The organism is Streptomyces ambofaciens ATCC 23877 (assembly GCF_001267885.1).
In the GTDB taxonomy this organism is placed as follows: Bacteria; Actinomycetota; Actinomycetes; order Streptomycetales; family Streptomycetaceae; genus Streptomyces; species Streptomyces ambofaciens.
Genome location: NZ_CP012382.1, coordinates 7,228,744 through 7,683,408 on the forward strand (window position 1 = coordinate 7,228,744; position 454,665 = coordinate 7,683,408).

At 73.0% G+C, this 454,665-nt stretch carries 410 protein-coding genes and 13 pseudogenes (2 of these 423 cut by a window edge); 212 read left to right on the top strand and 211 right to left on the bottom strand.

Going from position 1 to position 454,665, the window contains the following annotated elements; translation table 11 throughout:
• The 6 genes from SAM23877_RS31725 to SAM23877_RS31750 all read left to right on the top strand — a co-directional run.
• Positions 1-833: the 3' portion of an NAD(P)/FAD-dependent oxidoreductase gene (locus tag SAM23877_RS31725; RefSeq protein WP_053143062.1), read on the top strand. Its footprint begins 469 nt before the window's first position; only the last 833 of its 1,302 coding nucleotides appear in the window; its start codon lies beyond the left edge, outside the window; the stop codon is at positions 831-833.
• 123 nt (positions 834-956) lie between these two features.
• Positions 957-1,184 carry a hypervirulence associated TUDOR domain-containing protein gene (locus tag SAM23877_RS31730; protein ID WP_053140624.1) on the top strand — a complete coding sequence of 76 codons (228 nt, stop codon included), beginning with the start codon at positions 957-959 and terminating at the stop codon, positions 1,182-1,184.
• A gap of 7 nt (positions 1,185-1,191) precedes the next feature.
• Positions 1,192-1,524 (top strand): DUF3140 domain-containing protein, encoded by a 333-nt coding sequence (locus SAM23877_RS31735; RefSeq protein ID WP_053140628.1) that lies wholly within the window; start codon positions 1,192-1,194, stop codon positions 1,522-1,524.
• 80 nt (positions 1,525-1,604) lie between these two features.
• Positions 1,605-2,066: a hypothetical protein gene (locus SAM23877_RS31740; protein WP_053140631.1), complete on the top strand. Its 462-nt coding sequence runs from the start codon at positions 1,605-1,607 to the stop codon at positions 2,064-2,066.
• A gap of 70 nt (positions 2,067-2,136) precedes the next feature.
• Positions 2,137-2,643, top strand: coding sequence for a MarR family winged helix-turn-helix transcriptional regulator (locus SAM23877_RS31745; protein WP_053140634.1), 507 nt, complete (start codon positions 2,137-2,139; stop codon positions 2,641-2,643).
• A 142-nt stretch (positions 2,644-2,785) separates the two neighbouring features.
• A complete protein-coding gene (locus SAM23877_RS31750) occupies positions 2,786-4,912 on the top strand; it encodes an MMPL family transporter (RefSeq protein WP_053140637.1) in 2,127 nt (708 codons plus the stop codon).
• Between the two features lie 10 nt (positions 4,913-4,922).
• On the opposite strand, the gene SAM23877_RS31755 is transcribed toward SAM23877_RS31750, so the two are convergent.
• Positions 4,923-5,360, bottom strand: a complete 438-nt coding sequence (locus SAM23877_RS31755; protein WP_053140640.1) for a PPOX class F420-dependent oxidoreductase — start codon at positions 5,358-5,360, stop codon at positions 4,923-4,925.
• Positions 5,361-5,618: 258 nt separating this feature from the next.
• On the opposite strand from SAM23877_RS31755, the gene SAM23877_RS31760 reads away from it, so the two are divergent.
• Positions 5,619-6,176: a DUF2243 domain-containing protein gene (locus SAM23877_RS31760; RefSeq protein WP_053140643.1), complete on the top strand. Its 558-nt coding sequence runs from the start codon at positions 5,619-5,621 to the stop codon at positions 6,174-6,176.
• A complete protein-coding gene (locus SAM23877_RS31765; protein WP_079030559.1) occupies positions 6,176-7,111 on the top strand; it encodes a cytochrome c oxidase assembly protein in 936 nt (311 codons plus the stop codon). The genes SAM23877_RS31760 and SAM23877_RS31765 overlap by 1 nt, the downstream gene beginning before the upstream one ends.
• On the opposite strand, the gene SAM23877_RS39765 is transcribed toward SAM23877_RS31765, so the two are convergent.
• On the bottom strand, positions 7,073-7,318 hold the full coding sequence (locus SAM23877_RS39765) for a hypothetical protein (protein WP_063483839.1): 246 nt from the start codon (positions 7,316-7,318) through the stop codon (positions 7,073-7,075). The genes SAM23877_RS31765 and SAM23877_RS39765 overlap by 39 nt on opposite strands.
• 243 nt (positions 7,319-7,561) lie before the next feature.
• Here SAM23877_RS39765 and SAM23877_RS31775 point away from each other — a divergent pair, with 243 nt between their 5' ends.
• From SAM23877_RS31775 to SAM23877_RS31810, 8 genes are all read left to right on the top strand, one after another.
• Positions 7,562-8,551: a mechanosensitive ion channel family protein gene (locus SAM23877_RS31775; RefSeq protein ID WP_053140649.1), complete on the top strand. Its 990-nt coding sequence runs from the start codon at positions 7,562-7,564 to the stop codon at positions 8,549-8,551.
• 406 nt (positions 8,552-8,957) lie between these two features.
• Positions 8,958-9,593 (top strand): class I SAM-dependent methyltransferase, encoded by a 636-nt coding sequence (locus SAM23877_RS31780; protein WP_053140652.1) that lies wholly within the window; start codon positions 8,958-8,960, stop codon positions 9,591-9,593.
• Positions 9,594-9,712: 119 nt separating this feature from the next.
• The gene (locus SAM23877_RS31785; RefSeq protein ID WP_053140655.1) at positions 9,713-11,437 is read left to right on the top strand and encodes a RecQ family ATP-dependent DNA helicase; all 1,725 of its coding nucleotides are present in this window, start codon (positions 9,713-9,715) and stop codon (positions 11,435-11,437) included.
• 133 nt (positions 11,438-11,570) lie between these two features.
• Complete coding sequence (locus tag SAM23877_RS31790) at positions 11,571-11,759, top strand: hypothetical protein (protein ID WP_053140658.1); 189 nt, start codon at positions 11,571-11,573, stop codon at positions 11,757-11,759.
• A 21-nt stretch (positions 11,760-11,780) separates the two neighbouring features.
• A complete protein-coding gene (locus SAM23877_RS31795; RefSeq protein WP_053140661.1) occupies positions 11,781-12,488 on the top strand; it encodes a hypothetical protein in 708 nt (235 codons plus the stop codon).
• Complete coding sequence (locus tag SAM23877_RS31800) at positions 12,485-13,435, top strand: DUF6895 family protein (RefSeq protein ID WP_053140664.1); 951 nt, start codon at positions 12,485-12,487, stop codon at positions 13,433-13,435. The genes SAM23877_RS31795 and SAM23877_RS31800 overlap by 4 nt, the downstream gene beginning before the upstream one ends.
• The gene (locus SAM23877_RS31805; protein ID WP_053140667.1) at positions 13,432-14,352 is read left to right on the top strand and encodes a DUF6895 family protein; all 921 of its coding nucleotides are present in this window, start codon (positions 13,432-13,434) and stop codon (positions 14,350-14,352) included. The genes SAM23877_RS31800 and SAM23877_RS31805 overlap by 4 nt, the downstream gene beginning before the upstream one ends.
• The gene (locus SAM23877_RS31810) at positions 14,349-15,449 is read left to right on the top strand and encodes a serine hydrolase domain-containing protein (protein ID WP_053140669.1); all 1,101 of its coding nucleotides are present in this window, start codon (positions 14,349-14,351) and stop codon (positions 15,447-15,449) included. The genes SAM23877_RS31805 and SAM23877_RS31810 overlap by 4 nt, the downstream gene beginning before the upstream one ends.
• A gap of 82 nt (positions 15,450-15,531) precedes the next feature.
• Here SAM23877_RS31810 and SAM23877_RS31815 read toward each other — a convergent pair whose 3' ends face one another.
• Together SAM23877_RS31815 and SAM23877_RS31820 are read right to left on the bottom strand one after the other, a co-directional pair.
• Positions 15,532-16,911: a trypsin-like serine protease gene (locus SAM23877_RS31815; RefSeq protein WP_053140672.1), complete on the bottom strand. Its 1,380-nt coding sequence runs from the start codon at positions 16,909-16,911 to the stop codon at positions 15,532-15,534.
• Between the two features lie 189 nt (positions 16,912-17,100).
• On the bottom strand, positions 17,101-18,762 hold the full coding sequence (locus tag SAM23877_RS31820) for an alkaline phosphatase D family protein (RefSeq protein WP_053140675.1): 1,662 nt from the start codon (positions 18,760-18,762) through the stop codon (positions 17,101-17,103).
• A gap of 388 nt (positions 18,763-19,150) precedes the next feature.
• Here SAM23877_RS31820 and SAM23877_RS31825 point away from each other — a divergent pair, with 388 nt between their 5' ends.
• Positions 19,151-19,456, top strand: coding sequence for a hypothetical protein (locus SAM23877_RS31825; RefSeq protein WP_053140680.1), 306 nt, complete (start codon positions 19,151-19,153; stop codon positions 19,454-19,456).
• Between the two features lie 110 nt (positions 19,457-19,566).
• On the opposite strand, the gene SAM23877_RS31830 is transcribed toward SAM23877_RS31825, so the two are convergent.
• The gene (locus tag SAM23877_RS31830) at positions 19,567-20,373 is read right to left on the bottom strand and encodes a class I SAM-dependent methyltransferase (RefSeq protein ID WP_053140685.1); all 807 of its coding nucleotides are present in this window, start codon (positions 20,371-20,373) and stop codon (positions 19,567-19,569) included.
• A 384-nt stretch (positions 20,374-20,757) separates the two neighbouring features.
• Between SAM23877_RS31830 and SAM23877_RS31835 the strand changes: the two genes are divergently transcribed.
• The 3 genes from SAM23877_RS31835 (at position 20,758) to SAM23877_RS31845 (ending at position 22,977) form a co-directional block, all read left to right on the top strand.
• The gene (locus tag SAM23877_RS31835; protein WP_053140689.1) at positions 20,758-21,462 is read left to right on the top strand and encodes a helix-turn-helix transcriptional regulator; all 705 of its coding nucleotides are present in this window, start codon (positions 20,758-20,760) and stop codon (positions 21,460-21,462) included.
• Positions 21,459-22,436, top strand: coding sequence for a pyridoxal-phosphate dependent enzyme (locus tag SAM23877_RS31840; RefSeq protein ID WP_053140693.1), 978 nt, complete (start codon positions 21,459-21,461; stop codon positions 22,434-22,436). The genes SAM23877_RS31835 and SAM23877_RS31840 overlap by 4 nt, the downstream gene beginning before the upstream one ends.
• A gap of 181 nt (positions 22,437-22,617) precedes the next feature.
• Positions 22,618-22,977 carry a cupin domain-containing protein gene (locus tag SAM23877_RS31845; RefSeq protein WP_053140696.1) on the top strand — a complete coding sequence of 120 codons (360 nt, stop codon included), beginning with the start codon at positions 22,618-22,620 and terminating at the stop codon, positions 22,975-22,977.
• Between the two features lie 48 nt (positions 22,978-23,025).
• On the opposite strand, the gene SAM23877_RS31850 is transcribed toward SAM23877_RS31845, so the two are convergent.
• The 6 genes and pseudogenes from SAM23877_RS31850 to SAM23877_RS38170 form a co-directional block, all read right to left on the bottom strand.
• A complete protein-coding gene (locus SAM23877_RS31850) occupies positions 23,026-23,577 on the bottom strand; it encodes a hypothetical protein (protein WP_053140699.1) in 552 nt (183 codons plus the stop codon).
• A 182-nt stretch (positions 23,578-23,759) separates the two neighbouring features.
• Positions 23,760-25,070: an ABC transporter permease gene (locus tag SAM23877_RS31855; RefSeq protein ID WP_053140702.1), complete on the bottom strand. Its 1,311-nt coding sequence runs from the start codon at positions 25,068-25,070 to the stop codon at positions 23,760-23,762.
• Positions 25,071-25,073: 3 nt separating this feature from the next.
• Entirely contained in the window at positions 25,074-25,865 is a 792-nt protein-coding gene (locus SAM23877_RS31860; RefSeq protein ID WP_053140705.1) for an ABC transporter ATP-binding protein, read from the bottom strand.
• 238 nt (positions 25,866-26,103) lie between these two features.
• A pseudogene (locus SAM23877_RS41505) lies at positions 26,104-26,262 on the bottom strand (LUD domain-containing protein); the annotation flags it as partial.
• Positions 26,226-26,708 (bottom strand): annotated as a pseudogene (locus tag SAM23877_RS42175) (LUD domain-containing protein); the annotation flags it as partial. The pseudogenes SAM23877_RS42175 and SAM23877_RS41505, both read right to left, overlap by 37 nt.
• Positions 26,645-26,795 (bottom strand): annotated as a pseudogene (locus SAM23877_RS38170) (heterodisulfide reductase-related iron-sulfur binding cluster); the annotation flags it as partial. The pseudogenes SAM23877_RS42175 and SAM23877_RS38170, both read right to left, overlap by 64 nt.
• 179 nt (positions 26,796-26,974) lie before the next feature.
• Here SAM23877_RS38170 and SAM23877_RS31870 point away from each other — a divergent pair.
• From SAM23877_RS31870 to SAM23877_RS31885, 4 genes are all read left to right on the top strand, one after another.
• Entirely contained in the window at positions 26,975-28,000 is a 1,026-nt protein-coding gene (locus tag SAM23877_RS31870) for a LacI family DNA-binding transcriptional regulator (protein WP_053140712.1), read from the top strand.
• A gap of 130 nt (positions 28,001-28,130) precedes the next feature.
• Complete coding sequence (locus SAM23877_RS31875) at positions 28,131-29,432, top strand: alpha/beta fold hydrolase (RefSeq protein WP_053140715.1); 1,302 nt, start codon at positions 28,131-28,133, stop codon at positions 29,430-29,432.
• Between the two features lie 74 nt (positions 29,433-29,506).
• Positions 29,507-30,250, top strand: a complete 744-nt coding sequence (locus SAM23877_RS31880) for a PIG-L deacetylase family protein (RefSeq protein WP_053140718.1) — start codon at positions 29,507-29,509, stop codon at positions 30,248-30,250.
• 51 nt (positions 30,251-30,301) lie between these two features.
• Positions 30,302-31,132: a pentapeptide repeat-containing protein gene (locus tag SAM23877_RS31885; RefSeq protein ID WP_053140721.1), complete on the top strand. Its 831-nt coding sequence runs from the start codon at positions 30,302-30,304 to the stop codon at positions 31,130-31,132.
• Here SAM23877_RS31885 and SAM23877_RS31890 read toward each other — a convergent pair.
• Positions 31,094-32,644, bottom strand: coding sequence for a cytochrome P450 (locus tag SAM23877_RS31890; protein WP_053140724.1), 1,551 nt, complete (start codon positions 32,642-32,644; stop codon positions 31,094-31,096). The two genes, SAM23877_RS31885 and SAM23877_RS31890, sit on opposite strands and share 39 nt — an antisense overlap.
• Before the next feature lie 122 nt (positions 32,645-32,766).
• Between SAM23877_RS31890 and SAM23877_RS31895 the strand changes: the two genes are divergently transcribed.
• Both SAM23877_RS31895 and SAM23877_RS31900 read left to right on the top strand, forming a co-directional pair.
• Positions 32,767-33,375 carry a TetR/AcrR family transcriptional regulator gene (locus tag SAM23877_RS31895; RefSeq protein ID WP_053140727.1) on the top strand — a complete coding sequence of 203 codons (609 nt, stop codon included), beginning with the start codon at positions 32,767-32,769 and terminating at the stop codon, positions 33,373-33,375.
• Between the two features lie 161 nt (positions 33,376-33,536).
• The gene (locus tag SAM23877_RS31900; RefSeq protein ID WP_053140731.1) at positions 33,537-34,265 is read left to right on the top strand and encodes a DUF2470 domain-containing protein; all 729 of its coding nucleotides are present in this window, start codon (positions 33,537-33,539) and stop codon (positions 34,263-34,265) included.
• On the opposite strand, the gene SAM23877_RS31905 is transcribed toward SAM23877_RS31900, so the two are convergent.
• The 4 genes from SAM23877_RS31905 to SAM23877_RS31920 form a co-directional block, all read right to left on the bottom strand.
• Positions 34,233-35,447: a lactonase family protein gene (locus SAM23877_RS31905; protein WP_053140734.1), complete on the bottom strand. Its 1,215-nt coding sequence runs from the start codon at positions 35,445-35,447 to the stop codon at positions 34,233-34,235. The two genes, SAM23877_RS31900 and SAM23877_RS31905, sit on opposite strands and share 33 nt — an antisense overlap.
• Before the next feature lie 72 nt (positions 35,448-35,519).
• On the bottom strand, positions 35,520-36,572 hold the full coding sequence (locus SAM23877_RS31910) for a hypothetical protein (protein ID WP_053140736.1): 1,053 nt from the start codon (positions 36,570-36,572) through the stop codon (positions 35,520-35,522).
• Positions 36,573-36,793: 221 nt separating this feature from the next.
• A complete protein-coding gene (locus SAM23877_RS31915; protein ID WP_053140739.1) occupies positions 36,794-38,047 on the bottom strand; it encodes an FUSC family protein in 1,254 nt (417 codons plus the stop codon).
• A 114-nt stretch (positions 38,048-38,161) separates the two neighbouring features.
• The gene (locus tag SAM23877_RS31920; RefSeq protein ID WP_053140742.1) at positions 38,162-38,656 is read right to left on the bottom strand and encodes an FBP domain-containing protein; all 495 of its coding nucleotides are present in this window, start codon (positions 38,654-38,656) and stop codon (positions 38,162-38,164) included.
• A gap of 224 nt (positions 38,657-38,880) precedes the next feature.
• On the opposite strand from SAM23877_RS31920, the gene SAM23877_RS31925 reads away from it, so the two are divergent.
• Both SAM23877_RS31925 and SAM23877_RS31930 read left to right on the top strand, forming a co-directional pair.
• Positions 38,881-40,170 (top strand): ROK family transcriptional regulator, encoded by a 1,290-nt coding sequence (locus SAM23877_RS31925; protein WP_053143066.1) that lies wholly within the window; start codon positions 38,881-38,883, stop codon positions 40,168-40,170.
• Between the two features lie 73 nt (positions 40,171-40,243).
• Positions 40,244-40,534, top strand: coding sequence for a hypothetical protein (locus SAM23877_RS31930; protein WP_053140745.1), 291 nt, complete (start codon positions 40,244-40,246; stop codon positions 40,532-40,534).
• A 91-nt stretch (positions 40,535-40,625) separates the two neighbouring features.
• On the opposite strand, the gene SAM23877_RS31935 is transcribed toward SAM23877_RS31930, so the two are convergent.
• From SAM23877_RS31935 to SAM23877_RS31950, 4 genes are all read right to left on the bottom strand, one after another.
• The gene (locus tag SAM23877_RS31935) at positions 40,626-41,657 is read right to left on the bottom strand and encodes an SDR family oxidoreductase (RefSeq protein WP_053140748.1); all 1,032 of its coding nucleotides are present in this window, start codon (positions 41,655-41,657) and stop codon (positions 40,626-40,628) included.
• A 297-nt stretch (positions 41,658-41,954) separates the two neighbouring features.
• Entirely contained in the window at positions 41,955-43,145 is a 1,191-nt protein-coding gene (locus SAM23877_RS31940; protein WP_053143068.1) for an FUSC family protein, read from the bottom strand.
• 61 nt (positions 43,146-43,206) lie between these two features.
• Positions 43,207-43,863 carry an HAD family hydrolase gene (locus tag SAM23877_RS31945; protein WP_053140751.1) on the bottom strand — a complete coding sequence of 219 codons (657 nt, stop codon included), beginning with the start codon at positions 43,861-43,863 and terminating at the stop codon, positions 43,207-43,209.
• A 45-nt stretch (positions 43,864-43,908) separates the two neighbouring features.
• A complete protein-coding gene (locus SAM23877_RS31950; protein ID WP_053140754.1) occupies positions 43,909-44,940 on the bottom strand; it encodes a PHP domain-containing protein in 1,032 nt (343 codons plus the stop codon).
• Between the two features lie 202 nt (positions 44,941-45,142).
• On the opposite strand from SAM23877_RS31950, the gene SAM23877_RS31955 reads away from it, so the two are divergent.
• Both SAM23877_RS31955 and SAM23877_RS31960 read left to right on the top strand, forming a co-directional pair.
• On the top strand, positions 45,143-45,952 hold the full coding sequence (locus SAM23877_RS31955) for an SDR family oxidoreductase (RefSeq protein ID WP_053140757.1): 810 nt from the start codon (positions 45,143-45,145) through the stop codon (positions 45,950-45,952).
• Between the two features lie 34 nt (positions 45,953-45,986).
• Positions 45,987-46,223 carry a hypothetical protein gene (locus tag SAM23877_RS31960; protein WP_053140760.1) on the top strand — a complete coding sequence of 79 codons (237 nt, stop codon included), beginning with the start codon at positions 45,987-45,989 and terminating at the stop codon, positions 46,221-46,223.
• 78 nt (positions 46,224-46,301) lie between these two features.
• On the opposite strand, the gene SAM23877_RS31965 is transcribed toward SAM23877_RS31960, so the two are convergent.
• The 4 genes from SAM23877_RS31965 to otr(A) all read right to left on the bottom strand — a co-directional run bounded on the left by SAM23877_RS31965 (position 46,302) and on the right by otr(A) (position 51,077).
• Positions 46,302-47,549 carry a glycoside hydrolase family 16 protein gene (locus SAM23877_RS31965; protein WP_053140763.1) on the bottom strand — a complete coding sequence of 416 codons (1,248 nt, stop codon included), beginning with the start codon at positions 47,547-47,549 and terminating at the stop codon, positions 46,302-46,304.
• A 131-nt stretch (positions 47,550-47,680) separates the two neighbouring features.
• Positions 47,681-48,238: a VanZ family protein gene (locus tag SAM23877_RS31970; RefSeq protein WP_053140766.1), complete on the bottom strand. Its 558-nt coding sequence runs from the start codon at positions 48,236-48,238 to the stop codon at positions 47,681-47,683.
• A 182-nt stretch (positions 48,239-48,420) separates the two neighbouring features.
• Positions 48,421-49,083: a DUF4230 domain-containing protein gene (locus tag SAM23877_RS31975; RefSeq protein ID WP_053140769.1), complete on the bottom strand. Its 663-nt coding sequence runs from the start codon at positions 49,081-49,083 to the stop codon at positions 48,421-48,423.
• 116 nt (positions 49,084-49,199) lie between these two features.
• Positions 49,200-51,077 (bottom strand): tetracycline resistance ribosomal protection protein Otr(A), encoded by a 1,878-nt coding sequence (gene otr(A), locus SAM23877_RS31980; protein WP_053140772.1) that lies wholly within the window; start codon positions 51,075-51,077, stop codon positions 49,200-49,202.
• Between the two features lie 202 nt (positions 51,078-51,279).
• Here otr(A) and SAM23877_RS31985 point away from each other — a divergent pair, with 202 nt between their 5' ends.
• Positions 51,280-52,233, top strand: a complete 954-nt coding sequence (locus SAM23877_RS31985; protein ID WP_053140775.1) for a ribose-phosphate diphosphokinase — start codon at positions 51,280-51,282, stop codon at positions 52,231-52,233.
• Here SAM23877_RS31985 and SAM23877_RS31990 read toward each other — a convergent pair.
• Complete coding sequence (locus SAM23877_RS31990) at positions 52,199-52,585, bottom strand: anti-sigma factor antagonist (protein ID WP_053143070.1); 387 nt, start codon at positions 52,583-52,585, stop codon at positions 52,199-52,201. The genes SAM23877_RS31985 and SAM23877_RS31990 overlap by 35 nt on opposite strands.
• Positions 52,586-52,710: 125 nt before the next feature.
• Positions 52,711-53,661: an NADP-dependent oxidoreductase gene (locus tag SAM23877_RS31995; RefSeq protein WP_053140778.1), complete on the bottom strand. Its 951-nt coding sequence runs from the start codon at positions 53,659-53,661 to the stop codon at positions 52,711-52,713.
• 245 nt (positions 53,662-53,906) lie between these two features.
• On the opposite strand from SAM23877_RS31995, the gene SAM23877_RS32000 reads away from it, so the two are divergent.
• Genes SAM23877_RS32000 through SAM23877_RS32020 form a run of 5 tightly spaced genes read left to right on the top strand, consistent with a single transcriptional unit; the run spans position 53,907 to position 58,302 of the window.
• Entirely contained in the window at positions 53,907-55,688 is a 1,782-nt protein-coding gene (locus SAM23877_RS32000) for an ATP-binding protein (protein WP_053140781.1), read from the top strand.
• Between the two features lie 5 nt (positions 55,689-55,693).
• Entirely contained in the window at positions 55,694-56,104 is a 411-nt protein-coding gene (locus tag SAM23877_RS32005; RefSeq protein ID WP_019327713.1) for a roadblock/LC7 domain-containing protein, read from the top strand.
• Complete coding sequence (locus SAM23877_RS32010) at positions 56,101-56,472, top strand: DUF742 domain-containing protein (RefSeq protein ID WP_053140784.1); 372 nt, start codon at positions 56,101-56,103, stop codon at positions 56,470-56,472. Before SAM23877_RS32005 ends, SAM23877_RS32010 begins: the two co-directional genes overlap by 4 nt.
• The gene (locus tag SAM23877_RS32015) at positions 56,453-57,058 is read left to right on the top strand and encodes a GTP-binding protein (RefSeq protein ID WP_053140786.1); all 606 of its coding nucleotides are present in this window, start codon (positions 56,453-56,455) and stop codon (positions 57,056-57,058) included. The genes SAM23877_RS32010 and SAM23877_RS32015 overlap by 20 nt, the downstream gene beginning before the upstream one ends.
• Positions 57,055-58,302, top strand: coding sequence for a cytochrome P450 (locus tag SAM23877_RS32020; RefSeq protein ID WP_053140789.1), 1,248 nt, complete (start codon positions 57,055-57,057; stop codon positions 58,300-58,302). The genes SAM23877_RS32015 and SAM23877_RS32020 overlap by 4 nt, the downstream gene beginning before the upstream one ends.
• An 82-nt stretch (positions 58,303-58,384) precedes the next feature.
• Here the strand turns inward: SAM23877_RS32020 and SAM23877_RS32025 are convergent, their stop codons facing one another.
• A complete protein-coding gene (locus SAM23877_RS32025) occupies positions 58,385-59,416 on the bottom strand; it encodes a 7-epi-alpha-eudesmol synthase (protein ID WP_053140791.1) in 1,032 nt (343 codons plus the stop codon).
• A gap of 430 nt (positions 59,417-59,846) precedes the next feature.
• On the opposite strand from SAM23877_RS32025, the gene SAM23877_RS32030 reads away from it, so the two are divergent.
• Positions 59,847-60,242 carry a VOC family protein gene (locus SAM23877_RS32030; RefSeq protein WP_053140794.1) on the top strand — a complete coding sequence of 132 codons (396 nt, stop codon included), beginning with the start codon at positions 59,847-59,849 and terminating at the stop codon, positions 60,240-60,242.
• A 48-nt stretch (positions 60,243-60,290) separates the two neighbouring features.
• Here the strand turns inward: SAM23877_RS32030 and SAM23877_RS32035 are convergent, their stop codons facing one another.
• Positions 60,291-60,593 carry a DUF4235 domain-containing protein gene (locus SAM23877_RS32035; RefSeq protein ID WP_053140797.1) on the bottom strand — a complete coding sequence of 101 codons (303 nt, stop codon included), beginning with the start codon at positions 60,591-60,593 and terminating at the stop codon, positions 60,291-60,293.
• Positions 60,594-60,641: 48 nt separating this feature from the next.
• Positions 60,642-61,667 (bottom strand): glutathione S-transferase family protein, encoded by a 1,026-nt coding sequence (locus tag SAM23877_RS32040; RefSeq protein ID WP_053140800.1) that lies wholly within the window; start codon positions 61,665-61,667, stop codon positions 60,642-60,644.
• 248 nt (positions 61,668-61,915) lie between these two features.
• Between SAM23877_RS32040 and SAM23877_RS32045 the strand changes: the two genes are divergently transcribed.
• On the top strand, positions 61,916-62,833 hold the full coding sequence (locus tag SAM23877_RS32045) for a cation diffusion facilitator family transporter (RefSeq protein WP_053143072.1): 918 nt from the start codon (positions 61,916-61,918) through the stop codon (positions 62,831-62,833).
• A 67-nt stretch (positions 62,834-62,900) separates the two neighbouring features.
• Here SAM23877_RS32045 and SAM23877_RS32050 read toward each other — a convergent pair whose 3' ends face one another.
• Entirely contained in the window at positions 62,901-63,350 is a 450-nt protein-coding gene (locus SAM23877_RS32050; RefSeq protein WP_053140803.1) for a nitroreductase family deazaflavin-dependent oxidoreductase, read from the bottom strand.
• Positions 63,351-63,545: 195 nt separating this feature from the next.
• Between SAM23877_RS32050 and SAM23877_RS32055 the strand changes: the two genes are divergently transcribed.
• Positions 63,546-63,986 (top strand): nuclear transport factor 2 family protein, encoded by a 441-nt coding sequence (locus SAM23877_RS32055; protein ID WP_053140806.1) that lies wholly within the window; start codon positions 63,546-63,548, stop codon positions 63,984-63,986.
• 233 nt (positions 63,987-64,219) lie between these two features.
• Positions 64,220-64,420, top strand: coding sequence for a ferredoxin (locus tag SAM23877_RS32060; protein WP_053140810.1), 201 nt, complete (start codon positions 64,220-64,222; stop codon positions 64,418-64,420).
• Here SAM23877_RS32060 and SAM23877_RS32065 read toward each other — a convergent pair.
• Complete coding sequence (locus SAM23877_RS32065; RefSeq protein ID WP_053140814.1) at positions 64,395-65,003, bottom strand: TetR/AcrR family transcriptional regulator; 609 nt, start codon at positions 65,001-65,003, stop codon at positions 64,395-64,397. The two genes, SAM23877_RS32060 and SAM23877_RS32065, sit on opposite strands and share 26 nt — an antisense overlap.
• A 143-nt stretch (positions 65,004-65,146) precedes the next feature.
• Here SAM23877_RS32065 and SAM23877_RS32070 point away from each other — a divergent pair, with 143 nt between their 5' ends.
• From SAM23877_RS32070 to SAM23877_RS32080, 3 genes are all read left to right on the top strand, one after another.
• Positions 65,147-65,581, top strand: coding sequence for a nuclear transport factor 2 family protein (locus SAM23877_RS32070; RefSeq protein ID WP_053140817.1), 435 nt, complete (start codon positions 65,147-65,149; stop codon positions 65,579-65,581).
• A gap of 9 nt (positions 65,582-65,590) precedes the next feature.
• Positions 65,591-66,133 (top strand): flavoprotein, encoded by a 543-nt coding sequence (locus SAM23877_RS32075; protein ID WP_053140820.1) that lies wholly within the window; start codon positions 65,591-65,593, stop codon positions 66,131-66,133.
• A 78-nt stretch (positions 66,134-66,211) separates the two neighbouring features.
• On the top strand, positions 66,212-67,180 hold the full coding sequence (locus SAM23877_RS32080) for an aldo/keto reductase (protein ID WP_053140823.1): 969 nt from the start codon (positions 66,212-66,214) through the stop codon (positions 67,178-67,180).
• A 24-nt stretch (positions 67,181-67,204) separates the two neighbouring features.
• On the opposite strand, the gene SAM23877_RS32085 is transcribed toward SAM23877_RS32080, so the two are convergent.
• Entirely contained in the window at positions 67,205-67,855 is a 651-nt protein-coding gene (locus SAM23877_RS32085; RefSeq protein ID WP_053140825.1) for a DUF4232 domain-containing protein, read from the bottom strand.
• Positions 67,856-67,994: 139 nt separating this feature from the next.
• On the bottom strand, positions 67,995-70,373 hold the full coding sequence (locus SAM23877_RS32090; RefSeq protein ID WP_053140828.1) for a SpoIIE family protein phosphatase: 2,379 nt from the start codon (positions 70,371-70,373) through the stop codon (positions 67,995-67,997).
• A 262-nt stretch (positions 70,374-70,635) separates the two neighbouring features.
• On the opposite strand from SAM23877_RS32090, the gene SAM23877_RS32095 reads away from it, so the two are divergent.
• The 5 genes from SAM23877_RS32095 (at position 70,636) to SAM23877_RS32115 (ending at position 78,776) form a co-directional block, all read left to right on the top strand.
• Positions 70,636-73,722 (top strand): glycoside hydrolase family 2 TIM barrel-domain containing protein, encoded by a 3,087-nt coding sequence (locus SAM23877_RS32095; RefSeq protein WP_053140831.1) that lies wholly within the window; start codon positions 70,636-70,638, stop codon positions 73,720-73,722.
• 166 nt (positions 73,723-73,888) lie between these two features.
• Entirely contained in the window at positions 73,889-76,135 is a 2,247-nt protein-coding gene (locus SAM23877_RS32100) for a glycoside hydrolase family 9 protein (RefSeq protein ID WP_053140834.1), read from the top strand.
• A 98-nt stretch (positions 76,136-76,233) separates the two neighbouring features.
• A complete protein-coding gene (locus tag SAM23877_RS32105; protein WP_053140837.1) occupies positions 76,234-76,482 on the top strand; it encodes a hypothetical protein in 249 nt (82 codons plus the stop codon).
• 3 nt (positions 76,483-76,485) lie between these two features.
• Entirely contained in the window at positions 76,486-76,863 is a 378-nt protein-coding gene (locus SAM23877_RS32110) for a hypothetical protein (RefSeq protein WP_053140841.1), read from the top strand.
• 305 nt (positions 76,864-77,168) lie between these two features.
• A complete protein-coding gene (locus SAM23877_RS32115; protein ID WP_053140844.1) occupies positions 77,169-78,776 on the top strand; it encodes an RICIN domain-containing protein in 1,608 nt (535 codons plus the stop codon).
• Positions 78,777-78,872: 96 nt separating this feature from the next.
• Here the strand turns inward: SAM23877_RS32115 and SAM23877_RS32120 are convergent, their stop codons facing one another.
• Complete coding sequence (locus SAM23877_RS32120) at positions 78,873-80,042, bottom strand: lactate 2-monooxygenase (RefSeq protein WP_053140847.1); 1,170 nt, start codon at positions 80,040-80,042, stop codon at positions 78,873-78,875.
• Positions 80,043-80,401: 359 nt separating this feature from the next.
• Between SAM23877_RS32120 and SAM23877_RS32125 the strand changes: the two genes are divergently transcribed.
• Positions 80,402-80,836, top strand: coding sequence for a protease inhibitor (locus SAM23877_RS32125; protein ID WP_053140850.1), 435 nt, complete (start codon positions 80,402-80,404; stop codon positions 80,834-80,836).
• A 166-nt stretch (positions 80,837-81,002) separates the two neighbouring features.
• Here the strand turns inward: SAM23877_RS32125 and SAM23877_RS32130 are convergent, their stop codons facing one another.
• The 9 genes from SAM23877_RS32130 to SAM23877_RS32170 all read right to left on the bottom strand — a co-directional run bounded on the left by SAM23877_RS32130 (position 81,003) and on the right by SAM23877_RS32170 (position 90,666).
• Positions 81,003-81,251, bottom strand: coding sequence for a CDGSH iron-sulfur domain-containing protein (locus tag SAM23877_RS32130; protein WP_053140853.1), 249 nt, complete (start codon positions 81,249-81,251; stop codon positions 81,003-81,005).
• Positions 81,232-81,876 carry a HemK2/MTQ2 family protein methyltransferase gene (locus SAM23877_RS32135; RefSeq protein ID WP_174532267.1) on the bottom strand — a complete coding sequence of 215 codons (645 nt, stop codon included), beginning with the start codon at positions 81,874-81,876 and terminating at the stop codon, positions 81,232-81,234. Before SAM23877_RS32135 ends, SAM23877_RS32130 begins: the two co-directional genes overlap by 20 nt.
• 30 nt (positions 81,877-81,906) lie before the next feature.
• On the bottom strand, positions 81,907-82,938 hold the full coding sequence (locus SAM23877_RS32140; RefSeq protein ID WP_053140859.1) for an iron-containing redox enzyme family protein: 1,032 nt from the start codon (positions 82,936-82,938) through the stop codon (positions 81,907-81,909).
• Between the two features lie 56 nt (positions 82,939-82,994).
• The gene (locus tag SAM23877_RS32145; protein ID WP_053140862.1) at positions 82,995-83,174 is read right to left on the bottom strand and encodes a hypothetical protein; all 180 of its coding nucleotides are present in this window, start codon (positions 83,172-83,174) and stop codon (positions 82,995-82,997) included.
• 96 nt (positions 83,175-83,270) lie between these two features.
• Complete coding sequence (locus tag SAM23877_RS32150) at positions 83,271-84,281, bottom strand: Ppx/GppA family phosphatase (RefSeq protein WP_053140865.1); 1,011 nt, start codon at positions 84,279-84,281, stop codon at positions 83,271-83,273.
• An 86-nt stretch (positions 84,282-84,367) separates the two neighbouring features.
• Entirely contained in the window at positions 84,368-87,190 is a 2,823-nt protein-coding gene (locus tag SAM23877_RS32155) for an NHLP bacteriocin export ABC transporter permease/ATPase subunit (protein WP_053140868.1), read from the bottom strand.
• A 1-nt stretch (position 87,191) separates the two neighbouring features.
• A complete protein-coding gene (locus SAM23877_RS32160; protein WP_053140871.1) occupies positions 87,192-89,417 on the bottom strand; it encodes an NHLP family bacteriocin export ABC transporter peptidase/permease/ATPase subunit in 2,226 nt (741 codons plus the stop codon).
• Complete coding sequence (locus SAM23877_RS32165; RefSeq protein ID WP_053140876.1) at positions 89,414-90,220, bottom strand: HlyD family efflux transporter periplasmic adaptor subunit; 807 nt, start codon at positions 90,218-90,220, stop codon at positions 89,414-89,416. Before SAM23877_RS32165 ends, SAM23877_RS32160 begins: the two co-directional genes overlap by 4 nt.
• A 230-nt stretch (positions 90,221-90,450) precedes the next feature.
• Positions 90,451-90,666, bottom strand: a complete 216-nt coding sequence (locus tag SAM23877_RS32170) for a hypothetical protein (RefSeq protein WP_053140878.1) — start codon at positions 90,664-90,666, stop codon at positions 90,451-90,453.
• A gap of 566 nt (positions 90,667-91,232) precedes the next feature.
• Between SAM23877_RS32170 and SAM23877_RS32175 the strand changes: the two genes are divergently transcribed.
• On the top strand, positions 91,233-92,720 hold the full coding sequence (locus SAM23877_RS32175) for a S1 family peptidase (RefSeq protein ID WP_053140881.1): 1,488 nt from the start codon (positions 91,233-91,235) through the stop codon (positions 92,718-92,720).
• A gap of 428 nt (positions 92,721-93,148) precedes the next feature.
• Here the strand turns inward: SAM23877_RS32175 and SAM23877_RS32180 are convergent, their stop codons facing one another.
• Positions 93,149-95,299 (bottom strand): SpoIIE family protein phosphatase, encoded by a 2,151-nt coding sequence (locus tag SAM23877_RS32180; protein ID WP_053140884.1) that lies wholly within the window; start codon positions 95,297-95,299, stop codon positions 93,149-93,151.
• Between the two features lie 625 nt (positions 95,300-95,924).
• On the opposite strand from SAM23877_RS32180, the gene SAM23877_RS32185 reads away from it, so the two are divergent.
• From SAM23877_RS32185 to rfbB (SAM23877_RS32195), 3 genes are all read left to right on the top strand, one after another.
• Complete coding sequence (locus tag SAM23877_RS32185; protein ID WP_053140887.1) at positions 95,925-98,408, top strand: SpoIIE family protein phosphatase; 2,484 nt, start codon at positions 95,925-95,927, stop codon at positions 98,406-98,408.
• A gap of 97 nt (positions 98,409-98,505) precedes the next feature.
• Positions 98,506-98,685 (top strand): hypothetical protein, encoded by a 180-nt coding sequence (locus SAM23877_RS32190; RefSeq protein ID WP_053140890.1) that lies wholly within the window; start codon positions 98,506-98,508, stop codon positions 98,683-98,685.
• 158 nt (positions 98,686-98,843) lie between these two features.
• Positions 98,844-99,890 (top strand): dTDP-glucose 4,6-dehydratase, encoded by a 1,047-nt coding sequence (gene rfbB, locus SAM23877_RS32195; RefSeq protein ID WP_079030566.1) that lies wholly within the window; start codon positions 98,844-98,846, stop codon positions 99,888-99,890.
• Between the two features lie 82 nt (positions 99,891-99,972).
• Here the strand turns inward: rfbB (SAM23877_RS32195) and SAM23877_RS32200 are convergent, their stop codons facing one another.
• On the bottom strand, positions 99,973-100,557 hold the full coding sequence (locus tag SAM23877_RS32200; RefSeq protein WP_053140893.1) for a hydrolase: 585 nt from the start codon (positions 100,555-100,557) through the stop codon (positions 99,973-99,975).
• A 13-nt stretch (positions 100,558-100,570) separates the two neighbouring features.
• Positions 100,571-101,083: a MarR family winged helix-turn-helix transcriptional regulator gene (locus tag SAM23877_RS32205; RefSeq protein ID WP_053140898.1), complete on the bottom strand. Its 513-nt coding sequence runs from the start codon at positions 101,081-101,083 to the stop codon at positions 100,571-100,573.
• 109 nt (positions 101,084-101,192) lie between these two features.
• On the opposite strand from SAM23877_RS32205, the gene SAM23877_RS32210 reads away from it, so the two are divergent.
• Positions 101,193-101,693 carry a metallophosphoesterase family protein gene (locus SAM23877_RS32210; protein WP_053140901.1) on the top strand — a complete coding sequence of 167 codons (501 nt, stop codon included), beginning with the start codon at positions 101,193-101,195 and terminating at the stop codon, positions 101,691-101,693.
• A 217-nt stretch (positions 101,694-101,910) separates the two neighbouring features.
• Here SAM23877_RS32210 and SAM23877_RS32215 read toward each other — a convergent pair whose 3' ends face one another.
• On the bottom strand, positions 101,911-102,276 hold the full coding sequence (locus tag SAM23877_RS32215; RefSeq protein WP_053140904.1) for a nuclear transport factor 2 family protein: 366 nt from the start codon (positions 102,274-102,276) through the stop codon (positions 101,911-101,913).
• 174 nt (positions 102,277-102,450) lie between these two features.
• On the opposite strand from SAM23877_RS32215, the gene SAM23877_RS32220 reads away from it, so the two are divergent.
• The 4 genes from SAM23877_RS32220 to SAM23877_RS32235 all read left to right on the top strand — a co-directional run bounded on the left by SAM23877_RS32220 (position 102,451) and on the right by SAM23877_RS32235 (position 105,681).
• Positions 102,451-102,735 (top strand): hypothetical protein, encoded by a 285-nt coding sequence (locus SAM23877_RS32220; protein ID WP_053140907.1) that lies wholly within the window; start codon positions 102,451-102,453, stop codon positions 102,733-102,735.
• 188 nt (positions 102,736-102,923) lie between these two features.
• Positions 102,924-104,012, top strand: coding sequence for an S-(hydroxymethyl)mycothiol dehydrogenase (locus SAM23877_RS32225; RefSeq protein WP_053140910.1), 1,089 nt, complete (start codon positions 102,924-102,926; stop codon positions 104,010-104,012).
• Positions 104,012-104,641, top strand: a complete 630-nt coding sequence (locus SAM23877_RS32230) for an MBL fold metallo-hydrolase (protein WP_053140912.1) — start codon at positions 104,012-104,014, stop codon at positions 104,639-104,641. The genes SAM23877_RS32225 and SAM23877_RS32230 overlap by 1 nt, the downstream gene beginning before the upstream one ends.
• A 125-nt stretch (positions 104,642-104,766) precedes the next feature.
• Complete coding sequence (locus tag SAM23877_RS32235) at positions 104,767-105,681, top strand: SDR family oxidoreductase (protein ID WP_053140914.1); 915 nt, start codon at positions 104,767-104,769, stop codon at positions 105,679-105,681.
• Here the strand turns inward: SAM23877_RS32235 and SAM23877_RS32240 are convergent.
• Positions 105,665-106,204: a hypothetical protein gene (locus SAM23877_RS32240; RefSeq protein WP_053140916.1), complete on the bottom strand. Its 540-nt coding sequence runs from the start codon at positions 106,202-106,204 to the stop codon at positions 105,665-105,667. The genes SAM23877_RS32235 and SAM23877_RS32240 overlap by 17 nt on opposite strands.
• A gap of 50 nt (positions 106,205-106,254) precedes the next feature.
• On the opposite strand from SAM23877_RS32240, the gene SAM23877_RS32245 reads away from it, so the two are divergent.
• From SAM23877_RS32245 to SAM23877_RS32260, 4 genes are all read left to right on the top strand, one after another.
• Positions 106,255-107,055: an SDR family NAD(P)-dependent oxidoreductase gene (locus SAM23877_RS32245; RefSeq protein ID WP_053140918.1), complete on the top strand. Its 801-nt coding sequence runs from the start codon at positions 106,255-106,257 to the stop codon at positions 107,053-107,055.
• A 167-nt stretch (positions 107,056-107,222) separates the two neighbouring features.
• Positions 107,223-107,918 (top strand): L,D-transpeptidase family protein, encoded by a 696-nt coding sequence (locus SAM23877_RS32250; protein WP_053140919.1) that lies wholly within the window; start codon positions 107,223-107,225, stop codon positions 107,916-107,918.
• A 360-nt stretch (positions 107,919-108,278) separates the two neighbouring features.
• Positions 108,279-108,464 (top strand): hypothetical protein, encoded by a 186-nt coding sequence (locus SAM23877_RS32255; protein WP_053140922.1) that lies wholly within the window; start codon positions 108,279-108,281, stop codon positions 108,462-108,464.
• Positions 108,465-108,520: 56 nt separating this feature from the next.
• A complete protein-coding gene (locus tag SAM23877_RS32260) occupies positions 108,521-109,345 on the top strand; it encodes a DMT family transporter (RefSeq protein WP_053140925.1) in 825 nt (274 codons plus the stop codon).
• A gap of 62 nt (positions 109,346-109,407) precedes the next feature.
• Here SAM23877_RS32260 and SAM23877_RS32265 read toward each other — a convergent pair whose 3' ends face one another.
• Positions 109,408-110,775, bottom strand: a complete 1,368-nt coding sequence (locus SAM23877_RS32265; RefSeq protein WP_053140927.1) for a S1 family peptidase — start codon at positions 110,773-110,775, stop codon at positions 109,408-109,410.
• 164 nt (positions 110,776-110,939) lie between these two features.
• On the opposite strand from SAM23877_RS32265, the gene SAM23877_RS32270 reads away from it, so the two are divergent.
• Together SAM23877_RS32270 and SAM23877_RS32275 are read left to right on the top strand one after the other, a co-directional pair.
• Positions 110,940-112,118: a MalY/PatB family protein gene (locus SAM23877_RS32270; RefSeq protein ID WP_053140928.1), complete on the top strand. Its 1,179-nt coding sequence runs from the start codon at positions 110,940-110,942 to the stop codon at positions 112,116-112,118.
• A gap of 55 nt (positions 112,119-112,173) precedes the next feature.
• Positions 112,174-112,560, top strand: coding sequence for a PPOX class F420-dependent oxidoreductase (locus tag SAM23877_RS32275; protein WP_053140930.1), 387 nt, complete (start codon positions 112,174-112,176; stop codon positions 112,558-112,560).
• A 7-nt stretch (positions 112,561-112,567) separates the two neighbouring features.
• Here the strand turns inward: SAM23877_RS32275 and SAM23877_RS32280 are convergent, their stop codons facing one another.
• Entirely contained in the window at positions 112,568-112,981 is a 414-nt protein-coding gene (locus SAM23877_RS32280) for a Zn-ribbon domain-containing OB-fold protein (RefSeq protein WP_053140932.1), read from the bottom strand.
• 150 nt (positions 112,982-113,131) lie between these two features.
• Complete coding sequence (locus tag SAM23877_RS32285; RefSeq protein WP_053140934.1) at positions 113,132-113,878, bottom strand: TetR family transcriptional regulator; 747 nt, start codon at positions 113,876-113,878, stop codon at positions 113,132-113,134.
• 130 nt (positions 113,879-114,008) lie between these two features.
• Here SAM23877_RS32285 and SAM23877_RS32290 point away from each other — a divergent pair, with 130 nt between their 5' ends.
• Both SAM23877_RS32290 and SAM23877_RS32295 read left to right on the top strand, forming a co-directional pair.
• On the top strand, positions 114,009-114,869 hold the full coding sequence (locus SAM23877_RS32290) for an ATP-grasp domain-containing protein (RefSeq protein WP_053140936.1): 861 nt from the start codon (positions 114,009-114,011) through the stop codon (positions 114,867-114,869).
• A gap of 1 nt (position 114,870) precedes the next feature.
• A complete protein-coding gene (locus SAM23877_RS32295; RefSeq protein ID WP_053140938.1) occupies positions 114,871-115,359 on the top strand; it encodes a flavin reductase family protein in 489 nt (162 codons plus the stop codon).
• A 105-nt stretch (positions 115,360-115,464) separates the two neighbouring features.
• Here SAM23877_RS32295 and SAM23877_RS32300 read toward each other — a convergent pair whose 3' ends face one another.
• Positions 115,465-115,848: a hypothetical protein gene (locus tag SAM23877_RS32300; RefSeq protein WP_174532268.1), complete on the bottom strand. Its 384-nt coding sequence runs from the start codon at positions 115,846-115,848 to the stop codon at positions 115,465-115,467.
• 323 nt (positions 115,849-116,171) lie between these two features.
• Positions 116,172-117,089: a MurR/RpiR family transcriptional regulator gene (locus SAM23877_RS32305; protein WP_053140939.1), complete on the bottom strand. Its 918-nt coding sequence runs from the start codon at positions 117,087-117,089 to the stop codon at positions 116,172-116,174.
• A gap of 205 nt (positions 117,090-117,294) precedes the next feature.
• Here SAM23877_RS32305 and SAM23877_RS40380 point away from each other — a divergent pair, with 205 nt between their 5' ends.
• Together SAM23877_RS40380 and SAM23877_RS32310 are read left to right on the top strand one after the other, a co-directional pair.
• Positions 117,295-117,456, top strand: a complete 162-nt coding sequence (locus SAM23877_RS40380; RefSeq protein WP_167355248.1) for a hypothetical protein — start codon at positions 117,295-117,297, stop codon at positions 117,454-117,456.
• 72 nt (positions 117,457-117,528) lie between these two features.
• Positions 117,529-117,921, top strand: a pseudogene (locus tag SAM23877_RS32310) (DUF3662 domain-containing protein); the annotation flags it as partial.
• A 372-nt stretch (positions 117,922-118,293) separates the two neighbouring features.
• Here SAM23877_RS32310 and SAM23877_RS32315 read toward each other — a convergent pair.
• Positions 118,294-119,046 (bottom strand): nucleoside/nucleotide kinase family protein, encoded by a 753-nt coding sequence (locus tag SAM23877_RS32315; RefSeq protein ID WP_079030568.1) that lies wholly within the window; start codon positions 119,044-119,046, stop codon positions 118,294-118,296.
• Between the two features lie 54 nt (positions 119,047-119,100).
• Between SAM23877_RS32315 and SAM23877_RS32320 the strand changes: the two genes are divergently transcribed.
• The 4 genes from SAM23877_RS32320 (at position 119,101) to SAM23877_RS32335 (ending at position 124,447) form a co-directional block, all read left to right on the top strand.
• Positions 119,101-119,841, top strand: a complete 741-nt coding sequence (locus SAM23877_RS32320) for a beta-phosphoglucomutase family hydrolase (protein ID WP_053140942.1) — start codon at positions 119,101-119,103, stop codon at positions 119,839-119,841.
• Positions 119,838-122,192 (top strand): glycoside hydrolase family 65 protein, encoded by a 2,355-nt coding sequence (locus SAM23877_RS32325; protein WP_053140944.1) that lies wholly within the window; start codon positions 119,838-119,840, stop codon positions 122,190-122,192. Before SAM23877_RS32320 ends, SAM23877_RS32325 begins: the two co-directional genes overlap by 4 nt.
• 171 nt (positions 122,193-122,363) lie before the next feature.
• The gene (locus tag SAM23877_RS32330) at positions 122,364-123,842 is read left to right on the top strand and encodes a hypothetical protein (protein WP_053140946.1); all 1,479 of its coding nucleotides are present in this window, start codon (positions 122,364-122,366) and stop codon (positions 123,840-123,842) included.
• Between the two features lie 95 nt (positions 123,843-123,937).
• The gene (locus SAM23877_RS32335) at positions 123,938-124,447 is read left to right on the top strand and encodes a DUF5709 domain-containing protein (protein WP_053140948.1); all 510 of its coding nucleotides are present in this window, start codon (positions 123,938-123,940) and stop codon (positions 124,445-124,447) included.
• An 87-nt stretch (positions 124,448-124,534) separates the two neighbouring features.
• On the opposite strand, the gene SAM23877_RS32340 is transcribed toward SAM23877_RS32335, so the two are convergent.
• The 3 genes from SAM23877_RS32340 to SAM23877_RS32350 form a co-directional block, all read right to left on the bottom strand.
• Positions 124,535-124,756: a hypothetical protein gene (locus SAM23877_RS32340; RefSeq protein ID WP_053140950.1), complete on the bottom strand. Its 222-nt coding sequence runs from the start codon at positions 124,754-124,756 to the stop codon at positions 124,535-124,537.
• Between the two features lie 244 nt (positions 124,757-125,000).
• On the bottom strand, positions 125,001-126,119 hold the full coding sequence (locus SAM23877_RS32345) for a PP2C family protein-serine/threonine phosphatase (protein WP_053140952.1): 1,119 nt from the start codon (positions 126,117-126,119) through the stop codon (positions 125,001-125,003).
• Positions 126,120-126,179: 60 nt separating this feature from the next.
• Positions 126,180-127,394 (bottom strand): glycoside hydrolase family 64 protein, encoded by a 1,215-nt coding sequence (locus tag SAM23877_RS32350; protein WP_053140954.1) that lies wholly within the window; start codon positions 127,392-127,394, stop codon positions 126,180-126,182.
• Positions 127,395-127,781: 387 nt separating this feature from the next.
• Here SAM23877_RS32350 and SAM23877_RS32355 point away from each other — a divergent pair, with 387 nt between their 5' ends.
• From SAM23877_RS32355 to SAM23877_RS42185, 4 genes and pseudogenes are all read left to right on the top strand, one after another.
• The gene (locus SAM23877_RS32355; protein ID WP_053140956.1) at positions 127,782-128,681 is read left to right on the top strand and encodes a GNAT family N-acetyltransferase; all 900 of its coding nucleotides are present in this window, start codon (positions 127,782-127,784) and stop codon (positions 128,679-128,681) included.
• Positions 128,682-128,806: 125 nt separating this feature from the next.
• Positions 128,807-128,914 (top strand): annotated as a pseudogene (locus SAM23877_RS42285) (transposase); the annotation flags it as partial.
• Positions 128,908-129,142, top strand: a pseudogene (locus SAM23877_RS42180) (transposase); the annotation flags it as partial. The pseudogenes SAM23877_RS42285 and SAM23877_RS42180, both read left to right, overlap by 7 nt.
• Positions 129,143-129,171: 29 nt before the next feature.
• Complete coding sequence (locus SAM23877_RS42185) at positions 129,172-129,477, top strand: SDR family NAD(P)-dependent oxidoreductase (protein WP_425314791.1); 306 nt, start codon at positions 129,172-129,174, stop codon at positions 129,475-129,477.
• Here the strand turns inward: SAM23877_RS42185 and SAM23877_RS39360 are convergent.
• Positions 129,390-129,575, bottom strand: a complete 186-nt coding sequence (locus SAM23877_RS39360; protein ID WP_107408689.1) for a hypothetical protein — start codon at positions 129,573-129,575, stop codon at positions 129,390-129,392. The genes SAM23877_RS42185 and SAM23877_RS39360 overlap by 88 nt on opposite strands.
• Positions 129,572-129,997: a hypothetical protein gene (locus tag SAM23877_RS32365; protein ID WP_053140958.1), complete on the bottom strand. Its 426-nt coding sequence runs from the start codon at positions 129,995-129,997 to the stop codon at positions 129,572-129,574. The genes SAM23877_RS39360 and SAM23877_RS32365 overlap by 4 nt, the downstream gene beginning before the upstream one ends.
• Before the next feature lie 309 nt (positions 129,998-130,306).
• On the opposite strand from SAM23877_RS32365, the gene SAM23877_RS32370 reads away from it, so the two are divergent.
• Positions 130,307-130,504: an alpha/beta fold hydrolase gene (locus tag SAM23877_RS32370; protein ID WP_053140960.1), complete on the top strand. Its 198-nt coding sequence runs from the start codon at positions 130,307-130,309 to the stop codon at positions 130,502-130,504.
• Positions 130,505-130,526: 22 nt separating this feature from the next.
• On the opposite strand, the gene SAM23877_RS32375 is transcribed toward SAM23877_RS32370, so the two are convergent.
• The 5 genes and pseudogenes from SAM23877_RS32375 to SAM23877_RS32390 form a co-directional block, all read right to left on the bottom strand.
• On the bottom strand, positions 130,527-131,741 hold the full coding sequence (locus SAM23877_RS32375) for a glycosyltransferase (RefSeq protein ID WP_053140962.1): 1,215 nt from the start codon (positions 131,739-131,741) through the stop codon (positions 130,527-130,529).
• Positions 131,729-132,538 (bottom strand): MerR family transcriptional regulator, encoded by an 810-nt coding sequence (locus SAM23877_RS32380; protein ID WP_053140964.1) that lies wholly within the window; start codon positions 132,536-132,538, stop codon positions 131,729-131,731. The genes SAM23877_RS32375 and SAM23877_RS32380 overlap by 13 nt, the downstream gene beginning before the upstream one ends.
• Before the next feature lie 28 nt (positions 132,539-132,566).
• A pseudogene (locus SAM23877_RS41520) lies at positions 132,567-132,906 on the bottom strand (hypothetical protein); the annotation flags it as partial.
• A 135-nt stretch (positions 132,907-133,041) separates the two neighbouring features.
• Positions 133,042-133,923 carry a hypothetical protein gene (locus tag SAM23877_RS32385; RefSeq protein WP_053140966.1) on the bottom strand — a complete coding sequence of 294 codons (882 nt, stop codon included), beginning with the start codon at positions 133,921-133,923 and terminating at the stop codon, positions 133,042-133,044.
• A 185-nt stretch (positions 133,924-134,108) separates the two neighbouring features.
• Positions 134,109-134,651: a GNAT family N-acetyltransferase gene (locus SAM23877_RS32390; RefSeq protein ID WP_079030569.1), complete on the bottom strand. Its 543-nt coding sequence runs from the start codon at positions 134,649-134,651 to the stop codon at positions 134,109-134,111.
• A 25-nt stretch (positions 134,652-134,676) separates the two neighbouring features.
• Between SAM23877_RS32390 and SAM23877_RS40610 the strand changes: the two are divergent.
• A pseudogene (locus SAM23877_RS40610) lies at positions 134,677-134,791 on the top strand (IS5/IS1182 family transposase); the annotation flags it as partial.
• On the opposite strand, the gene SAM23877_RS32395 reads toward SAM23877_RS40610, so the two are convergent.
• The 5 genes and pseudogenes from SAM23877_RS32395 to SAM23877_RS32405 form a co-directional block, all read right to left on the bottom strand.
• Complete coding sequence (locus SAM23877_RS32395; RefSeq protein ID WP_053140969.1) at positions 134,762-135,256, bottom strand: GNAT family N-acetyltransferase; 495 nt, start codon at positions 135,254-135,256, stop codon at positions 134,762-134,764. The pseudogene SAM23877_RS40610 and the gene SAM23877_RS32395 sit on opposite strands and share 30 nt — an antisense overlap.
• 71 nt (positions 135,257-135,327) lie before the next feature.
• The gene (locus SAM23877_RS42190; protein ID WP_244903099.1) at positions 135,328-135,471 is read right to left on the bottom strand and encodes a hypothetical protein; all 144 of its coding nucleotides are present in this window, start codon (positions 135,469-135,471) and stop codon (positions 135,328-135,330) included.
• 110 nt (positions 135,472-135,581) lie between these two features.
• A complete protein-coding gene (locus SAM23877_RS42195) occupies positions 135,582-135,785 on the bottom strand; it encodes a hypothetical protein (protein WP_053140971.1) in 204 nt (67 codons plus the stop codon).
• Between the two features lie 105 nt (positions 135,786-135,890).
• Positions 135,891-136,065 (bottom strand): annotated as a pseudogene (locus SAM23877_RS42200) (transposase); the annotation flags it as partial.
• 15 nt (positions 136,066-136,080) lie between these two features.
• A complete protein-coding gene (locus tag SAM23877_RS32405) occupies positions 136,081-136,965 on the bottom strand; it encodes a Gfo/Idh/MocA family protein (protein WP_053143079.1) in 885 nt (294 codons plus the stop codon).
• A gap of 416 nt (positions 136,966-137,381) precedes the next feature.
• On the opposite strand from SAM23877_RS32405, the gene bdeA reads away from it, so the two are divergent.
• The 3 genes from bdeA to SAM23877_RS32425 all read left to right on the top strand — a co-directional run bounded on the left by bdeA (position 137,382) and on the right by SAM23877_RS32425 (position 142,794).
• Positions 137,382-138,302, top strand: coding sequence for a bis(hydroxyethyl) terephthalate hydrolase (gene bdeA / locus SAM23877_RS32415; RefSeq protein WP_053140975.1), 921 nt, complete (start codon positions 137,382-137,384; stop codon positions 138,300-138,302).
• Positions 138,303-138,521: 219 nt separating this feature from the next.
• Positions 138,522-141,389 carry a helix-turn-helix domain-containing protein gene (locus tag SAM23877_RS32420; protein ID WP_053140978.1) on the top strand — a complete coding sequence of 956 codons (2,868 nt, stop codon included), beginning with the start codon at positions 138,522-138,524 and terminating at the stop codon, positions 141,387-141,389.
• Between the two features lie 118 nt (positions 141,390-141,507).
• Positions 141,508-142,794 carry a PucR family transcriptional regulator gene (locus SAM23877_RS32425; protein WP_053140979.1) on the top strand — a complete coding sequence of 429 codons (1,287 nt, stop codon included), beginning with the start codon at positions 141,508-141,510 and terminating at the stop codon, positions 142,792-142,794.
• 228 nt (positions 142,795-143,022) lie between these two features.
• Here the strand turns inward: SAM23877_RS32425 and SAM23877_RS32430 are convergent, their stop codons facing one another.
• The gene (locus SAM23877_RS32430) at positions 143,023-144,225 is read right to left on the bottom strand and encodes an IS110-like element ISSam1 family transposase (protein ID WP_053126455.1); all 1,203 of its coding nucleotides are present in this window, start codon (positions 144,223-144,225) and stop codon (positions 143,023-143,025) included.
• A 594-nt stretch (positions 144,226-144,819) separates the two neighbouring features.
• On the opposite strand from SAM23877_RS32430, the gene SAM23877_RS32435 reads away from it, so the two are divergent.
• The 6 genes from SAM23877_RS32435 (at position 144,820) to SAM23877_RS32460 (ending at position 150,683) form a co-directional block, all read left to right on the top strand.
• Positions 144,820-145,602 carry an ABC transporter ATP-binding protein gene (locus tag SAM23877_RS32435; RefSeq protein WP_053140981.1) on the top strand — a complete coding sequence of 261 codons (783 nt, stop codon included), beginning with the start codon at positions 144,820-144,822 and terminating at the stop codon, positions 145,600-145,602.
• Positions 145,599-146,399 (top strand): ABC transporter ATP-binding protein, encoded by an 801-nt coding sequence (locus SAM23877_RS32440; protein WP_053140983.1) that lies wholly within the window; start codon positions 145,599-145,601, stop codon positions 146,397-146,399. The genes SAM23877_RS32435 and SAM23877_RS32440 overlap by 4 nt, the downstream gene beginning before the upstream one ends.
• A complete protein-coding gene (locus SAM23877_RS32445; protein WP_053140985.1) occupies positions 146,396-147,295 on the top strand; it encodes a branched-chain amino acid ABC transporter permease in 900 nt (299 codons plus the stop codon). Before SAM23877_RS32440 ends, SAM23877_RS32445 begins: the two co-directional genes overlap by 4 nt.
• Entirely contained in the window at positions 147,288-148,439 is a 1,152-nt protein-coding gene (locus tag SAM23877_RS32450) for a branched-chain amino acid ABC transporter permease (protein WP_053140987.1), read from the top strand. Before SAM23877_RS32445 ends, SAM23877_RS32450 begins: the two co-directional genes overlap by 8 nt.
• Positions 148,436-149,716, top strand: a complete 1,281-nt coding sequence (locus tag SAM23877_RS32455; protein WP_053140990.1) for an ABC transporter substrate-binding protein — start codon at positions 148,436-148,438, stop codon at positions 149,714-149,716. The genes SAM23877_RS32450 and SAM23877_RS32455 overlap by 4 nt, the downstream gene beginning before the upstream one ends.
• Before the next feature lie 148 nt (positions 149,717-149,864).
• The gene (locus tag SAM23877_RS32460; protein ID WP_053140991.1) at positions 149,865-150,683 is read left to right on the top strand and encodes an SAM-dependent methyltransferase; all 819 of its coding nucleotides are present in this window, start codon (positions 149,865-149,867) and stop codon (positions 150,681-150,683) included.
• A gap of 91 nt (positions 150,684-150,774) precedes the next feature.
• Here SAM23877_RS32460 and SAM23877_RS32465 read toward each other — a convergent pair whose 3' ends face one another.
• Positions 150,775-151,695, bottom strand: coding sequence for a helix-turn-helix domain-containing protein (locus SAM23877_RS32465; RefSeq protein ID WP_053140994.1), 921 nt, complete (start codon positions 151,693-151,695; stop codon positions 150,775-150,777).
• Between the two features lie 142 nt (positions 151,696-151,837).
• Complete coding sequence (locus tag SAM23877_RS32470; RefSeq protein WP_053140996.1) at positions 151,838-152,065, bottom strand: DUF397 domain-containing protein; 228 nt, start codon at positions 152,063-152,065, stop codon at positions 151,838-151,840.
• A gap of 348 nt (positions 152,066-152,413) precedes the next feature.
• Here SAM23877_RS32470 and SAM23877_RS32475 point away from each other — a divergent pair, with 348 nt between their 5' ends.
• The 4 genes from SAM23877_RS32475 to SAM23877_RS32490 all read left to right on the top strand — a co-directional run bounded on the left by SAM23877_RS32475 (position 152,414) and on the right by SAM23877_RS32490 (position 155,785).
• A complete protein-coding gene (locus SAM23877_RS32475; protein ID WP_342342867.1) occupies positions 152,414-152,824 on the top strand; it encodes an ATP-binding protein in 411 nt (136 codons plus the stop codon).
• A 28-nt stretch (positions 152,825-152,852) separates the two neighbouring features.
• Entirely contained in the window at positions 152,853-153,398 is a 546-nt protein-coding gene (locus SAM23877_RS32480; RefSeq protein ID WP_053141000.1) for a hypothetical protein, read from the top strand.
• 151 nt (positions 153,399-153,549) lie between these two features.
• Positions 153,550-155,319 carry an ABC transporter ATP-binding protein gene (locus SAM23877_RS32485; RefSeq protein WP_053141002.1) on the top strand — a complete coding sequence of 590 codons (1,770 nt, stop codon included), beginning with the start codon at positions 153,550-153,552 and terminating at the stop codon, positions 155,317-155,319.
• A 202-nt stretch (positions 155,320-155,521) separates the two neighbouring features.
• The gene (locus SAM23877_RS32490; RefSeq protein WP_053141004.1) at positions 155,522-155,785 is read left to right on the top strand and encodes a DUF5133 domain-containing protein; all 264 of its coding nucleotides are present in this window, start codon (positions 155,522-155,524) and stop codon (positions 155,783-155,785) included.
• A gap of 68 nt (positions 155,786-155,853) precedes the next feature.
• On the opposite strand, the gene SAM23877_RS32495 is transcribed toward SAM23877_RS32490, so the two are convergent.
• A complete protein-coding gene (locus SAM23877_RS32495; RefSeq protein ID WP_053143081.1) occupies positions 155,854-156,822 on the bottom strand; it encodes a GlxA family transcriptional regulator in 969 nt (322 codons plus the stop codon).
• Between the two features lie 255 nt (positions 156,823-157,077).
• On the opposite strand from SAM23877_RS32495, the gene SAM23877_RS32500 reads away from it, so the two are divergent.
• Positions 157,078-157,569: a hypothetical protein gene (locus SAM23877_RS32500; RefSeq protein WP_053141006.1), complete on the top strand. Its 492-nt coding sequence runs from the start codon at positions 157,078-157,080 to the stop codon at positions 157,567-157,569.
• 108 nt (positions 157,570-157,677) lie between these two features.
• The gene (locus tag SAM23877_RS32505) at positions 157,678-157,893 is read left to right on the top strand and encodes a hypothetical protein (RefSeq protein ID WP_053141008.1); all 216 of its coding nucleotides are present in this window, start codon (positions 157,678-157,680) and stop codon (positions 157,891-157,893) included.
• 19 nt (positions 157,894-157,912) lie between these two features.
• Here SAM23877_RS32505 and tgmB read toward each other — a convergent pair whose 3' ends face one another.
• From tgmB to SAM23877_RS32520, 3 genes are all read right to left on the bottom strand, one after another.
• Positions 157,913-158,899, bottom strand: coding sequence for an ATP-grasp ribosomal peptide maturase (gene tgmB, locus SAM23877_RS32510; RefSeq protein ID WP_053141010.1), 987 nt, complete (start codon positions 158,897-158,899; stop codon positions 157,913-157,915).
• Between the two features lie 16 nt (positions 158,900-158,915).
• Complete coding sequence (gene tgmA, locus SAM23877_RS32515) at positions 158,916-159,107, bottom strand: putative ATP-grasp-modified RiPP (RefSeq protein WP_053141012.1); 192 nt, start codon at positions 159,105-159,107, stop codon at positions 158,916-158,918.
• A gap of 119 nt (positions 159,108-159,226) precedes the next feature.
• Entirely contained in the window at positions 159,227-159,550 is a 324-nt protein-coding gene (locus tag SAM23877_RS32520; RefSeq protein ID WP_053141014.1) for a YkvA family protein, read from the bottom strand.
• A 206-nt stretch (positions 159,551-159,756) separates the two neighbouring features.
• On the opposite strand from SAM23877_RS32520, the gene SAM23877_RS38205 reads away from it, so the two are divergent.
• A complete protein-coding gene (locus SAM23877_RS38205) occupies positions 159,757-161,307 on the top strand; it encodes a hypothetical protein (RefSeq protein WP_107408690.1) in 1,551 nt (516 codons plus the stop codon).
• Between the two features lie 93 nt (positions 161,308-161,400).
• Here SAM23877_RS38205 and SAM23877_RS32530 read toward each other — a convergent pair whose 3' ends face one another.
• Genes SAM23877_RS32530 through SAM23877_RS32540 form a run of 3 tightly spaced genes read right to left on the bottom strand, consistent with a single transcriptional unit; the run spans position 161,401 to position 165,108 of the window.
• Positions 161,401-163,530, bottom strand: coding sequence for a xanthine dehydrogenase family protein molybdopterin-binding subunit (locus SAM23877_RS32530; protein WP_053141016.1), 2,130 nt, complete (start codon positions 163,528-163,530; stop codon positions 161,401-161,403).
• Positions 163,531-163,555: 25 nt separating this feature from the next.
• Complete coding sequence (locus SAM23877_RS32535) at positions 163,556-164,548, bottom strand: FAD binding domain-containing protein (protein ID WP_053141018.1); 993 nt, start codon at positions 164,546-164,548, stop codon at positions 163,556-163,558.
• Positions 164,545-165,108: a (2Fe-2S)-binding protein gene (locus tag SAM23877_RS32540; RefSeq protein WP_053141020.1), complete on the bottom strand. Its 564-nt coding sequence runs from the start codon at positions 165,106-165,108 to the stop codon at positions 164,545-164,547. Before SAM23877_RS32540 ends, SAM23877_RS32535 begins: the two co-directional genes overlap by 4 nt.
• 127 nt (positions 165,109-165,235) lie before the next feature.
• Here SAM23877_RS32540 and SAM23877_RS32545 point away from each other — a divergent pair, with 127 nt between their 5' ends.
• Entirely contained in the window at positions 165,236-165,916 is a 681-nt protein-coding gene (locus SAM23877_RS32545) for a maleylpyruvate isomerase N-terminal domain-containing protein (protein WP_053141022.1), read from the top strand.
• A 140-nt stretch (positions 165,917-166,056) separates the two neighbouring features.
• Here the strand turns inward: SAM23877_RS32545 and SAM23877_RS32550 are convergent, their stop codons facing one another.
• On the bottom strand, positions 166,057-167,211 hold the full coding sequence (locus SAM23877_RS32550; protein ID WP_079030572.1) for a hypothetical protein: 1,155 nt from the start codon (positions 167,209-167,211) through the stop codon (positions 166,057-166,059).
• 281 nt (positions 167,212-167,492) lie between these two features.
• On the opposite strand from SAM23877_RS32550, the gene SAM23877_RS32555 reads away from it, so the two are divergent.
• A complete protein-coding gene (locus SAM23877_RS32555; RefSeq protein ID WP_053141026.1) occupies positions 167,493-168,287 on the top strand; it encodes an SDR family NAD(P)-dependent oxidoreductase in 795 nt (264 codons plus the stop codon).
• Between the two features lie 50 nt (positions 168,288-168,337).
• Here SAM23877_RS32555 and SAM23877_RS32560 read toward each other — a convergent pair whose 3' ends face one another.
• Positions 168,338-169,408, bottom strand: a complete 1,071-nt coding sequence (locus tag SAM23877_RS32560; protein ID WP_053141029.1) for a YihY/virulence factor BrkB family protein — start codon at positions 169,406-169,408, stop codon at positions 168,338-168,340.
• A 339-nt stretch (positions 169,409-169,747) separates the two neighbouring features.
• On the opposite strand from SAM23877_RS32560, the gene SAM23877_RS32565 reads away from it, so the two are divergent.
• The 4 genes from SAM23877_RS32565 to SAM23877_RS32580 all read left to right on the top strand — a co-directional run bounded on the left by SAM23877_RS32565 (position 169,748) and on the right by SAM23877_RS32580 (position 172,017).
• Complete coding sequence (locus SAM23877_RS32565; RefSeq protein ID WP_053141031.1) at positions 169,748-170,161, top strand: hypothetical protein; 414 nt, start codon at positions 169,748-169,750, stop codon at positions 170,159-170,161.
• Positions 170,158-170,943, top strand: coding sequence for a hypothetical protein (locus SAM23877_RS32570; RefSeq protein ID WP_053141033.1), 786 nt, complete (start codon positions 170,158-170,160; stop codon positions 170,941-170,943). Before SAM23877_RS32565 ends, SAM23877_RS32570 begins: the two co-directional genes overlap by 4 nt.
• Positions 170,944-170,981: 38 nt before the next feature.
• A complete protein-coding gene (locus SAM23877_RS32575; RefSeq protein WP_053141036.1) occupies positions 170,982-171,506 on the top strand; it encodes a roadblock/LC7 domain-containing protein in 525 nt (174 codons plus the stop codon).
• 136 nt (positions 171,507-171,642) lie between these two features.
• A complete protein-coding gene (locus SAM23877_RS32580) occupies positions 171,643-172,017 on the top strand; it encodes a roadblock/LC7 domain-containing protein (RefSeq protein WP_053141038.1) in 375 nt (124 codons plus the stop codon).
• 105 nt (positions 172,018-172,122) lie between these two features.
• Here the strand turns inward: SAM23877_RS32580 and SAM23877_RS32585 are convergent, their stop codons facing one another.
• The gene (locus tag SAM23877_RS32585; protein WP_053141040.1) at positions 172,123-173,487 is read right to left on the bottom strand and encodes an FAD-dependent oxidoreductase; all 1,365 of its coding nucleotides are present in this window, start codon (positions 173,485-173,487) and stop codon (positions 172,123-172,125) included.
• A gap of 179 nt (positions 173,488-173,666) precedes the next feature.
• Between SAM23877_RS32585 and SAM23877_RS32590 the strand changes: the two genes are divergently transcribed.
• Positions 173,667-175,175, top strand: coding sequence for an MFS transporter (locus SAM23877_RS32590; RefSeq protein ID WP_053141043.1), 1,509 nt, complete (start codon positions 173,667-173,669; stop codon positions 175,173-175,175).
• A gap of 31 nt (positions 175,176-175,206) precedes the next feature.
• Here the strand turns inward: SAM23877_RS32590 and SAM23877_RS40385 are convergent, their stop codons facing one another.
• Positions 175,207-175,353 carry a hypothetical protein gene (locus SAM23877_RS40385; RefSeq protein WP_104633223.1) on the bottom strand — a complete coding sequence of 49 codons (147 nt, stop codon included), beginning with the start codon at positions 175,351-175,353 and terminating at the stop codon, positions 175,207-175,209.
• A gap of 154 nt (positions 175,354-175,507) precedes the next feature.
• On the opposite strand from SAM23877_RS40385, the gene SAM23877_RS38210 reads away from it, so the two are divergent.
• Positions 175,508-175,681, top strand: coding sequence for a CsbD family protein (locus SAM23877_RS38210; protein ID WP_064731228.1), 174 nt, complete (start codon positions 175,508-175,510; stop codon positions 175,679-175,681).
• A gap of 98 nt (positions 175,682-175,779) precedes the next feature.
• Here SAM23877_RS38210 and SAM23877_RS32595 read toward each other — a convergent pair whose 3' ends face one another.
• The 3 genes from SAM23877_RS32595 to SAM23877_RS32605 form a co-directional block, all read right to left on the bottom strand.
• A complete protein-coding gene (locus SAM23877_RS32595; protein WP_053141045.1) occupies positions 175,780-176,622 on the bottom strand; it encodes a chitosanase in 843 nt (280 codons plus the stop codon).
• A gap of 120 nt (positions 176,623-176,742) precedes the next feature.
• A complete protein-coding gene (locus SAM23877_RS32600; RefSeq protein WP_174532269.1) occupies positions 176,743-179,493 on the bottom strand; it encodes a SpoIIE family protein phosphatase in 2,751 nt (916 codons plus the stop codon).
• A gap of 88 nt (positions 179,494-179,581) precedes the next feature.
• Positions 179,582-182,131 (bottom strand): SpoIIE family protein phosphatase, encoded by a 2,550-nt coding sequence (locus SAM23877_RS32605; protein WP_053141049.1) that lies wholly within the window; start codon positions 182,129-182,131, stop codon positions 179,582-179,584.
• 222 nt (positions 182,132-182,353) lie between these two features.
• On the opposite strand from SAM23877_RS32605, the gene SAM23877_RS32610 reads away from it, so the two are divergent.
• Positions 182,354-183,694 (top strand): glycoside hydrolase family 10 protein, encoded by a 1,341-nt coding sequence (locus SAM23877_RS32610; protein WP_053141051.1) that lies wholly within the window; start codon positions 182,354-182,356, stop codon positions 183,692-183,694.
• 247 nt (positions 183,695-183,941) lie between these two features.
• Positions 183,942-184,370, top strand: coding sequence for an ATP-binding protein (locus SAM23877_RS32615; RefSeq protein WP_053141053.1), 429 nt, complete (start codon positions 183,942-183,944; stop codon positions 184,368-184,370).
• 12 nt (positions 184,371-184,382) lie between these two features.
• Here SAM23877_RS32615 and SAM23877_RS32620 read toward each other — a convergent pair whose 3' ends face one another.
• A complete protein-coding gene (locus tag SAM23877_RS32620) occupies positions 184,383-184,748 on the bottom strand; it encodes an STAS domain-containing protein (RefSeq protein ID WP_053141055.1) in 366 nt (121 codons plus the stop codon).
• Between the two features lie 161 nt (positions 184,749-184,909).
• On the opposite strand from SAM23877_RS32620, the gene SAM23877_RS32625 reads away from it, so the two are divergent.
• Positions 184,910-185,176: a hypothetical protein gene (locus SAM23877_RS32625; RefSeq protein ID WP_063483927.1), complete on the top strand. Its 267-nt coding sequence runs from the start codon at positions 184,910-184,912 to the stop codon at positions 185,174-185,176.
• A 12-nt stretch (positions 185,177-185,188) separates the two neighbouring features.
• Here the strand turns inward: SAM23877_RS32625 and SAM23877_RS32630 are convergent, their stop codons facing one another.
• Both SAM23877_RS32630 and SAM23877_RS32635 read right to left on the bottom strand, forming a co-directional pair.
• The gene (locus tag SAM23877_RS32630; RefSeq protein WP_053141058.1) at positions 185,189-186,772 is read right to left on the bottom strand and encodes a glycerol-3-phosphate dehydrogenase/oxidase; all 1,584 of its coding nucleotides are present in this window, start codon (positions 186,770-186,772) and stop codon (positions 185,189-185,191) included.
• On the bottom strand, positions 186,769-187,386 hold the full coding sequence (locus tag SAM23877_RS32635; protein WP_053141060.1) for a TetR/AcrR family transcriptional regulator: 618 nt from the start codon (positions 187,384-187,386) through the stop codon (positions 186,769-186,771). The genes SAM23877_RS32630 and SAM23877_RS32635 overlap by 4 nt, the downstream gene beginning before the upstream one ends.
• A gap of 70 nt (positions 187,387-187,456) precedes the next feature.
• Here SAM23877_RS32635 and SAM23877_RS32640 point away from each other — a divergent pair, with 70 nt between their 5' ends.
• Together SAM23877_RS32640 and SAM23877_RS32645 are read left to right on the top strand one after the other, a co-directional pair.
• Complete coding sequence (locus tag SAM23877_RS32640) at positions 187,457-189,052, top strand: FAD-binding oxidoreductase (protein WP_053141062.1); 1,596 nt, start codon at positions 187,457-187,459, stop codon at positions 189,050-189,052.
• 154 nt (positions 189,053-189,206) lie between these two features.
• Positions 189,207-190,091 (top strand): diacylglycerol kinase family protein, encoded by an 885-nt coding sequence (locus tag SAM23877_RS32645; RefSeq protein WP_053141064.1) that lies wholly within the window; start codon positions 189,207-189,209, stop codon positions 190,089-190,091.
• A 173-nt stretch (positions 190,092-190,264) separates the two neighbouring features.
• On the opposite strand, the gene SAM23877_RS32650 is transcribed toward SAM23877_RS32645, so the two are convergent.
• The 20 genes from SAM23877_RS32650 to SAM23877_RS32745 form a co-directional block, all read right to left on the bottom strand.
• Entirely contained in the window at positions 190,265-192,544 is a 2,280-nt protein-coding gene (locus SAM23877_RS32650) for a catalase (protein WP_053141066.1), read from the bottom strand.
• A 136-nt stretch (positions 192,545-192,680) separates the two neighbouring features.
• Positions 192,681-192,935 carry a hypothetical protein gene (locus SAM23877_RS32655; RefSeq protein ID WP_053141068.1) on the bottom strand — a complete coding sequence of 85 codons (255 nt, stop codon included), beginning with the start codon at positions 192,933-192,935 and terminating at the stop codon, positions 192,681-192,683.
• A gap of 151 nt (positions 192,936-193,086) precedes the next feature.
• On the bottom strand, positions 193,087-194,985 hold the full coding sequence (locus tag SAM23877_RS32660) for a DUF2264 domain-containing protein (RefSeq protein WP_053141071.1): 1,899 nt from the start codon (positions 194,983-194,985) through the stop codon (positions 193,087-193,089).
• On the bottom strand, positions 194,982-195,962 hold the full coding sequence (locus SAM23877_RS32665) for a hydroxyacid dehydrogenase (RefSeq protein WP_053143083.1): 981 nt from the start codon (positions 195,960-195,962) through the stop codon (positions 194,982-194,984). Before SAM23877_RS32665 ends, SAM23877_RS32660 begins: the two co-directional genes overlap by 4 nt.
• 56 nt (positions 195,963-196,018) lie before the next feature.
• Entirely contained in the window at positions 196,019-196,882 is an 864-nt protein-coding gene (locus SAM23877_RS32670) for a carbohydrate ABC transporter permease (protein ID WP_053141073.1), read from the bottom strand.
• A complete protein-coding gene (locus SAM23877_RS32675; RefSeq protein ID WP_053141075.1) occupies positions 196,879-197,865 on the bottom strand; it encodes a carbohydrate ABC transporter permease in 987 nt (328 codons plus the stop codon). Before SAM23877_RS32675 ends, SAM23877_RS32670 begins: the two co-directional genes overlap by 4 nt.
• 25 nt (positions 197,866-197,890) lie before the next feature.
• Positions 197,891-199,225 (bottom strand): ABC transporter substrate-binding protein, encoded by a 1,335-nt coding sequence (locus SAM23877_RS32680; RefSeq protein ID WP_053141077.1) that lies wholly within the window; start codon positions 199,223-199,225, stop codon positions 197,891-197,893.
• A gap of 126 nt (positions 199,226-199,351) precedes the next feature.
• Positions 199,352-200,443, bottom strand: coding sequence for a substrate-binding domain-containing protein (locus SAM23877_RS32685; protein WP_053141080.1), 1,092 nt, complete (start codon positions 200,441-200,443; stop codon positions 199,352-199,354).
• 88 nt (positions 200,444-200,531) lie between these two features.
• Positions 200,532-200,825 carry a gas vesicle protein K gene (locus SAM23877_RS32690; protein ID WP_053141082.1) on the bottom strand — a complete coding sequence of 98 codons (294 nt, stop codon included), beginning with the start codon at positions 200,823-200,825 and terminating at the stop codon, positions 200,532-200,534.
• Entirely contained in the window at positions 200,822-201,070 is a 249-nt protein-coding gene (locus tag SAM23877_RS32695) for a gas vesicle protein (protein ID WP_244903037.1), read from the bottom strand. The genes SAM23877_RS32690 and SAM23877_RS32695 overlap by 4 nt, the downstream gene beginning before the upstream one ends.
• Positions 201,067-201,987, bottom strand: a complete 921-nt coding sequence (locus SAM23877_RS32700; protein WP_079030574.1) for a GvpL/GvpF family gas vesicle protein — start codon at positions 201,985-201,987, stop codon at positions 201,067-201,069. Before SAM23877_RS32700 ends, SAM23877_RS32695 begins: the two co-directional genes overlap by 4 nt.
• On the bottom strand, positions 201,984-202,379 hold the full coding sequence (locus SAM23877_RS32705) for a gas vesicle protein (protein WP_053141084.1): 396 nt from the start codon (positions 202,377-202,379) through the stop codon (positions 201,984-201,986). Before SAM23877_RS32705 ends, SAM23877_RS32700 begins: the two co-directional genes overlap by 4 nt.
• Positions 202,380-202,397: 18 nt before the next feature.
• Positions 202,398-203,348: an SRPBCC family protein gene (locus SAM23877_RS32710; protein WP_053141086.1), complete on the bottom strand. Its 951-nt coding sequence runs from the start codon at positions 203,346-203,348 to the stop codon at positions 202,398-202,400.
• Entirely contained in the window at positions 203,345-204,019 is a 675-nt protein-coding gene (locus tag SAM23877_RS32715) for a hypothetical protein (RefSeq protein ID WP_053141088.1), read from the bottom strand. The genes SAM23877_RS32710 and SAM23877_RS32715 overlap by 4 nt, the downstream gene beginning before the upstream one ends.
• Positions 204,016-204,294, bottom strand: a complete 279-nt coding sequence (locus SAM23877_RS32720) for a gas vesicle protein GvpG (protein WP_053141090.1) — start codon at positions 204,292-204,294, stop codon at positions 204,016-204,018. Before SAM23877_RS32720 ends, SAM23877_RS32715 begins: the two co-directional genes overlap by 4 nt.
• A 4-nt stretch (positions 204,295-204,298) precedes the next feature.
• Complete coding sequence (locus SAM23877_RS32725) at positions 204,299-205,117, bottom strand: GvpL/GvpF family gas vesicle protein (RefSeq protein WP_053141092.1); 819 nt, start codon at positions 205,115-205,117, stop codon at positions 204,299-204,301.
• Positions 205,114-205,620, bottom strand: a complete 507-nt coding sequence (locus SAM23877_RS32730; RefSeq protein ID WP_053141094.1) for a gas vesicle structural protein GvpA — start codon at positions 205,618-205,620, stop codon at positions 205,114-205,116. Before SAM23877_RS32730 ends, SAM23877_RS32725 begins: the two co-directional genes overlap by 4 nt.
• Positions 205,621-205,656: 36 nt before the next feature.
• Positions 205,657-205,974, bottom strand: a complete 318-nt coding sequence (locus SAM23877_RS32735; protein ID WP_053141097.1) for a gas vesicle protein GvpO — start codon at positions 205,972-205,974, stop codon at positions 205,657-205,659.
• A 236-nt stretch (positions 205,975-206,210) separates the two neighbouring features.
• On the bottom strand, positions 206,211-206,903 hold the full coding sequence (locus SAM23877_RS32740; protein WP_053141099.1) for a class I SAM-dependent methyltransferase: 693 nt from the start codon (positions 206,901-206,903) through the stop codon (positions 206,211-206,213).
• 46 nt (positions 206,904-206,949) lie between these two features.
• Positions 206,950-207,762 (bottom strand): SDR family NAD(P)-dependent oxidoreductase, encoded by an 813-nt coding sequence (locus tag SAM23877_RS32745; protein ID WP_053141101.1) that lies wholly within the window; start codon positions 207,760-207,762, stop codon positions 206,950-206,952.
• A gap of 285 nt (positions 207,763-208,047) precedes the next feature.
• On the opposite strand from SAM23877_RS32745, the gene SAM23877_RS39770 reads away from it, so the two are divergent.
• The 8 genes from SAM23877_RS39770 to SAM23877_RS32785 all read left to right on the top strand — a co-directional run bounded on the left by SAM23877_RS39770 (position 208,048) and on the right by SAM23877_RS32785 (position 218,429).
• Positions 208,048-208,191, top strand: a complete 144-nt coding sequence (locus tag SAM23877_RS39770) for a hypothetical protein (RefSeq protein WP_158520040.1) — start codon at positions 208,048-208,050, stop codon at positions 208,189-208,191.
• Positions 208,192-208,466: 275 nt separating this feature from the next.
• On the top strand, positions 208,467-210,602 hold the full coding sequence (locus tag SAM23877_RS32755) for a DUF1996 domain-containing protein (RefSeq protein ID WP_053143088.1): 2,136 nt from the start codon (positions 208,467-208,469) through the stop codon (positions 210,600-210,602).
• Between the two features lie 257 nt (positions 210,603-210,859).
• On the top strand, positions 210,860-211,531 hold the full coding sequence (locus SAM23877_RS32760) for a lytic polysaccharide monooxygenase auxiliary activity family 9 protein (protein ID WP_053141106.1): 672 nt from the start codon (positions 210,860-210,862) through the stop codon (positions 211,529-211,531).
• Between the two features lie 118 nt (positions 211,532-211,649).
• Entirely contained in the window at positions 211,650-213,338 is a 1,689-nt protein-coding gene (locus SAM23877_RS32765) for a hypothetical protein (RefSeq protein WP_053141108.1), read from the top strand.
• A gap of 188 nt (positions 213,339-213,526) precedes the next feature.
• Complete coding sequence (locus tag SAM23877_RS32770) at positions 213,527-213,910, top strand: BlaI/MecI/CopY family transcriptional regulator (protein ID WP_053141110.1); 384 nt, start codon at positions 213,527-213,529, stop codon at positions 213,908-213,910.
• A gap of 156 nt (positions 213,911-214,066) precedes the next feature.
• Entirely contained in the window at positions 214,067-214,828 is a 762-nt protein-coding gene (locus tag SAM23877_RS32775; RefSeq protein WP_079030576.1) for a response regulator transcription factor, read from the top strand.
• Between the two features lie 125 nt (positions 214,829-214,953).
• Complete coding sequence (locus SAM23877_RS32780; RefSeq protein WP_053141112.1) at positions 214,954-216,789, top strand: flavin-containing monooxygenase; 1,836 nt, start codon at positions 214,954-214,956, stop codon at positions 216,787-216,789.
• A complete protein-coding gene (locus tag SAM23877_RS32785) occupies positions 216,786-218,429 on the top strand; it encodes a hypothetical protein (RefSeq protein ID WP_053141114.1) in 1,644 nt (547 codons plus the stop codon). The genes SAM23877_RS32780 and SAM23877_RS32785 overlap by 4 nt, the downstream gene beginning before the upstream one ends.
• A 17-nt stretch (positions 218,430-218,446) precedes the next feature.
• Here the strand turns inward: SAM23877_RS32785 and SAM23877_RS32790 are convergent, their stop codons facing one another.
• Both SAM23877_RS32790 and abc-f read right to left on the bottom strand, forming a co-directional pair.
• Positions 218,447-218,902 (bottom strand): flavodoxin family protein, encoded by a 456-nt coding sequence (locus SAM23877_RS32790; protein ID WP_053141116.1) that lies wholly within the window; start codon positions 218,900-218,902, stop codon positions 218,447-218,449.
• A gap of 99 nt (positions 218,903-219,001) precedes the next feature.
• On the bottom strand, positions 219,002-220,636 hold the full coding sequence (gene abc-f, locus SAM23877_RS32795) for a ribosomal protection-like ABC-F family protein (RefSeq protein WP_053141119.1): 1,635 nt from the start codon (positions 220,634-220,636) through the stop codon (positions 219,002-219,004).
• Positions 220,637-221,113: 477 nt separating this feature from the next.
• On the opposite strand from abc-f, the gene SAM23877_RS32800 reads away from it, so the two are divergent.
• The gene (locus SAM23877_RS32800) at positions 221,114-222,337 is read left to right on the top strand and encodes a phospholipase D-like domain-containing protein (protein ID WP_053141121.1); all 1,224 of its coding nucleotides are present in this window, start codon (positions 221,114-221,116) and stop codon (positions 222,335-222,337) included.
• Positions 222,338-222,518: 181 nt separating this feature from the next.
• The gene (locus tag SAM23877_RS32805) at positions 222,519-223,031 is read left to right on the top strand and encodes a GNAT family N-acetyltransferase (RefSeq protein WP_053141124.1); all 513 of its coding nucleotides are present in this window, start codon (positions 222,519-222,521) and stop codon (positions 223,029-223,031) included.
• Positions 223,032-223,172: 141 nt separating this feature from the next.
• On the opposite strand, the gene SAM23877_RS32810 is transcribed toward SAM23877_RS32805, so the two are convergent.
• Both SAM23877_RS32810 and SAM23877_RS32815 read right to left on the bottom strand, forming a co-directional pair.
• Positions 223,173-224,789 carry an MDR family MFS transporter gene (locus SAM23877_RS32810; RefSeq protein ID WP_162492168.1) on the bottom strand — a complete coding sequence of 539 codons (1,617 nt, stop codon included), beginning with the start codon at positions 224,787-224,789 and terminating at the stop codon, positions 223,173-223,175.
• A 167-nt stretch (positions 224,790-224,956) separates the two neighbouring features.
• Positions 224,957-225,640 (bottom strand): TetR/AcrR family transcriptional regulator, encoded by a 684-nt coding sequence (locus tag SAM23877_RS32815; RefSeq protein ID WP_053141128.1) that lies wholly within the window; start codon positions 225,638-225,640, stop codon positions 224,957-224,959.
• Positions 225,641-226,287: 647 nt separating this feature from the next.
• On the opposite strand from SAM23877_RS32815, the gene SAM23877_RS32820 reads away from it, so the two are divergent.
• Together SAM23877_RS32820 and SAM23877_RS32825 are read left to right on the top strand one after the other, a co-directional pair.
• Positions 226,288-228,678: a phosphoketolase family protein gene (locus SAM23877_RS32820; RefSeq protein ID WP_053141130.1), complete on the top strand. Its 2,391-nt coding sequence runs from the start codon at positions 226,288-226,290 to the stop codon at positions 228,676-228,678.
• A complete protein-coding gene (locus SAM23877_RS32825) occupies positions 228,675-231,050 on the top strand; it encodes a glycoside hydrolase family 65 protein (protein ID WP_053141133.1) in 2,376 nt (791 codons plus the stop codon). Before SAM23877_RS32820 ends, SAM23877_RS32825 begins: the two co-directional genes overlap by 4 nt.
• A 10-nt stretch (positions 231,051-231,060) precedes the next feature.
• Here SAM23877_RS32825 and SAM23877_RS32830 read toward each other — a convergent pair whose 3' ends face one another.
• Complete coding sequence (locus tag SAM23877_RS32830; protein WP_079030577.1) at positions 231,061-231,513, bottom strand: hypothetical protein; 453 nt, start codon at positions 231,511-231,513, stop codon at positions 231,061-231,063.
• Positions 231,514-231,832: 319 nt separating this feature from the next.
• Between SAM23877_RS32830 and SAM23877_RS32835 the strand changes: the two genes are divergently transcribed.
• A complete protein-coding gene (locus SAM23877_RS32835; RefSeq protein ID WP_107408691.1) occupies positions 231,833-232,126 on the top strand; it encodes a hypothetical protein in 294 nt (97 codons plus the stop codon).
• Positions 232,127-232,148: 22 nt separating this feature from the next.
• Here SAM23877_RS32835 and SAM23877_RS32840 read toward each other — a convergent pair whose 3' ends face one another.
• From SAM23877_RS32840 to SAM23877_RS32875, 8 genes are all read right to left on the bottom strand, one after another.
• Entirely contained in the window at positions 232,149-233,411 is a 1,263-nt protein-coding gene (locus SAM23877_RS32840) for an arginine deiminase (protein ID WP_053141135.1), read from the bottom strand.
• 97 nt (positions 233,412-233,508) lie between these two features.
• Positions 233,509-234,960, bottom strand: a complete 1,452-nt coding sequence (locus tag SAM23877_RS32845; protein WP_053141136.1) for a basic amino acid/polyamine antiporter — start codon at positions 234,958-234,960, stop codon at positions 233,509-233,511.
• A gap of 108 nt (positions 234,961-235,068) precedes the next feature.
• A complete protein-coding gene (locus SAM23877_RS32850) occupies positions 235,069-235,932 on the bottom strand; it encodes a DMT family transporter (RefSeq protein ID WP_053141137.1) in 864 nt (287 codons plus the stop codon).
• A gap of 99 nt (positions 235,933-236,031) precedes the next feature.
• Positions 236,032-236,844 (bottom strand): hypothetical protein, encoded by an 813-nt coding sequence (locus SAM23877_RS32855; protein WP_053141139.1) that lies wholly within the window; start codon positions 236,842-236,844, stop codon positions 236,032-236,034.
• A 265-nt stretch (positions 236,845-237,109) separates the two neighbouring features.
• The gene (locus tag SAM23877_RS32860) at positions 237,110-237,448 is read right to left on the bottom strand and encodes an SCO0607 family lipoprotein (protein WP_053141140.1); all 339 of its coding nucleotides are present in this window, start codon (positions 237,446-237,448) and stop codon (positions 237,110-237,112) included.
• A 71-nt stretch (positions 237,449-237,519) separates the two neighbouring features.
• Entirely contained in the window at positions 237,520-238,488 is a 969-nt protein-coding gene (locus SAM23877_RS32865) for a hypothetical protein (protein ID WP_053141142.1), read from the bottom strand.
• A gap of 23 nt (positions 238,489-238,511) precedes the next feature.
• The gene (locus SAM23877_RS32870) at positions 238,512-239,084 is read right to left on the bottom strand and encodes a DUF488 domain-containing protein (protein ID WP_053141144.1); all 573 of its coding nucleotides are present in this window, start codon (positions 239,082-239,084) and stop codon (positions 238,512-238,514) included.
• 99 nt (positions 239,085-239,183) lie between these two features.
• Positions 239,184-239,675 carry an FBP domain-containing protein gene (locus SAM23877_RS32875; RefSeq protein WP_053141147.1) on the bottom strand — a complete coding sequence of 164 codons (492 nt, stop codon included), beginning with the start codon at positions 239,673-239,675 and terminating at the stop codon, positions 239,184-239,186.
• Positions 239,676-239,749: 74 nt separating this feature from the next.
• On the opposite strand from SAM23877_RS32875, the gene SAM23877_RS32880 reads away from it, so the two are divergent.
• Positions 239,750-240,319 carry a TetR/AcrR family transcriptional regulator gene (locus SAM23877_RS32880; protein ID WP_053141149.1) on the top strand — a complete coding sequence of 190 codons (570 nt, stop codon included), beginning with the start codon at positions 239,750-239,752 and terminating at the stop codon, positions 240,317-240,319.
• Between the two features lie 61 nt (positions 240,320-240,380).
• The gene (locus SAM23877_RS32885) at positions 240,381-241,556 is read left to right on the top strand and encodes a GDSL-type esterase/lipase family protein (RefSeq protein WP_053141151.1); all 1,176 of its coding nucleotides are present in this window, start codon (positions 240,381-240,383) and stop codon (positions 241,554-241,556) included.
• A 37-nt stretch (positions 241,557-241,593) separates the two neighbouring features.
• Here the strand turns inward: SAM23877_RS32885 and SAM23877_RS32890 are convergent, their stop codons facing one another.
• Positions 241,594-242,292, bottom strand: coding sequence for a type 1 glutamine amidotransferase (locus SAM23877_RS32890; RefSeq protein ID WP_053141153.1), 699 nt, complete (start codon positions 242,290-242,292; stop codon positions 241,594-241,596).
• 157 nt (positions 242,293-242,449) lie between these two features.
• On the opposite strand from SAM23877_RS32890, the gene SAM23877_RS32895 reads away from it, so the two are divergent.
• On the top strand, positions 242,450-243,190 hold the full coding sequence (locus SAM23877_RS32895; protein WP_053141155.1) for a class I SAM-dependent DNA methyltransferase: 741 nt from the start codon (positions 242,450-242,452) through the stop codon (positions 243,188-243,190).
• 18 nt (positions 243,191-243,208) lie between these two features.
• Here SAM23877_RS32895 and SAM23877_RS32900 read toward each other — a convergent pair whose 3' ends face one another.
• A complete protein-coding gene (locus SAM23877_RS32900; RefSeq protein WP_053141157.1) occupies positions 243,209-244,330 on the bottom strand; it encodes a lipid II:glycine glycyltransferase FemX in 1,122 nt (373 codons plus the stop codon).
• A 261-nt stretch (positions 244,331-244,591) separates the two neighbouring features.
• On the opposite strand from SAM23877_RS32900, the gene ku (SAM23877_RS32905) reads away from it, so the two are divergent.
• Complete coding sequence (ku, locus tag SAM23877_RS32905; RefSeq protein WP_053141159.1) at positions 244,592-245,743, top strand: non-homologous end joining protein Ku; 1,152 nt, start codon at positions 244,592-244,594, stop codon at positions 245,741-245,743.
• Positions 245,744-245,750: 7 nt separating this feature from the next.
• On the opposite strand, the gene SAM23877_RS32910 is transcribed toward ku (SAM23877_RS32905), so the two are convergent.
• The 3 genes from SAM23877_RS32910 to SAM23877_RS32920 form a co-directional block, all read right to left on the bottom strand.
• The gene (locus tag SAM23877_RS32910; protein ID WP_053141164.1) at positions 245,751-246,596 is read right to left on the bottom strand and encodes an RNA polymerase sigma factor SigF; all 846 of its coding nucleotides are present in this window, start codon (positions 246,594-246,596) and stop codon (positions 245,751-245,753) included.
• A gap of 133 nt (positions 246,597-246,729) precedes the next feature.
• Positions 246,730-247,659, bottom strand: a complete 930-nt coding sequence (locus SAM23877_RS32915) for an anti-sigma factor RsbA family regulatory protein (RefSeq protein WP_053141166.1) — start codon at positions 247,657-247,659, stop codon at positions 246,730-246,732.
• Positions 247,656-248,003 (bottom strand): STAS domain-containing protein, encoded by a 348-nt coding sequence (locus tag SAM23877_RS32920; RefSeq protein WP_053141168.1) that lies wholly within the window; start codon positions 248,001-248,003, stop codon positions 247,656-247,658. Before SAM23877_RS32920 ends, SAM23877_RS32915 begins: the two co-directional genes overlap by 4 nt.
• 173 nt (positions 248,004-248,176) lie before the next feature.
• Here SAM23877_RS32920 and SAM23877_RS32925 point away from each other — a divergent pair, with 173 nt between their 5' ends.
• Positions 248,177-248,533 (top strand): PRC-barrel domain-containing protein, encoded by a 357-nt coding sequence (locus SAM23877_RS32925; RefSeq protein WP_053141170.1) that lies wholly within the window; start codon positions 248,177-248,179, stop codon positions 248,531-248,533.
• Between the two features lie 34 nt (positions 248,534-248,567).
• Positions 248,568-248,735, top strand: coding sequence for a hypothetical protein (locus SAM23877_RS40390; protein ID WP_167355249.1), 168 nt, complete (start codon positions 248,568-248,570; stop codon positions 248,733-248,735).
• 105 nt (positions 248,736-248,840) lie between these two features.
• Here the strand turns inward: SAM23877_RS40390 and SAM23877_RS32930 are convergent, their stop codons facing one another.
• The 3 genes from SAM23877_RS32930 to SAM23877_RS32940 all read right to left on the bottom strand — a co-directional run bounded on the left by SAM23877_RS32930 (position 248,841) and on the right by SAM23877_RS32940 (position 250,677).
• Entirely contained in the window at positions 248,841-249,404 is a 564-nt protein-coding gene (locus SAM23877_RS32930; protein ID WP_053141172.1) for a Dps family protein, read from the bottom strand.
• A gap of 327 nt (positions 249,405-249,731) precedes the next feature.
• A complete protein-coding gene (locus SAM23877_RS32935) occupies positions 249,732-250,337 on the bottom strand; it encodes a flavodoxin family protein (protein WP_053141174.1) in 606 nt (201 codons plus the stop codon).
• Positions 250,338-250,461: 124 nt separating this feature from the next.
• Positions 250,462-250,677 (bottom strand): hypothetical protein, encoded by a 216-nt coding sequence (locus SAM23877_RS32940; RefSeq protein WP_053141176.1) that lies wholly within the window; start codon positions 250,675-250,677, stop codon positions 250,462-250,464.
• A 317-nt stretch (positions 250,678-250,994) separates the two neighbouring features.
• Between SAM23877_RS32940 and SAM23877_RS32945 the strand changes: the two genes are divergently transcribed.
• The gene (locus tag SAM23877_RS32945) at positions 250,995-251,606 is read left to right on the top strand and encodes a TetR/AcrR family transcriptional regulator (RefSeq protein ID WP_235614649.1); all 612 of its coding nucleotides are present in this window, start codon (positions 250,995-250,997) and stop codon (positions 251,604-251,606) included.
• A 51-nt stretch (positions 251,607-251,657) separates the two neighbouring features.
• The gene (locus SAM23877_RS32950) at positions 251,658-252,329 is read left to right on the top strand and encodes an enoyl-CoA hydratase-related protein (RefSeq protein WP_053141180.1); all 672 of its coding nucleotides are present in this window, start codon (positions 251,658-251,660) and stop codon (positions 252,327-252,329) included.
• Between the two features lie 82 nt (positions 252,330-252,411).
• Here SAM23877_RS32950 and ku (SAM23877_RS32955) read toward each other — a convergent pair whose 3' ends face one another.
• Complete coding sequence (ku, locus tag SAM23877_RS32955; RefSeq protein ID WP_053141182.1) at positions 252,412-253,320, bottom strand: non-homologous end joining protein Ku; 909 nt, start codon at positions 253,318-253,320, stop codon at positions 252,412-252,414.
• 135 nt (positions 253,321-253,455) lie between these two features.
• Positions 253,456-254,691, bottom strand: a complete 1,236-nt coding sequence (locus tag SAM23877_RS32960) for a PP2C family protein-serine/threonine phosphatase (protein ID WP_079030578.1) — start codon at positions 254,689-254,691, stop codon at positions 253,456-253,458.
• Positions 254,692-254,886: 195 nt separating this feature from the next.
• Between SAM23877_RS32960 and SAM23877_RS32965 the strand changes: the two genes are divergently transcribed.
• Positions 254,887-255,357 (top strand): DIP1984 family protein, encoded by a 471-nt coding sequence (locus SAM23877_RS32965; protein WP_053143096.1) that lies wholly within the window; start codon positions 254,887-254,889, stop codon positions 255,355-255,357.
• Between the two features lie 311 nt (positions 255,358-255,668).
• On the opposite strand, the gene SAM23877_RS32970 is transcribed toward SAM23877_RS32965, so the two are convergent.
• Complete coding sequence (locus tag SAM23877_RS32970) at positions 255,669-256,802, bottom strand: hypothetical protein (RefSeq protein WP_174532271.1); 1,134 nt, start codon at positions 256,800-256,802, stop codon at positions 255,669-255,671.
• A 225-nt stretch (positions 256,803-257,027) separates the two neighbouring features.
• Between SAM23877_RS32970 and SAM23877_RS32975 the strand changes: the two genes are divergently transcribed.
• Positions 257,028-257,750 (top strand): FAD binding domain-containing protein, encoded by a 723-nt coding sequence (locus tag SAM23877_RS32975; RefSeq protein WP_053143100.1) that lies wholly within the window; start codon positions 257,028-257,030, stop codon positions 257,748-257,750.
• Positions 257,751-257,774: 24 nt separating this feature from the next.
• Here the strand turns inward: SAM23877_RS32975 and SAM23877_RS32980 are convergent, their stop codons facing one another.
• Positions 257,775-258,614, bottom strand: a complete 840-nt coding sequence (locus tag SAM23877_RS32980) for a lysozyme (protein WP_053143101.1) — start codon at positions 258,612-258,614, stop codon at positions 257,775-257,777.
• A 163-nt stretch (positions 258,615-258,777) separates the two neighbouring features.
• On the opposite strand from SAM23877_RS32980, the gene SAM23877_RS32985 reads away from it, so the two are divergent.
• Positions 258,778-259,722 carry a TIGR01777 family oxidoreductase gene (locus tag SAM23877_RS32985; RefSeq protein WP_053141184.1) on the top strand — a complete coding sequence of 315 codons (945 nt, stop codon included), beginning with the start codon at positions 258,778-258,780 and terminating at the stop codon, positions 259,720-259,722.
• A gap of 99 nt (positions 259,723-259,821) precedes the next feature.
• On the opposite strand, the gene SAM23877_RS32990 is transcribed toward SAM23877_RS32985, so the two are convergent.
• Entirely contained in the window at positions 259,822-261,048 is a 1,227-nt protein-coding gene (locus SAM23877_RS32990; protein ID WP_053141186.1) for a cytochrome P450, read from the bottom strand.
• Positions 261,049-261,250: 202 nt separating this feature from the next.
• Between SAM23877_RS32990 and rpmG the strand changes: the two genes are divergently transcribed.
• From rpmG to SAM23877_RS33025, 7 genes are all read left to right on the top strand, one after another.
• Positions 261,251-261,415, top strand: coding sequence for a 50S ribosomal protein L33 (rpmG, locus tag SAM23877_RS32995; protein ID WP_053141188.1), 165 nt, complete (start codon positions 261,251-261,253; stop codon positions 261,413-261,415).
• A 35-nt stretch (positions 261,416-261,450) separates the two neighbouring features.
• Positions 261,451-261,573, top strand: coding sequence for a type B 50S ribosomal protein L36 (gene ykgO, locus SAM23877_RS33000; RefSeq protein WP_053141190.1), 123 nt, complete (start codon positions 261,451-261,453; stop codon positions 261,571-261,573).
• Positions 261,574-261,786: 213 nt separating this feature from the next.
• Positions 261,787-262,860 (top strand): polyprenyl synthetase family protein, encoded by a 1,074-nt coding sequence (locus SAM23877_RS33005; protein WP_053141192.1) that lies wholly within the window; start codon positions 261,787-261,789, stop codon positions 262,858-262,860.
• Between the two features lie 142 nt (positions 262,861-263,002).
• Positions 263,003-263,194 (top strand): hypothetical protein, encoded by a 192-nt coding sequence (locus SAM23877_RS33010; RefSeq protein ID WP_053141194.1) that lies wholly within the window; start codon positions 263,003-263,005, stop codon positions 263,192-263,194.
• Positions 263,195-263,351: 157 nt separating this feature from the next.
• Positions 263,352-263,636, top strand: a complete 285-nt coding sequence (locus SAM23877_RS33015; RefSeq protein ID WP_053141196.1) for a hypothetical protein — start codon at positions 263,352-263,354, stop codon at positions 263,634-263,636.
• Complete coding sequence (locus tag SAM23877_RS33020) at positions 263,629-264,687, top strand: polyprenyl synthetase family protein (RefSeq protein ID WP_053141198.1); 1,059 nt, start codon at positions 263,629-263,631, stop codon at positions 264,685-264,687. The genes SAM23877_RS33015 and SAM23877_RS33020 overlap by 8 nt, the downstream gene beginning before the upstream one ends.
• 13 nt (positions 264,688-264,700) lie before the next feature.
• Positions 264,701-265,861, top strand: coding sequence for an oxygenase MpaB family protein (locus SAM23877_RS33025; protein WP_053141200.1), 1,161 nt, complete (start codon positions 264,701-264,703; stop codon positions 265,859-265,861).
• 41 nt (positions 265,862-265,902) lie between these two features.
• Here SAM23877_RS33025 and SAM23877_RS33030 read toward each other — a convergent pair whose 3' ends face one another.
• Together SAM23877_RS33030 and SAM23877_RS33035 are read right to left on the bottom strand one after the other, a co-directional pair.
• Entirely contained in the window at positions 265,903-266,325 is a 423-nt protein-coding gene (locus SAM23877_RS33030) for a DUF350 domain-containing protein (RefSeq protein WP_053141202.1), read from the bottom strand.
• A 127-nt stretch (positions 266,326-266,452) separates the two neighbouring features.
• A complete protein-coding gene (locus SAM23877_RS33035) occupies positions 266,453-267,553 on the bottom strand; it encodes a DUF475 domain-containing protein (protein WP_053141204.1) in 1,101 nt (366 codons plus the stop codon).
• 201 nt (positions 267,554-267,754) lie between these two features.
• Between SAM23877_RS33035 and SAM23877_RS33040 the strand changes: the two genes are divergently transcribed.
• On the top strand, positions 267,755-268,201 hold the full coding sequence (locus SAM23877_RS33040; protein ID WP_053141206.1) for a Fur family transcriptional regulator: 447 nt from the start codon (positions 267,755-267,757) through the stop codon (positions 268,199-268,201).
• A gap of 23 nt (positions 268,202-268,224) precedes the next feature.
• Positions 268,225-270,441 (top strand): catalase/peroxidase HPI, encoded by a 2,217-nt coding sequence (katG, locus tag SAM23877_RS33045; RefSeq protein ID WP_053141208.1) that lies wholly within the window; start codon positions 268,225-268,227, stop codon positions 270,439-270,441.
• A 51-nt stretch (positions 270,442-270,492) separates the two neighbouring features.
• Here katG and SAM23877_RS33050 read toward each other — a convergent pair whose 3' ends face one another.
• Complete coding sequence (locus SAM23877_RS33050; protein ID WP_053141210.1) at positions 270,493-271,479, bottom strand: GlxA family transcriptional regulator; 987 nt, start codon at positions 271,477-271,479, stop codon at positions 270,493-270,495.
• A 71-nt stretch (positions 271,480-271,550) separates the two neighbouring features.
• On the opposite strand from SAM23877_RS33050, the gene SAM23877_RS33055 reads away from it, so the two are divergent.
• Genes SAM23877_RS33055 through SAM23877_RS33065 form a run of 3 tightly spaced genes read left to right on the top strand, consistent with a single transcriptional unit; the run spans position 271,551 to position 274,191 of the window.
• Positions 271,551-272,864 (top strand): MFS transporter, encoded by a 1,314-nt coding sequence (locus SAM23877_RS33055; RefSeq protein ID WP_053141213.1) that lies wholly within the window; start codon positions 271,551-271,553, stop codon positions 272,862-272,864.
• 9 nt (positions 272,865-272,873) lie between these two features.
• The gene (locus tag SAM23877_RS33060) at positions 272,874-273,875 is read left to right on the top strand and encodes an aminoglycoside phosphotransferase family protein (protein WP_079030579.1); all 1,002 of its coding nucleotides are present in this window, start codon (positions 272,874-272,876) and stop codon (positions 273,873-273,875) included.
• Between the two features lie 49 nt (positions 273,876-273,924).
• On the top strand, positions 273,925-274,191 hold the full coding sequence (locus SAM23877_RS33065) for a hypothetical protein (RefSeq protein WP_053141215.1): 267 nt from the start codon (positions 273,925-273,927) through the stop codon (positions 274,189-274,191).
• On the opposite strand, the gene SAM23877_RS33070 is transcribed toward SAM23877_RS33065, so the two are convergent.
• Positions 274,110-275,162, bottom strand: a complete 1,053-nt coding sequence (locus tag SAM23877_RS33070; protein ID WP_053141217.1) for a MerR family transcriptional regulator — start codon at positions 275,160-275,162, stop codon at positions 274,110-274,112. The two genes, SAM23877_RS33065 and SAM23877_RS33070, sit on opposite strands and share 82 nt — an antisense overlap.
• 87 nt (positions 275,163-275,249) lie before the next feature.
• On the opposite strand from SAM23877_RS33070, the gene SAM23877_RS33075 reads away from it, so the two are divergent.
• The 4 genes from SAM23877_RS33075 (at position 275,250) to SAM23877_RS33090 (ending at position 283,513) form a co-directional block, all read left to right on the top strand.
• Positions 275,250-276,788 (top strand): alpha/beta fold hydrolase, encoded by a 1,539-nt coding sequence (locus SAM23877_RS33075; protein ID WP_053141218.1) that lies wholly within the window; start codon positions 275,250-275,252, stop codon positions 276,786-276,788.
• Between the two features lie 242 nt (positions 276,789-277,030).
• Positions 277,031-279,883, top strand: coding sequence for a PQQ-dependent sugar dehydrogenase (locus SAM23877_RS33080; RefSeq protein WP_053141220.1), 2,853 nt, complete (start codon positions 277,031-277,033; stop codon positions 279,881-279,883).
• 17 nt (positions 279,884-279,900) lie between these two features.
• The gene (locus SAM23877_RS33085; protein WP_053141223.1) at positions 279,901-281,679 is read left to right on the top strand and encodes a ThuA domain-containing protein; all 1,779 of its coding nucleotides are present in this window, start codon (positions 279,901-279,903) and stop codon (positions 281,677-281,679) included.
• Positions 281,680-281,842: 163 nt separating this feature from the next.
• The gene (locus SAM23877_RS33090; protein WP_053141225.1) at positions 281,843-283,513 is read left to right on the top strand and encodes a cellulase family glycosylhydrolase; all 1,671 of its coding nucleotides are present in this window, start codon (positions 281,843-281,845) and stop codon (positions 283,511-283,513) included.
• A gap of 78 nt (positions 283,514-283,591) precedes the next feature.
• On the opposite strand, the gene SAM23877_RS40100 is transcribed toward SAM23877_RS33090, so the two are convergent.
• The gene (locus tag SAM23877_RS40100) at positions 283,592-283,813 is read right to left on the bottom strand and encodes a hypothetical protein (RefSeq protein WP_053141227.1); all 222 of its coding nucleotides are present in this window, start codon (positions 283,811-283,813) and stop codon (positions 283,592-283,594) included.
• A gap of 70 nt (positions 283,814-283,883) precedes the next feature.
• Between SAM23877_RS40100 and SAM23877_RS41540 the strand changes: the two genes are divergently transcribed.
• From SAM23877_RS41540 to SAM23877_RS33110, 3 genes are read left to right on the top strand one after another with little or no spacing between them, the layout of a single operon-like run.
• Complete coding sequence (locus SAM23877_RS41540; protein ID WP_162492135.1) at positions 283,884-284,153, top strand: hypothetical protein; 270 nt, start codon at positions 283,884-283,886, stop codon at positions 284,151-284,153.
• 53 nt (positions 284,154-284,206) lie between these two features.
• Positions 284,207-284,896, top strand: a complete 690-nt coding sequence (locus SAM23877_RS33105) for a response regulator transcription factor (RefSeq protein WP_053141231.1) — start codon at positions 284,207-284,209, stop codon at positions 284,894-284,896.
• On the top strand, positions 284,893-286,209 hold the full coding sequence (locus tag SAM23877_RS33110; protein WP_053141233.1) for a sensor histidine kinase: 1,317 nt from the start codon (positions 284,893-284,895) through the stop codon (positions 286,207-286,209). Before SAM23877_RS33105 ends, SAM23877_RS33110 begins: the two co-directional genes overlap by 4 nt.
• 87 nt (positions 286,210-286,296) lie before the next feature.
• On the opposite strand, the gene SAM23877_RS33115 is transcribed toward SAM23877_RS33110, so the two are convergent.
• Positions 286,297-287,187 (bottom strand): CAP domain-containing protein, encoded by an 891-nt coding sequence (locus SAM23877_RS33115; RefSeq protein ID WP_053141235.1) that lies wholly within the window; start codon positions 287,185-287,187, stop codon positions 286,297-286,299.
• A 476-nt stretch (positions 287,188-287,663) separates the two neighbouring features.
• Between SAM23877_RS33115 and SAM23877_RS33120 the strand changes: the two genes are divergently transcribed.
• From SAM23877_RS33120 to SAM23877_RS33140, 5 genes are all read left to right on the top strand, one after another.
• On the top strand, positions 287,664-287,942 hold the full coding sequence (locus SAM23877_RS33120; protein ID WP_053141236.1) for an acyl carrier protein: 279 nt from the start codon (positions 287,664-287,666) through the stop codon (positions 287,940-287,942).
• Positions 287,939-289,225, top strand: a complete 1,287-nt coding sequence (locus SAM23877_RS33125) for a beta-ketoacyl-[acyl-carrier-protein] synthase family protein (protein WP_053141238.1) — start codon at positions 287,939-287,941, stop codon at positions 289,223-289,225. The genes SAM23877_RS33120 and SAM23877_RS33125 overlap by 4 nt, the downstream gene beginning before the upstream one ends.
• Complete coding sequence (locus tag SAM23877_RS33130) at positions 289,222-290,265, top strand: ACP S-malonyltransferase (RefSeq protein ID WP_053141240.1); 1,044 nt, start codon at positions 289,222-289,224, stop codon at positions 290,263-290,265. The genes SAM23877_RS33125 and SAM23877_RS33130 overlap by 4 nt, the downstream gene beginning before the upstream one ends.
• A gap of 27 nt (positions 290,266-290,292) precedes the next feature.
• A complete protein-coding gene (locus tag SAM23877_RS33135) occupies positions 290,293-290,610 on the top strand; it encodes a hypothetical protein (protein ID WP_053141243.1) in 318 nt (105 codons plus the stop codon).
• Positions 290,611-290,731: 121 nt separating this feature from the next.
• Complete coding sequence (locus SAM23877_RS33140) at positions 290,732-294,106, top strand: pyruvate carboxylase (protein WP_053141244.1); 3,375 nt, start codon at positions 290,732-290,734, stop codon at positions 294,104-294,106.
• 60 nt (positions 294,107-294,166) lie between these two features.
• Here SAM23877_RS33140 and SAM23877_RS33145 read toward each other — a convergent pair whose 3' ends face one another.
• The 11 genes from SAM23877_RS33145 to SAM23877_RS33195 all read right to left on the bottom strand — a co-directional run bounded on the left by SAM23877_RS33145 (position 294,167) and on the right by SAM23877_RS33195 (position 305,985).
• Entirely contained in the window at positions 294,167-294,496 is a 330-nt protein-coding gene (locus tag SAM23877_RS33145; RefSeq protein ID WP_053141246.1) for an antibiotic biosynthesis monooxygenase family protein, read from the bottom strand.
• Positions 294,497-294,521: 25 nt separating this feature from the next.
• On the bottom strand, positions 294,522-295,331 hold the full coding sequence (locus SAM23877_RS33150; protein WP_053141248.1) for an endo alpha-1,4 polygalactosaminidase: 810 nt from the start codon (positions 295,329-295,331) through the stop codon (positions 294,522-294,524).
• Complete coding sequence (locus SAM23877_RS33155; RefSeq protein WP_053141250.1) at positions 295,328-295,990, bottom strand: spherulation-specific family 4 protein; 663 nt, start codon at positions 295,988-295,990, stop codon at positions 295,328-295,330. Before SAM23877_RS33155 ends, SAM23877_RS33150 begins: the two co-directional genes overlap by 4 nt.
• Positions 295,987-296,913 carry an NAD-dependent epimerase/dehydratase family protein gene (locus SAM23877_RS33160; RefSeq protein WP_053141252.1) on the bottom strand — a complete coding sequence of 309 codons (927 nt, stop codon included), beginning with the start codon at positions 296,911-296,913 and terminating at the stop codon, positions 295,987-295,989. The genes SAM23877_RS33155 and SAM23877_RS33160 overlap by 4 nt, the downstream gene beginning before the upstream one ends.
• 7 nt (positions 296,914-296,920) lie before the next feature.
• Positions 296,921-297,634: a nucleotidyltransferase family protein gene (locus SAM23877_RS33165; protein WP_053141254.1), complete on the bottom strand. Its 714-nt coding sequence runs from the start codon at positions 297,632-297,634 to the stop codon at positions 296,921-296,923.
• Positions 297,635-297,685: 51 nt separating this feature from the next.
• Complete coding sequence (locus SAM23877_RS33170) at positions 297,686-298,687, bottom strand: SDR family NAD(P)-dependent oxidoreductase (protein WP_053141256.1); 1,002 nt, start codon at positions 298,685-298,687, stop codon at positions 297,686-297,688.
• A gap of 153 nt (positions 298,688-298,840) precedes the next feature.
• A complete protein-coding gene (locus SAM23877_RS33175; RefSeq protein ID WP_053141258.1) occupies positions 298,841-300,250 on the bottom strand; it encodes a hypothetical protein in 1,410 nt (469 codons plus the stop codon).
• A complete protein-coding gene (pelF, locus tag SAM23877_RS33180; protein ID WP_053141260.1) occupies positions 300,247-301,779 on the bottom strand; it encodes a GT4 family glycosyltransferase PelF in 1,533 nt (510 codons plus the stop codon). The genes SAM23877_RS33175 and pelF overlap by 4 nt, the downstream gene beginning before the upstream one ends.
• A 69-nt stretch (positions 301,780-301,848) precedes the next feature.
• Positions 301,849-303,984 carry a hypothetical protein gene (locus tag SAM23877_RS33185; protein WP_053141263.1) on the bottom strand — a complete coding sequence of 712 codons (2,136 nt, stop codon included), beginning with the start codon at positions 303,982-303,984 and terminating at the stop codon, positions 301,849-301,851.
• A 453-nt stretch (positions 303,985-304,437) separates the two neighbouring features.
• Positions 304,438-304,965: a COG1361 family protein gene (locus SAM23877_RS33190; RefSeq protein ID WP_053141265.1), complete on the bottom strand. Its 528-nt coding sequence runs from the start codon at positions 304,963-304,965 to the stop codon at positions 304,438-304,440.
• Between the two features lie 399 nt (positions 304,966-305,364).
• Positions 305,365-305,985, bottom strand: coding sequence for a TetR/AcrR family transcriptional regulator (locus SAM23877_RS33195; protein ID WP_053141267.1), 621 nt, complete (start codon positions 305,983-305,985; stop codon positions 305,365-305,367).
• A gap of 143 nt (positions 305,986-306,128) precedes the next feature.
• Here SAM23877_RS33195 and SAM23877_RS33200 point away from each other — a divergent pair, with 143 nt between their 5' ends.
• The 3 genes from SAM23877_RS33200 to ppk2 all read left to right on the top strand — a co-directional run bounded on the left by SAM23877_RS33200 (position 306,129) and on the right by ppk2 (position 308,728).
• The gene (locus SAM23877_RS33200; protein WP_053141269.1) at positions 306,129-307,187 is read left to right on the top strand and encodes an aldo/keto reductase; all 1,059 of its coding nucleotides are present in this window, start codon (positions 306,129-306,131) and stop codon (positions 307,185-307,187) included.
• A gap of 125 nt (positions 307,188-307,312) precedes the next feature.
• A complete protein-coding gene (locus SAM23877_RS33205; protein ID WP_053141272.1) occupies positions 307,313-307,693 on the top strand; it encodes a hypothetical protein in 381 nt (126 codons plus the stop codon).
• A gap of 111 nt (positions 307,694-307,804) precedes the next feature.
• The gene (gene ppk2 / locus SAM23877_RS33210; RefSeq protein ID WP_235614720.1) at positions 307,805-308,728 is read left to right on the top strand and encodes a polyphosphate kinase 2; all 924 of its coding nucleotides are present in this window, start codon (positions 307,805-307,807) and stop codon (positions 308,726-308,728) included.
• Positions 308,729-308,851: 123 nt separating this feature from the next.
• Here the strand turns inward: ppk2 and SAM23877_RS33215 are convergent, their stop codons facing one another.
• Complete coding sequence (locus SAM23877_RS33215; protein WP_053141275.1) at positions 308,852-310,384, bottom strand: CYTH and CHAD domain-containing protein; 1,533 nt, start codon at positions 310,382-310,384, stop codon at positions 308,852-308,854.
• A 78-nt stretch (positions 310,385-310,462) separates the two neighbouring features.
• The gene (locus SAM23877_RS33220; protein WP_053141277.1) at positions 310,463-311,638 is read right to left on the bottom strand and encodes a M23 family metallopeptidase; all 1,176 of its coding nucleotides are present in this window, start codon (positions 311,636-311,638) and stop codon (positions 310,463-310,465) included.
• Between the two features lie 691 nt (positions 311,639-312,329).
• On the opposite strand from SAM23877_RS33220, the gene SAM23877_RS33225 reads away from it, so the two are divergent.
• Positions 312,330-312,557: a hypothetical protein gene (locus SAM23877_RS33225; RefSeq protein ID WP_053141278.1), complete on the top strand. Its 228-nt coding sequence runs from the start codon at positions 312,330-312,332 to the stop codon at positions 312,555-312,557.
• Between the two features lie 16 nt (positions 312,558-312,573).
• Here SAM23877_RS33225 and SAM23877_RS33230 read toward each other — a convergent pair whose 3' ends face one another.
• The 5 genes and pseudogenes from SAM23877_RS33230 to SAM23877_RS33250 all read right to left on the bottom strand — a co-directional run bounded on the left by SAM23877_RS33230 (position 312,574) and on the right by SAM23877_RS33250 (position 318,869).
• On the bottom strand, positions 312,574-314,007 hold the full coding sequence (locus SAM23877_RS33230) for a cellulose binding domain-containing protein (RefSeq protein WP_053141280.1): 1,434 nt from the start codon (positions 314,005-314,007) through the stop codon (positions 312,574-312,576).
• A 103-nt stretch (positions 314,008-314,110) separates the two neighbouring features.
• Entirely contained in the window at positions 314,111-315,688 is a 1,578-nt protein-coding gene (locus SAM23877_RS33235) for a beta-N-acetylhexosaminidase (RefSeq protein WP_053141282.1), read from the bottom strand.
• Positions 315,689-315,741: 53 nt separating this feature from the next.
• On the bottom strand, positions 315,742-316,593 hold the full coding sequence (locus tag SAM23877_RS33240) for a carbohydrate ABC transporter permease (protein ID WP_053141284.1): 852 nt from the start codon (positions 316,591-316,593) through the stop codon (positions 315,742-315,744).
• Positions 316,590-317,562: pseudogene (locus SAM23877_RS33245) on the bottom strand (carbohydrate ABC transporter permease). The gene SAM23877_RS33240 and the pseudogene SAM23877_RS33245 overlap by 4 nt, the downstream one beginning before the upstream one ends.
• Before the next feature lie 38 nt (positions 317,563-317,600).
• Positions 317,601-318,869, bottom strand: a complete 1,269-nt coding sequence (locus SAM23877_RS33250) for an extracellular solute-binding protein (protein WP_053141286.1) — start codon at positions 318,867-318,869, stop codon at positions 317,601-317,603.
• Between the two features lie 256 nt (positions 318,870-319,125).
• On the opposite strand from SAM23877_RS33250, the gene SAM23877_RS33255 reads away from it, so the two are divergent.
• Entirely contained in the window at positions 319,126-319,971 is an 846-nt protein-coding gene (locus tag SAM23877_RS33255) for a GntR family transcriptional regulator (protein WP_053141288.1), read from the top strand.
• Between the two features lie 155 nt (positions 319,972-320,126).
• Entirely contained in the window at positions 320,127-321,545 is a 1,419-nt protein-coding gene (locus SAM23877_RS33260; protein ID WP_053141289.1) for a Gfo/Idh/MocA family protein, read from the top strand.
• Positions 321,546-321,663: 118 nt separating this feature from the next.
• On the opposite strand, the gene SAM23877_RS33265 is transcribed toward SAM23877_RS33260, so the two are convergent.
• Both SAM23877_RS33265 and SAM23877_RS33275 read right to left on the bottom strand, forming a co-directional pair.
• Positions 321,664-322,749 carry a GNAT family N-acetyltransferase gene (locus SAM23877_RS33265; protein ID WP_053141291.1) on the bottom strand — a complete coding sequence of 362 codons (1,086 nt, stop codon included), beginning with the start codon at positions 322,747-322,749 and terminating at the stop codon, positions 321,664-321,666.
• A gap of 700 nt (positions 322,750-323,449) precedes the next feature.
• Complete coding sequence (locus tag SAM23877_RS33275; protein ID WP_053141295.1) at positions 323,450-324,214, bottom strand: L,D-transpeptidase family protein; 765 nt, start codon at positions 324,212-324,214, stop codon at positions 323,450-323,452.
• Between the two features lie 505 nt (positions 324,215-324,719).
• On the opposite strand from SAM23877_RS33275, the gene SAM23877_RS33280 reads away from it, so the two are divergent.
• Complete coding sequence (locus SAM23877_RS33280) at positions 324,720-324,923, top strand: cold-shock protein (protein WP_003978336.1); 204 nt, start codon at positions 324,720-324,722, stop codon at positions 324,921-324,923.
• A 139-nt stretch (positions 324,924-325,062) separates the two neighbouring features.
• Here the strand turns inward: SAM23877_RS33280 and SAM23877_RS33285 are convergent, their stop codons facing one another.
• Positions 325,063-325,896, bottom strand: a complete 834-nt coding sequence (locus SAM23877_RS33285; RefSeq protein ID WP_053141297.1) for an alpha/beta fold hydrolase — start codon at positions 325,894-325,896, stop codon at positions 325,063-325,065.
• 199 nt (positions 325,897-326,095) lie between these two features.
• Entirely contained in the window at positions 326,096-326,911 is an 816-nt protein-coding gene (locus tag SAM23877_RS33290) for an SAM-dependent methyltransferase (protein ID WP_053141299.1), read from the bottom strand.
• A 202-nt stretch (positions 326,912-327,113) separates the two neighbouring features.
• Between SAM23877_RS33290 and SAM23877_RS33295 the strand changes: the two genes are divergently transcribed.
• The gene (locus SAM23877_RS33295) at positions 327,114-327,734 is read left to right on the top strand and encodes a DinB family protein (RefSeq protein WP_053141301.1); all 621 of its coding nucleotides are present in this window, start codon (positions 327,114-327,116) and stop codon (positions 327,732-327,734) included.
• Between the two features lie 52 nt (positions 327,735-327,786).
• Here the strand turns inward: SAM23877_RS33295 and SAM23877_RS33300 are convergent, their stop codons facing one another.
• Positions 327,787-328,695, bottom strand: coding sequence for an SMP-30/gluconolactonase/LRE family protein (locus SAM23877_RS33300; protein ID WP_053141303.1), 909 nt, complete (start codon positions 328,693-328,695; stop codon positions 327,787-327,789).
• Between the two features lie 206 nt (positions 328,696-328,901).
• On the opposite strand from SAM23877_RS33300, the gene SAM23877_RS33305 reads away from it, so the two are divergent.
• The gene (locus SAM23877_RS33305; protein ID WP_053141305.1) at positions 328,902-329,426 is read left to right on the top strand and encodes a VOC family protein; all 525 of its coding nucleotides are present in this window, start codon (positions 328,902-328,904) and stop codon (positions 329,424-329,426) included.
• A 72-nt stretch (positions 329,427-329,498) separates the two neighbouring features.
• Here SAM23877_RS33305 and SAM23877_RS33310 read toward each other — a convergent pair whose 3' ends face one another.
• A complete protein-coding gene (locus SAM23877_RS33310) occupies positions 329,499-330,647 on the bottom strand; it encodes a YncE family protein (protein WP_053141307.1) in 1,149 nt (382 codons plus the stop codon).
• Between the two features lie 769 nt (positions 330,648-331,416).
• Here SAM23877_RS33310 and SAM23877_RS33315 point away from each other — a divergent pair.
• Together SAM23877_RS33315 and SAM23877_RS33320 are read left to right on the top strand one after the other, a co-directional pair.
• On the top strand, positions 331,417-331,959 hold the full coding sequence (locus SAM23877_RS33315) for a hypothetical protein (protein ID WP_418080522.1): 543 nt from the start codon (positions 331,417-331,419) through the stop codon (positions 331,957-331,959).
• Between the two features lie 85 nt (positions 331,960-332,044).
• Entirely contained in the window at positions 332,045-333,583 is a 1,539-nt protein-coding gene (locus SAM23877_RS33320) for an FG-GAP-like repeat-containing protein (protein ID WP_244903038.1), read from the top strand.
• A 164-nt stretch (positions 333,584-333,747) separates the two neighbouring features.
• Here SAM23877_RS33320 and SAM23877_RS33325 read toward each other — a convergent pair whose 3' ends face one another.
• From SAM23877_RS33325 to SAM23877_RS33365, 9 genes are all read right to left on the bottom strand, one after another.
• Positions 333,748-334,839: an AI-2E family transporter gene (locus SAM23877_RS33325; RefSeq protein WP_053141309.1), complete on the bottom strand. Its 1,092-nt coding sequence runs from the start codon at positions 334,837-334,839 to the stop codon at positions 333,748-333,750.
• Positions 334,840-334,915: 76 nt separating this feature from the next.
• Positions 334,916-336,634 (bottom strand): SpoIIE family protein phosphatase, encoded by a 1,719-nt coding sequence (locus SAM23877_RS33330; RefSeq protein ID WP_053141311.1) that lies wholly within the window; start codon positions 336,632-336,634, stop codon positions 334,916-334,918.
• 185 nt (positions 336,635-336,819) lie between these two features.
• Positions 336,820-338,337 carry a glycerol kinase GlpK gene (glpK, locus tag SAM23877_RS33335; RefSeq protein WP_053141313.1) on the bottom strand — a complete coding sequence of 506 codons (1,518 nt, stop codon included), beginning with the start codon at positions 338,335-338,337 and terminating at the stop codon, positions 336,820-336,822.
• A 24-nt stretch (positions 338,338-338,361) separates the two neighbouring features.
• Positions 338,362-339,207 carry an MIP/aquaporin family protein gene (locus SAM23877_RS33340; RefSeq protein ID WP_053141315.1) on the bottom strand — a complete coding sequence of 282 codons (846 nt, stop codon included), beginning with the start codon at positions 339,205-339,207 and terminating at the stop codon, positions 338,362-338,364.
• 221 nt (positions 339,208-339,428) lie between these two features.
• Complete coding sequence (gene nadE, locus SAM23877_RS33345) at positions 339,429-340,259, bottom strand: ammonia-dependent NAD(+) synthetase (RefSeq protein ID WP_053141317.1); 831 nt, start codon at positions 340,257-340,259, stop codon at positions 339,429-339,431.
• 133 nt (positions 340,260-340,392) lie between these two features.
• A complete protein-coding gene (locus SAM23877_RS33350; RefSeq protein WP_053141319.1) occupies positions 340,393-343,398 on the bottom strand; it encodes a 3-keto-alpha-glucoside-1,2-lyase-like domain-containing protein in 3,006 nt (1,001 codons plus the stop codon).
• Positions 343,399-343,631: 233 nt separating this feature from the next.
• Positions 343,632-345,050 carry a DEAD/DEAH box helicase gene (locus SAM23877_RS33355; protein ID WP_079030581.1) on the bottom strand — a complete coding sequence of 473 codons (1,419 nt, stop codon included), beginning with the start codon at positions 345,048-345,050 and terminating at the stop codon, positions 343,632-343,634.
• Between the two features lie 147 nt (positions 345,051-345,197).
• Positions 345,198-346,157, bottom strand: coding sequence for an alpha/beta hydrolase family protein (locus tag SAM23877_RS33360; RefSeq protein WP_053141322.1), 960 nt, complete (start codon positions 346,155-346,157; stop codon positions 345,198-345,200).
• 257 nt (positions 346,158-346,414) lie between these two features.
• A complete protein-coding gene (locus SAM23877_RS33365) occupies positions 346,415-346,840 on the bottom strand; it encodes a PGPGW domain-containing protein (RefSeq protein WP_053141323.1) in 426 nt (141 codons plus the stop codon).
• A gap of 716 nt (positions 346,841-347,556) precedes the next feature.
• On the opposite strand from SAM23877_RS33365, the gene SAM23877_RS33370 reads away from it, so the two are divergent.
• Positions 347,557-347,796, top strand: a complete 240-nt coding sequence (locus SAM23877_RS33370) for a DUF5302 domain-containing protein (protein ID WP_053141325.1) — start codon at positions 347,557-347,559, stop codon at positions 347,794-347,796.
• A gap of 152 nt (positions 347,797-347,948) precedes the next feature.
• Here SAM23877_RS33370 and SAM23877_RS33375 read toward each other — a convergent pair whose 3' ends face one another.
• A complete protein-coding gene (locus tag SAM23877_RS33375) occupies positions 347,949-348,896 on the bottom strand; it encodes a methionyl-tRNA formyltransferase (RefSeq protein ID WP_053141327.1) in 948 nt (315 codons plus the stop codon).
• Between the two features lie 233 nt (positions 348,897-349,129).
• Here SAM23877_RS33375 and SAM23877_RS33380 point away from each other — a divergent pair, with 233 nt between their 5' ends.
• The 9 genes from SAM23877_RS33380 to SAM23877_RS42205 all read left to right on the top strand — a co-directional run bounded on the left by SAM23877_RS33380 (position 349,130) and on the right by SAM23877_RS42205 (position 369,475).
• Positions 349,130-350,485 carry a lysine N(6)-hydroxylase/L-ornithine N(5)-oxygenase family protein gene (locus tag SAM23877_RS33380; protein ID WP_053141329.1) on the top strand — a complete coding sequence of 452 codons (1,356 nt, stop codon included), beginning with the start codon at positions 349,130-349,132 and terminating at the stop codon, positions 350,483-350,485.
• Between the two features lie 11 nt (positions 350,486-350,496).
• Entirely contained in the window at positions 350,497-351,555 is a 1,059-nt protein-coding gene (locus tag SAM23877_RS33385) for a FecCD family ABC transporter permease (RefSeq protein ID WP_053143108.1), read from the top strand.
• Positions 351,552-352,655 carry a FecCD family ABC transporter permease gene (locus SAM23877_RS33390; RefSeq protein ID WP_053141331.1) on the top strand — a complete coding sequence of 368 codons (1,104 nt, stop codon included), beginning with the start codon at positions 351,552-351,554 and terminating at the stop codon, positions 352,653-352,655. Before SAM23877_RS33385 ends, SAM23877_RS33390 begins: the two co-directional genes overlap by 4 nt.
• Positions 352,656-352,692: 37 nt before the next feature.
• Positions 352,693-353,550 carry an ABC transporter ATP-binding protein gene (locus SAM23877_RS33395; RefSeq protein ID WP_053141333.1) on the top strand — a complete coding sequence of 286 codons (858 nt, stop codon included), beginning with the start codon at positions 352,693-352,695 and terminating at the stop codon, positions 353,548-353,550.
• A gap of 93 nt (positions 353,551-353,643) precedes the next feature.
• Positions 353,644-354,708, top strand: a complete 1,065-nt coding sequence (locus SAM23877_RS33400; RefSeq protein ID WP_053141335.1) for an iron-siderophore ABC transporter substrate-binding protein — start codon at positions 353,644-353,646, stop codon at positions 354,706-354,708.
• Between the two features lie 2 nt (positions 354,709-354,710).
• The gene (locus tag SAM23877_RS33405; protein ID WP_053141336.1) at positions 354,711-356,498 is read left to right on the top strand and encodes an ABC transporter ATP-binding protein; all 1,788 of its coding nucleotides are present in this window, start codon (positions 354,711-354,713) and stop codon (positions 356,496-356,498) included.
• A gap of 57 nt (positions 356,499-356,555) precedes the next feature.
• Positions 356,556-367,559, top strand: coding sequence for a non-ribosomal peptide synthetase (locus SAM23877_RS33410; protein ID WP_053141338.1), 11,004 nt, complete (start codon positions 356,556-356,558; stop codon positions 367,557-367,559).
• On the top strand, positions 367,546-369,246 hold the full coding sequence (locus SAM23877_RS33415) for an ABC transporter transmembrane domain-containing protein (protein ID WP_053141340.1): 1,701 nt from the start codon (positions 367,546-367,548) through the stop codon (positions 369,244-369,246). Before SAM23877_RS33410 ends, SAM23877_RS33415 begins: the two co-directional genes overlap by 14 nt.
• Positions 369,247-369,397: 151 nt before the next feature.
• Positions 369,398-369,475, top strand: a complete 78-nt coding sequence (locus SAM23877_RS42205) for a 50S ribosomal protein bL37 (protein WP_370443954.1) — start codon at positions 369,398-369,400, stop codon at positions 369,473-369,475.
• Positions 369,476-369,539: 64 nt separating this feature from the next.
• Here SAM23877_RS42205 and SAM23877_RS33420 read toward each other — a convergent pair whose 3' ends face one another.
• Together SAM23877_RS33420 and SAM23877_RS33425 are read right to left on the bottom strand one after the other, a co-directional pair.
• Complete coding sequence (locus SAM23877_RS33420; protein ID WP_053141342.1) at positions 369,540-370,085, bottom strand: DUF6328 family protein; 546 nt, start codon at positions 370,083-370,085, stop codon at positions 369,540-369,542.
• A 166-nt stretch (positions 370,086-370,251) separates the two neighbouring features.
• On the bottom strand, positions 370,252-371,385 hold the full coding sequence (locus SAM23877_RS33425; RefSeq protein WP_053141344.1) for an alpha/beta hydrolase-fold protein: 1,134 nt from the start codon (positions 371,383-371,385) through the stop codon (positions 370,252-370,254).
• An 89-nt stretch (positions 371,386-371,474) separates the two neighbouring features.
• Between SAM23877_RS33425 and SAM23877_RS33430 the strand changes: the two genes are divergently transcribed.
• Together SAM23877_RS33430 and SAM23877_RS33435 are read left to right on the top strand one after the other, a co-directional pair.
• Complete coding sequence (locus SAM23877_RS33430) at positions 371,475-371,687, top strand: MbtH family protein (protein ID WP_053141346.1); 213 nt, start codon at positions 371,475-371,477, stop codon at positions 371,685-371,687.
• Positions 371,688-371,913: 226 nt separating this feature from the next.
• On the top strand, positions 371,914-374,505 hold the full coding sequence (locus SAM23877_RS33435) for an MXAN_6230/SCO0854 family RING domain-containing protein (protein WP_053141347.1): 2,592 nt from the start codon (positions 371,914-371,916) through the stop codon (positions 374,503-374,505).
• 102 nt (positions 374,506-374,607) lie between these two features.
• Here SAM23877_RS33435 and SAM23877_RS33440 read toward each other — a convergent pair whose 3' ends face one another.
• From SAM23877_RS33440 to SAM23877_RS33455, 4 genes are all read right to left on the bottom strand, one after another.
• Complete coding sequence (locus SAM23877_RS33440; protein ID WP_053143111.1) at positions 374,608-375,030, bottom strand: DUF6003 family protein; 423 nt, start codon at positions 375,028-375,030, stop codon at positions 374,608-374,610.
• Between the two features lie 100 nt (positions 375,031-375,130).
• On the bottom strand, positions 375,131-375,988 hold the full coding sequence (locus tag SAM23877_RS33445) for a 5-oxoprolinase subunit C family protein (RefSeq protein ID WP_053141349.1): 858 nt from the start codon (positions 375,986-375,988) through the stop codon (positions 375,131-375,133).
• A complete protein-coding gene (locus SAM23877_RS33450; protein ID WP_053141351.1) occupies positions 375,985-376,647 on the bottom strand; it encodes a 5-oxoprolinase subunit B family protein in 663 nt (220 codons plus the stop codon). Before SAM23877_RS33450 ends, SAM23877_RS33445 begins: the two co-directional genes overlap by 4 nt.
• Positions 376,644-377,396: a LamB/YcsF family protein gene (locus SAM23877_RS33455; protein WP_053141353.1), complete on the bottom strand. Its 753-nt coding sequence runs from the start codon at positions 377,394-377,396 to the stop codon at positions 376,644-376,646. Before SAM23877_RS33455 ends, SAM23877_RS33450 begins: the two co-directional genes overlap by 4 nt.
• A gap of 221 nt (positions 377,397-377,617) precedes the next feature.
• On the opposite strand from SAM23877_RS33455, the gene SAM23877_RS33460 reads away from it, so the two are divergent.
• From SAM23877_RS33460 to SAM23877_RS33475, 4 genes are all read left to right on the top strand, one after another.
• On the top strand, positions 377,618-378,337 hold the full coding sequence (locus SAM23877_RS33460) for a DUF969 domain-containing protein (RefSeq protein ID WP_053141355.1): 720 nt from the start codon (positions 377,618-377,620) through the stop codon (positions 378,335-378,337).
• The gene (locus SAM23877_RS33465; protein WP_053141358.1) at positions 378,334-379,308 is read left to right on the top strand and encodes a DUF979 domain-containing protein; all 975 of its coding nucleotides are present in this window, start codon (positions 378,334-378,336) and stop codon (positions 379,306-379,308) included. The genes SAM23877_RS33460 and SAM23877_RS33465 overlap by 4 nt, the downstream gene beginning before the upstream one ends.
• A gap of 79 nt (positions 379,309-379,387) precedes the next feature.
• Positions 379,388-380,038 (top strand): pyroglutamyl-peptidase I, encoded by a 651-nt coding sequence (gene pcp, locus SAM23877_RS33470; RefSeq protein WP_053141360.1) that lies wholly within the window; start codon positions 379,388-379,390, stop codon positions 380,036-380,038.
• Entirely contained in the window at positions 380,038-381,054 is a 1,017-nt protein-coding gene (locus SAM23877_RS33475) for a DUF2891 domain-containing protein (RefSeq protein ID WP_053141362.1), read from the top strand. The genes pcp and SAM23877_RS33475 overlap by 1 nt, the downstream gene beginning before the upstream one ends.
• Positions 381,055-381,210: 156 nt before the next feature.
• On the opposite strand, the gene SAM23877_RS33480 is transcribed toward SAM23877_RS33475, so the two are convergent.
• Together SAM23877_RS33480 and SAM23877_RS33485 are read right to left on the bottom strand one after the other, a co-directional pair.
• Positions 381,211-382,008, bottom strand: coding sequence for an alpha/beta fold hydrolase (locus SAM23877_RS33480; protein WP_053141364.1), 798 nt, complete (start codon positions 382,006-382,008; stop codon positions 381,211-381,213).
• A 102-nt stretch (positions 382,009-382,110) separates the two neighbouring features.
• Positions 382,111-382,767: a hypothetical protein gene (locus SAM23877_RS33485; protein WP_053141366.1), complete on the bottom strand. Its 657-nt coding sequence runs from the start codon at positions 382,765-382,767 to the stop codon at positions 382,111-382,113.
• 122 nt (positions 382,768-382,889) lie between these two features.
• Between SAM23877_RS33485 and SAM23877_RS33490 the strand changes: the two genes are divergently transcribed.
• A complete protein-coding gene (locus SAM23877_RS33490; RefSeq protein WP_053141368.1) occupies positions 382,890-383,327 on the top strand; it encodes an Hsp20/alpha crystallin family protein in 438 nt (145 codons plus the stop codon).
• A gap of 262 nt (positions 383,328-383,589) precedes the next feature.
• Positions 383,590-384,027, top strand: coding sequence for a DUF2267 domain-containing protein (locus SAM23877_RS33495; RefSeq protein WP_053143114.1), 438 nt, complete (start codon positions 383,590-383,592; stop codon positions 384,025-384,027).
• Positions 384,028-384,061: 34 nt separating this feature from the next.
• Here the strand turns inward: SAM23877_RS33495 and SAM23877_RS33500 are convergent, their stop codons facing one another.
• Together SAM23877_RS33500 and malX are read right to left on the bottom strand one after the other, a co-directional pair.
• Entirely contained in the window at positions 384,062-385,267 is a 1,206-nt protein-coding gene (locus SAM23877_RS33500; RefSeq protein WP_053141371.1) for a MalY/PatB family protein, read from the bottom strand.
• Positions 385,268-385,269: 2 nt separating this feature from the next.
• On the bottom strand, positions 385,270-386,928 hold the full coding sequence (gene malX, locus SAM23877_RS33505) for a maltose/glucose-specific PTS transporter subunit IIBC (RefSeq protein ID WP_053141373.1): 1,659 nt from the start codon (positions 386,926-386,928) through the stop codon (positions 385,270-385,272).
• A gap of 231 nt (positions 386,929-387,159) precedes the next feature.
• On the opposite strand from malX, the gene SAM23877_RS33510 reads away from it, so the two are divergent.
• Positions 387,160-388,497, top strand: a complete 1,338-nt coding sequence (locus SAM23877_RS33510; protein WP_244903039.1) for a phosphatase PAP2 family protein — start codon at positions 387,160-387,162, stop codon at positions 388,495-388,497.
• A 99-nt stretch (positions 388,498-388,596) separates the two neighbouring features.
• Here the strand turns inward: SAM23877_RS33510 and SAM23877_RS33515 are convergent, their stop codons facing one another.
• The 4 genes from SAM23877_RS33515 to SAM23877_RS33530 form a co-directional block, all read right to left on the bottom strand.
• On the bottom strand, positions 388,597-389,463 hold the full coding sequence (locus SAM23877_RS33515; RefSeq protein ID WP_053141375.1) for an ATP-binding cassette domain-containing protein: 867 nt from the start codon (positions 389,461-389,463) through the stop codon (positions 388,597-388,599).
• Positions 389,460-391,316 (bottom strand): dipeptide/oligopeptide/nickel ABC transporter permease/ATP-binding protein, encoded by a 1,857-nt coding sequence (locus SAM23877_RS33520; protein WP_079030584.1) that lies wholly within the window; start codon positions 391,314-391,316, stop codon positions 389,460-389,462. The genes SAM23877_RS33515 and SAM23877_RS33520 overlap by 4 nt, the downstream gene beginning before the upstream one ends.
• A complete protein-coding gene (locus SAM23877_RS33525) occupies positions 391,313-392,254 on the bottom strand; it encodes an ABC transporter permease (RefSeq protein WP_053141377.1) in 942 nt (313 codons plus the stop codon). The genes SAM23877_RS33520 and SAM23877_RS33525 overlap by 4 nt, the downstream gene beginning before the upstream one ends.
• Before the next feature lie 73 nt (positions 392,255-392,327).
• Positions 392,328-393,857: an ABC transporter substrate-binding protein gene (locus tag SAM23877_RS33530; protein ID WP_053141379.1), complete on the bottom strand. Its 1,530-nt coding sequence runs from the start codon at positions 393,855-393,857 to the stop codon at positions 392,328-392,330.
• A gap of 192 nt (positions 393,858-394,049) precedes the next feature.
• On the opposite strand from SAM23877_RS33530, the gene SAM23877_RS33535 reads away from it, so the two are divergent.
• Positions 394,050-394,709, top strand: coding sequence for a TetR/AcrR family transcriptional regulator (locus SAM23877_RS33535; protein WP_053141381.1), 660 nt, complete (start codon positions 394,050-394,052; stop codon positions 394,707-394,709).
• On the opposite strand, the gene SAM23877_RS33540 is transcribed toward SAM23877_RS33535, so the two are convergent.
• Entirely contained in the window at positions 394,699-395,613 is a 915-nt protein-coding gene (locus SAM23877_RS33540; RefSeq protein ID WP_053141383.1) for an SGNH/GDSL hydrolase family protein, read from the bottom strand. The genes SAM23877_RS33535 and SAM23877_RS33540 overlap by 11 nt on opposite strands.
• Before the next feature lie 239 nt (positions 395,614-395,852).
• Here SAM23877_RS33540 and SAM23877_RS33545 point away from each other — a divergent pair, with 239 nt between their 5' ends.
• Positions 395,853-398,357 carry a glycoside hydrolase family 3 C-terminal domain-containing protein gene (locus tag SAM23877_RS33545; RefSeq protein ID WP_244903040.1) on the top strand — a complete coding sequence of 835 codons (2,505 nt, stop codon included), beginning with the start codon at positions 395,853-395,855 and terminating at the stop codon, positions 398,355-398,357.
• A gap of 11 nt (positions 398,358-398,368) precedes the next feature.
• Positions 398,369-399,568, top strand: coding sequence for a serine hydrolase domain-containing protein (locus SAM23877_RS33550; RefSeq protein WP_053143120.1), 1,200 nt, complete (start codon positions 398,369-398,371; stop codon positions 399,566-399,568).
• A 209-nt stretch (positions 399,569-399,777) separates the two neighbouring features.
• Here the strand turns inward: SAM23877_RS33550 and SAM23877_RS33555 are convergent, their stop codons facing one another.
• Together SAM23877_RS33555 and SAM23877_RS33560 are read right to left on the bottom strand one after the other, a co-directional pair.
• Complete coding sequence (locus SAM23877_RS33555) at positions 399,778-400,356, bottom strand: TetR/AcrR family transcriptional regulator (RefSeq protein WP_053141385.1); 579 nt, start codon at positions 400,354-400,356, stop codon at positions 399,778-399,780.
• Between the two features lie 10 nt (positions 400,357-400,366).
• A complete protein-coding gene (locus tag SAM23877_RS33560; RefSeq protein ID WP_053141387.1) occupies positions 400,367-401,641 on the bottom strand; it encodes a glycoside hydrolase family 1 protein in 1,275 nt (424 codons plus the stop codon).
• A 290-nt stretch (positions 401,642-401,931) separates the two neighbouring features.
• On the opposite strand from SAM23877_RS33560, the gene SAM23877_RS33565 reads away from it, so the two are divergent.
• Together SAM23877_RS33565 and SAM23877_RS33570 are read left to right on the top strand one after the other, a co-directional pair.
• Positions 401,932-403,533, top strand: coding sequence for a family 20 glycosylhydrolase (locus SAM23877_RS33565; protein WP_053141389.1), 1,602 nt, complete (start codon positions 401,932-401,934; stop codon positions 403,531-403,533).
• Positions 403,534-403,613: 80 nt separating this feature from the next.
• Positions 403,614-404,331: pseudogene (locus SAM23877_RS33570) on the top strand (VOC family protein).
• A gap of 192 nt (positions 404,332-404,523) precedes the next feature.
• Here the strand turns inward: SAM23877_RS33570 and SAM23877_RS33575 are convergent.
• The 5 genes from SAM23877_RS33575 to SAM23877_RS33595 form a co-directional block, all read right to left on the bottom strand.
• On the bottom strand, positions 404,524-405,885 hold the full coding sequence (locus SAM23877_RS33575) for an APC family permease (protein ID WP_053141391.1): 1,362 nt from the start codon (positions 405,883-405,885) through the stop codon (positions 404,524-404,526).
• 120 nt (positions 405,886-406,005) lie between these two features.
• Positions 406,006-406,683: a hypothetical protein gene (locus tag SAM23877_RS33580; protein ID WP_159042031.1), complete on the bottom strand. Its 678-nt coding sequence runs from the start codon at positions 406,681-406,683 to the stop codon at positions 406,006-406,008.
• A gap of 191 nt (positions 406,684-406,874) precedes the next feature.
• Positions 406,875-407,360 carry a hypothetical protein gene (locus tag SAM23877_RS33585; RefSeq protein ID WP_063796802.1) on the bottom strand — a complete coding sequence of 162 codons (486 nt, stop codon included), beginning with the start codon at positions 407,358-407,360 and terminating at the stop codon, positions 406,875-406,877.
• 39 nt (positions 407,361-407,399) lie between these two features.
• Positions 407,400-408,227, bottom strand: coding sequence for a DUF4397 domain-containing protein (locus SAM23877_RS33590; RefSeq protein ID WP_053143122.1), 828 nt, complete (start codon positions 408,225-408,227; stop codon positions 407,400-407,402).
• Positions 408,228-408,333: 106 nt separating this feature from the next.
• Positions 408,334-408,942, bottom strand: a complete 609-nt coding sequence (locus SAM23877_RS33595) for an RNA polymerase sigma factor (RefSeq protein ID WP_053141395.1) — start codon at positions 408,940-408,942, stop codon at positions 408,334-408,336.
• 160 nt (positions 408,943-409,102) lie between these two features.
• Here SAM23877_RS33595 and SAM23877_RS33600 point away from each other — a divergent pair, with 160 nt between their 5' ends.
• From SAM23877_RS33600 to SAM23877_RS33615, 4 genes are all read left to right on the top strand, one after another.
• A complete protein-coding gene (locus SAM23877_RS33600; RefSeq protein ID WP_053141397.1) occupies positions 409,103-410,110 on the top strand; it encodes a MerR family transcriptional regulator in 1,008 nt (335 codons plus the stop codon).
• Positions 410,111-410,982: 872 nt separating this feature from the next.
• A complete protein-coding gene (locus tag SAM23877_RS33605) occupies positions 410,983-412,197 on the top strand; it encodes a lycopene cyclase family protein (RefSeq protein WP_053141399.1) in 1,215 nt (404 codons plus the stop codon).
• Positions 412,194-412,925, top strand: coding sequence for a class I SAM-dependent methyltransferase (locus SAM23877_RS33610; RefSeq protein ID WP_053141401.1), 732 nt, complete (start codon positions 412,194-412,196; stop codon positions 412,923-412,925). The genes SAM23877_RS33605 and SAM23877_RS33610 overlap by 4 nt, the downstream gene beginning before the upstream one ends.
• On the top strand, positions 412,922-414,493 hold the full coding sequence (locus tag SAM23877_RS33615) for an FAD-dependent oxidoreductase (protein WP_053141403.1): 1,572 nt from the start codon (positions 412,922-412,924) through the stop codon (positions 414,491-414,493). The genes SAM23877_RS33610 and SAM23877_RS33615 overlap by 4 nt, the downstream gene beginning before the upstream one ends.
• A 70-nt stretch (positions 414,494-414,563) precedes the next feature.
• Here the strand turns inward: SAM23877_RS33615 and SAM23877_RS33620 are convergent, their stop codons facing one another.
• The 6 genes and pseudogenes from SAM23877_RS33620 to SAM23877_RS33645 all read right to left on the bottom strand — a co-directional run bounded on the left by SAM23877_RS33620 (position 414,564) and on the right by SAM23877_RS33645 (position 421,106).
• Entirely contained in the window at positions 414,564-415,706 is a 1,143-nt protein-coding gene (locus SAM23877_RS33620; protein ID WP_053141405.1) for a polyprenyl synthetase family protein, read from the bottom strand.
• A gap of 143 nt (positions 415,707-415,849) precedes the next feature.
• Positions 415,850-416,105: pseudogene (locus SAM23877_RS41545) on the bottom strand (cryptochrome/photolyase family protein); the annotation flags it as partial.
• Between the two features lie 13 nt (positions 416,106-416,118).
• Positions 416,119-417,492, bottom strand: coding sequence for a cryptochrome/photolyase family protein (locus tag SAM23877_RS33630; RefSeq protein WP_053141410.1), 1,374 nt, complete (start codon positions 417,490-417,492; stop codon positions 416,119-416,121).
• Positions 417,493-417,522: 30 nt separating this feature from the next.
• Positions 417,523-419,052, bottom strand: coding sequence for an SDR family oxidoreductase (locus tag SAM23877_RS33635; protein WP_053141411.1), 1,530 nt, complete (start codon positions 419,050-419,052; stop codon positions 417,523-417,525).
• A gap of 106 nt (positions 419,053-419,158) precedes the next feature.
• On the bottom strand, positions 419,159-420,052 hold the full coding sequence (locus SAM23877_RS33640; RefSeq protein ID WP_053141413.1) for an SDR family oxidoreductase: 894 nt from the start codon (positions 420,050-420,052) through the stop codon (positions 419,159-419,161).
• A gap of 163 nt (positions 420,053-420,215) precedes the next feature.
• Positions 420,216-421,106 carry a sigma-70 family RNA polymerase sigma factor gene (locus SAM23877_RS33645; protein ID WP_053141415.1) on the bottom strand — a complete coding sequence of 297 codons (891 nt, stop codon included), beginning with the start codon at positions 421,104-421,106 and terminating at the stop codon, positions 420,216-420,218.
• 82 nt (positions 421,107-421,188) lie between these two features.
• Here SAM23877_RS33645 and SAM23877_RS33650 point away from each other — a divergent pair, with 82 nt between their 5' ends.
• The 4 genes from SAM23877_RS33650 to SAM23877_RS33665 all read left to right on the top strand — a co-directional run bounded on the left by SAM23877_RS33650 (position 421,189) and on the right by SAM23877_RS33665 (position 424,527).
• Positions 421,189-421,638 carry a carboxymuconolactone decarboxylase family protein gene (locus tag SAM23877_RS33650; protein ID WP_053141417.1) on the top strand — a complete coding sequence of 150 codons (450 nt, stop codon included), beginning with the start codon at positions 421,189-421,191 and terminating at the stop codon, positions 421,636-421,638.
• Between the two features lie 156 nt (positions 421,639-421,794).
• On the top strand, positions 421,795-422,646 hold the full coding sequence (locus SAM23877_RS33655; protein ID WP_053141419.1) for a phosphotransferase enzyme family protein: 852 nt from the start codon (positions 421,795-421,797) through the stop codon (positions 422,644-422,646).
• Positions 422,647-422,779: 133 nt separating this feature from the next.
• Positions 422,780-423,346 (top strand): hypothetical protein, encoded by a 567-nt coding sequence (locus SAM23877_RS33660; protein WP_235614650.1) that lies wholly within the window; start codon positions 422,780-422,782, stop codon positions 423,344-423,346.
• Between the two features lie 140 nt (positions 423,347-423,486).
• Complete coding sequence (locus tag SAM23877_RS33665) at positions 423,487-424,527, top strand: helix-turn-helix domain-containing protein (protein ID WP_053143126.1); 1,041 nt, start codon at positions 423,487-423,489, stop codon at positions 424,525-424,527.
• A 13-nt stretch (positions 424,528-424,540) separates the two neighbouring features.
• Here SAM23877_RS33665 and SAM23877_RS33670 read toward each other — a convergent pair whose 3' ends face one another.
• Complete coding sequence (locus tag SAM23877_RS33670) at positions 424,541-425,833, bottom strand: hypothetical protein (protein WP_053141421.1); 1,293 nt, start codon at positions 425,831-425,833, stop codon at positions 424,541-424,543.
• Positions 425,827-427,191, bottom strand: coding sequence for a peptidoglycan recognition protein family protein (locus tag SAM23877_RS33675; RefSeq protein WP_053143133.1), 1,365 nt, complete (start codon positions 427,189-427,191; stop codon positions 425,827-425,829). The genes SAM23877_RS33670 and SAM23877_RS33675 overlap by 7 nt, the downstream gene beginning before the upstream one ends.
• A gap of 457 nt (positions 427,192-427,648) precedes the next feature.
• Between SAM23877_RS33675 and SAM23877_RS33680 the strand changes: the two genes are divergently transcribed.
• The 4 genes from SAM23877_RS33680 (at position 427,649) to SAM23877_RS33695 (ending at position 431,431) form a co-directional block, all read left to right on the top strand.
• On the top strand, positions 427,649-428,461 hold the full coding sequence (locus SAM23877_RS33680) for a peptidoglycan DD-metalloendopeptidase family protein (RefSeq protein WP_053141423.1): 813 nt from the start codon (positions 427,649-427,651) through the stop codon (positions 428,459-428,461).
• Positions 428,462-428,622: 161 nt separating this feature from the next.
• Positions 428,623-429,513, top strand: coding sequence for an SDR family oxidoreductase (locus tag SAM23877_RS33685; RefSeq protein ID WP_053141424.1), 891 nt, complete (start codon positions 428,623-428,625; stop codon positions 429,511-429,513).
• Positions 429,514-429,624: 111 nt separating this feature from the next.
• Entirely contained in the window at positions 429,625-429,972 is a 348-nt protein-coding gene (locus tag SAM23877_RS33690; protein ID WP_053143135.1) for a VOC family protein, read from the top strand.
• Positions 429,973-430,417: 445 nt separating this feature from the next.
• Positions 430,418-431,431 (top strand): LacI family DNA-binding transcriptional regulator, encoded by a 1,014-nt coding sequence (locus tag SAM23877_RS33695; protein WP_053141426.1) that lies wholly within the window; start codon positions 430,418-430,420, stop codon positions 431,429-431,431.
• Between the two features lie 119 nt (positions 431,432-431,550).
• Here the strand turns inward: SAM23877_RS33695 and SAM23877_RS33700 are convergent, their stop codons facing one another.
• Entirely contained in the window at positions 431,551-431,985 is a 435-nt protein-coding gene (locus tag SAM23877_RS33700; protein ID WP_053141429.1) for a VOC family protein, read from the bottom strand.
• 411 nt (positions 431,986-432,396) lie between these two features.
• Between SAM23877_RS33700 and SAM23877_RS33705 the strand changes: the two genes are divergently transcribed.
• On the top strand, positions 432,397-433,899 hold the full coding sequence (locus SAM23877_RS33705) for a glycoside hydrolase family 43 protein (protein WP_053141431.1): 1,503 nt from the start codon (positions 432,397-432,399) through the stop codon (positions 433,897-433,899).
• Between the two features lie 80 nt (positions 433,900-433,979).
• On the opposite strand, the gene SAM23877_RS33710 is transcribed toward SAM23877_RS33705, so the two are convergent.
• A complete protein-coding gene (locus tag SAM23877_RS33710) occupies positions 433,980-437,255 on the bottom strand; it encodes a LamG-like jellyroll fold domain-containing protein (RefSeq protein ID WP_053141434.1) in 3,276 nt (1,091 codons plus the stop codon).
• Positions 437,256-437,512: 257 nt separating this feature from the next.
• Here SAM23877_RS33710 and SAM23877_RS33715 point away from each other — a divergent pair, with 257 nt between their 5' ends.
• From SAM23877_RS33715 to rfbB (SAM23877_RS33740), 6 genes and pseudogenes are all read left to right on the top strand, one after another.
• On the top strand, positions 437,513-437,926 hold the full coding sequence (locus SAM23877_RS33715; protein ID WP_053141436.1) for a VOC family protein: 414 nt from the start codon (positions 437,513-437,515) through the stop codon (positions 437,924-437,926).
• 91 nt (positions 437,927-438,017) lie between these two features.
• Positions 438,018-438,218, top strand: a pseudogene (locus SAM23877_RS41550) (hypothetical protein); the annotation flags it as partial.
• 38 nt (positions 438,219-438,256) lie between these two features.
• Positions 438,257-439,060 (top strand): SAM-dependent methyltransferase, encoded by an 804-nt coding sequence (locus tag SAM23877_RS33725; protein WP_053141438.1) that lies wholly within the window; start codon positions 438,257-438,259, stop codon positions 439,058-439,060.
• A gap of 213 nt (positions 439,061-439,273) precedes the next feature.
• Complete coding sequence (locus SAM23877_RS33730; protein ID WP_063484055.1) at positions 439,274-439,777, top strand: cold-shock protein; 504 nt, start codon at positions 439,274-439,276, stop codon at positions 439,775-439,777.
• A 511-nt stretch (positions 439,778-440,288) separates the two neighbouring features.
• Positions 440,289-441,161: a glucose-1-phosphate thymidylyltransferase RfbA gene (gene rfbA / locus SAM23877_RS33735; RefSeq protein ID WP_053143136.1), complete on the top strand. Its 873-nt coding sequence runs from the start codon at positions 440,289-440,291 to the stop codon at positions 441,159-441,161.
• A 9-nt stretch (positions 441,162-441,170) separates the two neighbouring features.
• The gene (gene rfbB, locus SAM23877_RS33740) at positions 441,171-442,160 is read left to right on the top strand and encodes a dTDP-glucose 4,6-dehydratase (RefSeq protein WP_053141440.1); all 990 of its coding nucleotides are present in this window, start codon (positions 441,171-441,173) and stop codon (positions 442,158-442,160) included.
• A gap of 174 nt (positions 442,161-442,334) precedes the next feature.
• On the opposite strand, the gene SAM23877_RS33745 is transcribed toward rfbB (SAM23877_RS33740), so the two are convergent.
• Together SAM23877_RS33745 and SAM23877_RS33750 are read right to left on the bottom strand one after the other, a co-directional pair.
• Positions 442,335-443,102 (bottom strand): thioesterase II family protein, encoded by a 768-nt coding sequence (locus tag SAM23877_RS33745; protein ID WP_053141442.1) that lies wholly within the window; start codon positions 443,100-443,102, stop codon positions 442,335-442,337.
• A 347-nt stretch (positions 443,103-443,449) separates the two neighbouring features.
• Positions 443,450-446,326, bottom strand: a complete 2,877-nt coding sequence (locus tag SAM23877_RS33750; protein ID WP_053141444.1) for a helix-turn-helix transcriptional regulator — start codon at positions 446,324-446,326, stop codon at positions 443,450-443,452.
• A gap of 520 nt (positions 446,327-446,846) precedes the next feature.
• On the opposite strand from SAM23877_RS33750, the gene SAM23877_RS33755 reads away from it, so the two are divergent.
• On the top strand, positions 446,847-448,445 hold the full coding sequence (locus SAM23877_RS33755) for an acyl-CoA carboxylase subunit beta (RefSeq protein WP_053141446.1): 1,599 nt from the start codon (positions 446,847-446,849) through the stop codon (positions 448,443-448,445).
• Between the two features lie 60 nt (positions 448,446-448,505).
• On the opposite strand, the gene SAM23877_RS33760 is transcribed toward SAM23877_RS33755, so the two are convergent.
• A complete protein-coding gene (locus SAM23877_RS33760; protein ID WP_053141448.1) occupies positions 448,506-450,293 on the bottom strand; it encodes a fatty acyl-AMP ligase in 1,788 nt (595 codons plus the stop codon).
• A gap of 561 nt (positions 450,294-450,854) precedes the next feature.
• Here SAM23877_RS33760 and SAM23877_RS33765 point away from each other — a divergent pair.
• Both SAM23877_RS33765 and SAM23877_RS33770 read left to right on the top strand, forming a co-directional pair.
• Positions 450,855-452,111, top strand: a complete 1,257-nt coding sequence (locus SAM23877_RS33765; RefSeq protein WP_053141451.1) for an activator-dependent family glycosyltransferase — start codon at positions 450,855-450,857, stop codon at positions 452,109-452,111.
• A gap of 240 nt (positions 452,112-452,351) precedes the next feature.
• Positions 452,352-453,461 carry a DegT/DnrJ/EryC1/StrS family aminotransferase gene (locus SAM23877_RS33770; protein WP_053141453.1) on the top strand — a complete coding sequence of 370 codons (1,110 nt, stop codon included), beginning with the start codon at positions 452,352-452,354 and terminating at the stop codon, positions 453,459-453,461.
• Between the two features lie 91 nt (positions 453,462-453,552).
• Here the strand turns inward: SAM23877_RS33770 and SAM23877_RS33775 are convergent, their stop codons facing one another.
• Positions 453,553-454,665 carry the 3' portion of a cytochrome P450 gene (locus tag SAM23877_RS33775; RefSeq protein WP_159042032.1) on the bottom strand. Its footprint extends 84 nt past the window's final position, so only the last 1,113 of its 1,197 coding nucleotides appear in the window; its start codon lies off the right edge, out of view; it ends in the stop codon at positions 453,553-453,555.

The window sequence follows — 454,665 nt, forward strand, 5'->3', positions numbered from 1 at the left end:
GCGGACTGTCCCGGGAGGCGGTGGACCACCTGCTGCGCCCCTTCCTGGCCGGCGTGTTCCTGGAGCCGGAACTGGAGACGTCGGCCCGCTTCTTCCACCTCGTGTGGCGCAGTACGGCCCGCGGCACCCTCTGCCTCCCGGCCCGCGGGATCGGCAGCGTGCCGAAGCTGCTGGCGGCCCGGCTGCCCGAGGGCGCCGTGCGGCTGGAGTCACCCGTACGGAGCATCACCGACCGGGGCGTCCTCCTCCAGGACGGCACCGAACGACCGGCCGGTGCCGTGGTCGTGGCCACCGACGCGGCCACGGCGGCCCGGCTGCTGCCGGGACTCGACGTACCGCCCGGCCGGACCGTCACCACCTACTACCACGCCACCGACCGCGCCCCGCTGTCCGAGCCGATCCTCGTGGTCGACAGCACGCTCGCCGTCCTGAACACCTGCGTGCTCACCGAGGTCAGCCCCACCTACGCGCCGCCCGGCACGGCCCTGGTGTCCACATCGGTCCTGGGCGCGGACGCGCCGGGGCGGGAGGACGGGGTCCGGCGGCGGCTGGCGCAGCTGTACGGCACGGACACGGCCGACTGGCGGTCGGTCGCCACGTACACCGTCGAGGGCGCGCTGCCGGTCATGCGGCCCCCCTGGCCGTTGAGCCGCACCACACGCCGGTCCGAGGGCCGGTACGTGTGCGGTGACCACCGGGCCACCGGATCGGTCCAGGGCGCCCTGGCCTCCGGGAGCCGGGCGGCGCGGGAGGTCCTGGCGGACCTGTGGGACCGGCCGCATCCGACGGGCGGACTTCCCGCGAACAGCGGGTGGGGCGGCTTGGCGCCGTGACCCGCCCTCCCGTCCCCGGCACGACCGCGCGGCGATCTCCGGGAACCACCCGGCGAGCGCGTCGACGGGAACCACCCGGCGAGCGCGTCGGCCGGAGCGACCGACGTACGAAGGAGCACCGACATGGCGAAGAACCGCGACAAGGGCGAGCACCTCAGGAAGGGCGACAAGGTCAGCTGGAGCACCCACGGCACCCGGACCGAGGGCGAGGTGGAGAAGAAGATCACCGAGCGGACCGAGGCCGCGGGCCGCACGGTGGACGCGTCCCCCGACGACCCGCAGTACGAGGTCCGCAGTGACAAGTCCGGGAAGTCCGCGGTGCACAAGCCGTCCTCGCTGAAGAAGAAGTGAGGCGGCCGTGGACGGTGAGGAGCGCAAGGAGACCTGGGACGGCTTCCGGGAGCTGGTGAACATGACGCCGGCCGAGCTGGAGAAGTGGCTGGAGTCCGACCGGTCGAGGGGCGCCGGACAGCACCAGGACGGAGGGGAGTCCACCGGTCACGCGTCCGGCCGTCGGATCGTGGAGATCCGGCGGACCAGGAAGGACGACCTCACGGACGACGACTACCGGCACATGCGCAAGGTCGTCGGCTACATCCGCCGGCACCTGGCCCAGCGCCCCTCGGGCGACGTCCAGGACACCAAGTGGCGGTACTCGCTCATGAACTGGGGCCACGACCCACTGGCGTGACAGCGCACCCAGATGCCTCGCCCGCACCCCACGCTGCCGGGCAGGGAGCAGGAACACCCACGGAAGGGAACCGGCGACACATGGAGGAACAGGACGCGCACCAGCGCCCTGACGGTCTCGACGACGACACGGTGGCGGCCCTCGGATCACTGTCCAAGGCCCTGGAGACGACCGAGCGTGCCCGCGGGCACCTGTTCTCCTTCCACCAGCTCACCGGCACGGCCGACCTCGAACTGGACCGCGCGGTCGAACTGCTGCGCAAGGCGGGCCACCCGGAGTGGGCGGAGCGGGTCGAGCGGGAGATCCTCGGCCGCAACGTCATCCCGGGCCACTGGACGTTCCAGATCGTCGAGGCCTACGACCGGACGTACTACCAGGCGTTCAAGGACCTGGAGCGCGAGGCGGTGGAGCGGCTCGCGGACGGCCGCGACCACCTGTTCGAAGCGGAGATGAAGGAGAGCCGCCGGACCCGGGGCCACCCGGACCACACGGCTCGCCCCGACAGCCCCGGCACCCGGCGGCCGAACGCCCCCTTCACCTGACGGCGCTGCCCCGGGCGGCCCGGCGGCGGACGCGCGGCCGCACGGGGCGGGCCTTCTATACGCTGATCACGTGTCGACAGCGAACCAGCGCGGACAGCACGCGCACGAACGGGTGACCGGGACCGGGCCCGAGGCGGGCGACCTGCAGGAGCTCGCCGCGCTGCTGCGGCGGATGAACGGCGAGATCAACCGCCTCGTGCACGGTTTCGCCGGCACCCACGGCCTGCACGCCACCGACGTGCAGGCGCTCGCGGCGATCCTGGACGCCCGGGAGCCCATGACGCCGGGGCGGCTGCGGGAGCACCTGGGGCTCACCTCGGGCGCGGTCACGGCGTGCGTGGACCGGCTCGAGCGCGCGGGGCACGTGCGCCGGGTCCGGGAGAGCAGCGACCGCCGTGTGGTCCACCTGCACTACGTCCCCGACGCCCGCTCGGCGGCCCGGACCTACTTCCGTCCGCTGGCCGAGGCGGCCGCGGCGACCTGTGCGCGCTTCGACGAGGGCGAGCTGGCGGTGGTGCTGCGCTTCCTGGCGGCGATGAACGAGGAGCTGGGTCTGGTGCGGTCGAACGAGCGCTGATCTCCCGCCGCCTGGTGCATCCGGGGGAGGGGCACGGGCAGTAGTAGGCGTGTCACGACGACCCCAAGTAATTCAATCATTGAGATTGTTTATGATCGAGTCACTTTCCCGTGCCTCCGGAGACCAGGAGACCTGAACACCGATGTCCATCCCCTCCCGACGTGCCCGCTGGCTCGTCCCCGTCGTCCTGCTCCTGGCCTGGCTCGGCATCGGCGGTGCGCTCGGACCGTACGCAGGGAAGCTCGGCGAGGTCGCCACCAACGACCAGGCCGCCTTCCTGCCCCGCAGCGCCGAGTCCACCCGGGTGATCGACGAGCAGAAGGCCTTCCAGCAGGACGAGACGCTGCCCGTGATCGTCGTGTGGACCGCGGACGGCGGCGGCGCCGTCACCGGCCACCGGGCCGAGGCCACCCGGTCGGTGGCGGGTCTGGAGGGGGAGCCCGGCGTCACCGGCCCCGTGACGCCCGCCCTGCCGTCCGGCGACGGCGAGGCGCTGCAAGCCGTCGTCCAGGTCGAGCCCGACCTCGGCGACCGCCTGCCCGACGTCCTGGAACGCATCCGCGCCGCCGCCGACCAGGTTCCCGGCACCCGGGCGCAACTGGCCGGTCCGGCGGCCTCCCAGGCCGACCTCTCCGACGCCTTCTCGGGCATCGACGGGCTGCTGCTCGGCGTCGCGCTGATCACGGTGCTGGTGATCCTGCTGCTCGTCTACCGCAGCGTCCTGCTGCCCCTGGTCATCATCCTCGGCGCCGTCTTCGCGCTGGGACTGGCCTGCGCCATCGTCTACGCGCTCGCCGACCGCGGTGTCGTACGCGTCGACGGGCAGGTCCAGGGCATCCTCTCCATCCTGGTCATCGGCGCCGCCACCGACTACGCGCTGTTGCTCACCGCCCGCTTCCGCGAGGAACTGGCCCGGCACCCGGACCGCTTCGGCGCGGTGCGAGCCGCCCTGCGCGCCTCCTGGGGAGCCGTCGTGGCCAGCGCGGGGACCGTCGCCCTGGGCCTGCTGGCGCTGCTGCTCAGTGACCTGACCAACAACCGGGCGCTCGGGCCCGTCGGTGCCATCGGCATCGTCTGCGCCGTGCTGAGCACCCTCACCTTCCTGCCCGCCGTCCTGGTCCTCCTCGGCCGGGCCGCCTACTGGCCCGCCAAGCCCGTGCGGACCGGCGACCCGGAGGCGGGGCACCGCCTGTGGCACCGCATCGCCGCCCTGGTCGACCGGGCGCCCCGCCGGGTCTGGGCCGTGTCGCTGGCCGCGCTGCTCGCCTGCGCCGCCTTCTCGCCGACCCTGACCTCCAAGGGCGTGCCGCTGGACGAGATCTTCGTGAACGACACGCCCTCGGTCGCCGCCCAGCAGACCCTGGCACGGCACTTCCCGGGCGGCTCCGGGAACCCCGCCGTGATCATCGCGGACGCCGGCCGGCTGGACCCCGTCCTCGACGCGGCCCGCGACACCCGCGGCGTCGCCTCCGCGGACGCGGTGACCGCCTCCGGCCGGCCCGGCGGCGGCGCCCCCAAGGTGGTCGACGGACGGGTGCGGATCGACGCGACGCTCCAGGCCCCGGCGGACAGCGACGCCGCCAAGGGCACGGTGGCCCGGCTCAGGTCCGCCGTCCACGACGTGCCCGGCGCCGACGCCCTCGTCGGCGGCTACACGGCCCAGCAGTACGACACCCAGCACACCGCCGAACACGACCGCACGCTGATCGTGCCGGTGGTCCTCGCCATCATCCTGGTCATCCTGATCGCCCTGCTGCGCTCCCTGCTGCTGCCGGTGCTGCTGGTGGCCACGGTGGCGCTGAACTTCCTCGCCACCCTGGGCGTCTCGGCACTCGTCTTCACCCACGTGTTCGGCTTCAGCGGCACCGACGCGTCCGTCCCGCTGTACGGCTTCGTGTTCCTGGTCGCCCTCGGCGTGGACTACAACATCTTCCTCATGTCCCGGGTGCGGCAGGAGTCGCTCCAGCACGGTGTGCGCGAGGGCATCCTGCGGGGGCTGACCGCCACCGGCGGTGTGATCACCTCGGCCGGTGTCGTCCTCGCCGCCACCTTCGCCGCGCTCGGGGTGATCCCGTTGGCCTTCCTCGTGCAGATCGCCTTCATCGTGGCCTTCGGCGTCCTGCTGGACACGCTGGTGGTGCGCTCGCTGCTGGTCCCGGCGCTCGCCCGGGACATCGGCGCCGTCGCGTGGTGGCCCGGGCGGCTTGGCCACAGGGAGCCGGACGGGGCGGCCGGCGTACCGGCCTCCCGCCCCGCCGACGGCGACTGACCCGGCGGGCTCAGCCGCCGGAGGCGTCGGCCCCGGCCGGTGCGAGGGGGCGCACCGTGCCGAGGCAGCGCCGTACGGCGATCTCGATGACGACCCGCTCCGGGTTCGCCCGGGGCTGCCGGTAGCGGTCCGCGTACCGGGCCTCCGCGTCGCGGACCGACTCGGCGTCGTCCCGCACGGTGGCGACGCCCTCCAGGGTGGACCAGCGTCTGCCGTCCACCTGGCCCACGGCGACGACGGGACGTTGCGCCCGCTCGACGTTGCGGACCTTCGCGGTGCCGCGGCTCGTGATGACCCGCGCCGTACGGGTGGCGTGGTCGTACGTCACCCCGACCGGGACCAGGTGCGGGGTTCCGTCGGCGCGCGGCGTCGACAGGAAGCACACCCGGCGCTCCTGCCAGAACTCCACGAACTCCGCGTCCGCCTCGTGCCGTTCCTCGCTGTTCATCGCGTCTCCTCGCGTGGGTGTCACGGTGCCCGTGGGTGGTGTCGCCGGGGCCCCGACCAGTGTGCGCGACCGGGGCGGCCCCGGTGGCGCGCGCCCCCTCGGCCGACCGGGGTGAGCTGCCCGCGCAAGGGCGAGGTGAGCCATCGGCACATCTGACGGGAAAGGGCGGAAGGATCCCGCCAGTGCGTGACAGGGGGCCGCCCGGAGGGAAGCCGTGTCCCGAAGGTCCGCGCACGCCGACGGGACGGAGTACAGGCGATGGCCAGCACGACAGGAGAGACCCGAGCGGCCACGACGGCGCCGAACAGCATCAGGCTGCCCGGCATCGTCCTCGGGGTCGGACTCGGGGGCTTCGTCGACGGCATCCTGCTCCACCAGCTCCTCCAGTGGCACCACATGCTCACCAGCACCAACGACGACCGCATCGGAGTGAAGTACTACAACCCGGACACCGTCTCCGGGCTGGAGATGAACACCGTGTGGGACGGCGTCTTCCACACGGTGTGCTGGATCTCGGTCCTGCTGGGGCTGGCCCTCCTGTACTCCCGGGTCACCCACCACCGGCGGGCGGTGTGGGCCTCCAGGGTGCTGTGGGGCTGGATCCTGGTCGGCTGGGGTCTGTTCAACCTGGTCGAGGGCGTCCTCGACCATCACGTCCTGGCCATCCACCACGTGCACGGCGGCCCGCACCAGGCATGGTGGGACGCCGCGTTCCTTCTCCTCGGAGCCGTGCTCGTCGCGGGCGGCCACGCGCTGCAACGCGGCGGTCGGCCCTTCGACCCCGACGCTCCCCGCCGTACCGGGGGCCGTGCCTGATGGACGCACCGCTCGACTCGCACCACGGCACGCATCACGGCGGCCACCCCGCGCACCCCGCCCACCCGGTGCACCACGACGACCCGGGCGGTGCGGGCGGGCCTCTGGAGGCGTCAGCGACGCTGCTCGTCGTCACCGTCCTCCTCGTCGCGGCCGCCGGGTACCTCCTGGCCGTCCGCCGGGCCCGGCGCCGCAACCCCGTCCAGGGCTGGAGCGCCTGGCGGACGGCGTCGTTCCTCGGCGGGCTCGCGGTGGTGGCCGTCGCCCTGCTGCCCCCGCTGGGCCCGGCCGCGCACACGGACTTCCGGGGGCACATGGCCCAGCACATGCTCATCGGCATGTACGCCCCGCCGGCACTGGTGCTGGCCGCGCCGGTCACCCTCGCGCTCCGCGCCCTGTCACCGGCCGGGGCCCGCCGGATCACCGCACTGCTGCACAGCCGCCCCGCACGCCTGATCACCCACCCCGCCGTGGCGCTCGCGCTGAGCACCGGCACCCTGGGCCTGCTGTACTTCACTCCGCTGTACGGCGCGGCGATGGGTCACCCCGCGGGGCACTGGCTGATGAACGCCCACTTCCTGGCCTCCGGATGCCTCTTCGCGCACGCCGTCGCCGGCCCCGACCCGGCTCCCGCGCGGCCCGGCGTACCGGCCCGGCTGGTGTATCTGGGCATCGCCATCACCGCCCACGCCCTCATCGCCCAGGCGATGTACGGCGGGTTCTTCGTCCGCGTCCACGCACCCGTCGACCAGGTGCGGCAGGGGGCGGAGATCATGTACTACGCGGGTGACCTCGCCGAACTCCTGCTGGCCGCGGCGCTGGTGGCCACCTGGCGGCCCGAGCGCCGGAGCCGCCGTGAGCGGCCTGCCCCCGGATCCGCGCGGGCCGGCTCCGGCTCAGGCGGCCTTCCGGTCGGCCGACCGGTGTCCGGCTGACCGATGTGCGGGGGCCCGGTGCCCGGCCGGTCCGGGGCGCCGGGCCGCCGGTGATCCGGCTCTGCCGCCGGGGATCAGCCGCAGGTGGCGGCGCCGGGCGTGCCGGGCGGTCGGGTCCGGATCGCCGAAGAGCCGGTCCTCAAGACAGGTCATGGTGAACAGCAGCAGCCCCATACCGGGCAGCAGCAGGACGGCAACGACAACCACGCCGCGGGCCCCCCTCCGGTGGACGACTTCTCCCGGCTGCCCGGTCCGGCGCCGGTGATGGCCGGTGCCGAGTGAAGATGCCGCAACCGTCAGGCAAAGGGTATGAAGCATCCCAAAGAGGCGCAAACAGGCCGCATCAGAGTGAACGGGGCGAATCCTGCCGGGCGTCATGCTCGCGCCGTCCCTGGGTAGGCGGGCCCGACGGCAGACACGTCGTCCCCGAGAAACGGAGCACCTGAGTCGATGTCGCACACCTCCTCGTCCACCGGACCGGCCGGGAAACCGCAGTTGGCGGCCTCGTGGCCGGACTGGTTGGGCGACCACACGACGGCACTGATCGGGATACCCCTGCGCATCGCGCTCATCGTCGTCATCCTGCTGGTGGTGCGCGCACTGGCCAAGCGGGCCATCACCCGGGTCGTCCAGCGGGTGCTGGAGCCCCCGGCGGGCGAGCCCGAACGCGGCCGGCCCCGGCGGACCGGCCGCGGTGCCGCCGTACTGCACCGCGACCGGTCCCGGGCGCGGCAGCGACGCGAACAACGGGCCCGCACGATCGGCTCGGTGCTCAGCAGCGCCGTGACCATCGTGCTGTTCATGGTCGGCGTGGCCATGGTGCTCGACCAGGTCGGCATCGCGCTCGGCCCGCTCCTGGCCAGCGCCGGGGTGGTCGGTCTGGCGATCGGCTTCGGCGCGCAGAGCCTGGTCGCCGACTACCTGTCCGGCCTGCTCATCATGATCGAGGACCAGTACGGCGTCGGCGACTCGGTCGACCTCGGTGAGGCCGTCGGCGAGGTCGAACAGGTGGGTCTGCGCCTGACCCACGTGCGCGACCTCAACGGGGGCCTGTGGCACATCCGCAACGGCGAGATCATGCGGGTCCGCAACGACAGCCAGGAGTGGGCGCGCGCGGTCCTGGACGTCGCGGTGACGTACGACGCCGACCTGGACACGGTCTACCGCGTGCTGGAGGACACCGGCCGCACCCTGAGCGAGGACCCCGACTTCGCCGACCTCCTGCTGGAGGACGTCTCGGTGTGGGGCGTGCAGGCGCTGGACGCCGACGGAGTGACGGTGCGCGTCGCGGTGCGGACCGTGCCGCTCCAGCAGTGGGCCGTCACCCGCGAACTGCGGCGCCGGGTCAAGGACGCCCTGGACGCGGCGGGCATCGACATCCCCTTCGCGCGGGCCGTGTGGATGCGCGGCGAGGCGTCGGAGGCCGACGCCTCGGCCTGACCCGGACGGACACACACCGCGACCGCGCCCGGAGTCCGGACCGCGACCGCACCCCGGCCCGGACCGCGGGAGTCGCGGACGGCGGGGTGCCGGGACGGCGGGCGGTCCCGGAGGACGGGGTGCCGGGACGGCGGGCGGCCCCGGAGGACGGGCGGCACCGGGGAGCGCAACGGTGACGCCGTCCACCGCCACCGCCCGACCTGTGTGACGGCTCGCCGTCGCGGGCCCGCTCGGCCGAGTCCCACCTCGCCGTGCGGACGCGCGCCGTGCCGCCGCACCGGGAGCCGGTTTGCCGGAACGGCAACGTTCTTTGTCATCCGCGGCGCGGTGGGGGCAGCCTGCGTTCAGGGCGCGCGGGTCGCCGTGTGCCCGCCGAGCACCGCCCCGTCCGTCTCCAGGAGGCACCATGACCGACCTCTCCGCGCAGACTTCCGCCACGGAGTTCTGGGAAGCCCGCTACCGCGACACCGGCCGTGTCTGGAGCGGCCGTCCCAACGAACTGCTGGTCCGCGAGGCGAGCGGCCTCGCCCCCGGCACCGCGCTGGACCTGGGCTGCGGTGAGGGAGCGGACGCCGTGTGGCTGGCCGCACGCGGCTGGCGGGTCACCGGGGTGGACATCTCCGGCACCGCGCTCGAACGCGCCGCCGGCCACGCCGCCGACGCCGGGGTCGGCGACCGTGTCGCCTGGGAACGCCACGAACTGGGCCGGTCCTTCCCCGAGGGGTCCTTCGACCTGGTGAGCGCCCACTACCTGCAGTCCCCGGTGCCGCTCGACCAGCAGACCGTCCTGCGCGAGGCCGCACGGGCCGTGGCCGGCGGCGGCACCCTGCTGCTGGTGCTGCACGCGGGCTGGCCCTCCTGGCAGACCGAGCCGCCCTTCGACGCGGTCTTCCCCACCCTGGACGGCGTCTTCGCCGAACTCGCCCTGCCGGAGGGCGAATGGGCCGTCGAGACCAAGGAGACCGTCCGCCGGCCGAGCACCTCCCCCGAGGGCGTCGAGGGCTTCCGCGAAGACCACGTGTGGCGTCTGCGGAGGGCGTGAGCCCCGCCCCCGGCGGAGCGGCCCGGGGCCGGTTCCGGCAGGCCGCCCCGGGTACCCAGGCCGCGGGCGCGACCGGCACCGGCGTGCCCTGACCGGAACCGGGGAACGAAGGAGCGGCCATGGGCGAGCGGAGTCGGTCGGACGCGGAGCGGCGGGCGGCGCGCCTGCGCCGTACCGCCGCCGAGGTGTTCGGCTGGGACAGCCTCCTGCCCGAGCAACTGGAGGCCATGGAAGCGGTGTTGGACGGCCGGGACACCCTCGTCGTCATGCCGACCGGCTCCGGCAAGTCGGCGGTCTACCAGGTACCCGGCGCGCTGCTGTCCGGGCCGGTGGTGATCGTCTCCCCGCTGCTCGCCCTCCAGCGGGACCAGATCGCCGGGCTGCCCGACGGGGCCCGCGCCCCGGGTGCCGTGGCGGTGAACTCCGACCTCACCGCCGCCCGGACGGAGGCCGCCTGGGAGGCGGTGCGCCGGGGCGACGCCCGGTTCCTGTACCTGTCGCCGGAGCAACTGGCCAAGGACGAGGTCCTGGAACGGCTGGCCGACACCCGGCCCGCCCTCTTCGTGGTGGACGAGGCCCAGTGCGTCGCCTCCTGGGGCCACGACTTCCGTCCCGACTACCTCCGCCTCGGGCAGGCCGTACGGCGGGTGGGCCGGCCCCCGGTGCTCGCCCTCACCGCGACGGCCGCCCCGCCCGTGCGCAGGGAGATCACCGAACGGCTCGGCATGGACCGTCCCCGGGTGATGGTGACGAGTTTCGACCGCCCGAACATCCGGCTGGAGGTCCGTCGCTTCCGCGACGAGGACGACCGGCGCCGCGCGCTCGTCGAGCGGGCCGCGGCCGAGCCGAAACCCGGCATCGTCTACGCGGCGACCCGCAAGGACACCGAGTACTACGCCGCAGAGCTGTCCGCCCTCGGACTGGCCGCCGAGGCCTACCACGCCGGGCTGCGCGCGGCCGAACGGACCCGCGTCCACGACGCCTTCCTCGCGGGGGACGCCGATGTCGTCGTGGCCACCTCCGCGTTCGGGATGGGCATCGACAAGGAGGACGTGCGGTTCGTGCTGCACGCCGCGCTGCCGGGTTCGCCGGACGCGTACTACCAGGAGATCGGCCGCTGCGGCCGGGACGGCGATCCGGCGCTCGCCGTCCTCCACTACCGGCCCGAGGACACCGGCATGCAGACGTACTTCGCCGGCCGTACCCCCGGCCGCGGCGTGCTGTCCGAGGTCGCCGACGCCGTCCACGACCACGGAACCGACCCGGCGGACCTGGACGAGCTGCGCCGGGACACCGGGATGTCCCGCAACCGCGTCACCGCCGCGGTGAACCTGCTGGAGGAGTCCGGGGCCGTGGCCACCGGGGAGGACGGCGGGGTCCGACCGGACCCCGGCACGCCGCCCGACGCGGCGGTCGACCTGGCCGAGGAGGCGGCCGACGCCCACCGGCGGACCGACCGCACCCGGGTCGCGATGGCCCGCGCGTACGCCGAGACCACCGGCTGCAGACGCCGGTTCCTGCTCGGCTACTTCGGCGAGGAGTACGAGCCTCCGTGCGGCGCCTGCGACGTCTGCGAGGCGCGGGAGAACGGGCCGGAGGGGGCCGAGAGCACGCAGACGGGGACGGAGCCGGGGGCGCGGGACCGTTGTGCCGCCCGCGCCTATCCGGTCGGCACACAGGTGCGGCACGCCGAGTGGGGCGAGGGGACGGTGCTGAGCGAGGACGGGGACCGCATCACCGTCCTGTTCGACCGGGCCGGCTACCGCACGCTGTCCCTGGAGGCCCTGGCCGGCCGGGACGACCTGCTCACCGTCGAGCCGGAAGGGGACGGGCGCGAGGGCTGATCCCAGCGCATATCGAATGTCCGTTTTGTTGAAAAAGTTATCTTCTGAGAATTTTGAGAAGAGAGGAATGCTTTGTGGCTAGCCGGACACCTGTGGTGTGAAGGCCCTTCGGCTACCAGAGGGAGATGGTGAAATGCCTTCCAAGGACAAGGTGCTCGAGGAAGTCACCCGCACCGAGAACATCGACATCGAAGCGGCACTCGACCCCGCCGAGCCTGACGGAGTCTTCCGTGACAGCCGCGAGTGCGCCGCGCTCGCCCTCCAGTCCGGAGGAACCAGCCTGCTGCTCTCGCCGCCGACCCCGCGCCCGAAGAAGGGCTGACGGATCGACGGGAGTGACAACATGGAGCAGTCGAGCACATCAGCCCTCCTAGAGGGCACGGTGCTGGACCTCGCCTCCGACGTGGTCTCCGCTCTTCGGAGCGGAGACCACGTGCGAGCGGGGGGCACCCTGGCGGGAGGCGGCGCGGGTGAAGGCGTGGCGCGTGCGGCGATGCGCGTGCTGGGCGCCGACACACTGTTGCCCACCGCCCTCCTGCGCGTACCGCCCGACCCCGGGCAACTGGCCGTGTTCAAGGACGCCGTGGCGGCCCATCCGCCCCGCGACGACGCGGCCCCCACCGTCGTGTGGAGCCACTGGGCCATGGCCCGTGCCCTGCGCCGGATCGAACAACCCCTGGACGACCCACTCGCCGACGACCCGGGCGCGGAACCCGACGCCGGCTGGCTCGACGCCGCCGACTGGCAGGTCCTGACCCACCAACTCGCCGTCCTCGCCCCGCTCGCCCTGCCCGGCGAGGAGTGCGCGGTGACCCGTGCGGCCCGCGGCCGGCCGGTGGACGTCGCCCGCGGCTTCGTACGGGCGGTCCGCCGCCGTGACTGGCGGCAGGCGGCCGGAGCCGGCCGCTGGCTCTGCCTCCTGGACGGGGTGCCCGACACCCTCGGCCTGGAGACCGGACTGGACTTCGTACGGCTCATGGGCGGCGGCGACCCCCGGGTCGCCCTTCAGCTCGAGGCGGCACGGCTGATGCCCGCCGGAGTGCTGCTGTGAGCGTCCGGCACGTGGAGGAGGCCGCCCTGGACTGGGTGAGCACGCACCGCGACGGCTTCGTGCTCGGCGAGGACGCGCTGGCCGCCGACGGCCAGGTGAACCGCACCTGGAAGCCACTGGGCGAACTGGCCCAGGTCTGCGCCTCCGTGTCCGCGTGCACCGTACCGTCCGACCCGGTCCACGCCCGCGTGTCCGAGCTGCTGGAGTTCGCCTGGCAGCAGACCCGCCGCGGCGAACTGTTCCCGCTGATGCAGTCGCTGGAGCCGTTCGCCACCTACCCGCTGGAGGTGTACGCGGCCTTCGCCTCGGCGGGTCACCGGCACGCCGGTTACGAGGCGTCGGCCGCCGTGGTGGCCCGGACCCGCGGCTGGCGGCTGACCGAGCAGTACCCCACCCGGCGGCTCGGGGTCGTCGAGGCCGAGCGGCGCAGCGGCATCCGCCCGCACGGCCCGGTGCCGCAGGCGCTGAGCCGCACCTGGCTGGGCGGCCTGCCGGAACCGTGGACCTTCGAACGCGCGGCCGGTTACGCGCTGACCCACGTCGTCTTCCACCTCACCGAGTGGGGCCGAACCCCCCAGGCGATGCCACCGGACCTGGCGGACTACCTGCTGCACTGGCTGCCGCCCTGGCTCGACACCTGCCTGGAGGCCAGGATGTGGGACCTGAGCTGTGAGCTGCTGGCCGTGGCGGCGAGCCTTCCGCAGCCTCCCGGAGCGGCCGTGCTGGAGGACGCCTGGCAGCGCCTCGCGGCGGCGCAGCACGCGTCCGGCGCGCTCCCCGAGGAGGGCGTCATGCAGGACGCCGCGGCCGACGGGCCCGCCGCCGGCCAGGACCCCTACGCCTTCACCGACTGCTACCACTCCACCCTGATGGCCGCGTTCGCGGCGGCCCTCACCACGGCACGGCTGAGGGACGTCGACCACGCCGGACAAGGAGTGCCGGGATGACGGACACCCGCCTGATCCACCGCGTCGGAGTCGGCGCCCTGGAGTGGCTCTGGGCCCACCGCGACGGATTCCGGCTGGAGCCGGACGTCGATCCCGAGATCGGCTTCCTGGAACGCTTCAAGCCGATCGGTGAACTCGCCCTCATCTGCAAGGTGCTCTTCCGCGAGGGCGTCGCCGGGTCCCGGCAGGCGCAACTGGCCCGACAACTGCTCGACCACGTCTGGCGGGACACCCTGGACGGCGGGCGCATGCTGGTGCGCGGGCAGCGCATCGAACCCTTCTCACCCGTCCCCTTCGAGGTGTACCTGCCGTTCAAGGAACTGGGGTACAGCCAGCCCGAGGTGGAGCGGGCCACGGTGCTCAACCACCGGCTGGACAGCTGGGCACGGTTCCCGGTGACGGCGACCCGGCGTCTCGGCCTGTCCGCCTTCCAGCGGCGCTTCGGCCTGGCGGCCCGGCCGCCCGAGGCCGACCTGGTGGGCACCACCTGGCTGGCCGGCACCCCCGAACCGTGGACCGTCGAGGGCCACACCGCCTACGACATCACCCACACGGTCTTCCACCTCACCGACTGGGGCGAACACCCCGAGGGCCTGCCCGGCCCCGTCGCCGACTACCTCACCACCTGGCTCCCGGTCTGGATCGACGACTGGCTGGACCTGGAACGCTGGGACCTGCTCGGTGAACTCCTCGTCGTCGACGCCTGTCTGCCCCGGCCCACCCTCGACGAACCCGCCTGGCGGGGCTTCGCCGCGGCCCAGCAGCCCGACGGGGCCATGCCCGCCGTACGGACGATGCCCGAGGGTGACCCCGACAGCGTGTTCGACATGATCTACCACCCGACGCTGGTCGCCGCCTTCGCCTCCGTGCTGGCCACCTCCCGCGCCCTCTCCGAGCTGGCGCACACCGCCTCATGACGGGCCGTGCCGCACCCTGGCCCGGCGATCCCGCCGACGACGAGGACCCCCCGGCACGCTCCCCGCGCCCGGACATCCCGGGGCCCGGCGACGAGCGGGCGCTGCGCGAGCGGCTGGCCGCGGCCGTCGACGCCGCCGACGCACCCGACGTCGTCTTCGCCGTCTCCCGGCACGGCCGGCGCACCCTGCACAGCGGGGGCACCGCACCGCCCCCCGCCGCCGTCCCCCGTGAGGACCTGCGCTACGAGATCGGGTCGGCCTCCAAGACGTTCACCGGACTGCTGCTGGCCCGGCTGATCCGAGGCGGCGCGCTCACCGGGGGCGAACCGGCGGCCGTCTGCCTCGACCCGGCCCGGCCGCCCGGCCCGCACCCCGTCACGCTCGCCCACCTCATCACCCACACCTCGGGCCTGCCCGCGCTGCCTCCCGGCTTCGTCCCCCGCGCCCTGCCCGCCTGGCGCACCAACCCCTACGCCCGCTACCCGGCCGAGCGGTTGACCGACGCGTTCCTGAGCCACCGTCCGCGCCACCGCCCCGGGACCCGCTGGCACTACTCCAACTACGGTGTCTCCGTCCTCGGACACGCCGTCGCCGCGGCCACCGGCACGGCGTGGGAGGCCCTGCTCACCGGGCACGTCCTGCGCCCGCTCGGCCTGAGCGGCACGGCCCTGCACGCCGAGGGGCCCGGGACCGACGCCACCGGGCACCGCAAGGACGGCCGCACCCCCGTGCCCGCCCTGGACGCCGGCGGTTTCCAGGCGGCCGGCGCCGTCCGCTCCACACCGCACGACCTGCTCGCCTTCCTCGAGGCCCACCTCGACCCGGCGGGCTCACCGGCGGCGGACGCGCTGCGGGCGGTGCGGGTGCCGGTGCTGAGACGCGGGCCGGGGCACCGGCACGTGCACACGGTGGCCTGGTTCCGGCACCCCACCGACGGCGGGCCGATGTACTTCCACAGCGGAGCCACACTGGGCCAGCAGGCGTTCCTGGGCTTCCGCCCCGACACCGGCACGGCCCTGGCGGCGGTGTGCAGCCGGCGCTTCCGCGCCCGCGACCCGTTCATCGCCACCGCGTACGCGTTCCTCATGGAGGGATGACGGGGCGCGGAGAAGGCGGGCGCGGGGCCGCCGCGTCCGGCAGGGGCCCCGCGCCGACCGCCGTCCGGCGGTTCACCGTCCGTCAGACACGCTGCCACAGGGCCGGCGTGCTCTCGGGCGACCAGACGCCCTGCGCCTGGTGGTTCTGCAGGCAGCGGTAGCGCGCGCCCGAGTGGGACACCGTGGCCCCGGTCTCGTAGACCCGGCCCGCGGCCCACGCGTCCGCCGCCGCGTTGTCCTGCGGAGCGGGGGTTCCCGCCTCGGCGGCGGTGGTCTTCAGGGTCAGTCCGAAGTCGCTGAGCAGCGGATTGACCGGCTGGTAGAAGGTGGTCCCGCCGTTCGTGCAGTCACCGGAACCGCCGGACGTGGTGCCCTGCGCCTGGGCGCCCGCGACGAAGGGGCCGCCCGAGTCGCCGGGTTCCGCGCACACCGTCGTCTCGGTCAGCCCGTCGACGGTGCCCTCCGCGTAGTTGACGCTCGTGTCGTGCTGCTGGACCGTGCCGCAGTGCCACCCGGTGGTGGAACCGGAACGGCACACCGACGCGCCCACGAGCGCCTCCACCGAGCCGGCGACCTGCACCTTCTGGTCGTTCTGCGCCTTGACGTCCGGCGTGGCGGTCCAGTCCGCGTTGACCCCCACCCAGGCCATGTCCTTGCCCGGGAACGTCGACGCCTGGAAGGTGCCCTGGTCCGCCTGGTTGAACCCGGTGGTCGTCGCGCCCGGCTTGCCGCAGTGTCCCGCCGTGGCGAAGCCCTGCTGCTGGTCCTTGGTCACGGAGAAACCGATGGAGCAGCGGGCCTGCCCGTCGATGTAGTAGGCGTCGCCGCCGACGAGGTCCTCCAGCACCCGCGGCCGGTTCGCCGAGACCCGGACGCCGATGTCCTGGCCGCCGACCCCGGCGGCCTCCGCGAAGGCCGCCGCGGCCCGCTCGCTGGTGGCCTGGACCGTGACCCGGTTGGCCTTCACGTCGACGTACCAGACCGGCGTCTCGGAGGTCTGCGAGCCGGCCGCGGCGGCGTCGTCCAGCCGCTGTTTGACCGTCCGCAGCTCGCCCAGCCCCCTGGCGACGACGGCGGCCTTGGCGCCCTGGGCCTCGATGGCGGCGGTGTCGGCGGCGTCGGTGGTGGCGACGGTCAGCTCGGCGGAGGTCGCTCCGCTCACCCAGGCGCCGGCGAAGCGGTCGCCCAGCGTGTTGCGCAGCATGCCCGCGCGGGTGCCCGCCTCGGCCTCGTTGACCAGCCGGACCGACGCCTGGCCCGGCGTCAGCCGCAGGTCCCGCTCCATCGCGTGGAGCACCTGCGCCGACGGCCTGTCGGCGCCGAGGGTCCGGGCGGCGGAGGACTGCGGCCCCGGGGCGGGTGGCGGCGCGGCCGAGGCGGCCGAGGGAAGTGCGGTCAGGACCAGGGTGCCGAGCGCGGTCAGGGCGGCGCGGCGGCTGCGCGCGGCATGTCCGGCGACCATGCGATGTGCCTCCTTCAGGGCTGTGCGAGACAGCGGGATCAGTGGGTGACCGTCGGTCACCGTGCGACTGCGGCGAAGTCACAGGCTTTGCCGCGAAGACGCGCCGGGATGTCGGACCCGGCCGTCTTTCGCGCTATGGGGGACGCGGTGGGTGCCAAGTGCAGTACGCGGGCGCGCGGCGGGCCGCGCTCAGGCCGGCTTCAGCCCGGGGGCGCCCGCCTCGGTGACGAAGGACGCGGTCGTGGCGACGGGGGCGCCGGGCGTGCTGATGGCGGAGACGGTCCTGAAGTCGAGGCGGGTCGACTGACGTCCGAGTTCGGCCCGGACGTAGCCGCGCCTGGCGTCGTAGTGCTTCATGTGCGGGTTGGCCTGCATGTACAGGTCCCAGTTGGCGGGCTTTTCGACCCCGTCCCGGCCGCTGGCCACGGAGGTGCAGGTGACCTCGGTGCCGACGGTGGCGGAGGCCGGGTCGTCGAAGTTCTCCTTGACGTCGAGGGCGTAGCCCACGTGCACGTCGCCGGTGAGGATCAGCCAGTTGTCGACCCCGGCCGCCTTCGCCCCGGCGACGACCCGGGCGCGGGAGGCGCGGTAGCCGTCCCAGGCGTCCATGGAGAGCGCGGCGTCGGCGGTCACGTCGAACTTGCGCTGCGAGAAGCAGACCTGCTGGGGCATCACGTTCCACAGCGCCGACGAACTCTGCCAGCCGTTGAGCAGCCACTGCTCCTGCGCGGCGCCGGTGATGGTGCGCGCCGGGTCGTCCGACTCGGGGCCGGGTGCGTGCGGCCGGTCGTCGTAGGCCTGGTCGGAGCGGTACTGGCGGGTGTCGAGGATGTCGAACTGGGCCAGGGTGCCCCAGTGCAGCCGGCGGTACAGCTGGGCGTCCGGGCCCTGGGGCAGCTGGGCCGCGCGCAGCGGCTGGTTCTCCCAGAAGGCGCGGTAGGCGGCGGCCCGCCGCAGCAGGAACTCCTCCGGCGGGATGGCGTTCTCCGGGATGCTGCCCGCGTAGTTGTTCTCGGTCTCGTGGTCGTCCCAGGTGACCACGAAGGGGTGCGTGGCGTGGGCGGCCTTGAGGTCCTCGTCGCTCTTGTACAGCGAGTAGCGCAGCCGGTAGTCCGCGAGGGTCATGGTCTCGCGGTTGAACACGTCGGGCAGCACGATGTCGGTGTAACGGCGCTCTCCGCCGGCCGAGTTGACCGCGTACTCGTAGAGGTAGTCGCCGAGGTGGAAGACGACGTCGACGTCGTCCTGGGCGACATGCCGGTAGACCGTGTAGTAGCCGTCCTGGTAGGCCTGGCAGGCGACGGCCGCCAGCTTCAGCGAGGAGGTGACGCTGCTCTGCGCCGGAGCGGTGCGGGTGCGGCCCGTCGGACTGAGCCAGACGCCGGTGCGGAACCGGTAGTAGTACACCGTGCCCGGCGTCAGGCCCTGGACGTCGACGTGCACGCTGTGGGCGTACTCGGCGTGTGCCTCGGCGGTGCCCCGGAACAGGACGGCCGCGAAGTACTCGTCGAGGGCGACCTCCCACTCGACCGTGACCCGCTCCGTGCCCATGCCGCCGTCCTCCAGGAACGGCTCGGGCGCCAGCCGGGTCCACAGCAGCACCGAGCCCGGCAGCGGGTCGCCGGAGGCGACACCGAGGGTGAACGGGTCGCTGGTGATCCGGGCCTTGCGCAGGGGCGCGGCGACCGCGCCGCGGGCCGGCAGGTTGGTGGAGAAGGCGAGCGCGGCGGCGGCCGCCGTGACGGTGAGGAAGCGCCGGCGGCCGAGGTGGCGTACGGCGGCGCCCATCACGGCGTCGTGCGGGGAGAAGGCGTGCTCGGCCAGTCGGCTGTGACGGCCCGTGGGCGCCATCTGGTGTCCTCTCGTACGGGGCGGGCGGTCCGTGGGCGAGCGGCCCGGGGAACCGGGTGGCCCCGGGCGGTCGCCCGACGCACGCCGGCACGGGGTACTCGCCGTCGGGGCGAACCGGTGTGCGCCGTCCGCGCCGGGGCCCCGTCGCGCGGTGGCGCCGACCCGCGATGCGCGGACCCCGCATGCTAAGCAGACGAAACATCCGAAACCGTCAGGACTTGCTGAGTGATCACACAGGAGGAGGTACGGGTGTGTGGCGCCCCCGGGCCGGGGCACCCGGCTCGGCCGAGGGACGCGTGCACGGGCGGGGGACGGGGTGCACGGGCGGGTGATGAGGGCGCGGACGAGGACGCGGGGCACGGAAGCGGAAGGCGGGTGGACGGAGCCGATGGCCAGGACGCGGCGCTACGACGTGGCGGCCTCCGGTCGCTGGTGGGACCCGGAGGACAACCGCTGGCTGCCGGCCGGCGAGGTGCACGCGTGGGAGCAGGGCACCAACCAGACCGTGTGCGGCCTCTCGCTCCACCGTTCGCAGCTGTCCCGGTTCCCGGCCGTCACCTGGGCCGACGCGCTGCCGGAGTCCGGCGGCGCGGCCGACGCCGTCCGCCGGGTCTGTCCCCGCTGCGCCGCCGCGGCCGGTCGCCGGGGAGCGGGAGCCCGCCCGGCCCGCCGGCACATCAACCCGCGCCCCTAGGGCCGGACGCATCGCCCGGCTCCCGGGAGGAGGCGCGGTGACGGCCCCGGGAGGAGGGGCGGTGACGGCCCCGGGAGGAGGCGCGGTGGCGGCCCCGGGAGGAAGGGCGGTCACGCCGCCCGTGGCGGCAGGGGCGAGCGGCTGACGCGGATCTTGGACTGGCCGTGCGGCCGCCGCTCCCAGTCCTCCATGAAGCGGGCGTGCAGGTTGCGCTGGGCGGCCAGCGTGAGCAGGGTGTCGGTCCGGTAGTAGAAGTCCTCCCGGAGCACGTGGTGCTCGGCGCCCTCCGTGCGGTCGAAGGTGAAGTCGAAGAACCCGGTGGCGGTCAGGACGCGCCCGACGTGCGCGAGGCATTCGTCGATGACGCGCAGCGGCGAGTGCGAGAAGACGCTGTGCGCGTGGACGACGTCGAAGTGGTCGCCGGGCAGGAAGTCCAGTCTGAGGTCCCCGGTGAGGGTCAGGTGGGGGAGCTTCGCCTGGAGTCCATGTTCGGTCACGGTCCTTTTCGCGGCGATCAGGATGTCCGGCGAGATGTCGATGCCGTAGTAGTGGCCGGTGTCGAGGTGGTCGATGAACCGCCAGCCCCCGCGCAGGTTGCCGCAGCCGATGTCGAGCATGCGGTGCTCGGGACGCAGGCCGTGCTCGACCAGGTACTCGAACTGCATCCGTCCGAGTGCCAGCCAGCGGTCGTGGGTGCGGCTGCCCACCGCGGCCTGAGGGTCGCGGCGGGTGTCGGAGGCCATCACCGCCCGGTAGTAGCCGACGTGGTCCGGGTGTGTGAGCCGCAGCCACGCGTCCCGGCCGGCCCTTCGGAGGTACGGCCCGACCCGCTCCGGGTGGCGCAGCGCGTAGCCGACCTTGTGGGGGAGCGCGGCACGGTTGCTGCGCAGCTTCGGGGACTCGGCGTCCTCGGGCATGGGCGGATCGACCTCCGGGTGAGGGGCTGGGCGGTGAGGAGGGTGCCGAGGGGCGTCGGACCCGGCGGCGCGGCGACAGGACCGTGACGACGGTGAGTCCCCGCGGCGGGGCCGCCGCCGAGTGCCGTGCCGGTCCACTGGAACGACCAGTAGTCTCCGGCCGGACCGGCCGCGCGGGAGCGGGCGACATAGCCGCGCCGGGCCATGCACTCCTTCGGCTCGCGGCCGGACGGGTGGGGGCGGTTCCGGACGTCCTCGCGCCGGCCGGACACCGTGATCGGGCCGATCGGGCCGATCGGGCCGTGGTCCCGTGATTGGACTGTCCGTCCAGACGCTGGACGTGTAGTCTCGCCACTCTCGGAGACCCGGACTGGGAGGCATCTCGTGAACGAACCGGCCCCGGACGCCGCAAGGGACGTCGAACGGGACGCCGTACTCGCCGCGCTGCGCCCCGTCGTGGACGGCATCGCGGCGACGTTCGGCCCGGTCTGCGAAGTGGTCCTGCACGACTACCGGCGCCCCGAGCGGTCGGTCGTGGCCGTCGCCGGCTCCGTGACCGGACGGACGGTGGGCGGCGCGATGAGCGAGATCGGCATGCGGATGCTGGCCCGCGGCGACGAGGCGCGGGACGAGCTGAACTACGTCACGCGGACGGCCGACGGCACCTTGCTGAAGTCCTCCACGATGGCCCTGCGCGACTCCACGGGCACCGTGTTCGGGGCCCTGTGCGTCAACCTGGACGTCACCGCCGTCGACCGCGCCCAGGCCCTGCTCGGGGCTCTCGCCGGAACCGCGGGGGCCCTGGCCGAGCCACCGGCGACCACCTTCGGCGACGACATCGACAAGGTGGTCGACGCCATCGTGGACGCCCACCCGCTGCGCCGGGACCGGAGCTGGGCGGCACTGGACCGGGACCGGCGCCTGGAGCTCTTCCGCGACCTGGACGGACGCGGCGTGTTCGCCGTGCGCCGCTCGGTCGAGCAGGTCGCCGCCCGGCTCGGCATCTCCCGGGCCTCCGCCTACAACTACCTCGCCCGGGCCCGCGCCGAGGCCGGCCCGGCCGCCGACCCCGATGGAGGACACGCGTGACGACCACGACCCCGCCGGTCACCCTCGACGACGTCCGTTCCGCCGCCGCGCGCCTGGCCGGCGTCGCGCACCGCACCCCGGTGGTGCGCTCGCGCACCCTGGACGCCCTGGCCGGCGCCGAGGTCTTCCTCAAGTGCGAGAACCTCCAGCGTGTGGGCGCCTTCAAGTTCCGCGGCGCCTACAACGCGGCCTCCCGCCTCACGCCCGAACGGCTGTCCCGGGGCATCGCCGCCTACTCCTCGGGCAACCACGCCCAGGCGGTCGCCCTCGCCGCGCGCGAGCTGGGCACGACCGCCGTGATCGTCATGCCCGAGGACGCGCCGCCCTCCAAGCGCGCGGCCACCGCCGGCTACGGCGCCGAGATCGTCACCTACGACCGCTACACCGGCGACCGCGTCGCCGTCGCCGAGGCCCTGGCCGAAGAACGGGGGCTGAGCCTGATCCCGCCCTACGAACACCCGCACGTCATCGCCGGACAGGGCACCGCCGCCCTCGAACTCGTCGAGGAGACGGGGGCGTTGGACGCGCTGATCGCACCGGTCGGCGGTGGTGGGCTGATCGCCGGGAGCGCGACCGCCGTCAAGGGCCTGCACGCCGGGACCCTGGTCATCGGCGTCGAACCGGAGGCCGGTGACGACACCAGGCGTTCCCTCGCCGCGGGCCGGCGCGTCACCGTCCCGGTCCCGCGCACCATCGCCGACGGCCAGGCCCTGCCCGTCCCGGGCGAACTCACCTTCTCCCTCAACCGCCGGCTGCTCGACGGGGTCGTCCTGGTCTCCGACGACGAGATCCGGGACGCGATGCGCTTCGCCTTCGAGCGGCTGAAGACCGTCCTCGAACCGAGCGGCGCCACCGCGCTGGCCGCCCTCCTCACCGGCCGCGCGGGCACCCTGCCCCGCCGGGTCGGCGTGATCCTGTCCGGTGGGAACGTGGACGCGGGCCGGTTCGCCGAGCTCTGCGGCGGCACCCGCTGACACCGGGCGTCCCCCGGATGGCGGCGCCCGCTGACACCGGGCGTCCCCCGGATGGCGGCGCCCGCTGACACCGGGCGTCCCCCGGATGGCGGCGCCCGCTGACACCGGGCGTCCCTCGGATGGCGGCGCCGAGTTGACAGGCGGACGATGGGATGGTGGGGCCAGCGAAAGGAGGAGCGTCATGTTCGAGGCAAAGACGCTCGACAAGCCGGACGAGCGACGCGATTTCCCCCGCGGGCACATCGAGGCCGTGCACATGGAGGGACTCGACTTCGCCGTCGCCACCTTCGAACCGGGCTGGCGCTGGTCGGAGTCCGTGGCGCCCATCGCGGGCACCGACAGCTGCATGATCCACCACAACTGCTACGTCGCCGAGGGCCGCATGTGCGTCCGCATGGACGACGGCGCGGAGAGCGAGGTGGGCCCCGGGGACGTCTTCGTCTGCTCGCCCGGCCACGACGCCTGGGTCGTGGGGGACGACCAGTGCGTCGTGTACGACTTCGCGGGTGGCATGGCGAAGGAGTACGCCAAGGCGGACTAGGCGACTTCGTCTTCGCCGGATCAGGTCTGGGCGTGTGCGGGGCGCGGGTCAGTACGCCCCGCGCACGATGCCGGTCATCCTCACGGTCACCCTCGTGTCCGACGAGGCGGTTTCGACCATTGTGGGCGAGAAGGACATGCTCTCCGGGTACAGCTCGGCGGTCGCAGTGATCGGGCCGGACCGGTCGCCTCGAATCTCGTAGGTGACGTCGTACGACGCGACGGGGTCGGTGTCATCGGCACCGATGTACGCGAAGTCCGGCTCGACGATCACAGTGCAGCCTGCGTTTCCGGAGCACTGCCGCTTCGTGGTGTGCAGCGTGACGAGGAAGTCGTCGACGGTGGGCTCGGCGTAGACCGCTTCTGGCGTCGACTCTTGCGCTTCGGGGGAGGCGGGAGCCTCGGCCGGCGCGCTCGATCTGGCGGTCGTGGCCCGCAGACCGTCGTCGCCTGGACGGTGCGTGACGATGGCACCGATGCCGATGACCGCGGCGATGGTGGTGACCGTTGCTCCGATGACGAGTGCCTTCCGGCGGGGCTTTTCAGGAGCCCGCGCCGGCGACGGCACGTCGGATGTGGGCGGCGGCGTGGGCTGGCTCATGAGGCTCCTGTAGTTCACGGTGTGAGGTGCATGATGCACGCGCATGGAGACGCCGTGAAGATCACGTCGCTGATTCGTGACCGCGGGCAGGGGGTCTGAGAACCGGTCGACGGGCCGGGCCGACGGCCCGGATCGCGGACGAGGGGGCGGCCACCGCGGTGGCCGCTCCTTCGTCGCCCCCTTCACGCGGCCGACGCCACCGCCGCGACCGCCGGCGTGCGCAGCGTCCGGCGGGCCGTTCCCAGGCTCGTCCCCAGCGTCACCGCGGCCGACACCGCCACCATCGCGAGCCAGACGCCGGGGAACCGGTCCGGCAGCACCGCGTCGGTACGGACGACCGTGAAGGGCACCACCCCGGCCAGCGCGGCGACCGTCCCGAAGAACACGCCGGTGAGCGTCAGGATCGCGCCCTCGGCGCCGACCACGCCCAGTACCTGCCCCGGAGTCGCCCCCGCCAGCCGCTGCTGCCCGAACTCACGGGAGCGGTACGTCGTCGCCGCGTACAGCGAGTTGACCAGCATCACGCAGACGAACACGGCGACGATGCCGACCACCGTGAGGTTGAGCGTCTCCAGGTTCTTGGCGTCGACGGACTTGACCAGGCCGGAGGCCCGTACCGCGTCGCTCTCCACCGCCTGCATGGTGATCGTCGCCGTCGACACCGCCGTGAACAGGATCAGCGACACCAGGATCCCGGCGAGGTGATCGGCCCGCTCGCGCAGGTTGCGCACGGCCAGCCAGCCGCTCGCCCCGCGCAGCGGCAGCCGGTCGAGCACGCCCGTCAGCAACCGCGGCGACAGCAGGGCGAAGCCCACCGACAGCAGGATCGCCCCGTAGGCCGGCGGTGCCATCAGCGCTTCGTCCGTCGCGGAGAACAGGAGGGTGGAACCCGCCCCCGCGACACCGGTGGCCAGCGCGCCGTACGCCAGGAAGCGCTTGGCCCCGGCGCGCTCGCGGCCGCCCCTCGTCACCCGCCGCACCGCCAGGAGTGCGGCGCCCGCCGACGCGAGCAGGGTGACGGCCACGCCGCTGAGCAGCGCGACGGGACCGAAGGAGTACGCGACCGACCGTGCCACCTGGCCGCCGTCCTGGAACATCCCGAGCAGGGCCCGCCCGCCGAGCATCGCCGGGCCGATCGCCGCCACGGCACCCACCAGGGCCACCGCCACCGCCTCACCCACGACCATCCGCCCGAGCTGTGCCGGGGTCGCCCCCGAGCAGCGCAGCAGCTCCAGTTCGGCGGCGCGCTGACGCACGTTGACGGTCAGCGTCGAGGCGACCGCGAAGAACACCAGCAGGGTCCCGTAGCCGCCCACGACCGCCGCCGCCGTGCCCAGCGTGTCCGCGCTGACCGGGTCCACGCCGTCCCGACCGGCGGTGTCGTGCATCGACTGGAACGTCATGACGACCGCCGCGCCCAGGAAGGCGGAGAGCAGCGTCGCGAGGAACCGTCCGGGGCGTCGCCGGATCGACCGCAGGGCCAGTACGAACATCGGTCACACCCCCGCCGCGACGTCGTCGCCGAGGTGCGCGAGCCGCTCCGCGACCGTGTCGGGGGTCGGGGCGTCCATCCGCCCCGCCAGCCGCCCGTCGGCGAGGAAGAGGACCGAGTCGGCGTAGGAGGCGGCGACCGGGTCGTGCGTCACCATCACCACGGTCCGGCCGTGCACCCGCACCGCCTGCCGCAGCAGCAGCATCACCTGCCGCGCGCTGCGCGTGTCCAGGGCACCGGTGGGTTCGTCCGCGAAGACGACGCGGGGCTCGGTGACCAGGGCGCGGGCGATCGCCACCCGCTGCCGCTGACCGCCGGAGAGCTGGTCGGGCCGATGGCCGAGCCGGTCCCCGAGGCCGACGCCGGCCAGGATCTCCCGGGTCCGCCTCCGGTCCACCCGCCTACCGGCGAGTCTGAGCGGCAGCACCGTGTTCTGCGCGACCGTCAACGTCTCCAGCAGGTTGTACTGCTGGAACACGAAGCCGACCCGGCCGCGCCGGAACCGGGTCAGCTCCGCCTCGGTGCCCCCCGTCAGTTCCGTACCGTCCACGCACACGATGCCGGCGTCCGGCCGGTCGAGCCCGGCCGCGCACTGCAACAGCGTGGACTTGCCCGAGCCCGACGGTCCCATGACCGCGGTGAAGGTGCCGCGCCCCAGCGTCAGCGTCACCCCGTCCAGCGCGGTCACGGCGTTCTCGGCGGTGCCGTAGGTCCTGGTCACCTTGACCAGGCGGAGCGCCTCCGGGGCGGCGGGGCCCGGGTCGTCGCCTCGTGCGCCGGTGCGGAACATCGTCATCACCCTCCGTGTGGCACGCCCTGTGCGGTGCCTCACCGACGACGCTACGGAGGCGGGGGCCCGTCCACACGGGGCGCAGAACCCGTCTCCGGGGTGTACTCAGCGCCACCCCGGCGGGGGCCGGGGACCCCGACCACCCGGGCTTCCGCACGGGCCGGACGCCGCTGGGCCGGGTCGCCGGGGTGGAGTACCCGGGCTCCGAGGACGGCTCCCTCTCCCACCGGCTCCCCTGCGGACGCTACGAGGTGACCGCCCCGCTCGGCTGACCGTCCACCAGCACCACCTCCAGGGTGCGCGGACCGTGCACCCCCTCGACCCGGTCCAGCTCGATGTCGCTGGTCGCGGAGGGCCCTGAGATCCATGGCCGCCGGCCCGCTCGTACACCGGGCAGACGTTCAGGCAGGCCGAGCAGCGGATGCAGCGCAGGGCCTGGCGGCCGACCTCGTCGGCGAGGGTGTCGGTGCGGCCGTTGTCCAGCAGGACCAGGTGGAAGGCGCGGGGGCCGTCGCCGTCGGTGGTGCCGGTCCACATCGTGGTGTAGGGGTTCATGCGCTCGGCGGTCGAGGAGCGGGGCAGCAGCTGGAGGAAGACCTCCAGGTCGCGCCAGGTGGGGATCACCTTCTCGATGCCGACCACCGAGATCAGTGTCTCGGGCAGGGTCAGGCACATCCGGCCGTTGCCCTCGGACTCCACGACGACCAGCGTGCCGGTCTCGGCGACCATGAAGTTGGCGCCGGAGATACCGACCCGGGCCCGCAGGAACTTCTCCCGCAGGTGCAGCCGGGCCGCCTCCGCGCCTGCCCGCAGCAGGTCTGGGCCATCGGGAAGTCGACCTCGACGCCCAGTCTGGTCAGCAGCGCGACCACGGCCCGGCCGGTGTACCGGATAGAGCGTGTCGTTGACGCAGGTCAGGAACAGGGCGACACGCATCGCGGCTCCTAGGGCCGTCACGTCGATCGCGCGGGGCATCTTGATCACCGGACGAAACGCAGGGTAGTCCGGATACGGGGGCGGGGGGGAGGAGAACGCCGCGGGTAATGTGAACGTCTCCCGGCCGCCCCGCGTCCCTGGCGCACGCCCCCCGACCCGACCCTGGAGGTCCCTGCCCGATGGCCCATTCGGTGGGTATCAAGGATGTCGCCCGAGCCGCCGGAGTGTCCGTGGGAACGGTCTCCAACGTCATCAACCGCCCCGACACCGTGGCGACCGAGACCCGGGCGCGGGTGCTGTCCGCGATCGACCGGCTCGGTTACGTCCGCAGCGAGTCCGCGCGCCAGCTCCGCGCGGGCCGCAGCCGCATCATGGGGCTGCTCGTCCTGGACATGGGCAACCCGTTCTTCGTCGACGTCGCCCGCGGCGCCGAACGGGCCGCGCGCGACGCCGGGCTCGGCGTGATGGTCTGCAACAGCGCCCAGGACCCGGGGGAGGAGGCCGACTACCTCTCGCTCTTCGCCGAACAGCGGGTCCGCGGCGTCCTGCTCACCCCGGCCGACGCCACCGGCCGCAACATCGAGGGCTTCCGGCGCCACCACATCCCCTTCGTCCTGGTCGACCGGGTCGCCGAGGGCACCACCGAGTGCTCCGTCTCCGTCGACGACGTCGCGGGCGGCGCGCTGGCGGTACGTCACCTGGTGGACGCCGGACACCGTTCCGTCGCGTACGTGAGCGGCCCGCCCGGTCTGCACCAGGTGCGCGACCGCCGCACCGGCGCCCTGAACGCGCTGGCCGAGGCCGGACTCGGTGCCGAAGCCCTGCGCGAGCTGCCCACCGAACGCCTCGACGTCGCCGCGGGCCGCGACGCGGGCGCCCGGCTGCTCGGTCTCGCCGACCGGCCCACCGCGGTGTTCTGCGCCAACGACCTGCTCGCGCTCGGTGTCCTGCAGGCCCTCTACGCGGCAGGCGTCCGGGTTCCGGAAGACCTCGCGATCGTCGGGTACGACGACATCGAGTTCGCCGCCGCGGCGGCCGTCCCGCTCACCTCCGTGCGCCAGCCCGCCGTCACCATGGGCGCCATGGCCGCCGAGCTGCTTCTGGAGGAGACGGATCTCCAGGGAACCGACCGGACCCACGCGCACCGGCGTGTGGTGCTCCAGCCCGAGCTGGTGGTGCGGCGCTCCAGCCTCGTCACCCGCTGACCGGTCATTCAGCACGATTTCATGATCCCGGGGGTCGGCGGCCGCACGGTCGTGTGCTGAACTGGGGCGACGGCCGAGAAATCCCGTCCGCCGCGTCCGTCCGCCGCATCCGTCCGCCCAGGGAGCCCCGTTGAGCGTCAGCTACCGCCAGCCCGGCGTCGTCCTCACCGACCGCCGTTTCACCGTGCCCCTCGACCACGCCGACCCCACCGGCGAGACCATCGAGCTGTACGCCCGCGAGGCCGTCGCGAGCGACAAGGCGCACCAGGACCTGCCGTGGCTCGTCTATCTCCAGGGCGGCCCCGGCTTCGGGGCGAACCGTTTCGTCGGCCGGCCCTCCTGGCTCGGCCGCGCCCTGAAGGAGTACCGCGTCCTGCTCCTGGACCAGCGCGGCACCGGCGCCTCGACGCCCGCCAACCGCCAGACGCTCCCGTTGCGCGGCGGCCCCGCCGAGCAGGCCGACTACCTCACCCACTTCCGCGCCGACGCCATCGTCCGGGACTGCGAGGCCATCCGCCCCGAGGTCACCGGCGGCGCCCCGTGGGCCGTCCTCGGCCAGAGCTTCGGCGGTTTCTGCACCGTCGCGTACCTGTCGCTGGCCCCCGAGGGCCTGAGCACCGCCCTGATCACCGGCGGCCTGCCCTCCCTGGACGCCCACGCCGACGACGTCTACCGGGCCGCCTACCCCCGCATCGAACGCAAGGTCGTCGCGCACTACGCCCGCTACCCGCAGGACGTCGAACGCGCCCGCCGCATCGCCGACCACCTGCTCAGCCACGACGTGGTCCTGCCGAACGGCTACCGGTTCACCGTCGAGGCCTTCCAGTCCCTCGGCGCCATGCTCGGCGCCGGCGACGGGAGCCACCGCCTGCACTTCCTCCTGGAGGACGCCTTCGTCCGCGCCCCGCACGGGCACGAGCTGTCCGACGCGTTCCAGGAGCAGGCGCAGAACCTGCTCTCGTACGCGGGCCACCCGCTCTACGCCCTCGTCCACGAGGCCATCTACGGTCAGGACACGCGCCCCACCGACTGGTCGGCCGAGCGGGTCCGCGCCGAGTTCCCGCGCTTCGACGCCGCCAAGGCCCTGGCCGGCGACGAGCCGCTCCTGTTCACCGGCGAATCGATCCACCCCTGGATGTTCGACTGCGACCCGGCGCTGCGTCCGCTGCGCGAGACCGCGCAGCTCCTCGCCGCCCGCACCGACTGGACACCGCTGTACGACCCCGCCCGCCTCGCGGCCAACGAGGTGCCGGCCGCGGCGGCCGTCTACCACGACGACATGTACGTCGACACCGCCCACGCGCTGACCACCGCCCGCACCGTCCGGGGCCTGCGCACCTGGGTCACCGACGAGTTCGAGCACGACGGCGTGCGGGCCGGCGGCCCCCGCGTCCTGGACCGGCTGCTCGCCCTCGCCCGCGACGAGGCCTGACCGGCGCCGCGCCGCGCCGCGGCCGGCCGCCCGACCACCGGCCGGCCGCCCGGGACCCGGGTTAGTGTGCGGGCATGACCAAGCCGACGACCACGCAACTGGAGCCCATGCCCGGCGACTGGCGACGCGCCCTCGCCGTCGTCGCCCACCCGGACGACCTGGAGTACGGCTGCTCGGCGGCGATCGCGTCCTGGACCGACGAGGGCCGTGAGGTCGCCTACGTCCTCGCGACCCGCGGCGAGGCGGGCATCGACACCCTGGCGCCCGGTGAGTGCGCCGCCGTGCGGGAGCGGGAGCAGCGGGCGAGCGCGGCCGTGGTCGGCGTGGGCGAGGTGGAGTTCCTCGACCACCGGGACGGTGTCGTCGAGTACGGCACCGCCCTGCGCCGCGACATCGCCGCCGCGATCCGCCGGCACCGCCCCGAGCTGGTCATCACCCTCAACCACCGCGACACCTGGGGCGGCGTCGCCTGGAACACCCCGGACCACGTCGCCGTCGGCCGCGCCACGCTGGACGCGGCGGGTGACGCCGGAAACCGCTGGATCTTCCCGGAGCTGACCGAGCGGGGCCTCGAACCCTGGGACGGCGTGCGCTGGGTCGCGGTCGCCGGTTCCTCCTCGCCCACGCACGCGGTGGACGCCGGACCCGGACTGGAGCGCGCGGTCCGCTCCCTGCTCGAACACCGCACGTACATCGAGGCGCTCACCGACGAGGACCCGGAGACGTACGTGCGCGGCTTCCTCACCGGCTACGCCGAGGCCGCGGGCGAGCGGTTCGGCGGGAGGCCGGCGGTGACCTTCGAGGTCTTCGCGCGGTAGCGGCACGGAGGGGGAGCGGGCGGGGCGGCAGCGGCCCGTATCCTCGACGGCATGCGAGAAACCATGGCTGACCGGGCAGAACTGCGCGGCGACTGCGCACGGTGCTTCGGCCTGTGCTGCGTGGCCCTGCCCTTCTCCCGCTCGGCGGACTTCGCGATCGACAAGGACGCCGGACAGCCCTGCCCCAACCTGGGGGGCGACCACCGCTGCGGCATCCACGCCCGGCTGCGGGAGAGCGGCTTCACCGGCTGCACCGTCTACGACTGCTTCGGCGCCGGGCAGAAGGTCTCGCAGGTCACCTTCGGGGGACCGGACCGGCGGACCGGGCCCCCGGAGCGGACCCGGGCCATGCTCGACGTGTTCCCGGTCGTCCGCCAGCTGCACGAGCTGCTCTGGTACCTGACCGAAGCGCTGACCCTGCCCGCGGCTCGCCCCGTCCATGCCGACCTGCGCCGCGCCCTGACCGACACCGAACGCCTCACCGACGGGACCCCCGAGGAGCTGGCCGTCCTGGACGTCCCCGCCCACCGGCAGCGGGTCAACGCGCTCCTGCTGCGCACCAGCGAACTCGTGCGGGCCGGCACGCGCGGCAGGAAGAAGAACCGCCGGAACGCCGACCTGATGGGCGCCCGGCTGCGGGGCGCCGACCTCGCCGGGGCGGACCTGCGCGGCGCCTACCTGATCGCCGCCGACCTCACCGGCGCGGACCTGCGGGGTGCCGACCTGATCGGCGCGGACCTGCGCGACGCCGACCTGACGGACGCGGACCTCACGGGCGCGTTCTTCCTGACCCAGCCGCAGCTCACCGCGGCCCGGGGCAGCGTCGGCACCGTGCTGCCTGCGTCAGTCATCCGCCCGGGGCACTGGACAGCGGGGCGCTGAGGCGGCGTCCTCGGCGACGGCCGCGCGGTCCGGCCCCGTACCGGCCCGGCCGCTCCCGGCCCGGCGCTCCAGGCGCAACCGCAGCCCCTCGGGCATCAGGGTCAGCCGCTCGGTCACCCGCAGCCGGTACTCCGGCTCGGGCCGCAGTTCGTACCGGCGCAGCAGCAGTCCGAGGACCAGCGTCGCCTCGTGCAGGGCGAACTGCCGGCCGATGCACGCCCGCGCCCCCGTTCCGAACGGCTTGAAGGTGTGCGGGGCACGCGAGCGTACGGCCTTGGCGTCGAAGCGGTCCGGGTCGAACTCCTCGGCGTCCGGCCCCCACACCTGCGGGTCGCGGTGCAGCATTCCCGCCAGCACCAGCGCCCAGGCACCGCGCCGCATCGGGTAGCTACCGCCCAGCACCGTGTCCGTGCGGGCCTCCCGTGCGAAGGCGGGGGCGGTCGGCCACAGCCGCAGCGACTCGTCCAGCACCCGGCGCACGTACCGCAGTTTGGCCACCTGCTCGTAGCCGGGAGCCTCGGTGTCGCCCCACACGCGGTCCACCTCCGCCCGGGCCCGGGCCGCGATCCCGGGGTGCTGCGCGAGGTAGTGCAGAGCGAAGGACAGCGCCCCCGAGGTGGTCTCGTGGCCGGCCACCAGGAAGGTGATGACCTGCCGGCGGACGTTCTCCGGCGACAGCCGCTCGCCGGTCTCGGGGTGGGCCGTCTCCAGCATCCGGTCGAGCAGGTCGCCCGTCCCGCCCCGGCCGCCCGCCGCGCGGCGGGCGCGGACCAGGTCGTCGACCGTGCGGTTGAGGTGGTCGATGTCGGCGGTGTTGCGGCGGCTCGCGCCGCGCAGCAGCCACGGGGCCAGCGGGGCGGGCACGGTGTTCAGCCGCTGCGCGTAGGTGAGCGTGCCCACCATCGCGGTCACGAAGGGGTGGGGACGGGAACGCTCGAAGGACCCGAAGTCGTGCCCGAACCCGGTGCGCGCGATGGTCTCCAGCGTCAGCTTGGTCATGTCCCCGGGCACGTCCACCGTCCGGCCCGCCGCCCCGGCCCGGTCCCAGTGGTCCGTGAGCCGCGCGGCCACGTCCAGCATCATCACGTGGTAGCCCGCCATGGCCTCCCGGCTGAAGCCGGGCGCCAGCACGTCGTGCGCGAGCTGCCAGTTGGGCTCGTGGTTGTACGCCGTGAAGAGGCCGTCCCCGGCGACCGGCCGCAGGTTGGCCACGCCGAGGCCCACGTGCTTGGCGAACCGCTCCTCGTCCGCGAGGTCGGCGGCGAGCCCGGCGCCCCACACGAAGACGAACTCGTTGCCGAAGGCCCGGCGCCGGAATATCGGACCCAGTCGTCTGGCGTAGCGGAGCGAGTCCTGCATCGGGGTGCTCCTGCTCGCCCCGACCACGTCCCCGAGCAGGGGCAGCCGGTATGGCGGGCGCGGGATGCGGTGCAGCTCGGGCCAGCCCAGTTCGGCGCTGCGGAACCCTTTCGGCAGTCCGTCCGGAGCCAGTCCGTTCGTCGTCCCCGCCATGACGCGATCTCCCTTGACCAAGCGGCGTGTCGTACGTGCAGAGGCAAGCGTATTGTACATGGATTCAATAACGCGCCTCAGTCTCGTCCCGTTGTTGAACCGGCGTCAAGTAAGGTGCGGGCATGGCCGCGAACCAGGGCGAGCGCACCCGCCGCAGGCTCAGCACGGGGGAGCGCCGGGAGCAGCTGTTGTCGGTGGGCGCGCGGCTGTTCTCGGAGAGCCCCTACGACGACGTGTGGATCGAGCAGGTCGCCGAGATCGCCGGCGTCTCCCGCGGGCTGCTGTACCACTACTTCCCGAACAAGCGGGACTTCTTCGCGGCGATCGTCGAGCGCGAGAGCGAGCGCATGCTGCGGATGACGGCGGCCGTGCCCGGCCTGCCGGTTCGGGAGCAGCTCACCGCAGGCCTGGACGCGTACCTGGAGTACGTCCGGGCGCACGCCCACGGCTACCGCGCCTTCCACCGGGCCGACGCGGCCGGGGACCAGGCGGTGCGCCGGGTCTACCGGAAGGCGCTGGCCGCACAGGAGCGGCAGATCCTCGCGGCCCTCGCCGCCGACCCGGAGTTCGGTCCGCTGTTCGGGGAGCGGACCGACGTGCGGCTCGCGGTGCGCGGCTGGCTGGCGTTCACCACCGCGGTCTGCCTGGAGTGGCTGCGGGAGTCGGAGCCGGCACCGGAGCAGGTGCGCGACCTGTGCGCGCGAGCTCTGCTGGGCGCGATCGCGCCGTGAGCGCTCCCGTCGCATTGCGGAACGCGCCCTCACGTCGCTGAAGTGCGCCGTCCGGCGCGGTGAAAAGGTCTCGCGAAGATCACGCGTCCCGGTTGGCGCCCGTCTCGATCTCCGATAAGTTAGGTGAGCCTTACCTAATGAATTGATGACGGAGGTTGGGGATGGGCGACAGCCACACCATCTGGACGGCCGCGCCTGCCGCGGCGGAGCAGGCCCGCTCCGTGCTGGCCGCCGCCTGGTCCTGCGCGGTGACCGCCGAGGGCGGTCGCGAGGAGTTCGTCGGCGCGCACACCGTGTCCGAGGACGGCCGGGTGCTGCTGCACGTGCCCGAGGACAGCGCGCTGCTCGCCGCGGCGATCTGCGCCCCTCGCGGGGAGCCGTCCGCCGTGCTGGAGTTCGCCGACGTGGCGCCCGTCCCGGTGCGGGGACGGATCAGGGCCCGGCTCTGGCTGGCGGGCTGGTTCGCCCCGGACGACGGCCACCTGGCGTTCCGGCCCACACGGGTGGTGCTGCGCCGGCCGTCCGGTGCCGTGGTGGTCGGACTCGACGAGTTCGTCACCGCCCGGCCCGACCCGCTGGCCCTGGCTGAGGCGCGGCTGCTGACCCATCTCGCCGACTGCCACGGCGACGCGGTGGAGCGGCTGACCCGGCTCGTCCACGCCGACAGCCTGCACGGTGCGGTCCGGGTCCGGCCGCTCGCCGTCGACCGGCACGGACTGACGCTGCGCGTCGAGCGCGTCAGCGCCCACGGCGACGTACGGCTGCCCTTCCACGCGCCCGCCGACGACGTCGCCCAGCTCACGGAGCGGGTGCACGTGCTGCTGGCGCAGGCGAGCGCCGCCTCCTGCCCGCGGGCCCTACAGCGGCAGCGCACAGACGGCGACGGGTGAGGCGAACGGCTTTCCCACCGGGCCCAGTTCCCCGCTGTCCCCGGCCACCCGGAACACGCTGACGTCACCGGACTTCTGGTTCGCCGCGAAGAGCAGCCCGCCGTCCGGGGAGAAGGCGATGTGCCGGGGGAAGTCACCGCCGACCGGCACCGTGTCCAGCAGCCGGAGCCGGGCGCCGTCCGACTCCACGGCGTACCGCGTGATGCTGTCGTGGCCCCGGTTGGCGAGAAAGGCGTACGCACCGTCGGGCGTCACCAGGATCTGCGCGGGGTGATTGGTGCCCCCTCCCGACCCCGTAGGCTGCGCCTCCCCGATGGTCAGGCGACCGGTGTCCGGGTCGAAGGCGCAGACCGCGACGGTGTCGTCGACCTCGTTGGCGAGATAGGCGTGGCGCCCGTCCGGATGGAAGGTGAGGTGGCGCGGTCCGGCCCCCGGCCGGGTGCGTGCCCGCCCCATCTCGGTGAGCGTGCCGGCCCTCTCGTCCAGACGGTAGGTGTGGACGGTGTCCGTGCCGAGGTCCACGGCGAGGACGTGCCCCCCGTCCGGGCTGGTGAGGATCTGGTGGGCGTGCGGACCCTGCTGCCCGGGGCCGGGCGGGGGAGCGGAGTGGGTGACCAGGTCGGTGCGCTCCCCGAGCGCCCCCGACGCGCCGATCGGGTGCACCGCGACGCTGCCCGAGCCGTAGTCGGCGCTCAGCAGCCAGCGCCCCCGCGGGTGCACCGACAGATGACAGGTCCCCGAGCCGCCGGTGCTCCGGCTGCCCAGGACCGTGCGGTCGGACAGCCGGACGGCGGTCACCGCGCCGTCCACGCGCTCGTTCACCGCGTACAGGGTGCGTCCGTCCGGGTGCACCGCCAGATACGACGGGTCGGCCACGCCGGTGACCGTGCCCCGGCCGGTGATCTCGCCCGTGTGCGGGTCGTACTCGGCGAGCCCGATGCCCCTGCCGCCGCCCTCGACCGAGGTGTAGGTGCCCAGATACAGCGGACGCGGGCCGGAGGGACCGCGTTCCCGGCCCGGAGCGCCGGTGTCCGCGGCGGTCGCCGTCGGCGTCGACGACGTCTCCGGGCCGGCCCCCGGCGAGTCGCCGCACGCCGTCGCCGCCGGAAGCACCGCCGCGGCGGTCGCCGTCCGCGCGAGCAGACCGACGAACCGGCGCCTGCTCCATCCGTCACCGCTCATGCTCGTACTCCCGCTCGTCGGTCACCGCGCCCCGCGCTCCGCGCCCGCCCCGGCCCGCGTCATCGTCCGTGCCTACCAGTCCCCGTCCTCGACCGGCGCGCCCGGCGCGTCCTTCAGCGGCCGCACCTGATGCGCCGCGGGCGCCTGCCACGGTTCGTGGTCGTCCCCGATCCAGTCCCCGACCGGCTTGACGTCCTGGAGCGGGCCGGTGGGCGCGAGATCGTCGGCGTCCTGGTCGTAGTAGTCGTACCAGGGCAGACCGGCCTGCGTGTATGCCGCCCGGTCCACGGGGGAGCGCGGCGGAGCCTCGCCGGTGATCTGCCGCCACTGAGGCGGCGTCACCAGGTGGACGAAGACCCGGCCCGCGGGCCGCTCGGCCCAGTCCTCCGGGGGCCGTTCGTCACGGTAGACCTCCTGCCGCATGGAGCCTCCGACGCCCAGGCCCATGGCGGGCGCCGACCGGGACCGTGCCGCGCCCGAGCCGGCCGGCGCCGCTCCCGGGGCCGCCGGAGCGGCCATCGGCATCGCCGCCCCGTACGCCCCGCCCGAACGGGCCGCCCTGCGCGCGGTCTCGGCCCGGCGCCGCTGCTCCTCCCGATGGCGGGCCAGCGCCGCCTCGCCCAGGGGAAAGGTCTGCAACTGGACGCCGCCCCACACCTCCTCGCCGGTGACCTGGCCCTCGACGGTCGCACCCATGCCGAGCGGCACCGCCACGAACTGGCGGACCGTGCCCGTCCCGGAGTTGATGCCGTCCAGCCAGGGCTGGCGGGGGAGGACCACGTAGTTCTGCGGGTCGCGGGTCAGCCGGTCGCTCCAGGGCCTGCCCGAGACCGCGCACACCTTGCCCACCCCGACCTGGAGCGCGGCGGGCTCCGTCGTACCGGCGAAGCTCAGCCACATGGCCTCGCGCAGGTACACCGGCAGCATCACGCCGCCGCGCGCCCGCCAGGCCTCGGGCACGGTGTCGGCGTGGTCGGCGACCCGGCGGACCGGGAACTCGCCGAGTCCGGGCGGCAGCGGGTGGGTGCCCGTCTCGGGCAGCCGCAGGGTGCGGATGAAACGCACCGCCGCACCGCCCGGCAGCAAGAGCCTGTTCCCGTCGATCCGCACGCTCGTGTCGGTCATCCGTACGCCCCCTCGTCCCGTGGCGGGCCGCCGGCGTCTCCACCGGCTCCCGCCGTCGTTCCCTGCCCTCACCCAAGCACGAGCACGGTGCCGCGCCCAAGCATGAGCATGGTCTCCCGTCCCGTCCCGTCCCGTCCCGCCCCGGCCCGCCCCGCCCCGGCCCGGGCATGGTCCCTCGCCCGGTACGAGCACGGTCCGCCCGGCCGGGTGCGGTCCCTCACTCAAGAACGACGCCCGGCGGCCTTGCGGTTCCGCTTCCGCAGCCGGGAGCGTGCCCGGTCCCGCAGCCGGGTCAGCCGCGGCATGCGTTCGCGCTGCTCGCGGGTGTGGCGGTCCAGTTCCTCCAGGAGCCGGCGGGAGCGGTGCTCGGTGTCCATCTCGTCGATGATGCGGTTGACCTCGGTCAGCACCGCACCCCGCAACTGCCACTGCCGGGCGTCCCGCCGGACGTCCTCCAGCAGCAGCTGGGCCAGTTTGTCCCGGGTGACCGCGGCCTGCCGCAGCTCGGCGGAGAGGCGCTCCTCGGCGGACTCCGCGTCGTCGCTGGCGCTGGTGGTGACCAGGACCGCGAAGCTGACCACGGCGTCCGCGATCTCGGACAGCAGCTGCTGGATGGTGGCACCGGTCTCGGGCGGGAACAAGGGTTCCGGCTCGCGTTCCTTCGCCAGGTCGGTGAAGGTGCGCGCGAGGACCCGCATGACCACGGTGCAGATCTCCAGGGTGTCCAGCCCGGTACGCAGCACCACCCGGTGCAGCAGCCCCTCCCGGACACGGGGATTGAACCGCAGACTGTCCTCGGCCTGCCGGAGGTCCTCGTCCACCTCGCCGATGTCGTGGTCGAGGCGGCGGGCCTCGTGCAGCCGGGCCGCCGCCTCGTGCCAGGGTGTGCTGTCGGCGGCCTCCTCGCCCATGCGCAGCATCAGCTGCCGCACCCGCCGGGCGAGGCCCTCGATCGACTCACCCGCCTGCTCCACCCACACCGGAGGGGCCAGGACCAGGTTGAAGGCCAGTCCGACGATCGCCCCGATCAGTGTCTCCACCACCCGCGCCCACGCCAGGCTCCCGTGCGAGGTCACCCCGAGCACCAGCATCGCGCTGATGGCCACCTCGGCCACGAACTCGTGCGCCCGCACCAGATGTCCGACGCCCAGCGCCGCCACGATCAGCAGGGCCAGACTCCACCAGCTCAGCCCCACCAACTGGCTGAAGGCGATGGCGACCAGGACACCGGCCACCACGGCGTTCACCCGGCGGAAGCTCATCTTGAGCGTGGCGTACAGGGTCACCTGGACGACCAGCAGAGCGGTCAGGGGCGCCGTCAGCGGCGCGGCCGACTTGTCGGGCGTCAGCCGCACCGCGATCACGTAGGCGATCGACGCCGCCGCGGCCGAGCGCAGCGCCTGCACGACCATGGGGTCCCTGAGCCACTTCACCGGCTGCACAGCCGACGCGGCACTCTCACGTACATCCCGCATCCTCGGGCTGTTCCCTTCCCCGGGCGCATCGAACGTATCCGGACAGGACGGTAGCCGGACAAAGGGGGTCGGGAGGGTTCTCACGCGCCGCGCGCCGCCGGGCGTCCGAGATCTTCAGGCGGCCACTTTGCCGAGGAACGCGGAGAGATTGCCGAGGGTGCGGGCCACCTGTTCCTCCAGGGTGAGGCTCTCCTCGAAGCGGGCCCCGCCCTCCGGCGCCTTCCTGCCGCGCAGGTACAGGGAACAGGCGAGGTCGGTGCACATGTACAGGCCGACCGTGTTGCCCTCCCGGCCGGCCGGGCCCGCCTTGCGCGCCGTCATCAGGGAGACGCCGCCCCGGGGATGGGTGGTCAGGCACAGCGCGCACATGCTGCGCTGGAGGAAGCCCGGCCGGGCGGGCTGGAACCGCAGGGCCACGCCGGTGAGCCGGCCGCCGTCCTCGGTGACCAGATAACTGCGGTCGGGGGCGCCCGGCTCGCGCCAGCCGAGGAAGTCGAGATCGTCCCAGGGACGCTGGTCGAGGTCGCGGGGGACGGACAGGCGCTTGGCCTCGCCCTTCGTGCAGTTGATGAACGAGCCGCGGATGTCCTGCTCGGTGAGTGCTCTCACGGGAATCCCTCCGGGTGGCGGTGCACGGGGTGCCCAGGGGCAGGACCTAGAGGCAGTACCTAGGGCCCCTAGGTTTCTGCCTAGCATAGATAGGGAGGGTGGTGGGGAGCCAGCGAATATCGGGGGGCGCGAGTTCATAGCATGAATTAAGGAGAGAGGGAAGTCGCGTGCCGCATCCGGTCGGAGGTATGTTGCAGACCGGGCACATCAAGGGGAGGCGCCACATGGCGGGGCGGAACGGGCGCACGGTGCGCGACCTCAGGAGGGCCAACCGCACGGCCGTACTGCAACGGCTCTACTTCGAGGGGCCGCTCAGCCGCTTCGAGCTGGGCCCGGCGACGGGACTGAGTTCCGGCTCCGTCAGCAACGTCGTCGCCGACCTGGTCGCCGACGGCCTCGTGGAGGAGGCCGGCAGCGTCGAATCCGACGGCGGAAGGCCCCGCACCCTGCTGCGGGTGGCCCCCGGCAGCGGCCACATGATCGGCGTGGACGTCGGGGAGACCCGGGTGCGCGTCGAACTGTTCGACCTGACCCTCACCGAACTGGCCCGCGCCGAACGCCCGCTGACCCAGCAGCGCTACGACGTCGAGGTGATCGTCGGACACATCCGCGACGGCATCGCCGAGGTGCTGGCGGCGGCCGGCCTCGCGCCCGAGCGGTTGCTCGGTGCCGGAGTCGGCGTCCCGGGCATCGTCGAGCACACACCCGACCGGGGCGCCGTCGTGCACGGGCAGACCATCGGCTGGGACGCGGTCCCGCTGGAGGCCCTGCTCCGCGCCGGCTCGCCGCTGCCCGACACCGTCCCCTACGTCATCGACAACGGCGCCAAGACCCTCGGCCAGGCCGAGATGTGGTTCGGCGCGGGACGCGGCGCCCGCAACGCGATCGTGGTCCTCTTCGGTTCCGGCGTGGGCGCCAGCCTCGTCACCCCCGAGGCCGAGCACGGCCGGGCGGTCGAATGGGGCCACCTGACGGTGCGGGTCAGAGGCCGGCGCTGCCGCTGCGGTGCGCTCGGCTGCCTGGAGGCCTACGCCGGCGCCGAGTCACTGCTGGCCCGCTGGCGGGAGGAGGGCGGCCGGGTACCCGAGGGCACCGACGAGGAGACCGCCCTGACCGCGCTGCTCGCCGCCGCCCACCCGGCCGACGACGAGGAGCCCGACCCGGTCGCGCTCGCCGTCCTGGAGGAGACCGCCGAGTACCTGGGCGCCGGGCTGTCCGACCTGATCAACCTCTTCCAGCCCGAGCGCATCCTCATCGGCGGCTGGGCAGGCCTCCAGCTCGGCACCCGCTTCCTGCCCGCGGTACGCCGGTACGCGGCGTCCTACGCGCTGCGCCACCCCGCCGAGAAGGTGACGGTCGAGCTGGGACGGCTCGGTCCGGACGCGGTGACCGTCGGCGCCGCGATCCTGCCGCTGGCCGACTTCTTCGCGCGCGGTGGCCGGCGCCCCGAACCGGCGCCCGACCACCCGGCGCCCGCCTGGCGCACGGCGCTGGAGGAGCGGGCACCGCACTGATGTTTCGCCGATCACCGCGGAGGTACCCGAGGCGGCTCAGAACACCCGTAGGACCGCGGAAAGGAAGTGCGCCGTGACCGACCACCGCCTCGAAGGACCGGGCGAGACCGGTGAGCCCGTCCCGCGGGACATGCCGGACCAGCAGGCCGGCCCCGGGGACGACCCGTGGGAGGCCGCGGCCCCCACCCGCGAGCAGCTCGAGCAGGGCCAGCGCCCCGAGGACACCGACGCCGACGACGGGACGACGGACACGGACGAAGCCGACGCCGACGTACCCGACACGGACGAGGCGGGAACGGGCCGTCGGGGCGCCCCGCACGCGGGCGACCCCGACCATCCGGTGCCCGACGAGCCCTCCGGCTGACGCCCTCCCGCCCCCCGCTGGACCCGCAGGAGGCGGGAAGGGGCCGGTGTCCGCGGCGTTGCGGACACCGGCCCCTTCCGTGCCGCGGAGGTCAGCCGACCTTGCGCCCCCGCAGGGGCTCCGTGGCGGCTCCGGCGCCCTGCTGGAAGCCCTCCAGGAACTCCTCCAGCACCTCGGTGGCCGTACGCACCGGCCGCCAGCCCAGCTCGGCGCGGGCCCGGGTGCAGTCCATGAGCGGCAGCCGCAGCACCGCGTCGAACAGGTGCGGGGAGGCGGGCAGCAGACGCAGCCCCCACGCGGCGGCGATCGCCGAGCGCGCCGCGGTGCGGGGCAGCCGCACCGGACGCCTGCCGGTCATCTCGCCGAGCAGCTCCGCGTCGACCGGCGGCTCGGCCGCCAGGTTGAACGGGCCCCGGGCGTCCTCGGACCGGGCCGCCAGCCGGTACGCGCCCGCCGCGTCGTCGGTGTGCAGGGCCTGCACCCGCAGGCCGGGAACGTCCGGCAGGAACGGCAGCAGATCCGGGCGGGCCAGCGGCCCCGGCAGGTACTTGCCGCCGAAGATCCGGCGCTGCTCGCTGGCCGACTCCCGCTTGAAGAGGAAGGCCGGACGCATCCGCACCACCCGGATATCGGGGTGGTCGCGTTCGAAGATGTCCAGCGCCCGCTCCAGGTAGGCCTTCTCCCGGCAGTACGCGGCGTCCGGCCAGCCGTGCGTCGGCCACGACTCGTCCACCGCACGTTCCTTCGGCCCCGGCGAGTAGGCGCCGACCGACGAGGCGTGCACCAGCGCCGGCACCCCGGCCGCGGCCACCGCCTCGAAGACCCAGAGGGAACCGAGGACGTTCGTGCGCCAGGTCGTCGCCGGGTCGTGCGTCGGCTGGAACGCCCAGGCCAGATGCACCACGGCGTCGGCACCGGCGAAGTGGCCGCCCAGGTCGGCCCGCTCGGAGGCCAGGTCGACCGCGGCCCACTCCGTCTTCGGGGGCGACCACTCGGGGATCCGCCGGGCCAGCCCCACCACGGACCCGACCTCCGGATCTTCCGACAGAAGCCGGACCACGCTGGTGCCCACGTTGCCGGTGGCACCCGTGACCACGATCCTGCTGCCCGCTGTGCTGCTCACCTTGCGCTCCTCTCGGCCGCGTACCCGCGCGAAGGGGCACCGGGTACCCGTCCCGCCGGAGGGGCACGCAAGGAGAAGCCCCGATCGCGACGGGGGAATCACGATCGGGGCGGTCTGGGGCGGGTACGGATGGCGGTCGCCTCTCGGCGAGACGCTCCACAGGGCTTCAGCCGAACGATCGTCCCTGTGGGCAGAAGGTGAGGCCCGGGGACACTGTCCCATCCGTACCCACGCCTTCTTCAACGGGAGAGGGTCCGCCGGTGTTCCGCCGTCTGTTCTGTTTTGGGGTGATGTGGGTCACTGTGTCTGCGGCTCGGGGACGATCTCGGCCCACAGGTTCTCCGCCTGCAGCAGCAAGGTGCCGAGCACCGCGGTCCGAGCGGCGCCCTGTCCGGCCTCTTCCCGCAGCCCCTCCTGCAACCGGCGGTGCAGTTCCTTCATGGTCGCCTCCGTCGCCTCCTCCGGACGGGCCCGACCGGCCTCGCCCAGCAGCCGGTCGGCCTCCGTCCGGCAGGCGTCGCCGATCAGGCCCAGCAGGCGCGCGTACAGGTCCAGCACCGGTCCCTCCGGCGGGGCGGGGGTGCGGTGCTCGTCGGCCGCGACCGCCAGTGTCCGGGTCAGGGCCGAGATGTGCCCGGTGACGCGGTTCCACCGCTGGTCCTCCTCCTCGGCCGGAACGGCGGCGGGCGCGCGGTTCAGCACCCGCAGCGGGCCGTAGGTCAGCCGCAGGCTCTCCTGGCTCCAGGACCGCGCCGACTTCAGCGCCTCCGCGCGCCGCTGCAGTCGCGCGGAGGCACTCGACCAGCCGGTCGCGGTCTGCGCGTCCCACTCGGTCTTGCGCAGGTCGTCCGCGACGGAGTGCAGGACGTCGCCCGCCTCCCGCGCCAGCGCCGACAGGTTCTCCCGGACGTCCCGCAGATGGATCGGCGGCAGCACGAGAGCGTTGACCGCCACGCCGATGAACGCCCCGAGTGCCGCCTGCCCCAACCGGTGCCCGACCGCCGAGGCCGACACGGCCGTGCCGGAGAGGAGGACGAACACGGCGGTGGTGGCCGCGTAGATGCCCTGCTGGCCGAAGCGGGGCCAGTTGGCGATCAGCATGAGCACCGGCAGCGACAGCGCCAGTGCCCCCGTGTTGTCATCGGTCAGCACCTGCGCCCCCGAGGCCAGCAGCGCCCCGGCGCAGATCGCCGCGAACTGCTGGGTGGCCAGCCGGACCGAGCTGTAGACGGTGGCCTGCACGAGGACGAGCGCGACCCACGGCGCCATCAGCGCCATCGGATCGTCCATCCAGACACCCGCCACGAGCCAGGCGAGCAGGGCCGCGCCGGCCGCCTTCAGCGACTGGACCACCAGGTCGCGCTCACGGCCCGGCCCCCGGCAGGCGGCCAGGGCGGCCCGTCCGACGGCCGATGCCTCTCGCCACACCGCGTCCCATGGCCGCCACCCCCGTAGTCTCTGCCTGCCCGTCTCTGTCACAGCGGTCATGCGGTACCGGGTATCCCCGTCACCGGCCGACACGTCCGGACGTGACGTACACCTCGGCGGCTCATCCGAGAGGGCTCCGGTCCAGGGAGGCGAGCAGGGCGGCCGGGTCGGCGTGGACCGCGTCCGCGCCCGCCTCCTCCAGGTCGGCGCGGGGCAGACCGCCGCACAGCACGGCCACGCAGCGGACCCCGGCCCGGCTGCCCGCGCGCATGTCCCAGACGGTGTCGCCGACGAACACCGCCCGCTCGGCCGGCACCCCGACCAGCTCCAGGGCGTGCTCGACCGGCTCGGGGGCCGGCTTGCCCGCGTCGACGTCGTCGGCGCTCGCGGTGGCGGCGATCGCGTCGTCCGCGTCGATCGCCCGCCGCAGCGCGTCCAGCTCCGGCCCGCCCGCCGAGGTGGCGAGGACCACCTTCCAGCCGTCGCGGGCGAGGCGGCGCAGCAGCTCACCGGCGTCCGGCAGGGCGGGCAGGCGGTCGAAGTACTGTCCGTACAGCGCCTTGTGGGCGGCGCTCAGCTCCGCGTCCTGGTCCGTGTCCCGGTCCTCGCCCAGCAGATGCGCGACGAGGTCGGTGGAGGGGAGGCCCACGGCCCGGTGGATGGCGTGCATCGGCACCCGGTGCCCCGCCTGCCGGAACGCCTCCCACCAGGTCGCCACATGCAGGTGATTGGTGTCGACGAGGGTTCCGTCGACGTCGAACACGGCCGCCCGTTCCATGCACTGTTCCTTTCGTGGTCCGTGGATCGTCCGGCGGGTACCACGTCAGGGGCCCGTCACTCCGGACGGAGTACGGCCCTCGCGGGTCCAGGCCAGCAGTTCTTCCCGCGACCACGTGGTGACCACGCGCTCCGGGGGCACCCCGCACTCCTGCGCCCGCGCGCACCCGTGGATCTGCCAGTCCAGCTGACCGGGCGCGTGCGCGTCGGTGTCCACGGCGAACAGCACGCCGGCCGCCACCGCCCGGCGCAGGAGCCGGCGCGGCGGGTCGAGCCGCTCCGGCCGGCTGTTGATCTCGACGGCCGTCCCGGACTCCGCGCAGGCGGCGAAGACCTCGTCCGCGTCGAACTCCGACTCCGGCCGCCCCCGCCCGGTCAGCAGCCGCCCGGTGCAGTGCCCGAGGATGTCCGCGTGCGGATCGCGTACGGCGGCCACCATGCGGCGGGTCATCGCGCGGGCGTCCATCCGCAGCTTGGAGTGCACGGACACCACGACCACGTCGAGCCGCTCCAGCAGGTCCGGCTCCTGGTCGAGCGAGCCGTCGTCGAGGATGTCGCACTCGATACCGGTCAGCAGCCGGAACGGCGCCCAGGTCTCGTTGAGCGCGGCCACCACGTCGAGCTGCTCGCGCAGCCGCTCGGGGGACAGACCGCGCGCCACCGTGAGCCGCGGCGAGTGGTCGGTCAGCACCGCCCACTCGTGCCCGAGCGCCGCCGCCGCCCGGCCCATCTCCTCGATCGGGCTGCCGCCGTCCGACCAGTCGGAGTGCAGGTGGCAGTCCCCGCGCAGCCGCTCCCGCAGCTGCTCCCCGCCCTCGGCGAGCGGGGTGTCCGCCTCGCCCTCCAGCTTCTCCAGATAGCCCGGCACCTCCCCGGCCAGCGCCTCCCGCGCCACCTGCGCCGTCTTGGGTCCGACCCCCTTCAGCGACTCCAGGGAGCCCGCCCGCTCGCGCAGCTCGGCGGCCGGCAGCTCGCCCAGCACCCGGGCCGCGGTGCGAAAGGCGCGTACCCGGTACGTCGGCGCCTGGGAGCGCTCCAGCAGGAACGCGATCCGCTCCAGCGCCTCGACGGGCTCCATCGGCGCCTCCTCCTGGTCCGAGTACCACCGGTTCCACGGGGCCTTTCGCGCTCCTCCGGCACGTCCAGGGTTCCCCAGCGGCCGGGACCCCGCACCACGGGAGGGCGGTTTGTCCGTACCGCACCCGGGTACTGCGACGCCCCGCGCACCGCTCCGCGCGCGGGGCCCGAGGAACCGAGGAGCGCCGAAGAGGAGGTCCGCCATGCCCAGCCCCAGCCCGTCCGACGCCAAGGTGGCCGTCGTCACCGGTTCCGACTCCGGCATCGGCCGTGCCACCGCCGTACGCCTGGCCGAGGCGGGGATGGACGTCGGCATCACCTGGCACACCGACCGGGAGGGCGCCGAGCGGACCGCACAGGAGGTGCGGTCCCTGGGCCGCCGGGCCGAGACCGCCCAGGTCGACCTGACCCGGCTGCCCGAGGCCGCGGACACGGTCGACGAGCTGTGCGAGCGGCTCGGCCGGATCGACGTCCTCGTCAACAACGCCGGTACGGGCACCGCCACGCCCTTCCTCGACCTGGGCCTGGAGGACCTGCGGCACGTCTTGGACGTCGACCTGGCCGGTCCCTTCCTGTGCGGGCAGAAGGCGGCCCGGCGCATGATCCGGCAGGGGGAGGGCGGCCGGATCGTCAACGTGACCTCGGTCCACGAGCACCAGCCGCGGGTGGGCGCCGCCCCGTACTGCGCTGCCAAGGGCGGGCTCGGCCTGCTCACCCAGGTGATGGCGATCGAGCTCGCCGAGCACGGCATCACGGTGAACGCGGTGGCGCCCGGCGAGATCGCCACGCCCATGACCGGCCAGGAGGACACCGACCCGCACTCCGAGCGCCGTCCCGGCGTGCCCCTCGGCCGGCCCGGCGACGCCCGCGAGGTCGCCGCGGTGATCGCCTTCCTCGCCGGGCCCGACGCCGCCTACGTCACCGGCGCCTCGTGGAGTGTGGACGGCGGCATGCTCCGGATGGGCCCGATGGCCGGATCCCATCTGACGAGCGACGACTGGCGGCGGCCCTGAGCGGGAGCGGAGGGTTGCGGCCTACCCTCGAGGCATGACCGAAATCGACACCCCGCACATCGGCAGGCCGCGCATCCTCGTGCTCCGGGTGCAGCCGGGGACGCCGCCGTTCCGGATCGTCGAGATCGACGGCCAGGTGGTCGGTGAGGCCAGGGCCGTCACCGACGTCCTGGAGGCCGCCGCGGCCTTCGGCATCACGGTCCACGACCTCGACGACCCGGACGTGGTCCGCTGGGTGGGCGGGGACAAGTTCACCTGGACGCTGCACTAGACCCGAGCCGGCCAGGCCGTCCCGCCCGGTGGGCGGACGACGGGCGGCGCCGGACGGTCCCGGCCCCGCCCGGGTGACTCAGCCGACCGTCCACTTCTGGTTGGCGCCGCCCGTGCAGGTCCAGATCTGCAGCCGGGTGCCGTTGGCCGAGTTGTTGCCGGCCACGTCGAGGCACTTGTCGGCCTGCGGATTGACGATGTCGCGGGCCGCGGTCACGACCCAGCGCTGGGCCGCGCTGCCGTTGCAGTCCCACAGCTGGACCGCCGTGCCGTCCGCCGTTCCGCCGGCGTTGACGTCCAGGCACTTGCCGAGCGCCCGGACCGTGCCGTCGGCGCCCACCGTCCACCGCTGGGCCGTGGTGCCGTTGCAGTCGTAGAGCTGCACCGGGGTGCCGTTGGCGGAGTTCGCCGCGGCGACGTCCACGCACTTGCCGGCCAGGCCCCGGATCGCGCCGCCCGTCCCCGAGTCGCTCGTCGTCACCGACACGTGGTCCACCACCAGCGACTGCGGGAAGGCCGTCGAGCCGTCCGGGTCTCCGGGCCAGTAGCCGCCGACCGCCAGGTTCAGGATCAGGAAGTACGGCCTGTTGAACACCCACTGCTTTCCGCCCAGGTCGGCCGGGGTGCGCCGCTGGTAGACGTTGCCGTCGACCGACCAGGTGATGGAGTCGGGCGCCCAGTCGACGGCGAAGGTGTGGAAACCGTCCGCGAAGGCCTGGCCGCCCGGCAGGGTGTAGCCGGCGCCGATGCCGCCGGCGCCGGAGTAGCCGGGGCCGTGGAGGGTGCCGTGCACGGTGGAGGGCTCGAAACCGACGTTCTCCATGATGTCGATCTCGCCGGAGTCCGGCCAGTTGACCGGGGTGCCGAGCATCCAGAACGCGGGCCACATGCCCTGTCCGCGCGGCACCTTCATCCGGGCCTCGACGTGCCCGTACTGCGCCGTGAACTTGCCGGAGGTGTTGAGCCGGGCGGAGGTGTACTGGCAGGTGCCGTACCAGCACTGGTAGTTGGCGGGGTTCTCCTTGCGGGCCGTGATGACCAGGTGGCCCTGGCCGTCCAGCGCCGCGTTCCTGTTGCCCGAGGTGTAGTACTGCCGTTCGTGGTTGTTGACGTTGTCGCCGGTCTCGATCTGCCACTTCGAGGAGTCGACGGCCGCGCCGGCGGGCCCGTCGAAGGTGTCGGAGAACGTCACGGCCGCGGGCGCGGCGGCGGCGGACCCGGCGCCCTCGGGACCTGCCTGGGCGGGGCCGGACACGAGCGAGGCGGCCAGCCCGGCGGACAGGGCGGCGGCGAGGAGACATCTGCGGAGCAGGCGTGGACGGGCCACGGCTCTCCCTTCCGTACGGCGTCCCGGGGAGGGGAACACCGACCGAGGTGGGGGGTAAGGGTGTCTCCTCTTGATTTAAGTAGTGAGCTAAGGGGTGGTCAATACCTTGGTACGGACCACCTGACCTTCTCTCAGTCGCGGGACTTGCGCGCGTGCACCGCCCGGCTCATCCGCCGGCCCAGGAGCAGGTAACCGATCAGCGCGCCCGTGGTGTTGAGGATGACGTCGTCGATGTCGAAGGCCCGTCCGGTCACCAGGGCGCCCTGCGCGAACTCGACCAGCAGCATCACGACCGCCGTCAGCAGCAGCACCCGCAGCAGTCCGCGGGTGCGCGGGGCGACGACCGGAACCAGCACGCCGAAGGGGACCCCCAGCAGGATGTTGCCGCCGATCTGCTTGACGGCGTCGCGCAGCGCGGGCTGGTCCAGATAGGCCCTCAGTGACCGGCCGGGGTGCATGTTGGTGTGCGTCAGGGCCTCGGACGCGGGGGAGGGGTTGAGGGTCAGCCGCGCCAGCACCACCGCGAACGCCACCATGAAGAGGAAGGCGCAGGCCGTCGCCAGCAGGCGCAAGGGGAGGGGGAGCGGGCGCCGTTCGCGGCGGTCGGTCTCCTCCGCCTTGGTGGGGCGGGGTGTCTTGGCGGCGCGGGGGCGCAGCAGGGAACGCGGCCCCGAGGCGGCACGAGCCATTCGGTCCTCCAGTCGTCACATTCTTCGCGTGGTGGGCCGGTTGCCCGCCGATTCGCCGAGGATGCCGGTCCGGCCGTGGAATCCGGTCCGGGGACCAGGCCGCGCCCGCCTCCTCCGTCTGCCCCCGCCCGGCCGGGACACTCCGGCCATGCCGGGCCGTCGCACCGCGGCCGGACGAGGGCTCAGGACCCGTAGGTCACCCGTACCTTCTCGAAACCGAGGGAGCGCAGCAGGCCCTGGAGCATCGCCGTGGTGTTGGTCTCGGCGCGCGCCGTGAGCTCGCTGTCCTTCGCCGCGTCGCCGATGTGCCGGGCCGCGAGCTTCTGCACGGCCTGTTCACCGTTCGGGTTGTCCGAGAACAGGTCGCCCAGGCGGTCGAGGAGCCCGCGCTGCTTGGAGACGGCGTAGGAGCGGTCGGGGTCGAGGGCCGGCTCACCGAGCGCCGCGTGCGGCAGCCGCAGCGTGGCCGAGGTGCGGTCGTCGTCGACCGTCACGTCGTCATCGCCCACCTTCCCGAGGTCGACGTAGGCGTCGACGGTGCCCGCCCCGACGTACAGGGTGCGGCTGCCGCGGATCGCATCGGGCAGGAACTTGGTGTCCTTCTCCAGGTCCACGACGACCTGGAAGTTCCCGGACGCGGCCTCGTAGCGGCTCATGTCCTGGATGGACTCCAGCAGCGCCGGACCCGAGCGGTCCTGGGTCTCGGTGCCGAACAGGTCCTTGAGTCCCGGTACGACGCTCAGCCGCAGTCCGGCGAAGAGCACGGCGAGCACCAGCACGATCGCGCTCAGCACCTTCGCCCAGCCGGGCACGCGCCGGGGCAGGTTCCTGATGGGAGTCGTCATGGCGGCGGCCCTCCTTCCTACTGACCGGATGCCCTCCATCTCCCCGCGCAGACCGGTCAGTTGGCGGCGCCGGTCAGCGGCGGCGGGGGAGGGGAGGGGAGCGCGACCACCGCACCTCAGCGCGGTGGATCCAGCGGACGGTCCCCGGACGGCCGGGACGACCACACCGCCTCCCCGCGAGTGAGGCCGGGCAGGCCCAGTTCCGCCTCCCGCACCCGCCGGGCCGGCAGCTCGCCGGTGATCAGCCAGCCGGAGCCGCCGCCCGTCGTGCCGGTGAACTCCGCGCCCAGCGAGGCGAGCCGGGCCGTCACGGGCGCCAGCGCGTCGGGTGGCACCTCCGCCTCGAAGGCGTGGAGCGGCTCGTGGAGCCGGGTCCCGGCCCGCCCCAGGGCCCGGCGCAGCACGATCGGGGTCAGTCCGCGGAAGTCGGCGGCGGTGCTGACCGGCGAGCTGAATCCGGAGCGGGTCAGCGTGACCCGGTAGTCGGTGACCGGGGCCCCGGTCAGACCGGTCAGCAGGGTGGCGTGGACCGTCTCCTCGACGGCCTGGTGGAAGGCGCGGGGGAGGGCGCCGAGTTCCGTCTCGTGGGCGAACACACCGCCCGAGCCGCGCGGGCCCGGCTCGACGCGCAGCCCGACGGTCGCCCAGTACCGGGTGCGGTCGAGCCACGGCATCTCCTCCGCGGCCTCCCCGGTGCCGGCCGGGCGCTCCAGAAACCGGGCGCGGCCCGGGGCGAAGTCCGCCTCGATGCCGAAGTCCTCGGACAGCGTCGCCGCCAGCACCTCCATCTGGACCTCTCCGTACAGGAGCAGCGCCGTGGCGCCCGACGCCGCCGGGCGGGCGTGCAGCAGCGGGTCCTGGTCGGCGAGGTCCAGCAGGGCGGCCCGCAGCGGCCCCGCCTGCCCGGGGTGCCGGGCCCGGACCAGGGTCTCCAGCGTCGGCGGCGCGAACTGCGGGGCCCGGTCGGTCCGAGCGCCGAGCCGGTCGCCGACGCGCAGCCCGCCGGGCACGGTGAGGGCCGCGATGTTGCCGGCGGTGAGCGTCCCGGGGCGGCCGATCACGTCGAGGCGGGTCACCCGCCCGGTGACCTCGGTGGTCCGTCCGTCGGACTCGCGCCGCAGGAACGTGAGCCGTTGGCGCGGGCGCACCTCCCCGGCGTGGAGCCGCAGGTACGCCGTCCGCTCACCGCCGGATGCGGGGCGCAGGGCGAAGACGGTGCCGCGCGGCGCCGCGGGGCCGGCCGCCGGGGGAGAGGCGGGCGGGACCAGCCGGAGCAGACTCTCCACCAGTTCCGCGACGCCCTGCCCACCGAGGGCGGAGCCGTGGTGCAGCGGGTGGAAGGAGCCGTCGGCGGTGCGGGCCGCGAGCGCGGCGGCCAGTTCCCCGGCGGTCGGTTCGGGACCGTCCACCAGCGCGGCCAGGATGCCCGGGTCGACCTCGGCGAGCGCCTCGGCGGTCCGCCCGTCCGGCGTTCGGCGGGTGACGCGGGCGTGCCCGGTGCCGGCGCCTGTGACCTCGGTCAACGGTGCGACGTGCGGCGTCAGCAGGCGCCGGACGTCGGCGAGCAGCTCCTCGGTGCGCGCACCGGCCCGGTCGATCTTGTTGACGAAGACGAGCGTGGGCAGCCGCAGCCGCCGCAGCGTGCGCATCAGCACACGGGTGCGGGCCTGGACGCCCTCCACCGCGGAGAGCAGCAGCACCGCGCCGTCGAGGACCTCCAGGGCACGCTCCACCTCGGCGACGAAGTCGGAGTGTCCCGGCGTGTCGATCAGATTGACCTGGGTGTCGCCGACGGTGAAGGCGGCGACGGCGGAGCGGATGGTGATGCCGCGGCGGCGCTCGATCCCGCCGTCGTCCGTGCGGGTGTCACCCGCGTCGACGCTGCCGAGCCGGTCGATGGCGCCGTGATCGAAGAGGAGCCGCTCGGTGAGACTGGTCTTACCGGCGTCGACGTGGGCCAGGATGCCGATGTTCAGGGTGTTCGGAATGTGCATGCGCTGTCGAGTCCTCGAAAACCGTGGGCCGGAAGGGGCACTGGGTGATTCCGAGGAGTCGGCGCATGCGGGGGATCCTGACCTGAGGGGAGACGGGCGGTTCCATCATGGCGCCGGCCCCCGGGGCCGCCGCAACCGGATATCCGTAAGCTGAGGCTCCCGGCCGGACAGCGTCCGGACAGGATCACGCGAGGAGCGGTCCGTGCGAGACATCGCCGTGTTCAGCGGTAGTGCCCACCCCGAGCTGGCCGAGGAGGTCTGCGCGCACCTGGGCGTGCCCCTCAGCCCCACCCGGGTGAGCCGCTTCGCCAACGACTGTCTGGAGGTGCAGCTGCGGGCCAACTGCCGCGAACGGGACGTCTTCCTGGTCCAGCCACTGGTCAAGCCGGTGCAGGAGCACCTCGTCGAGCTGCTGCTGATGTGCGACGCGGCCCGCGGGGCGTCGGCCGGACGCATCACCGTCGTGATGCCGCACTACTCCTACGCCCGCTCCGACAAGAAGGACGCGCCGCGCATCTCGCTCGGCGGACGCCTCGTGGCGGACCTGCTGGTGGCGGCGGGCGCGAGCCGGGTGCTGGCCATGACCCTGCACTCGCCCCAGGTGCACGGCTTCTTCTCGGTCCCGGTCGACCACCTGCACGCGCTGCGTGAACTGGCCGCGCACTTCCGGCAGTACGACCTGTCCCGCACCACGGTCGTCTCGCCGGACCTCGGCAACGCCAAGGAGGCCGCCGCGTTCGCCCGGATGCTCGGCGCCCAGGTCGCGGCCGGCGCCAAGCAGCGCTACGCCGACGACCGGGTCAGCATCAGCGCCGTGATCGGTGAGGTCGCCGGGCGCGACGTCATCGTCCTCGACGACGAGATCGCCAAGGGCAGCACGGTCCTCGAACTCCTGGACCGGCTGCGGGAGGCGGGGCCGCGCACCATCCGTCTCGCCTGCACGCACGGGCTGTTCGCGTCCGGCGCCCTCAAACGGCTCAGTGATCAGCCGGACGTGCTGGAGATCGTGTGCACCAACACCGTGCCGGTGCCGGCCGACGACCACACGGAGAAGCTGCGCGTCCTGTCGATCGCCCCCGCACTGGCCGAGGCCGTGCGCCGCATCCACAACGGTGAGTCGGTCAGTGCCCTGTTCGACGCCCCGCCGGGCGGGTGAGGCCGAGCACCTCGTCCAGGGTGGCCCGCGGTGGCAGCAGCCGCGCCAGGCCGGTGATCCGCAGCATGCGCAGGGTCAGCGGGTGGGTGCACACGAGGTGCACCTGCCCGCCGTGGTCGAGCACCTGGCGCCGGGCCCGGTACAGCAGGCGCAGGCCGGAGCAGTCGAAGAACTCGACCCCGGAGAGGTCGAGCACGACCCGGGCGCCGGGGCGGCCCGCCTCCCGCTCCAGGCGCGGGGCGATCTCCGCGGCCGACGCGATGTCGATCTCGCCCCGGAGCTCCAGCACCGTGTGCCCGTGTTCCTGGCGCACGTGCAGATGCCCGGTGGGCGACGCGGGTTCGTACCGCACGGCGACCATGCCTCCAGCCTGTTCCGGTGGCTCAACTGATGACCCCGCCCGGGAAGTTACCCCGATCGAGCGATTTTGAGCATGTTCGATTGACATATGTCATCGAAATTTGCCAAGCGGTTCGATCAGTCGACCACGAGGACGATCTTGCCCGTGGTGCGGCCGGTCTCACCCAGCGCGTGCGCCTCGGCCGCGTCGGCCAGCGGGAACGTCCGCGCGATCGTGGCCCGCAGCTTCCCCGACTCGACCAGGCCGGCGATCTCCCGCATGTCGGCCCGGTCGGCGTCCACGAGCATCCGGACCGCCCGCACGCCGAGCCGCTCGGCCTCCTCGAAGAAGTCGTCCGAACCGACCGGCAGGATCGACACCACGATCCCGCCCGGACGCAGCACGCGCAGCGAACGCAGGGACGTGTCACCGCCGATCGTGTCCAGGACGACGTCCACGTCCTTCACGACCTCGGCGAAGTCGGTCTCCCGGTAGTCCACCGTCTCGTCCGCCCCGAGGGAGCGCAGGAACTCGTGCTTGGCCGCGCTGGCGGTACCGATCACATGGGCACCCCGCGCCTTGGCGATCTGCACCGCCGCATGTCCCACCCCGCCGGCTGCCGCGTGGATCAGCACCCGCTGTCCCGGCCGGACGTCCGCCCGCTCCACCAGGGCCTGCCAGGCCGTCAGCGAGACCAGCGGGAGCGCGCCGGCCTGGACGTGGTCGACCCCGGCCGGCAGGGGCACGAAGGCGCGCGCGGGAGCCGTCACGTACTCCGCGTGGGAGCCGTGGCCGAACGGATAGGAGAGCATGCCGAAGACCTCGTCGCCGGGCCGGAACGCGGCGACGCCGATCCCCACCGCCTCCACCACGCCCGAGACGTCCCAGCCCAGCACGAAGGGCGGTTCGCCGAGGAACCCTCCGTTCGCCCGGTGCTTCCAGTCGGTCGGGTTCACCCCGGCGGCGCGCACGCGCACCAGGACCTCGTTCGGGCGGGGCTCGGGGCGCTCGGCCCGTACTTCCTTCAGGACCTCGGGACCGCCGAGGACCTCCTGGCTGATGGCTCGCATGGTGTTCACGTCGCTCATGGTCACCCAGCTTGCCTCGCTCCGCCACGTCGGGGGAACCGCGCGTTCGCCTCCTGTCGGAGGGTGACGGAATCCTCACTTCCGCCGGGCTCCGGATTGATCTTTTAGGCTTCCCAACCGATAAGCTCCCTGACGGCGCTGCGAGTTGACACGGCCGCGACGGGTCGGCTCGCGGTGCGTACTCATGAGTGCGGTCCCCTTGCACACCCCCCCCGTGTTCGATCGTTCTGGTTCGAAGGATGCAGATGGAACTCGCCACTCCGCCACCGGCGGCGCGGGCCCCTGTCGCCTGGTACAGCTGGTGGCTGATGCCACTGGGCCTGGGCGGCGGGACGGTAGCCGCCACGTTCATGAGCTCGGAGCGAATAACCGCGGCCGTCGCCGGTGTGGTGGCGACGGCGGCGGGCACCGTGTGCGTACGCCTCCTCCTGCGTGGTCGCGCGCAGCTGCGCCGGGCCGAGCACGTCCACCGTGCCGCGCAGGCCGAGCACGCGCAGCGGTGGCAGCAGCACGTGGCCGGCCTGGAGCGGAGCTTCTCCGCCGAGCGTGCCGCCCTGGAGGCACAGCTCTCCGAACAGGCACAGAGCCACGAGGCACGTCTGACGGAGCACACCCGCGCCTGCGAGGACCGGCTGGCCGAGCAGGCCGCGACGTACCAGACCCGCCTCGCCGAGCGGACCGAGGCCTGGCAGGAGCAGCTCGGGCACCAGCTGGCCGCGGTGTCCCGGCTCGCCGACGAGCAGCTGCCCGACGCCATGCGCAGGCTGCGCGCCGGTGACGCGATCGACGACATCCTGCCCACCGTCGAGCAGTGCGCGAAGGTCGGCGCCGAGCTCCAGGCCGAGCTGCGCAAGGTCCTCAGGACCGCGCTGATCGGCGTCGAGGCGGAGTTCGACCGTTCGACCTCCGCCGAACAGGCCGTCATCGGCGTGGGCAACCGCATCCACGTGCTGACCAGCAAGCTCCGCGGCCGTCTGCACGAGCTGCAGGGCGAGCACGGACGGCTGCCGGCCGTCGCCCGGGGGCTGATGGAACTCGACCAGGCCATCGGCCCCGCCGACTGTCTCGCCGCCAGCATCGGTGTGCTCGGCGGCTCCGACCGCCCGGGCCGGCAGTGGCAGGAGCCGCAACGCCTGCTGAGCGTGGTGCGGGGCGGCATCGGCCGGATCAAGGACTTCCACCGCGTCGAGCTGCGCCATCTGCCCGAGCTCGGCGTGGACGGCGGCCTGGTGGACCACCTCACGCTGGTCTTCGCCCACCTGCTGGACAACGCCGCGCGCTACTCGCCGCCCACCGAACCGGTCGTCGTCTCCGGCAAGGAGGTCCCCAACGGCGTCGGCATCGAGATCCAGGATTCCGGCAAGGGGCTCAGCGAGGAGAAGAAGCGCGAGGCCGAGCACGCCCTGGCGGGCACCTCGCCCGGCCCGGGGCTCGGTGGCATCTCGGAGGACGCCAACATCGGCCTGCGCGTCGTGGGAGCCCTCGCCCGTCGCTACGGCATTCGCGTGACCTTCGCGGACTCGCCATGGCTGGGGACGTCTGTCGTAGTCGTTGTACCGCACAAGTACTTCAGCCCGCTGCCGGCCGCCGCCACCGGCGGCGCCGCCGCGCCGGAGACCGGGCCGGCCGGCGGCGCACCGCACGCCGGAGTGGCACCGGCCCCCGTCGCGTCACCGTCCGGCGCGGCACCGGCTCTCCGGCCGGCCCCCGGCCGAGCCGGCGACGACCCCGCCGAGACGACCCCCGGCGGCCTGCCCAGGCGCAGGAGCAGGCGTGAAGAGCCGGCCGCCGGTGCGGCCCCGGCCCCCGGGGCCGCCGCGTACGCCGGCCGGACCGACCCGGCCGGTCGGGCCCCCGTAGCCGCCGTTCCGCCGGACGCCTCCTTCGCCGGTCTCGCCGCCTTCGCCACCGCCGGACGCGAAGGCGGCGCGGCGACCGGCGCGGTCCCACCCGCCGAAGCCGCCGGCGTCCCCGACCCGATCACCGGTGGCGCGTCCACCGGGCACCGCACTGAAGAGAGCGACTAGTCCCCATGACGCACCAGGGAACCGACGTGAGCTGGGCGCTCCGCGACCTTGTGGAGAGCATCCAGGAGATCCGCTTCGCCCTCGTCGCCTCCAGCGACGGCAAGGCCATCACCTCCTACGGCGCCGAAGACCCCGACGACGTGGACCGCTTCGCCGCCGTGGTGGCCGGACTGCAGGCGCTGGCCCAGCCCGTCGCGGAGCAGTTCCCCCAGCACGCGGGGCAGTTGCGGCTGGCGATGATCGAAGTGGACGGCGGGCACCTCTTCGTCGTCCGCGCGGGCCTGGAGACGTATCTGGGCGTGCTCGCCCGCGAGGGCCTCGACCAGGGTCTGCTGGGCCATCAGATGCGCGACCTGGCCCGCAGGATGGGTGAACTCCTCGGCACCACCCCGCGCCAGGAGGAGCACTCTGGATGAGTGCTCCCCGCCGGCCGACCGATCCGTCCGGTCTCGAGCGCTACTACGTCCTCACCGGAGGGCGCAGCGGACCGGGCGGTTCGGCGTCGACCCTCGACGTGGCGACCCTCGTCGTCTCCCGGGCCGTCCCCTTACCGGGCATGCAGCACGAGCACGAGGAGATCCTCCGGCGCTGCCGCGAACCGCTGTCGGTGGCCGAGCTCGGCGCCCACCTCCACCTGCCCTTCAACATTCTCGCGGTGCTGCTGTCCGACCTGCTCCAGGCGGGCCGCGTCGAAGCCCGTGATCCCATCCCGGCGCACGACGCCGGCCGCGGGCCCGACCTCGCGCTCCTTGAGGAGGTACTCAGTGGACTTGAAAGGCTTTGACCGACCGGGGTCGCCGACGGCCGGGGAGACCCGCTCGGTGAAGGTGATGATCGCCGGCGGCTTCGGCACCGGCAAGACCACCATGGTCCGGTCCGTCAGCGACATCAAACCGCTGACCACGGAGGAGACGCTCACCCAGGCCAGCGCCGGCGTCGACCACCTCATCGGTGTCGCGGACAAGACCGAGACCACCGTCAGCCTGGACTTCGGCAAGATCAGCCTCAACGACACGCTGATGCTGTACCTGTTCGGCACCCCGGGGCAGGAGAGGTTCTGGTTCCTGTGGAACGGCCTCTTCAAAGGCGCCCTCGGCGCGGTCGTCCTGGTGGACACCCGGCGGCTGGCCTCCAGTTTCCGGGCGATCGAGGAGATGGAGCGGCAGCGGGTCCCCTTCGTCATCGCGCTCAACGTCTTCCCCGACTCCCGGCACCACCCGGTCGAGGAGATCCGCGACGCCCTGGACATCCCGCCGCACACACCGGTCGTCGCCTTCGACGCCCGGGACCGCGCCGCCAGCCGGGATGTGCTGGTCACGCTGATACGGCATCTGAAGGACCGCTCGGCGGCCGCCCTGGAGCCCCGATGAACGACGACCAGACCCCGTCCGGCCCCACCGGCGGCGGCTGCCCCGTCGCCCACGCAGGGGGCGTCACCCGGCTCTACGGCCCCGAGGCGGCGACCGACCCGCACGACATCTACGCCCGCCTGCGCAAGGAGTACGGATCGGTCGCCCCGGTGCTCCTGGAGGGTGACGTGCCCGCCTGGCTGGTGCTCGGGTACCGGGAGAACCGGCGAGTGCTGGACAACCCCCTCCAGTTCAGCCGCGACTCGCGGATCTGGCGGGACTTCCGGGACGGCCGCGTCGAGGCGACGTCCCCCCTGATCCAGATGGTGGGCTGGCGTCCCGACTGCGTCTCCCAGGACGGCGAGCCGCACCGCCGGCTGCGCGGGGCGGTCACCGACAACCTGTACGCCGTGGCCGGCCGGGGCATCCGGCGGCACGTCACGCACTTCGCGAACAAGCAGATCGACGCGTTCGCCGACACGGGCCGCGCGGACCTGGTGGCCGACTTCGCCGAGTACCTGCCCATGCTCGTACTCACCCGGGTCTTCGGACTCGCCGAGCGGGAGGGGCGGAACCTCGCCGAGTCCAGCAAGCAGGTGATCAAGGGCGGAGCGGACGCCCTCACGCACAACGAGCGCATCATGGGCATCCTCGGCGAACTCGCCGCGCGCAAGCGGCAGGAGCCGGGCTCCGACTTCACCTCCGGTCTCATCGAGCACCGCGCCGGACTCGACGAGGACGAGATCGTCAACCACCTGCGCCTGGTGCTGATCACCGCCCACACCACGACCAGCAACCTGCTGGCCCGAACGCTCCAGATGGTTCTCACCGAGACCTCCTGGCTGTCCGGTCTGGTGAGCGGGCAGCTGAACCTGTCCGCGGTCGTGGAGGAGGTGATGTGGAACTCCCCGCCGCTGGCGGTGCTGCCGGGCCGGTTCGCCACGGCCGACCTGGAACTCGGCGGCCGCCCGGTCAAGAAGGGCGACCTGCTCGTGCTGGGTCTGGCGGCCGGCAACCACGACCCCGAGGTCCGGCCCGACATCGCCGCCCCGGTGCACGGCAACGCCTCGCACCTGGCCTTCAGCGCCGGCCCCCACGAGTGCCCGGGGCAGAACATCGGCCAGGCCATCATCGAGACGGCCGTCGACGTCCTGCTGCACCGGCTGTCCGGGCTGCGCCTGGCCGTGCCGCCGGCCGGCCTGACGTCCACCGCCTCCACCTGGGAGTCGCGGCTGGACAGCCTGCCGGTGGAGTTCACCGTCTAGCACGCGGCACGGTGCCCGCCCCGCCCGGCCGGACGTCCCGGCCGGGCGGTCGGCTCCCTCACACGGTCGACGGCCCGCTCCCTCACACGGTCAGCAGGTCGTCCACCGAGCCCCGCCCGGCCAGCTCGGCCGTGGCCACCGGACCCTCCTTGGCCGCCGCGTAGCGGCCGGTGGTCAACGCCCACTCGTAGTTGCCGTTGATCCAGTGCTGGATGGCCTCCACCCCCATCGCCACCCGGGCCCGCTCGTCCGCGTCCAGCCCCAGTTCGTCGCACATCAGCGGCACACGGCTCTCCAGGGCCACGTACTCGTCCAGGCGGGCGGTCGTCATGCGGTACGCCTCGTCGGCGGCCTCCTGCCACGAGCAGCCCCGCTCCCGGTGCAGCACGGCGATGAGGTTGTGGCCGTCACCGCGCCGGCGCTCGCGCTCGAAGGAGTGGATGTCGTTCATGAAGCCGATCGTGTCCGCGGCCAAGTCGCGCAGCCGCTCCATCAGCGGATGCGCCATCGCCGCGGCCGGCACCTCGAAGCGGCGGCTGCGCTCGCCCGCGTCGATGCTGTGGTGGATGCCGACCGTACGGCGCCGGAAGACGGCGTAGTCGTCGATGCCGAGGGTCCCGGCCCGGCCATCGGCCGCCAGGTCGACCTCCTCGCAGTGCGCCACCAGGAACCTGCCCCAGGAGGCCGCGAACCGGGATATCCACGTCAGGGACATGCCATCCGAGAGGCGTTCCCAGACCTCCGCCCAGGCCAGGGTGATGGGGCACTCGACCCGAGGCGGGGTGCCCGCCGGGCGCAGCGGCGTGGCGATGAGCTCCCGCGCCACCTCCGCTATGCGCTCGGCCCGGTCCGGCCGGCCGGCGTCGAACTGGTCGTCGAAGAGGAAGGCCAGGGAGAACCAGTTCATCAGGACGACCATGTCGTCCGCCGACGCGTGGGGGTAGGTGCGGGCGGCGGCCTGCGCCAGGTCCCAGGACCGGTACTCCTCGAACCCGATCCGGCTGCGTACCAGTCCCCGCTCGCGCACCCAGCGCAGGTGGCGGTCGCGGGCGTGGGCGAGATGCGGGCTGACGGGGGTGTCGAAGGGGAGGTCGAAGCGGACGTCCTGAGACATGTGTTTCCTTTCGGGAGACGAGACGCAGAGTCCCCCCGCCCCTGCGAGCGGACGTTCGCGAGACCGTCCGCACACTCGAACCGGGCCTCCCGATCCGGAAGTTGAATCGAGAAGCGATACGAGGCTGCCCCGACCCTAAATGATCTACGCGGCGCCCGGTCGTGATCTTGGTTACTGCTCACGCCGCGGGCGCCGCGTACACTCGCGCGCCCCCCGCGTACGCCCGTGCCGCCCACGTCGGTACCGGGCCGAGCCGTGCTCCCGGGGCCTGCCCGCGCGCGTGCAAGTCCGACGCGCGACGGACGAGTTGGAGGGACGCGGCCCGAATGCGCGACGGCCGTCGGCCGACTGATTCGGCCGGGCCGGGATATCCGCAAGGTACAGGGCGCGGGGCACGTACGCCCCGCGCCCCGAATCCTCCGGAGGAGACATGGCACTGGTCAACGCGGGCGTCGTGGTGCTCGACTGCGCCGAACCCGAGCGGCTCGCCGAGTTCTACAAAGAGCTGCTGGGCGCGGAAGAGACCGAAGCGAGCGCCAACCGGATCGAGATCCAGGGGGCCGGCGGCTTCCGCATGGCGTTCCGGCGGGACGTGAACGCCACCCCGCCGAGCTGGCCCCGCCCCGAGAACTCTCTCCAGGCCCACCTGGACTTCGTCGTCGAGGACCTCGACGAGGCCGAACGCGGGGTCGTGGGGCTGGGCGGGCGTCCGCTGGAGGCCAAGGACGCGGCCGGCCCGCACGAGGAGCGGGGTTTCTCCGATCCCGCGGGCCACTCCTTCACGATGCGCCGCGGTATCGCGCCGACGGCACCCAAGCAGGGCTAGCGCCTGCCGGGTGCCGTCGGTGAAAGGGGGCCGGGCCCGGGGGTCCGGTCAGTCCCGGCCGCCCTTTCCGTCGGTCGGCCACACGCCCGTCGAGCGTTCGATGGCCTTGGCGCCGGTCCGGTCCACCGCGCTGCGCACCGCGGCGAAGATGGCGCCCTGGATCGCGGCGGCCAGCAGGATCTCCCCCCAGCCGCGGTCCGGGTCCAGCGCGTCGGGCGCGTCGTCCTCGTGCCGGAGCACCTTCCAGGTCTTCTGGAAGGCCATCCCGGCCAGCGCACCGCCCGCCCAGCCCAGCACGAAGCCGACGGGCTTGTAGGCGAGGGGGAGCGTCTTCTTCTTTTTCTTGCCCACGTGGGTCTCCTAGGGTTCCGATGGGTGCGTCGTCGGTCGGTCGTACGGTCAGGGCCTGCCCGGCGCCGGAACCGCCTCGTCGGCGCGGACCGGCTCCGGCGGTGTCCCGTCGCCGAACGGCCGCCCGCCCAGCTCCTGCCGGTGATGGGGTGTGAGCCAGCCGGACAGGTCCGGGCCCAGGGGCACGATGGCGGTCGGGTTGATGCCGGTGTGCACCTGGTAGTAGTGGCGTTTGATGTGGTCGAAGTCGACGGTGTCGCCGAAGCCGGGCGTCTGGAACAGGTCGCGGACGTACGCCCACAGCACCGGGTTCTCCGTCAGCTTCCAGCGGTTGCACTTGAAGTGACCGTGGTAGACGGCGTCGAAACGGACGAGCGTAGTGAACAGCCGGATGTCCGCCTCCGTGATGGTGTCACCGACCAGGTAGCGCTGCCGCTCCAGCCGCGGCGTCAGCGCCTCCAGACGCCGGAAGACGCCCGCGCACGCCGCCTCGTACTCCTCCTGGCCGGTCGCGAATCCCGCGCGGTAGACGCCGTTGTTGACATCCTCGTAGACGCCCGCCATCACCTCGTCGATCTCGTCGCGCAGGGCGTCCGGGTACAGGTCGGGTGCCCCCGGCCGGTGCAGGGACGTCCACTCGGTCGCGAGGTCCAGGGTGATCTGCTGGTAGTCGTTGGTGACCAGCTGCCCGCTGGGCACGTCCACGATCGCCGGCACACTCACTCCGCCCGGATAGCCGGTCTCCCGCCGGTCGTAGGCCTCGCTGAGATAGCGGATGCCGAGTACCGGGTCGCGGCCGTCCGGGTCCAGGGTGAAGCGCCAGCTGCGGTCGTCCTGGAGGGGATCGGTGACCGCCAGGGACAGGGCGTCCTCCAGCCCGAGCAGCCGCCGTGAGACGAGGGCGCGGCTCGCCCACGGGCAGGCACGGCTCACCACCAGCCGGTAGCGGCCGGGCGCCACGGGCCAGCCGTCCCGGCCGTCCGCGGTGATCCGGTCCGCGAAGTGGCTCCTGGACCGCTTGAAGGCCTTCCTGCCGTAGCCGCTGTTGCCCGGCGTTCCGCCGTCACCGCTCATGGCCCCGCCTTCCGGTCGTTCGTGTGCTCTGGAGGACGCGTTCCCCGTTTTCGGCGGTCGGCACTGGTGAGCCACCCATCAGGCGGGTGTGAGCCCGGCCGGCCGAGGGCAGTCGGGCCCTCGTGACTGGGACAGCTTCGGAAGACAAGACGGCCCGCGGGACCGACCACGGGAGGGACCGGGAGACCGACCACGGGACGGATCGCGAGACCGACCAGGGCGCCGACCGCAGGACGCGTGTCACGGTTCTGGTCGCGCTCGCGGCCAACCTGGTGATAGCCGCCGCCAAGGCGGTGGGGGGTCTCGTGGCGGGCTCGCCCGCGCTGCTGTCGGAGGCGGCGCACTCGGTGGCCGACAGCATGAACGAGGTCTTCCTGCTCGCCGCCCTGCGCCGCAGCCGCCGCCCCGCCGACCGCCGGCACCCCTTCGGCTACGGCAAGGAACGGTTCTTCTGGTCCTTGCTGGCAGCCGTCGGCATCTTCGTGATGGGCGGCTGCTTCTCCTTCTACCAAGGGGTCGAGGCCCTGCGCACCGGCGCCCAGGAGGAGCTCGGCGGCTACGTGGCCGGGCTGATCGTGCTCGGCGTCGCCCTGCTCGCCGAGGGAGCCTCCCTGCTGCGGGCCCTGTACCAGGTGCGGGGCCAGGGCGGGCTCGCCACCGGGCTGCGCGATCCGGCCCTGCGCACGGTCGTCGCCGAGGACGGCACCGCGGTGCTCGGCGTGACCCTCGCGATGACCGGCATGATCCTGCACATGGTCACCGGACAGGTGGTGTGGGAGGCCTGCGCCTCGCTCGCGATCGGCGCGCTGCTCGTGTACGTGGCGTACCGGCTGGGCCGCGAGGCCCGCGACCAGCTGATCGGCGAGGCCGCCGACCCGGAGGCCAGCGGCCGCATCCGGTCGCTGCTGCAGGCGCAGCCGGAGATCGACAGCGTCGAGGCGCTGTTCACCATGAAGACCGGACTGGACTCCACCCTGGTGGCCGCCCGCATCGACCTGGTGCCCGGCCTGGACAGCGAGCGGGTGGAGGAGGTCGCGGTGCGCATCAAGAGGTCGATCGCGCGCACCGTACCCGAGGCGCGGCAGATCTTCCTCGACGTCACCGACCGGCTCGCCGAGGAGGCAGCGGAAAGCCCCGCCGCGACGGGGGAGCGCGGCGGGGCCTGAGGCACGCGTTCCCGGCGGTCGCCGGACCATGCACACGGCTTCGGAGAAACTTCCGGCCGCCCGGAGCTCAGCTTCCGTCGGACGGGTCCAGGACGAACACCGGGATCTCCCGGTCCGTCTTCTTCTGGTAGTCGGCGTACGGCGGGTACGCCGCGACGGCACGCTCCCACCACTCGGCCTTCTCCGTGCCGGTGACCTCACGGGCCGTCATGTCCCGCTTCACCGGGCCGTCCTGCAGTTCCACGTGGGGATCGGACTTGATGTTGTGGTACCAGACCGGGTGCTTGGGCGCCCCGCCCAGCGAGGCGACCACGGCGTAGCGGCCCTCGTGCTCGACGCGCATCAGCGGGGTCTTGCGGATCTTGCCGCTCCGCGCGCCCCGCGTGGTGAGCACGATGACGGGCATGCCCGTGTCCATCAGGGTCGTGCCCCTGGTCCCGCCGGAGCTCTCGTAGAGCTCGACCTGTTCGCGCACCCACTGCGTCGGGCTGGGTTCGTATTCGCCGTCAAGAGGCATGGCATCCGTCCCATCATCGCGTCGTACGACTGACCGGCACCGCGGTGGCCACCGGCGGTGCAGCGTCCATCCTTACCGCATTCCGCCCGCGGACCTCCCGCGGCGCAATGACCTCGCGCGTCATCGCGCCAACGGCGGCCGTGCGGCACAGTCGTCCTCGTCCGCACGAAGACCCAGCCGAAGGAGACGCCGCCGATGACCACCGCCACCGGAGACGGTACGACCACCCGCGCCACGGTCGAGGAGCTGCTGCGCAGAATAGGCCAGGGCGACCCGGACCGGATCGCCGAGCTGTACGACGAGTCGGCCGACTGGCGGCTGAGTTGGCCCGAGGACGAACACGGCCGCGCCGCCACCCCGTGGATCCGGCACCGGCGCACCCGGGCGGACGCCGCCGACCACTACCGCCGACTGGCCGCGCACCATGTGCCGGACCGGGCGGACACCCGGATCGAGCGCATCCTGGTCGACGGCGAGGACGCCGTGGTGCTCGGCGAGATCCGGCAGACCGCCGCGACCACCGGGCGGCCCTATCGAGCCACCTTCGCCCTGCACCTGACGGTCCGCGACGGCCTGGTCGTCCGTCACCACGTGTACGAGGACAGCCTCGCCGTGGCCCGGGCGTTCACCCCCTAGGGCCGCCCGCCGGCGACGGCCCGCCCGGCGGAGTTCCCCGGCCGGCCGGCGCCCGTCACCGATCTGGCCGAACTTCGCGTCGCCGTGTAGGTGCCTGGGGCATCTAATGAGCACCGGCACGACGCACTCTTCGTCTGCGAGGTCTTCCATGACGGACACCGACACGACGACGGCCGGGGACACGACGGCACCCGTCGCCTTCCCGCAGGACCGGACCTGCCCCTACTCCCGGCATGCGCATCGGCATCGACAAGGACACCTGCATCGGCGCGGGCCAGTGCGCCCTGACCGCCCCGGACGTGTTCACCCAGGACGACGACGGCTACAGCGAGGTGCTGCCCGGCCGGGAGGACGGCGGCGGCAGCCCGCTGGTACGGGAGGCGGCCCGGGCGTGCCCGGTGGGCGCCATCAGCGTCCCGCGGACGGTGGGCTGATCCCGGAAGGGGCCGTGGTCGCGGCCTGAGCCCCCGCGGCGGCCAGCAGGATCCGTGCCGCCTCGCGGGCCTGTCGAGCGGGCTCGGTACCTCCGCTGACGCCCGCCGAGACCATGGCACCCTCGGCCAGCAGGAACAGCTGCCCGCCCACCGCGGTGGGCAGTCCCGCTTCGGTCGCCAGGCGGTCGAGGAACGCGCGGAACGCCTCCTTGTGCGCCCGCACCCGGTCCGTCACCGGGGCGGAGGTGGCCCCCAGTTCGCCGTACGCGTTGATCCACGCGCAGCCGCGGAAGCCGGGCTCGGCGAACCACTGCCCGAGCCAGTCGAAGACGGCCAGGATCCGGGGGCCGGGCTCCCCGTGCCGGTCGACGTACTCCGCCAGCCGCCCCCGCCAGCGCACGTCACGCCGCTCCAGATAGGCCACCACGAGCTGCTCCTTGGCCGGGAACAGCCGGTAGAGGCGCTTGAGGGAGACGCCGGAGTCGCCGCGGACGTCGTCCATGCCGACGGCCTGCACGCCCCGCGCGTAGAAAAGTCGCTCCGCCGCGTCCAGCGCCCGCTCGCGGGCGGCCTCGTCGTCCATGGTGTCCTCCTTCCGAAACCGCTGCCCGCGGTGTTCCCCGCGCGGTCCGGCCGGTGTCCCTTGACGGGAGAACGCACGTTCTCCTACGGTAGCAGCCCTGGAAGAGAACGTGCGTTCTCCGCTGCTCCCCCGGAGGTTGAGCCATGACGACCGACCGTCCGCCCCTGCCGCCGTTCACCCGCGAGACCGCCGCCCGCAAGGTGCGGGCGGCCGAGGACGCCTGGAACACCCGGGACCCGCACCGGGTCGCGCTCGCCTATTCCGAGGACTCCGTCTGGCGCAACCGCGACACGTTCCTCACGGGCCGCCCGGCCATCGTCGAGTTCCTCACCGCCAAGTGGGCGCGCGAGCGCGCGTACGCGCTGCGCAAGGACCTGTGGGCCTTCGACGGCAACCGCATCGCCGTCCGCTTCCAATACGAGTCCCACGACGCCGACGGCCAGTGGTGGCGCTCCTACGGCAACGAGCTGTGGGAGTTCGACGAGCACGGCCTCATGACCCGGCGGGAGGCGAGCATCAACGACGTGGCCATCGAGGAGTCGGACCGCCGCATCCACGGCCCACGGCCCGTTCAGTAGGGTTCCGGGGTGAGCGAACAGGCCGGGAGCGCCCGGAAACCCTTCCTCTACGTCGTCGTCTGCGCCGCGGGTGTGGCCTCGGACGTCACCGAACTGATCGCCGCCGCGCAGCGACGCGGCTGGGAGGTCGGCGTCTTCGCGACCCCGGTCGCCATGGACGGCTTCTTCGACACCGCCGCCGTCGAGGAGCGGACCGGCCGCCCCATCCGCTCCGCCTGGCGCCGCCCCGGCGATCCGCGGCCCTTCCCGGCGCCGGACGCCGTCGTGGTCGCGCCCGCCACCTTCAACACGGTCAACAAGTGGGCGGCCGGACTGGCCGACACCCTGGCCGTGGCCACCCTGTGCGAGGCCTGCGGCCTGGGCGTGCCCGTCGCCGTACTGCCGTGCGTCGCCGACGCGCTGGCGTCCCACCCCGCGTACCGGGAGAGCCTGGCACGGCTGCGCGGGATGGGCGTGCGCTTCGGCGACCCCCGCGGCGGGGAGGCGACGCCGGGCGGCGGGCGGCCGGACTTCGCCTGGGAACGGGCGCTGGACCTGCTCGAACCGCGCTGACCCGCCCGGTCTTCGAGTCCGCACCAAGCCGTACGCTCGCGACTGTCACTGATGATCCCGAAGACAGGAGCAGCAACGATGCGGTACGTGAAGCTCGGTTCGACGGGCCTGGACGTCTCGCGGATCTGCCTGGGCTGCATGACCTACGGTGTGCCCGACCGCGGCACACACGAGTGGACCCTCGACGAGGAGGCCTCGCGTCCGCTGATCCGGCAGGCCCTGGACGCCGGCATCAACTTCTTCGACACGGCCAACGTCTACTCGGACGGCACCAGCGAGGAGATCGTCGGCAAGGCGCTGCGCGACTTCGCCCGCCGCGACGACATCGTGCTCGCGACCAAGGTGCACGGCACGATGCGGCCCGGCCCCAACGGCGGCGGACTGTCCCGCAAGGCGATCATGACCGAGATCGACCACAGCCTGCGGCGCCTGGGCACCGACTACGTCGACCTCTACCAGATCCACCGTTTCGACCCGCACACCCCGGTCGAGGAGACGATGGAAGCGCTGCACGACCTGGTGAAGGCGGGCAAGGCCCGCTACCTCGGGGCCAGTTCGATGTACGCCTGGCAGTTCTCGAAGATGCAGTACACCGCCGAGCGGCACGGCTGGACGAAGTTCGTGTCGATGCAGAACCACTACAACCTCCTGTACCGCGAGGAGGAGCGGGAGATGCTGCCCCTCTGCGCGGACCAGGGCGTCGGCGTGCTGCCCTGGAGCCCGCTCGCCCGCGGCCGCCTCACCCGCGACTGGGACACCGCCACCGAGCGCAGCGCCACCGACAACTTCGGCAGCACCCTCTACCAGGAGGGCGACCGTGCCGTGGTGGACGCCGTCACCCGCATCGCCGGCGACCGCGGCGTGCCGCGCGCCCAGGTGGCCCTGGCCTGGCTGCTGCACCGCTCCACGGTGACCGCGCCGATCATCGGCGCCTCGAAGTCGCGGCACCTCGAGGACGCCGTGGCGGCGGTCGAACTGACGCTCACCGAGAAGGAAGCCGAGGAACTGGAGCGGCCCTACGCGCCGCACCCGATCGCCGGTCACTGACCCCGCGGGGAGCGCCCCGTCGCCTCAGGGCCCGGTCCCCGCTTCCAGGGCGGTGACGGACACCGACGACTCGTCGCCGCCCACCGGGACCTCACCGGCCGTCCACGCGACCTCGATGGGGTCCCGCTCGTCCGGCGGGGTGACCAGCAGGGCCGCCGGGGTCGCGGTGCGGGCGCCGCTGATCTGCGGGCTGGAGAAGGACAGTCCGGCCCACGCGCTCTTCCCGGGCGTCAGGGTGAGCGTCACGGGGGAGGAGGGCGCGCGGTCGGGGTCCGGGCCGAGCTGCTCGCCGGACGCGTCCACGAACGCGGCGCCCGGATAGCCGTACACCGTGCAGGTGCGGTCGGAGGTGTTGGTCAGCACGACCGGGAAGTTGCGCTGTCCGGCGCCCGGGTCGACGCGGCCGACGGCGGCGCGCAGCTCGGAGGTGTGGCAGCGGCCGTCGGTGCGGGCCGAGGCGGAGGCCGATCCGGCGGTGTCGCTGGGCGTGGTGCCGTCGGCGGGCGCGGTGGCGGCACCGGAGTCCGGGCCGGGCGTGCTCGGGGCCTCGGTGGCTCGCGGGGTGCTCGCGCTCGGCGTGCCGCTCTCGCTGCCGCACGCGGTCAGTACGCCGAGCACCGCGAGCGCACTCGCGAGCAGGGCCGTCCGGCACAGGGGCTGGGACGTGTTCGGCATCGCTTCTCCACACTCCCGTGAGGTGCCGCGCACGGCCCGCCGCGCGGGACGGCGCCGTACGCCCTGTGCTCTCGAGTGTCCCGCCGCACGGGCCGGGAAACGAGGGCGCGCCCGGTACCCGTCCGCGCGCTCCCCCCGGTCACTCCTCGTCGAGCAGCCCCAGTTCCGCCCAGATCGTCTTGCCCTCGGTCGTGTGCCGGCTGCCCCAGCGCTGGGTCAGCTGGGCCACCAGCAGCAGACCGCGGCCGCCCTCGTCCCAGGTCTTGGCCCGGCGCAGGTGCGGCGCGGTGTGGCTGGTGTCGGAGACCTCGCAGATCAGCGTCGCCCTGTCGTGGATCAGTCGCAGCCGGATGGGCGGGGAGCCGTACCGGATGGCGTTGGTCACCAGCTCGCTCACCACCAGTTCCGCCGTGAACGACGCCTCCAGCAGGGACCAGACGGACAGTTGCTCGACGACCTGTTTGCGGACGGGGGCGACCAGCGACGGGTCGTTCGGGATGTCCCAGGTGGCGACCTGACCGGCGGGCAGCCCCCGGGTCCGGGCCAGCAGCAGGGCCACGTCGTCGGCGGCGCCGCCCGACGGCAGCAGGGCGTGCAGCACCCGGTCGCACAGGGTGTCCAGCGAGTCGGTGGAGGGGACCAGCGCCTCGCGCAGCAGCGTCTGACCGGCGTCGGCGTCCCGCTCCCGGCTCTCCACCAGCCCGTCGGTGTAGAACGACAGCACGCTGCCCTCGCGCAGCTCCAGCTCGGCGGACTCGAACGGCAGCCCGCCCACGCCGAGCGGGGGGCCGGAGGGCAGGTCGATCTGCCGGGGCGGGCCCTCCGGCGGGACCAGGACCGGTGCCGGGTGCCCGGCCCGGGCCAGCGAGCAGCGCCGCGACACCGGGTCGTACACCGCGTACAGGCAGGTGGCGCCGACCTCGCCGGTGCCGTCGTCGCCGGACTCCTCGGACAGCCGGACGACCAGGTCGTCGAGGTGGGTGAGGAGTTCGTCGGGCGTCAGATCGATGTCGGCGAGCGTGCGGACCGCGGTGCGCAGCCGGCCCATGGTGGCCGAGGCCTGGATGCCGTGGCCGACGACGTCCCCGACGACCATCGCCACCCGCATCCCGGACAGCGGGATGACGTCGAACCAGTCGCCGCCGACCCCGGAGCGCGCCGCCGGCAGGTAGCGGGAGGCCGCCTCCACCGCGGCGGTGGGCGGCAGCCACCGGGGGAGCAGGCTGCGCTGCAGGGTCAGCGTCGACTCCCGCTCGCGGGAGTAGCGGCGGGCGTTGTCGATGCAGACGGCGGCGCGGGCGGTGACCTCCTCGGCGAGCAGCCGGTCGTCGTCCGTGAAGGGGTAGGGCCGCCGGAAGCGGGTGAACACCGCGACACCGAGGGTGGTGCCCCGGGCCTGCAACGGCACGGACATCGTGGAGTGGATGCCGTACTCCTCCACCCGCTGGACGCGCACCGGATCCCACTCCCGCCAGCGCTCCAGGTCGCCGCTGGGCACCTCGGCGACGATCGCGCGGCCCGCGACCAGGCATTCGGCCTGGGGCGATCCGGCCGGGTAGACGTCCAGCCGCCCCGGCTCGGCCACCGCCTCCGGGCATCCCGGGTTGACCGACTGGTGGGCCGCGCGGCGCAGGCCCACCGGCGGCGCCGGCACGGCGGCGGGCTCACCGCCGTGCTCCTGCGCGTCCAGCAGGTCGACGCTCACGAAGTCCGCCAGCGTGGGGACGCACACGTCCGCCAGCTCCTGTGCGGTACGGGTCACGTCCAGCGTGGTGCCGATGCGCACGCTGGCCTCGTTGACCAGGTGCAGTCGCTCCCGGGAGAGGTGCTGCTCGGTGAAGTCGTGGGCGCTCACGCAGGCACCGCGCACCTGTCCGCCGGGGTCGCTGAGGGGCGCGATCCGCGCGTGCCACGCGTGGGCGCGGCTCTCACCGGTGGCCTTGAGGTGGGTGTGCATGTCGTACGTGCGGCCGGTGTCGAGCACCTGCCGCAGGCGCCGCTCGAGCTCCGTGTTCTGCGGCTTGCTGCCGAGGTCGGTGGGGCGCAGACCGCGGACCAGGTCCGCCGGGAGGCCGAGGAGCCGCGCCATGACGTCGTTGACGCCGCGCAGCCGAAGCCGGTCGTCGAAGATCATCGTGGCGCAGGGGGACTGGGTGAGGGCCGCCGCGACCAGCGGGTCCTCCGGGCGTTCGGGGCCGCGGTCCAGCGGGGAGACCGCGAGCCACGTGCCGGGGGCGCCGTCCGGCGACGGTCTGCGGTGGGCGAGCACCCACACGGAGACGGTGTGCCCGTCACGGTGCCGCAGGGCCAGTGTGCCGTTCCAGCGTTCGTCGCCGGGTCCGGGCCGGGGGCCGTCGGTGCCGTCGGCCAGCAGGCCGGCGGCGGGGCGTCCCACGACCTCGGCGGCGGGATGGCCCAGCAGCCGGCGGGCGCCCTCGTTCCACTCCCGCAAGGTGCCGGAGTCGTCGACGACGACGCGGGCCGTGGCGGCATCGTCGAACGGGTTGACCGGACTCATCGTCGCCACTCCATTGCGCACACCCATGGTGAACAGCGCGTCACCTGAACACCAGCCTAGTGCGTCCGGGCTCCGCGCGGACCCGAACCACGGGGCCCGCGGGACCCCGGTGACCCAGGGGCCACCGAGCCGGCGGACCGCACGGGACAGAAAAGGCTTTCTGTGCTCTTGACGGGCGCATGTGGCGCGACGTCAGAATCTGTTTGGTCGCGATCAGTTGCGAGTGTTTCTGAGCTCTGTTGTCTTGATGAGGGAGATCCGCATGACGGTCACGCGCAGAACGGTCCTGATCGCCTCCGCCGCGACGCCGGCGGCCGGGGCGGTGCTCGGCTCCTCGCCGGCATGGGCCGCGGACGCCCCCGGGGGCCGTGCGGGCCGCGGCGTCATCCCCCTGCGCGACGGCTGGCGCTTCCTGCTGGCGGACCCCGACGGCTCCGCCGACGACACGACCGGCGCCGCCGACCCCGCGTACGACGACTCGGCCTGGCGCGAGGTCGCCGTCCCGCACGACTGGAGCATCGAGCAGACGCCCACCACCGAGCACGGCACCACCAGCGGCACCGGGTTCCTCCCGGGCGGCCTCGGCTGGTACCGCCTCGCCTTCACCCTGCCGCCCGCCCTCGCCGGGAAGCGGATCTCGGTCGAGTTCGACGGCGTGTACATGGACGCCCACATCCACTGCAACGGCCGGGAGGTGGGCCACCACCCCTACGGGTACACGGGCTTCGCCCTCGACCTCACCGACCTGGTGCACACCGACGGCCGCACCGAGAACGTCCTCGCGGTGCGGGTGCGCAACCGGCTGCCCAGCAGCCGCTGGTACTCCGGCAGCGGCATCTACCGCGAGGCCCGCCTCGTCGTCACCGAAGCGGTGCACGTGCGGCGCTGGGGCACGTACGTCACCACCCCGCGGGTGAGCGAGGAGCGTGCCGTCGTCCGGGTGGCGACGAACGTCGTGAACACCTCCGGCAGCCCCCGCGAGGTCGAGATCCGCTCGGCGGTGAAGGACGCCGACGGCCGCACCGTCGCCCGCGCGGCCTCCACGGCCACCGTCACCGACGAGGCGGGCGAGACCCACGAACTCACCGTCCCCCGCCCCCGCCTGTGGGACTTCGCGGACCCGCACCGCTACACCCTGCACACCGAACTGCGCGTCGGCGGGCGGACGGTCGACACCTACCGCACCCCGTTCGGCGTCCGCACCTTCCACGTCGATCCCGAGGAGGGCTTCCACCTCAACGGCAGGTACGCCAAGATCAAGGGCGTCGACCTGCACCACGACCTGGGCGCGCTCGGCGCCGCCGTGAGCACCGACGCGATCCGCCGCCAGATGACCCTCATGAAGTCGATGGGCGTCAACGCCTTCCGCACCTCCCACAACCCGCCGGCGCCCGAGATGATCGAGGTCTGCGAGGAGCTGGGCATCATCATGCTGGTGGAGGCCTTCGACTGCTGGCGCACCGGCAAGAACACCTACGACTACGGCCGGTTCTTCGACGAGTGGTGCGAGAGGGATGCCACCGAGATGGTGCTCGCGGCCCGCAACTCGCCCGCCGTGGTGATGTGGTCGATCGGCAACGAGGTCCCCGACTCCACCTCCACCGCCGGGCTCGCCATGGCCGACCGGATCATCGACGCGATCCGGGCCGCCGACGACACCCGTCCGCTGGTCATCGGCTCCGACAAGTACCGCCGCATGCCGGCCAAGGGGTCCGCTGCCGATCTGATGCTGGCCAAGCTCGACGGGCTGGGCCTCAACTACAACACCGCCAAGTCGGTGGACGACCTGCACGCGGCCTACCCGCACCTGTTCCTCTTCGAGTCCGAGTCGTCGTCCGAGACCTCCACGCGCGGCACCTACCAGGAGCCGGAGCACCTCAACACCGGCGAGAACCAGACGCCGGGCAGGCGCGCCACCTCGTCCTACGACAACAACCTCGCCTCCTGGACCATGAGCGGCGAGTACGGCCACAAGAAGGACCGGGACCGGAAGTGGTTCGCCGGCCAGTTCCTGTGGTCCGGCATCGACTACATCGGGGAGCCCACGCCGTACGACGTCTTCCCGGTGAAGGCCTCCTTCTTCGGCGCGGTCGACACCGCCGGCTTCCCGAAGGACATGTACCACCTGTTCCGGAGCCAGTGGACGGACGAGCCGATGGTCCACCTGCTGCCGACGACCTGGAACCACCGCGAGGGCGACACCGTCGAGGTCTGGGCGTACGCGAACGTCGGCACCGTGGAGCTGTACCTGAACGGGAGGTCCCTGGGCACCCGCGCGTTCGACACCAAGAAGACCGTCGACGGCCGTGCCTACCTGGAGACCACCGAGGCCACCGGTGACGACAAGACCTTCACCGACGGTCCCTACCCCGGCAGTTACACCAGCCCGAACGGCAGCGCCGGCAAACTGCACCTGGCCTGGTCGGTGCCCTTCGAGCCGGGCGAGCTGAAGGCCGTGGCCCGGCGGGGCGGCAGAGTGGTCGCCACCGACGTCCTGCGCACCGCCGGCCCGCCGCACGCCGTGCGCCTCACCGCGGACCGTGCGGACGTCCCCGCCGACGGCCGTTCCCTGGTCTTCGTCACCGCCGAGGTGGTCGACCGGCGCGGCGTGGTGGTGCCCGGCGCCGAGCACCTGCTCTCCTTCGAGGTGGCGGGCGGCTCCCTGGCCGGACTGGACAACGGACGCCAGGAGAGCGCCGAGCGCTACCAGGCCAGTACCCGCACCGCCTTCCACGGCAAGGCACTGGCCATCGTGCGGTCGGGCACCGGACCCGGGGCGCTGCGGGTCACGGCACGCGCGGACGGGCTGCGTACGGGCACGGCGACCGTGCGGACCCGGCGGGCCGAGGACCCCGCGACCACGCCGGCCCCCCGGTTCTCCGCCGATCACCCGGCCCCCGTGGCCCACCCGCACGCGGACGCGAGCTACTCCGGCCGCCCCGACACCCTCCCCGGCGCCATGCTCGACGGCGACCCGGCCACCGGCTGGTCCAACGGCTTCCACAAGGCGGCCACCGCCCTGCTGCCCGCCTTCGAGGGCGCCCGTGCCGAGGACTGGGTCTCGGTGGACCACGGCCGCAGGCGCAGGTACGACCGCCTGGAGGTGTCCTTCACCGTCGACGCCGGACACAGCCTGCCCGCGACGGTCGAGGTCGCGGTCTGGGACGGCCGCGTCTGGCGCGCGGCGGAGGGCACACGCACCGACTGGGCCACCGCGTCCGACGCGCCCACCGTCATCACCTTCGGCGCGATACGCGGCTCCCGCGTCCGTCTCACGATGACCAGCCGTCACCCCGGCGAGGTGCAGGGAGCGGTCCGCATCAGCCGGCTGGAGGCCCCCACGGCCTGACGCCGCTCGCGGGTCCGGACGGGAAACCATTCCCGTCCGGACCGTTGACGGGGTGTCATGTCTGCCACAAGCATGGCCTGCGACCCCTTTGGGAGCGCTCCCATTCCTGTGAGCACATCCCACCGACGTGAGCGTCACCCCCGCACCTCCCTTGAGGAGCCCAGACGTGAAAAGACGCAGAACCGCACTCGCCGTCTCCCTGACGGCCCTGCTGGCGGCGGCCGTCACCACGGTGCCCGCCGCCCCGGCCGGGGCCGAGGAGACCGAACAGGTCAAGAACGGGACGTTCGACAACGGCACCGAATCCTGGTGGTCGAGCAGCAACGTCACCGCCGGCGTGTCCGACGGCCGGCTGTGCGCCGACGCCCCCGGCGGCACCGCCAACCGCTGGGACGCGGCCGTCGGCCAGAACGACGTCACCCTGGTCGCGGGGGAGTCGTACCGGTTCTCCTTCTCCGCGACCGGCACGCCCGCCGACCACGTGGTCCGGGCGATCGTGGGCCTGTCGGTGTCCCCGTACGACACCTACCACGAGGTCAGTCCGCAGCTGAGCGTCTCCGGCAACACCTACTCGTACACCTTCACCTCGCCCGTCGACACCACCCAGGGCCAGGTCGGCTTCCAGCTCGGCGGCACGCCCGACGCCTGGCGCTTCTGCGTGGACGACGTGTCCCTGCTGGGCGGGGTGGCACCCGAGCCGCACGTGCCCGACACCGGGCCGCGGGTCCGGGTCAACCAGGTCGGCTACCTGCCGTCCGGCCCGAAGAACGCCACCCTCGTCACCGACGCCACCTCGCGCCTCCCGTGGCAGCTGAAGGACGACGGCGGCCGGACCGTGGCCCAGGGCTGGAGCGTGCCGCGCGGCGTGGACGCCTCCTCCGGACAGAACGTCCACTCGATCGACTTCGGCCGCCACCAGAGGCCCGGCGAGGGCTACACCCTGGTCGCCGACGGGGAGACCAGCCGCCCCTTCGACATCGGCACGGCCGCCTACGAACGGCTGCGCACCGACTCCGCGAAGTACTACTACACGCAGCGCAGCGGCATCGCCATCAGCGACGAGCTGCGCCCGGGCTACGCCCGCCCGGCCGGACACGTGGGCGTGGCGCCCAACCAGGGGGACACCGAGGTGCCCTGCCGGCCCGGCGAGTGCGACTACACCCTCGACGTCTCCGGCGGCTGGTACGACGCCGGCGACCACGGGAAGTACGTCGTGAACGGTGGCATCTCCACCTGGGAGCTGCTCAGCACCTACGAGCGCTCCCTGCACGCCCGCACCGGGGAGCCGTCCAAGCTCGGCGACGGCACCCTCGCCATCCCGGAGAGCGGCAACAAGGTGCCGGACATCCTCGACGAGGTCCGCTGGGAGCTGGACTTCCTGCTGAAGATGCAGGTGCCGGACGGGCAGCCGCTGGCCGGCATGGCCCATCACAAGATCCACGACGAGGCGTGGACCGGGTTGCCGCTGCTGCCCGACGACGACCCGCAGAAGCGTGAACTGCACCCGCCGACCACCGCCGCGACCCTGAACCTGGCCGCGACGGCGGCGCAGGCGGCCCGCCTCTACCGCCCCTACGACCGGGAGTTCGCCGCCAAGGCGCTCGCCGCGGCCCGCGAGGCCTTCGCCGCGGCCCTCGCCCACCCGGACGTGCTCGCCGACGAGAGCGACGGCATCGGCGGCGGGGCCTACCCCGACGGCCAGGTCGAGGACGAGTTCTACTGGGCGGCGGCCGAGCTGTACCTGACGACGGGGGAGCGGGACTTCAGGGACCGCGTGCTCGGCTCCCCGGTCCACACCGCCGACATCTTCGGCCCGCTCGGCTTCGACTGGGCGCGCACCGCGGCGGCGGCCCGGCTGGACCTCGCGACCGTGCCGAGCGGACTCCCCGGCCGGGACAAGGTCCGCCGGTCCGTCGTCCAGGGCGCCGACCGCTACCTGGCCACGCTGAAGGCCCATCCGTACGGCATGCCCTACGCCCCGGAGGGCAACGTCTACGACTGGGGTTCCAGTCATCAGGTGCTCAACAACGCCGTCGTCCTCGCCACCGCCTACGACATCACCGGCGGCTCGAAGTACCGTGACGGCGCCGTCCAGAGCATGGACTACATCCTGGGCCGCAACGCGCTGAACATGTCGTACGTCACCGGCTACGGCGAGGTCAACGCCCACAACCAGCACAGCCGCTGGTACGCCCACCAGCTCGACCCGTCGCTGCCCGAGCCGCCCGACGGCACCCTGTCCGGCGGTCCGAACTCGAACATCCAGGACCCCTACGCACAGAGCAAACTCCAGGGCTGCGTCGCCCAGTTCTGCTTCATCGACGACATCCAGTCCTGGTCGACCAACGAGCACACCATCAACTGGAACGCCGCTCTGGCCCGGATGGCCTCCTTCGTGGCCGACCAGAGCTGACCGCGCCACCGTCCCGTCCGCCTCCCGCGGTACCGTCGTAGCACGGTCCTGACCTGCTGCTATTTACTGGTCAGTACCCGCGCGGTACCGTGGGAGGCATGCCAGCCCTGAACGTGGAGTTCAGCGACCGCGAGCTAGAGGACCTGCGGCAGATCGCCAAGGAACGCGGTACGTCGATGAAGGCGCTCGTGCGGGAGGCCGCCGCCGCCGACATAGCCCGGCACCGGGCGCTTCAGGAGGGTGCCGAGGCCTTCCGCCGGTTCTTCTCGGCCCACGCCGACGAATTCGCGGCCGCCTTCCCGGACGACGAACCACCGCCCGTCCAGGGCGAGGGGCGGGCCGCCTGACCCATGGCACCGGTCCTGCACATCGACGTGCCCTGGCTGCTCCAGCGCCACGAGGAGGTGCTGCCGGAGCAGCCCGTCGTCAACGACTTCTCCGCGCTCGTCGCCGCCGTCGCCCGGCACCGCGTCGACCCGCCCCGCCTCGGGGTGGACTCCGACGCGGCCTGGCGGGCGGCCGCCCTGCTGCACGCCCTCGCCGTGCTCAAGCCGCTGCCCTCGGCCAACGCGCGCTTCGCCTGTGCGACCGCGGTGGCCTACATGTACGCCAGCGATGTCGGCATCGACCCGCCCTACGGCGCCCTGGTCGACCTCGCGCGTGACCTGATGTCGGGCAAGGCCGACGTCTACGGCGCGGCCGACCGGCTCCGTTCCTGGCAGATCTGACCCGCGAAGGCACGGGCGGACCGAAGGCCCGTGTACGGCCCATGAATTCCCCGGAATCTGACCTTCTTTCAAAGAAGGCCCGTGCCGCCCGCTCGCCTTGTTGACCATGTGTGGTTTGTGCGAGAGTGAAGCACCCGTGCGGGGGGTAAAGGCCGGGTCTCGCACGCGCTTTGACGGACCAGGTCCGAATTTCGCCATGGCGAATTCACGCTCCCCACACCGCGCCCAAAAGGTATACACCATTCGGGGTTCCTTTTCGGCGACCAGAACTTCTGAGTCACATGCGCGTGGGAAGGAACATCTCAGTGCCCACCCCCCACCCCCCTCGGCCCGCTTACCCGCCCTCGGGCGGGGATTTTGGGGAGTCCGACGAGCTGTTGGCCGCCCGGCTGCGGGACGGCCCGGACAGTGCCGCCTCGCAGGCCGCGGCGCTGCTGATGGCGCGCCACTGGCAGCCCGCCCATGACTACGCGACCATCTGCCTCGCCACGTCGTCACAGGTCACCGCCATGGTCACCGCCGCCGCCTGGCACCGGGTCCTGGACCGGCTGGCGCACGGGGAGCCGGCCACGGCCCTGCGCCCTCGGCTGCTGGTGGCCGTCCGGGACACGGTCCGGCAGTGGTCCGCGGACGACGGGATATCCGGCGTTCTCCCGCACCTGCTGAAACCCGCCGGGGGGCGGGGTATGCGGGCGGCGAAGTCCCTGACTCCGGAAAACCGCACCCTGGCCGCGCGGGCATTCGCGTCCCTTCCCGGCCCGGCCCGTTGTTTGCTGTGGCACACGGAGGTCGAGGGTGAGCCCATAAGTGTCCCGGCCGGGCTGCTCGGCATGGACACCGACACCGCGTCGGCCACCCTCGAACACGCGCGTGAGAAATTCCGCGAGGGTTGTCTGGACGCCCATCGGCAGCTCGCGCCGACCCAGGACTGCCGCTTCCACGGCCGGCTCCTCGACGTCCCGATCCGCCGGGGCGGAGCCCTGCTGCCGGACGTCCGCAAGCACCTGGCGGACTGCAGGCACTGCCGGCACGCGGCCGAACAGCTCGGCCACTTCGAGCGCGGGCTGGGCACGCTGATCGCCGAAGCGGTCCTCGGCTGGGGCGCCCGGCGCTATCTCGACTCCCGGCCGGGGCGCGCGTCCCTCGGCACCCTCGCCAAGGGTGCCGCACGGCACCGGGGCGGGCGCCCCGGACTGCTGGCCCGCGTGCCCCTGCCGGTGCGCCGGCTGCCCGGCCGGTCACGCTCCGGCCGCTCGATGCTCAGGCAGTTCGGCGCCGCGTCCGCCGGGGTGCTGTCCATCGCGCTGGTGGTGAGCGTGTGGTCGTACGACGGCGGCGGCGCCGACCCGGCCGCCTCCACCAGCGCCGTCGGCGGTGACACGGCAGCCTCCGGGACCAGCCGCCCCGAACCACCGGGCTCGGCGGGGCTGCCCACGACGCCGGACCGGACCCGGCTGCGCAACGTCGCCGCGGAACTCTGCCTCGACGTGCGGGACGAGCCGAAGGCCGGCGCGGGCGCCCGGCTGGCGGCGTGCTCCGACGCGTGGACCCAGCAATGGACCTACGAGGACGACGGGCTGCTGCGCAGCGTCGCCGACCCGGGGCTGTGTCTGGACGCGCGGGCGGACGCCGGAGTCGTCGTCCTCGGTACCTGCGCCGACGAGGGCACCGAGCGGAGCGAGGACGTGCGGTACGACCTGACCGACCGGGAGGAGCTGGTGCCCCGCGGGCAGCGGCAGCTCGCCCTCGCCCCCACCACCACCGCGCCGGGCGCCGACGTCGTCGTCAAGGTGCGCGACGGTTCCGACGCCCAGCGCTGGCGGACCGAGCCGGTGCCGACGGCGGACGCCTCCCTGTCCATCGCCGGCACCGAGGCCCCGGACGCGCGGACCGTGGAACTGCCGGGCGGCTGAGGGCCGTACCGGATCCGCGGGCGTGCGTGAGGGGCGGGCCGGGACGGGGGCGAGAGCCCGGCGGAACGCTCGGTCGCCCCGCTCCGCACGAGCCGGTCAGCCGGGATGCTCGACGAGGTCGTCGGGTCCCGGCGTGGCCGGTGAGGAGTGCCCCGACAGGGCCAGGGTGAGGTCGAGCTCGGCGAGCAGGCAGCGGATCACGTGCTCGACGCCCGCCTGACCGTCCAGGCCCAGACCGTAGGCGTAGGGCCGGCCGAGGAGTACCGCTCGCGCCCCGAGGGCCAGCGCCTTGAAGACGTCGTCGCCGGTGCGGACACCGCTGTCGAACAGCACGGTCAGCCGGTCGCCGGCCGCCTCCACGACGCGCGGCAGCGCGTCGGCCGCCGCGACGGAGCCGGCCACCTGACGGCCGCCGTGGTTGGAGACCACCACGCCGTCCATCCCCGCGTCGGCGGCCATCCGGGCGTCGTCCGGGTGCAGGACGCCCTTCAGCACGATCGGGCCGTCCCAGTTCTCCCGCAGGAACGCCAGGTCCGGCCAGGTCTTGGCCGGATCGGAGAACATGCCGACGAAGTGCATCACGGCCGCGTTCGGATCCTCGTGCACGGGCTTCGCCAGGCCCGCCCGGAACGCCGGGTCGGAGAAGTAGTTGGCCGTGCCCACCCCGTGCAGGAACGGCAGGTACGCCTGGTCGAGATCGCGGGGTCGCCACGACAGCAGGGGCGTGTCCAGCGTGACGAACAGCGCGCTGTACCCGGCCGCCCTCGCCCGCTCCAGGAAACTGCGGGCCACCTCGCGGTCCTTGGGCCAGTAGAGCTGGAACCAGCGTTCGGCGTCGCCCATCGCCTCGGCGACCTGCTCCATGGGGGTACTGGAAGCCGAGGACAGGATGTACGGCACGCCCTGGGCGGCGGCGGCCCGGGCGGCGGCCGGCTCCGCGTCCGGATGCATGATCGACAGGACCCCGACCGGCGCCAGCGCCAGTGGGGCGGGCAGCGGGCGGCCCAGCACCTCGACCGACAGGTCGCGCCGGTGGACGTCCCGCAGCATGCGCGGAACGATCCTGCGCCGGTCCAGGGCCGCCCGGTTGGCGCGGGCGGCGCTGCCGTCGCCCGCGCTGCCCGCGACGTACCCGACGGGACCGGGCCCGAGCCGCCGCTCGGCCAGCTCCTCGAGCCGGGTCAGATCGGTGGGCAGGCGCGGCACGGCACCCGTCATCCCGTTCAGGTAGATCTCGTACTGGAAATCCGCCCAGTGCTTCGCCATCCCCGGCTCCCGCCTCTCGTCGTCGAGCTCGCGCCGTCAGCACCATACTCGCGGGTATGTCGAGGCGGCCCGCCGGGTGAAGAGGTCTGTTTCAGGGGTGTTTCAGGCCTATCGGCGAACGGGTGGATCACGCCATCCGGCCAGTTCATGCCTCAAGGACCGATCAAGAACCGCCCTGTTCCGGACTTGGAACGTTCGAATTCCGTGACATCACGCCACTGATTCAATACGCAAGGTTACCGAAACCCATGGGGTCGATATGAGTTTCGGCGGCGGACTCGGCAGACTCGCGCTCGCCGTTCCGGCACCGACCGAGCCGGGCCGGCATCACCCTCGAAACGAGCGGAAGGATGCACACAATGCGGAACACCGCGCGCTGGGCAGCGACTCTGGGCCTGACGGCCACCGCCGTCTGCGGGCCCCTCGCCGGGGCGTCTCTCGCCTCCCCGGCCACCGCCCCCGCGTCGCTCCACGCCCCCTCGGCCCTCGTACTGACCGTAGGGCACGGAGAGAGCGCTGCCACCGCCGTACCCGTACGCGCGGTCACGTTGACCTGCGCGCCCACGGCCTCCGGAACCCACCCCGCCACGGTCTCGGCCTGTGCCGAACTGCGCGGCGCGGGCGGTGACTTCGACGCCCTCGCGGCGGACGCCGGTGTGATGTGCACCCGGGAGTACGCGCCCGTGGTCGTCACCGTCGACGGGGTCTGGCAGGGCCGGCGCCTCTCCTACGAGCGCACCTTCGCCAACGAGTGCGTGAAGAACGCGGGCAGCAGCAGCGTCTTCACGTTCTGAGGACCGGGACCGCCCGGCCCGTGCGGCGTGACCGGCGGCTCGCTACTGGGGAGTGCGAGCGCCGCCGTACGGAATGCGCGGTCCCGCACCGGGGACGGCGGACGGAGTGGGGCCGTCCGCCGTTCTCCGGCACCCGGGCCGCCGTGTCGGTTCCTTCGCCGTCACGTCAGTCCTTCGCCGCCGGCCCGTCGCCGGTGCCGGACGACCTGGCGCGGTGGCTGGTGTCGCACCAGGGGAAGCGCCGGCTGCGACGGCAGGTGCACAGGGCGACGCGGAAGCGGTCGGAGGACACCGTGGTCCCGTCCTCCAGCTCCACCTCCACCGGGCCCTCCACCAGGAGCGGCCCACGGCGCTGTACCTTGACCCGGCGCACGTCGCCGGTCGGACGGGGCGTCTCAGACGGGCTGTTCGGCACGGACGACCACCAGCTCCTCCTCGTTCTCGGCCAGGGGCAGCAGCCCGCGCTGCCGCAACCAGCGCTCCCGGCCGCGTACCACGGGTCCGAACGCGATCCGCCGGCGCCGGGTCACCGCCGCCTTCAGACCGGCCTCGCGCAGATGGCCGACGGTCCTCTCCGGGTCGCTGAGCGCCGACTGCACCAGCAGCAGCACACCGCCCGGCCGCAGCAGGGCGGGTGCCTCCCGGCAGATCCGGTCCAGGACCATCCGGCCGTCGTGTCCCGCGTCCCAGGCCCGTGCCGCGCCGCGCGGCCGGCGGCCGCCGGCCGGCGCCGGGACGTACGGGGGGTTGGCCAGCACCAGGTCGAACGTCTCACCGCGGACGGGCGTGAAGAGGTTGCCGTGCCGGACGCGGATCCGCACCCCGGACCGGGCGGCGTTCACCCGGGCCGCGCACACCGCGCGCCACGACACGTCCACCGCGGTCACCCGCGCGCCCCGCCGGGCCGCGGCCACGGCCAGGGCGCCCGTCCCGGTCCCCACGTCGAGCACGGACGCGGCCGGTGGGAGCGACTCGTCGGACAGCGCCCCGGTCAGCAGGGCGGTGTCCTCCTGAGGGGCGTACACGCCCGGAAGCACCATGAAGTTCACGGAAGCCACGTACCCCGGCAATCAAGAAATATGGGAGTTTTCGGAAGGCTCGCGAGGCGCCCCGGGCAGCGGAGTGCGCAGGGACGAGCGGCCGGCCCGCCAGTCGGCGAGCAGCCGGGCGCCGAAGCGGTCCTCGAGGTGCTCCGTGGCGTCGATACCGAAGGCGACGTCCGCCGCGAGGTGCGGTTCCTGCTCCAGCAGGCCGTCGATCACCTCGTGCCGCACGATCTGCTCGTGCACCGCGTCGGCCTCGACGTGCTCGTCGTAGAAGTGCTCGGCGGCCGGTCCGGCGCCGGTGCGGCGCATCGCTTCGGCGAGCCGCCGGGAACCGGGCGACGAGGTGATCTCGACCGCCGCGAAATGACCCACCAGAGCACCGCGCAGGGACCGGTGCAGGCCGAAGAGGGACATCATGTTGACCGTGGCCAGGCACTCGGCGGACGCCGCGTCCAGATGACGCCCGTAGGTGGTGTCCAGACCCAGGTCCGTCATCAGGTCGGCGAAGAGCCGGGCGTGCACCCGGTCGGGGCGGCCGCCGCCGTACTCGTCGAACTCCACCGCCGCCATCGCCGCCTTCGCGCGCCCCCACAGCCGCGGCAGCACCCAGGCGTGCGGGTCGGCCTCCTTCAGGTGGTACAGGGAGCGCTGGGCCGCGTACTCGCGCAGGTGCCACAGCTCGCCCTCGTCCCGCAGGAAGTGGCTGACGCCCTTCCCGTCGACGGGTTCGACGAGCAGGGCCCCGACCGCGTCCTCCACGGTGTCGTGGACCCGGGTGTCGGCGCGCAGTGCGGACAGGAAGCGGTCCTCCAGCGCGGCCCGGGTGCGCAGCAGGTCGGGGTCCCATTCGAGGCCGGGGGAGACCCCGGCGAAACCCCGGTAGTGCAGCTCGTAGCACTGGTACAGGGCCAGTTGCAGGTCGTCGCCGTAGGCCGGCGCGGCGGCGACGGCCTCCGGTGCGGGCAGCGGGCCGGCCCCGAGCAGGTACGAGCCGACGGCCGCGGAGAGCGGGCCCCGGGCCGTCGGCAACTGTGGTCCTTCGCGGTCGTACTCCATGGCGCCGCGAGTACCCGGCCGTCGCCGCGGCACCCCCGCGGAAGCGGAGTCCCGCGTCACTCTCCCTCGGCGTCCCGCTGCGCGGCGGTGTTCGGCGAGGTGGCGTCGCCCGCCTCGCCCCGGCGCGGCTCGTCGTCGGACTCCGCGTCGCGGGGCCTGCCGTCCCGGATCTCGCGCAGGACCTCCTCGACGGCGGTCTCGGGCTGCTCGTGGGCGTGGTCGCGGTTGTGGGACACGGGTGTCTCCTTCCTTGTGTTTCTTCGTTCGCGGCGTATCCCCCGGATTCCCTCGGATTCCCTCGAACGGGAACGTCGGGTCGTCGGGGTCGCGCCTCAGCTCGTGGTGGTCGCGACGCGCAGGGGCACCGGGGCCGGCGCCGTGATCTCGTCGCTGCGCCGGGTCACCTCGGCCCACCAGGACGGCCCGTCCTCGATGTGGCGCAGCAGGATGCCCTCGCGGATCGCCCAGGGACAGAGCGTCACCGTCTCCAGCCCCGTCAGCTTCATCACGGTGTGTCCGACCACCGCCCCGGCCACGCTCTGCGCCGACCGCGGCGCCGAGATGCCGGGCAGCTCGGCCCGCTCGGCGGCGGTCAGCGCGGCCAGCCGGCCGGCCGCCTCGCCCAGGTCCGAGCAGCGCATCCGCCGCTCGACGAACGGACCGTGCCGGCCCGGCAACGCCCCGCACAGCCGCCCGAGCTGCTGGAAGGTCCGTGAGGTGGCCACCGCGGTGCGCGGTCCCTCCCAGCGGATCCGCGCCGCCACGTCCCGCAACTGGTGGCGGACGCTGCGGCGCAGCGCCCGTATCTGCTCCGGCGGCACCGCGTCCTCGCCGCCCTCCAGGAAGTCGTGGGTCAGCCGCGCCGCGCCGAGGGGCAGCGAGGCCACGAAATCGGGCAGCCGGCCGCGGCCGAAGGCGACCTCCAGCGAACCGCCGCCGATGTCGAGCAGGGCGAGCGGACCGGACCGCCAGCCCATCCAGCGCCGGGCCCCCAGGAACGTCAGCTCCGCCTCCACCTCGCCGGGCAGGGTGCACAGGGCGACACCGGTGCGGGCGCGGACGGCGCGCAGCACCTCGTGGCGGTTGGGCGCGGCACGCACCACCGCGGTCGCGAAGGCCAGCGGACCGGCCGCGCCCCACCGGGCCGCGGTCCTGTTGGCCCCGTCGACCGCCTCCACGAGCCGTTCCACGGCCTCCTCGGGCACCGGGTCACCCGGCTTCACCTGGTCGGAGAGCCGCAGCCGCCACTTCGCCGTGTGGACCGGCAGGGGGACCCCGCCCTCCGCGTCCGCCACCATGAGCCGGACCGTCTTCGACCCCACGTCCACCACGCTGATACGCATGCAGGCGCAGGTACCCAGTTACGCGCCCGTCCAACGGCCCCCGGGGCGGGTAGGCCGGAAACCACACCGGGCCGTCCGGCCCCCGGTCAGGCCAGCTGCCGCCGCACCAGCTCGTGCAGCCGGCCGCCCGTGTCCGCCAGCAGCTCGGCCGGCGGTCCCTGCTGGGCCACCTTGCCGGCCTCCATCACGATCACCCGGTCGGCGTCCAGCACCGTCGACAGACGGTGCGCGATCACGACGCGGGAGGCGTTGAGCGCCTTGGTGGACTCGATCACCGTGCGCTGGGTCTCGTTGTCCAGGGCGCTGGTCGCCTCGTCGAAGAAGAGGATGCGCGGCCGGCGGATCAGTGCCTGCGCGATCATCAGCCGCTGCCGCTGACCGCCCGAGACGGCGCCGCTGCCCGACACGATGGTGTGCAGGCCCATCGGCATCCGCTTGATGTCCTCGGCGAGCCCGGCCATCTCGGCCGCCGCCATCACCTCCTCCGGCGTGTACGCCTCGGTGCCGCAGATGACGTCCATGATCGAGCCCGTGAAGGGCTGCGCGTGCTGGAGCACCACCCCGCACTGCCGGCGCACCGCCGACTGGTCCAGCGCGGCGAGGTCCTGCCCGTCGTAGAGGACGCTGCCCGACAACGGCCGGTCGAAGCCGATCAGCAGCCTCAGCAGGGTCGACTTGCCGCAGCCACTGGGACCGACGACCGCCACGAACTCACCCGGCCGCACCTCGAAGGACACGTCGTCCAGGACCAGCGGACCGTCGTCGGTGTACCGGAACGACAGCCGCCGCGCCTCGATGGCCCCGGACAGCGGACCCGGCCGGGTACTGGCCGTGCGGACCTCGGGCGTGGCGTCCAGGACCGGCCGGATCTCCTCGAACAGCGGCAGCGCGGCCACCGCCGACACGAAGGCGCCGGTCACCTGCGTGACCGAGGTCAGCAGCATCGTCACCGACGCGTTGAAGGTGAGGAACTCGGCCGCCGACATCGAACCGCGTGCCGGACCGGCCAGCAGCATGAACATCAGCAGCGTGCACAGCGGCAGGTACACCGCGCCGAGCACCGCGTTGAGGTTCTTGACCCGCCCCGCCCGCTGCTGGAGCTCACGGCTGCGCGCGAACTGCTCGGCCCACGCCGCGTACGCGTAGTTCTCCGCCGCCGCGACCCGCAGCTTGGGCAGCCCGCGCAGGGTCTGGAACGCCTGGTTGTTGAGCTTGTTGGTGAGCTGGACCAGCCGCCGCTGCCAGCGCACCTGCCACAGCCCGAGGCCGAGGAAGACGGCGGCGACGACCACCAGCATGCCGATCGCGGCGAGCGCCATCGGCACGCTGTACCAGAGCAGCAGCCCCAGGTTCATCGCCCCGACGGTCACGGACTGCGCCACCGTCGGACCGACCCCCGCCAGCAGCCTGCGGATGGCGCTGATGCCCATGGCGGCGCTCGCCAGCTCACCCGTGGAGCGCTCGGTGAAGAACTTCGTCGGCAGCCGCAGCAGCCGGTCCCACACGGCCGGCTGGAGGGTCGCCTCGATGCGGCCCTCGAGACGCAGGATGGTGAGGTTCTGCAGGAGCATGAAGGCCGCCGCGACGACGCTGCTCAGCATCACCGCGAGACAGACCTGCACGATCAGCCCGGTCTGCGCCTTCGGCACGAACTCGCCGAGCACCTTGCCGGTGGCGATCGGCACCAGCGCGCCGATCGCCACCGTCACCAGCCCGCTGAGCAGCAGGCCGGTCAGATCACCGCGGGTGCCCTGCAGGCAGAAGCGCAGCAGCCGCAGCGGGCTGAGCCGGCGTTCGGGCAGCGGCCGGTAGAACATCACCGCGCGGGGCTCGAACTCCTCGGCGTTCGCCTTCTCGACCGGCGTCTCCCGGCCGGTCGCCGGATGGACGGCCACGTAGCCGCCCCGCCGCCACAGCAGCGCCACCGGCGCGCCGGACAGCGCCCGGTGGCCGACCAGCGGCCCGACGTCGTCCCGCCACCACCGGTCCTCCAGCCGGACGGTCCGGGTGCGCAGGCGCGAGGCGACGGCGACCCGCTCCACCGGGTCGATCCGGTCGCTCCCCGTGTCGCCGCGCGGGGGCTCGGCGAGCGGGATGCCGGCGGCACGGGCGACCAGCTTGCAGGCCGCGTAGGTGGCGTCGGCGTCGGCGGCCGTGGCGCGCGGCCCCGAGGGCTTGCCGATGGAGGCCAGCAACGTCCGGTCGGCCTGGGCGCGCACCGCCTCACCGGCCTTGATGCCGGCCGCCGTGCGGGTCTCGTGGGTGCGCTCCAGCTGTTCGATCCAGCGGTCCAGCGTGGTCAGCAGCCGGTACTGCTGGTCGACCATGCTCTGCCACAGCGCCGGGTCCATCAGCAGGTCGGCGGCGGCCTCGTCGCCGTACACCGCGCCGTACTGGACGCTGCCCGGGGGGACCTGCATCCAGAACACGTCGTCGTCCGTGGGCGCCGCGGCCCGTTCGTCGGCCATCGGCGCCTGGAAGAGGACGGTCAGGCCGCGGCCCACCCCGAGGGCGAGGGCGTACTCCAGCGGGCTCGTCGTCGGTGGCACGTACTGGGGGTTGCCGTACGCGTCGTACGACCACGTCTGCGTGTTCGCCGGCTGGTACAGCTCGCGCAGCCCGATGCGGTGCACCACGCAGTCCCGCAGCGGACGCGCGACCAGCGTGTGCTGGGGCCCGGAGACCGGCCCGAGCAGCACCGAGCCCGCCTCCAGGCGGCCCAGGTGGTGCCAGTGCCCCTGCTGCCCGGCGTCCACCGCGAACAGGTCCACCGCGCCGGACGCCACCAGCCACAGCACCTGCGGGCCCTCCAGGTCGAGGCGGCCGAACCCGGCGCAGTCGACGCGCGTGCCCAGCGAGCCGAGCGCCCCGAGGACGACGTCGCCCTGTCCTTCGTGCACCGCTGTCATCTCACCGCTCCCTGACCAGCGCCGCGTACGCGCCACCGCGCGCGACCAGCTCCTCGTGCCGTCCGCGCTCCACGACCGTGCCGTGCTCCAGGACGACGATCTCGTCGCTGTCCCGCACGGTGCTCAGCCGGTGCGCGATCACCACGCAGGCGCAGCCGCGCCGGCGCAGGTTGTCCATGACGACCTGCTCGGTCTCCGCGTCGAGCGCGCTGGTCACCTCGTCGAGGACGAGGATGCTGGGCCGGCGCACCAGGGCCCGTGCGATCTCCAGACGCTGGCGCTGCCCGCCGGAGAAGTTCCGGCCGTCCTGCTCGACCCTGCTGTGGATGCCGCCCGGACGGCGCGTCACCACGTCGTACAGGGCGGCGTCCCGAAGCGCCTCCACCACGGCCTCGTCCGGGACCGACGGGTCCCACAGCGCCACGTTGTCGCGGACGGACCCCTCGAAGAGGAACACGTCCTGGTCGACGAAGGAGACGGAGGACGCCAGGGCGCCGCGCGGGATGTCGTCGATGCGCTGCCCGTCGATGCGGATCACGCCGTCCCACGGGGTGTACAGCCCTGAGATCAGCCGGGAGACCGTCGACTTGCCGCTGCCCGAGCCGCCGACCAGGGCCACCTGCTGCCCCGGTCCGACGGTCAGGTCGAAGCCCGTGAGCAGGGGTTTGTCCAGCGGGTTGTAACCGAAGGAGATGTTCTGCAGCTCCACATGGCCGTGCAGCCGGCGGGTCGAGTCGATCCCGCCGGGACGGTCGTAGAGCGGGTCCGCCCGGAAGTTCTCCACGTCCTTCAGCCGGGCCACGTCGGCCGCGAAGTCCTGGATGCGGCCCGCGACGCCGTTCAGCCGGGTCAGCGGGGCGGTGAAGCGGACCACCAGCGCCTGGAAGGCGACCAGCAGCCCCACCGAGATGTGCCCCTCCACCGCGCGCATGCCGCCGATCCACAGGATCAGCGCGCTGTTGAGCGTCGCGAGCGTCGGAGCCACCACGCCCAGCCAGGCGCTCGGCACGCCGAGCCGTTGCTGTTCCTCCAGCGTGGTGGCGTGCTGCCCGGCCCACTTGCGGAAGTAGCCGTCCTCACCGCCGGTCGCCTTCATCGTCTCGATCAGCTGGAGACCGGTGTACGCGGTGTTGGTCAGCCGCGCCGTGTCCGCCCGCAGCTTCGCCGTACGGGTCGCGCGCAGCCGGATGACGATCCGCATGGCGAGGATGTTGAGCAGGGCCACGCCGATGCCCACGAAGGTGAGCTGCGGGTCGTACGTGTACAGCAGTACGGCGTACAGCACGACGACGATCGCGTCGACGCCCGCGGCGGCGAGGTCGCGGGCCAGCGTCTCGGCCACCGCGTCGTTGGACTGGAGGCGCTGCACCAGGTCGGCCGGGCTGCGCTGGGAGAAGAACGTCACCGGCAGCCGCAGCAGGTGGCGCAGGAAGCGGGCGCTGGAGAGGGTGGAGGAGATGATGCGGCCGTGCAGCAGGTTGGCCTGCTGGAGCCAGGTCAGCACCACCGTGAGGAGCACGCAGGCGGCCATCGACGTGAAGAGCACGCCCAGCAGCGAGGTCTGCCCGCCGATCAGGAACGTGTCGATGTAGGTGCGGCTGAGCGCGGGCACCGCGGCGCCCACCGCCACCAGCAGCAGGCTCGCCAGCACCGCGGCGGGCAGGGTGCCCGCGGTGCCGCGCAGCCGGGCCGGCATCGCGCCGAGCACGCCGGGCCTGCGGCCGCCCCGGGTGAAGTCCTCGCCGGGTTCCATGGTCAGGACGACGCCGGTGAAGCTCGTGTCGAAGTCCTCCAGGGTCACGAAACGGCGGCCCTTGCCCGGGTCGTTGATGAACACCCCGCGGCGGCCGAACCGCCGGCCCACGCCGTCGTAGACGACGTAGTGGTTGAACTCCCAGAACAGGATGGCCGGCGCCGTCACCTCGGCGAGGGCGGCCAGGTCCATCTGCATGCCCTTGGCGGTGAAACCGTAACCGCGCGCCGCCTTCAGCAGGTTGCTCGCTCGCGAGCCGTCGCGGGAGACGCCGCAGGCGATGCGCAGCTCCTCCAGCGGCACGTGCCGGCCGTAGTGGCCGAGCACCATGGCCAGGGAGGCGGCGCCGCACTCCACCGCCTCCATCTGGAGCACGGTCGGGGTGCGGACGGTCTTCGCCCGGCCGCTCCTGGGCACCTTGCGCTTCGGCGGGGCGGCGCGGCGTCTGCCCCGGGTCTCCTGTGCGGTGGTCACGGCAGCAGCCAATCGAGGGGACGCTGGTCGGCCAGCCGGATGGAACCCGTGGCCATGGTCATGGAGGTCAGGCCGAAGGGCGGTCCGTCCGCGGACGACCACTCGTAGCCGCTCCGCGTGGACTTGGAGGTGGTCAGCCGGACCGTCACCGCCACCGGCCTGCCCTCCTTCGTGAACTGCTCGCCGAGCTGGCCGTCGCCGAGGAAGGCGGAGATGGTCTGCGCCGACTGGGCCGAGCGGTCCACGGACTGCACCTTCCCGTGCAGCACGCCGTACTGCTGGGCGGGCACCGACTGGACGGTTAGGTCGACGGAGGCGTGCGCGGGGATGGCGGCGGCCTTCTCGGCGGGGACGTAGACGGTGGCGTAGAGCGGATCGTCGGCGTGGGCGACCTTCTCGACCGAGGCGACGTTCGCACCGGTCTGGATGATCTGACCCACGGTGGCGGCGAGCGCGCTGACCCGGCCGGCGTCGACGGTGCGGACCACGGTCTCGCCCTCGGCGGTGCGGACCTTCAGCACGGGGGAGTCGGCGGGCAACCGCTCTCCCTGGCGCGCGAGGACCGCGGTGACCTGGCCGGACACCGGGCTCTGGAGGAGGTAACTGCCCTGTCCGTGGGTGAGGACGGCGGGTGCGCCGACGGTGGAGGTCACCGAGCCGCCCACCGCCCATACGCACGCGGCGGCCATCGCGACGAGGGTCACGGAAAGCACCGCCCAGCCCTGCGGGCGGGCGAAACGCACCGGGAGATCGAGCTCCTCCGGTGACTGGAGTTTTGCGAGGGCCTGTTGGCGGAACTGCACGTCGGACGTATCCCAGAGTTTTCCGGCGAAGCCACGGAAGCGACCGTGGACGCGAAGCCACGGACGAGACCGCGGACGGAGCCACGGAAGGAACCGCGGACGGAGCCACGGAAGGAACCGCGGACGGAGCCACGGAGGAAACCGTGGGCGGCGCCACGGAAGCCGTGGAGGAACGGCCGAAAAGCCCCGGAGCCTGGGTGGCTCCGGGACTCAGCGGCACAGAGGCGCGATCAGAGACCGGCGACCAGGTTGGTGACCGGGGCCGTGTTCAGGCCGGTGACGCCCTCGACGGTGCCGATGGCGGTGTTGAGCAGGCCCGAGACGGGGGCGATGCCGTCCACCAGGCCGGTGACGGTGCCGACGGCGTTCACGGACAGACCGCCGGAGACGTTGTCGAGGTCGGCGTCGGAGATCTCGACGGTCTCAACCTGGGGGGTGGAGTTCATGGGGGAACTTCCCTTCGTATAGCCATTTCACAAGGGGGGAGCGGCCCCCTCTGGGGACAGATGACGGCCGCGACCGCGGGCGCCGGGCGCCCTTTTCCGGAGCCCTCCGCGGCCCCCGCGGTGCGATGGATCAAAGCACGCGGCCGGTCCGGGCTTCCAATCAATGAACCCCTCCCACCAGGGCACTTGCGACGCCCGGGCAACCAACCGTGCACAATCGCGCACGCCTTCACGGCGACTTCTTCACAAAGGCCGCGACATCGGCCCGTGCGAGCCCTTGCCCGGGGCGGCGCATCCGGCACCGCGGCCCGGAAGGCGTACGGGGTGCCGTGCGGTTGTGCAGATCCTCCAGTGGGGGTGACCGGGTTGGGCATTCGATGTGCAGATTCGCTGAAGCCAGGATTCCGCTCCCTGATCGGTACGGACCGTTGTCGATCGATCGCTGAGCGTGTCGATCCGGTGCGTTTGAACGGCCCGTCGGGCCCGTGCGTACCAACAGCCATCCAGGCGCCCCCCGACAGCTGCCGTACCGGCGGCACGGACCCCGTCCCAGGAGGTCGAGAAGGTTGAGTCACAAGCGAATTCCGAAGCGCAGGGCCGCGATGGCGGCAGGCGGCGTGGTGGCGCTCGGCGCGGCCGCCATCCTGCTGCCGAACGCCAACGCCTCGCAGGACGGCGGGTCGGCCGGCGGCACGGCGGCGCCGAAGACCCTCAAGGCGGCGGACGCGTCGGATCTCGCCTCGCAGCTCGCGGGCCTGCTCGGCGACGCCTTCGCGGGCTCCTACTACGACGCCGGCGAACAGCAGCTCGTCGTCAACGTCGTACCCGGCGACAACAACCAGGTGATCGTGCAGGCGAAGAAGGCGGGCGCGAAGGTGCGCGAGGTCGACAACAGCCTGGGCGAACTGCGCGGCGGCGCGCGGACCCTGAAGGCGGAGGCGACCGTCCCGGGCACCGCGTGGGCGATCGACCCGCGCACCAACAAGATCCTGGTCACCGCGGACAGCACCGTCACCGGCGCCGCGTGGGACCGGGTGGAGTCCACCGTCGAAGGCCTCGGCTCCGGCATGGCGACCATCCGGAAGTCCCCCGGCACCTTCAAGACCTTCGTCTCGGGCGGGGACGCCATCTTCGGCGGCGGCGCTCGCTGCTCCCTCGGTTTCAACGTCACCGCGGGCGACGGCGCGCCCGCCTTCCTGACGGCCGGTCACTGCGGCGTGGCGGACGACCAGTGGTCCGACGCGCAGGGCGGGCAGCCGATCGCCACCGTCGACCAGGCGGTCTTCCCCGGCGAGGGCGACTTCGCGCTCGTGCGGTACGACGACCCGGCGACCGAGGCGCCGAGCGAGGTGAACCTCGGCGACCAGACGGTCCAGATCAGCCAGGCGGCGGAGGCGACGGTCGGTCAGCAGGTCTTCCGCATGGGCAGTACGACCGGACTGGCCGACGGTCAGGTCCTCGGCCTGGACGCCACCGTCAACTACCCGGAAGGCACGGTCACCGGCCTCATACAGACCGACGTGTGCGCCGAACCGGGCGACAGCGGCGGCTCCCTGTTCACCCAGGACGGCCTCGCGATCGGGCTGACCTCCGGCGGCAGCGGCGACTGCGCGGTGGGCGGCGAGACCTTCTTCCAGCCGGTCACCACCGCCCTGGAGGCGGTCGGCGCCACCCTCGGCGGCGACGCGTCCGGTGGCGCGGGCGACCAGGCGGGCGGCGAGGAGGCCGGCGGCGAGGAGGCCGGTGACGGCCAGGCCGGTGCCGGTGGCGACGCCGGTGCGGGTGAGGACGCCGGTGCCGGTGCGGGCGATGTCGGTGACGGCACGGGCGTCGGCGGCGAGGAGGCCGGCGCGGGCGACCAGGCCGGTGGGGAAGAGGCCGGGGGCGGTGACGCCGTCGGCGGTGGCGAGGAGGCCGGTGGCGAGGAGGCCGGTGACGGCCAGGCCGGTGCCGGTGGCGACGCCGGTGCGGGTGAGGACGCCGGTGCCGGTGCGGGCGATGTCGGTGACGGCACGGGCGTCGGCGGCGAGGACGGCTCCGGGCTGACGGGCTGACGGGCTGACGCGGTCGCCCCGCGCCCGCGGCGCGCCTCACGAACCCCGGCCGGCTCCCGAGGGGCCGGACGGCGGTGGGCGGTCCGCTCCTCCGGCGGGAGGGGCGGACCGCCGCACGGCGGAGCCGCAGCCGAGCGGCCGGGCGCCGCAGGCGTGGGGGAGCGGGGCGACGGGTCTGTACCGGCTCTGCGGCCACCGAAGGAGAACCCCCGCGTCCCGACCGGAGCACCCGCGTCCCGACCGGAGCGCCCGCGTCCCGGCCCGAGCACCCGCGTCCCGACCGGAGCACCCGCGTCCCGGCCCGAGCCCCCGCCTCCCGACCGCAGCACCCGCGTCCCGACCGGAGCACCCGCGTCCCGGCCCGAGCGCCCGCCTCCCGGCCCGAGCACGCATCTCGGCCGAGGTTCCGGCGCCCCGCGGGCCCCGCCTCAGCCCTTCGCTCGGAGCAGCATCAGGGCGATGTCGTCGGGGCGTTCCTCCGCACCGGCCTCGTCGCGCACCAGGCGGTCGGCGAGCGCGTCCAGCGGCAGGTCGCCGGCGTCGGCCAGCCGGTGCCCCAGGTCGGCCAGGGCGTCCTCGAAGTCGGCGCCGGGGGACTCCACCAGGCCGTCCGTGTACAGGGCCAGCAGGGAGCCGGGAGCCAGGTCGATCTCCGTGCACGGATACGCGGCCGAGGGGTCGATGCCCAGCAGGGGCCCGCCGGCGACGTCCAGCACCTCCACCCGCCCGTCCGGGCGGCGCAGCAGCGGCGGCGGATGTCCCGCGCGGGCCAGTGTCGCCCGCCCGCGGGCCGCGTCGAGCCGCAGGTACAGACAGCTGACGAACAGCTCGGTGCCCAGGTCGATCAGCAGCCGGTTGGTGCTGCGCACGACCTCCTCGGGCGCCTGGCCGACGGCCGTGTACGCGCGGACCGCGGTACGCACCTGCCCCATCAGCCCGGCCGCCGTCACGTTGTGCCCCTGGACGTCCCCGATCACCGCCACCGGCGCGCCCCCGGCCGGCACCAGGTCGTAGAAGTCGCCCCCGATGTCCATGCCCCGGGTGGCCGGCAGATACCGGGCCGCGGCCTCGACGCCGGGTAGGAGGGGCAGCGAGTGCGGCAGCAGGGCGTCCTGCAACCCGTGCGCCAGCCGGTACTTGGCGTCGTAGACGAGGGCGCGGTCCAGGGCCTGCGCGACCAGCCCGGCCAGGCTGGTCAGGATCGCCCGCTCCTCCGTGGTGAAGGAGTGCGGTCGTGAGTAGGCGAGGACGCAGGTGCCCACCGGCCGCCCGGAGGCGATCAGCGGCAGGAACGCCCAGGCCGCGAACCCGTCGTGGGTGCCCCGTCGCGCCGGGTACAGCCGCTCCAGCTGCTCCCAGGACTCGAAGAAGGCGGGCACCCCCGTCCGCAGGACCTGCGCGCCCGGGATCGCCTCGGTGAGCGGAGTCCCGTCGAACCGCTCCACGGCGCGCGGGTCCGGATAGCCGCGGTGTCCCAGGACGTGCAGCCGCCCGGCCCGTGAGCCGAGGACGACCAGGCCCTGACTGCCCACGGTCGGCGCGATCTCGTCGGCGATCAGCTGCACCACGTCCCGCACACCCACCGCCTCGGACAGCGCGCCGGTGAGGCTGACCACCTGGGAGATGGTCACGAGCCGGGGCGGGGCGGCCCCGTCCGGCACCGCCCCGGCCGAGCCCGGCCGCGACACCCCCCGGGCCCGGCTGATGCGCACGCTGAGCCCGGTGCGGGTCGGGTACAGCCGGAACGAGAGCCAGTCGCCGGGCGGACGCAGCGCCACGAAGGAGGTGGCGTGCTGGCTGAACAGCGCGGCCCGGTACCGGTCCTCGTACACCGGGTCGTTGAGCCACGGCACCGACGTCCACAGGTGGGTGCCGATCAGCTCCGCGACCGGCACGCCCATGAGCTCGGCCGCGGCCGGGTTGGCGAACCCCACCCGGCCGTGCAGGTCCAGGGAGCACAGCCCGTACGGCAGCCGCCCCACCATCCGCACGGCCTCCAGCGACCCGAGGGTGCCGGGCGCGCCCCCGACCACCGGGGCGGCCAGCAGATCGGGCTCCGGGTGTACGGGAACACTCGCCGCGGCGGCCCGCTCCAGCCGCACCGCGAGCCGCTCGCAGGCCGCCGTCAGCCGCCGGAGCTCCCGTTCGGACAGCTCCGTGGCACGCGCACCGGGCCAGGTCAGGAACACCGCGCCGTACGCCGTGGACTCGGTCGCGACGGGCAGCGCGACCAGGGCGAACGGGTAGGGCAGGACCACGGCGACCCGGGGATAGCGCCGCGCCATCTCCTCCTCGTCGCCGACCCAGACCGTCCGCCGCTCACGCACCGCGTCCGCCACCGGCACCGGCGCGTGCAGCGTCACCCGCTCCCAGGGCGCCGCGAAGGCCCTCGGCAGGCCGGCCATCACCGCCATCTCCAGCACCGGCGGATCGGCGCCGAGGAGGTAGACCGCCCCGGAGTGCGCGTGGACGTCCTCCATCATCGCGGCCAGCGCCAGGGAGAGCACCGGATGGCCACCCGACACGGTTGCGGTGTCGGGTGCCGGTGCGGAGGGCTGATCGTCGGCCACGCCGACCACCTCCTCGCACGCCTGTGCACGGGAACCCCCGGGTTCAAATCTCCTCCCCGAAGGCCCGCCGCGCACGGCGAGCACCGCCCCGGCAGGTCCGCGAGCGGGCAGGGGAGTCACCTCGCGCGTCCAGGCACGGGCAGAGGACCGCTCCGCGCATCCGGGCACGCGGAGCCGCCCTGGCACGCGCCCGACTGCGGGCACGGTGTCGCCCCGGCAGGTTCGGGCGCGGGCAGGGAGCTGCCCCGACACCTCCGCCCCCCATGCGCGGCGCCGCCCCGACACCTCCCCTCACGCGCGGCGCCGCCCCGTCACCTCCCCTCACGTGCGGCGCCGCCCCGTCACCTCCCCTCACGTGCGGCGCCGCCCCGTAACCTCCCACCACGCGCGGGGCGCCCGGTCCTCCCCTCACGCGCTCACGCGCGGCGCGCCCCGGCGCCTCCCACCGCCGGCACGGCGCCGTACGGTCCGGGCGCGGCCCTCACCGCCTGCCGCCTGCTCCGGCGCCCGCCCTCGTCCCGCCTCTCGGGTGGCGCCGCGGTCCCAGGGCTCCACCGCGCTGCGGTCCGGTAGGCGCCCGGGAGGCCCTTCCGCGCCCTGAATCTCCGGTTTCCGGCGCACAGGGGCTGCGTTGATGTCCTATAAGCGCTGTAATGGCGGCGTGGTCGGTGAGGGCGCTGTGGAACGCGGAGCGAGGACGCTGCGCGCCGAGGGTGCCCTGAAGGCCATCGCCTCCGGCCCGGACACGGGGGAGCGGCTGCGCCGTGTCCTCGAACAGGCGCTGGTCTTCGCGGGCGCCTCCTTCGCCGCCCTCTACACGCCCGGCGGCAACCGTGAGCTGCTGTGCCTGGCCGATTCGGCCGGTGTGCCGCGCACCCTGTACGGCGTGCGCGACGGCTACCCCGCGGCCGGGGGCTCCCCGGTCGCCGACGCCCACCGCGGCGGCACGCCGGTCTGGCTCGGCCCCGAGGAGTTCGCCGGATCGGCGGAGTCGCGGCACGTGCCGTCGAGCGGCTTCTCCCTCGCCGCCCTGCCCATCCATGGGAACGACGGCGGGTGCCTGCTCGCCCTGACCGAACGCCCGGAGGGTTTCGACGCCGAGGACCGGGCCTGCCTGGAACTGGTCGCCGAGGCCGTCCCCTGCCCCGCCCCGGCCGTGGCCGCCGAGGGCGGGGAGCTGGAGCCCGGGGCCTTCACCCTCGCCATGGACACCGGCCGGGTCGAGGTCGGCGACGACATCCTGCGCCTGTTCGGCCTCGCGCCCGGCGAGTTCGACGGCAAGGTCGAGACGCTGCTCGGCCTGACCGTGCCCGAGGACCTGCCCTCGCTGATGTCGGTCACGGAGGCCGACCACATGTCCATCGGCGAACGCGAGCTGGAGTTCCGGGTGCTCCAGCCCTCCGGCCCGCCGAAGTGGCTGCGACTGAGCGGACGCCTGCTGCCCGGGGGCGAGGGCCGTCCGGCCCGTCTCGCCGGCACCGTCGTGGACGCCTCCACCCTGCGCCCGGACGTGACCGACGTGGCCCGCGTCCAGCGGCTGGCCGCCGCGCTGGCCACCGCGGGCACCGTCCGCGACGTCAGCCAGGCCGTGGTCGCCGCCCTGCGCAGGCCGCTGCGCGCCGACCGGATCGCGCTGGCCGAGCTGGAGAACGACCGTCTCGTCGTCACCGTCCTCGACCCGCCCGAGCCCGAGTCCTGGCCCGAGCTGTGGCGGCTGGAGTGGCGCACCGAGTGGCCCGACGCGCCGGTACGGGCCATGCCCACCCTCGCCGCCGCGCTGCGCGAGGGCCGTGCCAGGATCTGGCCCGCCGGCACCGGCGAGCTGGAGCCGGCCCTCGCCGACGTCGGCCCCGGGGGCCTGGCCGTCCTGCCACTGCCCGCCGGCGGCCGCATGGCCGGCGCCTGCCTGATCGGCTGGGACACCCCGCACGACTTCGGCCCCGACGAACGCGCCCTGCTCACCGCCTCCGCCGGCCTCGCCGGACAGGCACTGATGCGCGCCCACGCCTTCGACGCCGAGCACGAACTGGTCGGCATGCTCCAGCGCCAGCTGCTGCCGCGCCGCCTGCCGAAGCTGCCCGGCGCGGTCGCCGTCGCCCGCTACCTGCCCAGCACGGCCGGACTGGAGCTGGGCGGCGACTGGTACGACGTGATCCCGCTGCCCGACCACCATGTCGCCCTCGTCATCGGCGACGTACAGGGTCACAGTGCCGCCGCGGCCACCCTCATGGGTCAGATGCGTACCGCCCTGCGCGCCTACGCCGTCGAGGGCCATCCGCCGGACGTGGTGGTCTCCCACGCCAACCGGCTGCTCATGGACATGGAGACCGACCTCTTCGCCACCTGCGTCTACGTCGACCTCGACATGGAGGAGGGCTCGGCCTGGTGCGTCCGGGCCGGGCATCCCCCGCCGGTGCTGCGCCACTCCGACGGCACGACGGAGATCGCGGAGGCGGAGGGCGGCCCGCCGCTGGGCGTGGTGACGCAGGCCGACTTCCCGATGAGCCCCTTGCCGGTGCGGCCCGGCACGCTGATCGCCCTCACCACGGACGGGCTCGTGGAGTCCGCGGACTCCGACATCGACGAGGGCATGGACCGCTTCGCGCACGCCCTGGCCGTGTCCGACCCCGCCCACCTCGGGCTCGTCGCCGACGCCCTGCTCGGCAACGCCCGCCGCAGCGACGACGTGGCGCTGCTGCTGGTGCGCTACGACGGCATGGCCGTACGCCCCCTGCGGGAGAGCTGGTCGGTGTGGCGGCTGCCCGAGGCGGTGCGGCACGCCCGCCGCTTCACCCGGCGCGTACTGCGCTCCTGGGGTGTGTCGGACGACGACATCGACGGCGTCCTGCTCATCGTCTCCGAGCTGGTCACCAACGCCCTGGTGCACACCGACGGCCAGGTCAGGCTCGACCTGACCCTGATCAACGGCAGGCTGCGCGTCGCGGTCGCCGACGCCTCACCCCGTACGCCCGTCAAACCGACCAGCATCGGCTGGGAGGCCACCGGCGGGCGGGGCATCCTCCTGGTCGAGGCGATGTCGGCGACCTGGGGGACGCTCCCGGTCAGCGGGGGCAAGCAGGTGTGGAGCGAGATCTCCCTGCGCGGCGCTCCCGCGTAGGCGGCCTCCCGGGGCGCGGGCGACCGGTGTTTCACCGGGGCACGCCCGGGGACCCGCAGGGCGACGGCCTCCGACACAGAAGGAAGATGATGCACCCATGACCACGGAAACCGGCGACAAACCCGTCGTCCGTCGCCAGGAGACGGGGTGGTCGAAGGCGCGACGGCTCAGAAGCCGGGTCGCCGTGCGCACCTGGATACCGGCCGTCGAGGACGACGGTGCCGCTCGCGCACCGCGATCGGGCCAGGAGTCGAACATCGTCAGGGGCGAGGACTGACCACGCCCCTCGGGCGGTGGCACCTGCCCAGCGCGCCGGCCATGGGGCCGGCGCGGTGCGCGTCCGGACCGGACCGGGTCCGCCGAGGGGCGGGCAGGTAACGTCGGCGGTCCGTCAGACCGACTCCCGTCCGACCGCAGCAAGGCACAGAACCGTTCATGAACCTCCTGGTCACCGGCGCCGCCGGATTCATCGGCTCCCGGTACGTCCGCACACTCCTCGCCTCCGACGCGCCCGAGCCGCCGCGGATCACGGTGCTGGACAGCCTCACCTACGCCGGCACCCCGGAGAACCTGCCCCTCGGCCACCCCCGGCTGGACTTCGTGCACGGCGACATCCGCGACGCCGCCCTCGTCGACAAGCTGATGGCCGGGACCGACCAGGTCGTGCACTTCGCCGCGGAGTCCCACGTGGACCGCTCGATCGACGCCGCCGCCGGCTTCGTCCTCACCAACGTCGTCGGCACCCAGACCCTGCTGGACGCGGCGCTGCGCCACGGGGTGGGCCCCTTCGTGCACGTCTCCACCGACGAGGTCTACGGCTCCGTCGACTCCGGCTCGGCGACCGAGGAGCACCCGCTGCGGCCGAGCTCCCCGTACTCCGCCTCGAAGGCCTCGGGCGACCTGCTGGCCCTCGCCCACCACCGCACCCACGGCCTGGACGTACGGGTGACCCGGTGCTCCAACAACTACGGCCCGTACCAGTTTCCCGAGAAACTGGTACCGCTGTTCGTCACCCGCCTCCTCGACGGCCGGAAGGTCCCCTTGTACGGCGACGGGCGCAACGTCCGCGACTGGCTGCACGTCGACGACCACTGCCGGGGCGTCGACCTCGTGCGGACCCGGGGCCGGGCCGGTGAGGTCTACAACCTCGGCGGCGGCACCGAACTGAGCAACCGCGACCTCACCGGCCTGCTCCTCGACGCCTGCGGCGCCGGCTGGGACCGGGTCGCGCACGTCGAGGACCGCAAGGGCCACGACCTGCGCTACTCGGTGGACTGGAGCAAGGCGCGGGACGAGCTGGGCTACCGGCCCCGCCACGACTTCACGACCGGACTGGAGGGGACCGTCGCCTGGTACCGGGACAACCGGGCCTGGTGGGAGCCGCTCCAGCGGCGTGCCGACTGGGAGCGGCGACCACGGATCCCCGACCACGCGGTGCCGGGCTCAGAGCGGACGGCCCCGGAGCGGACGGACCCCGCCTGACCCGACCGTCCGCTCGTGCTCGACGGCCGGCACCGGTGTCGGCGCCCGGCCCGCTCGCGTCGGCGGGCGGCCTCCCGGCGGGTCAGCGGTGCGTCTTGGCCAGCAGTTCAAGGATCTCGGCCGTGGTACCCGTCTCGCCGAGGCGCGGGAAGATCCGCTCGACGCTGTTGCGGTGCGCCTCGGGGTCCATGTCGCTCATGGCGTCGGTGGCGAGCGTGACGTGGTAGCCGTGCTCGTGCGCGGCGCGGGCGGTCGACTCCACGCCGATGCTGGTGGCGATGCCGGTGAGCACGATCTGGGTGACCCCGCGGCGGCGCAGCTGGACGTCGAGACCGGTGCCGTGGAAGGCACCCCAGTTGCGCTTGGTGACGGTGAGGTCGCCGGGGTGACCGGCGAGTTCGTCGACGACGACGTCCCAGCCCTCGGGCCGGGTGCCACCGGCGCCACCGGTCTCCGTACGGCCGGGCACGGCGTCCGCCCCGTCGGCGGCGAAGGAGACCCGCACCAGGACCACGGGCAGTTCCCGGGCGCGGAACGCCTCGGCCAGCTCGGCGCTGCGGGCGACGACCTCCGCGCCGCCGTGGGGAGCGGTGGGCGCGGCGACGATGCCGGCCTGGAGGTCGATCACGACGAGGGCGGTGCGGGGGTCGAGGGAGGTGACTGCCATGAGATGGTGCCTTTCAGGTGGTACGGGAAGCGCCGGGATCCGGCCGGGTGAGCCGGTCCAGCAGGACGAGCGCGCGCAGGACCGTGTCCCGCTCCTCCTCGGTGCACCGGTCCTGGAAGGCGCGGGCCAGCCACTCCTCGCGGACCTGCCGGTCGCCCTCCAAACGGGCGCGGCCGGCCTCGGTGAGCGTGACCAGTTGCCGGCGGCCGTCCTCGGGGTCGGGGCTGCGACGGATCAGACCGTGCCGGTCCAGGGCGGCCAGCGTCGCCGCCATCGACTGCGGGCGCACGCCCTCGGCGGACGCCAGCGCGCTCGCGGTCGCCGCGCCGTCCTTGCCGACCAGCGTGAGCGCCGACACCTGGGACGGTGTGAGGTCCTCGTCCCGGGCGACCTCCCGGATGCGGCGCCGCAACCGGCTGAAGACCACGCGCAGCTCGTGTGCGGCGCGGGCGGCGGTGTCGGAGACGTCCTCTCCGGGGCCGGCGGCACCGGGGCCAAAACCGCGTCCGGCGGCATGCGCGTCCATGCCGTTCACCGTAAAACCGACAGGGAGGACTGTCCAGTTCAGGCTGCACAGTTTTGCCTGGTCATTGCCGCGGAGGGCCCCGGCACCCGCCCGCACCTAAGCTGGAGGCGTGCGCCTGCTGCTCATGTCCGACACCCACCTGCCGAAGCGGGCGAAGGAGCTGCCCGCGCGGCTGCTGGCGGAGATCCCGCACGCCGACGTCGTCGTACACGCGGGCGACTGGGTCGACACCGACACCCTCGACCTGCTGGAGAACCGCAGCAAAAGACTCGTCGGCGTGTACGGCAACAACGACGGCCCCGGCCTGCGGGCGCGGCTGCCCGAGGTGGCCCGCGTCGCGCTCGGGGGCCTGCGCCTCGGCGTGGTCCACGAGACCGGCGCCGCCCAGGGCCGCGAGGCACGCTGCGCCGCCCGCTTCCCGGACCTCGACGCGCTGGTCTTCGGGCACAGCCACATCCCCTGGGACACCACCGCCGAGACCGGTCTGCGCCTGCTCAACCCGGGGTCGCCGACCGACCGGCGACGGCAGCCGTACTGCACGTACATGACGGCCGAGGTCGCCGACGGCCGGCTCCGGCACGTCGAGCTCCACCGGCTGCCGAGACGGTAGGCGCTCACAACCGCCGAGGCGATGATCCGGCACGGGTGCGGCCGCCGGGCCAGGAGCCGGGCATGTGCCCGTGTGCCGACCGTGGGTCCGGCCACCGCTGCCGTTCTCGGCCCGAACGCCACGCCCACCGCGGACCAGCCCGAACGCCCCGCGTACGGCGTCACGGCCGACGACGCCGTGAGCGGGGTACAGCGGCCGGACGTGTCGACGGGCCCGGCTACTCGTCCCAGGCCTGGACGGTGGTCTGCTCGACTATCTCGCCGTCCCGCAGCGACAGCATCGACTCCGCGAGTACCCGCACGCCGTCCGGGTACGTGCACTCCTCGGTGAAGGCGACCTGGTCGCCCTGCACGACACAACGCGCCAGTCGGTGCGTCATGTCGCGGTCGTAGACGTCGCCGAGCATCTCCGCGATCTCGTCCCGGCCGTGCAGGACCTTGGGGCGGCTGGGCTGGTCGTACCGGTCGACGATGCGGACCTCGGCGTCCGGCGCGTAGAGCGACACCAGGGGCGCCGCCGTCTCACCTTCGATGCCCCTGCGCAGGGCTTCGACGTCGAAACCGGGGCTTGCATGGGTACCCATGACGACCTCCTCCGCAGTCCGCGGCCCGCGAAAGGGAGGACGGGCCGCCGGGCCCCCTCCTTTGAGCCTCCTCCGTCCGGGCGCCCGCGGCAACGCGGCCGGGGCACTGGTCCTGACGGGTGAGCGGGATCACCCGCCCGTGTCCGCCACCGGCCCGCCGGCGTTGCTCCGGGCATGATCTCAACACGACGTATCGTCGCCGCTGTCGGGCTCGCCGCCGGTGTCACCGGCCTCGCCGCGCCCATGGCGAGCGCGGCCGACGGGGGCGCTCCGGCCGCCGACAAGCTCAGTGTGCTGAAGACGCTGGACACGCTCGCGGTGGGCGACATGCCCGCCGAGGACCGGGCCCAGCTGCCGCGGCCCTCCCAGCAGCTGCACCGCCTCCAGGACCTCCAGCAGCTCCAGCAGGTCACCGGCCTGGTCTCCCCGGTGTTCGGCGTCCTCCCCGCCCTGGGCTGACGGCCGCACCCGTTCGCCGTCGAGGGCCGCCCGGCGACGGGCGGCCCTCTCCCGCGTCCGGAGGCGTCCGCGCGGGTCGGCCGCCGCGGGCTCGACGTGCGCGCGTACGCCGTCGCGGCGCCCCTCGCCGACCGGTTGCGCGTAGGGTCGGACGGAACGGGATCGGCCGAAGAAGGAGTTCAAGGACCATGGCGCAGGAAGTACGCGGCGTGATCGCACCGGGCAAGGACGAGCCGGTGCGGATCGAGACGATCGTCGTGCCCGACCCCGGCCCGGGCGAGGCCGTGGTCAGTATCCAGGCCTGCGGGGTGTGCCACACCGACCTGCACTACAAACAGGGCGGCATCAGCGACGAGTTCCCCTTCCTGCTCGGACACGAGGCGGCGGGCGTCGTGGAGTCGGTCGGCGCCGGCGTCACCGACGTGGCCCCCGGCGACTTCGTCATCCTCAACTGGCGTGCCGTGTGCGGAAAGTGCCGGGCCTGTCTGCGCGGCCGGCCCTGGTACTGCTTCGACACGCACAACGCCGAGCAGAGGATGACCCTCGCCTCGACCGGCCAGGAACTCTCCCCGGCCCTCGGTATCGGCGCCTTCGCCGAGAAGACGCTGGTCGCCGCCGGGCAGTGCACCAAGGTCGATCCGGCCGTCCCGGCGCAGGCCGCCGGACTGCTGGGCTGCGGGGTGATGGCGGGCATCGGCGCCGCGATCAACACCGGGAACGTCGGCCGCGGCGACACGGTCGCCGTCATCGGCTGCGGCGGCGTCGGTGACGCGGCGATCGCCGGTTCCCACCTGGCCGGGGCCGCGAAGGTCATCGCCGTGGACATCGACGACCGCAAACTGGAGACCGCCCGGGGCATGGGCGCCACCCACACCGTCAACTCGCGCGAGACCGACCCCGTCGAGGCGATCCGCGAACTGACCGGCGGCTTCGGCGCCGACGTCGTCATCGAGGCGGTCGGCCGCCCGGAGACGTACCGGCAGGCCTTCTACGCCCGCGACCTGGCCGGCACCGTCGTCCTCGTCGGCGTACCGACACCCGAGATGAAGCTGGAACTGCCCCTGCTGGACGTCTTCGGGCGCGGCGGGTCGCTGAAGTCGTCCTGGTACGGGGACTGCCTGCCCTCCCGGGACTTCCCGATGCTCGTCGACCTCCATCTGCAGGGCCGGCTGGACCTGGACAAGTTCGTCACGGAGACCATCCGGCTCGACGAGGTGGAACAGGCCTTCGAGCGGATGCACGCCGGTGACGTGCTGCGTTCGGTGGTGGTGCTGTGATGGCCGCCCGCGTCGAACGCCTCGTCACCTCCGGACAGTTCAGCCTCGACGGCGGCACCTGGGACGTCGACAACAACGTCTGGCTCGTCGGCGACGACCACGAGGTGGTCGTCATCGACGCCGCCCACGACGCCGACGCCATCGCGGAGGCCGTCGGGGACCGACGGCTCACCGCCATCGTGTGCACCCACGCCCACAACGACCACGTCAACGCCGCGCCCGCGCTGGCCGAACGCACCGGCGCCACCATCTGGCTGCACCGGGACGACCTGCCGCTGTGGCAGCAGACCCACCCCGACCGGAACCCCGATGCCTGGCTCTCCGACGAGCAGGTCATCGAGGCCGCCGGTGCCGACCTCACCGTCCTGCACACCCCCGGGCACGCCCCCGGCGCGGTCTGCCTGTACGACCCGGGCCTGGGCGCCGTGTTCACCGGCGACACCCTCTTCCAGGGCGGCCCCGGCGCCACCGGACGCTCGTACTCCCACTTCCCGACCATCATCGACTCGATCCGCGACCGGTTGCTCGTGCTCCCGCCCGCGACGAAGGTCCTCACCGGCCACGGCGACCCGACCACCGTCGGCGCCGAGGCACCGCACCTGGAGGAGTGGATCGCACGCGGGCACTGACCCCCGGTCTCCGGGTAAGTAGGGGACACGCGTAAAAGGTGACAGAAGATGTCCGGCTTCCACGGCACCCTCGATCACGAGACCGCTCGCGCGGCACGGGTACGAGAAGAAACGGGAGGCCGGACATGTCACGGTCACTGGAAGGCAAGGTCGCACTGGTCGCCGGGGCGACCCGGGGCGCCGGACGCGGCATCGCCGTCGAACTGGGCGCGGCCGGGGCCACCGTCTACGTCACCGGCCGCAGCACCCGGGCCCGGCGTTCGGAGTACGACCGCCCCGAGACCATCGAGGACACCGCCGACCTGGTCACCGAGGCCGGCGGCCACGGCATCGCCGTACCCACCGACCACCTGGACCCGGCGCAGGTCGCCGTGCTCGTCGATCGGGTGGCCCGCGAGCAGAACCGGCTCGACGTCCTGGTCAACGACATCTGGGGCGGTGAGAACCTCTTCGCGTGGGACAGCCCCGTCTGGGAGCACGATCTCGACAACGGACTCAGGCTCCTGCGGCTGGCGGTCGAGACCCACGCCGTCACCAGCCACCACGCGCTGCCGCTGCTGCTGCGCCACCCCGGCGGGCTGGTCGTCGAGGTCACCGACGGCACCGACGACTACAACCGCGACCACTACCGCGTCTCCTTCTTCTACGACCTCGCCAAGACGTCCGTCCTGCGCATGGCCTTCGCCCTCGGCCACGAACTGGGACCGCGCGGTGCCACGGCCGTCGCGCTGACGCCGGGCTGGCTGCGCTCCGAGATCATGCTCGACCACTTCGGCGTGCGCGAGGAGAACTGGCGCGACGCCCTGGACCGCGTCCCGCACTTCGCCATCTCCGAGACGCCCCGCTACGTCGGCCGCGCCGTCACGGCCCTCGCCGCCGACCCGGACGTGGCGCGCTTCAACGGCCGGTCCCTCTCCAGCGGGGGCCTCGCCCAGGAGTACGGATTCACCGACCTCGACGGCAGCCGTCCGGACGCCTGGCGCTACGTCGTCGAGGTCCAGGACGCCGACAAGCCGGCCGACGTCACCGGTTACCGCTGACGGGCGGGAGCGGCCACCGGGCCGGGTGCCCCGGCGGCAGGGCCAGGTCCCGGCGCACGGCCGTGTAGTAGCCCTCGCGCCCGGCACGCTGCCGCTCCAGCAGCACCTGCCAGGCCTGCGGGTCGTGCGTCTCCTCGCGCAGGAAACGCTCCATCTCCATCACCGTCACGAACCAGGCCCGCGCCTTCTCCACCACCTCCGCACTGCCCAGCAGGAGCAGGGCCTCGCCGGCGGGGTCCCGGGCGAACGTGGCCTCCGCCTGTGCCGAAGCGGCCTCCTGGGGAGACAGGGGGTGCGGGTGGGGGTCGTTGCCGAGGTGGGCCGCGATCCGGTACGTCAGCGTGACGGAGGCCTTCAGCGTCCGCGCGTAGTCGGCGTAGACGGCGAGCCGCCGCTCCTCCCAGCGCGCAGCGGTCTCCCGGCGGAAGCGGGCGCCGTCGCTGCGGACCACGGCGAGGTACGAACCGAGCGCGCCGATGACGACGCCGAGCAGAGCGGGGAGTTGCTGCAGGAACGCGGACATGGACGCACGGTATCCGCCCGGCCGATCGGCAGGGCAGTACGGTCGGGCGCATGACGGACACACGGCGTTTCGGGGACCACGGCGTACTCGTCACGGGGGCGGCCCGGGGGATCGGCGCGGCCACCGCCCGCCGGCTCGCCACCGAGGGGGCGAGGGTGCTGGTGACCGACGTGGACCTGGGCGCGGCGCGGCGGACGGCGGGGGAGCTGACGGAACGGGGGCTCACCGCCGAGGCGTTCGCCTGCGACGTGGGTGACCGGGTGTCCGTCGAGGCGGCCGTGGCCCATGCCGTGGCCACCTTCGGCACCCTGGACGTGCTGGTCAACAACGCCTACGCGTGCACGCCCGACGCCCCGCTCTTCGAGGACGAACCGGACGAGGCCTGGGCCCGCGACCTCGACGTCACCCTCACCGGTGCCTACCGCTGCTGCCGGGCGGCGCTCCCGCACCTGGCGGCCTCCGGGCGCGGTGCGATCGTGAGCATCGGCTCGGTCAACGGCGTCCAGGACTTCGGCAACCACGCCTACAGCGCGGCCAAGGCCGGTCTCGCCTCGCTGACCCGCACCCTCGCCGGCCACGCCGCCCCGCGCGGCGTCCGCGTCAACCTCGTGACGCCGGGCACCGTGCGCACCACGGCCTGGGAGGGCCGGGACGAGGAACTGGCGGCGGTGCGCCGGCTGTACCCGCTGGGCCGGGTCGGCGAACCCGACGACATCGCCGCAGCCGTCGCCTTCCTCGCCTCGCGCGACGCGTCCTGGATCACCGGCACCACGCTGGTGGTCGACGGCGGTCTGACCGCCGTCAACACCGGGTTCCGGCAGGCGCTCCAAGAACGGCACGACACGGACTGACCGAGCCCGCCGGAGCCCCGGGGACCCGGTCGTGTTTGTCACCGTTTCGTACCGACGCGGCCGTGGCGGGCAACCGAAGCCGCCCGACGTCGGTCTACCAGGCGGGAATCGCACCACGGGCGACCTTCCGCCCGCTTCCACCGCTTCGACGCGAAAGGCTGACCGCCATGGGGGACATACGCAGACGGGGTGCCGTCGCACTCGGGGTCACCGCGCTGGTGGCACCGCTCACACTCGTCCTGGGCGCCGCGCCGGCCCAGGCGGCGAGCTGCACCACGCAGACCGGCCCGTACCAGAAGAAGGTGGAGAAGTTCCTCGGCCGCCCGGCCGACGGCAAGCAGTCCACCGCCGACTGCAAGGCGATCCGCGCCTTCCAGACCAAGCACGGCATCACGCCGAACATCGGCTACGCGGGCCCCGTCACCTGGGGCGTCATGAACCTGATGCAGAAGCAGAAGGCCGTCGGCAAGACTCCCAACAAGTCGGGCAAGTGCCCGGTCAACAAGGGCCGCATCGCCTGCGTGGACCTCACCCTCCAGCTGAGCTGGGTCCAGGACGGCAAGAAGCTCGTCTACGGACCGGTCCCGGTCCGCACCGGGCGCAACGGCCACGAGACGCGCACCGGGCTCAAGAAGGTCTACTGGCGCAACATCGACCACCACTCGACCATCTACGACGTGCCGATGCCCTACAGCCAGTTCTTCGACGGGGGCCAGGCGTTCCACTCGGCCGGCGTCAGCATGTGGAACCCGCCGGGCTCCCACGGCTGCGTCAACATGACGAAGACCGACGCCAAGAAGTACTGGTCGCTGCTGAAGAAGGGCGATGACGTCTTCGTGTACGGCCGCAAGCCGGGCACCTGACCGACCGGGGCGCCCGGCCCGCGCCGCCGTGTCACGGCCGGGCGCGTCCGCGAAGTCCGGGATCTCCGGCCCGGCCGCGGCTTTCCCGGGGTGAGGCGGTGTGCCGTCGGCCACACTCGTCGAGGAGCGCACCGGGCTCCCGGTCGTCGTGGCGAACGACACACCGTCTTCGTGGGGGCCGAGAAGTGATGCGGGGCCGGGTACGGCCTGGATCGGGGGCCGTGTGCGGCAGGACACAGTCGCCGGGAACGAACTCGCCCCGAGGTCTTGACAGATGGGGAGATCGACGTGATCAGTAACACGGTCCGTTATGTCCGTTTGGCTCGCGATTACTCACATCGTCTTCACGCCCGGCGCCGTATGCTTCACAGCATGTCCACCACTGTTGAACCTTCCTCCGAGCGATCGGCTGCCGAGGTCAACGAGGAGATCCGGGCCCTGTGGCTCCGGTCGGGCGGGACACTGAGCGTCGAGCAGCGCGCGGAGTACCAGCGGCTCGTCCTGGAGTGGGCCGCCGCGGCCCCGGACCCGGTGCGGGCCGCCTGACCGGCGCCTGACCCTCCTCGGCGCATCGGATCACCGACCCGGGGCACCTCCATCGGATGGGTGCCCTTCTCGCGCTGGCCTCGGCCGTCTGCTACGGCGTCGTCGACTTCGCCGGCGGCCTGCTGTCCCGGCGCGTCCACTTCGCCGCCGTCGCCTTCCTGGGCCAGGTCGGCGGGCTCGCCCTCGCCGTCGTGGCCGCCCTCCTCATGACCACTCACGACGTCCGCCTCGCGGACCTGCTGTGGGGCGCCCTGTCCGGCGTGGGCAGCGGCGCCGCCATGCACTTCCTCAACCGGGGCCTGAGCCGCGGCGCGATGAGCGTGGTCGTGCCCGTGAGCGCCGTCACAGGGGTCGCGCTCTCCGTCCTGTGCGGCGTACTCGTCCTCGGTGACCGCCCGGGCGCCCTCGCCTGGGTGGGGATCGTCGTCACCGTGCCCGCGCTCTGGCTCGTCTCCGGCGGCGGTACGGGTCCGGGCGAGGCCGTCACCGACGGGCTGCTCGCCAGCGCGGGTGTCGCCGTCCAGTACCTGGCCCTCGGCCAGGCGGGCCCCGAGAGCGGCCTGTGGCCCGTCGCGGCGGGCCGCGTGGCCGCGGTGCTCCTTCTGCTCCCCGGTGCGCTGCGGCACACCGGGCGGCTGCGGCTGCCGCCGCGCAGCTCCGCCGAGGCGCTGCTGATCGGCGCCGGAGCCGCCCTCGGCCTGGTCCTGTATCTCCTCGCCGCCCAGCGGCAGTTGCTGTCCGTCGCCGTCGTCCTGGCCTCCCTGTACCCCGCGCTCCCCGTCGTCCTGGGAGTCGCCCTCCTCCACGAACGGGTCGACCGGCGGCAGGCCGTGGGCCTGATCGGGGCGGCGGCGGCGACGGTGCTGCTGACACTGGGCTGACCCCGCCGGCGAAGCGGTCGTCCCGCGCGGCCGTCCGCCCGCACCGGGGACCGGACCGCGGGTCACCCCCACGTCGCCGAGTAGTGCCGTCGATAGGCTTTGCGGTCCTGTTCCGCGCGGATCCACCGGGTGGCCACCAGGGCGACCACGCTGCCCGCGACGACGAGCAGGCCGGGACCGACGTTCCGGCGGTCGGTGAGCCGGGCGAGCAGCGTCGAGCCGTCGACACCCGCCACGGGCGCCGAGGCTCCCGGTGCCGCGGCGCCCGGGGCGCCCCCACCGCCACCGGTGGCGGCCGGCGAGGAGGGCACTGCCCCCGGCGCCGCCCCCTCCTGCGCCGAGACGAGCAGCCGGACGCCGAGCGACGCCATGGCGTCCGGCAGCGGCTGGAAGAAGGTCGTACCCCCCTTGGCGCAGTCGCCGCTGCCGCCCGACGTCACGCCGAGCGCGAGGCCCTCGGAGAACATCGGCCCCCCGCTGTCCCCGGGTTCGGCACACACGTCGGTCTCGATGAGGCCGGTCACCGTGCCCTCCGGGTAGTTGACCGTCGCGTCGAGCGCGGTCACCCGGCCGTCGCGCAACCCGCTGGTGCTGCCGCTGCGGAACACGCGCTGTCCCACGGCCGGTTCACCCAGGCCCGTGATCCGTACGCCCTTCCCGTCCCCGACCGCCACCACGTCGGCGCCGTCGCCCGCCTTGCCGTCCGCGTACTCCACCAGGGAGAAGTCGTCCCCGGGGAAGCTCCCGGCGACCGTCTCGCCGACCTGGTCACCGCCGCCGTCGCCGAACCAGACGGACCCGGTCGGCCCGCAGTGACCGGCCGTCAGGATGAACTCGCTCCGTCCGTCGGTCACGTTGAAGCCCGCCGAGCAGCGCCCCGCCGTGGAGCGGATCGGTTCCGCACCGTTGAGGCGTGTGGTGAACTCCCCCTCGGTGCGCTCCATGCGGACGAAGTCCCCGATGCCCTCCGCCACACCCGTCAGGCGCGACCAGTCGCCCGCGGAGACCGTGCTGTCACCCCGTACCACCACCTCGTTCGCCCGGTAGTCGAACGCCCAGGCCGTCCCGGGCACCCGCGGAGCCGAACGCAGCGTGGAGGCCGCCGACCTCAGCTCGGACATGCTGTGCCGTACGACCTTCGGCTCGGCGCCGGCCCGCCGCACCTCCTCGGCCGTGCCGCCGTCGGTGACCGCGACGACGGGCCGCCCGTCGGCGTCGAGCCAGTGGCCCGCGGTCCGGGAGGTGCCCAGCCGTGACACGAGCCCGGCCCCGGTGCCGGACGCCACCCGCACCGTCGCGTGCGGCCCGGTGGGCGGGCCGGGTGGTTCGCTCGCGACGGCCCGGGTGACCATCGTCCCCCCGAGCAGGAGTCCCCCGACGGCCGCCAGCCGTGCCACTCGCCGGACGATGCGTCGTCGTGCGTGCCTCATGCATGCGCTCCCGAACCCGACCACGCGGCGTCGCCGCCGCGGGGGCCTCCGGACGTCGAGCGCCCTCCTCCCATACGGGGCCGGGCGCGCCCGTGTTCACCGGCCCGGAGGTCTCGTCCGGCCGACGGGCGCGCCGTTCCCCGCGGCCCCCTATCTTGAGCCCCATGACCAGCATCCCGCAGCCTCCGCCCGGTGAACGAAACCCCCTGCGCGCGCTCACCCTCGACCGGCTGCGCCGCCGTACGAGCATGAAGTGGCGCACCTACCCCGCGGACGTGCTGCCGCTGTGGGTGGCCGAGATGGACGTGCCGCTCGCCGAACCCGTCGTACGCGCCGTCACCGACGCCATGGAACTCGGCGACACCGGCTATCCCGCCGGCACCGACTATGCCGAGGCCCTGGCCGCCTTCGCGGGCGAGCGGTGGGGCTGGGACGGCCTCGCCGTGGAACGCACCGCGATCGTGCCGGACGTGATGCTGGGCGTCGTCGAGATGCTCCGACTGGTCACCGGGCCCGGCGACCCGGTGATCGTGAACCCGCCGGTGTACCCGCCGTTCTACCAGTTCGTGGAGCACATGGACCGGCGGATCCTCGAAGCACCGCTCGGCGCGGACCTGCGGATCGACCTCGGCGTGCTGGAGGAGGCGTACCGGCGGGCCGTCGCCGACGGCGGGCGCGCCGCCCACCTGCTGTGCAGCCCGCACAACCCGACCGGCACCGTGCACACCGCCGGCGAGCTGGCCGCCGTCGCCGCCCTCGCGGAGCGGTACGGCGTGCGGGTCGTCGCCGACGAGATCCACGCGCCGGTCGTCACCGCGAGCGCGCGGTTCGTGCCGTACCTGAGCGTGCCCGGCGCCGAGCGGGGCCTCTCGCTGATGTCGGCGTCCAAGGGCTGGAACCTGGCCGGGCTCAAGGCGGCGCTCGCCCTGGCCGGACCGGGCGCCGCCGCCGACCTGGCCCGGATGCCCGAGGAGGTCGGTCACGGACCGAGCCATGTCGGCGTCCTCGCCCACACCGCCGCCCTGCGCGACGGCACCGACTGGCTGGACGCGGTGCTCGCCGGACTGGACGAGAACCGGCGGCTGCTCACCGCCCTGCTGGCCGAGCACCTGCCCGGCGTGGTCCACCACGCCGGCGAGGCGACCTTCCTCGCCTGGCTCGACTGCCGCGCGCTCGGCCTCGGCGACGACCCGGCGGAGGTCTTCCTGCGCCGGGGCCGGGTGGCCCTCAGCTCCGGCATCCCCTTCGGCGCCGGCGGTGCGGGGCACGTGCGCCTCAACCTGGCGGCCTCGCCGGAGGTGATCACGGAGGCGGTACGGAGGATGACGGCCGCCCTGGGCTGAGACGAGCGGACACGGACCCGCGGCGCACGGGGGTTCGCGCCTAGACTGCCGGATCATGGACGACGCCTCACTGGACCGGCTCGGCGCCGGCAAGTACCTGCTGGTCACCACCTACCGGAAGAACGGCACCCCGGTCGCCACCCCGGTGTGGGTCGTACGCGACGGGGACGCGCTGGGCGTCTGGACGGCGGCCGACTCCTGGAAGGTCAAGCGGGTCCGCAACCGCGCGGACGTCCTGATCGGCCCCTGCGACGTGCGCGGCAGGGCGACCGGCGAACAGGTCCCGGCGACGGCGGAGATCTGCGACCCGGCCACCACCGGCCGCTACCGCCGGCTCATCGCCCGCAAGTACGGCGTCGTCGGCCGGCTCACCCTGTTCGGCAGCCGGCTGCGCCGGGGCCTGGACGGCACCCTGGGAATCAGGATCACCCCCACGCCCTGACCGGTACTCAGGTCCAGGCGCGGTACGGCTCGTCGACCAGCTGGAAGACCGGTTCGCCCCGCACGGGGTCCTTGGCCGTGGACAACCGCACCCGGTCGCCGCTGTGGATGCCGATGAGCGGCCCCATGACGCGGCCGCGCAGCACGAAGCCCTCGGCCATCTCGATCAGGGAGACGTTGCGCGCGGCGGGGGTGTTGCGGTGCACCACCGTGGCGTGCCGCACCGTCCCCGCGCCCTCGCTGCGCTCCGTGCGCAGGTCACTGCCGCGGCAGACCGGGCACAGCACCCGGTGGTACATGGTCGTGCCGCACCAGGTGCAGCGCTGGAAGACGATGGCCTCGGTGCCCGGCGCCTCGGGGTCGAGCAGGCCCGTCGCGGAGCCGGCTGCCTGCTGGGCGACGTTTCCTGAGTGGTGGTACACGCTGCAACTCCCTGCACTCGGGCCGGAATCCCGCGTGCGCGGTCGACCGGGCACGCGTGTGCACGGTCGCCGTGCCGCCGTGCACGCCCACAGGGTATGGCACTCAGTGCCAGGCGTAAAGGCACTCCGTACCCTCGATTGCCCGCACCGTCAGCCGTCCCCTCCCTCGCGGGCGAACGCGGTCTCGACCTCCCGTACGACCTGCCACAGCGGCGCCCCCCGCCGTGCGACGACGACCACGACGTCGTCCGTCACCCCGGCCGGGGACGCGGCGGGCACGTCGCCGAAGGTGGACTGCGCGTACCGCAGCGCGTGGTCCACCGCGGCGCCCGCGTCGTCCCGGCCCTGTGAACGCAGCCAGGAGCGCAGGGCGTTGTTGTGCGCCGCGACCACCGCGGCCGCGATCACGTCGGCCCGCAGGGTGCCGTCCGGCAGCCCTCCCAGGCGCCCGCGCAGGTACTCGGCGAGGGCGCGCTCGTAGCGCCACACCACCGAGAGCTCGTACGCGCGCAGTCCCGGCACCTTCTTGGTGAGGTGGTAACGCTGCACCGAGAAGGCCGGGTTCTCGGCGTACATGCGCAGCACGAGCCGGGCCGCGTCGCAGACCCGCCGCACCGGGTCGGCCTCGCCCGGGGAGGCGGCGAGGAAGGCCGTCATGTCGGCCAGGCACCGCTCGTGGTCGGGGAAGACCACGTCCTCCTTGGACGGGAAGTAGCGGAAGAACGACCGTCGTCCGACACCGGCGAGCGCGACGATGTCGTCGACGGTCGTCTGTTCGTAGCCCCGCTCCAGGAACAGCCGGAAGGCCGCCGAGACCAATGCCTCCCGCATCGGCGGCCGAGTGCCCGCCGCGTCCGCCCGGTCCCCGCGGCGGGGTGCCGCGCTGCTGGAACTCATGGAGGGGAAAGTAGCAGCTCACCGAGGTGCATGGCACTCAGTGCAGCCGAAGGGGGGAACTGAGTGCTCCGCGCGCTCGGTCGTGCCGGTCGCATACGATCGTTTCCCGTCAGCCCTCGAGGAGTTCCGCATGCCGTCCGCCCGACCCCGCCTCCTGTACGTCACCGACCTGTCCTATGAGGCCCGCGGGCGGCGCTACTGCGACGAGGACATCTTCCTGACCTCGCGGCTGCGCGAGGACTTCGATCTGGCCCTGTGCCACCCGGGGGAGGCGGCGGCGCTGCTGGACGCCTTCGATGCCCTCGTCGTCCGCAACAGCGGTCCCGTACTGGGGCATCAGGAGGCGTACGACGCCTTCCGCCGACGCGCGGCCGAGCGCGGCACCCGCGTCTACAACCAGCTCACCGGCCGGGCGGACATGGCCGGCAAGCAGTACCTGATCGACCTCACCGCCGCGGGCTACCCGGTCATCCCCACCGTCGGCAGGTCCGAGGACCTCCACCTGCTGCCCCCGGCGGACGAGTACGTCGTCAAGCCCCGGCTCGGCGCGGACTCGGCGGGGCTGCGGTTCGTGGCCGCGGACCGCGTCGAAGAGGCGGTGCGCGCCGGTGGCGGGGACCTCCTCGTCCAGCCGCGCGTCGACTTCGCCCACGAGATCTCCTTCTACTTCGTCGACCACGACTTCCAGTACGCCCTGTACGCGCCGCGTCCCGACCGGCGCTGGCAGCTGGAGCCGTACGACGCGAGCGAGCGGGACCTGGCGTTCGCGCGGCGGTTCATCGAGTGGAACGGCGTCGAGCACGGCATCCAGCGCGTCGACGCCTGCCGGGCCCCCGGCGGTGAGCTGCTCCTGGTCGAGCTGGAGGACCTGAATCCGTATCTGTCCCTGGACGCCCTCGACGAGCCGGCCCGCGACGCGTTCGTCACCGCGCTGCGGGCCGCCCTGCGGCGCCTGCTCGCGGCCGGGACCGCCCGGGCCGACAGGCCCTAGCATGACCGCCATGGACACGTTCCTCGCCCGGCTCGACCCGGAGATGTGTGTGGTGACGGCCGAGGCGGACGGGGAGCGGGCGGGCTGTCTGGTCGGCTTCTCCTCGCAGTGCTCCCTCGATCCCGTGCGCTTCGTCGTGTGGCTCTCCGAGGTGAACCGGACCTACCGGGTGGCGCGGTCCGCCGATGTCCTGGCCGTCCACCTGCTGGCCCGCGACCGACGGGCGACGGCCGAGCTCTTCGGCGGCCGGACGGGTGACCGGGTGGACAAGTTCCGGCAGGTGGGCTGGCGCCGGGGGTACGGCGGGGCCGTCGTGCTGGAGGACGCCGAGGCGTGGTTCGTGGGCCGCGTCGTGGGGCGGGTCCCCGGAGGCGACCACGTCGGTTTCGTCCTCGACCCGGTCGAGTGGGGCGGCCGGGAGGCGTCCGACGCGCCGCCGCTCCGGCTCGCCGACACCCGCACCATCCGGCCGGGCCACCCCGTGGACTGAGGCGTGCCCGCGGCGGCGGGCGGGGGCGGCGGCGCGACCGCGCCGGTCGTGTCCGCGACCGCGGCCGGCAGGCGCTCGGCGGCGCCTCGAAAGGACGCCGTCGGGTCAGCGCCCGGCGGCCCCCCGCTCGACCAGCGCCTCGGTGACCGCCCGCACGCTGCGCGCGATGTGCTGCAACTGAAGGACCTCCGCCGCGTAGAGCTTGATGGTGTGCTCGATGACCGACTCGGGCAGACCGAGCCGGGGCAGGTCGGCCCGGGCCGTCTGCAGCGCGGTGCGCGCCACCCGGACCTCGTGCTGGACCTGGATCTGCGCGTGGCGGGCGAGCAGTACGGGGTGGCGGATCAGCGCCGGATACCCCGCGTAGCGGGCCGGCACCAGCTCGCGCAGCCACTTGGCCGCCGAGCGCTCCCAGTCGTAGCTGCCGGGGCTCTTGACCTGGCAGGGCCAGTCCGGACTGAGGCGCGTGGTCGTCAGGGGCATGATCATCGCTTCCGTGTGCGGCGTCGACGGGTGGGGCGACGGGTGGGGGCGGCCCCGGTCCAGGGGACGACCGGGACCGCCACGGGCGCTCGCGCAGGCGATGCCCGACGGAACACCCCCGGCGCGCCGGAGCGGGTAGGAGTCGGCGGCCCAGAGTGTTCGCGCAGGTGCGGACGCGCTCCGGGGCGGCCGGGTCGCGATCCGTGAGCAGTATTTATATATGCCATCCGCTTTGCAAGACGTATGAAAACATTCATGCCTGCTCTGTCCCGGAAGGTCCCGTCCGTACCGACCCATCGCCGCGCGGATGCGCCGGGAGAGGGGCCGGTTCAGTCCCGGAGGAAGAACTGGTGCTGGTCGGCGACCTGCTCGTACTCCTCCAGGCGGGCCTGCGTGCGCTCGGGATCGGCGTCCGTCATGGCCTGGAGCAGAGCCGCGCACATCACCCCCGGCGCCGCGTAGGAGTCGAAGACCAGACGCGACCCCGTACCGGTCGCGAAGGTGACGTCGGCCTCGTCCACCAGCGGACCGAGCACCAGGTCGGTGATCAGCGCCACCTTGAGTCCGGCGCCGCGTGCCACCCGGACGGCACCCAGCGTCTCGTGGGCGTGCCGGGGCATGGAGAAGGCCAGCACCCAGGTGCCGCCGGCCTCCCGGGACTGGAGCAGGGCGTCGTAGGCGACGCTGCCGCCCCGCGTCACCAGGCGCACGTCGGGGTGGACGCGGCGGGCGGCGTAGGCGAAGTACTCGGCGAGCGACACGGAGATGCGCAGTCCGAGGACGGTCAGCGGTGCCGAGGCGGCCAGCTTGCGGCCGAGGTCGATCACCCGGTCGGCATCGGCGAAGTCGCGCCGCAGGTTCTCCAGGTTCTCGATCTCGGCGTCGACGGCCGCCTGGAGTTCGTTGCCCCGGTTCTCCTCGGCCGGGGCGCCGCCGCGACCGCCCAGCGCGATCGACTGGAGCCGCTCCCGCAGCGCCGGGTAGCCGCTGAAACCGACCGCCGAGGCGAACCGCGTCACCGACGGCTGGCTCACGCCCACCCGGTCGGCGAGGTCGGTGATCGACAGGAACGCCGCCTCGGTGAGGTGCTCGATGAGGTACTGCGCGATGCGCCGCTGTCCCGGGGAGAGGCGGGGCCGGTCGAACAGCGTCCTGAGCCGGGACGTGGCGGAGACCTCCGTCTCCGGCGCCGCCCGTCCCGAGGTGATCGCCGATGCCTGCGCGCGTGTCTGCTGCGGCGATGGCACGGGTGCGCCTCCTTTGTCTCCCACGGAGGTCAACATAGCTCACCCCCCGTGTCCGGCAGGGTGGCGTCACGGGCCGCCGCACCGCACGTGCGGGCCGGATTCCGCGGCGCCCGGCACCGGTGTCCGCACCCGCGGGGGATAGCACCGCGCTCTCCGGGAACCCGCCGCCCGTAAGCAGTCACAGCGGGCCCGAGGAGAGGCAGTCATGACCGTCCCGGAAGAGAACCGGCCGAAGACCGACACCACCGACGACGTTCTCGACCAGCGCGAGGAGGACGCTCCCCGCCCGCCGGGAGGCACCGGCCGGACCCTGCGCGAAGCCCTGGAGGAGGCGCATGTCCGCCCCGACGACTTCGACGAGCAGTGAGCGTCCGATAGCCGCACGGCGACCGCGCCACACCCGGACGGCCGCCCCCGAGACCCCCGGCAGGTGACACGCATGGGCGCCATCAGCGCGCTGGAGAAATCCCTGGAGAAGCGTCTGGAAGCGCTGTGGGCGCGGCTCTTCGAGAAGGACCCCGTCGAACTCCTCGACGCCCTGCGCACCGAGTGCGACGACAACGCGGTGGTCTCGCCCGCGGGCCGGGTCATGGTTCCCAACGCCTACGACGTCGCGCTCGCCGGCGTCGTCCACGACGAACTGGCGTGCCGTGACGGCCGGGTGGGGCAGGTCCTCACCGACAGCCTGGTCCGCCACGCCGAGCGGCACGGGTACGAGTGGGCCGGCCCACTGGCCGTGCACATCACCAGGTCGGACGACGTGCCCAACGGCCGCTACCACGTGGCGAGCAGCGTGATGCCGCACGTGAGCGCCGACGGTTTCCCGCACGCGGAGCCGAAGCCCCGGCCCACCGACGGGGAAGCCCGGCCGAGCGACCAGGCGCCCGCGTCGGCCCCGGTCCCCGCGCCGGCCCCGGCCCCGGCACCCGCATCGGCCCCGGCCGCCGCTCCCGCACCGGCCCCCGTCGCCCCCGCACCGGCCCCCGACGTGGCTCCGGCACAGGCTCCGGCCCCCGTCGTCGCTCCCGCACCGGCCCCAGTCGCTCCCGCACCGGCCCCGGCCGCCGCTCCGGTACAGGCTCCGGCCCCCGCACCCGCTCCCGCCCCGGCCACCGTGCGACCGGCCTTCGGCGACGCCTAGGGCCCGTCCGGCCGTACCCGTCAGCCCGTCAGCCCGTCAGCCCGTCCGCCCGGCGGACGGGCTTCAGGCGCCGGACCCCAGGCCCGGCCCCCGGCCGCCCCTGCGGACCTCGCCGCGCCCGGGCCCCGGGCCGGCCCCGCGCTCCGCAGCGACCCCCGGGCCCGCGTCCGGCATCGGCATCGCCCCCGCCGGTACCACCAGGTCGGCGCGGTCCCGGGTCGCGGCGACCAGTTCGGCGTTGCGCTGGTCGGTGCCGAGGGTCCAGGCGAGGGCGTCCTGGTGGGACTTGCCGAACCGCTCGTGCCGCGCCACCAGCCGGCGCACCCGCTCCGGCTCCGGCGGCTCGCAGAACCACACCTCGTCGAGCCGCGAGCGCACCCGGGCCCAGGCTCCGGTCCCCAGCAGCAGGTAGTTGCCCTCCGTCACCACCAGCCGCGCCGACACGGGTACCGGCACCGCGCCGGCGATCGGCTGCTCCAGCACCCGCTCGAAGCCGGGCGCGTACACGACGTCGTCGTCCCCGTCCTCCCGCAGGCGGCGCAGCAGCGCGGCGTAACCGGCGGCGTCGAAGGTGTCCGGAGCTCCCTTGCGGTCCCTGCGGCCGAGCCGGTCCAGTTCCGCGTCGGCCAGATGGAAGCCGTCCATGGGCACGTGGGCGACCCACGGCTCACCGCTCCCGTTCAGCTCCCGCACCAGGGCCTCGGCCAGCGTCGACTTCCCGGCGCCGGGGCCGCCGGCGATGCCGAGGAGCGCGCGGCGCCCGTCCCTCGGCAGCGCGCGGGCCCGGGTGACGAGGTCGTCGAAGGTCAGAGGCACGCCGGACAGTCTGTCACCTGATCGGATCCGCCCCGGCGGGGAACTGTCTCGGGTATGACGACGCAGCTCGGTCTTCCCGACGACATCCAGGCCTGCCTCTTCGACCTCGACGGGGTCGTCACCCGGACGGCGGTGGTGCACGCCGCCGCCTGGAAGGAGACGTTCGACGCCTTCCTGCGCGAGCGGGACGGCGCGGACTTCCGCCCCTTCACCGACTCCGACTACGGCGAGTACGTCGACGGTCGCCCCCGCGCGGACGGCGTGCGCACCTTCCTCGCCTCCCGCGGTGTCGAGCTGCCGGAGGGCGGCCCCGACGACCCACCGGACGCGCAGACGGTCAACGGGGTGGGCAACCGCAAGAACGAGCTGGTCCTGGAGAAGATCCGCACCGACGGCGTCGAGCCCTACGAGGGCACACTGCGCTACATCGACGCGGTCCGCGCCGCGGGCCTCGCCACCGCGATCGTCTCCTCCAGCGCCAACACCCGGGACGTGCTGCGTTCCATCGACGCCGAGCGCCTGTTCGACGTACGCATCGACGGCGTGGTGGCGCGCGAACGTCGTCTGCCGGGCAAACCGCACCCCGACACCTTCCTGGCCGCCGCCCGCGACCTCGGCGTCGAGCCCGCGCGCGCGGCCGTCTTCGAGGACGCGCTCGCCGGCATGGACGCGGGACGCTCCGGTCACTTCGGCTACGTCGTCGGTGTCGACCGCGTGGGTCAGACCGACGCCCTCTACGCCCACGGCGCCGACCGCGTCGTCAAGGACCTCGCCGAGCTGGGAGGCCGGGCGTGATCACCAACCGGACGTACGCCGTCGAGCCCTGGTCCGTGCGCGAGACGGAGCTCAACCTCGACCTCCTCGCCCAGAGCGAGTCCGTCTTCGCCCTGTCCAACGGGCACATCGGCTGGCGCGGCAACCTCGACGAGGGCGAACCCCACGGCCTGCCCGGCAGCTATCTCAACGGCGTCTACGAACTGCACCCGCTGCCCTACGCCGAGGCGGGCTACGGCTACCCGGAGGCGGGCCAGACCGTCATCAACGTCACCAACGGCAAGCTGCTGCGGCTCCTGGTCGACGACGAGCCCTTCGACCTGCGCTACGGGCGGCTCGGGAAGCACGAACGCACCCTGGACCTGAGGCGCGGCGTGCTGGAGCGCAGCTGCGAGTGGACCTCCCCGGCCGGTACGACCATCCGGGTGCGCTCCACCCGGCTGGTCTCCCTCACCCAGCGGGCCATCGCCGCCGTGCAGTACGAGATCGAGCCCGTGGACACCCGGACCCGGGTGGTCATCCAGTCGGAGCTCGTCGCCAACGAGACCCTGCCCGACCCGGACGGCGACCCGCGGACGGCCAAGGCGCTGCAGTCGCCCCTGGAGCCCGAGGAGCACATCGCCATCGGGACCCGGCTGCGCATGGTGCACCGCACCCGGCGCAGCGACCTGCGGGTCGCCGTCGCCGCGGACCATGTCGTCGACGGCCCGGAGGGGACCGCGTACCGCGGCGAGAGCAGCAGTGACGTGGCCCGGCTGACCATCACCTCCGTCCTCGACCCGGGCGAGCGGCTGCGGGTGCAGAAGACGGTCGCCCACGGTTGGTCGGGGGCCCGGTCCCGGCCCGCGATGGGGGACCAGGTCGAGGCGGCGCTGGCGGCGGCCGCGCACGGCGGCTGGGACGGCCTGGTGGCCGAACAACGCGCCTACCTCGACGACTTCTGGGCGCGGGCGGACGTCGAGGTGCACGGCGACGAGGAGATCCAGCAGGCGGTGCGCTTCGCCCTGTTCCACGTCCTCCAGGCCGGAGCACGCGCCGAGCAGCGGGCGATTCCGGCCAAGGGCCTGACCGGCTCCGGCTACGACGGTCACGCCTTCTGGGACACCGAGATGTTCGTGCTGCCCGTCCTGACCTACACCGAGCCCAGGGCCGTCGCCGAGGCGCTGCGCTGGCGCCAGGGCACCCTGCCCGCCGCCCGGGACCGGGCCGCCCAGCTCGGCCTGCGCGGCGCCGCCTTCCCGTGGCGGACCATCGACGGCTCCGAGGGCTCCGCGTACTGGCCGGCCGGCACGGCCGCCTTCCACGTGGCGGCCGACATCGCGCACGCCGCGGTGCGGTACACGGCGGCGACCGGCGACACCGCCTTCGAACGGGACACGGCGCTCGAACTCCTGGTGGAGACGGCCCGGCTGTGGCGCTCCCTCGGGCACCACGACCACCACGGCGTCTTCCACATCGACGGTGTCACCGGCCCGGACGAGTACAGCGCCATCGCCGACGACAACACGTACACCAACCTCATGGCACGGTCGAACCTCCTGGCCGCCGCCGACGTCTGCGAACGCCACCCCGACGAGGCGGCCCGGCTCGGCGTCGACGACGAGGAGAGCGCCACCTGGCGGGACGCGGCCGAATCGGTGCACATCCCCTACAACGAGGAACTCGGCGTCCACGAGCAGCACTCGGGCTTCACCCGCCACCAGCGCTGGGACTTCGCCGGCACCGCCGCCGACCAGTACCCGCTGATGCTGCACTTCCCCTACTTCGACCTCTACCGCAAGCAGGTGATCAAGCAGTCCGACCTCGTGCTGGCGATGTACACCTGCTGGAACTGGTTCGCCGCCCACTGCGACGAGGACCAGGTCGCCCGCAACTTCGCCTACTACGAGCCGCTGACCGTGCGCGACTCCTCCCTGTCCGCGTGCTGCCAGGCCGTCGTCGCCGCCCAGACGGGACATCTGCGCCTGGCCTACGAGTACGCGGCCGAGGCCGCCCTGATGGACCTGGCGGACCTGGAGCACAACACCCGCGACGGACTGCACATCGCCTCGCTGGCCGGTACGTGGATGGCGCTGGTCGCCGGCTTCGGCGGCACCCGGCGGGAAGGCGAGAGCCTGCGGTTCACGCCCCGGCTGCCCGAGAAGTTCAGCCGCCTCGCCTTCCGGCTCCAGTTCCGCGGGCGGTGCCTGCGGGTGGAGATCGGCGCCGACAGGGCGACGTACACGCTGCTCCAGGGCGACCCCCTGACGATCCATCACCACGGGGCCGAGGTGGCGGTGAACGGGGACGGTCCCGTCACCCGCGCCATCCCCGCGCCCAAGCGGCGGCCCACCCCCGAACAGCCTCCGCACCGCCGCCCCGACACCCGTTGAGCGGCCGGGTGCGGGGACGGGCGGGACGGCGCGACTGGCCGAGTTCCGCCCTGCGCTTCGGTGGCACACAGGTTAGTTTGACCTTGTTTTCCGGGTTTCCGGGCTCCCGCCACCGGCGGCAGGAGGTGAGGACCGAGCGGCTCCGCGACGAGCGGGGGTGAGGGGTGCACGATGGCCGACGGCGCGAACGCCACGCTGGCCGGCGGACGGCGGGGCGAGGCGGACGCGACGTCCGGCACCCCGCGGCGGCTCGGCGGTGACGCCCTGCTCGCGGCGGTGGCCGGCGTCTTCACGGTGACCCAGCTGATCTTCGTCCACCCCGGCATGGGGCTCGGCTGGGACGAGACGGTGTACGTCAGCCAGGTCACCTCCCACCACCCCGCCGCCTTCTTCAGCGCACCCCGCTCCCGGGGCGTCTCCCTCCTGGTGGCGCCCGTCGCGTCCTGGTCGTCGTCGACCGAACTGCTGCGCGTCTACCTCGCGGTGCTCTCCGGTCTCGGCCTGTATCTCGCCCTGCGGTGCTGGAAGGGCCTCTTCCCGGCCCGCGTCCTGGCCACGGCCGGCGCCTTCTTCGCCACCCTGTGGGTGACCCTCTTCTACGGTCCGCAGGCCATGCCCAACTACTGGGTGGCCGTCGGTGCCCTGATCTGCGTCGGCTGCTTCCTGCGGGCCTGGCAGGGGCTGCCCGGACGGGCCGCGCCGTGGGGCGTGGTGGCCGGGGCCGCGCTGATGGCGTGGATGCGGCCCACCGACGCCGTCTGGGTGACGCTGCCGCTGCTGGTGCTCGTCCTCGTGCGCCGCCGCCCACTGCTGCTGCTCGCCCTGGTGGGAGGCCTCGCGGCCGGGGGAGTGGAGTGGGTGATCGAGGCCTACGGCTGGTACGGCGGTCTCGGGGAGCGCCTGTCCCGGGCCTCGGAGATCCAGGGCGGCCTCGGCTGGAACCTCGCCGTCGACGACCAGATGCGCAGTCTGGGCGGGCGGGGTCTGTGCCGCCCGTGCACCGGAGCGATGCCGCACCCGGTGGTGACGGCGTGGTGGGTCCTGCTGCCCTTCGTCGCCGTCCTCGGCGTGGCCGTCGCGGTGCGGGCCCGGCGTGCCGCGCGCACGCTGATCCCGTTCGCGTGCGCCGGGACGGCCGCGCTGCCGTACCTGCTCATGATCGGTTATGCGGCGCCCCGCTTCCTCCAGCCCGCCTACGCACTGCTGGCCGTCCCGGTCGCCGACGCGCTGTGGCACCTGGTCCGCACGGAACGCGGCCGGTGGCGGCCGGTGGCGGCGACCGTGGTCGCGCTCGCGCTCGCCGGGCACCTGGTGGTGCAGCTCACCGTCCTCGAGGGCACCGTGGACCGCAACGTCGAGAGCCGCCGTGACTGGTCCCGCGTCGCCGGCGAGCTGCACCGGCTCGGCGTCCGTCCGCCCTGCCTGGTCATCGGTCACGAATCCATCCCCATCGGCTACTACGCCGGTTGCTCCTCTGGCGCGACCAGCGGCAACAACGAGAACACCACCGCCGCCGAGATCCTGGACACCGCCCGCCGGGTCCCGGTCGCCGCCGTCACGGGCCCCGGGGGCACCACGCCCGGGTACGCCCGCGACTGGACCCCGCACCGCGTCACCGACCTGACCGTCCGCGTGGCACCCCGGCGCTGAAGATCACGGACCGGACCGGGTTAGAGATCGCGTATCGGGAAACGCGAACCGGACACCGAGACCACGAGCCGACGCAGCGCGAGAGGGAGGCAGCGATGGGCACGGACCCGATGGCCGACGACGTCTACCAGCCCACCGGAACCAACGAGGAGCAGGAGGACGCCGCGCCCCTCGACCTCCAGGACGCCGTCGACGAGCGCAGCTACGACGACACGCTCGACGAGGGCTACTCCCCACCGGAGAAGCCCCTGGGCGTGACCAAGCACGGCACCACCGCCGCCGAGCAGCACGACGGCGAGACGCTCGACCAGCGGCTTTCCCAGGAGGTGCCGGACGTGTCGGCGCCCGCCGGGGACGGAGTGGGCGACAAGCCCGACGGCGAGGGCGAGCCGGTCGACCCCGAGGCGGGCACCGAGCGCTCCGGCCGGCTCGTCGCCCCCGACGAGGGCGTACGGGCCGACACGACCAAGGAGACCGTCGCCGAGGACGTCGGCATCGACGGTGGTGCCGCGGGGGCCGAGGAGGCCGCCATGCACGTCGTGGAGGACGAGACGGTACTGCCGGACCGGGAGGACGACCGGACGAGCCCCGGCCGGACCGCCTGACCCGCCCGGCGGGACCCACCCGCCACCCGGCCCGGACCGGTGCCCTGCGCACCGGTCCGGGCCGCGTGCTGTCCGGTGGCCGCCGGTTCAGGGCAGCAGCTTGTCGAGGGCCGCGGGACCCTCCTCGTCCAGCTTGCGCCGGGCCCACTCGAGGTTCTTCGGGGTGACGTCCCGGCCGGCCGCGAGGACGAGGTCCTCCGGCGAGACGTCGGTGCCGGTACGGGTGTGGAGCAGGGCGTCGGGGGTGGCGCGGTCGTCGTCCGTGCGGGCTGCGGACGGCCGCGAGGCGTCGGGCTGTGACGTCGACATGATCAGTGCTCCTCGGATCCGGGTCGCTGCTTCGGTGCCGTGCTGTTGTCGGTCCCGAATATCCCGATATCACCATTCAATGCGGAAACGCCCCCCGCATCCGGAGGACCGTCGCTCCGAGGTGCCGCCCGGCACGCCGCGACGAGTGAGGGGACCCGTCGACCGTTCCGCCAGGCCGGACGGGCGGCGACTCGGACGGCTCCCGCCGCGCCTGGACGCCGAGGGGAGCACGGCCCGGGCGGCCTCAGGGGCCCGGCGGGAGCGAAGGAGCGAGGACGAGCATCGTGACGTCGTCCTCCACGTCCGGGCTGAAGCGCACGAGGTCGGCCCAGACGCGCTCGGGAAGCCCGGCGAGCGCTCCCCGGTCCTCTCCGGAGAGGACGGCCAGCCGGTCGGCCAGCGGGTAGAACGCGCCGCTGCCGTCCCTGGCCTCCACCACCCCGTCGGAGGCCAGGAAGAGCCGGTCACCGGGGCGCAGGGCCACCGTGCGGGTCTCGATCGCACCGGCGTCCGCGAGCCCGAGCCCGAGCGGGGTCCACGGCGAGACCTCCAGCTCCGCGGCCTCGGCGCCGCGCAGCAGAAGAGGCGGCGGATTGCCGCAGACGACGACGCGTACTTCCCGGCAGTCCGCGGAGAACTCCAGCAGGGCGGCCGTCGCGAACAGCTCGGCGTGCCGCGCGTCCGCCGAGTCCACCGTCAGCCGCCGGTCGAGCCTCCCCGCCACCGAGGCGAGGTCGGGCTGGTCGAGGACCGCCTCGCGGAACGCCCCCAGCAACGAGGCGACCGTGGACACCGCCGACAGGCCGTGCCCCTGCACGTCCCCCGTCACGACCCGCACCCCGAAGGGACCGTCCCGCACGTCGAAGAAGTCGCCCCCGACCAGGGTCCCGCGCTGCGCCGCCCGGTAGAGCCCGGCGCAGCGCACCGTCCCCACCCGCTCGGGCAGCAAAGGCGCGAGGGCACGCTGGGCGGCCTCGGCGACCGTGCGTTCCAGGTCCAGCTGGGCGTCACGGCGACTGCGCACGAAGGACACGAACACGCTGAGGGCGGCGACGAAGGCGACGGTCAGCAGATCGGTGTCGCCCGGCCGGTTCAGCTGGAAGGCCGGGACGTGCAGCAGGGCGACCACCACGCCGCCCATCGCGGCGGTCGCCAGCGGGCTGTAGGACAGGACGGCCAGCGGCGGGATGGCACCCAGCAGGAAACCCACGTCCAGCGGATCGCGGCTGATGAGCGTCGCCGCGCAGATCGCCACGAGCAGGGCCGGCGGCAGCATCCGCACCCAGCGGGGCGGCGGAGCCCCGCTCAGCCAGCTCCGCCGGTCCTCGCCCCGGCGCGGTGGCCGGGCCGACACCTTTCGCACACCACCACGCTCCTACGCCGCCCCGGCTCCCGCACGCCGAGCCGGGGCGGCGGGCGGGAGCTAGAAGGCGGTGAGCGTCAGCCGGAGGCCGGTGGGCGCGGTGTCCTGGATGTAGGAGGCGAAGTCGGCCACGTCGTCGAAGGCGAACCCGTAGGCCCTGCCGTCCTCGGTCGCCGCGTGCACCGCCTTCGCGTAGTGGTTGGTCAGCGCGGTCCCGTAGAACGTCGCGGGATCGGTCGTCGGCTGGTCGGCCGAGGAGACCAGCGTGGAGCGGTTGAACCCGGCGCCGAGGACCGCCGCGACCGGACCGGTCGTCCCGTCGTTCGGCGCCGCGAGCGCACCGTCGCAGAACAGCACGTCCCGGGTGGACGGCCGGGCGAAGGAGACCTGGGCGGGTCCGTCGAAGGTCAGCCGGTCGCCGCGCACCCGGCCGGTGAAGGTGCCGGCGTTGGTGGTGATCCTGAGGTCCCTGCCGGTGTAGGTGCTCCACACCTCGTCGATGTACGGGGCGAGGTAGTCCTCGGGGAACAGCCCGGCGTCCAGACCGTGACCCGGCGCTATCACCCGGGTGTCGCCCACGACCAGCGGCGCGAACTCCTCGACCCGCCGCACCGCCTCGAAGACGGCCGCCCGCCCGCCCGGGCGCACGGTGCCGGTCGTCTGGTCCTTGGCGCCGGTCAGCCGGATGGCGAGCGGCACGCTGAACATGTCGACCATGGTGGTGTTGCAGAACATCCCGGCGGAGTTGTAGGTGAACTCCGCGCAGTCGTGCAGCACCCCGTGGTTGGGGTCGGACGCGACCCAGCCCGCGGGGTACTGCAGCGCGGGGTTGCCGGCGCCGTCGGCGACCACCTTGAACCTCAGCTTCTCGCCGAGCGACACATAGATCCGGCCGGAGAGGTACGGCAGTGACAGCGTTGTCTCCCCGCTGCCGGCGAGGCTGATCGCGTAGTCGGTGTAGCCGTCGGCGCCGTTGTCCGACAGCGCCACGGGCGCGACGGTGCCGTCGGGGGTGACGCGCACCTGGCGGCCGTCCTGGTTGCCGACGATGTAGACGTGCACGTCGGCGTTGCCGAAGGAACCGGTGCTGTTGACGATCGTCAGCGGCAGGGCGGCCGCGGCCTCGGCCCGGCCGGCGGCCGTGGAGCCGTCCGGCGTGACGCCCGCGAGGGCGTGCGGGGCGAGGGCGGCGACGGCGGGGGCCGCCACGACCGCTCCGCCGAGGGCGACGAGCAGCTTGCGGCGGCCGAGGGGGCGCTGGTGACGAGGAGTCATGTGGGGGGTCTCCAGAGTGATCGGGGCATGACGGCGTGAGGGCGGGAACGGCTGAGAGCGCTCTCACGCCGGGCCCGATGGTACGCAGAACGCATGGCCCGGCCAACCGTCTCCACACGACCTCAAATCCTCGACCCCGCACGTCACTTGAGATCGCCCGCGCCGCCCGGACCACGCTTAAGCGGTGTTTAAGGCCCACTTAATCCGAGTCGGAAACCGGGTGGTCCCACCCGCCCCGCACCCCGTACTGTGTGAGTCACGCCCCGAGGCCGACGGAAGGAGGGCAGAGCCGTGCAGTTCACGTCACTCCCGCGCTCCCTCCCCGTAGCCCCGGCGTACCTCGTCTGACCGGGAGCGCGTCCCGCATCACGCATCCCGGAGGAATCCGTGACCGATCTGGTCATCCGCGCGCTCGACGAGAGCGACGCCCGTCTTTTCGACACCCTGCCCGACCCGCTGGGCGCCCGCGAGGGCCACCGGCTCACCCGCCACCGCCCGGACTGGAAGCGCGTCGCCCTGCGCGACGGCGCCGTCGTCGCCCGCGGCGCCTGGTGGGGCGGGCCCGACGACACCGAACCCGTCACCCTCAACTGGTTCGACGTGGCCGAGGGCGAGGAGGAGGCCGGAGCCGAACTCCTGCGCACGGCCCCCTGGCAAGTGGAACTGGAACTCAACCCGCCCGGCACCTGGCGCGACGAACCCGCCGTGCGCGCCGCCACCGAGGCACGGTTCGCGGCCGCACGGGCGGCCGGGTACGACCTCCTGGTCGAGCGCTTCCTGTACCGGTGGACACCGGAGTGCGGACTGCCCGGGCGGCCGGGCCGTCTGGACTTCCGCCCCGAACCGGACGACGCCGTCTTCTTCGACGCGCTGCGCCGCATCCACTCCGTCACCCTGGACGCCCACGCGCTGATGGACATCGAGCAGGGCGGACTCGACCGGGCCGCGCAGGCCGAGCTCGACTTCTTCCACTGGTGCCCGTCGCCGCGGGAGTGGTGGCAGGTGGCGTACACCCCGCAGGGGGAACTCGCGGGCATCCACGTACCCGCGCACAACCCGTCCGGCCCGTGCGTGGGCTTCATCGGCGTCCTGCCCGAACACCGCGGCCGGGGGTACGCCTTCGACCTGCTGGCCGAGTGCACCCACTTCCTGGTCGACCGCGGCGCCGAGTTCGTCTCCGCCGCGACCGACCGGGGGAACACCCCCATGGCCGCCCACTTCGCCGAGGCCGGCTATCCGGTGGTCCGGGAGAGGATCAACTTCCGTCCACCGGCGGCCGGTCGGTAACCGTCACGGGGAAGCCGGCCCGGAGCGCGGGGAAATCCCGGGCGCCGGGGCCGGCTTCCCCGGCTGCGGGCCGGTTCGGCGCGCGTCGGGCGCCGCTCCCCGCGGCCGGCCCCGGGCCCTGGTGGCGCGGGCTGCTGCTGGACGGGCGGCGCAAGTCGGTGGAGCCGATGGCGGCCCGCCTCGGAGGGGACGGCGACCGGCAGGCGCCGACCCACTTCATCACCTCCATCCCAGAGGAGAACGGGACCTGCCTTATGCGGTCGGCGTCTCCGGCCGTCACACCGCGCATTCCGGCCGATGCCCGGCCCGTCCAACCGGTCTGTGCGGGCACCGGGCGCCCGCCGAAGACGCAGTACCCCGAGCCTGCGCGGACCGTGAAGGACCTGGTCATCGCGGCCGGCCGGACGGCGGCCCGGCCGGTGTCCTGGCGGGAGGGATCCCGGCCGGGCAAGGCCGCGACAAGAACCGCGCCGATACCGCCGTTGCGGAACTGCGCCGCTCCAGCGGGGACGAGAGGGTCGCTGCGATCACAGCCGACATGTCCCGCCTGTGCGACGTCCAGCGACTCGCTCACGAGGTCAGCGCCCGGACCGGTGGTGTGGATGTGCTGATGAACAACGCCGGCGCGACCCGATCCCACCGCGAACTGACCGAGGACGGCATCGGGACCGCGTTCGCGCTCAACGTGCTCGCGCCGTTCTGCCTCACTCACTGGCTGATGCCAGCCCTGACGGCCTCGGGGCCGGCCCGGGTCATCAACATCACGGGCGGCATCCCCCCGGCAGGCACGCCGTAACCTTCGGCGGCAGCTCGGGGCTGCAGCAGGAACCGGGCGCCGATGAACAGCACGAAGAGGCCGAGGACGGCCGCCAAGGTGTAGGCGGTGACGGTCATGTCAGGGCTCCATCACCGCCGCGGTGATCCTGGGCATGTGTCGGGCTGCGGCGGGGGACGAGCACCAGCACGCTCAGTCCGAACATCAGCACACCCAGGGGCACGTGCAAGGACGGAACGTGGGCGATGCCGAGCAAGACCTGAGCCGAGGCGAGGACGAGGAAGCCCGAAGCGTGCCAGACGGGCCGCAGCGAGCCGCCGCCCGGCTTCCACGCCAGCACCGCCGCGAGCACGTACAGCATGGTCGCGCCGTACATCACGCGGGCTCCCACACTGTGCAGCGTCTCTCCGTAAGCGGAGGTCAGCAGTAGACCGGCGGACACGGCTTGCAGAAATATGGTCAGCGTCTGCAGAGCGCCCGCGGACCTGAGGAACAAAGAGTGACGACGCCCGTTCACTGTTGGTGACACCTGAGTGGCCATGTCACGATCTCCTTTTCTGCCCCTGGGGCAGTAGACGTGTGCTGATCTCGGTCCTTGGCCCGCATGCGGATCGTCCTGTACGAGGCAGGCGAAAGGAGGCCGACGAGAGGACAGCTGGCGCGTAGTCGGTACGCGGCGGCGAGGTGGGAGCGGTTACTTCTCGCGCCACCTGCCCAACCCTTCGTGGCCGCACAGCGGCACCGGTCAGCTCGCTCGTGCCTGCTGGTGGGGTGCGGTACCGCGGTCAGGAAGCTTCGGACCGTCTCCAGTTCGCTCCTCGACCCCACCCAGGTTCCGACCCGCCCCCGGGTGGCCGACCTTCGCATACCCGTCCTGGTCCTGCTCGCCGAGTACAGTCGCGCTCACCATGCCGGGAAGGTCGCCGACCGAGCCTGCCGGATGCTCCAGCAGGGCAAGGTGGTGGTACTGCCCGGAGCCACCCACCACTCGCTGTCCTTCACCGCGCCGCAGCAACTGAATGAACACCTGACGGTGTTCCTGGGCTGATACGGATCCACTCGGACTGGTGTCATCCATCAGTCATCTGCTGGATGGTTTTCAGTGTCTGACCTGCTCCGTTCTCGGCCGCCAGATGTTTCCCCGCGCTTGCGGCGGCTCGGTGGTGTGCCTGCTGTCTCACTACGCGGTCAAGCGAGTCGGCAAGCCGTTCAGCGGTGAGGGACCGGAAGGGGATCGGGTCGGTGGCGGCGCCTAGGGCGGCAAGCCGCGTCGCCCAGAACGGCTGGTCCGCGGTCACGGGGACGGTGACCGCGGGCACTCCGGAGCGCAGCGCGGCGGCGGTGGTGCCGGCCCCGGCATGGTGGACCACCGCAGCCAGGCGCGGGAACAGCAGTGCGTGCGGTACGTCCCCAAGGGTGAGCACGTCGTCCCCGTCGGCGGCGAGTCCGGCGCTGCCGGCCTGGAGGACGCCGCGCAGCCTGGCGCGGCGCAATGCTCGCACAGCGATCTCGCTCAGCCGTTCCCCGTCGCCGGACGCCATGCTCCCGAAGCCGATGAAGACGGGCGGGGGACCGGCACCCAGAAAGTTCTCGAGTTCAGCAGGAAGACGCTGGGTCGCATCGTGATGGGGCCACCAGTTGCCTACGACCTTCAGACCGGAGCGCCAGTCGGAGGGACGGGGCACCAGGGCTGTGCTGAAGCCGTGCAGGATCGGCCAGTTCGCTCGGTCCTGTCGTCGACGCACCTCGGCAGGGGAGGCCGCAGGGAGCGCAAGGCGCTGGCGCAGCTGTGCGGTCGCCTGTGTGTAGACGCGGTCGGCCATCCGAAGTGCGAAGCGTCCGGCGGCCCGGTTGGCGAGACGGCCCAGTGAGCGGGAGCCTGTCACGACGGGCGGGAAGTCGCCGGTCGGTGCGGTGGGCTGGAGGTAGACGCCGATGCTCGGTGTGCCCGTGGCCTCGGTGAGGTGCCAGCCGAGCGGGGCGGTAGTGGTCGACAGCAGGAGCAGGTCTGTGCCCTTGTCCACCGCGTCGGCGAAGCCCTGACCCAGTTCGGTGATGAACGCGGCAGCCGTGCGCATCAGTTCACGTCTACCGGTGCCGCCGCCACGCCCACGGGTGTCGGCGGGCAGACTGCGGAACTCCAGCCCCGCCTCGCGTACGAGGGGTGCGAAGGTGTCGGTGGCGGCGAGGACGACGTCGTACCCGGCCCGGCGCAGCTCGACGCCCAGACCCGTGTAGGGCGCGACGTCGCCGCGCGATCCGGCCGCGGCTATCAGGATCCGCATCTGTCCTCCTCGAAATCGGCGGCGCCACCCGCGTGGCGGGCCGCGTTGGCGTAAACCGCCTTGCGCGTAAAGGCGGCCAGCCCCGGGCGTTGCTGCGAAGGCGGTACGACCAAAGCGAAAGCGCGCGGGTCGGTGACGAAGTCGTCCGCGATGCGCCGGTGCATGTCGGGCGGGCACGAGGTGAACCAGCGTGCGATGTGCAGGCGGTGTTCCTCGGCCAGGTCTATGGCCCGTCCACCGTCGCCCGGCTCCCCCTCGTCGAAAACCGCGAGCAGCTCCGCGCGCCAGGCTGCTGCTTCGCTCATGAGCTGGCGCCAGTCCTCCTTGGTATGGGCGCCCGCGCGGGCCATCGCCTCGCGCTGTCCCTCCGATCGCGCCCATTTCATCTCTGCCTCGGTGGCGTAACTCAGGTCGAAGGCGACCTCACCGAAGACCTCGAAGCGTTCCTGAGGAGTCAGGGTCACCCCGGTCTTCTGGACTTCTATGGCCCGTTCCGCCACCTCGGCCAGCCGCTGCAGCCGGGCAATCTCCTCATGCAGCTGCCGCTGCCGGGCCCGGAGCCGCTCCAGAGGGTTTACCTGCGGATCCTTGAAAATCGCGGCGATCTCGTCGAGGGAGAAGCCGAGCTCGCGGTAGAACAGGATCTGCTGAAGACGGACCAGGTCGGCCTCACTGTAGAGCCGGTATCCGGCGTGGCTGCGGTCACTGGGTGACAGCAGTCCCGCCTTGTCGTAGTGATGCAGGGTCCGCACTGTCACCCCGGCGAAGGCCGAGACCTGCCCCACGGAGTAGCTCATCCACCCGCCCTTTCGTCGGCATACAGCCTCAAGCCTGACGTAGGGGGAGGGTCAACTCGGCACGCGTCCGTCGAGTCTGTCTCACGTGGTCGGCGAGTCCTAGGCACCGAAACGGATGGGGGTCAGGAAAGCCGGACGTCTGCCGCAGGGCTGCCACCTCCGTCTCGTTGGCCGTCGGTCCCCAGCGCAGCTTCGTGCCCATCTACGGCGACGTACCGGCAGTGCACCTCGGCGGCCGCCAGCATCCAAGGAGCCGGGTCCTGATCGGCCTTCGACCGGTTCGAGCGGGCCGTGCCAGCCACCACAGAGGCCTGCGCGCTCTGATCGTTGACATACGCCTCACGCCGTTGCGCCGTCCAACCGGAGGATCGGGGCCCCAGGACGGTGCTGTCTGGTGGGGGTGAGGATGCGCAGCTGGTCGAACGGCAGCCCGGGAGCGGGGGCTCGCAGTGACGGGCGGGACGAAGGTCCCGGCTGCCGTGACTGAGGCGGCCTGGACGCGTTCAACGCCGGGTCATGATGCGCAACTCCCCATCGTCCGGGTCGCCGAACAGCACAAACAGTTCCGGCTTCAGTTCGGTGCCGCCGATCGTCCAGTACGTCTCCTGGCCACACTCGCCGTCGAGGCGTACGAGGACGCCGTCGCGGTCGGTGTCCCGAAAGTCACTCCCCTCTTCGCGCGTCCACGTGCCGGTCCCGTCGCACAGGGAGAAGTCACCGTCGTTGTGGGCCGGCACGCGGGTCAGCTCGGCCTGGCCGTCCGGAGCCAGCCGCAGCACACCCCCGTCCGCGTCACGCCAGTCCCCGACGAGCTGCCCGTCGGACAGCTCAGGTGGTTCGTAGTGGCCGGCCAGTGGGGCCGCCGACACTCCACACACGACGAGGAGGAGGACACTCGCGCCCGCGGAACGGAGCCAGACACCCCACGATCCCCACGGGCGTCCGCGCAGGAGGGCGAGGCCCAGCACCGGCAGGGCGCCGACGCCGGCGAACCACGGGAGGGTGTCGGCGACCGGCCATCCCCACACCGCATGACCCAACGCCGCCCACACCGCGCCGATCAGCGCGGATCCGGCCAGATGCCAGGACCACTCCGGTCCCCGGGCGGTGCGGGGCCGCAGGCGGGCCAGGGTCGCGGCGGGCATGATCTGCACGGTCGCGTGGAGGAGGCCAAGCAGCGGCAGGATCAGCAGCACGCAGAAGATGCCCAGGTAGGCGCCGCCGCCCTGGTCGTAGTCGTCGCGGCCTGCCTCCATGGCGAACCACCACGCCAGCCACACCAGCGGCAGTTGTCCCGCGCACAGCGCGGCCGCCCGGTTCCACTCGTCGTTCGACCAGGTGAGCCGCCGACGCCCGCTGGGATTCTCCGTCTTCCCCCACCCCATGCCCGCAGCTTACGACCCGGGACCATGACCGTGGCGAGAGGGTGCTCCCGATGCCGTCTGCGGGGCTCGAGACTTGCTACGCGGGTTCACGCGGGATCGCCGGCCTCCAACTCGCCTCGCTCATCCTCCGGCTCCGCGAACCGTGATCGTTTTGCCAGACATGACCTAGCCCCGAACTTCGCAGGTCACTGTCTCAGGTCTGTGGCATCCGTTGCTGGGCGGCCCAGCGTTCGTTGCATCAACAAGGTGTCGATCCAGCGGTCATGCTTGTAGCCGACGGTGGCCAGCCGGCCTACGTCGGTGAAGCCATAACGGCGGTGCAGCGCGACGGAGGCGTCGGTGTCAGCGTCGGCGATGACGGCGATCATCTGCCGTACGTGAGTCCGAGCACAGGCGTCCAGCAAGGCGTCCAGCAGTGCTCCGCCCAGACCTCGGCCTGTCCGGCCGGGGGCGAGGTAGATCGAGTTCTCGACAGTGTGCCGGTAGGCGGGCTTGGGACGCCAAGGGGCCGCGTACGCATAGCCCACGACGTCGCCGGACAGTTCGGCGACCAGGAACGGCAGGTTCTGGGCGGCGAGGTCGTCGAGACGCTGGCGCCAGGCGGCCACCGGTGGAGGGGTCTCCTCGAAGGTGATCACGGTGTGGCAGACGTAGTGCGTGAAGATCTCGGCCACGGCGTTCAGGTCGGCCGGGACCGCCGGGCGGATCACTGACTGAATGGCTGTCACACCGGGGAGTGTAGGACGTGCTGACTTCGCCCGCCTGAAGCAGTTCCCTGCGATCGCCACGAAGTTCGACAAGCTCGCCGACCGCTACCCCCGCCGGACTCGTCCTGGCCTCATTGGCCGTGTGGCTCCGCGAACCGGCTGGCTGCTCTTTTGTCACGCACAGCCAAGGCCGGCTCGCGCACCATGAACACGTCCACCGGTTCCTCGGTCTCAAGTGTGAATCCGTGCCGCTCATAAAGCCGCTGGGCCGGACTGCCTTGCAACACGTTCAGCCGAACCCGGGTGCCATCGCGGTCACACCGCTCCAGCAACTCACGCAGCACAGCGGTACCGATGCCACTGCCCTGCAGGTGCGGAGCCAGGTAAAAGTGCTCCAACCAGTGGGCGTCCTCGGCAGGCCGCAGCGACACACAGCCAGCGAACAGACCACCCACGTCGATCACCCAAGTGTGCGCCGGCTTGAACCCCTCCCGCAGCCGCTGCCGTACTCGCTGCTCGTCGTACCGCCCCACCCGCTCCAGATCTGTCCGCAGCACCACGGCCCGCAGCTCGGCCACCGGCTCGACGTCCGCCATCGAAGCCAGCCGCATCACCCAGTCCCCCATGATCGCCAGGCTACCGCGCCAAGCGCAGGTGGCGAGGAGTGTCTGGAGCTTGCCGACAACTTGGTAGAGGCTCAGGCCTGCGCCGTGTCTCTTGGGTGACTGGCCAGTCGTTGCAGGGTGCACAAGGCGTGGGCGACGGAGACGAGGGTGACGTGGTGGTGCCAGCCGGCCCAGGTGCGGCCCTCGAAGTGGGCCAGGCCCAGGCCCTGTTTCATCTCGCGGCGATGCGCCAGCGGAGCTTGGCCAGCCGCACCAGGGTGGCCAGCGGCATACCGGAGGGCAGGTCCGACAGCCAGAACTGAACCGGTTCCGGCTCGGTGGTCGGCTATTCGGCCAGCAGCCACCGCTCGGGCAGCTCCGGATCGTCGACGGCCTTGCGGACACCGCGTCCGGCCGGGCGGATGCGCAGGGCGACGAATCGCGAGTACATGCGCTTGAAGCCACTGCGCCCCTTGCCCGGCCGGGATCCTTCCCGCCAGGACACCGGCCGGGCCGCCGTCCGGCCGGCCGCGATGACCAGGTCCTTCACGGTCCGCGCAGGCTCGGGGTACTGCGTCTTCGGCGGGCGCCCGGTGCCCGCACAGACCGGTTGGACGGGCCGGGCATCGGCCGGAATGCGCGGTGTGACGGCCGGAGACACCGACCTGGCAGTCGGTGACCTTGCCCGCGGTGCCGGTGTACTGCCGGGCCACGCATGCCGAGGCGTCTCCATCCGTCAGGAACCCGGTGTCGTCGACGATCAGCGCTTCCGGGCCGATCGCCTCGTGCATCCGCCAGGTCAGCCGGGCCCGCACATGCGCCGCATCCCAAGGGATGACCGAGCCCTACCAGCGCCCGTTCAGCAGGGTCTCCGCCTCGGCGAGGACCTCGGTGACCCGCAGACCGAACGAGGCGTCGCACGGGTGCGGCTGCCCGCCCCCGGCGGAGGCGAGGAGCGCGTCCGCGGCCCGCATCAGAGCGGGCACCGGACCCTCCGCGCTCTCCGGGAGGAGTGTCACGCCGGCCCGGCCGCGCAGCTCCACCGCCGCGCCCGCCGCGGCGGGCGGCGCCGACAGGCTGAGCGTGAGCGAACTGGACGCGCCACCGGCGTGGTCGAGGACCAGGTGAACGGTGTCCCCGGGCCCCGGCACGGCGGCCGTGACGCGCGTGGCGTCCCCGAGGACCGGCAGCAGCACGGACAGCGCGTGCGGCCCCACGTCCCACAGGGCGCCCTTCTCCCGCCGCCACGGTGAGTCGGCGAACGGGCTGTCGCCGGTGAACACCGCGCCGAGCCACTGCGCCCGCGCCGTGAACCACCCGTCCACCGCGGCCTGTTCGGTGATCCACGCCTCGGTCTCGGGCTGGAACCGGGCAGTGAAGAAGACGACCGAGGCGACGCCGCTCGCCCGTACCGCCTCGACCACCGACCGCCCCTGCGCCACCGTCGCGGCGAGCGGCTTGTCGAGCAGCAGATGGCGCCCGGCCCGCGCCGCCCGCACCGCCGACTCCGCCTGCACCGCCGGAGGCAGCGCGATCGCGACGGCCTCCACGTCGGCGAGCAGGGCGTCGACGTCGGCGTAGGCGCGTGTGCCGTGCCGGGCCGCCAACTCCTCGGCGGCGGACGCGCGGCGGCCCCACACCCCCACGAACTCCAGGCCGTCGTGCCGGCGCAGGGCGGGGGCGTGCGCCATGTCCGCCCAGGGGCCGGTGCCGAGCAGTCCGATACGCATGCGTCGCCTCTCCACGGTGCCGGACCCGACTCCGGGACCGGCCGTTCCTCCCGGACGGCCGGCGTACGCCACACCGGCCGTCGCCGAGCGTGTCACACCGGCCGGGCGCTCGTCGTCCCCCTGCACAGGGAGTCGCCTGGGCGAAGCGTCCTGCCCGCCAGGGTGGCCCGGGCCGACCACGGTCGGTCCACGTACTCCCCGTACGGGTGTTTCCGCAGGCCACGGCCCTGGCCGGCGTCGACGGCCAGACCACTGGTGATTCTGCCGATCCCGCCGGCCGCCCCGCCCGCCGACAGTGGCACCGCCAGCTCACCGGCGAGGCCCTCCGGCGGATGCTCCGGGACGCGACCCCACGTGTCCCGGACGTGTGCGACCACCGGGCGGTTCCCTCGCCACGACCGAGAGGACGACCCCTCGTGCAGCAGAACCCCCACACCCACGCCGCGCGTCCGGCATGGCGCGGAACGCGGCGGCGGATGGCCGGCATCACGGCGGCGGTCGCGGCCGTCGTCGGGCTCAGCACCCTCACCAGCCCGGGCGCCCAGGCCGCCGACAACCCCTACGAGCGGGGCCCGGCACCGTCCCAGTCCAGCATCGAGGCCCTGCGCGGCCCGTACTCCGTGGCGGACACCAGCGTCTCCTCGCTCGCGGTCACCGGCTTCGGCGGCGGCACGATCTACTACCCGACCGACACCAGCGACGGCACGTTCGGCGCCGTGGCCGTCGCGCCCGGCTTCACCGCGTACCAGTCCTCCATGTCCTGGCTCGGTCCGCGGCTGGCCTCGCAGGGCTTCGTCGTCTTCACCATCGACACCAACACCACGCTGGACCAGCCCGACTCCCGCGGCCGGCAGCTCCTGGCGGCCCTGGACTACCTCACCGAGCGCAGTTCCGTCCGGGCACGGATCGACAGCAGCCGGCTCGGCGTCATGGGCCACTCGATGGGCGGAGGCGGCTCCCTGGAGGCCGCGAAGTCCCGCCCCTCCCTCCAGGCCGCGATCCCCCTGACCCCCTGGAACACCGACAAGAGCTGGCCCGAGGTCAGCACCCCGACGCTGATCGTGGGGGCGGACGGCGACACGGTCGCCCCGGTCGCCTCCCACGCCGAGCCGTTCTACTCCAGCCTGCCGTCCAGGACGGACCGGGCGTACCTGGAGCTGAACAGCGCCACCCACTTCTCGCCGAACACGTCGAACACGACGATCGCGAAGTACAGCATCTCCTGGCTCAAGCGGTTCATCGACAACGACACCCGCTACGAGCAGTTCCTGTGCCCGCTGCCGAGGGCGAGCCTGACCATCGAGGAGTACCGGGGCAACTGCCCGCACACCTCCTGACGCTCCACACGGCACCATCCGGCGGCGGTCGCGGGCACGTGGCGACCGCCGCCGGCGCGTTGTGCCGGCGCCCGGCCCCGGAACGGGACCGCTGGGCGCCGGCACAGTGCGTGACATCGGCCGTACGGCGCACATCCGCAGGTGACATGCCCCACGGCCCGGCGGGCCGGGCGGACCGATGGCTTCCGCGTCAGGTTACGCGCGCGTAACCTCCCGGGAATGACCGGAGAGACGACCGTACACACGGCCGTGCGGATCCACGGCCGGAGCACCCAACGGCAGGCGGTGCGTTCCCTGTTGGACGGGCTGCGCACCCACAGCGGCCACCTCGTCGTGGCCGGCGAGCCCGGTCTCGGCCGGACCGCCCTCCTCCAGTGGGCCGCCCACTCCTTCCGCGCCGGTCCCGTGCTCCACCTCGGGACCGGCCCGCACGGCACCGCCGAGGAGCTGCTCGACTCGCTGCGGGCGACGGCGGGGGAGGGGCCCGCGCTCGTCTGCGTCGACGACGCCCACCTGTGGGATCCCCCGGCCCGGGCCGCCCTCGGCCGCGCGGCGACGCGTCTGCACACCGCGGGCCGTGTCGGCCTGCTGCTCTCCGTCGCCGGACACCGCGCCGTCGACCCGGACTTCGCCCACCTGCCGGTCGTCCGCCTCGACCCGCTCGCCCGGCCGGAGGCCGACGCCCTGCTCGACGAGGTGAGCGACGGCGCCGTCGATCCGGCGGTCCGCGAGGAGCTGCTGGCCGGGGCGGAAGGGAACCCGGCCCTGCTCCTCGCCCTCGTCCGCCGGCTGTCGCCCGCCGAACTGCGCGGGCACCGGCCGCTTCCCACCCCGCTGGTCGACGCCGGGAGCCTGGCGGAGGTCGCGGGCGGGGCGCTCGCCGGCACGCCCGCCGACGCCTGGGACCTGCTGCTCACGGTGGCGGCGGCCGCCCGGGCCTCGGACGAGCCGGACGTCGCCGCCGACGTGGCCTTCGACGCCGTACGGCACCTGCGGCCGCAGTCCTCGACGGCTCTCTGCGTGGACGCCCTCCCCGAACCCCTCGCCCTGGCCGACGAGCGGCTCCGCTTCCACGGGCCGCTGGTCGGCCGTACCGTCCACGCCACCGCCGCGCCGGACCGGCGCCGTGCCGCGCACCGCGCGCTGGCCGACGTGCTGGAGGCAGGGGGGCACCGGCTCCCGGCGCTGCTGCACCGCTCCTGGTCCCTCACCGGTCCGGCATCCGAACCGTCGCTCGCGGACGGGCTCGCGGCGGTGGCCGGCGACGACACGGTGACGGCCTCCCACCGGCTGCGCGCGACGGCGTACACCCGTGCCGCCGAACTGACCGCCGACGGCCCGGCCCGGACGGAGCGGTACACGGCCGCGGCCGAGCAGGCCCTGCTCGCCGGCCGCCCCGACCGGGCGCGTCACCTGCTCGCGGCCGCCCGCGGCTGCGCCGCACCGGACGAGGTGCGGGGGCGGGCCGAACTCGTGCGCGGGCTGACGGAACTCAGGGACGGGCCCGTCGGCGACGCCCACCAGTCCCTCCTGCTGGCCGCGTCCCTGCTCGCCGAGGACGCCCCCGCCGCCGCGGCGGCCGCCGCGCTGGCCGCCGCCGACGCGGCCTGGGCGGCGGGCGACCTGGCGGCGTGTCTGGCCACGCTCGCCCCCGGGCCGCCGCCCCACCCGGACGGGACCCGTGCCCCCGGGCGCGCCGCGGCCCCGCGACCCGCCGGGCCCGCGGACGCGAGCGCCGTGGCACCGGGTGCGGGAGGGCCACCGGGACCGCGGGAGAGCGCCGCCGCGCCGACCGAGCCGTCGGACCCGGCCGCCGGAGCCCGGCGCGCCGGGCGGGCGGTGCCGCACCCCGACACGGTGCGCGACCACCGTGTCGGCATGCGGGCGTTGCTCGAAGGGCGGCTCGACCGGGCCGCCGTACCGCTCGGGCACGTGGTCGAACGCGCCCGGACCGACGACCGGCCCGAGGGCCTGCTGCGATCGGCCGCGGCCGCCCTGCTGCTCGGCGACGCGGACGCCGCCCGCCGGGCCGGCGCGCGGGCGCTGGCCGCCGCCCGGCAGCTCCGTTCGGAGGCGCTGGTGCCGCAGGCCCTGGAATACCTCGCCTACGCCGAACTGCGCGCCGGGCGGCACCCGCAGGCCCGCACCCACGCGGAGGAGGGACTGCGCACCGCGCTGCGGACCGGGCAGCGCAACACCGCCGCCCACCACCGGGCCGTACTGGCCCTCGCGGCGTCGATCGAGGAGGAACCGGAGGCCGTGGCCGAGCATGTGTCCGCCGCGCTCGCCACGGCCCGGCGGCACGGTCTGGCCCAGGCCGCCACGTTGGCGGAGTGGGCCGCGGCCCGGGCCGATCTCGGCCGGGGGCGCCCGCTGGACGCCGCCGACCGGCTCGGCCTGCTGGTGCTGCCCGGGCCCGGGCGCGGGCACTTCGCGGTGTGGCGGCTCGCCGTGCCCTGTTTCGTGGAGGCGGCGGTCCTCGCCGGGCGCCGGGAGGACACCCGTGCCGTCCTCCCGGACTTCGCCGACTGGGCGGCGTTCGGTGCCGATCCGCAGGCCGCCGCCCAGCTGGCCCGCTGCCACGCCCTGCTCGCCCCGCCGGAGCGCGCCGACGACCTCTACCGGCACGCGCTGGCCCGGCACGAGGAGGCGGGCGGTGACTTCGAGCGGGCCCGCACCGCGCTGCTGTACGGCAAGTGGCTCCGCCGGCGGCGCAGGCCGCGTGAGGCCCGCGGCCGCCTCGGCACCGCGCTGGCCGGCTTCGACCGCTGCGGCGCCGGCATCTGGGCGGCACAGGCGCGCGGCGAGCTGCGGGCGCTCGGCGCGGCACCGCGGCCCGGGGGCGCCGGAGCGCTGACCGGCCTGACACCCCAGCAACTGCGCATCGCGCGGCACGTCGCCGAGGGCGCCACCAACCGCGAGGTCGCGCTGACCCTCGCGGTGAGCACCCGCACCGTCGACTACCACCTCCGCAAGGTCTTCGCCGCGCTCGGCGTACGGTCCCGGCTGGAGCTGGCCCGCATGGTCGAGCACGCCGAACAGGCCGGAGAGGCCGGTCAGGCCGAAAAGACCGGTGCACAACCCTAGGGACCGACCGGACGGTATGCCATCCTTCGGGGCAGGACGAGTCAGGGGGCATACCCGGCACGGGCGGACAGCCCGTCGCGGGCCGCCCCCGCAAGCCCTGGCCCCGGGGAGGACCGCGATGCAGCACGCCGTACGGTCACGAGCAGCGATCCGCACCGGGCTGACGCCCGTTCCACGCCCGCGGACACCGAGCGTCACGTCGTTGATGGACGCCGACGCCCTGCGCGTCCTGCACCGGGCGGCCCGCGCCCTGCTGGACGACCTGCCCGGTCTGACCGACCGGCTGGTGGCGCTGCTGCAGGAGCAGGAGCCGGCCTACCGGGTGGCTGTCACGAAGGACCCCACGGCCACCTGGCAGGAGGCCCACCGCTCGCTGCGGCACAGCGTGGCCTCGCTGCTCGACCCCCGCGCCGCCCGGGACGCGGCCCGCCGCTGCTCCTGGCGGATCGGCGCCGCCCGGGCCGAGCAGGGACTCCCGCTGGACGCCCTGCTGCACGCCTTCCGCCTCGGCGGCTCCCTGGTGTGGCAGCGGCTGGTCGAGGAGACGTCCCGGACCGCCCCGGAGGACGTGCGCCTCCTCGTGCACGTGGCCGCCGACGTGTGGAACTTCGTGGACGAGCACTGCACCCTGGTGGCCGACGCCTACCGGCAGACCGAGTGGCAGCTGAGCCGGCGCCGCGAGAACCGGGCCCGGCTGCTCGCCGCCGGCCTGCTGGACGGCACCAGCCGCATCGCGGACCTGCCCGAGACCGCCCAGGCGCTGGGCCTGCCGGAACAGGGCCGGTACGTCGTCGTGGCCGTCACCGGCGGGCACTCCGCCCGCCCCGACGCCGCCCGCGCCGCGGCCGTACCGCCCGGCGCCCGGGTCCACTGGCACGCGGGGGTGGAGAACGACTACGGCATCGTCCTGGTCGGCGCCGACGACGACGGACTCCCCGAGGCACCGGAGCCCGCGTCGGGCCAGGACGCCGGGCTTCCCGGGCTCCGGATCGGCATCGGCAGTCCCGTCGACGGGCTCGCCGCCGTCGGCGACGCCCGCAGGTCCGCCGACACCGCCCTGGACATCTGCCCCGAGACCGGCGGCACGGTCAGGCTCGCCGACCACCTCCCCGCCGCCCTGGTCGTCTCCAGCCCCGGTCTCGGCCGCGCCCTCGCCGAGAAGGTGCTCGGTCCCCTGCTGCGTCTTGAGCCCGCGGACCGCGAGGTGCTGCTGGACACCCTCACGACCTGGCTCGACTGCGACGGCTCGGCGCAACGGGCGGGCGAACGCCTCTACTGCCACCGCAACACGGTCCTCAACCGCCTGCGCCGCTGCGAGCAACTGACCGGCCGCTCCCTGGCCCGCCCCGCCGACCTGGTCGAGATGAGCTTGGCCCTGACCGCCCGCCGGGTCCTGCGCGACTGAACGAGGCACGACTTCCCCCGGACGCCGGCCGGCGCGCGCCGTGCGTCTTCGCCGGCTGCGGGTGCCGCTCCGGGGTGTGACGCGGCCGGGGGCGGGGGGCGCGTTTCGTGTGGCTTCGCGGAGTCGTGGTTGCCGCGCCGGAGTGTCATGCGCCGTGGGCGGGGGCGCGTTTCGTGCGGCTTCGCGGAGTCGTGGTTGCCGCTCCGGGGGGTGCCTCTATGTCCTTCGTCAAGCGAGTCGAGGGCTCCTCGGCTCGTAGAAGGTTCCGTCGCGGAGCAGGGCGAACAGGACGCTGATGCGATGGCGGGCGAGGCGGAGGAGGGCCTGGGTGTGGGTTTTGCCGCGGGCTCGGCAGCGGTCGTAGTAGGTGCGGGAGGCGGGGTCGTGGAGGGCTGCGAACGCGGAGAGGAACATCGCTCGTTTCAGCTGCCGGTTGCCGCCTCTGGGGGCGTGCTCGCCGTGGATCGACGTGCCGGACTGCCGGGTTACCGGGGCGAGGCCGGCGTAGGAGGCCAGGTGGGCGGCGGTGGGAAAGCTGCTGCCGTCGCCGACGGTGGCCAGGAGGACTGCGGCGGTCCTGACGCCGATGCCGGGCATCGAGGTCAGGACCTGGGAAAGAGGGTGGGCCTCCAGCAGTGCCTCAATCCGCGTTTCCAGGGCCCGGCGTTGTTCGTGAACGGCGGCCAGCGACTTCGCCAGCGACGGGACGATCACGTCGAGGGTGCCGGTGCCCGGGACGACGACGGTCTGCTCGTCGAGTGCGGTGAAGGTGTCGTCGACCAGCCGCTCGGCCATGCGCGGGGCTCTCGGGCGGACGACCTCGACCAGCTTGCGGCGGCCCGCTTTGCGGAGTGCTTGCGGGGATCCGTAACGCTCGAGGAGCCAGGTCACTGCCGGATGGTCCAGGCGCGGGCCGAGGACGCGCTCCAGGCTGGGGTGGAACTGGGTGAGCAGGCCGCGGATGCGGTTGGAGGTGCGGTTGGCCTCGCCTGCGAGGTCCTGGTCGAAGCCGACCAGCATGGTCAGCTCCGCGGTGACCTCATCGGTCAGGTCGAGGGTGCGCAGGGTGTGGGGCATGGTGCGGGCAGCGTCCGCAATGACCGCGGCGTCCTTCGCGTCGGTCTTGGCCTCGCCCGGGTAGAGGTCGGCGATCCGGCGCATCGCCAGTCCGGGCAGGTAGGCGACCTGGCAGCCGGCGTCCCGGGCGACGGTCAGTGGGAGGGCGCCGATGGAGGCGGGCTGGTCCACGATCACCAGGACGGTGCCGAACTTGGCCGTGAGCTTGTCGAAGACAGCCCGCAGCTTCGGTTCGCTGTTCGGCAGCTGCTTGTCGAACACCTTCTTCCCGGCCGGGGTCAGGCCGTGGCCGTGATGCGTCTGCTTGCCGACGTCCAGGCCCAGGAAGACGCCCACCCCGTCGATGCTGATCACCGTGCCCCCACATGTGTCGATGCGTGCCGGCCTCAAGGTCGGGAGCCGTTCTCGCGCATCCACGTTATGCAGACCTGCCGCCCGCGAGCGGCCTGGCATTGCGCCCGGCCGGACGGTGGTCGGACCTCTGATCAGCGTCTCCGACGGCACCCCTCGGACCCGGTGACACCACCCCCCAGGTCATCCCATCGACAGGGGGCAACAGTCATGCCGGGCCCGGAGGCCAGCGGCCCTCTTGCAGGACCGCGAAAAAGATAACGGGGCATGCGCCGTGGGCGGGGAGCGCGTGTCGGCGGCTTCGCGGGGCGGCCGACGGCACGGTGCCGCCCTCACGCATCACGCGCGGGTCCGTGGTTCCCTCTCGCCGGCCCCTGGGGCGCCCCGGTCAACGCGGCCCTCAGGCGCTCCGGCCCAGGCACCCCCCGCCGCCGCCCCCGGCGTCCGCGCTGGGCATCCGCACAGACTCTTCCGTCCGGGACTGGGACGCCGCAGCGACCCGGCCCGCAGCCCTGTACCGGCACCGGTGCGCGTGCTGTCGTGAGCTCCCCCTTACCCGTCACCGTGTCGTTCTCGGCACGGTCCCAAGGAGCCGCGATGCCCGCAGCACCACCGGACGGCGAGCCCGCGCTGCACGTCGAGAGCCTCGACGTGACGTACGGGCGCGCACTGTCCGCCCTCCGTTCCGTGTCCCTGACCGTCCCGCACGGCGGCGTCGTCGCGCTGCTCGGCGCCAACGGTGCCGGCAAGACGACGCTGCTGCGGGCCGTCTCGGGCACACTGCGCCTGCACCGCGGCGCGATCACGGCCGGCCGCGTCCGCTACGGCGACACGGCCCTCGACGGCCGGGACCCGGTCGCCGCCGTACGCGCCGGCGTCGTACAGGTGCCCGAGGGCAGGCGGGTGTTCGCCGGACTCACCGTCGACGAGAACCTGCGAGCCGGCGGGCTGGGCCTCAACCGCCGCGCCCCCGCCCAGGTCCGCGAGGCACGGGACCGCGTCTTCACCCTCTTCCCACGGCTCGCCGAACGCACCCGCCAGGCGGCCGGCCTGCTGTCCGGCGGCGAGCAGCAGATGCTGGCCATCGGCCGCGCCCTTATGGCCGCACCCCGTCTGCTCCTCCTCGACGAACCCTCCCTCGGGCTCGCCCCGCTGATGGTGGACCGGATCGCCGAGGTCGTCCGGGAGATCAACACCCAGGGCACCGCCGTACTCCTCGTCGAACAGAACGCCGGCATGGCGCTGTCCCTCGCGGAACACGCCTACGTCCTGGAGGTCGGGGAGATCGGCCTGTCCGGACCCGCCGACGAACTCGCGCGGACGGACGCCGTACGCCGCCTCTACCTGGGCGAGGCCGCCGACGGTCAGGGGGCCGCGTGACCACCCGTACCACCGCGCCGCCCGCGCTCGACGTCAAGAACGTGACCGTGCGCTTCGCCGGACTCGTCGCCCTCGACGACGTCTCCTTCACCGTCGCCCCGGGCACCCTGCACGCCGTCATCGGGCCCAACGGCGCCGGCAAGTCCACCTGCTTCAACGTCCTGTCGGGCCTGTACCGGCCCACCACCGGAACCGTCCGGCTGGGCGACGCCGAACTGACCCGTCTCGCGCCGCACCGGATCGCCGCGCTCGGTGTCGCCCGCACCTTCCAGAACATCGTCACCACCCAGGGCACCGTCGCCGACAACCTGATGCTCGGCCGCCACGCCCTGTCCCGGGCCGGATTCGCCGCCAGCGCCCTGCGTCTGCCGCGCGCCGTGCGCGAACAGCGCGAACACCTCGCCAAAGCCCGTGAGATCGCCGAACTCACCGGCCTGGGCGCCCATTTCGACGCACCCGTCGCCCTGCTGTCCTACGGCGACCGCAAGCGGGTCGAACTCGCCCGTGCCCTCTGTCTGGAGCCCCGTGTACTGCTGCTCGACGAACCCGTGGCTGGCATGAACGCCGCCGAACGCATCCGGATGACCGAGGTCGTCCGGGAGATCCGCGCCGAACTCGGCCTCTCCGTCGTGCTGGTCGAACACGACATGGGCCTGGTCATGCGCCTCGCCGACGAGGTCACCGTCCTCGACTTCGGCAAGGCCATCGCCCACGGCACTCCCGACCAGGTGCGGCGCGACCCCGAAGTCCTGCGCGCCTACCTCGGTACCGGCACCACCGGGGAGGACGCGGCATGACCGGCTTCCTCGACAACCTCCTCAACGGCCTCGCCCTGGGCTCGGTCTACGCCCTGATCGCCCTCGGCTTCGTCACCATCTTCAAGGCCTCCGGCGTGCTGAGCTTCCTCCACGGCTCGCTCCTGCTGCTCGGCGGCTACCTCGTCGCCGTCCTCCACGACGACATCGGCTTCGCCGGGGCCCTGGCCGTCGCCGTCCTGGTCACGGCCGCCGTCGCCGGTGCGCTGGACCGGCTGGTGCTCCAGCGCGTCGGCGGGACCGACCCGCACGCCGCCCATGTGCAGACCATCGTCACCATCGGCATCGACATCGTCCTGGTCACCGACCTCGCCCGGCGCATCGGCGGCGACCTGCTGCCACTCGGCGACCCCTGGGGCGACTCGGTGACCGACCTGGGCCCGGTGACCGTCGCCGACAGCCGCATCGCCGCGATCCTGGTGTCCGGCGTGGCCATCGCCGGCGCCTTCGCCCTCTTCCGGTTCACCCCCTGGGGCCTGTCGCTGCGCGCGGCGGCCGAGGACGGCGAGGCCGCGGCCCTCATGGGCGTACGGCTGACCCGCGTACGCACCGTCGCCTGGTGCCTGGCCGGCGGACTCGCCGCGCTCGCCGCGGTCTTCCTGGTCGCCTTCCCGGCACCCGGACTGGAGCGCACCACCGGGCAGATCGCCCTCAAGGCCTTCCCCGCGGCCATCCTCGGCGGCATGGCCTCACCGGTCGGCGCGCTGGTCGGCAGCATGCTGATCGGCCTCACCGAGGCCTTCGTCGCCGGTTACCAGTCCGACCTGCACGTCCTCGGCGAGGGCTTCGGGGACGTCGCCCCGTACGCCGTGATGGTGCTGGTCCTCCTGGTGCGCCCCGCGGGACTCTTCGCGGCGAAGGGAGCGGCTCGTGTCTGAGCTTCTCAAGGGGAGCGCCCTCCTCAAGCGCGGCGGACTCCTGCTGCTGCCCGCCCTCCTCCTGTGCGGCCTGCCCTTCTACCTCGACGCCTTCTGGCTGCGCATCGGCCTGTTCTCCATGGCCGCGGCCATCGGCGCCGTCGGTCTCAGCCTGCTCAGCGGCACCGCGGGCCAGCTCTCCCTCGGGCACGCCTTCTTCCTCGCCGTCGGCGCCTACGGCTACGTGTGGCTGGCGGGCGAGCCCGGCCCGGGGCTGCCGCCGGCTGTCGCCGCCGTCCTCGCCGTGCTCCTCGCCGGTGCGGCGGGCGGCCTGTTCAGCCCCGTCGCCGGCCGGGTCAAGGGCGTCTACCTCGGCGTGGCCACCCTCGCCCTGGTCTTCCTCGGCCACCACGTCCTGCTCACCGCGGACTCCGTCACCGGCGGCTTCAACGGGCGCTCGGTGCCGCCGCTGGAGATCGGCGGGTTCACCTTCGCCGAGACCGACCCGGAACTGACCGTCCTCGGCGTGCCGTTCGGCGCGGAGGAACGGCTCTGGTACCTGGGCCTCGCCCTCTTCGCCCTCACCTGGTTCACCGCGCGGGGACTGCTGCGCGGACGCCCCGGACGCGCCCTCGTGGCCCTGCGCGACAGCGAGACCGCGGCGTCCGTGATGGGGGTCCACGTGGCCAGGTACCGCTCGTCGGCCTTCGTCGTCTCCTCGATGTACGCGGGCCTCGCGGGCGTCCTGCTCGCGCTCTCCTTCCGCCGCGTGGTGCCCGACTACTTCTCCCTCCTGCTGTCCGTCGACTATCTCGCCATGATCGTCATCGGTGGCCTCGGCTCGGTGGCCGGCGCCACCGCGGGAGCCGTCTTCGTCACCGCGCTGCCGCTGCTGATGACGCGCTACGCCGACCAACTGCCGCTGGTGGCGACGCCGGGCTCCGGAGGCGGCTCGATCGGCCCGACCGAGGCCGCCCGCTACCTCTACGGCGCGGCCATCGTCGTCATCCTGCTGTACGCCCCCGACGGCCTGCACGGACTGGCCCGGCGCACGCGCGCCCGCCTGCGCCGCACACCGCCCGTGACCGACCCGCCCGGCGACGGGCCCTCGCCCCGACCCTCCACCGCCGCCACCACCGCACGAGCCAAGGAGCACACCCCGTGAACGTCACGCACCCCAGAGCCCGCACCACCCGGACCGCCGCACTGGCCGCGGCCTTGGCCGCCGTGCTGCTCGCGGGCACCGCATGCAGCTCCAAGGCGGACGGCGGAAGCACCGACGAAGCCGCCGACGGCGTCAAGGCCGGCCCCGGAGTCAGCGAGAAGGCCATCAAGCTGGGCGCGCTGACCGACCTCACGGGCCCCTACGCCACCCTCGGCAAGAGCATCGTCCAGGCGCAGCAGATGTGGGCCGACGAGACCAACGCCGCGGGCGGCATCTGCGGACGCAAGGTCGAGATCGTCGTCAAGGACCACGGCTACGACGTGCAGAAGGCCGTCACCGCCTACGCCGACATCTCCCCGGACGTCGTCGCGCTGCCCCAGGTCATCGGCTCGCCGGTGGTCGCCGCGCTGCTCGACGACATCGAGCGGGACAGCATGCTGACCTTCCCGCAGGCCTGGGCCGCCTCCCTGCTCGGCATGGACCCGGTCCAGGTCCTCGGCACCACCTACGACCTCGACATGATCGCCGCCGTCGACTTCCTGACCCGCACCAACAAGGTCGCCAAGGGCGACACGATCGGCCACGTGTACTTCGAGGGGGACTACGGCGCCAACGCGCTGGAGGGTTCCGAGTGGGCCGCCGAGGAGGCCGGGCTGAAGGTGGCCGGGCAGAAGATCAAGGCCACCGACACCGACCTGTCCGCACAGGTGTCGGCGCTGAGCAAGGCCGGGGTCAAGGCGATCCTGATCAGCGCGGGCCCCGCGCAGACCGCGTCCCTCGCCGGCGTGGCCGCCGCCCGCGGCCTGAAGGTGCCGATCGTCAGCAGCGCCCCCGGCTACTCCCCGCAGCTGATGAAGACCCCCGCGGCACCGGCGCTGGAGGCCATGGTCCACGTCGTCAGCGCCGCACCGGCGGTCAGCTCCGACCTGCCGGGCGTCAAGAAGATGGTCGCCTCCTACGGCAAGAAGTACCCCGGGGAGCCGGTCGACTCCGGTGTGCTCTCCGGGTACAACGCCGCCCAGCTCATGGGCGCGGACCTGAAGAAGGCCTGTGAGGGCGGCAGCCTGACCCGCGAGGACGTGGTGAAGGCGCACCGCTCGCAGAAGAACGCCGACACCGGCCTGGGCACGCCGCAGAACTTCACCAACGTGACCGAGCCGGCCAGCCGGTCCACCTACGTGCTGAAGCCCGACGCCAAGGCGGTCGGTGGCGTCGTCGGCGTGGAGGAGGCCCACAAGGCACCGGGCGTCGACGCGTACCTGGCCGCCCGCGGCTGACGGAGGTGAGTGGCCGTCAAGTCGTCTGCTGTGCAGTCCACTTGGCGGCCACTCGGTCCACGTGCTGGTTTCCCTGTCCGCCGGGTCCTTAAGATGTACTCTCTGTCATGCCAGTCCAGTTGGCGCCCGTACGGAAGCTGGGGGAACGATGCAGGCCGACAAGCAGCTGTCCACGGAGATCGACGCCAACGTGCCCACAGCCGCACGTATGTACGACTACTACCTGGGCGGCAAGGACAACTACGCGGCCGACCGGGCGGCGGTCGGGGAACTCGACAAGGTCGTCCCCAGTACCCGCCGGCTGGCGCTCAACAACCGGCGCTTCCTGCAGCGCGTGGTCAGGACCCTCGTAAAGGACTACGGCATCCGCCAGTTCCTGGACCACGGCTCCGGCCTTCCCACGCAGGACAACGTGCACCAGGTCGCCCAGCGCGTCGCCCCCGACTCCCGCGTCGTCTACGTCGACAACGACCCGATGGTGCTCGTCCACGGCCGGGCGCTGCTGGACCAGAACGACCGGACCGCCGTCATCCACGCCGACATGCGCTCGACGGACGAGATCTTCTCCCACCCCGACACCCAGCGCCTGATCGACTTCTCACAGCCGGTCGCCGTGCTGTTCAACTCCGTCTTCCACTGCATCCCGGACAGCGACACCGACGGTCCCACGGCGGTCATCAAGCGGGTCACCGAGCGACTGGTGCCCGGGAGCTACGCGGTGATGTGCCAGTTGGTCAGTGAGAAGGCCGAGGTGCGGGAGTTCGTCACCGACTTCATGAACCAGGCCACGCAGGGGCACTGGGGGCGGGTTCGCGAACCCAAGGACGTCGAGGCGTACTTCGAGGGCATGGACATCCTGGAGCCGGGCCTGGTGGAGGTCTCCACCTGGCGCCCGGACAACGAGGTGGTGCCGCGTCAGCTCACCGACGAGTGGATCGAGTTCGGCGGTCTGGGCCGTATCCGCTAGAGCGGAGAACGACCCGGAGACAGTGCTCGGGGCCGCGCGCGACGCGTGCGGCCCCTCGGTCATGCCCAGGCTCGTCGGCCCTGCCTCGACGTCACTTCTCCGGGTAGCGCAGCGCCATCGTCTCGCGCAGCAGCTCCCGTGACTCGCGCGGAGTCAGCGCCTCGTCGGCCAGGCGGTCCAGCGCGACCCGGTACTCCTCGGTCTCGTCGCGGTCCTCGAGGAAGTTGGCGCTCTTGATGTGCTCCAGGTACACCACGTCGGGCAGGTCGGCGCCGCCGAAGCGCAGATAGGTGACGGGGATCGCGGGCGCCGACGCGTTCGTCACGTCCAGCGGCACGATCTGCAGCGTCACATGGGGCTGCTCGGCCATCGTGACCAGGTGCGCGAGCTGCTCCCGCATGACGTCGCGGCTGCCCAGCACACGCAGCAGCACGGACTCGTCGATGATCGCCCACAGTTGCGGGGCGTCACCGCGCCGCAGCAACTCGGCGCGGCGCATGCGCAGTTCGACGCGCCGCCGGACCTCGCCCTCGGGCGCGTTCGGCAGCCCGCGCTCGACCACGGCCCGGGTGTAGCCCGCGGTCTGGAGCAGACCGGGGACGTACTGGATCTCGAAGGTACGGATGGTCGCCGCGGCCTCCTGGAGGCCCACGAGGCGGTCGAACCACTCGGGCATCAGGCGCTTGTCGTACCGCTGCCACCAGCCCGGTTCGCCGGCGCGCTGCAGCAGCTTGAGCAGGACCGAGGCCTCGTAGTCGTCGGTGCCGTACCGCTCCAGCAGCGCACGGACGTCGGTCTCCGTAGGGGGCCTGCGGCTCTTGCCCGACTCGATGCGGGAGAGCTTCGCCGCGCTGAACCCGAGGTCGCGTGCCGCCTGGTCCTGGGACAGACCGGCGTCCTCACGGAAACCCGCCAGCTGGACGCCGACCAGCATCTTCAGCAGAGTCGGGGCGGGCTCGACCCGGTCCAGATACGGTTCGAGTCGGGAGATGCGATGCGACGCGGCGGACATCCTGGCTCCCAGCAGACCGGCAGACTTGAGAACCCACACTATCTCATCCCGGTTGTGCCCGCCGCATCCGCCCGTGGAAAATGGGTAGTTGGCCTCCACTCGGCGGCCGGGGCCGCTCCCGCCCGGGGTGATCGCGTCCGCCTCACAGGAGGTGGTCGAACTCGCCCTCCTTCGCCCCGGCCAGGAAGGCGGCCACCTCTCCGGAGGTGTACACGAGTGCGGGGCCGTCCGGATCGCGGGAGTTGCGCATCGCGATGCCTCCGTCCACGAGGGCGACCTCGACGCAGTTGCCCTCGGCGTTGCTGTGCCGACTCTTCATCCAGCAGGCGTCCAACGAGCTGGCCTGCACTCCGTTGCGCACTGATGGCACCGCGATCTCCTTGCCGTTCGGGGGAGCGGACCGAGTCCCGTCGGCCCAAGTGCGCTCCCATCCGATTTTTTTCGCGCAATTTCTCGTGCAATTGCACGCGAGCGCTGTCAGCGTGGATAATAGCCGTGGCGTCAACCCCCCGGTCGGCGCCCTGTTCTGACGTCGCATCAGGGAGATGCCGTGTCGTCACCTGCGCATCCAACGCTCCGGTCGCCCGGCGAGTCCGTGCCGGAGGCGGGCGCGACGAGTGGGTTCGGCGGGCTTCCGCACGTGCCGCGGCCGGCCGCCGGGCGCGAGGAGTGGCCGTGCCCGGCTCCCCACCCGTCACGGCACGCGCAGGGTGGCGGCTTGGCTCCCGCGGTGCTGCGCATCGCGTGCAGCGCGGAGGGCTTCGCGCGGGCCCGGGTCTTCACCCGGGACACGTTGAACGGCTGGTCCCTGGGCCGGCACGCCGACGACGCCGTCCTGGTGATCACCGAACTCGCTTCCAACGCCGTGTCGCACGCCCTGCCGTCCGCGGCGGCCGGAGCTCCGGAGATCAGGCTGGGACTCGCCCCGCGGCCCAGCCACCTGATGCTCACCGTCTCCGACCCCGGGGACAACGCACCCGTCTTCGCCCCGTCCGGCGGCTCCGCACTCCAGGAGCACGGACGCGGCCTGTGCATCGTCGACGCCCTCGCCGAGGAGTGGGGCTGGACCCCGAGACCCCCGGCGGGCAAGACCGTCTGGGCCAAGCTGTCGACCCGCACCCTCACCTGACCCGACTGCCGCGGAAGGGCCCCACACCATGCGCAGCGCTCCGACACCCGAGCCGAGCACCCAGCGCACCGACCGTGCGAAGCAGCCGTCCGGATCGTCCCGGACCGCCCTCCTCGCCGGGTTGGACGGAGTGCCCTGGAGCGAGATCCAGGACTCCAGCGGTTCGGCCGCCGCCATTCCCCGGCTGTTGCGCAAGGTCGCCTCGGGGGACCCCGAGGCCGCCCGGACCGCCCTCGGCGATCTGCGGAAACGCATCTGCCAGTACGGCTTCGTCGTCGAGCAGGCGACCGCCGCCACGGTGCCCTTCCTGTGGGAACTGGCGCAGTGGCCCCAGGTGAACTGCCGGGCGCAGATCATCCAGCTGCTCAAGAACATCGCCGACGCCCGCCAGTGGGAGACCACCGCCACCGCCTATCCCAAACTGCTCAACCACCGTGAGAACCCCGTGGCCTGGGAGCGTGCGGCACGGCAGGCCGTCCGTGCCCGTCGGGGCGAGCTGGCGCGCCTGCTCGTCGAGGGCGACAGCGAGATCAAGCGGGCCACCACCGAACTGGCCCGCACCCTCGGAGACTGAGGCCCGCGCCCTCCACGGGGGAGACGGCGCGGGCCTCCCTCCCGGTGACGTCCCGGCCTGCGGAACGGTGTGGCGCCCGCGGTGCCGAACGGGTAGGAAAGCGCGAGGAGAAAGCGCTTGCCCCATTCGGTCACCAGGAGGACCCACGCCGATGGCGTCGCCGCCCGAAAAACCGCTCGACCACCGCTACCGGGGCGAACACCCGATACGCACGCTCGTCTACCTGTTCCGTGCCGACCGCCACCGCTTGGCCGGGGCGGTGGCGGTCTTCACCGTCAAGCACAGTCCCGTCTGGCTGTTGCCCCTGATCACCGCGTCCATCATCGACACCGTCGTCCAGCACGGCCCGATCGGCGACCTGTGGACCAGCACCGGGATCATCATGTTCATCCTGGTGGTCAACTACCCGCTGCACCTGCTCTACGTCCGTCTCCTGTACGGCAGCGTGCGCCGCATGGGCACCGCCCTGCGCTCCGCGCTGTGCACGCGGATGCAGCAGCTCTCCATCGGCTACCACTCGCGCGTCAGCGCCGGCGTCCTGCAGGCCAAGGTCGTGCGGGACGTGGAGACGGTGGAACAGATGGTGCAGCAGACCGCGGAGACGGGGCTGGGCGCGTTCACCGTGCTCACCGGCGGCCTGGTCATCATCGCCGTGCGCACACCCGAGTTCCTGCCCGTCTTCCTCGTCGTCGTCCCGGCCGCCTCCCTCCTCGTGGCCCGTCTCCGCGCCCGGCTGCGCTCCCACAACGAGCACTTCCGCCACGAGGTGGAGGCCCTGTCCTCCCGGGTCACGGAGATGACCCGGCTCATCCCGGTCACCCGTGCCCACGGCCTGGAGGGCAAGGCGCTGCGCCGCATGGACGGCACCCTGGAGCGCCTGCTGACCTCCGGGATGCGCCTCGACCTGGTCAACGGCCGTTTCGGCTCGCTGTCCTGGGTCGTGCTCAACGTCGTCGGCGTCCTGGTCCTCGCGGGTGCCGCGCTGATCTCGTACCACGGCGTCTGGGGCGTCACCGCCGGCGACGTCGTCATGCTCAGCGCCTTCCTGACCACCCTCACCAACTCCACGACAACGTTGGCAGGGCTGGCGCCCGTCATCACCAAGGGCCTGGAGTCCGTCCGCTCGGTCGGCGAGGTGCTCCAGGCGCCCGAACTGGAGGACAACGAGGGCAAGACGGAACTCACCTCGCTGCGCGGAGCCGTCACCTTCCAGGGGGTCGGGCACGTCTTCGAGACGGGCGGGCGGGCCGCGGTGAGCGACTTCACGCTGGCCGTGGAGCCCGGCGAGACCATAGCGCTCGTCGGCGCGTCCGGCGCGGGCAAGTCGACCGTGCTCAACCTGGTCATCGGCTTCCTGCGGCCGACCACGGGCCGACTGCTGCTCGACGGCACCGACATGAACACCCTGGACCTGCGGACCTACCGGCGGTTCGTCTCGGTGGTGCCGCAGGAGTCGATCCTGTTCGACGGCACGATCCGGGAGAACGTCGCCTACGGCATGGACGACGCCGACGAGGAGACGGTGCGCCGGGCCCTGCGGGACGCGAACGCGCTGGAGTTCGTCGACCGGCTGCCGCAGGGACTCGACACCCTGGTCGGAGAGCACGGCGCGCGGTTGTCCGGCGGACAGCGCCAGCGCCTGGCCATCGCCCGCGCCCTCATCCGGGACCCCAGGGTGCTGATCCTGGACGAGGCCACCTCGGCACTGGACACCCGTTCCGAGGCGCTGGTCCAGCAGGCGCTGGCCCGGTTGCTGCGCGGGCGCACCACGTTCGTGGTCGCGCACCGGCTGTCCACCGTACGGGGCGCGGACCGGATCGTGGTGATGGCCGACGGCCGGATCCGGGAGACCGGCACCCACGAGGAACTCCTGGGCAGGGGAGGGGCGTACACGGCCCTGCACAGCGGTCAGGTCGCCTGACCGCCCTCCGGTGTCCGGACCGGCCTTCCGGCCGGTGTCATGTCCGGCGTTCTGTCCGGTTTCCACCAGGCCGTCGACGGGTCGCGGTGAAGGCCGGACAGGAAGCGACTGGTTCTGGTCAATGGCGACCAGGTGCGCGCATGGTGTGAATGTTTCGGCCGGGTTCGGGCATACGCAGCGAAAATCGAGAGAGGGGCGCTTCGTGCTCGAACCGGACCCGAGGGTCGTCAGGGAGTTACTGACGCGGTACGCGTCGCTGCGGATCGCTCAGGCGGAGAGGGAGAGGCCGGCCGCGGCGCGCGAACTGGCGGACGTCAGCTACACCCTGTGCGTGATGATGGCGACGACCAGCATCCAGGACGCGGTGGCCAAGGCCGACGCACTGCTGCTCGCCAAGGGACGGACACCGGAGGTCGCCCGCGCGGCGGACCCGGACGGAGAGAGCGGCCTGTCGCTGGCCGTGTGACACCGCCGTACCTGGGGCTCGCCTCGGGGACCGGACCCTGAGCGCCGGTCCGGTCCGTGGGGCGGGCCCTACGCGCTGTCCGCGACGGCGGCCGGCTTCCCGTGGAACGCCGCGCGATAGGCGTACGGCGTCGTCCCGACGACCCGGCGGAACCGCTCCCGGAAGGCCGTGGGGGAGCCGAAGCCCGCCTGCCGCGCGATCCGTTCGATCGAGTGGTCGCCGTTCTCCAGCAGGTACTGGGCACGCCGCACCCGGGCTCGCAGCAGCCACTGCAACGGGGTCGTGCCCGTCTGCTCGCGGAACCGCCGGCTGAAGGTGCGCTCACTCAGGCCCGCGCGCGCCGCCATGGCCTTCAGGGTGACCTCCCCGGCCAGGTTGTCCTCGATCCAGCTCAGGAGGGGCTCCATCTCCGAGCCCCGCGGCACGGGTGGCTGTTCGTGCACGATGAACTGGGCCTGCCCGCCCTCCCGTTCCAGCGGCACGACGCACATCCGGGCGGCGTGCGCGGCGACGGCCGACCCCAGGTCCCGGCGGATCATGTGCAGGCACATGTCCAGCCCGGCGGCGGCGCCCGCCGAGGTGAGGATCTGCCCGTTGTCGACGTAGAGCACGTCCGGCAGCACCTCCACGCGCGGATGGCGGCGGGCCAGTTCGGCCGCGGCGATCCAGTGGGTGGTCGCCCGCAGACCGTCCAGCAGTCCCGCCTCGGCGAGGACGAACGCACCCACGCACACCGACGCGATCCGCGTGCCGGCGCCCGCCGCGCGGCGCAGCGCGTCGAGGACGGGTCCGGAGGGCGGCCCGGACTCCTCCGAGCGGCCCGGCACGATGATGGTGTCGGCGGTCTCCAGTGCCTCCAGGCCCAGGTCGACGCGGAGGGAGAGGCCCTCCGTGCGCACCTCGGGGGACTCGGCGCACAGCCGGACCCGGTAGGGGCGGCGCCCGTCGGGCAGCCGCGTCCAGTCGAAGGTCTGCATGGGTGCCGCCATGTCGAACGGCACCACGTCGTCGAGGACCAGGATCGCAACGGTGTGCATGTCCGACACCCTAGGCGGATTCCCGCCGGGTGCAGAAGCCCGTATCTGTCGCCTGTCCGCCGGGCACCTCCTGGTCAGGGCGTTGGCGAGAATCCGTTGGAAGCTGTCGTTTCAGCCGCTGTGCGATCATCCGCCGGCTTCCTAACGTGGCTCACGGCGGCGTCGCGCACCTCGGGGACCGGGGTACCGCGTCGCCGGCCGGCGCCTGCCGTCCGCGCAGGGAACCCACCGATCCAGCCCCCGGAGCCCCGACCGATGACCAAGATCCTGCTGTCCCTCCACGTCCTGGCCGCGATCATCGCCGTCGGGCCCGTCACCGTCGCGGCCAGCATGTTCCCTCCCGCGGTCCGGCGGGCGGCGGTGGCGCCGCCGCGTGGGGCCGGGGACGGGGGCGGGGGCGGCGACGCGGATGCGGGCACCGTGCGGCTGCTGCACCGGATCTGCCGCGTATACGCCGGTCTCGGCATCGCCGTGCCGGTCCTCGGCATCGCCACCGCGGCGGCGATGGGGGTGCTCACGGACGCGTGGCTCCTCATCTCCCTCGTCCTGACCGCCGCGGCCGCCGGCCTCCTGGTCGCCTTCGTCCTGCCCCGCCAGGAGGAACTCCTGGAGCAGCTCGCCGACCGGCAGCCCGTCGAGCGGGCCGGTACCGCCCGGCTCGCCATGTTCACCGGGCTGTTCAACCTGCTGTGGGCCACGGTGACGGTTCTCATGGTCGTCCGGCCCGGCTCCACGACCGGCGCCTGAGCCGCTGTCACCCCTTGGGGGGAATGCGCACGACCGGGTGGGCGGGCGCCTAGACTGCTCAGTCGCGCCTCCGTACGGAGGCGGACGACACGAAAGGCACGTTGACGGGTGTTCCAGGATTCCCCCATCTACGACCGACTCGTCGCCGAATGCGGTGACGTCCCCGCGCAGGTGCGCCGGGAAGCCGAGCGCGTGAGCAGGGAGCTGGAGGTTGTCATGCGCCCGTTGCACTCACCCGGCCACCTGCCCGGCCCCGAACGGCAGGCGTCCCCGGGCGCCGGCTGGCAGCGCACCGCCCTGCTGCCCGGCCCGCGCCCGCACTGACGGACGAGCGCGTGGACCCTCACCCGAAGACCGTCGCGCCCGGGCCACCCGTGTCCACCGGGTCCCGCGACGCGGGGCGGGCCAGCCAGTCGGCGATGGCGCGGGCGATCGGCTGACCCGTGTCCACCTCGACGAAGCCGAACTGCCCCGACTGATTGCACTCCAGGAACCACCAGGTCCCGTCGCCGTCCTCGGCGAAGTCGAGGGCACCGTAGGAGAGTCCCGCCTCCCTGAGGTAGGCGCGGACCGCCTCGGCCACGCGCGGCGGCACCTCGGCCGGGCGCCACGGCTCGAGGGACGCCGTGAAACGGACGTCCACCTCCTCCGGGTCCCGGCCCGCGAGGTGCGTCTTCCGGGCGGCCAGCAACACGTCGCCGACGGCGGTGAGCCGGATGTCGGCACGCTTGGCCACCCGGCGCTGGAGCAACGTCGGGCCGAGCGCGACGGCGGAGAAGTCGGCCTCGGGCGGGACCCGGCTGGTCGGTACGGCGCGGGGCGGGTCCTGCGGATGGGCGCCGGAGACGGGCTTGACCACCAGGTCCGGGTAGCGCTCGGCGAACTCCCGTGCGGCCCGCGGGAAGGTCGTGATCAGCGTCGCCGGCACCGGCATGCCGCAGCGCTGCGCCAGACGCAGCTGCCAGGGCTTGTACCGGGCCCGGTGGGCCGCGTCCGGCTGGTTCATCCAGCGCGCCCCGCAGTCCCGGAGCATCCCGTAGAGCGCCTGCCCCGCCTCCTCCGTCAGCCACGCGGAGGGCTCCGCGGCCCGGGTGGCGGCGCCGCCCGGCCGGCGCACCCAGACGGACCGCAGCCCGCCGATGCTCACCAGCCGGCCCCCCGAGGACAGGTGACCCCGGAAGGACCCGTGCGCGAACTCACCGGACAGCGCCACGGAGCCCGTCAGGTCGGCGGGGTCCAGGCGGACCACCGGCACTCCCGACGCGTTGAGGTGCACGACCACCATGTCCGCGGTGACGTCCTCTTCACTGGTCAGGATCAACACGGTCATCCTCGACGGCCCGTGTTCAGTCGTCGAAGTGAGTCTTCGACCCCGCGGTGGAGGTCGTGGTCCCCAGCTCTCTGAGCAGCGCGTGGTCACAGGCGGCCGCCCGCCCGTCCAGGAGCACGTTCAACTGCAGCCCGGAGTCGTAGACGTACGGAGTGGTGGCTTCCAACTCCACTGCGGGCCGTGCGTAGTTGAGCGCGAACGGTTGCATCGTCTCTCCCTAGTCGGTGCTGCGCCGATCAGGCGACGACCTCTGCGCGCCGTCCCCTGGTCCGCCGACTGCCTTCGGCTTCCAGAGACTTATACGAGTCGAACGGGTGATTGGTTTCCTTACGCAGCGTAGTCATGGGGCGGAGTCGTCCCCCGCCGCCGGTCCGTGGCCCCCCGCCGTCCGCCGAGGGAACCGCGCGCGGAGCGCAGGGCGAGCAGCAGTACGCCGATGTCGTCCAGGTAGACCGGATCGGGCACCAGGTCCGTCGGAAGCACCAAGTAGAGGACGGCGCCCCAGAAGACCCACCGCGGGCCGGTGGGAAGCCCGGCCCGCCTGAGTTCGCGTCGGGTGCGCACCAGCCGCACCAGAACGCCGACCGCCGCCGCGAGCACGATCACCGCCAGCAGCACCGCCGCGGTGATCACCACTGTGGTCGTATCCACCCCGCCCCTCCTTCTGGTGCGCGGCACGCGCCCTGTCCCACGGATTCCCGCTCCCGGCGGCGACAAGTCCCCGGGAGCGGGTCCCTCATCCTGGTGGCCCACTCCGGTGGCGGACGGCCGGGGACGTGCCTAGTAATGGTCAGCACAGAGCGCGTGTCGCATGTCGGGGACGCAGGGCGGCCGCACCCCCACCACACGGAGAGATCATGACTACCGGCTCTTCATCACCCCGTTCGCCCGAGTACGCCATATCCGCCGTGGACCTGCCCACCGGGGAGACGACCATGGCCACCGGCACGCACTCACTGCGCCCGGCGGACGCGCCGGCCGACGCGGACCCGGCAGCCACCCACGCCTCGCCCGCCCGGTCACCCGTCTCCTACGCCCCCGTTCCGCCCGACCTCCTTCCGCACACCCCCGTGTCACACGGCCCCCGCTCCCAGGACCCCGTCTTCCGGGACCCCGCGTCGAGGGGGGCCGCCACGGAACCGGCGCCCCACGAGCCCGCTCCCCGGGACGGCGTGTCCCTGCCGCGGGACCCTTCGGCCGAGGAGCCGTTCCCCCTCGACCCCGCCGACCACGAGGGCCTGGAGCAGGAGTTCGGCGACCCCGTGGGTGACCTGGTGCGGGCCGCCGTGGCCGACCGGCCGCTGGAGGAGGTCGTCGACCTGATCACGATGCTGGAACAGTCCCCCCGCTACGCGCAGGCCACGATCGACGCGCTGCGGGCGGTCGGTGTGAACCGTTCCGTCGAGGACGTGACCCGGCTGGTCGGCCTGCTGACCCGGCCGCCGCGTGACCCGGACTGCGCGGACGAGGCGATCCGGGCCGCGGCCGAGTGCCGCTCGGTGGAGGACGTGACCCGGCTGATGGAGATGCTGCACCGCACGCCCCTGGAACCGCACTGCGGACAGGAGGCCGTGCGGGCCGCCGCCACCGGCCGGCCCGTGGAGGAACTGGTCCAGCTGATCGGACAGTTGGCCGAGGACGGGCGGGTGCGCCCCGAGCGCCCCGAGGCCCGGCATCTGCGAGCGGCTCTGGACGGGGTCGGACAGGACGACGGACCGGAGCCCCCCGCCCGCACGGCGGGACCGGCCGGCGCCTTCACCGCCGGCCGCCGCGGCCGGGAACGCCGAAAGGGACCCCGTCCGGCCCGTCGCGGACGCGACCGCGAGGAGCGCCGAGCACCGCGCGAGGACGACCGCGAGCGGGAGGGCGCACCGCACGAAGGCGCCCGCGAGCGGGGACACGGACCGCACGAAGGCGGCCGTGAGCGGGAACGCGCACCGCGCGAGCGCGACCGTGAGCGGGACCGTGCCGCGCGCCGGTCCGCCCGGGGACCGGCCTGGCCGGCCTGGCTCACCGTGGCCGTCCTCGCCGGGTGCGGCGTGGCCTACTTCCCGCTGCACCGGAACGACGCCTCCGTCCGTGCCTACGCCGTCGCTCTCGGACTGTCGGCGCTCTGTCTGGTGCTGGCCCTGCTGCTGACCGTCCGGCCCGCCGTACCGCTGCTCGCCGCGGCGGTCGTGGCACCGGCGGCACTGGCCGTGGCCAAGCTGTACGGCGGTGCGACGCCCTCGGCTCGGGTCGCGAACGTCGTCGACCTCACTGTGGCGCCGGCCTGGATCGCCGTCCCCGTCGCCGTACTGGCGTCCCTCGTCGCGCTGACGGCGCTCTGCGCACGGGTGGCCTCCCAGGCGCCCGCCAGGGTCCGGTCGGCTTCCCGGGTGGCCGGCGCGAGCCGGGCCGCGGACTGACCGTCCGCCTCCGCACACCCCGAGGCCCGCGCCGGTACGCCCGGCGCGGGCCTCGTGCACCCCCATCCGCTCGCTTCCCGCCCCGGTCCGCGCTCAGGTGCCCAGCATGCCCGCGGGGTGCTCGTGGTCGAGCAGGCCGGTGAGCACCCGGTCCGGAGTGAGCGGGAGTTCGCGGAAGCGGATGCCCGTCGCGTGGTGCACGGCGTTGCCGACCGCGGCCGCCGAGCCGACGATGCCGATCTCGCCGATCCCCTTGCTGCCCATGGGGTTGAGGCGGGTGTCGTCCTCGTCGATCCAGTGCGCCTCCAGGGCGGCGACGTCCGCGTGCGCGGGCACGTGGTAGGAGGCCAGGTCGGACTCGGTGAAGTCGCCGAACGCCGGGTCCATCGTGCTGTGTTCGGTCAGCGCCATGCCCAGGCCCATCGTCATGCCCCCGATGAACTGGGAACGCGCGGTGCGGGCGTTGAGGATGTGCCCCGCGGCGAAGACGCCCAGCATGCGCGTCACCCGTACCTCACCGGTGACCGTGTCGACGGTGACCTCGGCGAAGTGCGCGCCGAACGCGTGCCGTGCGAAGGGGCTCTCGGCGTCGGCGGTGCCCGAGGTGTCGGCGTCGGCCGTGATCCCCTCGTCGGGCAGTGGCCCCGTGTGCTCGGCCAGGCGGTCGGTCAGCCGGACGCACGCCTCGTGCACGGCCCAGCCCCAGGAGGCGGTGCCGGAGGACCCGCCGGCCATGGGCGCGAAACCGATGTCGCTGTCGGCGATGTCGATCCGGACCCGGTCCAGCGGGACACCGAGGGCGTCGGCCGCGATCTGCGCACAGACCGTACGGGCGCCCGTACCGATGTCGGTGGCGTTGACGCGGACCCGGAAACCGCCGTCGGGCAGGGCGCGCGCACTGGCGGCGCACGGCGACACCAGCACCGGGTACGTGGCCGCGGCCACCCCGCTGCCCACCAGCAGCGGCCCGGCGGCGCGGGACCGGGGACGCGGATCGCGTGCCTCCCACCCGAATCGGCGGGCGCCCTCGCGCAGGCACTCCACCAGATTCCTGCTGCTGAAGGGCTTGCCGCTGTCGGGCTCGGTCTCCGGCTCGTTGCGGATCCGCAGCTCCACCGGGTCGATGTCGAGTGCGCAGGCGAGTTCGTCCACCGCCGACTCGAGCGCGTACATGCCCGGGCACTCGCCCGGGGCGCGCATCCAGGACGGGGTGGGCACGTCCAGCCGGGCCACCCGGTGGAGCGTGCGGAGCGCGGGAGCGGCGTACATGACGCGCGCGGGGACCGCCGCCTGCTCCACGAACTCCTTCACCCGGGAGGTGTAGGTCGTCACTTCGTGGGCGAGGGAGGTGAACCGCCCGTCGGAGTCGGCGCCCAGGCGCAGCCGGTGCAGGGTCGGCGCGCGGTGGCCGACGACGGCGGACAGGAGGCGGCGCGGGAGCGCGACCGTGACCGGCCGGCCGGTCACGCGGGCCGCCATCGCGGCCAGGACCACGTCGGGACGCGGAGTGCCCTTCGATCCGAAGCCGCCGCCGACGTGCTCGGCGAGGACCGTGATCCGGTCCTCGGGCAGCTCGAACATCCTGGCGAGTTCCGTGCGCACGGCGCTGGTCCCCTGGCTGGACGAGTGGACCGTCAGCCGGTCGCCGTCCCACTGTGCCGTGCTGGTGTGCGGTTCCATCGGGTGGTTGTGCAGCGGCGGCACCCGGTACGCGACGTCCAGCCGGGTGGCCGACGAGGCGAAGGCCTCGTCCGGGTCGCCGTGTTCCGTGACGGCCGGGAACCCGCCGTTGGCCGACTCGGGAACATACGCCTCCGGATGCGCGGCGGTGAGCGTCACGTCGTGGCCCTCCGCCTCGTAGGTGATCCGGACGGCGGCGGCCCCGGCCCGGGCCGCCTCCAGGGTCTCGGCCACCACCAGGCCCACGAACCAGCCCCGGTGCGGGACCCGCGGGCTCTGCAGCACGGCCAGGACCGGGTCCTCCGGTTCCGCGAGCCGGGGCGCGTTCTCGTGCGTGAGCACCGCGAGTACGCCGGGCAGGGCGAGTGCGGGGGCGGCGTCGACGCCGGTCACCCGGCCCCGCGCCACCTCCGCCGGCACGGGCCAGGCCTGGGCGCGGCCGGGTGCGGTGTACTCGGCCGCGTACCGGGCGGTGCCGGTGACCTTCTCCCGCCCTTCCCTCCGCTCGACTGGAGCGCCCAGGACGGTGTCGGTGCCGGTCATGGAGTCCTCCTCGTGGACGCCGGGTTCAGGTCGTGGCGGGCGGAGCGAGCCGGCCCAGTACGTCCAGGGCGAGCCGGCGGGCCAGCGGCACCTTGTAGGCGTTGTCCCGCAGCGGCTCGGCGGCGGCCAGCTCCAGATCGACGGCGTGCTCGAACGCCGCCGTCGTGGGCGCCGCGCCCAGCAGCGCGTCCTCGGCCCGCCGGGCGCGCCAGGGCCGGTGCGCCAGCGCCCCGAAGGCGATGCCGACCCGGTCCACCACCCCGTCCGCCGTGTGCAGGACGACGGCGACGGAGGCCAGCGCGAAGGCGTACGACGCCCGGTCGCGGGCCTTGCGGTACGCCGAGGGCAGCCCGGCGGTACCGGCCGGCAGGACCACGCCGGTGATCAGCTCACCGGGGTGGATCTCGGTGTCCCGCTCCGGGTGCGAGCCCGGCAACCGGTGGAAGTCGGCGGCGGGCACGCTCCGTGCGCCCTCGGGGCCGTGGAGCTCCACGCGTGCGTCGAGGGCGGCGAGCGCCACCGCCATGTCCGAGGGGTGCGTGGCCACGCACTGCTCGGAGTGTCCGAGCACCGCGTGGTCGCGGTGCACGCCCTCCAGCGCGCCGCAGCCCGTGCCGGGCTCCCGTTTGTTGCACGGCTTGGACAGATCCTGGAAGTAGGGGCAGCGGGTGCGCTGGAGCAGGTTGCCGCCCGTGGTGGCGGCGTTGCGGAGCTGTCCGGAGGCGCCCGCCAGCAGGGCCTGCGAGAGGGCGGGGTAGCGGTCGCGGACGGCGGGGTGGGCCGCGAGGTCGCTGTTGCGGACCGTCGCGCCGACGCGCAGCGAGCCGTCGGGCAGTTCCTCCACCGCGTCCAGCGGCAGCCGGGTGACGTCCACGAGGGCGGCGGGCGTCTCGACGCCCAGCTTCATCAGATCGACGAGGTTGGTGCCGCCGCCGAGGTAGCGCGCGCCGGGATGGGCGGCGAAGGCGTCGGTGGCCTCCTCGACGCTGCCGGCCCGTACGTAGGCGAAGGGCTTCACGGGATCACGTCCTCGACCGCGTCCGCGATGCGGGGATACGCGCCGCACCGGCACAGGTTGCCGCTCAGCCGCTCCCGGATCTCGTCCCGGTCCAGCGGGACGGGTTCTCCGGAGGGCGCCCGCGGATCGGTGACGTGGGAGGGGTGCCCGGCCGCGGCCTCGGCGAGCACGCCGACCGCCGAACAGATCTGGCCCGGTGTGCAGTACCCGCACTGGAAGGCGTCGCGCTCCAGGAAGGCGCGCTGCACCGGATGGAGCTCCTCCCCGTCCCCGGCGAGGCCTTCGACGGTGGTGATCTCGCAGCCCTCCAGGGTGACGGCGAGCAGCAGGCAGCTGTTGACGCGCCGCCCGTCCACGAGGACCGTGCAGGCGCCGCACTGCCCGTGGTCGCAGCCCTTCTTGGCGCCCGCCAGCCCGAGATCCTCCCGCAGCAGGTCCAGCAGGACCCGGCGGTGGTCGACGGTGAGGGTGTGCGGTTTGCCGTTGACGCGGAGCGTGGCCTGCGATGGGGACGACTGCGGTGGCGAGGCGTGGGCGGTGCCCTCGTACTGGCTGTCCATGGTGTCGATGACCTTCCGGGGCGGGCCGTGCTGCTGTGCCGTCCGCGTATCCAGGTCGCGCCCGCTGACACGTGAGGGTGCCCTCAGTCGGCGGCGCTTTGCTGCCGGATCGCCCTAGGGTGATGCCATGACCACGACACCGAAGGACCGTCCGGCTCACGTCGTGCGCGACTCCTACGACGCCCTGGCGGCCGTCGTCGGCCCGCTCGGGGAGGAGGAGTCGTGGCTGCCGACCGACTGCACCGGATGGGCGGTCCGCGATCTGGTGTTCCACCTCCTCGCGGACGCCCAACGCGCCCTGGTGGCCCTGAACACCCCCGCGGCGGGACCGTCCGACCGCGACGCCGTCACCTACTGGCGGGACTGGACGCCCGATCCCGTCGGCGCGGCCCACGGACGGCGCTGGAACCGGGTCGCGGCGAGCATGTTCCCCGACTTCCGTGAGCTGAGGGAGCAGTACCTGGAGACGGCGGCGGCGACCGTGGCCGCCGCGGCGGCCACGGAGCCCGGGCGCCGGGTGAGCACCCAGGGCCACGTCCTGACCGCCGGTGACCTCATGACGACCCTGGGTGTCGAGGCGACCGTCCACCACCTCGACCTGACCGTCGCGCTGCCCACCGCGCCGGGACCGTCAACGGCCGGGCTGACGGCGGTCCGCGCCACCCTCGACGGTCTCCTGGGCCGCCCGGTGCCGCTGGCCTGGGACGACGAGCACTACGCTCGCGCGGCCACCGGCCGCGTCCCGCTCACGGACACCGAACGGGACGCCCTCGGGCCCGACGCGGACCGCCTCCCGCTCTTCAGCTGACGGGTGCCGCGGCCGCACCGGGGCCCCGGCGGCCCGTCCGCCGGGCGACGACGGCGATGCCGTCGACGTCGGGCCCCGGCGGTCCCCCCGCCGGCCGACAGCGGTGATGCCGTCGTGCGTCATCCGTCAACCGCTGTCCGTCAGGCGTCACGGTCGGCCGTCGGCCGCGTGTGGTGCTGGGTGTCGGTCTCGGGGTGCGGCTTCCGGCCGGGGCTCCTGAACCGCTCCAGCGTCTGGGTGAGTCCCCGCAGCGGGGAGGTCCGTGGCCTCTCCGACGGCGAGGGCACGGCGGGGGCGGACCCGGCCGACTCCCGGTACGCGGCCAGGGCCTCGGCCGCGCGCTCGGCCGCCTCCCGGTACAGGTCCCGGGACTGGGTCATGGCCTCCAGCGCCTCGGCGTACATGGCCACCAGTCTGCGTTCGCGTTCCAGTTCCTCCGCCATGGTCAGCAGCCGCCAGTCCTCCCGCAGCCCCGAGAGCGCCTCCTCGGCCCCCTCCGGCAGCGGTCGCGGCAGCGCGGCGAAGGACGTCACCGCCGCGATCAGCTCGGTCGGCTCGGAGCCGTCCAGGAAGACGGAGCGGACGGAGAAGTCCTCGGCCTCGTAGGCGGACGGCGCCGGGGTGCCGGGCAGGACCACGGCGCCACCGCGCGGTACCTGGACGCCGAAGTCCTCCAGGGCCCAGTTCACCACCCGCAACTGCTGCGGGGCGGCGCGGTGCTCGACCACTCGGTGCCGCAGACCCGGCGGCAGCCGGTCCGCCAGCGGGACCCGGCCCCGGTGGTCGGGGGTCATCGCCTCGTGCACGACGACGTGGATGTTCCACGGACTGCGCCCGGCGTCCTTGAGCAGCCGGCGTACGGCCTTGTCGTCGTCCGGCAGGGTGTTGATGCCCCGCATCCGCAGGCCGGTGGCGATGTCGCGGTCCCAGGTGACGTCCGGGTCGTCGGGCCAGAACACGGTGGCGGGCGAGGGCCAGGCGTCGTCCCAGGCCGCCTCGGCCTCGGCGAGGAGGGTCCACTCCTGCCCGCCGGCCGAGGCGGGTGCCAGGAGCAGTCTGGCCCGCACGGTGACGGCCCCGGGGGCCTTCCAGCGGGCCTCGAAGATCCGGTCACCGGTGACCTCGTCGCCGGGCTGGTCCGCGGGCAGTTCCAGGAAGTCGTCGATGACGCGGCTGTCCTTCAGCCGCTGCAGGGTGTGCCGGACGGAGTCCTCCGCCGCGGATCCGACGTGGCGGCCGCGAGCGGGCCACACCGTGGGCGGAGTCGTGGGGCGGGCGGTCGCAGAGGTCGGCATGAGTCCATCGGGGAGCAGGGGCACGGACTGGTGACCTGTCCGGCGGATCATGCCGCGGCCGCGGTGCGGTTCGGGTGCCGTCGCCGGTCCGCGACCTGATCCGCCGGACAGGCCCGAGGCCAGTATCGTCGCCGCAGGTCAGCGGAGAGCACCCGGGGGGCCGCCGACCGGGCGGGCCGCGGCACGGCGCGCGGTGTGGCCGACGGGGTGCGGGGTGCGTGAGGGGCGAGGGTGGGAAGGAGCACGGCGACCGACCGTACGGCACGAGAAGGAGCGATCTGATGAACCTGGACCTCGGCGGACGCACCGCGCTGGTCACGGGCTCCTCGCAGGGCATCGGAGCGGCGATCGCCGCCGGACTGGCCCGGGCGGGCGCCACGGTGGGCGTCAACGGGCGCGACGCCGGGCGGCTGGAGGAGAGCGTCGGGAAACTGCGCGAGCAGGTGCCGGAGGGCGCGTTCGTGCCGGTCGCGGCCGACCTGGGCACCGAGGAGGGCGCCGAGCGGGCCCTGGAGACCATGCCCGACGTCGACATCCTCGTGAACAACCTCGGCGTCTTCGGCGCGGTGCCCGCGCTGGAGATCAGCGACGACGAGTGGCGCCGCTACTTCGAGATCAACGTCCTCGCGGGTGTCAGGCTGACGCGTGCCCATCTCCCCCGGATGAGGGAACGGGGCTGGGGCCGGGTGCTGTACATCGCGAGCGACTCGGCCGTCGTCGTCCCGGCCGAGATGATCCACTACGGGGTCTCCAAGACGGCACTGCTCGGGGTGGGCCGGGGCTTCGCCAAGGAGGCGGCGGGCAGCGGCGTCACGGTGAACTGCGTCATCGCCGGACCCACCCACACCGAGGGCGTCGAGGACTTCGTGTACCAGCTGGTCGACCGCGACCTGCCCTGGGACGAGGCCCAGCGCGTCTTCATGCGTGAGCACCGTCCGCAGTCGCTGATCCAGCGGCTGATCGAGCCCGAGGAGATCGCCCACCTCGTGGTGTACCTGAGCTCACCCCAGGCGTCCGCCACGACCGGAGCGGCGGTCCGGGTCGACGGGGGATACATCGACTCGATCCTGCCGTAGCGGCACGGAGCCGGAACCGCCCCGCCGCACAGCGCGGTTCCGGCGGCGGGTCATGCGTCCGGTTCCGCGCGCCGCCGGTCCGCCTCGTCCCAGGCACGGGTGTCGCGCGGCTCGACGTAGGGCTCGTCCTCGGGCGGATGGCCCCCGTCGATCACCCGCTGGCGGGCCAGCTCGGCGTCGAACTCCAGACCGAGCAGGATGGCCAGGTTCGTCACCCACAGCCACACCAGGAAGATGATGACACCGGCCAGGGTGCCGTACGTCTTGTTGTACGAGCCGAAGTTGGCCACGTAGAAGGCGAAGCCGGCGGAGGCGACGAGCCAGATCAGCAGGGCGAGCACGCTGCCTGGCGAGATCCACTTGAAGCCCTTGACCCGGGCGTTCGGCGTGGCCCAGTACAGGAGCGCGATCATGAACGTGACGAGGACGACGAGCACGGGCCACTTGGCGATCGACCACACCGTCATCGCGGTGTCGCCGACGCCGAGCGCGGTGCCGACCTGCTGGGCCAGGCTGCCGGTGAACACGACGATGAGCGCACTGACCACGGCGAGCACCAGCAGCACCACGGTGAGCGCCACCCGCAGCGGCAGCACCTTCCAGACGGGGCGCCCCTCGGGGACGTCGTAGACGGCGTTCGCCGAGCGGATGAAGGCGGCCACGTACCCCGAGGCCGACCAGACGGCTCCGATTAGGCCCACCACCGCGAGGACGGAGCCGAGACCGGCCTTGGCCTGCAACTGCTCGACCGCGCTGGTGATGATGTCGCGCACCGAGCCGGGCGCGAGCTTCTGGATGTTGTCCAGCACCTCCTGCGTGGCGGACTGCCCGGCGATCCCGAGCAGGGAGACCAGGACGAGCAGAGCCGGGAACAGCGACAGGATGCCGTAGTAGGTCAGGGCGGCGGCCCGGTCGGTCAGCTCGTCGTCCTTGAACTCGGAGATCACGCGCCGCAGCAGGGCGAACCACGAGCGCTTCGGCAACTCGGTGGGGGAGTCCGGGGCGGCGCGCTCGGTGGAGGCGTCCGGACCGTAGTCCTCGGTCGCCGTCCCGTCCGGTGCGGCGTCCGTCGAGTCGTCCTTCGGGTGCTTGCCGCGATGGGGCAGATGCAGTCGGGCCATGGGCCCCGGGTTGCCCGTCTCGGCGTGTCCACGCCCCCGTGCGCGGCACGCGTGCCGGGTGCCCGGCCGCCACCCGGACCGGCGCCCCTCACCCGTGGCCCCGGACGGTGCGCCGTCCCCACCATGGTCCGGCGGACAGGTCCCGCCCACCCTCCGCGTCGGGGCGGGCCCGCCCGCGCCTACCCTGCCCCGGCCGGTTCCCGCCCGGCCGAAATCGGCAGTATCCCGCAGCGCGCGCACGTTCCTCTGGAAAATGCCAAAGCCCTCACCGGACGCGTGCACTTTCCGTAGTCTCGGCGTCACGTTCGCGGTACTGCCGTGCAGGGGAGGGGATCCGGCGTGCCCGGAATCGACGAGAGTCTGCTGGAAGCCATGCGGCTGCCCGGCGCACGGGGCGCGTCGCTGGTCGACTGGATCAGCGGGCTCGCCCTGGGTGCCGTGGGCGACGCACCCGGCGGCGACTGGGAGGCGACGGCGGCGGAGACCGCGGAACTGGCCCGGCACGTCGCGGAGAGCGGCTCCCTGGCGGCGGGCGGCGCCCCCGGAGCCGCGCCGGCGGCCGGGGACGGCAAGGAACCGACGGTGGAGGACCTGATCGCCACCACGGCCGACGCCTACCACCTGCTCAGGTTCGTCAGCACCCCCTTCGACAGCACCGTCTTCCTCCACCTGTGGCTGGACCGCAACGACGGGAACCTGGCCCTGGCCCGCATCCGGCTGGCCGAGATCGCGGATCGGCTGGTGCTCGGATGACCAGGGTCACGACCACCTGGACCAGGCACGGGACGACGTCGGCGGCCCTCACCGCGCTCGCGGACGAGGGAGCGACCGGCGCCCTCTCCGGCGAGCGGGGCATCGTCTACCTGTCGGCCGGCCGCGTCGTGCACGTGGAGTCGGCCTTCACCCCGGACCTCGGAGCACTGCTCACCCGCAGCGGCGCCGTGGCCGCCGACGGCTGGTGGGAGGCGGTCGACCGGGGCGGGACGCAGCACCGGGTCGGGCACCGCCTGGTGGACAGCGGCCGGCTCGCCGCCGGTGCACTGGAACTCTGCCACCTCGGCGCGCTCTTCGACGCCGCCTACTTCGTCCTCGCCCAGGACACCCGCGCCCACCGCTTCCGGCCCGGTGCCGCGCACTGGCTCGGCGCGGTGCGGTCGGTCCCGGTGGACGTCGTCGTGCGCGAGTCCGAGCGCCGGCGCGCCCTGCTGGACCGCATATGGCCGGACCCCGCCATCGACACCGTCCCCCTCACCCGGGTGCCCGACGCCGGCGCCGCCGGTCTGCCCGTACGGCGCGGCCGCACCCTGACGCAGGTGGACGGCGTCCGCACCGCCGCGGAGATCGCCTCCGCCCTCGCCTGCCGGACCTACCACACCCTCGTCGAACTGCGCCGCCTGGCCGCCGACGGCCTCGTCACCGCCGCCCCGTCCGCTCCCGCCCCCCGCGCGCCGGCCGCCGAGCCGAACGGCGTGGTGTGGGACGACCCCGACACGGCTCTGCTGCGACGGCTTCGAGACGCCCTGGAGGCCCTGTGATCCGCGCGCGTCGTCAGCGTGCCGAAAGGAGACTGCTCATGGCCGTCGAGAGCGACGTCCTGGACGAACTGCACCGACTGCGCAACCGCGTGCCCCAGTTGACCGGATCGCTCGCGGCCACCGTCGACGGGCTCGTCCTCGCCCACGACGCGCCGGGCACCGAACCCGAGGGGCTCGCCGCGCTCACCGCCGCGGCCCTCGGCGTCGCCCACCGCATGGCCGACGCCACCGCGCGCGGCGGGTTCCGTGAACTGCTGCTGCGCGGGGCCGAGGGCTACGTCGCCACCTACGCCGCCGGACCGGCCGCCGTACTCACCCTGCTCGCCGACGGCCGCGTCAACGTGGGGCGGCTGCATCTGGAGGGCCGGCGCAGCGGCGCCCGGATCGGTGAGCTGGTCGAGGCCCGCATCGGCCCCGAGCGTGGCCGTCCGCCGTCCGCCGAACACGTCGCGGCGCTCCCCGCCGACGCCCAGCGCCCCATCGGCACCCTGCCGGTGCGCACCCCCCAGCGGCCCACACACCGACCGACCCCCCAGACCGGCGGCCACCGCCGGCCCACCTGAACCGACGAACCGCGTACGGAACCACCACCGCGCAACGAACGAACCACCGCGTAACGAACCACCACCGCGTACCGGTCCGACGACCGCGTACCGAACCACCACCGCGTACTGATCGCGTCCGGAAAGGAACCCACGCATGGCCAACCTGGAGACCTCGCTCAAGGAATGCCTCAGCTCCATCGACGGAGCGACCGCCGCCGCGCTGGTCGACTACACCAGCGGGATGGCCCTCGGCACGCTGGGGGGCGGCAAGGACTTCAACCTGGAGGTCGCCGCCGCCGGCAACACCGACGTCGTGCGGTCCAAACTGCGCACCATGGAGCACCTCGGCCTCAAGGAGGAGATCGAGGACATCCTGATCACCCTGAACACCCAGTACCACATGATCCGGCTGCTCAAGGGCCGCGGCGGCAACGGGCTGTTCCTCTACCTGGTGCTCGACGCGAGCCGCGCCAACCTGGCCATGGCCCGCCACCAGCTGCGCCGGATCGAGAGCGAACTGGACGTCTGATCCCGGACGGGCCGCTCTCACACGGGTGGGCAGGGGCGGGACACTACTCCCGCGCCTGCCCACCCGTGTGTGCCGGTCCACCGCCCGGCGGCGGACCGGCGAGGCTCAGGCGCCGCTCTCGCGGAGCATGTCCTCCCGCTCGACGAGCTTCACGCGCTCGCGCCCCTGCGGTTCGCCCAGTGCCTTCTCGGCGGCGTCGAGCTTGTACCAGCCGTCCCAGGTGGTGAAGCGGACGTTGCGCTCGGCGAGGAAGGCGTCCATCGCCTCCGGGGCGGGCGAGGCGGGGGTCTGCAGCCGGCCGTTCGCGTAGTCGTCCAGCAGGTTGGCCACCGTCTCGTTGGCGTCGCCCTTGGTGTGGCCGATCAGACCGATCGGGCCGCGCCGGATCCAGCCGGTGACGTACATCGACTGCAGGTGCTCGCCGGACTCCTGGATCACCCGGCCGCCCTCGTCCGGGACCGTGCCCGAGTCGATGTCCCAGGGCAGCTTGGGGAGCTGGTCGGACAGGTAGCCCACGGCCCGGTAGACGGCCTGGACGTCCCAGTCCTTGAACTCGCCGGTGCCCTTGACGTTGCCGGTGCCGTCCAGCGCGGTGCGCTCGGTGCGCAGACCGACGACCTTGCCGTCCTCGCCGAGGATCTCCGAGGGCGACTCGAAGAAGTGCAGGAACAGCTTGTGCGGCCGGTCGCCGACATCGCGGATCGCCCAGTTCTCCAGCGTCTTGGCGACCATGTCGGCCTGCTTGTTGCCGCGCCGGGTGGCGATCGAGCCCTCGTCGTAGTCGATGTCCTCGGGGTCGACGATGACCTCGATGTTCGGGGAGTGGTCCAGCTCCCGCAGCTCCATCGGGGAGAACTTCGCCTGCGCCGGGCCGCGGCGGCCGAAGACGTGGACCTCCATCGCCTTGTTGGCCTTCAGGCCCTCGTAGACGTTCGGCGGGATCTCGGTGGGCAGCAGCTCGTCCGCGGTCTTGGCGAGGACGCGCGCGATGTCCAGGGCGACGTTGCCGACGCCGAGGACGGCGACCTTCTCCGCCTCCAGCGGCCAGGTGCGGGGGAAGTCGGGGTGTCCGTCGTACCAGGCGACGAAGTCGGCGGCACCGTAGGACCCGTCGAGGTCGATGCCGGGGACGGACAGGGCCCGGTCCGCGATGGCACCCGTGGCGAAGATCACACCGTCGTAGAAGGTGCGCAGATCGTCCAGGCTGAGGTCGGTGGGGTAGTCCACGTTGCCGAAGAGACGGATCTGCGGCTTGTCGAGCACCTGGTGCAGGGCGTTGATGATGCCCTTGATCCGCGGGTGGTCGGGGGCGACGCCGTACCGGATGAGGCCGAACGGGGCGGGCATGCGCTCGAAGATGTCGATGGAGACGCCCGGGTCGGCGGCCACTTCGGACTTGAGCAGGGCGTCGGCGGCGTAGATTCCGGCGGGACCGGATCCGACGATGGCTACCCGCAGGGGGCGGGGCATGTTCAGTTCCCTTCGAGCGGCGACAGATCGACTCTCCGGGAAGCCTAAGCTAAGGCAAGCCTAAGTCGGTACGCGGGTCCGGTCTATGAGGGCATAAGGCAGGCTTATGAGACCTCATGGCCCTCCTTTGTAGCGGGTGTTTGAAACCGCTGTGGCGGGTGACGCAGCCGTGGGGCGCGATGATCCCGCCCCACGCCCACCTCGCGAGGGGAGTCCCCGTGCACCGTCCGGACGAGCGCCCGGATCCCCACCGGTGGCGGGCCCTGTGGGTGACGCTGGTCGCCGGCTTCATGACGCTGCTGGACGTGACGATCGTCGCCGTCGCCCTGCCGTCCATGCAGCGCGAACTGCACGCCTCGGCGGCCTCCGTGCAATGGGTGGTGTCCGGATACGCCCTCGCGTTCGCCCTGACCCTGGTCACGGCCGGCCGGATCGGCGACGCGTTCGGCAGGCGCCGCGTCTTCCTCGTCGCGCTGGCCGCTTTCGTGGCCTGCAGCGCCGCGGCGGGGGCCGCGCCCGGTATCGAACTGCTGGTGGTCGCCCGGCTCGTCCAGGGGGTCGCCGCGGGCAGCCTGGCCCCGCAGAACTCGGCACTCATCCAGCAGATGTTCCAGGGCGCGGAGCGCGGGCGTGCGTTCGGGTTCTTCGGCGCCACCGTGGGTGTGTCCAGTGCGGTGGGACCGGTCGTCGGCGGGCTGATCCTGGCGCTGGCCGGCCCCGGGGGCTGGCGGTGGATCTTCTACGTGAACGTGCCGGTCGGCTTGCTCGCGCTGCTGCTCGGTCTCCGTCTGCTGCCCCGGGTGGCTCCCGGCGGCCGGGGTCGGCTGGACCCGGTGGGGGTCGCGCTCCTCGGCGTCGGCATCCTGGCCGTGATGCTGCCGCTGGTGCTCGCCGAGGGAGGCGGCATGGGCAAGGTGTGGTGGCTGTTCCCCGCGGGGCTGCTCGTGCTGGCCGCCTTCGCCCGCTGGGAGCGCCGCGTCGCCCGCCGCGACGGCGAGCCGTTGCTGGATCCCGGGCTGTTCACCGAGGCCCGCGGCTACGTCACCGGCGCGGGCCTGGCCGCCCTGTACTTCGTGGGTTTCAGCGGGGTGTGGCTCGTCTTCGCGCTCTTCTTCCAGAACGGACTGGGCTTCTCGCCCCTCAGGTCCGGCCTGGCGGTGACCCCGTTCGCCGTGGGTTCCGCCATCGCCGCGGCCGTGGCGGGGCGGCTCGTGGAGCGCCTGGGGCGGCTGCTGACCGTCTGGGGGCTCGTCGCCGTGATGGCCGGCCTGGGTGTCACCACGCTCGTGCTGTGGCTCGCGCCCGCCGACCGTGCCGTCTGGCTCGCCGCGCCGGCCCTGCTCGTCGGAGGGCTCGGCAGCGGTTGTGTGATCTCCCCGAACATCACGATGACGCTCCGGGAGGTCCCCGTACGCATGGCGGGCGCCGCCGGCGGAGCCCTGCAGACGGGGCAGCGGCTCGGCGGTGCCATCGGCACCGCCGCGCTGCCCGGGCTCTTCTACCTGACACTGAACGCCACGCACGGCGACTACCAGGACGCCGTGGCCCTGTCGGTGGGGACCGGGGTCGCCGCCATGCTGTGCGCCCTGACCGTCGCGGTCCTCGACTGGCGGCGGGACCGCTCCGACGGTGCCGGACGCTGTCCGCCGGAGACGTCCCACAGCCACACCCACGCGGGTCAGGGCTGAGACGGTCCTCCGGCGGAAACGCCCGGCCGGCTCAGCGGCGCTTGCCGAACCTGCGCAGCATCTCCTGGGCCTGCGCGCGGCGGCGCGGATCCGAGGCGGCCCGCCGCACCTGCTCCGTCGCACGGCGGCCCTGCGGGCTGCGCGCGAACCGCTTGATCCGGTCCAGTACTCCGGCCATGACGTTCCTCCGAGTTCACGACGGGTCTGCCTTGTCCGACCGCCTACCCCGCGGTCGCCCGGACACCCGGGCGGAAGTCCCCGGGTTTGACATCGTCGAACCGGGCGACCCGCAGAGCACGACATCACAAGCCAACGCCGAGAGGTGAAGCACTGTGGCCGGCAATCAGAAGTCCAAGGCCAAGATGGAGCAGGCCAAGGGGAAGGCCAAGGAAACGGTCGGCCGGGCCGTCGGCAACGAGAGGATGACGGCCGAGGGGCGCGCCGAGCAGTCCAAGGGCGACGCCCGGCAGGCCAAGGAGAAGGGCAAGGACGCGTTCCGGCACTGACAGCGGAACCGACGCGGCACACGGGCCGCGGGACCGGCACACGGCCGGTCCCGCGGCCCGCGTCGTGCCGTGGCGCGGTTCGGGACCGGTGGGGTGGGTCAGCCGACGTGGTAGCTGTCCCCGTACACCTGCCAGTCCAGTGGCGGATCGAGGTCCAGGTTGCCCTCCCGCAGGAAGACGCGCTGTGCCGTGTCGACCCTGCTGGTGTCGCTGTGCGCCTCCTCCTGCTTCATGGCCCACACCCGGGCGTCGAGGAACGCGTGCAGGTAGGCGACCTCGTCGCCGCCCCCCGCCGGAGGCCGGGCCCGTCCGAGGGCGCGGTCACGGATGCTGCCGAAGCCGAGCCGGTCGCCGCCGCCGCCGTGCATGACGATGGCGTCGTAGTACGCGAACTGCCCGAGCGTGCGCAGTCCGTCCGCCTGTGCCTGCCGTACGGCAGGGCCGAAGTAGACGCGGTCGCGCTCGTCGTCCTGGGCCCGGCGGAACTCCGGGTCGCCGGCGGCCCGCTGCCAGTCGCCGGGGTAGCCGGGGTCGAGCCCCTCGTGCGAGTCGGAGCCGTCGACCTCGCGCAGGGCCGGCAGATGGCGCGCGAGCACGTTGCCGGGGCTGCGGGCGGTGTAGAGCTCCACCAGATCGAGCATGTCACCGGTGCCGGAGCAGAAGCCGATGATGCCGGCGGTGTAGCCGCGCCCGTCCCGGATGTCCTCGATGTAGCCGTACTGCGCCTTCCAGTCGAGCGAGGAGTTCTCGGCGCTCGACACCAGTCGCATGGCGATCTCCTTCTTCGCCGGGTCGTCGAGCCCCGCCGCACGCGCGGGGGTCGCCGCGGCCCGCGGGGGAGTCAGGAGGGGAACTGCCGCCAGTGACGCGTTTGCCATGGCGAGCACGGTACGGCGCCTGGTGCCCGCGGGGCGCGCCGGGTCGGGGGAGGGGTGCCTCACGGAACCTCCAGGGGGGAGTCGCCGGGCACTGGGAGGGAGGTTACCTACCGGACGGCCGGCGTGCCGGGCACCCGCCGTGCGTGAAACCGGTACGGAGGACCGTGGTCGCGCCCGGTTCCGTCAGGGCACCGGCTGCTCGGCCCAGATGACCTTTCCGGCCGGCGTGTAGCGCGTGCCCCAGCGTTCGGCGAGCTGTGCGACGAGGAAGAGTCCGCGTCCGCCCTCGTCCGTCATGGCCGCGTAGCGGAGGTGGGGCGAGGTGCTGCTGCTGTCGAACACCTCGCAGATCAGGCTGCGGTCGTGCAAGACCCTGACCTGCACGGTCTCGCCGCCGTACCGGATCGCGTTGGTGACCAGCTCGCTGAGGATCAGCTCCGTCGTGAACGCCAGCTCGTCCAGCCCCCAGTCGGCCAGCCGACGCGTGACCTCGGCCCGCACCTCGCCGACCGCCGCCGGGTCGTTCGGGACCTGCCACTCGGCGACCCGGTCGGGACCGAGCGCGCGGGTGCGGGCGACCAGCAGGGCGATGTCGTCGCCCGGCCGGTCGGGGAGCCGGGCGTCGAGGACGGTCCGGCAGGTCTCCTCGGGCGACTCGCCGGCCGTCTCCAGCGCCTGCCGCAGGTGCTCGAGACCGACGTCGATGTCGTGCTCTCGGTCCTCGACCAGCCCGTCGGTGTAGAGCACCAGCCGGCTGCCCTCCGCCAGGCGCAGTTCGGTCGTCTCGAAGGGGAGGCCGCCCAGGCCCAGCGGTGGACCGGCGGGCACCTCGGGGAACTCGACGCCGCCGTCGGGCCGGATCAGGGCGGGCGGCGGATGACCCGCCCGGGCCATCACGCAGGTGCTGGAGACCGGGTCGTAGATCGCGTAGAGGCAGGTCGCGCCGGTGACCGGGGCGCTGCTGTCGTCGGCCGCCTCGTCCTGGTCGATGCGGTTGACCAGCTCGTCCAGCAGACCGAGCAGCTCGTCGGGCGGCAGGTCGAGGGAGGCGAAGTTGTGCACCGCCGTGCGCAGCCGCCCCATGGTGGCCGCGGCGTGCAGCCCGTGGCCGACCACGTCGCCGACCACCAGCGCGACGCGGGCGCCCGACAGCGGCAGCACGTCGAACCAGTCCCCGCCGACCCCCGCCTGCGCGGGCAGGTACCGGTAGGCGACGTCCAGGGCGTTCTGGTCGGGCATCCTGCGGGGCAGCAGGCTGCGCTGGAGGGTCACCGCCATGCTGTGCTCGCGCGTGTAGCGGCGCGCGTTGTCGATGGAGACCGCGGCGCGTGCGACCAGTTCCTCGGCGAGGGCCAGCTCGTCCTCGTCGAACGGCTCGGCCTTCTCCGAACGCCAGAAGCTGACCACCCCGAGCATCAGGGACCCCGCGCGCAGCGGCACGGTGATCAGCGAGTGGACGCCGTACTCCACGACCTGCGCGGAGCGTTCGAGGTCCTGGGCCTGCCAGCCCGCGGCCTCGCCGAGGCGGGGCTCCAGGACGGGCCGCCCGGTGTCCAGCGACCGGCCCTGCGGGGACGACGCCACGAACCGGAGCTGCCGGCCCACCGGATAGAGCGGGACCTCCTCGCGGACGCCGCTGAGCGCGGTGCGGCGCAGCGGGGTCACGCCCTCCGGCTGACCGCCCGCCAGCACGGTGTCGAACAGGTCCACGCTCACGTAGTCCGCGAACCGGGGCACGGCCAGCTCCGCCAGTTCCTCGGCGGTCCGTCCCACGTCGAGACTGGTGCCGATGGCCACGCCGGCGGCGTACAGGATGTCCAGGCGTTCCCGGGCGGTGTCGGCCCGGCCGGACAGGGCCCGCAGCTCGGTGGAGTCGCGGAGGGTGGCGACACTGCCGGCCGGGCCGCCCCGTACGTCCGTGGGCCGCTGGTTGACCGCCAGCAACCGGTCCTTGACCAGGTGGACCTCGTCGGTGGCGACGCGTCCGGAGGCCAGCAGCTCGGCCGTGTCGTCCGGGAGACCGAGGCGGAGGACGTGCCGGCCCTCGGCGTCGGGCGGCAGGTCGAGCAGGCGCTGTGCCTCGTCGTTGGCGAGCAGCAGCTGCCCCTCCCCGCCGACGATGAGCACGCCTTCCCGGACGCTGTGCAGGACCGCGTCGTGGTGTTCGTACATCCGGGTCATCTCGTGCGGTCCCAGGCCGTGCGTCTGCCGCAGCAGACGCCGGCTGACGAGCGCCGTGCCGCCGGTGGCCAGCGCGAGGCCGGCGGCCGCGGCGGTCAGCACCAGCGGCAGCTGCCGGTCGGCGACGCCGCCCACGTTCTCCGTCGTGATACCGGCCGATACGAGGCCCACGACCGTGCCGTCGGCCGCCTTGACGGGGACCACCGCCTGCACCAGCGGGCCGATGGTCCCTTCTATCTCCTCGGTCACCGTCTCCCCGGCCAGCGCGGGGGCGATGTCTCCCACGAACTGCTTGCCGATCCGGTCGGGTCTGGGGTGGGTGTAGCGGATCCCGTCGGTGTTCATGACGACGACGAAGTCCACGCCCGTCGCCTCGCGCGTGGCCTCCGCCCGCGGCTGGAGGATCGCGGTGGGGTCGGGGGCGCGCAGCGCCTCGGGGACACCGGGGGAGTTCGCGAACGTCGCGGCGACGGAGACCGACCGGTTGCGGGCCTCCACCTCGCTGTCGTGCCGTCCCTGGAGCACCAGCGCCACGGCCGCGGCGACCACGAGCAGCAGCACGATGACCACGTTCATGGCGAAGACCTGGGCGGCGACACTGCGTCCGGACAGGGCCGAGCGCAGGGCCGCGGCACGCCGCCGTCCCCTGTCCTCTCCCCGTCGCGGCCGGTCCGCGTCTCGCCGGTACCGGGCGAGCGGACCGCTGGGACGACGGGGTGACCGCTCTCCCGATCGACCCATCAGTCGGACCATGTGCCCATGTCTACACTGCCGGGCCCGAGGAGGCGAGGGGCACCCCCTGGGACGGGGCGGGCCGCGGGACCGGGGCCGGGAGCCGTGCTCACCGGTGGTCGCCGGGGCGGCGGCGGGTGGCGAGCAGCAGGGCGATGTCGTCGGGTCGGTCCGTGGTGTGGCGGGCGGTGACGATGAGCCGGTCGGCGATGCCCGCCAGTGAGCGGCTCCCCGGTCGCGAGCCCGGCGCGCCGGTCCTGGCCAGCGCCCGCCCGAGGGCGGTGATGCCCTCGTCGATGTCGGTGCCGGGCCGTTCCACCAGCCCGTCCGTGTAGAGGGCGAGCACGGCGCCGGGCTCGGCCTGGAACTCCGTGAGCGGGTACCGGGCGCCGGGATCCACGCCGAGCACCACCCCGCCGGGCAGGTCCAGGGCCTCGGTGCGTCCGTCCGGGTGGCGCAGCAGGGGCGGCGGGTGCCCCGCGCGGGCCGCGCGGACCCGTCCGGTGGCCGGGTCCAGCCGGAGGTAGCAGCAGCTCGCGAAGAGACCCGGGTCCAGGTCGGTCAGCAGATGGTTGACGCCGCTCAGCACCTCGTCGGGCGGGCGGTCGCCCAGGGCGAAGGCGCGCACGGCGCTGCGCAGTTGCCCCATGGTGGCCGCCGCCTGCACGCCGTGTCCCTGCACGTCGCCGATGACCAGCGCCATGCCGTCCCCCGAGGCGACGACGTCGTACCAGTCCCCGCCCACGTCCATGCCCTGGGTCCCGGGCAGGTAGCGTCCCGCGGTCTCCAGCAGGGGGTGCGCCGGCAGCCGTCGGGGCAGGAGCGCCCGCTGCAGCCCCCGGGCCAGCGCGGTCTCCGACTCGTAGCGCCGGGCCCGCTCCATCGCCTGGGCGATCACGCCGGCGAGGGCGGTGAGCACCGTGCGCTCCTCGGTGCCGAAGCTGCGGGCGCGGTCGAAACCCAGGATGCAGGAGCCGACCGGGCGCCCGGAGGCGATCAGCGGGAGGAAGGCGCGGGCGCCCTCCGTGGCGTCCAGCGGGATGCCCGGGTACGCGGTGGCCAGCGCCTGCATCGAGTCGAAGAAGAGCGGCCGTCCGCTGGTCAGCGTCTCCACCCCGGGCAGCCGGGCGTCCAGCGCCACCCCTTCGAAGGGGGCGAGGAACCCGGGCGGGAAGCCCGTCTCCCACGCCAGGTGGAGGTGCCGTTCCTGGAGCAGGTAGATGGCGAGCCGGCGGCCGCCGAACGCCGGCAGCAGTTCCCTCACGACCACGGCGGAGACCTGGCGCGCGGTGACCGCCTCGGTCAGTGCCACGGCCAGCACGATGGGGCGGTACACGGGAGCGGTGCCGGCGGCGAGCGCCGGCGCGGGGGCGTCGGCGTGCGGCACCGCCTCCGGTGCGCCGGGCGCGGGTGGGGGGCCGGCGGTCGCGTCGGCGACGCGGTTGGCCGGGCGGAGCGCGACGGTCAGGAGGTCCGGCCCGGGATGCACCGAGACGGCGAGCCAGTCCCCCTCGTAGGGCTGGGGCGTGGACCGGCGGCTGCCGTCGGGCGGGCGCCTGACGTGGAAGCGGACCGGCTCGGCGGAGAGCAGGGCACCGCGCAGGTGGTCCTCGTACGCGGCCTGGTCCAGCCAGGGCAGGGCCTCCCACAGGGAGTGGCCGTGCAGCCGCGCCCGCGGCCGGCCCAGCAGCTCGGCGGCGCGCCGGTTGGCGTAGACGACGGTGCCCAGGCGGTCCATGCACAGCACGCCGTCCGGCAGCAGGTCGGCCGCGGCGTCGGCCACGGTGCCGGAGGACGGATCGCGTACGGTGCCGCGCACCGCCCCGCCGACGGCCGGCGCGCCCTGCGGTCGCCACAGTTCCACCAGGAGCGGCGCACCGTCCGCGGTCCGCACGTGCAGCGGGAGCGGGGGCGGCAGGCCGCCGGCCGTCTGACGCAGTGCCGCGGCGATCCGGTGCCCGTCGTCGGGCGCGAGGGCGCGGGTGAGCGCGTGGAGCGTCCCGGGTCCCTCGCCGGGCCGCGCCAGGCCGAGCAGGGCGCGCAGCGGCTCGTCGAGGACGGCGGCGCCGGTGGCCGGGTCCCAGGTGAAGCTTCCGGCGCGCTGCGGGCGCCGTACGGAGGCGGGCGGGCGGACGCACAGGGGTTCGTCGTCCCAGACGACCGGCGGCGCGCCGCGGTCGTCGTCCAGCCGCTCCAGCGCCGCGCCGAGCTCCCGTGCCAGCCCTTCCATCCGGTCCACGCCCTCCACCACCTCGGCGGTGTCCGAGGCGGTGGGGCGCAGGACGGTCAGGACACCGTAGGTCCGTGCCGCGCCGGTGACGGGCACGTACAGGGACCCGAAGGGGAAGGGCAGGCCGGCCGCGAACTGCGGATAGCGGCGCATCGCCTCGGTGGCGTTGGGCAGCACCACCCGCACGCCCAGCCGGAAGGCGTCGGCCACGGGGAACGGGCTGTCGGCGTGCAGCCGCCACCAGGGCCGGAACAGCGGCCCCGGCAGTCCGGCGAGGACGGCCAGTCGCAGCAGTCCGGGCGTGCGGGAGCGGAGATAGACCCCGCCCGCGTGGCCCGAGGTCGCGCTGATCGCCTGTGCGGAGGCGTCGATGAGCAGCTCCGTCAGCCTCGCGGGCATCCGGTCTGCGTCCTCGGCGCCTGCACTCATCGGCCCCACCTCGTCCGTGCGCCGTCACGCGGGCGACACAGCCAGGATGCGCCACGGCGCGGGGGTGGCGCACGCGGTCGGGCCGCACGGGTGACCGCGACGGCGTTGACCGCGCGGTCCGGAGTCCGTAACCTCCACCGCGACATTCGGAAAGAGAAGCGAAAGTTTCGAACGGCTCCATTTACGAACGGCTCCGCACACCGATTCAGGAAACGGGATGACATGCGCATGACTCTGTTACGTCTGTCGAGAGCGGCCACCGCGGGCCTGGTCGCCGCCGCGGCGCTCACGGCCGCGGCCCACACCGCCGAAGCCGCCGACACGCTCGGGTCGGCGGCGGCCGGCCAGGGCCGGTACTTCGGCACCGCCGTCGCGGCGAACCACCTCGGCGAGGCCGACTACGCCGCCACGCTGAACCGCGAGTTCAACTCGGCGACGCCCGAGAACGAGATGAAGTGGGACGCCACCGAGCCCAGTCGCGGCACCTTCACCTTCACGGCCGCCGACCAGGTCGTGAACCACGCGCGGAGCCAGGGCATGGACGTGCGCGGCCACACCCTGGTCTGGCACTCCCAACTGCCCTCCTGGGTGGGCGGCCTCGGCGCGGCCGAGCTGCGCACCGCCATGAACGGCCACATCAACGGCGTGATGGGCCGCTACAAGGGCCGGATCCACAGCTGGGACGTCGTCAACGAGGCGTTCCAGGACGGCGGCAGCGGCGCCCGGCGCAGCTCGCCCTTCCAGGACAAGCTGGGCGACGGATTCATCGAGGAGGCGTTCCGCACCGCCCGTGCCGCCGACCCGGCCGCCAAGCTCTGCTACAACGACTACAACACCGACGGCGTCAACGCGAAGAGCACCGCCGTCTACACCATGGTCAAGGACTTCAAGTCCCGCGGAGTGCCCATCGACTGCGTGGGCTTCCAGGGCCACTTCAACAGCGCGTCCCCGGTCCCCTCCGACTTCCGGGCCAACCTCCAGCGCTTCGCCGACCTCGGCGTCGACGTGCAGATCACGGAACTCGACATCGAGGGCTCCGGCACGGCACAGGCCGACAGCTACGCCGACGTGGTCGAGGCCTGCCTCGCCGTGGACCGCTGCACCGGCATCACCGTCTGGGGCGTCACCGACAAGTACTCGTGGCGCAGCGGCGGCACCCCGCTGCTGTTCGACGGCGACTACGACGAGAAGCCCGCCTACGACGCCGTCCTGACCGCGCTCGGCGGTGACGGCGGCGGCGACCCGGGCAACGGCACGGCGTCCTGCACCGCCACGTACTCCCGGACCGCGGACTGGAACAGCGGCTACAACGGCCAGGTCACCATCACCGCGGGCAGCGAGCCGATCGGCTCCTGGACGACGACCGTCACCTTCACCTCCCCGCAGCAGGTCCAGGCCGCCTGGAACGCCACGACCGCCTGGGCGGGTGGCGGCAACGTCATGACGGCCCGGCCGAGTTGGAACGGCACCCTGGCGGCGGGGGCGTCGACCAGCTTCGGCTTCACCGTGGCGAAGAACGGCAGCGACGCCGTGCCCGTGGTCGGAGCCTGCACCGCCTCCTGATCCGTCCCGCGCGCCGGCCCCCGGACCCCGGCGAGGGCTCGGCGGACCGGTGCGCCTGGTCGTGCGTGCCCGTCGTCGACCGGGTGGGCGCTCCTTGCGGCGCACTCGGTCCGCGCCTGTCCGAAAGACGGCGCGTCCGGCGGAAGTTGGGGCAAAGGGATCGTGGAGACCGTCCCGGTGCGTATCGTGAAGGGCCGGGGCCCGCGCTTCCCCCTACTCGGCCCCGGACCGGACGGTGAGGCTCTGTATGACTCCGGCGCGCAGACCCGATGCCGCGGACGCCTCGGTCGTGTCCACGGTGGTGGAGTTCAGGGGCGGTTCGGCGATGATCCCGGCCTCCCGCGACGTCGTGCACGGCTTCGTCGCGAGACTCGCCGAGCAGGGCGTCGAACCGGCCGACACCTTCCTGGACGCCGCCCGCCTGGTCGCCAGCGAGCTGGTGACCAACGCGCTCCGGCACGCTCCCGGCCCCTGCCGACTGGAGCTGACCCTGGTGGACGAGAGCGTGGAGATCGCGGTGTCGGACACGGGGGAGGGCTTTCCCACGTTCCTGCCGCGCGACCCCCTGCGGGTGGGCCGGCACGGTCTGGAGATCGTGACGCGGCTGTGCGACGAGGTCATCACGAAGCCCCACGCGACGGGCAAGACGGTGTACGCGCGCCTGCCGCTGCGCTGACGCCCGCCCGCCTCAGGCGGCCAGGGCCTGCTCGACGGTCGGGAAGCAGCCGATGAGCGTGTCGACTCCCACGAGCTGCAGCACCCGCTCCACCGCGTGCTGCGGCGCGGCGATCCGGAACCAGACGCCACGGGCCTCCGCGGCCCGGTGGGCGGTGATGAGCACGTTGATCCCGCTGGAGTCCAGGAAGCCCACCTCGCCGAAGTCGACCACCGTGCCCGGCGCCGACTGCACACAGGACAGCAGGACGTCGCGGAGCTGACTGCTGCCGTCGAGATCGACCTCACCGGCGAGGACGACGATGCCGACACCGTCGCCCGTGGTGGTACGGGTGATCAGCAGCCGCTCCGGTACTGCCGCTCCCTCGATGTCCGCCACGCTTCCCTCACCTCTCGCATATGCCCGGCCGTCCTCGGTGGCTTGATGTTAAGGCCCCCAGGGGTCCGCGTGTGCCGCTTGTGCGGACCGAACACCGCCCGGGGCGGACGGAACGGGCTCGACGCGCGCGACAGCGCTCCTCTGACTACCGTCGAGGTGTGGTGGCTCACACTTTCGAGGAGCTCGTGCACAAGCGTCGCGCGGCGGACCTGGCACAGCACCGGGTCGAGGAACTGCGGGACTCGTACGGGCCTCCCACGCAGCATCAGTGGACCGCGCGGCAGTCGCACACCTACGAGACCGCCGTACGGGCCTGGCGCGACCTGGACCGGGACGCGCAGACCGCGATGACGGAGTACGTCAAGGAGGAGGGTCAGTCCCGGCACAAGATCGAGGCGAAGGTCCGCAAGGCCGTCCAGGACGGCTGACCAGGGCGCAGCTCAGTCCCGGCCGGCCGTGGTCCGGCCGACGAGATCGCGTACGGCCTCCAGCGCCTCGGCGCGGTCCTGCGGCACCAGCCCGATGCGGGTGCGCCGGTCCAGCAGGTCGGCCTCGTCGAGCGCGCCCTCGTGACGCACCGCCCAGAGCAGCTCGGCGCCGGTGACGGGGTGGTCCGGCAGGACCCGCTCGCCGAGCCGGGCGTCCCCGTCGGCGAGGGCCTGGACGGCGAGTGCCTCGGTGCCGTAGCGCCGTACCAGACGGCGCGGCGCCCGGAGCCCGGCCAGGACGTGCGGCGCGGCGGCCCCGACCAGGGGCAGGCCGGCGGTGGGGGAGGGGCCGGCGCCGAGCCGGCGGGCGGCGACGGCGGCGTCCACGGCGTCCTCGGCCATGCGCCGGTAGGTGGTGAGCTTGCCGCCGACGACGGTGATCACGCCCTCCGACGAGGTGAGCACGGCGTGCCGGCGCGAGACGTCCGCCGTGCGGGGACCGGCGCCGGGCCGGTCCGCGGGGGTGGTGTCCAGCAGCGGACGCAGCCCCGCGAAGGCACCCACCACGTCCTCGCGCCGGACGGGCACGTCCAGTACGGAGCCGAGCACGTCGAGCAGGAAGCCGACGTCGCTCTCGGGTACCGAGGGCACGTCCGGGACGTCCCCCTCGACGGGCTCGTCGGTCAGCCCGACGTAGACGCGGCCGTCGCCCTGGGGCAGGACGAGGACGAAGCGGTTGGTCTCGCCGGGGACGGGCACGTGCAGGCCCGCGGGGAGCGGGCCGATCCGGTCGGAGCGCAGGACGAGGTGGGTGCCGCGGGAGGGCCGGATGCGGATGCCCTCCACGAGGTCACCGGCCCACACCCCCGAGGCGTTGACGACCGCGCGGGCGCGTACGACACCCTCCTCGCCGGTGAGTTCGTCGCGCACCCGGGCACCGGACGCGGTCAACTCCAGCGCCCGGACGCGGGTCAGGACGCGGGCGCCGCGCGCGGCGGCGGTCCGGGCGAGGGCGGTCACCAGCCGGGCGTCGTCGGTGAGCCGTCCGTCCCAGGACAGCAGACCGCCGCGCAGCCGGTCGGAGCGGAGCGCCGGAGCGAGGTGCCGGGTCTCCACCGCGGAGAGCCGGCGCGGCGCGGGCAGCGTGGCCCGGGCCGTGCGCGCCGCCAGGCGCAGCGTGTCCCCGGCCCGGAACCCGGCCCACGCCAGTGCGGCCTGGCCGCGGGAGACCAGGGGCGTCAGCGGCAGCACGAACGGCTGGGCGTGCACCAGGTGCGGGGCCGTGCGCTCCATCAGCACGCCGCGCTCCACCGCGCTCTCGTGCGCGACGTCGAGCTGGGCGGAGGCGAGGTAGCGCAGGCCCCCGTGGATGAGCTTGGAGCTCCAGCGGGAGGTGCCGAAGGCCAGGTCGTGGGCGTCCACCGCGACGACGCTCAGACCGCGGGCCGCGGCGTCCAGGGCCACGCCGGCGCCGGTCGCGCCGAGCCCGACGACCAGGACGTCCACGAGGGGGCCGCCGACGGCCTCGGTCAGCTCGCGCGAGCGGCGTGCGGCCGACAGGGAGGCCCCGGCGGCGGGGCTGCTGGTCGGGCTCATGGCGTGAGGGTCCTCTCCAGGATGGTGCGCAGCTCCGCGAGGAGGGCCGCGGAGGTCAGCTCGGCGTCGTCCTCGTCGGTCATGGTCCGCAGCGACAGCGCGAAGGACTGGACGATCAGCAGCACCGAGCGCGCCTGCCGTCCAGGGTGGGCCGGGCGCACCGACCCGTCGGCATGACCCTCGCCGAGCGCGTCGGCCAGCAGCTCCAGCAGGGCCTCCTGGCTCGCTCCGCGCCGGTCGAGGACGTAGGGCAGGAGCAGCTCGGGGTCGACGTCGACGATCTTGCGGAAGAGCGGGTGGGCACGGAACGCCTCGATCCCGGTCACCAGGCCCTCGACGACGCGCGAGCGCGTGCCGACACCGGGCCGGGGGGCGGGGATGGCCCCGGTGGCCACCGCGATCCACTCCCGGGTCATCAGGTCGCCGACCAGGGACCGCACGTCGGGCCAGCGCCGGTAGAGCGTCATCCGGGAGACGCCGGCGCGGCGGGCGACGTCGGTCATCGTCGTGCGGCGGACCCCGACGGCGAGCACGCAGTCGCGCACGGCGTCCAGCACCGTGTCGTTGTCCGAGGCGGTCGGTCGGCCCGCATTGTTGTGACGGTTAGGCGTCATGTGTAACAGTGTAACGCCCGTGAGGCCGCGCAGACGGCATCCCCCGAACCGACCGTGAGGACGACAGGCAATGGACATGCTGTGGAACGGCTGGGGCGACCCGGCCAGGGCGACGCCACTGCCCGACACGGTGACCGGGCTGCTGCGCGAGCTGCTCGGCGTGCAGCCCCGCGAGGCGGCCGCCGTACCGCTGGAAGAGATCGACGTGCCCGCCTCGCCGCTGGACGAGGTCGCCCGCCGTGCGCTGGAGGACGCCGTCGGCGGCCCCGGACACGTGCGTACGGACGCCGAGGCCCGCATCCGGCACACCCGCGGCAAGTCCACCCCCGACCTGCTGCGGATGCGGGCCGGCGACACCGCAGACACGCCGGCCGCCGTCGTCCTCCCGGCCGCCCACGAAGAGGTGCTCGCCGTACTGGAGGCGTGCGCCGCGCACGGTCTGGCGCTGGTCCCCTTCGGCGGCGGCACCTCCGTCGTCGGCGGCCTCGCCCCCACCCGGCGCGGCGGCTTCGTCGCCCTCGACCTGCGCCGCATGAACCGCCTGCTCGACCTCGACGAGACCTCCCGCACCGCCACCCTGCAACCGGGTCTGCGCGCACCCGAGGCCGAGGCGCTCCTCGCCGAGCGGGGCTACACGCTCGGCCACTTCCCCCAGTCCTACGAGTGGGCCACCATCGGCGGCTTCGCCGCGACCCGCTCCAGCGGCCAGGCCTCCGCCGGCTACGGACGCTTCGACGAGATGGTGCTGGGTCTCACGCTCGCCACCCCCGCGGGCACCCTCGACACCGGCCGCGCCCCGCGCTCGGCGGCCGGCCCCGACCTGCGCCAGCTCGTCATGGGCTCGGAGGGCGCCTTCGGCGTCATCACCTCGGTCACCGTGCGGGTGCGGCCCGTGCCGCGGGTCCGCCGCTACGAGGGCTGGCGCTTCACCTCCTTCGAGGAGGGTGCCGCAGCCCTGCGCCGCCTCGCCCAGGACGGACCGCGCCCCACGGTGCTGCGGCTGTCCGACGAGACCGAGACGCTGATCGGCCTCGCCCAGCCCGACGCCATCGGCGCCTCCCTCGCCCGGCAGGACGCCGGGTGCCTGGCGGTCGTCGGCTTCGAGGGCACGGAGGAGGACACCACGCACCGCCGCGCGGGGGCCGCCGACGTGCTGCGCGCCTGCGGCGGCGTCCTCGTCGGCACCGAACCGGGGGAGCGCTGGGCCCACGGCCGCTACTCGGCCCCGTACCTGCGCGACTCCCTGCTCGAGGCGGGGGCGCTCGCCGAGACCCTGGAGACGGCGACCTACTGGTCCCGCGTCCCCGCGCTGTACGCCGCCGTCCGCGACGCGCTCACCGGCGCCCTCACCGGCGCCGGCACCCCGCCCCTGGTGATGTGCCACATCTCGCACGTCTACGAGAACGGTGCCTCGTTGTACTTCACCGTCGTCTCGGCGCAGGGGGACGACGCGGTGGCGCACTGGACACGGGCCAAGCACGCGGCCAACGAGGCGATCCTCGCCGCGGGCGGCACCATCACCCACCACCACGGGGTCGGCACCGACCACCGCGACTGGTACGCGCGGGAGGCGGGCGCCCTCGGGATCGAGGCGCTGCGGGCCGTCAAGCGGAGCCTGGACCCCGCCGGACTGCTCAGCCCCGGGGTGCTGCTGCCCGCGGACTGAGCCGGGGCCCGTCCCCGCCGCCCGGCCGTGGTCGGCGGGGGACCCGCACCGAGCCGTACGCCGTCGGCCCACGCCGCCGGCACCCCACCCACCGGGGCGCCCCCGCCCCGTGAGACAACAGTCCGGCACCACCCGTCAGCCCGGAGGCACGTAGATGCGACAGTTCACCGCCGTCGTCAACCCCACCGCGGGCGGCGCCACCTCGGCCGCCGCCCTGCTGGGGGTGGCCCGGCTGCTGCGGGAGGCGGGCGCGGGGCTGGAGACCGAGTACAGCCGCAGCCTCCCGCACGCACGGGAACTCGCCCGGCGGGCCGGGCAGCGGGGCCGGGTCGTGCTCGCCGTCGGCGGCGACGGCATGGCCGGCGGGATCGGCGGTGCCCTCAGCGGCACCGGGGCCCTGCTCGGACTGGTCCCGGCCGGCCGCGGCAACGACTTCGCCCGCGCCCTGGAACTGCCCACCGGGCCGTCCGAACTCGCCGCGCTCCTGCTGCGCGGCGAGCCCCGCTCCGTCGACACCATCGAGGTCACCTCGGCCGTCCACGACCGCACCGTCGTGCTCGGCAGCGTCTACGCCGGTGTCGACGCGCTCGCCAACCACCACGCCAACAACGCGCGTCTGCTGCGCGGCACGGCCTCCTACTACGCGGGCGCGCTGCGGGCCGTGGCCGGCTGGCGCGCGACGCGTTACCGGGTCACCGTCGACGGGGCGGAGCACGCGTTCACCGGCTACACGGTGGTGGCCGCCAACTCCGGCTACTACGGCTTCAACCGCCTGATCGCCCCCTCCGCCCGGGTGGACGACGGCCTGCTGGAGGTCGTGATGATCCACGAGGCGCCGCGACGGCTGTTCTTCACCCTCATGAACGAACTGGGGACGGGCACCCACGTCCGCAGGCCCCAGGTCCGGGTCCTGCGGGGCCGTGAAGTCCGTATCGAGGCCGACCGGTCCGTTCCCTACGGCGCCGACGGCGAGGTCGAGGCCGTTCTCCCCGTCACGGCCCGCGTACTGCCCGGCGCACTGCGGGTCCTGGCCCCTTAGCGGGAACGGAGCACGGCGCGTTGGCGTGGTGCGCGCGACGGCGGCGCGTCGGCGGCGTGGCGCGGTGGCGGTCCGGACCCGCGCGGCCGCCGTTCCCCCGCGCCTCCGGTCCCCGGCATGCCGACGGGCCGGCCGCCGACAGCGGCGACCGGCCCGTCGGGCGTACGCGCGGATCAGCCTCGCGGGGTGGTGAAGCGTTCCCACACCCGGTGGGAGCCCATCAGCTGCGTGACCTGCTCCAGGGCCGCGGTGCCGGAGTCGGCGACCACCACGCCGGGCGCGTCGGCGGGCACACCCGACGCGTCGAGCGCGGCCTCGCCGCCCGCCCAGACGCCGATCGCCTTGCCGTGGCGGAACGCCTCCGCCACCAGCAGGCTCACCCGCGGGTCGATCGTCCCCGGCACCGCGGGGGTCGGAGCCGCCTTGTAGTCCCGCGGGGTGTGGGCGTCGCCGCCCATGTCGGGCGTCCCGGCCAGCAGTACGGCGTCGAACTCGACGGACCGGGCGGTGACATAGCTGCGCTGCACGGTCAGCGCCCCGTCGCCCGAGCCGATGGTGCCGCCGGTCGGCGCCACGACCAGCGGCACCATCCCCGCGTTCAGCACCGCCTCCCGCACCGCCGTGACGCCCTCCAGATCGGCCCCGCCGGTCACGATGCCCACGACCCGGCCCTCGGTCGGCCAGACTCCGCCGACCTGGGACAGCGCCGGGCTGGGCTCGACGTCGGCCAGCGGCACGGTCGGCTGCGGGGCCGGCAGGCCGAGGCCCTCGGCGACGCCCGCGCACAGCTCGGGGTCGATGTTGGCCAGGACCTGGAGCGTCCGCTCCCTGATGGCCTGCTCGTAGCACTTGCCGAGCTCGAAGGTGTAGGCGCCGATGATGTGCTCGCGCTCCACCGGGCTCATGCTCAGCCAGAAGCGGCGGGGCTGGCTGAAGTGGTCGGCGAACGACTCCGGAGCCTCCCGCACCTTGGTCGCCTCCGGGATGCGGACCGGCGCCTCCATGAAGGCGCCCGCGTCGGCCCCGGCGGTGAACGGGCAGCCGCCGTCGAGCGAGTTGGGCCGGTAGGGCGCCACCCCGCGGTGCACGGCGGTCTGGTGCATGCCGTCGCGCAGCATGTCGTTGACCGGCGCCTGGGGCCGGTTGATGGGCAGCTGCGGGAAGTTGGGGCCGCCCAGGCGCGTGATCTGCGTGTCCAGGTACGAGAACAACCGCCCGGCGAGCAGCGGGTCGTCGGTGACGTCGATCCCGGGCACCAGGTGACCGACGTGGAAGGCGACCTGCTCGGTCTCGGCGAAGAAGTTCGACGGGTTGCGGTTGAGCGTCAGCAGCCCGATGGGCTGTACGGGCGCGAGCTCCTCGGGGACCAGGTTCGTCGGGTCCAGCAGGTCGATGCCCTCGAAGGTCTGGTCCGGGGTGTCCGGGAAGGTCTGGATGCCCAGCTCCCACTGCGGGTAGGCGCCCGCCTCGATGGCGTCGGCGAGGTCCCGGCGGTGGAAGTCCGGATCGACGCCGTTGATGAGCTGCGCCTCGTCCCACACCAGCGAGTGCACGCCCAGCTTGGGCTTCCAGTGGAACTTCACCAGCGTCGTGCCGCCCTCGGCGTTGACCAGCCGGAAGGTGTGGACGCCGAAGCCCTCCATCATCCGGTAGGAGCGCGGGATGCCGCGGTCGCCCATGAAGAAGATGGTGTGGTGGGTCGCCTCGGTGTGCAGGGAGACGAAGTCCCAGAAGGTGTCGTGCGCGCTCTGCGCCTGCGGGATCTCCCGGTCGGGGTGCGGCTTCGCGGCGTGCACCACGTCCGGGAATTTGATGGCGTCCTGGATGAAGAAGACCGGGATGTTGTTGCCGACCAGGTCGAAGACGCCCTCACTGGTGTAGAACTTCGTCGCGAAACCGCGGGTGTCCCGGACGGTGTCCGCCGACCCCCGCGAGCCGACCACCGTGGAGAACCGCACGAACACCGGCGTCTCCACGTCCGCGGCGAGGAACCCGGCCTTGGTCACGGAGGCCGCCGTGCCGTAGCTCTGGAAGACGCCGTGCGCACCCGCGCCGCGGGCGTGCACCACACGCTCCGGGATGCGCTCGTGGTCGAAGTGCATGATCTTCTCGCGCAGGTGGTGGTCCTGCAGCAGTACGGGCCCGCGCGGACCGGCCTTCAGCGAGTGGTCGGTGTCGTACAGCCTGGTGCCCTGAGCGTTCGTCAGGTAGGCCCCGGACTGCGCCACTCGGGCCTGGTCGGCTCCCGTGGGCTGGCCGGTCGGCGACACGGTGTCCGGGCCGCTCTGGTCCGGCTTCGGGGGAAGCGGCTCCCGCGGTTCGGTGGGTTCGGCGACGGGGGGCGACTGGGGCCCCGGCTTGCCGGGGATACCGTCCGCCGGCCCGCCACCCTCGCCCTGCAGGGTCTCGGTGACCTTGTGGGCTACCCGCTTGAGGGGGTTGGCCTCGCTCATCAGCCTTTTCTCCGTTCCGGGCGGACCGCTGCGCGCGGCCGCACACATTCGAGTACCGACTGCCGTGGTGGGCGGTGACCGCGTACCCAGCGAGCGCGACTCAAGGCATGGGCGCGAGGACCGGAGGGCGGTCGGCTCAGAGGACGGTCTCGCCGTCGTGGGTCCCGCCCTGACAGCGCTTCGTGAAGGTGCCCGTCCCCGACTCGTCGACCGAGACAATGATCACGCCGCCGCCCTGGACGCACTGGGTCGCCGTCACCTCGCTCGGAAGGCGCGCGACCCGAAGGGCGCCGGAATCGGCCTGGACGGCGCGCGCAGCGGCCCCGGCCGGAGCGGCGCACAGTACCGACAGGGTCAGGGCCGCGATCACGGACCAGGACGACTCGCGCATGGGACAGCTCCTTCTCACCGGTGCCGTACCAGCGTCACCGGGCGCCCTGGGGCGCGCCACCCCAGACGCCCGCACGGGCTAGGCCCCGGCCGGGGGTGCCGGTCGGGGCCCGATGCGCCCTGCGACGCCCCGACTCGGGGCCGGACGGGGACTAGCCCACCGTGTGCGTCACCCGCACCGGTCCGAACGAGACCCGGGTGCGCCCGCCACCGTCCGCCCAGAGGACCTCCACGCCGGCCCCGTCGGCGGTGACCTCCGTGACGGCCTCCGCCGCGGGAAGGGGCCCCGGCTCACCGCTGAGCGCTGCCACGCACGCGTGCAGGGAGGTGCCGCCCGCGTCGCCGGACAGCCGGGGCAGCTCGGCCCACGGCGCGTAGGCGGTGCCCTGCGGGGCGCGGACGGTCTCGGACCCGGGGTGCCAGCCGTGCAGGCCGTGCAGCGCCGACACCAGGGGCTCGTCGGGGCCGGTGGCCCATCCGGTCTGCGTGAGGCGGGCGCCGGGCGGAGCCCCGACCACCCGGTGCACCCGCAGCTCGTACGGTCCCCGCGCCACCGTCACGCTCTCCACCCGCAGGCCGGGCACCATCGGGGGGCCGCCGGCGAAGACCGGCCGGTGCCAGGAAGCCGCCCAGCCCCAGCCGTCTCCCTGCCCCGCCCCGAGCGGGTGGATGCGGCGGCGCACACTGCGTCGGCCGCCGACCTGGACCGACAGGTGGTTGTCCGCGACGTTCGCCGGCGCCGTGGGGCCCGTCCGGGTGGAGTAGGCCTGCCGCCCGTAGTGCGGGTCCTCCTCGGCGGCCGACTCGCCCTCGTGCGGCCGGACATGGTCGCTGCCGTGGTTGTGCAGCCGTACGATCCCGTCCTCGCGCGTCGACTGCACCAGCAACCCGGGCGCGGGCAGGGCCAGTACCCGGTCTGCCTCCTCCACCGGAGCGGCTTCCTCCGTGGCCGTCCACAGGGGATGACCGGCGGGGGCGAGGAGCGACACGAACGCCTTCGACGCCCAGTACGGGGAGGCCGGCCCGGAGTACGGCTGCAGGGTGGCCTCGTGAGGGCCGTGCCAGCCGAGGCTGAGCAGCCCGTCGTCGGTCAGCGCGTCCCGCTCCAGGAAGTACCGCAGACTGCCGCTGGCCAGCCGCCGGGAGGTGCCCGGCGTCAGTGGCGTGTGCCCGGTGACCGCACCCAGGCCCACGGCGGCGGAGGCGGCGAACCGGTACGTGAGCGAGCGGCCGAAGTGCAGCGGCGCGCCGTCCGCGCCGAACATCGCCGCGAAGCCGTCGAGGTGCGTGCGCAGCCGTTCCCCGTGACGGGAGGCGGCCTGACCGGTGTCGCCCGCGAGATGGGCGTCGAGCACCGGGTAGAGGTGCAGCGCCCAGCCGTTGTAGTGGTCGAAGGCGCGGCCGTCGCCGTCGGCGTACCAGCCCTCGCCCTGATACCAGCCCTCCATCAACTCCAGCGCCCGCTCCCGGGCCGCGGCCGTCTCGCCGTCGCCGCGGCCGACGGACTCCAGGAACCCGGCGACCGTGTACGGGAACAGGTACCAGTTGTTCGGCGCCGGAACGTGCCGCAGTGCCCCCCGCAGCCACTCCTCCACCCGGTCCTGTACCCCCGCGTCGAGGTGCTTCCACAGCCAGGGCGCGGTCAGCCGCAGCCCGAGTGCGACCGACGCCGACTCGACCATGGGCTGGCCCTGCACGTCGTGGTCGAGGATCAGCGGCCAGGACTCGGTGTCGTCGCGGCCGGGGGAGCGGGTGCCCGACGCCAGACCGCGCGCGTACCGCTCCAGCCAGCCGTGCGGGTCGTCGCCGTCGGCACCCGCGACGCGGAAGGCCGCCGCGAGGAACGTCCGGGCGAAGCCCTCCAGACCGTCGGAACGGGCTCCCGACCGCGAGGGCCTGCCCGGCAGGTCGAGCAGGGCGCACCCGGGGGTGCTCCAGCGCCAGGCCGCCCACAGGAGCCCGTCCGCCACGGCCTCCCAGTGGGCGCGGGTGTAACCGGTGTACGGGCTCAGCACCCGGTCGTCGGTGGGCAGTTCGAACGGGATGCTCATGCCAGGAACGCCAGCCTTTCGCGTCGTACGGGGTGGAGGAAACCGGCACCGGAGGCCCAGCGGGTCGTCTCGGCGAGCGCGAGGTCGGCCAGGCGGCGCCATTCGTTGCCCTCGGAGCCGGCCAGGTGCGGGGTGATCAGCGCGTTGTCGCAGTCCCACAGCGGATGGTCCGCCGGCAGCGCCTCGGGATCGGTGACGTCCAGCACCGCCCGGATCCGGCCCGCCCGGAGGGCGTCGGTGAGCGCGTCCTGGTCGACGACCGCCCCGCGCGAGGTGTTGATCAGCACCGCGTCGGCCGGCATCGCGTCGATCAGCGGGCGGCCGACCAGACCGCGGGTCGTGGGCAGCAGCGGGGTGTGCACGCTGACGGTGTCGCAGCGGCCGAACAGCTCGGGCAGCTCGACGCGTTCGACACCGAGTCCGGCGGCCTCCTCGTCACTCACGAACGGATCGTGCAGGAGGATCTCGAAGTCGTGCGGTCGCAGCAGTTCGACGACCCGGCGGCCGATCAGCGAGGCCGACAGGATGCCCACCGTGCGGCGGTGGTTGCCGACGCTGCGCGGGGTGCGCAGCCAGTTGCCGCGCGTCCGGGACATCCGGTAGTCGCGGGCGCGCTCGAACACCCGCTTGCCGGTGAGGAGGATCATGGCGAGGGTGTACTCGGCCACCGGCAGCGCGTTGGCGGCGGCGGCCGAGGAGACCTCGATCCCCCGCTCCCAGCACGCGTCGGTGACATGCCCGCGGACACTGCCCGCCGTGTGCACGACGGCCCGCAGCCGGGGCGCCGCCCGCAGCACGTCCGCGTCCAGCGGCGGACATCCCCAGCCGGTGATCAGCAGGTCGACGTCGGCCAGCACGGACCGGGCCCGCGGTGTGGACAGGTCGTCCAGCACCGGGAGCGGCGCGAGGTCGCAGACCCGGCGGAACGCGCCGAGGGACTGCGGGTCGAGGACGGCCGAGGCGGCGTCCGGGGACATGGCCACGGCGGCACGGGGCCGGGGTCCGCGGGCGGGGGAGTCCGGGACATGCGGGGTCACTTGACGGCTCCGGCGGTCAGGCCGCTGCGCCAGAAACGCTGGAGCAGCACGAAGGCGAGGATGAGCGGAAGGACGGCGAGCAGCGAACCCATGATCACCACGGGGTAGTACTCCGGCGACACGGAGGCCGCGCTGTTCCACTGGTAGAGCCCGAGGCTGACGGGATACAGGTCCTGGTCGGACAGCATCACCATGGGCAGGAAGAAGTTGTTCCAGATCGCGGTCAGCTGGAAGAGGAAGACGGTGACCAGACCGGGGCCGAGCATCCTGAGCGCCACCCGGGCGTACGTCGTCAGCTCGCCCGCGCCGTCCACGCGCGCCGCCTCCAGCACCTCGTCGGGCACATAGCCCCGCGCGAAGATCCGGCCGAGGTAGACGCCGAACGGGTTGAACAGCACCGGGATGAACACCGCCCAGAAGGTGTTGACCAGGCCGGCCTCGGACGCCATCAGGTACAGCGGCAGCGCGAGCACCGTCTGCGGCACCATGACGGCGGCCAGGACCAGGCCGAAGAGCTTCTCCTTGTGCCGGAAGCGGTACTTGTCGAAGGCGTAGCCGCAGGCCACGCTCACCAGGGCGCCGACCGCCGCGCCCACCACCGCGTACAGCAGGCTGTTGACGTACCAGCGGCCGTAGAGCCCGCCGTCCATGGCGAAGAGGTCCGTGAGATTCCGTCCGAAGGAGAAGTCGCTCATGGACAGCAGGTCGCTGCCGAACAGCGCGTCCCGGGTCTTGGTGGAGGCGAGCACCAGCCAGAGCACCGGCAGCAGCGTGTACAGGACGGAGATCGCGACGACCGCGTTGACCGTCGCCCGGCCCAGCAGTCCCGAGCGCGGCCGGGAGGTGTCGGTGGTGCTCATCGGGCCTCCTCGGCGTCGGCGCGGCTGGTGAAGCGGGTGACGCCGTAGGACAGGGCGATGGTGCAGACGAGCAGGACCACCGAGGCGGCCGCGGCGAGGCTGTAGTTGTTGCGGGTGAAGGCCGCGTCGTAGATGTACATGCTCGGCGAGAACCGGGAGTTGATCATCGGGGAGGACTGGCTGAGCAGCATCGGCTCGGTGAAGAGCTGGAGGGCCCAGATCAGGGTGAAGATCGACACCATGACGATGGAGGCCCGTACCAGCGGGGTCTTCACCTGGAGCGCCGTGCGCACGGGCCCCGCGCCGTCCACGACGGACGCCTCGATCACCTCGCGCGGCACGGCCTGGAGCGCCGCGTAGAAGACCACCATGTTGTAGCCGAGGTTGCTCCACAGGGCGATGTTGACGATGGACGGGATCACCGTGTGCACGCCCAGGAAGTCGATCGTGATGTCGCCCTGGGCGAAGAGTTCGATGATCGGGCTGATGCCCGGCGTGTACAGGTACAGCCAGATCAGCGCCGCGATGATGCCGGGCACCGCGTGCGGCAGGAACAGGCCGAGCTGGGCGAAGGCGCGCAGCCGGACCACGCCGGAGTCCAGCAGCAGGGCGAGGACGAGGGCGAGGGCGACCATCAGCGGGATGTAGAGCAGGCAGTACAGCGCGACCGTGCCGAGTCCGCCGAGGAAGGTCGGGTCGGTGAGGACGGCCGTGTAGGAGCGCAGCCCGACGAAGAGTGTGCGTTCGGGCCCGAATCCGAGGCCGGGCTGGTCGTCACTGAAGAAGCTGAGGTACACGGCCGTGCCGACGGGGATCAGGAAGACGGTGGCCAGCAGGACGAAGAAGGGCGTCATGAGGACGCCGCAGGCGGCCAGTTGCCGGCGCTTCGCCGCTCTTCGGGCGCGCAGCCCGGAGGCGGAGGGCGCCGGAACGGTGGCGTGGGACGCGCCGGCCGGCACCCGTGGGTGGGTGGTCGTGGTCATGGGGTGTCACCTGCCTTTCGTCGGCTCAGGTGCTGTGCTGGGTGGTGGACAGGCCGAGAGCCTCGAGGTCGGGCATGGTGCCCTCCTGGGCGGTGCGCAGGGACTCGACGAGGCTTCCCTGACCGCCGCCGACGCGGGCGAAGGAGTCCTGCATGACCTTCTGGGTCGCGCTCATCCGCGGACCCCACGTCCAGTTCTCGCCGATCTTCCCCGCCTCCCGCTCGAACAGCGTGTAGATGTCCTGCCCGCCGTAGTACGACCGGTCGAAGGCGTCGCGGCCCACGGAGACCAGGCCCGGAGCGGCCGGGTACTGGCTGCTGGTGCCGCTGGAGAGGCGGGCGCGCAGGGCGTCGGGGTGGGAGACCTGCCACTCGATGAACTCCATCGCGGCCTCCGGGTGGCGGCTGTCCTCGGTGACCGCGAAGGTCGAGCCGCCGTGCGTGCCGGCGGACGGGGCGCGGGTGTCCCACTGCGGCAGCGGCGCGATCCGCCACTGGCCCTTCTGGCCGGGGCGCGCGTTCATCTGCGCGCCCGCGTCCCAGGCGCCGCTGAGCCGGGTGAGGACGAGTCCGTTGCCGATCTGCGCGTCGGACTGCCTGCTCTCGACGGCGTTCATGAAGACGTCGTCCCGGTCGATGAGCCGCTGCCAGTACTCCGCGACCCGTCTGGACGGCGCGTCGGCGAGGGAGACGTTCCAGGCGCCCTTCGAGGTGTCGAACCACTGGGCGCCCGCCTGCCAGGCGTAGCAGGCGAACTGGGTCATCCCGTCGGTGGGGAACAGCACCAGCCGACGGTCGGGCGCCTTGCGGCGCACGGTCGCGGCCTGCTCGGCGAACTCGTCCCAGGTGCGCGCGGGCCGCAGTCCGTAGTGCTCGAACAGGTCGGCGCGGTAGTGCATGACCATGGGCTCGACGTCCAGCGGCACGCTGTACACCCGGCCCTGGAAGGTGGTCAGCCCGAGCGCCTGGGGGAGCAGACTGCGGCGCAGGCGGTCGCTGACCAGGTCGGTGAGGTCGCGGGCGACGCCGTCGATGGCGTACCCCGGCACCTGCGGATACTCGATGGTGGCGACGTCCGGCGCGTTGCCGGCCCGGGCGGCGTTGCTGAGCTTGGCGTAACCGCCCTGCCCACCGGAGGGGATCTGCTGGAACTCCACCTGGACGGTGCGGTGCGTGCGGTTGAAGGCGTCGACCACCTCCTGGCTGCCGCGCAGGGCGGACCAGAAGGTGATGCGCGTGGTGGTGCCCGTGCGGGCCGACGAGGCGCCGTTCCCCCCGCTGCAGGCGCTCACGGCGCCTGTCAGGGGTACGGCCGCCATCGCGGCGAGTACGGACCGACGGCTGGGTGGTCGTCCGGGCATGGCGCCTCCCGCGGCTCCTGCGGGTCCGCGGGGGTGCGGACACGGCTGTTCGGGACACGGGAATCCTGAACGCCCTGACTCAAACGGTCAATAGATCGATCAGAAGAAAATGAAACGCTCAAACGCTCATTCGGCCGGACCGGCCGTCGATCCCCGCACCCTCAGCCGCGGCAGCAGCTCCACCCGCCGGCCCGGCCTGGCCCCCGGCGCCTCCGTCAGCCGCTGGAGCAGCAGTTCGGCGGCCATGCGCCCGACCTCGGTCTTCGGCGGCGACACGGCCGTCAGCGGCGGCGAGCCCAGTCCGGCCACGACGTCGTCGTACGCCACGACCGAGCAGTCCTCCGGCACCCGTATCGCCTCCTCCGCCAGACGCTGGACGACCATCAACGCGTCCACGTCGCCGTGCAGCACCATGGCGGTCGCCCCGACCTTGCGCATCAGGGCGGGCAACTCGGCCGTCTCGTCCGCCGTGTAGGGCCCGTCGGCCCCGGCCTCCGGCGCGATGAGCGTCCAGGCCCACCGCTCCACCAGCGGATGCGCCCCGGCGATCTCGGTGAAGGCGGCGCGCAGCGAACGCGCGGTGGGGCTGTCGTGGCGCGTGGCGAACACGATGCGCCGGTGACCGAGCCCCACCAGGTGCTCCACGGCCAGATGCGCGCCGTACCAGTGGTCGGAGCACACCGAGTCCAGGGCGTGCAGGGCGCTGCCGCGCCACGGGCGGCGCTCCATCAGCACCGTCGGCACCGCGAGCGCGGCGAGCCACTCGTGGTCGGCCTCCTCCTCGGCCCGGCCGCGCCAGCGCGGGGCGATCAGCAGCCCGTCCGCACCCTCCGCCAGGGCCCGCTCCACCAGCGGCCGTTCGGCACCCGAGGCCTGCGGCGCGAGATGCAGGGCCAGGCGCAGCCCGGCCTCCTCCAGGACCGTGCGGGCGCCGTGCAGGGTCTCGTTCAGATACGAGTGCCGCACGGGCACCACCACGGCCACCCGGTCCCCGGCCGCCGCGCCTCCGCCGGCGGGCTCCTCCTCCGCGGGCACCGTCGAGCGGACGACGCCGTGCCCGCGGCGGAGCCTGCCCTCGCGCGTCAGTTCCTCCACGTCACGGCGCACGGTCACCACGGAGACCTGCAACTCCTCGGCGAGATCACGCACTCGCGCGGTGCCCCGCGCCCGCACCGCCGCCAGGATCCGCTGACGCCTGAGATCGACCGGCTCCCGCATCAGTCTCCCCACCCGAGAATGTTCGTTTGAGCGATTCGCCGTCATCATAGCGATCGCTCCTCTCAGACGCGGACCGGTCGGCGGCCCCCTAGGGCTCGGGGTCCGCCAGGAGGGTGCCCAGCGGACCCAGGTCGAGATTCAGGTCGCTGCGGCTCAGGCCGTGCTGCGCGCACAGGTCGTCCATGCGCTCGTCGAGCAGCATGAGCGCCGTGCCGAGCCGGTCCTCCTGGTCCGCGTCCAGGGTGCCCTCGTCGAAGCGGCGCACGGCCTGGCGCTCCATGAGCTGGCGCAGCAGCTCCACCACGGTGAGGACCAGGGCGGCCAGGTCGTTGGTGACCCGCTCGGGGTCCAGATCGAGGGCGTGGGCCCGGGGCGCCGTCACAGCGGCCCGCTGTCCGGCCAGGGGGCGGGCATCCGTTCGTTCACCGACGACAGCAGGGCGTGCAGCGAGATCCGCACCAGCGGCACGTCCGCGATGGCCAGGACCAGGTCCCCGCTCACCACGACACCGGTCGCCAGCACCCGGTCCAGGAGGTCGACCAGGGGCACGCCGACCGGTGCGTACGGCTCCGGGCCGCCCCAGGGCACGGGCGCCGGGCCAGGCGTACGGGGGTCCGGGCCGGTCATGCGCGGGCCTCCTGCTCCACGGGCGCCGGCTTCACGGGCGCCGGCTGTGCGGCCTCGTGCCGCACGGGCTGCGGTTCCGCGGGGTCCGGTTCCTCGTCCCAGCGGGCGAAGGAGTACGGGATCCACGGGCCCGACGCCTCGACCCGCACGTCGGCGTCCGGGCTGTCCGCGGTGAGTGCGGACAGGGCGCGGGTGAAGGCGGCGCTGTCCGCGTCCGCCACGAGGTAGGCCGCGTTGAGCAGTTGCGGGGCGCGGCGGCCCGTCAGCCGTTCGCTCTGCGGTCGGTGCCGGGTCGCGGCGACCGCGTACCGCCGCAGTTCCGCGTCCACCGCCTCCGCCGCCGCCCGGGCCTTCTCGTGCGCGTCCTCCCGGCCGCGCCGTCGCGCGCTGGCCCGGCTGAGGTAGGCACGGCCGCCCGCGGCACGGCCGGGGCGGGGGCCGGCGTCGGTACCCCTACCGGCCGGCGTGGCGGCGGGTGCCGCCTGCTCGGCGGCGTGCACCTTCACCGCCCACTCGGTACGGTCCCGGAGCCGGTCGAGCAGCGCGTCCAGGACCGCCCTCCGGGGGGCGAAGGCCTGCTGCGCGGTCCGGTCGCTCCGGTACAGCGTCGCCATCGGCAGCGGCACGACGGCGCGGCCCTGCCCGCCCGCGGCCTCCACGCCGCGGTGGTGGGCGCGGGCGCATCGCTCCAGATCACCGGGCCGGTTGAGCCGTTCCGCCAGCGCCTGCTCGTCGAACAGCGCGGCCGGCACGTCCTGGACGACCAGGCAGAGGCCGTCCGCGCGCAGGACGCGCAGCGGACCGCCCTCCTCGTGACCGGTCGTCGCGGCCAGCGCGGCGTCGTCCGGCGGGGTGCGGGTGACGGCGAAGACGCAGACGAGGGCCGGGGCGGCCGGCCTGACCGGGACCGTGCTCACCGGGCGGCCCCCACCGTCTCCTCGGGCGCGCCCGCGAGTGAGCCCTGCGAGGCCCGCGAACCTTCCGAGTCCTCCAGCGATTCCTCCAGGGCGTCGAGCCGGGCCCGCAACCGCGCGTTCTCCTCGGCGAGCGCGTCCCGCGCGGCCCGGGACGACAGCGCCGGATCGGTCTCCCACCAGTCGATGCCCGCCTTCTTGGCGGTGTCCACCGAGGCGATGAACAGCCGCAGCCGGATGGTGAGCAACTCGATGTCCAGGAGGTCGATCTTGATGTCGCCCGCGATGACGATGCCCTTGTCCAGGACGCGTTCGAGCAGGTCGGCGAGGTTGCCGGTGACGGGCGCGTAGGGCTGGGCGTCCGGGCCCGCGAAGCGGTGGTCGAGGTCGGTCACTGCGTGCTCCCCGGGTGGTCAGCGACGCCGGCGGCGGGAGCGTTCGTCGTCCTCGTGGGAGTCGTCCCCATCGTCGTCCTGGTACGCGTCGTCTTCGTCCTCTTCGGCCTCTTCTGCCTCTTCGTCGTACTCACCTTCGCCGTCGTCCTCACGCTCGTCGTCGTCGTACTCGGTGCCGTCTTCGGCGTCGGCGTCCTCGTCGGCGTCGTTCTCGGCGTTCTCCTCCTCCAGCGCCTCCTCGTGGCTCCTGACGACCTCGCCGTCGCGGATCTCGCCGCGCCAGCCCTCCACCTCCTCGTCGCCCAGAAGGGTCACGTGCCGGGCGAAGTGCTTCAGGTCCAGCCGCAGCCGGCGTCCCTGGGCGCGCCAGAGGTTGCCGGTCTTCTCGAAGAAGCCCGCCGGGTAGTACTCCACGACCAGCACGATCCGGGTCAGCCGGGGCGCCAGTTCGTGGAAGGTGACCGAACCCCGGGTACTGCCCTTGGCGCCCTCGGAGGTCCAGACGATCCGTTGGTCGGGGACCTGCTCCTGGACGGTCGCCTTCCAGCTCCGGCTCGACGGGCCCACCTTGACGTTCCAGTCCGACGTCACCTCGTCCCGCGCGCTGACGCTGCGGACGCCCTTGGTGAAGCCGCTGAACTCCTGGAGCTGGGTCCAGTGGTCGTAGACGGTGCGCAGGGGGACGCCGATGTCGACGGTCTCCATGATGTGCGTCGCCTTGACGCTACCGCCGCTCGCCTTGCTCCGGGCCTTGCCGTTGCCGTTGCCGTCGCCATCGCCATCGCTGCTGCCGTTGCCTCCGGAACCGCGGTCGCCCGCGGACTCGGTGAGGCGCTCGGTCAGCCCTCCGATCCGTTTCCCGGCCCTGCCCACGAGGCTGTGCCCCGAGGCGGCGAGATAGCCGCCGAGAGCGTCCTTGAGGTCACCGAGGGGGGACGCTCCACGGTTCTCCTGCCGCTCTGGAGTCATCCGCGCACACCTCCGCGCCTGCCGCCCGAGGCCGTCTTCTTCGCGGCCGCGCCCTTCTTCGGCGGCACGCTCTTCTTCGCCGGAGCGGCCTTCTTGGCGGTCTTCTTCGCAGGGGACTTCTTCGCGGGCGGGGCGGGCTTGCGCGGCGGAGCCTTCTCGGCCGTCCGGCGGGACGCCCCCGCGGCGGGGCGCCGGTCCTCCTCGCGCTCCTCCTCGTCGAAGTAGGCGTCCTCGTCCGCGGCGTCCTCCTGGTCGTCGCGGTCGTCGCCGTCCTCGGCGTCGCGGTCGTCGTACTCGTCGTCGTCCGCGTACTCGTCGTACTCGTCGTACGCGTCGGATCCGTCGTCCCGAGGGCCCGCGCCGGTGAGTGCGTCGGTACGGTCGCGGAGTGTGTCCGCGAGGCCGGTGAGCCCGCGGTTCGCCGCGGCGGTGACGGCAGCGCGTCCGGCGGTCAGCAGCTCGCCTCGCACCTGGTCCGTCAGTTCCCGCAACTGCGGCGATTCTTGGAGGCCGGACAGGCCCTGGGAGAGGACCTGGCCGGGGGACAGACCGATCCGCCGGGCCGCGAGGTAGGAGCCGACCACGAGGGCCAACCCGGCCTTCCTCCGGCGGCCCAGGAGATATCCGCCCGCCACGGCCGCCACCGTGGCCGCCGCCTTGCTGTCGCTCATACGTGCCTTCTCTGCGGTCGATCCACGGTGCCGGTGCGGCCGGTGGGCCGGGCCGTGCGTTCGAGGAGGGTGAGCAGTCGCTCCTCCTCCCGCTCGAATGCCGCCTCGTCGATGGCGCCCTCGTCCAGGGCGCGGTTGAGGGCGGCCAGCCGCGTCTGCACGACGCGCGGGTCATGGGCCTGGCGCCGGGCCTCCTGAAGCAGGTGGTCGGCGATCCACGCCGTGCCCCGCACCGGCGCGAGGGGCAGCAGGAGGAGACCGCTCACGATGCCCACGTCGTCACCGTCCGGACCGTTCGGGGCTGGGGTCGACGAAGCTGTAGCAGGGGAGGGGCCCGGTCAGGCTGATCGCCAGCCGGTCCCCGCAGGCGCGTGCCAGCTCGTCCACCGCCTGCCGGAACCGCCTCTCGTCGGCGGAGCGCAGCAGGAACGACGCGCTGAGCACCTGCTCGTCGTCGGTCGGTCCCCGCACCGTGCGTACGGCGAGCGGGGTCAGGCGGTCGAGTACGTCACCCGCCGCGCGCCGGGCCTCGCGGCGCACACCGCGGGCGAGCGCCTCGCCCAGCCGGACGTTGCCCTCGTAGTCCGGGCGCCGCCGGGTGCGCAGCGCCAGGGCCCGCAGGCCCTCGTCCCGGCGCACGAGATCGGCGAAGTGGCCGGGCACGACCGTTCCCTTGACGTTGAGTTCGACGCACCCCCGGACGTCCTCCAACTGGCGCTTCAAGTGGTCCGCGTCGGCGCGCAGCTGGGACGCCAGCGCGTCCGGCCGGGGGCTGAGGACCGCGAACCGCATGGGCAGCAGCGGCCCCTGTGCCGCCAGCTCGTCGAGCACGGCCTGATGGGCCATCAGGTCGCGGCGCCGGGGCCGGAGCCGTGCGGGCGCGGACGACACGGCCGCGCACAGGCCGGACTCGGTCAGCAGCCGTACGGGGGCACCGTCGACCCCGGGGGAGCGGGGGGTGCTGACTCCGGCGGGCGTGATCCCGTAGACGTACAGCGCCTTGAGGGCAGTGGCGGTGGCAGTGGCGTCGGCGGTGGTGGCGTCGGCGCCGGTGGTGGGCGCGGTGGTGTCGGGGGCACTGGTGGTGGGGGCGGTCATTCGTCCTCCGTCTCCGTGCGTCGGCGGGGGCGGCTGCGCGGGCGGTCGTCCTCCGTGCGGGGGCGTGCGGCCGGGCGGCTACGGGGCCGCTGCGGAGCACGGCCGCGTTCCGCGCGCTCGCGGGGGCGGGCTTCCTCCTCCGCCGACTCCTCCTCCTCCTCGGGGGTGAGGATGTCGCGCACCTTGTCGGTGAGGGAGCGCGCCGTGTGTTTGGCGCCCGCTCTGCCTATGGTCTTGGCGACCGGACTGCCGAACATCTCGGGAACCGTCTTGGAGCGCACGTCGTGCTCCAGGTCCAGGCGGTTGCACGCCTCCGCGAAACGCAGGTACGTGTCGACGCTCGCGACCACGATGCGGGCGTCCACCTTGAGGATCTCGATCCCGACCAGGGAGACGCGTACGAAGACGTCGATCACCATGCCGCGGTCGAGGATGAGTTCGAGGACGTCGTAGAGGGTTCCGGCGCGGGGCGCGCAGACGACCTCGTCGTCGTAGGTGATCATGCGGTGGTCCTTCCGGGGGCGGGCCTCACGGCCCGGTCACTGGTCCTGGGCACCGCGCCGGTAGCGGGCGACCCTGCGGTACTGGAGCAGGTCGCCCGCCGAGTCCAGCTCGACCTCGTAGGTGGCGAGCAGGCTGGTGGTGTCGGGGATGCGCGCCACCTCCAGCACGTCCACCCTGACGATCCAGCCGTCGTCGTCGCTCCTGCACACCGCGGAGACTCCCTCCAGGCGGTGCCGGATCAGCTCGCCCAGGGCGTCAGCGGCGTGCTGGGCGGCGTCCCGAGCGCCCCGCACGGCACGCTCGCGCGTGGTCGTGGAAGTCGTGCCGCGCCGTCGCTCGCCAGGTTCTGTCATGCTGCCCACTCTGGCCGCGGGACCGGCTCCGCGCGTGCGCAGTTACCCCATCCGGGGGCCGCGAGCCGTATCGCCGGTGGGTGACGGGTGACGGGTGACGGGTGACGGGTGACGGGTGACGGGTGACGGCCGGGGGCGGGTCACGAGGGACGTGCGACGGCCGCGGGAGCCGTTACGGGAAACGAGTGACGCCCGGTGGAGCCGGTTACGGGGGACGAGCGACCGGGTGTCGGAGGTCAGGTGCCCGGCGTGGTGGCCGGGCGCCGGCAGTGCAGGAAGAGGTGCGGCTCCGGCTGCGCGTCCGGGTGGGCCGGGGTGAACATCGACGCGTCCTGTGCCAGGACGGCCAGGCCGGCCTCCTCGGCCACGGCGGTGAAGCCCTGCGCGGTGAAACTGGAGACACGCACCGGCTGGCCCATGAAGGCGGCGTCGACGTCCTCCACGTCCAGCGGCACGGTGGCCAGGACCATGTGGCCGCTCGGCTTCAGCGCGCGCACCAGGTACCGGACGAGGTCCGCCTGCTCCCGCCGGTCCAGCTGGAGCAGCGAGAAGTACACGCACACCGCGTCGAACGAAGCGTCCCCGAGCGGAACGTCACGGATGTCGGCGCACCGGAAGGAGGCGGCGGGCACCTGCCGCGTCGCCAGTTCCACCATGACGGGGGAGACGTCGACGCCGAGCACGTCGTGCCCGGCGTTCGCGAGCGTCTCGGCGGTGGGCCGGCCCGTCCCGCTGCCCACGTCCAGCACCCGGCTGCCCGGCGTAAGCCGCCCCAGCAGCCACTCCAGTGAGCGCCGGTGCGTCTTCGAGGTGGCGAAGGCCTTCTCGTAGTCGGCGCCCAGCGCGTCGAACGCGGCGGCGGCCGGTGGCCGTTGCTGGTCGTCGGTCACGACGCTCCCTTCGGTGGGATGTTCCGGTGCCGCGGGCATCGTTCCACCGCGAGCGAGCCGCCGACAAGGGGACCAACGGGCTGTTCTACCGCTGGTCGGGGCGCCCGTCGGCGTCCGGCGCCGTCCCCGGCTCGGCCATCCGACGGTGCACGGCGGCCTTGACGCGGTCCGGCAGAACCTTGTCCGCCACGCCCTGGGCCTTGGTCTTCGCCGAGCCGGTCACCAGCTTCCCGCGGCCCTTCATGACGGCGTCGTAGGCCTGCCGGGCGACCTCGGCGGGGTCGTCCTTGTCCATGGTGCCGACCTTGGTGTCCTCCATCCCGGCCCGCCGGAAGAAGTCCGTCTCCGTAGGGCCCGGCATGAAGGAGGTGACCGTGACGCCGGTGTCCGTGACCTCCTCCTGGAGCGCCTGGGCGAAGGACTGCACGAAGGACTTCGACGCGTTGTACACGGACTGGAAGGAGCCCGGCATCGTCGAGGCGACCGACGAGGTGAACATCAGGCGCCCCACACCGCGCGCCACCATGTCCCGCAGCAGCGGCTTGGCGAGCCGTACGGTCGACGTCACGTTGAGGTCGATGACGGACTGGTCGTCGGCCGGGTCGGTGTCGACGAAGGCACCGCCCTGCCCCACTCCCGCGTTGAGCGCCGCCACGTCCACGGTGAGCCCGGTGAGGGCGGCGACCAGCCGGTCCACGCCCTCGGCGGTCCTCAGGTCCGCGCGCACGGCCCGCACCTCGGCGCCGGTCTCCCGCAGCCGCCGGGCGGCGTGCTCCAGCCGTTCGTCCTCGGCGTTGACCACGAGGTCGTGACCCTGCTCCGCGAACAGCCTGGCGAGTTCGTACCCGATTCCGCTGGACGCCCCGGTGACCAGGGCGAGCGGCCTGTTGCCGGCCATGATGTCTCCTCCGTTCAGCGCAGTGCCGTCCCGGCCGTTGCGGCGACGAGGCCTCTGGTCAGTGGCATCCGGGACTCCCTCGGTGTGGGCGCCGGCGCGCGGGCGGGCAGGCGAGCACCGGGTTCCCCGAACCCGGGGGCCTAACGAACCGCCGACCGAGAGGCGGCGGGGTCCGGCGAGGACGACCCCGTCACCGCGTCCGCCGCCATGGCGGCAGGGAGGGCAGGGAAGCCGGAGGGCAGGCGGGCCAGCCCATGGGCACGGCCCGGTCCGGGCGACTGGGCGTTGCTCGCTCAATGGTATGGCGGCGTCCTGGACTTCGGTGGTTCGCGCATCGGCGGTGACGTCTTCTGGACGGTCGCGAGGAAGGACGTGCAGGCGCGGTGCTTCGACCAGGTGACCGTCCTGGGGTGCTTCGAGGGCCCGTGAGTCGATGTCCTATTCCGGCTGATGCTCATCGCAGGAACGCAGGTCGCGGCCTCGTCCGCTGTGCCGATACCAGAGACGGACTCAACGTCTTCTGAGAATTCCCGGCACGTCTGAACGCTCCGGTCCCCGGCTCCGTATGGAGTCGGGGACATCTCATGTCCGAGTCCGTCACGACACTGGAGCACGTCTTGGGACACAACAGGCGCAGACGCCCGACCGGGGCGCGCCGCGCGACCTTCGGAGCATGCGCGCTGATACTGGGGGGCGGCGGCCTGGTGGCCGTGAACGTGTTCGCCTCCGCGACCGAAGCGGGCGACCCCGCGGTACCCCTGGGGAGTTCCGGAGTGGCGGCCACCGTCGACTGCCCCGACCTGAGCGAACGGCTCACCGCGGTCGAGGAACAGGCGAGGCCGGACGTCGACACGGAACTGTCCCGGCTGGACGAGCAGATCGCCACCTCCTACCTGCGGCTCCAGGAAGCCGCGCGCACCGCGGACGACGGCAAGCTCGACGAAGGCGCCCTCCTCGACCCGTTGAAGCGGGAGCGGGCCGCGACGATCGAACGCATCGTCGCCGCCGTCGACAAGGCCGGAGCCCGCCCGGAGGGCCTGGAAGCCCTGGCCCAGTGCACGCTGCGCCGCACCGAGATCGCGACACCGGACGCGGGGAACGGCGGGAGTGAGAGTCCCGGAAAGGGCGGGGACACCGGGGCCGCCACGGACGCCGGGGACGGCGGCGGTGCCGGCGAGGACGAGGCGAGAGGAGACGGGCAGCAGCAGCCCGGCAACGGCGGGCAGGCGGGCAACGGGCCGGTGGCCGCGGACTACGCCGACATCAAGTCGGTCCAGCCCGGCGGCGCCGAGGCGGCACGCCAGAAGAACGCCTCGCGCGGCTCCTTCGCCACCAGCTGCGGTGTCAACGCGGAGGGCCTCTTCAACTCGGACAACATCATCGCGGCCCCCGGCGTCAGCAACGGCGCGCACCACTTCCACGACTACGTCGGTAATCAGGGCAACGACGCCTTCGCCAGCGACGAGGACCTGGCCGCCGCCGAGACGAGCTGCGCGGACCAGGGCGACAGGTCCTCGTACTACTGGCCCGTGCTGCGGCTGCAGAACGGCACCGTCGAACAGGACGCCGAGTCGCCCGGCGGCGGCATCGAGGGCAACGCCGGCGAGATCGTGACGCCCGCCGAGGTCACCCTGACCTTCCAGGGCAACGAGCGGGGCGAGGTCACGGAGATGCCGCGACTGCTGCGCATCATCACCGGTGACGCGAAGGCGTTCGTCAACGGCAACACCAACGCCAACGCCTCGTGGAGCTGCACCGGCTTCGAGGACCGACAGCTCAAGGACAAGTACCCGCTCTGCCCGTCCGGCAGCGACGTGGTGCGCACCTTCACGTTCCAGAGCTGCTGGGACGGCCGCAACATCGACAGCGCCAACCACCGCACCCACGTGGCCTTCGCCGCCGCCGACGGCAGCTGCCCGAACGGGTTCCGGCCCATCCCGCGGCTGGTCCAGCGCGTGGTCTACGACGTCGACGCGCCCAGCCTCCAGGACGGAGGGAAGACCGTCCCGCTCTTCGCCGTGGACTCCTTCCCCGAGCAGCTGCACAAGCCGGTGACGGACCACAGCGACTTCGTCAACGTCTTCGACGAGGATCTGATGCGGGAGATGGTCGACTGCATCAACAGCGGCCGTGAGTGCGGTCCGGACACGCCCCCGGGGGCGGAGCCCGGCGAGGGGGAGGGTCCCCAGGAGCAGCCCACCGGTACCCCTGACGCCTCGCAGCCCCCGGCCGAGCAGACCCCCACGGCCTCGGCACCCGCGGATGCCGGCCAGGGCGGGCAGAACGACGGAAAGGACGAGGGGAACGACGAGGGGAACAACGAGGGGGACGACACGGGCCAGCAGGACGGCGGGCGGAACGACACCGACAAGCCCGAACCCCCCGCCCAGGACCAGAACCAAAGTCAGGGTCAGGATCAGAACCAGGACCAGGACCAGGACCAGGATCAGAACCAGGACCAGGACCAGGGTCAGGACCAGAACCAGAACCAGGGCCAGGGCCAGGGCCAGGGCCAGGACATAGACCCGAACCCCGGTGAGGCCCGCGACCCGAACAAGAACCAGACCCGCGACGACGCAGCTTCCCCCGGCACCGAACCCAGGGCCGCCACGACACCCGCCGACACCCCGGCGGACACCGGCAACGTGGCCGCACCGCAGGCGACGCAGGGTACGGGCGGCGGCGACGAGGCGGCCGGTTCGGCGACCGAACCGCAGGCGACCCAGGGTGGTCTCGCCGAGACGGGCTCCGGCCTCGGCCTGTGGCCGGCGGCCGTGGGAGGCGTTCTCTTCGCCGGTGGCTGCCTGCTGCTGGTCCGCTCCAGGAGGCGTTTCCAGTGACGGCGGCATGACCTGGTGACGACGGGCGGGCGGGGCGGCTCCCGCCCGCTCGTCGTGTCGCGCGCCTCCCGCCCGCCCGTCGTGTCGCGCGGCTCTCCGCCGATCGCAGCGAACACGCCACCTCCGAGCGGGAACTGGCGCATTCACACGGTTGCCATTCCGTTTGCCCGGGCGCAGCCTGGTCTCCGGAAGAGGTTGGGAGCGCTCCCACTCGCCTTCGTTCCTCCTTGCTGTCCCCCCCACGCGGAAGAGAGCTCATGAGTTGTCATGATCGCATCAGGCACGTCAGGCGTGCGTCGACCCTGGCCCTCGGCACACTGTCCGCCGCTCTGCTCACCCTGATCCCCTGGAGCGGCACCGCCGTCGCCCATGGCTCGGTGGTCGACCCCGCCTCCCGCAACTACGGCTGCTGGCAGCGCTGGGGTGACGACTTCCAGAACCCGGCCATGGCTCAGCAGGACCCCATGTGCTGGCAGGCCTGGCAGGACGACCCCAACGCCATGTGGAACTGGAACGGCCTGTACCGCAACGGCTCCGCCGGCGACTTCGAGGCCGTCGTCCCCGACGGGCAGCTGTGCAGCGGCGGCCGGACCGAAGGCGGGCGCTACAACTCCCTGGACGCCGTGGGTGCCTGGAAGACGACGGCCGTCGCCGACGACTTCACCGTCAAGCTGCACGACCAGGCCAGTCACGGCGCCGACTACCTCAAGGTCTACGTCTCCCGGCAGGGCTTCGATCCCACCACGCAGCCCCTGGGCTGGGACGACCTCCAGCTGCTCACCACCACGGGCCGCTACGCGCCCGGTCAGCACTACGAGGTCCCGGTGAGCACGTCGGGCCTGAGCGGCCGGCACGTCGTCTACACGATCTGGCAGGCGTCGCACATGGACCAGACGTACTTCCTGTGCAGCGACGTCGACTTCGGCTGACCCGCACCACCCCCACCCCCACCCCCGCCGGGCGTGCCGCGTCCGGCGGGGACACCGGTCGGTGCGCCCGTCGCGCGAGGTACTCCGCGACCGTCCCGGAGTGCGGTATACGTCCCCCATGGACTACTACGACCTCGGCACCCACGGCCGATCCGTGACGACCTCGTCCCCCGAGGCCCAGCGATGGTTCGACCGCGGGCTGGTGTGGACGTACGCCTTCCACCACGAGGAGGCCGTCGCCTGTTTCGAGGCCGCCGCCGAGGCCGACCCGGACTGTGCCATGGCCCATTGGGGCATCGCCTACGCTCTCGGCCCGAACTACAACAAGCCCTGGGAGGCCTTCGACGCCGAGGAGCTGACGAGGACCGTCGACCGCACCCACGCCGCGGTCGAGCTGGCCCATCAGAAGGCGGCGCCGGCGACCCCGGTGGAACGCGCGCTGATCGGAGCCCTGCGCGCCCGCTACCCTCAGGCGCGCGCCGTCGACGACTGCTCCGTGTGGAACCCGCCGTACGCCGAGAGCATGCGCGCCGTCCAGGCACTCGCCCCCCACGACCTGGACGTGGCCGCCCTCTACGCCGACGCCCTCATGAACCTGACGCCCTGGCAGCTGTGGGACCTGCGCACCGGACGGCCGGCCGAGGGCGCCCGCACCCTGGAGGCCAAAGAGGTGCTCGAGCGGGCCCTGGCCGCCGAAGGGGGACGGGAGCATCCGGGGGTCCTGCACCTCTACGTCCACCTGATGGAGATGTCCGCCACCCCCGAGGCCGCCCTCGCCGTCGCCGACCGGCTGCGCGGTCTCGTCCCCGACGCCGGGCACCTCCTCCACATGCCCTCGCACCTGGAAGTGCTGTGCGGTGACTACCGGCGCGTGGTGTCGGACAACACCGCCGCCGTCGCCGCCGACGAGAAGTACCGCGCCCGGGCCGGCGCGATGAACTTCTACACCCTCTACCGCTCGCACAACTACCACTTCAAGATCTACGGCGCGATGTTCCTCGGCCAGTACGCCGTCGCCCTGGACACCGCCGAACGGCTGGAGGCGTCCGTCCCCGAGGAACTGCTGCGGGTGGAGAGCCCGCCGATGGCCGACTGGCTGGAGGGCTTCCTCGCCATGCGGGTGCACGTCCTGATCCGGTTCGGTCGCTGGGCGGACATCCTCCGGCTGCCGCTGCCCGCCGACCCGCGCCTGTACTGCGTGACGACCGCGATGCTCCACTACGCCCGCGGCGTCGCCCTCTCGGCCACCGGCGAGATCGAGGGGGCGGAGGCCGAACGCGGACTGTTCCGCGAGGCGGTCGCCCGGGTGCCCGAGTCCCGCACCCTGTTCAACAACACCTGTGCCGACATCCTCGCCATCGCCTCCGCCATGCTCGACGGCGAGCTGGAGTACCGCAAGGGCGACCATGCCGCGGCCTTCGCCGCCCTGGAGCGGTCGATCGCACTGGACGACAGCCTCCCCTACGACGAACCCTGGGGCTGGATGCAGCCCACCCGGCACGCCTACGGCGCCCTGCTCCTCGAACAGGGCCGGGTCGACGAGGCGGAGGCGGTCTACCGGGCCGACCTGGGCCTGGACGACACCCTGCCCCGCGCCCTGCAGCACCCCGGCAACGTCTGGGCCCTGCACGGCTACCACGAGTGCCTGGTGCGGCTGGGCAGGGCGGGGGAGGCGCGGATCGTCGCCCAGCAGCTGAAGCTGGCCAGCGCGCTGGCCGACGTACCGGTCGAGGCCTCCTGCTTCTGCCGCCTCGGCCCCGAACCGGCCACAGGCGCGGCGGACGGCTGCTGCGCCGGGGACCACTGACCGGCGCGGCGGGCCGGGAGGGCCCGGGAGTGCCCTGGCCGGGGTGATGACCGGGAGAGGCTCCAGGAACGCGACGACGGGTCCGGGCGGCACCGGGCGGTCCGCCGTCTCTATACGATGTCGCCCCGAACGGAACTGCGGCGGACGGCGGCGGACGGCGGCGGACTGCGGCGGAAGGAGGCGGGGCGGTGACGGAGCACCGGCGTACGCGGCGGCGGGGGCAGGGCGAGCTGGAGGCGCTGGTGCTGTCGGCGCTGCGCGAGGCGGACGGCCCCGCGACGGCCGGCTGGGTGCAGGAACACCTCGGTGGCGGCCTCGCCTACACCACGGTGATCACGATCCTCACCCGGCTCCTGGAGAAGGGCGCGGTCAGCCGTGAACGCGCGGGCCGGTCCTTCGCCTGGACACCCGCGGACCAGGCGGGCCTCGCCGCGCGGAAGATGCGCAAGGTCCTCGACGCCGAGAGCGACCGCGAAGCCGTGCTGGCCAGCTTCGTCACCGGCCTCGACCCGGACGACGAGCGACTGCTGCGCGAACTGCTCAGGCAGGCGCGTGACGCGGGGGACGGCTGACGCCGCACGGGGGTCTTCGCCTCCAGGACGGCCCGACGTCGCAGCGACGGTGCCGCCCCGCTCGATCGGCCGCCCGAGCGGGGCGGCACGCGTCCGGCCGTGACCGAGAACAGCCTTATTGCTTGAGTAACGCAAGCGACGGCTAAACTGGCGCACATGCCCAAGCCGCCGTCCGCCCCCGCGGCCCAGGCCGACCCGTACACGCGCGAGCACCGGGGCCGCGCGTCCCGCGGTGGGGAAGCCGCACGTCGTACGGGCGGGCCGCACGTCCTGCTCACCCTCGGCGACGAGCGCACGGCGCAGCTGCTGCGGACCACGCTCCGGCTGGCCGGCTACCGGGTCGTTCCCGCCCGCAACGGCGCCGAGGCCAGGCTCCGGCTGACGGAGCGCCGCTTCGACCTGGTCGTCCTCGACGTGACCCTGCCGGACCTGCACCGGCTCGGGGGCGCGAGGGGCAGCCTCGCCGAACCCGCCCGGCCGCCCGTCCTCCTGCTGGCCGGCGGCGAGTTCCTCGGGAGCATGCGGTCCGGCGCCGGGCACGGACCGGTGCAGACGGAGGAGATCCTCGCCACGGCGGAGCGGCTGGTGCGGGCGGCCGAGCCGGCGTCCGGGCCGGTTCCCGCCCTGCGCTACGACGACCTGGTCCTGGACGAGGCGTCCTGCCGGGCTCGGCGCGGCCGGCGCCCCATCCCGCTCACTCCCGGCGAGTACCGACTGCTGCGCTGTCTCCTCCTGCACGCGGAACAGGTGCTGTCCAAGGAGCAGATCGGCCGTCACGTCTGGTCCGACCTGCCCACGGTCGGCGCCGTCGAGCGCCTCGTCTCGCGCCTGCGCCGCAAGGTCGACGAGGAGGGGGACACCTTGATCCACACCCGCCGCGGCTTCGGCTACTGGCTGGGACGGCACGCCCGGTTCTGATCCACGCAGGGCCCTGTGAGGTGCACCACGTCCGGTGACCGACGGGCGACTGTCAGGGAGTTGTCCGACTGGTTCGCTTGACTGTGCCCGTCCGGCACCGCCCGCAGAGAGGAACCAGGACGCGCATGTCCGCCCCCCACACCACCCCCGCCCCCGCGCCCTCGGGCCCCCACGGGCAGGACTTCGACCCAATAGCCCTGCGCGCCAGGTACCGCGCCGAGCGCGACCGTCGGATCCGCCCGGACGGCAACGCCCAGTACCGGCGCCCCGCCGGCGAACTCGCCTCCTTCGACACCGACCCCCACGCCGACCCCGGTCACTCCAGGCCACCCCTGACCGATCGCGTCGAGGCCCTGGTCATCGGCGGCGGCTTCGGTGGACTCCTCGCCGGGGCGCGGCTGCGCCAGGCCGGCGTGGACTCGATCCGGGTGATCGAGAAGGGGGGTGACTACGGCGGCACCTGGTACTGGAACCGCTACCCGGGCATCCACTGCGACATCGAGTCGTACGTCTATCTGCCGCTGCTGGAGGAGATCGGCTACGTCCCCAAGTGGAGGTACGCGCCGGGGGAGGAGATCCGGCAGCACGCCCGCGCGATCGCACGGCACTTCGGTCTGTACCGGGACGCCTGCTTCCAGACCGAGGCCACCGGCCTGCACTGGGGCGAGTCCGAGGCGGAGTGGACCGTCACCACCGACCGCGGCGACCGCATGCGGGCCCGCTACGTGATCGTCGCGAGCGGTACCCTCAGCCAGGCCAAGCTCCCCGGCATCCCCGGCATCGAGACCTTCGCGGGCCACGTCTTCCACACCAGCCGCTGGGACTACGACTACACCGGCGGCGATCCCAGCGGCGGACTGCACCGCCTCGCCGACAAGCGCGTCGCCCTCATCGGCACCGGCGCCACGGCCATCCAGGCGGTCCCGCACCTCGGAGCCGACGCCCGGCACCTGTACGTGTTCCAGCGCACGCCCTCCTCGGTCGACGTCCGCGACAACCGTCCCACCGACCCGGAGTGGGCGAAGTCCCTGGAACCGGGCTGGCAGCGCCGCCGCCGGGACAACTTCCTGGAGGTCGTCACCGGCGTCCGGGCCGACGAGGACCTGGTCGGCGACGCCTGGACCAGCACCGCCCGGCTCCAGCAGAAGCTGATCCCCACCGAGGGCTACGCGGACCTCCCGCCACGGGAGCGCGAACTCGCCTACGAGATCGCCGACTTCCAGAAGATGAACGAGCTGCGCGCCCGCGTCGACGCCGTGGTGGAGGACCCGGCGACGGCCGAGAAGCTCAAGCCCTGGTACCGCTACATGTGCAAGCGGCCCACCTTCAGCGACCACTACCTCCAGACCTTCAACCGGCCGAACGTCACCCTCGTCGACACCGCCGACACCCACGGCGTCGAGCGGATCACCGAGCACGCCGTCGTGACCGGGGGCGAGACGTACGACGTCGACTGCATCATCCTCTCCACCGGTTTCGAGACGGGCGTCTCCGGTGTCCTGTCCGGGAAACTGCCCGTGCACGGCAGGGGCGGCACACCGCTGCTGGAGGCCTGGAAGAACGGCCCGAAGACGCTCCACGGCTTCTACAGCCACGGCTTCCCCAACTTCTTCCAGCTGGGGCCGCTGCAGAACGCCAGCGCGGTGAACTACGTCCACATCCTCGACGAACAGGCCCTCCACGTCGCCGAGATCGTCGCCGAGGCCCGCCGGAGGCGCGCCCGGTACGTCGAGCCTACGGCCGCGGCCCAGGACGCCTGGGTCGCCACCATCCGCGAGAAGGCGGCCGACCTGTACGCCTTCCACGCCGAGTGCACCCCCGGCTACTACAACAACGAAGGCCGGCCCCGGGAGCACAGCCAGGCGTACGGCGACGGTCCGGTCGCCTTCCACGACCTGCTGCGCCGCTGGCGGGCCGACGGCGGTACGGCCGAGGTCCTCGTCGAGGACGAGCGGCGGTGAGGGCCGTGCCCAGCCGGTTCGACCCGACCGGCCACCACCGGGTCTCGAGCCCGCGCCGGCAGGTGAGCCGCCTGAACCCCGCCAACCGGCTCTGGGGCTCCAACGGCGTGGCGTTCGGCCCCGACGGGCGGCTCTACGTGGCCCAGTTCCTGGCCGGGCAGATCAGCGCCGTCGACCTCGCGACCGGCGACGTCGACGTGATCGTCCCGATGGACGGCCCGATCCGCTCGCCGGACGACCTCGCCTTCGGCGCGGACGGTTCGATGTACGTCGCCGACCTGGTGCCCGGCCGGGTGTGGCGCCGCGACCCCGCCGGCGAGTACCGCCTCGTCTCCGCGGCCGTGACCAACCCCAACGGCATCACCTGCGTCGGCGACCGGCTCTTCGTCAACGAGATGAAGCCCGACGGCCGACTGCTGGAACTGTTCCCGGACGGCGGCGAACCGGTCGTCCTCACCGGCGGACTCGCCCTCGGCAACGCCATGCAACTCGGCCCCGACGGCCACCTGTACTACCCGCACATGATCACGGGCCAGGTCTGGCGCATCCCGCCGGACGGCGGCGTGCCCGAGGTGGTCGCCGAGGACGTGCACGAACCGGTCGCCGTCCGCTTCGACCGGGGTGGCGTCCTGCACGTCCTCTCCCGTGGCGCGGAGGGCATCGTGACCCGCGTCGACCTGCACGGCACCGGCTCCCGCACGCTCGTCACCAGCGGACTGACCGGTCTGGACAACGCCGCGTTCGACGCGGAGAACCGCATGTTCGTCTCCAGCTACGCGAGCGGGGGCATCACCGAGCTGCACCCCGACGGCAGGACCCGGGACATCGTCCCGCGCGGACTCGACGGGCCCTACGGCGTCACCGTCGACCTCGGCGGCACGGTGTACGCGGCCGACCACTACCGGGTGGCGAGCCCCGAGCCGCCGGGCGACGGCACCCGCGACGACGTGACCACCCTGGCCCTGCTCACCTTCGCCCACGGCATCGTCGCCGACGGCGACCTGCTGCACCTCACCTCGCAGTACGGCACCGTCGTCACCTACGACCCCGCCGACGGAAGCACGCGGGAACGGGCGACCGGACTCGACCGCCCCCTCGGTGTCGCGGTCGCACCGGACGGCGCCCTCGTCGTCGCCGAGGCGGGGGCCGGCCGGGTCATCGCCATCGGCCATGGGGACACGACGACGGTGCTCGCGGAAGGCCTCGTCCGCCCCGCCGACGTCGCGTTCGACGGCGGGGGCCGGTGCTACGTGAGCGACGAGGGTGCCGGGTCGGTGGTCCGCGTCCCCTACGGCGACGGCGACGGCGACGGCGGAACGACGACCGTGGCCGAGGGGTTGCGCGCCCCGCAGGGGCTGGCGGTCCTGGGCGACGATCTGTTCACCGTGGAGAGCGCCTCTCGCCGGCTGCGGGCGATCTCGCTCACCACGGGGGAGACTTGGATCGAGGCGGAGGACCTCCCCGTGGGTCCGCCACCGGGTGTGGTCCCCGGCGCCGCACCGGCGCTGTTCGCGGGCGGCATGCCGGGCCTGGCACCCCGCTTCGCCGGTCTCGCCGTCGCCCCGGACGGCTCACTGCTGCTGTCGGCCGACGGGGAGGGCACGGTGCTGAGGCTGGGCCCGGTACCGGCCGGCACCTGACGACGGGCCGACCGGCGTCAGTCGTCCGTCAGCCCGGCGGCGAGCGTGGCCCCCAGTTCCCAGCAGGCCTCCAGATCGGCCTTGCCGGGCTCACCGGCCACGCTCACCGCCGGTGCGGCACGTTGCCAGCCGAGTCCCGTGGTGACCGACTCGATGGAGCGCACCGCGCCGGTGGTGTCGCTGCCGCCGTGCACGTAGTAGCCGAACGGCCGGCCTCGCGTCCCGTCCAGACAGGGGTAGTAGACCTGGTCGAAGAAGTGCTTTAGGGCCCCGGACATGTACCCCAGGTTGGCCGGGGTGCCCAATAGGTAGCCGTCGGCCTCCAGTACGTCGACCGCCGTGGCCGCCAGCGCCGCGCGCCGGACCACCCGTACCCCCTCGATCTCGGGGGCGGTCGCCCCGGAGACGACGGATTCCAGCATCGCCTGGCAGTTCGGCGAGGGCGTGTGATGCACGATCAGCAAAGTGGCCACGGCCGAAGCCTGCCGCCCCGCACCCGCCGGCCGCAAGGAACGCCACCCCGTACGACGCGTCACACGCCCCCCGAGGGGCCGGGTCGGCACGCCGGCGGCTCACACCTCGGGCGCCCCGGTCTCCGTCAGCTCTCCGTCGGCCAGCCGCAGCCAGCGGCCGACGCCGATCTCGCGGAGGAACCGCTGGTCGTGGCTGACCACCACGAAGGCCCCCTGGTAGGAGTTCAGGGCGCTCTCCAGCTGGCCGACGCTGACCAGGTCCAGGTTGTTGGTCGGCTCGTCCAGGAGCAGCAGGTGCGGGGCGGGTTCCGCGCACAGGACGCAGGCGAGGGTGGCCCGTAGCCGCTCGCCGCCGGAGAGCAGGCCGACCGGCAGGTGGGCCCCGGCGCCGCGGAAGAGGAAGCGGGCCAGCAGGTTCATCCGCTCGGCCTCAGGCCGGTGCGGCGCGTACGCGGTGAAGTTCTCGGCGACCGTCAGGTCGGGGTCCAGCAGGTCCAGTCGCTGGGAGAGGTACGCGACGCGCCCCTCGGCCCGCCTGACCTCGCCGCCCGCCGGTTCCAGGTCGCCGTCGACCAGACGCAGCAGGGTGCTCTTGCCGGCGCCGTTGGGGCCGGTCAGCGCGATGCGCTCGGGACCCCGGACGGTCAGGTCGACGCCCTGGCCCGGGAACACCTCCCGGTCGCCGAGCCGGACCCGCAGTCCCTGCCCGAGGAAGAGGTTGCGCCCCGAGGGCACGTGGGTCTCCGGCAGGTCCAGGGTGATGCGCTGCTCGTCGCGCAGCGAGCGCTCCGCCTCGTCGAGCCGGGCCCGCGCCTCGCCGACCCGGTGGGCGTGCGTCTGCCCCGCCCGGCCCGCGGACTCCTGCGCGCCCCGCTTCATGGTGCCGGCGAAGATACGGGGCAGACCGGCGTTCTTCAGGTTGCGGGCGGCGTTGCTCGCACGGCGCTCGGCGCGCTCGCGGGCCTGCTGCATCTCCCGCTTCTCCCGCTTCAGCTCCTGCTCGGCGTTGCGGACGTTCTTCTCGGCGACCTCCTGCTCGGCGCGGACCGCCTCTTCGTACTCGGTGAAGTTGCCTCCGTAGAAGCGCAGTTCGTCACGGCCGAGTTCGGCGATGCGGTCCATGCGGTCGAGCAGCGCACGGTCGTGGCTGACCAGCAGCAGACAGCCGGTGTAGTCCGCCAGCACGTCGTGCAGCTTGTGCCGGGCGTCCACGTCGAGGTTGTTGGTGGGCTCGTCGAGCAGCAGCACGTCCGGCCGCTTCAGCAACTGCGCGGCGAGTCCCAGGGAGACGACCTGCCCTCCGCTGAGCGTGCCGAGGGTCCGGTCCAGGGTGAGGTCGTCCAGACCGAGGCGGTCGAGCTGGGCGCGGGTGCGTTCCTCGATGTCCCACGCGTCGCCGATGGTCGTGAAGTGCTCCTCGGCCACGTCCCCGGACTCGACCGCGTCGATGGCGCGGATCACGGAGGCGACGCCCAGCACCTCGGCCACGGTGAGGTCACCGGTCAGCGGGAGGCTCTGCGGCAGGTACCCGAGGGCACCGGAGACCGACACGGCCCCGGTGCCGGGCCGCAGCTCCCCGGCGATGAGTTTGAGCAGCGTGCTCTTGCCGGAGCCGTTGGGGGCGACGAGGCCCGTGCGGCCCGTGCCCACGGTGAAGGACAGGTCCTCGAAGACAGGCGTGTCGTCGGGCCAGGAGAAGGACAGGTGGGAGCAGCGGACGGCGGCGTCGGACATGGAGACGACCTCGTGGAGAAGAGGGCAGCGGGAGAACGCTGCCCGGGCAGATCGGGGAAGGGAATGACGACGAGGCCACCGCGGCGGCGCATCCGTGCGCCCGCGTGGCCGTTCAGATCCGGGTATCACCCGGAGATGTCGTCTTCACCCACCATGTCTGTGACTCCTCGGTACACGACTCGAACGGGCCCGGATCCGGCTCGGCGGACGAGCCCGGGAGGCGTTCGACAGACGATCAACGTCTTCCCCACTTTAACAGCCCGGCTTCTTCCGGCAGCGGGGCCGCCGGTGCCACGGGACGGTGCGGCCGCCCCTCCGCGCCCCGCCCGCCCCACCCGTCCTGCGGGTACCGGCGCCGGCCGGTGGCCGGGCTCCGCGGGTCCGGTGGCCGGGGGTAAAGTCGGCTCGCCGCTCAGCCCGCGCCGGACCGGGCGCCGCGGCCCGACGGTTCGTCGTCGTGATCCGGCGAGGGGAGCCATGACCAGTACGCAGGAACCGCCCGAGCTGACCGGGCCGACCCTTGCGGTGCGCGAGGCACCGTCGGTCGAGGAACGCGTCACGCGCATACGGCGGCGTCTGGAGCGGCTGATCGGCATCGCGGCCACCGAGGGCAACTCGCTCACCGCGCTGCGCAACGGGGACGAGATCTTCACCGCCATGCTGGCCGGGATCCACCGTGCCGAGCACACGGTGGACATGATGACGTTCGTGTACTGGAAGGGCGACATAGCCCGCCGGTTCGCGGAGGCCCTGGCGGAGCGGGCCCGGGCCGGGGTGCGGGTGCGGCTGCTGCTGGACGGGTTCGGCAGCCGGCTCATCGAGGCGGAGCAGCTGCGCACCATGGAGCGGGCCGGCGTGCAGGTGGCCTGGTTCCGCAAGCCGCTGTACCTCTCACCGCTCAAGCAGAACCACCGCTGTCACCGCAAGGTCCTCGTCGTCGACGAGGAGACCGCCTTCACCGGTGGGGTGGGGATCGCGGAGGAGTGGTGCGGCGACGCCCGCAACCCGCGGGAGTGGCGCGACACCCACGTCGAGGTCCGCGGTCCCGCGGTGGACGGCATCGCCGCGGCCTTCGCGCAGAACTGGGCCGAGTGCCACGACGAGCTCTTCGACGAGCGGGACCGGTTCGTCGAGCACCGCCCGCAGGGCGGTTCCATCGTGCAGGTGGTGCGCGGCTCGGCCAGTTTCGGCTGGCAGGACATGCAGACGCTGATCCGCGTGATGCTGGAGTCGGCGGAGGAGCGCGTCCGTCTGGCCACCGCCTACTTCTCGCCGGACGCGTACTTCGTCGAGCTGCTGTGCGCCACCGCGCGGCGCGGGGTCGAGGTGGAGATCCTCCTGCCGGGGCCGCATACGGACAAGCGGGTCTGCCAGCTGGCCGGGCAGCACTACTACGAGGACCTCACCGCGTGCGGGGTGAAGATCTACCAGTACCAGCCGACGATGATGCACGCCAAGGTCGTCACCGTCGACCACGTCGCCGCCCTGATCGGCTCCACGAACTTCAACCGCCGCTCGCTCGACCACGACGAGGAGGTCATGCTCGCCGTGCTGGACCGGGAGTTCACCGCGACCCTGGACCGGCACTTCGACGCGGACCTGGAGGTCAGCGAACTGATCCGGGCGGGCAGGTGGAAGAGACGCTCCGTCGTCCAGCGGGCGCGGGAGCTCGCCGTCCAGCCCATCCGCCGGTTCCTCTGACCCGAGCCCCGTCCCGCGGCGCTCCCGCTCCTGGCGAACCGCGGGGCGGGAGCAGGGGGTGCGACCGACGCCCCCACGCGCGGCCGCCGTCCGAGGCGCCCGGGTCTCCCTCGTGTCCCGGGCCGCGCCCCGACCGCACGCCCCGACGACCGCGACCCCGGAAAGGGCACCGTCCTCCGTCATGTCCCCCACCTGGACCACCCGCGCCGAGACCGGCGCCGACGTCCCCGCCGTCCGTGACATCGTCCGTGCCGCGTTCCCCACAGCGGAGGAGGCCGCCCTCGTCGACGCGCTGCGCGCCGACCCCGAGGCGTGGATCGAGGGCCTGTCCCTCGTCGCGGTGGACGACGACGACCGCCCGGTGGGCCACGCCCTGCTGACCCGCTGCCACATCGGGGAGAGCCCGGCGCTCTGCCTCGCACCCGTCGCCGTCCGGCCCGAGCGGCAGCGGAGCGGTGCCGGTTCGGCGGCCGTCCGGGCCGCACTGGACGCCGCCGGGCGCCGGGGGGAGCGCCATGTCGTCGTCCTGGGGCATCCCGAGTACTACCCCAGGTTCGGCTTCGGCCGGGCCTCCGCGCACGGTATCCGCGTGACCTTCGACGTCCCGGACGAGGCCCTCATGGCCCTCACACTGGACGCCGCCCACCCGCTGCCCGCCGGCACCGTCCGCTACGCGGCACCGTTCGGCATCTGACCTGCGGACGCCGCACCTCCGTCGGCGTCCCACCGGCGATCGCGCTCGCGCGCGGCCGAGACGCCGGGCGCGCGCGAGGGGCCGCCCACCGTGCGTGGTGGGCGGCCCCTCTCAGGTGGTGCCGTGTCGCGGCCGGACGGGTCAGCCGACCGGGGACGCCGGTCCGCTGTCCGCCTTCGACGCGGTGTCACCCGAGCGCTGCGCGGGGACGGTGACCGGCGCGCCCGCGGCGGCCTCCTCGGCCAGGCGCTCCATACCGCTGGTGGTCTTCAGCGGCTTCTCCTTGATGAAGACCACGGCGACCAGCGCGAGCAGCGCGAAGGGAGTGGCGACGAGGAACAGGTCGGCGGTGGCGACTCCGTAGGCGTGCTGCACGATCTCCCGCATGGGGGCGGGGAGCGTGCTCATGTCCGGGACGCTGTGCGCGCCGCCGCCCGAGCCGCCCTCGGCCCCTCCGGCGGCGCCCGCCTTCTCCAGCCCCTTGGTCATCTCGCTCGCGACCCGGTTGGCCAGGATGGCACCGAGGACGCTGGTGCCGATCGTGCCGCCCATGCTGCGGAAGAAGGACAGCACGGAGGTCGCGGCACCCAGCTCGGCCGCGGGCACGTCGTTCTGCGCGGCCAGCACCAGGTTCTGCATCAGCATGCCCACGCCGACGCCGAGGACGGCCATGTAGAGGCTGAGCAGCCCGAAGTGGGTGTCGGCGTCGATCAGGGAGAGCAGCGCGAGGCCGACCGTCATGACGACCGCGCCCGCGACCAGGTAGCTCTTCCACTTGCCGGTCCGGCTGATCAGCTGCCCGGCGACGGTCGACGACACCAGCAGACCCAGGATCATCGGCAGGCTCATCAGGCCCGCGACGGTCGGCGACTTGCCCAGGGAGACCTGGAAGTACTGCGAGAGGAAGACGGTTCCGCCGAACATGGCGACGCCGACCAGGAGGCTGGCGACGGTGGTCAGGGTGACCGTGCGGTTCTTGAAGATGTCGAGCGGGATGACCGGCTCGTCGGTGCGGGCCTCGACGAGGACCGCCAGGCCCAGCAGCAGCACACCGCCGATGACGAGGGCGGCGGTCTGCCAGGACGCCCAGTCGAACTGGTTGCCGGCCAGCGAGACCCAGATGAGCAGCGCGCAGACACCGGCGACGATCAGGAAGGCCCCGAGCCAGTCGATCTTCACCTGGCGCTTGACGGTGGGCAGCTTCAGCGTGCGCTGCAACAGGAGGATGGCCAGCAGCGCGAACGGCACGCCGATGAAGAAGCACCAGCGCCAGCCCAGCCAGTCGGTGTCCACCAGCACACCGCCGATCAGCGGTCCGGCCACCGTACCGACGGCGAAGACGGCACCGAAGATGCCGGAGTACTTGCCCAGCTCCCGGGGCGGGATGATGGCGGCCATCACGACCTGCGCGAGCGCGGTCAGACCACCCGCGCCGATGCCCTGCACCACCCGGCTGAAGATCAGCAGCGTCGTGTCGTGCGAGAAGCCCGCCAGCAGCGAGCCGATCACGAACATGAGCAGCGAGGCCTGGAGCAGCAGCTTCTTGTTGAAGAGGTCGGACAGCTTGCCCCACAGGGGGACGGTCGCGGTCATCGCCAGGAGTTCGGCGGTGACGACCCAGGTGTAGGAGGACTGGCTGGCACCCAGGTCGGCGATGATGGTCGGCAGCGCGTTGGACACGACGGTGCCCGCCAGGATGGCGACGAACATGCCGGCCATCAGACCGGACATGGCCTGAAGTATCTGCCGCTGGTTCATGGAGGTGGGAGGCGCGTCGGCGGGCGCCTGAGCTGCGGTCACGACTTCTCTTTCGACAGTGGTGTGGGTGATCCGCGCGGGCCGGGCAGGGCCTCGGCGTCCGGGCGGGCGGATCGGACGGTGGGTGGCGCCGCCCGGCCGGGAGGCCGGGCGGCGCGGTGCGCTGGTCAGGCGGGCGGCGCCGGCAGCCCGGCGGCGAGGAGGGTGAACACCTCCTGGAACACGTCGCTGAAGGCACGTACCTCCGGGCGGGCGCACCAGTGATCGATGCTGACCCGGACGGCGGTGACCGCCACCGCGGCCAGCAGCCGGGGGTAGAGGTCGAGCGCCTGGCGCCGCTCTTCGTCCGACGCGGCCGGTGGCGCGGGTGCGTCGCCGGGGGCGCCGGTGACCGGGCGCATCCGTTCGGCGATGGCCTCGGCCAGTTCGGTCTCGTCCGCCATGTGCGCGCCGAGACTGCGTACGAAGAGGTGCGGCGCGGCGCGCAGCACCTTCCCGTGCAGGCGCCACAGCTCGTGCTGCTGCTCGGCCTCGGCCAGCTCCGCCGCCAAGGCGTCGCGCAGGGCTTCGAGCGGGGTGAGCCCGGCCGGTGCGGCGAGCAGCGCGCGGCGCACGTGCGCGCTGGTGTCGGCGCCGGTCAGGACGAAGACGTCGTCGCGGGTGTCGAAGTAGTTGAAGAAGGTCCGCACCGACACTCCGGCCGCGGCGCTGATCGCCTCCACGGTGACCTTCTCCGCGCCGTGCTCGGCGGCCAGACGCACCGCGGCCTCGGTGAGGGCGACACGTGTGGCCCGCTTCTTCCGCTCTCGCAGACCGCCCCCCGCGGTACCTTTCTCCGACATAAGTTGCATGGTATGCAAAGATGCACGCCATGCAAAATTGGCCCGGTCCGGCACCCTCCCGGGAACGCGGCGCCCGGCGTCGCGAGGGTTCGAGGCGACTGCCCGGCCGAACGCCGGGAGAGCGGGCGTCGGCGACGTTGAACTCGCCGGGGCGGCCCACGGTCCGTTCTGTGGTCGCGGCGGCCTGGCCCGTACGGCCGTGACAGGGGCCGGGCCGCCGGACCCTCTCGATGCCGTTCCGCCACCGCAAGTCCGGCGTGCAGCGGGGAAGTTGGGGTACTCGGTGCGTCGACACGGTCGGCATCGGGGTCGGCGCCGGTGACGGCCGTGCCACTCTTGGGCACACCGGAGCCGGAGCCGGGAGAGGCACGGCCCGGCGAGACGGCTTCCCGGGGAACCGGCCCCGCCCGACGCGCGGCCCGCCCCGTCGGCCCGGGCCCGGCCTCCCGGGGTCAGACCGAGGTGCTCGGTACGCCACCGGTCGCGACGGACCGAAGTCGCCGGCACCCCGCCGGCACCGGTCGCCTCCGCGAGAAGGCGACGTGACCCGAACGGCCCTGTCGGGTACCCGAGCGCTTCGCTCGGGGTTGGGATGGGCACGGGGCACCCCGGTCCATGCCGGCCCGACCGCTGTCCCGAAAAGGAAAGGACCCCGGATGTCCGTCGACACCCAGCAGGCGCCCGCCGAGCTCACGGACGAGGAGCTCGCCGGTCTGGACGCCCACTGGCGCGCCGCGAACTACCTCTCCGTCGGCCAGATCTACCTGATGGCCAACCCCTTGCTGACCGAGCCCCTGCGCCCCGAGCACGTCAAGCCCCGCCTGCTGGGCCACTGGGGCACCTCACCCGGCCTCAACCTGGTCCACACCCATCTCAACCGGGTGATCAAGGCCCGCGAACTCGACGCCCTGTGCGTCTGGGGTCCGGGCCACGGTGGCCCCGCGGTCCTGGCCAACGCGTGGCTGGAGGGGTCGTACACCGAGACCTACCCGGACGTCACCCGGGACGCGGCCGGCATGGCCCGGCTGTTCAAGCAGTTCTCCTTCCCCGGCGGCGTCCCGAGCCATGTCGCGCCCGAGACGCCGGGCTCGATCCACGAGGGCGGTGAGCTCGGGTACGCGCTCTCGCACGCCTACGGTGCCGCCTTCGACCACCCCGGCCTGGTGGTCGCCTGCGTGATCGGTGACGGCGAGGCGGAGACGGGCCCCCTGGCCACGTCCTGGCACTCCAACAAGTTCCTCGACCCGGTCGAGGACGGCGCCGTCCTGCCGATCCTGCACCTCAACGGATACAAGATCGCCAACCCGACGGTGCTCGCCCGCCTCCCCGAGTCCGAACTCGACGAACTGCTGCGCGGTTACGGCCACGACCCCCTGTACGTCACCGGTGACGAGCCGGCCGCCGTCCACCGCGCCATGGCCCGCGCCATGGACACCGCCCTGGACCGCATCGCCGCCCTCCAGCGGGCGGCCCGCGAGCAGGGCGCCGGCGAACGCCCCCGCTGGCCGATGATCGTGCTGCGCACGCCCAAGGGCTGGACCGGCCCCGCCGAAGTCGACGGCCTGCCGGTGGAGAACACCTGGCGCGCCCACCAGGTCCCCCTGTCCGCCGTGCGGACCGACCCGGACCACCTGAGGCAGCTGGAGCAGTGGCTGCGCTCCTACCGGCCCGAGGAACTGTTCGACGACGCCGGAGGCCCCCGGCCCTCCGTCCTGGCCTGCGTACCCGCGGGCGCCCGCCGGCTGGGCGCCACCCCCTTCGCCAACGGCGGGCTGCTCCTGCGTGAACTGCCACTGCCACCCCTGGAGAAGTACGCCGTCCCGGTCGAACGGCCCGGCGCGAGCGCGCACGAACCCACCCGCGTCCTCGGCGACCTGCTGAGGGACGTCATGGACGCCACCGCCGACCGCCGGGACTTCCGCCTCGTCGGCCCCGACGAGACCGCCTCCAACCGCCTCCAGGCCGTCTACGCCGCCAGCGGCAAGGCCTGGCAGGAGCGGACGCTTCCCGTCGACGAGGACCTCGACCGGCACGGACGGGTGATGGAGATCCTCTCCGAGCACACCTGCCAGGGCTGGCTGGAGGGCTACCTCCTCACCGGCCGGCACGGACTGTTCTCCTGCTACGAGGCCTTCGTCCACATCGTCGACTCGATGGTCAACCAGCACATCAAATGGCTCAGGGTGACCCGGCGCCTGCCCTGGCGCGCCCCCATCGCGTCCCTCAACTACCTGCTCACCTCCCACGTCTGGCGCCAGGACCACAACGGCTTCTCCCACCAGGACCCCGGCTTCGTCGACCACATCCTCAACAAGAGTCCCGAAGCCGTCCGGGTCTATCTGCCGCCGGACGCCAACACCCTGCTCTCCGTCGCCGACCACGCCCTGCGCAGCCGCGACTACGTCAACGTGATCGTCGCGGGCAAGCAGCCCTGCTTCGACTGGCTGTCCATGGAGGAGGCCCGGGTGCACTGCGCGCGCGGCGCCGGCATCTGGGAATGGGCCGGCACCGAGGACGGCAGCCGCGAACCCGACGTCGTACTCGCCTGCGCCGGCGACGTGCCGACCCAGGAGGTACTGGCCGCGGCCCAGCTCATCCGCCGCCACCTGCCGGACCTCGCCGTGCGCGTGGTGAACGTCGTCGACATCGCCCGGCTGCTGCCCAGCGGGGAACACCCGCACGGCATGAGCGACTTCGAGTACGACGGCCTGTTCACCGCCGACAAGCCGGTCGTCTTCGCCTACCACGGGTATCCCTGGCTGATCCACCGGCTCGCGTACCGGCGCACCGGTCACGCCCATCTGCACGTGCGCGGTTACAAGGAGATCGGGACCACCACCACGCCCTTCGACATGGTGCTCGGCAACGACATGGACCGCTACCGCCTCGTCATGGACGTCATCGACCGCGTGCCCGGCCTCGCCGTGCGCGCGGCGGCGGTACGGCAGCGGATGGAGGACACCCGGCTGCGCCACCACGACTGGATCCGCGAACACGGCGTCGACCTGCCCGAGGTCGCCGACTGGTCCTGGGACGGCTCTCCGTGACCGCCACCCCGTCGACGTGGGACTACGACCACTACGACCCGGCTCAGGAGCGGCTGCGCGAGTCGCTGTGCACGCTCGGCAACGGCTACTTCGCCACCCGCGGCGCGCTGCCCGAGTGCACCGCGGACGACGTGCACTACCCGGGCACCTACGTGGCCGGCGGCTACAACCGGCTGACCTCCTCCGTCGCGGGACGCGAGGTGGAGAACGAGGACATGGTCAACCTCCCCAACTGGCTGCCGCTGCGCTTCAAGGTGGCCGGCGGGGACTGGCTCACGCCGGACACCGCCGAGGTGCTCGACCACCGCCAGACCGTCCACCTGGACTCGGGGGTGCTGGAGCGCCGTACGCACCTCGGCATCGGACAGGGACGCGTGCTGTCCGTGCGCCAGCTGCGCATGGTGCACATGGCCGACCCGCACCTCGCCGCCCTGCGCACGGAGTTCACGGTGGACGCCGGAGCGGCGGAGATCGAGGTGGAGGCGGCGCTCGACGGCGGCGTCACCAACTCGGGGGTGCCGCGCTACCGGGACCTGGAGGGCCGCCACCTGACCCACGTGCACACCGGTGCGGGCGACGACGACACGGTGTGGCTGCGCTGCCGCACCCGTACGTCGGACATCCGGGTCGGCATGGCGGCCCGCACGACGGCCGACGCGCCCGTCACCCCGGCCCGTGAGCACCTGCGGGTGACCCAGCGCACCACCCTGCGGCCGGAACCGGGCCGTACCGTGACCGTCGACAAGATCGTGGCCCTGCACACCTCACGCGACCCGGCGATCAGCGACCCGTTGCAGGCCGCCCTCGACCGGGTGGCCGACGCCCCCGGCTTCGACGCCCTGCTGGTGTCGCACCGCACGGCCTGGGGCCAGCTGTGGCGGCGCGCCGAACTCGACGTACCCGGCGAGGCCGGCAGCATCCTGCGCCTGCACCTCTTCCACGTGCTCCAGACCCTCTCGCCGCACACCGCCGACCTCGACGTCGGTGTACCGGCGCGGGGGCTGCACGGGGAGGCCTACCGCGGGCACGTCTTCTGGGACGAGCTGTTCGTCCTGCCCTACCTCAACCTGCACTTTCCCGAGGTGTCCCGGTCCCTGCTCCACTACCGTCACCGGCGTCTGGAACGGGCCCGCGCCGCCGCCCGCGCGATCGGCAGGCGCGGCGCGCTGTACCCCTGGCAGAGCGGCAGCGACGGACGCGAGGAGACCCAGAAGCTGCACCTCAATCCGCGCTCCGGCCGCTGGCTGCCCGACCACTCCCACCTCCAGCACCACGTGGGGTCGGCCATCGCCTACAACGTGTGGCAGTACTGCGAGGCCAGCGGCGACGCCGAGTTCCTGCACACCAAGGGCGCCGAGATGCTGCTGCAGATCGCGCGCTTCTGGGCGGACTCCGCCACCTGGGACGAGCACCTCGGACGGCACCGCATCCGGGGCGTCGTCGGCCCCGACGAGTACCACGAGGCCTACCCCGGCGCCGCCGAACCGGGCCTCGACGACAACGCGTACACCAACGTCACGGCCGCCTGGGTGCTGACCCGGACCCTGGAGGTCCTCGACGCCCTGCCCGCACCGCGCCGTCGCGAACTCGTCGAGCGCACCGTCCTGGACGACGGCGAACTCGAACAGTGGGAGCACGTCTCCCGCACCCTCCACGTCCCCTTCCACGAAGGCGTCGTGAGCCAGTTCGAGGGGTACGGCGAGCTCGCCGAACTCGACTGGAAGGGCTACCGCGAGCGGTACGGCGACATCCGGCGCCTCGACCGGGTGCTGGAGGCCGAGGGCGACAGCGTCAACAACTACCAGGCGTCGAAGCAGGCCGACGTCCTGATGCTCGGCCACCTGTTCGCCCCGGCCGAGCTCCGCTCCCTCTTCGAGAGGCTGGGGTACCGCCTGGACGAGGCGACGTGGCAGCGCACCGTCGACCACTACCTGGCCCGCACCAGCCACGGCTCCACCCTCAGCGGGCTCGTCCACGGCTGGATCCTGGCCCGGGCCCGCCGCGCCGAGGCCTGGGCCTACGTCCAGGAGGCGCTCAAGGGCGACGTCGCCGACCTCCAGGGCGGCACCACCGGCGAGGGCATCCACCTCGGCGCCATGGCGGGCACCCTCGACCTCGTGCAGCGGGGGCTGACCGGGCTGGAGACCCGCTCCGGCGCCCTGTGGCTGAATCCGGTGCCCCTGCCGGAACTGTCGTCGTACGGGTTCTCCATCCGCTACCAGGGCCACTGGGGCGTGCGGCTGCGGCTGGAGCACGGCCGGCTGGAGATCGCCGTGCCGTCCTCCGGCCGCCTGCCGATCGACGTCCGGCTGCCCGACCGCGCGGTGCGCCTCCAGCCGGGGGACACCTGCCGACTGGCGCTCCCGGACTGACCGCCGGTTTTCAGTCCCACAGGGGGTGGGTCACCGTGCGGGGAGATCCGTCCGGCCTGCCGTCGGTGTAGGTCAGGGTGATGCGGGTGTAGTGCCGCTCGCCCGGGTCCTTCTCCCAGGCCTGCGGCCGGTCGAGCCGGACGGTCACCGGGTAGGAGTGGAACGTGCCCTCGGCGCAGTAGGGAACGCAGTCGTTGACGGCGTTGGTGCCCCGGCCCACCGCGGCCTCCGCGTCCCACCGGGACCACTGCATCGAGACCAGGCGACTGTTGCCGTCACCGCAGGCCAGCACGAACACTGCGGGCCGTACGTCGGGCCGCGAGGAGCAGTCGACCAGCACCGGGTCCCGCGACTGCTGCGCTGTGCGTTCCGCCGGCGGTGCGGCGGAGGCCGTGCCCAGGGGCACGGCGAGCGCGGCGGCGGCACAGAGCGTGACCGCGGCCCTCATCGGGATACTGCCCATGTCTGCTCCCAGCAGCTCGGGATCGCTCGGCTCCGCTCCCCGCTTCCCCGTACCGACCGTACGACCGAGTCCGCGAACGCACCACTCGTACGGCGTAGCCGGTCGGGCGGAGGCCGGGGGCTGGGGAGGGTTCTCGAGCGGGCCGGGCGCGCGTGCCCGGGGAAGAGGCCGTCTCGTCGACGCCCGCGCCGGGCCGGTTCGTGCGACAAGGTGCCGATTGCATCCGCCGGGTGGTCGTGGGGGCGGCCCGCAACCACCGGGGCCGCGCCGGTGTCTCATGCGGTCAAGAACGGCGACTCACCCACCGGAGGACCGCGGTATGCACACGATGACCGCCTCGACCGCCCCGACTCCCACCGACCCGACGCGCCCGCACTCCCGCGGCGCCCAGGACGACTTCCTGCTCCAGCCGCCCGACCCGGCCCGGCGGGTGCCCTGCCGCATCGACCCCGTCGACCTGCGCCGCCTGGACCTGCTCGCCCTCCTGACGGCGGCGGGCATCGCACCCTCCGCCGGGGACCGGGCCGCCATCGCACGGCTCAGCGAACTGCCCGGCAGCGTGCACGCGGCGCTGCACCGGTGGCTGGAGCAGGCGTACGGCTTCTGCCGCTGACGTGTGGAGCGTCCGCGGCGGCTCAGAAGTCGACGGGGTCCCGTACCAGCGGGCAGGTCATGCAGTGGCCTCCGCCGCGGCCGCGGCCCAGTTCCGCACCCACGATGGGTACGACCTCGATACGGGCCTCGCGCAGCAGCGCGTTCGTCTGGGTGTTGCGGTCGTAGGTGAACACCACCCCCGGTTCCACCGCGACGGCGTTGTTGCCGCTGTCCCACTGCTGGCGTTCGGAGGCGTAGGCGTCGCCGCCCGTCTCCACCACCCGCAGCGAGGGCAGACCGAGCGCCTTGGCGACGACGTCCACGAAGGGGGTCGTGCCCTCGTCGACGACGTCGAAGCCGGGACTCCGGTCGGCGGGGCGCAGGGAGAAGGCGTGCACCCCGTCCATGATCCGCGGGTAGAGGGTCACCACGTCCCGGTCGGCGAAGGTGAAGACGGTGTCCAGGTGCATGGCCGACCGCAGCTTGGGCATCCCGGCGACGACGACGTGCCGCGCGGCGCCGTTGCGGAACAGCGCGGCGGCGACCTGGGTGATGGCCTGGCGCGAGGTTCGCTCGCTCATGCCCATGAGGACGACACCGTTGCCGACCGGCATGATGTCACCGCCCTCGAAGGTGGCCTGCCCCCAGTCGGCTTCGGGGTCTCCCCACCACACCCGCGAGCCCTTGAAGTCGGGGTGGAAGGTGTAGACCGCCTTCATCAGCAGCGTTTCGTCGTGCCGCGCGGGCCAGTACAGCGGATTGAGGGTGAGGCCGCCGTACAGCCAGCAGGTGGTGTCGCGGGTGTACAGGGTGTTGGGCAGCGGCGGCATCAGGTACTCGCGTGCGCCGGTGGACTCGCGGGCGAGCGCGAGGTGGGGGGAGCGGAAGTCCTCCGGCAGGTCACTGGTGGCCAGTCCGCCGACGAGGTACTCGGCGAGTTCCCTGGGGGACAGGGTCTCCAGGTAGGCCCGGGTCGCGTCGACGAGGCCGACGCCGACCCGGTTGGCGACGATCTTCCGGTCCAGGAGCCACGCCTTGGCCTCCGGGACGGCCATGACCTGCGCCAGCAGGTCGTGCAGCTCCACCACCTCCACCCCGCGGCGCCGCAGTTCGCCGACGAACGCGGCATGGTCGCGCTGGGCGTTCTCCACCCACATCACGTCGTCGAAGAGCAGGTCGTCCGAGTTGGTCGGGGTGAGCCGCCGGTGCGCGAGCCCGGGGGAGCACACCAGGACCTTGCGCAGCCTGCCGACCTCGGAGTGGACGCCGAGCGCGGGCTCGACGGTGCCTTCGTTGCTGGTCACACGGGCTCCCTTGCGGAGGCGGGACGGGGGGACTTGCGGAAACCGGGCGGAGGGACTTGCGGAGGCGGGACGGGGGGAGGACCCGAGGAGGCGCGGTTCACAGGCTGATCCACCCGGCCACCAGGGCCACGACCCCGAGCACCGCGCCGGCCACGGAGACGGCCAGGACGACGAGTTCCCCCGGGGAGAACAGCCGTCGGCCCTGTTCACGCCGGGCCATCACGAACAGGACGGTCGCCGGGGCGTAGAGGACGAAGGAGACCAGCACGAACTTCAGGCCCGCGGCGTACAGCAGGAACGTGGTGTACACCGTGGCGACGGCGCCGACGACCAGTTCGCGCCGTGAGGTCCGGCCGCCCTCGGTGCGCGGGTCGTCCCGGGTGCCGAGCCGCACGGCGAAGGCCGCCGCCAGCAGGTAAGGGATCAGGGAGAGGGCACTGGTCAGGTTGAGCGCGAAGTTGAAGGCGTCGTCCGAGAAGCTGGTGGCGATCAGTACCACCTGGGTGAGCAGCGAGCTCATCAGCAGCGCCGGTACGGGCACGTCGACGGCGTTGGCGCGGCTCAGGAAGCGCGGCATGTCGTCGTCCCGGGCCGCGACGAAGAGCACCTCCGCGGCCATCAGGGTCCAGGCGAGGTAGGCGCCCAGCACCGACACGATCAGGCCGACGCTGATGAACACCCTGCCCCAGGTCCCGACGGCCGCCTCCAGGACGCCCGCCATGGACGGCTGGCGCAGGTCGGCGATGTCGGCCATCGGCATGACGCCGTACGACACGATGGTCACCGAGGCGAAGACGGCGAACACGCTGAGGAAGCCGAGCACCGTCGCCCTGCCCACGTCGGAGCGGCGCCGGGCGTGCCGGGAGTAGACGCTGGCGCCCTCGACGCCGAGGAAGACGAACACGGTGGCCAGCATGGTGCCGCGCACCTGTGAGAACAGGGAGCCGGAGTAGTCCGCCCCACCGAAGTTGTCGGCGAACACGCTCGGTCGGAAGTACACCAGGGCCAGGACGACGAAGATCACGATGGGGACGAGCTTGGCCACCGTGACGACCTTGTTGATGGCCGTCGCTTCCTTCACACCGCGCCGGATCATCCAGAAGAACGCCCAGAGCCCGATCGAGGACAGGACGACCGCGAGGGCGGTGTCCCCGTCGCCGAGGGCCGGCCAGACCGAGCCGACGGTCGACATGATGAGCACCCAGTAGGTCACGTTGCCCACACAGGTGCTGGCCCAGTAGCCGAAGGCCGCGAAGAAGCCCAGGTACTCGCCGAAGCCCGCCTTGGCGTAGGCGTACACCCCGGCGTCGAGGTCGGGCCGGCGGACGGCGAGGGACTGGAAGACGAAGGCCAGCATCAGCATGCCGGTGCCGGCGATCGCCCAGGCGATCAGTGCTCCCGCGACGCCGGTCTCCTCGGCGAACCGCCCCGGCAGTGAGAACACGCCGGCACCCACCATCGACCCGACGACCATGGCCGTCAGGGTGAACAGCGGCAACTTCGCGGCCGGCGGTGCCTGACCGGCGGCGGACGTGGCGGCCTGCGACATGCCGTTCCTCTGGGTCGCGGTGCGATTGCGACCACTGTGCATCACCTGGTGAGGTCGGGCATCTCGTCCCCGGCGGCCGGCGCACACGCGAAGGCGTCCGGCCGGAGTTCACTCGCCGGTGCGCAGATCGATGCCGCGCCGGGCGAGGGTGAGGACGCCGACGACGATCAGGGCCACACCGAGCAACTGCGGCACGATCCACCAGCCGCCCCGCAGGTCCTCGCGGTACAGGACCACGCCGAGCAGGAGGCTCACCGCCGCGTCTCCGAGGGTGAGGGCGGGTTGGGAGGCGACGAGGGGGCCGCCCTGCATGGCGTGCTCCAACAGCAGCACCGCGCCCACGCCGGCCGCGGCGAACGCGTAGGTCTGCCAGGTGGTCAGGAAGCCCGTCACACCCTCGGTTTCCAGGACGCGCATCGAGTCCTTCATCAGAGCGGCCGTCAGGGCGTAGCACACGGCGGTGGACGCACCGAGGCAACCGGCGCGGGCCTTGCCGACGGGACGCCGCAGACCGGCCGCGGCCAGCAGTACGGCCGCTCCGGCACAGGCCGCCAGGGCGGACAGCCAACGATCCAGCGGCACCTCCGCCGTGCCGCCGCCCGGAGCGGCCGACGCCAGCGCGATGCCGAGTCCGACGACCACCCCGCCCACGGCCAGCCACAGGGGAGGGGCCAGGTGGCGGCCGGTCATCAGCGAGGCCAACAGCAGGGCCAGCGGAAGCTCCAGCACGAACAACGGCTGTACGAGTGACAGGGGCCCGGTGGCGAGAGCCACCGCCTGTCCCACACCGGCGACGACGACGGCGAGCATGCCGGCGATCCAGACCGGCCGCCGCAGCAGGTCGACGACGAGTCCGGGGCGGAACCCCTGGGACTGCGGCACACTCAGTGCGGCCCGCCGCTGGAGCACGGTGGCCAGCGCGTTGCTGAACGCGGCGAGAAGTGCGAAGAGCACCGGCAGTACAACACCCATCCACCGATCCTCACCCTGTTCACGCTCGGGCGCGCGCCGCGCCGCACCGCGACGGGTGGGGACGGAGCCGGCGCCTGTCGGCGCCGGTTGCGCCCGCGGTCAGTTGTCGCCCGGCGTGTCGGGCGTCTCCGTCCCGGTGTCCTGCTTCTGCTGCGCTCCCGATGCCTCGGTGGCCGTGTAGTAGACCGAGGTGCCCTGCTTGGTGCGCTGGGCCAGGTTCTTGGCGACGAGCCCTTCGAGGGTGGTGCGGACGACCGTGGTCTTGATGGTGCGTCCGGAGTGGGCCTCGCCCAGCGCCGTGGTGACCTCGGCGGCGGAGCGCGGTTCCTTCTGCTCGGTGAGGTGCTTGCGCACCAGCTCCACCAGGGTGGGCTGGGCGGGCTGCTTCGCGGAGGAGGCGGAGGGTGCGGTGGCGGAGGCGGCGGTCCCGGTCGCGGCCTGGGTCGACGCCTTCTTCGCCGCGGGCTTCCTGGCGGCCTTGGTGGCCGGCTTCGCGGTGGCCTTGCCGGCCTGCTTGGTGGTGGCGGTCTTGGTGGACTTGGCGGACTTGGCACCCGACTTGGGCGCGGTGGCGCGCTTGGGCGCGGCGGTGGTCTTCCCGCCTCGCGTCCGCTTCCCGGTGGCCGGCTCCGTGGTGGCACTGTCACGGGGAGCGGGCACCGTCGCCGCTTCGGTGGCGGCCGGCTCAGGTGCTGTCGTCTGCTGGGCCGGCGGCGCGGCGATGCCGAGCGCCTGCTGCACGTTGACCAGGAGTGCGTGGTCGTGCTGGAGCGCGGCCAACTGCTGCTGCAGGGCGGTGATCTCCGCGCTGACGCGCTCCTGCTCCTTGACGTTGCGCTCCAGGTCGTCGGTGACCTGGACGCTGTACTGCGATGCGAGTTCGGTGGCGGCCTGCATCGTGCTCTCGGACATGGTGGTGACTCTCCTCGATTCGCGGCCGTGAAGGCTCGGGAGGAACGGCGGGACGTCGGGCGCGGGACATGGCGAACCAGGTCCCATCGGCGCCCGGCAGCGGAGAACAGGTGACTGTCGCCGACTGTGCTGACACAGATAGTACGGACGGTGGGCGCCGCTTGTTCCCCTGTTTGCTGCCGGGCCGGTATACCACGTATGGCCGCCAACGTGGTATGTGCCGACGCTTCTTCGCGCGCGTGTTCGGGGCGGGAGTCCTCGGCACTCACTCTCCGTCGGGCACCTCGACGGTCTTCCCGTCCTCGTCGACCGTGTGGGTCTGCCAGTAGGTGTCCCACTCGTCGCCGACGTGCTCGGGGACCTTGCCCTGCGGGTAGCGGGTGTAACCCTCGGGCGGCTCCTCGCCGTCGGGGACACATGTGCTGCCGGTGCCGCCGATGGTCATGACCGGGTACTCACCGCCACCGCAGACCGCGTCCTGGGTCGAACAGCCGGTCAGTACCGCGGCGGCCGTCGCGGCGGCCAGGACCAGACTCCGGACGGACCGCGTCGCGCGGTTGACGCCGGTGGGGGCGGGGCGGTGGACTCGGCCGGTGACACGCACGACGGGCTCCTTCGGGTGACTGTACGGTCAGCCTCCCCCGCGGACGGGAAGCGGCTCATGAGTACGGGTACTCAGTCGGACGGGCCACAACGCCTGACACGGGAGGCCGAACGGTCCACCTGACGCGCGGCCTCCCGTGCCGCGCGTTCGGCCCGGGTGAGCGCGTCCGCCGCGGTGCGGCCCCGCTCCTCGGCATCCCGCCGTCCCCGTTCGGCACGGTCGAGTCCCTCCCGTGCCTGCCGCAGTTGGTGCTCCGCGGCGGACAACTCGGCACGGGCCCGGTCGTGTTCCTCCTTCGCCCGCAGCAGTGAGGCGTCGGCGTCCGCCCGTTCCGCGCGTGCGTCGCGCAGCAGTCGCGCGGTCCGCTCCGCCGCCTGCTCGGCACGATCGAGTTCCTCCTGCCGTCTGCGGCGCCGCTCGGCGAGTTCGTCCTTCGTCCGGTCGACCGGCGTGGCGCGAGGTGTCTCCGGCGGGGACGGCGACTCGCGTGGCGTGGGCTCGGCCGGAGCACCGTCCGGGGGGAACGCGGACGGGGGAGTGAGCGACACCGTCAGATGTCCGCCGGCCCACCGGTCGGCCGCGTCCGGGTCCGCGAGCACCGCGCGCAGGGTCGCCTCGACCTCGCGCCGCGCGGCCTCCGACAGCGGGTGCCCCGCCTCGCCGGCGAGCCGGGCGGCCTGCCGGGACAGCGCGGAGACGATGCGTCGGCGCTGGTCGGAGAGCTCCCTGAGGCCGACGGCGTCCAGCGTGCGATGTGCCTCGCGCAGCGCCCGTCCCAGTTCCAGGAACCGGCCGGTCTCCTCCGGTCGGGAGCGCCTCAACAGGTTCGCCGCCCAGGCCGCGAGCGTGGGCCGCCGGGCGGCGTGGACCCGGCGTGCGTCCTCCTTGCGGCCGGCGGTTCTCGCGGCCGCGGCGTGTTCCTCACGGCGGGAGACGAACTCGGAAGGCGGTGTGGCGTACAGCTCGTCGAGGACCGACTCGACCGAGGCCGCGCCGGGGCCACCACTCGTCCGGTCGTGTCCGCCGCTCTCGCGCCGCATGGGGTCTCGCCTCCTCTCGACGTCTAGGACCGCCCCGGCCGCGACGCCGCGACCGTCGCCGCCGTCTCCTCGTCGTCGTAGACCAGCAGCCCGTCCGCCCGCAGACGTGCCCCCGGGGTGGGGGAGTGGACCGTGAGGCGGCCGTCGTGCAGGAGATGGTCCACGGGACGGTCCCGGGCGAGCACGGCGAAGTCCGCGATCAGGCGCCGATGGCACCGCCACCACACCGCTTCGCCGCACATCACCGCGGTGCGCTCCCGTGACACCTGTGCCATCAACGCGTCCATGGCGGCGACGAACTCCGGCGAACGGGTGTGCCCGGCGTAGCCCCGGAACGAGGCGTTGCGCCAGACGACGTCGGGCGAGTCCGGGGCGGGCCTGCGGAAACCGCCCAGCCGCTGCTCCCACCGATAGGCGAGGCCCTCCTCCGGCAGCCACCGCGCCAGCCGCTCGCGCAGCAGGTCGGGGTCGCGCCGGCTGCCCGGCGCGGTCCTGACGTCGACCACGGCGGTCACGCCGGCGCCGCGCAGCAGTTCCGCCAGGGCCGTGCGACCCGCGGTGCCGTGTCCGAACGTGACCAGACGGGGCTGGGACATGTGGTCGGAGTCCCCGCGCCGCCCGCGCTCATGCCTGCGTTGCTCACGTCGTGGGGGTCACTCTGCGCGAGGTGCCTGCCCCGCGCCCGCCGGGCCCCGTCACGCGATCACCCTCTCGACGAAGGCCGCGAGGTTCGCCACGGTGCGCCCGATCTTCTCCTCCAGCGTGATCGTCTCGTGCAGGCGCGCCCCGGCCCCCGCCTCCCGCTTGCCCCGCACGTACAGCGAGCAGGCCAGGTCGTCGCACAGGTAGACGCCCACGGAGTCGCCCTGCTGCCCGGCCCGGCCCGCCTTCGGCGCGACCATCAGGCTGACGCCCCCGGAGTGCGTGGTCAGGCAGATCGAGCACATGCTCCGGCGCGCCTGCCGGGAGGCGACGCCGGTGGTGCGCAGGGCGAGTGCCGTCGTGCGGCCGCCCAGCACGGTGACGAGGTAGGCGCGGTCCGGTGCCTGGGGGTCTCGCCAGCCGAAGTAGTCCAGGTCGTCCCAGGGGCGGTCGGCCAGGTCGTGCGGCACGGTCAGCCGCTTGGCCGCGCCCTTGGAGCAGTTCACGAAGGCGGTACGGATCTCTTTGTCGGTCAGAGGTTTCACACGACGCAGGCTAGGTTGCCTAAAGGGTTTAGGCAATTGCATAATAGGTGGAGGCAAACGGGAGGATGGCAACGGTGGCACGTGTGGGGCTGACCACGGAGCGACTGGTCCGGGCGGGTGCGGAACTGGCCGACGAGGTGGGATTCGACCAGGTGACGGTCTCCGCGCTGGCCCGACGCTTCGACGTCAAGGTCGCGAGTCTGTACTCGCACGTGCGCAACTCCCAGGACCTCAGGACCCGGATCGCCCTGCTCGCCCTCGCCGAGCTCGCCGACCGGGCAGCCGCTGCACTGGCGGGACGGGCCGGCAAGGACGCCCTCTCCGCCTTCGCGGACGTCTACCGCGACTACGCACGCGAGCATCCGGGCCGCTATGCCGCGGCCCGGATGCGGCTCGACCCGGAGACGGCGGCGGCCGGCGCGGGCGTCCGCCACGCCCAGATGACCCGGGCGATCCTGCGGGGCTACGACCTGACCGAACCCGACGAGACCCACGCGGTCCGGCTGCTGGGCAGCGTCTTCCACGGCTACGTCAGCCTCGAACTGGCCGGAGGCTTCAGTCACAGCGCCCCCGACAGCCAGGAGACCTGGACCCGCGTCGTGGACGCCCTCGACGCCCTGCTGCGCCATTGGCCCGAGCCCTGAGCCGGGCGGGCCGGAGCCCGCGCTGTGCGCACCTGCACCACCACCATCGGCCGGAGGCGGCATGAGCACCGACAACGACTGGATCACCACGCCGATCACGTGGGACCTCCTGCGCGGCGCCCTCGACGCGGAACGCACCGAGCACGGCCTGCTGCCGCACCGGCTGCCCGCCCGGGCCCGCGCGCAGAACACCGACGGACAGCTGGCCATGGCCGAGTCCCAGCCGTCCGGCGTCCGACTGGCCCTGCGCACCCGGGCCACCGCGCTCGAACTGGACACGCTGCCCACCAAGCGGGTCTACGCCGGAGCCCCGCCGCGTCCGGACGGCGTCTACGACCTGCTCGTCGACGGCCGCCCGGCGGGCCGGGGGAGCGTCGACGGCGGCAACACCGTGACCCTCGACATGACCACCGGCACGACGGCGTTCGAGCCCGGACCGGTGGGCACCCTGCGCTTCACCGGCCTGCCCGAAGGCAGCAAGACCATCGAGATCTGGCTGCCGCACAACGAGACCACCGAACTCGTCGCCCTGCGCACCGACGCTCCCGTCGATCCGGCCCCGGACCCCGGACGCAGGGTCTGGCTGCACCACGGCAGCTCGATCAGTCAGGGTTCCGACGCCGCGAGCCCCACCACCACCTGGCCCGCTCTGGCCGCGTCCCTCGGCGGTGTCGAACTCGTCAACCTCGGGCTGGCCGGCAGCGCCCTGCTGGACCCGTTCACGGCGCGGGCCATGCGGGACACCCCCGCCGACCTGATCAGCGTCAAGATCGGCATCAACGTGGTCAACCACGACGCCATGCGCCTGCGGGCCTTCGCCCCGGCGGTGCACGGTTTCCTCGACACCGTCCGCGAGGGCCACCCCACCGCCCCGCTGCTGGTCGTCTCGCCCCTCCTGTGCCCCGTCCACGAGGACACCCCCGGGCCCCTCGCCCCCGACTTCACCGGCCTCGGGGAGGGGCGGCTCCGCTTCGTGGCCATGGGCGACCCGGCGGAACGAGCGAGCGGGAGACTGACCCTGAACGTCATCCGGGACGAGCTGGCCCGCATCGTCGCGCAGCGCACCGCCGACGACCCGAACCTGTACCACCTCGACGGCCGTGCGCTCTACGGCGAGGCCGACGCCGCCGAGCTGCCCCTGCCGGACGACCTCCACCCGGACGCGGCCACCCACCGCCGCATCGGGGAACGCTTCGCCGAGCTGGCCTTCACCGGCCACGGCGCTTTCGCGGGCTGAGACCGAGGCGGCGCCACCCGAGGCGCCCGCCTCCTCCTCAGCTCACGACCACCGAGGCGAAGCGCCGGGCGACCTCGCGCCAGACCGGCTCGGCCGCGGCCTCGTCGCGTTCCGCCCGCCGAACCAGCTCCGCATGATCCAGGCCGAGGGCCCGTATCCGCTCCGGGCGCCACGACCGCACCCGGTCCGCGCCCGCCTCGGGGTGGAACTGCACGCCCCACGCCCGGTCGCCGACCCGGAACGCCTGGTACGGGCACCGCTCGCTCTCCATCAGCCAGGCGGCGTCCGGTGGGAGGGCCGTGACGGCGTCCACATGGTGCTCGACCGCCGTCACCCCCTCCGGCAGGTCCCGGAAGAGCGGATCGCCCCCGGCCTCGGGCCGCAGACCGAGCGGAGTGCTGCCGAACTCCGGTTCGCCGTGTGCGCCGCGGACGGTGCCTCCCGCCACCTGGGCGAGGAGCTGACCGCCGAGGCAGATCCCGAACACGGGGGCACGCCGTTCCAGCGCCTCGGTGACCAGGGCGCGGGTCGGCGCGAGCCAGGGCGCGCGGAGGTCGTCGTCGGGAAGGTAACCGCCGCCGAGAACCATGACGCCGTCGTGTTCCAGGCGACCGGGGAGCGGCGCACCGGCGTAGGCGTGCACCACGTCCAGCGACACCCCGCCCGCGGCGAGCCAGTCACCGAACCGGCCCGGCCCGCCGCCGCTGCCGTTCTGCACCACCAGCAGCCGTGCCACCGCCCACCCCCTGCTCCGCACCTCCGGGACCACTCCAGCACTGCCCACGAAGCGGGGGTGCGCAATCCCCGGCTCGGCGCACGACTGCTCCGGGCGATCCTCGTGCGCGGCGTAAAACGGCAGGCGCCGGCCTTCTCGCCGGGAGTACTGTCCCCGCATGTCTGATGAGGACGGCTACTTCGGAGAAAGCGTCGCCGCTCGGTACGACGAGTCGTCGGCCGGCATGTTCACCCCCGACGCGGTGGATCCCGCGGTCGACCTCCTGGCCCGGCTGGCGGGCGGTGGGCGGGCACTGGAGTTCGGCGTGGGCATCGGCCGGATCGCGCTGCCCCTGGCGGGCCGCGGGGTCCCGGTGCACGGCATCGACATGTCCCGGGCGATGACCGCGCGGCTGAGCGCCAAGCCGGGCGGCGACACCGTCGGGGTGACCATCGGGGACTTCGCGACGACCCGGGCGCCCGGGTCGTTCGCGGTGGCCTATCTGGTCTTCAACACCATCAACAACCTGACGACCCAGGACGCCCAGGTCGACTGCTTCCGCAACGCCGCCGGCCACCTGGAGCCCGGCGGCTGCTTCGTCGTCGAGGTGGGCGTGCCGGAACTGCGCCTGCTGCCCCCGGGGCAGACCGCCGTGCCGTTCGGTATCGGCCCGGCCGAGTGGGCGTTCGACACCTACGACACCGCCACCCAGGCGATGAGTTCGCACTACGTCACCGTCCGGGACGGGCGTGCCGAGCACTCGTCGATCCCGTTCCGGTACGTCTGGCCCGCCGAGCTCGACCTGATGGCCCGGATCGCCGGGATGAGGCTCCGCGACCGGTGGGAGGGGTGGAACGGGGAGCCGTTCACCCACGAGAGCCGCCGCCACGTCTCGGTGTGGGAGAAGCCCGCCGACTGACCGGGCGGCGCGGCGTCGTCAGCGGCGCGCCATGTAGAGGCCCAGGGCCCTGTGCAGCACCCTGTTGAGGGGATACTCCCACTCGCCCAGGTACTCCACGGCCTCACCGCCGGCGCCGGTCTTGAACCGGAGCAGCCCGAGCAGGTGGTTGTCCTCGTCCAGCGTGTCGGTGATACCGCGGAAGTCGTAGACGGCCGCGCCGAGTTCATGGGCGTCGCACATCATCCGCCACTGGAGGGCGTTGTTCGGCTGCACCTCGCGGCGGCGGGCGGTGGACGCTCCGTAGGAGTACCAGACGTGCTCGCCGACGGTCAGCATCGTGGCCGCGGCCAGCACGTCCCCGTCGTGGTGGGCGAGGTACAGGCGCATGCGGTCCGGGTCCTCGGCCGTCAGCGCGGTCCACATGCGCTGGAAGTACGTGAGGGGGCGGGGCGCGAACCGGTCCCGTTCGGCTGTCTCCGCATAGAGTTCGTAGAAGGCCGGCAGGTCCTCCTGGTCGCCACGGACCACCTTGACACCCGCCTTGTCGGCCTTCTTGATGTTGCGCCGCCACTGCTGGTTGAAACCGTTCTGGATCTGGTCCAGCGAGCGTCCCGTGAGGGGCACCTGGCACACGTAACGCGGCTGGCCCGCCGCGAACCCGTCCTCGCCCCCCGGCTCGGTCCGCCGCCAGCCCATCCGGAGCAGCTGCTGGGCGACGCCGTCGGCCCCGGGCTCCCGCACGGTGGCCTCCACGTCCCCCAGTCGCCGGCCCGCCCGGTCGGCGATCGCCGCCTTGACCGCCTCGGCGCTCCAGCGCCGCGCCACCACCGGCGGCCCCATCCGCACCGAGAAGGCGCCCCGTCCCTTCAGGTAGGCGAGCATCGGCTCCAGCCACCGCTCCAGATCCGTCGCGGCCCAGTCGACGACCGGGCCCTCGGGCAGATACGCCAGATACCGCCTGACTCCCGGCAGCGGTCGCAGCAGCACCAGTCCGGCCCCCACCAGGTCGCCGCCCTCGTCGAACCAGCCGAGGCTCTCCGCCCGCCAGTCCGGCTTCACGTCTCCCCATGCGGGGATCTGCAGATGGCTCACGGAAGGCCGGGCGGCGACGAAGCGCAGGTGTTCCTCGCGGGTGATCACCTTCAGGTGACAGGTCATGGGTGGTGCCCCTTCGGTCGGACGGTCGGCGGAGGGGACGGACCGAGGCGCCGGCGCGATCGCCGTCCCCACGTCACAGGGAATACCGAAGGCGGCCGATCCGCGCGGGCTACCGGCTATTCGTGCGGCAGCGTCCTCCGCGCGCGAAGTGCCCGCACGTGACCCGTGTGCTCCGTCCGGCGCGCGGGGTGCGGACCGCCGTGGCAGCGTGGCGGGGCTGGGCGGTGGAGCGGACGGTGAAAGCGGACGGAGCGGACGGCCATGGCACGGGCGATCTGGACCGGCGTGATCACCTTCGGGCTGGTGTCGGTGCCCGTCGGTGTGTTCACGGCGACGCAGGACCACACGGTCCACTTCCACCAGTTGCAGCGCGGCACCTCGGACCGCGTCCGCAACAGGCGGGTCAACGAGCGCACCGGCGAGGAGGTCGACGCCGGTGACATCGTCAAGGGTTACGAGGTGGGCGAGGGCGAGTACGTCGTCGTACAGCCCGAGGAGCTGGACGAGATCGCGCCCGGCCGCTCCCGCACCCTGGAGATCACCGACTTCGTCGACCTGGACCGGATCGCACCGGTCTACTTCGACCGCACCTACTACGTCGCCCCGCGCGGCGAGGAGTACCTCAAGGTCTACGAGCTGCTCCGTACCGCCCTCGCGGAGACCGGCAAGGCCGGTGTCGCCACCTTCGTCATGCGCAACCGGCAGTACCTGACCGCCCTCCGTGCCGAGGACGAGGTCCTGGTGCTCCAGACCCTGCACTGGGCCGACGAGGTCCGGGACCCGGGCGAGGAACTTCCCGAGCTGCCGTCGGACCGGGCGGGGCGGGGCAAGGAGCTGGACATGGCGCTGCGCCTGGTCGAGGCCCTGAGCGGTCCCTGGGACCCCGCCCGCTACCGCGACACGTACCAGGAGCGGGTCCGCGAGCTGGTGCGGGCGAAGGCCGAGGGCACGGAGATCGCCGTCGCGGAGGAAGCACCCGGGGCGACGAACGTCGTCGACCTGATGGAGGCCCTGCGGGGCAGTCTGGAGCAGGCCGGCGGCGAGGGCGGGCAGCCGCCCGACGAGGGGCGGAAGGGCGACCGGTCGTCCGCGGCGAGGAAGCGGTCGTCCGCGGAGGAGAAGCGGAGGCCGGGGAAGCGGGCGTCCGCTGGAAGGACGCAGGGGTCCGCGGAGAAGAAACGGGCCACCAAGGGCAAGGAGAAGGAGTCCGCGAAGAGGAAGAAGGCCGGAGCCCCCTCCCGCAGGACGACTCCGAAGGAGAAGCGGAGCGACCTGCGGGAGATGAGCAAGGCGGAGCTCTACCGGAGGGCCGGCGACCAGGGGATCGCCGGGCGGTCGAGGATGAGCCGTGACCAGCTCATCGAGGCCCTCAGCGGTACCGGCGACCGCCGCGGGAGGACAGCCGCCGCCTGAGCGGCGCTCAGTGGTCGGTGAGCATGCCTTCGCGCAGGCGGGCCAGCAGGCGCGAGATGAGCCGGGAGACGTGCATCTGGGAGACGCCGAGGCGCTCGCCGATGTCCTTCTGGGTGAGCTCCTCCACGAACCGCCAGTGGATGATCTGACGGTCGCGCTCGTCGAGCTCGGCGATCATCGGGGCGAGCGCGTGGAAGTCGTCCACCAGGGCGAGGGTGGCGTCGTCGGCGCCGATGAAGTCGGCCAGGGCGGACTCGCCGTCCTCGCTGCCGCTGATGGCCGCGTCCAGGGAGGCGGAGTTGTAGCCGTTGGCGGCCAGGCGGGCCTCGACGACCTCGTCCTCCGGCAGGCTCATCAGCTCGGACAGTTCCTTGGTGGTGGGGTTGCGGCCCAGCCGGCTGCGCAGCTCCTCGGTGGCCCGGGCCAGCTGGACGCGGGCCTCCTGGAGGCGCCGGGGCACGTGGACGGCCCAGGAGGTGTCACGGAAGAACCGCTTGATCTCGCCGACGATGTAGGGCACGGCGAAGGAGGTGAACTCGACCTCGCGGGTCAGCTCGAACCGGTCGATGGCCTTGATCAGGCCGATCATGCCGACCTGGACGATGTCCTCCATCTCCTCCGGTCCGCGGCTGCGGAAGCGGCCGGCCGCGAAGCGGACCAGGGACATGTTCATCTCGATCAGCGTGTTGCGCGCGTACTGGTATTCGGGTGTGCCCTCTTCGAGGACCGACAGCTGCTGGAAGAAGAGCTTCGACAACTCCCGCGCGTCCTTGGGCGCCACCTTGGACGGGTCCGCCACCTCCGGCATGCCCGTGGTGGTGTGCTCGGTGATCCGTGCGGTCATCGTCGCCATGATGTTCCCTCCCAGTCGATCGGCCCCCGTCACGGTCGGCCTCATCGGCCGACGAGACTGCGCTTACCCCGGCTCAAGACCCTCATGCATGCTTTTCTCGGTCTGTCTCGCCGGGGCGGGCATCCGCACACCGTCACAGGTCGAGGTAGAAGCGGACGAGGGTGCCGTCGTCCGTCGTGTGCACCCGCACCAGATCCGCGACGTAGTGGACGAGCAGCAGTCCGCGCCCTCCGATCTGTCCCCGCTCGGCGGGCCGGCGGCCGGCGAGCGGGTCCGTGAGCCGGCCCTTGTCCCGGACCTCGCACACCACCTGTCCCGCCTCGGCCCAGATCGCCAGCGTGCCGCTGCCACCACCGTGGATGACGCTGTTGGTGGTCAGCTCCGAGACCGCCAGCTCGGCGTCCTGGAGCCGACGCCCGCTGAGGCCCAGGGCGGATGCCCGGTCCACGGCGAAGCGGCGTGCCTCGGGCAGCTCCCCGGCGCCGAAGGAGATGACGCCGGCGCCGGCGGTGGTCTCCAGCGGCTCGTTGTAGCGGGCGACGACCGCGGGCCAGTCGTAGGTCTCGCTGACCCGCGCACGTCCCGCGGTGATGACCGTCGGGTGGGTGACCAGGGCGTCGGCCAGGACGTCCGGGGCCAGCCGGGTCTCGTCGTACGGGCACAGGATCGTGGCGGCACGGCCCGTGAAGGCCGCGTTGATCAGCGCCTCGTGCTGGGCGCACGCCGGGTACTCCGCCGCGCTGCGCCCGGCCCAGATCGGCTCGCCGATGATGCGCACCCGTTCCCGGGCGTGCGTGTCCGCGAAGGCCCGGAGGACGCCGGGGATGATCCGCCCCGGGTTGCGGCCGGCCTCGGTCATGTCCAGGAAGGTGACGCCGCGCGCGTCCGGTCCCAGCCCCCCGCGGATCAGCTCCAGGTTGGGGGCGGGTACGGCCACCGCGACCGGTTCGCCGGCGGCCAGTCCCTCCCGCACGAACGTCACGGTCCGGTCGGTGTACTCGCCTGCCGAGCGGTAGAACAGCGCCGGATGCGAGAAGGACTCCTCGGTGGTCACCGTGCTCATCGCGGGGCCACCTCGATCCGGTTCAGGGACGGCCAGAACAGTTCCAGCACCCGGGGCAACTGCGGCGGGGGCTGCTCCACCACCACCCGCCCGCCGGGCAGGTTCATGGCGGTGACGGCGAGTGCCGTCACGCCGGCGACGTCGACGAAGCGCACGCCGGACAGTTCGACGTAGGACACCTCGGCGTGCCGTCGGGACATCTCGGTGAGAGCGTTCTCCCACGACTGGCGCGTGGTCACGCTGATCTCTCCACTGGCCCGGATACCCGGCCGGCCGGGCAGGGGGCCCACGTCCAGCACCGGGCCGCTCCGCACCTGCGGCGAGCCGTCGCCTGCGGCATCCACACTCGATCTCCTTCGGAATCCCGCCGGGTTGCCGTGCGTCTCCCGGGTATCTCTTCCGGCCAGGCAGCCTACCGCGACCGGGTGTCGTACGCCCGAGTGGGAACACTGCGTGCGACGTGGGGGCGATGCGGGGAACAAGACAGTGAGCGCGTCCTAGGAAGGGAAGACCGGGCATGTTTGAAGCTGAGAACATTCGGGACTGGCGGGGTCATGATGTCGTCGACAGCGGTGGCCGCAAAATCGGGACCCTGGAATCCGTCTACGTCGACACCGCCACCGACCTGCCCGCGTTCGTCGCGGTCACGATCGGTCTGCCGACCCGTCGGCGTCTGGTGTTCGTCCCGGTCGACAAGGCCGTCGTCGGACCGGGCTATCTGAAGGTGACCTACGACAAGGGCCTGGTCAAGGACGCACCCGGCATCGATCCGGACGGTGAGCTCGCGGCCGAGGACGAGGGTGCGGTCTTCGCCCACTACGGCCTGCCGTACGAGCAGGGCACCCGCGGCGAACGCCGGCTGGGCCGTCGCTGAACCCTCCTACGACACTCTCCGAGGGGAGACGACCGTGAGCCTCTTCCTCCTGCTGCTGCTGGTGGCGCTGGTCCTGGGTGTGATCGGGGTGGCCGCCGAAGGACTGTTCTACCTGTTCGTGGTCGGTGCCGTGCTCCTGGTCCTCGACCTGATCCTGGTCGGGGTGCTCATCGGACGGCGCCGGGGGCGTCCCGCGCGCTGAGGCGCTCCGGCCGCGCGGGCCCCGGGCCCGGGGGCCGGGGGCCGGGGGCCGGGGGGCCGAGCACCGGCGGGGGCCCGACGCCCGTGCCGGTGCTCGGGACGGCCCCTAGGCGAGTTCCGCGCCGCGCTTCGCGGCCTCCGCCTCGGACGTCGCGCTGCCCGTCGCCAGGGTGCCACCGGAGCTCTCCAGGTGGGCCCGGACGAACCACTGGAACTGCTCCAGGTCCCTGAGCTGACCGATCAGGAGATCCTCCGTGGCGGGGTCGATCTTGCCTGCCTCCTCGACCGCCGCGCGCATGCCCTCGAGGACACCGGTGTAGACGACGTCCAGCGCGCCGAGATGGGCGATGGCGTCGGCACGTCCGATGGAGTAGTCGTCCCACTTGCGCTCGGAGACCAGGGCCCCGGGCGTCCCCTGCGCCACCCCGCCGAGGGCGGCGATGCGCTCGGCGACGTCGTCGGCCATCTCGCGCACCTGGTCGACCTGCGGATCGATCATCTCGTGCACGGCGATGAAGTGCGGTCCCACGACGTTCCAGTGCACGTGCTTGAGGGTCAGGTGCAGGTCGTTGAGGGCGTGCAGACGCAGCCGCAGCACGCCGATCAGTCGTCCGGCGGCCTCGCGCTCGATACCGGGGACCGTGTACTTCGGGGTCAGATCATGCGTCATGTCGGACCTCAGCTCCTCATCCGTTTTCGTACGTTGTCGCACGTGAACGACTGCCCCGCATCCGCGACGGCAGACATGCACGGTCGTTGTTCCCTCCCGGTGAAACGGGTCTCCCCGACGAGGTGGGCCAATCGTCCGCACGCCACCGCCCTCCTCGCCCCGCCTGTCCGCGGCGCTCCGGAGTGCCTGGTCGTGACGGCTCCCCGGTGCCGGCGTGCCGGGCGGTGCCGCACCTGCTCTTCGCGGGAAGTGCGGCCCTGACCGTGCCGGCCGCGGAGGCGGCCGTGCCCTCACCCCAGGTGCGCCACCCGGGAGCAGGGGAGGACGTCAGGACGGCGGAGCCGGCAGCGGCATCGCGCTGAGCGCGCGCGCCGCGTGCACGAGGTTGGACGCCATGGCCCGGCCGGTCGAGGTCGACCAGTCGTGGCCGCGGTCGTCGTCGAGGTAGTCGGGGCCGGGTCCGGGGCCGAGGTGCCAGTAGGTCCAGGCCTGGCCGGGGATGGTGTAACCGATGTCCGTGAGTCCGCCGCTGATCTCACTGATCACGTGGTGGGCGCCGTCCTCGTTCCCGGTGACCAGGACCCCGGCGACGCGGTTGTAGGCGACGGGGCGCTCCTCGTCGTCGGTCTCGCTGAGCATGGCGTCCATGCGTTCCAGGACGCGCTGGGCGACGGAGGACGGGCGACCGAGCCAGGTGGGCGAAGCGATGATCAGGATCTGCGACGCCAGCAGCTTCTCGTGCACGCCCGGCCAGTCGTCGCCGTCGCCCATGTCGGTCTCGACCCCGGGTTTCAGGTTCAGGTCGACGGCCCGGACGACGTCCACCTCCACGCCGTGGCCTTTCAGCGCCGCGATGACCGTGGAGGCGAGGGCCTCGGTGTTCGACGGCTGCGGGGAGGGTTTGAGGGTGCAGTTGATGACGAGTGCGCGCATGCCTCCCCCTCTTCCCCGCGGCGGGGCTCTCGATCGTCCGATCGCGTGACCGTTCACCCGCCCGGACGCGCGACGGACGGCGCGGCCGGGACGGGTGGACGGGCGACGGCCCGACGGTGTCCGTTCAGGGCAGGGCGATGCCGTCGAGTCTGCCCTGCTTCGCCTCGTCGACCAGCGACGAGAACTGGTCGGCGCTCATCTGTACGCGCTGCCCGAAGTCGTCGGTCAGGACGATCCGCCGCTCCGTCGGAGCGGAGGGGTCGACGAACAACTGGGGGCAGCCGCAGTCGCAGTTGCCGCAGAACGTCGCGACGGGCTCCAGGCTGTGAGAGTCGGTCATTCCGTGCGCCTTCCGTGGGAGACGGGGTGGCCGCGCCCGTGTCCGCACCGGCGGTCGTGAGGGCGTGCCTGGGAGATACCCGGCGGCGCGGCCGGGGACGCGTGCCTCCGCCGGGCGTCGAGGCACGGCGGGCCGCCGCCGTGCGCCGGTGCTCCCGCGTCCGCCTCCGGTGCTTCGGCCGGACGGGGAGCACCGGGAACCGAGGAGCCGGGAGGGATCGAACCGCGGCCTCTTGCATGTCCTATGCCATATCCCATAAGTTACTGGCGGGTAGCAACGTCGGGGGTGCCCCGGACACGGGGAGAGGGGAGGGGCGGGTGAGTCCGCGCAGGAGTGAGAGCCGTGACCGGATGATCCTCAGCGCCGCCGCTCTGCTGCGCGAGTACGGGGCGAGCGCGACCAGCATCGACCGGGTCCTCGCCCACAGCGGAGCCCCTCGGGGCTCGGTGTACCACCACTTCCCGGGCGGGCGGGCGCAGCTCATCGACGAGGCGGTGGCGCTGGCGGGGGACTTCATCGCGGGCCTGATCGATGCCGCCGTGCAGGCGGACGATCCGGTGGAGGCCGTCGACGCGTTCTTCGTCCTGTGGCGCGACCGGCTGGTCGAGAGCGGCTTTCGGGCCGGCTGCCCGATCGTGGCGGTGGCCGTCGAGACCAACGACGACGCGCCCCAGCTCGCCCGCTCCGCCGCCGCCGTCTTCGCCCGCTGGCAGGAAGCTCTCGCGGCCCTCTTCCTGCGGCACGGCCTGGCCGAGGAACGCGGCCGCCGGCTCGCCGCCTTCGTCATCGCCGCGGTCGAAGGCGCGGTCATCATGTGCCGGGCCGAGCAGAGCACCGCTCCGCTCGAGGCCGCCGCCGCGGAGATCCACGACCTGCTCCTGCACGCCCTGCGGGACCGCCCGGAGGCAGGACCCCGGCCCGGGGCGTAGCCCACGGCCGGTCCCCCCTCGACCACGTCAGCTCGATCCGAAGGAGTAGCCATGCCCTCGCTCGACCGTCAGGACAACGTCTTCGTCCTCGACCTCGGAGACGGTGAGAACCGCTTCCACCCCGACTGGCTCTCCGCTGTCGGCGCCGCGCTCGACGAGGTGGAGAAGGCGGAAGGCCCCCGCGCCCTGGTCACCGCCGCCACCGGCAAGTTCTACTCCAACGGGCTCGACCTGGACTGGCTGTTCGCCCACGCCGACCAGCACCAGGACTACGTCGTCTCCGTCCACGCACTGTTCGCGCGGATGCTCTCCCTGCCGGTCGTCACGGTCGCCGCACTGCAGGGGCACACCTTCGCCGCCGGTGCGATGTTCTCCCTCGCCCACGACTTCCGGGTCATGCGCGCCGACCGCGGTTACTGGTGCCTGCCCGAAGCGGACATCAACATCCCCTTCACCCCCGGCATGGCCGCCCTCATCCAGTCCCGGCTGGCGCCCCGGACCGCCCACGAGGCCATGCTCACCGCCCGCCGCTACGGCGGCACCGACGCCGCGGCCGCCGGCGTCGTCGACCGCGCGGTCACCGAGGACGCCGTGCGCTCCACCGCCATCGAGATCGCCCAGGCACAGGTGAACAAGGCCGGTGACACCCTCGGCACCATCAAGGCCCGCATGTACGCCCAGCCCCTGGCCACCCTGCGCGACACCACCGCACCCCTCGGCTGAACCGGCACGTCGCCGGCGACCGCGCCCCGGGCCCGCCCGGGGGCGCGGTGGCCGGCCGGGCAGTGGGCCGGGGTGCTTGGGGCTAGGCGCTCCTCCTCGGTTTCCGGGCCGTCTTCTTCGCCGCGGTCTTCTTGGCCGGTCCCTTCTTCGCCGTCCGCTTCTTCGGCATCTCGTGCACGTCCGCGTGCCCGCCGGTGTCCTCGCCGCGGGTGGCCTTCGCCTTCGACACCGACTCCTGCAGCGCGGCCATCAGGTCGACCAGCTGCCCCGACTCGGCCGCCGGCTCCTCCTTCGCGGCCGGTGGTTCACGGTGTTCCCGCTTCGCCTCGATCAGCTCGGCGACCGCCTCCGTGTACGTGTCCCGGAACTCCTCGCCTTCGAGCCCGTCGCGGGTCATCGTGTCCATGAGGGCGAGGGCCCCGTCGATCTCCTCGTCGGTGAGCTCCACCGGCGGCGGGGTCAGCGAGGACGGGTCGCGGATCTCGTCGGGCCAGCGCATGGCGTGCAGGACGATCGCCTCCTCGCGCACCCGCAGGAGGCCGAGACGTTCCCGGCCGGACCAGGCGTACCTGGCGACGGCCACGCGGCTCGAGCGCTCCAGGGCCTGGCGGAGCAGCTTGTACGGTTTCGCCGCGACCTGCCCGTCCGGGGCCAGGTAGTAGCCCTCGGCGATCCGGAGCGGGTCGACGGACTCCCACGGCATGAACGCGACGATCTCGATCGCCTTCGCCGTCGGCAGCGGCAGGTCCCGCAGCTCCTCGTCGCTGATCGGGATGACCTGCGTCCTGGACAGCTCGTAGCCCTTGCCGATCTCCGAGGAGGAGACTTCGCGGTCCTCCAGCTCGCACACCTTCCGGGTCCGCACCCGGGCCATGTCGTCCAGGTGTACCCGGTGAAAGTGGATGCTGTGGTCCTCGGTGGCACTGACCACGTCGATGGGGACGGTGACCAGGCCGAAGCTGATGGCGCCGGACCAGATGGTGCGGGGCATGACGAACCTCCAAGGCGGCCCCGAGCGGGATCAGCCTACGAGCGCACCGGCGGCTCCGCACGCGCTCGGACGCCATCGCCTGCTGGGCGATCGAGGGACGCGGACATCAGCGCCGTCCACTGCGTTGATCGACTGTCACCGCTCCTGCTTCGGGCGGCCGGCGGAGGCTTGCCGGGTGTCGGCGCCGGAGCTGACGTGTCGCTGGGTTTCCTGGGTGCCGTGCCAGTCCAGGCACATCACGGTGGCATCGTCCTCGAGCCGGCCGCCGGCGGCGTCCCGGATCGCGGAGGTCAGCATCAGCGTGGTTTCCCGCGGATGGAGACTCCGGGTGCGCCGCAGCAGGGCGGGGAGGTCGATGTCCTCTCCATGGCGTTCGAGCATGCCGTCGGTGAGCATGAGCAGACGGTCACCGGGGCGCAGGTCGATGTTCTGGGCCCGGTAGGAGTGGGGCTCGATGACGGACAGACCGAAGGGTGGGTCCACGGCGCAGGCGATCACGTCCACGGTGCCGTCCCGCATCCGCAGGGGCCAGGGGTGGCCCGCGTTGACGAGCTGGGCCACGCCGGTGTGCAGGTCGACGCGGAGCAGTTGGCCGGTGGCGTGGCCGTGGTCGTGGTCGGCCAGTGCCCGGTCGGCGCGGTGCGCCTGGTCGGTCAGGCTCGCTCCGGCGCGGCGGGCGCCCCGCAGGGCGCTCACCAGGACGGTGGCGGCCAGGGCGGCGGCGATGTCGTGTCCCATGGGGTCGGTCACCGACACGTGGAGGGTGTCACGGTCCACGGCGTAGTCGAAGGTGTCGCCGCTGAGGTTTCCGGAAGGCTCCAGGTTCCCGCACAGGGCGAACTGGGCGGCCTCGCACGACAGCGACGGGGGCAGCAGCTGATACTGGATCTCTGCTGCCAGCGTCGGGGGCCTGGAGCGTTTGCCCCAGTTGTAGAGATCGGTGAAACGCCCGTTGGCGATCACGAGGTAGCCCAGGACGTGGGCGGCTTCCCCTACCGCTTCCAGGACGCCTTCGTCGGGGACGGCAGGCAGCATCAGTTCCAGCAGCCCGATCGCGTCCCCCCGGTTGGTGACCGGAACGATCATCCGCTGCCCCTGGTCGGTCGCCTCCTGGTACAGGCGCTGGGTGCGGATCACCTGCTCGTAGACGCTCCCGAACAGGGGAATCCGCTGGGCCTCCCGCCCGCCCGGCACGTCCGAGGTGGGCAGTCGCGCCACCGCCTTCCCCGTCAGGTCGACGATGAGGAAGGAGATCTCTCTGGCCTCGAAACGTCGTCGCAGGTGCTCGGCGACCACGTCGACGGCGTCGACCGGCGCGGCTGTCTCCGCTGCCGTCAGCAGCCGGGGAAGTTCGATCGGCCCACTGCTCACGGCAACGGCCCCTTTCAGCGCCCCCACTAACAGCTTGGGAACTGTCACGGGGAACGTCAATTCTTGGGCGAGGGGGCTGGGCGGTCACAGGGACTGCTGCCGGGTCTCCGCATCGTTCTCGATCAAAATCAGGTGCGAATGAGCCGGTCCGCACTCCTATACTCGTGCGGGTTCATGGAGGGGGAGGTGGAGACAGTGAAGCTTGCCGAGGCATTGGCAGAACGTGCGGAGGCGACGCGCCGCGTGGATCAGCTGCGAGCACGCGTTGTCGACAGTGCGCGGTACCAGGAGGGGGAGACCCCCGCCGAGGACGCGGCTCAGCTGTTGGCCGAGGCCGGCGAGGTACTGGACACCCTGGAAACGTTGATCCGGCGGATCAATCGGACCAATGCCGCCGTGGAGGTGGGCCCGGACGGCACGCTCACCGATGCCCTCGCGCGCCGGGACGTCCTTCGGTTGCGTCACTCCGTCGTCACCGCGGCGGCGGACGCGGCAGCGGGCAAGGGTGAGCGGGGATACGGCCGGCAGCTCCGCTCCGAGCTGCTGATGCTCTCCGCGCTCCCGGTCGCGGAACTGCGCGGTCAGGCGGATGCGCTGGCCCGGGAGATCCGCGAGATCGATGTGCGCATCCAGCGTGCGAACTGGGAGGTCGATCTGCTGGACTGAGCAGTCCGGCAAGCCGGAACGATGTGGAGCAGGTAGCGGTTTCGGAGGCGTGCACACACCGAGGGCCGGCGGTTCTCCGGCCCACTCCTGGCGCGTGAAGAGCAACGCGGGGGTTCGACTCCCCGATGACAGTGCAGCTCAGCATCGCGTACAGGTGACAGTGCACATTGCACAGCACATCACCACGTGCAGATCCGAGGCGGCGAGGGCGGGCTCGGGGCTTTCCACATCACAGATCACACCTTCGCGAAGCCTGGTCCCTGGGTCTCGGTGCACGACGACCACGCACCGTCAACCAGTACCTCCGACGTTCACTTCGGGAGCTGGTCGGCGTGGTCGTCCTGGAGCATGTGGCGACGCTCCTGTTCGCGCTTGGAGTAGGCCGCCGCCCGGATCGCCTCGTCGCTCTCCAGGCTCGACCCCAGTGCGCCGCCCACCGTGGCGACCGAAGCCACGAACCAGGACAACGTCCAGTACTCCGTCGCTTGCAGCGGGGTTCGTGTCATGGAGGCGAAGACTTGGTCGTTGAGGATGAACAACGCCCACACCAAGTTGATGACCATCAGACCGACGTAGCAGACCAGCACCCCGATACCCACGGTCACGACCGTGGACGCGTTGTAGAGGGCAGCCCTCCTCCTCGCCTCCGGCGTTCCTTCCGCTGACCGATGCCACAGGTGCGCGTCCACGATCAGCCAGCCGAGCATGAGCGCGACGGACCCGACCATGGCGATCACCAGGCGTGGAACGCTCAGGGACGAGGCCAGGCTCCAGATGGTGGAGTTCACGGTGGCGATGGCACCCGTGGCGAGTGCGGCCGCCAGGGCTTTCGACAGACCCGACAACAGCCGCCACGGCCGGTTGGCGCGGACCATCCCGAGAAGCACCCTCAGGTGACCGCGCGGCCCGCCGGCGACATAGCGCAGATCGACGGACTCTTCCTCACCGACGGGACCTGGACGGACGGGCGCGAGGCGGCCGACGAAGGACCCCGCCGGCGGCTGGTCCCGTGGAGTTCCCCCGTTCCCGGTGGCCCGCGGACCCACCAAGCTGAGCACGGCTTCCTCCACTGCCCGCCGGGCTCTTCTCTGCAGCCGCAAGCCTCCCAGGGGAGGAAGGGACAGCAGCGCCGAACCGTGTGCGTGACTCAGCTCCACCACGAGCTCGCGCCCGTGGGAGTGCAGCGGCAGGTCGGTGAGCGCTACGACGACGTCCCAGGTCTCCGCACCCGCGCGGTCCGAGATCCGGCGCATCAAGGTGGGCGGGTCCTCGGTCCCCGCGGTGAAGGGCTCACTCACCACCTCGACGTGGAACCGTCGCCCCTGGCCCGACCTCTCGGCGAGCCGATCGGGAAGTGCCCGGGCCATGCGCTGCGCGATCTCCGTCGGCGCGTCCGGATCCGCCAGGAGAGCCACGACCGTAATGCCCTGGGACGACACGCGCATGACTCCTTCTCGTCGGCCGCACTCGCGATCGCAGGTGCCCACAGGATGCCTCCGCGGGGGGCGTCGGAGCGCACCTGCCACGCTGGCGCCGGCGCGTGAACGGCGCACACGGCGAATGAGTGAGCCCTGTACGCGCCCCCGCGGGGGTACGGAGAATGCGCAGTGACCGTGATCACGCGGCGGTGCCGTCCGACCGCCGCCCTCCGGGGAAAGCAGGTCATCGTCATGCTGGTGCGTCTGCCCACGTCCGTGTCCGAAGCGCAGGAGTGCATGGCGCAGGGAGCGGTGCCCATCGGCGGGGCCACGCTCGTGTGGGCCACCTGGCAACGGGACGGCTTTCCCGAACTGGCCATGTCGCTGCGCGACCTGCCGGAGGCGTCCGTGGTCGAACCCGAGGCGCTGGGGGCGGCCGTGGTGCTGCACCGGATAGACGCCCGGGTGCCGGAGGTACTGCGCAGGGCGGCCGGCACCGTGGGCACCGGAGCCGTACGCCGGACGGCCACGGTCGGGGGCAACCTGGTCGGCAGCAGCCTGCGTTGCCTGCTGCCCGCGGCCCTGGTGCTGGACGCCCGGGCCACGGTGCTGGGACCCGACCGGGCCTACGAGACCGATCTGCCCGAGGTGGTCGCCAAGCGCCACCTCCTGCTGGGCCTGCGCTGGCGCACCCCGTTGGCCAGCGGATACCGCAAGGAGCCCGCCGAGGCCGGCGGACCGCCGCCGCTGGTCGTCGCCACCGCCGTGCACGCCGTGGACGGGGGCCCGCGGCAGCTGAGGGTCGCCGTCCGCGACGGCTACGAGGTGCTCAGCGGGACCGTGTCGTGCGACGCGGGTGCCGACGGGGCCTTCGACCTGCTGCGGCGTTCGGATGTCGGCGCCCTGCCCCCCGGGGCCCGGGACGTGGTGCGTGAGCAGGTCGCCGACATCCTGGATTCCCTCACCGAGCGCTGACGCGGCGGCACGGACGGGCGGGCCTCAGCCGTTGGCCAGCGCCTTGACCTGGTCCAGCGCGCCGTTGAACTTGTCGTGGTCCCCGACGGTCGGCCCGGTGGAGGTGTACTGCCACATCGTGTGGAAGTCCCAGCCGGCCGGGAGGGGGCCCACGGTCGAGGCGTACCGGGCGATCCACAACGGGTTGGTGGAGCCGAAGCCGCTGTAGTCCCCGGTGCACTGCTTCCACCAGTTGGTGGAGGTGTAGATCGCGGCGTCGCGGCCGGTGCGCGCCTTGTAGCGGTCCAGGAAGTCGCCGATCCACGCGACCATCTGACTCGCCGTCCTGCCGTAGCAGGTGTCCCCGTACGGGTTGTACTCGATGTCGAGCACGCCCGGCAGCGTTCTGCCGTCCTTGGACCAGCCGCCGCCGTGGTCCACGAAGTAGTCCGCCTGGGCGGCACCGCCGGCGCCGTCCGGCGTCGCGAAGTGGTACGCGCCGCGGATCATGCCGACGTCGTACGAACCGCCGTACTGCTGTGCGTAGTAGGGGTTCCGGTAGGAGGTGCCCTCGGTGGCCTTCACATAGGCCCACTTGACCCCGCTGCTCCAGAGGGTCGGCCAGGCGACGTTGCCCTGATGGCTGGAGACGTCCACCCCTTCGGTCTGGGTGACCCGGGTGTCCGCGGGCTGTCCCTGGACCCCTTCGTGGGCCAGGACCCCCATGCCCATGTGGGCGGACCCGCGGACAGGTGTCGCGCCCGTCCCGTCGGCCGACGCGGGGGCCGCGGGCAGGGTCAGGAGAAGCGACGGGACGGCGAGGAGGACGCCTGACGTGAGCAGGCGACGTGAGTGGCTGGGCGCCACGGCTATGGGTCTGCGCATGGCACCCATCCGATCCGCTGTCGCGCCGGACCGCACCCCACGCTCGTCCAGACGGTGTGGGGGGGGGGGTGGGCCCGGTGCGGGGCGACACCCGGCCGATCCGCCGGTTTGAACGTGTTCAAATCTGGGATATGGTCGCCGTACGACGAGGGGGGAGCAGCCCATGAAGATCGTGATCCCTGGGGGAACCGGGCAGGTCGGAACGGTTCTGGGACGTGCCTGGACCGCCGCAGGACACGAGGTCGTGGTGCTCAGCCGCCGGCCGGAGCAGCGGGGCGAGGTCCCGTGGGACGGCAGGACGCCGGGGGACTGGTTCAAGGAGATCGACGGCAGCGACATGGTCGTCAATCTGGCCGGCCGCAGTGTGAACTGCCGTTACACGCCCACCAACCTGCGGGCCATGATGGACTCGCGCGTGCACTCCGCGCGCGTCGTGGGCGAGGCGATCGCGGCGGTCGCCGAGCCGCCCCGGGTCTGGCTGCAGATGAGCACCGCCACCGTCTACGCCCACCGCTTCGACGCACCCCACGACGAGGCCACCGGTGTGGTCGGCGGCCGCGAAGCCGATGTGCCGGCCTACTGGTCGTACAGCGTCGAGATCGCCAAGGCCTGGGAGCGGGAACTGGAGCGTGCCGACACCCCGCACACCCGCAAGGTGGCCCTGCGTTCCGCCATGGTGATGAGCCCCGACCGGGGCGGAGTCCTGGACGTCCTGCTGCGGCTGGCGCGACTGGGGCTCGGCGGCCCCGTCGCGGGCGGAGCGCAGTACGTGTCCTGGATCCACGAGCGCGACTTCGTCCGCGCGGTCGAGTTCCTGGCCGGCCGCGAAGACCTCACCGGTCCGGTCAATCTCGCCGCTCCGTCTCCCCTTCCGCAACGTGCCTTCATGCGCGCCCTGCGGCAGGCGCGGGGCGTACCGGTCGGCCTGCCCGCCACGCGGTGGATGGCCGAACTCGGCGCCCTGGTCCTGCGCTCCGACACCGAACTGCTCCTCAAGAGCCGGCGTGTCGTCCCCGGCCGACTGCTCGAGGCGGGGTTCACCTTCGACCACCCCGACTGGCCGGAAGCGGCCGAGGACCTCGTGGGGCGGGTGCGCGGGTCCCGGTGAGCAGACGGGCGCGAAAGGGTCGCCTCGTGGCCCGTGGCGCCTGCCGGTGGCCCCGGGCGGCGGGGCGTGTCCGTGTCCTCCGCCCGGGAGGGCGTTCGCTCAGTCCGCTCGGGGTGTGAACCGGACCGGCAGCGACTGCGGGCCCCGGGTGAACACGCCCCGCTCCACCGCGTCGAACCCGTCGGCGGGCGTCAGATCGGGCATGGCGTCCAGAAGCTGGCCCACTCCGATCTCCACCTCTGCCTTCGCCAGCAGCGCCCCGACGCAGAAGTGACGGCCGAGGGCGAAGGCGACGTGGTCGGCGGCGGCCGAGAAGGCGGTCGTCGTGGTCAGGTCGTCGCGCAGGATGTCGAAGCGGTCCGGGTCGTGGTAGCGGCTCTCGTCGCGGTTGGCCGAGCCGATGAGGCAGGTGACGGTGGCGCCCGCCGGGACGGTGCCGCCGCTGAGCTCGACCTCGGTCGCCGACTGGCGCATGATCATGTGGACGGGCGGGGTGTGGCGGAGCGTCTCGGCGAAGGCCCGGGCGATCAGGGTCCGGTCCTCGCGCACGGCCGCCAACTGGTCCGGGTGGGCCAGCAGGTTGGCGAAGATGCTCGCGATCGCCTTGTCCGTCGTCTCGCCGCCGGCCGCGAGCAGCAGGCTGCAGAAGGCCTTGATGTCCTCGTCGCTCATCCTGACCCCGTCGACCTCGGCGGCACACAGGGTGGACAGCAGGTCGTCGCCCGGGTTCTCACGACGCTCCTGGATGACCGGGAACATGTACTCGGCGAACTCCACCCGGGTACGCGCACCGGCCGCCGCGATCTCGGGGTCGCCCGCGAGGTTGCCGAGGAAGGCGATGACGGACGTGTACCAGCCGTGGAAGCGGTCGTGGTCGGCCTTGTCCAGCCCCAGCATGTCCGCGATGACGTTGACGGGGAAGCGGGTCGCGTAGTCGCTCACCAGATCGGCCCGGCCGGTGTACCGGAACGCGTCGATGAGCTCCCGGGAGTTGCGCTCGATCACGGGCAGGAAGCGCTCCTGGAGATCGGTGCCGCGGAAGGCGGGGGCGACCAGCGCCCGCCGGACCGCGTGCTCACGACCGCTGAGCTGCAGGATCGTCCTGCCGTGCACGGGCTCGATCTGCCAGTCGTAGTTCTCGGTCGTGAACTGCCCGTCCCGGTCCTTGAAGACGCGTTCCACGTCCTCGTAGCGCGAGACGATCCAGCTCCGCGTGGCCTCGTGCCAGAAGAGCGGCGCACCCTCCCGCATCGCGCGGTAGGCCGGATAGGGGTTCGCCGCGAACTCGGCGGAGAGGATGTCGGGGACCTGCTGGGCGGCGGACATGAGGCTCCTGGGTCGACAACGGCCGTACCGCGTCAGGCTATTCACGAAGCGACGGCACCGACAGCCCAGGCCGGCGCCCGGCATCGCGACGGTGACCGGGCGGGCCCCGGGAATGGACCACCGGCCGGCGCTGTTGACTGCGGTGACTGACATGCGCGGGACAGATAGATCCGCAGCCCGCGCCGTGGTCGGAAGGAGCACCATGGCACGCAGCACCGCACGCCCGGTCGTCAAGCTGAGGTCGACGGCGGGCACCGGCGTCACCTACGTGACGCGCAAGAATCGGCTGAACGACCCCGACCGGCTCGTCCTGCGCAAGTACGACCCGGTGGCGGGGGAGCACGTTCCGTTCCGCGAGGAACGCTGAACGGCGCGACGGAGCCAGGGAGCCAGGAGGCGATCATGAAGGTGCGTAAGTCCTTGCGCGCGTTGAAGGCCAGGCCCGGCGCACAGGTGGTGCGTCGCCGCGGCGTGACCTATGTGATCAACAGGCGGGATCCGCGCTTCAAGGCCCGCCAGGGCTGAACCGCGCGTACCGCCGAGGCCCGGCCCCGCGACGGCGGAGCCGGGCCCCGTCATGTCCGTGATCGCGCCGTCCCGCGACCGCGCCGCCGTGAGCCCGCCCGCATGCGGGAGAGCGGCGACCTCCGACGGGAGGCCCCGAGCCCCCGCCGTCCCCGGGCGCGCCACCTGACACACTGCGGGGCGACACCCGCCCCGCCCCAGGAGGACCCCGCCATGTCCGAGCAGCCGCTGGACCGTGCCGCCCGGTGCGCGCGCCGGTTCGACGTGCTCTTCGCGGAGTACTTCGAGACGCTGAGCGCGACGCTGGAGGCGCCGTCGTTCAGCCGGTTCACCCCGGAGTGCCTGGAACTGCTGCGCGACCTGTCCCTGCGGGGCGGCAAGCGGATGCGGGTCGTGCTGCTGCACGAGGCCGCGCGCCTGGTGCGGGACGAGCCCGTCGACGGACTGGACGCCGCCGCGCTGAGCATCGAGCTGCTGCAGACCCACGGCCTGGTGCACGACGACCTCATCGACGACAGCGCCACCCGCCGGGGCGGACCGACCACCTACCACGCCTACCGGGAGCGGTTCCCCCGGCACCCGCAGGCCGCGCTCGGGCTCACCGTCCTCGCGGGAGACCTCGCGCTCGCCCTCTCCCTGCGCGTGCTGCTGGACGCCGAGCTCCCGGTCGAGGTGCGGCAGGCCATGGTGGAGGTCCAGACACGCGCCGCGACCGACACCTTCGTGGGGCAGATCGCCGACCTGGAGCGCGACTTCGCCCCCGCGGTCCCGGACGACGACGTCCTGCACGACGTGGCCGACCACAAGTCCGCCCGCTACTCGGTCCTCGCCCCGCTGTACCTCGGGCTCCTGGCCGCGGGCGAACAGCCGGCCGCCTTCGAGGAGGAGTTGCGTCGCTACGCGCGCCTGGTCGGCATCTGCGGCCAGATGCGCGACGACTACCTGGACCTGTTCGGCGACGCGGCCGCCATGGGCAAGCCGACGGGCACCGACCTCCGCGAGGGCAGGCGCAGTTACACCGTCGCCCGCCTGTTGTCCGCGGTGAGCGGCGCCGAGCGCGTCCTCGTGGAAGGGGCCCTCGGGGACCGGGCCTGCACACCGGAGACCGTCGCCGCCGTACGGGAGATCGGGGAGCGTCGCGGCGTGGCTTCCCGCATGCGGGCGGACATGCGACGCTACGCCGAGCAGGCCGGCCAGGTGGCCGCGGGCTGGCGTCCGCGGTGGCGCGAGGACGCGGTCGGCTTCTTCGAGCGGCTGCCGATGTGGAGCGTCGAGCGGGCCGGGTGAACCGCCGTCTCGCCGCGGTACGAGGGGGACGGTCGCGGTTCGGAGGCAGGTCGCGGTCCGAGGACAGTGGCCGCGGTCTTCAGGAAGGCCGTCGCGGACGAGGGAGAGCCGTCGCGGTCCAAGGGAAAGCAAGGGAACGAACATGGCTGTGCTGTTTCTGTCCGGCATCCTCGTCCTCGTCCTCGCGGGGTGTGCCTGCGTCGTGTGGGCGGCGCGGGGAGGGCCGCGCTGGGTGCGAGCGGTGTCCGCCGTGACCCTTGCGGCGGGTGAGCTGGTGCGCGGTGCGAAGGGCTCCGGCAGAAGCGCGGGCGGGAGAAGCGCTGCGGACGACTGAGCAGCCCGTCCGACGCCAGTTCCCCGGACCGCTCACCAGTTCCCCGCGTCGCTCAAAGGGGTATTCGGGATCTTCTGCCCGTTCCATCCGGTCATGATCTGACCGGATGCGCCGCTGACCAGGCGCATCGGTGACGGCGCGATCTCTGGGGAGAAGCATGGCGCACGCGACGCGACGGGGCAGAGGCCGGGACGACCAGGCCGTGCTGGTGGTCGCCGGACTCGCCGACCTGGCGGTGAGCACGCTCGGTTCGGCGGTGGGCGCGGTCCGCGGGCTCCTGCGCCGCTCGGACACCGCCGACCTGGTGAGGGAGGCGGAACAGGATCTCCAGGCCCGGGGCAGGCTGGCCCTGGAGCGGTGCACCAACGTGCCGCCCGCCCACCTGGAGGTACTCGCCCAGCACGTACGCGTGCGACGGGCGGCCGACGGCGTCGATGACTGACCGCTGGGACCCGGCCGCCTTCAAGGTCCGTGTCGACGGCGTACTGCGGAGCTACGTGGACGAGGAGGCCGGTCACCTGGTGGCCGTCGACGACGCCCTCGCCCCCGTGGCCGAGCAGCTGCGCGGCGCCGCCGGGCACGGCAAGCGACTGCGAGCCGCCTTCTGCTACTGGGGCTGGCGAGCGGCCGGACAGCCCGACGACGACGCGCTGGTGCGAGCGGCGGCCGCCATGGAACTGGTGCACGCCGCGGCGATCGTCCACGACGACCTCATCGACGACAGCCCGCTGCGGCACGGTCTGCCCACCGCCCACGTCGCCCTGGAAGCCGTACTGGCCCGGGACGGCCGCCGTCGGCCCCGCGCCGCCGCCCGGTCCCTGGCCATGCTGGTGGGCGATCACCTGATGGCCCTCGCGGGGCAGCTGTTCGCCGGCAGCGGCCTTCCCGCCGCCTACCTCGCCCGTGCCCGGGGTCTGTGGGCCGAGCTCGCCCGGGAACTCGTCGCCGGTGAGTGCCTGGAGATCCTGCACACCGGCGGACGACCGGACACCGGGACCTCGCTCAAGGTGGTCCGGTACAAGACCGCCAAGTACACCGTCGAACACCCCCTGCTCATCGGCGGCCTGCTCGCCGGCGCCGGCCCCGGACTGCGGGAGGCCTACTCCGCCTACGGCCTGCCGCTCGGCGAGGCGTTCCAGCTCCGCGACGACCTGCTCGGTCTGTTCGGGGACCCGGAGCGCACCGGCAAGGCGGGCCTGGACGACCTGCGGACCCACCGGCCCACCGCCCTGCTGGCCGAGACCTGGGAGGCCGCCGACGCCTCCCAGCGGGAGCGGTTGCGCGGCGTGCTGGGCCGCAGCGACCTGGACGAGACGCACCTGCGCGAGGTGCGCGCCCTCATGCGGGAGCTGAAGGCCCCGCAACGCGTCGAGCGGATGATCGGCGCCCGCGTGGAACGGGCCACCCGCGCCCTGGACTCCGCCGACACGCCACCGCACGCGCGCCGGGTGCTGTACGCCCTCGCCCAGCAGGCCACCGACCGCATCCACTGACGAGGAGACCGCGATGACCTACACCGAGACCTCGATGGACGCCCTGCGCCGCAGCGGCGACGACCTGGCCGACGCCGTCGTGGCCACCCTGTTCGAGCGCGGCGAGGTCGGCAAGTTCAACTCCCTGATGCGCTACGTCTCCACCGCCGGCCAGGCCCTGCCGGACGGCCTGCCCGGGGTGGCCAGGGAGTACCTGCGAGTGACCGGCGCCCCGCCCGACTGGGTGGACTGGAGCGAGATGGAGAGGGCCCGCCTCTTCTTCATCGACAACAACGTGCACATCTCCACCGCGTTGTCCTTCGCCTCCATGCCCGCCTGCTACGTCGTCCCGCACGTGGCCCGGCTGCTGTCGGCCACCCACGGACTGAGCTACCCCTCCAAACGCATGGCGGAGACCGGCCAGTTCACCGTCTACCTGATGCAACCGGACGCCTTCGAGGCCGGGGGCCGCTTCATCCCGGCCGCCCAGAAGGTGCGTCTGCTGCACGCCGCCATCCGCCACCACCTGAAGCGGGAGGACCGCTGGGACACCGATGCCCTGGGCGTACCGATCTGCCAGGAGGACATGATCGGCGGGCAGATGTTCTTCTCCCTGCTGGTCCTGGACAGCCTGCACCGTCTCGGTATCCACATGTCGGCCGAAGGGGCGGACGCGTACTTCTACGCCTGGCGCGTGGTCGGTGCCATGCTCGGTGTCGACCAGACGGCCGTCCCCGGCACGCTCGACGAGGCGCGCCAGTTCCTTGACCTGTACATGCTGCGCCACATGGGCCCCTCCGAGGAGGGCGCCCATCTGACGCGGCAGTTGATCGACCTGTACGAGGAAGTCGTCCCGGGCACCCTCTTCGACCCGGTGGTCTCCGCCCTGATCCGCTACCTCGTCGGGGACACGTGCGCCGACTGGCTGGAAGTTCCCCGCACCACCTGGGACACGCTGGTGAAGGCCACTCCGCACCTGCTGGGCGTCCTGGAGACGATCGAGGACCGCTCACCGCTGGGCGCGTGGGCGCTGGACCGGATCGGCCACCTCACCACGGTCCTCGAACTGTCCTCCCTCACCCGCGGACGCGTCATGCACTACGCCGTTCCCGAACAACTGAGGAAGGATTACGGACTCTCGGGCGCCGCGGCCCGCACCCGGCGCTGGACGCCGCCGCCCGCCACCGTCTCCTGAGCCGCGGCCGGCCGTCGCGGGCCGGACGGGACCGGCGGGCGTCAGGCGATGGAGGCCGATATGACCGCGGAGACGGCGAGGTTGCAGGACGCCGTGACCCACACCGCGGGGTGGGGCTCCGGCTCGACCAGCGTCGCGCCCAGCCGCCCCGGGGTGATGAGGTCGACCACGAGGAATGCCAGGGCCATCATCACGAGCCCCAGCAGTCCGAACGCCGCGGTGGACACCAGCCCCTTGCCGAAGTCCTCGTACGTCGTCCAGATGGACGTGAACACGATGCCGCCGATGCCGAGCAGCGCGGAACTGAGCACCATCGCCGCGTTGCGGTTGCGCTGTTCCCAGATCTGCCGGCCGAGCTTCCCGGGCGTCAGCACGTCCACGAGGACGATGCCGAGGACCAGGAGGACCAGGCCGAGGCCGCCGTAGGCGGCGGCACGGCCGAGTCCGTTGACGATGTCGCTCATGGGGGTGCCGGCTCCGTAGCGTGAGGGATCGGGGGTGATCGTGGTCGAGGCGCTGCAAAATGTAGCGCACCCGTTCGACCCCATGGCCCTGCGGTCGGCGATCCCGCGGTCCGGCCGGGACCCGACGTCAGGAGCCGGCCGCGAGGGCGCGGTTGCGGCGGACGGAGGACCAGAAGGAGGCGCCGATCAGGACGACGCCGATGAGGCCGGTGACGACCTCGTTGATCTCGTACTCGATGGTGACCAGGAGGATGACGGCGAGGGCGCCGATGGCGTAGTGGGCGCCGTGCTCCAGGTACACGTAGTCGTCGAGGGTGCCCTGGCGGACCAGGTAGACGGTGAGCGACCGGACGTACATGGCGCCGATGCCGAGGCCGAGGGCCATCAGGACGATGTCGTTGGTGATGGCGAAGGCGCCGATGACGCCGTCGAAGGAGAACGACGCGTCCAGGACCTCCAGGTAGAGGAACATGAAGAACGCGGCCTTGCCGGTGAGGGCGACGGCCGAACGGTTCCCGCCGGAACGCGCCGCCGCTGTCTCGGCGTCACGCTCACGCTCCTCCTCCCGTTCGAGCCTGTCCTCGAAGAAGCCGGAGAGACCGCCGACGACCATGTACGTGATCAGACCGCCGATACCGGCGAGGAGCACCGTCTCCGCCTTGTCGGCGTGGATGCCGCCGTGCTGGTGGGCGTGGGCACCGAAGGTGATCGCGGAGACCAGCAGCACGATCAGTGCGACGCAGACCGACAGCATGTCCACCTTGCCGAGCTTGGCCAGCGCGCGCTCCAGCGGACCGAGCCACTTGATCTCCCGGTCCTCCAGGACGAAGTCGAGGAAGATCATCAGGAGGAACATGCCACCGAAGGCGGCGATCGACGGATGGGCGTCCGTCACCAGCTCCTGGTAGCGCTCCTTGTCCGTGAGCGCCAGGTGCACCGCGGACCACGGGCTCAGCCGGGCACTGACCGCCACGATGACGACGGGGAAGACCAGGCGCATGCCGAAGACGGCGATCACGATGCCGACGGTGAGGAAGATCTTCTGCCAGAAGGCACTCATCTTCTTCAGGATTCCGGCATTGATCACCGCGTTGTCGAAGGACAGGGAGACCTCCAGCACGGCGAGGATCGCGACGAGGCCGAAGGCGGTCCACCCCTCGTACAGCACTCCCGCGGCCAGGCCCAGGGCGGTGACGGCGAAGGCCCAACGGAACGTCTTCACAAGCACGGGCTACTCACTCACTCCTGTTGTCGCGCTGCGCCGGATCCGGCGTTCCCTGCCAGTGCCCCGCACCCACGTTGTCTACCACGATCGATCACCGTCACCGGGGCACGCCCGGCTCGGCGCCGCCCGCGGCACCGGACCGTCACCAAAATGGATCGCTTCGTTTCCTTGAGGCTTTCGTGTTTGGCGGAGTAGGTTCCCGCCATGACCGCATCCCCGGATACGGCCGTCGCCTCCGAGCTGCGCGGGGCCGGTCTACGCGTGACCGCAGCCCGCGTCGCGTTGCTCGAGACCGTCCGGCGGGGCGGTCACCTCGACGCCGAGGCGATCGCCGCCGGTGTACGCCGGCGCGTGGGCCACGTCTCCCTGCAAGCCGTGTACGAGGCGTTGCACGCGCTCACCGCGGCGGGACTCGTGCGCCGCATCCAGCCGCCCGGCGGCCCGGCGCGGTTCGAGGGGCGGGTGGGGGACAACCACCACCACGTCCTGTGCCGGTCCTGCGGCGCCCTCGCCGACGTCGACTGCGCCGTCGGCGAGGCGCCTTGTCTGACCGCCTCCGACGACCACGGCTTCGCGATAGACGAGGCCGAGGTCATCTACCGGGGCCTGTGCCCCGACTGCTCCACCCCCGGCAGTACCCCAGCACCTTGATCCGCCCCTCCGGAAGGATGTCCATGTCCGAGAACCACGACGCCATCGTGACCGACGCGAAAACCGAGGAGGCCGGTGGTTGCCCGGTCGCCCACGGACGCGCCCCGCACCCCACCCAGGGGGGCGGAAACCGCCAGTGGTGGCCGGAGCGGCTCAACCTGAAGATCCTCGCCAAGAACCCCGCGGTGGCCAACCCGCTGGGTGACGGGTTCGACTACGCCGAGGCGTTCGGTTCGCTCGACCTGCCGGCCGTGAAGCGCGACATCGCCGAGGTGCTCACCACCTCGCAGGACTGGTGGCCCGCCGACTTCGGCCACTACGGCCCGCTGATGATCCGCATGGCCTGGCACAGCGCGGGCACCTACCGCATCAGCGACGGCCGCGGCGGCGCCGGCGCCGGACAGCAGCGCTTCGCCCCGCTCAACAGCTGGCCCGACAACGGCAACCTCGACAAGGCCCGCCGCCTGCTGTGGCCGGTCAAGAAGAAGTACGGCCAGAGCCTGTCCTGGGCCGACCTGCTGATCCTCACCGGCAACGTCGCCCTGGAGCAGATGGGCTTCGAGACCTTCGGCTTCGCCGGCGGCCGCGCCGACGTGTGGGAGGCCGAGGAGGACGTCTACTGGGGTCCCGAGACCACCTGGCTCGACGACCGGCGCTACAGCGGCGACCGCGAGCTGGAGAACCCGCTCGGCGCGGTCCAGATGGGCCTGATCTACGTCAACCCCGAGGGCCCCAACGGCAACCCGGACCCGATCGCCGCCGCCCGCGACATCCGCGAGACGTTCGGCCGCATGGCGATGAACGACGAGGAGACCGTCGCGCTGATCGCCGGCGGCCACACCTTCGGCAAGACCCACGGCGCCGGCCCGGCCGACCACGTCGGCGACGACCCCGAGGCCGCCTCCATGGAGGAGCAGGGCCTGGGCTGGCGGAACAGCTTCGGCACGGGCAAGGGCGGGGACGCCATCACCTCCGGCCTGGAGGTCACCTGGACGTCCACCCCGACCCGGTGGAGCAACGGGTTCTTCAAGAACCTCTTCGAGTTCGAGTACGAGCTCGAGCAGAGCCCGGCCGGTGCGAACCAGTGGGTGGCCAAGGACGCCCCGGAGATCGTCCCCGACGCGCACGACCCGTCGAAGAAGCACCGTCCGAAGATGCTCACCACCGACCTCTCGCTGCGCTACGACCCGATCTACGAGCCGATCTCCCGCCGGTTCTACGAGAACCCCGAGGAGTTCGCGGACGCCTTCGCCCGCGCCTGGTACAAGCTGACCCACCGTGACATGGGCCCGAAGTCCCTCTACCTCGGCCCGGAGGTGCCCGAGGAGACCCTGCTCTGGCAGGACCCGCTGCCGGAGGCCGACGGCGAGCCCGTCGACGCCGAGGACGTCGCCACCCTGAAGACCAAGCTCCTCGAGTCCGGCCTGTCCGTCTCGCAGCTGGTGTCCACCGCGTGGGCCTCGGCGTCCACCTTCCGCGGCAGCGACAAGCGCGGCGGTGCCAACGGCGCCCGCATCCGCCTGGAGCCGCAGCGCGGCTGGGAGGTCAACGAGCCCGACGAGCTGGCGCAGGTCCTGCGGGTCCTGGAGGGCATCCAGCAGGAGTTCAACTCCGGCACGAAGAAGGTCTCCCTGGCCGACCTGATCGTCCTCGGTGGCACCGCCGCCGTGGAGAAGGCCGCCAAGGAGGCCGGCTTCCAGGTGCAGGTCCCCTTCACCGCGGGCCGGGTGGACGCCACGGAGGAGCACACCGACGCCGAGTCGTTCGAGGCGCTGGAGCCGGTCGCCGACGGGTTCCGCAACTACCTCGGCAAGGGCAACCGCCTGCCGGCCGAGTACCTGCTGCTCGACCGGGCGAACCTGCTCACCCTGAGCGCGCCCGAGATGACCGTCCTCGTCGGTGGCCTGCGGGTCCTGGGCGCCAACTACCAGAAGTCCCCGCTCGGTGCCTTCACCCGGACGCCGGGCTCGCTGACCAACGACTTCTTCGTGAACCTGCTCGACCTGGGCGTCACCTGGAAGTCGACGTCCGAGGACCAGACCACGTTCGAGGGCCGTGACGCCGCCACCGGCGAGGTCAAGTGGGCCGGCAGCCGCGCCGACCTGGTCTTCGGCTCCAACTCCGAACTGCGGGCGCTCGCCGAGGTCTACGCGAGCGACGACGCCAAGGAGAAGTTCGTGCACGACTTCGTCGACGCCTGGGTCAAGGTCATGAACCTCGACCGCTTCGACCTGGTCTGATCCGTCGGTGTCCGGGCCGGCCCGCAGCTCGCCGGCCCGGACACCCTCGGACTACGCCGTCCCGCGGAAGGTGTTGCGGTACGCCCGCGGCGACACACCCAGCGCCTCGCGGAAATGCTGGCGCATCGCCGTCCCGGTGCCGAACCCGGCGCGGGCGGCGATGCGGTCGACCGGCTCGTCGCTGCGCTCCAGCAGCCGCCGTGCGTAGTCGAGTCGCTGCCGGCCGAGCCACTGCATGGGCGTCACCCCGGTCTCCTGCCGGAAGCGCCGGTTGAGGGTCCGCACGCTCATCGCCGCCTGCCGTGCGAGGTCCTCCAGGGTGAGCGGCTCGCCCAGCCGCTGGAGCGCGTAGGTGCGGGCGGCGGCCGTGGAGGCGCCGTCGGCCTGCGGGGCCGGCCGGTCGACGTACTGCGCCTGGCCCCCCTCGCGGTGCGGTGGCACCACGGTCCCGCGCGCCACCCGGTTCGCGACCTCCACACCGTGGTCCTCGCGGATCATGTGCAGGCACAGATCGATCCCGGCGGCGACGCCGGCCGAGGTGAGCACGCCGCGGTCGTCCGTGTAGAGCACGTCCGGATCGACGTCCACCTCCGGATACAGCGAGGCCAGTTCGGCGCACGACTTCCAGTGCGTCGTGGCCCGACGCCCCTCCAGCGCGCCGGTCGCGGCCAGCACGAAGGAGCCGGTGCAGATGGACGCCAGCCGGGCCGAGGCCGGAACCCGCTCCAGGGCCGCCCGCACCGGAGCGGCCAGCCGCCCCCGCCGCTGCGGCCCGTAGTCCTCCACGGCCGCCGGTACCACCACCGTGTCGGCGCTCTCCAGGACCTTCGGCCCGTGCGGGACGTGCACGCTGAAGTCCGTGTCGGTGGCGACCTCGCCCGGCGCGGTCGCGCACGTGAGGACCGAGTACAACGGCCGTCCGTCCTCGTCGGCGGCCGTCCCGAAGAGGCGGTGCACGATCCCCAGTTCCATCGGCAGCAACCCGGGACGCACGAACACCACCACCCGGTGCGGCGCCCGTCCTCGCTCATCACTCATGACCAGATTCTTTCACTCACTGTCCATCTGGCCAGTGGTCTGTGGTCCGCGTCCGGCGAAGGGTGGGGCGCATGCGCCCCACGACCCGACACCCCCGCGTCCTCCCCGGGCACCGCGCCTGGTGGACGGCAGCCGTCACCGCGGCCACGATCGTCGTCGCCGGTGCCTTCTCCACCATGCCCGGCATCCTCCAGGGCCCGCTGCACGGCGAGTTCCACTGGTCCCGCGGTTCCCTCGGCCTCGCCGCGTCGGTGAACATGGTCCTGTACGGCCTCACCGCCCCGTTCGCCGCCTCCCTGATGGACCGCTTCGGCGTCCGGCGGATCGTCGTCACCGCCCTCGGCGTCGTCACCGCAGGAGCACTGCTCACCACCGTCATGGACGCCGCCTGGCAGTTCACCCTCTGCTGGGGCCTCCTGGTGGGCCTCGGCACCGGAGCGCTGTCCATGACCCTCGCCACCACCGTCGCGAACCGCTGGTTCACCACCCGCCGCGGCCTGGTCACCGGCATCCTCTCCTCGGCCGGCGTCCTCGGGCAGATGGTCTTCCTGCCCGCCCTGTCCTGGACCATCGACCACCACGGCTGGCGCCCGTCGCTGGTCACGCTCGCCGTCGCCGCACTGGTCACCCTGCTCCTGGTCCGGTGCACCCTCGGCGACCACCCCGCCGACAGCGGACACCACCCCTACGGCAGCCCCGCCTTCGTCCCCAAGCCGGCCCCCGTCCCCGGCGCGGCGCGGCGCGCCCTCGCCGTTCTGCGCGACGCCGCGCACACCGCCCCCTTCTGGCTGCTCGCCACCGCGTTCGCCGTCTGCGGTGCCTCGACCAATGGCGTGATGTGGACGCACTTCGCCCCCGCCGCCCACGACCACGGCATGCCAGTCACCACCGCCTCGACCCTGCTGGCCCTGATAGGCGTCTTCAACGTCGCCGGCACCGTCGCCGCCGGATGGCTCACCGACCGGCTGGACCCGCGCAGGCTGCTGGCCGTCGTCCTCACCGCACGCGGTCTGCTCCTCGTCGCGCTGCCCGCCCTCATGAGCGCGACCGTGACGCCGCCCATGATGGCCTTCGTCGTCCTCTTCGGGCTCCTCGACCTCGCCACGGTGCCTCCCGTCATCGCCCTGTGCCGCACGTTCTGGGGTGACGACAGCGCCATCGTCTTCGGCTGGACCAACGCCGCGCACCAGGTCGGTGCCGCCCTGGCCGCCTTCCTGGGCGGCGTCGCCCGTGACGCGTTCGCCGGCTACGACCCGGTGTGGACCGTCCTCGGCGCGGCGTGCGCCGCCGCGGCCCTCCTCGCGCTCACCGTCCGCCGTACGCCCGGCGTGAGCGTGCCCCGACGCGGGCGAAAAGCGCTGGCCGCGCCCGGAACCAGGTGCTGAGATGAGCTGATGCGCGAGGAGACGTCGGTGGTGGTGGACCGGGGACGGTTCCAGGACGCCGTGACCCCCTGGGAGGACGAGGCCTGGCGGGCCGCCGCCGTCGGCTGGGTGGAGGGCGAGCTCACCGCCCGGGGGCTGCGGCCGGCGGGGGAGTGGCGGGTGCGGCTGCGTCCCTGGTCCGTCCTGGTGAGGCTGCCCGTCCCGGGACGCGGCGCGGTGTGGTTCAAGGCGAACCCGCCGGCCGGTGCCTTCGAGGGCGCGCTGACCGCCGCGCTGTCCCGCTGGGTGCCGCAGCACGTGCTGGAGCCCCTGGCGGTGGACGCCGACCGGGGCTGGTCGCTGCTGCCCGACGGAGGGCGGCTGCTGCGGGACGTACTCGACCGGGAGACGACCGGCCCCGCCCTCTGGGAGGAGCTGCTGCGCCAGTACGCCGCCATGCAGCACGCCCTGACCTCGCGCGTGCCGGAGATCGAACGGCTGGGAGTCCCGTACCTGCCGGTCACCACGCTGCCCGACGTCCTCGACCGGCTCGACGACACCCCGCTGCGGCCCGAGGAGCGCGCGGGACTCGGGGGAGTGCGCCCCCGCGTCAAGGAGTGGTGCGAGGAACTCGCGGCCGTGGGCGTCCCCGACTCCCTCGACCACGTCGACCTGCACGACGGCCAGCTCTTCCACCCCGCGCCGGGCGGGTTCACCTTCTTCGACTGGGGGGACGCGGTCGTCTCCCACCCCTTCTGCAGCCTGACGGTCCCCGCCCGCCGGGCCCTCGAGCGGTACGGGCCGCGGGTGCTGCCGCGCCTGCGGGACGCCTACCTGGAGCCGTGGACGGGCGCCGGGCGCAGCACGGCGGAGCTACGGCGTGCGGTGGTCCTCGCCTGGCGGCTGAGCGCCCTGAGCCGGGCCGGAGCCTACGGCAGGCTGTTCCCCGGCACGTCCGGTGCCGCGGCGGCGCAGGTCGCCGGGGAGGGCGCCCGCTGCCTGCTGGAACTGCTCGACGACCCGCCGTGGTGAGGACGCCGCCCGGCAGGCGTTGTCAGTGGCGGATGCGAGGCTGCGTGTCATGGATGAGGTGGAGTTCATGCGCGGCAGGGTCTACGGCGCCGACCACGACAGCCCCGGGCCGCGGGCCGGTCGCGTCTACGTCCAGTTGGTCGGCGGCCCGCTGGACGGTCTGCTCCTGGACGTCACGGACCTCACGGAGCGCGAGCGGGGCAGGGGAGTGGTACTGGCCACGGAGATAGGCCGCTACGGCCCGGGCGGACGCTCCGCGTATGGTCCGCGGCCGGACGACCGCCTGCGGTTCGACTGGCGGGGCGACGTGCCCTGACCTCCCGTCGCCGGCGGCGCCCCCGTCTCCCCGAGCAGGGCCGCGAGCAGCCAGTCGTGCGCGGAGCCGGGGCTCGGCTCGGGCCGACGCCCCGGCGGGGTGGTCACCTCGGCGACCAGCTCCCAGTAGCGGTCGATCCGCGGGTCTGCCGGGAGCTGCCGGGCCAGCCGGCGGCGGAAGTCCGGAGTGTCCCGGACGCCGTACGCGCTCGTGTACGCGGCGACGAAGCCGTCCAGCGCCTCGCCGGGACCCGGGGGCCGGTCCCGGCGCATGTGGACGCCCGCCAGCTCGTACGCCTCCGCCAGCCCTTCGTACAGCACGGCGGCGCCCCGGGCGCCGGCCACCCGGTGCGCCTCGGGCTGGGGCCGCGCGGTACCCGGACAGGGGGCGAGGACGAGGGCGTTGAGGCGCGCGAAGGCGAGGACCTGGGCCGGGGCCGGATCGTCGGGCGGCCTCGGCACCGCCACCTCCAGGAAGGCACCGGTGGACCGGGCCGGCATCCGCGGGGGCAGCCAGCCGCGCCAGAACCGGACCAGCGGGGCCGTGCTGGGCGGGACGCTCGCGGCGCCGATCAGCCGCAGCCGGTCCGGCCGCTCCCCGGGCGCGCACTCCTGCACCAGCCGCAGCGCCGCCTCCCGCCAGCGCAACGCCCTGAGTTCGGAGCCGAGTTCGCGCAGCCGCCCGGCGACGGCGGCCTCCAGCGCGCCGCCCACCGCGTCCGCGCCGCACGGGTCGTCCTCCTCGTCGAGGATCCGGCCCACCTCGGGAACCGACAGACCGAGAGCGCGCAGGGACCGGATCAGCCGCAGCCGGTCGAGCGCCTCGTGGCCGTACCGCCGGTGTCCGCCGGCGCTGCGGGAGGCCTCCGGCAGCAGTCCGCGATCGGAGTAGAAACGGACCGTCTTGACGGTGACACCCGCCTGTTCGGCGAGTTCACCGATGCCGCACCGACCGTCGTCCGGCGTGATCACTTGAACCTCCCTCAGGGGGAGTTCCTACCGTACCGGCGAGCGCGGGCCGGTGATCGGGCCGGCCCGCAGAGGCGCGAAGGAGCGACCATGACCGCGTTCGTCCTGGTGTCGGGCATGTTCACCGGTACCCACGTCTGGCAGGAGACCGCCGCACGACTGACCGCCGCGGGCGCCGAGGTGCACCCGGTCGCCCTCACCGGGACGGAGGGGCCGCGCACCGCGCCGACGAGCGGCATCGACCTGGAGACCCACATCGCGGACGTCCTCGCGGTGATCGACTCGGTCGGCACGGCGACGGACCGGAAGATCGTGCTGGTCGGCCACGACTACGGCATCCATCCCGCGCTCGGCGCCGCCGACCGGAGGGCACAGCGGGTCGACCGGATCGTGTACCTGGACTCCGGCATGCCCAGGGACGGCGCCCCGGCCCTGGCCGCGGTGCCCGACCAGTCCCTGCGCGCACGGCTGGCCGGGGCGGGCGGGCACCAGGGGGCCGGCGAGATGCTGCCGCCCCCCACCGGGCACGACGAGTGGCGGCTGTGGGGCAGCACCGAGGGCGTCTCCGGCACGGCGCTCGACCGGCTCACCGCACTAGCCGCGCCGCAGCCGCTCGGCACCCTGCTCCAGCCGCTGCGCCTGACCGGCGCCGTGCACGCGGTGCCCACCACCGGCGTGCTGTGCACGGAGAACGGCGCGAGCATCGAGACGGTGCAGATGCTGGTGGGCTTCGGCGACCCCGCGCTGCAAGCCCTCACCGACCCGCGGGTCACCTTCTTCGAACTCCCCACCGGGCACTGGCCGATGCTCTCCCGCCCCGCGGAGCTGGCGGACGTCCTGCTGCGGGCCGCGGCCGGCGAGGGGCACCGGCTGGTCCCCGCCGACGCGGCGGCTCCACCGGCACACCTGCGGCCGTTCCTGCTCGACGTGCCCGAAGCGCCCCGGGAGCGGCACGGGAGGGTCGACCTCCACCTGCCCGACGCCGACGAGCCGAGGCCCGCGGTGCTGTTCGTGCACGGCGGGCCCGTCCCCGCCGACGCCCGGCCCACGCCGAGGGACTGGCCGACCCTGACGGGCTACGCGCGCTGCGCGGCGGCGGGCGGCGCGGTGGGCGCGGTCGTCGACCACCGTCTCCACGACCTGGCCGACTTCGAGCGGGCCGCCGCGGACGTGGCCGCCGCGGTGGAGTCGGTCCGGGCCGACCCGAGGGTGGACGGGGACCGGATCGCGCTCTGGTTCTTCTCGGGCGGGGGTCTGATCGCGGCCGACTGGCTCGCCGCGCCCCCGGCGTGGCTGCGCTGTCTGGCGGTCACCTACCCCGTCCTCGTACCGCTGCCCAACTGGGGCCTGTCCGGCACCCGGTTCCACCCGGCGCGAGCGGTGGCGGATGCCGGAGCCCTGCCCGTCGTACTGACCCGCGTCGGACTGGAGATGCCCGAGATCGCCGCCACCGTCGAGGAGTTCCTGGCAGCGGCCGGGGACCGCGGGGCCGACGTGGAGGTGATCGACGTACCGCACGGACACCACTCCTTCGAGACCGTCGACCGCACCGACGAGTCCCGGAAGGCCGTCCAGCGCGCGATGCGGTCGGTTCTGGACCGTGTCGCCGCCCGGCGGGACACCCCCTGACCGACCCGGTCCCCCCGCCCCGGCCGAGGCCGTCCAGGCACTTTGTCCCCTCGACGGAAAAAGATTCGAGATCTTGCGGAGAAGGGGGTTACAGGTTCGGACCAAGGCCGCTAACTTCCTTGAAATGAACCGGTCATAGACCTCTCCCGACCGGTGCTCGACGGCGCGACGGCGCGCGCCCGTACTCCCTCACGGCAGACCTCGCACGGCTGCCGCCACCCCTCACTCCCCGGGAGAACTCTGTGCGCACGAGACCGCGCGGACACAGACGTGTCCGCTCCCTGCTGCCGGCCCTGGCGTGTGCCATCGGCCTGGCGCTGCCGATGAGCCCGGCCACCGCGGCCCCGGCGGAACCGGGCGGCGCGGCCGAGGCCGCGGCGGCCGAGGAGTTCCAACAGGTCACCCTCGCCAAGGGTGTGGCCGAGACCGGCGAGCCCATGACGCTGGCCGTCCTGCCGGACCGCTCGGTGCTGCACACCTCGCGCGACGGCACGCTCCGGCTGACCGACCCGGCGGGCAACACCGCCGTGGCGGGCAAACTGGACGTCTACAGCCACGACGAGGAAGGGCTGCAGGGCGTCGCAGCGGACCCCGGCTTCCGGACCAACCGCTTCGTCTACCTGTACTACGCCCCGAAGCTGAGCACCCCCGCCGGTGACGCGCCGGCCGACGGAACGGCCGCCGACTTCGCCCCGTTCGACGGGGTCAACCGGCTCTCCCGGTTCGTCCTGCGGACCGACGGCACCCTGGACACCGGCAGCGAGAAGAAGATCCTCGACGTGCCCGCCTCCCGCGGCCTGTGCTGCCACGTCGGCGGCGACATCGACTTCGACGCGGCCGGCAACCTCTACCTGTCGACGGGCGACGACACCAACCCCTTCGCCTCCGACGGCTACACCCCCATCGACGAGCGGGCCTCGCGCAACCCCGCGTACGACGCCCAGCGTTCCTCCGGCAACACCAACGACCTGCGCGGCAAGATCCTGCGCATCAAGGTGAACGCCGACGGGTCCTACGGCATCCCGTCCGGCAACCTCTTCGCCCCGGGCACCGCCAGGACCCGGCCCGAGATCTACGCCATGGGCTTCCGCAACCCCTTCCGGATGAGCGTCGACAAGGCCACCGGGACCGTCTACGTCGGTGACTACGGCCCGGACGCGGGCACCGCGAGCGCCTCCCGGGGACCGGCCGGACAGGTCGAGTTCAACCGCGTCACCAAGGCGGGCAACTTCGGCTGGCCCTACTGCACCGGCGACAACGACGCCTACGTCGACCACGACTTCGCCTCCGGCGCGTCGGGTGCCGCCTTCAACTGCGCCGCGCCGAAGAACACCTCCCCGCGCAACACCGGTCTGACCGACCTGCCTCCGGTCCAGCCCGCCTGGATCCCCTACGACGGTGGTTCCGTACCCGAGTTCGGCAACGGCTCCGAGTCACCGATGGGCGGCCCCGTCTACCGCTACGACGCGAACTCCACCTCCGAGGTGAAGTTCCCCGAGGAGTACGACGGCGACTTCTTCGCCGGCGAGTTCGGCCGCCGCTGGATCAAGCGCGTCGAGGCGGGCGGCGACGGAACCGTGCAGTCCATCAACTCCTTCCCCTGGAGCGGCACCCAGGTGATGGACATGGCCTTCGGCCCGGACGGCGCCCTGTACGTCCTCGACTACGGCACCGGCTACTTCAACGGTGACGCCAACTCCGCCCTGTACCGTATCGAGCACGTCACCGGCGGCCACGCCCCGGTGGCCCAGGCCGGGGCGAACACCACCTCCGGCAAGGCGCCGCTCGCGGTGACCTTCTCCTCCGCGGGCAGCTCCGACGCCGACGGCGACGCCCTCACCCACTCCTGGGACTTCGGCGACGGCGCCACCTCCACCCAGGCCAACCCGTCTCACACCTACGCCACCAACGGCCAGTACACGGCCACGCTGAAGGTCACGGACACGACGGGCAAGTCCGCCACGGCCTCCGTGCGGATCACGGTCGGCAACACCGCTCCCACGGTGCGGCTCGACCTGCCGGCCGACGGGAGCGTCTACGACTTCGGCGCCGCCATCCCGTTCAAGGTGACGGTGACCGACCCCGAGGACGGCACCATCGACTGCGCCAAGGTGAAGGTCACCTTCATCGTGGGACACGACAGCCACGGGCACCCGCAAACCTCGGCCACCGGCTGCACCGGCACCCTGCGGACCCTGGCGGACGGCGAACACGACCCCAACGCCAACATCTTCGGCGTCATCGACGCCGAGTACACCGACAAGGGCGCGAACGGCCAGCCCGCGCTCACCACCCACGACCAGCACATCACCCAGCCCAGCCACCGGCAGGCCGAGCACTACGGGAACTCCTCGGGCGTCCAGGTCGTCACCCACACTCCGGCGCACGGCGGCAGGACCGTCGGTCACATCGAGAACGGTGACTGGATCTCCTTCCAGCCGTACGCCCTCGGCAACACCACCACCTTCACCGCCCGGGTCTCCTCCGCGGGAACCGGCGGCACCATCGAGGTGCGCGCGGGCTCCCCGACCGGCACGCTGCTCGGCACGGCGACGGTACCGGTCACCGGCGGGTGGGAGACGTTCCAGGACGTGACGGCCGCACTGAGCAACCAGCCCACCGGCTCCACCACCCTCCACCTGGTCTTCAAGGGCGGCAGCGGCTCGCTCTTCGACGTGGACGAGTTCTCCTTCTCCACGTCCGGCGGGAGTTCCCGCACGGGTGCGGTGAAGGGGGTGAACGGCAAGTGCCTGGACGTGGACAACGCCGGCACCGCGGACGGCACGAAGGTGCAGGTGTGGACGTGCAACGGAAGTGCGGCGCAGAGCTGGACGGTCGCCGGTGACGGTGCGCTGAAGGCGCTGGGCAAGTGCCTGGACGTGTCCGGTGGCGGCACGGCGGACGGCACGAAGGTGCAGCTGTGGACGTGCAACGGCTCGGGTGCGCAGCAGTGGGCGGCGCAGTCGGACGGCACCGTGCGCAACCCGCAGTCGGGCAAGTGCCTGGACGCCTCGGGCGGCACCTGGAACGACGGCACGGCCGTGCACCTGTGGAGCTGCCACACCGGACCCAACCAGAAGTGGACCCTGCCGTAGAAAGGAGGCGACCGTACATGCGCAATCACCTGAAAGCGGCCCTCGGACTGTTCGCCGGCGCCCTGCTGTGCCTCACCCCGCAGGCCGTCGCGCTCCCCGGAACCACGTCCGGCGAGACCGCCCGCACCACCGTTCAGGCGGGCCCGGACACCGCGGCACAGGCCGCGGCCGACCCCGCGTACAAGGTCCTCGTCTTCTCCCGGACGGCGGGCTTCCGGCACTCCTCGATCGACGACGGCATCACCGCCCTGCGAAGCCTCGGCACCGCGAACAACTTCACGGTGGACGCCACCGAGGACCCGGGGGCCTTCACCGCCGGCAACCTCGCCCAGTACAAGGCGGTCGTCTTCCTCTCGACGACCGGCGACGTGCTGGGTGACGCCCAGCAGACGGCGTTCGAGCGGTACCTCAACGGCGGCGGGGGCTACGTCGGCATCCACGCCGCCGCCGACACCGAGTACGACTGGCCCTTCTACGAGGGACTGGCGGGTGCCCTCTTCCACTCGCACCCCGCCATCCAGTCCGCGACCGTCGAGATCGAGGACCGGGCGCACGACGCCACCGCACACCTCGGCACCACCTGGCAGCGGACCGACGAGTGGTACAACTACCGCACCAACCCGCGGACCACCGCCCGGGTGCTGGCCTCGCTCGACGAGTCCAGCTACTCGGGAGGGAACATGAACGGCGACCACCCGATCGCCTGGTGCAAGGACTACGAGGGCGGCCGGGCCTTCTACACCGGCGGCGGCCACACCGACGAGTCGTACACCGATGCCGCCTTCCGCCGGCACCTGCTGGGCGGCATCCGCTGGGCGGCGGGGATGACCGACGCCGACTGCCGTCCGGAGAGCGGCTACACCTCCCTGTTCGACGGCTCCGGCACCACCGGCTGGCAGCAGGCGGGCCCCGGCGGGTTCACCCTCGCCGACGGCACCCTCACCTCCCACGGCGGGCTGGGGATGCTCTGGTACGCCGCCGAGGAGTTCACCGGCGACTACTCCCTCAAGCTGGACTGGAAGGCGGCCGGGGACGACAACTCCGGAGTCTTCGTCGGCTTCCCGGCCTCCGGCGACCCCTGGTCGGCGGTGAACAACGGCTACGAGATCCAGATCGACGCCACGGACGCGGCCGACCGGACCACGGGCGCCGTCTACGGCTTCAGGTCGGCGGACCTCCCCGCACGGGACGCCGCGCTGAATCCGCCGGGGGAGTGGAACACCTACGAACTCCGCGTCACCGGAGAGCGGCTGGAGATCTTCCTCAACGGCTCGAAGATCAACGATTTCACCAACACCGACCCGGCGCGGAGCCTGCGGCAGGGGCACATCGGACTCCAGAACCACGGGGACGGTGACGAGGTGGCCTTCCGCGACATCCGCGTCAAGCGCGCGGGGACGCCGCCCACCGGACCGCGCTCCGGCGCGGTGAAGGGGGTGAACGGCAAGTGCCTGGACGTGGACAACGCCGGCACTGCGGACGGCACGAAGGTGCAGGTGTGGACGTGCAACGGAAGTGCGGCGCAGAGCTGGACGGTCGCCGGTGACGGTGCGCTGAAGGCGCTGGGCAAGTGCCTGGACGTGTCGGGCGGAGGGAGCGCGGACGGTACGCGCGTCCAGTTGTGGACGTGCAACGGTTCGGGTGCGCAGCGGTGGGCGGCGCAGTCGGACGGCACCGTGCGCAACCCGCAGTCGGGCAAGTGCCTGGACGCGTCGGGCGGCACGTGGAACGACGGCACGGCCGTGCACCTGTGGTCCTGCCACACCGGACCGAACCAGAAGTGGACCCTGCCCTGACGCGTGCCGTCAGGTGAGTCGGCTGCCGGCCGCCCGGGAACCGGGCGGCCGGCAAGCGTTTTCTGCCCGAGGGCTTGACGTGTACGTGACGCCTGAGTTCTATGGGAGCGCTCCCACAGCTCCGTGTCCACCGTGTCCGCACTACTCGCCCCCTGGAGTCGCCGTGCGTACCGCACAACAGCCCTTAGCGAAGAGCAAGAGCCTCGCCCGTCTGCTCGCCGGACTGGCCACCCTGATCGGGCTGGTCGTCGTCGGCGCCCTCTGCCCGTCCGTCGCCCTGGCCCAGGCGCCCGCCGCCCAGGCCGTCGGCCTGCACATCAGCGACGGCAGGCTGCTGGAAGGCAACGGCAACGACTTCGTCATGCGCGGGGTCAACCACGCCCACACCTGGTACCCGGGTGAGACGCAGTCGCTCGCCGACATCAAGGCGAAGGGCGCCAACACCGTCCGGGTCGTCCTCTCCGACGGTCACCGCTGGTCCGAGAACAGCCCGGCCGACGTGGCCGCCGTCGTCGCGGACTGCAAGGCCAACCGGCTGATCTGCGTGCTGGAGGTGCACGACACCACGGGCTACGGGGAGGACGCCGCGGCGGGCACGCTCGACCACGCCGCCGACTACTGGATCGGCCTCAAGGACGTGCTCGCCGGTGAGGAGGACTACGTCATCGTCAACATCGGCAACGAGCCCTGGGGCAACACCGACCCGGCCGGCTGGACCGCACCGACCGTCGCGGCGGTCGAGAAGCTCCGCGCGGCCGGCTTCCAGCACACCATCATGGTGGACGCCCCCAACTGGGGTCAGGACTGGCAGGGCGTGATGAAGGCCAACGCCCGGACCGTCTACGACGCCGACACCACCGGCAACCTGATCTTCTCCATCCACATGTACAGCGTCTACGACACCGCGCAGGAGATCACCGACTACCTGAACGCCTTCGTGGACGCCGGACTGCCGCTTGTCATCGGAGAGTTCGGCGGCCCCGCCGACCAGTGGGGGGACCCGGACGAGGACACCATGATGGCCGCCGCCGAGCGGCTCGACCTCGGCTACCTGGCCTGGTCCTGGAGCGGCAACACCGACCCGGTCCTCGACCTCGCGATCGACTTCGACCCCAGCCGGCTCAGCTCCTGGGGCGAGCGCATCTTCAACGGCGCGAACGGTATCGCCCGGACCTCGCGGGAGGCGACGGTCTTCGGCGGCGGCCCCGGCGACACCCGGGCCCCGACGGCTCCCGGCACCCCGGCCGCCACCGCCGTCACGGACACCTCCGTCACCCTCGGCTGGACCGCGGCCACCGACGACGTGGGCGTCACCGGCTACGACGTGGTCCGGGTCGCCGCCGGCGGCGAGACCCCGGCCGTCGCCTCCACCACCAGCACCGCCACCGTGACGGGCCTCACCCCGGACACCGCGTACACCTTCGCCGTCTACGCCCGTGACGCGGCCGGCAACCGCTCGGCCCGCTCCGCCACCGTGGACGTCACCACCGACGAGGGCGGCGGCACCCCCGGCGCCGCGTGCTCGGTGGGCTACCGCGTCGTGGGCGAGTGGCCCGGCGGCTTCCAGGGCGAGATCGCCGTCCGCAACACGGGCACCGCACCCATCGGCCCGTGGACGCTGACCTTCGCGTTCGCCGACGGACAGAGGATCACGAACATGTGGGGAGGGACCCCGGCCCAGAACGGGGGCACCGTGAGGGTCACCCCGGCCTCCTACACCGCCACCGTCCCGGCCGGCGGCACGGTGACCCTCGGGTTCACCGCCGGGAAGGGCGCCTCCAACACCGCCCCGACCGCGTTCGGCCTCAACGGGGCGGCCTGCGCGACGACGTGACCGGAGCGTCTCGCCGGCCGGCGGCGGCCCCGCGGGTGTCCGCGCCGGCCGGCACCGGTCCCCGACGGGCGGGCGGCCTCAGAAGGACACCTCGCGGACACTGGCCTGGCTCCGCGGCTCCGTCGTCGCCGTCACCTCCGACCGGTGGCGGCTCGCCGAGAACGTCACCGTCAGCGTCCGCGGATCGCTCTGGCTCGTGCCCACGGTGTAGCCCTGGTTCGGCACGGCGGAGATCAGGCACACGCCGCTGCCGCCGAACCGCACGGTGACCTTGCCGCCCTCCGACGGCACGGTGTACACACCGGCCCCGCCGTCCTCGCACCCGAGGTCGCCCCCGCCCGCGGGGACCCGCGGGGGTGTGGTGCGGGCGGTGGGCGTCGGTGTCGGACCCGGGTCGGCCGGCTTCTCGCTGGTCCGGGACGGCGTCGGACTGGGCTTCCGGCTGGTGGCCGACGGGCTGGGGGAGGGCGTCCGGGACCTGGACGGGGAGGGCCGCGGGGCCGCCGACGGCGCGGCGAGCTCCTGCGGCGCCGACTGCGCGACCGGCGCCGTAGGCCGCGTCGAGCCCACCACGAAGTGGATCGTGATGATGACGGCCGTGACACTGGCGGCCGTGCACGACAGCCAGATGATCAGGTAGCGCAGGAGGCGGGACACGACACCATAGTGACGGACCGGCTAACGTGCCTGCCCATGGCCTCCGTACTTGTCGTCGAGGACGACCCTGTGATCCGGGCCGCGCTGATCGAGGTCCTGACCGGGCACGGCTACGCGGTGAAGACCGCTCACCAGGGTTTCGAGGCGTTGCGCGACATCACGCAGAGCCCCCCGGACATCGTGGTGCTCGACCTCGGGCTGCCCGACCTCGACGGACTGGACGTGCTGCGGATGATCCGCGGCATCTCCCGCGTCCCGGTGCTGGTCGCCACCGCGCGTGACGACGAGACGGAGATCATCCGGCTGCTCAACGCGGGGGCCGACGACTACATGGTCAAGCCCTTCTCCGGCGGGCAGCTCGCGGCCCGCCTCGCCGCCGTCCTGCGCCGGTCCGAGCCCGCCGACGTCCGGGCGGCGCGGCGATCCGTCCTCCAGGTCGCCGACCTGCGCGTCGACCCCACCGCGCGCACCGCGCACCTGGCCGGCCGGGAGCTGTCCCTCACCCGCCGCGAGTTCGACCTGCTCGCCTACCTGGCCGCCAACGCCGACCAGGTCATCTCCCGGCAGCGCATACTCACCGAGGTCTGGCAGCAGCCGTATCTCGAGGACCAGACGGTGGACGTCCATCTCTCCGCACTCCGCCGCAAACTGGGCGAGAAGGCACGAAAGCCCCGCTATCTCCACACCGTGCGCGGCATCGGAATCAAGCTGGTCAGCTCGCCATGAGACGTGCCCTCGCCGGGATCGCCCTGGCCGTCACCTCGATGGTCGCCCTGTCGTTCCTCATCCCGCTCGCCCTCCTCGTCCGCGAACAGGCCCGCGACCGGGTCACCACCGTCGCCGAGCAGCGCGCCTCGGCCCTCTCCCCGGTGCTCGCCCTCACCACCCGGCGCGCCGACGTGCAACAGGCCGTCGCCGAGCTCGGCTCGTCCGACCAGCTCGTGGTGCGGCTGCCCGACGGCGGCTTCGTCGGCGACCCGCACGCGCCGAAGGACGCGCTCGACCGTGCCGTGCGGGGGCGCGAGACGCTCGCCGTGGACACCGCGGACGGCTGGGTCTACCTCCAGCCCGTCGTCCTGCGCGGCGACCGGGTCGCGGTCGTGGAGGCCTACGTGCCCGCCGCCGACCTCACCCGGGGCGTGGCCGCGTCCTGGGGCGTGATGGCGCTGCTCGCGCTGGGCCTCGTCGGCGGCTCCGTGCTGGTCGCCGACCGGCTCGGTGCCCGCGTCGTCCGCTCCTCCCGCGGTCTCAAGCGCGCCTCGCTGGCCCTCGGCTCCGGCGACCTCGACGTACGGGTCGAACCGGACGGCCCGCCCGAGCTCCAGGAGGCCGGCGTCGCGTTCAACACCATGGCCGACCGGGTCGTCGACCTCCTCGCCGTGGAACGCGAGCTCGTCGCCGACCTCTCCCACCGGCTGCGCACCCCCCTGACCGCCCTCTACCTGGAGGCCGACCGGATGGGCGCCACACCGAGCGCCCGGCGGGTGACGGAGGCGGCCGGGCAACTGGAGAGCGAGCTCGACTCGATCATCGCCGCGGCGCGCACGCCCCTGGCCGCCGCACAGCTCGGCGGTGCGGGGGCGGCCACGGCGAAACCGTGCGACGTCGCCGAGGTGGTCGCCATGCGGCTCGACTTCTGGTCCGTGCTCGCCACCCAGCAGGGCCGGCCCTACGAGCGCTCCCTCACACCGCGCCCGGCACCCGTCGCCTTCCCCGAGGACGACCTGGCGGCCGTCGTCGACGCCCTGATCGGCAACGTCTTCCGGCACACCCCGCAGGGCACCGCCTTCGCCGTCCGCGTGGAGCGGGCGGACCGGCACGTCTTCCTCACGGTCGACGACGCCGGGCCGGGTGTGGCGGACCCCGAGGCCGCGCTGACCCGGGGCGTGAGTGTCGGCGGCTCCACCGGTCTCGGTCTGGACATCGTGGCCCGGGCGGCGGGGGCGGCGGACGGCGAACTGACGATCACCCGCGCGCCGCTGGGAGGCGCGCGGGTGCGGGTGTCGTTCGGCCTCGCCGGTGTGCACGGCGGACGGTGACGGGCTGGACCGGACCGGACCGGATCAGACTGAATCGGGCGGGTCCGGCCGGTGACGGCTTCGGACGGGTCCGGTCGGTGACGGGCGTCAGCGGCCGGTACCGAAGTCCTGGGTCCACCAGGGGCCGCCGTCGCCGAAGTGCACGCCGACGCCCAGTTCCTTGAACGAGCAGTTCAGTATGTTCGCGCGGTGGCCGGAGCTGTTCATCCAGGACTCCATCACCGAAGCGGCGTCCGCCTGCCCCCTGGCTATGTTCTCGCCGAGCGCGGACCACTGGTAACCCGCGGCCTCGACCCGGCTCGCCATGGTGGAGCCGTCGGGACCCGTGTGGGACATCACACCGCTGCTCGCCATGACGTCGCTGTAGTCGTCGGCGGCCCGGGTCAGCCGGTCGTTCGCCGTGACCGGCGAGCAGCCCGCCGCGGCCCGCTCCTCGTTCACGAGAGCGAGCACCTGTGCCTCGGGCCCCCCGGACCCGCCGGAGCCCGAACCGGATCCCGAGCCCGCGCCGGTGCTGCCCGACCCGGTGTCACCGCCACCGCCGGACGACCGGTCGCCGCCGCTCTTCGCCGTCGTCCGCGCGGGTGCCGCGGCCGCCGTCGTCGGCCGGGCGGCCGGGCTCGTCGTCCTCTCCGGCGCGCCACCGTCCTTGGTCTTGGTCTTGGCCCTGTCCTTGTCGTCCTTCGGACCGGCACTCGCGCTCGGTGAACCGCTCGCCGTGGCACTCGGGCGGGCGGACGCGGAGGCGAGCGGAGCCGCGCCGCCCGACGCGTCCCCGGCGTGCGACGCCTCACCGGCGGCGCTGGTGGCGACCCGGTCGGCGGCCCCCTCGTCCTCGCCCCCGGCGACGGCCAGGGTGATCCCGACGCCCGCCGTCACCGTGACGGCGCCGAGCGCCAGCGCGGCACCGCGGGCCCTGAGGCCGCCGCGGGGCCGGGCGTGGGAGCGGGACGGACGGGCGGCTCGGCGGGAACCCATGCGCAGGACACCTCGGCTTGTCTGTCGGCTGATCGGACCCCCGTACCCGGTGGACGCGACCGCGCCCACCGGGACTGTGGGGGGTGGTCGAGAGCCTAGGACGCGGCCGGCGTGGAAAGGGCCGTCCGAAGGTCATCTTCAGAAAGCCTTAAAAGAGCCGCCAAAGTCCGCTGAGGAAGCATGACGGCGACGAACCGGCCGGTCTCCGCCCGTTACGGGCTCGCCGCCCACCACCCTCAAGGCCGGCGCGGGGCGCTTCAGCGTGAAGAGAGGACTGGGCGTCCGCGGGGCGCCCCTCGGACGCCTCGGATGCTCCGCCGTCACCCCGCACGAACCGCTTACCGGGCCGTGGCGCGGGACAGTCTGTCGGCGTGCACCCGGCAGGTCGCCGGTGCACCGTCGGCGCACCCGAGGAGGCAGGGACCTCCCGCCCACCACCTCCGGGTGCGCCGCGCACGGACAAGGAGGAACCGCACATGCCGTCCACCGCTGATGAACGACAGCTCCTCGACGAACTGCGCGAACTGCTGGCCGCGACCGTGGAGGACCTCTCCACGGAGGAGATCCGACCCGACTCCTCCCTGAAGGACGACCTCGGCGTCGACTCGCTGGCCATGCTGGAACTCATCGCCGCCATCGAGGACCGCTGGCAGATCGAGGTGCCGCAGGAGCAGGCGGAGCGGCTGACGACGGTGCGACAGATCGCCGCCCACCTCGCCGAAGCCGTCACCACCCCGGCGGGCGGGACCGCGTGAGCCCACGACACGCCTTCGGCCCCGCTCCGCGGGAGCGGGACGCCGTCATCACCGGGCTGGGACTGACGACCGCGCTGGGCGGCGACGTAGCCTCCACCTGGCAGGCCCTGCTGGACGGTGCGTGCGGCGTGGAGTGCGTCGACTTCGGGGAGCCGGACGGCCCCGCGCAGACCTATCTCGCGGCCCGGGCGGCGGTGGACCCCCGCACGGTCCTGCCGTCCGCCAAGGCGGCGCACTGCGACCGCTCCGCGCAGTTCGCCCTCGTCGCGGCCCGGGAAGCCGTGCGCGACGCCGGATTCGCGGACCCGTCGTCGCTCGCCGCGGACGGCTCGCGGGTGGCCGTGATCGTCGGCGTCGGGCTGGGCGGGCTCACCAGCATCCTGGAGCAGAACCACCGCCTTCAGACCCGGGGCGCCGGGCGGGTGAGCCCCCGCACCATCCCCGTCATGCTGCCCAACCACCCGGCCGCGGAGGTGGGGCTCATGGTCGGCGCCAAGGCCGGCGTCCACGCCCCGGTCAGTGCCTGCGCCTCCGGTGCCGAGGCGGTCGTCCAGGCCCTGGGCATGATCCGGGACGGCCGCGCCGACCTCGTCGTCGCCGGCGGCACCGAGGCCGCGCTGCACCCGCTCGCCCTGGCCGGCTTCGCGCGGCTCCAGGCGCTCTCCCTGCGCCTGGACGACCCCAAGGGCGCCTCCAGGCCCTTCGACGCCGACCGGGACGGCTTCGTGATGGGTGAGGGGGCCGGCATGCTCGTCGTCGAGAGCGCGGCGCACGCCGCCGCCCGCGGCGCCCGCGTCCACGGCCGCCTGACCGGCGCGGGCATCACCAACGACAGCCACCACGTCGCCCAGCCCGCACCCGGCGGTACGGGCTGCGCCGCCGCCGTCGACGCCGCCCTCAGCGACGCCGGACTCCTTCCGGAGCAGGTCCGGCACGTCAACGCCCACGCCACCTCGACACCGCTCGGCGACCTCGGCGAGGCACAGGCGCTGCACAGGGTCTTCGCCGAGGCGCTGGCCGACGTCACGGTCAGCGCCACCAAGGCCGCTCTCGGCCACACGCTGGGCGCCGCCGGAGCGATCGAGGCCGTCCTCACCGTGCTCGCCGTCCGGGAGCGGACCGCACCGCCGGCGTGCAGTCTCGAACGGGTGGACCCCGACATCGCCCTGAACGTCGTCGGCCGCACCCCCGCGCCCCTGCCCTCCGGGGCCCTCGCGGCCGTCTCCACCAGCATGGGGTTCGGCGGCCACAACGTCGCGCTCGCGTTCGCCGGCGCCTCATGAGACCCCGCGCCCCGGCTCCCGCCGACGGCACACCGCGCACCGTGCTGATGTGCCCCGGCCAGGGGGCCTACCTCCCGGGCGCGCTGCGTCACCTGCGCGACGTCCCGGCCGTCGCCGGCGTCCTGCGCGGGGTGGACGCCCACAGCGCCGCCGCCGGCGGCACCGGCACACCCGTCGGGCCCCTCCTCACCGACGTCGGGGCACCCGACCCCGACCGGCTCCTGCGCACCGATCCCCTCGCCTTCGACCTCGCCACCTACGCCGCGGTCGTCGCCTGTGCGACCGTCCTGCTCGACCTGGCGATCCCACCCGTCGACGCCGTGCTCGGCCACAGCGTGGGCGACCTCGCGGCACTCACCGTCGCCGGTGCCGTCACCCTGGAACAGGGGGTCCGGCTGCTCCACGTACGGGACCGGCTGCTGCGGGACGCCCGGCTGCCGGCGGCCGGCCTGCTGGCCACCGACATGCCCGCCGACCTGGCGGCGGACGTCCTGCGCGTGCACGGCCCGCCCCAGGTACGGATCGCCGCCCGCAACGCCCCCGCCCAGACCGTCCTGGCCGGCCCCGCCGACCAGCTGGCCGCCGTCCGCCGCACCACCAGGGCCCTCGGACACCGGGCCACCCCGCTGACCAGCCGCACCGCCTTCCACCACCCCCTGCTCCACGAGGTCCACCGTGCCTTCCGCCGCGTCCTGCGGGCGCAGCCCGTCGCACCGCCCACGCTCGCCGTCTACACCACCACCGCGGTCCGGCCCGCGCGCACCGCCGCCGAGCTGCGCGCGGCGGCGGCCGCCCACCTCACCGAGCCGATGGCCTTCCACCGCACCCTGCACGCCATGCGCAGCGCCGGCTGCACCACGTACCTGGACAGCGGACCCCGGGCCCTGCTGTCCACCCTGGCCAGGACCGCACTGCCGGGCTGCACCACCGCCGCCCCCTCCCGCACACCCGCCGACGTCGACCGCATCCGCCACCGCCTCACCACCGCCCACGGTGACGGCCGCCCGCACGGCCGGGGTCCCGCGGCCGGATCGGGGTAGGCGGAGGGGACCCGAAGGAGGACAGCCATGACGACGTACGTCATCTCGGTGCCCGGGACGTTCACCGGCACCGTCCAGGACGGCACGAAGGACGAGCTGGCCCGGGCGCTGCGCCCGGCCGACCCGCACCGCACCCACCTGGGGGACGAGGAGGACCTGGACGCCCTCTCGGTCAACGACGACGGCACCTTCACCATCCGCCTCACCGTGGAAGCGGACACCACCGCCCAGGCGGAGGACCGCGCCCACGAGGTCGCGGACTCCGCCCTGCGCGCGGTCGGCCTGGACAAGAGCAGCGCACCCCTCGGCCCGTCGGTGGTCACCGGCATCGACTCCGACGTCTGACCGCGCCCGGACCGACGGCGGACCGCCCCCGGCCGAGCCATGAGTGGCCCGGCTCACATGGCGTACCGGGGGTGGCGCCGACACCATGGTCTCGTCACCCGGCAGGCTGAAGGGATCAACAATGTTCCGCAAGGTGCTGGTCGCCAACCGCGGTGAGATCGCGATCCGCGCGTTCCGCGCGGGTTACGAGCTCGGCGCGCGCACCGTCGCCGTCTTCCCGCACGAGGACCGCAACTCGCTGCACCGGCTCAAGGCCGACGAGGCCTACGAGATCGGGGAGCCGGGGCACCCGGTGCGCGCGTACCTCTCCGTGGAGGAGATCGTGCGGGCGGCCCGGCGGGCCGGAGCGGACGCCGTCTACCCGGGCTACGGCTTCCTGTCCGAGAACCCCGAACTGGCCCGCGCCTGCGAAGAGGCCGGCATCACCTTCGTCGGTCCGAGCGCCCACATCCTCGAACTGACCGGCAACAAGGCCCGTGCCGTGGCCGCCGCCCGCGAGGCGGGCGTCCCGGTGCTCGGCTCCTCCGCGCCCTCCACCGACGTGGACGAACTCGTCCGCGCGGCCGAGGACGTCGGTTTCCCCGTGTTCGTCAAGGCGGTCGCGGGCGGCGGCGGCCGCGGCATGCGCCGCGTCGAGGAACCCGCCCAGCTGCGGGAGGCCATCGAGGCGGCGTCCCGGGAGGCGGCCTCCGCCTTCGGCGACTCCACGGTCTTCCTGGAGAAGGCCGTCGTGGAACCCCGCCACATCGAGGTGCAGATCCTCGCCGACGGCGAGGGGAACGTCATCCACCTCTTCGAACGCGACTGCTCGGTGCAGCGCCGCCACCAGAAGGTCATCGAGCTGGCGCCCGCCCCCAACCTCGACCCGCGGCTGCGCGAGCGCATCTGCGCCGACGCCGTGAACTTCGCCCGGCAGATCGGCTACCGCAACGCCGGCACCGTCGAGTTCCTCGTCGACCGCGAGGGCAACCACGTCTTCATCGAGATGAACCCGCGCATCCAGGTCGAGCACACGGTCACCGAGGAGGTCACCGACGTCGACCTCGTCCAGTCCCAGCTGCGCATCGCCGCCGGCGAGACGCTGGCGGACCTCGGCCTCGCCCAGGAGAACATCACCCTGCGCGGCGCGGCCCTCCAGTGCCGCATCACCACCGAGGACCCGGCCAACGGCTTCCGCCCCGACACCGGGCAGATCAGCGCCTACCGCTCACCCGGCGGCTCCGGCATCCGCCTGGACGGCGGCACCACCCACGCCGGTACGGAGATCAGCGCCCACTTCGACTCGATGCTGGTCAAACTCTCCTGCCGCGGACGGGACTTCACCACCGCCGTCAACCGCGCCCGGCGAGCGGTGGCCGAGTTCCGCATCCGCGGCGTCGCCACCAACATCCCCTTCCTCCAGGCGGTGCTGGACGACCCGGACTTCCAGGCCGGCCGGGTCACCACCTCGTTCATCGAGCAGCGACCGCACCTGCTGACCGCCCGGCACTCCGCCGACCGCGGCACGAAGCTGCTCACCTACCTCGCCGACATCACCGTGAACAAGCCGCACGGCGAGCGCCCCGAACTGGCCGACCCGCTGACCAAGCTGCCGCCCCTGCCCGCGGGCGAACCCCCGGCGGGCTCCCGGCAGCTCCTCGCCGAACTGGGCCCCGAGGGCTTCGCCCGCCGACTGCGCGCATCGCCCACCATCGGCGTCACCGACACCACGTTCCGCGACGCCCACCAGTCGCTGCTCGCCACCCGGGTCCGCACCAAGGACCTGCTCGCCGTCGCCCCGCAGGTCGCCCACACCCTGCCCCAGCTGCTGTCCCTGGAGTGCTGGGGCGGCGCCACCTATGACGTCGCGCTGCGCTTCCTCGCCGAGGACCCCTGGGAACGCCTGGCCGCCCTGCGGGAAGCCGTCCCCAACATCTGCCTCCAGATGCTGCTGCGCGGCCGCAACACCGTCGGCTACACCCCGTACCCGACCGAGGTGACCGACGCCTTCGTCCAGGAGGCGGCGGCCACCGGCATCGACGTCTTCCGCATCTTCGACGCCCTCAACGACGTCGAGCAGATGCGCCCCGCCATCGACGCCGTACGGCAGACCGGCACGTCCGTCGCCGAGGTGGCCCTGTGCTACACCGCCGACCTGTCCGACCCGTCCGAGCGGTTGTACACGCTCGACTACTACCTCCGGCTCGCCGAGAAGATCGTCGCCGCCGGCGCACACGTCCTGGCCGTCAAGGACATGGCCGGCCTGCTGCGGGCACCGGCCGCGGCCACCCTGGTCTCCGCGCTGCGCCGGGAGTTCGACCTGCCGGTGCACCTGCACACCCATGACACGACCGGCGGCCAGCTCGCCACCTACCTCGCCGCGATCCAGGCCGGCGCGGACGCCGTCGACGGAGCGGTGGCGTCCATGGCGGGCACCACCTCGCAGCCCTCCCTCTCGGCGATCGTCGCCGCCACTGACCACACCGAGCGCCCCACCGGCCTCGACCTCCAGGCCGTCGGTGACCTGGAGCCGTACTGGGAGAGCGTCCGCAAGGTCTACGCCCCCTTCGAGGCGGGCCTCGCCGCACCGACCGGCCGCGTCTACCACCACGAGATCCCCGGCGGGCAGCTCTCCAACCTGCGCACCCAGGCCATCGCCCTCGGCCTGGGCGACCGCTTCGAGGACATCGAGGCGATGTACGCCGCCGCCGACCGGATGCTGGGCCGCCTGGTGAAGGTCACACCCTCCTCGAAGGTGGTCGGCGACCTGGCCCTCCACCTGGTGGGCGCCGGGGTCTCCCCGGCGGACTTCGAGGCGGACCCGGACCGGTTCGACATCCCCGACTCCGTCATCGGCTTCCTCCGCGGTGAGCTGGGCACCCCGCCCGGCGGCTGGCCCGAGCCGTTCCGCACCAAGGCGTTGCGGGGCCGCGCCGAGGCCAAGCCCGTGCCGGAGCTGACCGCCGACGACCGCACGGGGCTCGCCAAGGAGCGCCGGGCCACCCTCAACCGGCTGCTGTTCCCCGGACCGGCCCGCGAGTTCGAGACCCACCGCGGCAGCTTCGGCGACACCAGCGTCCTGGACAGCAAGGACTTCTTCTACGGGCTGCGCCCCGGCAAGGAGTACACGGTCGACCTCGACCCCGGCGTCCGCCTCCTCATCGAACTCCAGGCGGTCGGCGACGCGGACGAGCGCGGCATGCGCACCGTGATGTCCTCGCTCAACGGCCAGCTCCGGCCGATCCAGGTCCGCGACCGCTCGGCGGCCTCCGACGTCCCGGTCACCGAGAAGGCCGACCGTTCGGACCCCGGACATGTCGCGGCGCCCTTCGCCGGCGTGGTCACCCTCGCGGTCGCCGAGGGCGACGAGGTCGAGGCCGGCGCCACCGTGGCCACCATCGAGGCGATGAAGATGGAGGCCACGATCACCGCCCAGAAGTCCGGCACGGTGACCAGGCTCGCCATCAACCGCATCCAGCAGGTCGAGGGCGGCGACCTCCTCGTGCAGCTCGGCTGAGCACCGAGACGGCCGCGGCCCGGACCACCAAGGGTCCGGGCCGCGGCCGTCTCCGTCGCCTCACGCCTCCTTGGGAGCCGCCTGCTGCACCACCTCGAAGGACCACACCGTGGACCCGCTCGCGGCGGGCTTCGGACGCTCGCTGCCCTCCGCGCCGCCGCCCTGGTGCGCCGCCTTCATCGGTCCCTCCATCCAGGCCTGGAAGGACTCCTCGTCACGCCACCGCGTGTAGACGAGGTAGTCGTCGGTGCCCTCCACCGGCCGCAGCAGCTCGAACCACTCGAACCCGTCGGAACTCTCCACGGCGTGGGCCCGCGAGGCGAAGCGCTTCTCCAGCGTCTCCCGCTGCTCGGCAGGGACGGTCAGTACGTTGATCTTGACTACGCTCATGTCCCCATCCTGCCGCATGCCGTGCTCAGCAGGGGTCGCGCCAGACCCCGAGCTCCGGGCGCTTGCGCATCGAGGACAGGCCCAGCCGGCGTGACTCGGGACAGAACGCACGGGCCGGCTCGCTGTACTCCACGTGGAAGACGGCCTTGCCGGCCTCGACGAACGGCGTGAGCCGCGCGCACTCGCCGTACTCGGCGCACTGCTCGTTGACGGCGAAGTCGAAGTCGTCGACCAGCTGCGGAATCTGCGCCAGGTCGTTCTTGAGACCCACCGCCAGGCCCCGTTCGCGGGCGATGGAGGCGATCATCCGGTTGTAGGCGAGCTGGTCCCGCGCGGTGAGCGGAAAGCCGGTCTCGTTGCCGTACCCCTCCACCAGGTCGGGTTCCACCGCGTCGAAGCCCTTGTCGCGGCACATGTCGAAGCGCCGCTCCATGATCGGCCGCAGCACGGAGATCTCGCGGATGTCCAGCCAGCGCTCCCCGTGCCAGCCGTTGGGCTCGCCCAGCACCGCGCGGGGAAAGGCGTCCGCGTCGGGCCGGTAGTCCTCCCAGGCGCCCACGTTGACGTAGCAGATCACCTTGCGGCCGGCGCGGTGCAGCCGGGCCACGTCCGCCCTGTCGTTCTCGAACGCGTCGATGTCGTACACGGGCACGTCGGCCGACGGGTCGACCCTGCCGTCGAGCTGCCACTGCCAGGCCAGTCCGGGCTCGGGCCGCCACACCGCGGTGGCGGACGGGTCCGGTGCGGGCCCGTGATCCGCACCCGAGCACCCCGCCGCCACCGAGAAGGACAGGACGACCAGCAGCGCGGCGCACACGCGTCCCCGGCGTCTCACCGCTCCGCTCCGGTCAGCAGGGGCGTCAGACGGGCCCACGGGTTGGGCGGTTCGCCCGTGACGGGTCCGGAGACGGCGGCGCCGCGCTCGTGGGCGGTCCGCACGGCGAGCGGTGCGAGCGCCTCGGGCACCCCGTACACCAGGTGGCAGATCCGCTCCGGCGGGTGCCGCAGCGTCCAGTCCGGCCGGCTGAACGCGGACACGTAGGTGGACCAGGACCCCTCGAAGGTGACGACGAGGTCGGCGAGGCGGGCGTATCCCGGCGCCGGGTGGACCCCCGGGTTCAGCACGACGGAACGTGACCCCCGCCGACGCAGGTCCCGCACCAGCGTCCGGTAGGCGGGAAGTTCGGTCGCCGCCGAACTCACCCGGTCCAGGAAGCTCCCGTCGGTCCCGTACCACTCCCGGTGGAGCAGCGCGTCCTCGGCGACCTCGGCCGGGGAGCGCGTGCCGTAGTCGGTGTCGACGTAGCCGAGCAGGCGGGCGCCCGCCGTCCGCAGCGCGCCGGCCGCCGCCACGAAGGCGGGGTCGGGCGCACCTCCCGGCCCGTTCGCGGGGTTGATGACGACGCCGTAGGTGCGGTCGGCCGCGGTGATGAGCCGGTGCCAGGAGCCCGGGTCCTCGGCCGGATGGACGTACAGCGGGATCAGCAGGCTCACGACGGTCCGCCGCCTTTCGCGGTGAGGGCAGGGGGGCGGACGCCCTCCGACCAGAGCGCGGCCAGTGACGCGTCGAGCGAGTACGACGGCCGCCAGTCGAGAGCGGCCCGGGCGGCGGCGATGTCGGAGCACTGCCAGGAGACCTCGCCAGAGCGGGCCGAACCGGCGGCGTCCTCCTCGATCCGGCCGCGGAAACCGGCGATGTCCGCGAGCGTCCGCACCAGGTGGCGCACCGGCGCGGCGTCACCGCCGCCGATGTTGAGCACGCGCGGCAGCGGGCCGGCCGCGGTGACCGCGCGTTCGACGGCCCGTGCCACGTCGCGTACGTCCACGAAGTCCCGGTAGGCCGACAGATCGCCCAGCCGGAGCACCGCGTCCGGGTCCGCGCCCGCCGCGCGCAGCAGTCCGGTGACCCGGCCGGGCAGCCCGGAGGGCGGGGCGCCGGGCCCCACCGGGTTGCCGACCCGCAGGACCACCGTGTCCAGGTCCGAGGTGGCGACCGTGACGGTGCCGGCGAGTTTGGTCGCTCCGTAGGCGGCCAGCGGGCGGGTCGCCGCCGATTCCGGCACCTTGACGTGCATCGTGCCCGGCCCGTACTCGGCGGCCGAACCGAGGTGGACCAGGCGGGCGCCGGGGCGGGCCAGCCGCAGCGCCGCGCACAGGAGGGCGGGGCCACGGGCGTTGACCTCGGCGAGTCTCACCGGGTCACCGCCGGTGGCGCCCGCGCAGTTGACCACGGCGTCGGGGGCCGCCGAGGCCAGGGCCTCGGCGAGCCGGTCGACGCGGTCGCCGGCGAGGTCGACCGGCACGTCGGCGGCGGGCGAGCGGCCACCGCCGAGGACCCGCGTGCCCGGCAGGGCACGGAGCCGCTCGGCGACGTGGGCGCCCAGGTAGCCGGTGAGGCCCACAACGAGGATGCGCATGTGGTGCTCAGGCTCCCTTCAGCAGCAGGGACTTGCGGCTGGTGAACTCCGCGTTGGCACGGTCGTAGTCGTCGGGACGCCCGATGTCGAGCCAGTAGCCGTCGAAGTCGTAGGCGTGCGGGCAGTCGCCGGATCTGAGCAGGTCGAGCACCAACTCGTCGAAGCCCAGGGGCAGTCCCGCCGTGTAGTCGTCGAGGGTGGAGCGGGAGAGCCCGTACACGCCCATGGAGACGCGGTAGTCCATGCTGGGCTTCTCGGTGAAGGCGACGACCCGGCTCGCCTCGGTGGTCAGGACGCCGAAGTCGATGTGCACCTTGCGGGCGTAGGTGGCGATGGTCAGTGGGGCGCCGGAAGCGGTGTGCCGGCGCAGGACGTCGGCGTAGTCGAGGTCGGTGAGGATGTCGCCGTTCATCACCAGGAAGTGCTCGGGCAGGCGCTCGCGCATGGTGAGCAGCGGGCCGATGGTCCCCAGGGGGCTCTCCTCGGTGGAGTAGTCGACGGACAGGCCCCACTGCGAGCCGTCGCCGACGTAGGCCCGGATGATCTCGCCCAGGTGGCCTATGGCGATCGTGCAGCCGGTGAATCCGGCCGAGGCCAGCTGGCGCAGGACGATCTCCAGGATGGCGTGCTGGTCGCCGATGGGCACGAGCGGTTTGGGCAGCGCGGTGGTGTAGGGCCGCAGCCGGACGCCTTTGCCTCCGGCCAGGATCACTGCGTGCATGAGGTTCCCCCCTCGGTTCACGTGCCGGTCCAGGTCAGATGTCGCAGGTGGTCAGATGTTGTAGATGCCGGTCTTGTAGCGGGCGAGGTTGGCCGGGTCGCGGAAGAAGTCCACCGTGTGCCCGAGGCCCCGCTCCAGGTCGTGCGCGGGGCTCCAGCCGGTCGCCTCCCGCAGCCGGGTCGCGTCGGCGACCAGCCGCATCACCTCGGAGTTCGCCGGCCGCAGCCGCTGTGCGTCCTCCCGTACGTCGACGGGGGTGTCCATCACCTTGCCGATGAGTCCCACCAGGTCGCCCACCGAGATCTCACCGCCGGTCCCGGCGTTGAACGTCCGGCCCACGACCCGCTCGGCGGGCGCGGTGCCGACCGCGAGGAACGCCTGCGCGGTGTCCTTGACGAAGGTGAAGTCCCGGGTGGGCCGCAGATCGCCGAGGGTGAGGGTGCGTTCGCCGGCCGCGACCTGGCCGATGACGGTGGGTATCACCGCCCGCATGGACTGCCGGGGACCGTAGGTGTTGAAGGGCCGCAGCGTCACCACCGGCGTGCCGAAGCTGGCGTGGTAGCTGTCCGCGAGCCGGTCCCCGCCCGCCTTGGAAGCGGCGTACGGCGACTGGGTGTTGATGGGGTGGTCCTCGGTGATCGGCACGGTCTGCGCGGTGCCGTAGGTCTCGCTGGTGGAGGTGTGCACCAGCCGTGGCGTGCCCTGGGCGCGGACCGCCTCCAGGACGTTCAGGGTGCCGGTCACGTTGGTGTCCACGTAACTGTGCGGTGCCTGGTAGGAGTACGGGATGGCGATGAGGGCGGCCAGGTGGTAGACGCAGTCGGCGCCCTCGACGAGGTGGCGGACCGAACCGGGGTCCCGGACGTCGCCGAGGACGATCTCGACCTGGTCGAGGACGTCGGGGGAGAGGGTCTCCAGCCAGCCATAGGAGGAGAAGGAGTTGTACTGCGCCATGGCCCTCACCCGGTGCCCGGAGGCGACGAGCGCCTCGGTGAGGTGGGAGCCGATGAAGCCCTCGGCTCCGGTGACGGCGGCGAGCGGTGTTGGGGTCACGCGGGGGTCCTTCCGGTCGGTGGGTCGGTGGGTCGGTGGGTCGGTGGGGTGGTGGGTCGGTGGGGCGTGGAACGGTGTGTTCAGGGGCCCGTGCGCGGCCGGACGCGGGGAGCGGCAGGCCGGGCTCGGTGGTGGTCCGGTACCGGCGCGGCGTCAGGCATGGGCCGCCGGCCGGCCCAGCAGCCGCAGCACGCACACGGTGAGACAGAGGACGGCCGCGCCGCAGCACAGCGGCAGGGCGGTCGCGGAGCCCGGTGGCAGCCCGGCCAGGGCGACCGCGCCGGTGCCCGCGGCCGCCGCGAGACACAGGGCGGCCGGTGGCCAGGCCACGCCGAAGGCCTGGAGGAGCAGGGAGGTCCACAGCGCCGCCGCGAGCAGCAGCAGCGCGACGGGGTCGGCGTCCACCAGCAGCGCCGCGGGCAGCAGCGGGCCGAGGTACACCAGCAGGCAGCCCGCGAGGACGGCGGCCGAGCGCCACCGGAAGCCGGCCGGGGTGGCGGTGGCCCGCAGCGCCGCCACCGACAGCCCCCGGTAGCGGTACAGCAGCCACTCCGCCGGGCCCATGCTCACGGTGAGCACGATCACCGCCCACGGGTGGTCACGGCCCGCCAGGAAGACCAGTGCCCCCGCGGCCAGCCCGAACAGGCCGTACGGCAGCGAGCGGAGCAGCTGGGGGCGGGCGGCGTCCGGTACGGGCGGGGCCGTGCGGGTGGCGCGCAGTGCCCAGCCGGCCGCGGCGAGCGTGCCGAGGAACGACAGCAGCGGCAGGCCGGCCCGCAGCACGGTGCCGGGCTCCCACCACGGCAGCGTCGCCGCACCCGCGATCATCGGCGCGAGGGCGGCCAGCAGCAGCCGCTCCCGGCCCAGCACGAGGAGCACACCGGCCGCCGCGAGGTATCCCGACTGGGCGGTCACGGCCAGGGCGGCGGGGCCGGACCCGGCGAGTGACACCCCGGCCGCGGCCGCTACGAGGGCGCCCGCGGTCGCTCCCTTGAGGAGGGTGCGGCCCGCCTCCCGGCGTCCGGTGGCCAGCCGCAGGTAGGCGCGGTGTCCCAGGGCCTGGTTCCACGCCCAGGAGAGGAGCCCGGCCACCACCAGCGCCCGCACCACGCCCTGCTGGTCCAGCAGTCGGCCGGCCAGTGCGTAGGCGAGGCCCGGCAGCGCGAACAACGCTCCGCGCAGCGCGCAGCGCACGTGGTCGGGCCGCCAGGGGTCGGCCGGGCGCGGCGGGTCCGGGAACGTGCGCGGTATGCGCTCGTACAGGGCCGTGGCCAGGGAGAAGAGGTCGCGGTGCCCGTACCGTTCCCGGATCACCTCGCCGGTCAGCCCCTCGGACTCCAGCAGTGCGGCCACCTCGTAGGGGTGGACGGCGGGTGCGATCCGGTCGGCCAGTTCGGCGGCCAGCCGGTCGACCGCGTCGCTCCGGGCACCGTACCCGGGGCGTACCAGGGCGAGCGTGTGCTGGTCGGCCGGCGACCCGGCGCGGGCGCGTCCGTCGGCGAGCCGCAGCGCCAGCGTGTCCTGCTCCGCGCCGCCGGGTTCCAGTGCCATGGGCCCGCTCATCCGGTCGCACTCCTCACCGGCGTCGGTGCTCCGCCCGCCGACGCGAGGGTGTCCCGCGCGACGGCGGGCGCGGGTGCGGCCGTACCGCCGAACGCGGAGAGCTCCAGGTAGATGGACCGGAAGGTGTCGATGGTCTGGCGGAGCGTGAACTGCTCGATCACCCGGAGCCGGGCGGCCTCGCCCATGGCCCGGCGGCGCTCCGCGTCGCGCAGCAGCTCCAGCGCCGCGGCGGCCATGGCGGCCGGATCGCGCGGCGGCACGACGAGGCCGCTGTCGCCGACGGCCTCCCGGACCCCGCCGACGTCCGTGGAGACGGTCGCCCGGCCGCAGGACATGGCCTCGATCAGGGTGAAGGGGAAACCCTCGCTGATGCTGGAGAGCATCACGACGTTCCCGGCGGCGTACGCGTCCTTGATGTCGTCGACCCGCCCCTCGAAGGTCACCGCGTCACCGTGGCCGAGCTGTGCCGCCAGTGCCTCGCAGCGTTCCCGGTAGGCCTCGCCGCCGCGCGGGGTGCCGCCGAACAACCGCAGGCGAGCGGCGGGCAGTTCGGCCCGCACCAGGGCGAAGGCGCGGATCAGGGTCTCCAGGTCCTTGATCGGGTCGACGCGCCCGGCCCAGCTGAGCACGGGTTCGGCCGGTTCGGGTCCGGCGGGCGGGAACGCGGCCGGGTCGACGCCGTTGTACACCGTGCGTATGGACTCCGGGGCGGCGCCGCCCTGCTCCTCCCACAGGCGGTTGTAGCGGTTGCCCGGGGTGATCAGTGCGGCCCGGCGGTAGGTCTCCTCGGCCAGCAGGCGGAAGAAGCCCAGCAACAGCGCCTTCACCGGCCACCGGTAGGGGGCGGTGCGGTAGCCGAGGTAGCGTTCGCGCAGGTAGACGCCGTGCTCCGTCAGCAGCAACGGCACGCCGTTGCGCTCCAGCCCCGCGAGTCCGGGCAGCACCGCGACGCCGCCGCTGACCGCGTGCGCCACCCCCTGTTCCGGGTACGGCGCGGCCAGCGGGCGCAGGGCGTGCTCCAGCAGCGCGGTCGCGGTCACCGCGTCGTGCAGGGTGGGCCGGGCCTCGCGCACGGGCAGTCCCGGCCGGTTCCAGACCGCGGTCAGGATGGCGATCGCCCGGTCCCCGCGCAGGAACGGGCTGAGCCGGCCGTCGGACGCGGCCCGTGCCAGCCGGTACAGGGCGGGGGCGAAGCCGTCCTCCGCGCGCGGGTCGAGCAGCGCGGTCACGAAGCGCTCGTAGGCGGCGGCGAGCCGGTTGCCCTCACGCCCGCGGGGCGGGCGCCCCGGTGGGGCCGGACCCCACATGGGGACGGAGACGACCCGGGACACGTGCCCGGGGATGTCCCAGACGAGCGGTTCGCGCCCCGTGCCGGTGACGGCCGTGACGTCGAAGTCGAGGTCGGGCATGCCGGTGACGAGCTGGTCGCACCAGACGCTCACCCCGCCGTGACTGTGCGGGTAGGTGCCTTCGGTGAGCAGGGTGACGCGTGACGCGCCGGAGCGTCGCGCGCCGTGGGGAACGTGCATGGATGTGCTCCACGGCCGAGGTGTGGGCTGTTCGTGTGGGCTGAGCGGACTGCGGTGGTGCGGCGGCGCTCAGCGCTCGGCGCCGTAGGGCACCGGATCGCTCACACCGGCCGGAACCCGGGTGCGGGGCGCGGTGGACGCCGCGGCGGCCGGGCCGCCGGGCTCGGTGGCCGGGCCGGGCGCGGTGACCGTGGAGGGGAGGGTGAGGGTGAGCGGACCGCCGGCGGTGGCGGTCCAGCCGGAGAGCGCACCGGCGTAGGCGTCGCCGAAGCCCGCGTTGCCGCGCAGGGTGCCCGTGGGCATCGTCGCCGTCACGGCCACGCCGCCCGGGGCCTGGACGGTCACGGTGTCACCGACGCGGTACGCGGTGACCTGGCCGGCGTCGACCGCGCCGCGCCAGGTGGCACGGCGCTGCATCTCGACGCCGATGTCCTCCATGCGGAGGTTCACCACGGGCGTGCTCTCGTCGAACAGGGCGTCGTAGCCGCCCAGGACGCCGTCGAGGACCGGGTAGGCGATGCGGTCCTCGGCCAGGTTCGACTGGTGGATGAAGTGCGGCTTGGGATCGTTGGAGAGCACGTGTCCGAGCGCGATCCGCGTCTCCAGCGGCACGATGTGCCCGGCGTAGCCCGCTTCGGTGTCCAGCGGCGCGGGCAGGCAGGTGGAGGTGGCGGGGTTGTCCTCGCAGATGCCGCTGCCGCCCTGGGCGCGGCTGGTGTAGATCCAGTTGTACTCGTCGACCTGCTCGGCGGCCCGGCCGGCGTTGTAGAAGACGTTCATCGGATAGCGGGAGACGGTGGTGGCGCTGCCGACCTGCCGCTGCACGGGGTCGCGGGAGTTGTCCGAGGCGAGCCAGGCGATGCCGTTGTCCGCGAGGGCAAGGCCCAGGTTCGGGTTGTCCCCGGGCTGTTGCGGGGTGACCTTCAGGCCGGAGTGCTCGCCGGTGACCAACTCGTCGTCGTCCAGCGGAAGTCCGGCGCTCTCGCCCCAGACGCGGTTGGTGGCGATCTCGTCGGAGATCTCGTTCCGGCTCACCCACTGGGTGCTGCCGTCGGGGTTGGTCGCGCACTTCCACGGGACCACGCTGACGTCCTGCCGGCAGCCCAGGAAGGCGTGCGTGTAGGTGTGGTTGATCCAGCGGAAGTCGTCGCGGTCGGCGATCAGCTTGTCGGCGAGCGGGTCGGCGCCGTTGTTGTCCTGGCGGTGGTCGACGCTTCCGGAGCCGTTGTAGGCCATGTCGAGCGTGAAGTTCCGGCTGTCCTGCCAGGCGGTGGCGTGGTCGACGTCGGCCGGGACCATGCGGATCGGGTTGGGGGTGCCCTCGCCCGGCGGGCAGTCCACGTCGCCGGGGGTGCAGTTGAGCCGGGTGTCCCAGCGGTCGTCGGCGGCGAAGACGTCGTCGACGTGCACGGCGAAGTAGTTTCGGTCGGCGCCGAGATGCACCCCGCCGGTCATCCACTCCACGATGCCCCGGGCGAGCAGGCGGAACTGCTGCTGGTGCTGGTTGTAGACGAAGGTGACGACGAGTTCCCGGCGCCCGTCGTGCCGGTACTCGCCCACCAGGGCGCCCTTGGTCGCCCGCCCGGGTATCGCCGCCTGGACGTACGGCACGAAGTCGGCCCCCGGCGCGGGCGTCGACAGGTAGGCGTAGGACTCACCGACGGTGGGGGAGTTGTCCTCGAACGGGACGGCCCCCTCCAGGTATCCGAAGGGTCCGGCCAGCCCGGCCGGCGTCACCTCCGCGCTGACCCCGTCGACGCTCCCGGCGTACCCCGCGCCCACCGCGTACTGGAGCCCGACCTCGGGGCGCGCATAGGTGTAGGCGTCTACCTGGGGGATCGCGTACGTCCGCTCGTAGGAGGCGAGCGCGGTCATCTCGGCGGAGTTCGCCGGGAAGGGGTTGTCGTTGGGCAGGACGATGGCCTGGTACTTGGCGCGGGGCCGTCCGTCCACCGTGTCCGCCAGGAACCCGGCGTCGATCACGGGGCGGCCGGCGTCCTGGAGGTCGACCTCCGTGTACGGCGTGCCCGCGGTCTCCAGTTCGGCGGCGATGGCGTCGGTGGCCGGCCCTCCGTCGCTCACGACCAGGACGCGCAGATCGACGCGTGGGGCCGGGACGTCGGCGTGGGCCGGACCGGCCGACAGGCCGAGCGAGGCCGTCAGCGCGCCCACTGCGAGTGCCGTAGTGCGAATGGTCCGCTTCATGCGGTGAGATTCCCTCCCCCGGGCAGGGGCGGACGGGCTCCTCGCGGAACCCGCCCCACCCCGTGACCACGCCGTCGCCCCCCTGAGACGCCGGTCGTCGACGTTTCCGTCGCGTCACATAGTGAGGCGCGTGTGGAGCATTTGTGTGCCTGCTGCGGAACTTGACGGAAAAGCGCATGTGTCCATTTGCCCGGAACGGACGGCGCCCCGAGCCGTCGGCGGGTGCCGCGTTCCCCCCGGTGAACCGCGCCGGCAGGCCTGTGTACTGCTGCGAGCCGGCCGGAGGCGGACCGGAACTCCGGCCTCCGCGGCGCGCGGGTGTCAATGGTCTCGACCAGGGCGCTGACCGGTGCCGGAGCGAGATCAGGTCAACCCCCGCGGCGTCGCGCCGACGCCGCCCGGCCCGTCGTGGGCCGGACGGCGTCGGCGCTCAGCGCTCGGGGAGGTGTGCGGTCAGGCGCACAGGACGCGGGTCTCGGGCGTGTAGACCGGGCCGCCGTTCACGCTCGTGCTGTCGCTGAACTCGGCGTAGTAGTACGAGTAGAAGCCGATGTTCCCGTTGCAGCCGGAGTCGGCGCCGACCTGCAGGGTCAGGGTGACGGTGCGGCTCTGGCCGGGCGGGATGGTGGCGCCGTAGTTGGTGCCGAGGTTCGCGGGCCCGGTGCCGGTGCACGGGACGGCGCCGGCCTCCGAGGCCAGGGTGCAGCCGGTGAAGCTGTACTTGAGGTCGGGTCGCTGGGTGGTCAGCCAGGTCGGGTCGATCGTCTGGTAGACGAACCAGATGTCGTACGTCCGGTTGTTCTTGATCGTCATCGACAGGTTCACCGTGCCGCCGGGCTGGGTGGTCGCCGCGTCGGTGGTGAACGTCAGCTCCGCCGGGGCGGGGTCGGCGGCGCTCGCGGAGGGCGCCAGGCCGAACAGGGCGAGCGCGAGGGCGATGATCGTGGCGAGGCCGAAGCGCCTCGTTCGTGTGGATCGCATGGCCCGGGAGACTAGGCACGGCCACGACGCACCGTCTGCACCGTGCGGAACGCCGTGCACACGGCTCGGCCGGAAGTGTGCGTACGGTGAAGGATGCGTGAGGGCGTCGTTACAAAGGGTGGTGGCCGGCGTTCCCGCATGACAACGCCCGGGTGGGCCCGGGGCGGCGCCCGGCCGTCCCCGGTGCCGCGCGCGGCCGTGTGCCCCGACGGCAATGGCGGATTCCGGGTGCCCGCCGGCAGCCCGGGCGGGCGGGGCCGCACACACGGCCCGCGCCGCCGCCTCGCCGGCCGCAGGTCAGGGGAGCCCGGTCGCCCGTGGGCGGCGGCGCGGTACCGCGCCGCCGGCGGGCGGGCGTCCAGCCGCCGTGCAGCCGCCCACGGCGCGGCGGCGGTCGCGTCAGGGGCGGGCGGTGCGGAAGGCTCCCGCCCGCGCCGCCGCGGCGGCTGCCTCGGCGGCCCGGTCCGCCGTGGCCTCGTCCAGGGGCTCGCCGGTGGTCAGCAGGCGGTAGTAGAGGGGGGCGGAGACCGCGCGGATCACCTCGCGGGTGTCGGTGTCCGCGGGCAGTTCGCCCCGCTCGACGGCCTGGCGGGCGCAGGGCTCCCACTCCGAGACGCGGATGTCGTAGAAGCGGTGGAGGGCGGCGGCCGTGCGGGTGTCGCAGGTCGCGGCGGCGATCACGGCCTTGAAGAGCGCCCCTTGGTGCGGGTCGGCCAGGGTGCGCGCGACCAGCCGGGCGTTCGCGCGCAGATCGCCGAGCAGGGTGCCGGACTCCGTGCGGGGCAGTGACTGCTCGGCCATGTCCGCGAGCAGGTCCGCGACGAGGGTGGCCGGGGTCCCCCAGCGCCGGTAGACCGTGGTCTTCCCGACCTCGGCGCGCCGCGCCACGTCGGCGAGGTCGAGGCCGGCCAGGCCGTGCTCGGCCAGGGCGTCGCCGGCGGCCCGCAGGACGGCGGACCGCACGCGCGCGGTCCGGCCGCCCGGGCGGGCGGTGCCCGGCCCGATGTCTTCGGACGTCATAACGGTACTCCGGTTCCATTAACGAGAGGCTTGCTGTTAGCCTGTGGACATCTTAACGGAACGCAAGTCCCGTTAATGGTTGCCGTCCCGCGCGCTTCGCACCCATCGCGACGCGGCGGACGGCCGGACGAGGGGATGCGGTCATGGAACACAGGCGACTGGGAGCGTCCGGGCTCATGGTCCCGGCACTCAGCTTCGGCGCGGGCACCTTCGGCGGACGCGGGGAACTCTTTGGCGCCTGGGGCACCACGGACGCAGCGGAGGCGCGCCGACTGGTCGACATCTGCCTGGAGGCGGGAGTGACCATGTTCGACACCGCCGACGTCTACTCCGGCGGCGCGTCGGAGGAGGTCCTCGGAGCCGCCGTGAAGGGGCGGCGCGACCAGGTGATCATCTCGACCAAGGCCGGCCTGCCGACGGGCGACGGGCCCACCGAGGCGGGAACCTCGCGGGCCCGTCTGATCACGACCGTCGACCGGGCCCTGCGCCGGCTGGGCACGGACTACATCGACCTCTTCCAGCTGCACGCCTTCGACGCCGGGACCCCCGTCCAGGAGGTCCTCTCCACGCTCGACGACCTCGTACGGGCCGGAAAACTGCGCTACACCGGTGTCTCCAACTTCAGCGGGTGGCAGCTGATGAAGTCGCTGGCCGACGCGGACGCCCGGGGACACCAGCGCTACGCGGCGCACCAGGTCTACTACTCCCTGGTCGGCCGGGACTACGAGCGGGAGCTCATGCCGCTCGCCCTGGACCAGGGCGTCGGAGCCGTCGTCTGGAGCCCGCTGGGGTGGGGCCGGCTCACTGGCCGGATCCGCCGCGGCAGCCCGCTCCCGGCCGGCAGCCGGCTGCACGCCACGGCCGACTACGGCCCGCCCGTCGCGGACGAGCTCCTGTACCGCGTGGTCGACGCCCTGGACGCCGTCGCCGAGGAGACGGGCCGGACCGTCCCGCAGATCGCCATCAACTGGCTGCTGCGGCGCCCGTCCGTCTCCTCGGTGATCATCGGCGCCCGCAACGAGGAGCAGTTGCGGCAGAACCTCGGGGCCGTCGGGTGGTCCCTCACCGAGGACCAGGTGGCCAGGCTCGACGCGGCGAGCGCCACCACGGCCCCGTACCCCTACTTCCCCTACGAACGTCAGGAGGGCTTCGCCCGCCTCAACCCCCACCCCCTGCGGCAGGCGGCGGCACCGAGGGGCTGACGCGTGCTCCGGCGGAGCGGGAGCGGCATTGTCAGTGCCGTGCACAAGAATGCGGCCAAGCGAGATCAACACCGGCCGGAGCGGGTAGGCGGTCTCGAGTCCCTGTTCCGGAAAGGCCACAGCCGATGCCGCTTACCGTCGTCCACGCGCAGACCGCCCCCACCCGTGCGACCGGTCGACGCGGGTCCCGCCCGGGGGGCCCGCTCAGCCCCGCCGAGGCCGACGTCCTGCGGATCGTCGCCGATCCGCGTACCCCCGTGTTCGTCACCGTGCGCGAGGGCGGACGACGCAGATACAGCTACTGGCGGCCACTGGACTCCGCCACGGGCCGGGGCGGCTGCTACGCGGCGCTGCCCACCGCGGAGTGCGACAAGCTGCACGCCGCGGGCCGGATAGCCCTGGGCGAGCCGCTGACCGACCCCGCCCGCACCATCTACCGGGTCAAGGCGATCCGCACCCCGGCCGGGTCGGTGCGCGCGGTGCGGGACGGGGCATACGCGGCATGAGGGCGGCGAGACGAGGGGAGAGGCGCAGTGGATTCCGAACGTGAGGAAGCGGGGACGCCGCGGTCGCGCGACGCCGGTGGCGACCCGGCCGAGGAGAACCTCCTCGAGGGCCTGCGCGTCGACGAACGAAGGCCGGAGAAGCCCATCCTGCTCAGCGCGGAGGGTACGCCCGTCGACACCTGGCGGGAGAACCACCCCTACGACCGCAAGGTCCGCAGGGCCGACTACGAGAGACAGAAGCGGGTCCTCCAGATCGAGCTGCTGAAGATGCAGCGCTGGGTCAAGGAGACCGGGCAGCGGGTCGTCGTCCTCTGCGAGGGCCGCGACGCGGCAGGCAAGGGCGGCACCATCCAGCGCTTCACCGAGCGCCTGAACCCCCGCGGCGCGCGCGTGGTCGCGTTGGACAAGCCGACCGAGAGGGAGGCGGGGCAGTGGTACTTCCAGCGCTACGTGGCGCACCTCCCGGCCCGCGGCGAGATCGTCTTCTTCGACCGCTCCTGGTACAACCGGGCGGGCGTCGAGCGTGTGATGGGCTTCTGCACGGAGACCGAGTACCGGCAGTTCCTGGAGCAGACGCCGTTGTTCGAGCGTCTGCTGACCGACGACGGCGTGCTGCTGGTGAAGTTCTGGTTCTCCGTGTCCCGGGCGGAGCAGCGGACGCGTTTCGCGATCCGCCAGGTCGACCCGGTACGCCGCTGGAAGCTGTCGCCGACCGACCTCGCCTCGCTGGACCGCTGGGACGACTACACCGCGGCCAAGGTCGACATGTTCCGTGCCACCGACACACCGCACGCACCCTGGACGGTGGTCAAGAACAACGACAAGCGCCGGGGCCGGCTGGAGGCCATGCGCAGCCTGCTGGACCGCTGCGACTACCCGGCCAAGAACCTGGAGGCGGTGGGGCGGCCCGACCCGCTGATCGTGGGCGCCGCGGACACCCTGCTCGAAGCCGGTGAGGAACCGGTCGACCTCTCGCCGACCCCCCTGGCCGGACACGGCGACGGCCCCGGGACCCACCCGGACCGCACGGACTGACACCGGCGGGGCCCGCGCCGAATCCCTGCACCGGACGGACCGCCCTGCACCGGACCGGATCCGGGCACCGCCCGCCGGGCGCCCGCCCCGGTACGGCGGGCGCCCGGTGGGACGCGGTACGGATCAGTGCCTCAGCGGCGCCCGGAGCGCGGGATCCGACGCCGCCCGCCACGCCGAGGGGACCTCCTCCTGCCGTGCGTCGGCCCGCGCCCCCTCCCGGCCGTGCAGCAGCCCCCAGGTGAAGGCGGACTCTCCCGCCCCGTGGGCCGCCACCGCCAGCCCGCGCAGGGCGTCCTGGGCGACGACGGCGTCCTGGTGGTCACCGAGCACCTTCTGCACCGCCTTGGCACGCTTGCCCAGACGGGCGACGGGCTTGCCGAGTGCCGGACGCGCCACCTCCGCCGCGTAGCGGACCTTCTTGGCCGCCTTGCGTGCCTGGTGCAGCGCCACGTCGCGTGACGGCCCGGGCGGCAGCTCCAGCGCCCGGTCCATGCGCGCGGCGAAGCGGTCGTACTCCTTGAGGACGGCCTTGGCCGTGACCCGGCCCGGCTTGCCCCCGGCCTTCGCGCGCAGGGGCGGCCGCCGGACCAGGTCGTCCAGCGCGTCCAGCAGACGCACGTAGCGCGACGAGGCCAGGGCCTCGCGGGTGCGCGTCCGCGTCTCGTCGCCACCGGACACGTCCCACACCCGCAGCCGGGCGGCGACCGGACCGAGCACCAGATCGCCGGGCAGCTCGTCCAGGGCCGCGCCGATGCGTTCGCGCAGCACCTCCTGGTCCCGCGCCACCCCGAGCTCACCCGCCAGCCACCGCAGTTCCGCGCGGAGCGGATCGGTGGCCCGCCGGTCGAGCACGGACCGGTACGAGCGCAGACAGCTCCGCAGCCGACGGCACGTGACCCGCATCTGGTGCACACCATCGGGCAGGTCACGGCGGACCGCCGGGTCCAGTGCCACCAGCCTGGCGACCTGTTCGCGCAGGTACGCGAGCACATAGGAGCCCGAAGAGCCCGGGGCCGCCCCGGGCGAGGGGCGCGGCGCGGACTCGGGCTCCAGACCGGTCTCCCGCAGCGCCCGCACCAGCTTGGAAGGGCTGTCGGCCCGCGTGACGCCCTTCTTGCGCAGCTTCTTCTCCACCCGGTCGAGCAGGGTGGCGCTGGCGCCGTCGGCGAGCTCGACCTCCAGCTCGCTCCACTCGGCGTGGCCGCCGCCGGCCGACAGGGAGTCCGCGCGCACCTCGTCGAGGCTCAGCTCGGCGAGCACCGCGCCCTCGGTGTCGCGCAGGTGCCGCAGGGAGCGGGTCGACCGGATCCGCACGACCGGAAGCAGCCGGGCACCCCGGGTGCGGGAGAGGACCAGGTCGCTCAGCTCCTCGGGCACGTCGTCCGACAGCGGTGCCCGGACCTCCTCCCGGCTGTCGCCGCCGAGCGGCAGCTTGAGGTGCCAGCCGGCGTCCGCTCCGCCCGTCCGGCGGCGCAACGTCACCGACGCCCCGGCCAGCCGCAGATCCGCGGTGTCGTAGTAGACCGCGTCCAGTTCCTCGGGCCCGGCCGCCGTGACCGAGGCGACGGGGCCGACACCGGTGAGGTCCGGCAGCCCGTCGGCGCCGGAGGCGGCCGGCTCGTACTTTCGCTCTGTCTCGCGCTTCGACTGGCTCATGTGGTGAGCGTCGACACGATCCGCCGGATCAAACCCCCCACGCGCGGCCGACCGGAGCGATCCGGACGGGACGTTCTGTCAGCCGTTCGGGAGCCAGGGGCGCGGATCCGTGTAGAAACCGTCGAGCACGACCTCGAAGTGCAGGTGGGGGCCGGTGGACAGGCCGGTGGACCCGACCCGGCCGATCGGCGTTCCGGCCTCCACCGCCCGGCCCACGGCTGCGTCCAGGGACGACAGGTGGCTGTAGGTGGTCTCCAGCCGCTTGCCCTCGATGGTCCCGTGGTCGACCACGACCCGGTTGCCGTACGCGCTCGTGTACGCGGCGAACACGACGCGGCCCCGCCGGGCGGCGACGACCCGCGCTCCCTGGGGCGCCGCGAAGTCCACGCCCGTGTGCAGCTTGGTCACCCCGGTCAGCGGGTGCTCTCGCGAGCCGTAGGGCGAGGTGATGGTCAGCGGGCTCACCGGCGCGGCCGGCAGCACCCCCGTCGCCGTGCCCGCACCGCCGCCGGAGTCGGCCCGGTCGAGCGCCTCGTACCGCGGGAGCAGGGCCCGGACCTCGGCGAGGTAGGTCTCGGCCGCCGGCGGCACCCGTCCCGCCCCGGCCACGGCGTCCCGCCCCGTCGCGAACGCGGCGAGGGTGAGGTCCACCAGGTCCCCGTTGACCTTGCCCTCGGTGCGCAGTTCGGTGATGTCGTCCGCCAGGGAGCAGTCCCGTCGGCCGAGGGCCATGATGGCGTCCGCCGGGTCGTGCGGTGACGCCTCACCGCTGCCGTCGTCGTCCCGTCCCCAGGTCCGCCACTCGGCGTCGGTGAAGGCGGCGATGCCCTTCTGGCCGGAGAGGGCGTCGGTGTCGTCGCTCCAGCCCGAGAGCTGGTCGATCTGGGCGGCCAGCACGGACGGCGTGAGCACCGTGCAGGTGGAGGCCGCCTGGCGCAGCCACGGGACGTAGGAGGGGTCGATGCCGACCGAGGCCGCCCGGTCCGCGTCGGGTTCCTCGGGCCACGGCGACGGCAGGCCGCCGGTGAGCGCGAGGAAGGCGGCCACGCCGGTGACGGTGAGCAGCCCCGGGAGGAGCAGCAGGGTGAGGAGGAGCGGTCCGCGGCGCCTCCGCCTCCCGGCCCGCTCCGGCCGCTCTTCCCGGCCCGGCCCCGACCCCGCCCCCGGCGGCTGCGGCACCTGCTCCGGTCGCTCCGGGGGCCCTCCGTCCGTGGTGTCGGCGGCTTCCGCCACGGACAGCCGTTCGTCGTTCACCTGGGCGCTCGCCGGGACCTGGTACTCACGAAGGGACGCTAACGCCCCGCTTCGGGGACGTCAGGAGACCCCGAGGCAGAAGAAGCTGCCCGAACGGGCAGGGCCGGCGCCGTGTCCGACCGTCCGGGGCGGCCGCGGGCGTGACCGGTTCCCGGCGGTTCGGGACGGGCCGGGGCTGGCAGGCGGTGGGCCGGTCCGATAGCTTGCTCGTGCGGCCCCGCGTTCTCCCCCGTACGCGGGGCCGCACCAGTCCCCGGCGCCGGCCACCGGCGCCCGACCGGTCCGTCGACGAGCACCGTCCGGGCCGTCGACGAGCACCGTCCGGACGGTCGACGAGCACCGCCCGGTCCGGTCATGAGCACCGCCCGGCACACGCGTCGGGCGTCGGTCGGGACCACCACGCCGGTACGGCGGGCCCGTTGCGGGGCCCCGGCACGCGGCGGCGCTCATGGACTCCCGCCCCGGGGGCACCTGATCACCGTCTGAACTCCCGCCCCCGGGGCACCTGATCAGCGTCCGAGGGTGCGTCCGGCGCATCCGCCGCTTCCGGCGCGCGACCGGCCATGGTGCGTCGGCCGCGGGATGCCCGGGAAGGATGGGGTGAGCCGGACGGGAGGCGTGATCACCTTCCGGGGCCGGTGCTGGTAGCGTCGCGTGGTCGCGGCGGGCGGCGCGAGAGAGGTGTCGGTGCGTGGGTGAGCGGCAGGACCGTGAGTGGGTGGCGATGACCCCGGGCGATTTCGACCTGGAGGCGCCACTGGTCCTCAACGTGGGCACCGGGCCCGCCCCCGTTCCGGCCGAGCCCGACGAGTACGGCACGGCCCCGCTGTTCGGGGACTCGGATCCGGCGCCCGCCCCCAGCGCCCCCCGCCGCAAGCGGCGGGGACAGTCCCGCCCCGCGCAGGAGCGGCTGTTCTGACCGTCCCCGCCGGGGATCAGGACGAGGGGACCTCGTCGACGAACGCCGTACCGGCGCCCCGGTAGGCGGCGACCTCGGCGGCCACCTGGGCCGGGGTGAGCACCTGGTCCTTGACGTGCAGGACGTAGTCGACCTGTTGGTCGTAGGCGCGCGGGGTCGTCGACGTCTGGCCGTTCAGGTCGATCAGCCACTGGTTGAAGTTGATCGACATCGGCCGCTCGGGCAGGTACTGGGCGTCATGGGTGCCGAAGTGCTGCCCGTCGACGTAGTACGTGATGGCACTGTTGTCGATGGTGACGACGAGGTCGTGCCAGCCGGCGTAGCTGACGCGCTGCTCCGAGTGCTGGTTGACGGCCTGCCAGGGATCGGGGTTGTAGGTCTCCCAGGAGGTCGTGTACAGGATGTTGGACGGCTCGCCCCACCCGCCGTTCGGCAGGTACTCGAAGTCGTACTCGGCGTAGTCGTCGGCCATCGGGGCCTTGAGGTCGTTGATGGTGAAGAACGTCTGGACCAGGTGGTCCCCGTCGGGTCCGAGCTTCGGGGCGTCGGAGAACTTCACCCGTGCCGCGTAGGTGCCGTTGCGGAACTTCGTGGCCTTGGTGAGTACCTCCGTGTGCGTGGTGGAGGCACCGGTGCCCGCCGTGGAGGTCTCCAGGTTCATCACCGAGTTGCCGCCGGCGGAGACGAAGGTGACCTTCGACGGGTCCCAGGTGGCGCCCGGGACGCCGGGTCCGCCGGAGTTCGACCGCACGCTCCAGCCGTGCGCGGAGATCGCGGGGTCGGTGTGCGAGCTGTAGGCGAAGTCGTCGAACAGGGCCTGCCCGCCACCGGGCGGGTCCGTCGGGTCGGGTGGATCCGTCGGCTCCGTGGGGTCGTTGCCCTCGGGCGCCGCGCCCCACACGGTGGCGCCGGCGAACTGGGCCGTGACCTTGTCCCAGTTCGCGTACGAGGTCTGGGCGCCGTTGAAGGAGTAGTCGTCGCTCTGCCGGACCGTCTGCCAGCTGGTCTGGTGGAAGCGCACCTGCATGTCACCGGTGTCCGCGCCCGGCGCCAGTGTCCCGGCCGCCGGTGTGAAGCCGATCTCCAGGTAGCGGTCGGCCGTCGCGGTGGGCTTGCCCAGGGTGCCGAACGTGCCGGTGAGGGCGGAGCAGCCCCGTACCGCCCAGGAACAGGCGAAGCGGTACGACGCGTTCGGTGAGTCCGCCTTGAAGTAGTAGCGGACCTTCACCTGACTGAGCTGGACGGCCGAGGAGCCGGTGTTGCGGATCTTCAGCCAGGGCTCCGTCTGGTCGGCGGTGGCTCCGCCCGCGCTGGTGCGGTACTGGACGGTGAGACCGGCGGCGGAGGGGGCCGCCTGGGCCGCGGGGAGTGCGGTCAGGGCGCCGCCGCCCAGGAGGGCCGCCAGGGCGAGCGCCAGACGGGCGCGGCCGACGGTGGGTCGGGTTCTCATCCGGGATCCTTTCGGTGTGGCTCCCGCGGGTGCGGAAGCATCGGTGAGGTGCGTGAGTGGGGGAACGTCGAGGCCGCCGGGGCGTTCGGCGGGCCGCCGCCGGTCAGCGGAGGCCGCCCACGCTCGGGGGCGCCGGGACACCGGCCGGCGGGCCGGCGTGCGGGACGTCCAGGGCGTCCAGGCGGGCCCGGTGGCCCGCCAGCCGGGCGGTGAAGTCGAGCCAGCCGGAGCCGCCGTCCCAGACCTGCTCGGCGAGGGCGCACAACCGCGGGTAGGTGAGGTACTCGATGTGCTCGGGCGTCCGGACGAACTCGGTCCACAACTGCCCCTGGGCGCCGAGCACCCGTGCCGCCACCCGGGGGTCGGGGGTCGGGGGGACGATGCCGACGTCGTACACGGCACGCAGGTCGACGACCGGGCCGGGCTGGGCGGGCGGTTCCTGCGGGCCGTGGGTGCGCGCGTAGTCGAAGTAGGTGGCCCGGTGGTCGGCGCGGACGACCTGGTGCCCGCGCTCGGCCGCGGCGCGGGCGTGGCCCGGCTCCCGCCAGCTCATCACCGTGCACTCCAGGGGAAGCGCGACACCGCTCTCGGCCCACACGACCGGACGGCGGCCGGCGCCCACGAGGTGCTCGGCCATGCGAGCGATGAACCACGGGTGCAGCGCGCGGGGCCCCGGCAGCCCCTCGCGAGCGGCGCGGGCCCGTGCCGCCGGGCTGCGCTCCCACTCCGTCGTGGGGCACTCGTCGCCGCCGAGGTGGACGTACGGCGAGGGGAAGACGTCCATCACCTCGTCCAGGACGGTGCGGAAGAAGTCGAGGACGTGGTCGTCGGTCCCGAGGACGTTCTCGCACACGCCCCAGTGCGTCCACACGTCCAGGCGGCGCGAGGGGTCGGTGCCCAGCTCGGGGTGGGCGGCCAGGGCGGCGCGCACATGTCCGGGCACACCGGTCTCCGGGAGGACGGTCACCCCCCGCTCGGCGGCGTACGCGACCAGGCCCCTCAGCTCCGCCCGGGTGTACGCGCCGCCGTGCGGCACACCGTCGAAGCGGTCACTGCCGGCGGGGCCCACCATCGACTCCGTCCGCCGCCCACCGACCTCGGTGAGCCGGGGGTGGGCGGCCACGGGCATCCGCCAGCCCTGGTCGTCCGTGAGATGCAGGTGGAAGACGTTCAGCTTGTGCAGCGCCAGCAGGTCGACGTAGCGCCGCAGGTAGGACACCGGCTGGAAGTGCCGGGCCACGTCGAGCATGGAGCCGCGCCAGGCGTGGCGGGGCACGTCGGTGATCTCCACGGCCGGAAGCTCCCACGGCACACCGCGCACCGGCCGTCCGGACAGGGCGGCGTAGGGCAGGAGCTGCCGTACCGTCTGCACGCCGCGCAGGAGCCCGGCGGGGCGGGCAGCGCGCAGCAGGGCCCCCTGGGAGCTCACGGTCAGTCCGTAGCCCTCGTCGCCGAGGCCGGTCAGGGCGGGATCGACGGCGAGCACGAAGGCGCCGTCGGCGGCCGTCTCCAGGCGCAGTCCGGTGGCCGGGGTGAGGAGGGTGCGCAGCAGGGCCGCCGCGGGTTCGGCTCCCGGGGTGACCCGCAGCCGGGTCGTGGCGTCCAGCCGGAGGCGGCCGGAGCGGGTGGAGAGGCGGCGGGGGCGGGGGACGAGGGCCAGTTCGGGGCGTGGCAGGTCCACGGGACGGCTCCGTTGCTCGGCGGTGCACGGTGGGACGGGGACGCAGTGCGCGGTCAGCCCTTGACGCCTCCGGAGGCCAGTCCGGCGGTCACATGGCGCTGGAGGGCGAGGAAGATGACCAGCGCGGGCAGCGCGAAGAGCGTGGAGGCCGCCATGGTGGCCCCCCAGTCGGTGCCGAAGGTCGACTGGAAGGAGGAGAGCCAGACCGGGAGGGTACGGCTGTCCTGCTGCTTGATGATGAGGAAGTTGGCGTAGGTGAACTCGTTCCAGGCGGTGATGAAGCCGAACAGCGAGGTGGCCATCAGGCCGGGTGCCAGCAGCGGGAACGCGACCTTGCGGAAGGCGCCGGCCCGCGTGCAGCCGTCGACCTGCGCGGCCTCCTCCAGTTCGGGAGGGATGCCGGCGATGAAGCCGCGCAGCACGACCACCGTGAACGGCAGGGTGATCATGAAGTAGATCAGGGTGAGCGTCGGGAGCCGGTCGAGCATGCCGGTGTCGCGGGAGATGATGTAGATGGGGATGATCAGTGACTCCCAGGGCGCCATCTGCGCGATGAACACCGCGAGCACGAACTGCCGGCGCCCCCGCCAGCGCATGCGGGCCACGGCGTAGGCGGCACCCAGGGCGACGAGCAGGGCGAGCAGTACGGCGCTGAGGGTGACCAGGATGCTGTTGCGCCAGAACAGCGCGAAGCCGTCGGCGCCGACCGCTCGCCGGAAGTGGTCGAGGGTCCAGGCGCGGGGAAGCAGCCGGGGGTCGTACGACTGGATGTCCGGGGACGGCTTGAACGCGGTCGTGACCATCCAGTACACGGGGAAGAGGCAGACGACCACGGTGAGCGCGGCGGCGGCGTTGAGGGGGAGGCGCCGGACGGCCCGGCGCACCGAGCGGCGCGTGGTGCTCACAGCTGCTCACCCTCCTGACGGAAGAGTTGGCGGAAGTAGACGACGAGGACGCCGCTCATCAGCAGGACCGTGAGCATCGAGGCCGCGGAACCCAGGTCGTAGCGCTGGCCGGCCAGTGCGGTCTGGACGGCGTACACGGGCAGGATGGTGGTGGCCTCGCCCGGCCCGCCGCGGGTCATCACCCATCTGCACGAACGCCTTGAACGTCCAGATCACTTCGAGCGACAGGACCAGCATGAAGATCGGCCGGATGAGCGGGAACGTCACGGAGCGGAAGACGCGCGTGCCGCTCGCGCCGTCCATCCGGGCCGACTCGTGGAGTTCGGCCGGCACGGTGATCAGAGCCGAGTAGAGGGTGATCGCGGCGAACGGCACGGACTGCCAGACGATCAGGAGCACGACGATCGCGAACGCGCTGCCGCCGTGCGCGAACCAGGTCCGTCCCTCGTACGAGTCGAACCCGAGGCCGGTCAGGGTCTCGTTGACGATGCCGAACTCGGAGTGGAACAGCCATTGGAAGACGGTGGTGGCGGCGACCACGGGCACCGCCCACACCAGGACGAGTGAACTGAGGACCACGGTCCTGGCCACCCTGCCCAGCCGCTCGGCCATCAGCGCGACCAGCGTCGACAGGACCATGATCGCGACGACGTTGACGGCCATGAACACGAAGGTCCGGCGCACCACCTCCCAGAACTGCGGATCGCTCAGCAGCGTCCGGTAGTTGCGCAGTCCCACGAAGTCGGCGTCGCCGAGGATCAGCTGGCGCAGCCGGAAGTCCTGGAAGGAGATGAGCACGGCGCGGGCCAGCGGGTAGACCAGCAGATAGAGCATGCCGAGCAGGGCGGGCGCGATCAGCAGGTACGGCCAGAGGGATCCCCGGCCCGCCCCGCCCGCCCGTCCGGCGTCGCGCGGTGGTGGGCGGCGGCTGACGTCGCGCGGCACGCCGCGCTCGCGGACGGTCGACACGGTGCCTCCTGGTCCTCGGAGTGTCGGGTCGGCTGCGGTCAGGAGCCGCTGTTGAGCGTGTCGGTGATCGTGCGGGACGCCTTCGCGGCCTCGGACCCGGCGTCACCTCCGGTGAGGACGGCCGTCATGTACTCCTTGACCGGGTTCTTGGCCTCGACCGCCGCCCACTGGGGTGTGTTGGGGGTGGCGTGGCCGCCCGCGGCGCCGGCGGCCATGGCCGCGGTACCGGGGTCGGCGGACACGGCATCCGCGAGAGTGGTCTTGTTCGGCACGTAGCTCATCGCGACCGCGAGCTTCTTCTGCCAGGCGTCTCCCGTCAGTTCCCGGATGAAGGTGAAGGCCTCCTCCTGGTGTGCGGCGACGGCCGGGACGACGAGGTCGGAACCACCGGTGAAGACGGCGCCCGGCCGTTCGGCGCTCTTGCCGGGGATCGGGAAGAAGCCCAGCTTCCCCTTGAGTTCGGGGTTCGTCTCCTCGATGACCTTCGCACCGCCCGGGACGGCGATGATCTGGGCGACCTGCCCCTTGGCCATGACCTCCGCCTGCGGCGGCTGCGCCTCGTCCGAGTCCTTCGGGCCCTTGCCGAGGGCCTGGAGGCGCTGGTAGAAGTCCATGGCCCGCAGCGCCTCGGGAGTGTCGAGGCCGCCCTTCCACCGGCCGCCCGACTCGGTGGCGAGGTCACCGCCCTCGTCCCAGACGAAGCCGGAGAGGACGTACCAGTTCTGCCCGGGCAGGTAGATGCCCTGCGTGCCGCCCCGGTTCAGCTTGCCGGTGGCGGCGATCCACTGCTCCCGGGTCTTGATCCCGGCGGCGTCCACGCCCGCCTGCTCGAAGAGGTCGGTGCGGTGGATCACGACCCGGTTGGCGGCGTAGTACGGGATGCCGTACTGCCTGCCCTCGTACGAGCCGGGCTCCGCGAGGCCCTTGAGCCAGCTGCTCCCGCCGAGCTCGTCCACCCGGTCCGTGAAGTCGGTGAGGCCGCCGCTCTGGGCGTACTGGGCGACCTGCGTGTTGCCGACCTCGATCACGTCGGGGGCGTCGTTGCTGGCCAGCGCCGCGGTGACCTTCTCGCCGATGCCCTCCCACTCCTGGATCTGGATCTTCAGGTCGATGTCGGGGTGGGACTTCTCGAAGCCCGCCTCGAAGTCCTTCTGGAAGTCGGCCGAGACGCTGTCGCGCATCAGCCACACGTCCAGGGCGGTCGGGCCGTCGCCGGCGCCGTCCGAGGTGTCACCGGACGAGGAGCAGCCGGCGAGCCCGGCGCTGAGCACCAGCGTGGAGAACAGGGCGAGCGAGCGGTACTTCACGGTTCACCTCTGGGAGAGCTGGAAGGGACGACGAGCCGGCGGGCGACGAGCCGAAGGGACGGCCCACCCGCACTTGACCAGTAGGGGCCCAGAGGCTTACCAGTCGGCGTTGGATGAAGGTGGCATGGACCAATGAGGCCGTCAACCCCTCGCGTATGCACGGAACTTGGGCAGAAGATCGCGTTGCGTGGCTGGTTTGCCACCGACCTGGACAGGTAAGCTCTGCTGACCAGCAGACCAGTTACGGGAGTACCGCATGGAGATCGACGCCGCCGCCTCCGGAGCGGTGCTCAAGCGCGAGCGTGTCCGGGATGCCGTCCTGGAGCTCATCGAGGAAAGGCGCCCGGGTGACGCGATCCCCTCCGAGCGCGCCCTCTGCGCCGAACTGGGGGTGTCCCGGCCGACGTTGCGGGCCGCGGTCGACGAACTGGTGATCGCCGGCCTGCTGGTGCGCGAGCACGGCCGGGGCATGTTCGTCGCCGCCGAGAAGATCACCCAGGAGCTGGTCTCGGACCGGCGGGCCTTCAGCCTTCCGCAGGCCGCCGGCGCCTGGACCAGCAGGCTCCTGGAGGTCCGCACCCTGCCCGCGGGGGCCCGGGTGGGCCGCAAGCTGCGCATGTCACCGGCCGCGCGGATCCACTACGTGGCGCGCCTGCGGCTGGTCGACGGCTCGCCCATGGCCATCGAGTACCTGCACGTGCCGGCCGACCTCGTATCGGACCTGACCAGTGAGGAACTGGAGCAGGGCGACCTGTACGAGCACCTGAGCGAGCGGCACGCCGTCCGGGTCAGTGAGGCCGTGCAGTCGATCGAGCCCACCGTGGTGACCCGTGCGGAGGGCGATCTGCTCGACGTGCCGGAGCTGTCCCCGGCACTGCTCTTCGAGCGCCTGACCACCGACACGCGCGGACGTCCCGTGGAGTACGTGCACTCCCTCTACCGCGGCGACCGCTACCGCATCGTCTCCCGGCTCACCCTGGGCCCGAGCGACCAGGCCCCGCCTCCGCGCGAGGGCCATCACCCGGGCATCCCGCCGGGTGACTTCACCAACAAGGACCCCGTGACGCTCTCGACGCGTGGAGTGGTGCAGGACGGTATGTGACGCCGTCGGTGCGCGGAAGTGCTCGGAACTGCTTTGTATCAAGCACGTATTGACATGAACGGGCAGAGACCGCAGAGTCATGCCCCGAACCTGCTCGACCGCGCCCGACACTGCCCCGCCCGTGATGCCGACCGCCCACGAGGAGTGTTGCCGTCATGTCCGAAACACCCGCTGTCTCACGCCGACTGCTCCTGGGCGGAGCCGTCGCCACCGGCGCCCTCGCGGCCGGGATGACCGCGTCGCCCGCTTCGGCGGCGGCCGAGCCGGCACCCCGCCGCGGGCCCGGCCAGAAGTCGATGATCGGCGTGCCGTTCGAGGCCCACCGAACCGTCCGCGTCGGTGTCATAGGCCTCGGCAACCGGGGCGGCGGCATGATCACCGGCTGGGCGGCCGTGCCGGGCTGCACCGTGACCGCCGTCTGCGACATCCGCGGCGACCGCGCCGAGCGCGCCGCCGACCGGCTGGAGAGCAAGGGCAACCCGCGCCCCGCCGTGTACGGCGGCTTCGCCGATTCCTATGCCCGGATGCTCCGGCGCGACGACATCGACCTGGTGTACATCGCCACACCCTGGGAGTTCCACTACGAGCAGGGCAGGGCCGCGCTGCTCAGCGGCAAGCACGCCATGGTGGAGCTCCCCGTCGCGACGGAACTGCGCCAGCTGTGGGATCTCGTCGACACCTCCGAGCGCACCCGCAGGCACCTGTTCCTCTCCGAGAACTGCAACTACGGCCGCAACGAGCTGGCCATGCTCAGGGCGGCGCACGACGGCCTGTTCGGAGACCTCACCAACGGCCACGGCGGCTACCTCCACGACCTGCGCGAACTCCTCTTCTCCGACACCTACTACACCGACTCGTGGCGCCGGCTCTGGCACACGCGCAGCACGGCCTCCTTCTACGCCATGCACGGGCTCGCCCCCATCGCGGCCGCCATGGACGTCAACCGCGGCGACCGCATGACCACCCTGCGCGCCACCGCCACCGCCCCGAGAGGGCTGGCCGACTACCGCGCACGGTTCGTGCCCCGCGACCACCCCTCCTGGAAGGAGACCTACGTCAACGGGGACCTGGTCACCTGCATGATCGAAACGGCGCGGGGCAGGACGATCCGCGCGGAGCACGACGTGAGCTCGCCCCGCCCCTACAGCCGGATCAACACCCTCGCCGGCAGCCGGGGGATCGTCGAGGACTACGCCGGGCCCGCTCCGACCGGCGCCCGCATCTACGTGGAACCGGACCACAGCGGCCACACCTGGCGCGATTTCGAGGGCTACCGCAAGGAGTACGACCACTGGCTGTGGCAGAAGGTCGGTGACGACGCCGCGAACAACGGCGGGCACGGCGGCATGGACTACGTACTGCAGTGGCGCACCGTCCAGTCGATGCGGGCGGGGCTGGTACCGGACATCGACGTCTACGACTCGGCCGCCTGGTGCTCGCCCGTCCCCCTGAGCGTCATGTCGCTGGCCAGGGACGGCCGTCCGGTGGAGATCCCCGACTTCACCCGGGGCGCCTGGCGTGAGCGCCGGCCCGGCCTCGACTCGACGCCCACCGAGATGCCGCCCGTCGGCTGAGCGCACGAGCCCGGGCCACGGCACACGGCGAGCAGCCGTGTGCCGTGCCGGCGCCCACCGCGGCGCTCCCGCCGGGGTCGCCGTCGACGACACCGCGGCGCTTCGGCCGCGGCCACCGTCAGCGGACGCGCAGGCGGCCCAGCCCCTCCAGCGTCCGGGCGGCACCGTGGGCCAGGCCCGGCCGCTCACGTACGAAGCGCCGTGCCGCACGCACCGGCTCCCGCCCCAGCCGGTGGACGGCGCCGCCCACCCCCGCGCACACCACCGCACCCTCGTGCACCGTCAGGTCCCGGGTCTTGAACGACTCCTTGTAGCGCGCCGGCCCGCTGCCCAGGTCGACCAGGCCGATACCGTCGGCCGCCGCCGCCTCCAGCATCCGCAGGTGCAGCAGCAGGCCGGGGGAGTACTTGCCGTAGGCGGGGTCGTACGCCGGGAACCACCAGGACAGCACCGTGCGCGACCGCAGCCCGAAGTGGGCCGCCACCGGCCGGCCGGCGGCATAGAGCACGGACAGCACCCCGCGGCACCCGGGGTCCTCGCTCCGGGCGAGGATGTCCACCAGCCGGGTGATCCAGGCCTGGGCGAACCGGTCCCGTCGGCCGGTACGCCGGTACTGGGCGGACTTCCACCGCATGAGCGCCCGTAACGCCCCGGGATCCGGCTCGTCGTACACGAAGCGCACCTCGCCGACCTGACGGGCGAGTCTGCGCTCCTTGGCGAGGGTCTGCCTGAGGAAGCCGGGCGAGGCGCGACGCAGGCTCTCGGCATACCGTTCGAATCCGGCACCGAGGTCGACGACCGGCGAGGCCAGTTCCTCGACCGCGTGGGGCACGAACAGGGCCTGGCCGGCTTCGAGGTTGTCGAACTCCCAGGACGACAGGCCGCAGGCGCGCAGCAGGGCGCGGGCGTCCGGACGGATGCCGGGCCGCAGCACCGCGCCCTGGCTGTCCGACACCCCGAGCCCGATGGCCCGTCCTCGGCCGGCGAAGGCCCGCTCGTGCGGGAAGTACCCGACCGGACCCGCCTCCTCCCGCAGCACCGCGACCCGTGCCCGCGGTCTGACCCGTCCGACCGCCACGGTGAACGCGGGGTCCATGAAGGGGTTCGCCGGGGCTCCGGAGGCGGCTCTGATCTCCCGCCAGATCTTGCGGTCGTCCGCGCCGAGCTCTCCCGGCACGATCACGTCTATGCGCTTTCCGGACATTCGTCCGCCTCCTGCGTCGTCGGAACTCTCCGGACACACGAAGGCCTGCTGGACACCGCGTCGCGGCGGGCGGTACACGGGCCGCGCGGCGCAGGCCTCGTCGGTACCGTCGCGGCTCAGCAGCGGAAGGTCTGCAAGTCGGCAGCGCTCCGCGCGGGCCCGTCCGCGCCCCGTCCGTGAGCCGGCGGCCGACGGAGGTCACCGTCGTCCCGTCCGACAGCGCGCGTCGGCGCCGGGGCGGGGACGGCGGCGCCGTCGGCCACCCTTCCCGCGGTCCGCGGCGAGCGGACGGCGACCTGGCGGAGTGACGGGTCCTCCTCGCCCGGGCACGGTTCCCCGGCCGTCTCGACCGCCGCCGCGACCACCACCACGTCGGCCGAGCCCGGGGCGGGCTCCGGGAGCGCGGCTCGCTGCGCGGCGAGGAGATGCAGCAGCGCCCAGGTCAGCAGAACTGCCGCCGCTGCCCATCGACACCGCACTGTCGCACCCCTGACCTGCCGCCCCGGCGGGGACCGACACCCGGCCGGAGACCGGACCGGTCCCCCGAACACGTCCGGCTCGACTCCAGTAGGCCCAGCGCCGTCCGCCCCGTCAAGACCGCGTGCGACGAACCGGTACGCCCGGCCCGGGTCCACGCCACGCGGTGCTCCGCCGGTGATCCGCACCCGGCGGCCACGGCGCGTGGACGCCGAGCGGTGCGCTACCGCTCCAGGACCGACTCCGGGCCCATCACGACGACCGGCTCCTTGTCCGGGTCCAGGGCGTTCAGCAACGCGCGCATGTGCTCCTCGCTCAGGGAGACACAGGCGTTCGTCGGTCCCTCGTGGTCGACGTGGATCCAGACACCGCCGCCCTTGTCCTCGCCCAGCGGCCGTGTCTTGTCCAGGGGGGTGGTGCCGGGCACGCGGTTGTAGTCGATGGCGATCACGTAGTCGAACGACCCCTCCAGCGGCTCCCCGAGATGCCCGGTCCCCGACACGGCGAACTCCGGGTCCTGGTCGTAGGGGAGCCGGGTGCCGGGGTTGGGGAGCCTCCCCCCGGCGTCGCTCAGACGGAAGACGCCGATGGGCGAGTGGAGGTCGCCCGCCTCGTGCTCCTCGGTCCAGCCGCGCAGGCCGTTGTGGGCGGACCAGGGACCGGCGACCGCGCGCCAGCCCTGTGCGGGGTGCTGCTCGTAGAGCACCACCCGCGCCCGGGACGAGGTGTGGGTCGCGCCCGTGACCACCAGGGCCTGCCGGGAGGCGTCGGGGATGCGGGCCCGCATGGCCGGGCCGAGTCCGGGAAGGGGGCTGGGGAACGAGCGCGGGGGAGCGGGGCGGGGCGATGTCGGCTGGGACGTGGATCTGCCGGGCTCCCGTGCGTCCCGCGGGGCCGCCTCCGGCTGCTGCCGGGAGCAGCCGGTTCCCAGCAGGCCGGTGCAGACGACAGCGCCGATCACCAGGGCCAGCGCTTTCCTGACGGTCATATCGATCTCCGACTCCGTTGTGTGGACTACTCATTGCTTGACCACTAACGGAACCGGGGTGTGCGGCCGCCTCGCCGTCTCCCCCGTATGGCTCAGGGAGTATCGCCTCCACGCTCCCGCCGAGCTCCCCGCCCGGGGCCCGGTGGGAGCGTGGAGGACGGCGCCTGCATCGGCGACCTCTCCGGTGACGCCCGCGGAGCAGGTCGAGGAGCGCCTCCCGGGCCGTGCCCGGCCGACGACGGGGGTGTGCCCGGCCGGCGACCGGGCTGTGCGGCCGCCCCGGATCACCTTCACGGGCCTCGGTTCCGCAACATCGTTGCCGCTCACACCCCTTACTCACTGGTGAGGCTCGGACATGCCGTGTAGCGTCAGCAGCAGATGTCGTGGTTCGCCCAGACCGCCCGCCCCGGAGTGCGGGCGGTTTGCTGTGCAATGCCGGAGGACCAGGACGACCACCTCCGGGTTCGCGCGGTGCGAATCCGATATCGGCTGAAAGGCAAAAGGCATGGCCAGCGGAACTGTCAAGTGGTTCAACTCTGAAAAGGGCTTCGGCTTCATCGCGCAGGACGGCGGCGGTCCCGACGTCTTCGCGCACTACTCCAACATCAACGCCCAGGGCTACCGCGAGCTGCAGGAAGGCCAGGCCGTCACCTTCGACATCACCCAGGGCCAGAAGGGCCCGCAGGCGGAGAACATCACCCCCGCCTGACCGGGAGACCGCCGAACGGGGCACGGTGCCCGGGAACCGCTGGTTCCCGGGCACCGTGCCCCGCGGCACACCCGGGCCCCTCACCGCCTCCCGAGCCCCGCGGGGGGCCGTCGGAGACGGTGCCGTCGGGCAGGTGCCGTCACGGAAGGTGCCTGAGGAAGCCGAGCAGCGCGGCCGTGAGCTCGGCCGGCGCGTCCTCCTGGACGAGATGGCCGGCGCTGGCGATCGGCTCCCACCGTGCACCGGGCACGGCAGCGGCGAGTTCACGCCCCTTGGCCACCGGAATCCACGCGTCGTCCTCACCCCAGCAGATCAGCGTGGGGACGGTGATGCCGGTGTACCGCCCCTGCATCTCGTCGGTGTGGCGCTGGTCGGCCTGGGCGATCTGCCGGTAGAACGCCGCCTGGCCCGCCTCGCCGAGCCAGGGCTGGACGAGCCGTTCCAGGACCATCGGGTGCAGACCCGGGCCGCCGGCGGAACCGACGTACTCGCGGACCAGGGCCCGGTGGAGCGGCGGCGGCAGCGCCTCGAAGACCTCGGCGTGGTCGCGGACCAGCCGGAAGAACGGCGAACCCCAGGGAGCCAGCGCGACCGGATCGACCAGGGCCAGCGCCCGGTAGCCGGCGCCGTGCAGCAGATGGGCCCGCAGCGCGACGGCACCCCCGACATCGTGGGCGACCACGAGGGGCCGCTCCAGGCCCCAGTGGGCCAGCAGCTCCGTGAAGACCCGGCCCTGGGCGGCGAGGGACACGTCCTGTCCCGCGGACTTCTCGGACGCCCCGTAACCCGGCATGTCCCAGACGAAGACCTGATGGTCGCGCGCCAGCGAGCGGGCCACCGCGCGCCAGACGTACGAGGAGAACGGCGTGCCGTGCAGCAGGGCCAGCGCCGGCCGGCCGGCTTCGCCCAGCCGGTTCCAGCGGACGGTGCCGGAACTGCTGGTGAACGTCTCGGGCAGCGGCCAGTCGGACATGCGCGCACTCCTGTGGTTCAGGCGCCGGGACGGGCGGTCGGGGCCCGCCGACGCCATCGGGACGGCCATCGGAGCGTTTCCCGCATGCCGGGGCCGTGAAGCGTCGGGTCGGCCGGCGCCCGGGCCGTCCGAGTGACGCCCCTGGGGCCCGTCGCCCGGCACACCGCTCCCGCCGGGGACGGACTCCGTCAGGGCGGCGTCACGCCTTGCGGGCGAGGCCGCCGTGCTCGCCGATGGGCTCCGGGGCGGGGGAGCCGGCGTCCGGACGCCACAGGGTGACCGGGACGACCCCGGGGTCCACGAGCTCCAGGCCGTCGAAGTACGCCGTGATCTGCTCGACGGTGCGCAGAACGTACGGGGCGGCGCCGCTCTCGTTGTAGGCGTCCTGCGCCTGCTCGAATTCCGGGTCGGTGCCCCGCGAACCGTCGTTGACGGAGAGGTAGCTGCCGGACGGCAGCGCGTCCATCAACCTGGTGACGACGGACCGCGCCTGGTCGTAGTCGGCGACGTGCCCCAGGATGTTGCTGAGGATGAGGGCCACGGGCTGGGCGAAATCCAGCGTCTTCGCGGCGTCCTCGAGGACACGTTCGGGGTCGAGCACGTCGGCGTCGATGTAGGCGGTCGCGCCCTCGGGCGTGGAGTACAGCAGCGCGCGGGCGTGCGAGAGGACCATCGGATCGTTGTCCACGTAGACGATCCGGGTCTCGGGGGCGATGCGCTGGGCGACCTCGTGGGTGTTGTCGGCGGTCGGCAGCCCCGTCCCGACGTCGAGGAACTGCCGCACACCCGCCTCGGCGACCAGGTACGTGATGTTGCGGCGCAGGAAGGCGCGGCTGCTGCGGGCGATGGTGACGATGCCGGGGAAGACGGCGGTGTACGCGTCGCCTGCCGCCTCGTCGACCGGGTAGTTGTCCTTTCCGCCCAGCCAGTAGTTCCAGATCCGGGCCGAATGCGGCACCGAGGTGTCGATCCTCTGGTGCGCCGCGGAGCCGGGTGTCGTCACGGGGTCGCTCATGGGTACGGTCCGTCTTTCAGCCGAGGCGTGGGTACGTCGTCACAACCTACGCCGCAACGGCCCCTGCCCGCACAGCGGTTCATCCCTTCCCGGCGGGCGGACAACGGGGCGCGGGTCGTGCGGCCCCTGTGCCAGGCTGGCGGCTCGGCAGGGCCGTCCTCCTCCGGGGTGTGAGCCCTTCGTCGCGACGCAGGAGTGTTTGATGACGCCGTCTCTTCTGGTTCCGCTGCTGGAGCAGTTCGACTTCGCCTGCCGACGCCTCACCGACCGCATGGCCGGACCGGTCATGGACAGCGGGGACGGGACGGAGACGTCCGTCAGCCCCCTGACGGACGAGGAGTACCTCTGGGAGCCCGTGCCGGGCGCCTGCTGGTCGGTCAGACGCCGGGCGGAGGGGCCGGGGCCCCGCGCGACCCGGCTGGACGGCACCGGTGAGTGGGGCAGGGACGCCGCGCCGTACCCGCACCCGTCGCCGCCGCCCCTGACGACCCTCGCCTGGCGGCTGAGCCACCTGGCCGAGATGCTCTTCCTGCGGGCCGACCACACGGCCGGCACCCACTCGCTCACCCGCGACGACTACGCGGTCGCCGGCGGCGCGACCGAAGCGGTCGCGGCCTTCGCCACGGGCGCCGCCGCCTGGCGCGACGCGCTGCTGGGCACCGACGAGGCCGCGCTGGACGAGGTCGGCCGGTGCACGTACCCCCACGGCAGTGACGCGGAGGAGCCGTTCGTCGACATCGTCTGGTGGGTCAGCCAGGAGGTGCTCCACCACGGGGCGGAGATCGCCCTGCTGCGCGACCTGTACCGCGTACGGCAGCGGTGACCGGCTGTGTCCGCGGGCGGCCGGGACACGGCCGACGGGGGTGGCCGAGGGTCTACAGGCGCGGCGCGCCGGTCACCGACATCACGAGTGAGTACAGGGACGTGGTGGCGGTGATGAACAGGCGGTTGTTCTTCGGCCCGCCGAAGGCGATGTTGGAGACGGGCTCCGGCACGCGCAACCGGCCGATGAGGGTGCCGTCGGGGTCGTAGCAGTGGACGCCGTCGTGCAGTGCGGCGGCCCACAGGCGGCCCTCGTCGTCGAAGCGGATGTTGTCGAAGTGCACGTCGCCCCGGGCCTCGGCGAAGACCTTCCCGTCGGACAGCGCGCCGTCCTCGCCGATGTCGAAGACGTGGATCCGCGCGGCCCGGGAGTCCGAGACGTACAGCCGCCTCTCGTCGGGGGACAGGACCACGCCGTTGGGCCCTTCGAAACCGTCGGCGGCCAGCCGGACGTCCCCCGACACCGGGTCGATCCGGTACACGTTGCACGCCCCGATCTCGGACTCGGCCCGATGGCCCTCGTAGTCGCTGGTGATGCCGAAGTCCGGGTCGGAGAACCAGATCGTGCCGTCGGAGCGGACGACGGAGTCGTTCGGGCTGTTGAGCCGCTTGCCGTCGTAGCGGTCGGCGAGCACGGTCACCGTCCCGTCGGGCTCCGTGCGGGTGACACGGCGGTTGCCCTGTTCGCAGGTGACCAGGCGGCCCCGCCGGTCGAGGGTGTTGCCGTTGCTGTGCCCGGCCGGCGTGCGGAAGACGCCGACCGTGCCGGTGGCCTCGTCCCAGCGCAGGATGCGGTCGTTGGGGATGTCGCTCCAGATCAACTGGCGCCAGGCGGGCAGGTACAGCGGTCCCTCGGCCCAGCGGCAGTCGTCGTGCAGGACCTCCAGCCTGTTGTCCCCGTTCGCGCAGCGTCCGGTGCGGAAGCGGTCGTCAAGAATCTCGTACGGGCCGTCGGCGGGCATGGTGTCCTCTCGGCGCGAGTGATCAGGCTCGGGGCCAACGTAGCGCCGAATGATCGCGTTCCTCCAGCGAACGGTGACCGAGCGGTGGGGCACCCCCCGAGGAGGACCACAAGTAGGACTGGAACGGGCCTACTTCCTGCCTAGGGTCGCTCACACAACGGCACACAGCGGCACACCGCTGCACACAGCGAGAAGGGACGTGTTCCATGAAGCACACCGCACCCGAGGGCTACACCAGCGTCGCGCCGTGGGTGGTCACCGATGACACGGGCGCACTGCTCGACTTCGTCACCGCGGCCTTCGACGGTGAGGAGCTCGCCCGGGTGACCGTCGAGGACGGCACCGTCGGACACGGCGAGATCCGGGTCGGTGACACGGTGGTGCTGGCCTTCGACCGACGCCCCGACTGGCCGGTGATGCCCTCGCTGCTGAGGATCTACGTGCCGGACGCCGACGCCGCGATGGCCGCCGCCGTCGCGCACGGCGCGCAGGTGGTCACCGACGTGGTCGACAGCGCGTGGGGAGATCGAGGGGGCAGGGTCCGGGACCCGTTCGGCAACATCTGGTGGGTGGTGAGCCACGTCGAGGACGTCGCCGCCGACCTGGCCTGGCAGCGTCTGTCGCAGCCGCGATACGCGCAGGCGATGCGCGTCGCCCAGGAGACCCTGGACGCCGCGCTGAGCGGCCGGGAGCGTGGCACGGCCAGCGCCCCGCTGCGCCCGTCCCACTGAGCGGCGCCCCGGGAGGCGGGCCGTGCCGGAGCCACGGGTCGCGAGGGGGGGCACAGCGCAAGCCCCGTCGTCTCACAGCACTGCGATGCCCAGTGGCCGTTCGCCCACCGGCAGGCGCTTCACCCGGCCCGTGCCGGTGTCGACGACGCTCAGGCCGTCCCAGTAGCCGTCCCGGGTGAAACCGCCGGTGACGTAGGCCGTGCGGCCGTCCGCCGAGGGGACGACGGACTCGTGCGGGCCGTCCAGGGGGATGACCCGCTCGGCCCCGTCGGGCCCGCGCACGGTCAGGGACGGGCCGTCGTCCTCGGACGGGTCGATCGGGCCGGTGCCCACGGCGTAGAGCGTGCCGTCGTCACCGACCGCCACCCCGTGCTGGTGGGTGTCGGCGGTCATGCCCTCGATCCGGACGGACCCGGTGCGGGGGTCGACCACGGCGAGACGCTCGCCCTCGAAGGGCAGCAGCAGGGCGCCGTCGGAGGGCCGTACGGCCGTGTAGTGCGGCTTGAGCCAGGAGCCGAGGCCGCCCTCGGTGCCGTACGGCGCGACCTCGATGCGGCGCGCCGTCCAGCCGCCGGTGTCGACGACGGTGACGTCGAAGGAGTCGTGGTTGGTGGCGTAGACGTGCCGGCCGTCGCGTGACACGTCGACGTCGAAGGGACGGCGGCCGACCGGAACGGCCCGCGTCACCTTCCGCCGCTCGGTGTCGACCACCTCCAACGTGCCGTCGCCGCCGGGGACGTTCACGCCGACGTAGACCCGGCGGCCGTCCGGGGACACGGCGAGGCCCATGCCGCCGCCCCGGTACTCGCCGGTCGTCACGGGGCCCGTGTCCGTCGCGTAGGGGATCAGGGCGGTGCGCTCGCGGGTGCGGGTGTCCACCGCCGCCACCCCCTCCGCGGTCGCCACCCACGCGGTGCCGTCGTCGTCCAGGGCGACCCCGTACGGGGCGGTCCCCACCCGCACCGACCCCAGGTCCGCCGCCGCGCCCGACCGGGCCGGATCGACGAAGGTGACGGTGTCCGCGCCGAAGTCGGTGACCAGCAGGGTGCCTTCGGGGGTGCGGGTCGGGCCTGTGCCGGTGTCCGGCGTCCGCGGGCCGGTCGCCGCGGGCGGCGCGGACACCGGCGGCACCGCTTCGGTGCCGTCGCCTGTCGTGCATGCGGTCAGGGCCGCCGTGACGGCGGTCAGCGCGGCGAGCAGACCCGCGAGGCGCCGCTTCACCGTTGCCTCCCCGTCACCCGTGCGGGACGTGAGGCCGGCACCGGACCGCCGGGCGAGGCGGTCGGGCGGGAGGTTCGTCGATGCATGGTGCGACAACTCCGCGGTGTGGAGGACCAAGTGCCTCGAGCCTCCCCCGGCGCAACGGTGCCGCCGGTCGGTGTTGTGGTCGCTCTCGGCGGACGGAACGGTTGACGGGAGCATCGTCCGATCGGACGACGGGCCCCGCCGCGAGCTGTTGGCTCTGCACGAAATCCCCACGTAGGGGCATGCAACCCCCGCATCGGGTGACGAACCTCACCGTGAATCTGCAAGTTCTGCCTCCTTTGTCACCTTTGAGGCAGTGGACAAGATCAGCTTGTGGCGATGACATGTACGGGCTCGGTGAAGCCGGGACGTCGGAGGTCGGAATTCCAGACGACTCCAATGACGTGGGGGTGCTGGGAACCGATGGCCGCCGGGCCGGGGCTGTCGAAGTACGGGGGAATGTACAGGTGCTCGTTTTACGCAGACGGCTACGAGCCGTGCGTCGTGTCCTCGGCGCCGTCCCGGCGTGGACGAACCCGTCGATGAAGTCCCGCCCGTCTCCGGTCGTGTCGCCGAGCCCGCGGCCGGCCGCGTGAGCGCCCGTGCGAGTGGCCACGGAAGGCACCCCGCGAACCTGGCCGTCTCCTGCTGAGCGTCCGAGCGTCGGGCAGGAGCAGCGTGCTCAACCGGCCGGTGCCCGATACGCGTTCCCGACGCAGCCCCTATGGATCGACGAAGGAAAGTGATGAAGGAACACGTCGTGACTGCGGCCAAGCCGCACCGTAAGAAGTTCATCGCGCGCACCCTGCTCCTGGCCACGGCCGTCGGCGCCTTGGCGTGGGGCCTGCTCCCGACGGGAGCACAGGGCGGAGGCGACAGCGGCCGGGCGGTGGCGGTGGCCGACGAGGCGCCCGGCTACGCCGTGGAGGACTTCGCCTATCCGGAGGCCGACCGGATCCTGCGGGAGCGGGGCATCGTCCTCAAGCGCGGTGACGGTCACATCACCCTCGCCGACTGCGCCTCGGGACCCGGCCTTCTCCAGGTCATGGCGAGACGTGAGGACGACGTCATCTGCTTCCGGACGGTCGGCACGTCCGGATGGCTCACCTTGGAGATTCCCGCCGTCTACGTGGTCAGGGGCAACGACTACACCACCCGGGTGGACATGAGCGTCGGGGACGAGGAGAAGTCCTTCGACATCGAGAAGAACACCTGGACCTCCGTGGGTGAGAGTGCGGATGAGCAGGGACGCGAGTTCATGCTCATGGAGATCAGAACCTCCAAGTAGCTCGTCGCCGGAGCCCGCGGTGCCCTGCCGCGAGCCGCCCGGGCACGAACGCGCACTCCCCACGGAACTCTCAAGAAGGAATCCGATGTCCCGCCCTCTTTCTCGCTCACTCCTGCTGGCCGGTTCCATCGTGGCCTGCTCTCTGACGGGCCTCTCCGCTCCGCCGGCCGTCGCCCTCAACGGCGCCGAGACCGCCGACGCCTCGCTCTCGTTCGTCGCAAAGATCAACGTCGGTGACCAACGGGCGTGCACCGGGACCCTGGTGGACCCCCAGTGGGTGCTCACGGCCGCCAGCTGCTTCGCCTCGGACGCCAAGCCCGCCGCCGGGAAGCCCGCCGTGGCCACCACCGTCACGGTCGGTCGCACCGACCTGACGCAGACGGGTGGCAGCGTCCAGCCCGCACTCGCCCTCGTGCCACACGCCGACCGCGACCTCGTCCTGGTCCGGCTCAGCAAGAGGATCGCCGACCCGGCGATCACGCCCGTGCCGATAGCCTCCGCCCCCGCCGCGAGCGGTGAGGAACTGACGAAGGCCGGGTTCGGTCGGACCAGGACGGAGTGGGTGCCCAACAAGCTGCACACCGGCACCTTCACCGTGGCCTCCACCACGGACACGGCGGTGAACCTCGACGGCTCCGACACGGCGACGGTGTGTCAGGGCGACGCCGGAGGGCCCGCCCTGCGCTCCGTGAACGGCAGTCCCCAGCTCGTGAGCGTCAGCTCTCGCTCCTGGCAGGGCGGCTGCCTCGGAATCGACCCCGCGGAAACCCGCACCGGCGCCGTCGACACCCGAGTCGACGATCTGGCCGGCTGGGTGAAGGAGGTCGTGTCCCGCGAGAAGGTGACCCCCGCCGACATCGACGGCGACGGCAAGGACGACCTCGTCCTGCAGCGCATCGACGGTTCCGTGGTCGTCCACCGCAATCTCGGCACCAGCTTCGGACCGGGAACCGTCATGTCCTCGGGCTGGGGTCGCTTCGTCACCGGGACCGATCTCGGTCGCCTGTACTTCGCCGACATCACGGGTGACGGCAAGGACGACATGGTCGTTCATACTGCGGACGGCAATGTCGCGGTCCGTAAGAACATGGGTACCTACTTCGACGGTGGCACCCACTGGAGCGCCGGCTGGGGCCGCTTCGTCACCGGGACCGACCTCGGTCGCCTGTACTTCGCCGACATCACGGGCGACGGCAAGGACGACATGGTCGTTCATACTGCGGACGGCAACGTCGCGGTCCGTAAGAACATGGGTACCTACTTCGACGGTGGCACCCACTGGAGCGCCGGCTGGGGCCGCTTCGTCACCGGGACCGACCTCGGTCGCCTGTACTTCGCCGACATCACGGGCGACGGCAAGGACGACATGGTCGTTCATACTGCGGACGGCAACGTCGCGGTCCGTAAGAACATGGGTACCTACTTCGACGGTGGCACCCACTGGAGCGCCGGCTGGGGCCGCTTCCTGACCGGCGCCGACCTCGGTCGCCTCCGCTTCGGTGATGTCACCGGCGACGGCAAGGCCGACCTGTACGTCCACGTCTTCCGCAACGGCGAAGTCTCCGTGCGCACCAACAAGGGCACCTACTTCGACGGCGGCACAGTGATGGCCACCCTCCAGTAGGACCCGCGTCCCGGCCCTGTCCGACCGGGCACTCGACACGGCACCCTGCCGGCGGTTCTCCCGCCGGCAGGGTGCGCAGTGCTTTCACCGGGCTTCGCGGTCGCCGTCGTCGGTACCCTCCCGGGCGACTCATCGACGGGTCACCGGACGAGACCGCCGATACCTCAGGCGTCGGCCGCCGCGGGTTCCTCCGCGTGGTCGCCGAGCTGGTCGCGCACGTAGTTCCAGACGACCGCGATCAGCGCGGCGACCGGCACGGCGAGCAGGGTGCCCACCACTCCGGCCAGGCTGCCGCCCAGCGTCACCGCCAGCAGGATCACCGCCGCGTGCAGGCCCAGCCCGCGGCTCTGGATCATGGGCTGGAACACGTTGCCCTCCAACTGCTGCACCACGACGATGATCGCCAGCACGATCAGGGCGTCCGTCAGGCCGTTCGACACCAGGGCGATGAGCACCGCGACGAATCCGGCGAACAGGGCGCCCACGATGGGCACGAACGCGGACACGAAGGTCAGCACCGCCAGGGGCAGCACCAGCGGCACGCCCAGTATCCAGAGTCCCAGGCCGATGAAGACCGCGTCGAGCAGACCCACCAGCGCCTGCGAACGCACGAAGGAGCCGAGGGTCTCCCAACCGCGCGCGGCCACGGCCGGTACGTCGGTGGAGAGCCGGCCGGGCAGCTGCCGGGTGAGCCACGGCAGGAACCGCGGCCCGTCCTTGAGGAAGAAGAACATCAGGAAGACGGCCAGGATCGCGGTGATCAGACCGTTGACCACGGCGCTCACCCCCGTCGCCACGGTGCTGACCATGCTGCCGACGCTGTCCTGGACGCGGGCCATCGCCGTGTCGACCGCACTGGTGATCTGGGCGTCGCCGATGTTCAGCGGCGGTCCCGCGGCCCAGTCGCGCAGCCGCTCGATGCCTTCCACCACGCCGTCGGTCAGCTCGTCGGTCTGGGAGGACATCGGTACCGCGATCAGGGCCACGACACCGACGGCGGTCAGCAGGAACGCCACGGTCACCACCGAAGCGGCCAGCGCGGGAGGCCAGCCGTGCCGCCGGAGGAAGCGGGCCGAGGGCCAGGTCAGCGTGGTCAGGAGCAGTGCGATCGCCACCGGCCACACGACGGACCACATGCGGCCGAGGAGCCACAGGGCCACCGCGAGCAGGACGAATATCAGCAGCAACTCGGTGGAGACACGCGCGGACGTGCGCAGCGCGGCACGGGTCCTCGCGGAACTCAATCTGGCAGACATGGGGATCACCTTAGAGGGACGGCCGCAGCCCTCCGCCGCGGGTGAACCGACGGGAGCGCCCCGGGCCCCGCGGCGGTCAGCCCGGGGCACCCAGCCGCAAGGCCAGCAGGGCTACGTCGTCGTCGTTCTCGGCGGGCCGCACCCTCCGGAGCAGCTCGTCGGTGAACGACTCCATCGGCCGGCGGGCCAGAACCGCCGCGTGGCGCCGCAGTTGTTCCAGCCCCTGGTCGATGGAGTGCCCCGGGGACTCGACGAGTCCGTCCGTGTACAGCACGAGCGTGGACCCGGCGGGCAGCAGTGCCGACGCGTCGGGGCGGGGCTGCTCGGTCCCGGTGCCGAGCAGCAGGCCGTGACCGCCTGTCAGATAGCGGGCCAGTCCCTCCGCGGTGATCAGCAAGGGCGGCGGATGTCCGGCGTTCGACCAGGTCAGTGCCCATTGACCGTCGTCGCGGGCCGTCATCCGCGCGAACGTCATGGTCGCCATGGGCACATCGGTGATGCGCAGGATCGCCTGGTCGACGCGTTGCACGATCTCGCTGGGCGGCCCCTCGTGGGCCCAGGCGTAGGCACGGAGGATGTTGCGGATCTGGGCCATGCCGGCCGCGGCCTCGAGGTCGTGTCCGACGACGTCTCCGACGGCCAGCGCGGTGCCGCCGTCACTCAGCGGAAAGACGTCGTACCAGTCGCCGCCGACATGGGAGGCGTCGGGTGCGGGCAGGTATCTGGCCGTCATCTGCAACCCCGGCACGCGCGGCAGTTGGGGCAGCAGGTAGCGCTGCATGGTCTCGGCCACCTTGCGCTGTCTCTCGTAGAGGCGGGCGTTGTCGAGGGCCAGGCCCGCGCGTCGCGTGATGTCCTCGAGCAGCGTGAGATCGGCCGCCGTGAAGTCCCGCGAACCCGCGTCACGGCCCAGGGTCAGCGCGCCCAGCACCTGGCGCAGGCCCCGGATCGGGGCGATGGCGGCGGACTGTATCCCCGTGGACTCGAACAGGCGGCGCTGTTCCACGGCGATACCGGAATCCGGGGACCGCTCGTACGTGCGAGGGTCGGTCACCGTCGAGGCGACCCCCCGCAGAGCCCGGGACAACGGCATCGTGGACGCCTCGGGCACCGGGGCCATGGGGCCTTCGAGGTCCGTCCGGTGGACCAGGGTCCCCTCCTGCGCGTGCACCACGGCGGTGCGCCACACCTCGTCGCGTTCGGTGATCTGGTCGATCACCGCCCAGTCGGCCAGCCGGGGCAGCACCAGGGCCACGAGTCGGCGCATGGCCTCGTCGACGGAGAGGGTGGAGGTCAGCTGGGTGGTCGTCTCGGCCAGCAGGGCCAGTCGGTCCAGCTCCGTCAGCTGCCCGGCGCCCTTGACGTGTTCGGCGGCGGAGACGTCGTGGAGGGTCGGCGTGTGGAAGACGACGAGCGTTCCGGTCTGGGCCTCGTCGATCCGGCAGGGGGTGATCAGCCACGCGACGGGCATCAGGGTGCCGTCCCCCCGCAGGAACCAGTCCAGCTCGCCCTGAGCCGTGTGTCCGGAGAGGAACGCCTGCCGCATGCCGCACTGAGCCCTGGGCACCGGCTCACCGTGAGCGCTGCGGTGCAGCAGGTCGTGCGCGTCGCAGCCGACGAGTTCACCGGCGGGACGGCCCAGTGACCGTTCGGCGGGGGCGTTGACCGCGACGATGCGCCCCTGCTCGTCCACGACGTAGGCGCCACCGCCCAGGGCGCTCAGCATCCTGTCGAGTTCCCGCGGCCTCCCCGCGGCCTGTTCTCCGGCGCCACCGTTCTCGTCCGGACCGAACACTGGGCTCTCCTCACCGTCTGCCGGAAGGACGGTCCACCGAGGAACGAACCACAGGAGGTCCTCCGCGCCCGGCCTTCGTCGCGCGCTCCGAAGGGCGAGCGCCGACGCTCAGATCATCGCACCTCCGGGGGCGCGAGAGGAGTGGGAAGACGACGCCCGGCGTCCGGTTGACGCCGGGCCGGGCATCACGGGACCTGGACCCAGTCGAGTGTGCGCTGCACCGCCCTCTTCCACCCGTCGTAGCCCTCCGCGCGCCGGTCCTCGGTCCACTGCGGCTCCCAGCGCCTGGACTCGTGCCAGTGGCTGCGCAGCTCCTCCGTGTCCCGCCAGAACCCCGTGGCCAGCCCCGCGGCGTACGCCGCGCCGAGCGCGGTGGTCTCCGCGACGACGGGTCGGCTGACCGGGACACCGAGGACATCGGCCTGGATCTGCATGCACAGGTCGTTGGAGGTCACGCCCCCGTCGACCCGGAGCACGTCGAGGTGGACCCCGGAGTCCTGCTCCATGGCCTCGACGACGTCGCGGCTCTGGTAGCAGATCGCCTCCAGCGTCGCCCGTGCCAGATGCGCGTTGTCGTTGTAGCGGGCGAGGCCGACGATCGCTCCCCGGGCGTCGGAGCGCCAGTAGGGGGCGAACAGGCCCGAGAAGGCGGGGACGAAGTACATGCCGCCGTTGTCGTCGACGGTCCGGGCGAGCTCCTCGCTCTCGGCCGCGGTCTTGATGATCTTCATCTGGTCGCGCAGCCACTGCACGGCGGACCCGGTCACCGCGATCGAGCCCTCCAGCGCGTAGACCACCGGGCTGTCGCCGAACTGGTAGGCCACGGTGGTGAGGAGGCCGTGCTGGGAGCGGACCAGTTCCGTGCCGGTGTTGAGCAGCAGGAAGTTGCCGGTGCCGTAGGTGTTCTTGGCCTCGCCGGGCGCGAAGCAGACCTGTCCGACGGTGGCGGCGTGCTGGTCGCCGAGGACGCCGCAGATGGGGACGGCGGCGCGCAGCGGCCGGGAGGTCCGGGCCACGCCGTACGCCTCCCGGTGCGAGGACGGGTGGATGGCGGGCAGCATGGCCCGGGGGATGTCGAAGAAGCCGAGCAGTTCGTCGTCCCAGTCGAGCGTCTCCAGGTTCATCAGCATGGTGCGGCTGGCGTTGGTCACGTCGGTGGCGTGGATGCCGCCTTCGGGACCGCCGGTCAGGTTCCACAGGACCCAGGAGTCCGTGTTGCCGAAGACGGCGTGGCCCCGCTCCGCCGCCTCGCGGACGCCGTCGACGTTCTCGAGGATCCACTGGATCTTGCCGGCCGAGAAGTAGGTCGCCGGCGGCAGTCCGGCCTTGCGGCGGATGACGTCTCCGCGCCCGGAGCGTTCGAGGTGCGCCGCGATGGCGTCGGTGCGGGTGTCCTGCCACACGATCGCGTTGTAGTAGGGACGGCCGGTGCGGGGGTCCCAGACCACGGTGGTCTCCCGCTGGTTGGTGATGCCGATGGCCGCCAGGTCGGTGCCCGACAGCCCGCTGTGGCGCAGCGCGTTCTGCATCACCGAGTTGGTGCGCTCCCAGATCTCCACGGGGTCGTGCTCCACCCACCCGGAGCGGGGGAGGATCTGGGCATGCTCCAGCTGGTGCTTCGCCACCTCGTTGCCGCCGTGGTCGAAGATCATGAATCGGGTGCTGGTGGTCCCCTGGTCCACCGCGCCGATGAAGTCCGCCATGGTGTGTCGCCTCTCCGGCCGGTGTCAGTCCTCGGGCGCCGGTACGCGCCCCGTCGGTTCCGGCTCCGCGGTCGGCAGGAACCGGCCGACGAAGACCTTGTACAGACCCGCCCCGAGTACGCCGCCGATCAGCGGGCCGACGATCGGCACCCAGAAGTAGAGGTTCCCGTACTGGTCCCGCCAGGCTCCCCCGTATCCGGTCAGGAAGCTGGCCAGCCGGGGGCCGAAGTCGCGGGCCGGGTTGATGGCGTAGCCCGCGTTGGTGCCCCAGGCCATGCCGATGGCGACCACCACCAGGCCGATGACGAAGGGGGCCAGGTTCGCGCCCGGGGGTGTGTTGAGCAGGTCGGTGATGGCCAGGATCAGCAGCAGCAGGATGGCGGTGCCGATGACCTGGTCGCGGAAGGCTCCCCATTCGTGGACCGGGAGCGCGGTGTTCCCGTTGGAGGGGAGCGTCGAGAACACGGTCTGCGTCTTGATGGTGTGGCCGGGGTCGGCCTTCGCCAGTGCCTCCGTGTAGTTCCAGCGGACGAGCAGAGCGGCCACGAAGGCGCCGGCCGTCTGTGCCAGGGCGTACGGAGCCACCTTGCGCCAGGGGAAGCCCTTGAACGTGGCGAGGGCGACGGTCACCGCGGGATTGAGGTGGGCTCCACTGAGCCGTGCGGCCACGTAGACGCCGAGCGTCACACCGAGACCCCAGGCCCAGGCGATGCTGTCGTGGTCGCCGAGTCCGCCCTCCGGGTCCGTCAGGGCGCCGCCCGCGGCCACTTGGGCCACCACGCCGCAGCCGAACAGGATGAGGATCATCGTGCCGGCGAATTCGGCCGACAGTTCACCGAGCAAGCCGGACCGCTTGAGTCGTTCAGCCATGGAAGCTCACCTTCCGCCGGCTGAACCGGCCGTCGACTGTCCGAGCCTTCCAGTCGACAGATTAGGGCGATAAGCGACATGTCGCACCAATTGCGCGACCGTCCGCCTGTACGGTCCTCGCCCTCGGCCGGGGGCGTCCGGACATGCGAGCGGGGAGAACGGCGAAGCGTCGTTCGCCGTTCTCCCCGCTGGTCACGCCCTCGGCCCGCCGGGCCGGGGCCTCACGGCCCGATGGGCAGCTTGCGCTTGTGGTCGGTCAGCCGGTAACGGCTGACGATCTTCTCGAAGGCCTGCTCGTCGACCGGCTTGCCCTCGAGGAAGTCGTCGATCTGGTCGTAGGTGACGCCGAGCGCGTCCTCGTCGGCCTTGCCGGGGTCCAGGGTCTCCAGGTCGGCCGTCGGGACCTTCCGCACCAGTTCGGCGGGCGCGCCCAGCGCGTCCCCGACGGCGCGCACGCGGCGCTTGGTGAGGCCGGTCAGCGGTACGACGTCGGCGGCGCCGTCGCCGAACTTGGTGAAGAAGCCGGAGACCGCCTCGGCGGCGTGGTCGGTGCCGACGACGAGGCCGTTGTGCGCGCCGGCCACGGCGTACTGGGCGATCATGCGCTGCCTGGCCTTGACGTTGCCGTGCACGAAGTCCTGGTGGTGGGCGTCGCGGAAGGCGACGTCGGCGGCGAGCAGGGCTTCGAGGGTGGCGTCGCTCGCGGGCTTGATGTCCACGGTCAGCACGTGGTCGGCCTTGATGAAGGAGAGCGCGAGCTGGGCGTCGTGCTCGTCGGCCTGGACGCCGTTGGGCAGGCGCATCGCGTAGAAGCGCGCCTCGTGTCCCTCGGCCCGGGCCCGTTCGACGGCCAGCTGGCACAGACGGCCCGCGACGGTCGAGTCGACCCCGCCGCTGATGCCGAGCACGAGGGCGCGCAGACCGGTGGAGGTCAGGCGCTCGGTCAGGAAGGCCACCCGGCGCTCGATCTCCCGTTCGGCGTCGAAGGTCTCGGCGACCTCCAGTTCCCGGGCGATCTCCAGTTGCAGGGCGACGGACGCCGGCTCGCTCAATTCCGCTCCTTGTTCGACTCACGGGGGATTTCCCACTCACCCTACCCAGAGGCGCCGGGAGGATACGGGGCGGCCGGTGATGAGGAGCGGTGCGTGCGGGGTGGCGGTCGGGAGCCACCCCGCACGGCGGCGGTCAGTCCAGCGGCTCGATCCGGATGTTGCGGAACCGGACCTTGTTCCCGTGGTCCTGCAGGCGGATCGCCCCGGCGGCCGGCGTCTCGGCCCGGCCCGACGCGGTGGGGCCGTCGAGGGCGATGTCGTCGTGGACCTTCTTGCCGTTCCAGACCACCGTCACCCGGGCGTCGGCGGTCTTGGCGCCGTCCTCGTCGTAGCGGGCCGCGCGGAAGACGATGTCGTACGTCTGCCACGTCTCCGGGGCCGCGGCCGCGTTGATGTCGGGTGCCTTCTTCTGGTAGAAGGCGCCGGCCTCGTTGGTGGCCGGTGAGGTGTCCCCGTAGGAGTCGAGGATCTGCAGCTCGTAGCGGTCCTGGAGGAAGATGCCGCTGTTGCCGCGGTCCTGCCCGGTCACGTCCGGGGGCAGCAGCGGGACGCGGAACTCCACGTGGAGCGCGAAGTCCCGGTAGGCGTCCTTGGTGCGGAGGTCGCCGCAGCAGACCTCCATCGACCGCTCCTCGGACAGGGGCCACGCGGTGCGCCGCCCGTCCGTGTGCTGCCACTGCTCCTGCGAGGCGGCCGTGCCGTCGAAGAGGGCGACGCGGGCGCCGTGCGGGTGCACGGTGATCAGGTCGAGGTTGACGTGGCCGGCGTCGCCCGCGTCGTACCGGTAGGAGACCGTGTTGTGGCCGGCACGCAGCCGCAGGCGCTCGGTCCGCGTGGACCAGGTGTCCCAGTCACCGGTGGAGGCGAGGTGTGTCTGGCGCACCTTCTTCCCGTTGGCGTACAGGGACAGGGACTTGGTGCCCTCGAACGGGTTCGGGCCGTTGGAGTAGCGCAGGTTGACGTCGTAGGTGCCCGACCTCGGGACCGTCACGTCGAACGTGGTGGCGGCCTTGCCCTCGGTGGCGTACTGGTCGACGAAGCCGCTGCCGGAGTAGCCGACGTGGTCGGTGCCGATACCGGCCGTGCCCGTCAGACCTGCCTCCTCGGCCTCGTAGAGGGTGGCGGCGGGCGGCTGCTTGCCGGGCATCGCGTTCAGCGTGTACCAGGCCTCGGTGCTCCACAGGGACTCACCGGACGCGGAGGAGAAGGGGCGCGGGGAGCGCACGTGCACCACGCGGTCCGGCTTGAGGCCGTCCAGCCGCAGCCGGACGGTCCGGGCGTCCCGGGAGAGCGTCGCGGAGCGCACGGACAACTGCTCCTCGGCGATCTTCGGGCCGCCGTAGTCGGCGGTCGGGGTGTAGCGCCACTGTTCGGCCTCGTAGCGGGCGGCCAGTTCCGCGGCGGTCTCGGCGGACACCGGCTGGGTGTACGTCAGGTCGAAACCGCCCGGTACGGCCCGCATCCTCTGGATGTCGAAGGTGTCGCCGCCGTTGGGCGTGAGCTTCTGCAGGCCGAACTTGAGCTTGCCCTCCTGGCCCCAGTTTCCGTCGGCGCCCAGACCGCCGGCGTAGATCGCCCCGTCGGGGCCGACGCTGATCCGGTTGACGCCGGCCTCCAGGCCCTGGGTGTAGCGGAAGACGGCGCCCTGGTACTGGCCCTTGACCTTCTCCAGGTAGGCGCGTTGCAGGCCACCGTAGGTGACGTCGCCGATGAGCATCTGACCCGCGAACGTCCCCTTCTTCACGAGGAGCGGCGTGGAGGGTGAGTTGCCGATCTCGTTCTGCGGCAGCCACAGCACCGGCTTCGTGACGGGGGAGTCCTCGAAGGGGCCGGCGGGCTCGGTGTAGTGGTTGAAGAAGCGGTCCTGCTCGACCTGGACGAGCTTGGAGGCGGGCAGCCACCCGCCCTGGTTGTCGGTGGCGAAGATGTCGCCGTCCGGACCCCAGCCGATGCCGTTGGGCGTGCGCAGTCCGCCCGCCACCGGACTGATCTTCCCGGTCTTCTTGCTGATCTTGTACGTCGTCCCGCGGCCGGGCGCGGGCTGCGGAGTGGTGGTGGCGCCGCCGAGGTCGATGGCGACGGAGAGGTTCACGTAGAAGTAGCCGTCGCGGTAGAGCAGGCCGAACGCGAACTCGTGGAAGTTGCCGCCGTAGGGCCAGGTGGCGACCGTGCGCAGTTCGTCGGCCACGTCGTCGCCGTTCCCGTCCACCAGCCGGGTCAGTTCGTGCTTCTGCGAGACGTACAGCGAACCGTCGACGTACTTGATGCCCATGGGCTCGCGCAGCCCGCTCGCCACCTTCTTGACGGTGACCTTGTCCCGGCTGGTCGCTCCGGTGACGTTGTCGAGCAGGTACACCTCTCCGGCAACGTTGTCGGTGCCGCCCCACGTGCTGATCGCGAGGCGTCCGTCGGGCAGCCAGTCCATGCCGCTGACCTGCGGCTCGAACCCGTCGGGGCGCAGGTCGGTGAGGGTGAGGTCCGGGCGTACCGACGTCAGCGGCAGCCCGTCGCCCGGGGTGTCCCGTCCGGCCTCGCACTCCTTGCGGCCGGGCGCCGTCACCCGGACGACTCCGGCGTCGGTGCTCAGCGCCTCGCGGGGTACGACGCTGAACTCGCTCTCGCCCGGCGGTTTCCAGGACAGCTGGAGTTGCTGTCCTCCGCCGCGGTCGAAGTGGTCGATGCGCAGCGGGTGCGTGCCTGCGGTGAGGTCGACCGCGCCGTCCTTCGGCTCCGCGCCGTGCAGTCCGTCGTGGTCGATCACCGTGGCCTGGTCGAGGGTCAGCCGTGAGCCGTCGTCGCTGGTGAGACGGAACACGTAGGTGCCGTCGCGCGGTGCGACCAGGTAACCGGAGGCCTGCGAGACGAAGTTGTCCGCGATGCCGCCGAAGTCCTCGGTGGTGGACCAGTCGACCGTCGGCATCAGTTCGTCGTGGTTGGGGGTCTGGCCCGCCTTGAGGGTGCACAGCTCGTTCAGGGGCGTCTGGACGTCGAACACGCGCAGCGTGACACCGGGCTCCTGCGGCGGGATGTCGTCCGGAGCGGCGGACGCCGGGGCGGCCAGGACGCCGCCGGTCGCGACGGCCGACGTCAGCAGGAGGGTGAGGTTTCTTCGAGCACGCGAGAACAGGCGTTGGGGCATTGGTCCTCCGTGGCGTGGGGACCGGACCGTGCCGGACATCGCTCCGGTCTCGAGCGGAGTGGCTTCAGTTCCGCCGCCAAGGTAGGAGACTTCTGCTTGACATGTCCATACTTTGTCATCGATGTGTTCAAAGTTCTCGGCGCCCCCGGGCGTCGCGCACGCCTGCGGGCACGCCGGCACGCCGGCATCCACCCCCGGGAGGGGGTGGCGAGGGGCGGGGTCCGGCTCGCCGGTCAGCGGCCCTTGCGGACCCGGGCCGCTGCCCGGGCCTCCGCGGCCTTGCGGGCCTCGGAGGTCTTGCGCGACTCCTTGGCCGGGCGTCCCGGCCGGGTGCCGAGGCCGCGGAAGGGAGCGTTGCCGCCGCTGGACTTCGGTGCGGTCGGCGGGCGCTTCGCGCCGGTGATGTCGGTCAGTCTCTGTTCGCCGGAGCGCACCGGGGTGATCGTCGGCCGGATTCCGGCCTCCGACATCATCCGGTTCACGTCGCGCCGCTGGTCGGGAGTGACCAGGGTGACCACGCGTCCGGACTGCCCGGCGCGTGCGGTGCGCCCGCCGCGGTGCAGGTAGTCCTTGGCGTCGGCCGGCGGGTCCACGTTGACGACGAGGTCGAGCGCGTCGACGTGGATGCCCCGCGCCGCGACGTTGGTCGCCACCAGCACGGTGACCCCGCCGTCCACGAACTGGGCGAGCGTGTGGGTGCGTTGCGGCTGCGACTTGCCGCTGTGCAGGGCGGCGGCCCGCACGCCGCCGGCCCGGAGGTGACGGAGGAACCGGTCGACCCCGGCCTTGGTGTCCAGGAACATCAGCACCCGGCCGTCGCGCGCGGCGATCTCGGTCGCGACGGCGTGCTTGTCGGCCGGATGAACGGTCAGTACGTGGTGCTCCATCGTGGCGACCGAGCCGGAGACCGGGTCGACCGACGCGAGGACCGGGTCGTGCAGGTGACTGCGCACCAGCTGGTCGACGTCGCCGTCGAGGGTGGCCGAGAACAGCAGCCGCTGCCCGTCGCCCGGTACCTGGTCCAGGATGCCCGTGACCTGTGGCAGGAATCCCATGTCACACATCTGGTCCGCCTCGTCCAGCACGGTGATGCGCACGCGGTCGAGGTGGCAGTCCCGGCGGGACACCAGGTCGGCCAGGCGCCCCGGTGTCGCGACGACCACTTCCGCGCCGTTCCGCAGCTGTTCCGCCTGGCGGTTGATCGAGAGCCCACCGACCACCGTGGCGAGCCGCAGGTCCATCGTCCGCGCGTACGGCGCCAGCGCCTCGCTCACCTGCTGGGCGAGTTCCCGCGTCGACACCAGGACCAGGGCGAGGGGCCGCTTCGCGTCGGCCCGCCGCCCCGCGGTCCTGGCGAGCAGGGCGAGCCCGAAGGCCAGGGTCTTGCCGGAGCCGGTCCGCGCGCGGCCGAGGACGTCGCGGCCCGCGAGCGCGTCGGGCAGGGTGGCCGCCTGGATCGGGAAGGGGCGGGTCACTCCGAGGCCGGTCATCGCCTTCAGCAGGGCCGGCGGCAGTCCGAGGGAGTCGAACGACGCGACCGGCGGCGCGTCCGCGGGGGCGGGCCCGGGCGGCTGGAGCCGGTCCTGGGCGGCTGCCGCCCGCTGGGACGTGCCGCCCCGGGAGGCTTCTCGGGCGGACGGCTTCGCGTTCATGGGGGACGACCTTCCTGATCAGGCGCCCGGAACGCGACCGGGTCCGTACCCCTCGGTACGGACCCGGGCGCCTCAAAGCGTGGGCCCCAGTTTACCAGCGGGCTCCCGGCGGCCGACGGCCCGCGCGGACCGCCGGCCGCCGGTGGCCTACTTGGACTCGATCCGTCCCAGCGGTTCGGCTCCCGCCGTCAGCTCGTCGCACGCCTCCTTCCAGGCGGGGTCCCCGGGGTGGAACTCGCCGCGCAGATAGGCCCAGGTGAGGCGCTGCACGGCGGCCACCCGGCCGGGGCTCTCGTCGGTGGTCTCGGCGACGTCGTAACCGGCGACCCCGCCCAGGCCGTGCTCCGCGCCGAAGAGGGTGAGCAGGGTCTTGGGGCCGGGGGAGAGGATGTACGGATCGGTGTGCCACTGCGGTCCGCGGACCGTCAGGTGCGCGGAGGCGTCCTGGTCGCCGGCGACCACGAGGGTGGGTGTCGTCATCCGGGAGAAGTCGGTGGTGCGCAGGAAGGGCAGGTTCTGTGCGGCGTACTCGCTCAGGGCGTCGCCGCCGCGGCCGGGAGCGGCGAGCAGGACACCCGCCGTGATCCGGGGGTCGCTCAGGTCCGCCTCCGTTCCGTCGTCCGGGTCGGTGAGGCGGGCACCCAGCAGCAGGCTCGCGGTGTGTCCGCCCATCGAGTGACCGGCCACGGCGACCCTGCTGCCGTCCAGCCGCCCACGGAGCTGGGGGACGGCGGCCTCCAGCGCGTCCAGTCGGTCGAGGACGCGGGTCATGTCCTCGGCCCGTGAGCGCCAGTGGAGAGGCGCGCCGGGGGTGCCGGGGTGCAGATCCAGGGTCCGGGAGCTCAGGTGCGTGGGCTGGATCACGACGAAGCCGTGTGCCGCCCAGTAGTGGGCGAGGGGGGCGTAGCCGTTCAGCGAGGACAGGTGGTTCGAGGGGCCCTGGCCGTGCGAGAGCAGGATGATCGGCAGCTCGCCGCCGGTCACGGGTGCGGAGACCCGTACCTCGAGGTCCACCGCCCGGCCGGGGGAGGGCAGCACGACCGGACTGACCGAGAGGACGGGCGAGGGCGGGGCGCCGTTGCCGGCCGCGGAGATCGATGTACTCATGGCGTACGTCCGTTCGATGGACGCGTCGGCCGGTCCGAAATGGCCGACGGCGAAGGGGAAGGGTGCTCGGGAAGGACCGCGCCGGCCGACACGAAAGAACCGGAACGCTGTCCCGGTTAATATACGGAACGCTGTCCCGCTTAGTCAACGGTGACCGGCGCCCGGCCCCGCACGGCCGGTCGGCACCCTCGCCGTGACTCCCGCTCCGCCGTGACTCCCGCTCCGTTGTGACCCCGCTCCGTTGTGACCCCCCTCCGTCACTCCGCCGGCGACGGGGCGCCCTGGCGGGCCGCCTGGACGCGGCGGTGGCTCCAGAGGAGCAGGCCGAACAGGACGAAGCCGGAGATGATCAGACTCGCGCCGGTGCCCCATCCGGAGAACGGCAACCAGGGAAGGAGGCCCCACGCCAGGCCCGCGCCGACGAGGCACAGTCCCACCAGCACGGAGCCGGTCACACGCCAGCGCGAGGAGACGCTCTCCTCGGCCGCACGCATCGCCTGTCGGCGCACGGGGGCGACGAACCGGTCCAGGGCCGGGACGGCGCGCGCCAGCAGCACCACCCCGGCGAACACCAGCAGCAACCCCGGCCCGGGCAGCACCAGCAGGGCGATGCCGACCACCACGAGCACGGCGCCCAGGGAGCCCAGGGCGGCCCGCCGGATCGAATCGACACTGCGCCCCATCTCGCGCCACCTTCCTGCAATCCGCAAGAATCACGGTTCCGTCGGCCTGCCCCACCTTAGGCAGGCATCGGAAAGCGGGCGATTCCACGCGGACCGCGGTGGGCGCCCGGCGCGGGAAGCGCAGGGACGGGGCCGCCGCAGGAGAAGGGGCAAGGCAGGGGGGGAGGGAGGGCGCCGTAGTGGTGGCCGCCGGGCAGTGGCCGGCCGTAGCCGGGTGCGGCGGCGAGGCGGACGGGGGACCGGAAGCCCACCGAAGCCCCGACGGCGCCCGGGTCCGCCTCCTCGGGGCCGTTGCCCAGGGCCGCGGACGGCGGAGACGCCGGGGCCTGCGCGGACGGCGAGGGCGAGATCCTGGTGCCTCCGCAGCGGACGTCACGGCGAACGGGCTCGGCGTGCACGTCACGGCGGAGGACGGCTCCGTCACCTTCCGGACGGCGAACACCGTGAGGCGGCTGGGCGGTTCGGGCGGCGCCAGGTCGCCGAGCACGACCCGGTCGCGGCAGCGCGGCCTGCGCCGAGCGCCACCGAGGCCGGCGGGGAGGTGCCCGTCGCCGGAGTCGGTGCGGGATCTGCCGGAAGGCGCCGTCGGGCGGTGCGGCCACCGGCGGTCCACCCGCCGCCGTGCGCGGGAGACGGCCGGGCGTCCGATATTCGTTCCTCGGACGGTCGTCGGCATGACAAGCTGTGCTCCTGTTGTCCGAACCCAGGAGGTCACCATGGCTGCAGACGACTCAACGCAAGCAGGTTCGGAGTCGGCCGAGGCCGAGAGCCCCGCCCTGGCGCCCGACGAGGAGGGTCAGTACGACCTGAAGGGCAAGTTCCGGGAGGCCCTGGCGCGCAAGCGCAAGCAGGCGGAGGAGGCGGGGCGTGCCACGAACGTGGACTCCTCGAAGATCCGCGGCGCACACGGTCCGGCTTCCAGCCAGCGGTCCTTCCGACGGAAGAGCGGTGGCTGAGTCCGGCACGTCCGTCCGGCGGTCGGCGTGACGCGTCCGATCCGCCGGACCTCACCCGCGGCGCGCCGTCCCGGCCCGGGTGACCAGGAGGCTCGACGAGGCCGACGTGTTCACGGCGGCACCCGGTACCGGTGCCGAGCCGTCCGGTCCGGTCAGGGGCGGCTGGTCAGATAGCCGCCCATGGAAGTGAAGTACTCCGCCGCGGACAACTCCCGTCCGTCCTCGGTCCGTACGCGGGTGACGGCCAGGCCGTGGTTGCGGCCGGTACGGGCGTCGGCCCCGGCCACGATCACCACGCCGTCGCCCTCGCGGTAGAAGATGCGGCCGGGCGTACCGCCGTAGCGGCCCTCGGAGACCACGGCGGCGAGCACCTCCAGCCGCCTGCCCCGGTGGAACGTGAAGGCGCTGGGGTACGGCTCGGACTGGGCGCGGACCAGGCGCTCCAGGTCCTCGGCCGGCCAGGTCCAGTCGATGCGGATGTCCTCGGCGGAGCGCTTGTGGAAGAAGCTCGCCAGGGACCGGTCCTGCTTGGTGAACTCGGTCTGCCCGGCGGCGATGAGGCCGAGGGCGCCGACGGTGACCGGGGCGATGAGGTCGACGGTCTTGTGGAAGAGGTCGGTGGCGGTGTCCGTCGGTCCGACCGGTACGGCCTCCTGCCGGACGATGTCGCCGGCGTCCAGTTCGTCGTTCATCATGTGCGCGGTGACGCCCACTTCCCTCTCGCCGTTGATCAGGGCCCAGATCAGCGGCGAGAATCCGGCGTACTTCGGCAGCAGCGAGTCGTGCACGTTGAGCGTGCCGTGCCGGGGGAGACCGAAGATGCGCGGGGGGATCCACGTCCGCCAGTTGTTGGCCACGATGATGTCCGGATCGGCCTCCTTGAGTCGCTCGAACAGCTCCTCGTCGTCCGGGCGGTTGCGGATCAGCACCGGGACGCCGTGCTCCTCGGCGAGGTCGGCGACGGAGTCGCTCCAGATCTTCTCGTAGGCGTGTTCGCTCTTGGGATGCGTCACGACCAGCACCACGTCGTGCTCGGAGTCCAGGAGGGCTTGGAGGGTGCGGTGGCCCCAGGTCTGGTAACCGAACATGACGACCCGCATGGGGTTCCTCCTCAGGGCAGGGAACGGCTCCGCAAGTAAAGCAAGGCTTGCCTTAGCCCACAACACCCCGTCGAGCGCGCCCAGTTGAGCGGACCGACGTCGGTTCGCCCTATCGACAGCCTCACAGCATTAGCTTAGGCTCACCTAAGTTTCCGGCGGGGACTCCGTCGGCACGTCCCGTTCCGGCCATCCCCCACGCCCGACAGGCGACTGTCCCGCACGATGGGAGTGACATGTCACAGGTTCTTCCTGATGACGCACCACCGGTCCACGACCTCATTGGCATCGGCTTCGGTCCGTCCAACGTGGCCATGGCCATCGCGCTCAGCGAGCACAACGCGGGCGTCGGCGGGCAGGAGGCGGTCACCGCCCGCTTCTTCGAGCAGCAGCCGCGCTTCGGCTGGCACCGCGGCATGCTCATCGACGACGCGACCATGCAGGTGTCCTTCCTCAAGGACCTGGTGACACTCCGGAACCCGGCCAGCGAGTTCAGCTTCCTCTGCTACCTGCAGAGCAAGGGGCGGCTGATCGACTTCATCAACCACAAGAACCTCTTCCCGCTCAGGGTGGAGTTCCACGACTACCTCGAGTGGGCCGCGGCCAAGGTCGACGACCTGGTCTCCTACGGTCACGAGGTGGTCGGCGTCGCACCCGTCGTGCGCGACGGAGCCGTGGAGCACCTGGAGGTGACGGTTCGCTCGGGAGAGGGTCTGGAGGTCCACCGGGCCCGCAACCTCGTCCTCGGCACCGGGCTGCGCCCCCTGATGCCGGAGGGCGTCGAGCGCGGCGACCGCGTCTGGCACAACTCCGAACTGCTGGCGAAGGTCGACGGGTTGGAGGGCACCTCCCCCGCGCGGTTCGTGGTCGTCGGCGCCGGACAGAGCGCCGCCGAGAACGTCGCCTACCTGCACCGCCGCTTCCCCCACGCCGAGGTCTGCGCGGTCTTCACCCGCTACGGCTACAGCCCCGCCGACGACAGCGGCTTCGCCAACCGGATCTTCGACCCCGCCGCGGTCGACGAGTACTTCGCCGCACCCGGGAGCGTCAAACGCCGGCTGATGGACTACCACGGCAACACCAACTACTCCGTGGTGGACATCGACCTGATCGACGACCTGTACCGGCAGATGTACCGGGAGAAGGTCCTCGGGACCGAGCGGCTGCGCTTCCTCAACGTGTCCCGGCTCACCGACGTCAAGGAGACGCCGGACCGGGTCCGTGCCACCGTGAAGTCCCTCGTCACCGGCGAGGAGACCCTCCTGGACGCGGACGTCGTGGTCTTCGCCACCGGCTACAGCCCGGCCGACCCGCTCGGCCTGCTCGGCGAGGTCGCGGACCGCTGTCTCCGCGACGACGAGGGCCTGGTCCGCGTCGAGCGCGACTACCGCATCGCGACCGATCCGGACCTGCGCTGCGGCATCTACCTGCAGGGCGGCACGGAGCACACCCACGGCATCACGTCGTCGCTGCTGTCCAACACCGCCATCAGGGTCGGTGAGATCCTGGAGTCGCTCCTCGCCCGGGGCGTCAAGGCCGCATCCGACGAGGTCCGCACGGTCGCCGACGGAACCGGCAGCACGGCGCGTTAGTGTACGTCGCCATGACCACGACCGCGGTTGCCCGCCCCACGCCCGGGGGGACGACGAAGGCCCGCCGCAAGCGGGTGGTGGGGCTGGGCGTGCTCGCGTGTCTGCTCGTGGTCGCGGGAGCCGCGTCCCTGGCCGTCGGCGCGCGCGCCCTGACCCCCGCCGAGGTGTGGCACGGCTTGTTCGCCGCGCCCGACGCCGATCAACGGCTCACCGAGATCAGGCTGATCGTGCGCACCGTGCGGGTACCCCGCACGGTGCTCGCGGTCGTGGCGGGCGTCGCCCTGGGAGTCGGCGGGGCCCTCATCCAGGGCTACACGCGCAACCCCATCGCCGACACGGGCTTGCTGGGGGTCAACTCCGGCGCCTCGTTCGCCGTGGTCTCGGGGATCGCCCTGTTCGGGCTCACCGACCCGTTCCAGTACGTCTGGCTGGCCTTCGCCGGCGCGGCGGTCGCGGGTGTCGTCGTGTTCGGCCTGGCGAGTATCGGCCGCGGCGCCGGCAACCCCCTGACGCTGGCCCTGGCGGGGCAGGGCGTGACCGTGTTCCTCGCGGCGATGACCACGGCGGTCGCGCTGACGGACAAGGCCTCGCTGAACGCGCTCCGGTTCTGGAACGCGGGCTCGGTGGCCGGCGTCGGGTTCGACGTCATCTGGCCGGTGACCGCCTTCATCGCGGCCGGACTGGTCCTCGCCCTCACCACCCTGCCCGCGGTCAACCTGCTCAACCTGGGCGACGACGTGGCGCGCGGCCTCGGGGTGAACGTCGCCCTGATCCGGACCGTCGGCATCGTCTCCATCACCCTGCTCGCGGGCGCGGCCACCGCGGCGTGCGGCCCCATCGCGTTCATCGGCCTCATGGTGGCCCACGTGGCCCGGTACCTGACCGGGCCGGACTACCGCTGGCTGGTGCCGTACGCGGGTCTGCTCGGCGCTGTGATCCTGCTGGTCTGCGACATCGTGGGGCGCCTGGTGGTACGGCCGTCGGAGCTGGACGCGGGTGTGCTCGTCGCGCTCCTCGGCGCGCCGTTCTTCGCGGCCCTGGTGTGGCTCGGGAAGTTCAAGAACGCATGAACGGGGCGGAAGTGAAGCCGAGCGGGGCAGACGTGAAGGCGGACGCGGTGCACCCGAGGCCGGCGCTGACGCCGGGTGTGCGGTTCGGCCGGGTGTCGTTCGTGTGGCGGCCCTGGATCGCGTGCGTCACCCTGCTGCTGGCGGCGGCGGCCTTCCTGGTGTTCTGCCTGTCCATCGGCGTCGGGGACTTCCCCATCAGCGTGCCCCGGGTGGTCGCGACCCTCTTCGGCCGGGGCGAGCAGGTGGACGAGTTCGTGATCATGGACCTCCGGATGCCCCGCGCCCTGGCCGGGCTCGTCGTGGGGAGCGCGCTCGGGGTGTCCGGGGCGCTCACCCAGGCCATCGCGCGCAACCCGCTGGCCAGCCCGGACATCCTGGGCATCACCAGCGGCGCGAGCGCGGTCGCGGTGTTCCTGGTGACCGTGTCCGGCGGCACCGCCGCGGTGATCGCCGACGCCGTGGGCCTGTCCGCGGCGGCCCTCGCGGGAGGCCTCGGTACCGGCCTGCTCGTGTACTTCCTGGCATGGCGCCGGGGGGTCGACGGCTTCCGGCTGATCCTGATCGGCATCTCCGTGAGCGCCGCGATGCAGGCGATCACGACCTGGCTGCTCGTCACGGCCGACATCCGGGACGTGGCACGGGCCCAGGCCTGGTTGGTCGGCTCCCTGGACAACCGGTCGTGGGACGAGGTCCGGGTGGCTGTCTGGGGCACGCTGGCTCTGCTCGTGGTCGTCACCTGCGTCTCCTTCCAGTTCAAGCCCCTCCACTTCGGCGACGAGATCGCCGCGGGCCTCGGCGTCCGGTACTCGGCGGTGCGGGCGGTGCTGCTGCTGTGCGCCGTGCTGCTCGCCGGTGTGGCGGTGAGCGCGGCGGGCCCGGTCCCGTTCGTCGCGCTGGTGGCGCCGCAGGTGGCGATGCGTCTGGCGAGGTGCCCGACGCCGCCGATGGCGGCCTCCGCCATGGTCGGGGCGCTGCTGCTGATCGGCTCCGACCTGGTCGCGCGCACGGCGCTGCCGGTCTCGCTGCCGGTCGGCGTGGTGACCGCGGCGATCGGCGGCCCTTTCCTCGTCTATCTGCTGGTGCGGGCGAACCGCCGATAGCTGGTACAAAGTAAGGCAAGCCTAAAGAGGGGGCCTTGTGGTCGTACAGTCCATCGCCGGAGTGAAGTCCGGGGCCGACGACGTCTCACGGCTGACGGCCAGGGGCGTCACGGTCGGGTACGGCACCCGGACGGTCATCGACGCGCTCGACGTCGCGATCCCGCCCGGGGTGATCACCACGATCATCGGCCCCAACGGCTGCGGGAAGTCGACGCTCCTGCGCACCTTGTCGCGGCTGCTCAAGCCGACGAGGGGGACGGTCGTGCTGGACGGCGAGGACATCGGCACCCTCAGGACCAGGGACGTGGCGAAGAAGCTCGGTCTGCTGCCGCAGGCGCCCGTCGCGCCGGACGGACTGACGGTGTCCGACCTGGTCGCCAGGGGGCGTCACCCCCACCAGAGCTGGCTGCGGCAGTGGTCGTCGGACGACGCCGCCGTGGTGGAGCGCGCGCTGGCGATGACCGGGGTGGCCGACCTCGCCGACCGCCCGGTGGACTCGCTGTCGGGTGGCCAACGCCAGCGCGTCTGGATCTCGATGACCCTCGCCCAGGGCACCGACCTGCTGCTCCTCGACGAACCGACCACCTACCTGGACCTGGCGCACGCCATCGACGTGCTCGACCTGGTGGACGACCTGCACGAGTCGGGGTGCACCGTGATCATGGTGCTGCACGACCTCAACCTCGCCACGCGCTACAGCGACAACCTCGTCGTCATGCGCGAGGGCGCGATCCTGGCGCAGGGGCACCCGCGGGACGTCGTCACCGCCGAGCTGCTCAGGGAGGCCTTCGGACTGCGTGCCCGGGTGATCGACGACCCCGTGGGGGACCGGCCGCTGATCGTGCCGATCGGGCGTACCCACGCCGAACTCGACCGAGAGGCACCAGAGTTGTGAGAGTGAGGGTAGGCTAACCTCACTCCGGCGCGGTAAGGTTTGCTGCCCTTAGACGGGGGCGCAGTGGACAGCGCGACAGCAAGGGATCTGCGGATGCTCCTCCTTAGAACGACGCGTACGAAGCCCTGGCGGCGGTGGGCGGCCGCACTGTCCGCCGCCACCCTCGGCGTCGGGCTCCTCGCGGGCTGCGGTTCCGACTCGGACGACTCGAACGACTCGGCGGACAACGCGGGCAACGACACCTCGGCCGCCGCCGGCGCCTTCCCGGTCACCGTGGAGCACGCGTTCGGAACGACGAAGGTCACCGAGGCTCCCGAGCGGGTCGTCACCGTCGGCTACACGGACGACCAGACCGTCCTGGCCTTCGGCATCAAGCCGGTCGGCATGGTCGACCAGTACCCGAACCCGGCCGGCCAGAGCCCCGACATCAACACCCAGTGGCCCTGGGTGAAGGAGAAGTGGGGCGACACCAAGCCCGAGGTCGTCATGAAGAACGGCGACTCCGGCCCCAACTTCGAGAAGATCGCCGCCCTGCGCCCCGACCTGATCATCGCGGTCTACTCCGAGATCGACCAGGCCGCCTACGACAAGCTCTCGAAGATCGCCCCGACGGTGGGCCGCACCAAGGCGGAGAAGGAGCCCTTCAGCGCTCCGTGGCAGGACAACGCGCTCCACATCGCCAAGACGCTCGGCAAGGCCGAGGAGGGCGAGAAGATGGTGGCCGACATCCAGGGCAAGCTCGACACGGCCAAGAAGGCCCACCCCGAGTTCGCCGGTCGCACCGCCGTGGTGCTGTCCTGGTACGAGGACGCGGTGGCCCCGTTCACCTCCACCGACGTACGCGGACGGCTCGTCACGGGCCTCGGCTACACCTACCAGACCGAGATCGACAAGGTCGCGGACGGCAACTTCTACACGACGCTCTCCCCGGAGCGCGTCGACCTGGTCGACGTCGACCGCGTTTTCGTCATCAACGACAAGGCCGACCAGGACGCACTGAAGAAGTTCGAGCTCTTCACCAACCTGGACGCCGTCAAGAACGGCAAGGTGTCGTACCTGCTCGACAGCGAGGGCCCGGCCGTCGGCGCCGCCATCTCCCAGGGGACGCTGCTGTCGATGCCGTACGCCATCGACGAACTCGTCAAGTCGGCCGGGTAGGTGTGACCGGCACGGACACGCGCGTCGCCCCGGCGGCCCTGCGTACGGCGACCGGACGCGAGGCCGGCCGATGGGTCGCGGCCCACTGCCGCGAGGTGCCCTGGCTGACGCTCACCACCGTCCTCACGACGGTGGCCGGAGCGGCGCTCCAGGTACTTCCGGTGCTGCTGCTCGGCCGGGTGGTCGACGCGGTGGTCGAGGGGGAGTCGCAGTCGGTCCTGGTCACGATCGGAGCCCTGATGGTGGCCGCGGCGCTGCTCGGCGCGGCGGCCACCGCGGTGTCGACCTATCTGATCGGGCGGCTGGGCGCCGACCTGCTCGCCCGGCTGAGGGAGGGCGCCGTGCGGGCCGTGCTCGGGATGCCCAGCACCCGGATCGAGCAGGTCGGCCGCGGAGACGTGCTGTCCCGGGTCGGTGACGACGTCGCCGTGATCTCCAAGGGCATCAGGACGGCGGTCCCCACCGTGTTCTCGGCGGGGGTCCTGGTGGTCATCGCCACGGCCGGCATGTTCGGACTGGACTGGCGCCTGGGGCTGGCGGGCGCCGGCGCGCTGCCCGCGTACGCGCTGGCCCTGCGCTGGTACCTGCCCCGGTCCGCCCCGCTGTACCGCAGGCAGCGGGTGGCCCAGGCCGACCGGGCCCAGGCCCTGATCAGCGGGTTGAACGGCATCGAGACGGTGCGGGCGTACCGGCTCGAAGGTGCCTTCCGCGAGAAGGTCACCGCCGAGTCGTGGCGGGTGCGTGACCTCGGCATCGAGGTGTTCCGCTTCTTCGGCCGCTTCGTCGGCCGGGAGAACCGCGCCGAGTTCATCGGCCTGACCTTGATCCTCGTGGTGGGCTACGCCCTCCTGGAGGCCGGCGCCGCGAGCCTGGGGGAGGTGTCGGCCGCCCCGTTGCTCTTCCACCGGCTGTTCACCCCGCTGGGCGCCATCATGTTCACCTTCGACGAGGCGCAGAAGTCGGGTGCCAGCCTGACCCGGCTGGTGGGGGTCCTCGGGGAGGACGCCGAGGACCGGCTGGTGGGCGACGCGTCCGTGGCGCGGGCCGGTGTCGCCCCCCGCCCGGTGACGGTGGAGGGGCTGACGTTCCGTTACCCCGGCAGCGAGGAGCCGGTGCTCAGGGAGGTCGACCTGACGATCCCGGCGGGGGGCTCGCTGGCCCTCGTGGGGGCGACGGGTGCCGGCAAGACGACCCTGGCCGCGCTGATCGCGGGCGTCGGGACCCCGCAGGCCGGGTCGGTACGCGTCGGGCAGACCGATCTGGCGGGCCTGGACGAGGCCGGGGCCCGGGCCCTGGTGAGCATCCTGACCCAGGAGACGCACGTGTTCTCCGGTCCGCTCGCCGACGACCTGCGGCTGGCCGCGCCGGAGGCGACCGACGCCGAACTCATGGACGCGTTGCGCACGGTCGGCGCGGACGGGTGGGTCCGCGCGCTGCCCGAGGGCCTGGACACCACGGTCGGTGAGGGCGGCGAGCGTCTCGACGTCACCAAGGTCGCCCAGATCGCCCTGGCCCGGCTGGTGCTGAGCCGGTCCCCGGTGGTGGTGCTGGACGAGTCGACCGCGGAGGCGGGCAGCGAGGGCGCCGCCGAGCTGGAACGGGCCGTGCTGGCGGCCTGCGCCGGCCGGACCACGTTGTTCGTGGCGCACCGGCTGACCCAGGCGATGGCGGCGGACCGGATCGCCGTGCTCGACGCGGGGCGCGTCGTGGAACAGGGAACGCACCAGGAGCTGGTGGCGCTGGGCGGCCGGTACGCACGGCTGTGGCGAGCCTGGCGCGAGGGTAGTTAGGTAAGCCTAAGTTCCGTTAGCCTGCCGTCATTCCTTTGAAGGGGCGTTGAGTCTTCGATGATGGAACCGAGCGCTCGTCTCGTACGGCTTTCTCCCAGGCAGCTGGCCGACATCCGCCGGCGCGCCGGCGACTTCACCGACCGGACCATCGCGCGGGCCTGCGCCCTCGGGCTCTCGTACTGGGCGACGGGCCGGAGCCCCGACGGACTCGACCTCACCCCCGGCACCCTGTTCGCCGACGTGCTCGGCTGGGTCGACAACGGCGGCGGCGGAGCGAGCGGCCGGCACGCCGGAGAGGACGGCCGGAGCGTGCCGCTGCCGCAGGGCGTCGCACCGGACGACGCACGTCTCGCACTGGACGACCTGGCCGACTTCCCGGACCGGCCCATCGGGACCATCGGCCCGTCCACCGCGGCGCAGCGGCGCCGCCGGCTGGCCGAGTGGAACGACACCCGGGCCGACCGGGTCCGCCCGACCCTGGTGGAGATGTTCCGGGAGCAGGCGCGGACCAGACCGGACGCCGTCGCCGTGGTCGACGAGCACCGGACGCTGACCTACCGCCAGGCCGACGAGCTCTCCGGCCAGTTGGCCCACCACCTCGTCGCACGCGGACTCACCGCCGAACAGGTCGTCGGCATCTCCCTGGAACGCTCCGCCGACATGGTGATCGGCCTCCTCGGCGTGCTCCGGGCCGGCTGTGCCTTCGTGCCGCTCGACCCGCACTGGCCCGCCGCGCGCCGGGCCGTCGTCGTCGAGGACGCCCGAGTCGTGCTCCAGCTCAGCGCCTCCGGCGAGCACGCGGCGGGGGAGCCGGAGGCCGTGGCCGTCGACCTCGGTGACTGGCGGTTCGGTTCCCGGCCGTCCGCGGGGGGCGAGGTCGCCGTCCCCGGCGACGCCCTGGCCTACGTGATCTTCACCTCCGGCTCGACCGGACGCCCCAAGGGCGCGATGATCCGGCACGAAGCGATCAGCGAGCGGCTGCTGTGGCAGGTCCACGAGATCCTGGGGTTCGGCCACGACGACGCCTCGCTCTTCAAGGCGCCGCTGTCCTTCGACATCTCCGTCAACGAGATCTTCCTGCCGCTGGTGTCCGGTGCCCGGCTGGTGGTCCTGCGCCCCGGTGGCGAACGCGACCCGCACCACCTGCTGAGCGTGATAGCCGAGCAGCGCGTCACCTTCACGTACCTGGTGTCGTCCATGCTGGACGTGCTGCTGGAGATCGCGGGCGACTCCGGGCGCCTCGACAGCCTGCGGCACGTCTGGTGCGGCGGCGAGGTGCTCACCCCCGAGCTGTACGAACGGTTCCGCACCCGGCTCGACATCCCCATGTACCACGGCTACGGCCCCGCGGAGACGACCATCGGCGTCTCGCACGTGATCTACCGGGGCGCGGCCGAACGCCTGTCCACGTCGATCGGCAAGGCCAACCCCAACACCCAGTTGTACGTCCTGGACGACGAACTGCGCCCGGTCCCGGTCGGCGTCGGCGGCGAACTCTACGTCGGCGGGTTCCTCCTGGGGCGCGGATACGTGAACGCACCCGCCCTGACGGCCTCCCGGTTCGTGGCGAACCCCTTCGCCGACGACGGGTCCCGGCTGTACCGGACCGGCGACCTCGCGCGCTTCGCCCCCGACGGTTCGCTGGACTTCCTCGGCCGGGCCGACAACCAGGTCAAGATCCGCGGGATGCGGCTGGAGATCGAGGACGTCGAGGTCGGCCTCGCCGAGCACCCCGGAGTGCGGCACACCTGCGTCGTCGCGAAGAGGAACAGCGCCGGCGGCACCTACCTGGTGGGGTACGTGATCCCGGCCGCCGGGCACGAAGACCTGCGGGCGGCCGACGTCAAGGCGTGGGCCGGCACGCACCTGGTGGAGTACATGGTGCCCGCCCACATCGTCGTGATGACACGGTTCCCGCTCACCGCGAACGGCAAGCTGGACCGCCACGCGCTGCCCGAACCCGAGCTCGCGACGGCCTCGATCGTCCCGCCCACCACCGAGAACGAGCGCGCGGTGTGCACGGCGGTCGCGACCCTGCTCCGGCTGGAGGCGGTCGGTGTCGACCAGGACTTCTTCCAGCTCGGCGGAGACAGCATCCTCGCCATCTCGCTGCTGAGCGCCCTGCGCGACGCGGGGCTCCACGTCACGGCACGGCAGATCTTCACCCACAGCACCGTGGGCGCACTGGCGGCGGTGGCTGCCCGGGAGGACACGGCCGTCGTGGACCACCACGACGTCGCCACCGGCTCCGTCGTCGCCTCGCCCATCGTGCAGTGGCTCGGCGAGACCACGGACGCGATCGACGGCTTCGTGCAGTCGGTCGTGCTGAACACCCCCGCGGAGCTGACTCCCGCGGCTCTCGACGAGATCCTCGCCGCCCTGGTCGGCCACCACGCCATGCTCCGCGCCGAGCTGGTGCGCGGGGAGCGCTGGAGCTTCACCGTCCCGGAGGCGCACCGGTCCGCCGCGCCGTGGCAGGAGAGCGACCTGCCCCTCGACGCGTGCGTCGCGCTCGCCACCGACGGACTGGACCCGGAGAGCGGTGTGATGCTGCGGGCCGTCTGGCGTCGGGCGGCACGGCAACTGGTCGTGGTCGTCCACCACGTGGTGATCGACGGCGTGTCCTGGCGGGTCCTCATGGAGGACCTGGCCACGGCGTGGCGGCAGCTCTCCTCGGGCGCCCCGATCGAACTGCCCGCCGTGGGCACGTCGTTCCGGCGCTGGACCCGGTTGCTGGAGCATGCGGCCTTCGACGCGGACAGCGCCTACTACCGGCGCCCCCTGCCGGGAGCGGACCTGCCCCTGGGCAGGCGGCCCCTCACCGAGGCGGACACCGTGGCACGGGAACGGACCCGGACCGTGTCGGTCGGCCCCGAGGTCACGGCCGCCCTGCTGGGCGAGACACCCGCGAAGTTCCACGCCGGCGTCAACGACGTGCTGCTGACCGCCCTGGCCGTCGCCCTCGCCCGTCGGCGCCGCGACCTCGGGCAGGACCAGACCTTCGCGCACGTCGAACTCGAAGGACACGGCCGGGAGGGGCGGTTCGTGGCGCCCTCCGCCGGCTTCGAGCCGGAGCTGTCCCGGACCGTGGGCTGGTTCACCACCCTCTTCCCGGTGACCGTGGACCCCGGCGCGGCCCCCGACCCCACGGCACCCGCGTACCTGGCCGCCGCGCTCAAGGCGGTCAAGGAGGACCTCGCCCGGGTGCCGCACAACGGCGTCTCCTACGGGGCCCTGCGGTACCTCGGCCACGCCGAGTTCCAGGCACCCGCGCCCCAGGTCCTGTTCAACTACCTGGGCCGCTTCGACGCGGGCGGCTCGGAGGACTGGAAGCTCGCCCGGGCCACGGGCCAGTTGGGCGAGAGGCGCGACCCGCGGATGCGCCTGCCCCGGGCCCTGGAGTTCAACGCGATCGCCGAACCCGCCGCCGACGGCGCGTACGAGCTCGTGACCACCGTCTCCTGGCCCGACGGCGTGTTCACCGACGAGGACGTCACGGCACTCGGCGCCTACTACGAGGAGGCCCTCACCGGGCTGGCCGCGCTCGACGCGGGCGGTCACTCACCCAGCGACTTCCGCCCGCTGTCCCTCACCCAGGCCGACGTCGACGCCCTGGACGGGCCGGCGCTGCGGGACGTCCTCCCGCTGACCCCGCTGCAGGAGGGCCTCTACTTCCACTCGGTCTACGACGACGACTCGGCCGGCAGCTACGTCGAGCAGCAGCTGCTGACCCTGGACGGTGAGGTGGACGCCGGCCGGCTCGCGACGGCGGCCACCCGGTTGCTCACCCTCCACCCGAACCTGGCCGCACGGTTCGTGGCCCTCGCCGACGGCCGGGTGGTCTCCGTCCTGGACGGCGGCGTCGAAGCGCCCTTCACCACCCTGGACCGCCCCGGCATCACCGACGACGAGATCCGCGCGCACGCCGAACGGGACCGCCGCGCCGGCTTCGACCTGGCCACCGGCCCACTGATGCGGTACACCCTCATCCGCGGGGGCCCCGGCAGGAACGTCCTGGTGCAGACCGTGCACCACATCATCGCCGACGGCTGGTCGGTGATGCCGATGCTCCGCACGCTGCTCGCCGAGTACCACGTGCCGGGGTCCGTGCACCCGCTCGGCGGCTTTCCCGCCTACGTCCGCCTGCTCGCCGCACGCGGCGACGACGCGAGCGAGCGCGTGTGGCGCACCCAGCTGGCCGGCCTGCCGGGCCCTTCGCTGGTCGCCGAGGGGCACACGCCGTCCGACCGTTTCGCCGACACCGCCGTGGAACCGGCGGACGACATCGACGCGGCCGTCCGGTCGGCCGGCGTGCCGCTGAGCGTGGCCGTGCACAGCGCGTGGGCGGTGACGCTGGGCGGCATCCTGCACGGCACGGACGTGGTGTTCGGGTCCACGGTGTCCGGGCGCGACGCGGAGGTGCCCGGCATCGAGGACATGGTGGGACTGTTCATCAACACGATCCCCCTGCGCGCCCGGTGGACCGGCGACACCACGGCGCGCGAGCTGCTCGCCTCGGTCAGGGAGCACCAGAGCGCGGTACTGCCGCACCAGCACGTCTCACTGGCCGGCCTCACCCGCCTGGCCGGCCCCGGCCCCCTCTTCGACACGCTGGTGGTCTTCGACGTCGCGGCCGACGTGCGCGGCCTCCGGCGGCCGGACGACACCCTCGTCGTCACCGGCATCACGAACGAGGGCGCTCCGCACTACCCGTTGACACTGGTGGCCGAACGCACCTCCGACGGCCGGCCGCGCTTCCAACTGATCCACGACGGGGCGCTGCTGACGCACAAGGGCGCCGAGGCGATCCTGCGCACCTTCACCCGCGCCCTCACCGGCCTGCTCACCCGGCCGGACGCCCTGGTCGGCGAGCTGACGCTCCCGGAGCCCCGTAACCCCGAGCGGATCGTCCCGACGACCCTGGGCGGACTCTTCGACACCGCCGCCCGACGCGACCCGGCCGCCCCCGCCGTCACCTGGTGCGCACTCGACGGCGGCACACGGTCCCTGACCTACGGTGAACTGGCACGGGAGAAGAACGGACTCGCCTCGCTCCTGCGCGCGGCGGGTGTCGGGCCGGGCGCCCGGGTCGCCGTGGCCGTCCCGCGCTCCGTCGAGCAGGTCGTCGCCCTGGTCGGCGTCGTCAGCGCGGGAGGCGCCTACGTACCGCTGGACCTCGCGTACCCCGACGAACGGCTGCGGTACATCCTCACCGACGCCGCTCCGCAGGTCGTTCTCGTGACTCCCGAGCACCGCGACCGCTTCACCCGGCTGCTCTCCCGGGCGGACCTGCCGACGGCCCGCGTCCTGGTGCTGGGCGACGAGTCACCACCGGCCGACCCGGGACCGGAGCGCGGGCCCGCCGGCCACGACCCCGCCTACGTGATCTACACCTCCGGATCGACCGGCAGGCCCAAGGGCGTCGTCGTCCCCCACTCCAGCGTGGTGACGCTGCTCGCGAACACCGGCCCCGACATGGGGTTCGGCCCGGACGACGTGTGGGTCCAGTTCCACTCCTTCTCCTTCGACTTCGCGGTCTGGGAGCTGTGGGGCGCCCTGGCACACGGCGGTGAGCTGCTCGTCCCGGAGTACGGTCTGACGCGCTCCCCGGTCGACTTCCACCGACTGGTCCGGGAACGCGGCGTGACCGTGCTCAACCAGACGCCGTCCGCGTTCTACCAGTTCGTCGAGGCCGACCGGCACGCCGGCGAGCCGCTCCCCGCACTGCGTCTGATCGTCTTCGGCGGCGAGGCCCTGGACCCCGGACGACTGCGCGACTGGGTCCGGCGGCACGGCGTCCACGCGCCCGAGCTGGTCAACATGTACGGCATCACCGAGACCACCGTCCATGTCACGCACCGGGTGCTGACGGCCGAGGACCTCGCCCCCGGCGTCGACGTCAGCCCGATCGGCGCTCCGCTGCCCGGACTGGTGACCTACCTGCTCGACGACCGGCTCCGGCCGGTACCGCCCGGGCGGGAGGGCGCCATCTACGTCGCCGGTGACCAGGTGTCACTCGGCTACCTCGGCCGGCCGGCGCTCACGGCGGGCCGGTTCGTGGCGAACCCGTTCACCGGCGACGGCACCCGCATGTACCACACGGGCGACCTCGCGCGCCGCACGCTCGACGGCGAGCTGCGGTTCACCGGCCGGGCCGACGACCAGGTGCAGCTCAAGGGCTTCCGCATCGAACTCGGCGAGGTCGAGGCCGCGATCAGGGAGCTCGACGGCGTGGTCGACGTGGCCGTGACCGTCGCGGACGGCGGCGACCATCTCGTCGCGCACCTCGTCGGCGAGGTGCCCGCCGACCTCACCGCCCTGCTGTCCGAGAAGCTCCCCGCGCACATGGTCCCGCGCCGGACACTGCCCCTCGACGTGCTGCCGCTCACGGTCAACGGCAAGCTGGACCGCAAGGCCCTGGCCGAGCGCGTCACCCCGGAGCCCGGGGACGCGAGGGCCCCCGAGCCGGGAGCGGTGACCCACCCCCCGAGCGGCGCTCCCCACCGGCCCGCCGGCGCCGGAGCACGGACCCCCGGGGACGGCACCGTCGCGGCGCGGGGCACGGCGCGTCCGGACGACGCGGCTCTCGCCGGCCTCATCGGCATCTACGCCGACACGCTGCCCGGCGCCGCCGTGGACGCCGACACCGACTTCTTCCGCGCCGGGGGCGACAGCATCGTCGCCATCACGGTGATCAACCGGGCCAGGGCGCTCGGCCTGCCGGTCACCCCACGGGACGTCTTCCTGCTCAGGACCCCGCGCGCCCTCGCCGAGCACGTGTCGGCGAGCACCCCGCCGGCCGCGGCCACCCCACCCGCCCGCCACGAGGACGGCCCGCTGCCGCCGACCCCGATCATCCTGCGCCAGCGGGAACTGGGCGGCTCACTCACCCGCTTCGCGCAGGCCAGGGCGGTGCGGGCACCCGAGGGCACCGGCTTCACCGACGCCGAGCGTGCCGCGCACGCCGTCGTGGCCGCGCATCCGGCCCTCCGCCTGCGGCTGAGCGTGGACCACGGGGTGTGGTCGCTGCGCACCGAGCCCGCCCGCGAGGTCACCGTCGCCCGGAGCGATGCCACCGACGCGACCGCGGTGGCCGACGACGCCGCCGGCCGGCTCGACGCCGAAGCCGGGAACGTCATCGCGTTCGCCTGGCTGGACGCCACCCGGACCCTGGTCGTCACCGCGCACCACCTCGCCGTCGACGCCGTGTCCTGGCTCATCCTGCTGGACGACCTGGCCACCGCCCTGCGCGGGGCGCCCCTGGCGCCGCCGACGACGTCCTACACCGAGTACGCGCAAGCACTGACCCACCGGTCCACCCACCCGACCGGCGAACTGGGTCACTGGCTCTCCACCCTCCGGGCGCCCGCGCTGCTCCCCGCGGTCGGGGGAGTGCGCGAGACCACGGTCGTGCTCGCGTCCGACACGAGCGAGCGCGTGACGCGCACCGCGCCCGCCGCGCTCGGCGTCGGCCTCACCGAGCTGCTGTGCGGCGCCCTGCGCACCGCGCTGACGCACATCCAGGCGGCGCCCACCGACCTCGCCGTCGACCTGGAGCGGCACGGCCGGGTCCCGGCCCTCGACCACCACGACTACACCCGCACGGTCGGCTGGTTCACCTCCATCGCACCGGTACGGCTCACCGCGCACACCGACCCCGTGGCGGCGGCGCGCGAGGTCGCCGACCGCCAACCGGACGAACACGCCCACGTCGCCTACGGCCTGCTCAGGTACCTCAACCCGCAGACCGCCCCGCTCCTGCGAGCACGTCCCCAGGTGCTGTTCAACTACCTCGGGAGAGGCAGCGAGTCCCAGGCACTCCGCCTCACCGGCGGTGACCAGGGCAGCCCGTACGCGGTCGAGGTCAACGCCTGGACCGACGACGCCACCGGCAGCCTGCACGCGGTCTTCACCCTCGCCGACGGCGTTCCCGACGAGATCACCGCGCACTGGCGCGACGCACTCGAACGCGTGGCGGACGCCTCCGTGACGGCCGAGCGCACGGCGCCGGTCACCGCGCTCCAGCGGGGCCTGTTCTTCCAGGCGCAGCTGACGGGTCCGGCCGGACACTACGTCGCGCAGAGCTGGTTCACCTTCGACCGGCGCCTGGACACCGGCGCGCTGGCCGAGGCGATGACCCACGTCCTCGCACGCCACCCGGGCGTGGGCGCCGGTTTCACCACCGACGCGGACGGAAACCCCGTCCAGGTGCTCGCGGCGGGCCGGCGGGTCGACGTCCGTACGGTCGCGGCGGCGACGGACGAGGAGGCCGAGGCCCTGCGGGCCCGGGACCGGGCCACCGGGTTCGACCCGGGCGAGCCGCCCCTGATCCGGCTGACCGTGGTCCACCTGCCCGGCGACCGCGACGGGCTGCTGCTCAGCTACCACCTGCTGCTGTGGGACGGCTGGTCGCGCGAGATCGTCCTGCGGGACCTGTTCGGCGCCTACGAGGCCGTCCTCGCCGGCGAGTCACCGGCCCCGGTCCCGGCCGTGCCGAGCTTCGAGGACCATGCCCGGGTGCTCGCCGCCAAGGACACCGCGGCATCGGAACGCTTCTGGGCGGAGCACCTGACCGGTCTGTCCGGTCCGACGCTGCTCGCCGGGCCGGCGCCGTCCCTCTCGGACGACCTGCCGCGGGCGCTGGTCCACACCCTCTCCGCCGAACGGTCCGAGCTCCTGCGGGAGGCGGCCAGGACGCACGGGGTCACCCTGAACACGGTGCTGACCGGCGCGTTCGGCCTCCTCCTGGGAGCCCGGACCGGCCGCGGTGACGCCGTGTTCGGCGTGACCGTCTCCGGCCGGGAGGGCGCGGGGCTCTCCGGCATCGTCGGCGTCCTGCTCAACACCGTGCCCCAGTGGACGCGGGCCCGGCCGGGGGACACCGTCCGGGAGTACCTGACGGCCGTGCAGGCGGCCCGGGTCGAGGCGATGGACCACGAGCACCTGGGGCTCGGCGAGATCCAACGGGCCGGCGGACACGGCACCTTGTTCGACAACCTCTTCGTCCTGCAGAACTTCCTGGACCTGGACGCCTTCGCCGAGATGAACGCCAGGCACGGCATCACCTCGGTGCGGGCCGACGACTCGACCCACTATCCGTTCACCTGGGTCGTCACGCCCGGCGACCGGCTCACCGTGAAGCTGGAGTACCGCGACGACGACACCGGGCGGGCCCGGTGCCTCCTCGACGACTACCTGCGCGTACTCGACGATCTGGCCGGGGCGACCGGACCGGTCGGCGCGCTGCGCGGCCTCGGACCGCTGCCCGTACCCGCCGAGCGCACCGACGTCGGCACGGACACCGTCGTCGACCGGTTCGACCGGGCGGCGGACCGCGATCCGGAGCGGGTGGCCCTCGTCGCCCACGGCGCGACCATGACCTTCGCCGAACTGCGGGACCGCAGCCGCGCGGTGGCGGGCGTGCTCGCCCGGCGCGGCATCGGCCCGGAGACGGCCGTGGGCCTCGCGATCCCCCGGTCCCTCGACTCGATCGTGGCGTTGTTCGCCGTGCTGCGCACCGGTGCCGCGTACGTGCCGCTGGAGCTGGACCACCCGGACGAGCGGATCGCCGCGATCGTCGCGGACGCCCGCCCGGCCGTGACCCTCACCGTGAGCGCGGTGGCGCCCCGGCTGACCGGCGACCTGATCGAGCTGGACCGTCCGCTGCCGGCGGCCGAGCCGCTCGTGACGTTCGCGCCCGACGACCCGCACCGGCTCCGGCACCCGGCGTACACCATCTACACCTCGGGGTCGACCGGGAAGCCCAAGGGCGTGGTGACCGAGTACGCCGGACTCACCAACATGCTGGTCAACCACCAGCGCCGCATCTTCGAACCGGTGCTGGCCGAACACGGCCACCGGGTCTTCCGCGTCGCGCACACCGTGTCCTTCGCCTTCGACATGTCGTGGGAGGAACTGCTGTGGCTCGCCGACGGCCACGAGGTGCACATCTGCGACGAGGAACTCCGCCGGGACGCGCCCGCACTGGTCGAGTACTGCCTCGCGCACGGCATCGACGTCATCAACGTGACCCCGACCTACGCGCAGCAACTCCTCGGCGAGGGACTGCTCGACGATCCGGGACGGCGGCCCGCGCTCGTGCTGCTGGGCGGCGAGGCCGTCACCCCGACGCTGTGGCGGCGGCTCGCCGAGACCGAGGGAACGGTCGGCTACAACCTCTACGGACCCACCGAGTACACCATCAACACCCTGGGCGTCGGCACCTTCGAGTGCCAGGACCCGGTGGTGGGGGTGGCGATCGACAACACGGACGTGTACGTGCTGGACCCGTGGCTGCGGCCGCTGCCGGACGGCGTCCCCGGCGAGCTGTACGTGTCGGGCATCGGCATCGCGCGGGGCTACCTCGGACAGCCGGCCCAGACCGCGCACCGCTTCGTGGCCTGCCCGTTCGGCGAACCCGGCGCGCGCATGTACCGCACCGGGGACCTGGTGGCCCGCCGCTCCGACGGCAACCTGACGTACCTCGGCCGCACCGACCAGCAGGTCAAGATCCGCGGGCACCGGGTCGAACTCGGCGAGGTCGAGGCCGTGTTCGCGGCGCACTCCGCGGTGCGGTTCGCCGCCGCGGTGGCCCAGCCCGACCCGCAGGTCGACGGCGCGTACCGGCTGGCCGCCTACCTGGTGCTGGACGGCGCCGACCTGGCCGAGGTGGCCGCCGAAGTGGGCGCCGCGCTGCCGGACTTCCTGCGCCCGACGCACTACGCCCGGGTCGACGGCATCCCGTTGACCGTGAACGGCAAGGCCGACACCAGGGCGCTGCCCGAGGCCAAGCCGCTGGGAGCGCTGACCACGGCGGAGGAGCGCGGCCCGGCGACCGGGACGGAGACCGTGGTGTGCGAGTTCTTCGCCGAGGCCCTGGACCTGGACGACGACGAGGTGAGCGCGGTGAGCGACTTCGTGGCCCTGGGGGGCCACTCCATGCTGGCGGTGCGGCTGGCCGGGCTGCTCCGCCGCGAGTACGGTCCAGTGATCACGATCCGCGATCTGTTCACCCTGCGAACCCCGGAAGCGATTGCCCGTCACCTCGATGAGAACTCCTGACACGCAGCGGACCCGCGCCGGGTCCGACATCCTGCGGACCGCGCTGCGTCGCAACATCGGCGCCATGACCTCGGGCACCGTGCTGATGGGCCTCTACCAGGCCGGTGAGACCGCCTTCCCCATCGCGCTCGGCCTGATCGTCGAACACACCATGCGGGACCGGAGCCCCGGCTCGCTCGGCCTGGCGATCGCCGCCCTGGCCGTGATCATCACGACCGTTTCGCTGTCGTGGCGGTTCGGGATGCGCATCCTGCAGAAGGCCAACACCACCGAGGCGCACCGATGGCGGGTGCGGGTCGCGGGGTGCGGGCTCCAGCCGGTGGCCAGGGACGTGGACCTCAAGTCCGGTGAGGTGCTGACCATCGCCACCGAGGACGCCGACCAGACCGCCGACATCATCGAGGTGGTGCCGCTGCTGATCAGTTCACTGGTCGCGGTGCTGATCGCGGCGCTGGCACTGGGCCTGGCCGACCTCCGGCTCGGCGCGCTCGTGATCGTGGGGACCGTCGCGATCCTGTCCGTGCTGAGCGTGATGTCCAAGCGGATCGGCTCCAGCACCCGTGAACAGCAGGCACGGGTGGCACGGGCGGGAGCCAAGGTAGCCGACCTCATCATCGGGCTGCGGCCGCTGCACGGTTTCGGCGGCAACCACGCGGCGTTCCGGTCCTACCGGAAGGTCAGCACGGAGGCGAAGCGGCAGGCGGTCACCGTCGCCCGGGTGAACGGAGCGTACGCGGGCACCGCGCTGGCCCTCAACGCGGTGCTCGCCGCCGCCGTGACCCTGACGGCCGGCGTGCTGGCGTTCGAGGGGCGGATCAACATCGGGGAACTCGTCATGGCCGTGGGGCTCGCGCAGTTCATCATGGAACCGCTCAGGCTGTTCTCCGAGATGCCGAAGTACGTGATGATCGCGCGCGCCTCCGCCGAGCGGATGGCGCTCGTCCTGGCCGCGCCCCCGGTGACGGCCCCGGGGGCCGAGCAGCCGGCCTCCGGCGGGGACCTGGAGGTCGACTGCGTGCGCCACGGGGCGCTGCGGAACGTGAAGTTCACGGTGGCCGCCGGCGAGTTCGTCGCGATCGCCGCCTACCAGCCGCGGGCGGCGGCCGACCTCGCCGCGGTCCTCGCCCTGAACGTCCCGCCCGACGCGTACGAGGGCGCGGTGCGGGTCGGCGGCCGGGACCTGGCGGACCTGTCGATCGGGGCGGCCCGCGAGCTGATGCTGGTCAACCCGTACGACGGGGAGATCTTCGCGGGCACCCTGCGCAGCAACATCGACCCGTCGAACACCAGCCGGACGGTCCCGGAGGCCGTCGAGGCGTCCATGCTGACCGACGTCGTCGCCCTGCACCGGGAAGGGCTGGACTACGCGGTCCGCGACCGCGGCGCCAACCTCTCCGGCGGACAGCGCCAGCGCCTGTCCCTCGCCCGTGCCCTCGCCGCGGACGCCGACGTCCTGGTCCTGCGCGATCCGACCACGGCCGTCGACGCGGTGACCGAGCAGCTCATCGCGCGCAACGTCGCGAAGCTGCGCCGGGGCCGCACCACCCTCGTGATCACCAGCAGTCCGGCCCTCCTGGACGCCGCCGACCGGGTCCTCGTACTGGACGAGGGCGTCATCACCGCCGAGGACACGCATCGCAACCTGCTCGCCACCGACCACGACTATCGCCTGGCGGTCACCCGGTGACCGCGCGCCTCTTCCGGCCCGTGAGGTGTGCCACCTGATTGCAGTCGTTTGCGGTGTTTGCGATGGCCCCCCTGGGAAAGGGGCTCTGTGGTCACCGGTGGCGACATACCGGTGCGAAGCGTGTGGAAATACGAGAACCAAGGAGGTTTCGATGTCCTCGAAGCGACGTCGCAAGAAGAAGGCCCGCCGCAAGAACGGCGCGAATCACGGCAGCCGTCCGCAGAGCTGAGACGGCCCGGGGAACCGGGTGGGCGGCCGACGCCGCCCACCCGCGCCCGCTGCCGGCCCTCGGGTCACTTCCGGGCCGAGCGCCGGCGCAACCAGAGGGGAAGGGCGTACCAGGACAGTACGAACCACAGCATCACCACCCCCGTGAGGACTTCGGCCAGCACACCGGGCACGACGACGTGCAGGATGAGCAGGAGTGTGCAGCCGATCGTCAACGCCAACAGCACCATGCCGCACATCATGAGGCGGTGCGCGATCTCCACCATCTCGTCCTTCATGCGCTGCCCGGACAGGAAGCGGTGGAGGGAGACCGGTGCTATCAGCGAAGCCGTGGCCGACGCCCCGAGGACCACCGTGATGACGTAGACCACGTGGTCGAAGGTGTCGAGGGACCGGAAGAGGGGCGTGAAGGCGACGCTCAGCAGGAAGCCGAAGAGGATCTGCACCCCTGTCTGTGCTACGCGCGTCTCCTGCATGATCTCGTTCCATCTTCGGTTGACACGCTCGCGCGGCGTCTCGGGTGGTTCGAGCTCGTCGGCGGAGGCACGGCCGTCACATGCGTCGCATCGACCGGCCCGTGCCTCGTCGGTCGGTTCGGCGGTAGTGGTCATGTTCACCCTCCTGGTTCGGACCGTTCATCTGCCCGTTCACGGCGGGAGCATGCACAGGACCGCGCACGTCGGAGCGGGTGCCCGCACGCCGTCGACGTCCCTCCTCGTGGCGTGCGCACGCCTCCGGTACCGAGCGGGACGACGTCCGTTCCCGGGGTGCGGGGGATCAGTCGTTCGACGCGGCGGGCTCGACGGCCGGGGCACCGGCAGGGAGGCCGAGCGCCCAGCCGACGTCCCGGAGCAGGGCATGGCGCCAGCCCGCCCGGTCGTGGTCCGACGCCGACCGCGAGATCCGTACGGTCGCCCCGGCCCGCTCGGTCAGGGACTCCACCAGGTCGCAGTGGGGGAGCATCCGGCGTTCGTGCTCCCCCACGTCGAACGCGACCCGCAGAGCGGACAGGTCGGGCCGCTCCCGCAGCCGCGCGGCCAAGGCGCCGCCGACCGGACCGGCCAAGGGGTCGGCCCGGTCGGCGGCGTCGGGTGTCCACCAGAACGACGCCGACTGGCAGGCGACGCGGGTCACCAGACCGGGGAACTCCAGGGCCGCGTACAACGCGCTCAGCCCGCCGAGGCTCTGTCCCGCGACCACCATCCGGTCCGCGTCGGCGCGCACGCCGCTCTCCGCCACCAGGGGCAGCAGTTCCTCCTCGACCGCCTCCCACAGTTCTGGCCGGCACCCGAACTCGGCCGTCCGGTCCCCGGCCGGCAGGAAGACGAGGGTGACCGGAGGCATCTCACCTCCCGCCACGGCCGACTCGAACGCCGTCATCGCCGGGTGCAGGTACAGCCAGTCGTCCCCGTCCAGCAACAGGACCAGCGGTCCGCCGCCGCCCACCGGATGGACCCGCACGGTGCGTCGCCCACCGAGCCGTCGGCTGGCCCAGCGGAACCGGGCGCGGGGGAGGGGGAGGACCCCGGCGGCGTCGACGAGGGGCCAGTGCGGCTGGGCCGGCGCGTCCGGGGTGGCGGCGATGGACCGTTCGCCGCCGGCACCGGCCGGGTTGAGGGGATCGGCGTACGCCGAGTCGCCGACGAGGAACTGGTACGTCACCCGCAGCCGTGCGGGCATGCGCACTCGCGCGTACCAGCAGTCCGTGTCGCCCCACCGCCGCAGGGGAACCGGCGCCGACCAGCTCTCGAAGACGACCGTCGCCGCCTCGCTCCCGCGCCGCAGGAAAAGGGTCACCCAGCCGTCGCCGTCGGGCCGTGAGACCGGTGCCCTCGCCGTCGCCCAGAACGCGTCGGTGCCGGGCGTGCCGGACAGGCCGAACACCGCGAAGTCGTCCCCCACCAGCCTCATGAACGTCTCCTTGTGGAGCGAAGAGCGAGAAGGCTAAGCTCAACTCGGATTAGGGCAGCCTAACTTAACGTGTCGGGAGGTACCGCGGAATGAGCACCAACCCCTTCGATGACACCGAGGGCCGTTTCCTCGTCCTGGTGAACGACGAGGGCCAGCACTCGCTCTGGCCCTCCTTCGCGGAGGTGCCCGGAGGGTGGACGGTCGCCTTCGAGGAGAACACCCGGGACGCCTGCCTGGAGTACGTCGAGGCCAACTGGACGGACCTGCGCCCGCGTTCCCTCGCCGAGGCCATGGACGCCTGAGGTCCGACGCCCTGCACCGGACTGACCAACGCCCGCGCCGCGGGGCCCCCGTCGCCGGGGCGGGTGAGGTTTAAATCCCTTGGTGCTCGCTGCGCGCCTGTGGTGGGATGAGGTCAACGGGGGCGGCTCCCCGGCGTGCATCCTTCTCATCCTCTCGAAAAGACTCGCGCGCCCACTCTCCGTCCCCGTTTCCCACTGTCCAGGGTCGTCGTGGAGGGTTTCCCTGTTGCTCGCTGCCGAGTCCGTACTGCTGCGCCGTGTCCAGACCGCGTACGTCGACGGGGCGTCCCCGGCCGGTGGCGGAAGTGGCCCGGCGATGCGCCGACTCGAGGCCGAACTGCTCGGCCGCGGTCACGTCCTGTCCGCCCGACTGCACGCGGCACTCGGCTCCCTGGCCCTCGACGAACTGGCCGCCGCGCACACCCGCCTGGTGGGGCTGGCCGACGACCTGCTCGGCTCCGACCGCACCCACACCCCGCTCTTCCGCCGCTTCCCCCGCACCGTGCCGCGCGACACCGAGGCGCTGTACGTGGACCGGGTGTTCGCCTTCCTGCTGCAACAGCCGCAGCACCCCTGCGTGCTGTGCGGCGAGGCGCGCACCGTGCACCCCGTCTCGCCGTGCGCACACCTGGTGTGCCGGCTGTGCTGGGACGGCGCCGACTACGCGGGCTGCCCCGTGTGCCACCGCCGGATCGACGCGGACGACCCCTTCCTGCGGCCGGTCCGCGCCGTCGGGGCCGCGAAGGCGCCCGTGCCCGGCCCGTTGCGGCTGCTGCGGCTGGGCACCGACCGGGCCGCCGACGCCACCGACGTGGTGGACGCCCTGCTGGCCCGTCGTACGCCCCTCTCCCCGCAGGACCGGGACGACCTGCTGACCCTGCTGCCCCTCACACCGGCAGGCCGGGGGGAACTGCCCGAGGACATCCCGGTCCGGGAGACCAAGGCACTCGTGCTGGGGGCGCTCGTACGGGAGGCGGCGGACGGCGTTCCGGTAGGGAAGCTGCTCGCCGAGCGGCTCACCACCGCCACCGACGTGTTGCGGCTGCTCGCCGTGCTCTCCGACGGCGACGCCGGGCTGGTGACGCCGACCCGTTTCACGAACCCGTCGCGCCCGCTGCGCCGCGAACTGCTCGCGATCCTCGACGGCTTGCCGACGGCGTACCTCGTGGAGGACGTGCTGCGCCACCCGACGGCATGGAAGCGGGCCGCGGAGGTCCTGCACCCCTTCGAGCGGCACACCCGGCACCCGCGTGCCGCCCTCGCCGTCGCGGTGCTCCGCGGCACCCCCGTCGACCCCGGCACCCCCTTCGGCGCCGCCCTGCTCGGCACGGCCGCCGCGCACCCCGACGCCGTCCGGGTGGACGGCGGCCGGATCCGCCCCGCGACCTGGGCCGGACGCCTGGAGCAGGCGGTGGCCGAGGGCGACGTCGGCCGGGCCGCGGCCCTCGCGGGGGAGCGCCCCGGCGAACTCGTGCGCCGACTCGACCGGTTGCTGTGTCTGCACACCGGCGACGCCCTCGAAGCGGAACTGGAGAAGGCCCTCCGGCGCGGACTGCCCAAGGTGGGCCCGGGGCCGCTGCTGTCGGCCCTCGGGGCGCTGCGGGTGCGCACCGAGGATCGCACCGGCGGCCGGCGCGTGTTCTTCCCGCGCGGGGACGTGACCCGAGCCCTGACCGTCGCGGAGCGCCGGGCCCCCCTGCCCGCCGGGCTGGTGTCGGCGGCGGTCGCGTCCCTGGAGGGGGAGGTGCTGCGCCGCTTCGCCGCCGGGCCGCCGTACGAACTCTCGGTGCTGGACCCGGGCCTGGCCGACGTCACCGTGCCCTTCACCGAGCGGAGCGCCGCGAAGGCACTGGTCGCGCTGGGCCGGGGCAGCGCGCAGCCGCTTCCCGGCGGCGCGCTGCTCCGGTTGTTCCTGCACTGGACCGAACCGCGGGGCAACCGTACGGACCTCGACCTCTCCGTCGCCTTCTTCGACGCGGCGTGGGAGTTCACCGGGCTGTGCGACTACACGAACCTGGTGCACGGGGTGGACGCCGCGGTCCACTCCGGCGACCTCACCTCGGCACCGGCACCGCGGGGCGCCACCGAGTACGTGGATCTGGATCTGGAACGGCTGGCCCGGCGGGGGGACGTCTACGCCGTCCCTCTGGTCTTCAGCTTCAACAACGTGCCGTTCGAGGAGTTGCCGGACGCCTTCGCGGGGTTCATGGCCCTGCCCGCAGGCGGCCCGCGGGACGCGTCGTACGACCCGCGCACGGTGCGTCAGCGCTTCGACCTGGCGGGCGACTCGCGGGTGTGCCTGCCGATGATCGTGGACCTGGGCCGCCGCCGGACGCTGTGGACCGACATCCATCTGCCGTCCGCGAGCGGTTTCCAGAGCGTCGGCTCGCACGGCGGGGGCGAGCTGGCGACGGTGGCCCGGAACGTGTGGGAGCAGTTCACCTCCGGCGGCCGGGCCACCCTGTGGGACCTCGCGGTGTGGCGGGCGGCGGCGCGTTCCTCCGAGGTCGCCGTGACGTGCCGAGGGCCGGAACCCGCGCTGCTGAGGTACCTCCGGCGGCCGGAGGAGACCCTCCAGGGGTTCGCCGCCAGAGTGGCGTCCACGGAGGACGGCGATGCGTGTCTCCCGCACTCCGACCCTGACGAGGCGGCGGCCCGACTGGCCGCCGGCAAGCGGGTGTTCCTCGCGACGGTCCACGGGGACATCGGCCCGGACCGGGCTTCGGGCACGCTGTACCGCGTGTTCCCGGGGCCGGGCGACGCCTCGGAGGCCCTGAGCCGCGTGACCGCCGGCGACATGGTCGCCGAGTTGGGGTGAAGCGGTACCGGACCGTCCACCGAGGGCACACCGACTGCGCCGTCCACGGCGGCAACACCGGCTACGCCGCCAGCGCCGAGGGGGCCGACGGCACCGGCGACCTCACACGGCGATCGCCCGGACGGTCGACAGGTCCTCCCCGGTGAGTTGCGCGACGCGGTGGGCCGGCACGCCGGCCGCCAACGCGCGGACGAGCAGGGCCTCGCGGCCGTCCGCGCAGGTGCGGTAGGCGAGCAGCTCGTCCTCAAGACGGGCGACGCTCTCCGGAGCGGCCTGGTGGCGTACCCGGCTCAGCTCCTCCTCGCTCAGCGGTACGGGCAGTCGCTCCGCGCCCTCGGGGACGGCGGCCGTGTCCTCCGGCGGCACCAGACGGAGTCCGGCGGACGAGGCGCCGACGCCCTGCGCGTCCAGCCAGGCACGCACGGCGGGGGTCTCCATGCAGGCCAGATCACCGACCGCCGCGGGAGGCACCCCGAGCGTCACGGCCGTGCCGTCCAGCAGAACGAGGTAGGCGTCGTCGGTCATCCTCGGTTCCTCCCGGGAGAAGGTCATGTCCTGACTGCCTCCCCTCTACCCGCCTTCGGCGGGCTCACGGGTGGGCCGACCGGCGACTTTCCCCGGCACGTCAGCCCGGTGTGAAGCGCACCGGCGTCCCGGCCACCGCCTGGGCCGCCGCCGCCAGCGCGGGCTCCGCGACGACCGCGACGACCGGGTAGCCGCCGGTCGTCGGATGGTCGTGGAGGAAGATCACCGGACGTCCGTCCGGCGGGACCTGTACGGCGCCCAGGACCATGCCCTCACTGGGCAGTTCTCCCGTCGACGCGCGCTCCAGCGCCGGCCCCTCGGTCCGCAGCCCGATGCGGTTGCTGTGCGGGGAGACGCGGTACGTGGCCGAGGTGAGGGTGCGCAGGGCGGCCGGGGAGAACCAGTCGGCGCGCGGGCCCGGACGTACCGGAAGGACCAGTTCGGTGGGCGGCGCCGGCCAGGGGGCGGCGGAGGGAAGTGCCACCGGCCGTGCGGGCAGGCCCAGCGGGACGACGTCCCCGTCCCGCAGGGGATCCGGTCCGAGCCCCGAGAGCAGGTCCGTCGAGCGGCTGCCCAGCACGGGTTCGACGGCGATTCCTCCCGCCACCGCCACGTACGAGCGCACGCCCGCGCTCGCCGTTCCCACGTCGAGGATCGCCCCGGCCGGCACCCGCACCGGAGCTCCCCAGGCCGCGGGCCGTCCGTCCACGGTGACGGGGCAGGGAGCACCGCCCACCACGGCGGTGACGGCACGGTCGGGCCGGAGGGCGCAGCCGGTGAGGGTGGTCTCCAGGACGGCGGCGTCGGGGTGGTTGCCGAGCAGCCGGTTGGCGAGCCGCATCGCCGGAGCGTCGAGGGCGCCGGAGCGGGGCACGCCCAGGTGGGCGTGGCCCCGCCGGCCCGCGTCCTGCACCGTGGTGAGCGCGCCGCAGCGCACGGCCGTGAGCTTGGCGGTCATCCCGTGGCCCCCGCGGCAACGCCGTCCGCCGGGACGAAGCGCACCCGCGTCCCCGGGGTGAGCAGCGCCGCCCGCTCCCGTCCGGTGTCCCACAGCCGTCCCGGGTCCGGCATGGCGCCGATCAGCTGCCAGCCGCCCGGCGTGGAGCGCGGGTAGACCGCGCTGTAGGGCCCGGCGAGTGCGACCGCGCCGGCCGGCACCCTGGTCCTGGGCGTGGTCCGGCGGGGGACGTGCAGCTCTTCGGGCAGTCCCGTGAGGTAACCGAAGCCGGGCGCGAACCCGCAGAACGCGACGCGGTACGTGCGGGACATGTGCAGTGCGGCGACGTCGTCGGGAGCGACCCCCCATCGGTCCGCCACGTCCGCCAGGTCCGGGCCGTCGTAGCGTACGGCGATCTCCACGACGTCGCCTTCGTCCTCGTCCCCCGGCCGCACCTTCCAGCCGGAGAGCTCGCGGGCCAGCGCTTCCGGGTCCGCCGCGCCGTCCACCAGCACGGTGCGCGCCCCCGGCACGATCTCCTCCACGGGCGGCAGGGCCCCGGCGGCGCGGCGACGGAGCAGCTCGGCGTGGAAGGCCGCGGTGTGCTCGGCGTCGGGCAGTTCGACCAGGAGCGCGCGGTGGCCGGCGGGACGCGTCGTGACCGTCCGGCTCCCGGTCATGCGAACGCCCCGATCCCGGCCCCGGACGCCTCCAGCGCCTCGCGCACCCGGGCCGCGATCCTGGCCGCGTTCGGAGTGTCGCCGTGCACACACAGCGAGCGGGCGGCGACCGCGACGGTCGTGCCGTCCGCGGCCTCGACCGTGCCGTCCACCGCTATCGCGAGCGCGCGCCGCACCACCGCGTCCTCGTCGGTCACCACGGAGCCCGCCTCGCGCCGGGGGACGAGGGTGCCCCGTGCCGTGTAGGCGCGGTCCGCGAAGGCCTCGGGCACACCGGTGAGGCCGGCGTCCCGGGCGGCGGCGAGCAGCCGGGAGCCGGGCAGTCCGAGCACCGGCAGGGCGCCACCGGCGAGCCGCACACCGGCCACGACCGCCTCTGCCTGCTCGGCGTCGTGGACGGTGCGGTTGTAGAGCGCGCCGTGCGGTTTCACGTAGGCGACCTCGGCACCGGCGGCCTCGGCGAACACCCTGAGCGCCCCGATCTGGTACGCCACCTCGGCCGTCAGCTCGTCGGGGGGCACCTCCATCGCCCGCCGTCCGAAGCCCGCCAGGTCGCGGTAGGACACCTGCGCCCCGATCCGCACCCCGCGCTCGGCGGCGAGCCGGCAGACGCGGCGCATCACCGACGGGTCGCCCGCGTGGAAACCGCAGGCGACATTGGCGCTGGTGACGACGGAGAGCAGGGCGTCGTCGTCGGTGAGGGTCCAGCGGCCGAAGCCTTCACCGAGATCTGCGTTGAGGTCGATCACCCTCCGAACGTAGACGATTGTTGAACGATCCGACAAGATGTGGTCGGCCGGACGTGGCGGCGCGGACCTCGCAGAATCCACCTCTTGTTAGATCGTTGAACGATCGCTAGTGTCCGTGCATCTGCCACGTATCCGGGGTTAGGGTCCGGGGGCCATGAAGTTCCGGCTCCGCGACTCCCGGATCCGTGCTCTGCCCCCTCATGCCTGAAGAAGGCCACCGAATGATCGTTCTTCTCGGTGTGGTCGTGGTGATCCTCGGATTCGTCACGCGCCGCAACCCCGTCCTCGTGGTGGGCGTCGCCGGTATCGTCACCGGACTGCTCGGCAGGATGAGCCCGCTGGAGGTCCTCGCGGCCTTCGGCCGGTCCTTCGCCGACAGCCGTTCGGTCACCGTCTACGCCATCGTGCTCCCGGTGATCGGCCTGCTGGAGCGCTACGGCCTGCGCGAGCAGGCCCGTAACCTCATCGGCCGCCTGGGCAAGCTCAGCGCCGGCCGGTTCCTCACGGTCTACCTGCTGGTCCGCCAGGTCACCGCGGCCTTCGGTCTCAACAGCATCGGCGGCCCGGCGCAGACCGTGCGGCCCCTGGTGGCACCCATGGCCGAGGCCGCCGCGGAACGCTCCACGGGGGCGAAGCTGCCCGACCGCCTGCGCGAGAAGGTGCGGTCCTACTCCGCGTCCGCCGACACCGTGGGCGTCTTCTTCGGCGAGGACTGCTTCATCGCCATCGGCTCCATCCTGCTGATCACCGGCTTCGTGAACTCCACGTACCACCAGGAGATCGAACCGACCCAGCTGGCCCTGTGGGCGATCCCGCTCGCGGTCTGCGCCTTCGTCATCCACGGTGCCCGGCTGCTGGTCATGGACAGGCAGCTGGAGCGCGAGATGGCCCTCGCCGCCGCCGAGCACGAGCTGCCGCTTCCCGAGGGGGCCGACAAGTGATCAAAGTCGAATGGCTCTACTGGCTGATAGGCCTCGTCTTCGTGGTCATGGCCTTCCAGATGGCCGCCGACCGCAGCAACCCCAAGCGCTGGACCTCCGCCGCGTTCTGGGGACTGCTCGGACTCACCTTCCCCTACGGCACCGGAGTCGCCAACGCCACGGCCGGCAACGGCGGCTGGACCCTGCCCGCCGAACCGCTCGGCGTCGCGGTCCTCGCCCTGATCGTGCTCGCCGGGTTCAACTTCCTCGGCAAGGGCGTCCCGGTCACCACCACCGACGCGCAGCGCGAGGCCGCGGCCACCCGGCTCGGCAGCAAGATCTTCATCCCGGCGCTGACCATCCCGCTCGTGGCCATCGTCTGCGCCTCCGTCCTGGACGAGTCCGGACTGTTCGAGACGGGCAAGGCCACCCTGCTGGGCCTCGGCCTCGGCTGCATCGCGGCCCTCGTCGTCGGCATGCTGGTCACCGGCGAGAAGAAGGTCTCCGTACCGATCCAGTCCGGCCGCTCCATGCTGGAGGCGATGGGCTCCGCCCTGCTGCTGCCCCAGCTCCTGGCCGTCCTCGGCTCGATCTTCGCCGCCGCCGGGGTGGGCACCCAGGTGGGGGACATCGTGAACGGGGTGCTGCCGGACGACTCCCGGTACCTGGCCGTCATCGCGTACTGCGTCGGCATGTTCCTGTTCACCGTCATCATGGGCAACGCCTTCGCCGCGTTCCCCGTCATGACCGCGGCGATCGGCTGGCCCGTCCTCATCCAGCAGATGCACGCCAACGAGCCCGCCGTCCTCGCGATCGGCATGCTCGCCGGTTTCGCCGGCACGCTCTGCACGCCGATGGCCGCCAACTTCAACATCGTCCCGGCCACCCTGCTCGAGCTCAAGGACCAGTACGGGCCGATCAAGGCGCAGCTGCCGACGGGCATCGCGCTCCTGGGATGCTGCACCGTCATCATGGCGCTCTTCGCCTTCTGAGAGACCGCTCCGGCCGGCCCCCGGGACACCGCACCGCACCGCCCCTCCCCGCGCCCGCCCGACCACGCAAGGAACGTCCATGCCCCGTGTCCTCATCACCGGCTTCGCCCCCTTCGGCGGCGAGAGCGTGAACCCGTCGTGGCAGGCGGCGTCCCTGGTGGCCGCCGAACCCCCCGCCGGGCTCACCGTCAGCGCCGTCGAGCTGCCCTGCGTCTTCGGCACGTCCCTCGACGCCCTGCGCGACGCCGTCCACGCGAAAGCCCCTGACCTGGTGCTCTGCCTGGGCCAGGCGGGCGGGCGCCCCGGCGTCACCGTCGAGCGCGTCGCCATCAACGTCGACGACGCACGCATCGCGGACAACGCCGGGCGACAGCCCATCGACGAACCGGTGGTCCCGGGCGGCCCCGCCGCCTACTTCTCCACCCTGCCCGTCAAGGCCTGCGTCGCCGCGATGCGCGAGGTCGGGGTCCCGGCCGCCCTCTCCCACACAGCCGGCACCTTCGTCTGCAACCACGTCGCCTACGGCCTCGGCCACCTCATCGCCACCGAGTTCCCGCACGTACGAGGCGGTTTCGTGCACGTGCCCTGGGCGCCGGAACAGGTCACCGACGGGACCGCTCCGTCCCTGCCGCCCACCACCGTCGCCCACGGCCTGCGTGCCCTGCTGGCCACCGCCGCCCGCACGCCGGCGGAACAGGACCTGAAGGTCACCGAAGGAGCCACCCACTGATGCCGCTCAGCGCCTACGCCTCCCGCTTCGCCGGGCTCGCCCTCGCCAACATCACCCGCGAGTACCCCAACTTCCCCGCCCACCTGAACACCGGCCCCGACGAGCGCCTGGAACCCAGCTCCCTGCACCCCGCCTTCTACGGCGCCTACGACTGGCACTCCTCGGTCCACATGCACTGGCTGCTCGTCCGGTTGCTGCGCCGGCACGGCGGTACGCCCGCACTGCCGGAGACCGGTATGGCCGTCGACGTGCTCGACCGGCACCTCACTGCCGGGAACCTCGCCGTCGAGGCGGCCTACCTGCGAGCCCGCCCCTCCTTCGAGCGGCCCTACGGCTGGGCGTGGCTGCTCGCCCTCGCCGCCGAGTGCCGGGCCTTCCCCGGTGAGGCGGGCACCCGTTGGGCCGGGGCGCTGGCGCCGGCCGTGGCCGTCGTGGACGACCTGCTGTCCGACTGGCTGCCCAAGGCCACGTATCCGGTACGCCACGGCAACCACCCCAACAGCGCCTTCGCGCTGGGCCTCGCGCTCGACTCGGGCCAGCTGTCGGCCGCGACCGACCGGGCCGTACGGGAAGGCCTGCTGGCCTGGTTCGCCGACGACCACGACGCCCCCGCGCACTGGGAGCCGTCGGGACAGGACTTCCTCTCCCCGGCGCTGAGCGAGGCCGACACGATGCGCAGGGTGCTCCCGAGGGACGACCTCGCCGCGTGGCTCGACCGTTTCCTGCCCGCGCTGGGGACCGGCGCCCCCTGCCCGCTGCTGGACGTACCGGTCGTCTCCGACCACGCCGACCCGCAGATCGGTCATCTGCTCGGGCTGACGCTCAGCAGGGCCGCCGCTCTGCGCAGCCTCGCGGACGCCCTGCCGGAGGGGCCGGCCCGCAGCCGCCTCGACGGAGCGGCCGAGGCGCACCTCTCGGCGGGCCTGCCGGCGGTGGAACGCGGTGACTTCACCACCGACCACTGGCTGGCCACGTTCGCCGCGCTGGCCCTCGACCCGGTCGCCGACGGCCGGTGATCCGGGTGCGTCCCGCGGCGCCGGCGGCGCGGTAGCGCGGCCCCCGGGCCGCTCGCGCCGCCCGGTCGGGCCGCCCGCTCGGGCCGCCCGCTCGCGCCGCCCCGCGAGGCCGTCCGGTCGGGCCGCCCGGTCACGCTGCCCGGTCGAGCCGCCCGGTCAGGCCGTCCGGGCGGGAGCCGCGGCGCGGCGGACGGGCATCATGGTCTCGACCGCGTCCTGCGCCAGGTGGTCGAGGACCAGCCGCTTCACCGCGTCCGGCTTCTCCAGCGGGACCACGTGGGACGCCCCGGGCACGACGGCCAGCTGCGAACCCGGGATCGCCCGGTACAGCGCGGTCGTGTGCTCCAGCGTCACCAGGTCGTCGTCCCCGACCACGACGAGGGTGGGCGCCGCGACACGGGCCAGCTCCTCGGTGGAGAGCGTCGGCTGGGTGCGCCACATGTCGACGACCTTGGCCGCCACCATCGGCCAGTGGTCCGGGCCGTCCGGCGTGACGGCCTCGTACAGCTCCCGGAAGAACGCGAGATCCTCCGCGTCCGGCGTCATCGCGTCGAGCATCGCGGGCTCGGCGAAGCACTCGGTGGCGGGCCGGAAGTTGGCCCCGATCACCACGGCCTTCCGGACGAGGTCGGGCCGTGCGAGCGCGACGAGCAGCGCCACGACGCCGCCGTCGCTCCAGCCGACCAGGTGCGCCGGCTCCCCGACGACGGTCTCGACGAAGTCCACCGTGTCGTCGGCCATCGCCCGGTACGACAACGGCCCCTCGACGTCGGGGGTGTGTCCGTGCGCGCGCCGCTCGGGCAGGAAGACGCGGTGGGCGGCGGCCAGGTCCGTGCGCAGCGCACCCCACGTGTCGTTGGTGCAGAAGCCGCCGTGCAGGAGGACCAGAGGGTCGCCGGCCCCCTCGCTCTCGTACCAGGTTCTGACACCAGGAAGGTCGGCGTAGTCGCCCATCGCTCCAGGCCCTCTCCGGCCGCGGTCGTCTCCCGGTCAGTCTCCGCCGCACCTCGCGGGCCCGCAACGCGGCCTGGGCGGCGCCGCCCAGGCCGCCGGACCTCACTGCGCAGCACCCCGTTCGTCCGTCCCCGAGCGGCGGAGCCGGTCCGTGCGACGGGCCAGGGTGTCCAGACGGGTCGCCAGCTCCGCTTGATCGGCAGGAAGGTGCTCACGAGCTCCGGTCAGCGGGCCGAGGAGACCGGCGGCGTCGTCGTGCCCGAGGGCCCGCACGAGGGGGCTGCGGGCCTCGGCCGGGAGCCCGGTGAGGGCGGCGACCTGGCCGGCGAGCTGACGGAGGTCGGCCGCGTTGCCCCGCGCCCAGGCGGTGACGGCGCGGTCGGCCGCACGACTGTCCCGGGTGGCCCGCACGCGCTGTTCGCCGGTGGTGCCGGGGGCTCCTGGCCGCAGGCGAAGGTACCGGCGTTCGGCGGCCTGCCGGCTGGCGACCCCGAGGGGGCGCGCGAGGTCGGCCCAGCTCGCGCCCGCGTCCCGGGCGGTCTCGATCAGTCCCGTCTCCCAGCCCGCGAGCTGGTCCCGCACCTCGCGCAGCAGCAGCAGTGCGGCGAGAGCCTGGTCGGACGCGACCTCGGTGCCGGGCGGCTCGGAGCGCCGCGGCTGCTGCGCGGTGTGGACGGCCTCCTCGATCGCCGCCAGCGCCGCCTGGGCGGCGAGGAAGGACGCGGGCCGTGCGCCGGCCTCCCGTGGGTCTGCGGTCATGGCCACCTCCGTCGGTGTCACCCGTTGGATGACGTCGTCGCTTGTCATCGTTTAGATGACATGCTACAAGAGATGCAGAAACAGCGCATGAGCGAATCCGCTCGATGTAGGAGGTGTTTTCGATGCTGATGCGCACCGACCCCTTCCGTGACTTCGACCGGCTCACCCAGCAGCTGCTCGGTGGTCCGTCCGGTACCTGGTCGCGTCCCTCGGCGATGCCCATGGACGCGTACCGGGAGGGCGACTCGTACGTGATCGCCCTCGACCTGCCCGGCGTCGACCCGGAAGCGATCGACATCGACGTCGAACGGAACATGCTGACCGTCCGGGCCGAACGCCGGCCCGCCCCCAAGGCCGACGGTGTGCAGATGGAGCTGTCGGAGCGGCCGCTCGGCGTCTTCTCCCGGCAGGTGATGCTGGCGGACACCCTCGACACCGAGCACATCACCGCCGACTACGACGCGGGCGTGCTCACCCTCCGTGTTCCGATCGCCGAGCGGGCCAAGCCGCGCAAGATCTCCATCACCGGCGCGTCGGAGCGCAAGGAGATCTCCGGCTGAGCGGCGGCCGTACCGGCGGCGGAGGAGGACCGCGCCCCCGCGACTCCCGCCCTCCGCCGCCCGGCCGTCCTACACACCGGTACTGACGGTCCCGTTTCCCCACCGCGATGGGCTCGTCCGGCGTCCCCAGGCCCCCACGAGGCCCTCGGGACGACGAGAAGCCCTGTCCGCGAAAAGCAAAGCCATCACCGCGAACCCCCGACCGCGGAAGCCCCCAAGCCTCCACCACGAACGAGGAAGGATCCCTTCACCGATGCAGTCCATGACGGCCCGGGTTCCGGCGGCAGTCACGGCCGAACAGGACACGCCGTACGTCCGGATGCTGGAGCAGGTCCGCTACCACGGTGCCTACTCCACCCGCGAGCGGGCCGAGGAGGTCGTGTCCGCCGTGCTGGCCGCCCTCGGCCGCCGGGTCACCGGCGAGGAACGCGTCGAGCTGGCGGCCCGTCTGCCCCGTGAGGCCGCGCAGATCTTCGCCGCACAGGTTCCCGTGGCCGAACCGATGACCGGCTGGGCCTTCGTCCGGGACCTCGCCGACCGCACCGGTGGTTCCCTCGCCACCACACGCTGGGACGTCGGTTCCGTCCTCGGCGTGGTCGCCCGCCTCGCCGGACCGGACCTGCTCGACCGCATCATCGGCCGGCTCCCTTCCGGCTACGGGATCCTCTTCGGCCGAGCCGAACTCGTCCAGGCGGCGTGACCGTACGCCGGTTCGCGGCGGGGGCGGCGGCCGGTCACGCCGCCGTGAGCCGGCGCAGCGCGCGCACCAGGGCCTCGACGCCCGCCTGCGCCTTGGACCGGGGGCAACCGACGTTGAGCCGTACCCGGCCCGGGGCTCCGTAGGCGGTCCCGGGCATGACGGCCACCTTCTCCACCGCCACGAGCTCGCGCTGCAACGCGTCGTCGTCGACACCGAGGGGCCGCAGGTCGATCCAGGCCAGGTATCCGGCTTGCGGCGGCTCCCAGCCGAGCTGCGGGAACTCCTCGCGCAGCCGGTCGGCGACCATGGCGAGGTTGCCCGCGAGGTACGTGCGCAGGGCGTCCAGCCAGGCCGCACCCTCCCGGTACGCGGCGATGTGCCCGACCAGCGACAGCACGGCGGGGGAGGACAGGCCGTCCGCCTCCTTGAGCTGACGGAGGAAGGCGTCACGCGACGCGGGATCGCCGATGATGCCGTAACTTCCGGTCAGCGCGGGCACGTTGAACGACTTGGAGGCCGAGGTGAGCACGGCCCACCGTCCCTCGCCGCCGTGCCGGGCCCAGGGACGGTGGACGTGCGGGGCGTACGCCAGGTCGGAGTGGATCTCGTCGCTGATGACCGCCACGTCGTACCGTGCGCACAGCCGGGCCATCCGGTCCAGTTCGTCGGCGGACCACACCCTGCCCGTCGGGTTGTGCGGCGAGCACAGCAGCAGCACGGCCGTGTCGGGGAGCGCCAGGAGCCGCTCGAACTCCGCCCAGTCGTCGATCGGGCACTCCCGGAGCCGCCGTCCGCCCGCCGCCACCGTCTTGGGGAACGCGTCGTACAGGGGGGAGTGGGCGACCACGCCGTCACCGGGCCGCGACCACAGCCGCAGGAGCTGCGAGACCTGGTAGACGACGGAGGGCGCGTAGACGATGGACTCGGGGTCGACCTCCGTGGCGTGCCGCGTCGCGTACCAGTGGACGACGGCGGAGAGGAAGTCGTTCTGGCGCCACCGTGAGTAGCCGAGGACTCCGTGCTCCAGACGGCCGCGGAGCGCCGCCAGGATCTCCGGGGCGGTCTCGAAGTCCATGTCGGAGATCGTGAACGGCAGCAGGTCCGGCACACCGAAGCGGTCCTGGACGTAGTCCCACTGCGTGCACCAGGTGCCGCGCCGGTCCACCGGGGTGTCGAAGTCGTAGGGAGCCGGCGCGCTCTCGCGGGCCGGGCCACCGGAAGGAACGGGGGAGGGGGCCATGGTCACCCCACCGGGATCATGGTGGCGATGGCGTCCTTCACCGACTGGACCTGCGGGCCGATGACGACCTGGACGTTGTGGTCGTCGAGCTTGATGACTCCCACCGCTCCCAGTCGCTTCAGCCGTGCCTCGTCCACCTGCCCGGCGTCGCCGACGGTCATCCGCAGACGCGTGATGCAGTTGTCCAGGGAGCGGATGTTGTCGGCGCCTCCGATCGCCTCGAGGATGGCGACGGCGTCGTACTTCCCCGCGACCAGCACGCGCTCCGGTTCCGCCACCGCGTCCGATGCGGCGCCCTCGGCCGCACCGGAGGGCTCGGCCGCACCGGCGGGCCCGTCGCCCTCTCCGTCCGGCTCCCGCCCGTCCTGGGCCGGGGTCTCCTCACGGCCCGGAGTCCTGAGGTCGAAGCGGGTGATGGCCCAGCGGAAGAGGAAGTAGTACACGGCGAACCACACCGCCGCGATCACGGGGATCAGGTACCACTTGGTCGTCGAACCCTGGAGGACTCCGAAGACGAGCCAGTCGATGACGTTGCCGTCGGTGTTCCCGATGAAGACGCCGAGCACGGCCGCGGTGAGGAAGCCGAGGCCCACGAGGACCGCGTGGATGACATACAGCCACGGTGCGACGAAGAGGAAGAGGAACTCCAGCGGCTCCGTGATGCCGCCCACCACGCAGGCCACGACGCCGGACACGAGCAGGGCCTTGATCTCCGGGCGCATCCGCCGGTTCGCGCAGTGGTACATCGCCAGTGCCGCGCCCGGCAGGCCGCCCAGATAGGCGGCCATCTTGCCCTGGGAGAGGAAGTGCGTCGCGTCGGTGACGGCCGCGTTCGGCGCGGCCGAGCAGTCGAGGTGGGCGTAGAACATGTTCAGTGCGCCGGAGACCTGGTCGCCGCACACGGCTCCCGAACCGCCGACGTCCGTGAAGCGGAACATGGCGACGAGGATGTGGTGCAGGCCGATCGGCCGCAGCAGTACCTCGCCCATGCCGAAGAAGAAGGGGCCGAAGACCCCGGTGTGGCCGATGCCCCGGCCGACGGCGGTGATCCAGCCGTTGAAGGTCGGCCAGACGAGCGGGATGAGCAGACCGAGCACGCTCAAGGCCAGGGCCGAGACGATCGGGACGAAGCGCAGCCCGCCGAAGAAGGCCAGCGCGTCGGGCATCCGCTGAGTACGGAAACGCCGGTGCAGCAGGCTGACAACGATGCCAACGGCCACGGCGCCCAGCAGGCCCGTGTCGATGGACTGCACGCCCAGTACGTCGGCGATCCCGTAGTGCTCGATCGCCTTCTCGTCCTCGAAGTCGACGCCCTTGGCGGTGAGGTAGAAGTTCACCGCGAGGTTCATGGCGGCGAAGCCCACGAAGCCGGAGAAGGCGGCGACTCCCTTGTCCTCACGGGCCAGACCGAGCGGAATCGCCATCGCGAAGAGCACGGGCAGGAACGTGAAGGCGACCAGACCGGTGTTGGCCATCCAGGTGAAGACGAGATGCCAGCCCTCGCCCTGGAGGAAGGCAACGTTGTCAGTGACGGCCTCGCTGGACAGCGAGGAGCCGATGCCCAGCATGATGCCGCAGAACGCGAGCAGGGCCACGGGGAGCATGAACGTCTTGCCGAGCCCCTGGAGGAACTCCCAGAGGGCGGCCTTGGTCTTCTGCATGTGAACGGAAACTTTCGGGCGCGGGGGGACGGGGACGGAGGGGACCGTTCCGCCGCACGGATCACATCACAGCCGATCGGCGACTGTCCATGCTCCGACCAGGGGCGAGGCCCGTCCCACCGCACCGTTAGCATGTTCGAACTCACACGTCATCCTTCGTGATGTGTGATCTTGTGTCCGGTATCGAGCAAATGGCCCAGACAATTGAAAAAGACACCAAAGCGCATACCCGTGCCGCCGCGCCGCGGCTTCTCGCGCGCCGTCCTGGGTGAGCCGGGGACGAAGCTGTGGGCGTCGGCGGGGGTCGCGGTCCTCGCGTCCCTCCTGGCGCTGGAGTTCGCCGCCCGACGCCACGGGCACCCGGGCCCGCTCACCGCTCAGTCGCGAGAGGTGATCCTCGCCCCGCACTCGGGACCCCTGCTGTACGCCGGTCTGGCATTGACGATGGTGGTGCTCACGTGGCGGCAACGGGTCATCGCGGCCGGCGCAGCGATCGGCATCGACATCGCCTTCTGGCTGGTGCGGTGGGCCGTCGGCGCCGAGATGAACTTCGGCAACGGCGCGCTGTGGGTGGTGCTGGGCTGCGCGGCCGTCGCCGTCACACGCCGTGCCGGCCGGGAACGGGTACTGCTGCTCAAGGGCGCCGGACTGGGCCTGCTGCTGGTGGCGGGCCACAAGACGGGTGACACCTGGCTGCTCATCACGTCCAAGACCCGCGCCCTGGTGCTCGACCAGTACCTGGCCACCGCCGATCACGCGCTGGGCAACCCCTCCTGGCTCGTCGGCCGCCTCGTCGACGCCACCGGGCCGGTCGGCGTCCGGACCCTGGAAGTCGTCTACGGCCAGCTCCCGCTGGCGGCGGCCCTCGTCGGGCTGTACCAACTGCGCCACGTGGCGGCCGAGCGCCGCTTCCCGGCCCACCACATGGTGCGGACGTTCCTGGTCATCGGGCTCCTCGGCCCGGCCATCTACATGATCTTCCCGGTCGTCGGGCCCGTCTACGCCTTCGGCGCCGAAGGCGGTCACTGGGCGATGGCCGACGTGTGGCCGAACACGCCTCCGCCCATCGGCGCACCGCTTCCGATGCCCTTCGACGGGATCACCCCGCGCAACTGCATGCCCAGCCTGCACACGGCCTGGGCCACCACGCTCTTCATCCACACCCGCAACGGCTCACGGACGATGCGGTACGCGGGTACCTTCTGGCTGGTCGCCACCCTCGGCGCGACGCTGGGCTTCGGCTACCACTACGGCGTGGACCTCGTCGCCGGAGTGGTCTTCGCCCTCACCGTCGAGGCGGCGATGCGCTCGCTCGCGCGGGGCTGGGACCGCTCGGGAACCCGGCTCGTCGCCTACGGCGCGGTGGTCTTCACCGCGCTCCTGGTGTCGTACCGCTTCCTGCCCGAGGAGATGGCCGCCCACCCGTGGCTTGCCGGACCGCTGCTCCTCCTGGCGACGGCCTCGGTGATCCTCTTCTACGTGCGGACCACCAGGTCCTGGGAGTCGACGGCCGTACCGGTGCCCCTCCCCGGACCGAGGACCGTGACACCGCAGCCCGAACTCGTGTGAGCCGAGCGGCGCCGTAGGTGAACGGTCGCGGACGGGGCGGCCTCCAGCCACCGGGCACGCCGGGAGCAGGCGTACGGCCATGACGCCGGCGTCGGCGGGTCATCTTCCGGCGCTCTCCGCCGCCTCCCTGCGCCGCCGCTGTGCGGCGACGTCCGCCACGGGGGCGGCCAGCATCAGCGCCCGGGTGTAGGGGTGCCGTGGTGTGCCGGTGACGTCGGCGGCGTCACCGGTCTCCACGATCTCCCCACGGTGGATCACCGCCACCCGGTGGCTCATGAAGCGCACCACGGACAGGTCGTGCGTCACGAACAGGTACGCCGTGCCGGTCTGCTCCTGGATGTCCAGCAGCAGGTCGAGCACGGCCCGCTGGGTCGTCAGGTCGAGCGCGGAGACCGGCTCGTCGCAGATGACGAGGCGCGGGCGCAGCGCCAGCGCCCGCGCGATGGCGATCCGCTGTCGTTGACCCCCGGAGAACTCCCGGGGCAACCGGTGGACGGCGTCCGCGGGCAGGTGGACGCGGTCGAGCAGAGCGCGGACCCGGTCCCGGGCCTCCTGCGGCCTCGTACCGTGCGCGATCAGGGGCTCGGCGAGGATGTCCCCGACGGTGAGGGAGGGGTTCAGGGAGGTGTAGGGGTCCTGGAAGACGACCTGGAGGTCCCGGCTCAGTGCGCGGCGGCGGGCGCGGCCGGCCCGGTGGATGTGCTCTCCGGCGAAGGCGACCGTGCCGGAGAGCACCGGCACCAGGCCGAGCACGGCCCGGCCGATGGTGGTCTTACCCGACCCGGACTCCCCGACCAGGCCGAGGGTCTCGCCCGGCCGGACGTCCAGCGACACGCCCTTGAGCACCTCGGTGCGCGCGGCGCGCCGGTTCCGTCCGGGAAAGGAGACCCGCAGGTCCCGCACCTGGAGAAGGGCGTCCGCGGCGACGGCGGGATCGGTGGTCTCGGTGACGTCGACGGCGGTCATACGGCGGTGCTCCTCGCCTCTCGGGGCTGCCAGGGATCCCGTGCCGGGGCCTCGTCGAGGACGGCGTCGAGCAGGGTCCGGGTGTAGGGGTCCTCGGGGGAGTGGAGGACCTGCTGGGTGGTGCCGGTCTCCACGATCCGGCCGCCGTTCATGACGGCGACGCGGTCGCACAGGTCAGCGACCACTCCGAGGTCGTGGGTGACCAGGAGGACGCCGAGGCCGCGGTCCCGCTGGAGCCTGCGCAGCAGGGCCAGGATCTCCGCCTGGACCCGGACGTCGAGCGCGGTGGTCGGTTCGTCGGCGATGAGCAGCTCGGGATCGCACGACATCGCGCCGGCGATGAGGACCCGCTGGGCCATGCCCCCGGAGATCTGGTGCGGGTACAGGCGCAGCGTGCGCTCGGGGTCCGGGATCTCCACCAGGCGCAGCAGGTCGACGGCGCGCCGGGCCGCCTCCCGGCGGGAGAGGCCGAGGGCGTGGCGCATGGGCTCCATGAGCTGGCTGCCGATGGTGAAGGCCGGGTCGAGGTTGCTCATCGGCTCCTGCGGCACGTAGGCCACGGTGCGGCCGCGCAGCGCCCGGTGGTCGCGTTCGGGCAGCCCGACCACCTCGCGTCCCCCGACCAGGACGCTGCCCGCGCCGATCCGGCCCCCGTCGGGCAGGATGCCCAGCACCGCGAAGGCCGTCTGGGTCTTGCCGGAGCCGGATTCGCCGACGAGCCCGACGACCTCCCCGGCGCGCACGTCGAGGTCGACCCCGTGGACGACCTCCTTCTCGGTGCCGTCCGCCTGTGCGTAGGCGACGGTGAGCCCGCGCATCGACAGCAGTTCGGCCCGGTCGTCGGCGTCCGCGGACGCGCCGCCCGCCGGGCCGGGACGTCGTGCGTCCCCGGGTGCCCGCACGGCGCGGCCGCGTCGCGCGGACCGCGGGCGGGCGGCGTCCGGGCGGCCCGCGCGGTCCTCCAGCCCGTCGCGCAGGGCCGAGGCGAGCAGGACGAGGGCGCCGTTGGTCAGCCCGAGGGCGAGCCCCGGCCACAGCATGAGCAGAGGCGCGCGCTGGATGTTCTGGAACGCCTCGTTGAGCATCGCGCCCCAGGTCGCCGCCGAGCCGCCGCCCACCCCCAGGAACTCCAGACCCGCCTGGAGGCCGATCGCGACGCCGGCGACGAGCGCGACCTGGATGATGACGGGGCCGCGCACCACGATCAGGACGTGCCGGGCCACGATGCGGGCGTCGGAGAGCCCGGAGACCTTCGCCGCGTCGATGTACAGCTCCTTGCGCACGCCCGCGACGATGCCCCGCACGAGGCGGTGGAAGCTCGGTGCCGCGAGCACGCCCAGCACGATCATCAGGGCCCACACGTCGGGGCCGAGAATGGCACGGGAGGCGAGAAGGACCACCATGGCGGGCAGTGCCATGACGAGATCCACCGTCCAGTTGGCGGCGGAGTCGAACCGGCCGCCGCGATAGCCCGCGTACAGCCCGGAGGGCACGCCGAGGACGAGGGCGATGCCGAGGGCGATCAGCGCGCCGCCCAGGGTGTTGCGCCCGCCGTACAGGATGCGCGAGAGGATGTCGCGGCCCGCCGAGTCCATGCCCAGCGGATGTCCGCCGCCGGGGTCGGCGAAGGCCTGGCCGAGCGAAGCGGCAGCGGGGTCCTGCGGTGCCAGCCAGGGCGCCAGGAGGACCGCGGCGACGAGCAGTACGAGCACCGCGGCGGACCCGGCGCCGAGCGGGTTGCGCAGCAGCCGCCGCAGGACGCGAGGGGCGGGCGCGGTGGGGCTGCCGGCGGAGGCCGCCCCGGTGCCGGGGCGGCCCGTGCGGGCCGGGTCGGCCGGAAGGTTCTCGCTCATGCGACCCTCGCCTTGGGGTTGAGCCAGCCGATCATGATGTCGACCAGAAGGTTGATCAGGACGACGCCGACCACCGTGAGCATGACCAGTGCCATGATCACCGGGATGTCGCCGCGGGTGGTGTAGGTGACGGTCATGCTGCCGATGCCGGGCAGCCCGAAGATCTGCTCCACGACGACCGCGCCGCCGAGCAGCCCCACGAACTGCATGCCGAGAACGGACAGCGCGGGCGCGCAGGCGTTGCGCAGGACGTGCCGGAGGACGATCCGGGAGGCGGGCAAACCGCGGGCGCGCAGGGTGCGCACGTAGTCCTGGCGCAGTACGTCGATCACCGCGCCGCGCACCTGCTGGGAGACGCCGGCCACGGAGGCCACCGACAGGGCCAGCACCGGGAGGGTGATCGTGGACAGCCAGCCGCCGGGCGAGTCGGTGAACGGGATGTAGCCGATGGCGGGGAACCAGTTCAGCTCGACCGCGAAGACCAGCACGAGGACGAGGGTCACGAGGAAGCCGGGGAGCGCGTAGCCCACGACGCCCAGCACCTGCACCACGCGGTCGACGGCGCCGCGACGGACCCCCGCCCAGACGCCGAGCAGGAACGACACGACCGTGGTGACCAGCGTGACGCCGAGCATCAGGCTGGCGGTGACCGGCAGCCGGCCCAGCACCGCCTGGGTGACGTCCTCGCTGGTGAACCAGGAGGTTCCCAGGTCGCCGCGGACGGCGTGGGACAGCCAGTCGGCGTACTGCTCCCACACCGGCCGGTCCAGGCCGAGGGAGGTGTTCTTGGCGTCGACGGCGGCCTGGTCGGCCCCCTGGCCGAGGAGTTGCCTGCCGACGTCGGTGTCGGGGACCGACAGCAGCACGTAGGTGAGGAAGGAGATGACGGCCAGGAGCAGGGCGCCGGAGGCGATCCGGCGGGTGATGAAGGTCAGCATGGCACTCGGTATCCGTGACGGACCGCCGGGGACGGTGCGGGCGTCGGCCGCCCGGCCCGGCCCCGGCCCGGGGTCACTTGGCGGGGGAGTAGTTGTAGATCGACGGGACGGCCATGCCGGACTGCGGGCGGATGGTCACCGAGCCGTCCGAGACGTGCAGGTACGTCATCCGGTAGAAGGGCACGAACCACGCCTCCTTCACCAGGTGCTCGCCCAGCGCCCGTACCGCCGCCCCGGCCTGCTCGGCCGTGCCGGACTGGACGCGGGGGACCAGCTCGCGCACGGTGGCGTCGGAGGTGCCGAACATGTTGAAGGCCCCCGGGTTGACCAGTTCGTCGACCACGACCCAGTCCGACGAGGACTGGCCCATGTTCATGACCATCCCGGAGTAGGCGCGGTCGGTGAACACCTTCTGGACCGCCGAGGCTCCGTCGAGGTCGTCCCAGACCAGCTTCACCCCGACGGCCTCGAGGTCGGAGGCGAGCGACGCGGCGAGCGCGTCGTTGACGATGGCGGCGATGCGGGGGAGCTTCAGCGTGAAGCCCTCGGCGTGGCCGGCCGTCCGCAGCAGCTCCTTGGCCCTGGCCGGGTCGTGGGCGTAGTACGTGTCCAGCTTCCGGTCGTACCCGTGCGTGTCGGGGCCGAAGACCTGGGAGGTGATCTCGCCGCGGTTCTGGCGGATCGCCTCGAGCATCGTCTTCCGGTCGATGGCGAGGTTGAGGGCCTGACGGACGCGGGCGTCCTTCAGCGCCGGGGTCAGCTTCCCGCCCCGGTCGAACAGGAGCAGTCCCTGGAAGTCGAACTCCTGCTCCGTCGTCTTCATCCGGGGGTCGGACTCGATGCTGATCTGCTGGTCGGCGCTCTGCAGGAGGGCCGCGTTCACCTGACCGGTCTTCAGGCCGTTGACGATCGCCGTCTCGTTGTCGAAGAAGCTCATCGTCAGCGTCTCGTAGGGCAGCGGCTCGCCCCAGTAGTCGGGGTTGCGCTGGTAGACCCACTTGGTGCCGACCGTGGTCTTCGTCCTGTCGAGGCGGTAGGGGCCGGTTCCGTCGGGGGTCGTCTTGAGCCCGTCGCCCTTGTCGAAGGCCGCCGGGTTGGCCATCAGACCGGCCGCGTCGCTCAGGTAGAACAGCATGGCGGGGTTGGGCTGCCTCAGTTTCAGCGTCACGTGCGTGGGGTCGTCGACCGCCACCGACTCCAGGTCCTTCAGCCACTTGGCGTCCGCACCCCCACCCGTCTTGAAGCGCTCCATGTTCGCCTTGACCGCAGCCGCGTCGAAGACGGTGCCGTCCGCGAACTTCGCGTCCTTGCGCAGGGTGAGACCGAGCTCGGTGCGGTCGGCGTTGTACTGCCACTCGGTGGCGAGCATGGGACGCAGCTCGCCGTCGGGCTCACGCTTGACGAGCGTGTCGTACGTCGCCTGGAAGTACGGCAGGGCACTGCCGACAGCCTGGGCGGGATCGAGGCTCTGCGGGAACGTCATGGTCGCGATGTTCAGCGTCGACGTGCCGGTGTCCGCGGTGCCGGAGTCGGTGCATCCCGCGACGGCGAGAGAGGCCGCCAGACAGGCGGCGAGGGCCCCGGTTCGGGTGGTTCTGGTCATGGTTTTCGCTCCGTGTGGAGAGCCGGGGAAGGACGTCCCGGACGAGGTGGGCGGTGAGCTTAGCCGCAGAACTGACCACTTGGTAGGTTTTTCTCGGGTGCGGCCGGCCGGCTGGTAACTTCCGGGGACCTCGCGCCCTGTCGACGGCGCGGCCCCGCGATCCCTCGGCGACGACGGCAGGAGACCGCAGAAGTGAGCGCACGACCCCAGGACGCCCCGCGTCGCCCGTCCAAAGGAGAACGGACACGGGCGCGCATCCTGGACTCCGCGGCCGAGTTGTTCTCCCGTTCCGGCTTCAACGCCGTGTCGCTGCGGGACATCGCCGCGCACGCGGGGCTGACCCACGCCGGTGTGCTGCACCACTTCTCCGGCAAGGAGTCCCTGCTGACCGCGGTGCTGGGCCACCGCGACCGGATGGACGCGCAGTCGGTCTTCCCCGGCATCACCCATCCGGGCGCCCCCGAGCCGTCGCCGGCGGAGCGGCTGCGCATGCTCGTCGGCCTGGTGGCCCGCAACAGTGCGACCCCGGGTCTGGTCGCGCTGTACACGAAGCTGTCCGCCGAGGCCACGGACCCCGGGCATCCCGCCCACCACTACTTCAAGGAGCGGTACCGCGTCCTGCGGGAGGAGCTGACCGTCCTGGTCGAGGCAGTGCGAGCCGGGTCCGACCGGCCGCCCGCCGTCGATCCGGCGGTCGTCGCCCGGCAGTTGCTGGCGTTGATGGACGGGCTGCAGACCCAGTGGCTGCTGGAGCCCGGGGCCGTGGCGATGGAGGACCTGGTGCGTGACTACCTGGTCCGCCTCGGTCTCGATCCGGACGGCGGCGTGCGGGAGGCCGGCGTCAGCGGGTGAGGGCGGCGAGCACCGCATCGGCCGTACTCCGGTGCCCGTCGGCGTTGGGGTGGAATCCGGCCGCGGCCGCGGTGTCCTCCGGTTCGATCCAGCGCACCCCCGCCGGTCGGCACACCTCGTGCCCCACGGAGGGGCTGTAGGCGTCGACGTAGGTGGCGTCGTTCGGAGCGGCCTGTGCGGCGAGCATGGCGTTGAGGTGCTTCGCCTTGTCGCGCAGCCAGGGGAAGTCCCCTTCGGCGAGCGCGACCGTAGCCCGGCAGGCCGTTCCGTCGTCGGGGAAGATCGCCGGGTACCCGACCACCAGGACCCGGGCGTGCGGGGAGCGGACGCGGATCTCGTCGAGGACGGCTGCGACGCGCGGTGCCGTGGCGTCGATGCGGGAGGCGATCTCGTCCGCGCCGAGCAGGGTGTAACTCCATTTGCAGGGCGCGCCCTGCGGGGCCAGGTACCCGAGGAGTACGCAGCGGGTGATGACGCCGGGCAGGTCGAGGTCGTTGCCGCCGATGCCCAGCGTCACCAGGGTGGTGTCGGGGCGCAGGGCGTCCAGCTGCGGTGGTACGGCGTCCTGAGGGCCCGTCATGTGGCTCGTCTCGGCGCCCGCGCAGGTCACGTCGGTGAACGACGCGGCGTGCACCGCCCGGGCGACCAGCGTGGCGTAGTTGGCCGACGAGCGTCCGCAGACCGGGTCGGTCTGTTCGGGGACGCCGGGCCCGGAGCTGAAGGAGTCGCCGAGGGCGACGTAGCGCACCTCCGTGATGGCCGGCTCGGCCGCGGGCGCCGGTCCCGTTGCGGAGGCGGCCGTGGTGGCGCCGATCAGGGCGGCGAAGGCCGCGGCGGCGGTGACCGCGCGTCGCGCCGCTCGTCTTCCGGGTGGCGCGGTGGCCGGCCGGCTGGAGGGAGGCATGGCGGTTCCTCGTTTCGGGCGATGGGGGAGAGTGCGAAAACCGTACGGTGATCGGTTTCTGGTCGTCAATAGGGTGCGCCGATATGGGGCGGCGGTGTCGACGAGGGGCGACTACCGGCGGGTAGAAGGTTCTTGACAGTAAAAACCGATCATCGTACGGTTTTTGAAACTTCACTCATCCGAACAGGCCCTCACCCCGCCGTACTCACCAGCCTCACCAGAGCCGAACAGGTGCGCGTATGACCCAGCAGACCCCGTCGACGCCGTCCCTCCCGCTGCCCGACAAGGCCTCGCTGACCAGTGGCGCGGGTGACTTCGTCACGTCCGGCCTCGGCGCCGCCGACGTCCCCGCCGTCACCCTGTCCGACGGTCCGCACGGCCTGCGGCTGCCGAGGGAGAGCGGCGACGGCGGCCAACTCGACCTGCACAGCGCCGCACCCGCCACCTGCTTCCCGCCGGCCGTGGCCCTGGGCAGCGGCTGGGACCCCGAGCTGACGCGTCGCGTCGCCGGCGCGATCGCCGCCGAGGCCTCCGCGCACGGGGTGCACGTGGTGCTCGGTCCCGGCATCAACATCAAGCGGTCGCCCCTGTGCGGGCGCAACTTCGAGTACTTCTCGGAGGATCCCCTGCTGACCGCCGAACTCGGCGGAGCCATGGTCCGGGGTCTTCAGGAGGCGGGTGTCGGCGCGGCGCTCAAGCACTACGCGGCCAACAACCAGGAGACGGACCGCATGCGCGTCAGTGCCGACGTCGACGAGCGTCCGCTGCGCGAGATCTACCTGCGCGCCTTCGAACGCATCGTCCGGCGCGACCGCCCCTGGTCCGTCATGGCCTCCTACAACGCGCTCAACGGCGTCCCGCTGTCGGAGAACACCCGGCTGCTCACCGACATCCTGCGCACGGAATGGGGATTCGACGGCATCGTCCTGTCCGACTGGGGTGCGGTGCGCGACCGGGTCGCCGCGCTGCGCGCCGGCCTCGATCTCCAGATGCCGGGCACCGGTGGGCGTACCGACCGGGAGGTCGTCGCCGCGGTGACTGGCAGCCGCCTCGACGAGTCGGTGCTCGATGCCGCGGTCGAGCGCCTCGTCCGCTTCGCCCGGCGCGCGGCGGGCGGTGTCACGGCCGGTCGCCGGTTCTCCGCCGAGGAGCACCACCGTCTGGCCGGCGAGGCTGCGGACCGGTGCGTGGTGCTCCTCAAGAACGACGGCGGACTCCTGCCCCTCGACCCGGCCGCCGGCAGCGTGGCCGTCATCGGTGAACTGGCCCGCACTCCCCGCTACCAGGGCGCGGGCAGCTCCCAGGTGACGCCCACCCGCCTCGACACGCCGCTCGACGGCCTCCGGCGGCTCGCCGACGGCGCTCGTGTGGAGTTCGCCCCGGGGTACACCCTCGACGGCACCGGTGAGGGTGCCGCCGGTGCCATCGAGGACGAGGCGGTGCGGCTCGCCGCCGGGAGCGACACGGTCGTGCTCTTCCTCGGACTCTCCGCACAGGACGAGTCCGAGGGCTTCGACCGCACCCACATCGATCTGCCCGCCGACCAGGTGCGTCTCCTGGAGCGCGTCCGGGCCGTCAACGACCGGGTGTGCGTGGTGCTGTCCAACGGCGGAGCGGTGCGCACCTCGCCCTGGCACGAGACGGTGCCCGCCGTGGTCGAGGGCTGGTTGCTCGGCCAGGCCGGCGGTGGCGCGCTGGCCCGGGTGCTGTTCGGCACGGTCAACCCCTCCGGCAAGCTGGCCGAGACGCTGCCGTTGCGCCTGGAGGACTGCCCGAGCCACTTGTCCTTTCCCGGCGAGGAGGGCCGGGTCCGGTACGGAGAGGGGGTCTTCGTCGGCTACCGCGGCTACGACGCCGCCCGCCGCGAGGTGGCCTTCCCGTTCGGCCACGGGCTGTCCTACACCAGCTTCGCCTACTCCGGCCTGCGCGTGGACCCGCAGGAGGACGGCGCGGCGTTCGGCGTCGCGGTGACCGTCACCAACACCGGGGACCGGGCGGGCCGAGAGGTGGTCCAGTTCTACAGCGCGGCACCGGCGGACTCCGAGGTCGCCCGGCCGCCGAGAGAACTGCGGGCCTTCGCCTCGGTGTCGCTCGACCCCGGTGAGAGCCGCGAGGTGGTGGTCCGACTGACGCGGGCCGACCTGGCCCACTACAGCGAACGCGAGGGCGGCTGGCGGGTCGAGGGCGGTGTCCACCGCATCGAGGCGGCCGCCTCCTCGCGGGACGTCCGGCTGTCGGCGGAGATCACCCTCCAAGGGGACGCCTCGCGGCTGCGGCTGACCGGGCGCAACTCGCTCGCCGAATGGCTGCGCCACCCCGTGGGAGGTCCACTGCTCGCGGAGCGGTTCGCCCGCGCTCGGGCGGACGCGGCCGGGCCGGGAGCCCTGGAGGACCCGGTGATGCGGCGGTTCCTCGCCGGCATGCCGCTCGACGTGATCTCCGACTTCCCGCAGAGCCCCGTATCGCCAGACGACGTGAGGGAGTTGGCCGCCACGGTCGCCGACTCGAGCGCCACCCGGACCACGCCGACCACACCGGGCGCCTCCACGGAGACCTCGGCGCCTCGGGCCGCGACGGCCGCTTCCGGTCCCGCGCCCGGGACGGCCGGCTCCGCGCCGGCACCTGTGCCCGGGACGGCCGGCTCCGCGCCCGCACCTGTGCCCCCGCCCGTCACCCCTGTGGCGGCCCCCACCGCCCCGCCGTCCGCCGCCACCGACGACGCGCCCCGCCCCACGGCGCGGTGACCGTGGGCGCGGTGGTGCGGGGGCGAGTGCGGCCGGGCTGGGAGGCCGTACGCGAGGCCTTCGGACACGGGCAGGCGGACGATCCGGGCGCCGCGCAACTGGCGGTCCACCACCGGGGCCGGCCGGTCGTCGACCTGTGGACCGAGGACACGGCTGCCGTCCGGCCCACCGGTCCCGACTCGGTCACCGTGCTGATGTCCGTCACCAAGGGCATGACGGCCGTGTGCGTCCATCTGCTCGCCGAACGCGGTCTGGTGGACCTGGAGGCGCCCGTCTCCCGCCACTGGCCGGAGTTCGCCGCGGCGGGCAAGGCGGAGACGACCGTGGCCGACCTGCTCGCCCACCGCGCCGGGCTGCCCGCCTTCACCGACGACCCGGCCGGCGTCGGCCTGCCCGCCCTCCTCGACGACGTCGGCCGCGTGCGCGCCCTCGCGTCGATGCGGCCGGTGTGGAAGCCCGGAACGGCGTACCTCTACCACGCCCTCACCTACGGCCACCTGCTGGGCGAGGTGGTCCGCCGGGTGACGGGCACGAGCATTGGGGCGTTCTTCGCCCGTGACGTGGCCGGGCCGCTGCGGCTGGACCTGTGGATGGGTCTGCCCCGGTCGGCGGAGCACCGGTTCGTCCCGCAGACCGCCGTACGGCCGACGCCCGGCGCCGAGCAGATCGACGCGGCGGTCGGCCGCCTCGGCCTGGCGGCCGGTGACCGGCTGGCCGCCGCCCTGCGCGCCTCGGCGCGTGAACTGGCCTCGGTCGTCGAGGCGTTCGGTACGCGTCGGGGCCGGGCCCACGAGTTCCCCGCCGCGGGCGGCATCGGCGACGCCCGGTCGTTGTCCCGCCTGTACGCGGCGCTCATCGGGGAGGTCGACGGCGTACGGCTGCTGTCGGCCGCGGCGGTGGACCGCGCCCGGGCCCCGCAGACCGATCACCTGCCGCCACCAGGGCCGCTGCGCCGCTTCGACGGACCGGACCGGTCCAGGTTCGGCCTCGGCTTCGAGCTGCCCCGCCCCGGCGAACCCCTGCTCGGCGAAGGTTCCTTCGGCCACGCCGGAGCGGGTGGCCGACTCGCCATGGCGCACCCGGAGAGCGGCCTGGCGGTCGGCTACGTCTGCACGGCCATGGCCTGGGAGCCGTCCGCGGGTCCCGATCCGCGCTGGACGCCGTGGACCGCGGCGGTCAGGGAGGCGGCTGCCGGCGTCCGCCGGGCCTGACACCTGGCGGGGCAGGGCCGGTCGCTCGGCCTGGCCGGTCGGCCCGGACCCGCCCTTCACCGCCGGTGGCGCGGCCGGGGGAACGAGGATCCGGACGACCGCCTCGGGCCGCTGCCCAGCAGGCCCCGCGCGCCCCACGGCAGCCGGAGAAGACCGAGGGCGGGGCCCGGCCCGGGTCCCGCCCTCCGCCACACCGCTCCCCGCCCCGGTCAGCCCTCCCGGTCCGGGGCCAGCAGCCGCATGATGTCGTCGATGGGCTGTTCCATGTCCGTCGACCGGTCGATGAGCCACTGCAACTGGATGCCGTCGGCCACCGCCAGCAGCAGTACCGCCAGTCGCTCGGGCGGGACGACGGTGGTCATGCGCCCCTCGTCCATGCGCTCGCGCACGTACGTCGCCACCCGCTCGCGCAGCACCGGGTAGCGCTCGGCGAAGTGCGCGTGCGCGGGGTGGGCCGTGTCACTGGCGGCCGCCGCCATGGACACGAACAGTTCCACCAGACCGGGGGTCCTGGCGCTCTCCCGGATGATCTCCCGGTAGCTCTCGGGGCTGCTCCGTTCGTCCTGCCGCACGCGGGCGGTCTCGTCGCGCATGCGCAGCACCTGAGTGAGCAGGTCCTCCTTGGAGTCGAAGTAGTGCATCAGCCCGGGCAGGCTGAGATTGCACTGGGCGGCCACCTTCCGCAGCGAGGTCCCCCGGTATCCCTCGGCCGCGAAGATCTCCAGAGCCGCGTGCAGGATCTCGCTGCGCTTCGCCTCGCCCTTCTCGTACGGGCCGCGTTTCGCCATGCCGGCCAGCCTAACCCGCGCGCGCGACGCCGGCCGCCGAGGTGGCGGGCACCTCCGGCAGGCGCCCGGAACGCGCCACGGAGCCCAGCCAGCGGGCCGACTCCTTGGGCCGGCGGGCGAAGGAGTGCGGATCGACCGCTATGAGGCCGAACGTCGGCCGGTAGGAGCCCCACTCGTAGTTGTCCAGGGCGCTCCAGTGCAGGTAGCCGCGGACGTCCACGCCGTCGCGCAGGGCGGCGGCGAGGCCGGCCAGCGCCCTGCGGGTGTAGGAGATGCGCAGGGCGTCGTCGTCGGTGGCGATGCCGTTCTCGGTGACCAGGATGGGCACGTCCGGTCCCACCACGGCGGCGGTGTGCCGTACCGCCTCTCCCAGTGCCTGCGGATACACCTCCCAGCCGGTCAGTGTGGTCTCGGCGCCCTGCGGCACGGGCAGTGGTCCGTCCGGGCCGATCCGGTGCCGCGTGTACGCCTGCACGCCGACCCAGTCGTCCTCGCGGGCGGCCTCCAGGAAGACGTCCTCGCGCGGCCCGGCGTACGCGGCGGCGACCTCCTCGGCGCCCGGCTCGGCCTGGTAGACCTGGTTGGCGACGGTCCAGCCCACCCGCAGACCCGGGTCGGCGGCCCTGAGTACGCCGCGGGCCGCGCGGTGCGCCCGGATCAGAGCCCGGGTCACGTCGGCGTCCGGTTCCAGGGAACCGGGGTCGAAGGCCGCCGCGCCCGAGCGCTCGCCGCCGCGTTCCCGGGTGCGGGCGGCCTCGCGCATCAGGGTGTGCATCAGCGCGACCATGTTGGGCTCGTTGATCGTGACCACATGACGGACCCCCGCCGCGAGGATCTCGGCGGCCACGCCCGCGTAGGCCGCGAACAGTCCGGCCGACTCGGGCGAGGACCAGCCGCCGAGTTCACTGAACCACCGCGGCGAGGTGAAGTGGTGCAGCGTCACCACCGGAGTCAGCCCGCGCGCCAGGGCCCCGCGCACCATGTCCCGGTAGTGGGCGACGGCCGCCCGCGAGATCCGGCCCCGCTCGGGCTCCACACGGGCCCATTCGATCCCGAAACGGTAGGCGTTGAAGCCGAGTTCGCTCAACAGGTCCATGTCCTGCGGCCAGCGGTGGAAGCTGTCGGCCGCGTCGCCGCTCGGCTCGGCGACGAAGCTGTCCGGCCGGTTCTCCAACACCCACCAGTCGCTGGAGACGTTGTTCCCCTCGACCTGGTGGGCGGAGGTGGAGGCTCCCATGAGGAAGCCGTGCGGCAGCACGAGACCGGGCCCGGTCGGGGGTGTCATGCGGGGCTCCTTTCGCCTCGGAGCCCGGCCCGGAGGGAGGCGGGGCCGAGCTCCGTGAAAAGCGTTCATTGATCGGTTTTCGTGTTAGCGTACAGGCGGAGCCGCTCCGGCAGGAAGGCGCGCCGGCCGCCCCCCTTCCGGAGCGGCCCGCCGCCCGGGGCCCCCGGCCCACCTGACTCGGCCGCGGGCCCCCGGAGCCGGCGGCCACGGCGACCGGGCCCGAGCCGCGGCCCCCCGCCAACGGGACCGGCGCAGTGCCGACAACCGCACCAGCCGCGTGGAGGAGAACCATGGACGTCGTCATCCCGGGCCCAGCGAACCGGACGGCAGCCGCCACCGGAGAGGCACTGGGCCTCGCCGGGCCCTGGCGCGTCGCCACCACCGACCACCGCCTCACCGCGGTCGCCGGGACGGTTCGCGCGCTCCTCGCCCCCCACCTGGGAGACCGCCTGCTGCCCCCGGACACGACCGGGACCACCGCCACCACCCTCGAACTCGTCCTCGACGCCGCCTCGTCGGCCCCGCACCGGGCCCCCGTCGGCATCTCGCCGCGCGGCACCGCGGAACCGGGCGACGAGTCGTACCGGATCACGGTCGACGAACACGGCGTCAGGTGCCGGTCCACCACGCCCGAGGGCGTGTTCCGCGCCGCCACCACGGCGCTCCAGACGCTCGCCGCGGCCACGGGCCCCGTCCCTCGCGGGGAACTGACGGACGCACCGCACTACGCGTGGCGCGGACTCATGGTCGACCCGGCGCGCGGCTTCCTGACGCCCGCGGAACTGCGCCGCGTCGTCGACCTCGCGGCCCTGTACAAACTGAACGTCCTGCACCTGCATCTGACCGACAACGAGGGCTGGCGCCTGCCGCTGCCCGCCGCGGCCGCCACCGGCGGACCGGACGCCGCCGCGCGGCAGTACTACATTCCCGACGACTACCGCGCCCTGCAGGCCTACGCGGCCGAGCGCTTCGTCACCGTCGTCCCCGAGATCGACCTGCCCGGCCACTGCGCCGCTCTGCGCGAGGCGGTGCCCGGACTGCCCGCCGCCCCGGCGCCGGAAGGGCTGAAGGGCCGCTTCCCCTACGTGCCGCCACTCGACCTCGCCGATCCCGACACCCGGTCCCTGGTGGCCTCCGTCCTCACCGAGGTGTGCGAACTGACCGACGGCCCCTTCGTGCACGTCGGCGGCGACGAGGCGGTCGGCATGACCGCGGACAGCTTCGCCCTGGCCGTACGTGAACTACGCGCCCTGGTCCGGGCGGCCGGCAAGCATCCACTGGCCTGGCAGGAGGCGTCACGCGCCGGCATGACCGCGAACGACATCGCCCAGTTCTGGGTGGACGTGCCGATGATGGACCTGCCCGACACCCAGGAGGAACTCGACCGCCGCCCCGAACTGCTCGCGGCCGGTTACACCCCCGAGCTGGTCCGGGCCCTCAAGAGGTTCTTCGCCCCGACCGACGACGACCTCGCCCGGATCCTGGACGGCGGCGGACGCGTCCTGCTCTCCCCGCAGTCCCACCTCTACCTCGACCGCCGCTACGCTCCGGACATCGTCCCGCCCGGTCAGGCCGAGGACGCCGCCCGGCTGGGCTTCGCCACCTACCGGCCCCGCGGGGTGCGGCACACCGCCGCCTGGGACCCGGCCGCGTACGGGATTCCCGAGGAGCGGATCGCCGGCATCGCGGCGACGGTCTTCGGGGAGTCGATCCAGGGGCTCGACGACCTGACCACCCTGCTGCTGCCGCGCCTGCCGTCCGTCGCCCACACCGCGTGGACCGGCCGGGCCCCGGACTGGGACGCCCACCGCGACCGTGTCGCCCGGCACGGCAGGCTCTGGGAGGACCGCGGGCTCTCCTACCTTGCCTCCACGGAGATCCCCTGGGCGTGACCCCCCGGACCCGGACGACGGGCGGGCGTCGGCACACGGTGTCACGCTGGGGTGAACAGGAACTGCGAAAGGGCTCCGCCGTGATCACCACTGACTTCGTCCCCGGCTCCCCCTGTTGGCTCGACCTCGGCACCCCCGACGTCCGCGGCGCCGCGGCCTTCTACGGCGCCGTGTTCGGCTGGGACTTCGAGTCCATGGGGGAGGACGTCGAGGGCGGCATGTTCCGCAAGGACGGCAAGATCGTCGCCGGTATCGGCCGGCTCACCGAGGAGGGCGCGCGCTCCGCCTGGATGGTCTACTACTGCGTCGCCGACGCGGACGCCACGACCCGGGCCGTGCGGCAGGCGGGCGGTACGGTGCGCGTGGCGCCGATGGATCTGGACCAGTGGGGCCGGATGGCCCAGTACAGTGATCCGGCGGGCGGTCAGTTCGCCGCGTGGCAGCCGGGCACCAGCCAGGGCGTCGAGCTGGTGGACCAGCCGGGTTCGCTGTGCTGGACGGAGCTGTACACGAGCGACGCGGCGGCGGCCAAGGAGTTCTACGGCACTGTCTTCGGCTGGCAGTTCGGTGACATGGAGATGCCGGACGGTGGCGGGGGCACGTACTCGCTCATCACTCCCGCCGGTCTCCCCGAGGAGCGCATGCACGGCGGTCTCATGCAGCTCCGCGAGCAGGACCTCGCCCCCGGTCTTCGCCGTCACCGACTGCGACGCCGCCGTCGCCACGGTCCTCGAGAACGGCGGCAGCGTGCAGATGGGCCCGGAGGACGCGGCGGGCGTCGGCCGGCTGGCCCTGTGACTCGATCCGTCGAACGCGGACTTCGTGGTGCTCGCACCGGCCCAGGCGTGACGGGACCCGTTTCGGAACGTCGAGCCGGTCGTGCCGTGCCGTGCCGGCAGGGCCGGCCGGCGCCGAGCCCGGGACGGCGCGCCCACGCGCCTGTCCGTTGTCCCCGGGCAGGTCCCCGACGCGTTCCGGTGGCAGGTCACGTCACCCCTCCGGGCGCAGCCGCATGACCAGCTTGTTCACGCCCCACAGCGCGACGCCGATGGCGACCAGGACGCCGGCGCGGATGTAGACGTCCGCCTCCCGGTCCGCGAGGGGGCTCGCCAGGACCAGTGCCGTGAGTGCTCCGAGGACCGGCAGGATCGTCGGTGTGCGGAAGTGCCGGTGCTCCACCCGGTCCTTGCGGAGGACCAGGACGGTCACGTTGACCACGGCGAACACGCAGAGCAGGAGGAACGAGGTGGTGTCGCCGAGGCCCTCGATCTCGCCGGTCGACACCAGACCGATGGCGAGGACGGTGACGAAGACGATGCCGGTGATCGGCGTGCGCCGGCGGGGGAGCACCTTGCCCATGACGCGCGGCAGGACCCGTTCGTTGGCCAGGCCGTAGCAGAGCCGTGAGGCCATCATGATGTTGATCAGCGCGGAGTTGGTGACGGCGAAGAGCGCTATCAGGGCGAACAGCTTGGGCGGGAAGTCGACGCCGCCCGCCTTGACGACCTCCAGCAGCGGGCCGCTGGACGCCTCCAGGGTGCGGTAGTCCACGAGCAGCGACGACACCAGCGCCACCAGGACGTAGATGACGCCCGTCACGGCGACGCCGGTGAAGATCGCCCGGGGGAAGGTGCGGACCGGGTTCTGCGTCTCCTCGGCCATGTTGACGGAGTCCTCGAAGCCGACGAAGGCGAAGAAGCCGAGCGCCGTGGCGCCGAGCACTCCGGTGATCAGCGCGTATCCGGTACCCGATCCCTCGAACTCACCCAGCCTGGACGGCTCGCCGTCACCGCTGAACACCGCCCAGGCCCCGATCCCGAGGATCACCAGCAGTCCGGTCAACTCGACGACCGTCAGCACCACGTTGGTCTTCACCGACTCCGACACGCCCCGCAAGGCGAGGGAGGAGAGCGCGAGGAGGAACACGATCGCGATCAGGGTCGGCGGGATCGCGTCGGTGAACTCCTGGAAGTAGTCGCCGCTGAAGGCGCGGGCCGCCGCGCTGGCGGACGACAGGCCCGAGCACATCACCATGAAGGCGACGATGAAGGTCAGGAACGGCACCTTGAACGCCTTCTGCGTGTACAGCGCGGCACCGGCGGCCTTCGGGTACTTGCCGACCAGCTCGACGTACGAGGCGGCGGTGAGGAACGCGACGACGAACCCGATCAGGAACGGCAGCCACAGCGCACCGCCGACCTTGCCCGCCACCTTGCCCGTGGTGGCGTAGATACCGGTCCCGAGGATGTCACCGATGACGAAGAGGATCAGCAGCTTGGGGCCGATGGCACGCTTGAGCGACGGTGACCCGCCGTCCGCTGCGTCGGTGGTCCGCGGCTCGGCTGTGCTCATGAGGCCCCTCTCCCGTTCTCCGTGCAGAAGGTTCTGCCCTGCGGGCCGGATGTGATGCATGCAACCGGCCGTCACACCCGGCCGGGCTCCGACACTTCGGGAGCGGAGGAGATTCGGCCGTCAGAGGCCGCGTCGGTTCCCGCCCTGATACCAGCCGAGAGCCCCCGCGCCGTCGGAGGGGTCGAACGACTGGTGGAGTGCGACCAGCGCGGTGACCAGGCGGGGGTCCCAGCCGGGGGTCAGCACCCGGTAGTCGTCGGCCAGGCCGCGGAAGACGAGGTGGGCCCGTCCGGTCCCGTCGCGCCAGATCACACGGCGTGGAGGCCCGAACCCGCCGTCACCCTCGCCGAGGAGGGACGTGATCGCCCACAGCAGGCTGACCACCAGCCCCACCGGCCACCACAGTGCCCACCACACCAGGCGGCCTCGGTAGCCGCGCAGGGCAGGTCCGGCGGCCGGCTCCACGGTCCACCTCGTCCGGCCGGGCCGGAAGGAGCGGCGACGCCGCATCGTGATCCTCCCGAGCAACGTGCCGGACGGATCCTCGACACGGTAGACGGCGGCATGCCCGCTCACGCGTGGGCCGAGGGGCCGTTCGGTGACCACGCGCGCCGACGGGCCCTGCGTGTCGGGGACGACGTGGAAGGCGTGGACGGAGCGGTACCGGTCCGGGGCAGGGGCGGGGTCGTCAGGGCAGAGCCGGAAGGCCTCTCCTCGGGCCTCGTTTCCGCCCGAACTGACGACGGCGGGCGGAAACACTCCGTACCGCACGTCGTAGGTCACTCGCCCTGGAGTCATGCTCTACGTCTCCCTCAACCCGCTCGACGGTCCGCTGGGATGCTCTCATCCCGGTGCACGGGGGGAGCGGGGAGGTTCTCGCAGTGCGGGCGGTGGTGCCGGCGGCCGGTCGGCGAGCGGGCTGCGGTGGGGGACGCGGTGCACGGAGGTGCACACTTCATCGGGGTTTCCAGGCCGGACGTCCCCGGACGTCAGCGGCGCCGACGTCCGGGGTGTGTCCGGGGGGTGGTGCGCGTCCGGGCGTGGAGCTGTCGGGCGGGGCCTCGAAGCCGTCCCTGGCCGGTCCTTGTCCACCACCGTCGGACGGCAACGGCCGCGGCGGCGGCGCCGGCGGCCAGGGCGACTGCCAGGAGGCCGCCGGGCCCCGTGACGCCGGCCGGGCGCGTGAGCCGGTCGCCGCATGCCGCCCCGGCGGCGGAGCGCCGTCCCGGATGCGGGAGCGTCCGGGACTCGCGTGTCACCTCCTCGGAGATCCGCTGCCAGAGGCGCGCGGGGGGCGCCGTCGCCAGGTCCACCGCCTGCGCGTCGCGCGCGGCGTTCACCAGGCGGGTCAGCGCCGTCAGTTCCTCCCGGCAGAACGGGCACGCGGCGATGTGCCGCAGGGCGCCGGCGTCCTCGTCGCCCGACGTGTTGCCGAGTGCCAGTTCCACCAGGTGCGCCGACTCTACGTGGCCCACTGCGTCCTCCTGGTCCCTCCCGCGGGCCGACGCGTGGTGTCAGCCACGCCGGCCCACGACGCGGCGGGAGACCAGGGCGCCGGTCAGCGTGACGGCTCCCGCGGCGGCGGCCCAAGCGGACCACTGGGCGGCGGAGTTCGGGGAGACGGCGGTCCCCGCGTGGGAGGTGGGGGACTTCGTTCCCGTGCTGTCGAACGTCTGGGTGGCCAGCGCCAGGTTCTTGTCCTCGGCGCTGCCCCAGGCGTAGACGACGTTGCTCGTTCCCTCCTTCAGGTTCACGTCGGCGGGGCCGATCGCGACGGTGTCGGTGCCGGCGAGGACGACGTCGGTGTTGACGGTGCCCGCGTCGACCGTCGCGGTGTCCTGGCCGGGGTTGGTCAGGCCGGTGAAGAGAGGCTGACCACCGGCGCGTACGTCCACGGCGGGCGCGGCCGCGACGTGACGCACCGTGAGGCGCGCCTTGCCGGCGTCCGGCTGCGAGACGTTGTCGGTGTAGGCCGTCAGCTGCGGTTCACCGTTCGCGGAGAGGTGTGCGGCGAGCGTGGCGTTGCCGCCTTCGGGTACCTTCACCTCTTTCTCCAGGGCCGGTGCGCCGTCGGGTCCCTGGCCCGCCTGGAAGATCTGGATGTCGTAGGTCCCGGCATCCAGGGACTGCGGGTCGGTCACCGTGCCGGGCTTGAAGTCGCTGAGAAGTTCGTCGCCGTTGGCGTAGACGTCGACCGTCATCCCGGGAATGCCGTGGAAGACGGAGACCATGGCCTTGTCCTGCGCCTGCTCGGGTTCTGCCATGGCGGGCGCGGCCACACCGAGGGCCAGCGCGCAGGCACCGGCCGAGGCGGCCACGGCGAGGGGGGTCCGGGAAGTCATGGGGATCATCCCTTCGATACGGTCTCCGCTGCTGCGGAGTCTCAGTCGTGTTTCCTGGACGAGCGGTGCCGCGGATGCGTCCGCGGCCCTGCTTCCCCCCGATGACCTAGCGGTCCGCGTCCTGTGTGCGGCCCTGGTCGACGGCCAGGCGCAGCCGGTGCAGTCCGCGGCGGGCGTGACTCTTGACCGTCCCCAGGGGCACACCCGTGCGTTCCGCGATCTGGACCTGGGTCAGGTCCTCGTAGAAGGCCATGCACAGCACCTCCCGCTGGGCGCGCGGCAGCCGGGACAGGGCGTCGACGAGGAGCACGCGGTCCAGTACGGCCTCCGGTGCCGGCTCCAGCGACCGATCGGGGTCGCAGTCGCGGGCCACCGAGTCGACGAGGGTCAGGCGCCTCGTCCTGGCGGCCAGCGCGTCGACGATCTTGCGGCGCGTGATGCCGACCAGCCACGCACCCAGCGCGCCGCGCTCCGGCCGGAAGCCCTGCCGTCCGCGCCAGGCACCGATGAACACCTGCTGGGTCACGTCCTCGGCCTCGTGCGGGTCACCGAGGGACCGGGTGGCCATGGTGTGGACGAGTGAACCCCAGTGCCGGTAGATGGCCGCGAACGCCTCTTCGTCCGCTGCGACGAGGCCACGGGCCAGATCCTCCTCGTACCGGGTCTCCTCCGAGGGCGGGACGAGCGCGGTGGCGGGTCGCACGTTCGTGCTCATGGCCTGATTCCTCCTGCCGTGCCTCGTACGGGCACACAACGTCGTCCCGCGGACGGCGTGTACGCCGTCCTGTCCTGCGGGGTTGCCGTACGTGACTCCAGTCTTGGACGCACGAACGACGCAGGCAACATGCGTCGGTTGTGCGTCGTACAGTGAGGTCATGAGTGTCCTTGTGGACGGTGACGACGAACGGGACGGCCGGGGCGGAGCGGAGGGCGGCGGGCTGACCACCGGGGAGGTGGCCAGGCGACTGGGCGTGGCGCCCACCACGGTCCGCACCTGGGACCGCCGCTACGGACTCGGGCCCGAGGCGCACACCGGAGGGCGGCACCGACGCTGGACCCCCGGGGACGTGGCGCGGCTGGAGCGGATGTGCGCGTTGACGGCGACCGGACTGCCGCCCGCCGAGGCCGCCCGGCTGGCGCGCCGCGAACAGACGCGGGCCCCGGCTCCCCGCCCTCCGGCGGGTTCCGGCGGGACCGGCGCCCCGGCCCGCGGTCGCAGCCGGGCGGGCAGCGGGCTGCGGTTGGGTGACGTGCGTCAGGAGTGCAAAGGCATCGCCCGTGCCGCCCTGCGTCTCGACGCCGCCGCGCTGGACGAACTGCTGCTCACCTCGATCGCGGAGCACGGACTGGTGGCCGCCTGGACCGAGGTGATCGTGCCGACGCTCCAGGCCGTCGGCCGCAAGTGGGAGACGTCGGGCGAGAAGTACGTCGAGGTCGAGCACTTCCTGTCCTGGCACGTCTCCGGCGCGCTGCGGCGCAGCACGTCCGCCACGGTCGCCGACCGCCCCGGCGCCACCACGCTGCTCGCCTGCGTGCCGGGGGAGAACCACACGCTGCCGCTGGAAGTGCTGTCGGCCGCCCTCACCGAGCGGGGCCTCCCGGTGCGCATGTTCGGCGGTGCCCTGCCGGTCGAGTCCCTCGTCGCGGCGGTGCGCAGGACCGGGCCGGCCGCGGTGGGGCTGTGGGCGCAGTCGCGCACCACCGCCAGCAGGCCGCTGGCCCAGCACGTGGCCGCGATGGAGTGGGGGGTGCGCGGTGCCCGCCGCAGGCCGGTCGTCCTGACCCTCGGTCCCGGCTGGACGGGGCAGAGGGCGGCCGGTCTGGCGCGCCCGGCGGGACTCGCCGAGGCCGTCGCCGCGGTGGAGTCGGCGCTGTCACGGTGACGCGTCCTCCGCCCGGACGGTGACGCGTCCTCCGCCCGGACGGTGACGCGTCCTCCACTCGGACGGTGACGCGTCCTCCACTCGGGACGGTGACGCGCCGTCCGCTCGGACACGGCGGGCGGGCACCCGGTACCGGGTAGCCAGGCGCCTCGCCTCGCAGACGTCCCGACACGGGCGGGCGCCCTGCGGTACGGGCCTCCCGGGTCACGGGCTCCTCGCGGCGCGGGCTCCTCGCGACACGGGCGCCGCGCGACACGGGCGCCGCGCGAGCCGGGCACCGCGAGAGCCGGCCATCCGTGTCACGGGTCGCCCGGCGCGCCCCGGCGGCAACCGTGGCCGCCGGACCACGGGACGGTTCCCCCGCCCGGCCGATGCCAGGTTGCGCCGATGCCGGGCGCGAGGTGCCTGGCGCGGACACCGCGCCGGATTCCGCGCCCCTTCCGGCGTCCACGGCACAGCCGAGCCGTGCCCCCGCGCGACCGGAATCGGACGGGGCCGCCAGGCGCGCCGCGCGGGGAGTACCCGCCGCCCTGGGGTACTGGTGGCGTCGGTAGGTCAGTCGAGGTCGCCGCATCCAGGGACGGTCGGCGGCCGGAAAGAGGGATCGACGGCGAGCGGTCCGTCGACCCCGGGCTGGAGCGAAGCGTGGAACTGAGCGGCGCGTGTGTGCCGGTGACCGGTGCCGGAGGACCGGAGCCCCGTGCCCGGCCCCTCGGCACCTGCTGCACCGACCGATCCCCGGCGGGCGCGGCCCCGCCGCGGGCGGGCGGCGCCCCGCGTCGGACGGCGGACCCCGTCCCGGGCGTACCGGCAGCCGATGCCGGCCTCCCGCGCCCCGGCCCGGACCGTACGCCCGTCGAACGGCGGACCCGATGACCTCCTCGCCCGACGACACGTCCGACGTGGTCGTCCTCGGTGGCGGCGCGGCCGGACTCAGCCTCGCGCACCGGCTGACCGAGACCGGGACCGCCAGCGTGACCGTGGTCGAGCCGCCGGACGGCCCGTCGCGCCCGGCGGAGCGCACCTGGTGCTACTGGGACCAGGACCCGGGCGACCTCGACGACGCCGTCACCAAGTCGTGGTCCGTGCTGCGCGTGCACGGCGCCGACGGCCGGCAGGTCACCGTCGACCCGGCCCCCCTGACGTACCGCATGGTGCGCTCCACGTCGTTCGAGCGACTGGTCCACACCCGGCTGGCCCGTTCACCCGGCGGGCGCCTCCTGCGGGCGACGGCGGACACGGTGCGCGACGTGCCCGGCGGCGCCGAGATCCGCTGCACCCTCCCCGGGGGGCGCCCCCTGACCCTGCGTGCCCGGCGTGTCTTCGACTCACGGCCGCTGCGCGCCCTGCCGCCGGCCCGGACACAACTGCTGCAGCACTTCCGCGGCTGGTTCGTACGCACCGCCACCGAACGCTTCGATCCCGCGGTCGCCGACCTGATGGACTTCCGGGTGCCCCAGCCGGCGCACGGGCTCGCCTTCGGCTACGTCCTGCCGCTGACCCCGGACCGGGCGCTCGTGGAGTACACCGAGTTCTCCCGCACCGCGCTCACCACCCAGGAGTACGAGACGGCGCTCGGCCACTACTGCACCGACATCCTGGGCCTGGGCACGCTCACCGTGGAGCGGACGGAGCAGGGCGCGATCCCGATGACCGACGCCCGCTTCCCGCGGCGGGCCGGCAAGGCGGTCTTCCGGATCGGCACCGCCGGCGGCGCCACCCGACCGGCCACCGGCTACACCTTCGCCGCGGTGCAACGGCACAGCAGGGCCATCGCCGCCGCGCTGCGCGAGGGGCACGGGACCGTCCCCGCGCCCCACGGGCGGCGCGCACTGGCCATGGACGCGATGCTGCTGCGCGCCCTGGACACCGGGCGGATCGACGGCCCGGACTTCTTCACCGGCCTGTTCCGCGGCGTCCCGGCGGAGCGGCTGCTGCGCTTCCTCGACGGCGCCACCTCACTCGGGGAGGAATGGCGCATCGGGCTGCGCACCCCCGTCCGCCCGATGCTCCGCACGGCAGTCGAACTGCCCTTCCTCCCCCGCCGCTCCCGGACCGACGCACGAAACGGAGACAACCACCGATGAGCCTGCTGCGCGACCACGACCTGGCCCGCGCCTTCGACCACGCCTCCCACACCTACGACCGCCTCACCTCGCTCAATCCCGGCTACCGCACCGACCTCCTGCGCTCGGCCCGCCGTCTCCGGCTCCCCGGCGAAGGGGCCGGGCTGCGCGTGCTCGATCTCGGCTGCGGTACCGGCGCCTCCACCCTCGCCCTGCTCAGGGCCGCGCCCCGCGCCCGGATCACCGCCGTGGACGCGTCGGCGGGCATGCTGCGCCGCGCACTGGCCAAGCCGTGGCCCGCACGCGTGCGCTTCCTGCACCTGACCGCGGAGGAGGTCGCGACGGCCGGCGAAGGCCCCTTCGACGCGGTCTTCGCCGCCTACCTGTTCCGGAACGTCACCGACCCGGACGCGGTCCTCGGGAGCGTGCGGACCCTGCTGCGGCCGGGCGGCCGGCTCGCCGTCCACGAGTACAGCCTCAGCGGCTCACCGACGCACCGGGCCCTGTGGTCGGCGGTGTGCCACGGCCTCCTCATCCCGGCGGGCACGCTCACCGGCGACCGTGCCCTCTACCGCCACCTGCGGCACAGTGTCACCGCCTTCGACACCGCCCCCGCCTTCGCCGACCGGCTGGGGCGAGCCGGCTTCACCGGAGTCCGCGTCGCCCCGGTGGCCGGATGGCAGACGGGCATCGTGCACACCTTCCTCGCCCGCAACGGCTCGACCACGGAAACGGAGGACACCCGGTGACCGCCCACCGCACCGGGGCCGCTCGACGGGGCCGTGACCGCAAGGCCGAGATCCTGACGCCCCCACCCGGCAGGGACCGCTTCCGGCGCGGGGACGCGCCGTCCGTCGCGGTGATCGGTGGCGGGATCGCCGGTCTCGCCGCGGCCACCCTGCTGGCCGAGCGCGGTGCCCGCGTGACCCTGTACGAGAAGGAGGACGCGCTCGGCGGCCGGCTCTCCGGCGGGCCCACCAGGCTGGCGGACGGCTCCCCGGCGACCATGACCCGAGGGTTCCACGCCTTCTTCCGCCAGTACTACAACCTTCGCGGTCTGCTCCGGCGCACCGACCCGTCCCTCGCGCGGCTCACCCCGCTGCCCGACTACCCCCTGCGGCACAGCGGCGGCCTGACGGACAGCTTCGCCCGAGTCCCGAGGACACCGCCGTTCAGCGCGCTCGGCTTCGTCGCCCTGAGCCCCACGTTCGGCTGGCGGGACCTGGCCGCCATGGACGCCCGGGCCGCGCTGCCCCTGCTCGACGTGCGCGTGCCGGAGGTCTACGAGCGTTTCGACGAGGTCACCGCCACCGGGTTCCTGGACAGCGTGCGCTTCCCGGAAGCCGCCCACCACCTGGCGTTCGAGGTGTTCTCGCGCAGCTTCTTCGCCGACCCGCGGGAGCTCTCCGCCGCCGAACTGCTGCTGATGTTCCACATCTACTTCCTCGGGTCGTCCGAGGGCCTGCTCTTCGACGTACCGAGCGACCCCTTTCCCCAGGCGCTCTGGGATCCGCTGGGCGACTACCTCCAGCGCCTCGGGGCGGACATCCGCACCGGCACCCCCGTGACCGACGTGGTCCCCCTCGACGACGGAGGTGCGCACGTGCGCACCGACGCGGACGCCCGGCGCCACCAGGCCGTGGTGCTCGCCCTCGACACCCGCGGCCTGCGCCGGATCGTCAGCGAGTCACCCCGTCTGGGCACGTCCGGCTGGCGCGCCGGCATCGCCGCCCTGCGCACCGCGCCGCCCTTCCTCGTCTCCCGGCTCTGGCTCGACCGGCCGGTCCGCACCGACCGTCCCGGTTTCCTCGGCACCAGCGGCTACGACGGACTGGACAACATCAGCGTCCTGGAACGGTACGAGGGCGAGGCCGCCCGCTGGGCCGGGCGGAACGGAGGGTCGGTCGTGGAGCTGCACGCCTACGCCGTGGACACCGGCGCGGAACCGAAGAAGGTGCAGGACCTGCTTGTCGACCAGCTGCACCGGGTGTATCCGGAGACCCGCGAGGCGCGCGTCGTCGACGCCCGGCACGAATGGCGCTCGGACTGCCCGCTCTTCGCGGTCGGCTCCCACCGGCGCCGCCCCACCGTACGCACCCCCCACCCCTGGCTGACCCTGGCCGGCGACGCGATCCGCTGCGACCTGCCCGTCGCCCTCATGGAACGCGCCGTCACCACCGGGTTCCTGGCGGCGAACGCGCTGCTCGCCGACCGGGGGGTGCGGGGCCAGGTGCTGTGGACGGTGCCCCGGACGGGACGCTCCGCCGCACTGAGGGCCCTCGGTGCCGTCGCCGGACGGGGCCGGGGCGGCCGCTGACCGGACCGGCCCCGCGGCACGCCGGGAACGCCGGGAGGCGCCGGGGACGGCTGCCCGCCCCGGCGCCTCCTCAGCGCTCGTCCTGAGCGCGACGCGGTGCCACGCCCGACGCGCGTTCGACCAGCGCGGCGAACTCCTGCCGTACGGCCAGGGGAGCGTCGGCGCGTGCGAAGTGCCGGAGGCCGGCGGCCGCCAGCTCACCGATCTTCGCCTCCACCGCCTCCCGGGCGCCGGTGCGCTCCAGCGCCGCCCGTATCCGCTCGACCGCGTACTCCGACCCGGTGTCCGCGTCCGGCGCGAGTACGGCGGCGGCCTGGTGGTCCGCGGTGGCGTCGGCGGTCCGGTGCGCGACGGCCAGGAGGTAGGTGAGCTTGCGCGACCGCAGGTCGTCGCCGGCCGGCTTCCCGGTCAGCGCCGGGTCACCGAAGGCGCCGAGGAGGTCGTCGCGGAGCTGGAACGCCAGACCGGCGCACCGGCCGGCCATGCGCAGCGCCTCCACCGTGCCCTCGTCGGCTCCGGCGAGCGACGCGCCCAGGGCGAGGGGCCGGGCGACCGTGTACAGCGCGCTCTTCAGGGTGGCGACGGTCAGGGCCTCGTCGACACCGGACGAACGGGCGGCCTGGGCGTGCAGGTCCAGGTACTGCCCCGCGACCATCTCGGTGCGCATCGCCCGCCACTCCTCGTGCAGGCGCGGACCGTGCGGCGTCCCGAGGGCCGTCTCCGTCAGCAGGTCGTCCGCCCACACCAGCGCCAGGTCACCGGCGAGCACGGCGGCGGAGGTCCCGAACGTCTCCGCCGACCCGTGCATGCCCGCGGCCCAGTGCCCGCGGGCCAACTCGACGTGCAGGGCCGGGGCGCCCCTGCGTTGCAGTGACCCGTCCATCACGTCGTCGTGCACGAGGGCGCAGGCCTGGAGCAGTTCGAGCGCGGCTCCGACGCGCAGCACCGCCGCGGGGTCGCCCGAACCGCCCGCCGCCCGCCAGCCGCAGCAGGCGAAAGCCGTACGCAGCCGCTTTCCGCCCCGTGCGACCAGCGCGGCGACCCGGTCGGCCACGTCCCGGGCGAAGACGGGATCGACCGCGCGGGAGTGACGCAGACGCGCGTCGAGAACCTCCTGGAGGACGCTGCCCACGGCGTCCGTCGCAGCGAGCGCGGTGAGGGGGTCGTCGACGGCCCCGGCGGGTGCGGGAGCCGTCGTCGGCGGTCCGAGCATGCACAACCCCTTCTCACGTCCGGTCATCTGTACGACGATGCTTCCGCCGAGTGCCCTCGTGCGGATGCGCCGATACCTGTCCGGTACGGCGCCCGTCCCGGCCCCGCACCCCGGTGATCCCCGGCGCGCGCCTCACGGCGGTGCACCGGACGCCCCCGTGCCGCCCGGTCCAGGCCCTCGCGGTAGGTGTCGGCGCCGACGTACGTGACGCGTTCGCCGAGCTCCGCCGCCCGGTGGCGCATCGCGGACAGCACCAGGTGCGCCTCGGCCCGGTGGAAGCGGCGCCGCCGGAACACCGAGCGGGCCTCGATGACGAGGACGGGCGTGTCGCGGCCGGGGCCCGCCTCGTCCGGGGCGAGGAAGTGGGGGGCCGAGCTGATCGCCGAAGAGCCGGTGCACCACCGCTGCCTCCTCAGTCGCGCCCGCGGGCGTGCCGGAACCGGTCCAGCCCGTCGGCGAGGTCGATGAGCGGGGCGGGGTAATCGAGCGCGGCGCGCTGATCCTCCGGGAGCCGCCAGGGCTCGTGCACCCTCTTCCCGTCCACGTCCCTCAGTTCGGGCACCCAGCGGTGCACGTAGGCGCCGTCGGGATCGAAGCGCCTGCCCTGCACCACGGGGTTGAGGACGCGGTGGGGCCGGGTGTCGGTGCCGGTACCGGCGACCCACTGCCAGTTGAGCTGATTGTTGACGATGTCGCCGTCCACGAGGAGGTCCAGGAAGTGCCGGGCGCCGATCCGCCAGTCCACGTACAGCGTCTTGGTCAGGAAGCTCGCCACCAGCAGGCGCGCCCGGTTGTGCATCCAGCCCTCGTGACGCAACTGGCGCATGGCCGCGTCGACGACGGGATACCCCGTGCGTCCCTCCCGCCACGCGGAGATGTCCGCGGCGGCGTCCTTCTCGCCCCGCCAGTGGTCGTGGCGCGTCCGGTAGTCCTCCGCGGACGCCTTCGGCCGCGCGGCCAGCACCTGGTGGTGGAAGTCCCGCCAGCACAGCTGACGCACGAACGCCTCCGCTCCGGGGCCGCCCCGCCTACGGGCCCGGTGCACGAGCTCCACCGCTGAGAGAGCCCCGAAGTGGAGGTACGGCGACAGCCTCGAGGTCGCGTCCCCCGCCAGGTCGTCGTGCCGGTCCTCGTAGGCGGACATCCCGGCCCGCGACCACAGCGAGAACCGGTCACGCCCCGCCGTCTCCCCTCCGTCCGGAAGACCCGGCGAGGTGCCCGGTACCTCCGCGCGGTCGGGCAGTGGGCCGCCGCGCACACCGTCGGGGACGCGCACGGTACGCGGCGCGCCGAAGGGCTCCCGCAGCGACTCCCGGGCCCAGCGGCGGAAGTAGGGGGTGAACACGGCGAAGTGGTCGGAACCGGCCGGCGTCACCGCACCGGGGGCGACGACGGTCGTCACGGTCTCGTGGGCGTGCAGGGCCACGCCGCTGCCGCCGAGCCCCTCGCGCAGCCGTTCCTCACGGTGGTGCGCGTAGGCGGTGACACCCGCGGCCAGATGCACCTCGCCGGCCCCGCACTCGGCCACGACCTCGCGGACCACCCGGACGACCGGTCCCGAACGGACGACGAGCCGCCCGGCGCGACGGCGCAGCGAGGCGTCGAGGTCGTGCAGGCAGTCGGCGAGGAAGGCCCGCCGGTTGGGGGCGTCGAAGCCGGCCGCGTGGATGCCGGGATCCAGCACGAACAGCGGCACCACCTCGTCCGCCGCCCTGAGCGCGGCGCGCAGCGGCGGATGGTCGTGCAGACGCAGGTCCGCGGTGAACAGGACGACCGCGACGCTCATGGCTGGCTCCTGGTGCGGTGGTGCGGGGCGCTACGGTCGGCCACGGCGTCGGCCTCGTCGTCGGCTGCGCGCGGCGGCCCGGGTGATGTTGCGGGCCATGCCGCCGAAGACGACGGCATGGAAGGGGGAGACGGACCACCAGTAGGCGTGGCCGAAGAGACCTCGCGGGTGGAACAGCGCGCGCTGCCGGTAACGGGTGCCTCCTCCGTCGTCCGTCTCGTCGTACATCTCCAGCCAGGCCAGTCCCGGCAGCCGCATCTCCGCCCGCAGCCGCAGCAGGTGTCCCGGCTCGATCTCCTCGACGCGCCAGAAGTCCAGCGAGTCGCCGACGCGCAGCCGCTCGGCGTCACGTCGTCCGCGGCGCAGGCCGACGCCGCCGACGAACCGGTCCAGCCAGCCGCGGACCGCCCAGGCCAACGGGAAGGAGTACCAGCCGTTGTCACCCCCGATGCCCTCCACCACCTTCCACAGCGCTTCCCGGGACGCGTCCACGGGCAGCTGCCGCTCGTCGGTGTAGAGGCTGCCTCCGGCCCAGTCGGGGTCGGTGGGCAGGGGGTCGCTGGGGGCGCCCGGGTAGGAAGCGGACGACCAGCGGGTGGCGACCTGCGCCTCGCGCACTTTCCGCAGGGCCAGGCCCAGCGCTTCGTCGAAGGGCAGAGGCCGGCCCGGGGGATCGGGGACGTAGCGGGCGATGTCGTGTTCGTGGCAGACGACCTCGTGCCGCAGGGACTCCGTGAGGGGCCGCGCGATGGAGGCCGGCACGGGGGTCACGAGACCGACCCAGTGGCTGGACAGCCGTGGGGTGAGCACGGGGACCGGCACGATGACCCGTCGCCGGAGCCCGGCGACGACGGCGTAGCGGCGCATCATCTCGCGGTAGGTGAGCACGTCCGGTCCGCCGATGTCGAAGGCCCGGTCGACGTCGTCCGGCATGGTGGCCGACCCGACCAGGTAGCGCAACACGTCGCGGACCCCGATGGGCTGCGTGAGGGTGTGCACCCAACTGGGGGTGACCATGACCGGCAGCCGCTCGGTCAGATAGCGCAGCATCTCGAACGAGGCGGATCCCGAACCGATGACGACCGCGGCCCGGAGCACGGTGGCGGGCACCTCGGACTCGAGGAAGATCCGCCCCACTTCGGCGCGGGAGCGCAGATGGGGGGAGAGCGACCGCTCGGGCACGTTCCGCGGAGTGAGACCGCCCAGGTAGACGATCCTGCGGACACCGGCCGCACGCGCCTGCCGGGCGAAGACCGACGCCGCGCGACGGTCGGTCTCCTCGAAATCCGCGCCCGAACCGAGGGCGTGCACCAGGTAGTAGGCGACGTCGACACCGCGCATGGCCTCGGCCACCGACTGCGGGTCGGTGACGTCCCCCCGCACGGTCTCCACGTCCGCCGCCCAGGGCTGGTCGCGCAGTTTGCCGGGGGAGCGGGCCAGGCACCGGACCCGGTGACCGGCTGCCAGCAGCTCCGGGACCAGGCGCCCGCCGATGTATCCGGACGCGCCGGTCACCAGAGAGTGCAGCCGCTCCACGTCCCGCCGTCCGTTCGTCTCCACGGCCCGTCCTCCGGTTCGTCCCAGTCCACCCGGCACCCCTGCGTGCTCAGCACCTGTTCGCACCCCGCGCCTGCGGCGGATGCACGAGGCGCGCGCCGCCGTCCCGTCATCCGGGCGGGACCTCGTCGCCCGCCCTCCGTCCCGCCCGGCCGCCGGCGCCGAGGAGCCCCGTCGCCGAGAACGGCTCCGCGGCGGCGAGCCGCGGCAGCTCGCGCCGCGACAGCCAGGTGACGACGGGCGGCATCGCGCCGCGTACGAGCTGGGTCGAGCGCAGCCATCCCGGTACGTAGACCGACGGCCGGCGTCGCTCGACGGCGTCGACCAGCCGGCCCGCCACGTACGCCGCCGGGTACACCTTGCGCGCCGGCGGCGGCATGTGCCCGCGCAGCTCCCGCAGCACGGCTTGCTCGTCGGCGTCACGCACCATGTCGGTGTCCGTCCAGTTGATGTAGGCGATCCCCACACCCACGCGCCGATGGGCGACCTCGGCGCGCAGCGCGTGGGCGAACGACTCGACTCCGGCCTTCGAGGCGCAGTACGCGCTCATCATCGGAGCCGCTCCGATGGACGCGAGGGAGGCCACCTGCAGGAAATAGCCCCGCGTGTCGAACAGGTCGGGCAGGAACGACCGGGCGGTGACGGCGCTGCCGACGAGGTTCACCTCCACGACGCGGCGCCACACCTGGGGGTCCGACTCGGCGAAGGGACCGCCCTCGGCCACACCGGCGTTGGCGACCACCACCGACGGAGGGCCGAGTCGCGCGCGGATGTCGGCGCCCGCCAGCCTCATGCCCCGGTCGTCGGTGACGTCAACCTCCCAGCAGTCGGAGGTGCCCGGCAGCGAGTCCCTGACCAGCGCCAGCGTCCTCTCCTCACGGCCCAGCAGCGCCACCTTCGCGCCCCGTTCGACCAGGACCCGGGCCATGGCGGCGCCGAGACCGCGCGCGGCTCCGGTCACGACGGCGACGCGACCGTGCAAGGGCTTCCGGGCGACCGGCATGGAAGGTTCCTTTCCGCGGTGGCTCCTGCCCGGCCCACGCTAGACGCGTACCCGCGCCGGGGCATGCCGGCCGCTGCTGGGCGGGCGGCCGTGGCCCGGCGCGGGGCGGCGGACCGGCCGTGGCCCTGGCGGGCGCGTCACCGCTCCGGGACCGCCGAGGGGCTCAGTGAACCACCCCCGGACCCGGCAGCTCCGCCGCCGCGAGCCGGACCGGGTCCACCACCACCGTGATGTCGGTGATGCGGCCGCCGGCGATGGTGAACGCGACGACCGAGAGCGGGGAGCCGTCCGCACGCCAGGACATGACACCGGGACGACCGTTGACGAGCACCGCCCTCCCCCGTACGGCCGCGTCGGCCGACAGCCGTGCGCCGGCGGCGACCTCGGTGGCGCCGAGGGTGACGACCACGCCGTCGGAGGTCTCGACGGTCCGTCGCACGTCGGGGTCGAGCACGCGCAGCAGGCCCTCGAAGTCGCCGCGGCGGGCCGCGGCCAGGAAGGCCTCGACCACTTCCCGCTGCTCCCTGCCGACGGCCGCCGGGCGCTCCGTCGCCTGCACCTTGCCGCGGGCGCGGCTGGCGAGCATCTTGGCGGCGTTGGTGGATCGGCCGAGGATCTGGCCGATCTCGTCGAACGGCACGGCGAACAGGTCGTGCAGCACGAACGCCAGCCGCTCGCTCGGCCCGAGCGAGTCCAGGACGACGAGGAGGGCGAGTCCGACCGAGTCGGCGAGCGCCACGTCGTCCTCCGGCGCGGGGCCGTCGTCGGCGATGACCACCAGCTCGGGCAGCCGGTCGTCGTAGGACGCCTGCGGGTGGGCCTGGCGCGACCGCAGCACGTCGAGACTGAGCCGGCCGACCACCGTGGTGAGCCAGCCCGCCAGATTGCGGATGGCCGCCGGGTCGTCCTGGCGGGAGAGCCGCAGCCACGCCTCCTGGACGACGTCCTCGGCGTCGGCGTGCGAGCCGAGCACGCGGTGGGCGACCGCGCGCAGCCGGCCGCGCTGGGCCTCGAACGCCTCGGCCAGCGGGTCCTTCGGGCTGCTCTCGGACATGTCGTTACCTTCCTCCGGTGCGCTCCGTCATGTGGATGACGTGCCCGGACGGGCACAGGTAACCGACGAGGGAGCAGGACTGATGGAAGCACGGATGAAGAGCCCGGCGAATCCGGACGTGATCACGGCGATTCAGCACCTCATGAAGGCGATGCACTCCGGCGGCGTCGATCCGCGCCTGCTGGATCTGGTCCACCTGCGCGCCAGCCAGATCAACGGTTGCAGCCCCTGTGTCTTCGCCGGTGTCGAGGGGGCGAAGAAGCACGGAGAGACCGAGGAGCGGCTGCACAACGTGGTCGCGTGGCGGGAGACGCCCTTCTACACCGACGAGGAGCGGGCGGCGCTCGCGCTGACCGAGGCGGCCACCCGGCTCCAGGACGGTGCGCCGGGCGTGACGGACGAGATCTGGGATGCCGCGGCCGACCACTTCAGCGAGGAGCAGCTGTCCGCGATCATCCTGGACATCGCGGTGACCAACTTCTTCAACCGGATCAACCGCACGGTCCGGGATCAGGCCGGCAAGACCTGGTGAGACGAGCGGGCGGCACCCGCCCGGGCCGGCGCCGGCGTCCGCTCCACCGGACGCCGGCGGCCGGCGCTCGACGACCGCCGCCGGCGTCCGGGCGCGCTCCCTCCCGCGGACGGCATTGCTAGGGTGCGCTGACGACGAGAGGGGGGCAGGGCCGCGATGCAGGGGTCTCAGTTCTCGCGGGCGGTGGCGGCGGCCAGGGACACGGCCTCGTCACTCGGCCTGGAAGCCGACGACGCGGTCGTGCTCCACGACTCGAACAAGCTCACCCTGCGTCTGCTCCCGAGCGACGTCCTGGCCCGGGTGGCGCCCGTGGCCCAGCAGGTCGCGCGCTTCGAGGTCGACCTCGCCCTGCGGCTGGCCGAAGCCGGGTGCCCGGTGGCGGCACTCGACCCGCGGGTGGAGCCCCGCGTCCACGAACGCGACGGTTTCGTGGTCACGCTGTGGACCCACTACGAGCCCGTGACACCCCGCGAGATGCCGCCGGCCGACTACGCCGGTGCGCTCGGCCGGTTGCACGCCGGCATGCGGAGACTCGACGTCCCGACGCCGCACTTCACGGACCGGGTGGAGCAGGCGCGACGGCTCCTGACGGACCGCGACCGCACGCCCGCGCTCGCCGACGCGGACCGGGAGCTGCTCACCCGCACGCTGAGCGGCCTGAGCCGGGTGGCCGGCGAGAGCGGCGGCCGCGAGCAGCTGCTGCACGGCGAGCCGCACCCGGGCAACCTCCTCGCCACGGAGCACGGCCCGCTGTTCATCGACTTCGAGACGTGCTGCCGCGGGCCCGTCGAGTTCGACCTCGCGCACGCTCCCGACGAGGTCGGCGAGCACTACCCGGGAGCGGACCAGGAGTTGCTGCGCACGTGCCGGCTGCTCGTCCTGGCGATGATCACGACGTGGCGCTGGGACCGGGACGACCGGTTCCCCGACGGGCACCGGCTGGGCACCGAGTGGCTCGGCCGGATCCGAGCGGCGGTCGACGGCAACGGCCCGGACTCCCACAACTGAGCGCCGGCCGAAGGGGATTGGTTCGCCACGTCCCGACGCACTCTGGCGTACGCGCGTAGACCTCGGGCACCATCGTCGTGCACCGCATGCTCAACCACCCCACAGGCGGCATGACGTACTGCATGGAGGTCCGATGAAGTCTCCGACCGTCCCCGGCGGCACCTCGACGGCACCGAAGAGAAGGCGGCACCGCACGACCGGCACGCGCGTCCGGTCGGTGGTCACGGCCCTCGCGCTGGTGGCCGCACCGGGCGCCGCCGTCGTCGGCAGTGCCGGCGACGCCTTCGCGGCCACCAAGATCAGCCACGCCACCGCGACGTCGATGTTCCGCGACGTCGGCATCACCTGGTCGTCCTCCGGCAACTGCTCCAACCGGAACAACTCGACCTGCACCTCCTTCGACCAGCTCAACCTCGCCACCGCTCAGGGCGCCCAGACCCTCAAACGGGCCAGCGGATGCGCGCTGAACATCACGGGCGGAACCGAGACGGGACACGCCTCCGGCACCTACTCGCACTGGAACGGCTACAAGCTGGACTTCAGCAAGTACACGTGCGTCGGCAACTACATCAAGAACACCTTCACCTACATCGGCGTCCGCGGTGACGGCGCTCCGCAGTGGCGATCCGGCTCCGGCAACGTGTACGCCGACGAGGGCAACCACTGGGACGTGACGTACCACAACTGCGGCGGCTGCTGAGGCGCCACCGCGGTCGGCGACACGGGATCGGGACACGTGCGCGACGCCCACCCGGGCCCGGCGCGTGTCCCGAGGGCCGTTCACGGCTGACGGGCGGAGTGCGCGACGACTCCGCCCCCTCGGGAGTGGAGTGGTACGGAGTGCTTCAGGTCGACTTCGACGAAGGCGCGTTGGCCCGGTTACGGGTGGCGCGAGGTGCCGACCCCCTGTGGGAGACGGTACTGAGCCTTCATCTCCTGCAGACCGGACAGGAGTCCCTGGCCTACGACGGCTGGCGGCGCGAGGTGCGCGGCGCGTTGCACCGCACGGGACTCGCCGACGACGTGCGGGCGCTGATGCCGCTGTGCCCGCCCACCGGGTACTTCCCGGACTTCCTCACGCCCGGCCGCGGCGACCTCGACCTGGAGGACGGCGTGGACCGTGTGCGGTCGACGCCCCGGCGCAGGCTCGTCACCGAACTGAGCCGGCTCTGCACGGACCTGCGAGGTCCGGTGCCGCGCAGCGTGCGCTGGGTGGCCACGGGCGACGCGACCGCGCTGCGCTGGCTCGGCAGCACCCTGCGGCGGTACCACGCGGTGGCCGTGGCACCGTACCTGCCGGCGATCTGCGCCCGGGCGGGGGCGGACCGCGCCCGTCGTACCGAGGCGGTCCTCGGCGGCGGCGCGGAGGCCCTGCTCGCCGACTACGCGGAACTGCCCGGCTGGCGGCGGCAGGCCACCCGGCTCGCGGCGCCCTACCCCGAGCGTCGGCTGCTGCGGCTGCGCGGACGCCCGTTGACGCTGGTACCCGGCTTCTTCTGCGTACGGGCTCCCCTGGTCCTCGTGGACGAGTCGCTGCCGTTGGTGCTGGTGCACCCGCTGCCCCCGGCGCCGGGCTGGCTTCCCCGGCTGCGCGCGGGCACGGCCCGGCCGTCCGTCGCGCAGTTGATCGGTGCCTCGCGGGCCCGGATGCTGGAGACGCTGGGCACGCCGATGACGACGACGGCGCTGGCGGCGGCGCTGAGCCTGGCGCCCTCCACGGCGAGCCGGCACGCCGCGGTGCTGCGCGAGGCCGGACTGGTGGCCGCGCACCGGGAGGGCAACCGGGTGCTGCACCGTCGCACCGCGCTGGGCGGCGCACTGCTGGACGGGGCGGCCCCTGCGGCGGGCGCCGCCCCGTACGCGCCGCGCGGCGCCCGCTGAGGCGCTCGCGGGGTCAGCAGGTGGGCACGCCCGGGAGCCAGGCGTCAGCGACGTCGATGAAGATGTTGGAGACGTAGCCGCCGTAGTCGGGCAGGTACGACCACGCGTCGTTGCTGTAGCCGTCGTGGTTCACCAGCTGACCGTGGACCTGGCATCTCACCCGCACGGTCGTGGGACCGGGCAGGTTCGCCACGCGGGTCGATGCGGTCGTCGCCTGCTGCCGGACGCCCACGTCGGTGCCCCACGTCGGGAAGGACGTGGTGTCGCCCCCGCTGTCCGTCCACAGATAGGTGACGGTCACCCAGCCGTTGTCGTCGAGGCCCACGTTGTAGAAGGTGCCGTCGGCCAGGTCGATGCCCGCCGGGTTGGCGACCTGCCGGCCGAACTCGTCGCGTCCGCCGTTGTAACCGTCCTCGTAGGCGGCCTGGGCCTCGGGCAGGCCCCGTGGCAGGTCCTTCCACTGCTCGCGCTGCGCCGACGGGTTCCAGTGGTCGTCGTGCGTGTTCCAGGGGCCGACGTCCCACACGGGCGCCGTCTCGCAGCGGACCGGACCGCACACCTGCACCGAGTACTGGCCGCTGCCGGCCGGAGACAGCGCACGGCGCGAGGGCAGTGCCACGAAGTGGTCGTTCTCGCGGATGACGTGGCCGTTGGCGGTGGTGTGCCCGACCAGACCCTCGCGGGTGGCGTAGACCCGGGCCGAGAAGGCGGAGGCCGCCGTCATCCCGGGTCCGGCGGGGACGCTGCCCGTGTCGTCCGCCGTCAGCGTCAGTCCCCTCACGGCGGCGGTGGCCCCGCCCTCGGCGTTCCACAGGGTGAGCCGGGCCTGGACGTCGACGACACGGCGCGGCAGTTGCGTCGGGGCGCCGGTCGCCGCGCTCCGCCACTCGGTCCACGCTCCGTCGGCCGACCGGCCCCGCACGTCGACCTCGGCGCTCGCCGCCGCGGGCACCGTCGCGTCGAGGGCCACCGTGACCCGGTTCACCGGCCGGTCCACGCGGTGCGCCGCCAGCACGGCGGAGGCGTACCCGCCGTCGCGGTCCAGGGAGGCGGGGCTGACGGAACCGTCACGCACCCGCAGGGCGCCCTCCCGGTACTGGACGTTGACGTCGTCGGTGCCGGTCCGGGACAGGTCCGGCTGCCAGGACACCGGGGCGGGCGACGAGGTCTCGGCGGCCGGTGCCGGCGCCGAGGCCAGCGCCGTACCGGCGAGGGCGATCAGGCACACCGCGCCGGCCAGCAGGGGCGTGGACCGCGTTCCGCGGCGCGGGGCGGAACTCCGGTACGAGGGGGGAGGGGTCAGCATGTGGGGACTCCCGGGAGCCAGGCGTCAGTGACGTCGATGAAGATGTTGGAGACGTAGCCGCCGTAGTCGGGCAGGTACGACCATGCGTCGTTGCTGTAGCCGTCGTACTCCACCGGTGCGCCGCGCACCTGGCAGGCCACGCGGACGGACGTCGGTCCGGGCAGCGTCGCCACCCGGGCGGAGTCCTGCGAGGGCTGCTGACGGACGCTCACGTCCGTGCCCCATGTCGGGAACGGGGTCCCGCCGGCGCCGTCGTCGCCGCGGACCAGGCTCATGTAGTAGGCCCAGTCCCAGTGCGGTCCGGGATCGGTGTGGTCGTTGCCGGGCACCTCGTTGTGCCCGACGATGTGCGCGCGGTCCCGGGGGATGCCGTACTTGGCGGTGAGGTGGCGGGTCAGCGCCGCCGACGAGCGGTACATGGCGTCGGTGAACCAGGCGGGGTCGCTGACGTAGCCCTCGTGCTCCACGCCCACGGAGTAGGGGTTCGCCGAGCGGGCGTGCCAGGCGGTGTCGCTCTCCCGGACCGACTGGGTGATCTGTCCGTCGGAGGACCGCACCACGTAATGGGCGCTCACCTGCGCGTCCGGGTTCTGGAACCAGCTGATGGAGCCGGCGTACGAGCCCTGCGTGACATGGACGACCACGGTGGTGATCGCCGAGCCGCGTCCGGCGGCGTAGTTGCCGGAGTACGCCGGATTCCAGAGCGCCGACGGGTAGTCGCCGTCCTGCCCGAGCGACGCGCCGGGCCGGGTGCCGGCGTACGGTCCGCGCCGGGGCCGCACCTCGCGCGGGGCGACGGTGACCTGCTCGCCGCCGGCGACGCGGGCCCGGACGCCCTCGCCGAGGACGTCGTACACGGCGTCGGCGTAGAGGCGGCCGGCGGTCTTGCTGCCGGGGGCTCCGTAACGGGCGGCGACCGGGTACCAGGCGTCGACCCGGTCCCGGTCCGCGGCGTCCAGTCCGGCCTCGTCGGCCAGGGCGCGCAGCACGGCCGCGGCGCCGTCGATGTTGGCGCCGGTGTCCCGCCTGAGCTCGGCGACGCTCGCGCCGGAGAGCCGGGCGGCCCGTTCGAGGGTGCGCCGTTCGGAGTTGCTGACCAGGTGCATCACACCGTAGCCGTTGTCCTGGCTGGGCAGGTCGGCGTGACCGTCGAGGCGGGTCTCGCCGTACCCGACGGCGACCAGGAGGTCGCGGGGGACGTCGTGGACGGCTGCCGCCCGTGCGAAGGCCGCGCCCAGGGACGCGTCGGGTGCCGGCGGCGGGGGAGCGGCGGCGGCCGGGGCCGCGTGGCCGGTGAGGGCCAGGGCGGCGGTCACGGCCAGGGCGCACAGCGCGGTCCGTGCGCGTCGCAAGCGCACGACGCGTCCGACACCCCCGGCGTCTCCGAGGCGCGCGACGCGCCTGCCGGAGGTGTCGGATGTGTCGAGCCTGGTGGGCCTGTCGCGTCTGACGGGGAGTCCGGAGGGCATGTGGGGGTTCTCCGCTCTCTCCGGTGCCCTTCGTGTGGGGGGTCCGCCCGCGGGTGGCCAGGGACCGGTGCCGACCGCGGGGTTCGCCGGCCGCGCGGGCACCGGAATGCGCGGTCGACCGGGGGCTGGGCCGAACAGGACTACCGCGCGCGGAAGTTCACGGCCCGGCGGTGGAAGCAGGATGGACCGCCCGACTTGACGTGAGCAAGTCATTGCAGCCTGAGCGAAAGACCCCGGCGCGGCCTTGCCGTACGAAACCGCGCCTCCCTACCTTGTGCCGCGGCCCGCCGTCCGGACCGGCGGCGGTCTCCTGCTGCTGCTTTCCCCCACGAAGGAGCGATCCGCCATGCCATTCAGACGCTTGTGGGCGACGACCACCGTCGTGCTGTGCGCGCTGGCCGGTCTGTTGCTCGGCCTCGTCCCGTCGGCCGGCGCGGCCGCCTCCGGCACGGCCGTGGCCGCCGCCCCCGACTTCAAGGCCCCCTACCCCTGCGGCCAGCGCTGGACCTACAGCCACCACTCGGCCGAGGTCCGCCGGGCACTGGACTTCGTCCGCGCCGACGGTGGCACCACCGACGGCACTCCGGTCCTCGCCTCCGCGGCGGGCACCGCCCGCCGCCACCACCAGGCGAACGGCGCCGGCAACTACGTCTCCATCGAGCACGGCGGCGGCTGGCGCACCTACTACTTCCACCTGTCCGCCTTCGGTGTCCCCGACGGTGCCCAGGTGGCCCAGGGACAGCAGATCGGGAGCACCGGGAGCACCGGCAACTCCAGCGGCCCCCACATCCACTACGAGCAGCTGTACAACGGCGTCGGCCAGGACATCCGCATCAACGGCAGCGCGCTCGCCTACCCGGGCGGCTACCACCAGTACTTCCTGACCAGCGACAACGGGTGCGGGGGGAGCGGCACACCGTTCATGACCTGGGGCAGTGGGACACGGGTCCGGGCCGACGCCCGCCTCAGCGCGCCGGTGGTGACCACGCTCGCCGGTCCCACCAGCGTCCGGGTGCTGTGCCAGAAGCAGGGCGACACGGTGAACGCCGAGGGCTACACCAACAACTGGTGGAGCAAGCTGCGCGACCAGAACGGCTTCATCAGCAACATCTACATCGACCATCCGGCGGCTCAGCTGCCCGGAGTCCCCCTCTGCTGACCGCACGCCTCGGCCTCCGGCGGCCGGGCCGCGCGGGTGGCCCGGCCCGGTGTCGCGTGGCGCGGGCGGCAGGACGGCGTTGTCGGGTGCGGGGGCTTTTCGGACCGCCTGGCCTGGGAACACGGTCGCTGACTTCGCTCCACGAGACACAGGAGGCCGATGTGGCGGGCGATCAGCGTCACCAGCAGGACCCGACGGATCAGTACCCGCGCCCCGACTTCGCGGCGCAGGACCAGCCGCACCCCGGATGGACCGGGCCGATGGACCCGCCGCCCGACCACGGTGAGGAGTCGTACCGCGGGTCGGGCCGTCTGGTGGGCCGCAGGACCGTCGTCACGGGCGGCGACTCGGGCATCGGCCGGGCCGTGGCACTGGCCTTCGCCCGGGAGGGCGCCGACGTGCTGTTCACCTACCTCGAGCAGGAGGAGGACGAGGCCCGGGAGACGTCCCGCCTGGTGGAGGAAGCCGGGCGCAAGGCCGTGGCCGTCTCCTGCGACATCCGTGAGGAGGAGAACTGCCGGGCGCTGATCGACCGGGCCGTCGCGGAGTTCGGCGGCATCGACGTCCTGGTGAACAACGCGGCCTACCAGATGTCCCAGCCGGACGGCATCGAGGCGATCCCGACGGAGCAGTTCGACCGGGTCATGCGGACGAACCTCTACGGCATGTTCTGGCTGACGAAGTTCGCCGTGCCGCACATTCCCGCGGGCGGCAGCGTCATCAACACCACCTCGGTCCAGGCGTACAAGCCCAGCCCGCACCTGCTGGACTACGCGATGACCAAGGGCGCGATCGTGACCTTCACCCAGGGTCTCGCCCAGATGCTCGCGGAACGCGGCATCAGGGTGAACGCGGTGGCGCCCGGGCCGGTGTGGACCCCGCTGATCCCGGCGACGCTGCCGGACACGGCCGAGTTCGGCAAGCAGAGCCCGCTGGGACGGCCCGCGCAGCCCGCCGAGCTGGCACCCGCGTACGTCTACCTCGCCTCGCAGGAAGCCGGCTACGTCACGGCGGAGATCATGAACGTGACCGGTGGCACGCCCCTGCCCTGACCCCGTACGAGGCGCGGGCCGGTCACGGGCGCCGGGAACGCCGACGAGTTTCGTCCGTTTCGGGAGTCGGTACAGGTGTACGGACGCGACTCGCAGCGAAAGGCCGTCATCATGTCCTTCACCCATGTGCTCGCGGTCGCCCCGGTGAGTGACATCGAGCCCGCGGTGGCCTGGTACGAGCGGCTCCTCGGCAGGCCGGCCGACGCGAGGCCGATGCCGGGGCTCGCCGACTGGCACATCAGCCCGTCCGGCTGGCTCCAGGTGTTCCAGGACCCCGAGCACGCCGGGGCGTCACTGGTCAACCTCGTGGTGGACGACCTGGACCAGACCCTGTCGGACCTCGCCGGCCGCGACATCGCCGCCGGGGCGGTCCAGCCGGGTTCCCGGAACGTGCGGTTCGCCGCCGTCCACGACCCCGACGGCAACCGCGTCACGCTGATCGAGAACCCGGTCTCGTAGCCGCGGTGCCCGGATCGCCGGGCGGCTGGGCCGTCGGACGGCTGGACCGCCCGGCGGCCTGATCGCCGGACCGCCGGACCGCCCGACGGCTGGGTCCCGGAGCGCCGCCCGGCCGGCCCCGTGGCCGAGAACGCCGACCGCTTCGACACCCACGGGCCGCGCGCCCTCGCGCCCACGGAGCCGGTCGGGGAGGACCGGATCGCCCAGCGCCCGCTCCGGGGACCGGACGGGGAGCACGGTCCGGCCAGGCCGGCGTGACGACGCTCGATCGGGGCCACGCACGCCCCGGGGCACGCACCCGCGGAGGCGGTGACCACCGCCTTGTCACCGTGACGACAACAGATGTATAACGTTGTAAAACCAACGCACGGGCTCGGCGCACGGCTCACGGTGAGGGCACCGGTTCCGCACCGACCCGAGTCGGGTCGCTCAGGAAGGGAACGCCGTGCGGGTCAGCCTCAAGGACGTCGCCGCGCACGCGGGAGTCTCCATCAAGACCGTCTCCAACGTGGTGAACAACTTCCGGCACGTCACGCCCGCCATGCGAGAACGCGTCCAGCGTTCCATCGACGAGCTCGGCTACCGGCCCAACCTGACCGCCCGGCACCTGCGCGCCGGCCGCACGGGCATCATCGCCCTCGCCCTGCCCGAACTCGGCAACCCCTACTTCGCGGAACTCGCCGCGGCCGTCATCGACACGGCGGCCGAGCACGACTACACCGTGCTCCTTGACCACACGGGCGGACGACGCGAGCAGGAACTCCTGGTCAGCCAGGGGTTCCGGGCACGGGTCATCGACGGGCTGATCCTCAGTCCCATCGAGTTGGAGGCCGAGGACCTGCGCGACCGCGCGGAGAACGTGCCGCTGGTGCTGCTGGGCGAGCGGGACTACGACCTGCCGTACGACCACATCGCCATCGACAACGTCGCCGCCGCGCGCGCGGCGGTCGGGCACCTGATCGCTCTGGGGCGCCGGGAGGTGGCGTTCATCGGCGCCCGGCGCGGCGGGAACGAACCCGCCCAACTGCGGGTACGCGGTTGGCGCGAGGAGCTGACGGCCGCCGGACTCCCCGTGGACGACGGGCTCGTCGCCGCCACCGACGGCTGGGGGCACGCCGATGGCGCGGCGGCCATGACCCGCATCCTCGACGCCGGAAGGCGTCCCGACGCGGTCTTCGCCTACAACGACCCGATGGCCATAGGCGCGATGCGGGTGCTCCACGCGCGGGGACTGCGGGTGCCGGAGGACATCGCGGTGGTCGGCTTCGACGACGTGGTCGAGGGGCGGTTCGGCGCGGTGACCCTCACCTCCGTCTCGCCGGACAAGGGGGCCATCGGCCGCCTCGCGGTGGAGTCGGTCCTCGCCCGGCTCGGCGGCGCCGCTCCCGAACCCCGGCGCGTGTGGGCGGAGTACCGCCTGGTCGAGCGCGAGAGCACGCTGGGCCGCGGCGCGGTGTGACGGGGCGGCGCCCGGACGGCGAGACCGTCGTCCGGGCGCCCCGCGCGGAGCGGCGGGCAACCGGCATGAGCCCCACTCGCGTGAGCCGGGCCGGACGGTGCCGCCGGGTCCGCGTGCGCTCAGTCGAGACAGAACTCGTTGCCCTCGACGTCCTGCATGTTGAGGCACGACTCGTTCTCGTCGTCGGCGAGCAGCAGGCGTCCGCGCACGGCGCCGAGCGGGACGAGCCGCGCGCACTCGGCCTCGAGTGCGGCCAGGCGCTCCTCGCCCACCAGGCCGGTGCCCACCCGTACGTCCAGATGCACCCGGTTCTTGACCACCTTGCCCTCGGGAACCCGCTGGAAGAACAGGCGCGGGCCCACGCCCGAGGGGTCCTGGCACGCGAACGCCGCGCCCTGACGCTCGGGCGGCAGCGAACGATCGTAGTCGCCCCACGTGGCGAACCCCTCCGGCGGCGGCGGTACGACGTACCCCAACACCTCGCACCAGAAGCGGGCCACACGCTCGGGCTCCGCGCAGTCGAAGGTGACCTGGAACTGCTTGATCGACGTCATCGGGTCATCGTAGGGGCGGGGTTCGCCGCTGTCTCCGTCGTTTCGCTCCCGGTGGGATCGCGACGAACGGTTCGCACCCGGGGGTGCGACGAGGCCGAGGCCACCTGGCCGGTCGCGCCCCCGCCGCGTTCCGCGCGGCCCACCCGCAGGTCACGTCCAGGGGGTTTACAGCCTTCTTTCAACGATGTAAAACGTCAGTGCGACGGACCTGATCGGCGCCCTCCTGACCCTCGTCGTGATCGCCCAGACCTGGCTGGGCCGCAGACGGCACCTGATGTGACAAGCCCGGACGCGACAGCCGTGCCCCGCACACCCGGCTGCCGCCTCCGGCGCCGGGCGGGCCGACCGTCCGGCGGTGCGGCCTCAGCTCGCCCCCCGTCCGCCCACGTGTCCCCTCCGCGGAGGTCCCCCATGACCGTCAGAACGACCGGGTTCGTAGCCAAGTCCTGCGCCTCGCTGCTCGTCGGCGGGCTCCTCGCCCTGCTCACCCCCACCGCCGCCGTCGCCGCCCCCGAGTACGCGACCTCCGAGGCCGGCAATCCCTTCGTCGACGGCTGGTACGCCGACCCCGACACCGAGATCTACGACGGCCGCTACTGGGTCTACCCGACGACCTCGAAGAGCTACGCCGAGCAGACCCGGCTCGACGCCTTCTCCTCGACCGACATGGTCAACTGGACCAAGCACCCCGACGTGCTGACGACGGCGGACATCCCCTGGGCCGAGTACGCCCTGTGGGCCCCGGCGCCGGTGCAGCGCAACGGCAAGTACTACCTGTACTTCGCCGCCAACGACATCCAGAGCGACTCGGAGCCGGGCGGCATCGGGGTCGCCGTCGCCGACCGGCCGGAGGGACCCTACGAGGACGCCCTCGGCAAACCGCTCATCTCCCGGTTCCACAACGGCGCGCAACCCATCGACCAGGACGTCTTCATCGACGACGACGGCCAGGCGTACATGTACTACGGCGGCTGGCACCACGCCAACGTCGTCAAGCTCAACCCCGACATGACGAGCCTCGGCACCTTCGCCGACGGCTCGACGTACAAGGAGATCACCCCGGAGAACTACACCGAGGGCTCCTTCATGTTCAAGCGGAACGGCACGTACTACCTGATGTGGTCCGAGGGCGGCTGGACCGGCCCGGACTACTCGGTGTCCTACGCCATGTCCGACTCGCCCACCGGCCCCTTCAGGAAGATCGACAGGGTGCTCGCGCAGGACCCGGCCGTCGCCAGGGGCTCCGGGCACCACTCCGTCGTCAACGTGCCCGGCACCGACGTGTGGTACATCGTCTACCACCGCCGCCCCCTCAGCGAGACCGACGGCAACCACCGCCAACTCGCCTACGACCGCTTGCACTTCAACGCGGACGGCACCATCCGCCGGGTGCGGATGCAGGTGAAGGACAACTTCGCGGACCGCAACGCGCTGGGCTGGAAGACGTACGGCGGCACCTGGTCGGCCGGCGACGGAAGCTACCGGGTGGGCCGTTCCCAGGGCGGCAAGGCGCTGCTCGACACGGACTTCGCGGACTTCACCCAGGACGCCGACGTCACGGTCACCTCGGGCGCCGGCGATGCCGGCCTGGCGTTCCGGGTGACCCGGCCGTCGGTCGGCTGGGACAGCTACTCGGGGTACTACGCGGGCATCAGTCCCGACGGCAGGGTGCTGTTGGGCCGGGCGAACGACGACTGGACCCCGCTGGGCACCGCACGGATGCCGATCGCCCCCGGTTCCACCCATCGCCTGCGCGTCAGCGCCGTGGGTTCGTCCATCAAGGTGTACGTCGACGACATGACGACGCCGAAGATCTCCGTCACCGACGGCACCTACCGCAGCGGAGCGAACGGCGTCCGGGTCTTCGACGCCGCCGCCTCCTTCGACGACGTGGCGGTGAGCCCGGCACCGTGACCTCCGGCCCGGCCGCCCCGGGCCGCACGCGCGTGGTCCCGGCGAGTGGTCGCTCGCCGGGACCTTCGCGCACCGGACGCCTACGGCTTCTGCTCGGCGTGGAGGGCGCTCACCTCCTCGGCGGTGAGTGCCCTGTCGTAGGCCCGGACCTCGTCGACGCCACCGTTCCAGAAGTCGGTGTCGGTGCCGTTCCACTGGGCGCGCCCCACCGCGAGGGGGCCGGAGCCGAGGTGGTTCGGGCCTGCCGTCGCGGTCGAGGCCGGCTTTCCGTCGACGTAGAGCCTGATCTCGTTGCTCGCGCCGTCGCGTACCCCCACCAGGTGGTACCAGCGCCCCGTCTCCGGTGTGATCGCCAGCCGGGCCCGCTGCTCGCCGGGCGTGCTGAAGGCGAAGGCGCCCCGGCCGTACTGGAGGTAGAACGGACTGGCCTGGCGTCGGCCGTCCTGGCTCACGGCGGTGGCGTAGTTGCCGGGAAGCTCGTCGAGGCTCACCCAGGCGGAGACCGAGTAGCTGCCGGTGGTGTCGAGCACCGGCCCGTCGGTCTCGGCGTGCTGTCCCTCGCCGTCGAACCTCAGCGCGCTGCCGCTGACCCCGGAGGTCCAGGTGGTGCCCTCGGAGAGCGTCAGCGCCGAGCCGTTCGGGCCCGCGTCACCGGCGGTGCTGCCCGCGCCCTCGTCCAGGGCCCAGTGCCCGCCGCCCTTCAGTTCCTCCCGGTCACCGGCGGCGGCACCGGCCGCGATGACCTTGCGGTTGATCTCGCGGACCCTGACCGGGTCGACCTTGATCTCCCGTCGGTCGTAGGTGTACAGGCCGTTGAGCTCGTTCTCCAGGTCGGAGATCTGCGTGTACACGGAGCCGGACAACTCGGCACCGGCCTGGTCGAGGTAGAACCTCTCGGTGTTCTCGACGTACTTGCGGGTCAGCGCCTCCTTGTCGGCGACGCCGCTGTAGATCACGGTCGGGGCACCCGGCCACATGTGTCCGGGGGTGCGCAGGGTGAAGCCGCCGTGTTCACCGTCCATCGCGGCCCGGTGGTCGGGGAACGGCGGGTCCTCGTTGTTGTAGTCGTGGTGGTCGATGATGTCGCCCTTGCCCGAGTCACCCTTGGAGTTGCAGCAGTTCACACCGCTGTGGGCGTTGACGATCCGGGACGGGTCGGCGGCCTTGACGGCTTCGGCGATACGGCCGCTCTCCTCGCGGTCCCACTCGCCCCAGCCCTCGTTGAAGACGATGTTGCCGATGACGGAGGGAGCGTCGTGGTGCTGCCGCATCGCCTCCATGCCCTGGTCGACGAACGCCTTCCGGCCGGTCTCGTCGGTGACGTCGCCGGAGACGAAGTCCTGCCAGACCAGCAGACCGAGCTTGTCCGCGTGGTGGAACCACCGTGCCGGCTCCACCTTGATGTGCTTGCGGACGGCGTTGAAGCCCAGCTCCTTGTGGGCCTTCAGGTCGAAGGCGAGGGCCTCGTCGCTGGGCGCCGTGTACAGGCCGTCGGGCCAGAAGCCCTGGTCGAGGGTGGCGAGGGAGAAGACGGGCTTCCCGTTGAGCACCAGCTTCTGGTAGCCGCCGACCTTCTCGATGCCCACCTCGCGCATGCCGAAGTAGCTGCCCACCTGGTCCCTCGACCTGCCGTCGGTGAGCGTCACGTCGAGGTCGTAGAGGTAGGGGTCGTCAGGGCTCCAGAGGTGCTGCTTCGCCACGGGGAGGCGCAGCTCCTCGTTGGCCGGCCCGCTGATCCGCCCGACGACCTTGCCGCGCTTGTCGCGGGCGACGGCCTCGACGCGCGCCCTGGCGGAGGCACCCTCGGACTCGACGGTCACGGCCAGACGGCCGGTGTCGATGTCGGGGGTCGTGACTACGTTGTCAATGGACGTCTCCGCGACCGGCTCCATCCACACCGTCTGCCAGATACCCGAGGACTGGGTGTAGAAGATGCCGCCGGGACGGGTGGACTGTTTGCCCATCGGCTGGTTGGCGCCGCCGGTGTCGGTGACCGCGACGACGACCTCCTGCGGGCCCTTGCCTCGCAGGGCGTCGGTGATGTCGGCGCTGAACGCGGTGTAGCCGCCGGTGTGTTCGGCGACCTCCTGACCGTTGACCCACACGCGGGCCTGGTAGTCCACCGCCCCGAAGTTGAGCTTCAGCCGGTCGCCCTTGCCGCCTTTGCCGACCTTCCAGTTCTTCGGCACGTCGACGAGCTTGCGGTAGAACATGTGGTCCTCGTGCCGCTCCAGCCCGGAGAGCTGCGACTCGACCGGGAACGGCACGACGATGCGCTCGTCGAGGTCCTTGCCGAAGACCGGTTGCTCGCCCGCCTCGGCGGCGGCGAACTGCCAGGGCCCGTTGAGGTTCTTCCAGGCGGAACGCGTCTGCTGCGGGCGCGGGTACTCCGGCAGCGGACGCTTCTCGTCGAGCTCGTCGCCCCACTCGGTGGTGAGCCGGTGGGTCGAGTCGTTCTGCGCGTAGCGAATGATCGACGGTACGGTCGCGCCACCGGAGGTGAGACCGCCCTGGCCGTCGTAGGTGAGCTTGACCTGCTGGTTCTTCTGAACGGGCTCCGCGAGGGTGATCTGCAGGACCTTGCGGTCGCCGGGGGAGACCACGACCGACTCGACCGGCATGGGCGTGGTGTCGGCCTCGATCTCCAGGTGGTCGGCCAACGCCTCGACGTCACCGCCCACCTCGCCCTCGAACCGGGCCTGCACCCGCCGGCCGTCCTCGGCCACCGACGGCTCGACCGGGTACACCTCGAACCCTGCCGGGGGCGTGAACGCCGACATCGGCACGACCTGCTTGGGCATGGCCGGAGTGGACCAGCGCAGGAACATGTTGGCGCCGCCGGTGTCCTGGAACATCTCCAGACGGAACCGGTGCTTCTCCCCGGCGGCGAGCCTGACCGACGCGCTGGTCTGCTCGTTGTCCCAGTCCGGTTCCCAGTGGTCGATGACGGGTTCGTCGTCGATGAACAGCCGGAAGCCGTTGTCGCCGCTGGCGTGGAAGGTGTAGTCCCCGGTCGCCGGTGCTTCGATCTGCCCGGTCCAGCGGGCGGTCGTGTGCTCCGTCCTGCCGGTCAGTTCCTGGAACGTGCCGGTCAGGCCGGAGAAGTTGATCTGCGGGTCGAGTACGGTGCCACCGAGCTCGGCGAAGTCCCTGGCGCCCGGCGCCGACATGGCGAAGTACTCGCCCTTCAGGCCGTGCACCGCGACGGCGGCCTGCTCGGCCGCGGGGGCGGAGACGCCGGCGGGTGTCTCGGCGGCCGACGCGGTGGGCATCAGAGCGGTCGTGGGCAGTACCAGGGCCGCGGTGGTCAGCAGAGCCCACGCTCTTGCTCGTGGGCGTGCGGTACGTCTTGTCATCGAACCTTCCTCGCTGTGGGTCCCGGACCGGGACGGCGGGCGGCACCGGCTGGGCGGCGCCGTGCGGGCGTGGGGCGCGAGCGTTCGTCGGGTCGGCGAGGCGTTCTTTCAACGTTGGAAATCGCACGACAGCGGAATGACAACACGTCGGTCCGTCACTGTCCAGACCCCCGGATCCGTTTCGTGGAACGCCAGTTGGCCGCCCGCGACGCGTCCTTCCGCCCGCCATGAGGTCACCGCACCAGAGTGGGCGGACCATGCCGGATCTCCTCGGAATCAACCATCTGACCCTGTCCACGACCGACCTCGACCGGCTCCACTACACCGGGCTGCTCGGCGCCTCGCTCGCCTTCGAGCGCGCCGCGACCGGCTCGGACCCTCGGATCGCGGTCGTCGACGTCGGCGGGGACGACCACCTGATGTTCGTCGAGACCGCGACCGCACCCGGTACGGAGCCCGACCCCCTCGGTGGCGCGGGATGGGGCTTGCGCGTGGCGACACACGCGCGACTGGGCGAGGTTCGCGAGCGAATCCTGCGGGCCGGGTTCCCGGTCGGACGGATCGAGACCCTGCCCACGCAGTGGACCATGACGGCCCGTGACCCCGACGGGCGCCCCGTGGACGTCCGGGCCCACCGCCCTGGCACCGCACCGTCATCTCCGACCGGCTGAGGACGGTCCCGGCCTCCGGGGCCTCAGGTCCGGCGGGTCCGGCACCGGAACTCAGCGCCGGACCAGTGCCAGCAGACTCAGCCCGAACATCAGGGCGCCGGGGCTCGAACTCCTGGAGCGGTCGGTCAACGGGGTACCGGGCCTGGTGGCCCGGCGCGCCGGCGTCGTGATGACCGTCGCCTCGTTCGGCGTCTCCGAGGGCCGCGTCACCCGGATCCGGGTGGTGCGCAACCCGGAGAAACTGCGGCCCTGGGCGTGGGAGGAGACCGAAGTCGAGGATTCTTCGCGGTAGTCGACCACGGACATACAGCTCTGTGTGAAGCTTTCCCCATGACTCATCCGCGCGAAGAAGTCAGGGCCAGACTTCAGACCGATCGCCCGCACTCGGCCCGTGTCTGGAACTACCTGCTGGGAGGCAAGGACAACTATCCCGTCGACAGTGAGGCCGGCGAGGTCATCCTGACGACGTTCCCGGAGTTCGCCGCCGTCGCCCGGGTGCAACGACGCTTCCTCGCGCGCGCCGTGCGCTTCCTGGCGGGAGAGGCCGGGGTCCGCCAGTTCCTCGACATCGGCACCGGCCTGCCCACCGCGGACAACACGCACGAGCTGGCCCAGCGCATCGCGCCGGAGAGCCGCATCGTGTACGTGGACAACGACCCCCTCGTCCTGGTCCACGCGCAGGCACTGCTCACCAGCAGCGACGAGGGCGCGTGCGCCTACATCGACGCCGACGTCAGGGACCCGGAACGCATCCTGGCCGAAGCCGCGAAGACCCTGGACCTCAGCCGACCGGTCGCCCTGACCATGCTGGGGATCATGGGTCAGATCTCCGACGCCGAACGCCCCGCGGAACTGGTGAGTTCGCTGCTGTCGGGTCTGCCGGCGGGGAGCTATCTCGCCCTGAGCGACGGCACGAACACCAACGAGGCGCTCAACACGGCGGTCGGTGTCTACAACGGCCAGTCGGCCAACACCTACCATCTGCGGTCGCCGCAGGAGATCGCCTCCTTCTTCACCGGGCTGGAACTGGTGGAGCCGGGGGTCGTGTCGACGGCTGCCTGGAGGCAGGACCCCGAGCAGGCCGCGGAGTCGACGGCCGACGTCTCCGTCTGCGGTGTCGCGATCAAGCACTGAAGCGTCTCTGCCGCAGATCGAGCGGGAGGCGTAGGCCTGGGTGCCGCTGTCCGCACGGACAGCGGCACCGCACCTCGCGCGATCGCCACCCACCGCGGCCTCGCCCTCGGTCTTCCGTCGGACGAAACATTGTGCGTACACCCGTTGCTGGGTATCCTCGGCCGCAGTTGCGCATGGTGGAGGTAAGCGCACCTTTGGGTGAGTGGGGCATTTGTGGCGGTTGGCAAGATCATTCGGTTTGACGAGTTCCGGGGCTACGGATTCATCGCGCCCGACAACGGTGGCGAGGATGTGTTCATTCACGTCAACGACCTCGCCTTCGACAAGAGGCTGCTCGGTCCCGGAATGAAGGTGGAGTTCGACGTCGAGGAGGGCGACCGCGGCCTCAAGGCCAGCAGGGTACGCATCCAGAACGGGAGCGCCGAGCGTGAGCGCCCGGGTTCGCTGCCGGTGAGGTCGTTCTCGGCTCCCGCCGGTCCCTCGGGCCTCCTCCCGGAGGACGGACTGTGTGACGTCCTCTCGGTGAAGGAGTACATCGAGGAGGTCACCGAGACCATTCTCCGGACCGCTCCGACCGTGACCTCCGAGCAGATCCTGCAGGTCCGTCAAGGCCTCGTGCAGGTCGCACTGTCGCACGGCTGGATCGACGCGGAGCCCGGGGCGGACACCCGGGCCGGCGGACCGGTGCCGTCGGCCGGCGCCGGCATGACGGGCTGACACCGGACCCGTTCCGAGGCAGGCCCGCACCGACAGGCAGTACCTGTTTCTGCGAAACGACGGTTGTCGCAGCGCGCCAGCGCGCCAGCGCGCCAGCGCGCCGGTCGCAGTGACGCCTCACGCCGGTCGTCGATGACGCGTCGCCTCTTCTCCATGAGCCGGACCGCTGCGCCCTCTGGCCGGAAGAAGTGAAACCGCCGCTTGCGGCGGGCACGACCCCGTGCTCGCCGCCATCGCGCTCTCCTCTGGTCGGATCACCGGTTACAAGAGGCATACTTCACGACTGCAAATATTGACGAGTGTCGTATTGGCGAGTTTGTCGGCGTCGCCCTCCTGACCTTTCGCGCCCGGCGGCGAGCGCGCTTTGTGAAGGCTGAGGACTTAGTCGTGGCGGTAGACGACATCACGCGGTGAGCGATACTCTCGATCCTGACTTCGGCATGATCTCGGTTGAGTGGCGGCCCGCCCGGTCCATCCCGAGTTCATCATCGGAAACGGGGGGTTAACCAGCATGAAAGGGATCGTTCTGGCCGGGGGGAGCGGAACGCGACTTTATCCGCTCACCCATGCCGTGTCCAAGCAGTTACTGCCCGTCTACAACAAGCCGATGATCTACTATCCGCTCTCGGTCCTCATGCTCGGCGGCATCAAGGACATCCTGGTGATATCGACTCCCTCGCACACAGGTCTCTTCCGGGAGCTGCTGGGTGACGGGAGTCGACTCGGTCTCTCCATCGAATACGCTGAACAGCCGCGGGCCAACGGCATCGCGGAGGCCTTCGTCATCGGTGAAAAATTCATCGGCGATGACTCGGTGGCGCTGATTCTGGGTGACAACATCTTTCACGGTCCCGGTCTTTCGGACCTGCTGAACGATCAGTGCAAAAACGTCGACGGATGTGTGCTGTTCGGCTACGCGGTGAAGGACCCGGAACGCTACGGCGTCGGGGAGACCGATGGCCGGGGTGAGCTGATATCGCTGGAGGAGAAGCCAGTCGCCCCCCGATCGAACCTGGCTGTCACCGGACTTTATCTCTACGACAACGGCGTAGTGGACATCGCGCGGCACGTTCGGCCGTCGGCCCGTGGCGAACTGGAGATCACGGACGTCAACCGGGCTTATCTCCAGCAGGGCCGGGCCAGAATGGTCAACCTGGGCCGCGGATTCGCCTGGCTCGACACCGGAACACACGATTCACTGCTCCAGGCCGGTCAGTACATCCAGGTTCTGGAGGAGCGCCAGGGCGTGCGGATCGCCTGCCTGGAGGAGATCGCCTTCCGTATGGGATTCATCGACTCCGCCGCCTGCTACGCCCTGGGCGGCCAGCTGGGCACATCCGAGTACGGTGCCTATCTCATGGCCATCGCGAGCGCGGATCACTGAGGGGGCGGCATGCGTATCGTCGTGACCGGCGGCGCCGGGTTCATCGGTTCCCACTTCGTCCGGCAGGCCGTGACCGGCGCGTACACCGGCGGTACCGCGCCCGAGGTGGTGGTGCTGGACAAACTCACCTACGCCGGCAACAGGGCCAACCTGGCTCCGGCGGAGGACTACCCGGGACTGACCTTCGTACGCGGCGACATCTGTGACCCCGCACTGGTCGCGGATGTACTCACGGGCTGCGACCTGGTCGTGCATTTCGCCGCGGAATCACATGTGGACCGCTCGATCAGCGGATCCGAGGAATTCATCCGGACCAATGTCCTCGGCACCCAGGTACTGCTGGACGCCTCCCTGCGCGCCGAGGTGCAGAAGTTCGTCCACGTCTCGACGGACGAGGTCTACGGCTCGATCGACGAAGGTTCGTGGAGCGAGGACCGGCCACTGGAGCCCAACTCCCCCTATTCGGCGTCCAAGGCATCCTCCGATCTCCTGGTGCGCGCTTTTCATCGCACCCACGGACTGCCGGTCTGCGTCACCCGGTGTTCCAACAACTACGGCCCGTACCAGAACCCCGAGAAGATGATCCCGCTCTTTGTGACCCAGTTGCTGGACGGGCGGAAAGTGCCGTTGTACGGGGATGGCGGTCACGTGCGGGACTGGTTGCACGTGGACGACCACTGCCGGGCCATCGCGCTGGTGGCGGAAAAGGGAGAAGCGGGCGAGGTCTACAACATCGGCGGCGGTACCGAGCTGGCCAACCGTGACCTCACCGAGCGGCTGCTGCGCATGGTCGGCGCTGATTGGTCCATGGTGGAGAACGTGGCGGACCGAAAGGGCCACGACCGTCGGTACTCGGTCGACATCGCGAAGATTTCCACGGAACTCGGCTACCGCCCGCGGGTCTCTTTCGAGGAAGGGCTGGCGGAAACCGTCGAGTGGTACAGGAAGCAGCGAGACTGGTGGGAGCCGCTGAAGAAGCGCGGCAGTACCCTTCGGTAGACGCAAGGACGACCGGCCGCTGTTCCAGACCGTGCGTTCATCCCCTGCCCCATGCATTTCCGTGTCATTTCGCATATCCGACGGCGAGAGCACGTCGATACTCATCGCCGCAACGGACGGCTGGTGTAAATTCAACGTTCGCGTAGGGAAACCCGCCGGAGGAGAATCCGCGCGCTAGCGGCCGGCGGTGGCGGCAGGTACCAGCCATGCGGCGATCTCCTCGGTCACCGCCGGAGCATGGGCGTTGAGATAGAAGTGACCACCCGGATACACGTTCATCTCGAAGCGTCCCGTGGTGTGGTCGGCCCATGCGCGGACCTCGTCCGTGGTGGCCTTGGGGTCCGAGTCCCCTGTCAGGGCATAGACGGGCGTCGACAGCGGCGGGCCGGGCTCGTAACGGTAGGTCTCGGCGGCCTTGTAGTCGGCGCGGATCGACGGCAGGACCATGCGCCTGATCTCGTCGTCCTCGAGCAGTTGGGACTGGGTGCCGTCCAGTCGCCTGATCTCCGCCAGCAGGCCCTCGTCGTCCCGCAGGTGGACCCGCTCGTCCCGGGGCGCGCTCGGGGCGCGGCGCCCGGACGCGATGAGCGCCAGGGGCAGGCTGCCCCGTGCTTCCAGACGCAGAGCCACCTCGAAGGCGACGGTGGCACCCAGACTGTGCCCGAACAACGCCAGTGGCTTGTCCTGCCACGGGCCGAGGACCTCGACGATCCGGTCGGCCAGGTCCCGCACCGACTCCAGGCACGACTCGTTCCTGCGGTCCTGCCTGCCCGGGTACTGCACGGCCAGGGTCTCGACGCGCGGAGCGAGACGTTGTGAGACCGGGAAGTAGTAGCTCGCGGAGCCGCCCGCGTGCGGCAGGCAGAGCAGCCGGACCGGTGCCTGGGGTGCGGGATGGAAGCGGCGCACCCACAGGTCGCTCGCGTCGCTGCTCGTCGCCATCGCGTTCGTCGTCCCTTCAAACCGGTGTCGTCCGCCCCCGGAGGGGAGATGTCCTCAACGTTCGCCGTCCACGCCGCCACCGGCGCGCGGCCGCACATCGGCCCAGGCTCAGACGATCTCAGTGCCACCAACCGCCGACAACCCCTAACGATCGCGGACAACCGCCGGGCCGGCGACGAATTAGGGGGTGTGTGGCGGGACGGCGGCCGGTGCCCGTCGTGGGCAGGCTCTGCTCTCTCCAAGGCTTCCGGCGGACGGTGTCAACCACCGGGCGCGGTACGGCCGTCGACGCGCCTCCGGCCGAGACCGCGGTGCGCGGCCCCGGCCGGACGCCGTGCTCGGTCGGCCTAGGCCATCGGCTCGGCAAGGGCCATGAGCCGGTTCGGCAGGTCCGTGCGGCTCTTGACGTCCAGCTTCCGGTACACCCGGGTGAGGTGCTGCTCCACCGTACTCACCGTGATGTAGAGCTCGTTGGAGATCTGCCGGTTGGTACGCCCCCGTGCCGCCAGTACCGCGACCCTTCGCTCGGCCTCGCTCAGCAGACCGTCCTGATCCCGGGACTCGAAGCCGTCCGAAGACGCATCCGAGGAGGAACCCCCCGTCGGCGCCGCGTCGCTGGGCGCGGACCGTCGCTGCACCTGCTGCGGCAGCGCTGGAGCCCGGCCCGAGGCCTGTGCCAGCCGGCCGGCGCGACGTACGAACAGCCGGGCCCGTGGGGCGTCACCGGTCTGTGGGAGCGTCTGACTCGTGTCGGACAGGGCCCGGGCCAGCTCCTGCTGGTCACTGCATGCCTGCAACACGGTCACCGCCTTGGACAGCAGCTTGCGCCGCAGAACCGGCGTGGCCGTGGAAGCCAGCAGCCGCAGCGCCCGCCCGCGAGTACGGTCGTCCAGCCCGCGGGACACCTGCAGCTGCTCCTGCAGCAGTTGCGCGGCGTGCGTTCTGTGGCCGAGGCTGAGCTGTACCCGGGCCAGCTCCAGGCGCCACGGAACCAGTCCGGCCACGTCGATGCCCCAGGAACGGACCAACTCACCGCTGCGGTGCAGATCGGCCGCGGCCGCCTGGTGCTGTCCCATGGCCAGATGGTGCCGGCCCCGGGCGATCAGATAGTGGGCGCCCACCGGAGTGCGGAAGACGCCGGCCGGTACCGGCTGCGACAGCCAGCGTTCGGCCTCGAACAGCCGGCCACTCTCGGTCGTGCAGGTGATCAGGGTGCCCAGGGGACCACCGACGGCCACGCCCCACGCAGGCGCGGGCAGATCCTCCAGCGCCAACCGCGCGCCCCGCTCCGCCGCGTCCATGTCTCCCAGCCGCAGCGTCGCTTCCGCGTGGATCGCCCGTATGACACCCCGCCAGGCCGGTGTGTGCTGGACACCCTGTCGTGCCAGCAGCCGTTCGCCCCAGACCGCGACCCGGTCGGCGGGGCCGGCACAGAGCAACGCCAGGAGGGGGGCGGTCAACAGACCCAGGGAGCCACTGTCCGTATGATGCCGCTCCAGCAGCTGCTCCGCGGCGGCCACGGTGTCCACCCCGCCGGTCGGCATCAGCGCGTTGCCGAGCACCGACACGGCCTGCAGCAGCGGACTGGCGGAGTCCGGTGCCGTCGCCGCCCGCGTCCAGGAGCTCGGGTCCTCCCGTACCGTCCCCAGGTAGTCCGGATGGGACAGCGCGATCAGCAGGCGGGTCAGCCGCAGCTCGTTCGACGCGGGGCCGTGGTCGCCCGCACCACAACCGCTGATCGCCTCGGCCGCCTCCTCCGCCCGTCCCTGCCACAACAGGTACGGCACCGCGGACACGGCCGTGGAAGGGGACGACTCGTCGGCCCGCGCCGCCTCCACCAACTGACTCACCTGACCGGTCACGGCCAGCGGATTCACCTGCCACCGGGCGGTGATCAGCATCGCCATCAGAGAGTTGCGCCGGTCCTTGTCGGTCTCGGCTCGACCGCCCAGGCGCAGACACGCGGCGGCGTGGTCGGGGCGGCCGGTGGACAGCGCGTGCGCCGCGGCGTCCCGGAGGACGGGCACCACCCAGGCACCGTCCGTCCACGCCGAGGCCACCAGATGCTCGGCGACCACGCTCGCTTCCGCACCGTTCTCGTGCAACACCTCGGCCGCCCGCTGGTGCAGCCGCCGCCGTTCCTCGGCCGGCATGTCGGAACGCACCGCGAGCACGATCCGTGGATGGCGCAGCCGGCCCGCGTGGACGAGCCCCGCGCCCTCGAGGACGCGGACGGCGGGCACGGTGGAGTCGGGCAGCACGTCGAGCAGTTGACCGAGCAGCTCCGGTGAGGCCGGGCGGTCCAGCGCGGCGAGCGCCTGGGCCACCAGGCGAACGCCCGGCTCGTGGCGATAGAGGCAGTCGAGCACGGCCCTCTCGAAGGTGTCGCCGGCCCTCGCTCCGGTATCGGGGGCGCTGTCCGTCCCGCGGTGGGCCCGTTCGTCGACCAGCGCCTGGGACAGCAGCGGATTGCCGCCGGTCACCCTCAGGATCCGCCCGGCCTCCTCGCGTACGTCCGGTGCCCCGGCCCCGTCGCCGCGTACGTCGGGTGTCCCGGCCTCCTCGCCGAGCAGCCGGGAGACGGAGTCGGCGGTGAGGAGCGGCAGGGTGACCCGGGTGAAGCGAGGCAGGCTGCGCAGCTCCGCGTGGAAGAGCGGATGCGCCGGACGCAGCGTCGTCGCCTCCGAGAGCAGCACCATGATGCGTGCGTTTCTGAGTCTTCGGGTGACGTAGAGCAGACAGTGCAGTGAGGCGGCGTCCGTGTGCTGGAGGTCGTCGACCGCCAGCACCAGAGGCCCTCGGCCGGCCAGGGTCAGGAACGTGTCGAAGGCGGTCCGCAGCAGTGGCGCCCAGAGCCCGTCCGCTGTCAGGGCCTCGGCTAAGGTCTCGGGCGCCGCGCCGCTTCGGGCCTCCGCCGTGGGCACCGCCAGCGCGACCTCGCGTATCAGCTCCTCGACCTCCCGGATCCCCTCCGGTTTGAGCCGCGCGCTGTGCAGGAGTTGCCCGAGCACTCCGAAATGGAGTCCCTGCTCGGCGCGTGACCCGGCGGCGCTCAGCACCTGCCCACCGGCGGTGGCAGCCCACTCCCCGAAGGTCTCCAGCACCTGGGTCTTACCGCTGCCCACAGCGCCGGTGACCAGCGCCACCTGTCCGTGTCCGTGCTTCTCACAGGCGTGGAACGCCCAGCGTAGATGGGCCAGTTGTTCGTCTCGATGGACCAGCATGACTGGCGTCTGCCTCCCCGTTAGCAGTTCCGAACGGGGATTGCCAGACGCTGGTCGGCACAGCTTCCGTACCTTCCCCGTTCACACGTGTCCGAGCGCGTGCAAGGGTGACCCCTGGGCCGCGTGGGCGGCCCTTCTGAACTGTTTCGAACTCGATTCGTCCTCGACTCGCCCTCGACTTGGACAAGTTTTTTGAGAATCTTTCACAGTTACCGGCCATGCCACAACGGCATCGCCGTTAACAACGTGACGGATGACACGACGAGTTGTCGACCGGACGGCGGAGCAAGCCGCGAAACCGCTGGTCGTCGTTCCGCCGTCGGTGAGCGACGTGGTCGTGTCGACTCACGGTCGTGTTCACTGGTCCGCCGCCCGCGCAGGACGGTGCCCTGGCCGGTTCCGTGCCGTCCGATACCGGCCGGCGCGTCTAGGGGCGTGCCCGGGCGATTAGGGGTGCTGCCGATGGCCTGATTCGAGGAGGATCGGAGGCAGGGTCGTCGTGTTGGAAGGTAGGGCTGGTATGTCGCTCCAGGAGCCTGTCTCGCCGGTCGAGGAGTCGCCCACGTCCACGGCGGACCGCATCGCCGATCTGGCCGCCCGGCACGAAGAGGCCGTCGTCCTCGCCGAGAAGAAGGCCGCGGACCGGCAGCACCTCAAGGGGAAGCTCACCGCCCGCGCGCGCATCGACCTGCTGCTCGACCCCGGCTCGTTCGTCGAACTCGACGAGTTCGTGCGCCACCGGACCGTCGAAGCAGGCATTCCGCGCCCCTATGGCGACGGGGTGGTGACCGGACACGGCACCATCGACGGCCGCCAGGTGTGCGTCTTCTCCCACGACTTCACCACCCTCGGCGGCAGCATGGGCGAGGCCTTCGGCAGCAAGGTCGTGAAGATCTACGACTTCGCCATGAGCGTCGGCTGCCCCGTCATCGGCATCAACGACTCCGGCGGCGCCCGCATCCAGGAAGGCGTGATGTCCATCGCCTACTACACCGAACTGGGCGTCCGCAACGTTCACTCCTCCGGCGTGATCCCCCAGATCTCACTCATCATGGGCCCCTGCGCGGGCGGTTCGGTCTACTCGCCGGCCCTCACCGACTTCACGGTCATGGTCAAGGACATCTCCTACATGTTCGTCACCGGACCCGAGGTCGTCTCCGCCGTCATGGGCGAGCAGGTGACCGCCGAGCAACTCGGCGGTCCCGCCGTCCACGCCGAGGTCTCCGGCAACGCGCACTACGTCGGCGACGACGAGCAGGACGCCATCTCGTGGGTCCAGACCCTCCTCGGCTACCTGCCGCCCAACAACCTGGACCCGGCCCCGGTCTACGACCACGACTGCGCCCCCGGCATCACCGAAGCGGACCTGGCTCTCGACACCGTCATCCCCGACAGTGAGCAACAGGTGTACGACATGGCCGACGTCATCACCGCGGTCCTCGACGACGGCGACTACCTCGAGATCCATCCGGACTTCGCCCGCAACATCATCTGCGCGCTCGGCCGGGTCGAGGGCCACTCGGTGGCCGTCGTCGCCAACCAGCCGAGACACCTCGCCGGCGTGCTGGACATCGACGCCTCCGAGAAGGCCGCCCGCTTCATCCGCTTCTGTGACTCCTTCAACATTCCGGTCCTCACCTTCATGGACGTGCCCGGCTACCTGCCTGGCGTCGGACAGGAGCACCAGGGCATCATCCGGCGCGGCATCAAGCTCTTCTACGCGTACGCCGAGTCCACCGTCCCCAAGATCACCGTCATCACCCGCAAGGCCTACGGCGGCGGGTACGCGGTGATGGGTTCCCGGCAGATCGGCGCCGACCGCGTGATGGCCTGGCCCACCGCCGAGATCGCCGTGATGGGCGCCAACAGCGCCGTGCCCATCCTGCACCGCCGCGAGCTGGCCGCCGTCCCGCCCGAGGAGCGCGCGGCGGTCAAGGAGAACCTCGTCGACGACTACCGTCGCAGGTTCGGCAACCCCTACGAGGCCGCCGCGCACGGCTACGTCGACATGGTCATCTCGCCCTCCCGCACCCGCTACGAGGTCGCCAGGGCGCTGGCGAGCCTGCGGAACAAGCGGCAGGCGCGCCCGGCACGCAAACACGGGAACATTCCCCTGTGACGTCGTTCGTCGTGCCGGCCGCTCCTGTACGGGGGCCCACCGGTCGCGCGGGCCGCTCCGTCACCGCCCCGGTGACGGAGCGGCGAGGTCGGTCAGGTCGCCGCCCTCGTACAACGCGCGGCAGGCCCGGCGCTGCACCTTGCCGCTGGAGGTCTTCGGTATCGCGCCCCTGCGCACGACGAGGACCGTGTCGACCGTGAGGTGATGGTGGTCGTGGACGGCGCGGACCACCCGTGCACGCAGGCTCTCCGTGCCGTGGGCGCGCACCGTCCGGCCGTCGGCCTCGACGACGAGCACGAGGTGTTCCTTCTCGTCGCGTTCGACGGCGAACGCGACGGCGCAGTTGGGGTGCAGGCCGTCCACGGACTTCTCCGCGGACAGTTCGACGTCCTGGGGATAGTAGTTGCGGCCCTGGTGGATGATCAGGTCCTTGAAGCGGCCGGCGACGTGCAGTTCACCGTCGTGCAGGAAGCCCAGGTCGCCGGTGCGCAGGTAGGTCCGCCCGTCCTCGGGGCGCCCGTCGGCGTCCCGCAGCCGTGCGCGGAAGGTCTCCGCGCTCGCCTCGGGCCGCCCCCTGTACTCCGCCGCCACGCACGGTCCGTTGACCCAGATCTCCCCGATGACGTCCGGCGGGCAGCCGCGCGAGGTGCCGGGATCGACGATCCGCACCTCGGTGCCCGGGACGGTGCGGCCGCTGCTGGTGACCGGGACGGCGCCGGGTGTCCGTGCGTCGACGATCTCCGCGCGGCCCTCCCGCAGCGCGGTCGCGGACAGCCACACGGCCGTCGGTTCGCGGTCCTGGTCGCTGCCGGTGACCTTGAGGGTGTTCTCGGCGAGTCCGTACCCCGGGCACATGGCCTCGGGCCGGAAGCCGTGCGGGACGAAGGCCTCGGTGAAGTCCCGGATCGCACGCCAGCGCACGGGTTCGGCGCCGTTGGCCGCCACGCGCCACGAGGAGAGGTCACCGACCCCACCGGCCTTCCCCTCCGCCGCGACCCGCGCGCACATCTCGTAGGCGAAGCTGGGCGCCGCGGAGTGGGTGCCGCGGAACCGGGCGATCGCCTCCAGCCAGCGGGCGGGCCGGCGGATGAAGGCGGCGGGTGCCATCAGATACGAGGGGATACCGGCCCACAGCGGCATGACGACGCCGAAGAGCATGCCCATGTCGTGGAAGAGAGGGAGCCAGTTGACCACGGTGCCCTCGGGCGCGCACGGCCACAGGGCGTCCGTCTCGGTGACGTTGGCGAGGAAGTTGGCGTGGGTGACGACGACGCCCTTGGGGTCGCCGGTGGAGCCCGACGTGTACTGGAGCAGGGCGACGTCGTCCGGGCCGGGGGCGGGGCCCCGTAGGACCGAACCCGGCACGTCGTCCCTCGCCGCGGCGGGATCGTCGGTGTCGAGGACCGTGAGGCCGAGGAGGTCCTCCAGGTTCCCGAAGCGGTCCTCCAGTTCGAGCCGGGCGGAGGTTTCGGTGAGCACGGTCGTGGCGCCGGCGTCCCGTGCGATGCGGCGGATGCGCTCCACGTCCTTGAGGTGGCGCGGTGTCTGGACGGGCGCCGCGGTCACCTTGGACGCCATGCATCCCAGGAGCGTACGGACGAACTCCAGCCCCGACGGATAGATGAGCACGGCGCTCTGCCCGCTCATGCCCCGGGCGGCGAACCACCGGGCCCGGACGTCCACCGCGTCGGCGAGCTCGCGGTAGGTGAGCGACTCCCGGGGGTCCTCACCGTTGTACAGGAAGACGTAGGCGGTGTCGTCGGGTTGCCGCTGACCGCGCCGGCGCAACAGTTCGGGCAAGGTCGGTGTCCCGCCGCCTGAGCGGATGTCATCGAGAACGGTGGCCATGGGTCAGGTCTCCTTGCTGTCCTTGTGCCGGTGCCGCCGGACGTGCCGGAGCCGCTTGTGGTCGCCGTGCGCAGGGATCGCGACACGGTGGCGCGCAGCACGGCCGGGCCCGGACGGACGGGATGAGTGGGTCGACGACCGACCTCGCGGTGGTACACGGCTCGCGGCCACGGCCGCACGGGCCGTGCACGGGCCGACGAGGGGCTGGCCGTGCGGGCGAGCCCGGCGGACTTCTGGTGTCGGCGCGGAGTCGCTCGACCTGAGAATCGATGCCGTGGGGCTCGGCCGCCCGAGCCCACGACAAGAACAGGCGGGACGCCGACACGGCGGCGTCCTGCGGTAGAAGGATGTCAGAAGCACCCGTCGGCCGCCGCTCCGTCCCGTACGCGATCACCCCTAAGTCGCGTGCGCACGGCCTCTGACACTGGGGTGGCTGAGGTCAGGTGGAGGGGAGGTAGGGGTTGTTCCTCGTTCGGAGCAGTCCATAGGTTCTGAGCGCGAACCGAGCATAAGGAACGAGTCCGAACTGTTTCCGTCGGCGGGCCCGCCTGGAGGACGACAATGCGCATACTCTTCGTCACGCACGCGGAGAAGACGCACTTTTTCAGCATGGTGCCGCTGGCCTGGGCACTGCGAACAGCGGGCCACGAGGTCCGCGTCGCCACCCAGCCGGACCTGGCGGAGGGCGTCAGCGAGGCCGGGCTCACAGCGGTTCCGCTGGGGTCCGACCACCGGTGGAAGCAGGTCATGGAGGCCAACCAGGACGAGGAGTGGCCGGTCCGGGTCGCCGAGGCCGTCACCCACTCCGCGGACCTGGGGCACGACGAACTCCTCCGGTTCTTCGACGAGACGACCGAGCGGTACTTCCGCGTCGTCAACAACGACGAGTTCCTCGACGCGCTCGTCGAGTACTCCCGGTGGTGGAAACCCGACCTGATCGTGTGGGAGCAGTTCACCTGGGCCGGCGCCGTAGCCGCTCAGGTCACCGGTGCCGCGCATGCCCGCATGCTGTGGGGAGCGGACGTGGTCACCCGCTCCCGCCACGACTTCCTGGCCCGGCTCGCCGAGCGTCCCGAGAACGAGCGGGTGGATCCGCTGCGGGACTGGCTCACCGAGGCCCTCGCCCGGCACGGCGCCGCGTTCGACGAGACCGTGGTCAACGGGGACTGGACGATCGACACCAACCCGCCCAGCCACCGGATTGACAACGGACTGACCGTGGTCGGTGTGCGGTACGTGCCCTACAACGGACGGGCCGTGCTCCCCGAGTGGCTGGCCGCCGAGCCCGCGAAACCCCGCGTCGCCGTGACCGCCGGCATCTCGGTCCGCAGCTACTTCGGGTTCGACATCTTCGGCATCAGCGCCCTGCAGGCCTTCGCCGGGCTGGACATCGAGCTGATCGCCACGCTGCTGCCGGGCCCGGGCGAGTCGGTGGACGACGCACCGGAGAACACCACCGTCGTCGACTTCGTGCCCATGCACGGGCTGCTGCCCACTTGCTCGGCCGTCATCCACATCGGCGGCGCGGGCGTGCAGTGCACCGCCGCCTACTACGGCGTCCCCCAGATGATCCTGCCGGGCCTCTGGGACACCAAGGTCCGCGGTGCCCTCCTGGACCAGTCCGGCGCGGGCATCTCGGTGCCGGCGGAGCAGTTCACCCCCGAACAGGTCCGGGAGAACCTGGTCCGCCTGCTGGAGGATCCGGCCTTCCGCGAGGGAGCCGCCGCACTCCGCAAGGACGTGCTCGCCGCGCCCTCGCCCAACGAGGTCGTCCCGGTCCTCGAGGATCTCACCGCCCGCCACCGGACCACGGGCTGACGGGAGGGTCGCGGCCCCGCGCGGCCCGGAGCCCGCCGGGACCGGCGCCGCGGTCGCCGACCCTGCCCGCCCCCGCCCCCGGCACCTGCGTCCGCGGCGGCCCGGCTGTCCCCGCCGCGCTCCGCCCCCCTCACGACTCGTTTCCGCACCGCCCTCACGGCCGGCGCGACCCTCGGCGACACGCTCCGCTCACCCACCCGAGGCGGTCGGCCGGGCCGGCCCGGAAGGAAGAGAACGGCCATGACCACGCGCGTATGGGACTACCTCGCCGAGTACGAGGCGGAGCGTGCGGACCTCCTCGACGCCGTCGACCAGGTGTTCCGCTCCGGACAACTTATACTCGGACCCTCCGTCAGTGCCTTCGAGGAGGAGTTCGCCGCCTACCTCGGACTGGCGCACGGCGTCGGCGTCGACAACGGCACCAACGCCCTCGTCCTCGCGCTGCGCGCCCTGGGCGTGGGACCGGGCGACGAGGTGATCACGGTGTCCAACACCGCCGCCGCCACCGTCGTCGCCGTCGACCAGGTCGGAGCCACCCCCGTCTTCGTCGACGTGCGCGAGAGCGACCACCTGCTGGACACCGCCCAGGTCGCGGCCGCGATCACCCCGCGCACCCGCTGCCTGCTGCCCGTCCACCTCTACGGCCAGTGCGTCGACCTCCCCTCGCTGGAGGAACTCGCCACCCGGCACGACCTGGTGATCATCGAGGACTGCGCCCAGGCGCACGGTGCCCGTCGGCACGGCCGACCGGCCGGCACCACCGGCAAGGCCGCGGCGTTCTCCTTCTACCCGACGAAGGTCCTCGGTGCCTACGGCGACGCGGGAGCGGTGGTCACCGACGACGCGGGCACCGACGCCGCGCTGCGCAGGCTCCGGTACTACGGCATGGATGAGCAACGCAGTGTCGCCCGGACCCCCGGCCACAACTCCCGCCTCGACGAGATCCACGCCGAGATCCTGCGCCGCAAGCTGCGGCGCCTCGACGGATACATCGAGGCCCGGCGCCGGATCGCGGCCCGCTACGCCGAGGCACTGGCCGACACCGACCTGGTCCTGCCCGCGGTGACACCCGGCAACGACCACGTCTACTACGCCTACGTGGTCCGGCACCCCCGGCGCGACGCGGTCATCGAGGCCCTTCAGCCCCGAGGCGTCCACCTCAGCGTGCACTACCGCCGGCCGGTGCACACCATGGACGGATTCGCGCACCTGAAGCAGGCCAAGGGATCCCTGCCGGTCACCGAGGCGCTGGCGGACGAGATCTTCTCGCTGCCGATGTACCCGTCGCTCCCCGAGGAACAGCAGGACCGGGTGATCGCGGCCCTGCGCGAGGTGCTGCGCACCGTCTGAACCGGGCGAGGCCGTCGGCGCGGACCGGACGGCTCAGCGCGCCCGCGTCCCGGTGAGCGGCCGGGAGGCGGGCGCGCGGCGCAGTCGGCGTTCAGCGGGAGAGTCGCAGGGGGAGCTCCAGCAGCCCGTGCAGGTTGAAGTGACTGTTGACCGGCAGGTCCTCGCGGAGCAGCTCGATCTTCGTATACCGCTCCAGCAGCTTCGAGAACACGGTGGCCGCCTCCAGGCGCCCCAGCACCGCGCCCAGGCAGAAGTGGGGGCCCGCGCTGAACGCCAACGTCTTCGGCTCGGTGCGGGACAGATCCAGGCGGTCGGGGTCGGGATAGCGCTCCGGGTCCCGGCCGGCGGCGTCCAGGAACCCGATCACGTGGGAACCCGGGGGAATCACCTTGCCGCCGAACTCCATCTCCGCGGTGGCGATCCGGCTGGACAGGGTGACCGGCGGGTCGAACCGGGACAGCTCGTCCACGGCTGTCGCCATCAGTCCCGGGTCCGCACGCAGCGCTTCCAGCGCCTCGGGCTGTCGCAGCAGAGCCAGCATGCCGTTGCCGATCAGGTTGACCGTCGTCTCGTGACCCGCGTTGAAGATGAGCAGGATGTTGGCGACGACCTCCTCCTCGGTGAGCTGCTCGTCGTCCTCCGCCGTCATCAACACCGACAGCAGGTCGTGGTCCGGGTCGGCGCCGCGGCGGGAGGCCATCAGGTCCAGCAGGTACGCGCGGAACTCCGGCTCCGCCTTGTTCATGGCGATGCGTCTGCGGGGCGTCACATCGGGGTCCAGGATGTAACCCACCTTGTCGGTCCAGTCACGGCACCGCGCGCGGTCCTCGACGGGTATCCCCAGCAACTCCCCGACCACCGCGACGGGCATCGGCAGCGCCAGGTCCCGTATCAGGTCGACCTCGCCCTCGCCCATGCTGTCGAGCAGACCGTCGACGATCTCCCCGATACGCGGCCGCAGGCGGTCGATGTAGCGCGGCGTGAACACCCGCGCGATCAGCTTGCGCAGCCGACGGTGCTCGGCTCCGTCCTGCAGCAGCAGCCACTTGCTGACGCTGCGCATGGCCGGGCAGGTCGGCCCGCCCCGGCTCATCGCCCAGCCCGGGTCCTTGGGGAAGGCGCTGGAGGAGTGCGGTGAGCGCAGCAGCGCCTCGACGTCGTCGTACCGGGTGAGCAGCCAGTACCCTGCCGCGATCTCGTGCAC

Bases quoted from the DNA above. Each gene is read 5' to 3' on its own strand.
- SAM23877_RS32090 (WP_053140828.1), bottom strand. From the start codon at position 70,373: ATGAGTCCGGTCAACCCGTTCGACGATGCCGCCACGGCCCGCGTCGTC.
- SAM23877_RS32185 (WP_053140887.1), top strand. From the start codon at position 95,925: ATGTCCTATAAGCGCTGTAATGGCGGCGTGGTCGGTGAGGGCGCTGTG.
- SAM23877_RS32140 (WP_053140859.1), bottom strand. From the start codon at position 82,938: ATGGAGTACGACCGCGAAGGACCACAGTTGCCGACGGCCCGGGGCCCG.
- SAM23877_RS33760 (WP_053141448.1), bottom strand. From the start codon at position 450,293: ATGGCCACCGTTCTCGATGACATCCGCTCAGGCGGCGGGACACCGACC.
- SAM23877_RS32050 (WP_053140803.1), bottom strand. From the start codon at position 63,350: ATGCCTCTTGACGGCGAATACGAACCCAGCCCGACGCAGTGGGTGCGC.
- SAM23877_RS32010 (WP_053140784.1), top strand. From the start codon at position 56,101: ATGAGTGCTCCCCGCCGGCCGACCGATCCGTCCGGTCTCGAGCGCTAC.
- SAM23877_RS33255 (WP_053141288.1), top strand. From the start codon at position 319,126: ATGGAGATCGACGCCGCCGCCTCCGGAGCGGTGCTCAAGCGCGAGCGT.
- SAM23877_RS33190 (WP_053141265.1), bottom strand. From the start codon at position 304,965: ATGCGATCCACACGAACGAGGCGCTTCGGCCTCGCCACGATCATCGCC.
- SAM23877_RS33415 (WP_053141340.1), top strand. From the start codon at position 367,546: ATGAGAACTCCTGACACGCAGCGGACCCGCGCCGGGTCCGACATCCTG.
- SAM23877_RS31810 (WP_053140669.1), top strand. From the start codon at position 14,349: ATGACGGGCCGTGCCGCACCCTGGCCCGGCGATCCCGCCGACGACGAG.
- SAM23877_RS32335 (WP_053140948.1), top strand. From the start codon at position 123,938: ATGGGCACGGACCCGATGGCCGACGACGTCTACCAGCCCACCGGAACC.
- SAM23877_RS33560 (WP_053141387.1), bottom strand. From the start codon at position 401,641: ATGACACCCCCGACCGGGCCCGGTCTCGTGCTGCCGCACGGCTTCCTC.
- SAM23877_RS33390 (WP_053141331.1), top strand. From the start codon at position 351,552: ATGAACGGGGCGGAAGTGAAGCCGAGCGGGGCAGACGTGAAGGCGGAC.
- SAM23877_RS33410 (WP_053141338.1), top strand. From the start codon at position 356,556: ATGATGGAACCGAGCGCTCGTCTCGTACGGCTTTCTCCCAGGCAGCTG.
- SAM23877_RS33605 (WP_053141399.1), top strand. From the start codon at position 410,983: ATGACCTCCTCGCCCGACGACACGTCCGACGTGGTCGTCCTCGGTGGC.
- SAM23877_RS32660 (WP_053141071.1), bottom strand. From the start codon at position 194,985: ATGAGCATCCCGTTCGAACTGCCCACCGACGACCGGGTGCTGAGCCCG.
- SAM23877_RS32485 (WP_053141002.1), top strand. From the start codon at position 153,550: ATGGCGTCGCCGCCCGAAAAACCGCTCGACCACCGCTACCGGGGCGAA.
- SAM23877_RS33725 (WP_053141438.1), top strand. From the start codon at position 438,257: ATGACTCATCCGCGCGAAGAAGTCAGGGCCAGACTTCAGACCGATCGC.
- SAM23877_RS31940 (WP_053143068.1), bottom strand. From the start codon at position 43,145: ATGACCGCTGTGACAGAGACGGGCAGGCAGAGACTACGGGGGTGGCGG.
- SAM23877_RS33430 (WP_053141346.1), top strand. From the start codon at position 371,475: ATGAGCACCAACCCCTTCGATGACACCGAGGGCCGTTTCCTCGTCCTG.
- SAM23877_RS33745 (WP_053141442.1), bottom strand. From the start codon at position 443,102: ATGGCGACGAGCAGCGACGCGAGCGACCTGTGGGTGCGCCGCTTCCAT.
- SAM23877_RS33555 (WP_053141385.1), bottom strand. From the start codon at position 400,356: ATGGCGAAACGCGGCCCGTACGAGAAGGGCGAGGCGAAGCGCAGCGAG.
- SAM23877_RS32060 (WP_053140810.1), top strand. From the start codon at position 64,220: ATGCGCATCGGCATCGACAAGGACACCTGCATCGGCGCGGGCCAGTGC.
- SAM23877_RS32640 (WP_053141062.1), top strand. From the start codon at position 187,457: ATGGACATGCTGTGGAACGGCTGGGGCGACCCGGCCAGGGCGACGCCA.
- SAM23877_RS32480 (WP_053141000.1), top strand. From the start codon at position 152,853: ATGCGCAGCGCTCCGACACCCGAGCCGAGCACCCAGCGCACCGACCGT.
- SAM23877_RS32270 (WP_053140928.1), top strand. From the start codon at position 110,940: ATGACCAGCATCCCGCAGCCTCCGCCCGGTGAACGAAACCCCCTGCGC.
- SAM23877_RS32560 (WP_053141029.1), bottom strand. From the start codon at position 169,408: ATGGCCCGACTGCATCTGCCCCATCGCGGCAAGCACCCGAAGGACGAC.
- SAM23877_RS32970 (WP_174532271.1), bottom strand. From the start codon at position 256,802: ATGCGCGTGTCGTCCCAGGGCATTACGGTCGTGGCTCTCCTGGCGGAT.
- SAM23877_RS32365 (WP_053140958.1), bottom strand. From the start codon at position 129,997: ATGGCCACTCAGGTGTCACCAACAGTGAACGGGCGTCGTCACTCTTTG.
- SAM23877_RS33655 (WP_053141419.1), top strand. From the start codon at position 421,795: ATGCAGGGGTCTCAGTTCTCGCGGGCGGTGGCGGCGGCCAGGGACACG.
- SAM23877_RS32725 (WP_053141092.1), bottom strand. From the start codon at position 205,117: ATGACCGCCCCCACCACCAGTGCCCCCGACACCACCGCGCCCACCACC.
- SAM23877_RS33320 (WP_244903038.1), top strand. From the start codon at position 332,045: ATGTCCCGCCCTCTTTCTCGCTCACTCCTGCTGGCCGGTTCCATCGTG.
- SAM23877_RS32225 (WP_053140910.1), top strand. From the start codon at position 102,924: ATGGCGCAGGAAGTACGCGGCGTGATCGCACCGGGCAAGGACGAGCCG.
- SAM23877_RS31895 (WP_053140727.1), top strand. From the start codon at position 32,767: ATGGCCGCGAACCAGGGCGAGCGCACCCGCCGCAGGCTCAGCACGGGG.
- SAM23877_RS40380 (WP_167355248.1), top strand. From the start codon at position 117,295: ATGACCGTCCCGGAAGAGAACCGGCCGAAGACCGACACCACCGACGAC.
- SAM23877_RS32040 (WP_053140800.1), bottom strand. From the start codon at position 61,667: ATGAGCGGTGACGGCGGAACGCCGGGCAACAGCGGCTACGGCAGGAAG.
- SAM23877_RS32425 (WP_053140979.1), top strand. From the start codon at position 141,508: ATGCAGCACGCCGTACGGTCACGAGCAGCGATCCGCACCGGGCTGACG.
- SAM23877_RS33450 (WP_053141351.1), bottom strand. From the start codon at position 376,647: ATGACCGGGAGCCGGACGGTCACGACGCGTCCCGCCGGCCACCGCGCG.
- SAM23877_RS32025 (WP_053140791.1), bottom strand. From the start codon at position 59,416: ATGTCTCAGGACGTCCGCTTCGACCTCCCCTTCGACACCCCCGTCAGC.
- SAM23877_RS32855 (WP_053141139.1), bottom strand. From the start codon at position 236,844: ATGTCCGAGAGCACGATGCAGGCCGCCACCGAACTCGCATCGCAGTAC.
- SAM23877_RS33290 (WP_053141299.1), bottom strand. From the start codon at position 326,911: ATGAGCGACCCCGTGACGACACCCGGCTCCGCGGCGCACCAGAGGATC.
- SAM23877_RS33620 (WP_053141405.1), bottom strand. From the start codon at position 415,706: ATGCTCGGACCGCCGACGACGGCTCCCGCACCCGCCGGGGCCGTCGAC.
- SAM23877_RS32405 (WP_053143079.1), bottom strand. From the start codon at position 136,965: ATGCGTATCGGACTGCTCGGCACCGGCCCCTGGGCGGACATGGCGCAC.
- SAM23877_RS32350 (WP_053140954.1), bottom strand. From the start codon at position 127,394: ATGACTCCTCGTCACCAGCGCCCCCTCGGCCGCCGCAAGCTGCTCGTC.
- pcp (WP_053141360.1), top strand. From the start codon at position 379,388: ATGCCCCGTGTCCTCATCACCGGCTTCGCCCCCTTCGGCGGCGAGAGC.
- SAM23877_RS39360 (WP_107408689.1), bottom strand. From the start codon at position 129,575: ATGACCGTCACCGCCTACACCTTGGCGGCCGTCCTCGGCCTCTTCGTG.
- SAM23877_RS31815 (WP_053140672.1), bottom strand. From the start codon at position 16,911: ATGGTCGCCGGACATGCCGCGCGCAGCCGCCGCGCCGCCCTGACCGCG.
- SAM23877_RS32095 (WP_053140831.1), top strand. From the start codon at position 70,636: ATGACGGTCACGCGCAGAACGGTCCTGATCGCCTCCGCCGCGACGCCG.
- SAM23877_RS32245 (WP_053140918.1), top strand. From the start codon at position 106,255: ATGACGGACACACGGCGTTTCGGGGACCACGGCGTACTCGTCACGGGG.
- SAM23877_RS33315 (WP_418080522.1), top strand. From the start codon at position 331,417: ATGAAGGAACACGTCGTGACTGCGGCCAAGCCGCACCGTAAGAAGTTC.
- SAM23877_RS33160 (WP_053141252.1), bottom strand. From the start codon at position 296,913: ATGCGCATCCTCGTTGTGGGCCTCACCGGCTACCTGGGCGCCCACGTC.
- SAM23877_RS32105 (WP_053140837.1), top strand. From the start codon at position 76,234: ATGCCAGCCCTGAACGTGGAGTTCAGCGACCGCGAGCTAGAGGACCTG.
- SAM23877_RS32765 (WP_053141108.1), top strand. From the start codon at position 211,650: ATGGACTACTACGACCTCGGCACCCACGGCCGATCCGTGACGACCTCG.
- SAM23877_RS33140 (WP_053141244.1), top strand. From the start codon at position 290,732: ATGTTCCGCAAGGTGCTGGTCGCCAACCGCGGTGAGATCGCGATCCGC.
- SAM23877_RS33020 (WP_053141198.1), top strand. From the start codon at position 263,629: ATGACTGACCGCTGGGACCCGGCCGCCTTCAAGGTCCGTGTCGACGGC.
- SAM23877_RS32135 (WP_174532267.1), bottom strand. From the start codon at position 81,876: ATGGTGCTTCCGGGCGTGTACGCCCCTCAGGAGGACACCGCCCTGCTG.
- SAM23877_RS33030 (WP_053141202.1), bottom strand. From the start codon at position 266,325: ATGAGCGACATCGTCAACGGACTCGGCCGTGCCGCCGCCTACGGCGGC.
- SAM23877_RS32685 (WP_053141080.1), bottom strand. From the start codon at position 200,443: ATGCGGGAGCCGGTCGATCTCAGGCGTCAGCGGATCCTGGCGGCGGTG.
- SAM23877_RS32300 (WP_174532268.1), bottom strand. From the start codon at position 115,848: ATGATCATGCCCCTGACGACCACGCGCCTCAGTCCGGACTGGCCCTGC.
- SAM23877_RS32910 (WP_053141164.1), bottom strand. From the start codon at position 246,596: ATGGCGACGATGACCGCACGGATCACCGAGCACACCACCACGGGCATG.
- SAM23877_RS33710 (WP_053141434.1), bottom strand. From the start codon at position 437,255: ATGACAAGACGTACCGCACGCCCACGAGCAAGAGCGTGGGCTCTGCTG.
- SAM23877_RS33425 (WP_053141344.1), bottom strand. From the start codon at position 371,385: ATGAGGCTGGTGGGGGACGACTTCGCGGTGTTCGGCCTGTCCGGCACG.
- SAM23877_RS33660 (WP_235614650.1), top strand. From the start codon at position 422,780: ATGAAGTCTCCGACCGTCCCCGGCGGCACCTCGACGGCACCGAAGAGA.
- SAM23877_RS33265 (WP_053141291.1), bottom strand. From the start codon at position 322,749: ATGTCCGGAAAGCGCATAGACGTGATCGTGCCGGGAGAGCTCGGCGCG.
- SAM23877_RS32710 (WP_053141086.1), bottom strand. From the start codon at position 203,348: ATGACTCCAGAGCGGCAGGAGAACCGTGGAGCGTCCCCCCTCGGTGAC.
- SAM23877_RS32080 (WP_053140823.1), top strand. From the start codon at position 66,212: ATGCGGTACGTGAAGCTCGGTTCGACGGGCCTGGACGTCTCGCGGATC.
- SAM23877_RS32925 (WP_053141170.1), top strand. From the start codon at position 248,177: ATGTTTGAAGCTGAGAACATTCGGGACTGGCGGGGTCATGATGTCGTC.
- SAM23877_RS32435 (WP_053140981.1), top strand. From the start codon at position 144,820: ATGCCCGCAGCACCACCGGACGGCGAGCCCGCGCTGCACGTCGAGAGC.
- SAM23877_RS33370 (WP_053141325.1), top strand. From the start codon at position 347,557: ATGGCTGCAGACGACTCAACGCAAGCAGGTTCGGAGTCGGCCGAGGCC.
- SAM23877_RS33110 (WP_053141233.1), top strand. From the start codon at position 284,893: ATGAGACGTGCCCTCGCCGGGATCGCCCTGGCCGTCACCTCGATGGTC.
- SAM23877_RS33715 (WP_053141436.1), top strand. From the start codon at position 437,513: ATGCCGGATCTCCTCGGAATCAACCATCTGACCCTGTCCACGACCGAC.
- SAM23877_RS32545 (WP_053141022.1), top strand. From the start codon at position 165,236: ATGACCACGACACCGAAGGACCGTCCGGCTCACGTCGTGCGCGACTCC.
- SAM23877_RS32220 (WP_053140907.1), top strand. From the start codon at position 102,451: ATGATCTCAACACGACGTATCGTCGCCGCTGTCGGGCTCGCCGCCGGT.
- SAM23877_RS32850 (WP_053141137.1), bottom strand. From the start codon at position 235,932: ATGGGTGTTGTACTGCCGGTGCTCTTCGCACTTCTCGCCGCGTTCAGC.
- SAM23877_RS31995 (WP_053140778.1), bottom strand. From the start codon at position 53,661: ATGAGCGACGTGAACACCATGCGAGCCATCAGCCAGGAGGTCCTCGGC.
- SAM23877_RS33205 (WP_053141272.1), top strand. From the start codon at position 307,313: ATGCCGCTTACCGTCGTCCACGCGCAGACCGCCCCCACCCGTGCGACC.
- SAM23877_RS33700 (WP_053141429.1), bottom strand. From the start codon at position 431,985: ATGACGTCGATCAAGCAGTTCCAGGTCACCTTCGACTGCGCGGAGCCC.
- SAM23877_RS32665 (WP_053143083.1), bottom strand. From the start codon at position 195,962: ATGTCCCCGGACGCCGCCTCGGCCGTCCTCGACCCGCAGTCCCTCGGC.
- SAM23877_RS32110 (WP_053140841.1), top strand. From the start codon at position 76,486: ATGGCACCGGTCCTGCACATCGACGTGCCCTGGCTGCTCCAGCGCCAC.
- SAM23877_RS33325 (WP_053141309.1), bottom strand. From the start codon at position 334,839: ATGTCTGCCAGATTGAGTTCCGCGAGGACCCGTGCCGCGCTGCGCACG.
- SAM23877_RS33275 (WP_053141295.1), bottom strand. From the start codon at position 324,214: ATGACCGTCAGGAAAGCGCTGGCCCTGGTGATCGGCGCTGTCGTCTGC.
- SAM23877_RS32555 (WP_053141026.1), top strand. From the start codon at position 167,493: ATGAACCTGGACCTCGGCGGACGCACCGCGCTGGTCACGGGCTCCTCG.
- SAM23877_RS33705 (WP_053141431.1), top strand. From the start codon at position 432,397: ATGACCGTCAGAACGACCGGGTTCGTAGCCAAGTCCTGCGCCTCGCTG.
- SAM23877_RS33565 (WP_053141389.1), top strand. From the start codon at position 401,932: ATGGACGTCGTCATCCCGGGCCCAGCGAACCGGACGGCAGCCGCCACC.
- SAM23877_RS32680 (WP_053141077.1), bottom strand. From the start codon at position 199,225: ATGCCCGGACGACCACCCAGCCGTCGGTCCGTACTCGCCGCGATGGCG.
- SAM23877_RS32675 (WP_053141075.1), bottom strand. From the start codon at position 197,865: ATGACCACGACCACCCACCCACGGGTGCCGGCCGGCGCGTCCCACGCC.
- SAM23877_RS32005 (WP_019327713.1), top strand. From the start codon at position 55,694: ATGACGCACCAGGGAACCGACGTGAGCTGGGCGCTCCGCGACCTTGTG.
- SAM23877_RS32635 (WP_053141060.1), bottom strand. From the start codon at position 187,386: ATGACGCCTAACCGTCACAACAATGCGGGCCGACCGACCGCCTCGGAC.
- SAM23877_RS32495 (WP_053143081.1), bottom strand. From the start codon at position 156,822: ATGCACACCGTTGCGATCCTGGTCCTCGACGACGTGGTGCCGTTCGAC.
- SAM23877_RS33355 (WP_079030581.1), bottom strand. From the start codon at position 345,050: ATGAACGCGAAGCCGTCCGCCCGAGAAGCCTCCCGGGGCGGCACGTCC.
- SAM23877_RS33590 (WP_053143122.1), bottom strand. From the start codon at position 408,227: ATGACTTCCCGGACCCCCCTCGCCGTGGCCGCCTCGGCCGGTGCCTGC.
- SAM23877_RS31890 (WP_053140724.1), bottom strand. From the start codon at position 32,644: ATGGCGGGGACGACGAACGGACTGGCTCCGGACGGACTGCCGAAAGGG.
- SAM23877_RS32830 (WP_079030577.1), bottom strand. From the start codon at position 231,513: ATGGGCAGTATCCCGATGAGGGCCGCGGTCACGCTCTGTGCCGCCGCC.
- SAM23877_RS33755 (WP_053141446.1), top strand. From the start codon at position 446,847: ATGTCGCTCCAGGAGCCTGTCTCGCCGGTCGAGGAGTCGCCCACGTCC.
- SAM23877_RS31925 (WP_053143066.1), top strand. From the start codon at position 38,881: ATGGCGGGGCGGAACGGGCGCACGGTGCGCGACCTCAGGAGGGCCAAC.
- SAM23877_RS33445 (WP_053141349.1), bottom strand. From the start codon at position 375,988: ATGACCGCCAAGCTCACGGCCGTGCGCTGCGGCGCGCTCACCACGGTG.
- SAM23877_RS33260 (WP_053141289.1), top strand. From the start codon at position 320,127: ATGTCCGAAACACCCGCTGTCTCACGCCGACTGCTCCTGGGCGGAGCC.
- SAM23877_RS31960 (WP_053140760.1), top strand. From the start codon at position 45,987: ATGACCGAAATCGACACCCCGCACATCGGCAGGCCGCGCATCCTCGTG.
- SAM23877_RS32375 (WP_053140962.1), bottom strand. From the start codon at position 131,741: ATGCGGATCCTGATAGCCGCGGCCGGATCGCGCGGCGACGTCGCGCCC.
- SAM23877_RS32055 (WP_053140806.1), top strand. From the start codon at position 63,546: ATGACCACCGCCACCGGAGACGGTACGACCACCCGCGCCACGGTCGAG.
- SAM23877_RS32630 (WP_053141058.1), bottom strand. From the start codon at position 186,772: ATGAGCCCGACCAGCAGCCCCGCCGCCGGGGCCTCCCTGTCGGCCGCA.
- SAM23877_RS32295 (WP_053140938.1), top strand. From the start codon at position 114,871: ATGACCGCCATGGACACGTTCCTCGCCCGGCTCGACCCGGAGATGTGT.
- SAM23877_RS32170 (WP_053140878.1), bottom strand. From the start codon at position 90,666: ATGAACTCCACCCCCCAGGTTGAGACCGTCGAGATCTCCGACGCCGAC.
- SAM23877_RS32590 (WP_053141043.1), top strand. From the start codon at position 173,667: ATGATCCCGCCCCACGCCCACCTCGCGAGGGGAGTCCCCGTGCACCGT.
- SAM23877_RS32230 (WP_053140912.1), top strand. From the start codon at position 104,012: ATGGCCGCCCGCGTCGAACGCCTCGTCACCTCCGGACAGTTCAGCCTC.
- SAM23877_RS31830 (WP_053140685.1), bottom strand. From the start codon at position 20,373: ATGCCCGAGGACGCCGAGTCCCCGAAGCTGCGCAGCAACCGTGCCGCG.
- SAM23877_RS32895 (WP_053141155.1), top strand. From the start codon at position 242,450: ATGTCTGATGAGGACGGCTACTTCGGAGAAAGCGTCGCCGCTCGGTAC.
- SAM23877_RS33305 (WP_053141305.1), top strand. From the start codon at position 328,902: ATGAAGCACACCGCACCCGAGGGCTACACCAGCGTCGCGCCGTGGGTG.
- SAM23877_RS32155 (WP_053140868.1), bottom strand. From the start codon at position 87,190: ATGACAGCGGTGCACGAAGGACAGGGCGACGTCGTCCTCGGGGCGCTC.
- SAM23877_RS32805 (WP_053141124.1), top strand. From the start codon at position 222,519: ATGTCCCCCACCTGGACCACCCGCGCCGAGACCGGCGCCGACGTCCCC.
- SAM23877_RS32200 (WP_053140893.1), bottom strand. From the start codon at position 100,557: ATGGCAGTCACCTCCCTCGACCCCCGCACCGCCCTCGTCGTGATCGAC.
- SAM23877_RS32735 (WP_053141097.1), bottom strand. From the start codon at position 205,974: ATGACAGAACCTGGCGAGCGACGGCGCGGCACGACTTCCACGACCACG.
- glpK (WP_053141313.1), bottom strand. From the start codon at position 338,337: ATGGCGGACTTCATCGGCGCGGTGGACCAGGGGACCACCAGCACCCGA.
- SAM23877_RS33650 (WP_053141417.1), top strand. From the start codon at position 421,189: ATGGAAGCACGGATGAAGAGCCCGGCGAATCCGGACGTGATCACGGCG.
- SAM23877_RS33530 (WP_053141379.1), bottom strand. From the start codon at position 393,857: ATGACCAGAACCACCCGAACCGGGGCCCTCGCCGCCTGTCTGGCGGCC.
- SAM23877_RS32615 (WP_053141053.1), top strand. From the start codon at position 183,942: ATGACTCCGGCGCGCAGACCCGATGCCGCGGACGCCTCGGTCGTGTCC.
- SAM23877_RS33385 (WP_053143108.1), top strand. From the start codon at position 350,497: ATGACCACGACCGCGGTTGCCCGCCCCACGCCCGGGGGGACGACGAAG.
- SAM23877_RS33295 (WP_053141301.1), top strand. From the start codon at position 327,114: ATGACGCCGTCTCTTCTGGTTCCGCTGCTGGAGCAGTTCGACTTCGCC.
- SAM23877_RS32190 (WP_053140890.1), top strand. From the start codon at position 98,506: ATGACCACGGAAACCGGCGACAAACCCGTCGTCCGTCGCCAGGAGACG.
- SAM23877_RS32500 (WP_053141006.1), top strand. From the start codon at position 157,078: ATGACCAAGATCCTGCTGTCCCTCCACGTCCTGGCCGCGATCATCGCC.
- SAM23877_RS31765 (WP_079030559.1), top strand. From the start codon at position 6,176: ATGGACGCACCGCTCGACTCGCACCACGGCACGCATCACGGCGGCCAC.
- SAM23877_RS32865 (WP_053141142.1), bottom strand. From the start codon at position 238,488: ATGCGGCGCGAGAGCGGCGGACACGACCGGACGAGTGGTGGCCCCGGC.
- SAM23877_RS33515 (WP_053141375.1), bottom strand. From the start codon at position 389,463: ATGACCGCCGTCGACGTCACCGAGACCACCGATCCCGCCGTCGCCGCG.
- SAM23877_RS33300 (WP_053141303.1), bottom strand. From the start codon at position 328,695: ATGCCCGCCGACGGCCCGTACGAGATTCTTGACGACCGCTTCCGCACC.
- SAM23877_RS32000 (WP_053140781.1), top strand. From the start codon at position 53,907: ATGGAACTCGCCACTCCGCCACCGGCGGCGCGGGCCCCTGTCGCCTGG.
- SAM23877_RS32745 (WP_053141101.1), bottom strand. From the start codon at position 207,762: ATGGCCGGCAACAGGCCGCTCGCCCTGGTCACCGGGGCGTCCAGCGGA.
- SAM23877_RS32340 (WP_053140950.1), bottom strand. From the start codon at position 124,756: ATGTCGACGTCACAGCCCGACGCCTCGCGGCCGTCCGCAGCCCGCACG.
- SAM23877_RS32600 (WP_174532269.1), bottom strand. From the start codon at position 179,493: ATGGTCCGACTGATGGGTCGATCGGGAGAGCGGTCACCCCGTCGTCCC.
- SAM23877_RS32065 (WP_053140814.1), bottom strand. From the start codon at position 65,003: ATGGACGACGAGGCCGCCCGCGAGCGGGCGCTGGACGCGGCGGAGCGA.
- SAM23877_RS33200 (WP_053141269.1), top strand. From the start codon at position 306,129: ATGGAACACAGGCGACTGGGAGCGTCCGGGCTCATGGTCCCGGCACTC.
- SAM23877_RS33010 (WP_053141194.1), top strand. From the start codon at position 263,003: ATGGCTGTGCTGTTTCTGTCCGGCATCCTCGTCCTCGTCCTCGCGGGG.
- SAM23877_RS33280 (WP_003978336.1), top strand. From the start codon at position 324,720: ATGGCCAGCGGAACTGTCAAGTGGTTCAACTCTGAAAAGGGCTTCGGC.
- SAM23877_RS32215 (WP_053140904.1), bottom strand. From the start codon at position 102,276: ATGGGTACCCATGCAAGCCCCGGTTTCGACGTCGAAGCCCTGCGCAGG.
- SAM23877_RS33575 (WP_053141391.1), bottom strand. From the start codon at position 405,885: ATGAGCACAGCCGAGCCGCGGACCACCGACGCAGCGGACGGCGGGTCA.
- SAM23877_RS33340 (WP_053141315.1), bottom strand. From the start codon at position 339,207: ATGGCTGAACGACTCAAGCGGTCCGGCTTGCTCGGTGAACTGTCGGCC.
- katG (WP_053141208.1), top strand. From the start codon at position 268,225: ATGTCCGAGAACCACGACGCCATCGTGACCGACGCGAAAACCGAGGAG.
- SAM23877_RS32465 (WP_053140994.1), bottom strand. From the start codon at position 151,695: ATGTCCGCCGCGTCGCATCGCATCTCCCGACTCGAACCGTATCTGGAC.
- SAM23877_RS33085 (WP_053141223.1), top strand. From the start codon at position 279,901: ATGCGCAATCACCTGAAAGCGGCCCTCGGACTGTTCGCCGGCGCCCTG.
- ku (WP_053141182.1), bottom strand. From the start codon at position 253,320: ATGCCCCGCACCATCTGGTCCGGCGCCATCAGCTTCGGCCTGGTCACC.
- tgmB (WP_053141010.1), bottom strand. From the start codon at position 158,899: ATGACCGTGTTGATCCTGACCAGTGAAGAGGACGTCACCGCGGACATG.
- SAM23877_RS31975 (WP_053140769.1), bottom strand. From the start codon at position 49,083: ATGACGACTCCCATCAGGAACCTGCCCCGGCGCGTGCCCGGCTGGGCG.
- SAM23877_RS38205 (WP_107408690.1), top strand. From the start codon at position 159,757: ATGACTACCGGCTCTTCATCACCCCGTTCGCCCGAGTACGCCATATCC.
- SAM23877_RS33185 (WP_053141263.1), bottom strand. From the start codon at position 303,984: ATGAAGCGGACCATTCGCACTACGGCACTCGCAGTGGGCGCGCTGACG.
- SAM23877_RS33380 (WP_053141329.1), top strand. From the start codon at position 349,130: ATGTCACAGGTTCTTCCTGATGACGCACCACCGGTCCACGACCTCATT.
- SAM23877_RS33025 (WP_053141200.1), top strand. From the start codon at position 264,701: ATGACCTACACCGAGACCTCGATGGACGCCCTGCGCCGCAGCGGCGAC.
- SAM23877_RS31900 (WP_053140731.1), top strand. From the start codon at position 33,537: ATGGGCGACAGCCACACCATCTGGACGGCCGCGCCTGCCGCGGCGGAG.
- SAM23877_RS33475 (WP_053141362.1), top strand. From the start codon at position 380,038: ATGCCGCTCAGCGCCTACGCCTCCCGCTTCGCCGGGCTCGCCCTCGCC.
- SAM23877_RS32460 (WP_053140991.1), top strand. From the start codon at position 149,865: ATGCAGGCCGACAAGCAGCTGTCCACGGAGATCGACGCCAACGTGCCC.
- SAM23877_RS33670 (WP_053141421.1), bottom strand. From the start codon at position 425,833: ATGCTGACCCCTCCCCCCTCGTACCGGAGTTCCGCCCCGCGCCGCGGA.
- SAM23877_RS33480 (WP_053141364.1), bottom strand. From the start codon at position 382,008: ATGGGCGACTACGCCGACCTTCCTGGTGTCAGAACCTGGTACGAGAGC.
- SAM23877_RS33520 (WP_079030584.1), bottom strand. From the start codon at position 391,316: ATGAGCGAGAACCTTCCGGCCGACCCGGCCCGCACGGGCCGCCCCGGC.
- SAM23877_RS32575 (WP_053141036.1), top strand. From the start codon at position 170,982: ATGGCCGTCGAGAGCGACGTCCTGGACGAACTGCACCGACTGCGCAAC.
- SAM23877_RS33105 (WP_053141231.1), top strand. From the start codon at position 284,207: ATGGCCTCCGTACTTGTCGTCGAGGACGACCCTGTGATCCGGGCCGCG.
- SAM23877_RS32030 (WP_053140794.1), top strand. From the start codon at position 59,847: ATGGCACTGGTCAACGCGGGCGTCGTGGTGCTCGACTGCGCCGAACCC.
- SAM23877_RS33075 (WP_053141218.1), top strand. From the start codon at position 275,250: ATGACCGCGTTCGTCCTGGTGTCGGGCATGTTCACCGGTACCCACGTC.
- SAM23877_RS32380 (WP_053140964.1), bottom strand. From the start codon at position 132,538: ATGAGCTACTCCGTGGGGCAGGTCTCGGCCTTCGCCGGGGTGACAGTG.
- SAM23877_RS31950 (WP_053140754.1), bottom strand. From the start codon at position 44,940: ATGGAGCCCGTCGAGGCGCTGGAGCGGATCGCGTTCCTGCTGGAGCGC.
- SAM23877_RS32610 (WP_053141051.1), top strand. From the start codon at position 182,354: ATGCGCATGACTCTGTTACGTCTGTCGAGAGCGGCCACCGCGGGCCTG.
- SAM23877_RS32020 (WP_053140789.1), top strand. From the start codon at position 57,055: ATGAACGACGACCAGACCCCGTCCGGCCCCACCGGCGGCGGCTGCCCC.
- SAM23877_RS31795 (WP_053140661.1), top strand. From the start codon at position 11,781: ATGGAGCAGTCGAGCACATCAGCCCTCCTAGAGGGCACGGTGCTGGAC.
- SAM23877_RS31750 (WP_053140637.1), top strand. From the start codon at position 2,786: ATGTCCATCCCCTCCCGACGTGCCCGCTGGCTCGTCCCCGTCGTCCTG.
- SAM23877_RS31860 (WP_053140705.1), bottom strand. From the start codon at position 25,865: ATGACGATGTTCCGCACCGGCGCACGAGGCGACGACCCGGGCCCCGCC.
- SAM23877_RS31955 (WP_053140757.1), top strand. From the start codon at position 45,143: ATGCCCAGCCCCAGCCCGTCCGACGCCAAGGTGGCCGTCGTCACCGGT.
- SAM23877_RS32445 (WP_053140985.1), top strand. From the start codon at position 146,396: ATGACCGGCTTCCTCGACAACCTCCTCAACGGCCTCGCCCTGGGCTCG.
- SAM23877_RS31945 (WP_053140751.1), bottom strand. From the start codon at position 43,863: ATGGAACGGGCGGCCGTGTTCGACGTCGACGGAACCCTCGTCGACACC.
- SAM23877_RS31970 (WP_053140766.1), bottom strand. From the start codon at position 48,238: ATGGCTCGTGCCGCCTCGGGGCCGCGTTCCCTGCTGCGCCCCCGCGCC.
- SAM23877_RS31755 (WP_053140640.1), bottom strand. From the start codon at position 5,360: ATGAACAGCGAGGAACGGCACGAGGCGGACGCGGAGTTCGTGGAGTTC.
- SAM23877_RS33750 (WP_053141444.1), bottom strand. From the start codon at position 446,326: ATGCTGGTCCATCGAGACGAACAACTGGCCCATCTACGCTGGGCGTTC.
- rfbA (WP_053143136.1), top strand. From the start codon at position 440,289: ATGAAAGGGATCGTTCTGGCCGGGGGGAGCGGAACGCGACTTTATCCG.
- SAM23877_RS33770 (WP_053141453.1), top strand. From the start codon at position 452,352: ATGACCACGCGCGTATGGGACTACCTCGCCGAGTACGAGGCGGAGCGT.
- SAM23877_RS33420 (WP_053141342.1), bottom strand. From the start codon at position 370,085: ATGACCACTACCGCCGAACCGACCGACGAGGCACGGGCCGGTCGATGC.
- SAM23877_RS33165 (WP_053141254.1), bottom strand. From the start codon at position 297,634: ATGCACGCAGTGATCCTGGCCGGAGGCAAAGGCGTCCGGCTGCGGCCC.
- SAM23877_RS32570 (WP_053141033.1), top strand. From the start codon at position 170,158: ATGACCAGGGTCACGACCACCTGGACCAGGCACGGGACGACGTCGGCG.
- SAM23877_RS33460 (WP_053141355.1), top strand. From the start codon at position 377,618: ATGATCGTTCTTCTCGGTGTGGTCGTGGTGATCCTCGGATTCGTCACG.
- SAM23877_RS31760 (WP_053140643.1), top strand. From the start codon at position 5,619: ATGGCCAGCACGACAGGAGAGACCCGAGCGGCCACGACGGCGCCGAAC.
- SAM23877_RS32540 (WP_053141020.1), bottom strand. From the start codon at position 165,108: ATGGACAGCCAGTACGAGGGCACCGCCCACGCCTCGCCACCGCAGTCG.
- SAM23877_RS32760 (WP_053141106.1), top strand. From the start codon at position 210,860: ATGAGTTGTCATGATCGCATCAGGCACGTCAGGCGTGCGTCGACCCTG.
- SAM23877_RS32250 (WP_053140919.1), top strand. From the start codon at position 107,223: ATGGGGGACATACGCAGACGGGGTGCCGTCGCACTCGGGGTCACCGCG.
- SAM23877_RS31880 (WP_053140718.1), top strand. From the start codon at position 29,507: ATGACCAAGCCGACGACCACGCAACTGGAGCCCATGCCCGGCGACTGG.
- SAM23877_RS32730 (WP_053141094.1), bottom strand. From the start codon at position 205,620: ATGATCACCTACGACGACGAGGTCGTCTGCGCGCCCCGCGCCGGAACC.
- SAM23877_RS33400 (WP_053141335.1), top strand. From the start codon at position 353,644: ATGCTCCTCCTTAGAACGACGCGTACGAAGCCCTGGCGGCGGTGGGCG.
- SAM23877_RS32715 (WP_053141088.1), bottom strand. From the start codon at position 204,019: ATGAGCGACAGCAAGGCGGCGGCCACGGTGGCGGCCGTGGCGGGCGGA.
- malX (WP_053141373.1), bottom strand. From the start codon at position 386,928: ATGCAGAAGACCAAGGCCGCCCTCTGGGAGTTCCTCCAGGGGCTCGGC.
- SAM23877_RS32900 (WP_053141157.1), bottom strand. From the start codon at position 244,330: ATGACCTGTCACCTGAAGGTGATCACCCGCGAGGAACACCTGCGCTTC.
- SAM23877_RS33230 (WP_053141280.1), bottom strand. From the start codon at position 314,007: ATGAGAACCCGACCCACCGTCGGCCGCGCCCGTCTGGCGCTCGCCCTG.
- SAM23877_RS33595 (WP_053141395.1), bottom strand. From the start codon at position 408,942: ATGAGCACGAACGTGCGACCCGCCACCGCGCTCGTCCCGCCCTCGGAG.
- SAM23877_RS32265 (WP_053140927.1), bottom strand. From the start codon at position 110,775: ATGAGGCACGCACGACGACGCATCGTCCGGCGAGTGGCACGGCTGGCG.
- SAM23877_RS31850 (WP_053140699.1), bottom strand. From the start codon at position 23,577: ATGAGCCAGCCCACGCCGCCGCCCACATCCGACGTGCCGTCGCCGGCG.
- SAM23877_RS32670 (WP_053141073.1), bottom strand. From the start codon at position 196,882: ATGAGCACCACCGACACCTCCCGGCCGCGCTCGGGACTGCTGGGCCGG.
- abc-f (WP_053141119.1), bottom strand. From the start codon at position 220,636: ATGTCCGACGCCGCCGTCCGCTGCTCCCACCTGTCCTTCTCCTGGCCC.
- SAM23877_RS31785 (WP_053140655.1), top strand. From the start codon at position 9,713: ATGGGCGAGCGGAGTCGGTCGGACGCGGAGCGGCGGGCGGCGCGCCTG.
- SAM23877_RS32550 (WP_079030572.1), bottom strand. From the start codon at position 167,211: ATGCCGACCTCTGCGACCGCCCGCCCCACGACTCCGCCCACGGTGTGG.
- SAM23877_RS33440 (WP_053143111.1), bottom strand. From the start codon at position 375,030: ATGACCGACGACGCCTACCTCGTTCTGCTGGACGGCACGGCCGTGACG.
- SAM23877_RS32085 (WP_053140825.1), bottom strand. From the start codon at position 67,855: ATGCCGAACACGTCCCAGCCCCTGTGCCGGACGGCCCTGCTCGCGAGT.
- SAM23877_RS33215 (WP_053141275.1), bottom strand. From the start codon at position 310,384: ATGAGCCAGTCGAAGCGCGAGACAGAGCGAAAGTACGAGCCGGCCGCC.
- SAM23877_RS31855 (WP_053140702.1), bottom strand. From the start codon at position 25,070: ATGTTCGTACTGGCCCTGCGGTCGATCCGGCGACGCCCCGGACGGTTC.
- SAM23877_RS32915 (WP_053141166.1), bottom strand. From the start codon at position 247,659: ATGAGCACGGTGACCACCGAGGAGTCCTTCTCGCATCCGGCGCTGTTC.
- SAM23877_RS32655 (WP_053141068.1), bottom strand. From the start codon at position 192,935: ATGCGCGAGTCGTCCTGGTCCGTGATCGCGGCCCTGACCCTGTCGGTA.
- SAM23877_RS33115 (WP_053141235.1), bottom strand. From the start codon at position 287,187: ATGGGTTCCCGCCGAGCCGCCCGTCCGTCCCGCTCCCACGCCCGGCCC.
- SAM23877_RS33610 (WP_053141401.1), top strand. From the start codon at position 412,194: ATGAGCCTGCTGCGCGACCACGACCTGGCCCGCGCCTTCGACCACGCC.
- SAM23877_RS33120 (WP_053141236.1), top strand. From the start codon at position 287,664: ATGCCGTCCACCGCTGATGAACGACAGCTCCTCGACGAACTGCGCGAA.
- SAM23877_RS32320 (WP_053140942.1), top strand. From the start codon at position 119,101: ATGACGACGCAGCTCGGTCTTCCCGACGACATCCAGGCCTGCCTCTTC.
- SAM23877_RS32780 (WP_053141112.1), top strand. From the start codon at position 214,954: ATGTCCGCCCCCCACACCACCCCCGCCCCCGCGCCCTCGGGCCCCCAC.
- SAM23877_RS32645 (WP_053141064.1), top strand. From the start codon at position 189,207: ATGCGACAGTTCACCGCCGTCGTCAACCCCACCGCGGGCGGCGCCACC.
- SAM23877_RS32800 (WP_053141121.1), top strand. From the start codon at position 221,114: ATGACCAGTACGCAGGAACCGCCCGAGCTGACCGGGCCGACCCTTGCG.
- SAM23877_RS32835 (WP_107408691.1), top strand. From the start codon at position 231,833: ATGCACACGATGACCGCCTCGACCGCCCCGACTCCCACCGACCCGACG.
- SAM23877_RS33135 (WP_053141243.1), top strand. From the start codon at position 290,293: ATGACGACGTACGTCATCTCGGTGCCCGGGACGTTCACCGGCACCGTC.
- SAM23877_RS32420 (WP_053140978.1), top strand. From the start codon at position 138,522: ATGACCGGAGAGACGACCGTACACACGGCCGTGCGGATCCACGGCCGG.
- SAM23877_RS32950 (WP_053141180.1), top strand. From the start codon at position 251,658: ATGCCCTCGCTCGACCGTCAGGACAACGTCTTCGTCCTCGACCTCGGA.
- SAM23877_RS32330 (WP_053140946.1), top strand. From the start codon at position 122,364: ATGGCCGACGGCGCGAACGCCACGCTGGCCGGCGGACGGCGGGGCGAG.
- SAM23877_RS40385 (WP_104633223.1), bottom strand. From the start codon at position 175,353: ATGGCCGGAGTACTGGACCGGATCAAGCGGTTCGCGCGCAGCCCGCAG.
- SAM23877_RS32585 (WP_053141040.1), bottom strand. From the start codon at position 173,487: ATGCCCCGCCCCCTGCGGGTAGCCATCGTCGGATCCGGTCCCGCCGGA.
- ykgO (WP_053141190.1), top strand. From the start codon at position 261,451: ATGAAGGTGCGTAAGTCCTTGCGCGCGTTGAAGGCCAGGCCCGGCGCA.
- SAM23877_RS32580 (WP_053141038.1), top strand. From the start codon at position 171,643: ATGGCCAACCTGGAGACCTCGCTCAAGGAATGCCTCAGCTCCATCGAC.
- SAM23877_RS31915 (WP_053140739.1), bottom strand. From the start codon at position 38,047: ATGCGGGATGTACGTGAGAGTGCCGCGTCGGCTGTGCAGCCGGTGAAG.
- SAM23877_RS32975 (WP_053143100.1), top strand. From the start codon at position 257,028: ATGCTGGTGCGTCTGCCCACGTCCGTGTCCGAAGCGCAGGAGTGCATG.
- SAM23877_RS32650 (WP_053141066.1), bottom strand. From the start codon at position 192,544: ATGAGCGAGGCCAACCCCCTCAAGCGGGTAGCCCACAAGGTCACCGAG.
- SAM23877_RS42190 (WP_244903099.1), bottom strand. From the start codon at position 135,471: ATGAAACAGGGCCTGGGCCTGGCCCACTTCGAGGGCCGCACCTGGGCC.
- SAM23877_RS33680 (WP_053141423.1), top strand. From the start codon at position 427,649: ATGCCATTCAGACGCTTGTGGGCGACGACCACCGTCGTGCTGTGCGCG.
- SAM23877_RS32605 (WP_053141049.1), bottom strand. From the start codon at position 182,131: ATGAGTGCAGGCGCCGAGGACGCAGACCGGATGCCCGCGAGGCTGACG.
- ku (WP_053141159.1), top strand. From the start codon at position 244,592: ATGGCACGGGCGATCTGGACCGGCGTGATCACCTTCGGGCTGGTGTCG.
- SAM23877_RS31870 (WP_053140712.1), top strand. From the start codon at position 26,975: ATGGCCCATTCGGTGGGTATCAAGGATGTCGCCCGAGCCGCCGGAGTG.
- SAM23877_RS32870 (WP_053141144.1), bottom strand. From the start codon at position 239,084: ATGTCCCAGCCCCGTCTGGTCACGTTCGGACACGGCACCGCGGGTCGC.
- SAM23877_RS31825 (WP_053140680.1), top strand. From the start codon at position 19,151: ATGGCCAGGACGCGGCGCTACGACGTGGCGGCCTCCGGTCGCTGGTGG.
- SAM23877_RS32285 (WP_053140934.1), bottom strand. From the start codon at position 113,878: ATGAGTTCCAGCAGCGCGGCACCCCGCCGCGGGGACCGGGCGGACGCG.
- SAM23877_RS32120 (WP_053140847.1), bottom strand. From the start codon at position 80,042: ATGGCGAAGCACTGGGCGGATTTCCAGTACGAGATCTACCTGAACGGG.
- SAM23877_RS33360 (WP_053141322.1), bottom strand. From the start codon at position 346,157: ATGAGTACATCGATCTCCGCGGCCGGCAACGGCGCCCCGCCCTCGCCC.
- tgmA (WP_053141012.1), bottom strand. From the start codon at position 159,107: ATGCAACCGTTCGCGCTCAACTACGCACGGCCCGCAGTGGAGTTGGAA.
- SAM23877_RS32530 (WP_053141016.1), bottom strand. From the start codon at position 163,530: ATGACCGGCACCGACACCGTCCTGGGCGCTCCAGTCGAGCGGAGGGAA.
- SAM23877_RS33490 (WP_053141368.1), top strand. From the start codon at position 382,890: ATGCTGATGCGCACCGACCCCTTCCGTGACTTCGACCGGCTCACCCAG.
- SAM23877_RS32290 (WP_053140936.1), top strand. From the start codon at position 114,009: ATGCCGTCCGCCCGACCCCGCCTCCTGTACGTCACCGACCTGTCCTAT.
- rfbB (WP_079030566.1), top strand. From the start codon at position 98,844: ATGAACCTCCTGGTCACCGGCGCCGCCGGATTCATCGGCTCCCGGTAC.
- SAM23877_RS31905 (WP_053140734.1), bottom strand. From the start codon at position 35,447: ATGAGCGGTGACGGATGGAGCAGGCGCCGGTTCGTCGGTCTGCTCGCG.
- SAM23877_RS32930 (WP_053141172.1), bottom strand. From the start codon at position 249,404: ATGACGCATGATCTGACCCCGAAGTACACGGTCCCCGGTATCGAGCGC.
- SAM23877_RS42205 (WP_370443954.1), top strand. From the start codon at position 369,398: ATGTCCTCGAAGCGACGTCGCAAGAAGAAGGCCCGCCGCAAGAACGGC.
- SAM23877_RS31740 (WP_053140631.1), top strand. From the start codon at position 1,605: ATGGAGGAACAGGACGCGCACCAGCGCCCTGACGGTCTCGACGACGAC.
- SAM23877_RS31775 (WP_053140649.1), top strand. From the start codon at position 7,562: ATGTCGCACACCTCCTCGTCCACCGGACCGGCCGGGAAACCGCAGTTG.
- SAM23877_RS33050 (WP_053141210.1), bottom strand. From the start codon at position 271,479: ATGAGTGATGAGCGAGGACGGGCGCCGCACCGGGTGGTGGTGTTCGTG.
- SAM23877_RS32775 (WP_079030576.1), top strand. From the start codon at position 214,067: ATGCCCAAGCCGCCGTCCGCCCCCGCGGCCCAGGCCGACCCGTACACG.
- SAM23877_RS32205 (WP_053140898.1), bottom strand. From the start codon at position 101,083: ATGGACGCGCATGCCGCCGGACGCGGTTTTGGCCCCGGTGCCGCCGGC.
- SAM23877_RS31845 (WP_053140696.1), top strand. From the start codon at position 22,618: ATGTTCGAGGCAAAGACGCTCGACAAGCCGGACGAGCGACGCGATTTC.
- SAM23877_RS32935 (WP_053141174.1), bottom strand. From the start codon at position 250,337: ATGCGCGCACTCGTCATCAACTGCACCCTCAAACCCTCCCCGCAGCCG.
- SAM23877_RS33375 (WP_053141327.1), bottom strand. From the start codon at position 348,896: ATGCGGGTCGTCATGTTCGGTTACCAGACCTGGGGCCACCGCACCCTC.
- SAM23877_RS33645 (WP_053141415.1), bottom strand. From the start codon at position 421,106: ATGTCCGAGAGCAGCCCGAAGGACCCGCTGGCCGAGGCGTTCGAGGCC.
- SAM23877_RS33525 (WP_053141377.1), bottom strand. From the start codon at position 392,254: ATGCTGACCTTCATCACCCGCCGGATCGCCTCCGGCGCCCTGCTCCTG.
- SAM23877_RS33540 (WP_053141383.1), bottom strand. From the start codon at position 395,613: ATGCCTCCCTCCAGCCGGCCGGCCACCGCGCCACCCGGAAGACGAGCG.
- SAM23877_RS33350 (WP_053141319.1), bottom strand. From the start codon at position 343,398: ATGCCCCAACGCCTGTTCTCGCGTGCTCGAAGAAACCTCACCCTCCTG.
- SAM23877_RS32235 (WP_053140914.1), top strand. From the start codon at position 104,767: ATGTCACGGTCACTGGAAGGCAAGGTCGCACTGGTCGCCGGGGCGACC.
- SAM23877_RS33765 (WP_053141451.1), top strand. From the start codon at position 450,855: ATGCGCATACTCTTCGTCACGCACGCGGAGAAGACGCACTTTTTCAGC.
- SAM23877_RS33015 (WP_053141196.1), top strand. From the start codon at position 263,352: ATGGCGCACGCGACGCGACGGGGCAGAGGCCGGGACGACCAGGCCGTG.
- SAM23877_RS32885 (WP_053141151.1), top strand. From the start codon at position 240,381: ATGAGCACCGACAACGACTGGATCACCACGCCGATCACGTGGGACCTC.
- SAM23877_RS33130 (WP_053141240.1), top strand. From the start codon at position 289,222: ATGAGACCCCGCGCCCCGGCTCCCGCCGACGGCACACCGCGCACCGTG.
- SAM23877_RS33580 (WP_159042031.1), bottom strand. From the start codon at position 406,683: ATGACTCCAGGGCGAGTGACCTACGACGTGCGGTACGGAGTGTTTCCG.
- SAM23877_RS32990 (WP_053141186.1), bottom strand. From the start codon at position 261,048: ATGTCCGCCGCCCAGCAGGTCCCCGACATCCTCTCCGCCGAGTTCGCG.
- SAM23877_RS32845 (WP_053141136.1), bottom strand. From the start codon at position 234,960: ATGTCGCAGGCCGCCACGTCCGCCGCCGGTCAGGCACCGCCGGCCGCG.
- SAM23877_RS33195 (WP_053141267.1), bottom strand. From the start codon at position 305,985: ATGACGTCCGAAGACATCGGGCCGGGCACCGCCCGCCCGGGCGGCCGG.
- SAM23877_RS33145 (WP_053141246.1), bottom strand. From the start codon at position 294,496: ATGAGCGTAGTCAAGATCAACGTACTGACCGTCCCTGCCGAGCAGCGG.
- SAM23877_RS32385 (WP_053140966.1), bottom strand. From the start codon at position 133,923: ATGGGGTGGGGGAAGACGGAGAATCCCAGCGGGCGTCGGCGGCTCACC.
- SAM23877_RS32815 (WP_053141128.1), bottom strand. From the start codon at position 225,640: ATGCAACTTATGTCGGAGAAAGGTACCGCGGGGGGCGGTCTGCGAGAG.
- SAM23877_RS33500 (WP_053141371.1), bottom strand. From the start codon at position 385,267: ATGGCCCCCTCCCCCGTTCCTTCCGGTGGCCCGGCCCGCGAGAGCGCG.
- SAM23877_RS32150 (WP_053140865.1), bottom strand. From the start codon at position 84,281: ATGCGTATCAGCGTGGTGGACGTGGGGTCGAAGACGGTCCGGCTCATG.
- SAM23877_RS33055 (WP_053141213.1), top strand. From the start codon at position 271,551: ATGCGCCCCACGACCCGACACCCCCGCGTCCTCCCCGGGCACCGCGCC.
- SAM23877_RS33640 (WP_053141413.1), bottom strand. From the start codon at position 420,052: ATGCCGGTCGCCCGGAAGCCCTTGCACGGTCGCGTCGCCGTCGTGACC.
- SAM23877_RS33690 (WP_053143135.1), top strand. From the start codon at position 429,625: ATGTCCTTCACCCATGTGCTCGCGGTCGCCCCGGTGAGTGACATCGAG.
- SAM23877_RS31820 (WP_053140675.1), bottom strand. From the start codon at position 18,762: ATGGCGCCCACGGGCCGTCACAGCCGACTGGCCGAGCACGCCTTCTCC.
- SAM23877_RS32125 (WP_053140850.1), top strand. From the start codon at position 80,402: ATGCGGAACACCGCGCGCTGGGCAGCGACTCTGGGCCTGACGGCCACC.
- SAM23877_RS31780 (WP_053140652.1), top strand. From the start codon at position 8,958: ATGACCGACCTCTCCGCGCAGACTTCCGCCACGGAGTTCTGGGAAGCC.
- SAM23877_RS32820 (WP_053141130.1), top strand. From the start codon at position 226,288: ATGTCCGTCGACACCCAGCAGGCGCCCGCCGAGCTCACGGACGAGGAG.
- SAM23877_RS32740 (WP_053141099.1), bottom strand. From the start codon at position 206,903: ATGCCCGCGGCACCGGAACATCCCACCGAAGGGAGCGTCGTGACCGAC.
- SAM23877_RS32240 (WP_053140916.1), bottom strand. From the start codon at position 106,204: ATGTCCGCGTTCCTGCAGCAACTCCCCGCTCTGCTCGGCGTCGTCATC.
- rpmG (WP_053141188.1), top strand. From the start codon at position 261,251: ATGGCACGCAGCACCGCACGCCCGGTCGTCAAGCTGAGGTCGACGGCG.
- SAM23877_RS33365 (WP_053141323.1), bottom strand. From the start codon at position 346,840: ATGGGGCGCAGTGTCGATTCGATCCGGCGGGCCGCCCTGGGCTCCCTG.
- SAM23877_RS33040 (WP_053141206.1), top strand. From the start codon at position 267,755: ATGACCGCATCCCCGGATACGGCCGTCGCCTCCGAGCTGCGCGGGGCC.
- SAM23877_RS32070 (WP_053140817.1), top strand. From the start codon at position 65,147: ATGACGACCGACCGTCCGCCCCTGCCGCCGTTCACCCGCGAGACCGCC.
- SAM23877_RS33495 (WP_053143114.1), top strand. From the start codon at position 383,590: ATGACGGCCCGGGTTCCGGCGGCAGTCACGGCCGAACAGGACACGCCG.
- SAM23877_RS33060 (WP_079030579.1), top strand. From the start codon at position 272,874: ATGCGCGAGGAGACGTCGGTGGTGGTGGACCGGGGACGGTTCCAGGAC.
- SAM23877_RS32810 (WP_162492168.1), bottom strand. From the start codon at position 224,789: ATGAACCAGCGGCAGATACTTCAGGCCATGTCCGGTCTGATGGCCGGC.
- SAM23877_RS31910 (WP_053140736.1), bottom strand. From the start codon at position 36,572: ATGACCGACACGAGCGTGCGGATCGACGGGAACAGGCTCTTGCTGCCG.
- SAM23877_RS32695 (WP_244903037.1), bottom strand. From the start codon at position 201,070: ATGACCGGCCCGGACCCCCGTACGCCTGGCCCGGCGCCCGTGCCCTGG.
- SAM23877_RS33630 (WP_053141410.1), bottom strand. From the start codon at position 417,492: ATGAGCGTCGCGGTCGTCCTGTTCACCGCGGACCTGCGTCTGCACGAC.
- SAM23877_RS33005 (WP_053141192.1), top strand. From the start codon at position 261,787: ATGTCCGAGCAGCCGCTGGACCGTGCCGCCCGGTGCGCGCGCCGGTTC.
- SAM23877_RS31730 (WP_053140624.1), top strand. From the start codon at position 957: ATGGCGAAGAACCGCGACAAGGGCGAGCACCTCAGGAAGGGCGACAAG.
- SAM23877_RS32395 (WP_053140969.1), bottom strand. From the start codon at position 135,256: ATGGGGGACTGGGTGATGCGGCTGGCTTCGATGGCGGACGTCGAGCCG.
- pelF (WP_053141260.1), bottom strand. From the start codon at position 301,779: ATGCACGTTCCCCACGGCGCGCGACGCTCCGGCGCGTCACGCGTCACC.
- SAM23877_RS33065 (WP_053141215.1), top strand. From the start codon at position 273,925: ATGGATGAGGTGGAGTTCATGCGCGGCAGGGTCTACGGCGCCGACCAC.
- SAM23877_RS32940 (WP_053141176.1), bottom strand. From the start codon at position 250,677: ATGACCGACTCTCACAGCCTGGAGCCCGTCGCGACGTTCTGCGGCAAC.
- SAM23877_RS32275 (WP_053140930.1), top strand. From the start codon at position 112,174: ATGGACGACGCCTCACTGGACCGGCTCGGCGCCGGCAAGTACCTGCTG.
- SAM23877_RS32980 (WP_053143101.1), bottom strand. From the start codon at position 258,614: ATGCGCAGACCCATAGCCGTGGCGCCCAGCCACTCACGTCGCCTGCTC.
- SAM23877_RS33285 (WP_053141297.1), bottom strand. From the start codon at position 325,896: ATGTCCGACTGGCCGCTGCCCGAGACGTTCACCAGCAGTTCCGGCACC.
- SAM23877_RS31790 (WP_053140658.1), top strand. From the start codon at position 11,571: ATGCCTTCCAAGGACAAGGTGCTCGAGGAAGTCACCCGCACCGAGAAC.
- SAM23877_RS31885 (WP_053140721.1), top strand. From the start codon at position 30,302: ATGCGAGAAACCATGGCTGACCGGGCAGAACTGCGCGGCGACTGCGCA.
- SAM23877_RS33545 (WP_244903040.1), top strand. From the start codon at position 395,853: ATGACCCAGCAGACCCCGTCGACGCCGTCCCTCCCGCTGCCCGACAAG.
- rfbB (WP_053141440.1), top strand. From the start codon at position 441,171: ATGCGTATCGTCGTGACCGGCGGCGCCGGGTTCATCGGTTCCCACTTC.
- SAM23877_RS33485 (WP_053141366.1), bottom strand. From the start codon at position 382,767: ATGACCGCAGACCCACGGGAGGCCGGCGCACGGCCCGCGTCCTTCCTC.
- SAM23877_RS32255 (WP_053140922.1), top strand. From the start codon at position 108,279: ATGCTTCACAGCATGTCCACCACTGTTGAACCTTCCTCCGAGCGATCG.
- SAM23877_RS33175 (WP_053141258.1), bottom strand. From the start codon at position 300,250: ATGAGCGGGCCCATGGCACTGGAACCCGGCGGCGCGGAGCAGGACACG.
- SAM23877_RS32985 (WP_053141184.1), top strand. From the start codon at position 258,778: ATGAAGATCGTGATCCCTGGGGGAACCGGGCAGGTCGGAACGGTTCTG.
- SAM23877_RS32260 (WP_053140925.1), top strand. From the start codon at position 108,521: ATGGGTGCCCTTCTCGCGCTGGCCTCGGCCGTCTGCTACGGCGTCGTC.
- SAM23877_RS33600 (WP_053141397.1), top strand. From the start codon at position 409,103: ATGAGTGTCCTTGTGGACGGTGACGACGAACGGGACGGCCGGGGCGGA.
- SAM23877_RS31805 (WP_053140667.1), top strand. From the start codon at position 13,432: ATGACGGACACCCGCCTGATCCACCGCGTCGGAGTCGGCGCCCTGGAG.